The organism is Aquirufa sp. HETE-40SA (genome assembly GCF_054558635.1).
This window is the reverse complement of sequence record NZ_JBPXKN010000001.1, coordinates 57400-518772: the sequence shown is the minus strand read 5'-3', so window position 1 is coordinate 518772 and position 461373 is coordinate 57400. Positions and strand designations below refer to the sequence as shown.

Annotated in this window: 410 protein-coding genes, 9 tRNA genes and 2 other RNA genes (2 of these 421 cut by a window edge); 196 read left to right on the top strand and 225 right to left on the bottom strand. The window is 39.5% G+C overall.

What is annotated here, in order from left to right:
• Both ACRZ9O_RS02375 and ACRZ9O_RS02370 read right to left on the bottom strand, forming a co-directional pair.
• A protein-coding gene (locus ACRZ9O_RS02375) for a HEAT repeat domain-containing protein (RefSeq protein ID WP_459455999.1) crosses the window boundary here: on the bottom strand, positions 1 to 542 show its start. Its footprint begins 2812 nt before the window's first position; only the first 542 of its 3354 coding nucleotides appear in the window; it begins with the start codon at positions 540 to 542; its stop codon lies off the left edge, out of view.
• Positions 543 to 550: 8 nt separating this feature from the next.
• Positions 551 to 2950: a TonB-dependent receptor gene (locus tag ACRZ9O_RS02370; RefSeq protein WP_459455997.1), complete on the bottom strand. Its 2400-nt coding sequence runs from the start codon at positions 2948 to 2950 to the stop codon at positions 551 to 553.
• 104 nt (positions 2951 to 3054) lie between these two features.
• Between ACRZ9O_RS02370 and ACRZ9O_RS02365 the strand changes: the two genes are divergently transcribed.
• The 3 genes from ACRZ9O_RS02365 to ACRZ9O_RS02355 are packed head-to-tail and all read left to right on the top strand — an operon-like array spanning position 3055 to position 7464.
• The gene (locus tag ACRZ9O_RS02365; protein ID WP_459455995.1) at positions 3055 to 5166 is read left to right on the top strand and encodes a penicillin acylase family protein; all 2112 of its coding nucleotides are present in this window, start codon (positions 3055 to 3057) and stop codon (positions 5164 to 5166) included.
• Positions 5167 to 5198: 32 nt separating this feature from the next.
• On the top strand, positions 5199 to 6404 hold the full coding sequence (locus tag ACRZ9O_RS02360; RefSeq protein ID WP_459455993.1) for a PAS domain-containing sensor histidine kinase: 1206 nt from the start codon (positions 5199 to 5201) through the stop codon (positions 6402 to 6404).
• 4 nt (positions 6405 to 6408) lie between these two features.
• Positions 6409 to 7464, top strand: coding sequence for a response regulator (locus ACRZ9O_RS02355; protein ID WP_459455991.1), 1056 nt, complete (start codon positions 6409 to 6411; stop codon positions 7462 to 7464).
• Here ACRZ9O_RS02355 and ACRZ9O_RS02350 read toward each other — a convergent pair.
• From ACRZ9O_RS02350 to ACRZ9O_RS02310, 9 genes are read right to left on the bottom strand one after another with little or no spacing between them, the layout of a single operon-like run.
• The gene (locus ACRZ9O_RS02350) at positions 7454 to 8119 is read right to left on the bottom strand and encodes a sulfite exporter TauE/SafE family protein (protein WP_459455989.1); all 666 of its coding nucleotides are present in this window, start codon (positions 8117 to 8119) and stop codon (positions 7454 to 7456) included. The two genes, ACRZ9O_RS02355 and ACRZ9O_RS02350, sit on opposite strands and share 11 nt — an antisense overlap.
• The gene (locus ACRZ9O_RS02345; RefSeq protein ID WP_459455987.1) at positions 8119 to 8565 is read right to left on the bottom strand and encodes a FixH family protein; all 447 of its coding nucleotides are present in this window, start codon (positions 8563 to 8565) and stop codon (positions 8119 to 8121) included. Before ACRZ9O_RS02345 ends, ACRZ9O_RS02350 begins: the two co-directional genes overlap by 1 nt.
• Positions 8558 to 9943, bottom strand: a complete 1386-nt coding sequence (gene ccoG, locus ACRZ9O_RS02340; protein WP_459455985.1) for a cytochrome c oxidase accessory protein CcoG — start codon at positions 9941 to 9943, stop codon at positions 8558 to 8560. Before ccoG ends, ACRZ9O_RS02345 begins: the two co-directional genes overlap by 8 nt.
• Before the next feature lie 35 nt (positions 9944 to 9978).
• Positions 9979 to 10191 carry a YgaP family membrane protein gene (locus ACRZ9O_RS02335; protein WP_459455983.1) on the bottom strand — a complete coding sequence of 71 codons (213 nt, stop codon included), beginning with the start codon at positions 10189 to 10191 and terminating at the stop codon, positions 9979 to 9981.
• A 2-nt stretch (positions 10192 to 10193) separates the two neighbouring features.
• The gene (locus tag ACRZ9O_RS02330) at positions 10194 to 10937 is read right to left on the bottom strand and encodes a cbb3-type cytochrome c oxidase N-terminal domain-containing protein (RefSeq protein ID WP_459455981.1); all 744 of its coding nucleotides are present in this window, start codon (positions 10935 to 10937) and stop codon (positions 10194 to 10196) included.
• A gap of 7 nt (positions 10938 to 10944) precedes the next feature.
• Complete coding sequence (locus tag ACRZ9O_RS02325; protein ID WP_459455979.1) at positions 10945 to 11130, bottom strand: hypothetical protein; 186 nt, start codon at positions 11128 to 11130, stop codon at positions 10945 to 10947.
• Between the two features lie 4 nt (positions 11131 to 11134).
• Positions 11135 to 13261 (bottom strand): cytochrome-c oxidase, cbb3-type subunit I, encoded by a 2127-nt coding sequence (gene ccoN, locus ACRZ9O_RS02320; RefSeq protein WP_459455977.1) that lies wholly within the window; start codon positions 13259 to 13261, stop codon positions 11135 to 11137.
• Complete coding sequence (gene ccoS / locus ACRZ9O_RS02315) at positions 13258 to 13413, bottom strand: cbb3-type cytochrome oxidase assembly protein CcoS (RefSeq protein ID WP_223130542.1); 156 nt, start codon at positions 13411 to 13413, stop codon at positions 13258 to 13260. Before ccoS ends, ccoN begins: the two co-directional genes overlap by 4 nt.
• Positions 13414 to 13470: 57 nt before the next feature.
• Positions 13471 to 15888 (bottom strand): heavy metal translocating P-type ATPase, encoded by a 2418-nt coding sequence (locus ACRZ9O_RS02310; protein WP_459455975.1) that lies wholly within the window; start codon positions 15886 to 15888, stop codon positions 13471 to 13473.
• 130 nt (positions 15889 to 16018) lie between these two features.
• On the opposite strand from ACRZ9O_RS02310, the gene ACRZ9O_RS02305 reads away from it, so the two are divergent.
• On the top strand, positions 16019 to 16405 hold the full coding sequence (locus tag ACRZ9O_RS02305; protein ID WP_459455973.1) for a cyclic nucleotide-binding domain-containing protein: 387 nt from the start codon (positions 16019 to 16021) through the stop codon (positions 16403 to 16405).
• A 60-nt stretch (positions 16406 to 16465) separates the two neighbouring features.
• On the opposite strand, the gene ACRZ9O_RS02300 is transcribed toward ACRZ9O_RS02305, so the two are convergent.
• On the bottom strand, positions 16466 to 17272 hold the full coding sequence (locus ACRZ9O_RS02300; RefSeq protein ID WP_459457026.1) for an SDR family oxidoreductase: 807 nt from the start codon (positions 17270 to 17272) through the stop codon (positions 16466 to 16468).
• Between the two features lie 91 nt (positions 17273 to 17363).
• Here ACRZ9O_RS02300 and rlmD point away from each other — a divergent pair, with 91 nt between their 5' ends.
• On the top strand, positions 17364 to 18785 hold the full coding sequence (gene rlmD, locus ACRZ9O_RS02295) for a 23S rRNA (uracil(1939)-C(5))-methyltransferase RlmD (protein ID WP_459455971.1): 1422 nt from the start codon (positions 17364 to 17366) through the stop codon (positions 18783 to 18785).
• 192 nt (positions 18786 to 18977) lie between these two features.
• On the opposite strand, the gene dnaB is transcribed toward rlmD, so the two are convergent.
• Entirely contained in the window at positions 18978 to 20570 is a 1593-nt protein-coding gene (gene dnaB / locus ACRZ9O_RS02290; protein ID WP_459455969.1) for a replicative DNA helicase, read from the bottom strand.
• 103 nt (positions 20571 to 20673) lie between these two features.
• Here dnaB and ACRZ9O_RS02285 point away from each other — a divergent pair, with 103 nt between their 5' ends.
• Together ACRZ9O_RS02285 and ACRZ9O_RS02280 are read left to right on the top strand one after the other, a co-directional pair.
• Positions 20674 to 21633, top strand: coding sequence for a PhoH family protein (locus ACRZ9O_RS02285; protein ID WP_459455967.1), 960 nt, complete (start codon positions 20674 to 20676; stop codon positions 21631 to 21633).
• Positions 21614 to 22063, top strand: a complete 450-nt coding sequence (locus tag ACRZ9O_RS02280; protein ID WP_459455965.1) for a GNAT family N-acetyltransferase — start codon at positions 21614 to 21616, stop codon at positions 22061 to 22063. Before ACRZ9O_RS02285 ends, ACRZ9O_RS02280 begins: the two co-directional genes overlap by 20 nt.
• Positions 22064 to 22202: 139 nt before the next feature.
• On the opposite strand, the gene ACRZ9O_RS02275 is transcribed toward ACRZ9O_RS02280, so the two are convergent.
• A complete protein-coding gene (locus ACRZ9O_RS02275) occupies positions 22203 to 22571 on the bottom strand; it encodes a DUF3127 domain-containing protein (RefSeq protein ID WP_130896587.1) in 369 nt (122 codons plus the stop codon).
• A 71-nt stretch (positions 22572 to 22642) separates the two neighbouring features.
• Between ACRZ9O_RS02275 and ACRZ9O_RS02270 the strand changes: the two genes are divergently transcribed.
• Positions 22643 to 22725: transfer RNA gene (locus ACRZ9O_RS02270), tRNA-Leu, on the top strand.
• A 36-nt stretch (positions 22726 to 22761) separates the two neighbouring features.
• Positions 22762 to 23751, top strand: a complete 990-nt coding sequence (gene trhO / locus ACRZ9O_RS02265) for an oxygen-dependent tRNA uridine(34) hydroxylase TrhO (RefSeq protein ID WP_459455963.1) — start codon at positions 22762 to 22764, stop codon at positions 23749 to 23751.
• Here trhO and ACRZ9O_RS02260 read toward each other — a convergent pair.
• From ACRZ9O_RS02260 to ACRZ9O_RS02250, 3 genes are read right to left on the bottom strand one after another with little or no spacing between them, the layout of a single operon-like run.
• Positions 23746 to 24096 carry an iron chaperone gene (locus ACRZ9O_RS02260; protein WP_459455961.1) on the bottom strand — a complete coding sequence of 117 codons (351 nt, stop codon included), beginning with the start codon at positions 24094 to 24096 and terminating at the stop codon, positions 23746 to 23748. The two genes, trhO and ACRZ9O_RS02260, sit on opposite strands and share 6 nt — an antisense overlap.
• Positions 24097 to 24101: 5 nt before the next feature.
• Positions 24102 to 24428, bottom strand: coding sequence for a DUF2834 domain-containing protein (locus ACRZ9O_RS02255; protein ID WP_252622801.1), 327 nt, complete (start codon positions 24426 to 24428; stop codon positions 24102 to 24104).
• On the bottom strand, positions 24425 to 24865 hold the full coding sequence (locus ACRZ9O_RS02250) for a hypothetical protein (protein ID WP_459455959.1): 441 nt from the start codon (positions 24863 to 24865) through the stop codon (positions 24425 to 24427). Before ACRZ9O_RS02250 ends, ACRZ9O_RS02255 begins: the two co-directional genes overlap by 4 nt.
• 41 nt (positions 24866 to 24906) lie before the next feature.
• Here ACRZ9O_RS02250 and ACRZ9O_RS02245 point away from each other — a divergent pair, with 41 nt between their 5' ends.
• Entirely contained in the window at positions 24907 to 25773 is an 867-nt protein-coding gene (locus ACRZ9O_RS02245; RefSeq protein ID WP_459455957.1) for a nucleoside phosphorylase, read from the top strand.
• Here the strand turns inward: ACRZ9O_RS02245 and ACRZ9O_RS02240 are convergent.
• Positions 25754 to 26230 (bottom strand): GNAT family N-acetyltransferase, encoded by a 477-nt coding sequence (locus ACRZ9O_RS02240; RefSeq protein WP_459455955.1) that lies wholly within the window; start codon positions 26228 to 26230, stop codon positions 25754 to 25756. The two genes, ACRZ9O_RS02245 and ACRZ9O_RS02240, sit on opposite strands and share 20 nt — an antisense overlap.
• A gap of 37 nt (positions 26231 to 26267) precedes the next feature.
• Here ACRZ9O_RS02240 and surE point away from each other — a divergent pair, with 37 nt between their 5' ends.
• Positions 26268 to 27035 carry a 5'/3'-nucleotidase SurE gene (surE, locus tag ACRZ9O_RS02235; protein ID WP_459455953.1) on the top strand — a complete coding sequence of 256 codons (768 nt, stop codon included), beginning with the start codon at positions 26268 to 26270 and terminating at the stop codon, positions 27033 to 27035.
• On the opposite strand, the gene ACRZ9O_RS02230 is transcribed toward surE, so the two are convergent.
• Entirely contained in the window at positions 27006 to 27560 is a 555-nt protein-coding gene (locus ACRZ9O_RS02230; RefSeq protein ID WP_459455951.1) for an NUDIX domain-containing protein, read from the bottom strand. The genes surE and ACRZ9O_RS02230 overlap by 30 nt on opposite strands.
• 26 nt (positions 27561 to 27586) lie before the next feature.
• Between ACRZ9O_RS02230 and ACRZ9O_RS02225 the strand changes: the two genes are divergently transcribed.
• On the top strand, positions 27587 to 28573 hold the full coding sequence (locus ACRZ9O_RS02225; RefSeq protein WP_459455949.1) for a cation diffusion facilitator family transporter: 987 nt from the start codon (positions 27587 to 27589) through the stop codon (positions 28571 to 28573).
• On the opposite strand, the gene ACRZ9O_RS02220 is transcribed toward ACRZ9O_RS02225, so the two are convergent.
• The 3 genes from ACRZ9O_RS02220 to ACRZ9O_RS02210 are packed head-to-tail and all read right to left on the bottom strand — an operon-like array spanning position 28559 to position 30344.
• Entirely contained in the window at positions 28559 to 29257 is a 699-nt protein-coding gene (locus ACRZ9O_RS02220; RefSeq protein WP_459455947.1) for an SDR family NAD(P)-dependent oxidoreductase, read from the bottom strand. The two genes, ACRZ9O_RS02225 and ACRZ9O_RS02220, sit on opposite strands and share 15 nt — an antisense overlap.
• 3 nt (positions 29258 to 29260) lie before the next feature.
• Positions 29261 to 29962: a GTP cyclohydrolase I FolE gene (gene folE / locus ACRZ9O_RS02215; RefSeq protein ID WP_459455945.1), complete on the bottom strand. Its 702-nt coding sequence runs from the start codon at positions 29960 to 29962 to the stop codon at positions 29261 to 29263.
• Positions 29922 to 30344: a 6-pyruvoyl trahydropterin synthase family protein gene (locus ACRZ9O_RS02210; RefSeq protein WP_459455943.1), complete on the bottom strand. Its 423-nt coding sequence runs from the start codon at positions 30342 to 30344 to the stop codon at positions 29922 to 29924. Before ACRZ9O_RS02210 ends, folE begins: the two co-directional genes overlap by 41 nt.
• An 80-nt stretch (positions 30345 to 30424) precedes the next feature.
• On the opposite strand from ACRZ9O_RS02210, the gene ACRZ9O_RS02205 reads away from it, so the two are divergent.
• From ACRZ9O_RS02205 to ACRZ9O_RS02190, 4 genes are read left to right on the top strand one after another with little or no spacing between them, the layout of a single operon-like run.
• A complete protein-coding gene (locus tag ACRZ9O_RS02205) occupies positions 30425 to 31777 on the top strand; it encodes a Gfo/Idh/MocA family protein (RefSeq protein ID WP_459455941.1) in 1353 nt (450 codons plus the stop codon).
• 4 nt (positions 31778 to 31781) lie between these two features.
• Positions 31782 to 32984: a sugar MFS transporter gene (locus ACRZ9O_RS02200; RefSeq protein ID WP_459455940.1), complete on the top strand. Its 1203-nt coding sequence runs from the start codon at positions 31782 to 31784 to the stop codon at positions 32982 to 32984.
• 30 nt (positions 32985 to 33014) lie between these two features.
• Positions 33015 to 35000, top strand: coding sequence for a (E)-4-hydroxy-3-methylbut-2-enyl-diphosphate synthase (gene ispG, locus ACRZ9O_RS02195; protein ID WP_459455938.1), 1986 nt, complete (start codon positions 33015 to 33017; stop codon positions 34998 to 35000).
• Between the two features lie 3 nt (positions 35001 to 35003).
• Entirely contained in the window at positions 35004 to 35195 is a 192-nt protein-coding gene (locus tag ACRZ9O_RS02190) for a DUF6728 family protein (RefSeq protein ID WP_459455936.1), read from the top strand.
• Here ACRZ9O_RS02190 and ACRZ9O_RS02185 read toward each other — a convergent pair whose 3' ends face one another.
• Both ACRZ9O_RS02185 and gldC read right to left on the bottom strand, forming a co-directional pair.
• Positions 35196 to 36230 carry a thioredoxin family protein gene (locus tag ACRZ9O_RS02185; protein ID WP_459455934.1) on the bottom strand — a complete coding sequence of 345 codons (1035 nt, stop codon included), beginning with the start codon at positions 36228 to 36230 and terminating at the stop codon, positions 35196 to 35198.
• A gap of 2 nt (positions 36231 to 36232) precedes the next feature.
• A complete protein-coding gene (gene gldC, locus ACRZ9O_RS02180) occupies positions 36233 to 36586 on the bottom strand; it encodes a gliding motility protein GldC (protein WP_459455932.1) in 354 nt (117 codons plus the stop codon).
• A 43-nt stretch (positions 36587 to 36629) separates the two neighbouring features.
• On the opposite strand from gldC, the gene ACRZ9O_RS02175 reads away from it, so the two are divergent.
• Positions 36630 to 37880 carry a competence/damage-inducible protein A gene (locus ACRZ9O_RS02175; protein ID WP_459455930.1) on the top strand — a complete coding sequence of 417 codons (1251 nt, stop codon included), beginning with the start codon at positions 36630 to 36632 and terminating at the stop codon, positions 37878 to 37880.
• Positions 37881 to 37884: 4 nt separating this feature from the next.
• Positions 37885 to 39141 carry a dihydrolipoamide acetyltransferase family protein gene (locus ACRZ9O_RS02170; RefSeq protein WP_459455928.1) on the top strand — a complete coding sequence of 419 codons (1257 nt, stop codon included), beginning with the start codon at positions 37885 to 37887 and terminating at the stop codon, positions 39139 to 39141.
• 36 nt (positions 39142 to 39177) lie between these two features.
• Here the strand turns inward: ACRZ9O_RS02170 and ACRZ9O_RS02165 are convergent, their stop codons facing one another.
• From ACRZ9O_RS02165 to ACRZ9O_RS02150, 4 genes are all read right to left on the bottom strand, one after another.
• Positions 39178 to 39939: an acyl-CoA desaturase gene (locus ACRZ9O_RS02165; protein ID WP_459455926.1), complete on the bottom strand. Its 762-nt coding sequence runs from the start codon at positions 39937 to 39939 to the stop codon at positions 39178 to 39180.
• An 82-nt stretch (positions 39940 to 40021) separates the two neighbouring features.
• Positions 40022 to 40726 (bottom strand): RsmE family RNA methyltransferase, encoded by a 705-nt coding sequence (locus ACRZ9O_RS02160; RefSeq protein ID WP_459455924.1) that lies wholly within the window; start codon positions 40724 to 40726, stop codon positions 40022 to 40024.
• Positions 40727 to 40729: 3 nt separating this feature from the next.
• Positions 40730 to 41305 carry a hypothetical protein gene (locus ACRZ9O_RS02155; RefSeq protein WP_459455922.1) on the bottom strand — a complete coding sequence of 192 codons (576 nt, stop codon included), beginning with the start codon at positions 41303 to 41305 and terminating at the stop codon, positions 40730 to 40732.
• 6 nt (positions 41306 to 41311) lie between these two features.
• Positions 41312 to 43519, bottom strand: a complete 2208-nt coding sequence (locus tag ACRZ9O_RS02150; protein WP_459455920.1) for a glutamine synthetase III family protein — start codon at positions 43517 to 43519, stop codon at positions 41312 to 41314.
• Positions 43520 to 43757: 238 nt separating this feature from the next.
• Between ACRZ9O_RS02150 and ACRZ9O_RS02145 the strand changes: the two genes are divergently transcribed.
• The gene (locus tag ACRZ9O_RS02145) at positions 43758 to 44768 is read left to right on the top strand and encodes a glutamine synthetase beta-grasp domain-containing protein (protein WP_459455918.1); all 1011 of its coding nucleotides are present in this window, start codon (positions 43758 to 43760) and stop codon (positions 44766 to 44768) included.
• A gap of 92 nt (positions 44769 to 44860) precedes the next feature.
• Positions 44861 to 46171 (top strand): tRNA (N(6)-L-threonylcarbamoyladenosine(37)-C(2))-methylthiotransferase MtaB, encoded by a 1311-nt coding sequence (mtaB, locus tag ACRZ9O_RS02140; RefSeq protein ID WP_459455916.1) that lies wholly within the window; start codon positions 44861 to 44863, stop codon positions 46169 to 46171.
• A 231-nt stretch (positions 46172 to 46402) separates the two neighbouring features.
• On the opposite strand, the gene ACRZ9O_RS02135 is transcribed toward mtaB, so the two are convergent.
• The 4 genes from ACRZ9O_RS02135 to ACRZ9O_RS02120 all read right to left on the bottom strand — a co-directional run bounded on the left by ACRZ9O_RS02135 (position 46403) and on the right by ACRZ9O_RS02120 (position 49883).
• A complete protein-coding gene (locus ACRZ9O_RS02135) occupies positions 46403 to 47749 on the bottom strand; it encodes an ammonium transporter (RefSeq protein WP_459455914.1) in 1347 nt (448 codons plus the stop codon).
• Between the two features lie 27 nt (positions 47750 to 47776).
• A complete protein-coding gene (locus ACRZ9O_RS02130) occupies positions 47777 to 48919 on the bottom strand; it encodes a porin (RefSeq protein WP_459455913.1) in 1143 nt (380 codons plus the stop codon).
• A gap of 234 nt (positions 48920 to 49153) precedes the next feature.
• The gene (locus ACRZ9O_RS02125) at positions 49154 to 49477 is read right to left on the bottom strand and encodes a hypothetical protein (protein ID WP_459455911.1); all 324 of its coding nucleotides are present in this window, start codon (positions 49475 to 49477) and stop codon (positions 49154 to 49156) included.
• 58 nt (positions 49478 to 49535) lie between these two features.
• Complete coding sequence (locus tag ACRZ9O_RS02120) at positions 49536 to 49883, bottom strand: 4Fe-4S dicluster domain-containing protein (protein ID WP_395617999.1); 348 nt, start codon at positions 49881 to 49883, stop codon at positions 49536 to 49538.
• Between the two features lie 112 nt (positions 49884 to 49995).
• Between ACRZ9O_RS02120 and ACRZ9O_RS02115 the strand changes: the two genes are divergently transcribed.
• The gene (locus ACRZ9O_RS02115) at positions 49996 to 50991 is read left to right on the top strand and encodes an acyl-CoA reductase (protein ID WP_459455909.1); all 996 of its coding nucleotides are present in this window, start codon (positions 49996 to 49998) and stop codon (positions 50989 to 50991) included.
• On the opposite strand, the gene ACRZ9O_RS02110 is transcribed toward ACRZ9O_RS02115, so the two are convergent.
• Positions 50964 to 51509: a phosphatase PAP2 family protein gene (locus ACRZ9O_RS02110; RefSeq protein WP_459455907.1), complete on the bottom strand. Its 546-nt coding sequence runs from the start codon at positions 51507 to 51509 to the stop codon at positions 50964 to 50966. The genes ACRZ9O_RS02115 and ACRZ9O_RS02110 overlap by 28 nt on opposite strands.
• Before the next feature lie 3 nt (positions 51510 to 51512).
• Positions 51513 to 52484, bottom strand: coding sequence for a tryptophan--tRNA ligase (gene trpS / locus ACRZ9O_RS02105; protein ID WP_459455905.1), 972 nt, complete (start codon positions 52482 to 52484; stop codon positions 51513 to 51515).
• A gap of 119 nt (positions 52485 to 52603) precedes the next feature.
• Between trpS and ACRZ9O_RS02100 the strand changes: the two genes are divergently transcribed.
• The 3 genes from ACRZ9O_RS02100 to trxA all read left to right on the top strand — a co-directional run bounded on the left by ACRZ9O_RS02100 (position 52604) and on the right by trxA (position 57256).
• Positions 52604 to 53287, top strand: coding sequence for a DUF2461 domain-containing protein (locus tag ACRZ9O_RS02100; RefSeq protein WP_459455903.1), 684 nt, complete (start codon positions 52604 to 52606; stop codon positions 53285 to 53287).
• A 6-nt stretch (positions 53288 to 53293) separates the two neighbouring features.
• Positions 53294 to 56860, top strand: a complete 3567-nt coding sequence (dnaE, locus tag ACRZ9O_RS02095; protein WP_459455901.1) for a DNA polymerase III subunit alpha — start codon at positions 53294 to 53296, stop codon at positions 56858 to 56860.
• 72 nt (positions 56861 to 56932) lie between these two features.
• Positions 56933 to 57256 carry a thioredoxin gene (gene trxA, locus ACRZ9O_RS02090; protein ID WP_395617993.1) on the top strand — a complete coding sequence of 108 codons (324 nt, stop codon included), beginning with the start codon at positions 56933 to 56935 and terminating at the stop codon, positions 57254 to 57256.
• Here trxA and ACRZ9O_RS02085 read toward each other — a convergent pair.
• The gene (locus ACRZ9O_RS02085; RefSeq protein WP_459455899.1) at positions 57253 to 58422 is read right to left on the bottom strand and encodes an aspartate aminotransferase family protein; all 1170 of its coding nucleotides are present in this window, start codon (positions 58420 to 58422) and stop codon (positions 57253 to 57255) included. The two genes, trxA and ACRZ9O_RS02085, sit on opposite strands and share 4 nt — an antisense overlap.
• Before the next feature lie 125 nt (positions 58423 to 58547).
• Between ACRZ9O_RS02085 and ACRZ9O_RS02080 the strand changes: the two genes are divergently transcribed.
• Both ACRZ9O_RS02080 and ACRZ9O_RS02075 read left to right on the top strand, forming a co-directional pair.
• Positions 58548 to 61070 carry a DUF5686 and carboxypeptidase regulatory-like domain-containing protein gene (locus ACRZ9O_RS02080; RefSeq protein WP_459455897.1) on the top strand — a complete coding sequence of 841 codons (2523 nt, stop codon included), beginning with the start codon at positions 58548 to 58550 and terminating at the stop codon, positions 61068 to 61070.
• A 66-nt stretch (positions 61071 to 61136) separates the two neighbouring features.
• Entirely contained in the window at positions 61137 to 63323 is a 2187-nt protein-coding gene (locus ACRZ9O_RS02075) for a sodium-translocating pyrophosphatase (protein ID WP_459455895.1), read from the top strand.
• An 84-nt stretch (positions 63324 to 63407) separates the two neighbouring features.
• Here ACRZ9O_RS02075 and ACRZ9O_RS02070 read toward each other — a convergent pair whose 3' ends face one another.
• From ACRZ9O_RS02070 to ACRZ9O_RS02060, 3 genes are all read right to left on the bottom strand, one after another.
• Positions 63408 to 63974: a 50S ribosomal protein L25/general stress protein Ctc gene (locus tag ACRZ9O_RS02070; protein WP_459455893.1), complete on the bottom strand. Its 567-nt coding sequence runs from the start codon at positions 63972 to 63974 to the stop codon at positions 63408 to 63410.
• 61 nt (positions 63975 to 64035) lie between these two features.
• Entirely contained in the window at positions 64036 to 64977 is a 942-nt protein-coding gene (locus ACRZ9O_RS02065; protein WP_377978040.1) for a ribose-phosphate pyrophosphokinase, read from the bottom strand.
• Positions 64978 to 65042: 65 nt separating this feature from the next.
• On the bottom strand, positions 65043 to 67307 hold the full coding sequence (locus tag ACRZ9O_RS02060; protein ID WP_459455891.1) for an aconitate hydratase: 2265 nt from the start codon (positions 67305 to 67307) through the stop codon (positions 65043 to 65045).
• A 179-nt stretch (positions 67308 to 67486) separates the two neighbouring features.
• Here ACRZ9O_RS02060 and ACRZ9O_RS02055 point away from each other — a divergent pair, with 179 nt between their 5' ends.
• The 3 genes from ACRZ9O_RS02055 to ACRZ9O_RS02045 all read left to right on the top strand — a co-directional run bounded on the left by ACRZ9O_RS02055 (position 67487) and on the right by ACRZ9O_RS02045 (position 73254).
• Positions 67487 to 69775 (top strand): DUF5686 family protein, encoded by a 2289-nt coding sequence (locus ACRZ9O_RS02055; protein WP_459455889.1) that lies wholly within the window; start codon positions 67487 to 67489, stop codon positions 69773 to 69775.
• A 94-nt stretch (positions 69776 to 69869) separates the two neighbouring features.
• Entirely contained in the window at positions 69870 to 72359 is a 2490-nt protein-coding gene (gene topA / locus ACRZ9O_RS02050) for a type I DNA topoisomerase (protein WP_459455887.1), read from the top strand.
• A 4-nt stretch (positions 72360 to 72363) separates the two neighbouring features.
• Positions 72364 to 73254, top strand: coding sequence for a bifunctional 5,10-methylenetetrahydrofolate dehydrogenase/5,10-methenyltetrahydrofolate cyclohydrolase (locus ACRZ9O_RS02045; RefSeq protein WP_459455885.1), 891 nt, complete (start codon positions 72364 to 72366; stop codon positions 73252 to 73254).
• Here the strand turns inward: ACRZ9O_RS02045 and ACRZ9O_RS02040 are convergent.
• The 5 genes from ACRZ9O_RS02040 to ACRZ9O_RS02020 are packed head-to-tail and all read right to left on the bottom strand — an operon-like array spanning position 73251 to position 77450.
• Positions 73251 to 74156, bottom strand: coding sequence for a class I SAM-dependent methyltransferase (locus ACRZ9O_RS02040; RefSeq protein WP_459455883.1), 906 nt, complete (start codon positions 74154 to 74156; stop codon positions 73251 to 73253). The two genes, ACRZ9O_RS02045 and ACRZ9O_RS02040, sit on opposite strands and share 4 nt — an antisense overlap.
• Positions 74157 to 74159: 3 nt before the next feature.
• On the bottom strand, positions 74160 to 75761 hold the full coding sequence (locus ACRZ9O_RS02035) for a hypothetical protein (RefSeq protein ID WP_459455881.1): 1602 nt from the start codon (positions 75759 to 75761) through the stop codon (positions 74160 to 74162).
• 3 nt (positions 75762 to 75764) lie between these two features.
• A complete protein-coding gene (locus tag ACRZ9O_RS02030; RefSeq protein ID WP_459455880.1) occupies positions 75765 to 76169 on the bottom strand; it encodes an EVE domain-containing protein in 405 nt (134 codons plus the stop codon).
• A 2-nt stretch (positions 76170 to 76171) separates the two neighbouring features.
• Positions 76172 to 76996 (bottom strand): 1,4-dihydroxy-2-naphthoyl-CoA synthase, encoded by an 825-nt coding sequence (gene menB, locus ACRZ9O_RS02025; protein WP_459455878.1) that lies wholly within the window; start codon positions 76994 to 76996, stop codon positions 76172 to 76174.
• Positions 76997 to 77003: 7 nt separating this feature from the next.
• Positions 77004 to 77450, bottom strand: coding sequence for a DUF2452 domain-containing protein (locus ACRZ9O_RS02020; RefSeq protein WP_459455876.1), 447 nt, complete (start codon positions 77448 to 77450; stop codon positions 77004 to 77006).
• A gap of 85 nt (positions 77451 to 77535) precedes the next feature.
• Between ACRZ9O_RS02020 and ACRZ9O_RS02015 the strand changes: the two genes are divergently transcribed.
• The 11 genes from ACRZ9O_RS02015 (at position 77536) to ACRZ9O_RS01965 (ending at position 87811) form a co-directional block, all read left to right on the top strand.
• Positions 77536 to 78546 carry an AMP-binding protein gene (locus ACRZ9O_RS02015; protein ID WP_459455874.1) on the top strand — a complete coding sequence of 337 codons (1011 nt, stop codon included), beginning with the start codon at positions 77536 to 77538 and terminating at the stop codon, positions 78544 to 78546.
• Positions 78547 to 79305 (top strand): hypothetical protein, encoded by a 759-nt coding sequence (locus ACRZ9O_RS02010; protein WP_459455872.1) that lies wholly within the window; start codon positions 78547 to 78549, stop codon positions 79303 to 79305.
• A 2-nt stretch (positions 79306 to 79307) separates the two neighbouring features.
• Positions 79308 to 80702 (top strand): aldehyde dehydrogenase family protein, encoded by a 1395-nt coding sequence (locus ACRZ9O_RS02005; protein ID WP_459455870.1) that lies wholly within the window; start codon positions 79308 to 79310, stop codon positions 80700 to 80702.
• On the top strand, positions 80693 to 81583 hold the full coding sequence (locus tag ACRZ9O_RS02000) for a tetratricopeptide repeat protein (RefSeq protein ID WP_459455868.1): 891 nt from the start codon (positions 80693 to 80695) through the stop codon (positions 81581 to 81583). Before ACRZ9O_RS02005 ends, ACRZ9O_RS02000 begins: the two co-directional genes overlap by 10 nt.
• Positions 81584 to 81642: 59 nt before the next feature.
• Positions 81643 to 83583: a threonine--tRNA ligase gene (gene thrS, locus ACRZ9O_RS01995; protein WP_459455866.1), complete on the top strand. Its 1941-nt coding sequence runs from the start codon at positions 81643 to 81645 to the stop codon at positions 83581 to 83583.
• 81 nt (positions 83584 to 83664) lie between these two features.
• Positions 83665 to 84225: a translation initiation factor IF-3 gene (gene infC / locus ACRZ9O_RS01990; RefSeq protein WP_459455864.1), complete on the top strand. Its 561-nt coding sequence runs from the start codon at positions 83665 to 83667 to the stop codon at positions 84223 to 84225.
• An 89-nt stretch (positions 84226 to 84314) separates the two neighbouring features.
• The gene (rpmI, locus tag ACRZ9O_RS01985) at positions 84315 to 84509 is read left to right on the top strand and encodes a 50S ribosomal protein L35 (protein WP_459455862.1); all 195 of its coding nucleotides are present in this window, start codon (positions 84315 to 84317) and stop codon (positions 84507 to 84509) included.
• Positions 84510 to 84592: 83 nt separating this feature from the next.
• Positions 84593 to 84937: a 50S ribosomal protein L20 gene (rplT, locus tag ACRZ9O_RS01980; protein WP_130896642.1), complete on the top strand. Its 345-nt coding sequence runs from the start codon at positions 84593 to 84595 to the stop codon at positions 84935 to 84937.
• A 66-nt stretch (positions 84938 to 85003) separates the two neighbouring features.
• Positions 85004 to 86077: a cysteine desulfurase family protein gene (locus ACRZ9O_RS01975; protein WP_459455860.1), complete on the top strand. Its 1074-nt coding sequence runs from the start codon at positions 85004 to 85006 to the stop codon at positions 86075 to 86077.
• Positions 86074 to 87042: an XdhC family protein gene (locus ACRZ9O_RS01970; RefSeq protein WP_459455858.1), complete on the top strand. Its 969-nt coding sequence runs from the start codon at positions 86074 to 86076 to the stop codon at positions 87040 to 87042. The genes ACRZ9O_RS01975 and ACRZ9O_RS01970 overlap by 4 nt, the downstream gene beginning before the upstream one ends.
• 1 nt (position 87043) lies before the next feature.
• Positions 87044 to 87811 (top strand): DUF3050 domain-containing protein, encoded by a 768-nt coding sequence (locus tag ACRZ9O_RS01965; RefSeq protein WP_459455856.1) that lies wholly within the window; start codon positions 87044 to 87046, stop codon positions 87809 to 87811.
• Positions 87812 to 87881: 70 nt separating this feature from the next.
• On the opposite strand, the gene dnaK is transcribed toward ACRZ9O_RS01965, so the two are convergent.
• Positions 87882 to 89771 (bottom strand): molecular chaperone DnaK, encoded by a 1890-nt coding sequence (gene dnaK, locus ACRZ9O_RS01960; RefSeq protein ID WP_459455854.1) that lies wholly within the window; start codon positions 89769 to 89771, stop codon positions 87882 to 87884.
• 160 nt (positions 89772 to 89931) lie between these two features.
• Between dnaK and ACRZ9O_RS01955 the strand changes: the two genes are divergently transcribed.
• Positions 89932 to 90936 carry a fatty acid desaturase gene (locus ACRZ9O_RS01955; RefSeq protein ID WP_459455852.1) on the top strand — a complete coding sequence of 335 codons (1005 nt, stop codon included), beginning with the start codon at positions 89932 to 89934 and terminating at the stop codon, positions 90934 to 90936.
• Between the two features lie 154 nt (positions 90937 to 91090).
• Here the strand turns inward: ACRZ9O_RS01955 and ACRZ9O_RS01950 are convergent, their stop codons facing one another.
• Positions 91091 to 93361, bottom strand: a complete 2271-nt coding sequence (locus ACRZ9O_RS01950) for a family 65 glycosyl hydrolase domain-containing protein (RefSeq protein WP_459455850.1) — start codon at positions 93359 to 93361, stop codon at positions 91091 to 91093.
• Positions 93362 to 93441: 80 nt separating this feature from the next.
• Positions 93442 to 94089 carry a beta-phosphoglucomutase gene (gene pgmB / locus ACRZ9O_RS01945; protein ID WP_459455848.1) on the bottom strand — a complete coding sequence of 216 codons (648 nt, stop codon included), beginning with the start codon at positions 94087 to 94089 and terminating at the stop codon, positions 93442 to 93444.
• Positions 94090 to 94238: 149 nt separating this feature from the next.
• On the opposite strand from pgmB, the gene ACRZ9O_RS01940 reads away from it, so the two are divergent.
• The 7 genes from ACRZ9O_RS01940 to ACRZ9O_RS01910 are packed head-to-tail and all read left to right on the top strand — an operon-like array spanning position 94239 to position 102244.
• Positions 94239 to 95945, top strand: a complete 1707-nt coding sequence (locus ACRZ9O_RS01940; RefSeq protein WP_459455846.1) for an alpha-amylase family glycosyl hydrolase — start codon at positions 94239 to 94241, stop codon at positions 95943 to 95945.
• A gap of 6 nt (positions 95946 to 95951) precedes the next feature.
• On the top strand, positions 95952 to 97277 hold the full coding sequence (locus ACRZ9O_RS01935; protein WP_459455844.1) for an MFS transporter: 1326 nt from the start codon (positions 95952 to 95954) through the stop codon (positions 97275 to 97277).
• Position 97278: 1 nt separating this feature from the next.
• Positions 97279 to 98049: an N-acetylmuramoyl-L-alanine amidase-like domain-containing protein gene (locus tag ACRZ9O_RS01930; protein WP_459455842.1), complete on the top strand. Its 771-nt coding sequence runs from the start codon at positions 97279 to 97281 to the stop codon at positions 98047 to 98049.
• The gene (locus ACRZ9O_RS01925; RefSeq protein WP_459455840.1) at positions 98039 to 99187 is read left to right on the top strand and encodes a MalY/PatB family protein; all 1149 of its coding nucleotides are present in this window, start codon (positions 98039 to 98041) and stop codon (positions 99185 to 99187) included. Before ACRZ9O_RS01930 ends, ACRZ9O_RS01925 begins: the two co-directional genes overlap by 11 nt.
• Positions 99180 to 99818: a hypothetical protein gene (locus ACRZ9O_RS01920; protein WP_459455838.1), complete on the top strand. Its 639-nt coding sequence runs from the start codon at positions 99180 to 99182 to the stop codon at positions 99816 to 99818. The genes ACRZ9O_RS01925 and ACRZ9O_RS01920 overlap by 8 nt, the downstream gene beginning before the upstream one ends.
• Entirely contained in the window at positions 99811 to 101526 is a 1716-nt protein-coding gene (locus ACRZ9O_RS01915; protein WP_459455836.1) for an IlvD/Edd family dehydratase, read from the top strand. Before ACRZ9O_RS01920 ends, ACRZ9O_RS01915 begins: the two co-directional genes overlap by 8 nt.
• Before the next feature lies 1 nt (position 101527).
• On the top strand, positions 101528 to 102244 hold the full coding sequence (locus ACRZ9O_RS01910; RefSeq protein ID WP_459455834.1) for an SDR family NAD(P)-dependent oxidoreductase: 717 nt from the start codon (positions 101528 to 101530) through the stop codon (positions 102242 to 102244).
• Here ACRZ9O_RS01910 and ACRZ9O_RS01905 read toward each other — a convergent pair.
• The 10 genes from ACRZ9O_RS01905 to fucP all read right to left on the bottom strand — a co-directional run bounded on the left by ACRZ9O_RS01905 (position 102241) and on the right by fucP (position 111667).
• Entirely contained in the window at positions 102241 to 103299 is a 1059-nt protein-coding gene (locus tag ACRZ9O_RS01905; protein WP_459455832.1) for a dipeptidase, read from the bottom strand. The two genes, ACRZ9O_RS01910 and ACRZ9O_RS01905, sit on opposite strands and share 4 nt — an antisense overlap.
• Positions 103290 to 104354, bottom strand: coding sequence for a D-TA family PLP-dependent enzyme (locus ACRZ9O_RS01900; protein ID WP_459455830.1), 1065 nt, complete (start codon positions 104352 to 104354; stop codon positions 103290 to 103292). Before ACRZ9O_RS01900 ends, ACRZ9O_RS01905 begins: the two co-directional genes overlap by 10 nt.
• Positions 104351 to 105133 carry an L-fucose dehydrogenase gene (locus ACRZ9O_RS01895; RefSeq protein ID WP_459455828.1) on the bottom strand — a complete coding sequence of 261 codons (783 nt, stop codon included), beginning with the start codon at positions 105131 to 105133 and terminating at the stop codon, positions 104351 to 104353. Before ACRZ9O_RS01895 ends, ACRZ9O_RS01900 begins: the two co-directional genes overlap by 4 nt.
• The gene (locus tag ACRZ9O_RS01890; RefSeq protein ID WP_459455826.1) at positions 105130 to 105963 is read right to left on the bottom strand and encodes an amidohydrolase family protein; all 834 of its coding nucleotides are present in this window, start codon (positions 105961 to 105963) and stop codon (positions 105130 to 105132) included. Before ACRZ9O_RS01890 ends, ACRZ9O_RS01895 begins: the two co-directional genes overlap by 4 nt.
• Positions 105960 to 106799, bottom strand: coding sequence for a fumarylacetoacetate hydrolase family protein (locus ACRZ9O_RS01885; protein ID WP_459455824.1), 840 nt, complete (start codon positions 106797 to 106799; stop codon positions 105960 to 105962). The genes ACRZ9O_RS01890 and ACRZ9O_RS01885 overlap by 4 nt, the downstream gene beginning before the upstream one ends.
• 1 nt (position 106800) lies before the next feature.
• On the bottom strand, positions 106801 to 107475 hold the full coding sequence (locus ACRZ9O_RS01880) for an SGNH/GDSL hydrolase family protein (protein WP_459455822.1): 675 nt from the start codon (positions 107473 to 107475) through the stop codon (positions 106801 to 106803).
• A gap of 4 nt (positions 107476 to 107479) precedes the next feature.
• A complete protein-coding gene (locus ACRZ9O_RS01875; protein ID WP_459455820.1) occupies positions 107480 to 108220 on the bottom strand; it encodes an SDR family NAD(P)-dependent oxidoreductase in 741 nt (246 codons plus the stop codon).
• Between the two features lie 140 nt (positions 108221 to 108360).
• Positions 108361 to 110010 (bottom strand): UxaA family hydrolase, encoded by a 1650-nt coding sequence (locus ACRZ9O_RS01870; protein WP_459455818.1) that lies wholly within the window; start codon positions 110008 to 110010, stop codon positions 108361 to 108363.
• A complete protein-coding gene (locus tag ACRZ9O_RS01865; protein ID WP_459455816.1) occupies positions 110007 to 110342 on the bottom strand; it encodes an L-rhamnose mutarotase in 336 nt (111 codons plus the stop codon). Before ACRZ9O_RS01865 ends, ACRZ9O_RS01870 begins: the two co-directional genes overlap by 4 nt.
• On the bottom strand, positions 110342 to 111667 hold the full coding sequence (fucP, locus tag ACRZ9O_RS01860) for an L-fucose:H+ symporter permease (protein WP_459455814.1): 1326 nt from the start codon (positions 111665 to 111667) through the stop codon (positions 110342 to 110344). The genes ACRZ9O_RS01865 and fucP overlap by 1 nt, the downstream gene beginning before the upstream one ends.
• 80 nt (positions 111668 to 111747) lie before the next feature.
• On the opposite strand from fucP, the gene ACRZ9O_RS01855 reads away from it, so the two are divergent.
• Both ACRZ9O_RS01855 and ACRZ9O_RS01850 read left to right on the top strand, forming a co-directional pair.
• Complete coding sequence (locus ACRZ9O_RS01855) at positions 111748 to 114174, top strand: M14 family zinc carboxypeptidase (protein WP_459455813.1); 2427 nt, start codon at positions 111748 to 111750, stop codon at positions 114172 to 114174.
• The gene (locus ACRZ9O_RS01850) at positions 114174 to 115556 is read left to right on the top strand and encodes an alpha-L-fucosidase (RefSeq protein ID WP_459455811.1); all 1383 of its coding nucleotides are present in this window, start codon (positions 114174 to 114176) and stop codon (positions 115554 to 115556) included. The genes ACRZ9O_RS01855 and ACRZ9O_RS01850 overlap by 1 nt, the downstream gene beginning before the upstream one ends.
• On the opposite strand, the gene ACRZ9O_RS01845 is transcribed toward ACRZ9O_RS01850, so the two are convergent.
• The 4 genes from ACRZ9O_RS01845 to ligA are packed head-to-tail and all read right to left on the bottom strand — an operon-like array spanning position 115522 to position 119145.
• Positions 115522 to 115962: a hypothetical protein gene (locus tag ACRZ9O_RS01845; RefSeq protein WP_459455809.1), complete on the bottom strand. Its 441-nt coding sequence runs from the start codon at positions 115960 to 115962 to the stop codon at positions 115522 to 115524. The genes ACRZ9O_RS01850 and ACRZ9O_RS01845 overlap by 35 nt on opposite strands.
• Positions 115943 to 116245, bottom strand: a complete 303-nt coding sequence (locus tag ACRZ9O_RS01840) for a Dabb family protein (RefSeq protein ID WP_459455807.1) — start codon at positions 116243 to 116245, stop codon at positions 115943 to 115945. The genes ACRZ9O_RS01845 and ACRZ9O_RS01840 overlap by 20 nt, the downstream gene beginning before the upstream one ends.
• Before the next feature lie 6 nt (positions 116246 to 116251).
• Positions 116252 to 117145, bottom strand: coding sequence for a 4-hydroxy-tetrahydrodipicolinate synthase (gene dapA, locus ACRZ9O_RS01835; RefSeq protein WP_459455805.1), 894 nt, complete (start codon positions 117143 to 117145; stop codon positions 116252 to 116254).
• Between the two features lie 2 nt (positions 117146 to 117147).
• Positions 117148 to 119145 carry an NAD-dependent DNA ligase LigA gene (gene ligA, locus ACRZ9O_RS01830; RefSeq protein WP_459455803.1) on the bottom strand — a complete coding sequence of 666 codons (1998 nt, stop codon included), beginning with the start codon at positions 119143 to 119145 and terminating at the stop codon, positions 117148 to 117150.
• Between the two features lie 74 nt (positions 119146 to 119219).
• On the opposite strand from ligA, the gene rpe reads away from it, so the two are divergent.
• Positions 119220 to 119882, top strand: a complete 663-nt coding sequence (gene rpe, locus ACRZ9O_RS01825) for a ribulose-phosphate 3-epimerase (RefSeq protein WP_459455801.1) — start codon at positions 119220 to 119222, stop codon at positions 119880 to 119882.
• Between the two features lie 4 nt (positions 119883 to 119886).
• On the top strand, positions 119887 to 121911 hold the full coding sequence (locus ACRZ9O_RS01820) for an OmpA family protein (RefSeq protein ID WP_459455799.1): 2025 nt from the start codon (positions 119887 to 119889) through the stop codon (positions 121909 to 121911).
• A 50-nt stretch (positions 121912 to 121961) separates the two neighbouring features.
• On the opposite strand, the gene ACRZ9O_RS01815 is transcribed toward ACRZ9O_RS01820, so the two are convergent.
• Together ACRZ9O_RS01815 and ACRZ9O_RS01810 are read right to left on the bottom strand one after the other, a co-directional pair.
• Entirely contained in the window at positions 121962 to 122534 is a 573-nt protein-coding gene (locus ACRZ9O_RS01815) for a carboxymuconolactone decarboxylase family protein (RefSeq protein ID WP_459455797.1), read from the bottom strand.
• 48 nt (positions 122535 to 122582) lie between these two features.
• On the bottom strand, positions 122583 to 123131 hold the full coding sequence (locus ACRZ9O_RS01810; protein WP_223130633.1) for a peroxiredoxin: 549 nt from the start codon (positions 123129 to 123131) through the stop codon (positions 122583 to 122585).
• Positions 123132 to 123240: 109 nt separating this feature from the next.
• Here ACRZ9O_RS01810 and ACRZ9O_RS01805 point away from each other — a divergent pair, with 109 nt between their 5' ends.
• Entirely contained in the window at positions 123241 to 124164 is a 924-nt protein-coding gene (locus ACRZ9O_RS01805; RefSeq protein ID WP_459455795.1) for a LysR family transcriptional regulator, read from the top strand.
• Here the strand turns inward: ACRZ9O_RS01805 and ACRZ9O_RS01800 are convergent.
• Genes ACRZ9O_RS01800 through ACRZ9O_RS01785 form a run of 4 tightly spaced genes read right to left on the bottom strand, consistent with a single transcriptional unit; the run spans position 124151 to position 130342 of the window.
• Positions 124151 to 125464 carry an MFS transporter gene (locus ACRZ9O_RS01800; protein ID WP_459455793.1) on the bottom strand — a complete coding sequence of 438 codons (1314 nt, stop codon included), beginning with the start codon at positions 125462 to 125464 and terminating at the stop codon, positions 124151 to 124153. The genes ACRZ9O_RS01805 and ACRZ9O_RS01800 overlap by 14 nt on opposite strands.
• Positions 125464 to 128205, bottom strand: a complete 2742-nt coding sequence (locus tag ACRZ9O_RS01795) for a DNA gyrase/topoisomerase IV subunit A (protein ID WP_459455791.1) — start codon at positions 128203 to 128205, stop codon at positions 125464 to 125466. Before ACRZ9O_RS01795 ends, ACRZ9O_RS01800 begins: the two co-directional genes overlap by 1 nt.
• An 11-nt stretch (positions 128206 to 128216) precedes the next feature.
• Positions 128217 to 128780 carry an NUDIX hydrolase gene (locus ACRZ9O_RS01790; RefSeq protein ID WP_459455789.1) on the bottom strand — a complete coding sequence of 188 codons (564 nt, stop codon included), beginning with the start codon at positions 128778 to 128780 and terminating at the stop codon, positions 128217 to 128219.
• A gap of 2 nt (positions 128781 to 128782) precedes the next feature.
• Positions 128783 to 130342: an NAD(P)/FAD-dependent oxidoreductase gene (locus ACRZ9O_RS01785; protein ID WP_459455787.1), complete on the bottom strand. Its 1560-nt coding sequence runs from the start codon at positions 130340 to 130342 to the stop codon at positions 128783 to 128785.
• Between the two features lie 45 nt (positions 130343 to 130387).
• Between ACRZ9O_RS01785 and ACRZ9O_RS01780 the strand changes: the two genes are divergently transcribed.
• Complete coding sequence (locus ACRZ9O_RS01780; protein WP_459455785.1) at positions 130388 to 132307, top strand: thioredoxin domain-containing protein; 1920 nt, start codon at positions 130388 to 130390, stop codon at positions 132305 to 132307.
• Here the strand turns inward: ACRZ9O_RS01780 and ruvC are convergent.
• A complete protein-coding gene (gene ruvC, locus ACRZ9O_RS01775) occupies positions 132300 to 132875 on the bottom strand; it encodes a crossover junction endodeoxyribonuclease RuvC (RefSeq protein ID WP_459455783.1) in 576 nt (191 codons plus the stop codon). The genes ACRZ9O_RS01780 and ruvC overlap by 8 nt on opposite strands.
• A gap of 11 nt (positions 132876 to 132886) precedes the next feature.
• Between ruvC and ACRZ9O_RS01770 the strand changes: the two genes are divergently transcribed.
• Complete coding sequence (locus tag ACRZ9O_RS01770) at positions 132887 to 133498, top strand: polysaccharide deacetylase family protein (protein ID WP_459455781.1); 612 nt, start codon at positions 132887 to 132889, stop codon at positions 133496 to 133498.
• Complete coding sequence (locus ACRZ9O_RS01765) at positions 133495 to 134265, top strand: TatD family hydrolase (RefSeq protein WP_459455779.1); 771 nt, start codon at positions 133495 to 133497, stop codon at positions 134263 to 134265. The genes ACRZ9O_RS01770 and ACRZ9O_RS01765 overlap by 4 nt, the downstream gene beginning before the upstream one ends.
• On the opposite strand, the gene ACRZ9O_RS01760 is transcribed toward ACRZ9O_RS01765, so the two are convergent.
• Positions 134249 to 135004: an ATP-binding cassette domain-containing protein gene (locus tag ACRZ9O_RS01760; RefSeq protein ID WP_459455777.1), complete on the bottom strand. Its 756-nt coding sequence runs from the start codon at positions 135002 to 135004 to the stop codon at positions 134249 to 134251. The genes ACRZ9O_RS01765 and ACRZ9O_RS01760 overlap by 17 nt on opposite strands.
• Positions 135005 to 135018: 14 nt before the next feature.
• Between ACRZ9O_RS01760 and ACRZ9O_RS01755 the strand changes: the two genes are divergently transcribed.
• Positions 135019 to 136494: a xylulokinase gene (locus tag ACRZ9O_RS01755; RefSeq protein ID WP_459455775.1), complete on the top strand. Its 1476-nt coding sequence runs from the start codon at positions 135019 to 135021 to the stop codon at positions 136492 to 136494.
• Between the two features lie 35 nt (positions 136495 to 136529).
• Here ACRZ9O_RS01755 and ACRZ9O_RS01750 read toward each other — a convergent pair.
• Both ACRZ9O_RS01750 and ACRZ9O_RS01745 read right to left on the bottom strand, forming a co-directional pair.
• A tRNA-Leu gene (locus ACRZ9O_RS01750) sits at positions 136530 to 136613 on the bottom strand.
• A 71-nt stretch (positions 136614 to 136684) separates the two neighbouring features.
• Positions 136685 to 137923 (bottom strand): ABC transporter permease, encoded by a 1239-nt coding sequence (locus ACRZ9O_RS01745; protein WP_459455773.1) that lies wholly within the window; start codon positions 137921 to 137923, stop codon positions 136685 to 136687.
• Between the two features lie 244 nt (positions 137924 to 138167).
• Between ACRZ9O_RS01745 and ACRZ9O_RS01740 the strand changes: the two genes are divergently transcribed.
• On the top strand, positions 138168 to 140054 hold the full coding sequence (locus ACRZ9O_RS01740; RefSeq protein ID WP_459455771.1) for a DNA topoisomerase IV subunit B: 1887 nt from the start codon (positions 138168 to 138170) through the stop codon (positions 140052 to 140054).
• On the opposite strand, the gene ACRZ9O_RS01735 is transcribed toward ACRZ9O_RS01740, so the two are convergent.
• A complete protein-coding gene (locus ACRZ9O_RS01735) occupies positions 140055 to 140363 on the bottom strand; it encodes a tetratricopeptide repeat protein (protein ID WP_459455769.1) in 309 nt (102 codons plus the stop codon). It lies immediately after the preceding gene.
• Between the two features lie 51 nt (positions 140364 to 140414).
• On the opposite strand from ACRZ9O_RS01735, the gene ACRZ9O_RS01730 reads away from it, so the two are divergent.
• The 8 genes from ACRZ9O_RS01730 to ribF are packed head-to-tail and all read left to right on the top strand — an operon-like array spanning position 140415 to position 146154.
• A complete protein-coding gene (locus ACRZ9O_RS01730) occupies positions 140415 to 141149 on the top strand; it encodes an electron transfer flavoprotein subunit beta/FixA family protein (protein ID WP_459455767.1) in 735 nt (244 codons plus the stop codon).
• A gap of 1 nt (position 141150) precedes the next feature.
• Entirely contained in the window at positions 141151 to 142080 is a 930-nt protein-coding gene (locus ACRZ9O_RS01725; protein WP_459455766.1) for an electron transfer flavoprotein subunit alpha/FixB family protein, read from the top strand.
• A gap of 43 nt (positions 142081 to 142123) precedes the next feature.
• On the top strand, positions 142124 to 142699 hold the full coding sequence (locus ACRZ9O_RS01720; RefSeq protein ID WP_459455764.1) for a bifunctional nuclease family protein: 576 nt from the start codon (positions 142124 to 142126) through the stop codon (positions 142697 to 142699).
• Positions 142696 to 143580, top strand: a complete 885-nt coding sequence (locus tag ACRZ9O_RS01715) for a cell division protein FtsX (protein WP_459455762.1) — start codon at positions 142696 to 142698, stop codon at positions 143578 to 143580. Before ACRZ9O_RS01720 ends, ACRZ9O_RS01715 begins: the two co-directional genes overlap by 4 nt.
• A 1-nt stretch (position 143581) precedes the next feature.
• Entirely contained in the window at positions 143582 to 143785 is a 204-nt protein-coding gene (locus ACRZ9O_RS01710) for a DUF3098 domain-containing protein (protein ID WP_459455760.1), read from the top strand.
• Positions 143785 to 144573 carry an undecaprenyl-diphosphate phosphatase gene (locus tag ACRZ9O_RS01705; RefSeq protein WP_459455758.1) on the top strand — a complete coding sequence of 263 codons (789 nt, stop codon included), beginning with the start codon at positions 143785 to 143787 and terminating at the stop codon, positions 144571 to 144573. Before ACRZ9O_RS01710 ends, ACRZ9O_RS01705 begins: the two co-directional genes overlap by 1 nt.
• Positions 144561 to 145250 (top strand): tRNA pseudouridine(55) synthase TruB, encoded by a 690-nt coding sequence (truB, locus tag ACRZ9O_RS01700; RefSeq protein WP_459455757.1) that lies wholly within the window; start codon positions 144561 to 144563, stop codon positions 145248 to 145250. The genes ACRZ9O_RS01705 and truB overlap by 13 nt, the downstream gene beginning before the upstream one ends.
• Positions 145234 to 146154: a riboflavin biosynthesis protein RibF gene (gene ribF, locus ACRZ9O_RS01695; RefSeq protein WP_459455755.1), complete on the top strand. Its 921-nt coding sequence runs from the start codon at positions 145234 to 145236 to the stop codon at positions 146152 to 146154. Before truB ends, ribF begins: the two co-directional genes overlap by 17 nt.
• On the opposite strand, the gene pheA is transcribed toward ribF, so the two are convergent.
• The 10 genes from pheA to ACRZ9O_RS01645 form a co-directional block, all read right to left on the bottom strand.
• Entirely contained in the window at positions 146146 to 147222 is a 1077-nt protein-coding gene (gene pheA / locus ACRZ9O_RS01690) for a prephenate dehydratase (RefSeq protein ID WP_459455753.1), read from the bottom strand. The genes ribF and pheA overlap by 9 nt on opposite strands.
• Before the next feature lie 107 nt (positions 147223 to 147329).
• Positions 147330 to 147403 (bottom strand) — tRNA-Arg (locus ACRZ9O_RS01685).
• A 62-nt stretch (positions 147404 to 147465) separates the two neighbouring features.
• A tRNA-Pro gene (locus ACRZ9O_RS01680) sits at positions 147466 to 147539 on the bottom strand.
• Between the two features lie 11 nt (positions 147540 to 147550).
• A tRNA-Ser gene (locus ACRZ9O_RS01675) sits at positions 147551 to 147637 on the bottom strand.
• A 63-nt stretch (positions 147638 to 147700) separates the two neighbouring features.
• Positions 147701 to 149200 carry a glutamate synthase subunit beta gene (locus ACRZ9O_RS01670; RefSeq protein ID WP_459455751.1) on the bottom strand — a complete coding sequence of 500 codons (1500 nt, stop codon included), beginning with the start codon at positions 149198 to 149200 and terminating at the stop codon, positions 147701 to 147703.
• 6 nt (positions 149201 to 149206) lie between these two features.
• Positions 149207 to 153775 (bottom strand): glutamate synthase large subunit, encoded by a 4569-nt coding sequence (gene gltB / locus ACRZ9O_RS01665; RefSeq protein WP_459455749.1) that lies wholly within the window; start codon positions 153773 to 153775, stop codon positions 149207 to 149209.
• A 200-nt stretch (positions 153776 to 153975) separates the two neighbouring features.
• Positions 153976 to 154401: an STAS domain-containing protein gene (locus ACRZ9O_RS01660; protein ID WP_459455748.1), complete on the bottom strand. Its 426-nt coding sequence runs from the start codon at positions 154399 to 154401 to the stop codon at positions 153976 to 153978.
• Between the two features lies 1 nt (position 154402).
• Positions 154403 to 155335, bottom strand: a complete 933-nt coding sequence (locus tag ACRZ9O_RS01655; protein WP_459455747.1) for a phosphoribosylaminoimidazolesuccinocarboxamide synthase — start codon at positions 155333 to 155335, stop codon at positions 154403 to 154405.
• An 11-nt stretch (positions 155336 to 155346) separates the two neighbouring features.
• On the bottom strand, positions 155347 to 155883 hold the full coding sequence (locus ACRZ9O_RS01650; RefSeq protein ID WP_459455745.1) for a hypothetical protein: 537 nt from the start codon (positions 155881 to 155883) through the stop codon (positions 155347 to 155349).
• Complete coding sequence (locus ACRZ9O_RS01645; RefSeq protein ID WP_459455743.1) at positions 155884 to 156561, bottom strand: hypothetical protein; 678 nt, start codon at positions 156559 to 156561, stop codon at positions 155884 to 155886.
• A 58-nt stretch (positions 156562 to 156619) separates the two neighbouring features.
• On the opposite strand from ACRZ9O_RS01645, the gene ACRZ9O_RS01640 reads away from it, so the two are divergent.
• Both ACRZ9O_RS01640 and ACRZ9O_RS01635 read left to right on the top strand, forming a co-directional pair.
• Positions 156620 to 157831, top strand: a complete 1212-nt coding sequence (locus ACRZ9O_RS01640; protein ID WP_459455741.1) for a pyridoxal phosphate-dependent aminotransferase — start codon at positions 156620 to 156622, stop codon at positions 157829 to 157831.
• Entirely contained in the window at positions 157828 to 158571 is a 744-nt protein-coding gene (locus ACRZ9O_RS01635) for a queuosine precursor transporter (RefSeq protein WP_459455739.1), read from the top strand. The genes ACRZ9O_RS01640 and ACRZ9O_RS01635 overlap by 4 nt, the downstream gene beginning before the upstream one ends.
• Here ACRZ9O_RS01635 and ACRZ9O_RS01630 read toward each other — a convergent pair.
• Positions 158548 to 159312: a TrmH family RNA methyltransferase gene (locus ACRZ9O_RS01630; protein ID WP_459455737.1), complete on the bottom strand. Its 765-nt coding sequence runs from the start codon at positions 159310 to 159312 to the stop codon at positions 158548 to 158550. The two genes, ACRZ9O_RS01635 and ACRZ9O_RS01630, sit on opposite strands and share 24 nt — an antisense overlap.
• On the opposite strand from ACRZ9O_RS01630, the gene tamL reads away from it, so the two are divergent.
• Positions 159301 to 161568, top strand: a complete 2268-nt coding sequence (tamL, locus tag ACRZ9O_RS01625; RefSeq protein ID WP_459455735.1) for a translocation and assembly module lipoprotein TamL — start codon at positions 159301 to 159303, stop codon at positions 161566 to 161568. The genes ACRZ9O_RS01630 and tamL overlap by 12 nt on opposite strands.
• A 3-nt stretch (positions 161569 to 161571) precedes the next feature.
• Here tamL and ACRZ9O_RS01620 read toward each other — a convergent pair whose 3' ends face one another.
• Genes ACRZ9O_RS01620 through sucC form a run of 5 tightly spaced genes read right to left on the bottom strand, consistent with a single transcriptional unit; the run spans position 161572 to position 165650 of the window.
• Entirely contained in the window at positions 161572 to 162525 is a 954-nt protein-coding gene (locus tag ACRZ9O_RS01620; RefSeq protein ID WP_459455733.1) for a transketolase family protein, read from the bottom strand.
• Between the two features lie 10 nt (positions 162526 to 162535).
• Positions 162536 to 163393, bottom strand: a complete 858-nt coding sequence (locus ACRZ9O_RS01615; RefSeq protein ID WP_459455731.1) for a transketolase — start codon at positions 163391 to 163393, stop codon at positions 162536 to 162538.
• A 9-nt stretch (positions 163394 to 163402) separates the two neighbouring features.
• Positions 163403 to 163843, bottom strand: coding sequence for a thioredoxin-dependent thiol peroxidase (gene bcp, locus ACRZ9O_RS01610; protein WP_459455729.1), 441 nt, complete (start codon positions 163841 to 163843; stop codon positions 163403 to 163405).
• Position 163844: 1 nt separating this feature from the next.
• Positions 163845 to 164456, bottom strand: a complete 612-nt coding sequence (locus tag ACRZ9O_RS01605) for a fumarylacetoacetate hydrolase family protein (protein ID WP_459455728.1) — start codon at positions 164454 to 164456, stop codon at positions 163845 to 163847.
• A 3-nt stretch (positions 164457 to 164459) separates the two neighbouring features.
• Positions 164460 to 165650, bottom strand: a complete 1191-nt coding sequence (sucC, locus tag ACRZ9O_RS01600) for an ADP-forming succinate--CoA ligase subunit beta (protein WP_459455726.1) — start codon at positions 165648 to 165650, stop codon at positions 164460 to 164462.
• Positions 165651 to 165745: 95 nt separating this feature from the next.
• On the opposite strand from sucC, the gene ACRZ9O_RS01595 reads away from it, so the two are divergent.
• The 12 genes from ACRZ9O_RS01595 (at position 165746) to ACRZ9O_RS01540 (ending at position 176706) form a co-directional block, all read left to right on the top strand.
• Positions 165746 to 166399, top strand: a complete 654-nt coding sequence (locus ACRZ9O_RS01595; RefSeq protein ID WP_459455724.1) for an ABC transporter ATP-binding protein — start codon at positions 165746 to 165748, stop codon at positions 166397 to 166399.
• Positions 166400 to 166451: 52 nt separating this feature from the next.
• Positions 166452 to 167867 (top strand): tRNA (N6-isopentenyl adenosine(37)-C2)-methylthiotransferase MiaB, encoded by a 1416-nt coding sequence (miaB, locus tag ACRZ9O_RS01590; RefSeq protein WP_459455722.1) that lies wholly within the window; start codon positions 166452 to 166454, stop codon positions 167865 to 167867.
• Entirely contained in the window at positions 167861 to 169147 is a 1287-nt protein-coding gene (locus tag ACRZ9O_RS01585) for a sigma-54 interaction domain-containing protein (protein ID WP_459455720.1), read from the top strand. Before miaB ends, ACRZ9O_RS01585 begins: the two co-directional genes overlap by 7 nt.
• A complete protein-coding gene (locus ACRZ9O_RS01580; protein ID WP_459455718.1) occupies positions 169125 to 169631 on the top strand; it encodes an LptE family protein in 507 nt (168 codons plus the stop codon). Before ACRZ9O_RS01585 ends, ACRZ9O_RS01580 begins: the two co-directional genes overlap by 23 nt.
• 7 nt (positions 169632 to 169638) lie before the next feature.
• Positions 169639 to 170160: a hypothetical protein gene (locus tag ACRZ9O_RS01575; RefSeq protein WP_459455716.1), complete on the top strand. Its 522-nt coding sequence runs from the start codon at positions 169639 to 169641 to the stop codon at positions 170158 to 170160.
• Positions 170161 to 170162: 2 nt separating this feature from the next.
• Positions 170163 to 170480 (top strand): preprotein translocase subunit SecG, encoded by a 318-nt coding sequence (gene secG / locus ACRZ9O_RS01570; protein ID WP_459455714.1) that lies wholly within the window; start codon positions 170163 to 170165, stop codon positions 170478 to 170480.
• A 132-nt stretch (positions 170481 to 170612) separates the two neighbouring features.
• Entirely contained in the window at positions 170613 to 170891 is a 279-nt protein-coding gene (locus ACRZ9O_RS01565; RefSeq protein ID WP_223130676.1) for a co-chaperone GroES, read from the top strand.
• A gap of 29 nt (positions 170892 to 170920) precedes the next feature.
• On the top strand, positions 170921 to 172552 hold the full coding sequence (gene groL, locus ACRZ9O_RS01560; protein ID WP_459455712.1) for a chaperonin GroEL: 1632 nt from the start codon (positions 170921 to 170923) through the stop codon (positions 172550 to 172552).
• A 64-nt stretch (positions 172553 to 172616) separates the two neighbouring features.
• Positions 172617 to 173147: a 5' nucleotidase, NT5C type gene (locus tag ACRZ9O_RS01555; RefSeq protein ID WP_459455710.1), complete on the top strand. Its 531-nt coding sequence runs from the start codon at positions 172617 to 172619 to the stop codon at positions 173145 to 173147.
• A complete protein-coding gene (locus ACRZ9O_RS01550) occupies positions 173147 to 174280 on the top strand; it encodes an MFS transporter (RefSeq protein ID WP_459455708.1) in 1134 nt (377 codons plus the stop codon). Before ACRZ9O_RS01555 ends, ACRZ9O_RS01550 begins: the two co-directional genes overlap by 1 nt.
• 100 nt (positions 174281 to 174380) lie before the next feature.
• Entirely contained in the window at positions 174381 to 175688 is a 1308-nt protein-coding gene (locus ACRZ9O_RS01545; RefSeq protein WP_459455706.1) for a sugar porter family MFS transporter, read from the top strand.
• Positions 175689 to 175698: 10 nt separating this feature from the next.
• A complete protein-coding gene (locus ACRZ9O_RS01540; protein ID WP_459455704.1) occupies positions 175699 to 176706 on the top strand; it encodes a GntR family transcriptional regulator in 1008 nt (335 codons plus the stop codon).
• Here the strand turns inward: ACRZ9O_RS01540 and ACRZ9O_RS01535 are convergent.
• Positions 176701 to 177153, bottom strand: a complete 453-nt coding sequence (locus ACRZ9O_RS01535; protein WP_459455702.1) for an N-acetyltransferase family protein — start codon at positions 177151 to 177153, stop codon at positions 176701 to 176703. The two genes, ACRZ9O_RS01540 and ACRZ9O_RS01535, sit on opposite strands and share 6 nt — an antisense overlap.
• Positions 177146 to 178177 carry an RluA family pseudouridine synthase gene (locus ACRZ9O_RS01530; protein ID WP_459455700.1) on the bottom strand — a complete coding sequence of 344 codons (1032 nt, stop codon included), beginning with the start codon at positions 178175 to 178177 and terminating at the stop codon, positions 177146 to 177148. Before ACRZ9O_RS01530 ends, ACRZ9O_RS01535 begins: the two co-directional genes overlap by 8 nt.
• On the opposite strand from ACRZ9O_RS01530, the gene ACRZ9O_RS01525 reads away from it, so the two are divergent.
• A complete protein-coding gene (locus ACRZ9O_RS01525; protein WP_459455698.1) occupies positions 178170 to 179009 on the top strand; it encodes a 1-aminocyclopropane-1-carboxylate deaminase/D-cysteine desulfhydrase in 840 nt (279 codons plus the stop codon). The two genes, ACRZ9O_RS01530 and ACRZ9O_RS01525, sit on opposite strands and share 8 nt — an antisense overlap.
• Here ACRZ9O_RS01525 and sufB read toward each other — a convergent pair whose 3' ends face one another.
• Together sufB and ACRZ9O_RS01515 are read right to left on the bottom strand one after the other, a co-directional pair.
• The gene (gene sufB, locus ACRZ9O_RS01520) at positions 179010 to 180458 is read right to left on the bottom strand and encodes a Fe-S cluster assembly protein SufB (protein ID WP_459455696.1); all 1449 of its coding nucleotides are present in this window, start codon (positions 180456 to 180458) and stop codon (positions 179010 to 179012) included.
• Between the two features lie 76 nt (positions 180459 to 180534).
• The gene (locus ACRZ9O_RS01515) at positions 180535 to 180999 is read right to left on the bottom strand and encodes an Lrp/AsnC ligand binding domain-containing protein (protein WP_130896730.1); all 465 of its coding nucleotides are present in this window, start codon (positions 180997 to 180999) and stop codon (positions 180535 to 180537) included.
• 418 nt (positions 181000 to 181417) lie between these two features.
• Here ACRZ9O_RS01515 and ACRZ9O_RS01510 point away from each other — a divergent pair, with 418 nt between their 5' ends.
• Together ACRZ9O_RS01510 and pgi are read left to right on the top strand one after the other, a co-directional pair.
• The gene (locus ACRZ9O_RS01510; RefSeq protein ID WP_459455694.1) at positions 181418 to 182053 is read left to right on the top strand and encodes a peroxiredoxin; all 636 of its coding nucleotides are present in this window, start codon (positions 181418 to 181420) and stop codon (positions 182051 to 182053) included.
• 99 nt (positions 182054 to 182152) lie between these two features.
• Complete coding sequence (pgi, locus tag ACRZ9O_RS01505; RefSeq protein ID WP_459455692.1) at positions 182153 to 183799, top strand: glucose-6-phosphate isomerase; 1647 nt, start codon at positions 182153 to 182155, stop codon at positions 183797 to 183799.
• Here the strand turns inward: pgi and hisS are convergent, their stop codons facing one another.
• Positions 183800 to 185161, bottom strand: a complete 1362-nt coding sequence (hisS, locus tag ACRZ9O_RS01500; RefSeq protein ID WP_459455690.1) for a histidine--tRNA ligase — start codon at positions 185159 to 185161, stop codon at positions 183800 to 183802. It abuts the gene before it with no gap.
• Between the two features lie 91 nt (positions 185162 to 185252).
• Between hisS and ACRZ9O_RS01495 the strand changes: the two genes are divergently transcribed.
• The 11 genes from ACRZ9O_RS01495 (at position 185253) to ACRZ9O_RS01445 (ending at position 195733) form a co-directional block, all read left to right on the top strand.
• The gene (locus tag ACRZ9O_RS01495) at positions 185253 to 185396 is read left to right on the top strand and encodes a hypothetical protein (protein ID WP_201737843.1); all 144 of its coding nucleotides are present in this window, start codon (positions 185253 to 185255) and stop codon (positions 185394 to 185396) included.
• A gap of 69 nt (positions 185397 to 185465) precedes the next feature.
• On the top strand, positions 185466 to 186221 hold the full coding sequence (locus ACRZ9O_RS01490; protein ID WP_459455687.1) for a 3-keto-disaccharide hydrolase: 756 nt from the start codon (positions 185466 to 185468) through the stop codon (positions 186219 to 186221).
• A gap of 283 nt (positions 186222 to 186504) precedes the next feature.
• Complete coding sequence (locus ACRZ9O_RS01485; RefSeq protein ID WP_459455685.1) at positions 186505 to 187047, top strand: class I SAM-dependent methyltransferase; 543 nt, start codon at positions 186505 to 186507, stop codon at positions 187045 to 187047.
• A 1-nt stretch (position 187048) separates the two neighbouring features.
• Entirely contained in the window at positions 187049 to 188338 is a 1290-nt protein-coding gene (locus tag ACRZ9O_RS01480; RefSeq protein WP_459455683.1) for an aminopeptidase P family protein, read from the top strand.
• 75 nt (positions 188339 to 188413) lie between these two features.
• Complete coding sequence (gene lepA, locus ACRZ9O_RS01475; RefSeq protein WP_459455682.1) at positions 188414 to 190201, top strand: translation elongation factor 4; 1788 nt, start codon at positions 188414 to 188416, stop codon at positions 190199 to 190201.
• Between the two features lie 73 nt (positions 190202 to 190274).
• Positions 190275 to 191894: a 2-oxo acid dehydrogenase subunit E2 gene (locus ACRZ9O_RS01470; RefSeq protein WP_459455680.1), complete on the top strand. Its 1620-nt coding sequence runs from the start codon at positions 190275 to 190277 to the stop codon at positions 191892 to 191894.
• A 56-nt stretch (positions 191895 to 191950) separates the two neighbouring features.
• Positions 191951 to 192814 carry an ATP phosphoribosyltransferase gene (gene hisG / locus ACRZ9O_RS01465; protein WP_459455678.1) on the top strand — a complete coding sequence of 288 codons (864 nt, stop codon included), beginning with the start codon at positions 191951 to 191953 and terminating at the stop codon, positions 192812 to 192814.
• 2 nt (positions 192815 to 192816) lie between these two features.
• Entirely contained in the window at positions 192817 to 194079 is a 1263-nt protein-coding gene (hisD, locus tag ACRZ9O_RS01460) for a histidinol dehydrogenase (protein WP_459455676.1), read from the top strand.
• A 2-nt stretch (positions 194080 to 194081) separates the two neighbouring features.
• On the top strand, positions 194082 to 195134 hold the full coding sequence (gene hisC / locus ACRZ9O_RS01455) for a histidinol-phosphate transaminase (protein WP_459455674.1): 1053 nt from the start codon (positions 194082 to 194084) through the stop codon (positions 195132 to 195134).
• Between the two features lies 1 nt (position 195135).
• Positions 195136 to 195657 carry a hypothetical protein gene (locus ACRZ9O_RS01450; RefSeq protein WP_459455672.1) on the top strand — a complete coding sequence of 174 codons (522 nt, stop codon included), beginning with the start codon at positions 195136 to 195138 and terminating at the stop codon, positions 195655 to 195657.
• 2 nt (positions 195658 to 195659) lie between these two features.
• A tRNA-Ala gene (locus tag ACRZ9O_RS01445) sits at positions 195660 to 195733 on the top strand.
• Positions 195734 to 195736: 3 nt separating this feature from the next.
• Here ACRZ9O_RS01445 and nspC read toward each other — a convergent pair.
• The 4 genes from nspC to ACRZ9O_RS01425 are packed head-to-tail and all read right to left on the bottom strand — an operon-like array spanning position 195737 to position 201936.
• Positions 195737 to 196867 (bottom strand): carboxynorspermidine decarboxylase, encoded by a 1131-nt coding sequence (nspC, locus tag ACRZ9O_RS01440; RefSeq protein WP_459455670.1) that lies wholly within the window; start codon positions 196865 to 196867, stop codon positions 195737 to 195739.
• Between the two features lies 1 nt (position 196868).
• The gene (locus ACRZ9O_RS01435; protein ID WP_459455668.1) at positions 196869 to 198083 is read right to left on the bottom strand and encodes a saccharopine dehydrogenase family protein; all 1215 of its coding nucleotides are present in this window, start codon (positions 198081 to 198083) and stop codon (positions 196869 to 196871) included.
• 51 nt (positions 198084 to 198134) lie between these two features.
• Positions 198135 to 198623: a C40 family peptidase gene (locus ACRZ9O_RS01430; RefSeq protein WP_459455667.1), complete on the bottom strand. Its 489-nt coding sequence runs from the start codon at positions 198621 to 198623 to the stop codon at positions 198135 to 198137.
• Positions 198616 to 201936, bottom strand: coding sequence for a UvrD-helicase domain-containing protein (locus ACRZ9O_RS01425; RefSeq protein WP_459455665.1), 3321 nt, complete (start codon positions 201934 to 201936; stop codon positions 198616 to 198618). The genes ACRZ9O_RS01430 and ACRZ9O_RS01425 overlap by 8 nt, the downstream gene beginning before the upstream one ends.
• Positions 201937 to 202039: 103 nt before the next feature.
• Here ACRZ9O_RS01425 and ACRZ9O_RS01420 point away from each other — a divergent pair, with 103 nt between their 5' ends.
• Genes ACRZ9O_RS01420 through ACRZ9O_RS01405 form a run of 4 tightly spaced genes read left to right on the top strand, consistent with a single transcriptional unit; the run spans position 202040 to position 207759 of the window.
• Positions 202040 to 203689 (top strand): CTP synthase, encoded by a 1650-nt coding sequence (locus tag ACRZ9O_RS01420; protein WP_459455663.1) that lies wholly within the window; start codon positions 202040 to 202042, stop codon positions 203687 to 203689.
• A 6-nt stretch (positions 203690 to 203695) separates the two neighbouring features.
• Positions 203696 to 205489, top strand: coding sequence for a membrane protein insertase YidC (gene yidC / locus ACRZ9O_RS01415; protein ID WP_459455661.1), 1794 nt, complete (start codon positions 203696 to 203698; stop codon positions 205487 to 205489).
• A 1-nt stretch (position 205490) separates the two neighbouring features.
• A complete protein-coding gene (hemL, locus tag ACRZ9O_RS01410; RefSeq protein ID WP_459455655.1) occupies positions 205491 to 206774 on the top strand; it encodes a glutamate-1-semialdehyde 2,1-aminomutase in 1284 nt (427 codons plus the stop codon).
• A gap of 1 nt (position 206775) precedes the next feature.
• The gene (locus ACRZ9O_RS01405) at positions 206776 to 207759 is read left to right on the top strand and encodes a glycosyltransferase family 2 protein (protein ID WP_459455653.1); all 984 of its coding nucleotides are present in this window, start codon (positions 206776 to 206778) and stop codon (positions 207757 to 207759) included.
• Here ACRZ9O_RS01405 and rfaD read toward each other — a convergent pair.
• A complete protein-coding gene (rfaD, locus tag ACRZ9O_RS01400) occupies positions 207740 to 208705 on the bottom strand; it encodes an ADP-glyceromanno-heptose 6-epimerase (RefSeq protein ID WP_459455651.1) in 966 nt (321 codons plus the stop codon). The two genes, ACRZ9O_RS01405 and rfaD, sit on opposite strands and share 20 nt — an antisense overlap.
• Positions 208706 to 208821: 116 nt before the next feature.
• Between rfaD and ACRZ9O_RS01395 the strand changes: the two genes are divergently transcribed.
• Complete coding sequence (locus ACRZ9O_RS01395; RefSeq protein WP_459455649.1) at positions 208822 to 209241, top strand: 6-pyruvoyl trahydropterin synthase family protein; 420 nt, start codon at positions 208822 to 208824, stop codon at positions 209239 to 209241.
• A 2-nt stretch (positions 209242 to 209243) separates the two neighbouring features.
• Entirely contained in the window at positions 209244 to 210326 is a 1083-nt protein-coding gene (gene lpxB / locus ACRZ9O_RS01390; protein WP_459455647.1) for a lipid-A-disaccharide synthase, read from the top strand.
• Here the strand turns inward: lpxB and ACRZ9O_RS01385 are convergent.
• From ACRZ9O_RS01385 to ACRZ9O_RS01350, 8 genes are all read right to left on the bottom strand, one after another.
• A complete protein-coding gene (locus ACRZ9O_RS01385; RefSeq protein ID WP_459455645.1) occupies positions 210302 to 210874 on the bottom strand; it encodes a 1-acyl-sn-glycerol-3-phosphate acyltransferase in 573 nt (190 codons plus the stop codon). The genes lpxB and ACRZ9O_RS01385 overlap by 25 nt on opposite strands.
• Positions 210864 to 211496, bottom strand: a complete 633-nt coding sequence (locus ACRZ9O_RS01380; RefSeq protein ID WP_459455643.1) for an HAD family hydrolase — start codon at positions 211494 to 211496, stop codon at positions 210864 to 210866. The genes ACRZ9O_RS01385 and ACRZ9O_RS01380 overlap by 11 nt, the downstream gene beginning before the upstream one ends.
• Before the next feature lies 1 nt (position 211497).
• A complete protein-coding gene (locus ACRZ9O_RS01375) occupies positions 211498 to 212454 on the bottom strand; it encodes an acetyl-CoA carboxylase carboxyltransferase subunit alpha (protein ID WP_459455641.1) in 957 nt (318 codons plus the stop codon).
• A 29-nt stretch (positions 212455 to 212483) separates the two neighbouring features.
• Positions 212484 to 213908: an MBL fold metallo-hydrolase RNA specificity domain-containing protein gene (locus tag ACRZ9O_RS01370; RefSeq protein WP_459455639.1), complete on the bottom strand. Its 1425-nt coding sequence runs from the start codon at positions 213906 to 213908 to the stop codon at positions 212484 to 212486.
• A gap of 68 nt (positions 213909 to 213976) precedes the next feature.
• On the bottom strand, positions 213977 to 215011 hold the full coding sequence (locus ACRZ9O_RS01365) for a DUF6807 domain-containing protein (RefSeq protein WP_459455637.1): 1035 nt from the start codon (positions 215009 to 215011) through the stop codon (positions 213977 to 213979).
• Positions 215012 to 215081: 70 nt separating this feature from the next.
• Complete coding sequence (locus tag ACRZ9O_RS01360; RefSeq protein WP_459455635.1) at positions 215082 to 216758, bottom strand: RagB/SusD family nutrient uptake outer membrane protein; 1677 nt, start codon at positions 216756 to 216758, stop codon at positions 215082 to 215084.
• Between the two features lie 24 nt (positions 216759 to 216782).
• On the bottom strand, positions 216783 to 219809 hold the full coding sequence (locus tag ACRZ9O_RS01355) for a SusC/RagA family TonB-linked outer membrane protein (protein ID WP_459455633.1): 3027 nt from the start codon (positions 219807 to 219809) through the stop codon (positions 216783 to 216785).
• 228 nt (positions 219810 to 220037) lie between these two features.
• Positions 220038 to 220607, bottom strand: coding sequence for an RNA polymerase sigma factor (locus tag ACRZ9O_RS01350; protein ID WP_459455631.1), 570 nt, complete (start codon positions 220605 to 220607; stop codon positions 220038 to 220040).
• Positions 220608 to 220848: 241 nt separating this feature from the next.
• On the opposite strand from ACRZ9O_RS01350, the gene ACRZ9O_RS01345 reads away from it, so the two are divergent.
• Positions 220849 to 222246: an APC family permease gene (locus ACRZ9O_RS01345; protein ID WP_459455629.1), complete on the top strand. Its 1398-nt coding sequence runs from the start codon at positions 220849 to 220851 to the stop codon at positions 222244 to 222246.
• Here ACRZ9O_RS01345 and ACRZ9O_RS01340 read toward each other — a convergent pair.
• The 10 genes from ACRZ9O_RS01340 to ACRZ9O_RS01295 all read right to left on the bottom strand — a co-directional run bounded on the left by ACRZ9O_RS01340 (position 222234) and on the right by ACRZ9O_RS01295 (position 231783).
• Positions 222234 to 223136 carry an alpha/beta hydrolase gene (locus tag ACRZ9O_RS01340; protein ID WP_459455627.1) on the bottom strand — a complete coding sequence of 301 codons (903 nt, stop codon included), beginning with the start codon at positions 223134 to 223136 and terminating at the stop codon, positions 222234 to 222236. The two genes, ACRZ9O_RS01345 and ACRZ9O_RS01340, sit on opposite strands and share 13 nt — an antisense overlap.
• Positions 223133 to 224047, bottom strand: a complete 915-nt coding sequence (locus tag ACRZ9O_RS01335; protein WP_459455626.1) for an EamA family transporter — start codon at positions 224045 to 224047, stop codon at positions 223133 to 223135. The genes ACRZ9O_RS01340 and ACRZ9O_RS01335 overlap by 4 nt, the downstream gene beginning before the upstream one ends.
• 1 nt (position 224048) lies before the next feature.
• Entirely contained in the window at positions 224049 to 224723 is a 675-nt protein-coding gene (gene trmD, locus ACRZ9O_RS01330; protein WP_459455624.1) for a tRNA (guanosine(37)-N1)-methyltransferase TrmD, read from the bottom strand.
• Entirely contained in the window at positions 224713 to 225249 is a 537-nt protein-coding gene (gene rimM, locus ACRZ9O_RS01325) for a ribosome maturation factor RimM (RefSeq protein WP_459455622.1), read from the bottom strand. The genes trmD and rimM overlap by 11 nt, the downstream gene beginning before the upstream one ends.
• 64 nt (positions 225250 to 225313) lie before the next feature.
• Positions 225314 to 226015 (bottom strand): 30S ribosomal protein S16, encoded by a 702-nt coding sequence (locus ACRZ9O_RS01320; protein WP_459455620.1) that lies wholly within the window; start codon positions 226013 to 226015, stop codon positions 225314 to 225316.
• A 90-nt stretch (positions 226016 to 226105) separates the two neighbouring features.
• An RNA gene (gene rnpB / locus ACRZ9O_RS01315) (RNase P RNA component class A) lies at positions 226106 to 226460 on the bottom strand.
• A 21-nt stretch (positions 226461 to 226481) separates the two neighbouring features.
• Complete coding sequence (locus ACRZ9O_RS01310) at positions 226482 to 227738, bottom strand: DUF4403 family protein (protein ID WP_459455618.1); 1257 nt, start codon at positions 227736 to 227738, stop codon at positions 226482 to 226484.
• 61 nt (positions 227739 to 227799) lie between these two features.
• A complete protein-coding gene (gene fabG, locus ACRZ9O_RS01305; RefSeq protein ID WP_459455616.1) occupies positions 227800 to 228546 on the bottom strand; it encodes a 3-oxoacyl-[acyl-carrier-protein] reductase in 747 nt (248 codons plus the stop codon).
• A 1-nt stretch (position 228547) separates the two neighbouring features.
• A complete protein-coding gene (locus tag ACRZ9O_RS01300; protein ID WP_459455614.1) occupies positions 228548 to 231121 on the bottom strand; it encodes an ATP-dependent Clp protease ATP-binding subunit in 2574 nt (857 codons plus the stop codon).
• 65 nt (positions 231122 to 231186) lie between these two features.
• The gene (locus ACRZ9O_RS01295; RefSeq protein WP_459455612.1) at positions 231187 to 231783 is read right to left on the bottom strand and encodes a WbqC family protein; all 597 of its coding nucleotides are present in this window, start codon (positions 231781 to 231783) and stop codon (positions 231187 to 231189) included.
• 51 nt (positions 231784 to 231834) lie between these two features.
• On the opposite strand from ACRZ9O_RS01295, the gene ACRZ9O_RS01290 reads away from it, so the two are divergent.
• Complete coding sequence (locus ACRZ9O_RS01290) at positions 231835 to 232719, top strand: lysophospholipid acyltransferase family protein (RefSeq protein ID WP_459455610.1); 885 nt, start codon at positions 231835 to 231837, stop codon at positions 232717 to 232719.
• Here the strand turns inward: ACRZ9O_RS01290 and ACRZ9O_RS01285 are convergent.
• The 5 genes from ACRZ9O_RS01285 to ACRZ9O_RS01265 are packed head-to-tail and all read right to left on the bottom strand — an operon-like array spanning position 232716 to position 236778.
• Complete coding sequence (locus ACRZ9O_RS01285; protein WP_459455608.1) at positions 232716 to 233339, bottom strand: L-threonylcarbamoyladenylate synthase; 624 nt, start codon at positions 233337 to 233339, stop codon at positions 232716 to 232718. The two genes, ACRZ9O_RS01290 and ACRZ9O_RS01285, sit on opposite strands and share 4 nt — an antisense overlap.
• Before the next feature lies 1 nt (position 233340).
• Positions 233341 to 234258: a YihY/virulence factor BrkB family protein gene (locus ACRZ9O_RS01280; RefSeq protein WP_459455606.1), complete on the bottom strand. Its 918-nt coding sequence runs from the start codon at positions 234256 to 234258 to the stop codon at positions 233341 to 233343.
• Positions 234248 to 234661 (bottom strand): acyl-CoA thioesterase, encoded by a 414-nt coding sequence (locus ACRZ9O_RS01275; RefSeq protein WP_459455604.1) that lies wholly within the window; start codon positions 234659 to 234661, stop codon positions 234248 to 234250. Before ACRZ9O_RS01275 ends, ACRZ9O_RS01280 begins: the two co-directional genes overlap by 11 nt.
• Position 234662: 1 nt before the next feature.
• The gene (gene mltG / locus ACRZ9O_RS01270) at positions 234663 to 235697 is read right to left on the bottom strand and encodes an endolytic transglycosylase MltG (protein ID WP_459455602.1); all 1035 of its coding nucleotides are present in this window, start codon (positions 235695 to 235697) and stop codon (positions 234663 to 234665) included.
• Between the two features lies 1 nt (position 235698).
• Positions 235699 to 236778, bottom strand: coding sequence for an Ldh family oxidoreductase (locus tag ACRZ9O_RS01265; RefSeq protein ID WP_459455600.1), 1080 nt, complete (start codon positions 236776 to 236778; stop codon positions 235699 to 235701).
• 90 nt (positions 236779 to 236868) lie between these two features.
• Between ACRZ9O_RS01265 and ACRZ9O_RS01260 the strand changes: the two genes are divergently transcribed.
• From ACRZ9O_RS01260 to ACRZ9O_RS01250, 3 genes are read left to right on the top strand one after another with little or no spacing between them, the layout of a single operon-like run.
• Entirely contained in the window at positions 236869 to 238428 is a 1560-nt protein-coding gene (locus ACRZ9O_RS01260) for an FMN-binding glutamate synthase family protein (RefSeq protein ID WP_459455598.1), read from the top strand.
• 1 nt (position 238429) lies between these two features.
• Positions 238430 to 240295, top strand: coding sequence for an ABC-F family ATP-binding cassette domain-containing protein (locus tag ACRZ9O_RS01255; protein ID WP_459455596.1), 1866 nt, complete (start codon positions 238430 to 238432; stop codon positions 240293 to 240295).
• Positions 240296 to 240300: 5 nt separating this feature from the next.
• Complete coding sequence (locus tag ACRZ9O_RS01250; protein WP_459455594.1) at positions 240301 to 241527, top strand: type IX secretion system plug protein; 1227 nt, start codon at positions 240301 to 240303, stop codon at positions 241525 to 241527.
• 56 nt (positions 241528 to 241583) lie between these two features.
• On the opposite strand, the gene ychF is transcribed toward ACRZ9O_RS01250, so the two are convergent.
• Together ychF and ACRZ9O_RS01240 are read right to left on the bottom strand one after the other, a co-directional pair.
• Positions 241584 to 242687: a redox-regulated ATPase YchF gene (ychF, locus tag ACRZ9O_RS01245; RefSeq protein ID WP_459455592.1), complete on the bottom strand. Its 1104-nt coding sequence runs from the start codon at positions 242685 to 242687 to the stop codon at positions 241584 to 241586.
• A gap of 90 nt (positions 242688 to 242777) precedes the next feature.
• Positions 242778 to 243095: a DUF3276 family protein gene (locus tag ACRZ9O_RS01240; RefSeq protein WP_459455590.1), complete on the bottom strand. Its 318-nt coding sequence runs from the start codon at positions 243093 to 243095 to the stop codon at positions 242778 to 242780.
• A gap of 153 nt (positions 243096 to 243248) precedes the next feature.
• Here ACRZ9O_RS01240 and ACRZ9O_RS01235 point away from each other — a divergent pair, with 153 nt between their 5' ends.
• Entirely contained in the window at positions 243249 to 243782 is a 534-nt protein-coding gene (locus ACRZ9O_RS01235) for a septal ring lytic transglycosylase RlpA family protein (protein WP_459455588.1), read from the top strand.
• 2 nt (positions 243783 to 243784) lie between these two features.
• Here ACRZ9O_RS01235 and ACRZ9O_RS01230 read toward each other — a convergent pair whose 3' ends face one another.
• Entirely contained in the window at positions 243785 to 245173 is a 1389-nt protein-coding gene (locus ACRZ9O_RS01230) for a DUF4369 domain-containing protein (protein WP_459455586.1), read from the bottom strand.
• Positions 245174 to 245214: 41 nt separating this feature from the next.
• Here ACRZ9O_RS01230 and ACRZ9O_RS01225 point away from each other — a divergent pair, with 41 nt between their 5' ends.
• Positions 245215 to 245961 (top strand): YdcF family protein, encoded by a 747-nt coding sequence (locus tag ACRZ9O_RS01225; protein WP_459455584.1) that lies wholly within the window; start codon positions 245215 to 245217, stop codon positions 245959 to 245961.
• On the opposite strand, the gene pfkA is transcribed toward ACRZ9O_RS01225, so the two are convergent.
• A complete protein-coding gene (gene pfkA, locus ACRZ9O_RS01220) occupies positions 245958 to 246932 on the bottom strand; it encodes a 6-phosphofructokinase (protein ID WP_459455582.1) in 975 nt (324 codons plus the stop codon). The genes ACRZ9O_RS01225 and pfkA overlap by 4 nt on opposite strands.
• A gap of 137 nt (positions 246933 to 247069) precedes the next feature.
• Between pfkA and ACRZ9O_RS01215 the strand changes: the two genes are divergently transcribed.
• Positions 247070 to 248134, top strand: a complete 1065-nt coding sequence (locus ACRZ9O_RS01215) for a M42 family metallopeptidase (RefSeq protein WP_459455581.1) — start codon at positions 247070 to 247072, stop codon at positions 248132 to 248134.
• A gap of 167 nt (positions 248135 to 248301) precedes the next feature.
• Here ACRZ9O_RS01215 and ACRZ9O_RS01210 read toward each other — a convergent pair whose 3' ends face one another.
• The 9 genes from ACRZ9O_RS01210 to ACRZ9O_RS01170 all read right to left on the bottom strand — a co-directional run bounded on the left by ACRZ9O_RS01210 (position 248302) and on the right by ACRZ9O_RS01170 (position 260786).
• Positions 248302 to 250398: a S9 family peptidase gene (locus ACRZ9O_RS01210; RefSeq protein WP_459455579.1), complete on the bottom strand. Its 2097-nt coding sequence runs from the start codon at positions 250396 to 250398 to the stop codon at positions 248302 to 248304.
• A gap of 72 nt (positions 250399 to 250470) precedes the next feature.
• Positions 250471 to 251544, bottom strand: a complete 1074-nt coding sequence (gene leuB / locus ACRZ9O_RS01205; RefSeq protein WP_459455577.1) for a 3-isopropylmalate dehydrogenase — start codon at positions 251542 to 251544, stop codon at positions 250471 to 250473.
• 11 nt (positions 251545 to 251555) lie between these two features.
• Complete coding sequence (locus ACRZ9O_RS01200; protein WP_459455575.1) at positions 251556 to 253049, bottom strand: alpha-isopropylmalate synthase regulatory domain-containing protein; 1494 nt, start codon at positions 253047 to 253049, stop codon at positions 251556 to 251558.
• Between the two features lie 25 nt (positions 253050 to 253074).
• Positions 253075 to 253665 (bottom strand): 3-isopropylmalate dehydratase small subunit, encoded by a 591-nt coding sequence (leuD, locus tag ACRZ9O_RS01195; protein WP_459455573.1) that lies wholly within the window; start codon positions 253663 to 253665, stop codon positions 253075 to 253077.
• Between the two features lie 21 nt (positions 253666 to 253686).
• Positions 253687 to 255090: a 3-isopropylmalate dehydratase large subunit gene (leuC, locus tag ACRZ9O_RS01190; RefSeq protein ID WP_459455571.1), complete on the bottom strand. Its 1404-nt coding sequence runs from the start codon at positions 255088 to 255090 to the stop codon at positions 253687 to 253689.
• A 242-nt stretch (positions 255091 to 255332) separates the two neighbouring features.
• Positions 255333 to 256385 carry an L-rhamnose/proton symporter RhaT gene (rhaT, locus tag ACRZ9O_RS01185; protein WP_459455569.1) on the bottom strand — a complete coding sequence of 351 codons (1053 nt, stop codon included), beginning with the start codon at positions 256383 to 256385 and terminating at the stop codon, positions 255333 to 255335.
• Between the two features lie 6 nt (positions 256386 to 256391).
• Positions 256392 to 259037 carry an alpha-L-rhamnosidase gene (locus tag ACRZ9O_RS01180; RefSeq protein WP_459455567.1) on the bottom strand — a complete coding sequence of 882 codons (2646 nt, stop codon included), beginning with the start codon at positions 259035 to 259037 and terminating at the stop codon, positions 256392 to 256394.
• Positions 259038 to 259287: 250 nt separating this feature from the next.
• A complete protein-coding gene (locus ACRZ9O_RS01175; protein ID WP_459455565.1) occupies positions 259288 to 259803 on the bottom strand; it encodes a T9SS type A sorting domain-containing protein in 516 nt (171 codons plus the stop codon).
• A gap of 11 nt (positions 259804 to 259814) precedes the next feature.
• On the bottom strand, positions 259815 to 260786 hold the full coding sequence (locus tag ACRZ9O_RS01170; RefSeq protein WP_459455563.1) for a hypothetical protein: 972 nt from the start codon (positions 260784 to 260786) through the stop codon (positions 259815 to 259817).
• A gap of 254 nt (positions 260787 to 261040) precedes the next feature.
• Here ACRZ9O_RS01170 and ACRZ9O_RS01165 point away from each other — a divergent pair, with 254 nt between their 5' ends.
• Positions 261041 to 262294, top strand: a complete 1254-nt coding sequence (locus tag ACRZ9O_RS01165; protein WP_459455561.1) for an NRAMP family divalent metal transporter — start codon at positions 261041 to 261043, stop codon at positions 262292 to 262294.
• A 43-nt stretch (positions 262295 to 262337) separates the two neighbouring features.
• Here the strand turns inward: ACRZ9O_RS01165 and ACRZ9O_RS01160 are convergent.
• Positions 262338 to 262411: transfer RNA gene (locus ACRZ9O_RS01160), tRNA-Ile, on the bottom strand.
• Between the two features lie 87 nt (positions 262412 to 262498).
• Here ACRZ9O_RS01160 and ACRZ9O_RS01155 point away from each other — a divergent pair.
• The 5 genes from ACRZ9O_RS01155 to ACRZ9O_RS01135 are packed head-to-tail and all read left to right on the top strand — an operon-like array spanning position 262499 to position 267584.
• Complete coding sequence (locus ACRZ9O_RS01155; protein ID WP_459455559.1) at positions 262499 to 263743, top strand: HD domain-containing protein; 1245 nt, start codon at positions 262499 to 262501, stop codon at positions 263741 to 263743.
• Positions 263744 to 263783: 40 nt separating this feature from the next.
• Positions 263784 to 264791 carry a UDP-3-O-(3-hydroxymyristoyl)glucosamine N-acyltransferase gene (lpxD, locus tag ACRZ9O_RS01150; protein ID WP_459455557.1) on the top strand — a complete coding sequence of 336 codons (1008 nt, stop codon included), beginning with the start codon at positions 263784 to 263786 and terminating at the stop codon, positions 264789 to 264791.
• Positions 264792 to 264799: 8 nt separating this feature from the next.
• Positions 264800 to 266194, top strand: coding sequence for a bifunctional UDP-3-O-[3-hydroxymyristoyl] N-acetylglucosamine deacetylase/3-hydroxyacyl-ACP dehydratase (locus ACRZ9O_RS01145; RefSeq protein WP_459455556.1), 1395 nt, complete (start codon positions 264800 to 264802; stop codon positions 266192 to 266194).
• 10 nt (positions 266195 to 266204) lie between these two features.
• On the top strand, positions 266205 to 266975 hold the full coding sequence (gene lpxA / locus ACRZ9O_RS01140; protein ID WP_459455554.1) for an acyl-ACP--UDP-N-acetylglucosamine O-acyltransferase: 771 nt from the start codon (positions 266205 to 266207) through the stop codon (positions 266973 to 266975).
• Between the two features lie 6 nt (positions 266976 to 266981).
• Positions 266982 to 267584: an ABC transporter ATP-binding protein gene (locus ACRZ9O_RS01135; RefSeq protein ID WP_459455552.1), complete on the top strand. Its 603-nt coding sequence runs from the start codon at positions 266982 to 266984 to the stop codon at positions 267582 to 267584.
• On the opposite strand, the gene ACRZ9O_RS01130 is transcribed toward ACRZ9O_RS01135, so the two are convergent.
• From ACRZ9O_RS01130 to ACRZ9O_RS01080, 11 genes are all read right to left on the bottom strand, one after another.
• On the bottom strand, positions 267577 to 268266 hold the full coding sequence (locus tag ACRZ9O_RS01130) for an ABC transporter permease subunit (RefSeq protein ID WP_459457024.1): 690 nt from the start codon (positions 268264 to 268266) through the stop codon (positions 267577 to 267579). The genes ACRZ9O_RS01135 and ACRZ9O_RS01130 overlap by 8 nt on opposite strands.
• Before the next feature lies 1 nt (position 268267).
• Positions 268268 to 268813: a DUF4199 domain-containing protein gene (locus ACRZ9O_RS01125; RefSeq protein WP_459455550.1), complete on the bottom strand. Its 546-nt coding sequence runs from the start codon at positions 268811 to 268813 to the stop codon at positions 268268 to 268270.
• 5 nt (positions 268814 to 268818) lie between these two features.
• Positions 268819 to 269340, bottom strand: coding sequence for a hypothetical protein (locus ACRZ9O_RS01120; RefSeq protein ID WP_459455548.1), 522 nt, complete (start codon positions 269338 to 269340; stop codon positions 268819 to 268821).
• Positions 269330 to 270622 (bottom strand): dihydroorotase, encoded by a 1293-nt coding sequence (locus ACRZ9O_RS01115; protein ID WP_459455546.1) that lies wholly within the window; start codon positions 270620 to 270622, stop codon positions 269330 to 269332. Before ACRZ9O_RS01115 ends, ACRZ9O_RS01120 begins: the two co-directional genes overlap by 11 nt.
• A 44-nt stretch (positions 270623 to 270666) precedes the next feature.
• Positions 270667 to 271047 (bottom strand): glycine cleavage system protein GcvH, encoded by a 381-nt coding sequence (gene gcvH / locus ACRZ9O_RS01110; RefSeq protein WP_459455544.1) that lies wholly within the window; start codon positions 271045 to 271047, stop codon positions 270667 to 270669.
• 60 nt (positions 271048 to 271107) lie between these two features.
• Entirely contained in the window at positions 271108 to 278073 is a 6966-nt protein-coding gene (sov, locus tag ACRZ9O_RS01105; RefSeq protein ID WP_459455542.1) for a T9SS outer membrane translocon Sov/SprA, read from the bottom strand.
• Positions 278074 to 278205: 132 nt separating this feature from the next.
• A complete protein-coding gene (gene ruvA / locus ACRZ9O_RS01100) occupies positions 278206 to 278793 on the bottom strand; it encodes a Holliday junction branch migration protein RuvA (protein WP_459455540.1) in 588 nt (195 codons plus the stop codon).
• Between the two features lie 2 nt (positions 278794 to 278795).
• Complete coding sequence (locus ACRZ9O_RS01095) at positions 278796 to 280103, bottom strand: lytic transglycosylase domain-containing protein (RefSeq protein ID WP_459455539.1); 1308 nt, start codon at positions 280101 to 280103, stop codon at positions 278796 to 278798.
• Positions 280090 to 281505: an Asp-tRNA(Asn)/Glu-tRNA(Gln) amidotransferase subunit GatA gene (gene gatA, locus ACRZ9O_RS01090; protein ID WP_459455537.1), complete on the bottom strand. Its 1416-nt coding sequence runs from the start codon at positions 281503 to 281505 to the stop codon at positions 280090 to 280092. Before gatA ends, ACRZ9O_RS01095 begins: the two co-directional genes overlap by 14 nt.
• A gap of 77 nt (positions 281506 to 281582) precedes the next feature.
• Positions 281583 to 281786, bottom strand: coding sequence for a Sec-independent protein translocase subunit TatA/TatB (locus tag ACRZ9O_RS01085; protein ID WP_130896812.1), 204 nt, complete (start codon positions 281784 to 281786; stop codon positions 281583 to 281585).
• Positions 281787 to 281847: 61 nt separating this feature from the next.
• Positions 281848 to 282267, bottom strand: a complete 420-nt coding sequence (locus ACRZ9O_RS01080; protein WP_459455534.1) for a YkvA family protein — start codon at positions 282265 to 282267, stop codon at positions 281848 to 281850.
• 97 nt (positions 282268 to 282364) lie between these two features.
• Between ACRZ9O_RS01080 and mdh the strand changes: the two genes are divergently transcribed.
• Positions 282365 to 283300, top strand: coding sequence for a malate dehydrogenase (mdh, locus tag ACRZ9O_RS01075; protein ID WP_459455532.1), 936 nt, complete (start codon positions 282365 to 282367; stop codon positions 283298 to 283300).
• Positions 283301 to 283440: 140 nt separating this feature from the next.
• Here mdh and ACRZ9O_RS01070 read toward each other — a convergent pair whose 3' ends face one another.
• Positions 283441 to 284676: an ABC transporter permease gene (locus ACRZ9O_RS01070; RefSeq protein WP_459455531.1), complete on the bottom strand. Its 1236-nt coding sequence runs from the start codon at positions 284674 to 284676 to the stop codon at positions 283441 to 283443.
• A 136-nt stretch (positions 284677 to 284812) separates the two neighbouring features.
• Here ACRZ9O_RS01070 and ACRZ9O_RS01065 point away from each other — a divergent pair, with 136 nt between their 5' ends.
• Together ACRZ9O_RS01065 and ACRZ9O_RS01060 are read left to right on the top strand one after the other, a co-directional pair.
• Positions 284813 to 287758, top strand: a complete 2946-nt coding sequence (locus tag ACRZ9O_RS01065; protein ID WP_459455529.1) for an FAD-binding and (Fe-S)-binding domain-containing protein — start codon at positions 284813 to 284815, stop codon at positions 287756 to 287758.
• A gap of 7 nt (positions 287759 to 287765) precedes the next feature.
• Positions 287766 to 288062 (top strand): DUF4286 family protein, encoded by a 297-nt coding sequence (locus tag ACRZ9O_RS01060; RefSeq protein WP_459455527.1) that lies wholly within the window; start codon positions 287766 to 287768, stop codon positions 288060 to 288062.
• 105 nt (positions 288063 to 288167) lie between these two features.
• Here the strand turns inward: ACRZ9O_RS01060 and ACRZ9O_RS01055 are convergent, their stop codons facing one another.
• On the bottom strand, positions 288168 to 288860 hold the full coding sequence (locus tag ACRZ9O_RS01055) for a uracil-DNA glycosylase (protein WP_459455525.1): 693 nt from the start codon (positions 288858 to 288860) through the stop codon (positions 288168 to 288170).
• 14 nt (positions 288861 to 288874) lie between these two features.
• Here ACRZ9O_RS01055 and apaG point away from each other — a divergent pair, with 14 nt between their 5' ends.
• Both apaG and ACRZ9O_RS01045 read left to right on the top strand, forming a co-directional pair.
• Complete coding sequence (gene apaG / locus ACRZ9O_RS01050; protein ID WP_459455523.1) at positions 288875 to 289261, top strand: Co2+/Mg2+ efflux protein ApaG; 387 nt, start codon at positions 288875 to 288877, stop codon at positions 289259 to 289261.
• Complete coding sequence (locus ACRZ9O_RS01045; protein WP_459455521.1) at positions 289261 to 289632, top strand: hypothetical protein; 372 nt, start codon at positions 289261 to 289263, stop codon at positions 289630 to 289632. Before apaG ends, ACRZ9O_RS01045 begins: the two co-directional genes overlap by 1 nt.
• Before the next feature lie 30 nt (positions 289633 to 289662).
• On the opposite strand, the gene ACRZ9O_RS01040 is transcribed toward ACRZ9O_RS01045, so the two are convergent.
• Positions 289663 to 291483: a DEAD/DEAH box helicase gene (locus ACRZ9O_RS01040; protein ID WP_459455519.1), complete on the bottom strand. Its 1821-nt coding sequence runs from the start codon at positions 291481 to 291483 to the stop codon at positions 289663 to 289665.
• A gap of 152 nt (positions 291484 to 291635) precedes the next feature.
• Positions 291636 to 292853 carry a hypothetical protein gene (locus ACRZ9O_RS01035; RefSeq protein WP_459455517.1) on the bottom strand — a complete coding sequence of 406 codons (1218 nt, stop codon included), beginning with the start codon at positions 292851 to 292853 and terminating at the stop codon, positions 291636 to 291638.
• A gap of 57 nt (positions 292854 to 292910) precedes the next feature.
• On the opposite strand from ACRZ9O_RS01035, the gene hisB reads away from it, so the two are divergent.
• Complete coding sequence (hisB, locus tag ACRZ9O_RS01030) at positions 292911 to 294023, top strand: bifunctional histidinol-phosphatase/imidazoleglycerol-phosphate dehydratase HisB (RefSeq protein WP_459455515.1); 1113 nt, start codon at positions 292911 to 292913, stop codon at positions 294021 to 294023.
• Between the two features lie 147 nt (positions 294024 to 294170).
• On the opposite strand, the gene ACRZ9O_RS01025 is transcribed toward hisB, so the two are convergent.
• Positions 294171 to 294845, bottom strand: a complete 675-nt coding sequence (locus ACRZ9O_RS01025; protein WP_459455513.1) for a JAB domain-containing protein — start codon at positions 294843 to 294845, stop codon at positions 294171 to 294173.
• Positions 294846 to 294919: 74 nt separating this feature from the next.
• Positions 294920 to 295177 carry a 30S ribosomal protein S20 gene (rpsT, locus tag ACRZ9O_RS01020; protein WP_223130782.1) on the bottom strand — a complete coding sequence of 86 codons (258 nt, stop codon included), beginning with the start codon at positions 295175 to 295177 and terminating at the stop codon, positions 294920 to 294922.
• Positions 295178 to 295228: 51 nt separating this feature from the next.
• On the opposite strand from rpsT, the gene ACRZ9O_RS01015 reads away from it, so the two are divergent.
• Both ACRZ9O_RS01015 and ACRZ9O_RS01010 read left to right on the top strand, forming a co-directional pair.
• Positions 295229 to 296113 carry a zinc dependent phospholipase C family protein gene (locus ACRZ9O_RS01015; RefSeq protein ID WP_459455511.1) on the top strand — a complete coding sequence of 295 codons (885 nt, stop codon included), beginning with the start codon at positions 295229 to 295231 and terminating at the stop codon, positions 296111 to 296113.
• A gap of 18 nt (positions 296114 to 296131) precedes the next feature.
• Positions 296132 to 297313 carry a class I SAM-dependent rRNA methyltransferase gene (locus ACRZ9O_RS01010; protein WP_459455509.1) on the top strand — a complete coding sequence of 394 codons (1182 nt, stop codon included), beginning with the start codon at positions 296132 to 296134 and terminating at the stop codon, positions 297311 to 297313.
• Positions 297314 to 297346: 33 nt separating this feature from the next.
• Here the strand turns inward: ACRZ9O_RS01010 and lepB are convergent, their stop codons facing one another.
• From lepB to ACRZ9O_RS00985, 5 genes are read right to left on the bottom strand one after another with little or no spacing between them, the layout of a single operon-like run.
• Positions 297347 to 298501, bottom strand: a complete 1155-nt coding sequence (gene lepB, locus ACRZ9O_RS01005; RefSeq protein ID WP_459455507.1) for a signal peptidase I — start codon at positions 298499 to 298501, stop codon at positions 297347 to 297349.
• 1 nt (position 298502) lies between these two features.
• Positions 298503 to 299216, bottom strand: a complete 714-nt coding sequence (gene dapB / locus ACRZ9O_RS01000) for a 4-hydroxy-tetrahydrodipicolinate reductase (RefSeq protein WP_459455505.1) — start codon at positions 299214 to 299216, stop codon at positions 298503 to 298505.
• A gap of 2 nt (positions 299217 to 299218) precedes the next feature.
• Positions 299219 to 299812 carry a DUF5683 domain-containing protein gene (locus ACRZ9O_RS00995; protein WP_459455503.1) on the bottom strand — a complete coding sequence of 198 codons (594 nt, stop codon included), beginning with the start codon at positions 299810 to 299812 and terminating at the stop codon, positions 299219 to 299221.
• Positions 299812 to 300732 (bottom strand): ParB/RepB/Spo0J family partition protein, encoded by a 921-nt coding sequence (locus ACRZ9O_RS00990; protein WP_459455501.1) that lies wholly within the window; start codon positions 300730 to 300732, stop codon positions 299812 to 299814. Before ACRZ9O_RS00990 ends, ACRZ9O_RS00995 begins: the two co-directional genes overlap by 1 nt.
• Before the next feature lie 9 nt (positions 300733 to 300741).
• Entirely contained in the window at positions 300742 to 301521 is a 780-nt protein-coding gene (locus ACRZ9O_RS00985; RefSeq protein ID WP_459455499.1) for a ParA family protein, read from the bottom strand.
• Positions 301522 to 301628: 107 nt separating this feature from the next.
• Between ACRZ9O_RS00985 and ACRZ9O_RS00980 the strand changes: the two genes are divergently transcribed.
• On the top strand, positions 301629 to 303215 hold the full coding sequence (locus ACRZ9O_RS00980; protein WP_459455497.1) for a peptide MFS transporter: 1587 nt from the start codon (positions 301629 to 301631) through the stop codon (positions 303213 to 303215).
• A 1-nt stretch (position 303216) separates the two neighbouring features.
• Positions 303217 to 303918, top strand: coding sequence for a VIT1/CCC1 transporter family protein (locus ACRZ9O_RS00975; RefSeq protein WP_459455495.1), 702 nt, complete (start codon positions 303217 to 303219; stop codon positions 303916 to 303918).
• On the opposite strand, the gene ggt is transcribed toward ACRZ9O_RS00975, so the two are convergent.
• Positions 303912 to 305594 carry a gamma-glutamyltransferase gene (gene ggt / locus ACRZ9O_RS00970; protein WP_459455493.1) on the bottom strand — a complete coding sequence of 561 codons (1683 nt, stop codon included), beginning with the start codon at positions 305592 to 305594 and terminating at the stop codon, positions 303912 to 303914. The genes ACRZ9O_RS00975 and ggt overlap by 7 nt on opposite strands.
• Before the next feature lie 127 nt (positions 305595 to 305721).
• On the opposite strand from ggt, the gene ACRZ9O_RS00965 reads away from it, so the two are divergent.
• Positions 305722 to 306960 carry an aminotransferase class I/II-fold pyridoxal phosphate-dependent enzyme gene (locus tag ACRZ9O_RS00965; protein ID WP_459455491.1) on the top strand — a complete coding sequence of 413 codons (1239 nt, stop codon included), beginning with the start codon at positions 305722 to 305724 and terminating at the stop codon, positions 306958 to 306960.
• Between the two features lie 176 nt (positions 306961 to 307136).
• Positions 307137 to 307316, top strand: a complete 180-nt coding sequence (locus ACRZ9O_RS00960; protein WP_223130792.1) for a histone H1 — start codon at positions 307137 to 307139, stop codon at positions 307314 to 307316.
• Between the two features lie 52 nt (positions 307317 to 307368).
• On the opposite strand, the gene ACRZ9O_RS00955 is transcribed toward ACRZ9O_RS00960, so the two are convergent.
• Positions 307369 to 307773 (bottom strand): MaoC family dehydratase, encoded by a 405-nt coding sequence (locus tag ACRZ9O_RS00955; RefSeq protein WP_459455489.1) that lies wholly within the window; start codon positions 307771 to 307773, stop codon positions 307369 to 307371.
• 69 nt (positions 307774 to 307842) lie between these two features.
• Between ACRZ9O_RS00955 and ACRZ9O_RS00950 the strand changes: the two genes are divergently transcribed.
• Positions 307843 to 308682, top strand: coding sequence for a diacylglycerol/lipid kinase family protein (locus ACRZ9O_RS00950; RefSeq protein WP_459455487.1), 840 nt, complete (start codon positions 307843 to 307845; stop codon positions 308680 to 308682).
• Between the two features lie 273 nt (positions 308683 to 308955).
• A complete protein-coding gene (dnaA, locus tag ACRZ9O_RS00945) occupies positions 308956 to 310386 on the top strand; it encodes a chromosomal replication initiator protein DnaA (protein ID WP_459455485.1) in 1431 nt (476 codons plus the stop codon).
• Between the two features lie 52 nt (positions 310387 to 310438).
• Here dnaA and recA read toward each other — a convergent pair whose 3' ends face one another.
• A complete protein-coding gene (gene recA / locus ACRZ9O_RS00940; RefSeq protein WP_395618627.1) occupies positions 310439 to 311497 on the bottom strand; it encodes a recombinase RecA in 1059 nt (352 codons plus the stop codon).
• Between the two features lie 126 nt (positions 311498 to 311623).
• On the opposite strand from recA, the gene ACRZ9O_RS00935 reads away from it, so the two are divergent.
• Complete coding sequence (locus ACRZ9O_RS00935) at positions 311624 to 312448, top strand: DUF3108 domain-containing protein (RefSeq protein WP_459455483.1); 825 nt, start codon at positions 311624 to 311626, stop codon at positions 312446 to 312448.
• Here ACRZ9O_RS00935 and ACRZ9O_RS00930 read toward each other — a convergent pair.
• Positions 312391 to 313680 (bottom strand): cryptochrome/photolyase family protein, encoded by a 1290-nt coding sequence (locus ACRZ9O_RS00930; RefSeq protein WP_459455481.1) that lies wholly within the window; start codon positions 313678 to 313680, stop codon positions 312391 to 312393. The genes ACRZ9O_RS00935 and ACRZ9O_RS00930 overlap by 58 nt on opposite strands.
• 120 nt (positions 313681 to 313800) lie before the next feature.
• On the opposite strand from ACRZ9O_RS00930, the gene queA reads away from it, so the two are divergent.
• The 6 genes from queA to ACRZ9O_RS00900 all read left to right on the top strand — a co-directional run bounded on the left by queA (position 313801) and on the right by ACRZ9O_RS00900 (position 321023).
• Complete coding sequence (queA, locus tag ACRZ9O_RS00925) at positions 313801 to 314853, top strand: tRNA preQ1(34) S-adenosylmethionine ribosyltransferase-isomerase QueA (protein ID WP_459455479.1); 1053 nt, start codon at positions 313801 to 313803, stop codon at positions 314851 to 314853.
• A 20-nt stretch (positions 314854 to 314873) separates the two neighbouring features.
• Positions 314874 to 315539 (top strand): 2-C-methyl-D-erythritol 4-phosphate cytidylyltransferase, encoded by a 666-nt coding sequence (locus ACRZ9O_RS00920; RefSeq protein WP_459455477.1) that lies wholly within the window; start codon positions 314874 to 314876, stop codon positions 315537 to 315539.
• A 3-nt stretch (positions 315540 to 315542) separates the two neighbouring features.
• Positions 315543 to 317918 carry an efflux RND transporter permease subunit gene (locus ACRZ9O_RS00915; RefSeq protein ID WP_459455476.1) on the top strand — a complete coding sequence of 792 codons (2376 nt, stop codon included), beginning with the start codon at positions 315543 to 315545 and terminating at the stop codon, positions 317916 to 317918.
• The gene (locus ACRZ9O_RS00910) at positions 317919 to 319100 is read left to right on the top strand and encodes an MFS transporter (RefSeq protein ID WP_459455475.1); all 1182 of its coding nucleotides are present in this window, start codon (positions 317919 to 317921) and stop codon (positions 319098 to 319100) included. It abuts the gene before it with no gap.
• Positions 319090 to 319272: a hypothetical protein gene (locus ACRZ9O_RS00905; protein WP_459455473.1), complete on the top strand. Its 183-nt coding sequence runs from the start codon at positions 319090 to 319092 to the stop codon at positions 319270 to 319272. The genes ACRZ9O_RS00910 and ACRZ9O_RS00905 overlap by 11 nt, the downstream gene beginning before the upstream one ends.
• 128 nt (positions 319273 to 319400) lie before the next feature.
• Positions 319401 to 321023, top strand: coding sequence for an NADP-dependent glyceraldehyde-3-phosphate dehydrogenase (locus ACRZ9O_RS00900; RefSeq protein WP_459455471.1), 1623 nt, complete (start codon positions 319401 to 319403; stop codon positions 321021 to 321023).
• Between the two features lie 62 nt (positions 321024 to 321085).
• Here the strand turns inward: ACRZ9O_RS00900 and ACRZ9O_RS00895 are convergent, their stop codons facing one another.
• On the bottom strand, positions 321086 to 322699 hold the full coding sequence (locus ACRZ9O_RS00895) for an ABC-F family ATP-binding cassette domain-containing protein (RefSeq protein WP_459455469.1): 1614 nt from the start codon (positions 322697 to 322699) through the stop codon (positions 321086 to 321088).
• 87 nt (positions 322700 to 322786) lie between these two features.
• On the opposite strand from ACRZ9O_RS00895, the gene ACRZ9O_RS00890 reads away from it, so the two are divergent.
• Together ACRZ9O_RS00890 and coaD are read left to right on the top strand one after the other, a co-directional pair.
• Complete coding sequence (locus ACRZ9O_RS00890; protein ID WP_459455467.1) at positions 322787 to 323392, top strand: DUF3822 family protein; 606 nt, start codon at positions 322787 to 322789, stop codon at positions 323390 to 323392.
• Entirely contained in the window at positions 323379 to 323837 is a 459-nt protein-coding gene (gene coaD / locus ACRZ9O_RS00885) for a pantetheine-phosphate adenylyltransferase (protein ID WP_459455465.1), read from the top strand. The genes ACRZ9O_RS00890 and coaD overlap by 14 nt, the downstream gene beginning before the upstream one ends.
• Here the strand turns inward: coaD and ACRZ9O_RS00880 are convergent.
• Positions 323829 to 324509: an NUDIX hydrolase gene (locus ACRZ9O_RS00880; protein ID WP_459455463.1), complete on the bottom strand. Its 681-nt coding sequence runs from the start codon at positions 324507 to 324509 to the stop codon at positions 323829 to 323831. The two genes, coaD and ACRZ9O_RS00880, sit on opposite strands and share 9 nt — an antisense overlap.
• A gap of 92 nt (positions 324510 to 324601) precedes the next feature.
• Between ACRZ9O_RS00880 and pyrE the strand changes: the two genes are divergently transcribed.
• Positions 324602 to 325240, top strand: coding sequence for an orotate phosphoribosyltransferase (pyrE, locus tag ACRZ9O_RS00875; RefSeq protein WP_459455461.1), 639 nt, complete (start codon positions 324602 to 324604; stop codon positions 325238 to 325240).
• On the opposite strand, the gene dprA is transcribed toward pyrE, so the two are convergent.
• Together dprA and ACRZ9O_RS00865 are read right to left on the bottom strand one after the other, a co-directional pair.
• Entirely contained in the window at positions 325241 to 326308 is a 1068-nt protein-coding gene (gene dprA / locus ACRZ9O_RS00870; RefSeq protein ID WP_459455459.1) for a DNA-processing protein DprA, read from the bottom strand. It abuts the gene before it with no gap.
• 25 nt (positions 326309 to 326333) lie between these two features.
• Positions 326334 to 326696, bottom strand: a complete 363-nt coding sequence (locus ACRZ9O_RS00865) for a MerR family transcriptional regulator (RefSeq protein ID WP_459455457.1) — start codon at positions 326694 to 326696, stop codon at positions 326334 to 326336.
• Between the two features lie 81 nt (positions 326697 to 326777).
• On the opposite strand from ACRZ9O_RS00865, the gene alaS reads away from it, so the two are divergent.
• Together alaS and ACRZ9O_RS00855 are read left to right on the top strand one after the other, a co-directional pair.
• Entirely contained in the window at positions 326778 to 329402 is a 2625-nt protein-coding gene (alaS, locus tag ACRZ9O_RS00860) for an alanine--tRNA ligase (RefSeq protein ID WP_459455455.1), read from the top strand.
• A 22-nt stretch (positions 329403 to 329424) separates the two neighbouring features.
• Positions 329425 to 330861, top strand: a complete 1437-nt coding sequence (locus ACRZ9O_RS00855; protein WP_459455453.1) for an ATP-dependent DNA helicase — start codon at positions 329425 to 329427, stop codon at positions 330859 to 330861.
• Here the strand turns inward: ACRZ9O_RS00855 and ald are convergent.
• Positions 330856 to 331941 carry an alanine dehydrogenase gene (ald, locus tag ACRZ9O_RS00850; RefSeq protein ID WP_459455451.1) on the bottom strand — a complete coding sequence of 362 codons (1086 nt, stop codon included), beginning with the start codon at positions 331939 to 331941 and terminating at the stop codon, positions 330856 to 330858. The genes ACRZ9O_RS00855 and ald overlap by 6 nt on opposite strands.
• 204 nt (positions 331942 to 332145) lie before the next feature.
• Here ald and ACRZ9O_RS00845 point away from each other — a divergent pair, with 204 nt between their 5' ends.
• The 3 genes from ACRZ9O_RS00845 to ACRZ9O_RS00835 all read left to right on the top strand — a co-directional run bounded on the left by ACRZ9O_RS00845 (position 332146) and on the right by ACRZ9O_RS00835 (position 334153).
• The gene (locus tag ACRZ9O_RS00845) at positions 332146 to 332616 is read left to right on the top strand and encodes an Lrp/AsnC family transcriptional regulator (RefSeq protein ID WP_459455449.1); all 471 of its coding nucleotides are present in this window, start codon (positions 332146 to 332148) and stop codon (positions 332614 to 332616) included.
• A gap of 25 nt (positions 332617 to 332641) precedes the next feature.
• Positions 332642 to 333010: a transfer-messenger RNA gene (gene ssrA / locus ACRZ9O_RS00840) on the top strand.
• Positions 333011 to 333130: 120 nt separating this feature from the next.
• Positions 333131 to 334153 carry a DUF6268 family outer membrane beta-barrel protein gene (locus ACRZ9O_RS00835; protein ID WP_459455447.1) on the top strand — a complete coding sequence of 341 codons (1023 nt, stop codon included), beginning with the start codon at positions 333131 to 333133 and terminating at the stop codon, positions 334151 to 334153.
• 36 nt (positions 334154 to 334189) lie between these two features.
• Here the strand turns inward: ACRZ9O_RS00835 and ACRZ9O_RS00830 are convergent, their stop codons facing one another.
• The 12 genes from ACRZ9O_RS00830 to ACRZ9O_RS00775 all read right to left on the bottom strand — a co-directional run bounded on the left by ACRZ9O_RS00830 (position 334190) and on the right by ACRZ9O_RS00775 (position 344816).
• Entirely contained in the window at positions 334190 to 334660 is a 471-nt protein-coding gene (locus ACRZ9O_RS00830; RefSeq protein WP_459455445.1) for a DUF2147 domain-containing protein, read from the bottom strand.
• Between the two features lie 11 nt (positions 334661 to 334671).
• Positions 334672 to 336057 carry an aminopeptidase P N-terminal domain-containing protein gene (locus ACRZ9O_RS00825; RefSeq protein ID WP_459455443.1) on the bottom strand — a complete coding sequence of 462 codons (1386 nt, stop codon included), beginning with the start codon at positions 336055 to 336057 and terminating at the stop codon, positions 334672 to 334674.
• Between the two features lie 60 nt (positions 336058 to 336117).
• Positions 336118 to 336666 carry a hypothetical protein gene (locus tag ACRZ9O_RS00820; RefSeq protein WP_459455441.1) on the bottom strand — a complete coding sequence of 183 codons (549 nt, stop codon included), beginning with the start codon at positions 336664 to 336666 and terminating at the stop codon, positions 336118 to 336120.
• Between the two features lie 62 nt (positions 336667 to 336728).
• Positions 336729 to 337820 carry a glycoside hydrolase family 88/105 protein gene (locus tag ACRZ9O_RS00815; RefSeq protein WP_459455439.1) on the bottom strand — a complete coding sequence of 364 codons (1092 nt, stop codon included), beginning with the start codon at positions 337818 to 337820 and terminating at the stop codon, positions 336729 to 336731.
• Positions 337820 to 338134 carry an L-rhamnose mutarotase gene (rhaM, locus tag ACRZ9O_RS00810; RefSeq protein ID WP_459455437.1) on the bottom strand — a complete coding sequence of 105 codons (315 nt, stop codon included), beginning with the start codon at positions 338132 to 338134 and terminating at the stop codon, positions 337820 to 337822. The genes ACRZ9O_RS00815 and rhaM overlap by 1 nt, the downstream gene beginning before the upstream one ends.
• Before the next feature lie 39 nt (positions 338135 to 338173).
• Positions 338174 to 339187: a threonine aldolase family protein gene (locus tag ACRZ9O_RS00805; RefSeq protein WP_459455436.1), complete on the bottom strand. Its 1014-nt coding sequence runs from the start codon at positions 339185 to 339187 to the stop codon at positions 338174 to 338176.
• A gap of 1 nt (position 339188) precedes the next feature.
• A complete protein-coding gene (locus tag ACRZ9O_RS00800; protein WP_459455434.1) occupies positions 339189 to 341378 on the bottom strand; it encodes a carbohydrate binding family 9 domain-containing protein in 2190 nt (729 codons plus the stop codon).
• Entirely contained in the window at positions 341378 to 342481 is a 1104-nt protein-coding gene (locus tag ACRZ9O_RS00795) for an Lnb N-terminal periplasmic domain-containing protein (RefSeq protein WP_459455432.1), read from the bottom strand. The genes ACRZ9O_RS00800 and ACRZ9O_RS00795 overlap by 1 nt, the downstream gene beginning before the upstream one ends.
• Entirely contained in the window at positions 342482 to 343153 is a 672-nt protein-coding gene (gene rsmI / locus ACRZ9O_RS00790; protein WP_459455430.1) for a 16S rRNA (cytidine(1402)-2'-O)-methyltransferase, read from the bottom strand.
• A gap of 63 nt (positions 343154 to 343216) precedes the next feature.
• Positions 343217 to 343304, bottom strand: a tRNA-Ser gene (locus ACRZ9O_RS00785).
• A 65-nt stretch (positions 343305 to 343369) separates the two neighbouring features.
• A complete protein-coding gene (locus tag ACRZ9O_RS00780) occupies positions 343370 to 344119 on the bottom strand; it encodes a tRNA (adenosine(37)-N6)-dimethylallyltransferase (protein WP_459455427.1) in 750 nt (249 codons plus the stop codon).
• Positions 344109 to 344816, bottom strand: a complete 708-nt coding sequence (locus ACRZ9O_RS00775; RefSeq protein ID WP_459455425.1) for a hypothetical protein — start codon at positions 344814 to 344816, stop codon at positions 344109 to 344111. Before ACRZ9O_RS00775 ends, ACRZ9O_RS00780 begins: the two co-directional genes overlap by 11 nt.
• 74 nt (positions 344817 to 344890) lie before the next feature.
• On the opposite strand from ACRZ9O_RS00775, the gene kduI reads away from it, so the two are divergent.
• Entirely contained in the window at positions 344891 to 345721 is an 831-nt protein-coding gene (gene kduI / locus ACRZ9O_RS00770) for a 5-dehydro-4-deoxy-D-glucuronate isomerase (RefSeq protein WP_459455423.1), read from the top strand.
• A gap of 1 nt (position 345722) precedes the next feature.
• A complete protein-coding gene (locus ACRZ9O_RS00765) occupies positions 345723 to 347588 on the top strand; it encodes a glycoside hydrolase family 88 protein (RefSeq protein WP_459455421.1) in 1866 nt (621 codons plus the stop codon).
• On the opposite strand, the gene ACRZ9O_RS00760 is transcribed toward ACRZ9O_RS00765, so the two are convergent.
• Both ACRZ9O_RS00760 and ACRZ9O_RS00755 read right to left on the bottom strand, forming a co-directional pair.
• Complete coding sequence (locus ACRZ9O_RS00760; RefSeq protein ID WP_459455419.1) at positions 347565 to 348239, bottom strand: DNA/RNA non-specific endonuclease; 675 nt, start codon at positions 348237 to 348239, stop codon at positions 347565 to 347567. The genes ACRZ9O_RS00765 and ACRZ9O_RS00760 overlap by 24 nt on opposite strands.
• Positions 348239 to 350122: a beta-N-acetylhexosaminidase gene (locus ACRZ9O_RS00755; protein WP_459455417.1), complete on the bottom strand. Its 1884-nt coding sequence runs from the start codon at positions 350120 to 350122 to the stop codon at positions 348239 to 348241. The genes ACRZ9O_RS00760 and ACRZ9O_RS00755 overlap by 1 nt, the downstream gene beginning before the upstream one ends.
• Before the next feature lie 100 nt (positions 350123 to 350222).
• Between ACRZ9O_RS00755 and ACRZ9O_RS00750 the strand changes: the two genes are divergently transcribed.
• Both ACRZ9O_RS00750 and ACRZ9O_RS00745 read left to right on the top strand, forming a co-directional pair.
• Complete coding sequence (locus ACRZ9O_RS00750) at positions 350223 to 351476, top strand: ammonium transporter (RefSeq protein WP_459455415.1); 1254 nt, start codon at positions 350223 to 350225, stop codon at positions 351474 to 351476.
• 18 nt (positions 351477 to 351494) lie between these two features.
• Positions 351495 to 351836 carry a P-II family nitrogen regulator gene (locus ACRZ9O_RS00745; RefSeq protein ID WP_459455413.1) on the top strand — a complete coding sequence of 114 codons (342 nt, stop codon included), beginning with the start codon at positions 351495 to 351497 and terminating at the stop codon, positions 351834 to 351836.
• Positions 351837 to 352025: 189 nt separating this feature from the next.
• Here ACRZ9O_RS00745 and ACRZ9O_RS00740 read toward each other — a convergent pair whose 3' ends face one another.
• A complete protein-coding gene (locus ACRZ9O_RS00740; RefSeq protein ID WP_459455411.1) occupies positions 352026 to 352691 on the bottom strand; it encodes a spheroidene monooxygenase in 666 nt (221 codons plus the stop codon).
• A gap of 57 nt (positions 352692 to 352748) precedes the next feature.
• On the opposite strand from ACRZ9O_RS00740, the gene ACRZ9O_RS00735 reads away from it, so the two are divergent.
• Together ACRZ9O_RS00735 and ACRZ9O_RS00730 are read left to right on the top strand one after the other, a co-directional pair.
• Entirely contained in the window at positions 352749 to 353858 is a 1110-nt protein-coding gene (locus ACRZ9O_RS00735) for a vWA domain-containing protein (protein ID WP_459455409.1), read from the top strand.
• A gap of 1 nt (position 353859) precedes the next feature.
• Positions 353860 to 355290, top strand: coding sequence for an AAA family ATPase (locus ACRZ9O_RS00730; protein WP_459455407.1), 1431 nt, complete (start codon positions 353860 to 353862; stop codon positions 355288 to 355290).
• Positions 355291 to 355607: 317 nt separating this feature from the next.
• Here ACRZ9O_RS00730 and mnmE read toward each other — a convergent pair whose 3' ends face one another.
• Genes mnmE through lpxK form a run of 7 tightly spaced genes read right to left on the bottom strand, consistent with a single transcriptional unit; the run spans position 355608 to position 365317 of the window.
• The gene (gene mnmE / locus ACRZ9O_RS00725) at positions 355608 to 356969 is read right to left on the bottom strand and encodes a tRNA uridine-5-carboxymethylaminomethyl(34) synthesis GTPase MnmE (RefSeq protein ID WP_459455405.1); all 1362 of its coding nucleotides are present in this window, start codon (positions 356967 to 356969) and stop codon (positions 355608 to 355610) included.
• A gap of 3 nt (positions 356970 to 356972) precedes the next feature.
• Entirely contained in the window at positions 356973 to 357257 is a 285-nt protein-coding gene (locus tag ACRZ9O_RS00720; protein WP_459455403.1) for an SCP2 sterol-binding domain-containing protein, read from the bottom strand.
• A 42-nt stretch (positions 357258 to 357299) separates the two neighbouring features.
• Positions 357300 to 360122 carry a PD-(D/E)XK nuclease family protein gene (locus tag ACRZ9O_RS00715; RefSeq protein WP_459455401.1) on the bottom strand — a complete coding sequence of 941 codons (2823 nt, stop codon included), beginning with the start codon at positions 360120 to 360122 and terminating at the stop codon, positions 357300 to 357302.
• A complete protein-coding gene (locus tag ACRZ9O_RS00710) occupies positions 360122 to 361828 on the bottom strand; it encodes a GMC oxidoreductase (RefSeq protein WP_459455399.1) in 1707 nt (568 codons plus the stop codon). Before ACRZ9O_RS00710 ends, ACRZ9O_RS00715 begins: the two co-directional genes overlap by 1 nt.
• A gap of 8 nt (positions 361829 to 361836) precedes the next feature.
• On the bottom strand, positions 361837 to 362325 hold the full coding sequence (locus tag ACRZ9O_RS00705) for a gluconate 2-dehydrogenase subunit 3 family protein (protein ID WP_459455397.1): 489 nt from the start codon (positions 362323 to 362325) through the stop codon (positions 361837 to 361839).
• Between the two features lie 20 nt (positions 362326 to 362345).
• Complete coding sequence (locus ACRZ9O_RS00700; protein ID WP_459455395.1) at positions 362346 to 364304, bottom strand: putative porin; 1959 nt, start codon at positions 364302 to 364304, stop codon at positions 362346 to 362348.
• A gap of 8 nt (positions 364305 to 364312) precedes the next feature.
• Positions 364313 to 365317 (bottom strand): tetraacyldisaccharide 4'-kinase, encoded by a 1005-nt coding sequence (gene lpxK / locus ACRZ9O_RS00695; protein WP_459455393.1) that lies wholly within the window; start codon positions 365315 to 365317, stop codon positions 364313 to 364315.
• Positions 365318 to 365385: 68 nt separating this feature from the next.
• Between lpxK and ACRZ9O_RS00690 the strand changes: the two genes are divergently transcribed.
• Positions 365386 to 366435 carry an o-succinylbenzoate synthase gene (locus ACRZ9O_RS00690; RefSeq protein WP_459455391.1) on the top strand — a complete coding sequence of 350 codons (1050 nt, stop codon included), beginning with the start codon at positions 365386 to 365388 and terminating at the stop codon, positions 366433 to 366435.
• A 16-nt stretch (positions 366436 to 366451) separates the two neighbouring features.
• Entirely contained in the window at positions 366452 to 366850 is a 399-nt protein-coding gene (locus ACRZ9O_RS00685; RefSeq protein WP_261345521.1) for a hypothetical protein, read from the top strand.
• Between the two features lie 31 nt (positions 366851 to 366881).
• On the opposite strand, the gene hemF is transcribed toward ACRZ9O_RS00685, so the two are convergent.
• From hemF to ACRZ9O_RS00670, 3 genes are read right to left on the bottom strand one after another with little or no spacing between them, the layout of a single operon-like run.
• The gene (gene hemF, locus ACRZ9O_RS00680) at positions 366882 to 367763 is read right to left on the bottom strand and encodes an oxygen-dependent coproporphyrinogen oxidase (RefSeq protein WP_459455388.1); all 882 of its coding nucleotides are present in this window, start codon (positions 367761 to 367763) and stop codon (positions 366882 to 366884) included.
• Position 367764: 1 nt separating this feature from the next.
• A complete protein-coding gene (locus tag ACRZ9O_RS00675) occupies positions 367765 to 370377 on the bottom strand; it encodes a transglycosylase domain-containing protein (RefSeq protein WP_459455386.1) in 2613 nt (870 codons plus the stop codon).
• A gap of 1 nt (position 370378) precedes the next feature.
• On the bottom strand, positions 370379 to 370966 hold the full coding sequence (locus ACRZ9O_RS00670; protein WP_459455384.1) for a beta/alpha barrel domain-containing protein: 588 nt from the start codon (positions 370964 to 370966) through the stop codon (positions 370379 to 370381).
• A gap of 108 nt (positions 370967 to 371074) precedes the next feature.
• Between ACRZ9O_RS00670 and mnmA the strand changes: the two genes are divergently transcribed.
• Positions 371075 to 372217: a tRNA 2-thiouridine(34) synthase MnmA gene (gene mnmA / locus ACRZ9O_RS00665; RefSeq protein WP_459455382.1), complete on the top strand. Its 1143-nt coding sequence runs from the start codon at positions 371075 to 371077 to the stop codon at positions 372215 to 372217.
• On the opposite strand, the gene ACRZ9O_RS00660 is transcribed toward mnmA, so the two are convergent.
• From ACRZ9O_RS00660 to ACRZ9O_RS00650, 3 genes are read right to left on the bottom strand one after another with little or no spacing between them, the layout of a single operon-like run.
• The gene (locus ACRZ9O_RS00660) at positions 372210 to 372725 is read right to left on the bottom strand and encodes a metallophosphoesterase family protein (RefSeq protein ID WP_459455379.1); all 516 of its coding nucleotides are present in this window, start codon (positions 372723 to 372725) and stop codon (positions 372210 to 372212) included. The two genes, mnmA and ACRZ9O_RS00660, sit on opposite strands and share 8 nt — an antisense overlap.
• The gene (locus tag ACRZ9O_RS00655) at positions 372726 to 373691 is read right to left on the bottom strand and encodes a zinc dependent phospholipase C family protein (RefSeq protein WP_459455377.1); all 966 of its coding nucleotides are present in this window, start codon (positions 373689 to 373691) and stop codon (positions 372726 to 372728) included. It lies immediately after the preceding gene.
• Position 373692: 1 nt separating this feature from the next.
• Positions 373693 to 377733 carry a two-component regulator propeller domain-containing protein gene (locus tag ACRZ9O_RS00650; RefSeq protein ID WP_459455375.1) on the bottom strand — a complete coding sequence of 1347 codons (4041 nt, stop codon included), beginning with the start codon at positions 377731 to 377733 and terminating at the stop codon, positions 373693 to 373695.
• 99 nt (positions 377734 to 377832) lie between these two features.
• Between ACRZ9O_RS00650 and ACRZ9O_RS00645 the strand changes: the two genes are divergently transcribed.
• On the top strand, positions 377833 to 378906 hold the full coding sequence (locus ACRZ9O_RS00645) for a winged helix-turn-helix domain-containing protein (RefSeq protein ID WP_459455373.1): 1074 nt from the start codon (positions 377833 to 377835) through the stop codon (positions 378904 to 378906).
• A gap of 31 nt (positions 378907 to 378937) precedes the next feature.
• Here ACRZ9O_RS00645 and queG read toward each other — a convergent pair whose 3' ends face one another.
• A complete protein-coding gene (gene queG, locus ACRZ9O_RS00640) occupies positions 378938 to 379855 on the bottom strand; it encodes a tRNA epoxyqueuosine(34) reductase QueG (RefSeq protein ID WP_459455370.1) in 918 nt (305 codons plus the stop codon).
• Between the two features lie 102 nt (positions 379856 to 379957).
• On the opposite strand from queG, the gene ACRZ9O_RS00635 reads away from it, so the two are divergent.
• Both ACRZ9O_RS00635 and dnaJ read left to right on the top strand, forming a co-directional pair.
• The gene (locus ACRZ9O_RS00635; RefSeq protein WP_459455368.1) at positions 379958 to 380467 is read left to right on the top strand and encodes a nucleotide exchange factor GrpE; all 510 of its coding nucleotides are present in this window, start codon (positions 379958 to 379960) and stop codon (positions 380465 to 380467) included.
• 6 nt (positions 380468 to 380473) lie between these two features.
• The gene (gene dnaJ / locus ACRZ9O_RS00630; protein ID WP_459455366.1) at positions 380474 to 381637 is read left to right on the top strand and encodes a molecular chaperone DnaJ; all 1164 of its coding nucleotides are present in this window, start codon (positions 380474 to 380476) and stop codon (positions 381635 to 381637) included.
• Between the two features lie 176 nt (positions 381638 to 381813).
• Here the strand turns inward: dnaJ and ACRZ9O_RS00625 are convergent, their stop codons facing one another.
• From ACRZ9O_RS00625 to ACRZ9O_RS00615, 3 genes are read right to left on the bottom strand one after another with little or no spacing between them, the layout of a single operon-like run.
• A complete protein-coding gene (locus ACRZ9O_RS00625) occupies positions 381814 to 384792 on the bottom strand; it encodes a DUF2723 domain-containing protein (protein ID WP_459455364.1) in 2979 nt (992 codons plus the stop codon).
• Between the two features lie 8 nt (positions 384793 to 384800).
• A complete protein-coding gene (gene pheS, locus ACRZ9O_RS00620) occupies positions 384801 to 385826 on the bottom strand; it encodes a phenylalanine--tRNA ligase subunit alpha (protein ID WP_459455362.1) in 1026 nt (341 codons plus the stop codon).
• Between the two features lie 8 nt (positions 385827 to 385834).
• Entirely contained in the window at positions 385835 to 386482 is a 648-nt protein-coding gene (locus ACRZ9O_RS00615) for a porin family protein (protein ID WP_459455360.1), read from the bottom strand.
• Between the two features lie 101 nt (positions 386483 to 386583).
• Between ACRZ9O_RS00615 and radA the strand changes: the two genes are divergently transcribed.
• Positions 386584 to 387963, top strand: a complete 1380-nt coding sequence (gene radA, locus ACRZ9O_RS00610) for a DNA repair protein RadA (protein WP_377978287.1) — start codon at positions 386584 to 386586, stop codon at positions 387961 to 387963.
• Here the strand turns inward: radA and truA are convergent.
• The 3 genes from truA to ACRZ9O_RS00595 all read right to left on the bottom strand — a co-directional run bounded on the left by truA (position 387935) and on the right by ACRZ9O_RS00595 (position 391866).
• Positions 387935 to 388699 (bottom strand): tRNA pseudouridine(38-40) synthase TruA, encoded by a 765-nt coding sequence (truA, locus tag ACRZ9O_RS00605; RefSeq protein ID WP_459455357.1) that lies wholly within the window; start codon positions 388697 to 388699, stop codon positions 387935 to 387937. The genes radA and truA overlap by 29 nt on opposite strands.
• Before the next feature lie 5 nt (positions 388700 to 388704).
• Positions 388705 to 390936 (bottom strand): phosphoribosylformylglycinamidine synthase subunit PurL, encoded by a 2232-nt coding sequence (purL, locus tag ACRZ9O_RS00600; protein ID WP_459455355.1) that lies wholly within the window; start codon positions 390934 to 390936, stop codon positions 388705 to 388707.
• A 357-nt stretch (positions 390937 to 391293) separates the two neighbouring features.
• Positions 391294 to 391866 (bottom strand): nucleotidyltransferase family protein, encoded by a 573-nt coding sequence (locus ACRZ9O_RS00595; RefSeq protein ID WP_459455353.1) that lies wholly within the window; start codon positions 391864 to 391866, stop codon positions 391294 to 391296.
• Between the two features lie 64 nt (positions 391867 to 391930).
• On the opposite strand from ACRZ9O_RS00595, the gene ACRZ9O_RS00590 reads away from it, so the two are divergent.
• From ACRZ9O_RS00590 to ACRZ9O_RS00570, 5 genes are read left to right on the top strand one after another with little or no spacing between them, the layout of a single operon-like run.
• On the top strand, positions 391931 to 393094 hold the full coding sequence (locus ACRZ9O_RS00590) for a class I SAM-dependent methyltransferase (RefSeq protein ID WP_459455351.1): 1164 nt from the start codon (positions 391931 to 391933) through the stop codon (positions 393092 to 393094).
• 21 nt (positions 393095 to 393115) lie between these two features.
• Entirely contained in the window at positions 393116 to 393787 is a 672-nt protein-coding gene (locus ACRZ9O_RS00585) for a zinc ribbon domain-containing protein (protein ID WP_459455349.1), read from the top strand.
• Entirely contained in the window at positions 393784 to 394056 is a 273-nt protein-coding gene (locus ACRZ9O_RS00580; RefSeq protein ID WP_459455347.1) for a hypothetical protein, read from the top strand. The genes ACRZ9O_RS00585 and ACRZ9O_RS00580 overlap by 4 nt, the downstream gene beginning before the upstream one ends.
• A 1-nt stretch (position 394057) precedes the next feature.
• Positions 394058 to 394513, top strand: coding sequence for a hypothetical protein (locus ACRZ9O_RS00575; protein ID WP_459455345.1), 456 nt, complete (start codon positions 394058 to 394060; stop codon positions 394511 to 394513).
• Entirely contained in the window at positions 394510 to 395748 is a 1239-nt protein-coding gene (locus ACRZ9O_RS00570; protein WP_459455343.1) for a dicarboxylate/amino acid:cation symporter, read from the top strand. The genes ACRZ9O_RS00575 and ACRZ9O_RS00570 overlap by 4 nt, the downstream gene beginning before the upstream one ends.
• On the opposite strand, the gene ACRZ9O_RS00565 is transcribed toward ACRZ9O_RS00570, so the two are convergent.
• Both ACRZ9O_RS00565 and rbfA read right to left on the bottom strand, forming a co-directional pair.
• A complete protein-coding gene (locus ACRZ9O_RS00565) occupies positions 395741 to 396973 on the bottom strand; it encodes an ABC transporter permease (RefSeq protein WP_459455341.1) in 1233 nt (410 codons plus the stop codon). The two genes, ACRZ9O_RS00570 and ACRZ9O_RS00565, sit on opposite strands and share 8 nt — an antisense overlap.
• Position 396974: 1 nt before the next feature.
• On the bottom strand, positions 396975 to 397370 hold the full coding sequence (gene rbfA / locus ACRZ9O_RS00560) for a 30S ribosome-binding factor RbfA (RefSeq protein WP_459455339.1): 396 nt from the start codon (positions 397368 to 397370) through the stop codon (positions 396975 to 396977).
• 100 nt (positions 397371 to 397470) lie between these two features.
• On the opposite strand from rbfA, the gene ACRZ9O_RS00555 reads away from it, so the two are divergent.
• The gene (locus ACRZ9O_RS00555) at positions 397471 to 398826 is read left to right on the top strand and encodes a hypothetical protein (RefSeq protein ID WP_459455337.1); all 1356 of its coding nucleotides are present in this window, start codon (positions 397471 to 397473) and stop codon (positions 398824 to 398826) included.
• A gap of 2 nt (positions 398827 to 398828) precedes the next feature.
• Here the strand turns inward: ACRZ9O_RS00555 and rpiB are convergent, their stop codons facing one another.
• Positions 398829 to 399272, bottom strand: coding sequence for a ribose 5-phosphate isomerase B (rpiB, locus tag ACRZ9O_RS00550; protein WP_459455335.1), 444 nt, complete (start codon positions 399270 to 399272; stop codon positions 398829 to 398831).
• Positions 399273 to 399341: 69 nt separating this feature from the next.
• On the opposite strand from rpiB, the gene ACRZ9O_RS00545 reads away from it, so the two are divergent.
• Entirely contained in the window at positions 399342 to 400064 is a 723-nt protein-coding gene (locus tag ACRZ9O_RS00545) for an LOG family protein (protein ID WP_459455333.1), read from the top strand.
• Here ACRZ9O_RS00545 and ACRZ9O_RS00540 read toward each other — a convergent pair.
• Together ACRZ9O_RS00540 and ACRZ9O_RS00535 are read right to left on the bottom strand one after the other, a co-directional pair.
• A complete protein-coding gene (locus ACRZ9O_RS00540) occupies positions 400061 to 401728 on the bottom strand; it encodes a PHP domain-containing protein (RefSeq protein ID WP_459455331.1) in 1668 nt (555 codons plus the stop codon). The genes ACRZ9O_RS00545 and ACRZ9O_RS00540 overlap by 4 nt on opposite strands.
• Before the next feature lie 13 nt (positions 401729 to 401741).
• Positions 401742 to 402209, bottom strand: coding sequence for a methylated-DNA--[protein]-cysteine S-methyltransferase (locus ACRZ9O_RS00535; protein WP_459455329.1), 468 nt, complete (start codon positions 402207 to 402209; stop codon positions 401742 to 401744).
• 149 nt (positions 402210 to 402358) lie between these two features.
• Here ACRZ9O_RS00535 and ACRZ9O_RS00530 point away from each other — a divergent pair, with 149 nt between their 5' ends.
• Both ACRZ9O_RS00530 and ACRZ9O_RS00525 read left to right on the top strand, forming a co-directional pair.
• Complete coding sequence (locus ACRZ9O_RS00530) at positions 402359 to 403792, top strand: circularly permuted type 2 ATP-grasp protein (RefSeq protein ID WP_459455327.1); 1434 nt, start codon at positions 402359 to 402361, stop codon at positions 403790 to 403792.
• A gap of 489 nt (positions 403793 to 404281) precedes the next feature.
• Positions 404282 to 405235, top strand: coding sequence for a helix-turn-helix domain-containing protein (locus tag ACRZ9O_RS00525; RefSeq protein WP_459455325.1), 954 nt, complete (start codon positions 404282 to 404284; stop codon positions 405233 to 405235).
• 162 nt (positions 405236 to 405397) lie between these two features.
• Here ACRZ9O_RS00525 and lysA read toward each other — a convergent pair whose 3' ends face one another.
• Entirely contained in the window at positions 405398 to 406630 is a 1233-nt protein-coding gene (gene lysA, locus ACRZ9O_RS00520; RefSeq protein WP_459455323.1) for a diaminopimelate decarboxylase, read from the bottom strand.
• Between the two features lie 40 nt (positions 406631 to 406670).
• Here lysA and ACRZ9O_RS00515 point away from each other — a divergent pair, with 40 nt between their 5' ends.
• The 3 genes from ACRZ9O_RS00515 to ACRZ9O_RS00505 are packed head-to-tail and all read left to right on the top strand — an operon-like array spanning position 406671 to position 409212.
• Positions 406671 to 407975: an alkaline phosphatase D family protein gene (locus ACRZ9O_RS00515; RefSeq protein ID WP_459455321.1), complete on the top strand. Its 1305-nt coding sequence runs from the start codon at positions 406671 to 406673 to the stop codon at positions 407973 to 407975.
• Between the two features lie 3 nt (positions 407976 to 407978).
• Positions 407979 to 408416, top strand: a complete 438-nt coding sequence (locus tag ACRZ9O_RS00510) for an OsmC family protein (RefSeq protein WP_223130884.1) — start codon at positions 407979 to 407981, stop codon at positions 408414 to 408416.
• 1 nt (position 408417) lies between these two features.
• Entirely contained in the window at positions 408418 to 409212 is a 795-nt protein-coding gene (locus ACRZ9O_RS00505; RefSeq protein ID WP_459455318.1) for a thymidylate synthase, read from the top strand.
• A gap of 260 nt (positions 409213 to 409472) precedes the next feature.
• Here the strand turns inward: ACRZ9O_RS00505 and ACRZ9O_RS00500 are convergent, their stop codons facing one another.
• The 6 genes from ACRZ9O_RS00500 to nadE are packed head-to-tail and all read right to left on the bottom strand — an operon-like array spanning position 409473 to position 417508.
• Entirely contained in the window at positions 409473 to 410831 is a 1359-nt protein-coding gene (locus tag ACRZ9O_RS00500) for a peptidylprolyl isomerase (RefSeq protein WP_459455316.1), read from the bottom strand.
• A 7-nt stretch (positions 410832 to 410838) separates the two neighbouring features.
• Entirely contained in the window at positions 410839 to 413088 is a 2250-nt protein-coding gene (locus ACRZ9O_RS00495; RefSeq protein WP_459455314.1) for a peptidylprolyl isomerase, read from the bottom strand.
• Between the two features lie 48 nt (positions 413089 to 413136).
• Positions 413137 to 413799 carry a hypothetical protein gene (locus ACRZ9O_RS00490; protein ID WP_459455312.1) on the bottom strand — a complete coding sequence of 221 codons (663 nt, stop codon included), beginning with the start codon at positions 413797 to 413799 and terminating at the stop codon, positions 413137 to 413139.
• Positions 413790 to 414833: an agmatine deiminase family protein gene (locus ACRZ9O_RS00485; protein ID WP_459455310.1), complete on the bottom strand. Its 1044-nt coding sequence runs from the start codon at positions 414831 to 414833 to the stop codon at positions 413790 to 413792. Before ACRZ9O_RS00485 ends, ACRZ9O_RS00490 begins: the two co-directional genes overlap by 10 nt.
• Positions 414834 to 414837: 4 nt before the next feature.
• Complete coding sequence (locus ACRZ9O_RS00480; RefSeq protein WP_459455308.1) at positions 414838 to 415605, bottom strand: type III pantothenate kinase; 768 nt, start codon at positions 415603 to 415605, stop codon at positions 414838 to 414840.
• Between the two features lie 19 nt (positions 415606 to 415624).
• Positions 415625 to 417508, bottom strand: coding sequence for an NAD(+) synthase (gene nadE / locus ACRZ9O_RS00475; protein ID WP_459455306.1), 1884 nt, complete (start codon positions 417506 to 417508; stop codon positions 415625 to 415627).
• A 281-nt stretch (positions 417509 to 417789) separates the two neighbouring features.
• On the opposite strand from nadE, the gene ACRZ9O_RS00470 reads away from it, so the two are divergent.
• Complete coding sequence (locus ACRZ9O_RS00470; RefSeq protein ID WP_459455304.1) at positions 417790 to 418437, top strand: 7-carboxy-7-deazaguanine synthase QueE; 648 nt, start codon at positions 417790 to 417792, stop codon at positions 418435 to 418437.
• Here ACRZ9O_RS00470 and ACRZ9O_RS00465 read toward each other — a convergent pair.
• Entirely contained in the window at positions 418361 to 418798 is a 438-nt protein-coding gene (locus ACRZ9O_RS00465; protein WP_459455302.1) for a septal ring lytic transglycosylase RlpA family protein, read from the bottom strand. The genes ACRZ9O_RS00470 and ACRZ9O_RS00465 overlap by 77 nt on opposite strands.
• 83 nt (positions 418799 to 418881) lie before the next feature.
• Complete coding sequence (locus tag ACRZ9O_RS00460; protein WP_459455300.1) at positions 418882 to 420144, bottom strand: citrate synthase; 1263 nt, start codon at positions 420142 to 420144, stop codon at positions 418882 to 418884.
• Positions 420145 to 420279: 135 nt separating this feature from the next.
• On the opposite strand from ACRZ9O_RS00460, the gene pepT reads away from it, so the two are divergent.
• Positions 420280 to 421554, top strand: a complete 1275-nt coding sequence (pepT, locus tag ACRZ9O_RS00455) for a peptidase T (protein WP_459455298.1) — start codon at positions 420280 to 420282, stop codon at positions 421552 to 421554.
• Positions 421555 to 421942: 388 nt separating this feature from the next.
• On the opposite strand, the gene guaA is transcribed toward pepT, so the two are convergent.
• Positions 421943 to 423466 carry a glutamine-hydrolyzing GMP synthase gene (gene guaA / locus ACRZ9O_RS00450; protein ID WP_459455296.1) on the bottom strand — a complete coding sequence of 508 codons (1524 nt, stop codon included), beginning with the start codon at positions 423464 to 423466 and terminating at the stop codon, positions 421943 to 421945.
• Between the two features lie 52 nt (positions 423467 to 423518).
• A complete protein-coding gene (locus tag ACRZ9O_RS00445) occupies positions 423519 to 424679 on the bottom strand; it encodes an exo-beta-N-acetylmuramidase NamZ family protein (RefSeq protein WP_459455294.1) in 1161 nt (386 codons plus the stop codon).
• Positions 424680 to 424719: 40 nt separating this feature from the next.
• On the opposite strand from ACRZ9O_RS00445, the gene ACRZ9O_RS00440 reads away from it, so the two are divergent.
• Together ACRZ9O_RS00440 and ACRZ9O_RS00435 are read left to right on the top strand one after the other, a co-directional pair.
• A complete protein-coding gene (locus ACRZ9O_RS00440) occupies positions 424720 to 425928 on the top strand; it encodes an ABC transporter permease (protein ID WP_459455292.1) in 1209 nt (402 codons plus the stop codon).
• A complete protein-coding gene (locus tag ACRZ9O_RS00435) occupies positions 425928 to 427460 on the top strand; it encodes a M61 family metallopeptidase (protein WP_459455290.1) in 1533 nt (510 codons plus the stop codon). Before ACRZ9O_RS00440 ends, ACRZ9O_RS00435 begins: the two co-directional genes overlap by 1 nt.
• Here ACRZ9O_RS00435 and ACRZ9O_RS00430 read toward each other — a convergent pair.
• Both ACRZ9O_RS00430 and ACRZ9O_RS00425 read right to left on the bottom strand, forming a co-directional pair.
• Positions 427457 to 429730, bottom strand: a complete 2274-nt coding sequence (locus ACRZ9O_RS00430; RefSeq protein ID WP_459455288.1) for an NADP-dependent malic enzyme — start codon at positions 429728 to 429730, stop codon at positions 427457 to 427459. The two genes, ACRZ9O_RS00435 and ACRZ9O_RS00430, sit on opposite strands and share 4 nt — an antisense overlap.
• A 6-nt stretch (positions 429731 to 429736) precedes the next feature.
• The gene (locus ACRZ9O_RS00425; RefSeq protein ID WP_459455286.1) at positions 429737 to 430999 is read right to left on the bottom strand and encodes a cation:dicarboxylate symporter family transporter; all 1263 of its coding nucleotides are present in this window, start codon (positions 430997 to 430999) and stop codon (positions 429737 to 429739) included.
• A gap of 115 nt (positions 431000 to 431114) precedes the next feature.
• Here ACRZ9O_RS00425 and trxB point away from each other — a divergent pair, with 115 nt between their 5' ends.
• Genes trxB through bshB1 form a run of 3 tightly spaced genes read left to right on the top strand, consistent with a single transcriptional unit; the run spans position 431115 to position 433873 of the window.
• Complete coding sequence (gene trxB, locus ACRZ9O_RS00420) at positions 431115 to 432053, top strand: thioredoxin-disulfide reductase (protein ID WP_459455284.1); 939 nt, start codon at positions 431115 to 431117, stop codon at positions 432051 to 432053.
• Positions 432054 to 432062: 9 nt separating this feature from the next.
• Positions 432063 to 433172, top strand: coding sequence for a peptidoglycan DD-metalloendopeptidase family protein (locus ACRZ9O_RS00415; protein WP_459455282.1), 1110 nt, complete (start codon positions 432063 to 432065; stop codon positions 433170 to 433172).
• 5 nt (positions 433173 to 433177) lie between these two features.
• A complete protein-coding gene (gene bshB1 / locus ACRZ9O_RS00410; RefSeq protein ID WP_459455280.1) occupies positions 433178 to 433873 on the top strand; it encodes a bacillithiol biosynthesis deacetylase BshB1 in 696 nt (231 codons plus the stop codon).
• 172 nt (positions 433874 to 434045) lie between these two features.
• On the opposite strand, the gene pdxH is transcribed toward bshB1, so the two are convergent.
• Complete coding sequence (gene pdxH / locus ACRZ9O_RS00405) at positions 434046 to 434678, bottom strand: pyridoxamine 5'-phosphate oxidase (protein WP_459455278.1); 633 nt, start codon at positions 434676 to 434678, stop codon at positions 434046 to 434048.
• Between the two features lie 65 nt (positions 434679 to 434743).
• On the opposite strand from pdxH, the gene polA reads away from it, so the two are divergent.
• Positions 434744 to 437563: a DNA polymerase I gene (gene polA, locus ACRZ9O_RS00400; protein WP_459455276.1), complete on the top strand. Its 2820-nt coding sequence runs from the start codon at positions 434744 to 434746 to the stop codon at positions 437561 to 437563.
• Between the two features lie 194 nt (positions 437564 to 437757).
• On the opposite strand, the gene ACRZ9O_RS00395 is transcribed toward polA, so the two are convergent.
• Positions 437758 to 438627, bottom strand: coding sequence for a carbon-nitrogen hydrolase (locus ACRZ9O_RS00395; RefSeq protein WP_459455274.1), 870 nt, complete (start codon positions 438625 to 438627; stop codon positions 437758 to 437760).
• Positions 438628 to 438746: 119 nt separating this feature from the next.
• Between ACRZ9O_RS00395 and ACRZ9O_RS00390 the strand changes: the two genes are divergently transcribed.
• From ACRZ9O_RS00390 to ACRZ9O_RS00365, 6 genes are all read left to right on the top strand, one after another.
• Positions 438747 to 440228 (top strand): glycine--tRNA ligase, encoded by a 1482-nt coding sequence (locus ACRZ9O_RS00390; protein WP_459455272.1) that lies wholly within the window; start codon positions 438747 to 438749, stop codon positions 440226 to 440228.
• 19 nt (positions 440229 to 440247) lie between these two features.
• Positions 440248 to 442323: a DUF349 domain-containing protein gene (locus ACRZ9O_RS00385; RefSeq protein ID WP_459455271.1), complete on the top strand. Its 2076-nt coding sequence runs from the start codon at positions 440248 to 440250 to the stop codon at positions 442321 to 442323.
• A gap of 61 nt (positions 442324 to 442384) precedes the next feature.
• Positions 442385 to 442457 (top strand) — tRNA-Thr (locus ACRZ9O_RS00380).
• 175 nt (positions 442458 to 442632) lie between these two features.
• Positions 442633 to 442872, top strand: a complete 240-nt coding sequence (locus ACRZ9O_RS00375; protein ID WP_459455269.1) for a helix-turn-helix domain-containing protein — start codon at positions 442633 to 442635, stop codon at positions 442870 to 442872.
• Positions 442847 to 443173, top strand: coding sequence for a HipA N-terminal domain-containing protein (locus ACRZ9O_RS00370; RefSeq protein ID WP_459455267.1), 327 nt, complete (start codon positions 442847 to 442849; stop codon positions 443171 to 443173). Before ACRZ9O_RS00375 ends, ACRZ9O_RS00370 begins: the two co-directional genes overlap by 26 nt.
• Complete coding sequence (locus ACRZ9O_RS00365; RefSeq protein ID WP_459455265.1) at positions 443174 to 444160, top strand: type II toxin-antitoxin system HipA family toxin; 987 nt, start codon at positions 443174 to 443176, stop codon at positions 444158 to 444160. It begins immediately after the preceding gene.
• Here the strand turns inward: ACRZ9O_RS00365 and ACRZ9O_RS00360 are convergent.
• Positions 444157 to 445134, bottom strand: coding sequence for a glycosyltransferase family 9 protein (locus ACRZ9O_RS00360; RefSeq protein ID WP_459455263.1), 978 nt, complete (start codon positions 445132 to 445134; stop codon positions 444157 to 444159). The genes ACRZ9O_RS00365 and ACRZ9O_RS00360 overlap by 4 nt on opposite strands.
• A 73-nt stretch (positions 445135 to 445207) precedes the next feature.
• Here ACRZ9O_RS00360 and ACRZ9O_RS00355 point away from each other — a divergent pair, with 73 nt between their 5' ends.
• The gene (locus tag ACRZ9O_RS00355) at positions 445208 to 446425 is read left to right on the top strand and encodes a M24 family metallopeptidase (RefSeq protein ID WP_459455261.1); all 1218 of its coding nucleotides are present in this window, start codon (positions 445208 to 445210) and stop codon (positions 446423 to 446425) included.
• Here the strand turns inward: ACRZ9O_RS00355 and ACRZ9O_RS00350 are convergent.
• Entirely contained in the window at positions 446411 to 447760 is a 1350-nt protein-coding gene (locus tag ACRZ9O_RS00350) for an ATP-binding cassette domain-containing protein (RefSeq protein ID WP_459455259.1), read from the bottom strand. The two genes, ACRZ9O_RS00355 and ACRZ9O_RS00350, sit on opposite strands and share 15 nt — an antisense overlap.
• Before the next feature lie 37 nt (positions 447761 to 447797).
• Between ACRZ9O_RS00350 and ACRZ9O_RS00345 the strand changes: the two genes are divergently transcribed.
• Both ACRZ9O_RS00345 and ACRZ9O_RS00340 read left to right on the top strand, forming a co-directional pair.
• Positions 447798 to 449306 carry a serine hydrolase domain-containing protein gene (locus ACRZ9O_RS00345; RefSeq protein WP_459455257.1) on the top strand — a complete coding sequence of 503 codons (1509 nt, stop codon included), beginning with the start codon at positions 447798 to 447800 and terminating at the stop codon, positions 449304 to 449306.
• A gap of 83 nt (positions 449307 to 449389) precedes the next feature.
• Positions 449390 to 450385 carry a sugar phosphate isomerase/epimerase family protein gene (locus ACRZ9O_RS00340; RefSeq protein WP_459455255.1) on the top strand — a complete coding sequence of 332 codons (996 nt, stop codon included), beginning with the start codon at positions 449390 to 449392 and terminating at the stop codon, positions 450383 to 450385.
• A gap of 49 nt (positions 450386 to 450434) precedes the next feature.
• Here the strand turns inward: ACRZ9O_RS00340 and ACRZ9O_RS00335 are convergent, their stop codons facing one another.
• A complete protein-coding gene (locus tag ACRZ9O_RS00335) occupies positions 450435 to 451445 on the bottom strand; it encodes a glycoside hydrolase family 43 protein (protein WP_459455253.1) in 1011 nt (336 codons plus the stop codon).
• Positions 451446 to 451492: 47 nt separating this feature from the next.
• On the opposite strand from ACRZ9O_RS00335, the gene ACRZ9O_RS00330 reads away from it, so the two are divergent.
• The 10 genes from ACRZ9O_RS00330 to ACRZ9O_RS00285 all read left to right on the top strand — a co-directional run bounded on the left by ACRZ9O_RS00330 (position 451493) and on the right by ACRZ9O_RS00285 (position 458900).
• The gene (locus ACRZ9O_RS00330; protein ID WP_459455251.1) at positions 451493 to 452527 is read left to right on the top strand and encodes a Gfo/Idh/MocA family oxidoreductase; all 1035 of its coding nucleotides are present in this window, start codon (positions 451493 to 451495) and stop codon (positions 452525 to 452527) included.
• A gap of 1 nt (position 452528) precedes the next feature.
• A complete protein-coding gene (locus ACRZ9O_RS00325) occupies positions 452529 to 453152 on the top strand; it encodes a Crp/Fnr family transcriptional regulator (RefSeq protein WP_459455249.1) in 624 nt (207 codons plus the stop codon).
• A gap of 58 nt (positions 453153 to 453210) precedes the next feature.
• Entirely contained in the window at positions 453211 to 454620 is a 1410-nt protein-coding gene (locus tag ACRZ9O_RS00320; RefSeq protein WP_459455247.1) for an OprD family outer membrane porin, read from the top strand.
• 90 nt (positions 454621 to 454710) lie between these two features.
• Positions 454711 to 455532, top strand: coding sequence for a sulfite exporter TauE/SafE family protein (locus ACRZ9O_RS00315; RefSeq protein WP_459455246.1), 822 nt, complete (start codon positions 454711 to 454713; stop codon positions 455530 to 455532).
• A 28-nt stretch (positions 455533 to 455560) separates the two neighbouring features.
• Complete coding sequence (locus tag ACRZ9O_RS00310; protein ID WP_459455244.1) at positions 455561 to 456979, top strand: MBL fold metallo-hydrolase; 1419 nt, start codon at positions 455561 to 455563, stop codon at positions 456977 to 456979.
• Positions 456980 to 456981: 2 nt separating this feature from the next.
• Positions 456982 to 457254 carry a rhodanese-like domain-containing protein gene (locus tag ACRZ9O_RS00305; protein ID WP_459455242.1) on the top strand — a complete coding sequence of 91 codons (273 nt, stop codon included), beginning with the start codon at positions 456982 to 456984 and terminating at the stop codon, positions 457252 to 457254.
• A gap of 34 nt (positions 457255 to 457288) precedes the next feature.
• Positions 457289 to 457498: a hypothetical protein gene (locus ACRZ9O_RS00300; RefSeq protein ID WP_459455240.1), complete on the top strand. Its 210-nt coding sequence runs from the start codon at positions 457289 to 457291 to the stop codon at positions 457496 to 457498.
• Positions 457476 to 457694 carry a hypothetical protein gene (locus tag ACRZ9O_RS00295; RefSeq protein WP_459455238.1) on the top strand — a complete coding sequence of 73 codons (219 nt, stop codon included), beginning with the start codon at positions 457476 to 457478 and terminating at the stop codon, positions 457692 to 457694. The genes ACRZ9O_RS00300 and ACRZ9O_RS00295 overlap by 23 nt, the downstream gene beginning before the upstream one ends.
• 130 nt (positions 457695 to 457824) lie before the next feature.
• Positions 457825 to 458385 carry a YeeE/YedE family protein gene (locus tag ACRZ9O_RS00290; RefSeq protein ID WP_459455236.1) on the top strand — a complete coding sequence of 187 codons (561 nt, stop codon included), beginning with the start codon at positions 457825 to 457827 and terminating at the stop codon, positions 458383 to 458385.
• A 5-nt stretch (positions 458386 to 458390) separates the two neighbouring features.
• Positions 458391 to 458900: a YeeE/YedE family protein gene (locus ACRZ9O_RS00285; protein ID WP_459455234.1), complete on the top strand. Its 510-nt coding sequence runs from the start codon at positions 458391 to 458393 to the stop codon at positions 458898 to 458900.
• Between the two features lie 188 nt (positions 458901 to 459088).
• On the opposite strand, the gene ACRZ9O_RS00280 is transcribed toward ACRZ9O_RS00285, so the two are convergent.
• The gene (locus tag ACRZ9O_RS00280) at positions 459089 to 460762 is read right to left on the bottom strand and encodes a bifunctional metallophosphatase/5'-nucleotidase (RefSeq protein ID WP_459455232.1); all 1674 of its coding nucleotides are present in this window, start codon (positions 460760 to 460762) and stop codon (positions 459089 to 459091) included.
• 5 nt (positions 460763 to 460767) lie between these two features.
• Positions 460768 to 461373: the 3' portion of a c-type cytochrome gene (locus tag ACRZ9O_RS00275; RefSeq protein WP_459455230.1), read on the bottom strand. It continues 444 nt past the right edge of the window; 606 of the gene's 1050 nt are visible here — the last part of the coding sequence; the start codon falls outside the window, past its right edge; its stop codon occupies positions 460768 to 460770.

Here is a 461373-nt window from a genome sequence, read left to right as displayed (position 1 = left end):
GTAACTTCTTCATTAAACCCATTAAATATACGAGTAGACTGATCCGCATAGCCATCTCCATTGGTGTCTTCCACCTTGTAGATTTCTTCTTTCTCTACTTTTAAATCTAACCAGTCATGCGATCCATCCCCATTCATATCGGCTAACCAGTTATTTTTAGCTGAATTTTCTGGGGCAAAGGTTCGACGCAAAAAGGCTCTTCTATCCTCCACCGTTTGAAAACCGATTGATTCTGTCATCCAATCCCGATGTCCCCGAATATCAAATTCAGAACCCTTATTTCGATTCGTGCTATTAACAAAAATAGAACCTTTATCATCTACTGCAATGGCCACAGGATCCTGTAAAAGTGAATCTGATGCCCATAGCTGAATTTTTAGACCAGGGATGATTTTAATAGGTTGCTTCTCTTTTATGGCTTTAGCATTATCTACTACTTTACTTTGATCTTCATAGATAATCTTGAATGTATCGTCTTTTCCTTGTTTACTACATGAAAAAAGAGTTATTGCGGTGCAAGAAAGTAAGAGGAGTCTTTTCATTGGTGTTGTTAATTTTCTTCGTCCATTAAACTACGGCGTTGTTTCGCAGCTTGTTTAGTCGTTTTAAAGCGGAAATTAAACGTTAAATTCAAGGAAGTTAATCGGCCTTGAGATTCTCCTCGGGTATAAAAACCAGAGCCATCTTTTGAATCTACAAAACGAGATTCATATCGATTAATTCGGGAGTTAAATATATCTAAAATACTTAAAGTTAGTGTTCCATTTCCTTTCAAAATATCTTTCGAGGCGGAGACGTCCATCCAAGCAATGTATCCCCGTGTTCCTTGTGGAGTTTGTTGAGGAGCCTCGTAATTAGCTCTTATTTGCAAATCTGTAAGCCCTATTTTAATCCGAGAGCTGTGTCTAGCAAACCAAGAATAGGTATCACTTGTAAAGGCTGCATTAATATTAGATGCATCAGCAATGGCTCTAAATGCATTAATACTAAGGTCTGCTTTGTAGGCTTTGGAAAAATTCCAAGAGCTAGCCATTTCTAATCCCATCGATTTTTGATTGGACAAGTTAGCAGGTAATGTTCTGGCGAAACCTAAGCTATCTACTGTTCTGAATCGTTCGATTTTGTCAAATGTCTGGCGATAATATAAGGAGGTGCTGATGCTACCTTGGTCGAAGTACTTTAAGTGCCCTAAATCAAATGAATTCGTGAATTCGGGATTTAGATTTGGATTTCCAGAGAAGAAGTTTCGGTTATCGGAGAAAGTAACGAATGGAGTTAAATCACCATAAGTAGGCCTTCTAACCCGTCTTGAATAGCTTAACTGGAATGAATTGTCTTGTGTAATGGTATAGGTAAAATGGGCACTCGGAAACAAATTAGCATAGTTTCTAGGGTTCTTCTCCTTTGTTTCCTCTAATTCTGTTTGGATGTCTGTTGTTTCTGCTCTTAATCCGAATTGATAGGAGAATTTATTTACCTTACTTCCAAAGATTAGATAGGCCGCTGAAATGTTTTCTTGGTAATTAAATATGTTTTCTAAGCCTGGAACAACCGTAAAAATACCCGATGGCTGCTGTTCGGTTACGATATAATCATTGATCATATTTCTAAAGCTGGTGCGAAGACCCATTTCCAGTTTTGCGTCCTTACCGATGGGATTTACATAATCTGCCTGAAGTATCCATTGGCGCTCAAATTCATCATTTAAAGCATTTTGCACTTTAGAAAGTTCATTAAAAGGTGATCCATCTGGCTTCTTTCCTATCTGAGTATACAATTGATCTGATCGCTCCCAATAATCTAAGTAGCGTAAATCAGCCGTAAATTCTTGCCCTTTCTTTTTAAAGCTTTTTTTGAAAGTTAAGGCATATTCTCCATTCGGTTCCGCTTCTTTCTCATCTTGCTGGCGATAGGTATCACTATAAAGTTTGGACAGGTTTTCGCGGTAATCCAAGTAAAAAAAGTCCGTGATACGTCTTACATCAGTACGTCTGTAGATATAGGAGGCCGTTAATATGGTTTTATCGTTAAAGAAATAATCAGCCCCACCTCTAACGTTATTTACTAGACCCGTCACGTTATTGGATGAATTTTGATCTAAATAATTCGTTTGTTTTCCAGTATAAACTTCTTGATAAATTCGGTTTCTTCCAGGTGTTCTACGGTAGAAAACACCATAATTGACAAAGAAATTCAGTTTGTTTTTTCGGTAATTGACAATAGCTGTTCCTCCAAAATTTTCCGGATAGCCAGACGTCGTTTCAATCGCTCCATTGAAACCTTGGTTTTGGTTCTTTTTCAATACGATATTGATGATTCCGGCCATACCCTCTGCCTCGTATCGGGCTGATGGATTGGTGATAATCTCCACTTTATCGATCAGATTTCCTTGCAAGGATTGCAAGCCTGACGAACCATTGATACCCGCTAATGTTGAGGGTTTTCCATCGATCAAAATACGCACATTATCACTCCCACGCAGTTTAATCGCACCTTCTGGGTCCACTTGGATGGAAGGTAAGTTTCCCAAAATCTCGGAAGCAGTTGCCCCTTTATTCGCTAAATCTGTCCCAACATTAAATATGCGCTTATCGAGGTTAAGTTCCATGGAGGCTTTTTGGCCCTTGACCACCACCTCATTTAATGTCTGATTACTTTCCTTGACGCTAATTGTCCCTAAATTAATGGATGTTGTAAATGATTGATTAGCCAACTTCAAAGCTTCATAACCAATGCTTTCAATCAATAGGTCATACGTCCCTGGTGCTACTTCGACTACGAATTTTCCCTTTTCATTCCCGATCGTTCCGGTCACTAGTGAAGTTCCTTTAAAAAGACGAATACTAGAAAATGGGACGTTCACTTCCCCTTGAATCTTAATTTTTGTTTGGGCAAATAGGCTGGAAATGCACAATAAGAGTAGTATCGGAAGAAGCCGAACGTTTTTCATATAATAGGTTTAGAATATTCTTGTAAGTTAGAAAGACAATTTTACATTGTTTATACCCTCCTGACCCGATTTTATTCTTATTTTTATCCGATTAAGAACCAGCTATGAAAAAAATATTTCCTATCATTTTACTATTTATATCCTTTATAACGCAAGCAAATCCGTACACGGATCAGGCTAAACGCGTAACCATTCACCGGGACGAATGGGGTATTCCACATATTTATGGAAAATCGGATGCAGACGCGGTTTTTGGATTGATGTATGCGCAATGTGAAGATGATTTTGCTCGAGTAGAGATGAATTACATCGAGAAATTAGGACGAATGTCTGAAGTAAAAGGTGAAAAGGAATTAGCTTATGACCTCTATATCAAGTTGTTAATTGATGAAAACGAGGCCAAAGCAGAATACAAAACCTCCCCTGTTTGGCTTAAAAAACTCTTGAACGCGTACGCCGATGGAATCAATTATTATTTACAAAAGCATCCGGAAGTAAAACCTAAATTATTAACCCATTTTGAACCTTGGTATCCCCTATTATGGACCGATGGATCCATTGGAGCTATTTCTACGGGTGATGTAACGGAACAAGAAACGGCCCTGTTCTATGGTTTACCTACTCAAGTAGCCAGTGTGAAATACCAAACTCCAGACGAAAAATTAACGGGTTCGAATGGTTTCGCAGTAGGCCCTGCCCTTTCTAAATCAGGTCATTCCTTACTCTATATTAATCCACACGTGACCTTTTATTTCCGTCCCGAAGTGCATGTAGTAAGTGAGGAAGGTTTATCGGTGTATGGAGCAGTTACGTGGGGTCAATTCTTCGTCTATCAGGGATTTAATCCTTATAATGGTTGGATGCATACTTCCTCCGAAGTCGATGTGGCGGATGCCTATTATGAAACGACACGCTCGCAGAACGGACAGATGCAATACCTCCTAGATGGCAAATGGATTCCTTTTCAAACGAAAATAATCACCTTAGGATCACGCAAAATCAAGGCCTATTTTAACCACCGAGGTCCCGTTTTAGCGGCAAGAAATGGGAAATGGATCTCGGTTCGCTCGTATAACAGAGCTCGAAAGAGTTTAATACAAAGTTGGTTGCGCACGAAAACGAAAGGATTGGCAGATTATAAACGTGTGATGGACATGAGAGCGAATACCTCGAATAATACGGTTTACGCGGATAATAAAGGTAATATCGCTTACTGGCACGGGAATTACGTTCCGCGAAGAGACGGCTCAAAAGACTGGGGCGTTCCGCAGGATGGTTCTTCTTCGAAGATTGATTGGCAAGGGCTTCATTCCGTAGATCAGATAGTGCATGTGTACAATCCAGCTAGCGGATGGATTCAAAATTGTAACTCCACTCCTTTCACCGTTTCAGGAACCTCCAGTCCTATTCGTTCTAATTTTCCAGTTTATATGGCTCCAGATGGAGAAAATTTCCGCGATCGCAATGCGGTTCGCTTATTCTCACAGACTGGCAAATTGGATTTACAGGGCTTGATTGGATTAGGATACGATCGCCGTTTGATGGCTTTCGAAACCTTATTGCCCGCTCTTATTGATGCGGCAGGCCAAGAATCGGATTTATCAGAGGTGGTGAAGGAGTTGAAAAGCTGGGATTATTATGCTTCGACGAGTTCTGTGGCCCAAACCATCGCCATTCGATGGGGTCTGAAAATAATGCCTAAAATTCCTAAGCCTAAGCAATTTGGAGGAGAAACAGAGGGTGTTCAGAATATGGAAAGCTATGCGAAAACGGGGGCCAAAACAGAAATGGTGCAAGCTTTACGTGAGGTTCTGAATGATTTAAAGCGTGATTTTGGCACCTGGCGCGTTGCCTGGGGTGATATGAATCGCTTTCAGCGCATGTCTAATGGCGATGTGATGAAGATGGATGATTCGAAGCCTAGTTTCTCTGTACCCTTTGCTTCCTCTGCCTGGGGGCAGCTTCCTTCCTACACGAGTCGTTCCATTCAAGGATCTAAAAAATGGTACGGTGTGAATGGCAATAGTTTTATTGCTGCGGTGGAATTTGGCCCTAAAATAAAGGCTTATTCGCTGTTAGCAGGCGGTCAAAATGGTAGCCCTAATTCCCCTCACTTCTTTGATCAAGGTCAAATGTATGCCGAAGGGAAATTTAAGGATATTTATTTTTATAAAAGTGATGTTTTGAAGCACGCGGTCACTTCCTATCATCCTTAAAATTTGTTATATTTAAATTTACGTTTTCACGAATGCCAAATCAAATACAAGCCGGATTCGAGTTTGAAGCTATCTTTCAAGAGGCAGCAATTGGTATAATTGTAACGAATTCGCGTTTTGAAATTATTCTTTCGAATCATTTTGCAGATAAATTATTTGGGTACGAAACGTCGGAGTTAATGGGGGAAAATATTTCCTTATTGATCCCTAATCATTTGAAAGATCGTCACCATGGTCATTTGGAAAATTTAGGTCACGAAAAACCCATTTCTCGCCCCATGGGGATTGGTTTAGATTTAAAGGCCAAAAGAAAGGATGGTTCCTTATTTCCTATCGAGATTTCCTTAAGTCACTTTAAAGCCAGCGATAGCATGCATTATATCGCCTTCGTGAGTGATGTGACTTTAAAGCGTAAAGTGGAAATGGAGTTGATCTTAAAGAATCAGCAGATCAATCAGCTAAATGAGACTTTAGAACAAGAAGTAGCGGCGAGAACACAAGCTTTACAAAATACTTTGGATAAGTTAGAGGTCAATGCTAAAGAGCTTGAAAATTCCTTGGAAAAGGAAAAAGTGTTAGGGGATTTAAAAACCCGTTTTGTCTCGATGGCTTCCCACGAATTTAGAACACCATTAACGTCTATTTTGGGTTCTGCTACGCTGATTGAAAAATATGCTAAAGCGGAGGATCAGCCTAAAAGAGAACAACATATTAATCGCATTAAGTCCTCTGTTAGTCATTTGACGGAGATTTTAGAGGAGTTTTTATCGGTAGGTAAATTAGAAGATGGAAAATTAGAAATTCATCCAACTGAATTTACCATGCGCCCCTTTTTACTCGATATTGTTTCCGATTTCAGTACCTACCATCAAGCCATTCGCTTAGAAATGGATGATGATTTTAACTGCTTGCAAGATGCTTCTATTCTTCGTAAAGTGATTTTTAATGGCTTATCGAATGCCTTGAAATTCTCTCAAAAGGAAGTGGTGCTTCGAGTGGTTCAGCGAGATACTACCGTCGAGTTTATTATTATTGATCAAGGAATAGGTATTAGTGAAGAAGACCAAAAGCATTTATTCGAACGCTTTTTCCGTGGTGGAAATGCTACCGTTATTCAAGGAACGGGTTTAGGATTGCACTTGGTGGATCGCTATATGCGTTTATTGGGTGGAAGTGTGCAAATTAAAAGTGAATTAAATAAGGGAACTGAGCTACATATTCAGTTTCCCATGAGATAGTATTATGAGCAAGCGCCTATTAATCATTGAGGACAGTGTGGATATTCGGGAGAATACGGCAGAACTGTTAGAGTTATCTGGATTTACCGTGGAAACAGCCTCTGATGGCTTGGAGGGGGTTAGATTAGCGCGTACCTGGAATCCTGATTTGGTCATTTGTGATATTATGATGCCTAATTTAGATGGATTCGGGGTTTTGCAGGTATTCTCCAGTCAACCTGAATTAGCTTCAATTCCTTTTATCTTCTTGACTGCTAAAACCGATCGGGCGGATATGCGTAAGGGTATGGAAATGGGGGCCGATGATTATTTGACTAAACCCTTTCAAGAGGTGGAATTATTGCGCGCGATTGAGGCACGTTTGAAGAAAGTAAAAACGATTATTCCCCCTATTGAGTCATTGGCCGATATTTCTGCTGTGCATGATGCCTTAGCCTTTCTAGATTTACCTTCATGGGAGGGCGAGAAGAAAACACAAACTCACGCGAAAAAGCAGTTGATTTATGCCGAAGGCAATCATCCGATTCGCTTGTATTTTTTGGCCAAAGGAAAAGTAAAAGCCTACCATACGAACAAGGATGGCAAATATTTTATTACCTCCTTCATCCAAGAAGGGGAATTTTTCGGCTTTGTAGACCTTTTAGAAAACCAGGCTTACCGTGAAAGCGCAGAAGCCTTAGAAGAATCTCAAATCATAAGCGTCTCCGCCGCCGATTTCTTACATCGAATTAAAGAAAATATTCACTTGGAAGTCTTTTTTAGAAAAGCCTTAACGAGCTATTTGTTGAAGAACGAAAAGCTGATGGTCGAAATGGCTTACCAAAGTTTACGCATGCGGGTGGCGATGGTTTTAGTCGAATTAGCACAAACTTACGGGACTTCTATGTCCGAACCTTTGGTGATTAAACTATCGCGCGAAGATCTTGCTTCTCGCGTGGGAACAGCTACTGAATCTGTGATTCGTACTTTAAGCGACTTTAAAAAAGAAGGCTACTTGGATGTAAAAGGAGGTGAAATGACCTTGAAAAACATTGATGGTCTAGCTAAGCTTAAATACTAAAGGGGTGGCAGATAATCGGACTAAGACTCGAATGGGCTAAGTAGTCAGAATAGGCCATTCCAATTCCCCAAGCTCCTCTAAAGAGAAGAATTCCTGCGACAAACCATCCTAGGTATTGAAAAATTGGCTGTTTCTTTAATTTAGATGATCCCCAAATGTATAGCTGAAGCGCTGGCAAGGTCGCAATGCCTAAAATCACCATACTAAAAGCTCCGTATACAGGTTTGGGTTGAATCAATGCCACGCTTAAACCGGCTACCACGAGACCACAAGGTAAAAGTCCATTGGCCATTCCTAAGACAAAATAGCCAATGGGGCCCATTTTAGCTCCTATTTTCTGTAATTTTTTCCCAATCGATTGATGTAAAAAAGACAGAGGCCCCTCTCCAATGTTTTGGCTAATAATGAGGAGTATAAAAACACCTGCCAGCACATAATAATAAGACCATAGATTGGGAAATAGCCAGATGGATCCTATTCCAGCTACAAAATAACCAAGAACGCCATATGTGAAAATGCGTCCAAGTGGATAAAGCAGCATCCTAGCAGGTGATTTCCCGCGCGCGTTAATTTGAGCCACAATAGGTCCACACATCGCAAAGCAATGCCAGCTTCCGGCTAAACCGATCAGAAAAGTATAATACCAAGTATGCATTATGGAATTTGGATTCGCTGTTCTTCGATGTAGCTTTTGCCGTCTTTTTCCCAGCTTAAACTAACATTCCAAGGACCTTTGACTAAAAAGGGCGTATGGATGAGTGCAAGGCCAGCCGAATCGGCAGAAACACGTACTATTTTATCTAGATTGGCATTGGATGGTCGGTAAAAAACTAAACTCCCTGTTGAAATGGAAGCTGGGAACTGAATTTTGGCTTGTTGAAAATCCGCTGAAAATGCTAAACTGGCCTTAGATGTTAAAGCCGCCGTTTGTTCCCGCTCATTGATTTTCTGTTGAAATGCCTGACCATCTGCGTAGTAGTTCTTGCCCACTAATTCGATGGATTCTTTGGACATATTGACATAAAAATACGCCATAAATGCCCCAAAAAGTACAAAGGTGACAATAATGCCATGACCCCAATTAAAGCTATATTTATTCATCAGGTTGTATAAAACTGGTTTTAATAATCTCTTCTTTACCACTCGTTTCGGTGATTTGTACCGGAACCTTTTCCCCATTCTTCCATTTACCTATTTTGATTCTCAGGAAGAACTCTCCTTTTGCCATTTTTCCCGGGTTGACTAAATTAATAGGTTTTCCCACCCAAACAATCTTAAAGGGCTCAGGCGCCTCTATTCTGAAGCTTTGCTTTTCCATCGACTTATTTAAAACCTCCATTTGGTATAAATTACTTACCTCGTGAGTCTTTTCATCCACCTGGAAAATCATCCCGGGCGTACGAAGCAGTGTGGTTTCAAAATTGGTCCGTGTGACTAACATATAGGCTAATCCCGCGATGATCAAGGCCAAAACAGTGCTATAAGCCCCAATCCGTAAGTTGAACTTGAGTTTTTGTCCTGCATTTACCCCATTCAACGAATCGTAGCGAATTAAACCGGTAGGCTGATGCTTCTTTTCCATCACCATATCACAGGCATCGATACACGCCGTGCATCCAATGCATTCTAATTGATTACTCCCATTTCGGATATCAATTCCGGTAGGACAAACGCGTACACACCAATGGCAATCGATGCAGGCACCTTTATCTTCTCCTTTTCCGCGCGGTTCTCCCCGCTTATGATCATATTGAACTAAAATCGAATTGTTATCCAATAATACGCCTTGCAGACGACCATAGGGGCAAATTACCATGCATACCATCTCCCTAAACCGGGCAAATACAAAGTAAAAGACCGCTGTAAAAATTAAAATGGTAACTAAACCCACCACGTGATCCATGGGTGATTCTGTAACTAATTTGAGCCATTCCTTTTTGCTGATGATATACATCAAAAAGGTATTTGCAATAGCGAATGACAAGAGAACGAACAAGGTATGCTTAGTTCCTCTTTTCAAGATCTTCTCGGTATTCCAAGGGGATTCGGCTAATTTTCTTTGGGCTTTATCATCTCCCTCTATCCAGTATTCAATCTTCCGAAATAACATTTCCATGAAGATGGTCTGCGGGCAAGCCCAGCCACACCAAATGCGACCAAATAATACGGTAAATAAACTGACAAATAAAAGGAATGCGACAAGTCCTAAGGCTACTAAATGGAAGTCCTGTGGAAAAAACGGCACACCCCAAAAGATAAATTTCCGTTCTAATACATTAAATAGGAAGATAGGATTCCCTTTGTATTCGATCCAAGGTAAACCGAATAATAGTGTTAATAACAGGTACGAAAAGTACGTTCTTAGGCGGTAGAATTGTCCGATTATGCGACCTGGATAGATCCAAAGTCGTTTCCCGTCCTTTGTCTGGTTGTACAGATGGTTCCGGTAATCATCATTATCGATATTGAATTGTGACATAAAAAAAGAGGGTCCGTTGCCGGACCCCTTTAAGATTAAAATGGAGACTTTTCTCGGCAGGTACTCAACCCAAAAGGCTTGTAGAGTAAGCAAAATCTAAATACTCCCGTTAGGGCTATAATAACAGCGACAATGTAAACTGTTAAGGCAAGGTTTTCGGGGATAATTCGGGCATAAGCCAGAATGGCTAAACTTACGGCGATCGCTAATCGAAAGATGCGATCCATTTTACCTACGTTCTTTTTCATAATTAGGGAGTTTTAGTTTCTGTTCCTTGTGGTTCTTTCGCACCTGGAGGATTGAATCCTTGAAGTGTCAGAATATAAGAGGCAACTTTCTGAATTTGTAACGGATTTAACGTCTTATTCCACGCAATCATCCCCTTTTCAGGAATACCATGGGTAATCGTTTTAAACAAATCCTTCACATCTCCACCGTGAATCCAAAACTTATCCGTTAAGTTAGGTCCCACGCCACCTTGCCCCTTATCACCGTGACAAGCTACACAATTTGTAGAATATAGTTGAGAACCCTCTGTTAAATCTTTGGCCTCTTTTACTACCGTCACATTATCCTCGTTTACTGAATTAGCAAACTTCTTCATGTACTCTTCTCTCGCTTTTTCTGCGATCGTTACCTCGGTTTTATATTCTGTTTCTTGAATATTGCCGTCTTGGTAAACGTGGTAATACAGTCCATAAACGACAGCAAAAAGGATCGTTAAATAAAATAAATACATGAACCAAGGCGGCGTAGGATTATCTAATTCCGCAATATCATCGTATTTATGCTCCATTAGGAGGTCTTTTTCTTTTTCCAAAGGCTTTAAACCAGTGAATCCATCCCACCAGCTTAGCTTTTCTGCCGGTTCAGGGGAAGCTTTATCGGCTAGTTTTTTTAGAGCCACATGCAACTGTAGGGTTACTATCAAAATGACAATCCCCGTTATCAGGATCATACTTACTAACCAAATTTCAACAACAGTAACTGACATAATCGTATTATTTTAAGTTCTCATTTAGGTTATTACCTTCGTTAAAGGGCATTTGCTCCATTTCAACGAGGTGCTTTTTGTCCATCCATAGTAAGTAGACTCCTACTAGCACGAAGAATGTCAAAAAGATCAGCAGCGAGAAAATCATATAATTGTCTGCTCCTGGTATGGTCGATATAAATTGCTTAAACATGCGCTTATTTTTTAGAAATGTCCGTACCTAAACGTTGTAAATAGGCGATCAAAGCAATAATCTCTTTGTCTTGACTAACCTTAATTTTTTCTGAAGCTAAATTTGCTTGAATCGCCTTCGCCTGCGTATTCAGATCTTTCACCGCATTAGCAATCTCATCCGTTGAATAAGGAACACCTAATTTTTTCATGGCAGCTAACTTATCCTGCGTTTGAGACGTATTCAATGTTTGCTCTAATAACCAGGCATAATTTGGCATAATCGAACCAGGAGACATGCTACTTGGCTCTCTCATGTGGTGATAGTGCCAAGAATCAGGGTATTTACCCCCTTCTCTATGCAAATCCGGTCCCGTACGTTTGGATCCCCAAAGGAATGGATGATCGTAAACGAATTCACCTGATTTAGAGAATTCACCATAGCGTTCCGTCTCACTTCTAAATGGACGTACTAACTGCGAGTGACAACTAACGCAACCCTCGCGGATGTAGAGATCGCGTCCTTCTAATTCTAAAGAGGTGTAGGGTTGAACGGCTTCGATCGTAGGAACATTTGATTTTACCATAAACGTAGGAACTAATTCCACCAAAGAGCCAACTAAAATCATCACTAAAGAGGCCACTAATAACTGGATAGGGCGTTTTTCAATCCAACGGTGCCAGTGTCCATCACTTTCATGTTTCTCCTCTATGATAGCTAAGGGAGCTGCTTCTGCTTTCTCATTCGCTAACAAAGTACCTTGAGCCATCGTTTTGAACAAGTTATAGGCCATTAAGATCGCTCCAGTTAAGTACAAGGTTCCACCTAATGCGCGCATCATATGCATCGGCAATAATTGCAAAGTAGTATCTAAGAAGTTACCATATTGCAAAGTGCCTTCTGCTGTGAACTGTTTCCACATCATCCCTTGGGTGAAACCAGAGATGTACATAGGGATAGCATAAAAGGCAATACCAATTGTTCCGATCCAGAAGTGGGTTTTTACGAGTTTTTCTGAATACAAATTTGTTTGGAAGATGCGGGGAACTAACCAATACAACATTGCGAAAGTCAAGAATCCATTCCAACCTAAAGCTCCTAAGTGCACGTGTGCAACGATCCAGTCCGTAAAGTGGGCAATGGCATTAATGTTTTTTAAGGATAACATCGGTCCTTCGAAAGTAGCCATACCATACGAAGTAATACCCACCACCATAAATTTCAATAACGTATTCTCGCGTACTTGATCCCAAGCCCCACGTAAAGTCAAAAGACCATTAATCATACCACCCCAAGATGGAGCAATTAACATGATCGAGAAAACAACCCCTAAAGACTGTGCCCAATCAGGTAATGATGAATACAACAAGTGGTGAGGTCCTGCCCAGATATAGATAAAAATTAGGGCCCAAAAGTGTAAAATAGAAAGACGGTACGAATATACCGGACGGTTCGCCATTTTTGGCAAGAAATAATACATCATACCTAAGAATGGAGTCGTTAAGAAAAACGCCACCGCATTATGGCCGTACCACCATTGAATCAGGGCATCTTGGACGCCCGCATACACATAATAAGATTTAAATAATGAAATTGGTAATTGCATTGAGTTCGTCAAGTGCAATACAGCCACTGTAATGAACGTGGCGATGTAAAACCAAATCGCTACATACAAGTGACGCTCTCTTCTTTTAAAGATTGTTCCAAACATGTTGATGCCAAACGCCACCCAAACTAAGGTAATCGCAATGTCGATAGGCCATTCTAATTCCGCGTATTCGTGTGATGTCGTGATTCCTAAAGGTAAAGTGATCGCTGCAGCTACAATGATTAATTGCCAACCCCAGAAATGGAAATTAGATAAGAAATCACTGAACATACGCGCTTTCAATAGGCGTTGTAGTGAATAATAGACCCCAGCAAAAATGGCATTACCCACAAAAGCAAAAATCACTGCATTGGTATGCAATGGACGTAAGCGGCCAAAAGTGCCATATTGTGTCAGGTTTGCGGCAGGTGCAAAAAGTTGTGTGGCGATTATCACACCCACTAACATCCCTACAACACCCCAAACGATGGTAGCAATGGAGAAATTTCGAACGATTTTATTGTCGTAATAAAATTGCTCTAATGAGGTAGATTTTGTACTCATAGTTTGTTTGTTTTTTGGTCATCCTGTAAAATGCGCATCGCTGGAGTGATTAAATCCTCTTGTTGTCCCGTTTTAATAGACCAGACAAAGGCAATAACAAATCCGATCGCCATAAAAAGGCTTAATCCGATCATTAGGTACATTATTTCCATCGTCTACGCATTTTATTTGTTGCAATTTCGGGACAAAGCCCTTCGTAAAACCTGACTTTACTCAGCTTTTATTCTGATTTTAGAACGGGATAAAAGTTGTCCTTTCCAATTCATTCCCCACGTCGCAATGACTAACATACTGATGGAATTAATCGGCATTAATATGGCTGCTATCAAAGGATATAAATTCCCCTGAATCGCATAGCTTAACCCAAATCCATTATAGACTAAGGATAGCAAAAAGCTAGCTTTGATGAGTTGTAGTCCAAATTTCGAGTAGCGCAAATACTCCCCTAATCGAGGCAATTCAGAACCCTTTAAAATGGCATCAGACGACGGGGTAAAATGCAGATGGTCATCTGACACGGCGATACCTACAGCTGCCTGTTTTAATGCCCCCGCATCGTTTAGTCCATCCCCTATCATGGCCACGATTTTTCTTTGTTTTTGAAGTGCTTGGATATATTCCATCTTCTCTAAAGGACTACATTCGAATTTTACGTGATCTTGATTTTCAAACCAATCCAATAAATGTGCTGCGTGTTCTTTTTTGTCCCCTGAAATCAAATGGACTTCATATTGATGTCTTAAACTATGCAACATTCCCTCCACCCCTGGTCTATTTTCCCATGGAAATTCGATAAATCCGATGGGCTCTTGGTTGATTGAAACAAATAATCGTGTTTCAGAACTGATAAAACCCTCTGGAGTTTTGAGTTTATTCAATGTGTATTTAGCGTTCCCGATTTGGACAAATAAGTCATCAAATGTCGCTTGAAGCCCTTTTCCACTGATTTCTTTGAATTCGGTTAAGGGAATAATACGCCGATGTTGTAGGAATTTCTTGACTTGCTTCGAAAGTGGATGGGTGGATTGAAATACGAGTGTGTAAATCGCATCCCATTCTATATCGTTCAAATCACGGTTGAAATGAACGCTAGGTTCTTGTTGACTTTGCAAGGTTAGCGTGCCTGTTTTGTCAAAAACCAAGGTATCCACTTGGGCCATTCGTTCGAATGTTTGAATGTCTTTTACGAAAAAGTTAAACTTTGCGAGCCACCTAATACCGTGTCCTAAAGCGAAAGGATACGAAACGGCCAAGGCGCAAGGACAGGCAATGACCAAAATGCTCACCACCGCATTAGACCATCGGCTTTGATCCACATTGAACCAATAGATTCCAGCAATCGTGGCTAGACTTAACAGTATCACGGTGAAATACATCCCCACTTTGTTCGCAAAGTTCTCCCAGTTTTCTGTTTTGTGATTCGGATCTTTAAAGGCTTGTTGTTCCCAAAGTTGTGTTAAATGACTTTGGTTCAGCTCTTTGCTGATTTGAATTTCGATAGCTTCCCCTAGGTGTTTGCCACCAGCATAAATAGATTGTCCCGCTTGAATAGGTATTAATTCACTTTCACCGGTGACAAAGCTGTAGTCCATTTGACTTTGGCCCTTTAATAAATAGGCATCAGCTGGAATAATCTCTTGATTACGAATCAATAAGCGATCCCCCACTTGAATCTCTTCCAAGGGTGCTGTTTCCTCTTTTCCATTCGCGATTTTTGTGACCACTAAAGGGAAATAGGCTTTGTAATTGCGTTCAAACGAGAGGAAATCAAAGGATTTCTGCTGGAACCACTTCCCTATTAATAGGAAGAATATCAGGCCAGAAACGGAATCGATGTAGCCAGCACCCGTATGCGATAAAATTTCAAATACACTGCGACCATATCCTACCAGAATACCCAGTAAAATTGGTAATTCGATGGTCATTTTGCGCAATTTAAGGTGTGCATATACATTGCTAAAATAGTCCGAACCGGAATAGAATACGGCCACTTTACCCAAAGCGAGGTTCAGGTAACCAAATAAAGCCTGAAGAGATCCATCGTCAATTCCTAAATACTCTGGAAAGCTAAATAGCATGGCATTTCCCGCACAAAAACCGGCGATTCCAAGCTTAAGAAATAGCTTTTTTTGATCATTATTTTGCGGTTTTTCTTCCGCATTCGAGATATGCGGTTCATAGCCTAAGCTCGCAATTAAGGTGGCTAAGTCACCTAAACTAAGTTGGTCTTCTTTAAACCAAACTGTGAGATCTTGCTTGCCAAAATTCAGACTCGTTTTTATAATCTGAGGATTCAACTTTTGCAGGTTTTCTAATAGATATAAACAAGAACGGCAGTGAATGGCTGGTAAGTGAAAGCTGACTTTGGAAAAATCTGCATTCGAAAAGGTGATTAAACGATCCCTGAATGCTTTGTTGTTAAGAAAATCGAAATTCTTATCTGTAGGAGAAATGCCCGGATTAAGATCACAGTTGTAATATTCATCTAGGTGATTATCATTCAGTAACTCGTAAACTTGTTCGCAACCATGGCAACAAAAAGTCTTTTCTTGATGAATGATAGGCGTTTCTGAACATTCATCTCCACAATGATAGCAAATTACCTCTTCAAGAACCTCCGTGTACATGTGTAAAATCTAATGTTCAAATTTCCGGAGATTCAGGCTTGATTTTAGTGACAAATAGCACATAGAAAACTGATGAACATCAGGTATTGAAACCTTTCATCCCTCTAATTTCGCATTGTTATTTAAGCCAATGAACAATTTTTCAGATACGGAACGGAAAGTGTTAGCCAGTGGAATCGAACTCCGCTACTTGCCTGATGAATATTTATTTCGTCAAGGCCAAAAAGCAGAATTTGTATTTTACCTGCAAGAAGGCAGCCTCGTGTTAGAAGGACCGGCTGGTTTTGTGACCATCGATCGGAAAGGTGTTTTTATAGGAATTGAGGAAGCAATCGAGGAGAAAAAGCATTTGTATTCTGCTATGACGTCGAGCTATTCACAATTTTTGGTTTTTGAGCGGAAGTATTTCAAGCAGTTGATCGATGAATTCGATTTAGCACTTCCCTATTTTGAGTATAAAAAAGCGGAATTAAACGAACTTCTAAAAAAGGTTCAGCAGAAGTACGCTACGTTATAAGGGTTTAGAGTGGTATTTAATTGGGTTTTGGCTCCCTTTTGCTTTTAGCGGAAGGGAGCTTTATTTTAAGGGGCTATCCTTTTCCTTTTTCAGGGTATTATAGACCATTTTGTCCAAAAATCCATTCATCCATTTATTTAGGAATACGGTTAATTTGCCTTGGAAAGTGAGTACTAACGTCTTCTTCTTTGATTCGTAAGCCTCAACAATGCGTTTAGCCACTTCTTCAGCAGACATCATTTTTCCCTCATCGCGCATGGAATCACCCGTCACTTTCCCCTCACTATTTAAAGAGGCAGCCCTAATATTCGAAGCGGTGAATCCTGGGCAAGCAATTAAGACATGAACCCCCGTTTCTAATAGCTCTGTTCTTAAGGCTTCTAAGAAACCGTTCATCGCGAATTTAGAGGCTGAATAGCCCGTTCTTACCGGTAGACCTCGGTAACCAGCGATGGAAGAAATACCAATGATTCCACCTTTTACGGCTTTTATATGGGGTAAAGCGGCATGGGTGGCATATACCGTTCCCCAGAAATTAATGTCCATCACTTGTTTCAACACCTTTAAATCAACGGTCTCAAACATCGATCGCATGGAGATTCCAGCGTTATTGATTAATAGATCAATTCTGCCATATAATTGCATTACCTGATCTACCATAGCTCGGGTTTGTTCTTCAGACGCGGAATCACAGACAATACCTTTAGCTGCTATGCCTGCCGATTGTAATTCTGTTTCGGCAGCGATGAGATTCTGCTCATTTCTCCCTGTAATGACGATTTGTGCTCCTTTTCTGCCGTATTCATAGGCTAATGCTTTTCCGATTCCAGAACTAGCTCCCGTGATGATAACTACTTGATTCTTCATGTGAATTAATTTCATCGCGAAGTTAAGGTTTTATCTTGAATTGGTTGGCTTGCCCACATAAAGCCGTATTTTTGTGCACATTTTTAGCAGCATGAGTAAGAAAAAAGAAAAGAAAGCCCCAGTGGTGTTGGAACAAATTGCCATTTTGGATTTTGCCGCAGAGGCAAAGTGTATTGCCAAAGTGAATGATGAAGTGATTTTTGTACAAGGTGCTGTCGCTCCTGGTGATATCGCGGATTTACGTATTTTGAAGTCCAAAAAAAGCTTCAAACAAGCGCAAGCTATCAATATTCAGCCGCTTTCAAAACACCGTACAGACGTAGCTTGTAGCCATTTTGGTATTTGCGGCGGTTGTAAGTGGCAACACGTTTCTTACGAAGCTCAAACCGCCTTTAAAGCGCAACAAGTCAAAGATAATTTGACCCGCATCGCTAAAGTGAAATTACCCGAATTTCAACCCATTCTAGGTTCTGAGGAGACTTATTACTACCGCAATAAATTAGAATTCACCTTCTCTTGTGCCCGCTGGTTAACGGAAGATGAAATCGGTAAAGAAGATTTAGGTTCGATGAATGCCTTAGGATTCCATGTTCCAGGCCGTTTTGATAAGATTTTACCTGTCGATCATTGTTACTTGCAACCTGATCCATCCAATGCCATTCGCAATGGAGTACGTGATTTCGCTGAAGCGAATGGTATCTCCTATTATGAATTAAAAAATCAACAAGAGGGAGCATTACGTAATTTAATTATTCGAAATACGGTTACAAACGAATGGATGGTCACCGTCCAGTTTGCCTATGCCACGGAAGAGGAAATCAAGCAGGTGATGGAATACTTAAAGTCCTCATTTCCGATGATCACGTCTTTGAATTATGTGGTTAATCAAAAAGGAAACGATACCTTCCATGATTTGGAGGTGGTTTGCTACCATGGGAAAGCCTTTATGGTGGAAACCATGGAGGATTTAAAGTTCCAAATCGGTCCCAAATCATTCTTTCAAACCAATGCCAAACAAGCGCTAAAGCTATACCAAGCAGTGCGCGAATACGCTGATTTGCAAGGAAATGAAAACGTATATGACTTGTACACAGGTACAGGAACCATTGGTTTATTTTTAGCTAAACATGCGTCTAAAATTGTTGGACTCGAATACGTCGAGATGGCTGTGGTAGATGCGCGCATAAATGCCGAATTAAATGGTATCAAGAATGCAACCTTCTTTGCTGGCGATATGAAGAAGGTTTTGACAGAAGAATTTATTGCTATTCACGGCGCTCCAGATGTCATTATTACCGATCCTCCTCGTGCAGGAATGGATTTAGATGTAGTGAATCAAATCTTAGCCGTTAAGCCAAATAAAATCGTTTACGTTTCTTGTAATCCGGCTACGCAAGCCCGCGATTTAGCCTTACTGGATGTTGCCTATGAAGTAGATGTGGTTCATCCGGTGGATATGTTCCCGCAGACGCATCATGTGGAGAATATAGTACGACTTATTTTAAAAGCATAAAGAATAGAGCATAAAGCATAAAGTTGGAATCCCTTTCAGGGATAACATTATGAAATAAAAAAAGGGCGATTTATCGCCCTTTTTACATCCTTATTTATTCTTTGTGCTTTATTCTTTGTGCTTTATTCTTTGTGCTTTATTCTTTGTGCTTTGCTCTTTGAACTTTGAGTTTTAAAAATTGCGAAGCTATTTTTAAAACGGCGTATTCAACGGATCATAATCCTCCGGAGGTAAATTCATCTTGCTCCCCTTGAATACCGAATCATTGCTTGACTCAAAAGCAGATGTTTGATCACCTAAGGCACTTAAGTCGAAGTTACCCCCTTCATTGTTCGAGAATGGTTGGAAGTCTAAATCGCAATATTTGGTGAACTTCCCGATGAACTTCAGCCAAACGTTGTCTAGAGATCCGGAACGGTTTTTGGCCATAATAATCTCTCCCATTCCTGTAATTGAATTTCCTTGGTCATCTGCCGTAATTCCATAATATTCTGGACGGTAGATGAACATAACCTGATCGGCATCTTGCTCGATGGCTCCAGATTCACGAAGGTCTGAAAGCTGAGGTTTCTTGTTACCTCCACGTGTCTCTGTCGAACGGTTTAATTGTGAAAGGGCAATTACCGGTACATCTAATTCTTTGGCTAATTGCTTCAGTGCACGGGAAATTTGGGCGATTTCTTGTTCACGATTACCACTGGCACCTTTTCCTGAACTATCGCCAGTCATTAGTTGCAAGTAGTCAATGACGATAAGGTCGATGCCTTTTTGAGCCTTTAAACGACGACATTTTGCTCTTAATTCTAAAATAGATAAAGCTGGTGTATCGTCAATAAACATATTCGCTTCAAATAATTTATTGATTTTTGTGTGCAATTGCTGCCATTCGTGCGGTTCTAATTTGCCTTTACGAATCTTCTCCGCTTCGATTTCTGCTTCAGCAGAAATAATTCGATTGACTAACTGCACAGCACTCATCTCAAGAGAGAAAAGAGCAACTGAATGGCCAAAATCAACGGCAGCGTTTCTGCAAGCCGAAACGACAAAGGCCGTCTTACCCATACCTGGACGAGCCGCGATAATGATTAATTCTTGTCTTTGCCAGCCAGAAGTTAAGCGGTCTAAGTCCGTAAATCCGGAAGGAATACCCGTTAGCCCACTTTTTTGAAGTTGTTTCTTCTCTAATTCATCCACGGCCTTCTTCAAGATATCCGACATACTCTCGTAATTCTTGCGGATATTGGATTCAGCAATCGTGAAAAGCTCCTGCTCCATCTTATCTAATAAGTGAAACACGTCTGAGGTGTCTTCATAAGATAGGCGTTGGATTTCTGAGGATATTTGGATCAGCTGACGCTTTAAATATTGCTCAATGATAATTCTAGCGTGGAATTCAACGTTAGAGGTTGAACTAACCCGAGAGGTTAATTGCGCTAAATAACTAGTGCCACCCGTCTTCTCTAGTGTTCCGTTTTGCTTTAAAAAATTATTAACAGTTAATAAATCAACGGGTTGAGAGGCTTGGAATAATCCTTGAATTGCCTCAAAAATTAATTGATGACCTTCCTTGTAAAAGGTGGCTGGACGTAATAATTCGATGACGTTTGCCAAAGGTTCTTTTTCTAACATCAACGCACCTAACAACGCTTCTTCTAAGTCAACGGCCTGAGGAGGTAATTTACCAAGACCCAAATCACTTAAACGCGTGGGCCCTGCCTGAGAACGAATTCCGGCAGCAGACTGATTTCCTTTTTTATAAATGGATGACGGGTTGTTAGATTCCATACCACAATTTTACGTTAAATTTTCAAAATTATCTTATAAACGAAGGTATTAAATTTCAAGAATTTCTTATTTTTACTCCTACACGATTTAAACCCATTTTTACTTGTTAGAAAAAATAATTTCCCTCTCTGAGGTCTCTCTAATCGACTTTTTAGGTGTGGCTAATACCAATATCAATTTATTGATTCACGCCTTTCCTCAATCTAAAATCATTGCTCGTGGAGAGCAATTAACCGTCCGCGGATCGAATGATCAAATTGCTCTTGTGGAAGCCATCGTCAATTCTTGTGTGGCCCATTTAGACAAACATCACACGCTCACGGAAAAGCATATGCAGGCTTACATTGACGCTGTCTTGAATCCGACAGGTGAAGAATCAGAGCAGCCCTGGGTAGAGGATAAAGACGTGCTTCTTTTTGGCAATAAAGGAATCGTTATTAAGGCCAAAACTCCGAATCAACGTAAATTGGTCGATGCAGCCACCACGAATGAGATCGTCTTCGCGATTGGACCTGCAGGTACAGGTAAAACCTATACCGCAGTGGCGCTAGCAGTGAAAGCATTGAAGAAAAAAGAAGTAAAGAAAATTATCATTACGCGTCCCGCTGTAGAGGCAGGTGAAAATCTAGGTTTCTTACCTGGTGATTTGAAAGAGAAAATTGATCCGTATTTGCGTCCTATTTATGATGCGTTGGATGATATGATTCCAGCTGAGAAACTGAAATTTTATTTAGAGAATCGGACCATTGAAATTGCGCCCTTGGCCTATATGCGCGGCCGTACGCTAAACAAGGCCTTTATTTTATTGGATGAAGCCCAAAATACAACCTCCATGCAGATGAAGATGTTTTTGACACGTATGGGTATCCAATCGAAGACGATTATTACGGGTGACAAATCCCAAGTTGATTTACCTAAAAACCAAACTTCTGGTTTAGGAGAAGCAGAACGCATCCTTTCTGGCATAAATGGCATCGCTTTTGTTGAATTAGACGGTTCAGATGTCGTTCGCCACCGTTTAGTGCGTAAAATCATCGAAGCGTATGGAAAACAAGAAAAATAGGATCATTCAGGCGATTAGTCCGGAAGAAATCGAACAAGTGTTTGCCATTCGTACCGAAGTGTTTGTCAAAGAACAAAAGTGCTTGCCTTCTGAGGAATTTGATGAATTAGACGCGGTGGCCAAACATTATTTACTGTTTGAGGACGCCACACCAGTAGCAACCGGTCGTTACCGCAAAACAGATAAAGGAATTAAGGTAGAGCGTATAGCCACGTTAGAATCTGCGCGTGGTAAAGGATATGCGTCCCAAATAATTCACCACATTTTTGCGGAATCCGCTAAAGAATTCCCGGATTGCCATCATTATTATTTGCACGCACAGGTTTCAGTCATGCCACTTTATACATCCTTAGGGTTTCAGCCTTATGGAGATACGTTTATTGAGGCGGATATTGTGCATCAAGCGATGTCATTAAATTTTAAAGCATAAAGCATAAAGAATAAAGTAGGATTAGCCTTTGGCTATACATTTCATGAGGAAATAAAAAAGGGGCTGTAGGCCCCTTTTTTATGCAAATTTTGTACTTTTTGCTTTGTTCTTTGTGCTTTCATTTAAATAGCGAAGCTATTTAAAAAGGTAAATCATCCCCACTCTCAGCCGCTAATGGAGGGAATTGATATCCGCCTGCTGCTGGCGTAGGCTCCACTCCTGCTGGAATTGATCCGGTACGATCTAAACGATACGCACGGATTTCTGTATACCAACGCTCGTTGTATTCTCTTGATTCTACGTTGAATTGCACTTTTACGATTTCACCCTCTTGAACGGGCGTTAAATCTTGTGTTTTATCTCCCCAAACTGACATACACACCTTTTTAGGGTATTGATCTTGTGTTTCGATCACAAATTCTTGCTTGATCCAGTTGGTGCCGTTTTTACCTGTTCCTGTAACCTCAGGTAATTTCTTGATTAATTTTCCGCTTATTTCTAAAGCCATTGTACGAATTTTTTGAGTTCTGTAATTGTTGGCAAGTAAGTAAATAATTGGTAATTTTACTAACCGTTTTTGGCGATGTGGTGAAATTGGTAGACACGCTACCTTGAGGTGGTAGTGCCGTTAAGGTTTGGGAGTTCGAATCTCCCCATCGTCACTTAATTTTTTGTTTAATCTGTAAATCATGTTGAAGATGAAACCTTACAGTGTATTGCTTTACTATAACTATACTCCTATTCCGAATCCGGAGGAGTACCGTGTAAAACACCACCTTTTTTGTATTGAGAATAACCTTTTGGGACGTGTAATCGTCGCAGCAGAGGGTTTGAATGGAACCGTTTCTGGTTTAAAAGCGGATTGCGATGCTTATATGAAGTGGTTAGAAAATGATCCGATTTTTGCTGGATCAGATTTTGACTTCAAAATCGATTATCACGAAGCGCATACGTTTAATAAATTGCACGTTCGGGTGAAGAATGAAATTGTCCACTCTGATTTAGGGGTTGATCCTCGCGTTAGAACGGGTAAACATCTAAAGCCGAAAGAATTCAAGCAATTATTGAAGAATGACCCGGATGTCGTGTTAGTCGATATGCGTTCGAATTACGAGCACGAATTAGGTCGTTTCAAAGGTGCATATACTTTTGACATGGAGAATCTGCGCGATTTGCCTGATCATGTGCAGGAGATTGAGCATTTGAAAGACAAAAAAGTGATCACCTATTGTACGGGTGGAATCAAATGCGAAAAAGCATCAGCCTATCTAATCGAAAAAGGTTTTACAGATGTGTATCAATTGCACGGAGGTATCATTAAATATGGTTTAGAAGAAGGCGGTGAGGATTTTGATGGATCTTGCTATGTATTTGATAACCGAGTAGCGACGCCAGTTAATTCGGTAAACCCGGAGATTGTATCCGAATGCCATGTTTGTCATACGAAATCAGATCACATGGTCAATTGCGCAAATCCGGAATGCAATGAGCATCTAGCTATTTGCCCATCTTGCCTTAAAGAAATGGAGGGCGCCTGCTCCCCTGAATGTAAAGAGCATCCGCGGAAACGTCCTTACAATGAGAAAGGGTATTATTCCAAAAACTCAGTGGGTTATTCTCCTGAATTAGGATTCAAGTCCTTTAAACGGACCGAGAAAATAGAAAAACAGAAAAAGGCTCAATTATGAGCCTTTTTTCTTTTTGGCCAAATTCTCCTGAACCCTGAATATAGTAATCTCTTTGATGAGCTCTAAAGGCATGGGAGAATGGTAAGGGAATTTTATCGCTCCTTTCGATCCTTCATAAGGCGCTAATTCTTGTACGAAATTCTTGATGCCGCTGGGTGTGGGATAAAAGCCTAAATGGTTATTCCACGCAGCAAAATGGATTAAATTACCATTTAATTTAAAGGTGGGCATCCCGTAAGACATCGTTTCCTCGGTTTCCTCCGGTACGACCGAACGAATCGCATCACGCACTTCGATTAAAATTTTCTGTGTAGCCTCCGGAAAGGTCTTGATGTATTCATCCATGGATATTAGGCTAATTGTCTATGTCTAACGAATAAAAATAAGGGAAATGCAAAGGCAAAACCTATTAGAACGGTTGCCAATAAATAAAGATACAGGTATTTGATTTTAATCCGTAATCCCTCTACCAGTATAAAAAAGGTGCCTGCGATAGCGCCGGTCCAAAAGTCACAACTTAAACTTTTAGCGTAAGGGTTAGCTGTCCAAGTGCTTTGGACAAAATCAATGACATCAAATTTTCCGTTATTTAGCATCATTCCCTCGTAGACGTAGTAAAAGGTGATGCTCCCCCCTACAAGGGAAAGAACTAAATAGAGATAGTGTGCATTTTTCATAGAATTGATTTTATGTTGATTTGTCGTCCACGCATCTCGACGCGATCCCCTACTTTTTTTCCCTTGAGCTCAACGCCCAGTGGAGATTCGATAGAAATAACATAAACTTCATCTAGTTTACCGTATCCAATCGAGATATAATACGTTTCTTGATCTGTTTCTACTAGGCTGCCCTCAGAAATGACCACTGATGCGGGTAAATCAGCTAGTCGATCTAGTTTGCTCAAAGAATATAGTGTATTATCTACCAACGCACTTAGCTTATCCATCTCTCGCTGCATCATCTCGCGTCCCGTTTCAAATTTATCGCCGGCGCTACTTTTGGTATCAGTATCGCGGGATTCTTTTGCCAAAACATATTCTCTACGCGCTTCGTCTAACGTTTTCTCTAGGATAGAGCGGAGATTCGCATGTATTTCGGACTTTTTACTTTTCATGTAAGGATGATTACATTGGAAAATTATCAATAAATTTGCGCATGACCTATTTCTCTCCCACAGACTTGATTATTAATCCGGATGGAAGTTCCTATCATTTGAACTTACGGCCTGATCAAATTCCAGATACTCTTATTTTGGTAGGCGATCCTGAACGTGTTCCTACTGTGTCTGCCTTTTTTGATGAAGTCACTGTAATCGTTCATAAAAGGGAATTCGTGACTCATTTAGGCGTTTTAAGGGGAAAGAAGATTGGTGTGTTATCCAGCGGTATTGGTGCGGATAATGTGGAGATTGTGATGAATGAATTAGATGCTTTGGTTAATATTGATTTTGAAACACGACTAGTGAAATCTGAAAAAAGATCTCTAAGGCTCATCCGAATCGGTACATCTGGAAGTATACAAGCTAGTATCCCAGTGGATTCGATTTTGATTTCAGCTGCAGCTATAGGATTTGATAATTTAGCCCAATTCTATGGTTTTGAATCTGCAATGTCGATATCCGAAGATGTTTTATCCGCTTGGACTTCAGCAATTGATTATCCATTGCCTCTCTATGCAGCCAAAGCTAGTGCTTCTCTTTGCGCGCAATTTGCACCTTTGAATGCGTATAATGGAGTTACCCTAACGGCACCAGGATTTTATGCGCCGCAAGGACGCACGATAAGAATGCAATCGATAAGACCTGATTTTTTAGAGAAGGTCGCTACTGCTAAGTTAGGTGAACAAGAAATCACTAATATCGAAATGGAAACCGCAGCCTATTACGCCTTTGGGGGTGCTATGGGGCACGAAATGATTTCATTGAATGCCATTTTAGCGAATCGCATCACGAATGAATTTTCGAAAGATCCGGAGGGACAAATTAGGTCTTTGATCGAGAAAGCTATAGCATTAATCGCATAACGTAATCATCCATCACATAGCCGTTGCCTATGTCTAGAATCATTTCACGGTCTTTGATGAAACCTTTCTTCAGGTAAAATTCTACCGCGGAGTTATGTTTGTTGACGTTTAAGTAGATAGATGTAAGACCCATCAATCGAGCTTGATGACTAATCTGTTCGATAATAAAACTTCCAGCGCCTTTTTGTTTTACTGATGGTCGTAAATAGAGTTTATGCAATTTTCCATCAGTCTCTGAGGTCTTTTCGAAAGCACAATAGCCGATCGCTTTCCCCTCCAATTCTAACATAGAGAAAATTTCTATTTGCTTTTGCAGAACCTCTGACGCATACATCATCGGAATCATGTACAAAGTCTGCTCCTCTGTCAAAATATGGCCGTAGGTGGGTCTCCAGGCTTCCTCTGCTATTTCTTGAATGAGGGGGATGTCTTCGAGCGTCGCTTTGCGTAAAATCATAGCCAAAATTTGTAAATTGCAGTCAAAATAGCAACATATGAAGCCACTTATTCTCATCGCAAACGACGATTCGATCTATTCCAAAGGTATCCGCGTTCTAACGGAAATCATGTCCGAAATGGGCGAAGTCGTAGTGGTCGCTCCTGATACGCATCAATCCGGTATGGGTCATGCGATAACCTTGGGTGAACCATTGCGAGTGGAGAAGACGAATAATTTTGGCGATCATATTCAATCCTATAAGTGTTCGGGAACCCCCGCTGATTGTGTGAAGATCGGTAAACACCAAATTCTAAAAGGTCGAAAAATTGATTTAGTCGTTTCGGGTATTAACCACGGTTCGAATGCTTCTATTGCGGTTTTATATTCAGGAACCATGTCTGCGGCTATCGAAGCGGCGATGGAGGGTATTCCGGCTATCGGATTCTCCCTTTGCGATTTTGCGTCTGATGCGGATTTTTCGCATTGCCACGATTATATCATCAAAATTTGCCAACAAGTGTTAGTTCACGGATTGCCCAAAGGATTGACACTAAACGTGAATTTCCCCGCACATTCTTCCATGCCATTGCAAGGGGTGAAAGTGGTGAAACAAGCCAATGCCATCTTTAGGGAGCATTTCGAAGAGCGTAAAGATCCTTATGGTAAGCCCTATTATTGGATGGATGGAGATTTGCACAACGAGGACTTAAACAATAACACCGATTTAGATGCTTTGGCAGAAAATTATGTCAGCATAGTGCCTGTCAAATATGATTTGACGGATTATGATGAGCTAAAGCAAATGCAAAGCTGGGATCTTTAAGAGCGTCAACACACTCAAAGCGTCAGTAATCTGGCCATTTTGAGCCATTTCTATCGCCTCTTTTAACGGTAACTTACGTATTTTTAATTGTTCAGTTTCTTCTGGGCAGGCTTGATGCTGGCTGAGGTTTTGGGCCAAATACATCACCGCTTTTTCATCACTCACTGAATTCGAAAGGTACACCTCCCCTAATTCTGTCCACTCTGTTGCGACTAGGCCTGTTTCTTCCAATAATTCGCGTTTTGCAGCGGCTAAAGTAGCTTCTCCTGATTCGATGGAGCAACCTCCTTCCGGGACTTCCCAGGAATACGCATTCAGCGTATAGCGGTATTGACCTACTAAATAGGTAAAGCCTTCAGAGTCTAAAGCAACAATGGAAATAGCGGTATTTTTAAAATGCACTTTCCCATAAATGCCGGGATTTCCTGCCGGATTCAAGACTTCATGGTGTTCTACTCGTATCCAAGCATTCTCGTAAGCCGTTTCTTGATTTAGTGTTTTCCAAGGATTGTTTTCCGTTTCCATCCGGTAAAAATACTATCTTTGTGCTAATGAAACAGCGGCTTGTCCTTCTTTCTTTTGTCGTTTCGGTGCTCATCATGGCCGCGAAGTTTGCAGTCTACTATGCGAGTGGATCCACGACGCTTTTGACAGATGCATTAGAGTCGATTATCAATGTGGTCGCCGCCTGCTTTGCCTATTATTCGATCTATTTAGCGTCCTTACCTAAGGACTTGAACCATCCCTATGGTCATGGAAAAATTGAGTTTTTCGCGTCTGGATTAGAGGGGGTACTTATTCTTTTAGCCGCTGCCTATATTTTCCTACATGCTTCACAACATTTGTATGCATCACCTGAGTTGAAAAGCTTAGATGTGGGTATGGCCGTTTCGTTTGTTTCGGCTGGAATTAACGGATTAATGGGTTATTTTTTAGTCCAAAAAGGGCGATCCTCCCACTCTCCTGCGCTCATTGCAGACGGGAAACATCTACGGTTAGATGCCTATAATGGGATCTTAGTGGTAGTTGCGTTAGCCCTGACGTATTATACGCACTGGTATTGGGTAGATTCAGTGGCATCCTTTTTATTCGCTGGCTTTATGTGCTGGCAGGGCGTTCATTTGATCCGAGAGTCAGTTGCGGCCTTAATGGACGAAACAAACCCTGCTTTGTTCCAAAAAGTAACTGATTGGGTCGTAGAGAATAAGAAAGAGGAATGGATTGATTTACACAATTTGCGCGTGCAACAATATGGAGGAGATTTGCACATCGATTGCCATTTGACTTTGCCTCGTTATTGGGATTTAAACAGAACACACGAGGAAATACACGCCTTTGAAGAAATGTTAGGTGAGTTACAAGCTACCCACGTGGAGATATTTGTCCACGCGGATCCTTGTTTAGATGAGTGTTGCAGTCATTGTACAATAGCTGATTGTGCGATTAGAAAAGCTCCATTTTCGAAGAAAATAGAGTGGAACCAGATGAATTTGGCCTTAAACCAAAAACATTTCAATGAGACGTTAGCTAGTTCTTAGCGACCCGATTCCTCCGTCTACTCCGATGATTTGTCCTGTAATCCACGAATTAGCTGGATTCAATAAGAATGCTGCTAAATTAGCGACATCTTCAGATTGTCCTACACGTCCTAATGGATGTCTTTTGCCACCTGCTTCAATTTTTTCTGGCGAGTTTAATAGAGCTCCCGCTAATGGTGTTTGTGTTAAAGAAGGCGCAATTGCATTGACACGAATCTTATTAGCCGCTAATTCCGCTGCTAACGAACGAGTCAGACCTTCAATAGCTCCTTTAGCGCTTGCAATCGAAGCGTGAAAGCCCATGCCTGTTTGAACGGCCACAGTGCTGAAAAGAACAATAGATGAAGTCGCAGACTGTTTCAATGCTGGTAATAGTGCCTGAATCACACGAACCGCACCTAACACATTAATCTGAAAGTCTTTCTCAAAGTCTGCGGAAGTCAAGCGGTGGAAAGGTTTTAAATTAATGCTACCAGGACAATAGGCAATTCCATCGATAGGGCCCGTAATAGAGGCTAAAGTGGAATCGTCGGCTGATAAAGCATCCCAGGTGTAATTTTCTACACCTGAAATACCACATGGATTACGAGAAAAATTGACTACTTCGTGTCCCGCTGAAAGCAATGACGAGGCAAGCGACTCGCCAATTCCTTGGCTAGCCCCAACAATAACGTATTTTCCCATGATTTAGGCTTGAATAGATTGTAAGAATTCTCTTCTGGTATTATCCTCTTGGAATTTACCTCCATAGTACGAAGTAATGGTTGAAGTTGCTTCGTCTTTTACTCCTCTGGAAGAAACACAAAGGTGTTTTGCATCGATGAATACTGCTACGTGTTCTGTTTTCAAGACTCTTTGAAGATGTTTCGCAATTTGCATGGTTAGACGCTCTTGAACCTGAGGTCTTTTGGCATAAAACTGTACAATGCGATTCAACTTCGAAAGGCCAATCACTTGTCCAGAAGAAATGTATGCGATGTGCGTCTTACCCATGATAGGTACGAAATGGTGCTCACAATTAGAATAGAACGAGATGTTCTTTTCAATTAACATGTCTAAGTAGCCATATTTATTATCAAACAAGGCTATTTTAGGCTCATTAGCAGGATTTAATCCGCTAAAGATTTCTTCGATGTACATTTTAGCTACTCGCTTAGGAGTACCACGTAATGAGTCATCTGTTAGGTCTAAACCCAATGTTAACATGATCTCACGGAAGTGAGATTCAATGATGGCTATTTTTTCCGAATCAGAAATATCAAAAGCATCCTCCCTCATCGGTGTATCGATAGAGGTGGCTACATGATTATCTCCTATTTCCTCGTCTGTTAACAAGAAACGGTCATTATCAATTAGCAGGGAATTCAACGAAATTTCTTTCTGTTTCATACAATCTGATTTTTAAATCTAATGTAGAGGGAAGTTTTGCCCTCAGTTTATTATATATCACGATGACGATGTTTTCAGCGGAAGGATTTAAATCTGCAAATTCAGGAACATCCAGATTTAAATTCTTGTGATCAAATTTTTTGCAAACCTCTGTTTGAGCCAAATCCGATAAAAACTTCGTATCAATGACATAACCCGTTTCCGGGTCAATTGTTCCGGTAACCTGGATAATAATTTCATAATTATGTCCATGGTAGTTCGGATTGTTACATAAACCGAAAATTTCTTTGTTCTTCTCCGCTGTCCAATTAGGATTGTGCAAGCGGTGAGCAGCATTGAAATGTTCTTTTCGGAATACAGTAACGCGTGGGGCTTCAGTCATTTTTTCTAAATTCTTATAAATTTAAAGTATTTTCCTTAAATTTCATCTTTGTAAAACCTATTAGACTAATCAGTAAACAAATGAAAAGAAGGAAGTTTATCTCCGATTCCTTAGTGTACACCTCTGGCACCGCTTTATTCCCCACATTCTTACGACAGTCCCCTGTAGAACAAACGAAAGTACGTTTAGGTTTTATCGGTGTAGGATTAAGAGGGCAAAATCACCTCGAAATGGCGATGTATCGACCGGATGTCGAGGTTGTAGCAATCTGTGATATTGATCCTAAAGCGATTGATATTGCATTAAAGATGGTTTCAGACAAGGGTCGACCAGCACCAGCCGTTTATGGAAAGACGGATAAAGATTTCGAAAACTTAGCTAAACGTACAGATATTGACGGCGTAGTCATTGCTACCCCTTGGGAATGGCACGTTCCGATGGCCTTAGAAGTGATGAAGCAAGGCAAATATGCGGGAGTTGAAGTTTCAGCGACTGTTACCTTAAAGGAATCGTGGGATCTCGTGAATATGTACGAGAAAACGGGTTCTCATTGCATGATATTGGAGAATGTATGTTACCGTCGGGATGTTCTCGCGACGTTGAATATGGTTCGCCAGGGTATGTTTGGAACCTTAAATCACGTTCAATGTGGTTACCAGCACGATTTACGGGAAGTGAAATTTAATGATGGAAAGCAAGCCTATGGTGGTGGAGTGGAGTTTGGTGAGAAAGGATTTTCTGAGGCCAAATGGCGTACCCAGCATTCTGTCGATCGCAATGGAGATTTGTATCCAACACACGGCTTAGGACCGGTGGCTGAGATGTTGAATATCAACAGAGGAAATCAGTTTGCCTATTTAACGGCGATGGCCACTCCTGCTTTGGGACTACATAATTACATCGTTGAAAAAGGAGGCGCAGATCATCCCAATGCGAAAGTGAATTTTAAATGTGGTGATATTGTCCAAACAATGATCAAATGTGTGAATGGGGAAACAATTCTCATTACGCATGATACCAATTCTCCTCGCCCTTATTCGTTAGGCTTCCGCGTTCAAGGAACGAAGGGTTTGTGGATGGAAGATAATAGGTCTATCTATATAGAAGGTGTTTCGTCCAAAGCACACCGCTGGGAAGAGGCTAAACCTTACTTAGAGAAATACGATCACCCTTTGTGGAAAGCACACGCCGCTGATGCAGAGAATGCAGGGCATGGAGGTATCGATTATTTTGTGTTGAGAGCCTTCATAGAGGCTATTAAGGCAAAAGTTGCTCCACCGATCGACGTTTATGATGCCGCAGCTTGGTCTGCGATTGCACCACTTTCTGAGGAGTCGATTAAGAAGGGCTCCGCTCCTATCCAAATACCTGATTTTACACGAGGTAAATGGAAAAAAAATCAACCTATTTTTGCATTAAACGACCAATACTAAACCTATGAATCAATCTAAAAACGTTAACGGACCTCTCTTAATTATCGGTATTCTCTTTTTTGTCTTTGGTTTTGTGACCTGGGTGAATTCGGTTTTGATTGCCTTCTTTAAGGATGCTTTTCAACTAAATAACTTCGATTCACTTTTAGTGACTTTTGCTTTCTTTATCTCCTATTTTGTGATGGCGATTCCATCATCCTGGGTATTGGCAAAAACCGGATTTAAGAAAGGTATGTCTTTAGGCTTATTGGCTATGGCAGTGGGTACTTTATTATTCATACCGGCTGCTAAAATGGCCAATTATCCCATGTTCTTGTTTGGCCTTTTTGTGATCGGTACAGGTCTTGCACTCTTACAAACTGCTTCTAATCCCTATGTAACGATTTTGGGACCAGCAGAATCAGCTGCTCAGCGTATTTCGGTCATGGGTATTTGTAATAAGTTTGCGGGTATTCTGAGTCAATTTATCTTTGGAGGTCTATTTTTATCGAGTGCGGTAGCTGGAACAGAAAAATTAGCCATCGTTTTAATGCCCTATGGTATTATGACGGCCGTTTTAGTGGTCTTGGCCATTTGGGTATGGTTCTCATCATTACCTGAAGTGGAAGCGGAGGAAACGGTGGAAGAGGCAGGCAATGCGAAAGATTCTGTTTGGGCTTATCCTAGCCTTGTCTTAGGTCTAGTTGCTTTCTTTTTGTACGTAGGAGTCGAGGTTATTGCTGGAGATACGATTATTAATTATGGTGTTTCTCAAGGATTTAGTCAGGATGTTGCCAAAATCTTTACCACCTATACTTTGTATGGTATGTTAGCAGGTTATGTTATTGGTATCTTCTTTATTCCCAAATACTTATCACAACAAAAAGCCTTGAATTACTCAGCTATTTTAGGTGTTGTATTTTCGATAGGAGCTATCGCTTTCACTGGATTTACTTCTGTATTGTGTTTGGCCTTATTAGGATTAGCCAATGCACTCATGTGGCCTGCTTTGTGGCCTCTAGCGATTAATGGATTAGGGAAATTTACTAAAATAGGTAGCGCCTTGATTATTATGATGATTTCAGGAGGTGCGCTAATGCCATTGTTATATGGTAAAATATCAGATCAAATCGGGAATACGCAGATCGCTTACCTTATTTTGATCCCTTGCTATATTTTTATCTATTATTACGCAACAATTGGGCATAAAAAGAGTTCTTGGAAGTAGAATTGCCTATTTTTGCGTTTTATTCCTGCTATGTCTACAATTTTCAATTTGAACGATCCCCTACTTGCTGATGGAAATCAGTATGCCCCTTCTCTTTATTCATATGAAAGGCGTATTACGATTCCGGTTCAAATAGGTGAGCTTTATTTAGGTTCAGACTTTCCTATTCGGATTCAGTCGATGACTACAGTAGATACCATGGATACGCAGGGATCAATTGAGCAATCTATAAGAATGATAGATGCGGGTTGTGAACTAGTTCGAATAACAGCTCCCTCCGTTAAAGAGGCCCAGAATCTTGAGAATATTCGCAAAGGTTTGCGGGATCGTGGATACAAGACACCTTTAGTCGCTGATATACACTTTACCCCCAATGCCGCTGAATTAGCTGCTAGAATCGTCGAAAAGGTTCGTATCAATCCGGGAAACTACGCGGATAAGAAACGCTTTGAAACAATTGATTATACCGATGTGTCGTATGCATCAGAATTAGAACGCATTCGGGATAAATTCCTTCCTTTAGTCAAAATATGTAAGGAATACGGCACGGCAATGCGTATAGGTACGAATCACGGCTCGCTTTCAGATCGTATTTTAAGTCGTTATGGAGATACCCCTAATGGGATGGTGGAATCAGCTTTGGAATTCTTACGCATTTGTGAGGATGAAAACTATTTCAACATCGTTCTTTCGATGAAATCTTCAAATACACAGGTGATGGTGGAAGCGTATCGCTTGTTAAGTAAAAAGTTAAAGGATGGCGGTTTTAAGGCCTACCCTATGCATTTAGGTGTGACAGAGGCTGGTGAGGGTGAAGATGGTCGGATTAAATCGGCCGTGGGCATTGGAACGTTATTAGAAGATGGTTTAGGCGATACCATTCGAGTTTCTCTCACGGAGGATCCAGAATTTGAGATACCGGTGGCGAAAGATTTAGTGCGTCGTTATGATATGCGTGCTTCTTCTCAAGATCCCATTCCTGTTTTCAAAGGTGATTCTGCTTCATTTGACTCTCCTATTAACCCGTTCTCGCATTTGCGTAGAAAGACGTCGGAGATTTTTTCGATGGGCGGTCATCAGGTTCCTCGCGTAATCGCGGACTTTTCTACTCGATCTTCCATTTCAATTGCTGATTTAAAGACTATAGGGCATTTCTATTTACCTGAACCGGATAAATGGGCGATGAATGACCTAGGTGCTGATTTTATTTATACGGGTAAGCAGTCCCTTGATTTTATGTTGCCAAATGGCTTGCGTCAAATTCAAGACTCTTCTGTTTGGTCTCCGTCAGAATATGTATATCCTATATTCAGCTATGCAGATTTTCAAATTGCTTCACAAAAGCATACGACCTTAAATTTCGTATCCTTGGATGCAGCTGAGCTAGTGATGGGGTCTGACGAGTTTGATTCTACCTGTGTGATTGTTTTACATTCTACGAATGCACATCAGATGCCAGCTATTCGACGTGCTTTCTTTCATTTAATAGAAAAGGGTGTCACAAATCCTGTCATTATTCACCTGAACTACACCTCCATTTCAGATGATCAATTTCAACTATTTGCCCCTACGGATGGTGGAGCTTTGTTTATTGATGGTTTAGGGGATGGTTTGATGCTAAGCCTAAAGCATTCGAAGAATAAGGAGGCTTTGTGTAATTCGACGAATTTTGGGACGTTGCAAGCGAGCAGAATGCGTATTTCGAAAACGGAGTACATTTCTTGTCCCTCCTGTGGTCGAACTTTATTTGATTTACAAGAAACGACGGCTATGATTCGCCAAAAGACAGATCACTTAAAAGGAATCAAAATAGGTATTATGGGCTGTATTGTGAATGGTCCGGGTGAGATGGCTGATGCAGATTATGGTTATGTGGGTATCGGAAAAGATAAGATTGCGCTCTATAAAGGGCAAGAAGTGGTGAAAAAGTCTGTTCCTGCAGATTCTGCGGTGGATGAATTAATCACGTTAATTAAGGAGCATGGAGATTGGCGCGAGCCCTCTATAAACGACTAGACTATGAGCAGATTAAGAGAACAATTTAGAGTAGGGGAAGTTTTTACGTATTTCGTACGTGTATTCCAAAAACCTAAGCCAGGAGCAGCACCCGCTAACTTTAACCTGCGCGCCATGCACACGATCAACAAGATTTCCATCTTGATGTTTATCGTTTGTCTAATTGTGATGATCTACCGCGCTTTTATGCGCTAGTTATTTAGTCCCGTAAAGACACCAAGATGATTTTGCTTTTTTCAAAGCAGCAGCATCTTTCGTCTTCCCTTTGACATAATCACACAAAAATTGATTCTCCTTGGGACCTAACGCGCCTGGCATGGAATTGATTAATTCATCGATTACCTTCATCGCTTGCGATGTCTTTTTCTGTTTGAATAGTATATCCGATTCGACCATCCACGTTCTACGATTAATACTAGAACGGTCTAAGCCTGTTTTAGCCATTTGAGACTTAATTTTCATTAAACCTGATTCCCCTAATTTTGCTGCTTGTGAGCCAGATAAAGCAATAGAGAAGATATTCTCATACACCATACGAACCACTGACGGGTCAAAAATGGAGTTATAGTAGTTTATGTTCCGGATGAAATAATCAAAAAGGCGGTTATCGTTACTCATTAATGCGACTTGCATTAGATTGAAATTCATTTGAGAACTGTATTGAGCCGGTTTTAATAAGGCAATATAAGCATTCATTGCCTTGATATTTGTTAATGTATCTCCAGTAATCCGCGCATATTGAGCGTAATTTATCAACATCCCTGGATTCTTCTCCCCAGCAGCTAAACGCTTAGGGAATTGGGACACTTGTTCGGCTGGATTGATGGCTTTTGATGCAATTGCATTCAACATCGTTGCGGTATTATCTTTCTCACCAAATATCCTCGCTTGCACTATTTTCATAGATTTAGGCTCGAAAAAAACAAAGGTTGGTGTTGCATTTAAAATAATCCCCGCTTGTTTTATAGCCAATTGATTCGCTGGATTACGAATATCTAATTGATAATTAACGAAATTTTTATTGTAAACTTCTCCTACGGTTGGTTGTGTAAATACCCCTTTGAATGCACTACATACGTGGCAGTCAGGGGCATAAATCTCCATGAAAAGCAATTTATTTTGCTTGATTGCCTCAGAACGCGCCTCTTGTAATGAGGAAGCAGTGCTGAATTTTATGCCTTGAGAATGTCCTATAAAGGGTAATATCAGTAGTAAGAATATTTTTTTCATGCTTATTTAGTTCCTTTTTCAGTGGCTACGATTTCTTTCTGTAAATGAGATGAAAGGGTACGGCAAGTAGCTTCGAGCTCTTGAGCAAAGAAATTATCACCTGTAGCCTGCAATGATGCATCAGCGACGGTTCCTACTATTTCGATAAAGAACCGCTTCATATCTAATACCTCCATATCTTTTGTCCAAAGTGGTAAAGTCAAAGTCCCTTTGTGATAGGGATCCCAAGTAGCTACTAAAATGGCTTTTGTTTCTTCAATGCCCTCGTTCGGGTTATCTGTTGCTGACCAAGAGATTTGTTCAGGGATGTTTTGGTCGTCTAATTGTATCTTAAAATTGATTTCAGATTGTTTCATAGCTGTAAAATTAATCGTATTTTCGTATAAATTAAGGAAATTAATGGTTAAGGCTGAAATTATTACCATTGGAGATGAGATTCTATACGGGCAAATCCTGGATACGAACACGCAATGGATCAGCCTTGAATTAGATAAATTAGGGATCAAAACCGTACGGAAATCATCCGTAGGTGATCATAAATCAGAAATTCTTCAGATACTAAACGAAGCTGCTCAGCGAGCAGATGTAGTATTAATTACCGGAGGATTAGGGCCCACGAAGGATGATTTGACGAAGAAAATCCTCGCGGAGTATTTTGATTGCGAGTTAGCTATGCATTCAGTTGCGTTACAAGATGTGACTGAATTCTTTGCTAAACGCGGCCGTGAATTATCACCTATCAACCGAGATCAGGCTCTATTACCTACAAAGGCTGAGTTTGTTCGCAATAGTCAAGGTACAGCGCCCGGTATGTGGTTTAATGAGAAAGGTGTGATTTGGGTATCTATGCCTGGTGTTCCCTATGAGATGAAAAATATCATGGAGCAGGAAGTTCTACCCCGATTGGTAAATCACTTTGAGATGCCGGTTATTTACCACAAGGTTATCAAGACTGTTGGTATAGGTGAATCCTATTTATCTGAATTGATAGAAGGCTGGGAAATTCAATTACCAGAACATATTAAATTAGCTTATTTACCCTCTATGGGTATTGTTAAATTACGTTTAACGGCTATGGGAGACGATTTAAGTCGTTTGAAAGAGGAGGTTGAACAGGAATTGCAAAAGGTAAATCCATTGATTAAATCTTATATTTTCGGATATGAAAAGGATGAGTTGGCTGAGGTGGTGGGTCGACTATTAATAGATCATAAAGCTACTTTGTCTGTCGCAGAAAGTTGTACTGGTGGGCATTTAGCGCATCAGTTTACTCAAAATGCAGGAAGTTCGGCCTATTTTATGGGTGGGATTCTCTCTTATGCAAATCAGGTAAAAATAGAACAATTGGGTGTTTCAGAGCAGATTTTAGCCAGTGATGGAGCTGTATCTGAAGCTTGTATTCAGGTCATGGCACAGGGTGTACAAAAAAGATTGGGGACCACCTATGCTTTAGCTACTTCAGGTATTGCGGGACCCGATGGAGGAACGGAAGAAAAACCAGTAGGGACCGTTTGGATTGCTTTGGCACATCCTAAGGGTGTTATTACTCGAAAATTAACTTTAGGAGGAACACGCATGCAAAATATTTATTTAAGCTCACTAGCTTGTATAAATTTGCTTCGTAAATATTTATTAAACGATTTAACTTAAGCCTATGGCCATTACAGAGGTAATTATGCCCAAAATGGGTGAAAGTATCATGGAGGCAACTGTTTTAAATTGGTTAAAACAGCCGGGAGATTATGTAGAGGTGGATGAATTTATCTTAGAGGTGGCTACTGACAAGATTGATACGGAAGTACCTTCGCCTGTCGCAGGTTATTTGCAAAAAATTTTAATTCCAGTGGGATCAGTTGCCACGATTGGAAATGCTATCTGCGTGATTGATGCCATTGAAAGTGGTACCTCATCGACTAATGACCCTTTTTCACTTGACGAAAGCATCTCTACTTTAATTGATTTAACGGTGGGCACATCTGAGTTAAGTACCGAAAAATCAACTAATCCTTGGATCTCTCCCTTAATTAAGCAGATTTGTCAGTCGGAGAACGTATCTCAAAGAGAATTAAATCAAATCTCTGGTTCTGGACTCGATGGTAGAATTACTAAAAAAGATGTCTTGAATTACATAGCTGTTCGAAATTCGAAGCGAATGATTTCTTCGGGAACTTTGAGTCAAGGAGCTGGAATGCGTCTACCTGGTGACGAAGTAATTGAAATGGACCGCATGCGTAAGATGATTTCTGAGCGTATGTTAGATTCCAAGCGCATCGCTCCGCACGTGACCTCTTTTTTAGATGCGGATGTAACCAATTTGGTTAATTGGCGCGCGAAAGTAAAACAATCTTTTCAAGATAAACACAAAGAGGCTTTAACCTTTACTCCTCTTTTATTCAAAGCCACTGCTGATGCATTAAAGGATTTTCCTGGCATGCTTATTTCAGTAGAGGGTAATTACATTGTACAGCATGCTCAAATTAACATTGGAATGGCTGTAGCATTACCTAACGGTAATTTGATTGTCCCTGTTATTCACGAAGTAGATAAAATGACGTTGGCTGAATTAACCCAAAAGGTGAATGATTTGTCTACTCGAGCTAGAGCAAATAAGTTGAAACCAACTGATTTAGAAGGAGGAACATTTACCATTTCTAATATTGGTAGTTTTGGTAATTTAATGGGAACTCCTATTATTGTTCAGCCTCAAGTGGGGATTTTAGCTTTCGGAGTAATTGAAAAGAAGCCTGCGGTTATTACAAATGAAAAAGGCGAGGATGTGATTGCGATTCGTCAAAAGATGTTTATTTCACATGCTTATGACCACCGTGTTGTAGATGGTTCATTAGGTGGAGGTTTTGTTAAGCGAGTTTCGGATTACTTGGAGAAATTCAGTAATGATACGCAGATATAAAAAAAGAGCCTCAATTGAGGCTCTTTTCATTTAGAATTAAAACTTAGCATCCGCTGGTTTCACATTCGGACGAATGATCTTCAGCCAAGTCAGTAATTTAATCATCGGATAGGTTGGATCGAATTCAAACCACTTCGTTGCGAAGTTAACACGGTTCGGTAGTTTATGGTGATTGTTTTGGAACAACTCGCCCATCATTACTACATCGAAAATTAACGAGTTCTTCGAGTGGTCATGGTTGTCAAAGTTTTGGTAGCCATACTTATGTCCTGACCAGTTTACGATAGCTCCGTGTACAGGTCCCATCAAAAAGTGAACTGGTAATAAGAAGAAAAAGGCCCAGTGCATATCGAAATACACATATCCTACGATGTATAAAGAAGCATAAGCCACTCCCCAACCTAAACGAGAGATCCAAGAATCGCCAATTTTTTCAATCGTTTTAGAAACAGGGTAATCGTGCTCGAAACGTTCTTCTACCTTCTGATCTCTATTTAGTACCGCGTTATAAATATTTTTAGTCTTCCACATCATCGTAAATACGTTGCTTGAGAACATGGGAGAATGCGGGTCTTTTTTGGTATCTGAAAATGCGTGGTGCATTCTGTGTAAAATCGCATAGGCACGAGGGCTTAAAAAAGAAGATCCTTGTGATAAATAAGTCAAGAAATAAAAGAATTTTTCCCAAAACTTGCTCATCAAAAACATCTTATGCGCTGAATAGCGGTGAAGGAAAAAAGTCTGACTAAACAAAGAAACATACCAATGTATGAAGAAAGCCGGAAGTACTAATTGCATAATAGAATTGATTATAATGATACAACAAAGTTACGAAGCAAATGTTTCTTAATTAACCTGTATTAGCGTTTAAAAATTGATTTTAGTCAGAATTCAGGATGTGTAAACCGTGACAAACTGCTATTCCAGCCGTCTCCGTACGTAAAATGGACTTTCCAAGACTAAAAGGTTTCCAATTATTATTACCTAATAAGGCTGATTCCTCTGGCGTAAAGTCACCTTCAGGACCTACTAAGACATGATATACTTGACCTTTAGCGGCAATTTTAGCTAGCGAAGACAAAGGAGGATTCGAAATAAAGGCGAATAGTTTTTCGCCTCCCTCCTTCGCGGCAATATCCTTAAACGTATGTAATCCCGTTATTTCAGGTAAGTATAAGTTCTTAGATTGCTTCAATGCGGAGATAGCTGTCTTTTCTAGACGTTGAAGTTTTATCTCCTTTCTTTCAGAATTCTTAGAAGCGAAGAAGTGGATCCCATGTATTCCAAATTCTCCGCATTTCTCCACCATCCATTCCATTCGTTCCATTTGCTTCGTAGGTGCGACATAAAGATGAATTTTATAAGCTGGTGCAAGATCAGATTCGACCACTTCTAAGGCACCGAAAGCTACTTTTTTGCCTTCAATGGAAGAAATAGACGTACTAAATTTTGATCCACGTCCGTCTAAGAGGTGGATCGTCTCTCCTACTCTTAAACGCAATACCCGTATAGCATGAAAGGATTCCTCTTCAGATAAATAAGAGGAATCCTTTGCATTAGGAGCGTAAAATACGGCTATACTCATTTGTTATTCTTCCTCCTCCTCTTCCTCGTCATCAGAGTTAAAGGTATAAAGTGATGGATCTAAGCTTAACGTGTTGCCATTAAAGTCCTGAATGAATTGAGTTAACATCTCATCATCTAATGCAGGAACATATAAAGCAGCTTCAATACTTACCCCATAGTCAAATTCTGGATCAATTTCGATGTATTCTGCCACCTTAATCTCTTCATTCTCCTCTAAGTCTTCGATAACTTCTAAGATTAACATTTCTACTTCTTCATCTAATTCCTCGTTCGGCTCGTAATTTTCATCACGATTCTCTAAAGGAACATACAAAGGGTATTGTTGAATGATTTCTCTTTCAGCTGCTTCATATAACAAGCTTGAATAGTGTAATTGAAGGGTACAAACAATGGCATCATAGATGACTTCTTGTTTTTCATATTGACCCACAAATTGGATGTGAACCATTTCTCTTTCATTTCCAGAGGGTAAATCTTCGTCTAAAATATAGACAAATGAACGTTTCTCTGCTTCGCACTGCTTTTTTAAGGTAGCAATTTCTGCTGGATCAAATCCTGGGTTTGTGTTAGTAGACATAGGGGTTTATTTGATTAATAATAGTTCACGGTACTTAGGAAGTGGCCATTCATCATCATCTATTATTAATTCTAGTTTATCAACATTGTAACGAATATCTTCAAAATAATCTTTCACTTTTGTACTATATAAAACGGCCCTATCTTCTAAGTCTTCGATATTATTCGCTTCTTTTCTGGCTTCAGTCATTTCGTTTTGCATGCGAACGATGGATGAGGTGTATTCAGAAATTTTCTTAATCATCTCGATTGTTGGCGCATAATATTGAGGATCTATGCCAATTTCTTTTTGACCCTTCACATTTTCCACTAATTGCGTTTGGTACTTTAAAGAAGTAGAAACAATGTGGTTAATAGCCATATCACCGATCACACGTGATTCGATTTGAATTTTCTTTACATAGTTTTCTAATTCGATTTCGTGACGCGCGTGCATCTCCTCTTTGGAATAAATACCATGTTTCGTGAACAATTCGATAGATTCAGGTCTTGCATAAACAGCTAAAGCTTCAGGAGTTGTCTTTAAATTCGATAATCCACGGCGTGCAGCTTCTTCTACCCATTCTTCTGAATACCCATTTCCTTCAAAACGTATATTTTTAGACTCCTTCACGTAGCGTTTAAGCACTTCCATGATGGCTAACTCTTTCTTTACTCCTTTTTCCAACACCTCTTCCACTTCTTTGCGGAATTTGATTAATTGGTCAGCCACAATCGTATTTAATACGGTCATGGGAGCTGCAGAGTTAGCAGAGGATCCTACCGCACGGAATTCGAATTTATTTCCTGTAAATGCAAATGGAGAAGTTCTGTTGCGATCTGTATTATCTAATATTAAAGAGGGGATTTTATTGATGCCTAATTTCAAGTAGACGTTATCTCCTTTTTCTAATTGAATCTCATCTAGTCCATCCATATTTTCCATGTCGTCCAAAACCTGACTCATTGTACTCCCAACAAAAGCAGAAACAATAGCCGGTGGAGCCTCATTAGCTCCTAAACGGTGCTCATTGCCTGCAGAAGCGATAGAAGCGCGTAATAAGTCTGCGCGATCATGTACTGCTTTTAGTGTATTAACAAAAAAGGTTAGAAAACGTAGGTTTTCTTTTGGCTTGGAAGATGGCGCTAATAAATTAATCCCTGTATCAGTGGCTAGAGCCCAGTTATTGTGCTTTCCTGAACCGTTGATTCCAGCAAAAGGCTTTTCGTGAAAAAGGACCTTTAGTTTATGTTTAGACGCTACTTTGGACATCAAATCCATCAATAAGGCATTGTGATCACAGGCTAAGTTCGCCTCTTCGAAGGTCGGTGCTACTTCAAATTGTGCCGGAGCCACCTCATTATGACGTGTTCTAACCGGCATACCTAATTTAAGTGCCTCGATTTCGAAGTCTACCATGAAAGCATTTACACGGTTTGGAATAGAACCAAAATAGTGATCTTCTAATTGTTGTCCTTTCGCTGGTGCATGACCAAAAACGGTACGACCCGCCATCACTAGATCTGGACGCGCATTGAATAAGGCTTCATCTACGACAAAGTATTCTTGTTCAGCTCCTAAAGTCGGTATGACTTTGCTTACATCGCGGTTAAAGAATTCTTTAATGACCGCCGTTGCAGCTTTATCAACTAATTCGATTGATTTTAAAAGTGGAGTTTTATAGTCCAATGCCTCTCCCGTATAAGAAACAAAAACAGAAGGAATACAAAGGGTGGCCGTTCCAGCCGCATTCTCCATAATAAAGGCTGGTGAAGATGGATCCCAGCCCGTATACCCGCGTGCTTCAAAAGTCGAACGAATACCTCCATTAGGAAACGAGGATGCATCCGGTTCTTGTTGAACGAGAGCAGAACCTTTAAACTTCTCGACTGCTTTTCCGTTGCTTAAATCAATATCAAAGAAAGAATCATGTTTTTCCGCTGTGGTACCCGTTAAAGGTTGAAACCAGTGTGTATAGTGGGTGGCTCCTTTAGATATTGCCCACGATTTCATGGCAGCAGCAACTTCGTCAGCTGCATCACGATCAATTTTAGATCCTGTTTGAATTGCGGTATTAATCTTGAGGTAGGCTTCTGGAGATAATAAAGAGCGCATTACTTCATCATTGAAGGTCATGCTGCCATAATAATCGGAAACTTTTTCTGTAGGAAGCTTTACGGGAGTTCCTGTGCGGGATTGAGCTAACTCAAGAGCCTTAAATCGAGTGATTGCCATATGAAGTTTTTATTTCTTAGGTAAAAATAGCGAATTGTCGTGGGATAAAAAATGGGAAAAATTGAATTATGAGATTGAATTTTTTGATTTTAATTTGGATTTTTTGAGTTTTTACAAAATTGTCGATTGTTTTTACATGATTTTTTGGTTAAAACAGTTGTTTTTTCTAAAAAGTGGTATATTTTTGCTATACGAATTCCTAAAAAAGTATTTTTGTTTCAAAATCAAGTTTAAAATCATGGCTAAATCAAAATTAGAGTACATTTGGTTGGATGGCTACAAGCCAACGCAAAGTTTACGTTCTAAGACTAAAATTGAGAACAATTTTAGCGGCAAATTAGAAGACCTAGATATGTGGTCTTTCGATGGTTCTTCTACTCAGCAAGCGGAAGGTGGTTCTTCTGACTGTTTATTGAAGCCAGTTTATGTTTGCCCAGATCCAGCGCGCCGTGATGGTTATTTAGTAATGTGTGAAGTATTAAACGCAGATGGAACTCCACACGAGTCTAATGGTCGTGCTACAATTGATGATGATGATAATGATTTCTGGTTCGGTTTTGAGCAAGAGTATTTCCTTTGGGATCCAGAAACAAATAAGCCTTTAGGTTTTCCAGCAAATGGGTATCCAGAGCCACAAGGACCTTACTACTGCTCAGTAGGTGCAAAAAATGCATTCGGTCGTGAAATTATTGAAGAGCATATGGACTTGTGTATCGATGCAGGTTTAAATATAGAAGGTATTAACGCTGAGGTAGCAGCTGGACAATGGGAATTCCAAATGTTCGCTAAGGGTGCTAAACAAGCAGGCGATGAAATCTGGTTAGGTCGTTATATTTTAGAGCGTTTAGGCGAGAAATATGGTGTTGCAATCAACTGGCACTGCAAGCCTTTAGGAGAATTAGACTGGAACGGTTCAGGTATGCACGCGAACTTCTCTAATACGGTATTACGTACAGCTGGAAATAAGGAAGCATATGACAAAATTTGTCAATCATTCGCTCCATTTGTGAAAGAACACATTGAAGTGTATGGTGCTGACAATCACATGCGTTTAACTGGAAAGCATGAAACAGCTTCGATTCACGATTTCTCTTATGGAATCTCAGATCGCGGTGCGTCGATTCGTATCCCTATCGCAGCAGTAGAAAAAGGATGGAAAGGTTGGTTAGAAGACCGTCGTCCTAACTCAGCTGCAGATCCATATAAAGTGGCTGCTCGTATTATTAAGACGGTTAAAACAGCCAAATAAGAATACATTTATTAAGCATTTATATACTTTTATAGACAAGATGGCGGGTTTTCCCGCCATTTTTGTTTTACCTTTGCATCCTGATTTCAGGTATGAAAAAAGTCGCTTTTTACACTCTTGGTTGCAAATTGAATTTTGCCGAATCCAGCTCCATCGCTCGATCTCTCGAACCGATGGGTTTTATTCGTGCGGAGTTTCAGGATCATCCCGATTTGTTTGTCATTAATACCTGTAGTGTAACGGAACAGGCAGATAAGAAGTGTAAGAAAGTTGTTCGTGAAGCGAAGAAAGTTAATCCGAATTCGACGGTTGTAATTATTGGCTGTTATGCGCAGTTGAAACCCGAGGAAATTTCAGCTATTCCAGGTGTTGATTTAGTGTTAGGCGCGAATGAGAAGTTTCAATTGCCCTCCTTACTTCCACCCTATTTACATCGCGAATCTGCGGATTTGCCTAAGTTAATTGCCTCCGAGATCCGCTACGATCTCGATTACCATGCGTCCTATTCTGTGAATGATCGCACGCGTACCTTTTTAAAGGTGCAGGATGGCTGCGATTATCCATGTTCTTATTGCACGATTCCTTTAGCTCGTGGTCAATCTCGTTCGGATACGGTTGATAAAGTATTGGGTTTAATTGAAGAGATTTCTGCCAAAGGTGTCAAGGAAATTGTCCTGACCGGAGTAAATATCGGGGATTTTGGCATTCAAAACGGAAAGCGCGTCGAAACATTCTTCCAGCTTGTACAAGCAATTGAAGAGAAATCATCTATTCAGCGTTTCCGCATTTCATCCATTGAGCCTAATTTATTGACTTCTGAAATGATTGTGTTTTTAGGGGCTTCAACTAAGTTTGTTCCTCATTTCCATATTCCCTTGCAATCAGGATCGAATGCGGTTTTGCGTTTGATGAAGCGCCGCTATCAGCGAGAATTATACGTTGATCGCGTAACGTCCATTAAAGAAGTAATGCCCAATGCGTGCATCGGAGTCGATGTGATTGTGGGCCATCCAGGAGAAACGCCTGAATTATTTTTAGAGACTTATGAGTTTCTGAATGGTTTAAATATCTCCTATTTACACGTTTTCCCTTATTCTGAGCGTCCCAATACCTATGCGGTGGATATCAAACCCAAAGTGGATGGTATGCAAAAGGCGGAGCGTTCGAAGATGTTACATATCTTATCCGATAAAAAGCGTCGTGCTTTTTACGAGTCTCAAGCCGGTTTAAAAGGTCAGGTATTGTTTGAGGAATCGGCTGCTCCAGGCACGATGGAAGGCTTTTCTGAAAACTACGTTCGCGTAGTTGTACCTTTTGATCCCTTGCAAATCAATACCGTTCAGCAAGTGCGATATAAGTCGCTGAGTGAGACGGGTGAGATGTTAGGGGTGGTGTTAGAGTAGAGATTATAGAGTAGAGAGTATAGATTAGAGAGTATAGATTATAGTTTATAGAGTATAGATAAGGGGCATTAGCCCTTTTTTTATCTCCTCTCTATACTCTCCTATCTCTAATCTCACTTTTTTGTTTTTGATCACCGATCAAAAACAAAAAAGTCGGAAACCATAGGCCTCCGACTTTTTGATTGAAACAAAACCACAAGAACCATTACTTGCGGGTTTGTTGAAGTTGAATTACTCAGCTAGCGACTCGTCGTGTTGTGAGATATCCAATCCTAATCTTTCTTCTTCCTCATTTACACGTAACGGAATGATTTTGTCTGTAACGATCAAAAGGATATAAGATAAACCAAAAGCAAATGCTGATACAATTGCTAAGGCTAACAAGTGCTTAAAGAATAAAGAGGTTTCTCCGTAGAATAGTCCTTGCTCGGCAACTGCAGCATTAACAGCAGATGTTGCGAAAATTCCGGTCATTAACATACCGACCATACCGCCTAAACCGTGGCAAGGGAAAACGTCTAATGTATCATCTAAGTTTGAAGATGCTCTCCAGTGTGCTGCAATATTAGAAACAATGGCAGCAACAACTCCGATGAAAATTGCAACAGGAACAGTTACAAAACCTGATGCAGGTGTGATAGCTACTAAACCTACTACCGCACCAATACAGAAACCTAAGGCAGAAACTTTTTTGCCACGTGTAACATCAAATAAGATCCAAGATAAACCTGCAGCTGCAGCTGCTACGTGTGTTGTTGCGAAAGCGGTAACCGCTAAACCGTTTGCTCCTACTGCAGATCCAGCATTAAAACCGAACCATCCGAACCATAACAAGCCCGTTCCTAATAGTACGTAAGGAATGTTTGCTGGAGGCAAGATATTAGACTCCATGTGAGACTTACGACGACGTAAGTATAAAGCTCCTGCTAATGCAGCCCAACCTGCAGACATGTGAACAACAGTTCCTCCTGCAAAATCCAAAACGCCTAAGTTAAATAAGAAACCATCTGGGTGCCATGTCCAGTGTGCTAAAGGAGCATAAACCACTACACAGAAAAGAACCATAAATAGAACAAACGCACGGAAGTTAATACGCTCAGCTAAGGCACCAGAGATTAACGCTGGAGTGATAACGGCAAACTTCATTTGGAAAAATGCGAATAAAGCGAATGGAATAGTGAATTTTAATTGATCCGCTGATCCTAAAGATAATTTGTGATCAAATACGCCATTGAACATGAAGAATGTTCTAGGGTCTCCAATCCAGCCACCTAAAGAGTCACCGAACGCTAAAGAGAAACCGAATACAATCCAAATCACCGAGATAACTCCCATGGCGATGAACGATTGTAACATCGTTGAGATCACGTTTTTGTGATTCACCATTCCACCGTAGAAATACGCTAATCCAGGTGTCATCAATAATACTAAGCCAGAAGCTACAATCATCCAGGCTGTATCACCTGTGTCCAGGCCTTCTGTAGGCATTGTACCAGGAACTGAGGTCGTGAACAAGGCTAGTACAGCTACCGCTAATAATACTAATAACGGGATCCAAGTTGGTTTTTGTGTCGTCATGTTTTTAAATGTTAAGGGTGGATATAATTAAAACTTATAAATGAAGTGCATTCCTAAGGTAGTTTGTGATTTTTGATCTTTATCATCGCCATCAATGAATTGAGCTGTTTTATAAGAATCAGTGCGTAATTCAGGCTTGATTAATAAATGCCCTTCAGCTGCTGTAAAAGTAGCTGTTAAAGTGAATGAGCTAACATCAGTACCAGAACCATCCGCTGCACGTAGGGAACGAGCACCTGATGTGTTGTCAAAAACTTCGTAACGACCACCCATACTAAACTTATCAGTGAAAGCATAGTTTGAGTAAAGTGCAAAACCGCCCCACGTTTTGCTATCACCTACGTTTCCACCACCTTGGAAATCACCTGTTTGTGATCCATATGCAGCGTTAACTCCTAAAAGGTACTTAGGTGTGATTTGGTAAGATGTAGTTAAGTCTAACAAGTTATAGCTACCTGAATCGTCTTTTCCAGATGATAATGGAGCTGATTCATTTGAACTGATACCATTTACATACACATTCCATCCAGCAGCTGGTGAGGTGAATATTTGGTATATGAAACCTTTGGACGAATTGTTGTCATATAAATTATCCACATTGTTGACCAATCCAACCATGGCAGAAAATTTGTCAGAGAATGCGTAATTCGCTTTAGCACCAATGTGATAGAAAGGTCCATTGTTGAAGAGATTAGAAAGTGAATAGTTGTAATTAATGGGAGCGTCGATTACCTCATATCCGATATGAGTACCAAATTGACCCACAGTTAAGGTTAATTTGTCACTTGCTTTCCAGTTAAAGTAAGCTTGTTTGATGGCCAAAGCAGTACTTGCTTTTCCTGCTCCTAAAGGTCCGATCACGTTACCATATTGTCCAAGGTCAGCGTTAGGTCCGAAAGTTAAATCAACCACTACATCGGCAGATTTAGTAGCATATCCAAATTTCGTTTGGACAAGTCCTAATGAAAATTGATTTGACTTCTGGTCGAAAGCTCTTTCGTATCCAGAGGCTCCTAAGTTACTTCTGCTAGACGGGCTATTGAAATTCAACATATAGTATGAATCAATGTAACCTGAGAAAGAAAACTTGGGAGCTTCCGCTTCTTTTTCTTGGGAAAATCCACAAAATGCTGTTGCGGCAAATAGGGCTGTTAGGATCGTTTTTTTCATAAGGGCAATTGTTTAAGAGTAAATAATGCTTGATTACAATTCAAAGATGAAGCCTTAAATTGTACTTTCCAAATATTTGCAACAAATTTTTAACCTATTTTTTATCTTTTTGCAAAAAAAAGACAAAAAGTAGTTAAAAATTAAACCTTTAAATCGTGATTTTGCAAAAATAAAAATAAAATAGGGTTAAAATGAAACTTGCAATATTTGATTCTTAGAAAAATATAAAACTAGTCAAGAGTCGCTAGTCGGGAGTCGATTGTCTTTTTTAAAGAATAAAGCACAAAGCACAAAGAATAATGGTGGAATCGCCTTCGGCGATGGCCTTCTGAAATGAAAGAATAAAGCATAAAGAATAAAGTTGGAATCGCCTGCGGCGATGAACTCTTGAAATGAAAGAATAAAGCACAAAGCACAAAGAATAAAGGTGGAATCGCCGAAGGCGATGGCTTCTTGAAATGAAAGAATAAAGCACAAAGCACAAAGAATAAAGGTGGAATCGCCGAAGGCGATGGCTTCAGAAATGTATGGACATAAAAAATGGGGCCGAAGCCCCATCCTTATTTATTCTTTATGCTCTATGCTCTATAATCTAAATTAAAAGCGAAGCTTTTAATTATTCCGCATGCAACCACGCCTTCTTAGCTAACAAAGTCTCTTTATCCTCTTCGTGATCTGGATCTGGTACGCAGCAATCAACCGGACAAACCGCAGCACACTGTGGTTCCTCGTGGAAACCGGTACATTCTGTACATTTATCAGGAACTATATAATAAAATTCTTCAGAAACAGGTTCTACGGGTGCTTTAGCATCCATGGTAGATCCATCTTCTAATTCAATTTCTGTTAATGCAGTACCTCCAGCCCAAGTCCATTCGACACCACCTTCATAAATAGCTGTGTTAGGGCATTCTGGTTCACAAGCCCCACAGTTAATACATTCGTCTGTTATGATAATTGCCATACCAATGTTTTTGTTTGATTCCGCAATTTACGAACATAAATTTGAATAGTATATAATTTATATGGACTAACCGAAAATTTTTCGACCTTTGCAGGGTAAAATTCCTATAATTATGCCCAAGGCTTCCTTTTTGCAGCTTATTTCTTTTCTAAAGGCTTTTTTTTCTGATGAAACAAATCAGGATAAAATAGAACTATTTATAGATAGATCTGTAAATGAGAATCCTTGGTTCTCAGAAACCCTAGTTCGCCACGCAATGCAGGCGATTGAAGAGCAATTTTTTTCGGTTCATGCCTGGGAGGAATTTTATGTTAAACACCCGCATCAGGCACCTAATAAAAAGAATGTAGGTATAGTATTAGCTGGTAATTTACCTGCTGTGGGATTGCATGATGTTTTAATGGTCTTAGCCTCTGGACATCAAGCCTCATTGAAATTGAGTTCTCAAGATAAATCTTTGATGCAACTCTATGTATTAGCGATGCAGTCATTTGATGAAGCGGTTCCTGTTAGCATTATTGAGCGTTTGCAAGGAATGGATGCGGTTATTGCGACAGGAAGTGATTTCTCAGGAGGTTATTTTGCCCATTATTTCTCCACGATTCCTCACATTATTCGGAAGAATCGTAGTTCATTGGCTGTTTTAAAGGGTTCAGAGTCTCAGGATGATTTCAAAGGTTTAGCCCAGGACATCTTTACCTATTATGGTTTAGGCTGCAGAAACGTTTCGACGATTGCGGTTCCGGCGTCTTATGATTTAACTTCTTTATTCGATGAATTAACCAAGGAGACTTGGGTGTTAGATCATTCGAAGTACTCCAATAACTTTCAATACCACCGTACTTTGTTCTTATTGAATCAGATTCCGCATTTTGATTTGGGTAATCTATTAGTCACAGAGAATGATGATTTAGTTTCCCCCGTGGGTGTTTTATATGTGCATCGTTATTCAGATGAAGCTTCTTTACAAGCTTGGATTCAGGAGCGCGATGAAAAGATTCAATGTAAAGTAGGTATGGATATTGGTTTTGGCCAAAGTCAACACCCAGCCCTCGATGATTTCGCAGATGGAATCAATACTTATGATTTCTTGATTAACCTTTCATAGGCTTTAAATAACCCCCACGCCCCTATTCCGCCTACCAAAGCTCCTACGATTACATCGAGAGGATAATGGGCTCCAAGGTAGATTCTGCTATAAGAAACAATCGATGCCCATAGAACCAGGGCTACGCCAGCGAACTTATTCTTGGTCAATAAATAAAAACCGATAGCAATCGCGAAGGAATTCGCTGCGTGTGAAGAGCAAAAGCCATATTGCCCACCACATCCTGCCGGCAAATGAATCCACGATTGAAATGACTCGACGTGACAGGGTCTAAGGCGTTTGAAAAGGGGTTTCAGTAGACTGGAGCTGAATTGATCGGCGAAAACCACGGTTGATATTAAATAGATTATAGATTTCCAACATTCCGTTTTATACTGCTTGTATAGAAAGTATATCAGTATCCCATAGAGTGGAATCCAAGTCAATTTACCTGAAATGATTTCCATCGGTCCGTCTAACCAAGGCTGGTGAGCCTCGTTTATCAACTGAAATAAATGGGCATCCCAAGTAGGAAACATAGTTTAGAATTTAAATTCAGCGCGAATTCGAGCGATGGTGGCTTCAGCAATAGGTTGAACTTTCTTTTCGCCTATCGCTAATTTCTCTTCAATGATCTCTGGATGTGCGATGAAATAATCGAATTTCTCTCTCGCCTCCTTGAAATAGCCTAACATCAATTCGTGTAAGGCTTGTTTCGCATGACCATACCCATAACCACCCGCTTCGTAATTCGCGCGCATTTCTGCCACTTGTGCTGGGGAAGCCATTAATTGGTATAGTTTGAACGTAATATCGTTATCTGGATTTTTAGGTTCTTCTAATGGAGTCGTGTCTGTGACAATCTTTTTGATCTGCTTCAATAAATCCTTTTCAGGTAAGAAGATATCAATGTAATTGTTCAATGACTTGCTCATCTTAGCGCCGTCTAGGCCCGGAATGGTCATCACCTCTTCGTTGATACGCGCTTCGGGTAAGACGAAAATATCTTTGTTGTAGCGCTTATTTACGGAATTCGCGATGTCGCGGGTCATTTCGATGTGCTGTCTTTGGTCCTTTCCTACGGGTATGATTTGTGCATCATACAAAACGATATCAGCCGCTTGTAAGACTGGATAGGTAAATAAGCCAGCGTTTACATCGGATAATTTATCCGATTTGTCCTTAAAGCTGTGCGCATTCGCCAGCATAGGAAAAGGCGTAAAGCAATTCAAATACCACATTAATTCGGTGTGGTAAGCGGCTAATTTAGACTGGCGGTAGAAGAAATTTTTCTCTGTATCAAAGCCAAAAGCCAGCCAAGCTGCCGCAATCGACAAGGTATTGCTGCGGATACTTTCGCCGTCCTTTAAGGAAGTTAAGGTGTGTAAGTCTGCAATAAATAAAAAGGAATCATTGCCGGGTTGCTTTGAAAGTTCAACCGCTGGCATAATTGCACCTAAAATATTACCCAAATGGGGCTTTCCTGAGGCCTGAATGCCCGTTAAGATCCGCATAGCTTTTCTAAATAATTTATGCAAAAATCAGGAAAATAGACCATAACTCCAAGCGATTTGTGCTTGGGCATTCGAGCTAAATTTGCTAAATTCGTTTTTGCAATTTCATCCCCGATTTCATGTCCCTCTCTCCTAGCCTTTTGGCCTTTTTGCGTGACCTCCGTGTGAACAACACGCGGGAATGGTTTGCAGAAAACAAAGCTGTTTATGAGCTAGAGAAAAAAGGATTTGACGTTTGGACGACTGAGTTGATAGCTGAGTTTGCGGATTTCGAGAATATGGATGGCGTTTTATTGAAGCATTGCTCTTACCGTATTTACCGGGATGTCCGATTCTCTATAAATAAGGAACCTTACAAGACTTGGTTTTCGGCTAGTTTCTCAGAAGGTGGCCGAAAGTCTGGTTTGATGGACTATTATGTGCATATTGAACCCAATGGCGCGTCTTTTTTGGGTGGAGGTATGTATTCACCTACGCCAGAACAATTAGCGGCTTTTCGCCAAGAAATAGATTATAATGCGGCTGGATTGCGTAAGATTATACGGAATTCTGATTTTGTTGCCGTTTTTGGGGAGGAAGTGGGAGAAAGTCTGGTTCGAATTCCAAAGGGATTTGAGGCAGATCATCCAGACGCTGAATTACTGAAGAAGAAACAATTGTTTTTCTGGAAGAAATACACGGACAAAGAACTTTGTTCTCCGGGTTTTACCAAACAATTGATTTCGGATGCCAAGGTATTGAAGCCCTTTTTGGACTTCTTAAATGCCGTATTTTTTGAAAAAGAACCATTTATAAAAGAATAAACCCCTATGCAATTTTCGCATTTGCACAACCATTCCCAGTTTTCCCTATTAGATGGTGCGTCTAAGATTTCGTCTATGTTCAAAAAGGCGAAGGAAGATAATATGCCAGCGGTAGCGATTACGGATCACGGGAATATGTTTGGGGTATTTCAATTTGTAGCCGAAGCGGGTAAGCAAGGGGTAAAACCGATTGTGGGTTGTGAGTTTTATCTCGTGAATGATCGCCACAAGCAAGTTTTTACGAAAGAGTTAAAGGATAAGCGCTATCACCAATTGTTCTTAGCGAAGAATCCAGAAGGCTACCAGAATTTGGTTAAATTATGTTCTTTAGGCTTCATGGAGGGCATGTATTCCAAATACCCTCGAATTGATAAGGAATTGGTTTTAAAATACCACAAAGGCTTAATTGCTACGACTTGTTGTTTAGGGGCTTCCGTACCACAGGCGATATTGCGTGATGGCGAAGAAGCGGCTGAGAAGGAGTTTAAGTGGTGGTTGGATTTGTTTGGCGAAGATTATTACATCGAGGTACAGAATCACTTTATTCCGGAGCAGCAGACGGTGAATGAGGTCTTGTTGCGTTTTGCGAAGAAGTATAATGTGAAGGTGATTGCGTCGAATGATAGTCATTATTTGGACCAAAAAGATGCCAACGCACACGATATTTTACTGTGTATCAATACTGGAGAAAAGCAGTCCACTCCTACCTACAAGGATATTGAAGGCGATTTTGATATGAAAGGAAAGCGTTTTGCTTTCTATAATGATCAATTTTACTTTAAGACGACGGAGGAAATGACCAAACTTTGGTCACACGTACCTGAGGCGATTGATAATACAAATGAGATCGTAGACAAAGTGGAGACACTGAAACTTACGAAGGACGTGATGCTGCCTAATTTCCAAATCCCGTCTACTTTCTTGAGTCAGGATGATTATTTAGAGCACATCACGATGGAAGGTGCAAAAAAGCGCTATGTTGATATTGATCAGGTGGTGGAAGAGCGTTTGCGCTTTGAGTTGCACACGATTCGGACGATGGGTTTTGCGGGTTATTTCTTAATTGTGGCCGATTTTATTCAAGCTGGTCGTGATTTAGGTGTTTATGTGGGGCCAGGTCGTGGATCCGCGGCGGGTTCTGTGGTGGCTTATTGTTTGGGAATCACGAACATTGACCCGATTAAGTATAACCTCCTTTTTGAGCGTTTTTTGAATCCAGATCGGAAGTCCTTACCCGATATTGATACGGACTTTGATGATGAAGGCCGCCAAAAAGTCATTGACTACGTCGTAGATAAATACGGCAAAAACCAAGTAGCCCACATCGCAACCTATGGAACGATGGCCGCGAAAATGTCCATTAAAGATGTTTCTCGTGTATTAGACCTCCCCTTGCAGGAATCCAATGCCCTTGCGAAATTGGTTCCAGAGAAACCGAAAATTACACTAGACCGTATTTTTAATGCGGCTTTAACGGGGGACAAAAGTCTAGCTGATAAAGAAGGCCTAAATTCTGATGAATTGGAGCAGGTAAAAGAGTTGCGTCGGATTAAGGAAGCAGGCGGTTTACCTGCCACTGTGATTGAAAATGCCCTTGTTTTAGAGGGCTCTGTACGAGGTACAGGTATTCATGCGGCGGGTATCATCATCGCTCCGTCTGATTTAACGGATATTTTGCCAGTTGCTACTTCGAAAGATGTGAGTCTATTGATTACGCAATACGACGGTTCGGTGATTGAGAATGCTGGTGTAATTAAGATGGACTTTTTGGGCTTAAAAACCCTCTCCATCTTGAAAGAGGCCGTTCGCTTGATCAAGCAGAACCACAATGAGACGATCATCTTGGATGATCTTCCTTTGGACGATAAAACAACCTACGAATTATACCAAAGAGCCGAAACGAACGGTACCTTCCAATTTGAATCTCCTGGGATGCAGAAACACTTGCGTGATCTGAAGCCCGATCAATTCTCGGATTTGATTGCGATGAATGCCTTGTTCCGTCCAGGTCCTATGGTCTATATTCCGAATTACATTGCACGTAAACACGGTAGAGAGAAGATTGAATACGATTTGCCAGAAATGGAGGAATATTTGAGCGATACGTACGGGATTACAGTGTATCAAGAGCAGGTAATGCTTCTCTCCCAGAAGCTCGCGAATTTTACGAAAGGCGACGCCGACGTACTTCGTAAGGCGATGGGAAAGAAGGACAAAGCCACCATCGATAAGATGAAGGGTAAGTTTATGGAAGGTGGTGAGGCGAATAATCATCCGGTGGATAAATTGGATAAGATTTGGACGGACTGGGAAGCTTTTGCTCAATATGCCTTTAACAAATCGCACTCAACTTGCTATGGCTTAGTCGCTTACCAAACTGGTTATCTAAAAGCGAACTACCCTCCTGAGTTTATGTCGGCGGTGCTTTCGAATTCTTTGGGTAACATCGAGAAGATCACTTTCTTTATGGATGAGTGCAAGCGAATGGGCTTAAGTCTATTAGTTCCAGATGTGAATGAATCGTCTCGTTCTTTTGCGGTGAATAAGAAAGGCCAAATCCGTTTCGGACTAGCGGCTATAAAAGGCGTAGGCGAAGCAGCGGTAGATGCCATTGTAGAAGAGCGCATGAAAAATGGTGAATACAAAGATATTTTTGATTTTGTATCACGTATTAATATTCGTCAAGTCAACAAGAAGAGTTTAGAGTCGTTGGCTTTTGCAGGTGCTTTTGACTGCTTCCCTGAAGTGCAGCGTTCGCATTATTTTGCGTTAGATCCACAAGACAATACGAATTTTATTGAGAAAATAGTTCGTTATGCTTCGAAGATGGCAGAATTGAAGGCGCAAGCTACGGCCTCGCTTTTTGGTGAATTAGGTGCAGGAACAGGTAATGACATTGCTCAGCCCCGTATTCCTACCTCAGCACCTTGGTCGGTTATGGAGCAGTTGAAGAATGAAAAAGAAGTGGTGGGTGTATATATTTCTGGGCATCCTTTGGACGATTACAAAACCGAAATTTCTAATTTCTGTAATTCAAATACGGGTCAATTGGAATTGCGTCCGAATGTAGCTCAGACGTTTGCTGGAATTGTAACTAAAGTCAACGTAAGAACCTCTGCAAACGGTAATCAGTTTATGATTTTTACGATTGAGGATTATGCAGGTAATTATGAGTTTGCTTTATTTTCAAAGGATTACATCCAGTTTGAGCGTTTTATTGCGTTAGATCGCTTACTTTTCATTCAAGGATCATTTCAGTTAAAGAATCGTCACATGGACCAAATGGTCTTCAAGATTCAATCCATTGAATTATTATCAGAAATTTTATCAGATCGAACAAAAGAGATCAAATTGCGTTTAGATTTAAATAGATTAAATCGTCCACAATTAGATTTGTTAGAGGAAACCTTAGAGCGAAATAAGGGCGATAAGAAGTTAACGATTGAGGTGTTTGATGAGCAAGAGAAAATAGGGATGGATTTTTTATCGCGTAAAATGCAGGTTTCTATTACAAAAAGCCTGATTTCTGAGTTGCGAGAGCTTGAAAATGTGGCGTTTAAATTAATTTCTTAAATTTATTTATCGGGGAACTAATTGTTCTGCCGGTTTTGTTTTAATTTTGAATTTTATAAAATATATCAAACAATGGGAAAATACGTAGAGGCAACAGATGCTAATTTTCAAGAGTTAATCAGCACTGACACACCAGTTTTAGTAGATTTTTGGGCAGAGTGGTGTGGCCCATGTAAAATGATCGGACCTATCGTGGAAGAGTTAGCGGGAGATGTAGAAGGACAAGCGATTGTAGCGAAAATGAATGTAGATCAAAATTCAGCTGTTCCTGCTTCTTTAGGTATTCGCTCTATTCCTACTTTAATGGTATTCAAAAAGGGAGAAATGGTTGAACGTTTAGTGGGTGGAAATATCCCTAAGTCAGTTTTAGCTGAAACTTTATTAAAGCACGCTTAATTTTTAAGCGAATAGACTTTATCCATAGCCTGTAACAAGATGTTGCAGGCTATTTTTATTTCCTCCTCTGTAATAGTCAATGGCGGTGCAATGCGAAGGGAATTATCACAGAATAAGAACCAATCGGTTATTAAACCATTCTGTATACATTCATCGATTACTGCCTTCACCGTCCTGAAGTCTTGCATTTCCACTGCTAGCATAAATCCAATGCCTCGCACTTCCCTTATAATAGGATGTTGTAAGAGACTTTTGAATAGATCGCTTTTCGCAGGTATTTGATCCATTAAGTGCTCCTCTAAGATATAGCGCAAGGTGGCTAAAGATGCCGCACAGGAAACTGGATGCCCCCCAAAAGTAGTGATATGTCCTAAAACCGGTTCGAAACTCAAGGTTTTCATTAGAGTTTCGTTCGCTAAAAATGCACCTATTGGCATTCCCCCGCCCATTCCTTTCGCCGTGAGAAGTATATCTGGAACGATATTCATAGGCTGGAAAGCCCAGAACGTACCCGTTCTCCCAAAACCCGATTGAATCTCATCTACCATCAACAAGGTACCTGTTTCATCACATCGTTTGCGTAATGCCTGGAAATAAGCGGCTGGTGCCGTTTTTACTCCGGCCTCCCCTGCTACGATCTCGATTACTACTGCGGCTGACTTTTCCGTTATTTTAGTTAAGTCCTCAACGACGCCATGGTGGATATGACGAATATCTGGTAATAAGGGACGAAAAGCATTTTTGAAGTTCTCATCCCCTGCGATAGATAAAGCCCCTTGGCTAGCACCGTGGTAAGCATTAAAACAAGAAATGAATTCAGTTCTGCCAGTATAGCGTTTAGCTAATTTCATCGCTCCTTCGACAGCCTCCGTTCCAGAATTTGTGAAATAGACTTGGTTTAAGTGCTCAGAACCGGTGGATTTAACTAACGCTTCTGCGAGTTGCACTTGGGGACTTTGTATATATTCTCCGTAGACCATCAAGTGCATATAGGCGTCTACTTGATCTTTTATGGCTTTAACGACGGCTGGATTTCGATGTCCAACATTCGATACGGCAATTCCAGAGATCAAATCCATGTAAGATTTTCCCCTAGCATCGTACATATACACGCCTTCCGCTTTGGTTATTTCTAGTGCCAAAGGTGCGTCCGAGGTGGGCGCCATAAATTTCTGGAAGAGCTGTCGATGCGTGAATCCCATAGCCTACAAAATTACGTTAATTCTTGTTAAGTGCTCGCCGTTCGTCAAATTATTCATTTCAATTAGCGTCTTTCGTTTACTTTTGTTCTATGAAACCACTTTTACTCCTTTTATGTACGTGCATAGGTCTACAGGCTCAAACACTTAGCGGAGTCATTCGTTCAAATAAGGGCGAATTGATGCCTTTTTCGTCTATTTGGGTAACTGATTTAAATAAGGGAACGCTAGCCAATGAGGAAGGTAAATATGCTATTACCTTGCCTAAAGGAGAACATGAGGTGGTTTTTCGCTTTTTGGGGCATACCCCTAAATCACATAAAATCAACTTATCTGGAGATTTAGCATTGGATGTAGTATTATCTGAAGAAGCGGTAACTCTTCAAGATGTCAATGTGGGAGGTTTAAAAGAGGATCCAGCTATCGGTATGATGCGTCGGATGATCTCCATGGCTCCTTTCCACTTAAAAGAGATTGATAGTTACAAAGCCAAAGGCTATGTCAAAGGGGCAGGTAAAATTACCTCAATTTCCAAGATGATGAATGCGCTGGTAGGTAAGAAGATTGAAAAGGAAGCGGGAATTAAAGTAGGGTCCACTTATGTGTTAGAGGGAATTAATCAAATTACTTACACGCGACCTAATAAGATTGATGAGAAAGTTTTGTCAAATCGGAACAACCTTCCCGCTGTTTTGAAAAACTCGGGTGCACCTAATTTACGAATCACGCAAACGAACTTTTATCAACCTAAGGTGTGGGGCTCTTTGATATCCCCTATTTCTCCTTCTGCTTTCTCCTTTTATAAATTTGCTTATTTAGGTAGTTTTCAGTTGAATGGCCAAACGGTTTCCAAAATACAAGTCAAGCCTAAATCAACTTCGGATGATTTGTTTGAGGGTACACTTTCTATAGTCGAGGATACCTGGAGTATCTATTCTTTCAGCTTAGCTTTTCGTAATTCCCAGGGTTATTATACGTTTCAGCAGCAGAATGCGCTGTTTCAGGGTGTTTGGATGCCCGTTAATTATGACGTGAATGTGAATTTTGATGCCATGGGTTTTGGAGCAACCTTCCGATATATAACTCAGGTGAAAGAATACTCCATCAAGGTGAATCCTGCTTTTGTGGTAAAACCTACCCTTATTGAGGAGCGTTTGCATAAGGATTGGGCGAAAGAAATCAATAAAGAAAAAATTACTACCCCTAAACTTGCTCTAGGTAAAGAATTGACTAGAAAAAAGCTGAAGAAGGTTTTGAAGGAAATAGACAAAGAAGAAAAGAAAGAAGAGTTCATTTCTGATTATACTATCACCGTAGATTCATCTGCAGCCGTAAAAAAAGAGGAATATTGGGAGGCGGAACGTCAGGTTCCATTAACGGAAGCAGAGGTTAAAGGATATAAAGAAGCTGATAGTCTTTCAGTTCAAGATGAGAAAAAACGATTAAAGGATTCAGTCAATGTCTTACCGCGATTCCGCTATGGGGATATTTGGGGTAGTCGCGTATATAATTACGGTCAAAAAGGCCTAGGTGCCAGATTATCACTGAGTGGTTTTCAGAATGGATACAATGCCGTGGATGGGTATACCTTAGGTCGTGGAGTAGACTATCGATACACCTATAAATTAGCAGATTATTGGGGAACTGGAATTGATGTTCGCTATGCTTTCTCCAGAAAAGCATGGAATGGATCTGCGTATATAGAACGTAATTGGGATGAAAATCGCCAGCGATTTAACCTTTCCGGTGGTTCTGCGATACAGCAGATCAATTCAACAGAACCTGTACCTACCATTGTAAATCTGTATTATGCCTTATTCTTGTCTCAAAATTATTTGAAGCTTTACCAGAAAGATTTCATTAAGGCTTCTTATGGGCTGCAAATGAATGCCAAATGGAATGTAAATTCAACGCTTGAATTTCGATCACGGACTAGCTTAGTGAACCACGAGGAGAATGGATTATACTATAAGGAGCGTCGATTTGAGTCTAATGGCCTTCCCTTTTCCACCAGTAAGCAATTATATGGCTCCATTGTAGTTCGATATCAACCATTCGCTACTTGGAGGAGATATAATGGATCACGAAGATTGTCCAATGAGGTGGGGCCTACTATTTGGGGTACGTATGAACAGGCTTTTGGAGATAATTCCTACAACAAAGTCTCACTGCAAGTTTATCAATCCGTATCTTTAGCTAACTGGGGCGAAATTAATTACCGAATCACGGCTGCTCATTTTATTAATAAGCCTTCTTTGATTGTAGATTACCAGCATTTTAAGGGAAATGAAGTAAATATCTCCTCTGGTGCATCGAGTTTCTTAGCTCTTCCTTATTACTCACTTTCGAACCCTGGAGATCATATAAAGGCTTTTGTTAACTGGGAACCCCGAAAATTCATTCTAACACAAAATGCTTTCCTATCTCTGTATGGTCTTAAGGAAAAAGTAGGTTATTCTTATCTTCAGACTACAGTTAATTCTCAAATGGTTCATTACCAAGAGCTTAGTTATGGTTTAACGGGTATTGGTAAAATTTTAGGTATTGATTTAGTCTATCCGATGGGGAATGTAGTCCCAGAAAAGTGGAAAGTTCTAGTCCGATTGCCATTCTAATTGTTTATTTGCACCTTTTTGCCTAAATTGTGCTAAATTTTTTTGATATAATCTAAATTAACCTTTATGAATCAAATTGTTTACTTAGTCCCTGCTTTTGGTTTAGTGGGATTGCTGTACACAGCATGGAAGTTTAACTGGGTGTCTAAACAAGATGCCGGTAATGAAAAAATGCAGGAATTGGCTGGCTACATTGCAGATGGTGCTATTGCCTTCTTAAAAGCGGAATGGAAAATTTTAACCTATTTCGCGATTCCAACTGCTATCCTATTAGCTTGGTTAGGGTCACAAGAGGGAACACCGGAAAACCCGATTCACTCCTCCCCTTTAATTGCTGTTGCTTTTTTAATCGGTGCAGTATTTTCTGCAACCGCAGGATATATTGGAATGATCGTAGCTACTAAAGCGAACGTTCGTACGGCTGAGGCTGCTAGAACTTCTTTAGCTAAAGCGTTGAACGTTTCTTTCACAGGAGGATCTGTGATGGGAATGGGAGTAGCAGGTTTAGCTATCCTAGGACTAGGAGGCTTGTTTATCGCATTCTACCAAATCTTTGCTCAAGGCCAAGCTTTAACTTCTATAGAGATGAGAACAGCAATCGAAGTATTAGCTGGTTTCTCTTTAGGAGCTGAGTCTATCGCTTTGTTTGCGCGTGTAGGTGGTGGTATTTACACTAAAGCAGCTGACGTAGGTGCTGATTTAGTAGGAAAAGTAGAAGCTGGTATCCCAGAAGATGATGTACGTAACCCAGCAACAATCGCGGATAACGTGGGAGATAATGTAGGTGACGTGGCTGGTATGGGTGCTGATTTATTTGGTTCTTATGTAGCCACTATCTTAGCTACGATGGTTTTAGGACAAGAAATCTCGGTTACTGATAACTACGGTGGATTCTCCCCAGTTTTATTACCGATGTTAATTGCAGGTGTGGGTTTATTAGCTTCCTTAGTTTCTACGTTTTTTGTACGTATTTCTAGTGAAACTGCCTCTGTTCAAAATGCATTAAACGTAGGTAACTATGCTTCGATTGCCATTACGTTTGTAACGTCTTACTTTTTAGTGAAGAATATCCTTCCAGAATACCTAACGCTTCGTGGTACGACATTTACTTCAATGGATGTGTTTTATGCGATTATTGTAGGTTTAGTAGTAGGGGCTTTAATGTCAATCATTACTGAATATTACACAGCAATGGGGAAACGTCCAGTGGATTCAATTGTTCAAAAATCAGGTACTGGTCATGCAACAAACATTATTGGTGGTTTAGCGGTAGGTATGGAATCTACGGTATTGCCTATTTTGGTTTTGGCAGCTGGTATTATTGGTTCTTATCACTTTGCAGGTATTTATGGTGTTTCTATTGCGGCCGCTGGTATGATGGCTACGACAGCGATGCAATTAGCTATTGATGCTTTCGGACCTATCGCGGATAACGCGGGTGGTATTGCTGAGATGGCTCAATTACCCTCTGAGGTTCGTGATCGTACGGATAACTTAGATGCGGTAGGAAATACGACTGCTGCAACTGGTAAAGGTTTTGCCATTGCTTCTGCTGCCTTGACTTCATTAGCCTTATTTGCGGCCTTCGTAGGTATTGCTGGCATTAGCCACATTGATATCTATAAAGCAGATGTTTTAGCTGGTTTATTTGTAGGTGGTATGATTCCATTCATTTTTTCTGCTCTATGTATCTCTGCAGTAGGTAAAGCCGCCATGGAAATGGTGAACGAAGTTCGTCGTCAATTCCGTGAGATTCCAGGAATTATGGAATACAAAGCAAAGCCAGAATATGAGAAGTGTGTAGCTATCTCTACCGAGGCTTCTATTCGTCAAATGATTCTTCCAGGTGCTATCGCTTTAACAGTTCCTGTTATTGTAGGTTTCACTATGGGACCAGAAGTTCTAGGTGGTGTTTTAGCAGGTGTTACTGTTTCAGGTGTATTGATGGGTATCTTCCAATCAAATGCGGGTGGAGCTTGGGATAACGCTAAGAAATCATTTGAGAAAGGTGTATTGATCGATGGTCAAACGTACAAGAAAGGTTCTGAGCCACACAAAGCGGCTGTAACAGGTGATACCGTAGGTGATCCATTCAAAGATACATCAGGTCCTTCTATGAACATCTTGATTAAATTGATGTCTATCGTTTCTTTAGTGATTGCTCCTTACATTCACGTAGGAGATAACGATCACGCTTCAGCAACGAAGATGGAGAAAGCACCTATCGTAAAAACGATTGTGGCTAAGAAATAATTCTTATTCATAAGGCATAGAAAAAGCCCCGCATTTGCGGGGCTTTTCTTTTATCTATCAATCTGTGAAAATCCGTCGGAGAAATTAAGCAGTTAACTTACCTCTTAATGCTCTTGGGATATCGATTGTTGCTACTGGGTTAGACATTGGATTTAAGATCTCACATCCTTCTACCTGTAGTTTGTTTACTTTAACTGTTTGACCTAAGTCTAAACCAGAAATATCAACTGTTACGAAATCAGGAATGCTTTCTGCTTGACCACGTAAAGTAACTTTACGTAATTTTTGCACCATTTTACCCCCTTTGATAACACCTGGAGAATTTCCCGTTACTTTAATAGGCACAGCAATCTTGATTGCTTTTCCTTTTTGAATTTCTAAGAAGTCTACGTGGTAGATCATCTCGTTTACTGGGTGAAACTGCGCATCTTGTAAGATCGCACGGTATTTCGTACCCTCAATGTTTAATTCAACTTCGTACACATCCGCAGAATACAATAATTCACGGAAAAGGATCATTGGAACAGCAAAGTGAACTTGCTCAGAACCACCGTATAATACACATGGTGCCATTGCTTCGTTGCGTAAATCATTTGCGCTCTTCGTACCGAGATTCGCTCTTTTAAACCCTACAATCTCTAATTTTTTCATCTTGTTTTTGTTAATGCTTCTAGTCTTTCGCAGCAAGGCTATCCCCTAGAAACGGTTGGAATTAATATTTAATAAATAATGAACTGATAGATTCGTGATCACGGATACGACCAATCGCTTTGGCAAAAAGCTCAGCGACCGAAAGTACCTTAATTTTGTCACACGTTTGTTTTTGAGGAATCGTATCCGTCACTAATAACTCTGTCAAAACAGAATTAGAAATGTTCTCATACGCCTTACCTGATAAAACGGGGTGGGTGACAACCGCCCTTACTGAATTTGCTCCTTTGTCCATAATTAATTGAGCCGCCTTGCACAAAGTGCCACCGGTATCAATTAAGTCATCGACTAAGACTACGTCTGCGCCTTTAACGTCTCCAATTAATTGCATCGAAGCAATTTCATTAGCGCGTTTACGGTGCTTATCGCAGATAACCATCTCCGCATTGAAGAATTTGGCCATATTACGTGTACGGACAACACCTCCCACATCGGGTGATGCGAAGAGGATGTTCTCTAAGTTTAAGGATTTTAAATACGGAACGAAGATCGCATTTCCTTCCAAGTGATCCACAGGGAAGTCCATGAAACCTTGAATTTGACCAGCGTGCAAGTCAATCGTCATTAAACGATCAGCCCCGGCTGCAGTCAATAAATTGCCAATTAATTTCGCTCCAATACCTACACGCGGGCGATCTTTCCGATCTTGACGTGAATAACCGAAATACGGGATGACAGCTGTTACATAGTGAGCTGATGCGCGTCTAGCTGCATCGATCATTAATAACAACTCCATCAAATTATCCGCCGTAGGGAAAGTAGACTGAATAATAAAAACATCGCAACCACGCACAGATTCGTCAAAACTAGGTGACATTTCACCGTCAGAGAACTTTAAAGTGGTTACAGCGCCCAAATCTTTTCCATAATACTTAGCAATATCTTTTGCTAAATAATTGGATGCAGAACCTGAAAATATTTTAACTGCGTTAATCGCTGCCATGAGATTGTTAGGGCTTATTTTTTATAATAAGGGGCAAAATTAAGCAATTTTGCCCCTATTTCAAATTATTTTACTGAAGCACGGATGATGTTTAAGGCACCACCTGCTTTGAACCATTCGATTTGTTGCTCATTATATGTGTGGTTCACAGCAAAATTTTCTGTGCTACCATCCGCATGAACAAGCTCGATCGTCAATGAATTTTCAGGAGCAAAGCTTCCTAAACCAACGATGTTGATGGCATCATCCTCTTGGATTTTATCGTAATCAGCTTCGTTTGCGAAAGTCAAGGCTAACATACCTTGCTTCTTTAAGTTGGTTTCGTGGATACGAGCAAATGACTTCACTAATACGGCACGAACACCTAAGTGACGTGGCTCCATTGCTGCGTGCTCACGAGATGAACCTTCACCGTAGTTGGTATCTCCTACTACAATAGTTCCTACACCAGCCGCTTTATAGGCGCGCTGTGTAGCTGGAACTGGACCATATTCACCTGTCAATGCATTCTTAACGTTGTCCGTCTTCTCATTGAAGAAGTTCACCGCTCCGATTAACATGTTATTTGAGATATTATCTAAGTGACCACGGTATTTCAACCAAGGACCTGCCATGGAGATGTGGTCTGTAGTACATTTACCTTTGGCCTTAATTAATAATTTCAATCCTTTCAAATCAGATCCTTCCCATGCTGCGAATGGATCTAATAATTGTAAACGATCAGACGTAGCTGAAACCTTTACTTGAACGCCTGAACCATCCGCTGCAGGAGCTTGGTAGCCTGCATCTTCAGCAGCGAAACCCAATTTAGGTAATTCGTCTCCCGTAGGTGCGTCTAATTTTACTTGTTCTCCTTTTTCGTTCGTTAACGTATCTATTAACGGATTGAAGGTTAGATCACCCGCAATCGCTAAAGCTGTTACCATTTCAGGTGATGCTACGAAAGCAAACGTGTTAGGGTTACCATCTGCACGTTTTGCAAAGTTTCTGTTGAACGAGTGAATAATGGTGTTCTTCTCCCCTTTTTCAGCTCCTGGACGAGCCCATTGGCCGATACATGGTCCACAAGCATTAGAGAATACCGTCGCACCAATTGAATCAAAGGTAGAAATGAATCCGTCACGCTCGATGGTGTAACGAACTAATTCAGAACCCGGGGTAATCGTGAATTGTGCTTTAGTCTTTAAACCTTTAGCCGCCACTTGCTTCGCTAAAGAAGCTGCACGTGCGATATCTTCATAAGAAGAGTTGGTACAAGAACCGATCAAACCTACTTCAATTTTTGTAGGCCAGCCATTTTTCTCTGCCATTTCTTTCATTTTAGAGATAGGCGTCGCTAAATCTGGTGTAAAAGGTCCGTTCAAATAAGGCTCTAATGTATTTAAATCGATTTCGATTACTTGATCGAAGTATTTTTCTGGGTTAGCGTATACTTCAGGATCAGCGGTTAAGTGTTCCTTAACGCCATTCGCTAAAGCAGCGACATCTGCACGACCTGTAGACTCTAAATAACGAGCCATTGAAGCATCGTAACCGAAAGTCGACGTGGTAGCACCGATTTCAGCTCCCATATTACAGATAGTTCCTTTACCTGTACATGACATAGAAGTTGCACCTTCGCCAAAATATTCAACGACTGCACCAGTACCCCCTTTTACCGTTAGGATACCTGCCACTTTTAAGATAACGTCTTTAGGAGACGTCCAACCGTTTAATTTACCAGTTAACTTAACACCAATTAGTTTAGGGAACTTTAATTCCCAAGCTAAACCAGCCATGACATCACAAGCATCTGCTCCACCTACACCGATAGCGATCATCCCTAAACCACCTGCATTAACTGTGTGTGAGTCAGTTCCAATCATCATTCCGCCTGGGAAAGCATAATTTTCTAACACTACTTGGTGAATGATACCAGCGCCCGGTTTCCAGAAACCGATACCATATTTGTCAGAAACTGACGATAAGAAGTCATAAACCTCTTTATTTTTATCCACTGCTACTTTTAAATCCGTAGTCGAGGCCACTTTTGCTTCAATTAAGTGATCACAATGCACGGTAGAAGGAACGGCAACTTGTGGACGACCTGCTTGCATGAATTGTAACAGGGCCATTTGAGCAGTTGCATCTTGCATCGCCACACGGTCTGGTGCAAAATCTACATAAGAAGCTCCTCTAGCATAGGCAGCAGTAGCTGTTTCTTCCCATAAATGGCTATAAAGTATTTTTTCAGTTAACGTAAGCGGTTTACCTGTTAACGCACGAGCTGCAGCAATGCGAGCCGGCATGCGATCGTAAACAGCTTTAATCATTTCAATGTCAAAGGCCATGGTAATAATGTTAGGTAAAAAATGTTCACAAAATTAATAGATTAGCTTCAATTTTGCCACTATTTTAGGAGAACATTTCCTTTGTTAAGGTTTTATTAGGAACTTTGTTTCATTGCTTGATTTAACCTATTTATTATAGGACTATTTTAACATTTTTTTACCTTTTTCATTTGAACTTTTTGAAAATATTCCTGCTGATTGGATGTTTTTTTCATTTTTTACCAAATGAAAGTCAAGCGCAATCCCCCTTACCCGCTTCTATTTTAGAGAAAGCTTTACTTTCTGCTGAAGAACATGGACATGCTATTGGATCCTTCAAGATGCGTGTTAAGATCCTAGAAAAAGGTCGATTTAATCAAGTCATTGGAATTGCTAGAAAGCGATTAGCGTCTAAAGAAGGTATCCAGATGGGTCAATGGTATGGTAATCAAACGATTGATGAAGTTCAAGTAGGTCATTTAAATCAAATGATACATGGAATAGAGTCTGTGGAGACTTTTCATAAGAAATATGCAAAACCTACCTTATTTCTTTGGCCTGATTTTTATCAAGATTTTATAGGTACCTCTTGTGTTTCACCACTCAATTATCAAGCAAAATCCTATTACCGTTTTAATTATAAAGGAGACACTTTAGTGGATGGTAAGTCCTGTTATCAATTTCATGTAGAGCCTAGAATGCGCCGAGATCGTTTGTTTAAAGGCACTTTAACTTTAGATGAATCCGGGTGGATTGTGCGTTTTGAGGGTACCGTATTTGCGGATGCAATTGATTATTCATTTGATTTACAGCATCAATTTTTCCAAGAAAAGTGGATACCAAAAAAGGGAGTTATTAGGTTAATGGCTGGTTTATTAGGAAGTGATGGAGAGTATATTTTTGAGCAAGAGGCTATAGGTAAACCCGAGGAATGGCCATATAATTCCAGTCTATTTGAAGAACCTAAAAAACCTAAAGAGACTTTAAATTTATTTCCAGTAGCATTTGATGAAACTTTTGCTAATCAGTTCTTGACAAATTTGCATGGATCTCTATTACATAAATGGAAGCAGCGACCTACTTCTAATTTAGTCATGATTGATTCTGTTTATTTCAAAAGAATGGGTGTTAATACTTCATTAGATCCTTCGTTTTTTGTTGATAAACCTGGAATGAAAAATAAAGAAGTTGCGATTGATAGTTTTATTGTAGCCCCTTTCAAGCCTTCGCAGTTGATTTTAAGTAAGTCTTTCTTTTTTGGAAATTTTAAGCGTGATTTTTATCCGTTTGAAATCTACTATAAATCTCCCGTTTTTGATTCTAATTTTAATACGGTGGAAGGTTTTGTAGCTAATACAGCGTTAGTTTTTAGAAAACGTTGGGCTAGATACCGCATGTTAGAGGCGGAGGTTTTAGGGCGAAGAGCCTTTGGCATAAATCGTAATTCTGGATTCGTTCGGTTACGATATCGAGCTGATTCCTTTGATTTAGCTTTAACTTCTGGTGATTATGTAGCCCAATATAATCCGGAGAATACCATTTCTCCAGAGATGAATTCACTTTCGACTTTGCTTCTTAAGAATAACCAAATGAAGATCTACAGATCCAATTTTACCTCATTCAGCTTAACCAAACGCTTTTCTGCAAGATTCTTTTTAAAATCATTAATTGAATATTCGGAGCGTTCTCAAATGGATAATACGACAAATTATTATTGGATTAATTTTTTGAATCGAGATTATCAGTCTAATAATCCGATTAACGGTGAATATGATAAAGCGGGTTTTGAAACGCATAAATCCTTTATTACTCAATTGCAAGTTGGTTTTAGACCTTTTTTAACACAAAGTTATCGGGCAAATACCCGGGTTACTGATTGGGGTTCTTCTCCCCTTATCTTGGCTAAATACCGAGCTGGTTGGAAAGATATCTACGGATCTACCACTGATTTTAATCAAGTAGAGCTTTCTTATTTGCAAAATATTGAGGTTAATCCTTGGATTAAAATGGGCTTATTGATTAATGCAGGTACTTTTATCGGTAATAAGCCCACTTATTTTATTGATTTTAAGCATTATAACGGAACATTTAATTTAATTCAAGCTGGTGAAATGTTAGCTTCTCATCGTCTAGTGGGTTATTATCAGAATTTAACGAATGGTTCTAACCAACGATTAAATGTAAATCATTATGCTAATTCAACAGCTGGAACTTATTTAGAAGCATTAAGCTTTTTTCAGTTTTCTAATCTTTGGTTAAAGCCTTTATTAGGAATGAAAAAACTGTATGTAAAGGAAGTCTTGATTGCTAATACTAATTATGTACAGAATCAAAATTTAGTATATAATGAAATAGGTTATGGACTAGATGGTGTGTTTAAAATCCTTCGACTTGAGGCAATTGCTAACTTCATTAATGGGCAATTTAGTTACATTGGATTTCGAATAAATATCAATTCAAGAATTCGAATCGGAAATATCCCGGAATAATTTTTTTTGCTTTTCGGCGAATTTTGCCTCTTTGTTAAATTTAGAGCCCTTATATTTGGGGTCATTTTAAGATTTTCATTTTTTAACCAGCATAATGGCAAAAAATCTAGTCATAGTCGAGTCTCCTGCGAAAGCGAAGACCATAGAAGGATATTTGGGAAAGGATTTCGTGGTGAAGTCTTCTTTTGGTCATGTTCGCGATTTACCTTTGAAGGGAGATAAAGCCATCGATGTGGAGAATGACTTCGCTCCTACTTATGTGGTTTCGGCAGATAAGACGAAAGTCATTTCTGAGTTAAAAAGTCTAGCGAAATCTTCAGAGGAAGTTTGGTTAGCAACGGACGACGACCGGGAGGGGGAAGCCATTTCTTGGCATTTAAAAGAGGCATTAGGATTAAAAGATAATGCAAAACGTATCGTTTTCAGGGAAATTACAAAGCCAGCCATCTTGCAAGCGATCACGCAGCCTAGGACCATTGATATGGATTTAGTGAATGCCCAACAGGCACGTCGTATTATGGATCGTTTGATTGGATTTGAATTATCTCCAGTGCTTTGGTCGAAAGTTCAGAAAGGTTTATCAGCTGGTCGTGTACAATCGGTCGCGGTTCGCTTAATTGTAGAACGCGAGCGTGAGATTGAAAATCACGAGGCAGTGGCTACATTTAAAGTGGTAGCTCATTTCGATTTACCTGGTAAAAAGGTATTGAAAGCAGAATTATCTAAGGCTTTTGCCAGAGAAAATGACGCTCTGGATTTCTTGAAAAAATGTGTTGGAGCAGCGTTTTGCATTAAGAGTTTAGAAACGAAACCTGCAAAAAAATCACCTGCACCTCCATTTACCACATCAACTTTACAACAAGAAGCTTCGCGTAAATTAGGTTTTGCGGTAGCTACTACGATGTCTGTTGCTCAAAAACTATATGAATCAGGGCGTATCACCTATATGCGTACCGATTCAACTATGTTATCTCAAGAAGCGAGAGATAAGGCAAAAGCGGAGATTGAGTCAGCCTATGGTGCTAAATTTCACTATAGTCGTCAATTTAAAACGAAATCAGAAAGTGCTCAAGAGGCTCACGAAGCTATTCGTCCGACAGATTTTGCAAATCATAGCATAACAGGTGATGCGCGCGAGAAGCGTTTATATGAGTTAATTTGGAAGCGGGCAATTGCGTCTCAAATGGCGGATGCCTTAATTGAGCGTACGACTGCTTTAATTGATATTTCAACTACGCCTGAGTTATTATCAGCTCAAGGCGAAGTCATTGCTTTTGAAGGATTTTTAAAGGCCTATTTAGAGGGTAAAGATGACGAAGAGGAGGATGAGAACAAAGATATGTTGCCTCCCTTAAACGTTGGTCAAGTGTTGTCATTAGATGAAATGAAAGCCCAAGAGCGCTTCACACGTGCCGCTCCCCGTTATACGGAAGCTAGTTTAGTGAAGGCTTTAGAGGAAAAAGGCATCGGTCGTCCATCGACCTACGCCCCTACCATTTCGACCATTATTAAGCGTGCCTATGTGGTGAAAGAAGATCGTCCAGGTAGAGAGCGTGAATTTCAAACTTGGGTACTTTCGAACAACGAAATTGCTGGAACGAAAGCGATAGAAACAGTAGGTACGGAAAAATCAAAATTGTTTCCAACCCATATTGGTACGATGGTGACTGATTTTTTGGTGGAAAACTTCGAAAACGTAGTTGATTATACGTTTACCGCAGAGATGGAGGATGAATTTGATAACATCGCTAAAGGTAAATTAGAGTGGACCGTCTTAATGAAGAACTTCTATAAGTCTTTCCACCAAACGATTGAAGATTCTAAGTCTATCAACCGGAGTTCTGTAGGAGGTGGACGTGAATTAGGCGTAGATCCGAAGACGGGACGATTAGTTTCTGTTCGTTTAGGAAAATTTGGTCCATTTGTGCAGTTAGGTGAATCATCTGAAGAGGAAAAGCCAGTCTTTGCGAATTTAACGAAGACGCAAGCGGTAAGTACGTTGACCTTTGAAGAGGCTTTATTATTATTAGAACGCCCTAAATTGCCTCGCGAAGTAGGTATTCACAATGATATGCCGGTGATTATCGGTGCAGGTAAATTAGGACCTTACATCAAATTTGACGGGAAGTTTACCAGCTTTCCAGATACGCACGATCCTTTTACGATTGAAATGGATGAAGCTATCGCTGTCATTGCCCAAGCATTGAAGGATGCGGAAGCGGGTGGATTAGGTTATTTTGAGGATGCATTAATTGAGACTGGTAAGGGACGTTTTGGACCTTATGTAAAGCACAATGGCAAATATTATTCTTTAGCCAAAACAGATAATTTAGCCACGATTGATCAAGCTCGTGCTATCGAGTTAATCGAGGCAAAGCGTAAAGTGGAAGCGAATAAATTCATTAAGGAATTTGCGGAAAATGAAACGGTTAAAGTGGTAAATGGAATGTATGGCCCGTATATCCAAATCGGTAAACGCAATGTAAAAATCCCTAAAGGAACAGAGCCAGCTGATTTATCTTTAGAGGAGTGCTTAGCCTTAGGCGATGCCGCTCCAGCACCTAAAAAAGCACGTAAAAAATAAGATTATGAGTCAGATTATCGATGGAAAGATGGTAGCCGAAACGATGAAAGTCGCCATAGGTGAAGAAGTGAAACAAATGGTTGCTGCAGGCCAAAAAGCCCCTCATTTAGTGGCTATTCTTGTTGGAAATAACGGAGCATCTGAAACCTATGTAGCCAATAAAGTGAAGTCATGCGAGGAATTAGGCTTTGCTTCTACCCTGCTTCGTTTTGACCCTTCGATCTCTGAGGCTGATTTGTTAGCGGAAGTACAAAAAGTGAATGATAATCCGGATATGGATGGCTTAATCGTTCAATTACCACTTCCAAAGCACATTAATCCAGATAAAGTGATGGAGACAATTCATCCGTCTAAAGACGTTGATGGTTTCCACCCGATCAATATTGGTCGTATGGCGAAAGGTTTACCAGCCTACATCTCCGCTACGCCACAAGGTGTATTGGATTTATTAGCCTATTATAAGATTGAGACGGCTGGAAAACATTGTGTGGTAGTAGGTCGCTCTCAAATCGTCGGATTACCAATGTCCATCTTAATGCAGCGTAATCATCCCGTTGGGAATTGCACGGTTACCTTAACGCATTCTAGAACGACTAATTTAGAAGAAATTTGTTCTCAAGGGGATATTGTTATTGCAGCATTGGGTATACCAGAGTTTATTAAGTCTGCTCACATTAAACCAGGAGCCGTTGTGATCGACGTAGGTTTAACACGTGTAGAAGATTCGACGAAGAAAACAGGTTTTGCTTTAAAAGGCGACGTAGATTTCGATGAGGTAGCCCCTAAGTGTTCTTACATCACTCCTGTACCTAAAGGCGTGGGTCCGATGACTATCGTTTCCTTGATGAAAAATACGCTTCTAGCTGCTAAAGGCGTGATATATCCGAAGAACTAAGATTGAAATAGATAGCGATAAAATACTCCTAAGGGGAGTTTTTTATCGTATTCATCGTTCAAATAGATTTCTCCTGACTCTGCCTTTTCTGGCACATTGAAAATACCTTTCATCAAGTTTTCTACCACTAGGGTTGAGAAGCCTAAGGAATAGACATTTGTTAAAAGAATGTGTTCTTTAGGATCTAATATCTCCTTCACAGAACGTAACATATCATCGATTTGCTCTTCTAATACCCATTTTTCCCCTTCAGGACCCCGACCATAGGCTGGAGGATCCAATAGGATACCTTGGTAAAAATTACCGCGTCTCGCTTCACGTTTCACGAATTTAAGCGCATCTTCTGCCATCCAACGGATGTTATCAAGCTTAGACACTTCCATATTCTCTCTTGCCCAAGATAAAACGGGTTTTACAGAATCCACGTGTGTGACATCAGCGCCCAACTGCTTACAAGCTAAGCTCGCACCGCCTGTATAGGCGAATAAGTTTAGGATTTTAGGCTTCGGTGTTTTTAACAAAGGAATGTTTTTTGCTAAAAATTCCCAGTTCGACGCTTGCTCAGGAAATATACCTACGTGTTTAAAGGATGACAAGGAAATCTTAAAATTCAAATCTAAAGTCTCTGATTGATACGGCATGTACCATTTATCCGGCACCCCCTTTTTTACCTCCCAAACACCACGCTCATTGCTTCCTTTTTCTTTTTTGAAATAGGCATTCGCCTTGCTAGCCCAGAATTCTTCTGACAGTGATTTTTGCCAAACTGCCTGAGGCTCTGGACGTCTTACTACAAATTCACCAAATTGCTCGAGTTTTTCGAATCCACCGGAGTCAATTAATTCGTAGTTTTTACCCCAAAATGCGGGTGTCTCAATGGCAATAGAAGCTGATTTTTTCAATTTTTAGGGGTTCAATGGGATTTTAGTTAGGAAATAAACAGAACGTCTTCCTTCCTCTGAATTGTTAATTGTTTGATTACCAGAAGCTAGAAAATTGTTGCCAAACCAGAAGTTTAAATCTGATTTTTCTTGACGGCGAATTTTATCTCCTTCATTTTGTGAACTTAATTCTTGAATCTTTTCCTCTCCAGACTGACCTTGTGCAGTTATATATTTAGAAATGATATAATTACCCCTTTGGTACGATAAAGTAAGAATGTCTCCATGTAGAGATGTTTTTATCTTTTGGATCAATTTATCTTCTTTAATATCATTTAAATCAATAGAATGATCCCATACTAAATTACCTTTTTCATCTATTTCTGCAATCACGGCATGCGTATAAATCCATCCATCAAATTGCTGTGAATTACTGTACGAATTAAAACCTCTATATCCCCATGGACTATAATAGCTAGAGAATGGAGAATATAGGCCATAATTACCATATCCCCATCTATAGGGATTATACAGCATATTCCAAGGTGAAAATAATCCCCCTCCTAACATGTTACCACCGAATGGCGAATAATTAGCATATTTATAGTCTGGATAAAACGCTTCAGCTACTATGATGTAATGATCTCCCTTTTTAATGATCTCATGCATTAATAAGCGATAATCTAATCGAAGTTCTTCGCCTTTATTTTCTTTTGTTTTAATTTTTTTCTCCTGTTTATTTCTCTGCTTTTCCCCTAAAAAATTGAAAAAATTATTGAATTGCGTGAAGCTGTGAAATTTTTCTTCTTGAGGTTCACCATCTAAATAAGAAGAAAAATATAAACCTTGTGAACTAGGTCCTCTTCCGGATCCAATGGTATTTTTATGACCGTAAGTGCCTACCACCACTTGAAGAGAATCATTTAATTGTGTTGATTTAGCATTCATTTGAGCATATTCTACCTTTGGATTCATGGTAATTTGCCCTAATTGATTTCCATCTTCATCAAAAGACTTTAAGATCAATTGATAGTTCTTAGCCTTTTTACCCACGGAATAAACTACATTAATTTGTTGCTGTACCGTGTCTAAATCCATCGATTGAATTTCTGCTTCTCCATTGACCACGGCGGGAAGAATTCGGGTTATTTTCTCGCTTAAATTCGTATATAAAATAACCGGATTGTTATTGACAATTCCACCAATAAATAAGGATTCATTTAATGCTTTGAAATTCGAAATTTCCATTTTTTCAACAGAGAAAATTTGAAATTTTTCTAATTTACCATCTTGAGGATTAACCCGAACTATGTAATAATTATTGCTTTTGTAGCGACTAAATAACAAATTCAAAAATTTTCCATCGTAGCAATGTGTCACATAATCAAGATTAGCGTCTACGCTTCCGTGATTTGTCCAAACTTGTTCTAATTCTGTATCGAATTTTCTGATCACAAACTCAGATTTCCCCATGTGGTTTAAAACAATCACTCCTTTTTCTCCAATTGGAATAGAGAAAGTCTCCAATTGATTTGATCCTGAAAGAATTTCAATTCGCTTCATTTGTTGAGCGAAAGAAACGAAACTTGATAGAATTAATGCGAGTAAAAGGCGGATTGATTTCATATTTTAATCAGCTAGGCTTAAAATAATATCGAATTCTGCTTTTGCGACGGGTGTAACCGATAAACGTGATTGTTTGATAAGAGCTAAACCAGATAAGCGATCATCTCCTTTCATCGTTTTCAAACTCACTGTTTTAGCAAATTTTTTAACGGGAATTAATTCAACCACTACCCAACGCGGATCTTCTGTAGTAGGATCTGGATAATGTTCTTTGTGTACTTCTGCTAATCCTACAACCTCCATACCTTCGTTTGAATGATAAAAGAAGACCCAATCCCCTTTTTTCATCGCCATCATATTGTTTCTGGCTTGGTAATTACGTACGCCATCCCAAACAGATTTCCCTTCCTTAACGAAATCATTCCAGGAATATTTGAAAGGCTCAGATTTAACTAACCAATAATTCATATTTAAGGGAATTTAGGGAATTTAGAAAAATCAGGTTTACGTTTTTCGAGGAAGGCATTCTTACCTTCTTTGGCCTCATCTGACAAGTAATACAGGAGTGTGGCATTTCCAGCTAATTCTTGAATACCTGCTTGACCGTCTAATTCCGCATTAAATGCAGATTTCAGCATACGAAGCGCTAGAGGACTCTTCTCTAACATTTTTTCGCACCAAGCGACCGTGGTCTTTTCAAGCTCTTCTAAAGGAACTACTTTATTCACTAATCCCATTTGTAGTGCTTCTGAAGCATCGTATTGATCACACAAGAACCAGATTTCTCTCGCTTTCTTTTGACCTACCACACGTGCTAAATAGGAGGCTCCAAAACCACCATCAAATGACCCCACATTAGGTCCAGTTTGACCAAAACGGGCATTTTCAGCAGCGATAGATAAGTCGCAAATCACGTGTAATACGTGACCACCACCAATAGCCCACCCCGCAACCATGGCTACAACTGGCTTTGGTATCGTTCTTATTTGGCGTTGTAAATCCAATACATTTAAACGTGGCACGGTGTCTTTTCCTACATATCCCCCATCACCACGTACGCTTTGATCACCACCAGAACAGAACGCTTTTCCGCCCTCTCCTGTTAAAATAATTACACCCACTTTCGGATCTTGACGCGCCAATTCCATCGCCTCAGACATTTCCTGCACGGTTAATGGAGTGAATGCGTTGTGTTTATGAGGTCTATTGATAGAGATTTTAGCAATTCCATTGTAGAATTGAAATAAGATATCCTCGTAGGATTTGATGGTTTTCCAAGGGAAAGATGAGATCATAGATTCACTAATTAGATTCGTTGTATTCTACCTCCCAAGTATGGTCGGCTAATAATTTTACTTTAGCTAAATAACGGCTGTATTTAAATGAACGACCCCATTCCTCGGGTGCTACTAGAGACATTAAATCGGACCCGTCTTCCTTTTCATAAAGATAATACGTTTCGCTGATAATGGGTTCGAAACCCATGGCAGCATCATAAATACGCTCTGAAATTTCTTTACGATCTGCTAATAATTTTGCTTGACGCGCCAAAACCTCCATTTGTTCGTACAATTGGTTCATTTGCCGGTCTGTTTGCTGGCGCATTGCTAACACCGATCTTCCCTTCACCTTACCCATATCATCCGGCTTGATGACTGCTCCACCTGCCGTATGAGCATACGGTAATAAGCCTGGATTTTCGGCTACTTTATCGGGATTAATGGGATTTAAAAAAGGATCTTCTACCATCTGGGGTGTTTGCTTTAAGGATACCCTTAATTAACTCACGAAATTAGAGAATGTTTGGTTAATTTTGGAAAGTTTCTCTAATAATATGCGCCATCTGGCTTCGCTCTTCTTGGATTATCCTGTTGCTGAGACAGAATTTGAACAGCAAGTATTTGCTTTTTGTCAGGCTTGGAGGGCGGGTAAACAGGAATTCACCTTTCATACTTCGGGTTCTACCGGTGAACCAAAACCTATTGTAATCTCTCGAGAGCGCTTGTATTTGTCTGCTAAGATGACTGGAGATTGGTTGAAACTAGAAAAAGGCGACGTGGCCTTATTATCTTTGCCTCCTACCTACATCGCTGGGGTTATGGTGTTAGTAAGAGCTTTGGTGCATGATTTAGCGTTGATTTTAGTGGAACCTTGCCAAAACCCCTTAAGTAAATTTCCTCCCACCGATATTCACCTAGCCTCTTTTGTACCTACGCAATGGGCGACTATGGTAGAATCCGAAGTACAACTCAGTGATTATTTTCAACGGGCAAAAGGTGTTCTCTTGGGAGGTGCATCTGTCCCAAAAAGTTTGCGAAAAGACTACTTTTTCCCTGTTTTCGAGACCTATGGTATGACTGAGACCGTTTCGCATATTGCTTTTCGAACTTGGAATAAGGTCCATTTTCAAACATTTCCTGGGGTTCAAATAGGTCAGAATGACGAAGACTGTTTATTAATCTGTGCTCCGGTGACAAATAATAAGTGGATCGAGACGCGAGATGTTGTCGAATTACAAGAACGGGGTCAATTTATTTTAAAAGGACGTTTAGATCGGGTGATTAATTCAGGAGGCCTTAAGTTAGAGCCTGAGAAAATAGAAGCGGTTTATCAATCTATAACCTCCTTACCCCTTTTTGTGGCTGGAATTCCCGATGCTTTCTGGGGACAAAAATTGGTTTTATTTTTGGAATCCTCATCACCTATTTCAATTACCTTAGAAACAGAGCTTTTAAGATCTGCAGAGATTCCCAAAGAAATCATTTGTCTTCCTGCTTTCATAAAAACGGCGAGTGCTAAAATTGATACGGCGAAAACCGTAGCTTTGTACCTTAATTCCCTTTAGATGAACCCGAATAAATTATCCCGCAGTTTCAAACTATTCTATGAGTCTCCCATTAATGTGCCGGCTCCCTATCACTTAGAAGCTGTTTTTACTTTTTTGCTATTTGATTCCGAAAAACCTACGATAGCGATTGAAATTCAATACATTGACCGATCAGATTTTTCAAGAGAAGAATTAATTGCAGATGGTTTGGTGCCGGATGATAGCTGGACATATTCAGGTGAATTGCCTTTAGTATGGAGAGATCGATTGATGCCTGCTTTTCAAGAATATGTCACAGGTTCATGTTCTCCTAAAGATCAGGAGCCTTTTATTACTTTAGAAGCGAATGATACGACTCCTAATGTTCCTTTGTATTTAGAACCGCAAGAATCTTTGATTCAAGAATTTATGCAGGCAATGTTTGAAATAGATGGCCGCGAATTACCCTTGTATTTAGGCTTTCAATTCAAAGATCGTGCCGGAAATTGGCGTAAAATCGAGGGTGAAATGTCTTTTGCCTCTCTGAATTTTACTTACCTTGATAGCGAAGAAGGTCAAAAAACGTTCTCGAATTGGGATGAATTGCAGGAATTAATGAATCACGTTTTTATCGCTGAATTTTCCGCAGATAAGGCAAATGAGAACTGCAAAAGCGCTAGCTTGGCTGTTTATCCGGGGGATGGTTTGTGGTATGTGGCGGGTCATTCGTTACGTAAACCGAGTGGAAACAATTACTATTTTGACGAGTTAGAGGAAAAATTACAATTCATTTTTTAACTATGGAAAATCAAATTATAGACGTTCTGAATCTACAGAAATCAGCTTTATTGCGTTTGTCTACTTCTTCTGCAACAGAGCGTATTGAAAAATTGCGTAAAATTGAAAGTTACTTAATGCACCATAGAGATGAACTTTGTGACGCCTTATATGCGGACTTTAAGAAACCTGCTTCTGAAGTAGTAATCGCCGAGATGTTAGGTGTAAAGCGCGAGATTCAGCATACAATTAAGCACATAAAATCCTGGATGAAACCACAATCGGTTTCTACTCCTTTAATGCTGTTAGGAACGAAAGGATTAGTGCAATATGAAGCAAAAGGACTTTGTTTAATTATTTCACCTTGGAACTATCCTTTTAATCTATCCATTTGCCCTTTAGTACACGCTATTGCAGCTGGTAATGCGGTGATATTGAAGCCATCTGAATTAAGTCCAGCCACTGCAGCCTTCATCCAAAAGATGATTTCATCCCTTTTTGATAAAAGTGAAGTAGCTGTTTTTGAGGGAGACGCGAGTGTATCTACGTTTTTATTGGAACAGAAATTTGATCATATATTTTTCACAGGAAGTCCCGCAATCGGAAAAGTGGTGATGGCGGCAGCAGCGAAGCATTTAACCTCTGTAACGTTAGAATTAGGAGGGAAATCTCCTGCGATTGTAGGTCCAGAGGTTAATGTGGAAGAAGCTGCGGCTAAAGTTGCTTGGGGTAAGTTCTTAAATAATGGCCAAACCTGCATTGCTCCCGATTACCTCTATTTACACGAGAAGAATTATTTCTCTTTTTTGAAGGCTTTGGAAGCTACAGTGGAAACCTTCTATGGTAAGAATGTTGCTAAAAGTAAAGATTATGCTCGAATCGTTAACCGTCGTCATTTTGATCGTATTGTTTCTATTTTAGAAGATGCGAAGGAAAAAGGTGCCCAAATATTATTTGGTGGAAAGACAGATTCAGATGATTGTTTTATTGAGCCAACAGTACTAGTAAATTGTACTCCTGACATGCGCATTATGCAAGAGGAAATTTTTGGCCCTATCTTACCGGTGATGTCCTTCCAAGATGAACTAGAAATTACTTCAACTATTCGCCAAGGTGATAAGCCGCTAGCTTTATATGTATTTTCTACGAATACAGAGTTTAATCAATACATATTAGATCACACGAGCTCTGGAACATCGGTGGTTAATGATTGTTTGATTCAATTTGGTCACAATGAATTGCCTTTTGGTGGGGTAAATCATTCTGGTATTGGTAAATCAGGTGGTCACTATGGTTTTATTGAGTTCTCAAATCAAAAATCGGTGGTATTTCAACGCACTAATTTATTAAAGAATTTCTATCCTCCATACGGTGTGAAAGTGCGCTGGATGATTGATTTTGTACTAAAATGGCTTTAAGATTATTCTTTTTAGGGTGTTTGTTTTTATGGTCTTGCCAAAGTTCTCCTGATTCTCAGGGTGAGAATATTCCAGATCTGCGAGCGATTGCAACAGGTCAGCAGCCAGAAAAGAATATTCAATTTTTAACTCTCCAACTAGAAGATCAACCTAGTGCGAATCTTTATTATTTGCGTGCCAAAAATTATTTAGCACTTCATGCCTATGGTTTGGCGGATCAAGATATGGAGAAAGCCTTACACGATAATCCCGGAGAACCTGCCTATTTAGCCCTTTCTGCAGCAATTAAACAAAAAGTCGAGGATTATTCGACCTCAATTGATCGAGCAAAGTTGGTTGAAATTACGGATTGGAATTCTCCTCAAAATAGTCTTTTGTTAGCTCAGAATTATTTTGCTTCGAAACAGATGAGTCTAGGTCGCATTTATTTAAAGAATATTAATGCTGCTAATTTGCCTGATTTGGATAAACGTTTATTGAATGCTGTGAAAGATTTTGCTGTATCAGATTCTTTTCGGCTTTACAGTTTGATGGATCAAAAACCAAAGGATGAATCTCCTTTAGTTTACATCTACTATGAACAAGGTTTGGATCGAATACCCGAGCTTGAATATCAGAGTCTCATTCTTGAAAGTTTAAAGAAATACCCCATGGATCCTTATTTTATGCGGTATTGGGCTCGTTTTTTGGTCAAAATGAAAAAATATACTCAAGCTGCCTCTGTTTACAAGCAAGTATTAAAGGTGTTTCCTAGAACTAAATCTTTGGCTTCAGAATTAATGTATATGGATTTAGCAAGGCAAGGTAAGTTGCCATCTAAGCGCACAGAATCGGAATCAGATTCTTTGATTGTTTCGTCTGATTCTTTATCCCAAAATTAATCAGGCCCTATTTTCAATACATTGCACCTTAATTTGTACCTTTGCACAAATTTTTTAGAATGATCAAAATTACATTTCCAGACGGACAAGTAAGAGAATTTGAAAATGGAATCACTCCATTTCAGGTGGCTATGTCTATTTCAGAAGGTTTAGCACGAAATGTGTTAGCGGCTAATTTAAATGGCGAAGTAGTGGATTCCACCACTCCTATCAAAGCTGATGCAGCTTTGCAATTGTTAACCTGGAATGATACGGATGGTAAAAAGACCTTTTGGCATTCATCTGCTCACTTATTAGCTGAAGCGATTGAAGCCCTATATCCTGGTACTAAATTTGGTATTGGTCCAGCCATCGAAAACGGTTTTTACTACGATATAGACTTAGGAGAGCAAGAATTTGGTTCAGATCAATTCAAAGCGATCGAAGATAAGATGCTGGAATTAGCACGTACGAAGAATGAATACATTCGTACTTCTGTTTCTAAGGCTGATGCCATTTCCTATTTCAAAGAGAAGGGCGACGAATACAAATTAGAATTAATTGATGGTTTAGCTGACGGCTCGATTACCTTCTATAACCAGGGTAATTTCACGGATTTATGTCGTGGACCACATATCCCAAATACCGGCTTTATTAAGTCTGTTAAATTGCTTTCTGTGGCTGGTGCCTACTGGCGCGGCGACGAAAAACGGAAACAATTAACGCGTATTTATGCGATCACTTTCCCTAAAGCGAAAGAATTAGAAGAGTATTTGACCTTATTAGAAGAAGCCAAACGCCGTGACCACCGTAAACTCGGTAAGGAAATGGAATTGTTTGCCTTTTCTGAGAAAGTAGGCATGGGTCTACCCTTGTGGTTGCCTAAAGGCACATTATTGCGTGAGCGATTAGAAAATTTCTTGCGTCGTGCGCAAGTAAGAGCAGGTTATTCTCCTGTTATCACTCCACATATTGCGAGCAAAGAATTATATGTGACTTCCGGTCACTACGCGAAATATGGAAAGGACTCTTTCCAACCGATTCGTACACCAGATGAGAATGAGGAATTCTTCTTAAAACCGATGAATTGCCCTCACCACTGTGAGATTTACAAGACAAAGCCCCGCTCCTACAAGGATTTGCCTTTGCGTCTTGCTGAGTTTGGAACCGTTTATCGGTACGAGCAAAGCGGCGAATTACATGGTCTAACGCGTGTTAGAGGCTTTACTCAAGATGATGCGCACATTTTCTGTCGTCCAGATCAAGTGGAGGACGAGTTTATGAAAGTGATTGACTTGGTATTATATGTGTTCAAAGCCTTAGGTTTTGACTCCTATTCTGCTCAGGTTTCATTACGGGATAAAGAAAACAGAGAAAAGTACATCGGGAATGATGAAGATTGGGATCGTGCGGAAGCTTCCATCATTCGTTCGGCAGCAGCAAAAGGTCTACCTACCGTCATTGAATATGGTGAGGCGGCTTTCTATGGTCCTAAGCTGGACTTTATGGTGAAAGATGCCTTGGGTCGTAAATGGCAACTAGGTACGATTCAAGTAGATTATCAATTGCCTCAGCGCTTTGAATTAGAATACACGGGTTCCGATAATATGAAGCATCGTCCTGTGATGATTCACCGCGCACCATTTGGTTCATTAGAGCGTTTCGTAGCCATATTAATTGAAAATACGGCAGGAAACTTCCCTTTGTGGTTATCTCCAGATCAAATTGCAGTCCTTCCTATTTCTGAGAAATACGAAGATTATGCGAACGAACTTTACTTGCGTTTACAGGAAAAAGATTTACGTGGCTACGTAGATCACCGTAATGAGAAGATGGGTCGTAAAATCAGAGATGCAGAAATCGCTAAAGTACCGTTTATGATTGTGGTGGGAGAAAAAGAACAAGCAGAAGGTATTGTCAGCGTTCGTAAGAAGGGTGATGGAGATGTGGGATCCATGACTTTAGACGCTTTCATCGCGATGGCACAAGAAGAAATCCAGTCTCTAACCTATGAAAAATAGGACCTTATGCGTTTTTTGCTTGCAATTGCGTTAATTTTGATTTAGCTTTCGATTTAATATATATTAAACCCATTTTATTTTATGGCTTTACGCCCGAATAACAATTACAGAGGAAATAGAAGAGAAGAAGAACCCTACCGGATTAATCAATTAATACGTGGTGTGGAGGAAGTTCGATTAGTAGGCGAGAATATTGAGATTGGAGTTTATCCTTTTGAGAAAGCGTTAGAATTAGCGAATGCACAGAGTTTAGATTTAGTGGAGATCTCTCCTAAAGCAGTCCCTCCTGTTTGTAAGATCATTGATTATGCTAAATTCAAGTATGATCAAAAGAAGAAACAAAAGGAAATCAAGGCAAATGCAACGAAAACGGTTATTAAAGAAATTCGTTTCGGTCCTAATACCGATGAGCATGATTTCAATTTCAAATTAAAACATGCGGTTAATTTCCTTAAAGAAGGAGCTAAAGTGAAAGCTTATGTACACTTCGTGGGTAGAACAATCGTCTTTAAAGAGCGTGGCGAAATGTTGTTATTGAACTTCGCTAAAGGTCTGGAAGATGTGGGTAAGCCAGACGATATGCCTAAATTAGAAGGTAAGCGGATGAGCATCATCTTCTCCCCTAAGGCCATCAAGAAATAATTTTCAAACGGATGCTGGAATTATAGGGTAATTTTCATTACTTTTGCATTCCAAATTTCAAAATTTAATTTTTACATAATTATCAAACAATGCCAAAAATTAAAACTAACTCTGGAGCGAAAAAACGTTTCAAAGTAACGGGAACTGGTAAGATTAAGCGTAAACACGCATTTCACAGCCATATCCTAACTAAAAAAACGACTAAGCAAAAGCGTAATTTAGTTCACGCAACCTTAGTTCACCCATCTGATATGGACCGAGTTACTTTATTACTAGGTCTTTAATTAGAATTTAAGTTATTGTTAAACCAGAAAGAAGGCCTAAAAAGTAATCAACCGATTCGCCTCATTTCAAAAAACAAAAAATTATGCCAAGAAGTGTCAATCACGTAGCCTCAAGAGCAAGAAGAAAGAAAATCCTTAAGTTAGCGAAAGGATTCTACGGTCGCGGAAAAAATGTCTGGACAGTAGCAAAAAACAAAGTAGAGAAAGGTTTGCAATACGCATACCGTGATCGTAAAGTTAAGAAAAGAGATTTTCGTGGTTTATGGATCCAACGTATCAATGCAGCAGCTCGTCAAGAAGGTCTTTCTTACTCAGCATTTATGGGTAAATTCAATAAATCTGGAATGACTTTAAATCGTAAAGTTTTAGCTGACTTAGCGATGAATCACCCAGAAGCTTTCAAAGCAGTTGTAAAGAACTTGAAGTAATTCTCGTTTATACACAAAGAGAGCCTCGAATTTTTCGGGGCTTTTTTTTGTGCCTATATTTGTCCTATGATGCATCAGCCGATCTATCTTGATTATGCAGCGACCACTCCGGTTCACCCGGAGGTACTTTCGGCTATGCTCCCCTATTTTACAGAAGTTTTCGGTAATGCCGGTTCATCCGCCCATTTATATGGCTGGAGAGCGGCAGAAGCTGTAGAACAATCTCGGTTAACACTCGCAGCTTATTTTCAAGTCAAATCGTCTGAAGTCATATTTACTTCTGGCGCCACTGAATCAATTAATTTAGCCATTCGAGGTTTTCTGCAAGGAAAGCCTAAAGGACATCTTATCACAAGTGTACTAGAACACAAAGCTGTGCTTGAAGTATTTCATGCCATGGAAGGCGAAGGCTGGGAAGTTACGTATCTAGTAGATGTTTCAAATCTTGAATCAGCCATTCGCTCAGATACCGTTTTAGTGTCGTTAATGCTAGTCAATAATGAATTGGGGACGATTTTAGACTATGAGGAAGTTTTGCAGTTTTGTGAAGAGCGAGGTATTTGTTTTCATTCTGATGCAACTCAGTCGATTGGAAAACTCTCGCTGACCCACTTACCTCATTTACTAAGTTTCAGTGGACATAAAATTTATGGCCCTAAAGGAATAGGAGCATTAATTTCGCGTGTTCAGTTGCAGCCTATCTCTTTTGGTGGTGGACAAGAACGAGGTTTACGTCCTGGAACTTTGTCCGTCCCTTTAATCGTAGGCTTAGCAAAAGCCGTAGAGATGATTCCTGATTGGCTTTCTAAAGCTTCTTTTTACCAGCATGCTAAAGAGCGCCTATCTGTTTTACTTCCATTGATTAATTCTCCTGAAAATTCAGTTCCTTCCATTCTTAATTTTACGCTGAACGGGGCAGATTGGGAACGTATGTTTCAAGTATTAAATGGGTTGGCCTTTTCGAATGGTTCAGCTTGTAATGCAAAGACGGAATTACCTTCTCACGTGTTGAAAGCCTTAGGACATTCGGATGAGGATGCGTTAGCGAGTGGCCGAATAAGTTTAGGCTATTTTACCACGGAAGAGGATATTGATCGTGTATGCGAAATCCTTTCCCAAAATTTACCCAAACTCCTATGAAAGAACTCTATACGGTCATTCAGCAAGTGAAGGATTTGCAAAAAGCTGGGTTGAAATTTGTCTTAGCAACCGTGGTTCGTGTGGAGGGTAGCGCCTACCGTCGTCCAGGAGCGAGAATGTTGATAGCGGAAGATGGGAACTGGTGGGGAGGAATTTCCGGCGGTTGCTTAGAGGGGGATATTTTGAAGAAGGCACAACTTGCCTTGTTTTCGCAGAGCTATAAAACGATAACCTATGACACCCGCGAGGAAGATCCATTTGCCTTAGGCATAGGATTAGGTTGTCAAGGAATCATTGAAATTCATATTAATCCATTCCAGGATCAAATTAATGCACTTGTCGACGTTTTAAAGAGGCATTTAGAAGGTAATAAAGCGCATACGTTAAAGATGCATCTTTCTGCTAATTTTCAATTTGATTTAGAGGATGTATCTGCTTCACACGGAAGTGAATGGTCGGATAATGTTTTTAAGGAATATTTACCGGCACCCATGACTATTTGGGTTTTTGGGAATCAATTTGATGCGCAGGGATTTATTCAGCAAGCCAGTGTATTAGCATGGCGCGTGAATTGGGTGGGTATTTTGACTAAAATGAACTCAAATCTTACGGTTATGGGTCGTTATGGATATGAGGATATTTGGCCTATACAATCTTCTGATTTTTTGGTGATGATGACGCACGATTTAGAAAAGGATGTGAAGATTTTGGAGAAATTGCTCTCCGCTCCTGTTATACCGGCCTATGTGGGAATCCTTGGACCCAAGAAAAGATTTGAAAAGCTCCAAAACCATTTCATTGAGGATTTAGTTACCCTATTACCTATTTCGACACCGATTGGTTTAGATATAGGTGCAGAAGGACCAGAAGAGATTGCCATCTCGATTATGTCAGAAATTTTATCAACTAAAAATAACAGAAACGGTCAGCGATTAAGTTTACGAGATCGCGCCATTCACGAATAATATGAGTACACAGATAAACCGCCTAAAAGACCAGATTAACCCATTGCGTGAGGCTTTAGTGCATCATCCGATTAATTCCTTTATTCAAAGTACGAGTGAGTTAGAGGTGTTTATGAAGCACCACGTTTTTGCGGTATGGGACTTTATGTCCCTAGTAAAGAAGCTGCAACAGGAATTTACGTCAGTGGATGTGCCTTGGAATCCCAAAGGCCCAGCAGAAGTTCGATATTTAATTAATGAGATTGTATTAGGGGAAGAGTCCGATGTGGATCAAAATGGTATTTACATCAGCCATTTTGAACTTTACATAAGAGCGATGGAGGAATTGTCGTTTATGCCCTCTCCTTTCTTACATGAATTAAGATCCTATGCGAATTTGGATGAATTATTGCTAGCTATTCCTAAAGCCAATATTCCTGAATCCGTTAAGGCTTTCTTGACGTTTACTTTTTCTTCGATTCAAAATAGAAGTATTGAAGAGATTGCGGCTATTTTTACATTTGGCAGAGAAGATATTATTCCAGAAATGTTTCAAGTAATTGTCGATCAATTAAAGCGTGATTCGCCTGAAAAGGTGGAAACCTTAGTGTATTATTTAGAACGTCATATTGAAGTAGATGGTGGTCATCACAGTGAGTTAGCCTATAAGATGATGGAACACCTGTGTGGTGACGATGAGTCGAAGTGGCAGAAAGCGAATCAGGCTGCGGTGGAGTCATTGCAGGTTAGGCTGAAGTTGTGGGACGGGATAGTAGAGCATAAAGCATAAAGCACAAAGAATAAAAATGCAAAAAGCCCGATCTAGAACAGATCGGGCTTTTTTACTTTACCGCTTAGGCTTATTTTACTTCTTCAAAAGAAACGTCTTCCGCTCCACCATCAGCTGCTGAATCTGCTGATTGAGTTGCTTCGCCGCCTTCTGCGCCAGCGCCTGCCGCATACATTTCTTGAGATGCCGCTGTCCAAGCTGTGTTTAATTTTTCTAATCCAGCATCGATAGCGGCTAAATCTTGAGAAGCGTGAGCCACTTTCAATTCTGCCAAAGCACCTTCAATCGCTGTTTTATTTCCTTCCGATAATTTCTCACCGTATTCTTTCAATTGCTTGTCCGATTGGAAAATCAACGCATCTGCTTGATTGATTTTTTCCACTTTTTCTTTTTCTAATTTATCCGATGCTTCGTTTGCCTTCGCCTCGTTACGCATTTTCTCGATATCTGCGTCAGTTAAGCCGCTAGAGGCCTCGATACGGATTTTTTGTTCTTTACCTGTTCCTTTGTCTTTGGCAGAAACATTCAAGATACCATTCGCATCAATATCGAATGTTACTTCGATTTGAGGTACACCACGTTGTGCAGGTGGCAAACCATCTAAGTGGAAACGACCTAATGAACGGTTATCTTTCGCCATTGGACGCTCACCTTGAAGAACGTTTAATTCTACTGAAGGTTGGTTATCCGCTGCCGTAGAGAAGGTTTCAGACTTCTTCGTAGGAATCGTCGTATTAGCCTCGATCAATTTTGTGAATACACCACCCATGGTTTCGATACCTAATGAAAGTGGCGTTACGTCTAATAATAAAACATCTTTCACCTCTCCCGTTAATACCCCACCTTGGATAGCAGCTCCGATCGCAACCACCTCATCTGGATTCACTCCTTTTGAAGGTTTTTTGCCAAAGAACTTCTCTACCTCCTCTTGAATACGTGGAATACGCGTCGAACCACCTACTAAGATGACCTCATCGATATCGGAGTTCGTGTAACCTGCATTTTTCATCGCACGCTTACAAGGTTCTAAGGTACGCTGGATTAAGCTATCGGCTAATTGTTCGAATTTCGCTTTTGATAAAGAACGTACTAAGTGTTTCGGGATACCATCTACCGGCATAATGTATGGTAGATTGATTTCCGTTGCAGCGCTAGAACTCAATTCAATCTTCGCTTTTTCAGCCGCTTCTTTTAAGCGCTGTAAAGCCATTGGATCTTTACGCAAGTCGATATTCTCGTCAGCGATGAATTCTTCTGCTAACCAGGTGATGATTACTTGGTCAAAGTCATCTCCACCTAAGTGTGTATCGCCATCTGTTGATTTTACTTCGAATACGCCATCGCCTAATTCAAGTACCGATACGTCAAACGTACCACCACCTAAGTCGAATACCGCAATCTTCATATCCTTACCGCCTTTGTCTACGCCATAAGCAAGAGCAGCAGCTGTAGGTTCGTTGATGATACGTTTAACTTCCAAACCAGCGATTTGACCCGCTTCTTTCGTTGCTTGACGTTCTGCATCATTAAAGTAAGCAGGAACGGTGATAACCGCTTCCGTTACTGTTTGGCCTAAATAATCCTCTGCTGTTTGCTTCATTTTTGTCAAAATCTGCGCAGAAATTTCTTGTGGCGTATATAGACGATCACCAATGCGAACACGTGGCGTATCATTATTTCCTTGCTCCACCGAGTAAGAAATCGTTTTAAGTTCAGAGCTAACCTCTGAATATTTTTTACCCATGAATCGCTTCACAGATGAAATCGTATTCTGTGGATTTGTAATCGCTTGTCTCTTCGCAGGATCACCTACTTTACGTTCGCCGTTCTCTAAAAATGCAACGATCGATGGAGTCGTACGTCTTCCCTCTGAGTTTGCAATAACGACTGCCTCGTTCCCTTCCATTACCGCCACACATGAGTTGGTGGTTCCTAAGTCAATTCCAATAATTTTTCCCATGATTATTTTTAAATATTTTGTCTGCATTTATACAAGGAATATGCCATACAAGATTGCCAAAGGCTTTTGTGACATATTGTCATCTTTTGATTTAAAATCAAAGAGCTAACGGAAAAAATGTCGATATATAGTATATTTGCAACGTATTAAATAGACAATTATGTCCGAATCAAAAGACTTTAATTGGGTAGAAGGCCCAGAACCGCATAGAGCCCGTACACGTGCTATAGTGAGAGCGCATCCAGAGGTGAAGAATTTAATAGGTAAGAATCCGATGACATTCGTTTGGATTTTGGCTTGTGTAGGTATGCAAATAGCCATGGCCTATTTTATTAAAGATTATCCATGGTGGGCGATTGTGGCAGTTGCTTGGATTTTTGGGGCATTCCCAACGCACACTTTATTTGTGTGTATTCACGAATCAGCTCATAATTTAATTTTCAAAAAGAATTCCTGGAATGTAGCAGCAGGAATCATCGCTAACTTTCCTTCCCTATTTCCTACAGCCATTTCCTTCAAAAATTTCCATTTAAAGCACCATGCTTTTCAGGGAGTACATGAATTAGATGCTGATTTACCGGATTATTGGGAGGCAAAATTGATTGATAATTATTTCATCGGAAAAATGATCTGGTTATTATTGTTCCCTTTCTTTCAAGGCATTCGTACCATGCGTTGTTTAGAATTAGCCGTATTTGATCGCCCGGTAATCATGAATATTATCGCTCAAATTGCTTTTGATGCAGTAATTGTTTATTTCTGGGGCTGGTCTGCATTAGCCTATATGGGATTAAGCTTCCTATTTTCTGTGGGATTACATCCACTAGGAGCACGTTGGATTCAGGAACATTTCTTAGTGTTAGACAAGAACCAAGAGACGTATTCGTATTATGGAAATCTGAACGGAATTAATATGAATGTGGGTTACCATAATGAACACCATGACATGCCCTCTGTGCCTTGGAATAATTTGCCAAAGTTAAAGGCAGCCGCTCCTGAGTTTTATGACAACTTAAAGTATCACACTTCTTTTGTGAAGCTATTCTTTACCTTCTTGTTTTCTCAAGAACTTGGTTTATATTCTCGTATTGCGCGTAAAGACCGTGACGGAGTTCCATTGACGGATCAATCGATGCCGGATATAGAACTCGTTAATAAAGCATAAGCTTTATTAAAAGCATAAAGAATAAAGCACAAAGAATAATGTTTGAATCGCCTTTGGCGATGAGTATTTGAAATATTCTTCACGAATCAATTAAAAAAGGGATCAATTTTTGATCCCTTTTTAAATACATAATTTATGCTTTGTGCTCTATGCTTTATACTTTACTAAGTATGAGTGGATTATTATGCACAAACACCGTCAACTCCGGTCCAGCCAAATTAGTAATCTCCACTCCCGATTTTTTCACAGCAATGTTTAATTGATTCGCGCGGAAGTTGATTTTGAAGGAGAATTCGTTCCATTGTTTTGGCAAGAATGGATTAAAATGCAAGGTGTGATCCTTTAAGCGCATGCCACCAAAACCTTTAATAATGGACATCCAGGTGCCCGCCATACTGGTAATGTGGCAGCCATCCTCTGTATCATTATTATAATCATCTAAGTCTAAACGTGCGGCACGTGTGTAGAATTCATACGATTTGTCTTCTTTGCCTAATTTAGCGGCTAAAATGCTGTGAACGCAAGGGCTTAACGATGATTCGTGTACCGTGATAGGCTCATAGAAATTGTAATTGCGCTCTAATTCTTCTAGGCTAAAATCGTCCTCAAAGAAATAAATTCCTTGTAATACGTCCGCTTGTTTAATGTAGCATGAACGAAGGATGCGATCCCAAGACCATTTTTGGTTGATGGGTCTTTCAGCAGTAATGGTATCTACTGGCGCGATTACCTTGTCTAAGAAACCATCTTGTTGCAAATAGATCCCCTGTTTTTCATCTCGTGGGAAATACATGTTTTCGATGATGTGCTGGAATTGCGTTATTTCCTCTTTAGTAAAGGCTGTTAACGTAATTTTGGCAGCAGCTTCTGAAGGGTAATTCTTTTGAATCTCTGTGTAAACTTCAAGCGTGTATTTTAAACACCAGGTGGCGATGTAGTTCGTGTACCAATTATTGTTAACGTTGTTTTCGTATTCATTAGGGCCTGTTACGCCTAGCATGACGTATTTCTGTTTGTCTTCCGACCAGTTTACGCGTTGAGCCCAGAAACGAGCGATTCCAACCAACACTTCCCAGCCGTACTCTACTAAGTGTTTGCGGTCGTCTGTGTAATTAACGTAGTCCATAATCGCATAGGCGATGGCTCCGTTACGGTGGATTTCTTCGAAGGTGATTTCCCACTCGTTGTGGCACTCTTCTCCGTTCATCGTCACCATTGGATAAAGGGCTGCGCCTTTGTTAAAGCCTAATTTGCCTGCATTTTCAATGGCGCGGTCTAATTGCTTCCAACGGTAGATTAATAGGTTTTTAGAAACTTTAGCTGGAGCTGTTCCTAAATAGAAGGGAATACAATAGGCTTCCGTGTCCCAATAGGTTGAACCGCCGTATTTCTCGCCGGTAAATCCTTTTGGTCCAATATTTAAGCGATCATCCTCACCTGTATAGGTTTGGTTCATTTGAAAGATATTGAAACGAATACCTTGTTGAGCGGATGCATCACCTGAAATGATGATATCATTGATGGCCCATTTGGTCGCCCAAGCTGCCGTTTGTTCTTCTAGCATTTGGTCAAATCCTTTCGCCGAAATACGCGCCAAGTAATCTGACGCAATCTTTTCAAAGGAAGCTGTTGGGTGATTCTCTGAGCTGATATTAACGGCATACTTGATGATGGTTAACTTTTCACCTTTCTTGGCTGAAAGCGTGTATGCAAGTTCACTGTATTTTTCTCGAGTTGTTGGGGTAGCTTTTGCGTCTACTTTTTGACCATTAGCTTGAATCTCGATTTGCTGAGCTGTGATGACTTCGAAGCCTGTTTTTTTGGTTTTGGACCAAACAAAATTCGAACCCACTTTTACCTCATCCCAGAATTTTTCATCGTAATTCGAGTCCTTATTCTTGATATCTCCATCGATAAAGGCTTTTACTTGAATGTCTTCGGTGAAGTTTAGCGGAGTGATAGAATAGGAAATAACACCTGATTCATCATCTGCCATGCTATTGAGGCGAATGGATTCGATGGCTACACGTTTACCGTTCGAAAGGGTGATTTCGCAGGTACGGAGGATATAACCCTCCTTCATGTTCAATTCACGGTAAAATGAATGGATTTCACTCGTGTGTAAATCGACCTCTACTCCACCGATCTGTATAGATAGGCCGTTCCAATTAGCGGCATTTAATACTTTGGCAAAATATTCAGGATAACCGTTTTTCCACCAACCTACGCGCGTTTTATCTGGATAATAGACGCCAGCTACATAATTTCCCTGAAGAGTTTTACCTGTGTAAGTCTCTTCAAAAGATCCTCTTTGTCCCATACGGCCATTGCCTAGAGAAAAAATGGATTCAGTGATTTCGTTGTAGGCAGGGTGGAATTGGTCCTCGATAACTTTCCACTCATCAATTTTAAGGTATTGCTTCATTCTGTTGATTAGGTAAATAGAATAACTTTACAAAAATAGATAATTGCAAATTTTGGACATTTCTGTGCTAAGCTGTTTCTTTAAAAATGGAGTAAAACAGCCGATTTTATTCCAATAAAATTTGGAATTACCTTGTTAGCATCGCTCAATACCGACGCTTCTCCTATTCCAATGACCTTCATTCCCCCATTTATCGCTGCTTCTACCCCAGCTTGTGCGTCTTCGAAAACGATACATTCAGCTGGCGAATAACCTAGTCCCTCGGCACCTTTCAAGAATACTTCTGGGTCTGGTTTGCTCTTGCTTACTTTATTTCCATCTATAATTAGATCAAACCAAGGCATTAATCCTGTCTTTTCTAGGATGATCTCCGCGTTTTTGCTGGCTGAACCTAAGGCTATTTTATAGCCTTCTTCTTTGATTTGACCTAAAAAATCCACCACACCTGGAAGGATTTCGGATGGATTCATATTCGAAATTAAGTGCAGGTAGTTGTCGTTTTTCTCTTTTAACCAAGTTTCCTTTTGCTCATCCGTAGCCGAATAAGAGGCCCAGTCCAAAATGCGATTCAATGATTCTACTCTGGAAACGCCTTTTAATTGTTCGTTTTGCTCTTCGGTTAATTGGTAGTTGAAATTCTCTCCTAGCATTTTCCAGGCTTGAAAGTGGTATATCGCTGTATCAACTAATACTCCGTCGAGATCAAAAAGGCAGGCTTTGTAAGACATATTTAGGTATGGATTGTTTTAAAGATTAGCAAAATTATTACATTTACATCTGCCAAAAAACCTTTTTCTGCTGTGCTAGACAGTTTATTTTAAATTATATGCGTAAATTTTATCTTGTTCTATTGTCCGCCTTCTTAATGTACCCCCTTATGGCTCAGAAAACCGTAAAAACTGATAAACATGTCGTTTACCAAATGATGTTCCATCTTTGGGGAAATCAAATAACAGATGTTAAGAGAAATGGTTCAGCTGCAGAGAATGGAGTAACGAAATTTAAAGATGTTTCTGCTAAAGGTTTGCAGGCTTTGAAGAAGAAAGGTTATTCTCATTTATACACGACGGGAATTTTAGAACATGCGACGATGGAGGATTTTTCCGCTTTTGGTTCGCCTTTAGATCATCCACAAGTAGTTAAAGGCCGCGCTGGTTCGCCCTTTGCGATTAAGGATTATTATGATGTGAATCCTTTTTTAGCTGATAAACCGGCAGAACGTATGCAAGAGTTTTCTGCTATGTTAAATCGTGTCCATCAAGCCGATTTAAAATTAGTCTTGGATTTTGTCCCTAATCACTTGGCTAGAGCGTATCATTCAGATCAGAAGCCGGCGGGAGTGGTTGATTTTGGCCAAAACGATAACAAAGACCTCTCCTTCTCTGCTTCCAATAATTTCTACTATTTACCAGGTACTCAGTTTACCATTCCGACGGGTGTGAATCCGCCAGTTCCGGTGACTGTTCCTTACATTGAAATTCCTGCGAAAGTGAGTGGGAACAATGTATTCTCCGCTCAACCTTCGATTCATGACTGGTTTGAAACGGTCAAGTTAAATTACGGTGTTGATCTTCAACACGGTAATCAGACTCATTTTGACCCGATTCCAGATACTTGGTTGAAGATGACGGATGTGTTAGTGTATTGGACCCAAAAAGGGGTGGATGGATTCCGTTGTGATATGGCTGAGATGGTGCCTGTGGAGTTTTGGGCTTACGCGATTCCTAAAGTGAAGGCAATTAATCCAGAAGCCGTATTTATCGCTGAAATCTATAATCCACAAGAATACCGGAATTACATTTTCAAAGGAGGATTTGACTATTTGTATGATAAAGTGGGTCTTTATGACGGTATTCGTCATATTATGGAAAAGAAACCTGGCGCGACTACGGCTGACATTACCCGTGTTTGGCAAAATGAATCTGGTGATTTTGCGAACCACATGTTACGTTTTTTAGAAAATCACGATGAGACTCGATTGAATTCACCAGGCTTTGCGGCATCTAATTTTTGGTCTACGATTCCTGGTATGGTTTTGACTGCGAGTATGCACGATGGACCTTTAATGATCTATTTTGGTCAGGAGTTTGGGGAGAAAGCACAGGAAATTGAAGGATTTAATGAGGCTGACGATCGTACCACGATGTTTGACTTCTACCGGGTGGATACACACCAGCGCTGGCTAAATGGCGGGAAATTTGACGGTGGTAAATTAACTGCGGCTGAAAAAGAAATTGATTCTTTTTATGGCGAATTGTTAGCGTGGATTAATTCGAGCGAAGTGATTCAAAAAGGAAAGTTTTTTGATCTTCAATACGCTCAAAATTCGGCCTATCCAAAAGATAAGGTGTATGCTTATTTACGCTATACAGATAAAGGTCGCAACTTAATTATTTGTAATTTTGATTCTGAGAATCACGATTTCAATATCGAAATCCCTACGTTAGCACTAGATATGATGGGAATAAAATCCTATACGCTTAAAACGTTCAAATCCTTTGTGCCTCCTGCAGCTGCGGCGGGGAAAGTCGAAGGTAATTTCATTCAAATTCCTTCTAATTCCGCAATCATTATTTCACTATAAAAACCTATGAAAACATTTACTAAGCCGCGTTTAAGCATCGGCCAAATCTTTAATATGAGTGTTGGATTTTTAGGAATTCAGTTCGGTTTTGCTTTACAGAATGGTAATGCCTCTCGTGTCCTTCAAAATTTCGGTGCTGATGTCGAGCAATTATCTTGGTTTTGGTTAGCTGCTCCATTAACCGGTATGCTTGTTCAGCCAATTATTGGTTTTTATTCAGATCGTACCTGGAATGGATTGGGTCGTAGAAAACCTTTCTTTTTAACCGGAGCAATTTTGGCTGCAACGGCCTTGTTTTTCTTCCCTCATGCGGGAGCATTGGCGAATTTTATCCCTCCTATGATCGTGGGTGCGGGTATTTTAATGATGATGGATGCTTCCTTCAACGTGGCGATGGAGCCATTTAGAGCATTGGTGGCAGATAATTTACCAGAGGAACAAAATACGCTAGGCTTTTCGATTCAAACTTTCTTGATAGGAATTGGAGCGGTAGTGGGTTCTTGGTTACCGTATATGTTTGGTAATTGGTTTGGTATTTCAAAGGTTGCTGCGGAAGGCCAAATTCCTGATAACGTGTTATATAGTTTCTATGTAGGGGCGGCTGTGTTTATTACTGCGATTGTTTGGACGATTGCCACAACTAAGGAATATTCTCCTGCAGAGCGCGAGTCGATGGGTTTTGAGGAAGAAGGTACTACCGATTCGATTTGGTCCGTTTTCCGTTACATCAAAGAAATGCCTTTCACGATGCGCCAATTAGGTGTAGTTCAATTCTTTTCTTGGTTTGCTTTATTTTCTATGTGGGTATTCTCCACTCCCGCGATCGCGCATCATGTTTATGGATTACCAATGGACGATCATAGTTCTCCTGAATTCCAAAATGCTGCGAACTGGGTAGGTATTATTTTTGGTGTTTATAGTGCTGTTTCTGCTGTTTATGCCATATTTTTGCCACGCATTGCTAAAGCCATTGGAAATAAAGCGACACACGCGGTTTCGTTAATTGCCGGTGGTTTGGGATTAATATCTATCTATTTTATTTCTGATCCACAGATGCTGATATTCAGTATGGTGGGTGTGGGAATGGCTTGGGCCTCTATTTTAGCGATGCCTTATGCCATTTTAGCTGGTTCCATTCCGATGTCTAAAATGGGCGTGTATATGGGAATTTTTAATTTCTTTATAACCTTACCTCAAATCGTAAGTGGTATCATTGGAGGATCTTTAGTGAAACACGTATACGGTGGTAATGCTATTTTCGCTATCGTGGTTGCGGGTTTCTTCTTTATAGCAGGTTCGATTAGCGTATTTTGGATTAAGGAAAAGGCTTAGTATGAAGGTCTGGGTATTTTTGCTTTTCCCTTTGATCGCTTTTTCTCAGCTAATTCCCCCAGCAGTTTTGCCTCGTATTCAAGCGGCCCGAGAAAAGCATAATCCTTTGTTGATTGCGGAGCAATTTTATGGCCTTCCCTATGCCTCTCATGCTTTATCAAAGGAAAATCCGGAGAAGTTTGTGGTGGATTTTTCTGGTTTTGATTGCGTAACCTTTGTGGAGAATGTGTGGAGTTTATACCGTTCCAAAGGAGTTGATTCTATATTCCTTCGTGAATTAGAGCGGATTCGTTATGCTAGAAAGCCTATTTCCTATGAAAATAGGAATCATTATTTAAGCGCCACATTTCTTCAAATGGAAGACAAAGGATTGTTTAAACAGGTTATTCCTCCTTTATACCGTGTTTTAGCGGTTAAAAATATTGATTTTTTGTCGCAATTTTTGGCTCCTAAAAAATGGATGATTGTGCTCCCTGATATTCAGAAAATGGAAAATGATTTAGGGCCGATGACTTATGTTCCTAGCGCATCCTTTTCTAAGGTGTCATCTTTTCTTCAATCGGGTGACGTTATAGCCTTCGTTTCAAAGCGGAAAGACCTTGATTACCAACATGTAGGCTTTATCCGCCATCTAAACGGTCAATATTATTTAGTCCATGCTTCTCAAGATCGCAAAAAAGTGTGTCAATCAGTTGAATCAATTTCCGTATATTTAAAGAATCATCCTTCCATGATAGGATTTAATGTCTTTAGACCAGAATATGTCCATTAAACAATACAATTTCGACCAAATTATTGATCGCCGCCAAACCCATTCGTTCAAATGGGATAACGTGACCTACCCTGCTCACTTAGACATGTTACCCATGCCAGTGGCAGATATGGATTTTCCGGTGGCAGATGAAATATTGCAGGCATTGGATCGTATTACGGATCACGGTATTTTAGGTTATTCTATTGTTCCTGAAACTTTAAAAACAGCGGCTCAGCATAAAATTGAACGCGATTATGCTTGGTCTACTTCGCTTGATTCACAAGTTTGGATTCCTGGTATTGTTCCCGGAATTACGGCTGCTTGCGCGGCCTTAACCAATGAGAAGGAAGGAATTATTAACGCGGTTCCTGTGTATCATCCCTTTCATTTAGTGGCTGGTTGGGTTAATTGCCCACTGATTACGTTTGAAATGATCAAGGAAGGCGATCGTTGGACTTATGATTTTGAAGATTTCGAACGAGGTCTTCAAAAAGGGCCGAAAGTTTTCCTTTTGTGTAATCCACATAATCCAGGTGGGACGATTTTTAATGAAACAGAAATCTTACGCATGGTGGAACTTTGTGCCAAATACAACGTAACTATTGTTTCTGATGAGATTCACGCCGATTTGCGCTTATATCCTCAGTCGAAACACATTTCGATTGGGCGATTTGAGAAACAACCCATCATTAGTTTCTTCGCTACATCTAAAGCATTTAATACAGCGGGTTTAGGTGGAGCAGTTGCTGTTATTCCAGATGCAGCACTTCGAGATAAATTTACCAAAGCATCCGCTGGCTTCTTCTCCATGCTTTTTAGACACAGTATTGAAGTGATGTTAGCCACCTATGCTCATGGGGAAGAGTGGTTAGCGCAGCTTCTGCCCTATTTACGTGCGAATCACGATTTACTTTTAGATTTTGTGCGTGTTACTCCAGGTCTAGCTATGCAGCCTCTTGAAGGGACCTATTTAGCCTGGATTGAATATGATGAAGCTTTATTGGGTGACTTCCAAAAGAAATGTTGGGATGCTGGTGTACACGTGTTGCGAGGAGAGCAATTCAAGGGTAAGAATTTTATTCGGCTAAATTTTGCATGTCCACGAGCGGTTCTAGAAAAAGCAATTGAACGCATGAAATCGATTACCAATGGCTAAGTTGTTGAAGTTTTTCTTGTTCATGCTATTGTTAGGCTTTTTAGCCTACATTTTCGTGTACATAGGAGAATTAGATGACAAGCCAGAAGAAACGGAGATAACAGATGTGGATGTGGTGAAGGCTTATGGAGATTCCCTAGCGCTCATTGCTGCAGATGATACCGTATCGAAAATGAGGGCTACTGCGCTGACATCTGCCTTTGAAGACTTTACAGTAACTGTAGACGCAGGAGCGATTCGACTGGAGAAAAGTCATTCAGTTCTTTTAGAAAAAAATGTATTGAATTTCAAGGCAACCTCAGTCTTGGCCACTGATTTGAATGGAAATGAAAAGCCAGAATTCTGGGTAGCCGGCTGGCAGGGTAAAAACTACCGAATCTTTGCTTTTGAATATGATAACCGGAAATTTCGGGACATTCGGTTTCCTACTATCATGGGACGGCAGCGGTTGGGATATATGGGGGCAGATAGTTTGTATTTAGAAAAGGCAGCCATTGTGCATTCTTTTGGCTATGAAAATGATCCTTATGCTGATATCTCTTCGGGGATTCGCGCTTGTTATTATAAATATGGAGCGGACGGCAGTTTTGTCCTCTCTAAAACCTTAGACCTAGAAAAAGAAGATGAGTAAAGTAGAATTGCGTTCGCAGCAGTGGTTTGGAAAGACCGGTAAAGATGGATTTATTTATCGAGCTTGGATGAAGAACCAAGGGATTCCAGATGATTATTTTCAAGGTAAACCGGTCATCGGTATTTGCAATACTTGGTCAGAATTGACGCCTTGTAATGCACATTTTAGGGAATTAGCGGAATTTGTAAAGAAAGGAATTATCGAAGCGGGTGGATTTCCGGTGGAGTTCCCAGTCATGTCTTTAGGCGAAACCTTAATCAAACCTACCGCCATGTTATACCGCAACTTAGCGAGTATGGACGTGGAGGAATCCATTCGGGCGAACCCTATTGACGGTGTGGTACTCATGTGTGGATGCGACAAAACGACTCCTTCTCTCGTGATGGGTGCTTGTAGTGTCGATTTACCAACCTTGGTTATCTCGGGTGGACCTATGATGAAAGGGAAATTTAAAGGGAAAGAAATTGGAACATCGGACGTTTGGCGTTTCGCTGAAGCTTATAAACTAGGAGAGTTAACGCAGAAGGAATTTATTGAAGCTGAAGCCTGTATGGCTAGAACGCCAGGTCACTGTGCGGTGATGGGTACAGCGTCTACGATGGCGACGATGGTAGAAGCTTTGGGATTAAGTTTACCTCAAAATGCGGCCATTCCAGCGGCAGATGTACGTAGAAAAGTTCTTGCACAGCATTCTGGACGTCGTATTGTAGAGATGGTGAATGAGGATTTGAAGATGTCCAAAATATTAACGCGTCCAGCCTTCGAAAATGCCATTCGCGTCAATGCAGCAACAGGTGGCTCGACCAATTTTGTTATTCACTTAACGGCTATTGCGGGTCGATTAGGCGTAGATTTAAAACTGGATGATTTCGATGAATTCTCTCGTAATATTCCGCTTTTGGCTAATATTCAGCCTTCTGGACAGCACTTTATGGAAGACTTGTATTATGCAGGTGGTCTTCCTGCTTTGATGAATCAAATGAAGGAACATTTGCATACGTCTATTGTGACGGTAAATGGTAAGACAGTGGGCGAAAATATTGATAATACGCCTATTTACGAGCCTTCCATTATTTCTACTTTTGATGCTCCGTTTAAACCGGATTCAGGAATAGCGGTAGTTCGTGGAAATCTAGCACCCAATGGTGCTGTCTTGAAACCATCTGCAGCCTCTAAAGCACTATTTAAACACCGAGGAAAAGCCGTTGTTTTTGAAAATATTGAAGATTACCATGCGCGAATTGATTCTCCTGAATTAGAAGTCGATGAAAATTCGGTGATGGTCTTGAAGAATGTGGGGCCTAAGGGGTATCCAGGGATGGCAGAGGTAGGTAATATGGGAATTCCCAAGAAGTTGTTGGAAAAAGGAGTCAAAGATATGGTTCGTATTTCTGATGGTAGAATGAGTGGTACGGGTTTTGGTACGGTTATTCTTCATGTTTCTCCTGAATCCGCCGCCGGTGGACCATTAAATTGGGTTCAGAATGGGGATTACATTGCCTTAGACGTCGAAAATAGAACGATAAATTGGGAAATTTCAGAGGAAGAATTAGCGGCTCGTAAAGTAGCACAACCTTTTGAGAAGCCTAAAACGATTCGTGGTTATGTAGGTCTTTTTATCGATCACGTAGAACAAGCGGATCAAGGAGCTGATTTCGATTTCTTGAAAGGCGGATCAGGTTCGATTGTAACCCGCGATTCGCATTAGTATGAAAGTGTATATCGTCACCGGAGCTGGTCAAGGGATCGGGCATCAAATTGCACAGCAATTGATGGCGGAGGGGCATTTAGTGGTCATGAATGACATTGATTCCACTCTTTTAGCTGGACCTTATGCGAAGGCCGGTGACGTTAGTTCTTACGAGTTTATCCAAGAGTTAGTGGCCTATGCGCAAACATTACCCGGTGATTTAGCTGGTTGTGTCTGTAATGCAGGAATGACTACTTTTGGTAGTTTTTGGGATTACAGTCCAGCCTCTATGAAGTCTTTATTGGATTTAAATATTCAAGGGACTTTTTTCTTGATTCAAGAAGTAGCAAAAGCCATCCGTAAAGCGGGGAATCCAGGATCTATTGTGGTGACATCTTCTGTCACAGGACATCAGGCACATCCGGATTTAGCGGCGTATGGGATGACAAAGGCGGCTTTGAATCAATTAGTTCAAAACTTGGTCATCGACCTCTCCCCTGTCCAAATTCGTATTAATGCGGTTTCACCTGGTGCTACGATGACCGAAAGAACGGAGAAAGATGCGAATTATCTGCAAGAATGGAGTCGACTAACGCCGCTAGGTAAACCTGCTGACGTTAAAGATATTTCAGAGGCTGTTTGTTTCTTTTTGAGTGATAAGACTAAACACATCACAGGTCAAACATTAATCGTGGATGGAGGTTGGACTAGTGTAAGCCCCCCACCTAATGCCTAAGACCAGGCCTTTTCTAAGAAGTCAAGCCAGTTTTGGTGGCAGAATTTGACGATATCCTCGTCAGAAAATCCACGTTTCAATAGCAATTCAGGTAGTTTTTGTAAATCAGCAATGGTCTCCACGTCTGCTGGACATTGTTCTCTTCCGAATCCTCCATCTAAATCGGTGCCCAATCCCACGTGATTCGTATTTCCTGCTAGGTCGCAAACGTGGACTAAATGATCTATAAGTGTATTTAAGGTAACGTTTTTATTCAATGGCGTAGATTCCCCTCTCACCCAACCTGGAACCATCATCCAAGCGTCCATCGGCATGCCAATCACCGCTCCTCGCGAAATAATCTCTTTCAATTGTTCATCACTGAATTGACGATTATGATCCACTAAGGCACGGCAATTTTGATGACTAGCCCAAACGGGACCTTGGTGGTATTCCATCGCCTCCCAAAAACTATCATCACATAAATGCGTCGCATCCAAAATGATCTGTAGATCCATCATCTTACGCAATAAATCACGTCCACTTGCGCCCATCCCGCCCGTGGCATTCGTACCTTGTGCATAACGTCCCGGACCATAATGGGCGGGACCTAAGGCACGTAAACCAGACGCGTAGGCTATTTCTACATACTCTAATGAAACGATAGAATCAGCTCCCTCTAAACTCAAAATATAGCCAATTGCATGTTTATCAGCTTCCCATTGCGTTAAATGATCGTTTAATTCGGATCTATTTCGAATTGGACGAAGATCCCCAGTTCTTTCTAGTGCTTTGTAATAGGCTAATTGACCTTGTGTTTGTGCCCAAGCTTGTTCCGGACTATTCCAGCCGGGTAATGTGGAGTCAGGGGCCACATAGCGAGCGATTTGAGTGGCAACGACGATGCCTACATTTCCTTTTCGTAATTCGTCTAAACTTACGGTTGCATTGCCACGATCAGGTTTATCCGTTAAATGCTTTTCGCGATCATTGATCTCTTTAATAGGAGCGCGCAAGTCTCGATTCCATTCAAGCGCGTTCATACTTAAATCTAAATGGGCGTCGATTAATAACATAGTCTGCGATTTCTAGCTTTCACTTCCCATAAACCACCATCAATGACCTGAAGATGGGAATGTAGATTAACCGTAGGGCAAATATGGTATGGAATCATTCGGACGATTTCACCTATAGTGTAAGCTGAATTATCACCTACTTCTACAATTCCGTGTTCTTCGCTTTGGGACTTTAAAACCCAATTAGGATGATCCAGGAAGCGAACGCGATTATCAATCGGGTTTTCTGATGCCACTGATTTATGGCCTAGATCGAGGCAAATAGTCGTATCTGTGGGTTTTGAGATAATTCTAGCGATAATCTCTACTCCAAATTCAAAGGTGTTTTCTGGAAATAGTGCCGCATAACCTGCATCGAAAAAGATAAAAGTTCCTGGACTGCACGTAAATTGGGGATTTTTGTGGTGCACGAGGAAACTAGGGGTTCCAGATACAACTAATTCTAGATCAGAACGGTTAAAGCGCTCTAGTAGCTCATAGAAAGAAGTAAAATCTGTTTCTACGTGTTTGGCACGATCTTCGTATACCTTATCTCTAATATGACCATCATAGGCGTGTAAGCCGGTCAAAGTGACATTAGGCAAAGTTTCTAAATGTTGAATTAAAGCCAAAGCTTTAGCAGGTAAAATACCCGTGCGATTCATCCCCATATTGAGGTCTACATAAACTCCTGCTGAAAGGTCCGTAAAAATACGATTCAGCTCGGAAGCAGCAAAAGCATCATCTACGATAGAGGAGAATTTTGTTTTAGGATAATGGGAGACTAATGCTTTAAAACGGTCCAAATTAGGTCCGATCAATTGCATGGAAATAAGCACGTCTGGCGCTTCTGAAAGCGCTAACAGTTCCGCTTCGGCGATAGTAGCACATTTAAATTTGGTGATTCCCGCTGCTAATAATAAGTCGTTTCCTTCTTTTGTTTTATGTGTTTTGATGTGCGGACGCAAGCGTGCAGGATTACCATCCACCATTTCGATGACTTTGGCAATATTACGTTTTACCCGATCAGGATATACGATTAATCCCGGGCTTTCAAAGGTGTCCAAATTTCTCATGAAATCGCTCGATCTAGGTGAACATAGCCCCCATCTACGTGGATGATTTGTCCGGTGGTATGACTTGATTTAGGAGACATCAAAAATGTGACCATATCGCCTATTTCTTCTTTTGTGGTCATACGTTGACCTAAAGGTATTTTGCTGGTAATGCTGGCTAATTTTTCCTTCGGATTTTCTAACGTCTCAATCCATTTTTCATACATAGGCGTATAACATTCAGCCACGATGACCGAATTCACTCGAATGTTATAATCACGCAATTCTAGCGCCCATTCACGTGTTAAGGCATTGCGTCCGCCATTTGAGGCTGCATATCCGGAAGTTTTACCTTGGCCAGTTTCAGCCGTTTTTGATCCGATATTTACGATAGCTCCTTTGCTTTTTTTCAAATAAGGCAACACCGCTTGAGCCATTAAATAATAATGGGTCAAATTTGCGTTAATGGATTGAATGAATTTCTCGTAATTACCTGTTTCAAGGCCTACACCGTCATTTAAACCGGCATTATTAACTAATCCATCAATTTTTCCAAACATCTTGGCTACTTTATCAACTACTTGTTGACATTCGGACGGATTACTTAGATCGGCCACAAAAGAGAATGCTTGTCCACCAGTCGCTTGAATTTTTTCGATACATCTTTGATTATCTGCCTCGTTACGGCCCACTATGGCAACCATAGCAGATTCTAAGGCCAAAGACTCTGATATTCCTTGCCCAATTCCTTTGGCTCCACCTGTCACAATAATCACTTTCTCTCTTAATCCTAAATTCATAGTGTCTCTAATTGATAAAATTCGATAGCGTTCTGATAGTAAATTAGTTCTTTTTCTGACGCGTTTAAACCTTTAAGCGCTTCTTGAAATGAGGTAACCCAGCGTTCTAACGTTGAATTTACTAAAACAACCGGATAATCACTTCCGATAAGTAGTCTCTGTGGACCAAAAACGTTTAAAGCCACCTCCACAATCTCATTTACTTGATCCTGTGTCCAAGACTCATCTGCTGCCTCCGTCACAATCCCTGAAATTTTAGCAGAAACGTGTGATAAATTAGCGAAAGCTTGAATTTCCTTCTTCCATTCTTGGATATTCCCTGATTTTAGTGGGGCTTTGGCCAAATGATCTAACACGATTTTTTGCTCATCGCAAGTCTCACAAAAATCAATGGCCGATGTAATTTGATGCGGATAAATCAATAAATCATAGCTTAAGTCAAAGCTAGCGAGTGTTTTGACACCCCGGATGAACTCTTTCCTTGCTAGAAAATTGGGGTCTTTTTCCCCCTGAACAATATGTCTGAAGCCTTTGATGGCCTCAAATTGGGAGAAATAAGCCAGTCGATCTTCGATATTTGGACTTTGTAAATCCACCCAACCCACAACTCCTTGAATGAATTCGTTTTGTTCGGCAAGTGCCAATAGAAACAAGGTTTCTTCTTCTGAGGAATCAGCTTGAACAGCTACACAACCTGTAAATCCTTGGTCTCTAAAAAGTGGTTCGCTGTAGTTTGGGTAAAAATCAGCCCGAAGAACGGACATCTCTGGAGTTATCCAGGTATCCCGTTCTTCGTTGTAATTCCAAAAATGTTGATGTGCATCAATCATCCCTGATAGGCTATCGCTGTTTGTTGTTGTTCCCCTAAGCAATCCATTCCTAAGGTAACTACGTCTCCTGGCTTTAAATAGATCGGTGGATTGAATCCTAAACCTACACCGTGAGGTGTACCTGTGCTTATTACATCCCCTGGCAGTAAAGTCATAAATTGAGAGATATACGAAACCACTTGGGGAACGTTGAAGATTAATTGGTTGGTGCTACTCGTTTGGAAACGTTTCCCATTGACATCTAACCACATATTTAAGGCATGTACGTCTTTTATATCTTCTTTTGTAGCTAAATAGGGTCCCAAAGGCGCAAAGGAATCACATCCCTTCCCTTTTGACCAATTTCCACCACGTTCTAATTGATATTCACGTTCAGATAGATCATTGTGCAAGCAATAACCCGCCACATAATCGTAGGCCTCGGCTTCAGAAACATAAGAGGCCTTTTTACCGATCACAATGGCTAATTCAACTTCCCAATCTGTCTTTGTCGAGTTCTTGGGGATAATGATGTCATCATTTGGTCCTGAAAGGGCTGTCGTGCTCTTGAAGAATAAAATGGGTTCCTTCGGGATCTCTGCTCCAGTTTCTTTGGCATGATCCGCATAATTTAATCCGACACACACTATTTTACTCGGTCTAGCTACGCAAGAACCTAAACGACCGGAAATGACTGGGAAATCGCTGGGGTTTAGTTGAGCTAATTCTGCTAAGCCATTCTGTTGAAAAAAGGATTCGTTGAAATCTGTAAAACGAGATGAAACATCATAATAGACCCCATCTTGGTAAATACAGGGTTTTTCAGCCCCCTCTTTTCCGATTCTTGCTAACTTCATGCTATAATTTTTTAATAACGTCCCACATCGTATCAGCTAAAAACTGATTACCTGTTTCATTTAAGTGAACACGGTCAGAAGTTAAGATGCCTGACGCCTTGTTTTCGATGTTGTTTTTAGACTCGTAATCCATAAAGGCTTTGCGTAAATCGATCAATTGTACGCTATTGTCTTTAGCGATTTTCTTGATGATGGCTGAATAAGCATTTAAGTCACCATCGTTTTCGTTTGAGTTATCAAACTTTTCTCCGATCACTGTAGGTGTACAGATAACTACTTGAGCATTAGCTTTTTGAATCTTCTTAATTAAAGCATTATAGAATCTTTCAAACTTGTCCGCATCCGTTCCTGTACGTGAACTTGTTTTATGCCAAACATCATTAATGCCGATGTAAATAATGACTAAATTGGGATTTTTAGCCACCACATCTTCTTCATGACGCAAGTATAAATCATATACTTTATTGCCACCAATACCGGCACCGATCAGTTCATATTGATTAGAAAGACCTTGAGCGGCAATCATTTCGGTCATTTTGGTAATATACCCACTCTTTCCTACTCCCGCTTGAGTGATTGAATCTCCAAAGAAAATAATACGCTTAGGACCGTCTTTCTTGAATGAACTCAAAGAGGTTCCCAAAACTAATAACAGGCAAATCAGTTGTTTTTTCATAGGTTTAGTTGTTTAGATAAATGAATCCACCGTCAATTGGATAATCACAACCTGTGATAAATGCGGCTTCATCGGAACATAAATATAAAGCTAAATGTGCAATTTCTTGTGGTTTAGCCATTCGACCAATGGGTTGAGTAGCAGAAAGTTTCTCAAACATTTCTTTTTGCTGGTCTGGGTAGTTTTTGGCAATAAACCCATCCACAAACGGCGTATGGACTCTTCCTGGTGAAATACAGTTGCAACGAATCCCTTGTTTTACGTAATCTTTAGCCACCGATTGAGTCATCGATTTAATGGCTCCTTTTGTCATCGAATACCCAAAACGATCTGGAATTCCCACCGAGGCTGCCACCGAGGCCATATTTAAAATAACCCCCGACTTCTGCACAATCATAGCTGGAATAAAAGCATACATACAATGGTAAGCCCCTTTTACATTGACATCAAAGATGCGTTGGAAGTCTGTTGGATTCGTTTTCTCCAAATTCCCAATCTGTGGAATCCCCGCATTATTCACTAAGATATCTATCGTTTTTAACTTTGCGGCAATCGCCTCTACTGCTTCTAGTGAAGTTATATCAGCCTGATGAAAGGTGATTTCAGCCGGCATAGAGTTAACAGATGGTTTTAAGTCCAATACATGCACTTCTGCCCCTTGTGCTAAAAACGTAAGAGCGATCGATTCTCCGATGCCGGAGCATCCGCCGGTGATGAGGACTTTTTTGTTTGTTAGTTTGAACATGTCATTTAGTTGTCAGTGGGCAGTTATCAGTAGTCCGGAGGGGAATGAGTCCGAAGTCCGGAGGATTCGCATCTACTATCTATCCTCTATAATCTATACTATCTTATCTCCTTTATTCTTTGTGCTCTATTCTTTATTCTTTATAAAGACACCCCTCTCCTCCAGAACATAAAGTCATCTTGTCCCAGATCCATCGCTTTCGTATTAATCTCTCCCGAGGCTAATTGAATGATGTATTCTAAGACTTCTTCTCCCGTTTGTTCCACTGTTTTTTTGCCCGAAATAATGGGACCACAGTCAATATCAATAATTTCAGGAAGCTTCACAGCTAACTTTGTATTCGTTGATAACTTCACCATGGGGCTGATTGGATTACCTGTGGGGGTTCCTAGGCCAGTCGTAAATAATTGTATCGTTGCTCCAGCACCAGCCATACCAGTTGTGGCTAAAACATCATTACCAGGCGTACAGACAAGGTTTAAACCTTTCTTGGTTACATATTGTCCATAGCCTAAAACATCTTCAATAGGTGAAGAGCCAGCTTTTTTAGCAGCTCCTGCAGATTTGATTGCATCTGTAATTAAGCCATCTTTAATGTTACCTGGAGATGGATTCATATCAAATCCTGCACCTACTAATGCGGCACGTCTTGCATATTCACGCATTAAGAAACCGAAATTATCAGCGATTTCTTTAGTCACTGATCTATTTTGAAGTTCTTGTTCGACACCACATAATTCCGGGAATTCAGCGATCATCACGGTACCACCTAGACCTACGACTAAGTCTGCGGTATGTCCAATAGCTGGATTTGCGGAGATTCCAGAGAAACCATCTGATCCACCACATTTAACACCTACGCGTAATGCGGATAAGGGAGCCGGTTTACGGGTTTGTTTGTTGATTTCCACTAGACCCTTAAATGTCTGTAAAATCACTTCATTTAACATATTCTCGACTCCACTCCCATTATCTTGCTGTTGCTCAAAGATGTATAATGGTTTGGAGAAGTTCGGATCTTTCTCTTTTAGTTTTTCTTTAAATACCTCAATTTGAGAATGCTGGCATCCTAAACTTAAAACGGTGATTCCACCTACATTGGGATTGAGGCAATATCCCGCTAACAAAGCGCATAGATTTAAGGAATCATCTTTGTTTTCGCCGCAACCGCTTTCGTGCGTTAAGAATTTGATACCATCAACGTTAGGAAATTGGGCCGATTTATGAACCAATACCGAAGCAGAAGAAGCTGTATCTATTTCTAGCGCTTTCCCTTCAGCTAGTTGTTTTCCTAATTGTTGGACCTTTTGAGTGAATGGGTCCATTTTTTGGAAGCCCAAACCATTTAAGAAGGCGTTCTTTAATAATTCGATATTTCTGTTTTCGCAGAAAACTAAGGGAATAACTAACCAATAGTTTTGAGTACCTACTTGACCATCTGCGCGGTGGTAGCCATTAAATGTTCTGTTTTGGAATTTTGATACATCAGGCGCTGTCCATTCATATTCCTTTTGTTTTCCGACAAAATCAGTGGCAGCGTGATGTAAATTAAACGTATGAATGAGCCCTCCTTTGGGAATATCTTGACTAGCAAGGCCTACTAAAACTCCATACATGGTTGCTTTACCCTCTTTAGCTATAGCTTCCGTGGTGAACTTATGTTTAGCAGCAATATCATCTTGAAGCGTGATTTCATTCCCGTTATGCTGGATAACAGTTCCTTTAGGAAGATCTTGTAAGGCAACGAGTAAATTGTCAGTCGGGTTAATTTGTAAGAATGTTTGGCTCATTTTGTTAAGTTAAAAATAGGATGGGCAAGCACCCATTTGGCTCCTTGAGGAGTTCCTGGGATTGTTTTTTGGTAATTCGACATTAAGGTTTCCCATGCTTGTACAGCTGGGTTATCGGCATCCATTTTCGCTTTTTGGGAAAAATTAAAATCATCATTCGCAAGTATTTCCATGCAAAGCCGATTTTCAAAGCGAAACATTTTCATCGATTCTATACCGGATGCTAGTATACTCTCCTGAATTTCAGTAGGGATTGATTCGTGGTATTTTTCATATTGACGAATCAATTCAAGATCATCTATAAGGTCTAAAAGTAAGATGAAGCGTTGCATTAGTCTTTTATTTCAAATCCTTTAAAAGCAAAATAGATAATATAGGCAAAGCACAATAAAGGTATACTCAGAGCCGCTACGGTGCTTATTTTAAACAAAGAGGCAGTGATTGGTGGAATAATTGCTCCTCCTACAATCGACATGATAATTAAAGAGGAAGCGAGTTTAGATCCATCACCTAAACCTTTACAAGACAAAGCAAAAATGGTTGGAAACATAATTGATTGAAAGAAATAAACAGCGATTAATGATACCAGTGCTGATAATCCCCCGCCAAACATGGCAACAACAACCGAAATTACCGCTCCAATTGCATAATAACCTAATACTTTGTTAGAGGCAATTTTGCCCATTAAATACGTTCCAATAAATCTACCTAATAGGAATAAAATAAAAGCAAATGAGGCATGGAAACTAGCAATTTGCGTCGGACTCATTGTTTCTGAGATTTGGTAGATTTTATCCACAATCCAGAGATTATCGTCTTTAGCTAAATCTAATTTTAAATCAACAAAATTTCCCCAAAGTGAAACCTGAGCTCCTAGATTTAAAAATTGCGCAATAATACCTAATACCAAATGTTTTCTTTTTAATAAACTACCAATCGTCACATTAGAAGTAGACTCTTCAGCGGATTGCAATTCCGGCATTTTTGTGAATACAAATAATAATGCAACTAATGCGACTACGACACCGATGATGACATATGGCATTTGCACGGAGGCTGCTTGGCTTACTCTGATGGCCTCAGCCTCAGCAGCTGGTAAGGCTTGAATCATTTCTCGTGAATATTCTTTATCTGAAAATATGAATAATCCACCGATAATGGGTCCTAGTATGATACTCATTCCATTGAAGGATTGAGCTAAATTTAATCTAAAATCGCCTTTTTCAGGGTCTCCTAAAACAGTTACGTATAAATTTGCTGCCGTTTCTAAAAAAGCAATTCCTGAAGCAATTAAGAAAAGGGCTGCTAGGAAAAATCCATAAACTCTAATTTCCGCAGCTGGATAAAACAAAAATGAACCGGCTGCATAAAGCACTAATCCCATTAGGATTCCTGCCTTATACCCCATCTTCTTCATCACATATCCTGCGGGTAGTGCCATAGCAAAATAGCCAAAATAAAAGGCAGTTTCTACAATATTGGCTTGCCAACGTTGTAGATCAAGAGCAGTTTGGAATTGTTTAACTAAGGAGCCATTTAAACTATTAGCTAGACCCCATAAAAAGAATAAGCTCGTAACTAAAATAAGTGGTATCGTATAGGAAACTGATTCAGAATTCTTTACTGTAGGTTGATCTTGGTTTAGAGGTAATGCCATATAGATTTTTTATATAAAAGTAAAAACACTGCTTAATTTACCTCCTTTTATTTAATTTTATTGCAAACCTAATTAACATAATGAGAAATTTACTTTCCTGCCTCCTATTGCTGTTTAGTATGAGTCTTTCAGCACAGATTAAATCGCCTGATGAATTTTTAGGCTATCCAATGGGTACTAAATTCACCTATCATCATCAGATTGTTGCTTATAGTCGTTATTTAGCTTCACAAAGCAATGGATTAGCTCAGTGGCAAGTATACGGTCAAACAAATGAGGGACGTGAACAAGGCCAAATGATTATCGCCAATCTCCCTTCAGGTGTTAGTCTTGAACAAGTGCAACAAAATCATCAAAAACGAATTCAGGGAGAGAAAGCTGATCCTTCTCTCCCAGTCATCATTAATTTATCATTTAATGTGCATGGAAATGAAGCGGCTGGTAGTGAGGCGGCTTTAAATACTTTGTACTCCTTGATTTCTAAATCCAACAGATCCATTTTTTATGTCATTTTGATTGATCCTTGTATTAATCCAGATGGACGAGATGCCTATGTAACGCAATACAATCGTAGAAATTTTATTTCTGGAGGTAATTCGGATCCTAATGATCAAGAGCATTACGAAGGGATTACTTCTGGACGTTATAATCATTTTTCATTCGACTTAAACCGTGATTGGGTTTGGCAGACACAAAAAGAAACGCAGCAACGTTTGAAGTTTTATCGTTCTTGGATGCCCATGATGCATGCGGATTTTCATGAACAAAGTTTCCAGCACTCCTATTATTTCCCGCCAGCGGCAAAACCCTATTTAAACTTCATTGCTCAGTCGACTAAGGATTTGCAGGAAAGCGTAGGTAAATCTTTTGCAAAGCTTTTTGATGAAAAGAAATGGCCTTATTTCACTTCTGAAGTGTACGATTTATTATATCCTGGTTACGGAGACACCTACCCTGTTTTGAATGGTGCTTTGGGCATGACTTTAGAGCAAGGAGGAATTAGGGGTGGGTTAATTTCTGCTAAGAGTGATGGTGATACAATCTCTCTGGTTGATCGGGTGAAGCATCATACAGCTTTGGCCTTAAACTTAGTAGAATGGTCTCTTACTAACGCAGAGAGTTTGAAAGCATCATTTTATGGTGTTCATGATAAGTCTAGATCTAATCCTTCGAATAAGTACGCATACTATTTTGTTCCTGAAGAAGAATTGGTGAAAGGTCAAGAATTTAAACAATTGCTGTTAAAGAATAATATATCTTTCACTTATACAGATGTAGTTAAAAGTGTTCCTGCCTATGAGTATACCTCTATGAAGCAGGTAAATTTGCCTTTAAATAAGTATGGATTACTTATTTCCGCAAAACAACCATCGGCACCCTTAATTCAGGCTTTATTGGATCCAACAATCGCTTTGGAGGATTCTCTAACGTATGATATAACGGCGTGGAACCTGTTTCAATTAAATGGGCTCAAAGCCTTTGGACTGAATGAAAATGTTTTTGGACCATCTAAGAATCTACCGGATGGTAAGCAGTCTCTGCCAAATGAAAAGCAATTAGCTTATCAATTCGCAATAGACGAATACAAATCAAGTCAGGAATTAATTAAATATGCCATCGATATGGGCGCACTAGTGACCTATAATGATGCGTTAAATAAGTCAGGAATGGTTACGATCACTAGTTTAAAATTAACTGATTTACAAAGGGCTGAATTAATAAAGTTTGCCACTAATCGTTCAATTCAACTGAATGGTTTAAACACGTTCAAATCAACAGATAATTATGATCTAGGTTCAACTCATTACAAATCTGTATTTGTTCCTAAAATTGCTGTCATAGTTGATCCAGCTAATGATGTTAATCAACAAGGTGAAATCGCTTATTTTTTAACCCAGAAATATGGATTTAAACCTTCCTTCATCGCTGCGACACAATTATTCAAGTCGAATCTGTTTAATTACACGCACATCATTTATCCAGATGGCAAGCATGCTGCCCTCTCGAATACGAATTCGATTTTATTAACTGATTGGGTGAAAAAAGGTGGTAAACTGATTTTAATGGAGGGTGCTCGGAAAATTATTGAGGATAAAGATTTAATAGCTAAAGAAGATACAGCTAAACATACGTCTACTTATGCGATGCGTGAAAGGGCTGAGTTGTCTAATACCTCTTCGGGGAATATATTACAAGTGGACGTAGAGAAGACTCACCCCTTGGTTTCTAGAATAAATGAAGCTTCTATGTATATCTTAAATCAAGTATCTGATTTTGTTAAGCTGCCTAAAGATTTTACACCTGTACTTAAAACCTCATCAAAGCCTATTATTATGGGATTTGTAGGATCAAATAAGAAAGCCCAATTAGCCAATTCTTTGTTATTAGGGGTTAAAGAGGTGGACAAAGGTAAAATCATTTGGTTTGGTTTTAACCCCTTATTCCGTGCGATTCCTAATCAAGGTCAAACTATTTTCGAAAACTGCTTCCTTTATACTGAATTCTAATGAAACGATTCACCCTATTATTTACTTTAATAAGCTATTCGCTATATTCTCAAAAGGTGGCTCCCGTCTACCCTATTCCTTCTGCAAAGCAACTAGCCTGGTCGGATTTAGAATATTATGGTTTCATTCATTTTAATATGAACACATTTACGAATGTGGAATGGGGTGAAGGTAAAGAAAGTCCCTCTTCATTTAATCCGAGTGCTTTAGATTGTAACCAATGGGCTCGAATAGCTAAGAAAGCCGGTATGAAAGGTTTAATTTTGACAGCTAAGCACCATGATGGATTTGCCCTCTATCCATCTAAATATACCACACACTCTGTGGCTAAGTCCCCATGGAAGAATGGAAAAGGCGATGTTGTTAAAGATTTATCTGAAGCCTGCCGGAGATATGGATTAAAGCTCGGAATCTATTTATCGCCTTGGGATCGTTTTCACCCGGCCTATGGAACGGATGATTATAACCAAGTGTATGCCAAAATGCAGGAAGAGTTGTTAACTAATTACGGTCCTATTTTTGAGTTTTGGTACGATGGAGCGAATGGTGAGGGTCCGAATGGCAAGAAACAAGTATATGATTGGAATTTATTTCATTCAATAGTGAATAAATACCAACCGAATGCGGTACAATTTTCAGATGCTGGGCCAGATATTCGATGGGTAGGAAATGAAAGTGGCTATGCATATGATACCATGTGGAGTCCCATTCTACGTGACAAGATTTATCCAGGGTGTCCTGATTTTGACAATTATAGAAATGGTCAAGAAAATGGGACACATTGGGTTTCTCCTGAAGTGGATGTATCTATTCGACCAGGTTGGTACTATCATCCGGATCAGGATGATAAAGTTAAGAGTCCCGATTCTTTATTAAAGATTTATGCTGCTTCGGTAGGTCGAAACGCGAATCTATTATTGAATATTCCGGTAGATACGCGTGGTTTGATTCATGAAAATGATTCAGCTTCTTTGATGGGATTTGCAGCGATTCGGGCAAAGTCGCTTGTTAATCTTTTAAAGAAAAATGCAAATGATCCCTTATTCGATGGCAAGAATTCAACTTTTTGGATGGCATCTCCAAGAAAGAATGAAATTATGGTTGAATTGAAAACCCCTTTAAGCATAAATACCATTCTATTACAAGAACCTATTGCCTTAGGCCAGCGAGTAAGCAGCTTTGAAGTAGAATTAGTAGATGATGCAGGGAGAAAGGAAGTGATCAAGGCTGGCACGATTGGACACAAGCGAATGATCACATTTAAGGAGCGTAACTTAAAAAGCTTCCAAATTAGATTTACAGGATCTAGAGGTCCCGTATTAATTTCTAATTTAGAAGCTTACCGTTTTATTTCAACACGTAACGAACCGCTTTTCCAGTAAAGGTAAATCCATTAGCTGTCTGTGTGCTATAAACAGAATATTTGACGTCAATTAGTGCGGTTGCACCTAAATCCATGGCCTTTTCGACCATTTGACGAAGTATCTCCTGCTTTTTATCTTGGTGGTTACCACGGTAAAGCATTTTGCCATTTTGAGTCTGCTTGTCTTCTAATAGAACTTCACCAGACATTTTTATTGTTTCAATGTCCTCATAACTTTGCTTAGGAGTTTCATTGAAATAGACTACATCAATATCGTATTTAACAGGTATTTCGAAACCCAATCCATCATGGCGTTCGACTCCACCATTTTTAAAATCATTCGAATAATACGAAGTCGGCTTAACATGTTTAGAACATCCAACCACAGCTAATACAAGAAGAAGCTTACATGCTTTCTGAATCATAGATTAATACTTTATCCCAAAGGTGGGCACAATTTTTGATGAATTCTAAGTGAATTGGAGCAGTTTGGTAATAATCATGTCCCTTCTCTTCTTCGAATGTAGTTAATAAACAATAATCATATGAACGGTCGATGACGGGACGATCAGTTTTAGCCGGTTTACCTACGCTAAATACATCCACCGTTTCAATATCCGCAAGTGATTGAACCCCTTCCTCAAATAAGTCGATATCCTCCTTACTTAAACCTTTTTTTAACCAAAAATTTACAACGTGTACAAACATAGTATATTATTTATTTAAACCTTCTTGTAGACTAATTTGTGCTAATTTTTGTCCTAACTCAGCGGATGCGCTAGCTAATGGCATACGAACCTGAGCACCAAACAAACCTTGATTCTCTAATAATTTCTTCACTCCTACTGGATTCCCCTCTTCGTACAAATACGGATCGATGGTTAGAAATTTGCCTAATTCTTTTTGGGCTGAACGATAATCCCCTGCCAAAGCCTGGTGAATCATCGTGGTAAATTGTTGTGGAAATGCATTCGCAATCACGGACATAACACCCACACCTCCAATAGAAATAATAGGAACGGCTTGAACATCATCTCCAGAAATAAGTAAAAAATCGTCTGATTTGTGGTAAGCAATCTCCATGCATTGCTCGATAATGCAAGATGCTTCTTTAATACCAATAACATTTTTATGTTCTGAAAGCTTTAATACCGTTTCAGCGGACATATTAATCCCTGTTCTACCTGGAATATTGTACATGATTACAGGCACTGGACAAGCATCTGCAATTGCTTCATAATGAGCAATGACACCTCTCGCACTTGGTTTATTGTAATAAGGACAAACAGATAAAATGGCATCAATACCCTCAAATGACGTTTGTTTGATTTGATTAATCAACGAATCCGTATTGTTTCCACCTAATCCATAAACGATGGGTAAGTTTTTTGTATTTGCTTCTTGAATGGTTGAAACTATCTTTTTCTTTTCATCGGAAGTTGTAGTTGCTGACTCTCCTGTAGTCCCTTGAACTACTAAATAATCCACTCCACCGGTGCTCACGTGGTGAATTAATTTCTTTAAGCCATCCCAATTAATAGAACGATCCTCGTTCATGGGAGTAACTAAAGCTGGCGCAACGCCGTGAAATTTAGGTAATGATTGCATAATTAAGAGAGGAGGGCTAAAAACTCGTCTTCCGATATAATGGGTATGGATAATGAATTGGCTTTTTCTAGTTTAGCAGGCCCCATATTTTCGCCAGCAACTAGGTAATCTAATTTAGTAGAAATACTGGAAACGACCTTTCCGCCGTTAGCCATAATTTTTGCTTTTAATTCATCTCGTTCGAAATGTGTAAATACACCCGAAATTACAAAAGTTTTACCTTCTAAGGCCGTTGTTTCTAAAACTATTTCTCTTATTTCTTCTACAAACTGAACACCCGCACATTTCAGGCGATCGATGATGGCTCTATTTTCTTCATTTTCAAAGTATTCTAAAACACTAAGGGCAATCCGTTCCCCAATCTCAGGAATAGCGATTAATTCTTCAAGGGCAGCCTGCGCTAAGTTTTCTAACGAATGAAAATGCAGGACTAATTTCTCCGCAATGGTGGCTCCCACGTGACGTATACCTAGTCCAAATAGAACTTGACGGAATGGGATTTGCTTTGATTTTTCAATGCTGGAAAGTATGTTTTGAATCGATTTAGACTGAAACCCTTCTAAACCGATGAATTTCTCTGCGTTTAAATCATACAAATCGGCTATGTTTTGAACGATCCCTTTTTCAAATAATAAATCCACCGTTTCAGTTCCTAGGTTTTCGATATTCAATGCTTTTCTGGCAATGAAATGCTCGATTTTTCCTTTAATTTGGGGTGGACAACCGGTGTCGTTGGGACAATAATGATTGGCTTCTCCTTCTAGACGAATTAATTCAGTGGAACACGATGGGCATAGATGTGGGAATACAAAAGCGTCACCATTTTTTCGAGCGGAAGTATCTACGCCTGTGATTTTTGGAATAATTTCTCCACCCTTTTCAATGAAAACAATATCTCCTTCTCTTAAATCGAGACGTTCCATTTCATTCGCATTGTGAATGGAGGCACGTTTGATAACTGTTCCCGCTAAATAAACAGGTTCCAGATTGGCTACCGGCGTTACGTTTCCTGTTCGTCCTACTTGGTATGAAACGGAGTTGATACGAGTTCGTGCAATTTCAGACGGGTATTTAAATGCAATAGCCCAGCGAGGTGATTTGGCCGTAAAACCTAATCGTTCTTGTTGTCCAAAATCATTGACTTTGATCACAATCCCATCCGTATTTAAGGGTAAATCATTTCTTTTCTCAGCCCAACCCTCGATATAGGTTAATACTTCATCAATCGAAGAACAAACACGATACGTAGGTGAAACACTAAATCCAACTGATTTTAAATGTTCTAATGCCTCTGAATGGCTGTTGAAAGGATTCTCATTACCTAAATAGGAATAAATAAAGCAGTCCATTTCTCTTCGAGCAACTTCAGCAGAATCCTGCATTTTGAAAGTTCCCGAAGCTGCGTTGCGAGGATTAGCTAATGGTTGATCCCCTTTGGCTATTTTCTCCGCATTTATTCTATCGAAAGAAGTGATTGGCATATAGCCTTCGCCCCTTATTTCATAGGTGGAAGGAAAAATGGTGGAATTCACGCGGGTGGGTAAACTTTTGATGGTCTTTACGTTCGCCGTAATATCATCTCCTCGCGTTCCATCTCCTCTTGTTACCCCTTTTTGTAAAACGCCGTTTGTGTACCAAAACGACAAGGCTACCCCGTCAAATTTCAACTCACATACGTATTCGAATTTCTCTCCTTCTAACCCTTTTTTAACCCGCTCATCAAAATCCCGTAAATCCGTTTCGTTATAGGTATTTCCTAACGATAACATCGGGAATTGGTGGGTGACGGATTTGAATTCTTTCGTGATGGTGCCGCCTACTTTTTGAGTAGGGCTATCCGAACGGGCAAAAAATGGATTAGCTTGTTCTAATTGGATTAACTCAGCGAGTAATAAATCGAATGCTTGATCCGAAATAATGCTTTCATTCTGTTGATAATAGGCCTCATTATAGAGATTGATCTTCTCAATGAGCTCATCCATCCGCTGATTTATATCCATAATCGAAATTAAAACTTAATTCAATTGGAATCAAGCGGGAAACAAGGTTTAGGAATATTTTATACCTTTGTTGCATGAGAAATTTGATCATCGCCCCCTCCGTTTTAGCCTGTGATTTTTTAAACATAGGTTCTGAAGTACAAATGTTGAATGAATCTAAAGCAGATTGGATTCACATTGATGTAATGGACGGTGTATTTGTTCCAAATATTTCCTTTGGTTTTCCGGTTTTGGAAGCCATCAATAAAGTTGCTACTAAGGTGCTTGACGTTCATTTAATGATTGAAAAGCCGGAGCAATATATTACGACGTTTGCTAAATCAGGAGCTAAAGTCATCACCGTTCACTATGAGGCTTGTCCTCACGTTCACCGTACCATTCAGCAGATTAAAGATGCTGGTTGTTTAGCTGGTGTGGCGATTAACCCAGGTACGCCGGTAGAAGTATACCAAGACATCATTGCTGATTTGGATTTAGCCTTAATTATGTCAGTAAATCCGGGTTTTGGAGGTCAAAAATTTATTCCGAATGCGATTAGCAAGACAAAACGCCTAGCTCTGATGGCTGCTAACGCTGGAAATACTACGTTGAAGATAGAAATAGATGGTGGTGTCACCATGGCAAATGCTGCTGATTTATATCAAGCAGGTGCTAATGTATTAGTGGCAGGTAGTTTTGTTTTTGCTTCGGCTGACCCTAAATCTACCATCTCTGAATTGTTGACTGTAGCAAATTAATTTTATGGGTTTCAGAATCTACATCTTGTTGATTTTTGTATCCAATCTTACTTTTGCCCAAAAAGTTAAATGGGCCTTTCAAGTCATTTCTGTTTCCAGTGAATATAAAGATCCTTTATTAGGTAAAGAATTTAGAGCAATACATGCTTTAGGTCGACCGAGTAAATATCCTAAAATGGTGGCAAGTCCTAGTGCTTGGCAAACCCTCACACCCGATAATCCTGATGGTGAGTATATAATTGTCTCATTTGATACGTTAATGGCCATTAAACAAGTGGCTATATTCGAGAATTATGGTGCCGGAACGATCAACTCTGTGGAAGGATTAGATCAGAATAACAAAATATACCCGTTAAAATCATTTACGGCAGGATATAATACTTCTGGATCTCAGGTAACCACTATTCGTTTACCGACAAAAACTAATTTTCGGCTAAAGAGTCTTAAAATTTCTTTTAATTCCATGCGAGTGAAAGGTTTTTCACAAATAGATGCCATTGGAATTTCGGATACCGATGAACCGATTGAACAAAGTATAAAACTGTTAGCTGATCCCAATGCATTTATGGCAAGGGAGAATTTGGGTAATTTTATTAATTCAAAATTTAACGAGATTTGTCCTGTTGTAAGTCCAGACGGACAAAAATTGTATTTTACACGTTGGAAGCATCCAGATAATTACGGTTCTAATAAGAATCAAGATATTTGGGTTTCTACGTGGTCTGCTTCGGATAAGCTGTGGAATAAGGCTACTTTATTTTCCCCTCCTATTAATAATGATGAGAATAACGCAGTTTGTGGAATTACTCCCAATGGTAAGACTTTATTATTAAATAATGTCTATGGTAAAGATGGAACCATGGAGAAGGGAGTTTCTTTTTCTTATTTATTAAGAACAGGTGAGTGGAGTTTTCCAAAGGCTTTGAAAATAGTCAATTTCAAAAATAAGTCTGAGTTTTCAGAATATACGCTGGCACCCAATGGAAAGGTGTTATTAATGACCACAGAAACAAAGGATTCTTTCGGTGGCAAAGACATTTATGTTTCATTTTTAAATACGGATGATACCTGGTCTGAACCAAAGAATATCGGTTTTTCTGTCAATACTGGTGAGGCAGAATCTACTCCTTTTATTGCTCCTGATGGTGTTACCATGTATTTTTCTTCCAGTGGCCATGTAGGTTTTGGTAATAATGATATTTTTTTAACACGACGACTCGATGATACTTGGCAAAATTGGACAACCCCTGAAAACCTAGGCCCAATCGTTAATACACCTCAATGGGACGGATATTTTTCCGTCTCTGCAAAAGGTGATTACGCCTATTTTAGTTCTACAGAAAACTCTTTAGGTGCTGAAGATATTTTTCGAATTAAAATTCCTGAAAAAGCTAAGCCTCTGACCCTTATTCAGATGAATGGTCAGGTCATTAATCAGAAAACAAAAGAGCAAATGCCTGCTCGAATATTGATTAAATCAAAACTTAATCCTTTAGATACTTTATCGATTGATTATGATCCTTATGTAGGCGATTATAGTTTTATGTGGCCAGCCAAAAAACCTTTTTCTGTTCAAGTAAAGAAGCCCGGTTTCTTTAATAAATCCGAAAATTTTGATTTCAGTTCGTTAAAGAGTTTTAGTTCATTGAATCAGAATTTTATGATGCAAACGGTTGAGCCTAATAAGTCTTATTCTTTGGCAAATATTAGTTTTGATCAAGGTAAATCAGAGTTAAAACAAGGTTTTGAATCTGAATTAGAAAAGGTGGTGCAAATTCTTCTTGAAAACACCTCCTATATGATTTTATTAGAGGGCCATACAGATAATCAAGGCGATTGGAATGATAACCTTAAATTATCTATTGAACGTGTAGAAAATGTAAAAGCTTACTTAACGTCTAAAGGAATTGATTCTTTCCGAATAAAAACCAAAGGATGGGGAGGCGCAAAACCAATTGCAAACAATTTACTTGAAGAAACAAGACGAATCAATCGCCGTGTTGAATTCACACTAATACCCGCAGAATAAAAAAAGAGGGGATTGCTCCCCCCTATTTTACTCAACCTAAAACGTACTTATTATAATAAAACGATCAAACTTTTAATGATCGCTGTTAAGCGGATTGCATCTAATATACGTGCTTCAGTTGCACCGTGGTTTTTCACTGATTGCTCATGAGAAGTTACACACATTTCACAACCATTAATCGCTGAAACCGTTAAGCTAGCTAATTCAAAGAACTCTTTGCCTAATACTGGGTTCATCATAATCGACATACGAATACCTGCTGGTGCCGTATTGTAATACTCCTTATTTACCATGTGTTTAAATCGGTAGAAAATGTTGTTAGCATTCAATAAGGATACTAAGGCATGCATTTCTGTAATCTCTGCATCCGTTGCCCCTTTGCTAAGCGCTAGTTCTGTTAGGGAATCAATCGTTCTAGTGTGCTTTTGATTCACAGAAACCGCTAAGGCTAATAGAATAGCTTCTTTTTCTGTCAACGTTTGAGCGCGTAAGGCATTCGAAACATTGATTTTAAGATCTTTAATGTAGCGGTGATCTGCTGCATCTAGGGTATCTAAAAGGGCAAACGATTCTGTGGCAGGGATATTGATCTCCGCCAATAAGTTGTCTTTTGTCTCACTCATGGTTGTTGATTTTAATAGCCCCAGGGAATCCTGGGGCTAAAGAACTGATTATAATGTAGCGTCTCCAGCTTTCCAGTTACATGGGCAAAGCTCGTCTGTTTGTAACGCATCTAACACACGTAAAACCTCGTCTACGTTACGTCCTACTGAAAGGTCGTTAGCAGATACCCAACGGATAACGCCATCTTGGTCAGCGATATAGGTTACACGGTAAGCTACTTTTTCTCCTTCAGTTAAGATACCTAATTCTTCTGCTAAGCTCTTAGAAGTATCCGCTAACATAGGGAATTTTAAACCACGTAAATCGTCGTGATCTCTTCTCCAAGCTGCGTGAACGAATTCAGAATCAGTAGAAGCTCCGATTAAGGAAGCATCGCGATCTGCGAAATCTCCTGCACGACGGTTGAATTCAGCGATTTCCGTAGGGCAAACAAAAGTAAAATCTTTTGGCCACCAGAACATCACTAACCATTTACCGTCTTTCTTATGGTCTTCTGAAGTGATAGTTGCGAATTCTTTTCCTTGCTCTAAAGAAACGACTGCTGTTTTTGAAAATGTAGGGAATTGACTTCCTAATCCTAACATGTGATTTGCCATCTTTATTGGTTGTTTTATTGTCCTTATTAAATTGTGATGCAAAGATCTAGTTTAAAGTGTTATTAGTCAAATCTATATTTTCTATATTTGTATAGTTTTTAATTATATTATGACCATAACGCAATTAGAGTACATTGTCGCCTTAGCAGATTTGCAAAGTTTTTCCAAAGCAGCGGATTATTGTTGTGTTTCTCAGCCCAGCCTGAGTATGCAGGTGCAAAAGTTAGAGGATGAATTAAACCTTACCCTTTTTAATCGAAAGGCGAAACCTCTAATTCCTACTTTAGAGGCTAGAGAGGTAATTGCTAAGGCAAGGGCTATTCTAAATGAGAGTAATTCGATTCTTTCTCTTTCCAAAGGTTGGTCGAATCAAGTTAATGGCTCTGTTTCCATCGGTGTGATTCCTACGATTGCGCCCTATTTAATGCCCAAGTTCCTTGCGGATTTTCAGTTAAAATACCCTGAATTGACTATTCGCATTGCAGAAACGACTACGGCTAATATCAAGAAGGGGATTCAAGAAGGAAAAATTGATATCGGAATATTAGTTACTCCATTAAACGATTCGTTGGTAGAGATCCCGCTCTATTATGAAGAATTGTTCCTATACTCTAATGTGTGGGAAGAGGATGGTTCGAAGTTGAAATCTACATTAGATCCTTCCAAATTGTGGCTATTAGAAGAAGGTCATTGTTTGAGTAGTCAGGTTAACTCCATCTGTAATTTGCCTTCAGGCCCATTAGTGGGCACTAAGATGACCTATCAAACGGGAAGTATGGAAACGATAGTGCGGTTAGCAGACCAAGGTTTTGGCCAAACTATTATTCCTCAAATGTTTGTAGATTACCTCGATCCGAAACTAAAGGAAAAGGTTTACACTTTGCCTGAACCTAAACCGGTTCGAGAAGTGGCTTTAGTTCATGCTCCCTCTTATTCAAGAAAGGCCATAGTAAAAGCGTTAGAATTGGAAATTTTGGCTCACATACCTGATTCATGGAAACAGGGGCAGGAACGTAACATTATCCCCATATAGCTTTTGCCTTAGCGCTACTTAATAGAGGTCTAAGGAATAATAAACTAGCCCCAAAAACAAAGGTCAGAACCAATATACTGATCCGCATGTTACCTGTTAACTGAATGATAAGGCCAAACATAAACGTGCCTATCACCGTTGACATTCGATCGCAAACGTCATAGAAACTGAAATAGGAGGCGGTATCCTTCTCCCCTTTTGGACATAATTTAGCGTAAGTAGCGCGGCTATTCGATTGAATGCCCCCCATCACGAATCCGATAGCGGTGGCCAATAAATAGAAATTGAATTGTGAGGTTACTGTATAAGCATAGGCACATACAAATATCCAAACAAAGACGATTAACCCTAAAGCTTTTATGTTACCAACCCAACCTGATAATCGAGCACAGAAATAGGCTCCTGGAATGGCTACTAATTGAATCAATAGAATGGTAATAATCAAGGCATCTTCAGGTAAATGTAATTCTTGGCTGCCAAATAAGGCACCTAAATACATCACCGTTTGAGCCCCCATGTTAAATAGGAAGAAACTGACTAAAAACAATTTGATTTCCTTGTTAACCATCACTTCCTTGAACACCTTTTGAAGTTCTTTGAAACCTCCCAGCCACCATTGATTCTGGTCTTTTTCTTTGGCAATGGAATCAGGAAGGTAGTGTAAGGGGATTTGGGCAAATAATAACCACCACAAACCTACGGTTAAAAAAGAAAAGCGAGCAGCCATTTCTCCACCTACTCCACCATACCATTCTGGTTTTAGGAGCATAGTCAGATTTTGGACTAACAATAAAACGGAGCCGATATAACCTAGTGTAAATCCTTTTGCACTTAGGCGATCAAAACGATCAGGGGTGGCAATTTCTGGAAGGAAACTATTGTAGAATACCATGCTTCCACCCCAACCAATGATGGAAAATAGGAATCCGAGCGTTCCAACGTAGTAATGACCCTTGCTAAAAAAGAATAAGGCTATGCAACTAAAAGAGCCTAGATAGCAAAAGAAACGCATAAAGCTTTTCTTTGCACCTGTATAATCCGCTATTCCGGATAAGAAGGGCATTAAAATAGTTAAAGCTAAGAAGGCAACAGAAATAGTATAGGAGAAAACAACCGTATTGCTTAGTTCGAAACCTAAAATGGAAATCATACCAGGAGTTACACTACCTAATGTAATCGCTGCAGAAGGAAAATAAATAGGAAAAATGGCTGAGGTAATCGTCAAAGAATGTACTGAATTTGCCCAGTCATAAAAGGCCCAGGCATTCAATGTTTTCGGATTATTCAGCTTTTGTTCCATTAAAATAAACCTAATTGTTCCCCTTTAGGTGGGTTTTTGATTTCGAAAGGTATATCATCCTCTTTCTTTTCCTCTACAGATGGCTTCTCTTCCTCCGGTTTCTCTTCTGGAAAATTGATTACAAATTCGGGTTCATCTAAAGTGATTTCTGCTCGTATTTCTTTGGCCACTGAAACGGTTTCTGCTACCTCTTCTACTTCCTCCGATTCCTCTATCTCTACGGGTTCAGGAGCATCGGGGTTCTTTTCGGTTACCGGTGCTTCCTCTTCTGTATCTAAGAATACCACTTCGACTAGCTTAGGATAATTCAACTTGCTACCTAGGGCCTTCCAACCTCTCACCTCTGCCAATTCGTCTATCGGGATGATTTCTAATTCATTCGTCTTACCGTCTGGTTTGTGCTTAATCTGAACGTTTGGCGAGTAATTATCCGTAACAGCAATTAGTTTACTTGCCTTGTGATCTGAAATAAATAAGAATTTCTTATCTAATGAAGTAGTCTCTAAATGGAATCGTTTGATTAAATGAGTCTTGTTAGATCCGTCGAAGTAAGCCGCTGAAATAATAGATTGTGGTTCGAATTTCTTCAAGTACATGATTTCTTCAGCTGGGTAACGATTTGTTAATTCGAAATTCGTTAACTCATAATTACCTGATGCATAAATAGCAAGTATGCTATCATTCGGTTCAAAATTGCCGATATGGTCGCCATGTCCATCGCGGTTCAAACGGCCAATCGTAGGATCATACCAAATATCTACTCCTCCTAAGGTGGATACACCAGCAGACTTCATGGTAATTTTGCGGACTGGATATTTAGTCAGCATATTACCTAAAGACTCTCGGCCTTTAATGGCTAGTTTAGCAAAGTCATAATCGAATTGCTTGATTTTAGCCGTACAATTTGCTGTTAGGCTGATTTGAATTACCTCTGCCTCGCCGTTTTCATTGGCTGAGAAATAGGTAAGCTTTGACTTCGCATTATCGCTACTCACTTTGTATTCACGATCACGAGTTACCGAAGTAACTTTGAAACGCTTCACGTAGGAAGTGCCTGACTTTCCATCTAGGTAAACTAGATTATATACTTTTCTATCGTCGTTTTTCTTGAATACGGAGCAATAAATAATATCGCGACCTACGAATACTTTCTCTTGTACTTTAGTGACCACACAGGTACCGTTTGAACGGAATACGATGATATCATCGATATCCGAGCAATCCATCACGTATTCGTCTTTCTTTAAGCCGTAACCGATGAAACCATCTTCGCGGTTGACATATAATTTCTGGTTCGCTGCTGCAACGACAGTTGCAGAAATGGTATTGAAGTTCTTAGTCTCAGTTCGACGCTCTCTTCCTTTGCCGTATTTAGCTAATAGATTCTTGAAGTAATCAATCGCGAAACGAATTAAGTTCGCTAAATGATCTTCTACTTCTGCTAATTCGTCTAATAAACGCTTCATTAATTCGTCTGCCTTGAAGCTGTCAAATTTCGAAATACGCTTGATTCTGATTTCTAATAGTTTCAGAATATCTTCCTCGGTTATTTCGCGGTAGAAATCTTTTTTATAAGGCTCTAAACCTTTATCTACTGTTTGAATAACTAATTCAAAGGTTTCACATTCTTCGATATCACGGTAGATGCGGTTCTCGATGAAGATTTTTTCCAAAGAGCTGAAAAGCACCTTTTCCATCAACTCGCCTTTGCGAATCTCTAATTCTTGACGAAGTAAATCAACTGTTTGGCTAGTAGAAACGCGTAGGATTTCGCCTACACCCATAAAGTGTGGCTTATCTTCGATAATCACGCAGGCATTAGGTGAAATAGATACCTCGCAATCGGTAAAGGCATACAAGGCGTCAATCGTCACGTCCGGTGAAATACCCGGTGCTAATTGGATTTGAATCTCAACGTCTTTGGCCGTATTGTCAATTACCTTCTTGATCTTAATTTTACCCGTATCATTTGCCTTGATAATGGAATCGATTAATGAAGTGGTTGTGGTCGTGTACGGAATCTCAGTTATGACAAGCGTTTTCTTGTCTAATTCATCGATTTTAGCGCGAATACGGATTTTACCACCACGAAGTCCATCGTTATAATTAGAGGCATCCATCATTCCACCTAATAGGAAGTCTGGATACAGTTCTACTTTCTTGTTATTTAAGATGTCGATGGATGCCTGAATAATCTCACAGAAATTATGCGGCATAATCTTCGTAGCTAGACCTACGGCGATACCTTCTACTCCTTGAGCTAGTAAAAGTGGGAATTTAATAGGAAGCGTTACAGGTTCGCGCTTGCGACCATCATAGGACATTTGCCATTCGGTGGTTTGGTTGTTAAAAACAACATCGCTGGCGAATTTGGATAAACGAACCTCAATATAACGAGCTGCTGCAGCGCTATCGCCCGTCCGGTTATCTCCCCAGTTACCTTGGCAATCAAATAAGAGCTCTTTTTGGCCTAAATTAACAATCGCATCATTGATAGAAGCATCCCCGTGTGGGTGGTATTGCATCGTTTGACCGATGACATTCGCCACCTTATTGAAACGGCCATCATCCATTTCCTTCAATGCGTGCAAAATACGACGCTGAACGGGCTTCAAGCCATCCTCAACGGCCGGAACTGCACGCTCTAAAATAACGTAAGAAGCATATTCTAAGAACCAATTCTCATACATCCCTGCTACCGCAATCTGATTCTGTAGTGCGCCGTCCGCTGTTTCACTCATAGTAATTATCGCTATTTTTCTTCTCCGTGGAAGAGTTGGTACATGATTAACGCTGTAGCTCCCCAAATCAAATTCCCCTCATATACAAAGGATGGACTCAGGATCTTATTTCCATTGTAGCTAACTTCAAAAGGTTGTAGATTAGCTGAATCTTGAAAGAAGGATACAGGTATTTCAAAAATACGATTAATTTCTCTTTTATTTAAATCGTAGCTGAGCTTTTTGTTTATCCGAATCGAAAATGCCGTCATCCAATAATTAGAGACGTGAATCCAATGCTCTGTGATGTATTCTAAAGAAGTCGAATCGATCTCCACTCCTATTTCCTCTAACACTTCTCTGGCTGCTGTCTCTCGTAAATCCAGATCCGTTGGATCCATCTTTCCACCTGGCAGTGCCATTTGGCCACTGTGGTGACCATCATACTGATTGCGCTCGATAAGAATAAGGTGAGGTTCTTGTCCGTCAATTTCGACCCACAGAACGGCGACTGCTGCCTGTTTCGCGTTTTCTTTGATCTCCGGTTTTTGAAGGATTTGTTTGTAAATCTGCTTGAAAGGCTCGAATTCCTTCATCCCTACATTGTTTTAGCGATAGCCTCTGCACATCGTATTCCGTCCAAAGCTGCAGACATGATACCTCCCGCATATCCACCACCTTCACCGCATGGATACAATCCTTTAATCCCTGGATGTTCCAACGTTTCTTTATCGCGTGGTATTTTCACTGGAGAGGATGTTCTACTCTCTAAACCAATTATTTGGCCTAAATTAGAAGAAAATCCAGGTATCTTCTTATTAAAATCTTGGAATCCTTGGGCTAATGGTTCTGAAATATAGTCGGGTAAGAATTCCCGCATCTCGCCTGGTTCTAAGCCTGGTACATAACTGGTAGGATGCGAGCTCTTGCTTGCTTTTCCTTGGATAAAATCGAGGGTATATTGGGAGACCGCTTTTTGGGACCCTCCTACTAAACTCCCAGCCTTCTGCTCTAATTCTTCTTGCAATTGCATTCCTGCCAAAGCCCCAAATTCCTTGTATCTCGCTAAATCTTCTTCTACAATACTAACTACAATACCAGAGTTCGCATATTTAGAATCACGTCTGGATGGGGACATTCCATTGACCACTACTTGATTAGGGGATGTAGCAGAGGGAACAATAAATCCACCTGGGCACATACAGAACGAGAATACGCCGCGTTGTACTCCTTGGAAAGTACTTTGGGTTACCAAGCTAAAACTAGCTGGTGGTAAGTATTCGGGCCGTTGTTTTACCTTGTATTGGGCTTGATCTATGAAAGATTGCTGGTGTTCAATTCGAACGCCAATGGCGAAAGGTTTAGCTTCGATGGCTACCCCTTTATTTTGCAATAATTGGAATATATCTCGGGCAGAATGTCCTGTGGCTAATAATAATCGGTCCGCTTGAAATTCCGTTCCATTCGAGCATATTACTCCTTTAATGGATTTATTATCGATTAAAAAGTCAACCACTCGGTGATGAAAGTGAACATCTCCTCCCGCTGCGATTACTGCATCTCGCATGGAGGCAATAATACCGGGCAATTTATTTGTTCCTATGTGTGGATGGGCCTCAAAAAGGATGTCACTATGTGCCCCATGAGCCACAAATGTCTCTAAAACCCCTTTGATATCACCACGTTTCGTACTTCTCGTGTATAATTTACCGTCCGAATAAGTACCAGCGCCACCCTCTCCAAAACAATAATTCGAATCTGGATCTACTAAATTAAAGCGGTTAATGGCGGCTAAATCCCTTCTACGGTCACGCACATCTTTACCGCGTTCTAAAACGATGGGTTTGATTCCTTTTTTGACAAAATCTATCGCCGCAAATAATCCCGCTGGACCAGATCCAATGATGATGACTTTTTTAGCGTCCTTTGATAAGGTGGGTAATTGAGCAGAAAGGCTGAAATCGTGACCCTTTTCATAAAAACCAATCCGAAGATTTACTTTAATTTGTCTACTTCTAGCGTCGATTGACCTTTTTTCAATGCGATAGGTACAAGCCGCTAGATACGCCTCTCCCATTTCAGCTGTTAAAAATTGAGCTAATTTTTCGGGTGAATGCGCAATATCTGGGCTAAGAACGAAGTCTCTTTGGTCAATCATACAAGTATTTTGTGCAAATTTACGAATCAATTTTGACTAATTCAGATGAATAAGCTCGGCGCAGAGGTTTCCCCCTATTTATTGCAGCATAAAAACAACCCGGTTCATTGGGAGCCATGGGGTCCTGAGGCATTAGAACGAGCAAAAATGGAAAACAAACCCATTTTAGTAAGTATTGGTTATGCTGCCTGCCATTGGTGCCATGTGATGGAGCACGAATCATTTGAGAATGAGGAAGTAGCAGCCATCATGAATGAATACTTTGTAAATATTAAAGTAGACAGGGAAGAACGACCGGATGTGGACATGGTGTATATGGAGGCGCTTCATCAAATGGGATTGAATGGTGGCTGGCCACTTAATGTGTTTTTATTACCAGACCAAAAACCTTTTTACGGCGGTACTTATTTCAAAAAAGCTAATTGGATTCAGCTGCTTCACTCGATTCACAATGCTTTCGTGAACAATCGGGAAGATTTAGCCAAATCAGCGGATGGTTTTGCCGAAAGTATTTCTGAAAACGCCTCTTTCTTTGCTCATTCGGATTTAGCTGAAACTGCTGCAATTATTCCTGCTGCTTTGACTAAAATTAAATCGGCATTAGATCCTGTTTTTGGTGGTATTAATAAAGCGCCTAAATTTCCTCTACCCTCATTAATTCAGTTTTTGTATTCGGTTCCCAGTTCTCTATCTGTTGAATTAGATTTACCTATTCTTCAAAAAACGTGGATGGAGAAAATGGCACAAGGGGGCATTTATGACGCAGTTGGTGGTGGTTTTTCCCGTTATTCGGTTGATTCAGAGTGGTTTTGTCCGCATTTTGAAAAGATGCTCTATGATAATGCGCAATTATTGTCTGCCTATACAAAAGCCTATAAGCGAGAGCGTAATCCGCTGTACCAAGAGGTTATTTATGATACGATTTCCTTTTTAAAGAGAGAGTTACTTTCTCCTCTGGGATTGTATTATTCCTCTTTAGACGCGGATTCAGAGGGAGAAGAGGGATTATTCTATACCTGGTCTCATGCGGAATTGGCTGCCTTGAATAATGAAGAATTCTTAAAGACTTATTCCATCTCAAAGAATGGGAATTGGGAAGACGGACGCAATATTTTATTCAAATCATCTCCTGTTTTAAATGCGCATTTTGAGAAAGAGATGGAGGTTTTACGTGCTGCAAGGCTTACTCGAATTAGACCTGGGACAGATACAAAAGAAGTCTTGGTTTGGAATGCTCAATTAGTGGTAGCATTTGTGGAAGTCTATCAAGTTTTTGGTCGAAAAGAGGATTTGCAAAGTGCTTTAGATTTACTGCAGGCCATCGAAATGCATCTGAACAAAGATAATCTCTGGTTACATCAGGCTCAGTATTCGCGTGAACCGATTGGCGCTTTTTTAGATGATGTGGCGGCTTTGGTTTTGGCTTACATTCAAGTTTATTTGTTGACCTCAGATATAGTCTATAAAGAGAAAGCTGACAAACTTCTGAAGATGATATGCGATGATTTTGCTCATCCGGAATTAGCGTTATATCAATACCGGTCGAAAAAGGCAGACTATTTAATTGCGGAGAAAGTAGAAGTAATGGATTCGGTGATGCCTTCGTCTAATTCGATGCTATGTGAAGCTTTCTTATGGATGGGTATATTGAAAAATAAGGCCGATTATACACTTAAAGGACGTGCGATGTTATCGCAGATACTCGAGAGAGCTATGGCCCATCCCGCTTATTTTGCGAATTGGTTGCGTATTTATTCGGAATGGATGGAGCATCCCAAGGCGATGTTGAAATATGCAGGAAATGGCGAAGGGTTAGCCGGTTTTGACTGGTGTATCGATAAGGATCAACTGGTTTGTGTCCCTTCGGATGAAATAGAGGGCTATTTGTTGTGTGTGGGAGATTATTGCTTTGCCCCTGTTTTGACCTTGCAAGAAGTAGATAAGCAGTTAGCGGAGCTTATTTAATTCGTTCTGGATTTTCTGTGACGAATGCGCCCCATCCTTTCTTCGTGCCTTTGATCGTGGAACTGATGTTTTTATTGTGAAAATGATGGCAAATGGCGATTCCGAGGGCATCCGTAGCATCGTGCATTTTGGCATCTAACTTTATGTTTCCAATAATCTCCACCATTTTTGCGACTTGTTCTTTCGACGCATTCCCATTCCCTGTCACCGATTGCTTGATCTTTTTAGGTTCGTATTCCGCAATCGGAATTGATTTCGAGAAGGCCAAAGACATCACCATCCCTTGAACTCGACCTAATTTCAACATCGACTGAACATTTTTTCCGAAGAAAGGAGATTCAATCGCGATTTCATCGGGTAAAAACTCCTCTAAAATACCTAAAACGCGTTCGTGAATCTTTAAGAATTTAGCCCCCTGCGTCGTGTATTTAGTTAAGTTTAATACTCCATATTGCAACACAGTAACCTTGTCATTCGTGATACGCAATAATCCATAACCAAGGAAACGCGTTCCAGGGTCAATGCCTAAGATTATTTTTTCTGAAGAGGAAGTGCTAATTTGCGCCATTAATGCTGTGTATGTTTATTCATCAAATTCCGTCGTTCGTTCCTGCCCTTTTACCGCGTTTTACGTGGTCAAAAGCAGCCGATCGTCAGATTTACTTAACCTTTGATGATGGACCAACTCCTGAAATTACGGATTTTGTCCTAGAATGCTTAAACGAATACGATGCAAAGGCCACTTTTTTTTGCATTGGCAAGAATGTGGTAGAAAATCCGAGTATTATTCAACGCATTCAGGCTGGTGGTCATAGCATCGGAAATCATACCATGAACCATAGTAATGCCTGGAAAATGGACTTTGCGGCTTATGTAGAAGACTTCCAGAAATGTGAAAAGGTATTTGCGCATCAGCACATTAAATCCATTGGCTTTCGTCCTCCTTACGGACGAATTACGCGCAAAATGTACCGAGAAATGGATAACGTCATTCTATGGAGTGTATTAACGGGGGATTACAATGCTTCTTTAACCCCTACCGCTATCTTAGAATCTGTACTTCCTTTATTAAAACCTGGTGCTATTGTGGTGATGCACGATAGTATCAAAGCTTTCCCCCATTTACAGGTCATTTTACCTGCCATTCTTCGTTATTGTAAAGAACAAAATCTTGTTTTATCCTCCCTATGATTGATACACACGCACACTTGTATGATGTTCATTTTCAAGAAGATATGGCTTTTCACTTAAAGGAGATTCGGGACGCCGGCGTAACTGAAGTTTGGTTGCCTAATTGTGATTCGGAATCTTGGGTTGATCTGAAGAAATTGAGTAAAAATCACCCTGATTTTGTTCTTCCCATGATTGGATTGCATCCTACCTATGTGAAAGAAAATTACTTAGAAGAGTTAGCTGTGCTAAAAAAAGAGTTTGAGAGAAGTAAGGTGCTAGCGATAGGCGAAATAGGTCTAGATTATTACTGGGATACCACATTTGCAGAACAACAAATGGATGCCTTTAAGCAACAATGCCATTGGGCATTAGATCTTGGTTTGTGGGTAGATATCCACTGTAGAAAAGCGTATGCAGATTTAATTAAAACCTTTCAATTACCTGAATTCAAGAATCTGAGAGGAATTATTCATTGTTTTTCAGGCGATGCTCGAGAAGCGAAGGTGTTAACTGATTTAGGATATTACTTAGGCATTGGAGGTGTGATTACCTACAAAAACACAACTTTGTTTCAAGACATTAAAGACATTCCACTATCAAAAATTGTATTAGAAACAGACGCACCCTATTTAAGTCCCGTACCCTTCAGAGGAAAGCCTAATTCACCCAAGAATATACCGTTGATTGCTCAAAAATTGGCTGATTTACACGCGGTTTCCCTAGAACACTTGGTGGAGCAAACAAATCAGAACGCACAGCAATTAAAAGCTATCTCAGGTTATTAATTAAGCCTTTCATTTGATTATCCCAGTCAAGTATGGCTTTTTTTAGTCTCAAGACCACAGAATTTGATGATTCCTTAAACTTTGTCCAAGAGCCTTGAAATACTAATTTACCATTCTCCATAATTCCGACGGAATGGCTTAATTGTAGAATATCGGTCAAATCATGACTAATCAAAACACAAGGAATAGCCCGTTCATTAACAACTGAAGCTATTATTTGAGAGAATTCTAATTTTTGTTCCGTATCTAATTGACTAAAAGGCTCATCTAGGACTAAATATTCAATAGGCTGACTAATGGCTTCCAATAAAGCAAGTTTCTGCCTCTCTCCACCCGATAAGACGGACACTTTTGTATCTTTTTGCTTTATCAGATAGAATTGCCTCAGATACTTAGTTATAACGGCATCTTGTTGTGTATTGGGTATGTATTGAAATAAGGCTTGTACATAATTATATACACTATGAAAAGGTTTTAAATGAAGTGTTTGAGGAACGTAACCTGCTCTTTTGAATTGTGGAATGAGGCGATCCATCCCATCGTTTAATTCTTTTGAATCAATCCTAATAGAATAGTCTGGGTCATATTTTAAACCGACTAAAAGGTTCGCGACGGTGCTTTTTCCTGAACCACTTTTTCCGATTAATGCATAAATTTCACCTGATTTTACCTTTATTTGAATATTGGATAAAGTAAAATGACTTGTAACTTGGTGTTTCTTTATGCCGATTGTTAACATTAAACCTATTTAAAATGATTTTGTGCGGAATTGATGTGGGAACTTCTTCCATTAAAGTTAGTATTGTTGATGCAGCAAACCAACAATTAATTTATTCTACTTCTTATCCAGAGGTTGAAAATGAGATTTCTTCCCCTCAACCAGGTTTTGCTGAGCAGGACCCGGAACATTGGTGGTTTTGTGTAAAACAGGCTATATTAAAAGCGAATTCTACTGGTTTGTATGACCCTAAAAAAATTGGAGCTATCGGAATTTCGTATCAGATGCACGGTTTAGTGGTGGTTGATAAGGATGCCACTGTTTTGCGTCCTTCCATTATTTGGTGTGATTCTCGTGCTACTCCTTACGGTGAAAAGGCCTACAAAGCCATAGGAGAATCATTTTGCCAAAGTCATTACTTGAATTCTCCTGGTAATTTTACCGCTGCTAAATTAGCCTGGGTAAAAGAAAATCAACCAGCCATTTTTGATCAAATCGCATTAGTAATGTTGCCGGGAGATTTTATCGCAGGTAGATTTACTTCTACTTTCACTACTACTGCATCGGCCCTTTCAGAAGGAATTTTATGGGACTTTAAAGACTCTCATCCAGCAAAAGACTTAATGGCTTATTATGGATTCCCAGAAACTATCTTTCCTCCTGTTCAATCTTTGTTTTCAGATCACGGCACGATAACTGCTAACATAGCTTCTGAGTTAGGATTGGGATCTCATGTGAAGGTGACCTATAAAGCCGGTGATCAACCAAATAACGCCTATTCATTAGGTGTGTTACATCCAGGTGATATTGCCACTACGGCAGGAACCTCGGGAGTGGTATATGGTATTTCTGATGAATTGAAGTTTGATAAAGAAAATCGCGTTAATTCGTTTGCACACGTAAATCATACAGCTGATAGAACGAGTGTGGGTGTATTAATGTGTATCAATGGTACGGGTATTTTAAACCGTTGGGTGAAGCAGAATTTCTTCCCTTCCTTATCTTATTCCCAAATGAATGATTTAGGTGCTAAAGCGGCTATTGGAACGAATGGTTTAGTTTGTATGCCTTTTGGGAATGGTGCAGAGCGGATTTTTCAAAATAAAACATTGGGTGGAAGTTTCGCTCATTTGGATTTCAATCGACATCAATCAGCTGATATCATTCGAGCTGCACAAGAGGGTATCGCCTTCTCCATGGTCTATGGAATTGAATTGTTAGGTAACGTGGGCGTTAAGCCTAAGAAATTAAAAGCAGGTTTAGCTAATATGTATTTGAGTGAGCTATTCACACAAGCTATTGTGAATGCTTCCGGCGCTTCGGTTGAATTATTGGAATCAGATGGAGCTTTTGGTGCGGCTTTAGGCGCGGGTGCAGGTGTAGGATATTATGCCAATGAAGACGAAGCAGTGAGTCATATCAAAGTCTTGAAAACGATTCAACCTGACGCAGGTCTAAAAAATGCCTATGCAGATGCATATGGCGTTTGGAAGAATAATCTACCCGCTTAAAAAAGGTAAAGCCTCTCAATTGCTTGAGAGGCTTGTACCCAGAGCCGGAGTCGAACCGGCACGGGCTTGCACCCACGGGTGTTTGAGACCAGCGCGTCTACCAATTCCGCCATCTGGGCAATTCAAAATTGCAATGCAAAACTAGGCTAAATCATTTGCTTTCGCAAATATGACCTAGATAAATTCTGGACTATTCGTAACGTAAAGCCTCTACAGGATCCATCTTAGACGCTTTAAAGGCAGGATAAATTCCTGAAAATAAGCCTACTAGTATGCATATTATGATACCTGTCATCATCCATAACCAGGGTATTATAAAACTAGCCGCTCCAGAGCTAATAGCTTGTGCGATAATGTTTCCAATCGGAATAGCAAGCATTATGCCCCCTATTCCACCTAACAAACAAATAACAATAGCTTCAATTAGGAATTGTTGTAAGATTCTTCCCGGTGTAGCTCCTAATGACTTACGAATGCCTATTTCGCGTGTTCTTTCACTCACTGAAACCATCATAATATTCATTAAAGCGATAGCAGCCCCAAGTAAAGTGATAAATCCAATGACAAATCCTCCAATACGCAAAGAACCAGTAATGCTTTCAAAACTTTTAGCTATGGAATCTGAACGATCAATGCTAAATGAATCTTCCATTCCAATGGGATCCATACGAACTTTACGCATGGCACCGCGTGCCTCTTCCATAAAATCATCTAGGTTAGTTATCTTAGATGATGAAGTTGTAATGTCAAAAGTAAGGCTACGCCCGACGGCCATTTTACGCCCAGTCTCTAATGGTACCATGATTACACGATCGTCTCCACCCCCCATCATATTACCTTTCTTTTCTAATACGCCAATTACTTTTAATTTAATTCCTGAAACAACTAATTCAGTCCCTATTGGGCTACCTTTTTCATACAGTTGATCAATTATATCAACGCCAAGAATACAGACATTGATTGCATTTATTTGTTCATTTTGTGAAAAATTGCGTCCAGCCCCAACTTTATATCCCTTTAATTCCATAAAATTCTCATCAATTCCAATTACTCGCGCATTTGGATTCGTTTTCTTAGAGGAATATTTTGCTATTGCATTGTTATTTACATTTGACTTCAGAGATACTTTACCTTTACTGGCAAACAAATACTTATAATACGATGCTTGGCGGTAATCGATATTTTTAAATCTTTTTTCCTTTTGACCTTCTCGCCTCACTTGCATCGCAGGTCGATTACGTATATCAAATGAATTAGCACCTAGTCCAGAGAATGAATTATCTACAGAACTTTGAATTCCATCAATAGCAGTTAGTATACCTACTAATGAGGTAATACCCAAGGATATAATCAGAGCAGTTAAAACAGTTCTAAGTAAATTACCTTTGATAGAACGTAAACCTTCTAAAACATTTTCTTTTAAATTCATAAGACTTTTTGACTAAGCCGCTTTCGCGGCGACTTTTTGACTAAATCGCGAAGTGATGACTGAGCCGTAAGCGACTAAGTCACGCAGTGACGACTATTCCAAAGCAACTGCAAGTTATCCTCTTTTTCACAGCATTAAAAACCAATGAAACAGGCTTTTAATCCGTTAGTCCTTTTTTTGACCTAATTAATTCAATCCTCTCTCTTTCTTAATCGCGAACTATTTGATAATTTAGTGTAAAATTATGTCAGTGGAAGAAAATCAACAAAGCACACCCATTTATAACGACGATAGTATTCGTTCCCTAGATTGGAAAGAGCACATTCGGCTTCGTCCGGGTATGTATATCGGTAAATTAGGCGATGGTTCATCGGTGGATGATGGTATCTATGTTCTTGTGAAAGAGATCATGGATAACTCAATTGATGAGCATATGATGGGAAATGGGAAGTCCATTGACGTTAAAATCTCTGATCATAAGGTGGAAGTGCGCGATTACGGACGTGGTATTCCTTTGGGAAAAGTGATCGATTGCGTTTCCAAAATTAATACGGGTGGTAAGTATGATTCTGGTGCTTTCCAAAAGTCCGTAGGTCTGAATGGTGTAGGTACAAAAGCTACGAATGCCCTATCTAATTACTTTAAGGTACAATCTTACCGCGATGGCCAGACAAAGTGGGCAGAGTTTTGTAAGGGGGAATTAACCGCTGAATCTCCAGGTATTGAAGCTTCGAATGGTAAGAGTGGAACGCACGTACAGTTTGAGCCAGATAATACCATCTTCAAGAATTACCATTTCATCCCTCAGTATTTAGATTCCTTATTTTGGAATTATGCCTACTTGAATGCGGGATTGACCATTAATTTTAATGGAGAGAAGTATTTTTCCCAAAATGGTCTATTCGACTTACTATCTAAAAAGACGAATGCGGAGGAAAATCGGTATCCAATTATTCATTTAAAAGGAAACGACATCGAGTTAGCGATTACGCATAACAACCAATACGGAGAGGAATATTATTCTTTCGTCAATGGTCAAAATACAACCCAAGGTGGAACTCACCTAGCGGCATTTAGAGAGGCGATTGTTAGAACGGTACGTGAGTTTTTTAAGAAAGATTTTGATCCATCGGATGTACGAGCAAGTATCGTAGGCGCTATCGCAATTCGTGTTCAAGAACCCGTTTTTGAATCACAAACGAAGACTAAACTAGGTAGCACCACTATTTCACCTGATTCTAACTCCACTTCAATTCGTACTTTTATAGGGGATTTTGTGAAGACGGAATTGGATAATTATTTGCACCAAAATCCAACCTCAGCTGATGCACTATTAAAGCGTATTTTACAATCTGAACGAGAGCGCAAAGATATTGCTGGTATCAAGAAATTAGCTAATGAGCGTGCGAAGAAAGCAAATTTACATAATAAGAAATTAAGAGACTGCCGTGTACATTTATCAGATGAGAAATCAGAGACGCGTCACGACACTACTTTGTTTATTACGGAGGGGGATTCAGCGTCTGGAAGTATCACTAAATCACGTGACGTACAATTGCAGGCTGTATTTAGTTTGCGAGGTAAGCCATTGAATAGCTTTGGCCTAACTAAAAAGATTGTCTACGAAAACGAAGAGTTCAATCTATTGCAACACGCATTAGATATTGAAGATTCCTTGGATAATCTACGTTATAATAAGATTGTCATTGCGACGGATGCCGATGTGGATGGTATGCATATTCGTTTGTTGATTTTAACCTTCTTTTTGCAATTCTTTCCTGATTTAGTACGTAATGGTCACTTGTATATTTTAGAGACTCCCCTATTTAGAGTTCGAAATAAGAAAGAAACGCGTTATTGCTACTCTGATGAAGAACGTCGCAATGCGATCGAAGCTTTAGGTCCTAAGCCTGAGATTACTCGATTTAAGGGTTTGGGTGAAATTTCGCCTGAGGAATTTGGGAACTTTATTAGTGAAGATATTAAGCTAGAGCCAGTGATTCTTGAAAAAGATTTTACCATTCCCCAACTTCTGACCTATTACATGGGTAAGAATACACCGGAACGTCAAAAATTCATCATTGACAACCTTGTGGTAGAAAAAGATCTGGAAGAGGTTTTACTCGGTTAATTAGAAATTCAATTCAAGGAGTTGCTTAAGTTCTTTTAAAGCTTTTGCAGCTCCTTTTTTTTCTGCCTCTTGTATCCCTAATCGCATTATTTCTTCTGCTCTATCTTCCTTGATTTCAGTTAGGAGCGCGTTCGCATAGGTATAGTACGTCGCTACATAGTCTGGGAAATCTGTAATGATTCGTTCAAATTGCTCAAATGACGCTTCAATAGCCTTTTCTTTATACAATTCTATCGCCAAAAGATAGTGGTTAAACGGATCCGTTGGATCTTGATTAATCTCATTTTTAATAAATTCTTTACGATCCATTTTGCTAAATTAAAAACAAATTAGTATGCTTGCATAACAATTTAATCTGCCATGAAAATACTAGTCTGTATCTCCTGTGTCCCAGACACTACCTCAAAAATAACAATAGATCCATCAACCTCCCAAATAAGTAGCCAAGGATTAACATTTATCGTAGGTCCCTACGATGATTATGCCCTCTCAAGAGCTATTGAATTGAAGGAAAGTAACGGTGCTGAAGTCATAGTATTGCACGTAGGTGGTTCTGAATCTGAAGCACTTATTCGTAAATGTTTAGCATTGGGTGCAGATTCAGCTGTACGTGTGGATGGAAATCCAACTACTTCGACTCAGATTGCGAATGCTATTGTATCCTACGTTAATCAAAATCCAATGGATCTTATTTTAATGGGTAAAGAATCCATTGATTATAATTCAGGTATTGTCCATGGTTTAGTGGCGGGAGCTTTAGGGTACACCCATTTTAATCCAGTGATGCATTTAGATGTTGCAGGTGATGATTTAAAATTAGAAGTGGAGATAGATGGCGGAAAAATGGAGGTTAATTGTCCCCTACCTGCTGTATTAGGTTGCCAAGAACCCATTGCCGAGTGGAAAATTCCATCTATGCGTGGTATTATGACGGCTCGTACGAAAGAGATTTTGGTATTGCCATTGGAATCCATTAATCAAATTCAGATTATTAAAGCTGAAATAGCTGAAACAGCTCGGAAGAACAAGATGATTAAAGCAGAAGATGCAGAGCAATTAATTGATTTATTAAGAACTGAGACAAACGTATTATAAGATGAAAAAGGTCGCCATTATTGCTCAAACAAAAGAAGGTCAACTTTCTGATTCTTCTATTCATTTGATTTCATTTTTATCTTCCTTCTCGCCGGAATCCATTTTACTGGTTGCTATGGGCGAAGTGAAGTTTGCGTCGATACCTGCTTCAAAATCAGTAGATGTTATCACTTTATCGGAAGGTTTGTGGACAGATTCGTCTGCTATCAACCCACTAGTTAATGCAGTGGAGGGTTACGCAGTTTTTGGCATTAAATCAATTCAAGTAGATAATTTATTAAGTCTATTAGCTGCGAGTTCATCTCAGGAGATGATTTCAGGTATTCAGCAGATGTCGTTTTCAGGCGGGAAATTTTCTATCAGTAAATCAATCTTCTCCGGAAAGGCTTCGTTGTCTTTAACTTCTGAAACGGTAGGCTATTTTAGTTTAAACCGAAATTTTGATTTTAGTGGTAATGCTGAGTATGGAGAACAATCCGTAGGTTCTATGTCAACTTTAACTACTGCTGCAGGTGGCAAGGCTTCTATTCTTGAATTGAAGCCTATAACTGGATCAATACCTTTGCCAGATGCTACTTTAGTAGTGGGTGCAGGTCGTGGTTTTAAAGATCCAGGTAATTGGACAATAGTAGAAGATTTAGCCAAAGCCTTAGGAGCGGCTACTGCTTGTTCTAAGCCTGTTTCTGATTTAAATTGGCGACCTCACCATGAGCACGTTGGTCAAACAGGCGTTAAAATATCTCCCAATCTTTATATTGCTTGCGGTATATCGGGTGCTATACAGCATTTGGCTGGCGTCAATGGTTCTCGAATAATAGTTGTCATTAATAATGATCCTGAAGCAGCCTTTTTCAAACATGCAGACTACGGAATAGTAGGTGACGTAAATGATATACTACCAAGACTAACAAAAAAGCTTCAAGAACATTAAAATTAGCGGTCTAATTGGTACATTTGTATTTTAATATAGACCATTGAAAGAGTATATTCCATTACGCATTTTATCTGTGAATCCTAGTTCTGTAGGAGCTAGTTCATATATTCTTTTATTAGAATCTGATAATTCACAGGCCCTGCGTTTTCCCATAGTCATTGGAAGTCAAGAGGCGCAATCTATATCTGTTTTTATAGAAAATATACAGACAAGCAGGCCATTAACACATGACTTATGCGTTAATATACTTGCACACTCTAATGTATCTCTTAAAAGAGTCATAATAACAGACTTTAAGGATGGTATATTTTACGCTAATTTAGAGGTATTCAAAGATGGAGAAATAACAAATATAGACGCTAGACCATCAGATTCTATAGCATTAGCTATTCGTTTAGCTATTCCTATTTTGATTTCTGAAAAGCTATTAACTGAAATTTGTATCCCTGAAGAAGAATTTTTAGATGAATTAGGTGAAGATTTCGAACTTGATGAGAAAGTACCAGTTATGAGGTCTAAGATTGAATTGGAAGATTTATTGAATAAAGCCTTACTAGAAGAGAATTATGAGGAAGCTGCCAAAATTAGAGATGAAATTGATAAATTATACTTATGAAATATTCTAAAAGTAGTCCACAATCTACCCAATTGACATTGGTTATTTCCATGGCGAGTTTGGCCTTTATACTTGCTATATTCTTCCAACTGTTTGTAAGTGTTAAATCTTGGGGTGATGAGATAAAATCACAAATGAAGGTATATGTATATTTAACCGATTCATTAGAAACTGCTGATTTAGCCTCAACAATTACTTATTTTAAAACTCGTCCTTATGTAAGTAAAAAAGAATTAAAACCTGATTTAGAGTTTAAATCAAAGTCACAGATAGCTTCAGAATTTTTAAAATCCTCTCAAGAAGATTATAAAACGCTATTAGGAGAGGAAAATCCCTTTAAAAATTGCCTGATATTGGGAATAAAGGAAGATTATAAAAATGAAGCTTCATTTAAACAGATTGTTGCAGAGATTCAAACAAGACCAGAAGTGTATGAGGTAACCTATCCTAATACTTTTATTGGGACCTTATTAGGGAAAATAAAGGCAGTAGGGTATGTGGGGTTAATTATGATAATCCTTTTAGTTTTATTCGTATACGTTCAATTAGCCAATAATATTCGTTTACATATTCATGGGAATCGCGTTTTAATTAAAACGATGCAGTTACTTGGAAGTACGAATGGATTTATCCAAAAGCCTTATTTATTGAATTCGTTACTAGTAGGCTTTATAGGTGGACTTATAGGTTATATCTTGGCTGACGGAGCTTTCTATTATTTTTCTACCTCAATTCCAGAGATTTCCTCTTTATTTTTTGAAATTAATAATCAAGTTCAGTTAGTTCTTGTCTGTGTCGGTTTTTGTACCTTATTCAGTTTAATCGCTTCTTTCTTTGCCATTTCAAAGTATTTAAAAATTCAACATACAAACTTATTCTAACATGAGTCAATCAAATATGCCATTAGGGGCCAAAGAAATAAAAATTCTCTTACTAGGTATTGGAATAATGTTAATTGGTTTTTTTGTAATGACCCTAGATAAAGAAGAATTTGGTTTTGGCTTTTTAGGCCTAACCCTAGGTCCTATTCTCGTTATAGTTGGAATTATTATTCCTGTGTTCTCACTTTTTAAGTGGAAGCGTTAATGACAGAGATTCTAAAAACTATCATTTTAGGAATAATTGAGGGTTTAACTGAATTCTTGCCAGTATCTTCAACGGCTCATTTAATTGTTTCTGAAAATTTATTAGGGATTGAAAATTCAAAGTTCCTTAATTTCTTTACGGTCTTTGTGCAGTTAGGAGCTATTGCTGCGGTACCATTTCTTTATTTCAAACGCTTATTCGCTTCGGGTCTATCCATTTACTATACCATTATTGCTTCCTTTATTCCTGCTGTTATTTTAGGTGTATTATTAGATGATTTCTTAGAGGCTTTATTTCAAGGATATTGGTTTATTGCCGGATCATGGATTTTAGGAGGATTGATTTTGATTAGAATAGATAGGTGGCTACCCACTCAAGTCGATTCAATAGAAATTCAAAATATCACTTATATTAAGGCATTTAAAATTGGTTTGTTTCAGTGTATTGCCATGATTCCAGGTGTTTCTCGTTCTGGGGCGTCTATAGTAGGAGGTCGAGTGCTGGGACTTAGCCATTCAGCAGCTGTAGAATATTCTTTTTTACTAGGGATTCCGACTATTTTAGGAGCTTGTGCAAAAAAACTGTTAGACTATCGAAATGATTTAGATGTCATATTTACAAAAGAACACATTCAGTTTTTGAGTATTGGGACGGTGATTAGTTTTGTTGTCGCCTTATTAACCATCAAATGGATGGTGGGATTCGTTAAACAACATGGATTCGCCTTGTTTGGCTACTACCGCATTATTGTTGGACTTTTATTAAGCGTGTACCTGTGGATGAGTTAATAGAGGTTCAAGATAAATTTTATGTAATCAACAAGCCTAAAGAATGGTCTTCTTTTGATGTTGTGAAGAAGATTCGTAATCTGGGCCGATTTAAAAAGATTGGTCATGCAGGTACGTTAGATCCGTTAGCCACTGGCATACTCATTATGTGTGTGGGAAAGTACACAAAGAAGATTGATTATTTCCAATCCCTTCCTAAAACCTACATAGGTAAATTAGTGTTAGGCAAAACAACTCCTTCGATAGATTTAGAAACCGAGTTTGACGGTGAATATCCAATTGATCATATTGATTCTAGTTTACTAGAGGATGTTCGTAAAACATTTTTAGGTTCTATTCAGCAAGTCCCTCCTATTTATTCTGCGATTAAACTCAATGGGCAACGTTTATTTACGCATGCGCGAAATGGCGTAAGTGCAGATGAATTAGAGATTAAGATAAGAGATGTCGAAGTGTATCGGATGGAAATTGATGTAACTGATTTTCCTGAGATTAGCTTTGAAATAGAATGTAGTAAGGGCACTTATATTCGTAGCATTGTACGTGATTTTGGCATAAAATGTAAATCAGGAGCATATATGAGTGAATTAGTTCGAACAAAAATTGGTGATTGGGGTTTAGATAAGGCACAAGAGGTGGCCAATTTTAATAGCGATTTACATGAAGTGCTTTTATAGTTTTGATACTGTACAGATTGAATCAGCAACCGCAGTTACGATTGGGATGTTTGATGGTTTACATTTAGGTCATTTGAAGGTTATTCAGGGATGTCTTAATGCAGCTAGGGAGAGTCGTCTTAAGACCTGTGTTATTACTTTTTCCAATCATCCAGCAGATTATTTTACGGGTAAACGAAATGAGCTATTAATGCCAATGCAAGAAAAAAAGGCAGCATTTGAAGCCATTGGTATAGATTATTTAGTGATTCTTCCGTTTGATACCTATTTAGTTGAATTACCAGCTACTCAATTTATTCAAGAACACATCATAAGTCGAATTAAAGCGACTAAGGTGATATTGGGCTATGATAACCATTTTGGTAAAAATAGAGAAGGCTCCATTTCTTTTATCAAAGAACATTTTTCGGTTCAGTTAGAAGCTATTTCGATTGATGTAGCCAAAGTTGACGAAGTAATCGTTAGTTCTTCTCAGATTAAGAAATTCCTATCTGAAGGAGAAGTTAAATGGGCTAATGCAATGCTAGGCCATCATTTCTCTATTGCAGGTGTAGTCATTCACGGCAATCAAAATGGCCGAAAAATTGGTTTTCCTACTGCGAATATGTCACTGAATGCAGATAATAAATTTATACCTCAATTAGGAGTGTATTTAACGGAGGTGCATATTCAGGCAGGAAAATATTATGGTTTAACGAACATGGGTTACCGTCCTACTCTAAATAAGGATGAAGGAATTCACATCGAAACGCACATTTTGGAATTTGAAGGAGATATCTATGGGCAAGGTATCGAAATACGTTTTACAGAGAAAATTAGATCTGAGAAGCGATTTGACTCCTTCGAAGAACTAAAGAATCAAATTGCTGCAGACTTGGCTTGGGCTAAATTATACCTAGCATAAATTCATATAACTGCCTAAAAAGACTATTTCGTCTCCTCTCTTTGTCAATAATTCTTGAATTTTTTGATCTAATTTATTGCCCTCAATATCAATAAAGAACCAAAATTTAAATTCATTGGTATCTTTTTGTGGTCTAGATTCTATCTTTAATAAGTTAATTCCTCGCGATTCAAAATCTTGTAAAAGAGACAACAAAGCCCCAGGCTTGTCATCATTCTTTAACTTAACGGCAAGACTGGTTTTGTCCTTATCTGTTTTCTTTAAATTTTCAACTTTAGAAATAATAAAGAAGCGAGTCTGATTTGCATCATTGTCCTGAATATTGTCAAAAAGAATCGGTAGGGAATAGATCTTAGCCGCAATATGCGAACACAACGCAGCTCCATCCTCTTCTTCTACAGCTAATTTAGCAGCACGTGAAGTAGAATCTACTTGAACAAAAAAATCTTCCTCTTGACCAGAGAAGTAATCATTTAAGAATCCTTTACACTGTTGAAAGGCGATGTCTTTCGAATAGATCCTCTTAATGCCTTGAATACCATTGTTTTTAGAGGCTAAACAGAAATTAACTGGAATGATTATTTCAGAAATAACGAACAGATTCTTTTCATTCAATAGATCCATTGTTTCTTTCACCATTCCTTCCTGGTTGTTCTCAATGGGTACTACACCATATTTAGCGCGACCAGTTTCGACAGACTCAAAAACAGATTTGATTGAAGGTAAAGAGATGTAATCAGCCACTGCCCCAAAACGATTTTCTGCGGCTTGATGAGTAAAACTACCTTCTGGACCTAAGTAACAAATGATTTCCGGTAACTCTAGATTACGAGAAACACCGAAAATTTCTAAAAAAATTGCCTCAATTGCCTCTTTCTTTAACTTACCCGTAAACTGATTTGATAATCGATCAACAATCTCCTTTTCACGATCGGGATGGTATATTATGACGTTAGATTCACGCTTTAATTTCCCAATCTCCTCGACAAACTCCATTCTTTTCACTAAAAGTGAAAGGATGGAATCATCTATGTGATCTATTTTATTTCTTAATTCAGGTATATTCATGCCTAATAATGAGCTATTTGACTCAATTTACGAATTTTAGCAGATTTAAGGAAGTGAAATAAAAAAAAGGATTTGAATAAATCCTTTCAATTAATAAGATAAATGTGTGATTCCGTTTGGATTCGAACCAAAGACCTACTGCTTAGAAGGCAGTTGCTCTATCCAACTGAGCTACGGAACCTTAATCAACATAAAAGTCAATTTACAATTGGTGTAAAACACTTCCTCATAAATTGACTTTTGTCGGGGTGGCAGGATTCGAACCTACGACCTCTTGGTCCCAAACCAAGCGCGATACCGGGCTACGCTACACCCCGAAAATTGACTGCGGAGAGAGAGGGATTCGAACCCTCGGTACCGTTACCAGTACGCATGTTTAGCAAACATGTCCTTTCGGCCTCTCAGGCATCTCTCCTAGCATTTAAGAGAGCACAAATGTAGTAAATATATTTAGTAAATGAAATATAAGGTTAAAAATTTATTTCGCCAATACATCAAAACTAGATACAGATTTGCCCTCTAAACTTGTTTTACCCATCAGATATAAATCCATATTCCGAGCAGCTTCTCGCCCTTCAGATATGGCCCAAACCACTAGTGATTGACCACGTCTTGCATCTCCAGCAATGAAAACCTTCTCATTATCAGATTGATAAGAAGAACTAGCTACTAAGTTACCACGCTCATCTGAATTTACTCCTACGGATGTTAATTGATCAAATAAACTGTTGTGATCTGTATGTAAAAAACCTGCAGCTACTAGTGCGATATCACAAGGAATCTTTCTAGTATTTATTACCTCTTGCTCCATTTTACCATCCTTCATGTTATAGACGATGTCACCAATAACCAAAGCTTCTAATTCACCCTTATCATTTTTAACAAATTCTTGCAATGAAATTGACCAAAGGCGCTCCACTCCTTCATCATGAGATGTAGAGGTTCGTAACATATTTGGCCAATTAGGCCAAGGAGTATTCGATGCTCTATCGACAGGAGGTTTAGGCATTACTTCAATTTGTGTAATAGAAGCAGCTTTATGACGATTGGATGTACCTACGCAATCAGAACCGGTATCTCCACCACCAATTACAACAACATGCTTTCCTTTAGCACTTATGTCAGCATTTGTATATTTCTCACCTTTGTGATTCACTTCTAGTGCTATAGAAGCATTACGCTTATTTTGTTGCGATAAAAATTCCATCGCAGGATAAATACCTATTGCATCATTTCCTTTAGCCGAAATAAAACGAGGAGTAGTGCTTCCTGTTGCTACTAAAACCGAATCAAAATCGTTAATTAAATTTGCCAATTTATCAGTAGTACCAATATTTGCATTGGTAATAAATCGAATTCCTTCTTGCTTCATTACTTCCACCCGGCGACTAACAACGGACTTATCTAATTTAAAATCAGGAATTCCATATCGCAATAACCCGCCTATTTGATCTGCACGCTCATAGACAGTGACTAGATGTCCAGCCTTATTTAATTGGGCAGCTGCCGCTAAACCTGCAGGTCCAGAACCAATGATTGCTATTTTCTTGTCCGTACGAACTTTAGGTACAAATGGAACAACCCAGCCTTCTGAATAGGCTTTTTCAATAATTGATTTCTCAATTAATTCAATAGCAACTGCTGGTTTATTAATTCCTAAAACACAAGATGACTCACATGGTGCGGGACAAATTCGCCCAGTAAATTCTGGGAAATTATTTGTTGTACTCAAAATATCGTAAGCATACTTCCAATTTTGCTCATAAACAGCATCATTGAATTCAGGGATGATATTTCCTAAAGGACATCCATTATGACAAAATGGTGTACCACAATCCATACAACGACTCGCCTGAGCTTCTGTGTCAGCTGTAGAATTTAGTTGTTCAATTTCTTTGTAATCATTCACACGCTCTGAAACTGCTCTTTTAGGGGCTAATTTGCGGTCAATTTCCAAAAATCCTGTAGGCTTACCCATTCTGTCTTATTTTAAATCTACTTTAATATCTTGATACACTCTGTCCTTATCAGCTAATACATCAGAAATACTCAATTTTCTTGTACTTAATGCATTCTTATAATCAACTGGTAATACTTTCTTAAATTGACTTGATAAGGCATTGAAATTATCAAAAACTAATTTCCCTTTCACTGAATTAGTCAGAGAAACATGTTTTTCTAAATACATTAAAATGATGTTCTTATCTTCTGGTGTTAGCTCAGTAATTTCTACCATCTCTCTATTCACCTTAGCGTCAAAGGTATTTTGCTCGTCTAATATATAGGCTACACCACCCGACATTCCTGCTCCAAAATTTCTACCTGTGTTACCTAAAATGATAACTAAACCTCCCGTCATATATTCACAGCCATGATCACCAATTCCTTCAACCACTACCTTAGCCCCTGAATTTCGAACACAGAAACGTTCACCTGCCATACCCGCTAAATAAGCTTCACCTGAGGTTGCGCCGTAGAATGAAACATTACCCACAATGGAGTTCTCTGATGCTTTAAAAGTTGCATGAGAAGATGGATAGGCTACGAGTGTAGCACCGCATAGACCTTTCCCAATGTAATCATTTGAATCTCCTTCTATTTCAAAATGGATACCTTTTACGGCAAAGGCACCAAAAGATTGACCTGCAGTACCTGTAAATTTAATGTGAATAGTATCAGCTGGCAAGCCCTTCTCACCGTACTTCTTCGTAATTTCATTCGATAAGATAGTACCAACAGACCTGTTAACATTAATAATAGAAAGTTCACTGCTTACTTTATCTCCTTTATCAATTGCAGGTTTCGCTATTTTCAACAACTCCCAATCCAATTGATCAGCTAATCCATGATCTTGTTCCTCTGATTTAAACACAGCTACACCATCGGCAAGAACTGCTGGGGCTAAAATTGGATTTAAATCTAAATTTTTAAACTTCCAATGTCCAGATAAGTCTTTCATTTCCAAAAGATCAACACGACCTACCATCTCTTCTAATTTTCGGAAGCCTAATTCAGCCATTATCTCACGCAATTCTTGGGCTAAAAAATGAAATAAATTCACTACGTGATCAGCTTGACCTGTGTACAATGCTCTCAATTCAGGATTTTGCGTTGCGACTCCAACCGGACACGTATTTAAGTGACACTTACGCATCATAATACATCCAGCAGTAACAAGCGCAGCTGTAGCCACCCCAAATTCTTCCGCACCTAATAAAGCTGCCACGGCTATGTCTTTGCCTGTTTTTATTTGACCATCGGCTTGAATCGTTACACGACCTCTTAGTTTGTTCTTCACTAGGGTCTGGTGTGTTTCTGCTAAACCAAGCTCCCAAGGTAAACCAGCGTGACGAATAGATGATAAAGGTGATGCTCCTGTACCGCCATCATAACCCGCTATCAAAATATGATCCGCATGGGCCTTAGCTACCCCAGCTGCAATTGTCCCTACACCCGCTTCAGAAACTAGCTTAACAGAAATCCTTGCAGCTCTATTCGCATTTTTTAAATCAAAAATTAATTGGGCTAAATCTTCAATTGAATAGATATCATGGTGCGGAGGTGGAGAAATTAGACCAACACCAGGCGTACTATGACGGGTTTTACCTATCCAATCATCCACTTTATGACCAGGTAGTTGACCTCCTTCACCAGGCTTAGCACCCTGGGCCATCTTGATCTGAAGTTCAGTAGCATTAGTTAAATAATTAGCTGTCACACCAAAGCGACCAGAAGCAACCTGTTTAATAGCTGAATTCATAGAATCACCATTAGACATCTTCTCAAAACGAATTGGATCTTCTCCCCCTTCACCCGTATTTGACTTACCACCAATACGGTTCATTGCGATAGCTAAAGTCGTATGTGCCTCATATGAAATAGATCCAAATGACATGGCACCTGTTGCAAATCGTGCTAATATATTTTCAACAGGTTCTACTTCCTCAATTGAAATTGCCTTACTTGACTTGAATTTTAATAATCCTCGAAGTGTTATCGACTTTTTACTCTGATCGTCAATTAATTGGGCATACTTCTTGTATACAGAATAATCGTTCTGTTTTGTTGCCTGTTGTAATAAATGAATTGTGGCTGGATTAAATAAATGCTCCTCTCCTCTCTGCTTCCACTGATAAATACCTCCAACTTCTAATTTTGGCGAATCTTGTTTTCTTAATAAATAACCCGAAGAATGCTTGATGAGCGCTTCTTTGGCAATAATATCTAAGCTAATACCTCCGATTCGGGAAATAGACCCACTAAAATAAGTATCCACCACCTCTTTACCTAAACCTAAAATTTCAAAAATCTGGGCACCTTGATACGATTGCAAAGTTGAAATACCCATTTTAGAGAAGATCTTTAATAATTCTCCATTAACGGCTTTGATGTAATTGTACTCTAATTTATCATAGCTCAAGTCTTTATTGACAAATCCTTGATCTTTCATTGCTTTGATTGTCTCAAAGGCCATATACGGATTTACCGCACTAGCACCGTAACCGATCAACGTAGCATAATGGTGTGTTTCCCACACATCACCTGCTTCAATAATGATACCTACCTTCGCTCTTTTCTTCGTGCGAATCAAGTGATTGTGCACAGAAGCCAAGGCTAATAAAGATGGAATAGGCGCATGTGAGCTATCAATTCCACGGTCTGTCAATAAAATAATGGAATAACCATCATCCACTGCATCTTCTGCGTATTGATTAATACGATCTAAAGCTTTCTTAAGAACACCTTCTTCTTCGGAGGCACGAAAAGTCATGTGTATCGACTTCGTTTGAAAATTTTCATGGTCAATCCAACGGATCTTCTCCACCTCTTTGTTACGCAAAACAGGTTGTTGAATCTCAATTTGACGACAATGTGAAGGGCTTTCTTCTAACAAATTCGATAAACCTCCGATATCAGACAAAAGCGACATAACCATTCGCTCTCGGATTGGGTCAATCGGGGGATTTGTAACCTGAGCAAATAATTGCTTAAAATAAGAGGATAAGTGTTGAGCCTTCTCAGATAAAACCGCTAAAGGCGTATCAATACCCATGGAACCCAATGCTTCTTTACCAGTTTCAGCCATTTGAGCTAAAACGATGCGGATATCTTCGGTTGTAAACCCAAAAATCTGTTGTCTAGAAACTAGCTCGATCGCCTTCGGTTGTCTGTACTCAGAACCGGCTTCTGGAAGATCTTCTACTCGAATTTTATTATTAATCAGCCACTCTCCATACGGTTGTTGTTGGCAAATTTTTTCTTTTAATTCTTCGTCTGGAATAATACGTCCTTGCTCCATGTCCACTACGAACATTTTACCTGGTTGTAAACGACCTTTAGATACAATCGTTGCTGGATCTAAATCTAAGACACCTGCTTCTGAAGCCATGATAACATGGTCATCTGACGTTACCCAATAACGAGATGGACGTAATCCATTTCTGTCCAATGTAGCACCAATCATTTTTCCGTCCGTAAACGAGATACTAGCTGGACCATCCCATGGCTCCATCATCGCCGCATGGTATTCATAGAAATCCTTTTTGTATTTCTCCATGCTCTCATTACCATCCCATGCTTCAGGGATTAACATCATCATGACATGTGGTAAAGAGCGTCCGGTTAAATACAATAATTCAATAGCATTATCTAAAATCGCAGAATCGGACTGTCCTAAGCTACATACTGGAAGAATCATGTCTAATTCTTCTTGTGTGAAGTATTTGCTAGAGAATAAAGCCGATTGCGCTTGCATCCAAGATGAATTACCTTTTACCGTATTGATCTCACCGTTGTGCGCAATAAAGCGGAATGGTTGAGCTAATTTCCACTCCGGGAAGGTATTGGTAGAGAATCGGGAGTGTACGATGGCCAAAGCCGACGTAAAATTCTCTTGAAATAAATCCAAGAAATAACCTGGAACCTGCATGGTCGTTAACATACCCTTATAAATGATGGTACGACAAGACAATGAGGCAAAATAAAACTTATTGTTTAGGCCCGCAATTGTTTCATTCAACAACTTAGACACATATTGTCTAAAAACATAAAGCTTTCTTTCAAAATCAATTTCAGTCGCGCAATCTGCTGGTCTTTCAATAAATAATTGTTGTATCGATGGTTCAGCGTTGCCTGAATCTGCTCCTGTGATTTCCGAATTATCTACAGGAACTATTCTATAACCTAAAATACGTAATCCTAATTTCTTAGACTTACGCTCAATGACTTCTTTGCATTCTTTAATTAGCGTTTCATCTTTAGGGAAAAAGACCATCCCTACTCCATAGTTACCTAATGAAGGTAAAGTAAATCCTAAAGAACTAGTTTCTTCTAAGAATAACTCGTGAGGTAGTTGCACTAAGACACCTGCGCCGTCACCTGAATTAGGATCACAACCACAAGCCCCTCTGTGATCCATACGAATCAACATTTTGATGGAATCTTGAACAATGCGATGTGATTTGATACCTTTTAAACTGGCAACAAATCCAATACCACACGCATCGTGTTCAAATTCTTTTCTGTACAAACCTACTTCATTCGGATTTCTCATAGGAAACTATAAATATTCTAATATAAACAATAATGAATCGAAAATAACTGAACCTGATTGTGAAGTCATTTCAGATAGATAATATACCTAATTTCAAATTTAATTAAAAATAAATTTGGCAAAACGATCTGTAGACAAAATATTCTTCGGAATTCGAATTATCAGAAATGCGAAATAAAAAATCTTACTAAAATGCAATTTTAGTCATAATCATCACCATAAGATTCGCCAAATTCACTCTCACCTTCAGTATCATCCTCATCTTGAAATTCATTTTCAAGATCATTTAAGTAGATAGCATCAACCCCTTCTTGAACAGTATTTAACAAGGTTAAATTTTCAATTTTGGCAGTGTCTAAACGCTCCGCAATACCATCATCCTTTGTCACAACGACAAATAAGCCACCTTCGTTTGTGCAAATCTTGGTTCCTTTTCGGATTGCAGAGACACCATATCCATCCAATTCAGCTATTTTAGAGATGTTTAAGATCATATTAGCATAGTCTTTTTTAAATAAAAGACGAATGGCATTTTCTAATTCCTCTGAATTAGTGGCTCCTAATTGTTCAGCCTTCCAATCAATAACGGCATAACTTTCGTTTTGTTCGAGTTGAAATGAATTCATATTAGACATGTTGCAAATACTGGATTGTGTTGTTAAAAATACGGTTATAGATATCTTCTTGCGGCTCTTTATGAAATGTTAAGCCGGTAATTTCTTCAAATAATAAAATATATCGCTCAGAAATTTGCTGAACAAATTCATCTGTAATAGTAGGAATGCTTTGACCCTCTTTTCCTTGAAAACCATTAGCAATTAGCCATTCCCTGACAAATTCTTTTGAAAGTTGTTTTTGAGCTTCTCCTTTGGCAAATAAATCAGCATATGGTTCCTTGTAAAAATAGCGTGATGAATCAGGCGTATGAATTTCATCCATTAACATGATCTTCTCATTATAAAGGCCAAATTCATACTTCGTATCTACTAAAATCAAATTCTTATCCGTAGCCATTTCTTGGCCTCTTTGGAATAAAAGATGAGTGATAGCACATAATTCATCCATATGTTCTTTTGAAACGATGCCCTGCTCTATAATAGCCTCAACTGAGATATCTTCATCATGTCCTTCACTAGCTTTAGTCGTTGGCGTAATAATTGGCGTAGGTAATTGTTGATTTTCTATCAGTCCATCAGGTAAATTAACACCACAAACTTCTCGTTTACCAGCTTTATACTCTCTCCAAAGATGACCAACTAAATAGCCCCTGATAACCATTTCTATTGCAAATGGCTCACATTTTAAACCGAATGCTGCATTAGGATCAGGCGTAGCTAATAGCCAATTAGGGACAATGTCGGATGTGTTTTTTAGAAAATAACTAGCAATTTGATTTAAAACTTGACCTTTAAAGGGGATTAATTTAGGTAAGACGACATCAAATGCAGAAATTCGATCTGATGTGATCATTAATAAATGGTCTCCTATTCCGTAAACATCACGTACTTTTCCTTTATAAAAAGACGTTTGATTTGGGAATTGATAAGGTGCTAAATTCATGGTTTAATTAATTAATAGATTAAATTTTTCTGCTTTTTCTTCATTAAATCAAGTAAAGATAGAGCTTCCTGTGTATTTATTTTTTGAGTTTGGCTGATCACCTGTGCCGAGGATGCCTGCTTTTTAAATCTGTTCTGGGGGAAATTTATTGCGTATAATTCATATGCTTTAACTAGTGTATCTACATTACCATTTTTTATGATTGAACTATGTAGATCTTCTAAACCCTTTTTGGATTGACCATTTTGTGCTTCAATATGACTATATAAAATGTCATTTGAAATTGAAAAGTCACTTAGTGCTAATTGAATTGACTTTTCATTTCTTTGATGTGTCTTTAATTCGAGTACAGCAATCAATTCCTCAATTTCTGCATTGACGAAAATAGATGAGTGCTGTATGGATTTAGCTGTTAAAAGAGCTTGACTATATTGTTGCTTGATTATTAACGAATTTAATTGATTGATTTGATCATTATAATCTTTAGATGATTTAGAATATAAACCATCATAGAATAGAATAAAAATATAAAATAGCGTAGTAAACATCTATATTTTAATAGCTTTCGTTGTAAAAACAATATCAATAAAAAGTAATAAAAGTATTGAAATGACGAAATATACCTTTACATAAGAATTACCAATCCAATTGGTTAGAGTACTATTCGTTGAGAAAAGAGAATTACCCTTTGTGTCTTTAGTAATAAAACTCCACTCAGTTCCTTTTAAGCTGTAAGTAATAAACTGATCATCTGCTGGTTTAAATCGTAATTCATCTAAAAATAAACGCTTTTTATGAATTATAGAAGATGCATGAGTCTGCTCTACTAGATTTTGAAATGACTCATAATTTGTAGATGGTATGAGTTGTTCAAAATTTCCCATTTTAGAATTATACAAAACTAATCCATAATAACTGTTTTTAGGTCTTTCTTTAAATTCCTGCTGTAGTTTATTCCAAGTTAAACTAGATGAATTAGCAGAAATAGCAAACATCATTATCTCCACCTTATCTCTTGATCTATTGACTGAATTAGTTAAATCTATTGTGTAAAAACAAAGTGATAATAAAGAAAATATTAACAGTAATCGAATAAAATACTTCAAAATTATCAATCTAGATATCTTGAAGACTTTACCTCTAGCCATATAATATTTGTAGCCAATCAATAAGGTTGAGCAAATAAAAATACTAATCAATAAGGTTCCTATTTCTTTTAAATTCATAAATGAGGAGAATTCAATAGAATTAAATTGTTATTTTTACGATTCATTCAAAATTAGCATGGATATATTAAAAAGTAAGCGATTAGATCACTTAAAATATGAAATTCGCGGACCCGTTTATGATAAAGCATTAGCTCTTCAGAACCAAGGTTATAAAATAACTTCCTTAAATATCGGTAATCCAGCCGCATTTGGCTTTGAGACACCAGATGAAATAGTTCATGATATAATTGTAAATATACGAAATGCTCAGGGATATGTCGATTCCCGCGGTCTATTTGCTGCACGCAAGGCAGTTATGCAGTATTACCAAAATCTAGGTGTAAAGAATATTTTAATAGAAGATATTTACATTGGAAATGGAGTTAGTGAATTGATTTCATTGGTAATGACGGCCTTATTGAATACCGACGATGAAGTATTGATACCTGCTCCTGATTACCCTCTTTGGACGACAGTAGCTGGTTTAGCTGGAGGTAAAGCTATTCATTATTCGTGTGACGAAACTAATGATTGGGCTCCGGATTTAGCAGATATGGAGGCTAAAATAACAGCCAATACGAAAGCTATTGTATTAATTAATCCTAACAACCCCACAGGAGCGGTTTACAGCAAAGAAACAGTTAAAAAAGTAGTGGCTCTGGCTGCGAAACATCAATTAGTTTTATTCGCAGATGAAATCTATGATAAAATTTTGTATGATGGAACTACACACCATACGGCTGCTGGATTATCAGATGATATTCTAATAATCACCATGGGTGGTTTATCAAAAAATTATCGAGCTGCTGGATTTAGAGGTGGCTGGATGATTTTAACAGGGGCGAAACATAAGGCAAAATCCTACATTGAGGGTTTAAATTTTCTATTTAGTACTCGTCTTTGTGCTAATGTCATCACGCAATACGGTATTCAAACTGCATTAGGAGGCTATCAATCTATCAATGATTTAGTGGCTAAAGAAGGTCGATTAAATCGCCAAATGAACCTCGCTTATGAGCGAATTAATGCCATCGACGGCGTTAGCGTAGTTAAGCCTAAAGGGGCTCTATATTTATTCCCCAAAATTGACTTATCTAAATTTAATTTTGAAGATGACAATCATTTTGTGATGTCTTTGCTTGAGGAACAAAAAATTCTTGTTGTGGGCGGTCAAGGTTTCAATATTAAGAGCCATGACCATTTCAGAATCGTTTTTTTACCACATGTGGAACAGTTAGGGGTGGCTTTAGATAAAATTGCTCTTCACTTTGAAAATTACAGGAAATGATCTTCAACCAATTTTCTCGTAAACAAAAGTTGTTTATATTCCTTTTTGGGGTGTTTTTAACGAATGCAATTGTAGCAGAGATAATTGGAGTAAAAATTGTGAGTATAGAGCGCACGTTAGGATTTTCACCACTACACTGGGAAACACCTTGGGGAGAATTTTGGGACTTAAATCAAACCGCTGGGGCATTAAATTGGCCACTGGTATTCATAACTTCCGACATAATTAACGACTATTTCGGGAAGAAGGGTGTGCGATTCATTTCATTCACTACTGCCCTATTCATCGCATTTTCCTTTTTAATTATCTATACAGCAACATTATTAGTTCCAGCAGATTTTTGGGTCGAAGTAAATAAAGGTTCAGAAAATTTCAATATTAATTCAGCTTTTGCAAGAATCTTTCGTCAAGGATTAGGTATAATTTTGGGGTCATTATCAGCTTTTCTAGTAAGTCAGATTATTGACGCATTCGTTTTTGAAAAGATAAAATCCCGGACGGGTTCCAAGCACATATGGCTAAGAGCAACAGGTTCCACGCTGATATCACAATTAATGGATAGTGTATTGGTGATTGGGATTGCTTTCTATGCTTTTGGGAATTGGACTTTTGCACAATGGATGAATGTATCATTCAATAATTACTTATATAAATTTATCATTGCCATTCTATTTACGCCTGTACTTTATTTAGCTCACTGGGCGATTGAAAAATACTTAGCTAAGGATAAATCGTTTTAAATTATCTGCAATTACTGCAGTTGATATTCCTACATTTAAGGATTCTGCTTCCCCAAAAGCTGGAATAGTAATTCGTTCATCTAGTAATTCTACAATTTCTTCCCGAATACCATTCGATTCATTTCCTAAAATGATAAAACCTTTTTCTGGAAACTGATAGTTGTGTATATTTTCACCATTTAGAACGGCTCCTATCTTTTTATATTCAGAATAGGTTTTAAAGAAGGTAGGTAAATCGACATAAATAAATTCTATTCGAGAAAATGAGCCCATCGTAGAAATGATCACTTTGGGATTATAAAATTCTGTACAATCCTCTGATAATACGAGTTGTTTAAATCCATACCAATCGCATATTCGAATAATGGTACCCAAATTTCCTGGATCTCGGATACCATCAAGAACAATGGTAAAACGATCTTGAATTAAAAAAGGAGGAAATTTCTTTTGTTTTACGACTGCAAGCCCTATTTGATTATTGACCAAAGTGCTTAATTTTTGGATATTTTCTACATCTAAAAGATAGATTGGAGCTTTTGAAACCTGTTTAATTTGATTTGCTAATTCTGGCTGGTTCTCACTTAATACAAAAAACACTAATTCAAAATCTGATTTAATTAATTCCAGCAACGACTTCTCCCCTTCCACTAAAAATAAATCATTCTCTTTTCTTCCTTTTTTAGAATGTAGGGAATTAATTAACTTTATTTGTTTATTAGTTAGCATCTCTTGAAGAATCAATCAATTATCGGTTTTCTTGTACTCAGTATTAGTCTCATTTCTTGTGGGCAGTACCAAGCATTTAAAATTCCAAATCCAGTTATAAATCAAATTGATATAATTGGTAATCAGCAAATATCTAAAGCTGAATTAAGAACAAATGTACTAGGTTTAAAGAATTCATACCGTCGTTTACTACCTGCAAAATTATACACTTATCTGGGCATTAAAAGGAAAAGAAAAGATTCTCTCGAAATTAAGCCTAGTTTTATTCAATTCTTCAAGTCCACCAACCCAAGTTATAGTTCTATTTGGTTAACAACGAATACAGCACAAATTCAACGTTTTTATAGAGAAAATGGTTTTTTAAATTCTAAAATAGAATCTAAATTAGATACAAATGATAATTTAGTTAATGTGACATTTGTCATTAATGAAGGCGAAGCTAGTTATTTCACAAAACAAGATTCAGTTTCGGTTGATAATCCTATTTTGGCGGAACATGTTAACTCCTATTTAAAGGAAAATAGTATCATTAGACCAATGGGGCGTTTGCAATTATCTTTAATTAATAAAGAAAAGGAGCAATTAAGTCATCATCTTCGAAATGAAGGTTATTACTATTTCTCGCCTGATGCAGTGAGTATAAGATTAAATGATTTGAAAGATTCGTCTCTTCAACGAATATCACTATACTATAAGATACCAGAGTTTAAGAATCATTCAACAATCGCAAATTATGATAGACTTTATCGAATAGGACTGCCCGAATTTAGTATTTCTGATCCTTTTGGTAATCCGGCTGACCGGCCACCTTTGAAAAGTTTGGCTAAATTGATAAATCTTCGCGAGGATGATTTGTATTCAGTCGATTTATTCAATCAAAGCTTAAAGAATATCTATTTAACAGATCAATTCAAGACAGTCTCTATTCGTTTTGATACAACAAAGACGCGATTATTTCCTAAAATAGAATTATTTCAAAATGAGAAATACAACTTTAGTTCTGAATTAGGAGGAAGTGTTTTTCGAGGAATTCCTGGACCCTTTTTAACAAATTCTTTCAAGATAAGACGTCTATTCTCTAGTTTAGATTATTTCGATTTTTCAACAAGGATTGGTTATGAGGCTCAGTCAGGATTTATCAATACCACGGAAACACGGAATAACCTAGAGTTAAACGCATCTGCATCCATTAATTTTCCATTTATTCACTTACCTAAAGTAATTGTAGGAAAACTAGGATCATACTATGGCGCTAAAACATCGGTAGGTGTTGGTTTTGATTTTATCAATCGTCCAGAGTATCAGCGAACTAATCTAAACCTATTTCAAAGGTATTCCTGGCAAAAAAGTGAATATAGCTTCTTTACAATTTCTTTAATCGACCTTAATTTATTAAATACACTGTATCCAGAAACTGCTACATCAGATTCATTTAAAGCCTACTTAGAGGAATTGAAAATGAAGGGTAATAATCTTTACCGAAGTTTTAATCCCAGTTTTGTAAGCAGCCTATCTTTTCAATACGTATACCGTGATTTATTACCAAGCAATGAACTTAAAAGTGGTAAAATATTTCAATTTGGAGTTGAATCGGGGGGTACAACACTTAATTTTTTACCTAATTATAAATTTAATGTTGTCACTGATTTATTAAATAATGGCCAAGAAATACAGTTTTATAGATTCCTACGACTAAATTTTGATTACCGTAAATACAAAATACTAGGAAGAAATCAAAAATCACAAATAGCCTTCAAACTTATAGGGGGAATTGCCTATTCGTATGGCGCTGAAAATGATTATCAATTGCCTTATGAGAAGAATTTTTTCATAGGTGGCCCATCTAGTGTAAGGGCTTGGAAACCGCGTCGATTAGGTCCTGGTGCATATGTCTCTGCTTCGAACCTAGTGGAGCAGCCCGGAAGTATCTTATTAGAATCTTCCCTAGAGTATCGTTTTAAATTATTCCAATTATTTGGTCAGATGAACGGCGCTTTCTTTATCGACGCAGGTAATGTTTGGAATATGCCGCAGGGTTATACGGAGCCAACTACTCAATTTAAATTGAGCGATTTCTATAATCAGATAGCAGTGGGTACTGGCTTTGGACTTCGCTGGGACTTCGATTTTTTCTTGTTGCGACTGGATTTAGCTACGAAAGTCATTAATCCAGCAAACCCCGTAAATCAAAAATGGGTTCTGCCACAAACTTCATTCGAAGGAGGACAAAACCCAATTGAATTTAATATTGGTATTGGCTATCCTTTTTAAGGATTATTTACGTGCCATCACGTTGATTGCCTTCGCTACAATAGCATCCGCATTTAAACCATATTTTTCCATTAATTCGGCAGGCTTTCCTGATTCACCAAATGAATCATTCACCCCTACGAACTCCATTGGCGTTGGATGGTTCATTGCCAAATATTGTGCAACAGAATCACCTAATCCACCATTGTATTGGTGTTCTTCAGCTGTAACTACACATCCTGTCTTTTTAACGGAAGCTAAGATAGCCTGAACATCTAATGGTTTAATCGTGTGGATATTAATTACCTCCGCTTTGATACCTTTTTCTAATAAAGACTCTGCAGCTTGAATGGCTTCCCAAACTAGGTGACCCGTCGCTAAGATTGTTACATCAGTACCCTCTACTAAATGCAAAGCTTTTCCTATTTCAAATTTCTGATCTTCTGGTGTGAATACCGGAACTACTGGGCGTCCAAAACGTAAGTATACTGGACCTTCGTAATCGGCAATTGCGATAGTGGCTGCTTTAGTTTGGTTGTAATCACAAGGGTTAATAACCACCATTCCAGGTAACATTTTCATTAAACCAATATCTTCCAAGATTTGGTGCGTTGCTCCATCCTCTCCTAGCGTTAAACCTGCGTGTGAACAACAAATCTTCACATTCTTTCCTGAATATGCCACTGATTGACGGATTTGGTCATATACACGTCCTGTTCCAAAGTTTGCAAACGTCGTTGCAAAAGGAATAAAACCTCCTAAAGTTAAACCAGCTGAAATACCAATCATGTTCGCTTCTGCTATACCTGTTTGGAAAAAACGCTCAGGGCTATTCTTAATAAATCCTTCTAATTTCAATGAACCAATTAAATCAGCGCATAATGCGACCACTTTAGGGTTATGCTGACTTAAATACTCCATACCTGCTCCAAAACCCGAGCGTGTATCCTTTTTTGTTTCGTAGGTAAATAATGCCATTTCTATCTAATTAATAATCGCCTAAAGTTTCTTCTAATTGCGCTAATGCGTCTTGTAATTGTTGGTCATTAGGTGCTACACCATGCCATTTATGTGAATACATCATAAAGTCTACACCTGCACCCATTTCTGTTTTCATGATAATCATGATAGGAGATCCTTTTCCTAATTCAGCTTTGGCCTTATTCAATGTATTTTGAATATCCTCCGCATTATTACCGTCCATACGCATCACATTCCAACCGAATGCTTTGTATTTCGCCTCTAAATCACGGTTGCTCATAACTTTCTCCGTAGGACCATCAATTTGCTGTCCATTTTCATCGATGAATGCGATCAAATTGTCCACCTTGTGATGAGGAGCGTACATCGCAGCTTCCCAAACTTGGCCTTCATTTTGTTCCCCATCTCCCATTAAACAGAATACGGTAGACATGTCTCCATTTAATTTCTTTGCTTGCGCAGCTCCGATAGCCACACTAAGACCTTGTCCTAAAGAACCCGACGCAATACGAATACCTTCTAAGTGTTCGTGTGGCGTAGGGTGGCCTTGAAGACGCGTATCAATTTTTCTAAACGTAGCTAATTCAGCCGTAGAGAAATAACCACGACGGGCTAACACACTATAGATTAATGGAGAAATGTGTCCATTCGACAAGAAGAATAAATCCTCATTTGTTCCATCCATATCAAACACTACTTTTCCTGCAGCATCTGTTTTCAGATTCATCGTGCTAAAATACAGATCCACTAAAAGATCTGTACAACCTAATGATCCACCTGGATGACCGGATTGGCAACCGTGAACCATTCTTAAAATGTCTCTACGAACCTGAGAGCTGATTTTTTGTATTTCTTGTGTTTGCATGGTATGTGATTAGTGAATTTGAGAACTGTGGTTCTTCGTATCCACCTTTTCGATAATGTCAATAATAATTCCGTTTTCGTCAATAATAAATGTAGTTCTTGCCACACCCATATATTGCTTTCCGTACATCGATTTCTCTACCCATACGCCAAAAGCTTCCGCTAATTGATGTTCAGGATCAGATAAAAGAGGGAAAGCTAAATTGTACTTTGCTTTAAACTTCGTGTGAGAGGCGTTGGTATCAATACTCACTCCTACTACCTGAAAACCTTTGGTTTGAAGTGCATCTAAATTTTCATTTAAATTGCAGGCCTGAGCAGTACAACCAGGCGTATTATCTTTGGGATAAAAATACAGGACTACTTTCTTCCCACTAGGGATAGCAAAATTGTTTCCGTCAGAGTCTACCATGGAAATGGTAGGAGCCGCATTACCTATTTGTAGTTTCATATTAAGAGATAGATAATTCAAATAACGGAGAACCTTCTAATGCCCCAGTCAATACATCTCCGATGGCAACAGGGCCTACACCCGCAGGTGTTCCGGTAAAAATATAATCACCTGTCTTTAGCGTAAAATATTTGGAGACTTCTTCAATAAGTTCAGCCACATTCCAAATCATCAATTCAGAATTTCCATCTTGAACTAATGTTCCGTTTTTGTGCAACGTAAAGTGAATAGGATTTTCAAGAATAGCAGGTTCAAAAGGCTGCATTGCACTAACAAATGCAGAACCATTAAAGGCTTTGGCTTTTTCCCAAGGAAGTCCTTTTTCTTTTAATTTACTCTGTACATCTCTAGCTGTAAAGTCAATACCTAAGCCGTAAGAATCGATGTATTTGTGTGCAAATTTTGCTTCAATATTTTTGCCCACTTTGCCTATCCTAAATACTAACTCGAGTTCGTAATGAACATCAGAGGAGAATTTAGGATAGTAAAAGTGACTATTTGCCTCTATTAAAGCCGTATCAGGCTTTAAGAAGACCACTGGTTCAGTAGGCCTTTCATTCGATAATTCTGTAATATGATCTACGTAATTACGACCGATGCAAATAATTTTCATGGCTTATTTCAATACTTCTGATACTAAACGAGCAGCATCCTTTAATAAAACAGCTGAGAATACTTTCAAGCCAGAATTATTAATGATCGCAGCACCTTCTTCTGCATTTGTCCCTTGAAGACGAACAATAATTGGGATATTAATCTCTCCAATGTTTTTGTACGCTTCTACAACTCCGTTTGCAACGCGATCGCAACGAACGATACCACCGAAGATATTGATCAAAATTGCTTTCACATTAGGATCTTGAAGGATAATGCGGAAACCAGCTTCTACTGTTTTCGCGTTTGCTCCACCCCCTACATCAAGGAAGTTAGCGGGATCGCCACCAGATAATTTAATAATATCCATGGTAGCCATCGCTAAACCAGCTCCGTTCACCATGCAACCTACGTTACCATCTAATTTAACGTAGTTAAGATCATTTTCAGATGCTTCTACTTCTAATGGATCCTCTTCTTCGATATCACGTAAAACCGCTAAGTCTTTGTGACGGAATAAAGCGTTATCATCTAAGTTTACTTTGGCATCTACTGCTAAGATTTTATCATCAGACGTCTTCAACACTGGATTGATTTCAAACATAGATGAATCAGTCTCTACATAGGCACGATACAATGATTGGATGAATTTAACCATCTCTTTTAATGCCGCTCCACTCAAACCTAGAGCAAAAGCAACCTTGCGTGCTTGAAAGTCTTGAAGACCCACACGTGGATCAATCCATTCTTTAATAATTTTTTCAGGGCTGTGTTCCGCCACTTCTTCAATGTCCATTCCACCTTCTGTACTTGCCATGATCACATTGCAAGCCTTTGCGCGGTCTAATAAGATCGATAAATAGTATTCTTTCGGCTCAGAATCACCTGGATAGTATACATCCTCAGAGATCAAAACCTTGTTAACTTTCTTTCCTTCAGGACCAGTTTGGTGCGTAATTAATTGCATTCCCAATATTTGAGAAACGCGCTCTTTTACTTCATCTAAGTTTTTTGCTAGTTTAACACCGCCCCCTTTTCCACGGCCACCCGCATGAATTTGAGCTTTAACAACAAACCATCCTGTACCAGTCTGAACTTTTAATTGCTCAGCCGCCGAAATAGCGTTGTCAACAGAGTCAATCACAATTCCTTCTTGAATGCGCACTCCGTAACCTTTTAAGATTTCTTTCGCTTGATATTCGTGAATATTCATTTAGTAAAATTTTAATTTCGTGAAATTACTATTTATTTGCGTAAATATTAAATAACAAGTCATTCATTCAAACATTCTAAAAAAAAGACAAAAAAATGTTAGAATTAAAAAATATTTCCAAAAGTTACGGAACTCAATTAATTCTAGACAATATCTCTTTACAAGTAAAGGAGTCTGAAATGGTGAGTATTTTAGGACCTTCAGGATCAGGTAAAAGTACACTTCTACAGATCATGGGCTTATTGATGAAAGCAGATTCTGGCCGGATCTACTTGGACGGTATTGACTATTCGTCTCTAACTGAAAGAGATCAAGCTACATTTCGAAATCAAAAACTAGGTTTTGTTTTTCAATTTCATAACTTATTGGGAGAATTTAGCTGCGAAGAAAACATCAAATTCCCTTTATTTATAAAAGGTGAAAATATAAAGGAAGCAGATCTTGAATTGTTTAATAAAATAGTTCAAACATTAGGTATAGAGCCGATTTTAAAAAAATTACCTTCACAAATATCAGGTGGAGAGCAACAACGCGTTGCAGTTGCAAGGGCATTAATTAATCGCCCCACTCTCCTATTAGCGGATGAACCTACGGGTAATTTAGATAATAAGAATGCGGAAACTTTATATGATTTATTTGTTGAATTAAAAGCGGTTTGGCAACAACGTATTATCATGGTAACGCACAACGAGAAACTAACTACACATTCTGATCAGGTTATTTATCTAAATTCCGGTAGAATCGAATAGAATTACTGCCAAAATGTCATAAATTTGCAATCTAAATTTCATTGATTGTAAAATGCAAGATTTAAAAGTACTGACGAAGGAAGAGAAAGAGGGTTTGGATGTTCCGAGAATTTCGGAAGATCAGGTGGCAGAGAACTCTTTTGGGAAAAAGGTCTATATCGAAAGTTATGGCTGTCAGATGAATTTTGCGGATTCTGAAGTGGTAACTTCCATCCTTCAAGAAAACGGATACATTACTACATCAAATGTCAAAGAAGCCCATACTATTCTATTAAATACATGTGCCATTCGTGAGAATGCAGAACATAAGATTCGCCATCGCTTGCAAGTATTCACTCATTTGAAAGCGAAGAATCCAGCCTTAACCGTTGGGATTTTGGGTTGTATGGCGGAACGCTTGAAGACCAAGTTGATTGATGAGGAGAAAATTGTCGATCTAGTCGCTGGTCCAGATGCCTACCGTGATTTACCTGCCTTATTAGATGAAGTTTCAGATGGCCAAAAAGCCATCAACGTTTTCCTTTCTCGTGAGGAGACTTACGGAAACATCGAACCTGTTCGACTAAATTCAAATGGTGTTACTGCTATGGTCAGTATCATGCGTGGTTGTGATAATATGTGCACTTTCTGCGTTGTGCCTTACACCAGAGGCCGTGAAAGATCTCGTGATTTACCTTCTATCATCGCAGAATGCGAAAAATTAGTCGCGCAAGGCTACCGTGAGGTCACCCTATTAGGTCAGAACGTTGATTCTTATAAATGGTCTTCAGGAAATGGACAACTGGTCAATTTTGCCCAATTATTAGAAGCCGTTGCCTTAGTAGATCCATTGCTTCGAGTTCGATTCTCAACCTCTCATCCTAAGGATATTACGGATGAAGTTTTATATACGATGAAGAAGTATGATAACATTTGCAAAAACATTCATTTACCTGCGCAAAGTGGAAGCAACCGTATTTTAGAATTAATGAAACGTTCTTATACCCGTGAATGGTATTTAGACCGAATTAAATCAATTCGAACCATTTTAGGTGAGGAATGTGGAGTTTCACAGGATATGATTGCAGGATTTTGTACTGAAACAGAGGAAGATCACCAAGATACATTGTCATTATTAACCGAAGTAGAATACGACTTTGGCTATATGTTTGCTTATTCTGAGCGTCCTGGAACACCTGCAGAGAAGAAATTAACTGATGATGTACCGGAAGAGGTGAAAATGCGTCGCCTTCAAGAAATTATCGATTTGCAGCGTATTCATTCTGCCAAACGCAATGAAATGTGGGTGGGTAGAAAAGTGCAAGTATTGGTGGAAGGGGATTCAAAAAAATCTAAAATGCATCATTTTGGCAAAATTGATTCGAACAAAGTAGTTGTTTTTCCTAAAGGAAACGAAGCCAAAGGAGATTATGTTTTTGTAAATATAACTCATTGTACATCAGGAACTTTATTAGGTGAATTATGTTAGATAACAGTCATCTTGCTAGTATAAAAGCACGTTTTGGAATCATTGGAAATGCCCCTGCCCTTTTGCGTGCCATTTCTGTAGCAGAGCAAGTAGCCGCGACGGATATGACCGTATTGATTACAGGGGAAAGTGGTTCGGGTAAAGAATCATTTTCCAAAATCATTCATTCCCTTTCTAAACGCAAACACGGAGCCTTTATCGCTGTTAACTGTGGTGCTATACCGGAAGGAACGATTGATTCCGAATTATTTGGTCATGAAAAAGGATCCTTTACAGGAGCTATTGAAGCTCGCAAGGGCTATTTTGAGGTAACTGATGGAGGTACCATCTTTTTAGATGAGATTGCTGAAATGCCCTTAGGAACACAGGCTCGCTTGTTGCGTGTGTTAGAAAATGGTGAATTTTACCGTGTCGGTTCTTCCAAAGTTCAAAAAACTAATGCACGCGTGGTAGCGGCCACCAATTTAAACTTACAACAGGCTATTGAAAAGGGGAAATTCAGAGAAGATTTATACTACCGTTTAAGTACGGTACCTATTTATGTCCCCCCTTTACGTGAGCGTGGAGATGATATTGAATTGTTGTTTAGAAAATTTACAACTGATTTCTCAGAGTCACATCGGGTTAAGCCGATTATGCTAACGAAAGAGGCTAAAGAGCTGTTACAAAAACAACGCTTTCCAGGTAACATACGTCAATTAAAGAATCTGGCTGAACAAATATCTGTTCTTGAATTAGGGGATAGAATCATCGATGAATTACAGTTGCAATATTATTTGGAATTCAACGAACCTAAATTAGGTAATTCAGTTGTCAAGTCAGATGCATTCTCTGGGCCAGAGGGAATGAATGAACGCGAGATTTTATACAAGATTCTATTTGATCTAAAGAGAGATGTAACAGAATTGAAAAAAATATTATTGAAAGTAGTGGAATCAGATCAATCTAAGGCCTATGAAATATTACATGATAAAATGGCTGTATTTGAAGATGTAAGAAATCATGCGGAAGTAAGTACCCCAATCCCCGGTTTATCTTTACCTAGTCATGAACAGGAGGAGACTAAATTTACAGAAGAACCTATTGATTCTATTTACGAAGAGATTATCTTACCGGCCAATGATGTGACCTTATCCTTAGAGAAACAGGAAAAAGAGATTATCATTCGAGCATTGAAGAAAAACAAAAATAAACGAAAATATGCAGCAAAGGACCTGGGAATTTCAGAACGTACATTATACCGTAAAATAAAGCAATATGATTTGGAAGAATTGGATTAATCTTTGCCTTTTTTTAGGAGTACTAATCATGCTATCCTCTTGTTATAGTTTTAAGGGTGCTAGTTTAGATCCTAATTTAAAAACGATTCAAATCAGCAATATCCGAATGGAGACAGCAGGTGGCCCCGCGAATTTAAGTCTGACAATTAATGAAAAACTAAAAGAGTATTTTCAACGCAATACCTCCTTGAAAATCAACAACAAGAATCCCGATTTACAAATAGAAGGATCTATAATAGGTTATGAATTAACACCTCAGGCTCCTACTGGCGATGATAAAGCGGGATTGAATCGATTAACTTTAACTATTCAATTTCGATTAATTAATCGCCTAGATGAAGATAAAAACTTCGAACAAGAGTTCTCTTTCTATCAGGATTTCCCACAAAATCAAACTTTGCCACAAGTAGAAAAAGAACTAATTCCGAAGTTAGTTGATCAAATTATTTTAGATTTGTTTAATAAAATTGCAGGTGACTGGTAATACGTATATGTCAAACGCACAAAAGCTTTGGTTTTTATTAAATAAAATTGATCGATCAGATCAAAGTGAGCTGAATCAGGATAAATTGATTTACCCTTATTACTATTTATTACATTGGAATGAACGTTATTCTATACTAAAGCAACAAAGAATTGCCCTACAATCTTCACGACGAAAACTATATTTTCAATCAATCTATGATATCCAAGGTGAACTGGATGAAACAACTGACCCCGTTCCAGCTGAAGAGATAAAAGCATTACAAGTGGCATTAATTGATCAATTCATCTTGAATCAGCCTACTTTGGCTAAGCCTAAAAGATCAGATCTCGAAGATTCCCCTCAAGAGGATTTATCAGTAATCGAATTTAGCCTACCTGTTTCTGAAACGGTGGCTATTCTTCTCACTAAGCAGGGTAAATATTTACAAGCAATTGAATTATATGAGAAGTTAAGTTTGATTAAACCTGAAAAAAGACTTTACTTTGCATCTCGAATTTCAGAATTACAAAATTTACTAACAGAATAAATATGTTTACTTTATTGATTTCATTGATTATCATATTCTCTGCCTTATTAGTTGTGCTTATTTTAGTGCAAAATCCTAAAGGCGGTGGAATTAGCGGGGAGTTCTCTTCTTCTGGAGCAACACAAATGTTTGGTGTTCAAAAGACAGGTGATTTAGTTGAACAATTAACTTGGGGTTTTTCTATTGCTATTTTAGTATTGGTCTTAGCCACTAATTTCAGCTTAACAGATACAAAAGAAACAAGCACCTCAGTAAACGTAGAAAAAGCAGCTACTAAAACGGTACCTGTTGCTCCTGCTCCAGTAGCACCTAAGCAATAGTTAGTACCTACTATATTTTTTCTAATACTGCCAAAATTTCAGCAATGAGTTTTGGCATTATTATTGTATGACCAGTTCTGCCATGTTCGCATGGTTGTATAATCTCTAATTTAAAAATTAAATTTATAACACATGTCAAATTTAAGTATTAAGCCCTTAGCGGATCGGGTTGTTGTAGAACCAGCTCAAGCTGAAGAAAAAACAGCATTTGGTATTATTATTCCTGACACAGCGAAAGAGAAACCACAAAAAGGAACAATCGTAGCGGTAGGAAATGGAAAGAAGGACGAGCCTATTACTGTTAAAGTAGGTGATTCTGTATTGTATGGTAAATACTCAGGTACAGAAATCACTATAGACGGTAAAGATTACCTAATCATGCGTGAGTCTGACATTTTTGCAGTTTTATAATTTTAACACAACATTAATTACAAAATAATATGGCAAAGGAACTATTTTTCGACAGCGAAGCGCGCGAAAAAATGAAGAGAGGGGTTGATACCCTTGCAAACGCAGTTAAAGTAACGTTAGGACCTAAAGGTCGTAATGTTATTATTGATAAAAAATTCGGCTCTCCATCGATTACAAAGGATGGTGTATCTGTAGCGAAAGAAATTGAATTAGAGGACGCAGTAGAGAACATGGGAGCTCAGTTAGTAAAAGAAGTTGCATCCAAAACAGCTGATCAAGCGGGTGATGGAACAACAACAGCTACTGTTTTAGCACAATCCATCTACACAATTGGTTCTAAAAACGTTGCTGCAGGAGCAAATCCAATGGATTTGAAACGCGGTATCGAGAAAGCAGTAGATGCTATTGTAACTGATTTAAAGAAGCAGTCCCGTGCAATTACAACTTCAAAGGAAATTGCTCAGGTGGCAACCATCTCAGCGAATAATGATTCTGAAATCGGAACCATGATTTCTTCAGCCATGGAGAAAGTAGGCCGTGAAGGTGTTATTACAGTAGAAGAAGCACGTGGTACAGAAACTGAAGTTAAGACGGTAGAGGGTATGCAATTCGATCGTGGATATTTATCTGCGTACTTCGTAACGAATACAGATAAAATGGAAGTCGAATTAGAGAAACCATTTATCTTAATTTCTGAGAAAAAGGTTTCTTCTATGAAGGAATTACTTCCTGTATTAGAAGTAGTGGCGCAAACAGGTCGTCCCCTATTAATCATCTCAGAAGATGTAGACGGAGAGGCATTAGCAACTTTAGTAGTAAACAAGATGCGTGGTGCATTGAAAGTGGCTGCAGTGAAGGCTCCAGGTTTCGGTGATCGTCGTAAAGCAATGCTAGAAGATATCGCTATCTTAACTGGTGGAACTGTTATCGCAGAAGAACGTGGTTTCAAATTAGAGAATGCTACCATCGAATATTTAGGCCAAGCTGAAAAAGTAATCATTGACAAAGACAATACGACTATTGTCAATGGTGCTGGATCGAAAGACAATATCGAAAATCGCGTAAACCAGATCAAGGCTCAAATCGAGAATACTACGTCTGATTACGATCGTGAGAAATTACAAGAGCGTTTAGCAAAATTATCGGGTGGTGTGGCTATCCTTTACATCGGAGCTGCTACGGAAGTGGAGATGAAAGAGAAGAAAGACCGCGTTGATGATGCTTTACATGCTACTCGCGCTGCAGTTGAAGAAGGAATCGTTGCAGGTGGTGGTGTCGCACTTATTCGCGCTATCCAAGCTTTAGATAAATTAAAAGGTGAAAATGAAGATCAATTAACAGGTATCAACATTATTCGTCAAGCAGTAGAATCTCCATTACGTACCATCGTTGCGAATGCAGGTGGTGAAGGTTCTGTAGTTATTAATGCTGTTAAAGCAGGAAAAGATGATTTTGGTTACAATGCTCGTGAAGATAAATATGAAAATATGATCGCAGCAGGTATTATTGACCCTACTAAGGTTACACGTTTAGCATTGGAAAATGCAGCGTCCATCGCAGGCTTGTTGTTGACAACAGAATGTGTGATTGCTGATAAACCAGCAAACGAACCTGCTCATGGACACGGCCAAGGTGGCGGTGGAATGGGTGGAATGATGTAATTTAAATTAGATTAATCCTTGAAAACTCCCCATATTTGGGGAGTTTTTTTTTGAACAATACTTTATGAAAAGAATCGCCATTGATATGGATGATGTTTTAGCTAAAACTACACACGTCATCATTGATCGAATTAATCAATTAGTTGATAAAAATTACACCTACCAAGAGCTATTGTTTGGTGATAAAACACTTAAAGAAGAGTTTTATGGTCATTATTTAACCAATAATTCTTTCTTATGGGAACCTGGATTCTTCGAAAACATACCAGTGAATGAGGATGCTGTGGAAGTGGTTCGCAAATTATCAGATCAATATGAAATATTTATTGTTTCTGCAGCTACTGAATTCCCAAATTCATTAAAAGAGAAATTAACCTGGATGGAGCAACATTTTCCATTTATCACATGGAAACATATTGTATTCTGTGGTCACAAGCATATGATACAAGCGGATTACTTAATTGATGACCATGAAAAAAATCTGCATACATTTACCGGAACTCCACTCCTATTTACAGCCCCGCATAATCTTCATATAAATGACTTTAAAAGAGTAAATAATTGGAAGGAAGTCGAAGGATTGTTGTTACAATAATGAAAAAAGCTCGTTTTAGTATTGGTATTTTGTTTTTTATATGTGGATTGAATTTTGCCACTTGGGCGACTCGTATTCCTGATTTTAAAGCTACACTTCATCTTTCAGATGCTGAATTAGGTACCGTCTTAATGGGCTTGCCCATAGGATCATTAGTTTCTTTACCCATCGCAGGTTGGCTTTTAACTAAATATGCTTCCAGGTGGATAACCCTAATTGCTGTGGTTATGTATGTGGTGGTATTACCTAGTTTGGGCTATTTAAGTTCTGCTGTAACTTTATTTACAGGTCTATTTTTCTTTGGAATGGCAGGTGATATAATGAATATAGCCATGAATACACAGGTAGTCAGTTTAGAGGCAAAAATAAATAAGATTATCATGTCTTCCTTTCATGCTATATTTTCCATTGGTTTAATGGCAGGCGCTTTTTTAGGAGGGATCTTGGAAAAAGAAAGTTTTACAACACAAGAACATTTTAGCCTAGTAGCTTTATTGAATATCATCATAATACCCCTTAGTTTCCCCAATCTATTAATTGATAAACCGGTTCAAGATGAAAGTAAACCTAAGTCATCTATTTTAAACTTAGGGCCCTATTTAATAACCCTGTCATTTATTGCTTTCTGTGGCATGTTATGTGAAGGAGCCATGGCTGATTGGATTTCTTTGTATTTTAAGGAATATAGCCCAAACTCCCCTTTCCCCATTACCATTGGTTTTTCCTTCTTTGCTGCTGCCATGGTAGTAGGGCGATTTATAGGCGATTCAATTTCTTTAAAATATGGAGTTTCCAATATTCTTGTATTAAATGGAATTTTACTAGGCTTTGGCATGTTACTTACACTTTTATTTACCTCCATCTTCCTAAAAATAGCAGGCTGTTTTATAACAGGAATTGGAATCTCTACGATTGTCCCTTTAATTTATTCACAAGCCGGGAACCAGAAGAAAATTATGCCTTCGATTGCTATTGCAGGCGTATCAACCATTGCTTACATTGGTTTTTTAATAGGCCCTGTCCTTATCGGTTATTTATCAGATTTTATTGGCTTGGATAAAGCTTTGTATTTGATTGTAATTTTAGGTTTTGTAGCTGCCTTTATTTCCAAAACTTGGGTCACAACTAAATGATCATCAAATATTGTTTAACTTCATGAAAATTACACAATCGTCACTTTTATAAATATAAATCAACCTCAATTTCTACATTCAATCTGAAACAAATACTACTATGAATAAACATGTTATTTTCTGGTCCATCACAGTAGGTTTAGGAGGTCTTTTATTTGGAATGGACGTCGCGGTAATATCAGGAGCAGAACTTGCAATTCAACAATTATGGAAACTAGACCCTTTCACTCATGGTTTGGCCATTGCTGCAGCACTATATGGTACAGTAATAGGTGCAGCACTTGGAGGAATTCCAGCAGATTTATTTGGACGTAAGAAGACCTTATTCTGGATAGGATTAAGCTTCTTTATCTCCTCCATAGGGGCAGCTATCGCACCTGATGTTAATTTATTTATGTTATTTCGCTTTTTGGGTGGCCTAGGTATAGGTGCCTCATCTGTGGTGGCACCTATATATATATCGGAAATAGCACCTGCAAAGCATCGAGGAAAGTTGGTAATATCATTCCAGTTGAACATTGTATTAGGTATTTTGATTGCCTACGTTTCAAATTACTTTATCCAAGGAATGGAGAATGATTGGCGGATAATGTTAGGAGTTGTTTCTCTTCCTTCCCTCTTATTTTCTATTTTAATTCTATTAACTCCAGAAACTCCCTTGTTTTTATTATTAAAGCGAAATGATTTAGCTGGCGCACGGAAGGTATTGGAATTAGCTGATCCTAATCCGGAGGAAACAATTCTGCGAATTCAGAATAATGCAAAACAAAGCACTGAAAAGGAACGCTTGTTCTCAGGCAAATTTGTTTGGCCATTAACATTAGCCTTTCTATTTGCCTTTTTTAACCAAATGTCAGGAATCAATGCAATCATTTATTACGCACCTAGAATCTATGAATTGACAGGTTTAGGTACTGAAAGTGCATTACTTTCTACGGCAGGTATTGGTATTGCAAATTTGCTATTTACATTATTAGGGTGGTATTTGATTGATCGTGTGGGTCGAAGAATTTTAATGTTTATTGGTTCATTTGGTTATATTATCACCCTAAGTTTAATTGCTCACGCCTTTTATACAGAATCATTTACGTTTGTTCCGGTTTACATATTTGCATTCATCGCCTCTCACGCCATTGGACAAGGTTCTGTTATATGGGTGTTCATCTCGGAGATATTTCCTAACTCTGTCCGTGCCTCTGGCATGGCTTGGGGATCTTTAACACACTGGGCTTTTGCAGCATTAGTAGCTAATTTTTTTCCTTTGTTCACCGAAAGCTATGGAGGAACTCTAATTTTTGGATTCTTTGCTGTCATGATGGTGGCTCAGCTAGCATACGTAACGTTTATGATGCCTGAAACTAAAGGTGCTAATTTGGAAGATATTGAAAAACAGGTAATTATGCATTAATGGTTTTCTTATGATAAATTTTGATCCTAAGAGTAGCAAACCTAAATACCAACAATTAATTGATGGTATTATTGATGGAATTAATTCCGGCTTATTAGAGCACGGAAAACAACTACCCTCTATCAATAAGGTAGCCAATGATTTTAATATGGCACGTATGACTGTTACGAAGGCCTACGATGATTTGCGTGAAAAAGGATTAATTAGTTCCCATCATGGTAAGGGATTCTATGTATCAAGTACAAATACAAAAAATGCCTTGCGGGTATTCATTTTAATGGATGCTTTAACCCCCTATAAAGAGATTTTGTATGAAAGCATTATCCAAAATTTAGGAGAGGATGTAAGTCACAACCTATTTTTCCACTACCATAATATCGAATTATTTGAAGAGTTGATTTCGAACAATTTAGGAAAATACAACCATTACATTATCCTTCCCCATTTTAATAAGAGTGTTTCTAAAATCGTATCAAAAATCCCTAAAGACAAATTATTGGTCCTAGATATTAATATCAAAGAATTTAGTGATGACTATTCCATTCTATACCAAAATTTCGAATCTAATATTCACCAAGGACTTACTGCATCACTTGACAAAGTCAAAAAATACCAACAGATTAATTTAGTATTAAGCTCAAAAAGCTTTCAATATACCCCAGACGGAATTATTCAAGGATTTACTAAATTTTGTACGGAAAATAACTTAGAATTCGATATCATTCCCGATTTAGATGATGATTACGAATTGCAAATGAATCAAGCCTATATCGTCTTCAGAGAATACGAATTGATAAAGATGATTAACTGGACTACGAAGAATAAATTAAAGGCAGGGAAAGACGTCGGTATTATTTCCTACGATGATACGCCTTTAAAAGAGATTATCGCAGAAGGTATATCTGTTATATCGAATGACTTCAAGAAAATGGGGGAACGTGCGGCAGAAATGATTATCAATCGGGTAAAAGGTAGAGAATCAAATGATTTTTATTTTATCGATCGCGGATCACTATAAATCCAAGTGAACATTAAGCCAACCAGCATCCAATTTTACACCTAAGCTATTATAAAAATCAATAGCAGGTTGATTCCAATCTAGTACCTGCCACATCATTCCTGTGCATTTTGTTCGCTTAGCTTCTTCGATTGCTTCCATAATTAATCGTTTACCTAAGCCTTTACCTCGAAAACTCTCCTTGATGTACAAATCCTCTAAATAAAAACGTCTTCCTTTCCAAGTAGAGAAACGATAGTACCATAAAGAGAAACCGCCTAACTCTCCATTCAAATAAATAAGATTAGCTTTAAATAAAGGATTATCTGAAAATCCTCCTGTAACATAATCATCGACAGTGGAACTTACTTCTTCAGGCGCCTTTTCAAAAATGGCTAATTCCATGACCAAATCACGAACCAAGCTAATATCTTCTTTTGTTGCTCTACGTATATCTATCTTATCCATTGATGGCTCTAAGTTTCGTTAAAAGTGTTAAAAAATCCGCTGGTAATTCTTGTTCAAACTGCATAAAATCATTCGTAGTGGGATGAACAAACCCTAAAGAATAAGCATGCAATGCTTGTCTAGGGCATGTTTTGAAGGCATTATCAATAAATGATTTAAAACTTGCCATGGATGACATATACCGAATCTTATCTCCTCCATACGTAGCATCTGAAAACAAAGGATGTCCAATGGATTGAAAATGTGCTCTGATTTGATGAGTTCTTCCTGTTTCTAATTTAAATCGTACAAAGGAAGCAAATCCAAAAGATTCTACTACTTCATAATGTGTAATCGCAATTCTTCCGTGCTCAGAATCCTCAGGAAAAATAGCTTGAATCTTACGGTCTTTCGGACTCCTACCTATCTTGCTGCGTATAGTCCCTTTTAATTCTTTAGGTACACCCCAACAAATAGCATAATAAGTTCGTTCAATGGTATGTTCAAAAAATTGTTGTCCTAAAAAATTAAGGGCAAATTCGGTTTTGCCGATGACTAATATGCCTGAAGTATCTTTATCTATCCGATGTACAAGTCCGGGACGAATATCTTTTTGACCGGGGAGATTTTGGCAATGAAATAAAAGACCATTCACTAATGTTCCTGTCCAATTGCCCTGAGCTGGATGCACGACCATACCAGGCGATTTGTTCACTAAAATAAGTTGCTCATCTTCGTAAATAATATCAATCGGTATATCTTCCGGGTAAACCTCCTTATCGCGTGGAGGATTAGCAAATGAAACAGATATCGTATCCAAAGGCTTTACGCGGTAATTTGACTTAATCAAGCCCCCATTGACCTTTACAGATCCCGCATCAATACCTACCTGAATCCTATTGCGACTAGTACCCGCAATTTTAATCATCAAATATTTGTCGATTCTGAGTAATTGCTGACCTTTGTCAACGGTGAAATTAAAATGCTCAAATAAATCATCTTCCTCTTCGGAATCAGGAGCATTCATTTCTGGATCGATGGACATAGCAAATTTCGAATTTAACGCGTTACACTTACCGTCTCCGATAGAAGAGATTTTTGATGACTGCTGGAATTCAAAAGGAATTCAGGTGTTTATCAAAAGAGACGATCTCATCCAACCTATCATATCGGGAAATAAGTGGCGCAAATTAAAAAATTATCTTCAAACCTTCTCATTTAACACGCATTCTGGGCTATTAAGTTTTGGTGGAGCTTACTCTAATCACCTCTATGCCCTCGCCTTCGCTGGTCATTCGCTGGGAATTCCGACAGTTGGAATCATCCGCGGTGAAGAGTTAACTACAGGAAGTAATGTCTATTTAAGCCAAATGAATGATTGGGGAATGCAATTGCATTTTATCTCGAGAATGGACTATCGTTCTAAACCCATTCCATCTGCTTATGAAAATTACGCTGTCATTGCGGAGGGTGGATTTGGCGAATTAGCGATTCAAGGGATGGAAGATCTTGTTGATGAGCTTCCTTCCTGTGATTTAATTTATACGGCTATAGGAACAGGAGCAACAGCTATTGGATTGGCAAATTACACGAACAACTCAGTCGTGGGCGTCTTGACATTAAATAACAGAGCAGAAATTGAGGAGCACTCAATACCAATTAATTTAGAAATAGAAGATGCCTATGTGTTTGGTAAATATGCCAAACAAAACAATGAACTAGATCTGTTTTGTGCGGAATTTCATCAGCAACACGGTATTCCTATCGAACCGATCTACACCGGACGTATGTTCTACGCTTTAATTGAACACATAAAAAATGGCCACATAGCTCCGAATACGAAACTAGTGGCCATCCATACCGGAGGTGTAAAGTAATTACCCTACCGAACCTTCTAATGAAATAGCTAACAACTTTTGCGCTTCCACAGCAAATTCCATAGGTAATTGTTTCAATACTTCTTTAGCATATCCATTCACGATCAAAGCAACTGCAGTTTCAGTACTTAATCCGCGCTGATTACAATAGAAAATTTGATCTTCACCAATTTTTGAGGTAGTAGCCTCATGTTCCACAGAAGATGTATTGTTTTTAACTTCTAGATAAGGAAAGGTGTGAGCCCCACACTTATCGCCTAACAATAAAGAGTCACATTGAGAAAAGTTCTTAGATCCATCCGCTTTTCTAGCTACTTGAACTAGACCACGATACGAATTCTGCGAGAATCCTGCCGAAATACCTTTAGACACGATACGTGACTTAGAATGCTTTCCTAAGTGAATCATTTTAGTACCTGTATCAGCTTGTTGGTAATTATTAGTTACCGCAACAGAGTAGAATTCACCAATCGAATAATCCCCTTTTAAGATAACTGATGGGTATTTCCAAGTCACCGCAGAACCAGTTTCTACCTGTGTCCAAGATAATTTAGAATGGGCTCCATCACAAATTCCACGTTTGGTTACGAAATTATAGATACCACCTTTTCCTTCTTTATCTCCTGGATACCAGTTTTGTACCGTTGAATACTTCACTTCAGCACCTGCATGTACGTAAATTTCTACTACCGCAGCGTGTAATTGATTCTCATCGCGCATAGGTGCTGTACAACCTTCTAGATACGAAACATACGATTCATCTTCTGCTACGATCAGGGTACGCTCAAATTGACCAGTACCTGAGGCATTGATACGGAAATAGGTAGATAATTCCATTGGGCAACGAACGCCTTTGGGAATATAACAGAACGAACCATCTGAAAATACCGCGCTATTTAAAGCAGCGAAATAATTATCCTTAACTGGAACAACTGAGCCTAAATATTTCTTGATTAATTCTGGATGTTCTCTAACAGCTTCTGAAATAGAACAAAATATGACTCCTTTTTCTGCCAAAGTATCCTTAAACGTCGTCGCTACAGAAACAGAGTCAATAACAGCATCCACAGCCACATTTGAAAGACGCTTTTGTTCGTCCAATGAAATACCTAGTTTTTCAAAAGTTCTTCGTAATTCCGGATCAATCTCATCTAATGAATTCAACTGCTTCTTTTGAACCGGAGCCGAATAATACTTTAACTCATCGTATTTTGTGGGAGTATACAATAGATTCGCCCAATCTGGTTCAGCTAATGTTCTCCAATATCTGTAAGCGGATAATCGCCATTCCAACATCCAATCCGGTTCATTCTTTTTCTCTGAAATAAAATGAATGATTGATTCACTTAAACCTATAGGAGCTTCGTCTGTCTCGAAATGAGACTCAAAACCGTATTTATAATCGGTTGAAGTTACTTCTTGTAAAATATCGTCTACTTTCTCTGCCATCATTTTGCATTTATGATACAAAATTACAAAAGGATTTTGGAGAAAAATAGACTTAGTTTAGAATAAATCTAAACAACTAGAATAAAGGCGTATTTCTAATCAGGCTTTCTTCTAAAGAAATGAATGTTTCTGTACGCTGAATGCCAGTAACGCGTTGAATCTTGTCATGCAAAACTTCGCGCAAATGCTGCGTATCGCGGCAGATAATTTTGGCAAAAATGGAATAAATACCGGTCGTATAATGAATATTGACCACTTCAGGGATCTGTTCTAACTGTTTGGCCACATCTTCATATAAACTACTCTTATCTAAATAGATGCCTAAAAATGCGGTAATGTCCCATCCTATTTTCGAATAATCAATGAGTAGTTGCGCTCCTTTTACAATTCCCAAAGATTCCATCTTTTTCATTCGTACGTGAACCGTACCACCAGATACATCTAATCGAGAACCAATTTCCGTATAAGGCAAATTAGCATCTTTCACTAAAATTTCTAATATTTTATAATCTAAAGGATCAAGCTCAAACTTCTTTTCCATTGAATTTTCGTAATTATTTCAGGTTCGAATTAAAAATTATGCAAAAAAAGACATTTATTTTTGAAAAATTTTGAAAAATTAAAAATCTCCTTTTATATTTGTCCTACTAATTATTGCAAAGGTAATAATTTTCACTGTAGGGTGATGAAATTGGCAGACGTGCCCTCCTGTCTCGGGGGTGGTGAGTTCAGGATAAACACGGCATAATGGGTTGACCACTAAATCAGTTCTGTGTCGAGGCTAACTGCACCTTGGAGGTTCGAATCCTTCTCCTACAGCATTTTAATTAATTTGGTTTTTAGTTTGTTGATGAAGTGTAATGTTAAAAGCAATCTTATTTTAGGATTGCTTTTTTTATTGAATTATAAATCTATATATTTGATAGACAAACTAGTTTTAACATTTAACCCCTAACATTATGTCATTAAGATTAGGAGATATCGCACCAGATTTCAGTGCAGAAACCACATTAGGCCACATTAACTTCCACGAATTCATCGGTGATTCTTGGGTATTGTTATTCAGCCACCCAGCAGATTTCACTCCCGTATGTACTACAGAATTAGGTAAAACGGCTCTATTAAATGGTGAATTCCAAAAACGTCACGTGAAGCCTATCGCAATATCAGTTGATAGCCTAGAATCCCACAATAAATGGGTACCAGATATCGAGGAAGTAAATTCAGTTAAAATGAATTTCCCTATTATCGCAGATCCCGAGAAAAAGGTGGCTTTATTATACGATATGATTCACCCAAATGCTTCTGAGAAAGCAACGGTACGTTCCGTATTTGTCATTGGACCAGATAAGAAAATCAAATTGACACTTACCTACCCTGCCTCAACAGGACGTAACTTCACGGAAATTTTACGTGTTATTGATTCCTTACAATTAACGGCCAATTACCAAGTGGCAACACCGGCTGATTGGGTTAATGGTGACGATGTGATTATCGTACCCGCGGTATCAAATGAAGATGCAGTGGCTAAATTCCCTAAAGGCTTCACTTCTGTAAAACCTTATTTACGCAAAACACCTCAACCGAATTTATAGTAGGTTGAAACTCATCTTAAATGCCAAAATTCATTACAGGTGGATTTTGGCATTTTTTATTTTAAAACCGTATTTTTGTAGCTCATTAATATAATCCGCATGTTATCAACGATTAATTTTACTTCTACTGCAGCCTATAAAGCACTCTTATCAGATCAAACTCGTTTAGCTTCTACAACGATTGCTGAATTATTTAAAGGTGATGCTTCAAGACAAGCTTCCTATAGCCAAACTTTTAATGGTATCTTTTTTGACTATTCAAAAAATCTAATTGATGCAAAGGCTTTTCAATCTTTACTTCAATTAGCTAAAGAATGTGGTTTAGAAGAGGCCATCAAAGCGCAATTTTCAGGGGATAAGATTAATCAGACAGAGGGTCGTTCCGTTTTACATACAGCCTTAAGGGCTAAATCATCCGCTTCAATCAAAGTAGATGGAGAAGATATTATTCCTAAGATTCAAGCGGTTAAAGCACAGATGAAAGAATTTTCTGAGAAAGTTGTCTCAGGTGCTTGGAAAGGGTTTTCTGGTAAAGAAATTACGGATGTAGTAAACATTGGTATTGGTGGTTCTGACTTAGGTCCCGTCATGGTGACTGAAGCATTAAAACCCTACAAAACACGATTAAACGTACACTTTGTAAGTAATGTGGACGGAACCCACATTGCAGAGACATTAAAGAAAGTTAACCCAGAGACAACATTGTTTTTAATTGCCTCTAAAACATTCACCACGCAAGAGACGATGGCGAATGCCTTCTCTGCCAGGGATTGGTTCTTAGCTGCGGCTAAAGACAATGCGGCCGTTGCTAAGCATTTTGTGGCATTATCTACGAATACAAAGGCTGTGGCTGAATTTGGCATTGATACAGCGAATATGTTTGTGTTTTGGGATTGGGTAGGCGGCCGTTATTCTTTATGGTCTGCGATTGGATTATCCATCTGTTTATCGGTAGGATACACACACTTCGAGGCACTATTAGCGGGTGCTGAAGCCATGGATAGCCATTTTGCATCCGCTTCTTTTGAAAGTAATATTCCTGTGATCTTGGGCTTGTTGGGAATTTGGTATGTGAATTTCTTTAATGCTCCTACTCACGCCATTTTGCCTTATGACCAATATATGCACCGTTTTGCAGCCTATTTCCAACAAGGAGACATGGAATCGAATGGTAAGACGATTGATCGTTCTGGCAAGCGTGTTAACTATGCAACTGGTCCAGTAATTTGGGGAGAACCAGGTACGAACGGCCAACACGCCTTCTACCAATTAATTCACCAAGGAACGCAATTAATCCCTGCTGACTTTATCGCTCCTGCAGTAACTCACAATAAAATAGGTAACCACCACACTTTATTAATGTCTAATTTCTTTGCTCAGACAGAGGCATTAATGAATGGTAAGTCGAAAGAAGTCGTTGTTGCTGAATTACAGAAAGCTGGTTTGGGCGAGACTGAGATTGAGAAATTAGCCCCATTTAAGGTGTTTGAGGGAAATAAGCCAACTAATTCATTCCTGGTAAAACAGATTGACCCAGCTACTCTAGGTTCGTTAATCGCCATGTATGAACACAAAATTTTTGTTCAAGGCGTTATTTGGAACATCTTTAGCTACGACCAATGGGGTGTAGAATTAGGAAAGCAATTAGCTAATTCAATTCTTCCGGAATTAGAGAATGAAGAGAAAATTAATTCCCATGATTCTTCTACGAACGGATTGATCAATCAATTCAAGGCTTGGAGATAATTAGACTTTCAACAAAGCAATCATTTCAGAGATGGAGAGCAGATTCTGTTCTCCATTTTTCATATTCTTTACATTCGCTTTACCTTCTTTCAATTCAGACTCCCCTATCACCGCAACATATGCGATTTTCTTTTTATCAGCGAACTCGAACGACTTTTTAATTTTGGCAATATCTGGATAAACCTCCGCTGGAATTCCTACTTTACGTAATTCATTGGCCATTCCTAAACTGGCCTTACGTCCCTCTTCATCGAAGTAGGTAAAAAGAATGGCACTAGCACTAGTTGCCATTTCAGGGAAAAGCTTTAATTCTTCCATGACATCCAAAATACGTTCGATACCAAAAGAGATTCCCACGCCTGACATATTAGGCAATCCAAAAGAACTTGTTAAATCATCGTAACGACCTCCGCCCACAATAGATCCAAAAGGAAGGTCAACTGCTTTACCTTCGTAGATCAAACCTGTGTAATAGCTTAGGCCACGGGCTAATTTATAATCAAAAACAAGATTCTCGGAAGAAAAACCATTCGTTTCAGATAAAGATAAAACCTCTTTGATTTCTGCCAAACCCTGTAAACCTGTGGCATTCGTATCAAAAAACGCAGATAATTTAGCGATTCTCTCTTCGTTCGATCCTTCGAACAAAACTAAATCCTTAATAACAACCGTTTTCTCTTCCGAAAATCCATTCTGAATCAATTCATTCGCTACATTCTCCCATCCAATCTTATCCAATTTATCTAAGGCAACAGCAAATGACACAAAACGCGCACTTTCTCCAAGGCTATCTACAATACCCGCTAAAATTTTACGAGAGTTTATGTATAAGTTAGCACGTAACTTCAATGAATTGAAAATCGCTTGAAATAAGGCAATTAGTTCAGCCTCATTTACTAAAGAATCCGATCCAATAATATCGGCATCGCATTGATAGAACTCGCGGTAGCGACCACGCTGTGGACGATCCGCTCTCCAAACTGGTTGTATTTGATACCGACGGAAAGGAAAAGCTAAGTCATTGCGATTCATGGCTACGAAGCGGGCAAATGGTACTGTCAGATCGTAGCGAAGACCTTTTTCAGAAATTTTAGAAGTGAATGATTTAGAACCAGCCTCGATATCTGAAGTCGAGACCTTGGACAAATAATCACCACTATTTACTATTTTAAATAATAATTGATCACCCTCTTCGCCATACTTACCCGTCAAGGTAGACAGATTTTCAATGGCAGGCGTTTCAATCGTTTGAAAGCCAAATCCTTGAAAATGAGTCTTTATGATGTCAAAAACGTAATTACGTCTTGCCATTTCTGTAGGACCAAAATCCCTTGTACCTCGTGCGTTTGCTGGTTTCTGCATATTTCTAAAAAAACAAATTTAATTAATTATGCTATAATATTTTTGATAATAGTCGATTTTAGCTATTTTTGCAAACCAAATTATCAAAGACATGGCAGTAACTAGACTAAAACGTAAAGACAGAAGAAATAAAGCAGTAGCTAACAACAAGGTTGCAGCTATCAAAATTTTAAAAGCAAGACCTATCATCAAGTTAGTTGATGTAGAAGCTATTAAAGCTAGCTTTGCTAAATAAGAATTATATTCTTTATATTTAAACCGGTTTATGCCGGTTTTTTTATGTTCAATTCAAACCTATAACTCTATGAAAAAGACCTTATTTTTAATCTCCGCCCTACTTTTAGGTTCGGTAACTCTAATTCATGCACAAGATCGTCGTCATGTAAAAGTAAATCCAACAAACCCCAACGACACTGAATATTGGGAACCAAGTATACCTGTGGTAACTCCAGGAACTATTCCGTCGGATGCCATCGTATTATTTGATGGAAAGAATTTAGATAATTGGGAATCTGCAAAAGATGGTTCACCAGCACGTTGGAAAGTAGAAGATGGAAAAATGACTGTTGTAGGAAGAACTGGTAATATTTCTACAAAAGAAAAGTTTACTAATTATCAATTGCATATCGAATGGCAATCCCCTATCGAGCCAGAAACGTTAAAGAGCCAGGGAAAAGGGAACAGTGGAGTATTTATGCAAGGAATGTATGAGGTACAAGTATTAAATTCCTATCAAAATCAAACCTACCGAAATGGCCAGGCTGGCTCCATTTATAAGCAGACTCCACCTTTGGTTAATGCGACCACTAAAATGGGAGAATGGAATACGTATGATATTATTTATACAGCTCCGGTGTTTACAGTGAATGGCGGAATTGATACCCCAGCATATATAACAGTTATTCATAATGGAATTGTAGTTCAAAACCATACGAAGATTCAAGGTACAACAGAATATATCGGCCAACCTTTAAATCCAGTTCATGGTCCTGGACCAATAAGCTTACAGGATCATGGAAATGCTGTTAGTTACCGAAATATTTGGTTAAGAAAAATGTAATAAATTTCTTAATTTTGAAGGGAAGGTTTTCAACATAAAAGCCTTCCCTTTTTTTGTTTCTATGAAATATATTATTAGCTGGGTTTTACGATTTATCCCGAGAAAATTCATTCAATTATTTGCCCACAGACTCATCAAAATATACAGTATTTTCTTAACCGGGAATAAGGTTTATTGCCCTGTTTGTGACCATTCTTTTCGTCATTTCCTGCCCTACGGTCGATTGACACCCCGGGAAAATGCCCTTTGTCCCTCCTGCTTAAGCTTAGAGCGTCATCGCTTGATGTATTTGTATCTGAAGAATGAGACGTCGTTTTTTACAGAGAAGCCTAAATTATTACATATCGCTCCGGAATATTGTTTTATCGAACGTTTTGAGAAGCATTTAGGTGATCAATATATTACAGCTGATATCGAAAGCCCTTTGGCAAAAGTGAAAATGGATTTACATGATATTCCATTCGAAGACAACACATTCGATGCGGTGTTCTGTAATCACGTTTTAGAACACGTGAAAGACGATGTGCGTTGTATGCAGGAAATCAGACGGGTATTAAAGCCGACTGGATTTGCTTTATGCCAAAGTCCACAACGATACGATCTGGCAACGACCTATGAAGATGCCAGCATCACAGATCCACGGGAACGCGAAATTCATTTCTTACAAGATGATCATTTGCGTATCTATGGTCGCGATTATGGTACTCAATTAGAAAAGTCCGGATTTACGGTAGAACCTGTCAATCTGATTGAAAAATTGGGATTGGAAGAAAGCCAAAGAATGGCATTGCCACTAGAAGAGATTATTTACGTTTGTCGCAAATAAGATGAGATATACTCCATTTTCAGCTGAATTATTCAAGAAGAATCGGGCCAAATTGTATGCACAATTGCCCCCAAAATCCATTGTAGTTGTTAGTTCCAATGACATCATGCCTACTAATGCAGATGGAACTATGGGATTCAGACAAAACAGTGATTTGTTTTACTTATCTGGTTTAGATCAAGAGGAAACCTTTTTGATCTTGTATCCAGATGCTCCAGAAGCACAATGGAGAGAAATCGCCTTTGTTCGCGAGACATCAGAATTGATTGAAATTTGGGAAGGACATAAATATACCAAAGAAGAGGCGACGCAAATATCTGGGATTAATAACATCCAATGGTCGTCTAATTTTGAATCTCTTCTAAAAACCTTAGTTTACTCTGCAAATCATATCTACTTAACTGATAATGAGCACTTACGTAATGCTTCCGTGGTTCAGACGCAGAATGCTCGCTTAGGTATAAGCATCAGAAATACGTATCCTAATCACGCGATAGGTCGCCTTGCTCCTATTTTGAGTGATTTGCGCATGCAAAAAGAACCCGAAGAACTACAAGCGCTACAAGTCGCTTGTGATATTACCGATAAAGGCTTTAGACGCGTTTTGAATTTCACTAAACCAGGTGTAACTGAATATGAGATTGAGGCAGAATTCATTCACGAATTCACACGCAATCGATCACAAGGTTTTGCTTACACCCCAATTATTGCTTCCGGTGCAAACGCATGCGTACTACATTATATTGACAATGCACTTCCTTGCCAGGACGGCGATATGCTTTTATTAGATGTGGGAGCTTCTTATGCTAATTACAATGCGGATATGACACGTACGATTCCAGTAAATGGTCGTTTTAATCCTCGTCAAAAGCAAGTATATCAATCAGTCCATGCTGTATTAAATTATGCTACCGAAATCATGCAGCCTGGCGTGTATTGGGTAGATTACCAAAAAGAGGTTGAGCGCTTCATGGAAGGTCAATTGATTGATCTAGGTCTGTTTTCTCGTGCTGACGTTGAAAAACAAAATTCCGCGAATCCTCTGTTTAAAAAATACTTTATGCACGGAGTGGCCCATCATTTAGGCTTAGATGTGCACGATGTTTGGGATAAATACAAACCTTTTCAAGAAGGAATGGTTCTTACTTGTGAACCGGGTATTTATATCCAAGAAGAGGGATTGGGAATTCGTCTGGAAAACAACCTAGTGATACAAAACGGAATCAATATCAATCTGATGAAGAATATTCCATTGGATTGGGAAGAAATTGAAGATTTAATGAATCAATAAAACGGGTTAAATGCCTTGTTTTGGCTATATTTGTAGCTTAGTTTAAGGGGAAGCCCTAAGGAGAAATAATTCTATATGAAACACCTGCGTAATTTTTGCATCATTGCCCATATTGATCACGGTAAAAGTACATTGGCCGATCGATTAATTGAGTTCACCAATACCGTTCAAAAGCGCGATATGATGAATCAATTGCTCGATGATATGGATTTAGAGCGCGAGCGCGGCATTACCATTAAATCACACGCCATTCAAATGCAATACCCTAAAGATGGGGAATTGTATACATTCAATTTAATTGATACACCTGGACACGTCGATTTCTCCTACGAGGTATCCCGTTCTATTGCTGCATGTGAAGGAGCTTTATTAATTGTGGATGCTTCTCAGGGTATTGAAGCTCAGACAATTTCTAATCTCTATTTAGCGATAAGTCACGATTTAGAGATTATCCCCGTACTAAATAAAATCGATTTACCGGGAGCTATGCCAGAGGAGGTTTCGGACCAAATCATTGATTTGATTGGATGCAAAAAAGAAGATATCATTCATGCCTCTGGTAAAGAAGGTATCGGAATTCAAGACATCTTAGATGCGGTAGTGGAACGTATTCCTGCACCCAAAGGTGAACCAGAAGCGCCATTGCAGGCTTTGATATTTGACTCCACGTTTAACTCTTACCGCGGTATTGAGGTTATTTTCCGAGTGTATAATGGAGAAATCAGAAAAGGTGATAAAGTAAAATTCATTAATACGGGTAAAGAATACTACGCGGATGAAATTGGTACGCTGGGATTAGAACAAGAACCCAAGCAAATCATCAAAACCGGTGACGTAGGTTACCTGATTTCGGGTATTAAAGAGGCTAAAGAAGTAAAAGTAGGTGATACCATTACGCATGTAGCTAATCCAACTGTAACTGTTATTCAAGGTTTCGAAGAGGTAAAACCGATGGTTTTCGCAGGCATTTATCCAGTAGAAACATCGGAATTTGAAGATTTGCGCGATGCAATGGAGAAGCTTCAATTAAATGATGCCTCTTTAGTGTGGGAGCCAGAGACTTCGGCTGCCTTAGGATTCGGATTCCGTTGTGGTTTCTTAGGTATGTTGCACATGGAAATTGTGCAAGAGCGTTTAGAACGCGAATTCGATATGACGGTTATCACAACTGTTCCTTCCGTAAAATTCAAAGTCATTACTACTGCGAATGAGGAAATGTGGGTATCCGCACCTGCTGACTTACCGGAACCGAATTTGATCAACATTATTGAAGAGCCTTATATTAAGGCACAAATAATTACCAAATCCGAGTATACAGGGGTGATCATGAGCCTTTGTATGGATAAGCGGGGTATTTTAGTGAATCAAATCTACCTAACTACGGATCGCGTTGAATTAACGTTCGACATGCCACTTTCTGAGGTAGTTTTTGACTTCTTTGACCGTTTAAAAACGATTTCACGAGGTTATGCCTCATTAGATTACGAATACAAGGATTACGAACCAGGCGACATGGTTAAATTAGATATTATGTTGAACGGAGACAAAGTAGATGCTTTGTCTGCCATTGTTCACCGTGATAAAGCCTATGATTGGGGCAAACGTTTGTGTGAGAAATTACGTGAATTAATTCCAAGACAACAGTTTGAAATAGCTATTCAAGCAGCGATTGGACAGAAAATCATTGCACGTGAAACGGTGAAGGCGTTACGTAAAGATGTTCTAGCGAAGTGTTATGGCGGTGATATCTCACGAAAGCGTAAATTATTGGAAAAGCAGAAGAAAGGGAAGAAACGCATGCGTCAAGTAGGTAATGTAGAAATTCCTCAAGAAGCATTTATGGCAGTTCTTAAACTAGATTAATAGATAATTATTATCACAAAAATTTTTAAAAACAGGGTTTAAAGCGTAATTTTAAACTTTCAAACAAAATAAGATGGCTGAAGTAATTAGAATGCCTAAGATGAGCGACACGATGTTAGAAGGTGTGATCGCAAATTGGCTTAAAAAAGAAGGGGACGTTATTAAATCTGGTGACATTATCGCTGAAGTTGAAACAGATAAGGCAACAATGGAATTAGAGAATTACGAAGACGGAACCTTATTATACATCGGTGTAAAAGTAGGTGAGGCAGTTCCTGTTGATGGAATTATTGCGATCGTAGGTACACCAGGTGAAGATTATTCAGCACTTTTAGCTGCACCAACAGCCACTACAGCCACTACATCACCTGCTCCAGTAGCAGAAGAACCTGTTGCCGCAGCAGCTGCACCAGTTGCGCATGCGCAAGCTGCAACTTCTGCGATTGATTTAAGTGGAGTGAAGGCTGTGGCAGTTCGTATGCCTAAGATGAGTGATACCATGATCGAGGGTGTCATCGCTAAATGGTTAAAAACAGTAGGTGATGTCATTAAGAATGGAGATATCATTGCAGAAGTAGAAACAGATAAAGCAACGATGGAATTAGAGAACTATGAAGATGGAACTCTTTTATATATCGGCGCTAAAGAAGGTCAAGGTGTTATCGTAGATGGTATTATTGCCATTGTAGGTGAGCCAGGTGCTAATTTCCAGTTAATCTTAGATACTGAAGCGGCTCCTAAAGCAAGTACTCCTGCACCAGCGCCAGCTGCCCCAGTTGCGAGTGCACCAGCACCTGCGGTCACTAAGGCACCAGTAGTCGAAGAAAAAACAGCTGCTAAACCAGGTGCAGAATTGAAGGCTAGTCCTTTGGCTCGTGCTTTGGCAAAAGAAAAAGGATATAACTTAAACTGGATCACGGGAACGGGTGATGGTGGACGTATCACTAAAGCAGACGTGGAAGAATACAATCCTAATTCAGGTGGCGCAAATGCGAACTTCACCGGAGGAGTAGAAAGCTTCGAGGATATTCCAAACAGCCAAATGCGCAAAACAATCGCGCGTCGTTTATCAGAATCTAAATTCAGCGCTCCTGAATTCTATCTAACGATGGAAATCAACATGGACAAAGCAATGGAAGCACGTGTGAGCATGAATGAAACATTCCCGGTGAAGATTTCATTTAACGACATGGTGATTAAGGCTACTGCCCTATCCCTTGCGAAACACCCGAAAGTAAACTCGTACTGGATGGAAGATCGTATCCGTGTCAACAAACATGTACACATCGGTATGGCTGTAGCAGTGGAAGACGGTTTATTAGTTCCTGTCATTCGTTTTGCATCAGAAAAGTCGATCGCACAAATCTCTGCAGAAGCTAAAGATTTAGGTGCTAAGGCGAAAGGTAAATTATTACAACCGAAAGATTGGGAAGGTAACACATTTACGGTTTCTAACTTAGGTATGTTCGGTATTGATCAATTTACTTCGATCATCAACTCGCCAGAGTCTTGTATTCTAGCGGTAGGTGGAATTAAAGAAACCGTAGGTGTAAAGAATGGTCAATTCTATGCAACCAACATTATGAAATTAACGTTGACATGTGATCATCGCGTAGTAGATGGTGCAACAGGGGCTGCGTTCCTGTTAACACTGAAACAATACCTCGAGGATCCGATCAAAATGTTTTTATAAAAATGATTGTTTAAGCCTCGAATAAACTCGGGGCTTAATTTTTATCAATAAATACCATGAGCACAAATAATATTAGAATAGCGGTACAGAAGTCAGGACGCCTAAGCGATGACTCGTTGAAATTATTCAAGGAGTGTGGAATCAAATTTGAATCTGGTGGATCTAAACTTCGTTCAATTTCGAGCAACTTCCCTATTGAATTTTTATTCCTACGCGACGATGATATTCCGGGGTATGTGGAAGATGGAGTGGCCGATTTAGGCGTAGTAGGCTTAAATGTTTTAATGGAGCACACACGCAAAGTGGATATAGTAAAAGAATTAGGCTTTTCTAAATGCCGACTTTCTTTAGCTATCCCTCGTGGCGAGAACTATTCTGATTTAAAACAGTTCGAGGGTAAAAGCATTGCTACCTCGTATCCGAACCTTACAAGTCAATTTCTACTAAAGAATGGTGTTAAGGCAGAAATGCACGAAATCTCTGGTTCAGTAGAAATTGCTCCTAGTATTGGTTTAGCTGAGGGGATCTGCGATATCGTATCGACTGGAGGAACATTACTAAGTAATGGACTAAAAGAGGTAGCTACGGTTTTTCAAAGTCAAGCGGTGATGATCTCTAACACGGCCTTATCATCCGAGAAACAAGCTATATTAGATAAACTATTATTTAGAATTGACTCGGTTCAAAGAGGCCAAAATGCGAAATACGTGGTTTTAAATGTGCAAGAGCAAAACATTGATAAAGTGACTGCTTTATTACCAGGAATGAAATCTCCATCTGTATTACCTTTGGCGACAAAGGGCTGGTTCTCTTTGCATTCAGTAATTGAGGAGAATGATTTTTGGAATATCATTGAAAATCTACGCGAAGCAGGGGCAGAGGGAATTTTAGTTTTACCTATTGAAAAAATGATTCTTTAATCATGTTTACACAAATCAATTACCCTTCTCGTTCAGATTATGCAACTATTTGTCAGCGTCCTACCTTAGAGCAAGGACAATTAGATGCCTTAATTACTGACGTTTTTAGTCAAGTTAAATCGAAAGGCGATCAAGCCTTGCGAGAATTGACGGCGACCTACGAAAAGAGAGAAATTACAGATATACTGTATACGGCAGCAGAAATTGAAGATTTAGCAACAAAAACAGATAAAGAATTACAAAAGGCGATCGATCATGCCTACGCTAATATATATGCCTTTCACGCGGCACAAAAGTTAGTTCCCAATAAAATAGAAATAAATCCAGGTGTCGTTTGTTGGCAGAAATCAACAGGCATCGATAAAGTAGGAATCTACATTCCTGGAGGAACAGCTCCCCTATTTTCTACCGTTTTAATGTTAGCCATTCCTGCTCGCATCGCTGAATGTAAGGAAGTGGTTCTTTGTACTCCTGCTATTCACCCTGCTATTTTCTACGCTGCTACATTATGTGGAGTAACAAAGATGGCTAAAGTAGGTGGTTCACAAGCTATAGCTGCATTAAGTCTAGGAACCGAAAGCGTTCCGGCGGTATATAAAATCTTTGGGCCCGGAAATCAATACGTTACAGCGGCTAAAATGTACGCAAACCGATTAGGCACATCAATTGATATGCCTGCAGGACCATCTGAAGTGGCTGTGTATGCTGATCAGACATCTAATCCAGCTTATGTTGCCTCCGATTTATTATCGCAAGCAGAACATGGGGCAGATTCACAGGTGATTTTAATAAGTACCTCATCTGCCATTTTGGAACAAACTATGGCTGAAATCACTAGCCAATTAGCTGAATTACCTAGAAAAGAACTAGCAGAAAAAGCTATTGCTAATTCAAAATTCATTTTAGTAAATACCTCAGCAGAGGCTATTGACTTATTAAACGAATACGCCGCAGAACACTTGATTTTAGCTTGCGACAATGCGGAAAGCTTTTCACAACATATACGCAACGCAGGATCAATCTTCTTAGGGCATTATACTCCTGAATCAGCAGGTGATTATGCTTCAGGAACAAATCATACTTTACCAACCAATGGATTTGCGAGAGCATATTCAGGGGTAAATTTGGACTCGTTCACAAAGAAAATCACCTTGCAATCCATTTCTAAACAGGGTTTAGAGCAATTAGGTCAAACTATTATTGATATGGCTGAGGCTGAATCACTTCAGGCTCATGCTAATGCTGTTAAAATTAGAATCAACTAAATATGAATTTCGAAAACTTCATATTACCTCATATTTGGAACTTGAAGCCTTATTCATCAGCAAGAGATGAGTTCAAAGGTAAAGAGGGCGTCTTTTTAGATGCAAATGAAAATCCGTTAGGTTCAGGAGTATCTGAAAATTGGAATCGCTATCCGGATCCTTTACAATTAGCTATAAAAGAGCAGTTAGCAGACATTAAATCTTGCTCTTCAGATCAAATTTTTCTTGGAAATGGATCTGATGAAGCCATTGATTTAATCATGCGTATGACCTGTCAATCAGGTGTACACAATATTATTTTATGCCCTCCTACCTATGGAATGTATGAGGTGAGTGCTTCAATTAATCACATCGAACAGCGTAAGGTGAGTTTAACCAAGAATTATCAATTGGATGTCGAGGGTATTTTACAGACAATAGATAAAAATACGCGTTTATTATTCCTTTGTTCGCCTAATAATCCTACCGGGAATAAATTGAATCGTTCAGCTATTTATACGCTAATCGAATCATTTGAATCAGGTTTCATCATTATTGATGAAGCCTATATTGACTTTTCTGATGAACCTAGTTTCATATTAGAATTAGCGAAATATCCTCAAGTCATTGTCATGCAGACGCTTTCCAAAGCCTATGGATTAGCTTCCTTGAGACTAGGAATGGCCTTTGCTCATCCCACTATTATAAGCTTGTTAAATAAAATTAAGCCTCCCTATAATATTGGGGGAGCGACTCAAGAGATCGTTTACAAAGCACTGAGCAATAAATCTTTTAAGGAAGAATCTGTTCAATTAATTTTATCTGAACGTTCTCGTTTAATAGAATCTCTTCATAAAATTCCAGAGGTGTTACAGATTTACCCATCTGATGCAAACTTTATCTTAGTACATTTTAACCGTGCAACTGATTTATTTAAATATCTAATTGATGCTAAATTGATCACCAGAAACCGTAGTTCAGTAACCTTGTGTGAAGATTCTATACGGATAACGATTGGTATATCAGAAGAAAACGATAAATTAGTTAATCTAATCACCCAATTTTATTCGGCTTAGCATGTTTAAACGTCTGTTTATTATCTTCATTTTAGTAGGTTGCCTAAGCCCGGTAAAGGCACAGATGAAAGATTGGGCAGCTGGATTTAGAGTAGGAGAGCCTGGTGGATTTATGATAAAACGCTATCTTCCGAATGGAAAAAATGCGTTTGAATTTAATTTTGGAACCTATGGTGGGCTTTGGGGTACAAATCGATCTTACCAAAATGGAAGCTTTCAAAATATTGGTTTTTCGGTGAATGCCTTGTATTTATGGCATCGCCCCACACTACTAAATGCAGATTTGCATTATTATTATGGAGTTGGACCACAATTTGTGTCACGAAACCTATTTTTAGATAATTCTATCTTCCCAGAAACGAAACGAGGTTTAGGTGGTGCTGGAATAGCTGGTTTAGAATATTTTCCAATTGACGCTCCCAATTTATCTTTCTTTGCAGAGCTTGGTATGTATTCAGAATTATTACCTAATCCATTTTATCTACATATCCAGGGTGGTGTAGGGGTTAAAGTCAATTTTTAAATGGGGATGTAGCTCAGTTGGCTAGAGCGCTTGCATGGCATGCAAGAGGTCGTCGGTTCGAGACCGATCTTCTCCACAATTACAAACGGTCTTTAAAAGATTCGTATCCGAACGATTTATACAAGTGAAACTCTCCCTTAGTATCCAATTTACCGATACTAGGTAAGTTAACCCCATTAAAAGTTGTAGTCTTCACCATCGTATAGTGAATCATATCTTCTAGGATAATCTCATCTCCTATTTGCAATTCATTTTCGAACGAATAATCACCATAGAAATCACCAGCTAAACAAGTCATACCTCCGAAACGATAGGTAGGTTTTCCTTTTTCTGGTTCCGAATTAGCACCTCTGATTCTAGGCTTATAGGGCATTTCAAGGGTATCCGGCATATGTGCTGCAAAGGATACATCTAAAATTGCAACCGTAATTCCGGCGGATTCTACAATATCTAAAACAGTAGATTTTAAAAAACCTGTTTGCCAGCCTACTGCAGAACCTGGTTCTAGGATAATCTGAAGCTTTGGGTATTTTTGGCGAAACCCATTTAATAATCCAATTAAATGCGCCACGTCATAATCCGCACGTGTAATCAAATGACCACCGCCTAAATTCAACCATTTTAAATTTGGCAACAAATCGCCAAACTTCTCCTCAATCACGGCTAAAGTGCGTTCTAAGACAAAGGAATCATTTTCACATAAGGTATGAGAATGCAAACCCTCAATACCATCAGATAAGTCTCCTAAATCAGAACGGCGAATTCCTAAACGAGAACCGGCGATGCAAGGATTATACATTTCCGTTTCCACTTCAGCATATTCTGGATTGATACGCAATCCGCATGAAATACCGGCAGCATGAGCCCGATCTTTATATTGGTGGTATTGATTCAGCGAGTTAAATGTAATATGACCGGCATAGGATGAAAGTTCTTCCCATTCAGCTTCTAGATAGGCAGGAGAATAAACATGAGGCCTCACTCCCATTTCTTCAAAAGCTAAACGCGCTTCGTGTAAGGAACTGGCAGTGGCACCCGCTAAATACTGCCTAACTAATGGAAATTCATGGTAAAAGGAGAAACCTTTTAATGCACAAATAATTTCAATGCCAGCCTCTTGTTGAACTCGCTTCAGGAGTTCTAAGTTAGCTTTCAATAAATTTTCCTCCAATACATAACAAGGAGATGGAATCGAAGGATAGTACGACATTCTAATATTCGTGAGGTAAAGTGATGTTATGTTGCTCATCCCAAGGTAGACCGTGGATGTTCAACAATTCCATGAATGGATCTGGGTTGAATTCTTCCACATTAAATACACCTGGAGCAAACCAAGAACCATCAATCATTAGAGATGCACCAATCATGGCAGGTACTCCGGTAGTATAACTAACCCCTTGCGCTTGAACCTCTTTATAGCAATCTGCATGATGACAGTTGTTCCAAACATAGTACGTAGCATCCTTTCCATCTTTAATTCCTTTGATTTGACAACCGATAGAAGTTTGGCCTGAATAATTCTCACCTAAGGTTCCTGGCTCCGGAAGAACTGCCTTTAAGAATTCCAAAGGAACGATATCCATTCCATTGAACTTAATCGGTGCAATCGAAGTCATACCCACATTTTGCAACACTTCTAAGTGTGTCAAATACGCTTGACCAAAGGTCATCCAGAAACGTGCACGCTTCAAGGTAGGGAAATTCTTTGTTAAAGACTCTAATTCTTCATGGTAAAGCACATAAGATTCTTTGGGTCCAATATTTGGATAATCGATAGGCTTGTGAATCGACATCGGTTCGATCTCAATCCATTCACCATTCTCCCAGTATTTACCTTTCTGCGTAATCTCGCGGATATTAATTTCCGGATTAAAATTAGTGGCAAAGGCTTTTCCGTGATCTCCTGCGTTACAATCGATGATATCTAGGTAATGCATCTCATCGAAATAATGTTTATTAGCATATGCCGTATAAACACCCGTCACACCCGGATCAAATCCACAGCCTAATAAGGCCATTAAACCTGCTTTCTTAAACTTGTCTTGGTAAGCCCATTGCCATGAGTACTCGAATTTCGCTACATCTTTAGGCTCGTAATTGGCCGTATCTAAATAATGAACACCTGCCTCTAAGCACGCATCCATAATCGTTAAATCTTGGTAAGGTAAAGCTACATTAATGACTAAAAATGGCTTTTCTTCCTTGAACAAAGCCACTAATTCAGGCACATTATCAGCGTCTACCTGACGTGTTTTTACTTTAGTAGGTAATCCAATCGCAGCACATTCAGCGGCAATGGCATCACATTTCGATAAAGTACGAGAAGCTAAAACGATTTCTGAAAAGGATGCAGGATTCATCGCACATTTTTTAACGACTACATTCCCTACTCCACCAGCACCAATAATTACAATTTTTTTAGACATAGCATTTTAAAAAGAATTGCAAAAATAGTACATCAATGCCTAAAAACCATATTAATTTTTAAATGGACGTATTATTTTGACGATACGATCAAGCCAAAATTTTTGGTACAATAAATCCTCTCGAACGCCATACGTAGTACTAGCATGAATAAAACTAATGGCGGGACGATCTTTAGTCACTAAACCTACGTGATTTATGAGACCTACTTTTCCAGTTGCAAAAAACACCCAATCCCCTAATTGTACATCTTTTAATCTAATTTCCTCTCCAAATTTAACTTGATCTGAAGACACCCTTGGAATCGAAAAATCATTCAAGGCATAGGACTTAAAAAGAAGACCTGAACAATCCATACCCCTTTTATCCATCCCTCCTGTTCGATACGGCACACCTTTGAATCTCTTGGCTTCCTTGATGATATTCTTGATTTCAGAAGTACTATAATACGATGATCCTGAGCGATGGAATATCCGTTTAACAAAAGAGCATGAGTCTAATAAGACGATCAATAGGCTAAAAATGAGTAAACGTTTATACATCGATCAATTCTCCAATTTCTAAATAAATTAAAACACCTTTTGTCACCTGGTACCCCATGTCAATTAAGGCCTGTTTGTAGCGATTGATTTGATCATTATGTTCTGGCTTTTGTTTACCCGTTTTAAAATCAATCACCTGCAAAGCCTCCCCTATTTTATTCACCCGGTCAGGACGAATAATCTTTCCATCAGGACATAATAAATCTACTTCTTTAAATGCTAATACATCCTTTGCAAAAAATGAGCGAACCTTATCAGATTCAAAAAGTGTTTCTAAAATAGTTAAATCAAGTTTAGATTTCGCCTTTATAGAAGGCCAAGCATCTATATCAGGCAATTGAGCCAATATATCGTGTAATTGATTCCCAATTTCCCGCTTTTGAGACGCCGAGGTATACAAATCTGCTTTAGCTGAATTCACGCGAAGGGTTACTGGTGTCACCTCGTTTTTTAACGAAATTTGTACATTTTTCTCCAAATCAGGTAGGTCAGCATGCTCTAAAGATGGAATAACAGATGTATTGGAAAAGGCAAAATAAGAGGTATTCCAAGCTGTTGTGGTTTGTAAATAGGCTGGTATTTCAGCTGACTCTGACTTTTCTTGCGCATAATCATACACAAGGCGACCGACGGAATTAGTATACGTAGAAATCGTCTTGGAATGTAAATCAGGATCTGGAACGCTTAATAATAGGTGCAAGGATTGCTTAGGGCGCGTGGTGGCCACATACAGCATATTGAGTGCATCCAGGAAGATGGCTTCTTTCTCTTTTTGGGTTTGCTGAGCTAAACCAGGGAAAGAAATTATTTCTGATGAATTAACCCGGCCGTAAATATGTTTCAAATGTGAAGTTTCACTCAATTGCAAATCAGCCGATTCCTCCTCACCCATTTCGTACCAAATCTTTTCTGAATCCGCCTGAAAAGTCCAATGAACGAATGGAAGAATCACCACCGGATATTCTAAGCCTTTGGACTTATGAATACTTGAAATAGTAACCGCATCTTCTTGATTCGAACTAGAAATACAATAGGAGTTTCGGTTTTGGTTAAAATGCTGCAAAAAACCTGCAACTAATTTATCCTTCAAAAGCACATATTCATTTAATACGTCTAGGAACTTCCAAAGATATTCTTGGCCACTAACATCATTCAATAAATCAAAAGCAGAAACAAGATCATACACCCAACGCAATAAATCAGAAAAAACAGGAACCTGAATATGCTTAGTTTGAAAATAAAGTAATGCCTTTTCAAAAGCATCACCTGCTAATGACTCGACAAAGACTAAATCTGTGGCAGAAACAACCTGGCCCTTTATTTCTGCATACTGATAAATCAATTCATATAAGTGAAGAGATTCTTTTGGATGCTCAGACAAAGCTAAATAGGACAAAATAAATCCAACAACAGGGGAATAATGCACTAATAAAGAATCCGACGAAATGACAGGAATTCCTTCTTCTTTCAATCGTAAAGCCAAATAACGTGAATGTTTATTCTTCCGTGTAAGAATAGCCAAATCTTGGTACCTAAATCCAATACTCCGATTATGCCGAATCAGATTCATCACCTGCTCAAACATAAACTCATTTTCAGGTTCCGTAAAACCAAAGGTCTCTTTAGACTTATGATAGACTAGTAAATCCACCTTACCATTAGACTGCGAAGGAGCTACCTTCGGATTTTGTGTTAAATTTTGGCCGTAGAGTGGTTTAATTAAAGGACATAACTGAAGCAAAGATTCATTCTCAACTAAAGAGCCGTAAAATTGGTTATTAAATTCTACCACTTCGATGGCACTTCGGTAATTATCATTTAGAGCCTTAGGTCCTATTTGATGTAGCAAATAATCAAAGCGCTGTTCATCTAATGATTCTTCTGTAAAATGATCTGCAACTAAAGAGGGGTCCTGGGTGGCCAAAGAAGCAATCAAACTAACTTCCCCACCCCTAAACTTATAGATCGATTGTTTTGCATCGCCCACTAACAAACTTTGCTTACCTACTGAAGTCGCATTTTCGACCAATGGCATAAAGTTTTTCCATTGCAAAATGGAGGTATCCTGAAACTCGTCGATGAATATGTGGAAATAGCGATCACCCAACTTCTCATATATAAAAGGAATTGGATCCTGTGAAATCACCTCATACACCCGTTTAGAGAATTCTGATATAGGAATAGCTGAATTTTCTTGCTGATAAGCGCGCATTTCACGCTGAATTAGATTCAACAAGGCTAGCTTCTTTAAATCCTTCAACACCCAATGCAAGAATCTGTAGCGTTTTAAATAAAGCGTTTGTAATTCAATAAATTGACTACCTAATTCACCTAATTCAGCTGCATGCTGCTCAATTGTAGCTTTATCAACTCCAATGGCTTTAGCCGATGTCCACGTATTTCCATCAATCGCTTTTCTAAAATTCGAATAGGCTTTATCTGCAATTTCCGGATTACGTAAAAAGGAACGAATATTACCCACAGGCCCCGCAGCACCATAATAATAGAAAGCATCCGGTAAACCGAGCGAATCTACTATTTGAATAAAAGAATCAGCCAGCGTTTTAACTTCTTGCAACATCTGTTGAAGTAATCCACGTAATTTATCCTCTAAACGGAGAAAATCACTGACCTGAAAATGAGCTATATGCGATTCAATTGGTAAAAACTTTTCTTCTAAAGAAATCTTAAAAAATCCGTGCAAACTATCTCGCATGCGATTCCAATTACGCCCCTCAGCCACTTCCTGATTTGCAAAAGATAGAATTAATTCACTCAACTCTCCATCACCGGTATTATTAACTTGATCTAATAGGCGATTAATTAATTCATGTACCAAACCATTCGAATCTAATAAAACTTCATACTGACTAGGCAGATTTAACTCATCTACAAAAGAGGCGCTTAATCTTTGAATAAAAGAATCTATGGTCATTACGGAGAATAAGCCATAATCCTGAAGGATTTGTTGCAAAGTAGTTGCGGCTCGAGAAGCTAATATATCTTTAGTGAGAATTATCCCTTCCTCAGCAAGTTCTGATTGAACTTTCTCTAAAACAGCTAGAACTTTCTCTTCTTCAGAAATAGAAGTTTGTGAAAAGGAAGGATAATCTGCCATTCCTGATAAAAAATGCAAAATTCTTTGGCGCATTTCTTCAGCTGCTTTTATAGTAAAAGTCACAGCTAAAATTCGACGAAAATAACCCTTAGTTTCCACCTCACAGAGCGCCATCTTGATATACTCAATGGTCAAGGTATACGTTTTACCTGATCCCGCTGAGGCTGAAAAGAGAGTAATTTGTTGAGGTTTCATCTAAATTCTATATGTATTGCAAGATAAAATAAAAATAGGATTAATTCGGTATGCTTTTATTTCACTATCTTTGTTTCCCGTAACCAAATCAACAATTCTATCAATGTCTGGTAAAGGGAATCCCAAGAAATCCAAGTTCATTTTTGTTACGGGTGGTGTAACAAGCTCGTTAGGAAAAGGCATCATAGCCTCGTCATTAGCCAAGCTTTTACAAGCGCGTGGTCTCACTTGTACAATCCAAAAGTTTGACCCTTATATCAACATCGATCCAGGAACCCTGAATCCATATGAACATGGCGAATGCTATGTGACGAATGATGGAGCAGAAACGGATTTAGATTTAGGGCATTATGAGCGTTTTTTAAATACGCCCACTAGTCAAGCAAATAACATTACCACAGGTCGTATTTACCATAATGTCATTACTAAAGAACGACGTGGAGATTACTTAGGTAAAACGGTTCAAGTGGTACCTCATATTACAGATGAAATCAAACGCAACATCATGCTATTGGGCGAATCTGGGAAATTTGATATCGTCATTACAGAAATTGGTGGTTGTGTAGGTGATATTGAATCACTACCCTTTATCGAGGCAGCACGTCAATTGAAATGGGATTTAGGAGAGAAAAACACCTTATTTATTCACTTGACGTTAATTCCTTATTTAGCTTCTGCTGGGGAATTAAAAACAAAACCGACGCAACATAGCGTTAAACAATTATCAGAATCAGGAATTCAACCAGATATCCTCGTTTGCCGTACAGAACATCCAATTCCTCAGGAAATGAAGAAGAAGATTGGTTTATTCTGTAATGTATCTGAGGCGGATGTAATTGAGGCAAGAGATGCGTCTACTATCTACGAAGTTCCATTATTGATGAAGGAGGAGCGTTTAGATAGCCGCGTTTTATACAAGTTAGATATCTATAATGACAAGAAATCTAATTTAAAGAACTGGACTAATTTTCTTTCCAAACTGCAAAACCTGAAATTCGAAATCAATATCGGCTTAATCGGTAAATACGTAGAATTAAAAGATTCCTATAAGTCTATTGCTGAAGCATTTATTCATGCTGGAGCTTCTAATGATATTAAAGTTAATCTTCAGTGGATCTCATCAGAGACCATGGATGCCGAAAATGTAGCTGAAACGCTAGCAGGTTTAGACGGAATCTTGGTAGCTCCAGGTTTTGGAGAAAGAGGGATTGCAGGGAAAATTAATGCAGTTAAATATGCGCGTGAGCATAAAATTCCTTTCCTAGGTATTTGTCTAGGTATGCAATGTGCGGTCATTGAATTTGCGCGTAATGTGATGGGATTGACTGAGGCACATTCCTTTGAAATGAATCCAGATAGTCAGGATCCAGTGATTAATTTAATGCTGGAGCAAAAAGACATTTCGGAAAAAGGAGGAACGATGCGTTTAGGCGCTTATCCATGTAAGATTGAAAAAGGAACTTTGGCCTTTAAAATATATGGTAAATCATTGATTCAAGAGCGTCATAGACATCGTTACGAATTCAACAATGATTACTTAGATCAATTTCATAAGGCAGGTTTAATTACTTCTGGTATAAATCCTGATTCGAATTTGGTTGAAATCGTGGAAATTGAAAACCATCCCTTCTTTGTGGGTGTTCAATTTCACCCAGAATATAAATCGACGGTTGAAAGTCCGTCTCCCCTATTTGTACAATTTGTAAAGGCGGCGCATCAACACGCGGTGCCATTTATTAAAAATTCTAAATAAGAAATCATGGATAGAAATTCCATCACGGGTATAGTATTAATTATGGGTATGCTTTTAGGCTACCAATATTTCTTTGCCCCTAAAGAAATCCCTGCAGAAACACCGAAAGCGGTAACTCAAAAAGCAGTATCTGTAGCGCCTAAAGATTCGGCTAAGGTAGTAGCGATCGATTCTTCAGCAAAAAAAGAACAAATTTTTACGCTAGAAAATAAAGACATCATTGTTAAGGTGTCTTCTAAAGGCGCGAAACTTGTCTCAGTTCAATTAAAGAACTACAAGAGTTATGCAAACTTCAATGCCGGTAAATCAGACGGTTTGTTTTTGTACAACTCATCTAAAGATGAATTTAGTATAGAATTGCCCACCTCAGCGGGAAAAGTAAAGGTCGCTAATTTGGATTTTGCTGGGGTTCAATCGGGTAACAAGGTAAGCTTTACGGGAGCTCTAGCGAATGGCCAAGTCATTTCTTCTAGCTATCTCTTACCTGAAACTGGCTTTCTCTTAGATTACCAATTGGATGCTAAATCAGTGGCTTTAACAGGTGGAGACTATTTTATCCATTGGAAAGAACAGGTACATCAAACAGAAAAGGATATTACAGAAGAGCGTAAGGCAACCATTAATTATTTATTAACGGAAGATGAGGAGTTTGATTACCTATCTGAGAATCCAAGCTCGGTGTCAAATGAAAATTTAGACCAAAGCACTAAATGGATTAGCTTTAAAAAGAAGTATTTCCTATCAGGTTTAATTCCTCAGGGCTTTATGTTTAAATCAGCAGCTTTAACTGCTACGCCTAATTTAGAAGATTCAGTCAATATCAAAACCTTAGATGCGCAAATCATTGCATCTGCCCAAGATTTATCAGCTGGAAAATCATCCTTTCAATTTTATTTTGGCCCCAATGATTATGAAATTGTAAAGAAGGTAGAAGCTCCCGAGTTTAGCAAGAATGTTAAGTTGAGCTATGATTTCCTATTGCCCATCACGAAATACATCTTTGTTCCCTTATTCGGATTCTTGGAAAGTTTGTTTACTAATTACGGCCTACTAATCATCGTTTTAGTATTAATTATTAAAACAGCCTTATTACCACTGACCTACAAATCATACGTTTCAATGGCTAAGACGCGTATTTTAGCGCCTGAAGTAGCGGCAATTAAAGAGAAGATTGGAGATGATGCTGCTCGGGTTCAACAAGAAACCATGAAGTTATATGGCGAAGTTGGTGTTAATCCATTAAGCGGTTGTATACCTGTATTAGCGACGATGCCGGTCTTGATGGCGGTATTCATGTTGTTCCCTAACTTGATCAATCTGCGCCAAGAGTCATTCTTGTGGGCCAACGATTTGTCCACCTATGATTCTTTCATTAACCTACCTTTCAACATTCCATTTTATGGATCACATGTCAGTTTATACTGTTTATTAATGACCGTTTCTCAATTAGCATACGGTTATTACAACAACCAAATCACACCAGATCAGCCAGGACAACCTATTAACATGAAAATGATGGCCTATATAACGCCAGTCATTTTTATGTTCGTTATGAACTCCTTTCCTGCTGGTTTAAGTTTCTACTATTTCGTATCTAACTTAGTAACAATCGGTCAGCAATTAGCGATTCGCAAATTTGTAGATGAGGATAAGATAAAATCTTTGTTAGACGAGAATCGCAAGAAAATTGCTGCTGGTGGTGGTCCTAAAAAATCTAAGTTCTCTCAATACCTTCAAACTCAATTGAAAACGATGGAAGAGCAGCAAAAAACAGCTACTAAAAATCCTAAGAAGAAATAAGATGTCTACTTTAAGTGCAGCCTATTTTGAAAGAGCTCAAGAATTAATTCCAGGTGGAGTTAACTCTCCTGTTCGCGCCTTCAAATCAGTGGGAGGAAACCCTGTATTTATTAAGTCGGCTAAAGGAGCCTATTTGCATGATGTTGATGGCAATTCCTATATTGATTTAATTGGTTCTTGGGGTCCTATGTTATTTGGGCAAGCACATCCTGTAATTGAAGAAGCTGTACGTGGAGCATTAAGTAATGGCTTTTCCTTCGGTGCACCTACCTATAATGAAGTATTAATCGCGGAGAAAATCATTTCGATGATTCCATCTGTAGAAAAGGTTCGTTTAGTGAATTCTGGAACAGAAGCTACGATGGCTGCTATTCGCCTTGCTAGAGCCTATACAAAGCGAGACAAGATCATTAAAATGGAAGGCTGCTATCACGGTCATGGGGATTCTTTCCTTATTGCAGCTGGTTCTGGTGTAGCCACTTTAGGTACACCTGATAGCCCTGGTGTTACGGTATCGACTGCAAGAGATACATTGACGGCTGTTTATAATGACCTAGAAAGCTTAGAAAATCTATTTAAAGCAAATCCTACCGAGGTGGCTGCCATCATACTCGAGCCTGTGGTCGGAAATATGGGCTTAGTGATTCCCAAAGAAGGGTATTTAGCCTCCGTTCAAAAATTGTGCAAACAATACGGTGCTCTTCTCATTTTCGACGAGGTGATGACGGGATTCCGTCTATCAGCAGCTGGATACCAAGGAATAGCTGGCATTCAACCAGACCTTACTACATTGGGCAAAATTATTGGTGGAGGACTTCCAGTGGGTGCTTATGGTGGAAAGGCTGAAATCATGAATATGATTGCACCGGCAGGACCTGTTTATCAAGCAGGTACTTTATCCGGAAATCCATTGGCGACTACAGCAGGTTTAGCCATGCTAAACTTAATCACTGAGAATCCGGAAGTATATTCTACTTTAGCACAACGTGGATTAGCGCTTAAAAATGCTTTAACCAGCGATTTAAAAGAATTAGGTCTCAACTATACCATCAACCAAATCGGTTCCATGTTTACCTTGTTCTTCACGGACAAAGCAGTCAACAATTTTAATGACGCAAAAACATCAGATACTGCCTTATTTGGAAAATATTTTAAAGGTATGTTGGATAAAGGAATTTACTTACCTCCATCTCAATACGAATCATGGTTCTTATCTGCCGCTTTAGGCGATTCAGAATACGATCAAATCATATCTGCTAGCAAAGCAACGCTTCGTTCCATATAATATGAAAACGCCGGCCTACAGCCTGATAATCCCTGTCTATAACCGACCACAAGAGTTGGATGAGTTATTAGCTTGCATTCAAACGCAGGAATTCAGAGATTTTGAGGTAGTAGTCATAGAGGATGGATCAACAGAAGATGCTTCAGCCATCATTGATAAATACAAAGATGGTTTTTCGTTAGCCTATTATGTAAAAGAAAACGGCGGCCAGGGTTTCGCAAGAAACTATGCATTTGAACGTGCAAAAGGTAATTATTTCATCATCCTCGATTCAGATGCGCTGTTAGAACCGTCTTATTTAACGGAGGTGGATAAAGCGGTGAAAGCGGAAGGTTTAGACCTTTTTGGAGGGCCAGATAAAGATCATCCCAGCTTTACTCCCATCCAAAAAGCCATTAGCTATTCCATGACCTCTTTCTTCACAACGGGCGGAATCAGAGGTAAAGAAAAAAACATCGGTGGACAATTTCACCCACGAAGTTTTAATATGGGAATCTCCCGAAAAGTTTACGAAGCCACTGGAGGATTTAAAATTACTCGTATGGGCGAAGACATTGAATTTAGTATTCGCTGTATATCCTTAGGCTTCAAGTCTGGCTTAATCCCAAAAGCCTTCATCTACCACAAGCGTAGAACTGACTTCAGACAATTCTACAAGCAATTACATTTCTTTGGAAGAGCACGCATCAACATCAGCCGTTTCTTCCCCAAAGAATTAAAAGCTGTTCATTTCTTCCCATTCTTATTTTTCAGCTATTACGTCCTTACTGGAATAACGTTATTAGCCATGCCAATATATGGCTTATTCCTTTTATCCGGAATTATCGCTTATAGTGTGCTGATTTTTATAGCTGCTTTATTCAACACAAAAAGTATTGGAATTGCCTTTCTTTCCATATTTGCCGCGAACATACAATTATTCGCCTATGGAAAAGGTTTTGCAGAGGAGGGCTTAAAAAAGATGCTTAATAATACAGCTGCTTAACTAAGTAGTTTTGTACATAATCTTTCACTCCGTCTTCTAGACTCGTAAAATCATTCGTATAACCGATTGAACGTAACTTATCCATAGTTGCCTCCGTAAAATATTGGTATTTATCCCGTATATCTTCCGGTGTATCGATGTAGTTAATTTTAGGTTCTAATCCCAAAGCCGTAAAGGTTGCCTTGCCTAAATCATTAAAAGAACGCGCCTTGCCTGTCCCTAAATTATAAATACCTGAATTTTTGCGATGTTCCATTAAGAACACACATACATCGATTAAGTCTTTTACGTAAATAAAATCACGCATTTGTTCCCCATCTTTAAAGTCATCGCGGTGAGATTTGAATAATTTAAGTGCTCCGTTTGATTGAATTTGACGATAGGCATGCCAAATAACGGAGGCCATACGTCCTTTGTGGTATTCATTAGGACCATAGACGTTGAAAAACTTTAATCCAGCAAAGAAAAATGGTTTTTTATCTTGCTGTAAGGCCCATATATCAAAGTTATTTTTCGAATCCCCGTAGGGATTCAAAGGTTTTAAAGAAGAAATTGTATTCTCATTATCCTCATAACCAATTTCACCTAAGCCATAAGTTGCAGCTGAGCTCGCATACACTAAAGGAATCTGATACGCCACACATGCCTCCCAAACTTTCTTGGAATATGCTACATTAAGCTCATCAAAGATTTTTGTATCAAACTCCGTCGTATCCGTTCTGGCTCCAATATGAAAAAAGAATTCTACCTCTCGATTATTTTTCTCTAACCAGGCAAACAAGTCTTGCCGATCTACGCGAGTCATAATAGACTTCCCTTCTAAATTCAGATTCTTTTCTTCAGAAGAGAAATCATCTACCGCTATGACATAACGAAATTTCAATTCATTTAACTTTTGAATCAAACAACTACCAATAAAGCCTGCGGCACCAGTTACTATGATCATTTCAAAGGGATTAAAAAAACAAATTTACACAGATTCCCGGAACGTTTATTAACTTTGTAGAATTATTGGAACTCTGCTATTGTTTTCCCAGAGTCCCTCCACAAAAACTGAAAACAATGGTATACGTTATCCGTAAGGAACATTTCAACGCAGCACATCGCTTATTCAATCCAGCCTGGACAGAAGAAAAAAATCAAGCCATATTTGGACCTTGTGCTAATTATAATTGGCATGGACATAACTTTGAATTAATAGTTACAGTAAAAGGCTTACCAGATCCAGAAACGGGATTTGTTTATGATTTAAAGCAATTAGGTGATTTGATTAAGGCTGAAATTATTGACAAAGTCGATCATAAAAACCTTAATTTAGACGTAGATTTTATGTTAGGAAAACTAGCGAGTTGTGAAATACTTGTAATGGAATTTTGGAAGATACTTGCTCCTAAAATTAAAGCTACTTCTACTTCTGCGACATTACATAAGATTCATTTAATTGAGACAAATAAAAACTCCGTTGAATACTTCGGAGAATAAAAATGAAATACTTCATCCTTGCAGGAGAAAAATCAGGAGATCTTCACGGGTCTAATCTTATCCAAGAAATTAAAAAATTGGATAATGAAGCCCATATTCAGGCCTGGGGTGGAGATTCAATGAAAGCTCAAGGTGCGGATATTCTTATACACCATAATCAATTAGCGATTATGGGAATACTGGGAGTCATTCAAAATCTACAGCGCTTAAAGGGGCTGTTCAAGACCTTTGCTCTACAGATTGACTCATTTCAACCAGATGCTATCATTTTTATCGATTACGGCGGATTTAATTTAAAGGCAGCTAAGATTGCTAAGAAAAAAGGATTCCAAACACATTTCTATATTGCTCCTAAAGTTTGGGCCTGGAATAAAGGTAGAGTAGGCGAATTAAAGAAATGGATTGATCATCTTTATGTGATATTCCCGTTTGAATTAAAACTGTTTAGAGAGGCTGGCATTCACACTGAATATGTAGGAAACCCTCTTCAAGATGCCATTCAGGCATTTGAACCAAATGAGTCCTTTGCATTTAAAGGTAAATCCTACATTGCCTTATTAGCTGGAAGTCGCAAACAGGAAATTAAAACCGCCTTACCCCTATTTGAACAACTAGCGAAAGTGAATCCTGAAATTACCTTTGTTATCGCTGGTATTTCAGATTGGAAAGAACTGTATCAAACTTCGATACCTGTCTTATTTGACCAAACCTATGATGTCGTTCAACAAGCTGAACTGGCAATCGTTACCTCAGGAACGGCCACTTTAGAAACCGCCTTATTAAATACACCTCAAATAGTGGTTTATAAGACGGATTGGGTCTTTTATTCTTTGGCGAAAATAGTCATTCAAATAAAATATATCTCGCTAGTCAACATCATATTAGATAAATTAGCTGTACCTGAATTAATTCAGGCTAAATTCTCAGTTGATCACATGACAGCATGGATAAAGGAACTACTGACGAAAGGAAAGAAATATCAACAGCAAAAGGAAGATTATAAGAGTCTACAAGATTTAGTAGGAAATGCAGGTGCCTCTCAAAAAACTGCTCAATTAATCTATTCAGCTGCTTCTGTTAAGTAATTTTTGATCCAAGATTTTTGAACGCCAGGAATCGTTTGAAAATAGCGAGCGATATCTAGTTTATCTTTATTGAAATCACCTGTTGTATAATAAGGATCACGTATTTTAATCTCTTTATTCACAAAGTCAAAACCAATCATAATCAAGGGTACCTTCGCTCCATCAGCGATATAATAGAAACCCGTTTTTAATTCTTGAACATCTTTGCGTGTCCCCTCTGGTGCTAAAACGGCATAAAACGATTCCTTGGAATTATAAATATCAACTATGGCATCCACTAAATTAGATTTAGTACCTCTATTCACTGGATACCCACCTAACCAAGTGAATATTCCTCCAAAAGGGCCATCAAACAATTCCCTCTTTCCCCAAAATAAAATAGGCATTCGCATTAAAGAACGAGCCCCTAATCCCACAATAAAATCCTTCCAAGTGGCATGAGGACAAACAATAACCAATGCTTTCTTTAAATCTCTAGGAACCTCTCCTACTAATTTCCAGCCTGCTAGCTTAAATAATACATCAAAAATGGGACTACTAACTAACATAGGTATCTAAAATTTCTTGTATTTGTATAAAAGTACGATTGGGGTCAATTAAATAGGAATCGATTCCAATTGATTTAGCTGAATTAATATTAGCGAGATTATCATCAAAAAACAATACTTGTGAAGGCGAAAAACCCTGTTCTGTTAAAACTCGATGATAAATTGCTGGATCAGGTTTGACCAAACCCATTTCAAATGAATAATAGACTTGGTTAAATAAACTGAACAAATTTTGGCCCAAAGGCCCTAAGGAAACTTTAGTAAAACGCTCTGCATGAATTGAACTTGTATTACTCAATAAAATAAGGTGATACCGAGATTGCAAGGATGCAATCCATTCATACACACCTTCATGAAATTTCAATAGTAATGCAGAGAAAGCTTCATCAAATTCAAGATCTGAAATAGTTAAATCAAGACGAAAACGCAGAAATTCTCTAAACTCACTATCTGATTGTTTACCTGACTCATAGGGAACCCAGAGTTGATTATCGTTGATAATGGAACAAATATCCTCTTTGTTATAGCTAGAATAAGCTGAAAAGGCGGAGTAGGTCTTATCTAAATCAATAGGCAATAAGACATTCCCTAAATCAAAGATAATCGCTTTAGGAACTGCCATATTATTCAATAACCTCACCCATAGCTCCGAACTTATCAATCCGCTGTGCAATACGCGTAGCAGGATCCAATGCTGAAAGTATAGCTAATTCCTTTTTAATTACCGCCTTTAATGTTGCAGCTGCCTCTTCAGGATGAAGGTGCGCTCCGCCCAAAGGCTCAGGAATAATACCATCGATCAACTTATTAGCTAACATATCATTAGCTGTTAATTTCAAGGCTTCTGCCGCTTGTTCTTTGTAATTCCAGCTTCTCCATAAGATAGAGGAACAAGATTCGGGAGAAATTACGGAATACCAGGTATTTTCCATCATTAAAACTCGATCACCTACCGCTATGCCTAAAGCACCACCAGATGCCCCTTCCCCAATGATAACACAGATCACAGGAACCTTGAGCATAAACATATCACGAATGTTGCGAGCGATCGCTTCTCCTTGACCTCTTTCTTCCGCCTCTAATCCAGGGAATGCCCCAGGTGTGTCAATCAAACAAACAATAGGTTTATTAAACTTCTCCGCCATCTTCATTAAGCGAAGCGCTTTGCGGTATCCTTCAGGATTAGGCATACCAAAATTACGGTATTGGCGCTCTTTCGTATTGCGACCTTTTTGCTGACCAATAAACATGACAGTCATTTCTCCATCAATTGTTCCAAAACCACCCACCATAGCTTTATCGTCACCCACATTTCGATCGCCGTGAATCTCAATAAATTTTTCACAGAGATGCTCAATGTAATCAAATGTATAAGGACGGTCCGGATGACGGGATAACTGAACACGCTGCCAACGAGTCAAATTCGAAAATGTTTCCTTTTTCAATTCTACTATCTTATCAGTCAAGGATGCAACTGTAGCTGTCACATCGACATTATTCTCTAAAGCAAGCTTTCGCATCTCAATCAATTTATCCTCTAATTCTGCGATAGGCTTTTCGAATTCCAATAATGTTTTCATAAGGCATAAATTTTAATACAAAAATAAAATTAAAGCTCGAAAGTCTCCTCCTTTTGGGGTAAAATAACTTCACTAAAACCTAACCCGTTTAAAATAGAGGCAAACTCTAGCATACTTTGCTCCTCTCCATGAGAAAGGAATATCTTTTTAAGTTTACTAGGTTTCTGCTGCTTAACAAAATCCAAAAGTCCAGTCTGATCAGCATGACCAGAAAATACATCAATTTTACGAATCTGTGCGTTCACTTTATACTCTCTTTCCTTCACAACAATCATATCCGTTCCTGCTAATAATTGACGCCCTAAGGTTCCTTCAGCAGTATATCCGATCAATAAAATAGTAGCATACGTATTAGAAATATTATCTGCAATATGTTGCTCCACGCGACCACCAGAAATCATGCCAGATGACGAAATTATAATGCAAGGCTCCCGGTAATCCTTAATAGCTCTACTTTCCTTTTCTGTCTGAAGAAATATCAAATTATCTACGTCAAACAATTCATCATTTTCCTTATGGAATTCTCGCGCCTCTGGATTTAAATAGGAAAGATATTTAGAATAGATCTTAGTAGAACTGCGCCCCATCGGACTATCTGTAAAAACACGAACCGCAGGAAAATTACGCTCCTCGATCAATTTATTCAGTGTATATAAGACAGCCTGTGTTCTTCCTACAGAAAAGGCAGGAATTACCAGACGACCGGGTCGATCAATACAGGTTTCTTTAATCACTCTTCCCAAAGCATCCATTGGACTTTCCTTATCCTCATGAATACGATTTCCGTAGGTAGTCTCGCAAATCAAATAATCTACTTCAGGGAATGGTTGAGGGTCTATGTGCAAAGGATAATTCGCACGACCTATGTCTCCACTAAAACCGATAGTTTTTGTCTCACCATTCTCAGTAACAGAAATCAATACGTGCGCGGCACCTAAAAGGTGACCAGCAGGTACGAATGTGATTTCTAAACCTGGAAAAACTATAAACTTGCGATTGAATTGTAAAGTCACAAAATTATCCATCGCATTCTCTACATCTCTTTGAAGATAAAGATCTCCTTTGCGAAGTAAGCGATCCATTTGTTTGTGCTTCTTTCGACTATCCCCTTGTGCTGCTTTTAAACGACGAAGGTGTAAACTAGCCGAATCCATCAACAATAATTCTGCTAAATCAGCCGTGGGAGGCGTGCACAAAATTTGACCCTCATAGCCCTCTCGGTATAACATGGGAATGTTTCCTGAGTGATCAATGTGTGCATGCGTTAATATCACTAAGTTAATTAGTGAAGCATCGAAAGGAAAAAATGATTTTTGCTCTACGGGCTCATCAAAGTCGAGCTTTCGCTCCATGTCCGTACCACAATCGATTAATATTTGATAGCCATCCTCCAATTTCAACAAGAACATACTTCCTGTAACTTGTCTGGCGGCTCCTAAAAAGGATAATTGCATAGAATAAAGAAAATAGGGGCTACAAGAGCCCCCTTTATCCTACAAAAATAAGAGTATTTTCTTAAATATTACTTCACAGTCGCGAATTCCGCTTGAATTTTGTCTAATTCTTCTTTAGAATTTAGACGATCAGAAATAAGCGTACGGTACTTAAAGGTAACTGATTTCCCCTTCTTCAATGTCAAATTACGCTCATCTTTACCATTACTGAATACCTTGGCTCCTAATGGATTGACAGCAAACAATCCATAACCTCTTGCATGCCAATAACTTGGATAGGAAACATTAGCCGGATGATCGAAAATAGTTACAGAAATAGGATGATTATCCATTTCACCGTGCAAATTCATCCATTTAGCACGCGTACTCCAAACAGCCTCCCCTTTCACTCCCTCAGAACTCCAATAGTTTCCATTTACGCCTGTATTATCCATTACAGGAACTTTAGTTTCCACACCGTGCGCATCCGTAAAAACATCTGGCTTATTCGAAGGAATTTCTAATTGACGAGCCACACGAATAGCAAACATACCATCTTTCACATCCTTGAATAAAACCTGGTCAGCTACAGCTGTTAAGGTAGTTATGCGATCTACTGTTCTTGAATCAGCCGTACCAGAAAAAATATAAGTTGTCTTTTCTTGCAATACTTTTTGGCCTTTACCATCATTATCAATCCATTCTGCAGATACGACTAACGTACCTGACTTTGCATCTTGCTTCAAAATAGAGGAATGGACGATAGTTCCCATCTTGTGATTCTGTAAAGAAGCAATAATGTTAGTTGAGTTGTTCCAATAGTCAAAACCATTCACATCCTCATAATTTAACCACATACCCACATGATGTGGATGATCAACGCGCTCACCAGCACGTGATGCTATTGGAAAACCACGCGTTATCGTAGTTCCTTTCGCAGAAATCAATGGAAACAAAACCGCTTTCTTTAACACATCCTGACCTGGATAAAAATAAGAGGTAAACGGCTTTCCACCGATTGAAACGTCTACAGAAGTCTTACTATTCTTAAAGCTTACTGGTAAGTTTTGTGCTACAGCAACAAAACCATAAAGGCCAAAAAACAAGGTGAATAACTTTTTCATAGTGCTTATTAAATAAAATTCCGAAGGCCAAAAGACCTTCGGAATTTAAAGTTAAGAAATCAAATTAATCTTAGTAACCTGGATTTTGAGGGAATGCGTCTTTTCCTCCTTCTACTCTATCAATTTGAGTTTGAGGAATAGGTCTCAATATATGGTGTGCTTTGATACTACCAGCAGCCTGAGGATTATGAGCTCTAACACGCTCTACTAAATTACCCCAACGCGCTAAATCAAACCAACGAGATTGCTCCCCTAACATCTCACGCTCACGCTCATCCATCACAAAGTTAACATTCAAGTCACTTGCAGTGATTAACATGGCTGATTCCTTACCTGGCCATGCCGCACGACGACGCACAACATTGTAGGTCGCAGCTGCATCAGCAGTTGCTCCAGAGAAAAACTGTGCTTCAGCTAACATTAGATAAGTATCTGCTAAACGGAAGGCGATAAAATCACGACCACCTTCAAATTGCGTACGGTCTACACGTGCACCATCAAAGTGCTTATTGATAGCTAAGAATATACGCTCATCATAACGAGAAGGAACTAATACTTGGTATTTCTTCTTAGCTCTTTCTGCCAAAGACATCTCTACACCTGGTAGGAAAATAGCTGTATCTCCAAGTGCAAAAGTTACTGTTGGTTTAGATAAGTCAAAACTTGTGTTGTAAGTACCTGGCTTATTTGAAAGATACGTGTCTTTAAATGTCTTCTTGTAACGACTATCATTCTCTCTATCTTTGAATAAGACATCTAACGTATACTTCGTAGGCATATAACGCTTAAATGGACGACCATTCTCCGTGTCACGTTGCATACCTGGTAAAACATCGTATTCCATACCAAAAAATACGTGAGCATTATTACCACCCGCATTTGTTAATGGGTCACGCGTATATTGAATAGACCAGATTACCTCACCATTCGCTTCATTACCTTGCTTATGAACATCAGCAAAATTAGGCAATAAGCTCATTCCATAATTTGAAATTACATTTTTCAAACTAGTAATCGCCTTTGAGTAATCGTCCCCTGCTTTAGCTGAGGATGTAGCCTTAGTCAAATAAACACGACCTAATAAATGATCCGCTCCTGCACGTGTAATACGTCCATATTCAGCAGAACGAGACTTATTCTCCAAATCCGGTAAGGCCTCAGTCAAATCCTTAATGATTTGAGCATATTGTTCTGCAATAGAAGCACGCTTAGCAACCTTTGTAGGAGCTAAGGTTTCTGATAATCGTAAATCTACACCACCGAATAATTGAGTTAAAATAAAATAGTGATGCGCACGAATGAATTTGGCTTCTGCTACACGTTGCTTTTTAACTGCATCGGTTAATCCTGTCACTTTAGGAGCACGATCAATAATTGCATTACAGGTATTAATACCTTGATAAAAATCATTCCAAACTTCAGAAACCAGACCATTACGCGTATCAAAGTCAGTAGTATATGTATTCATAAACTTCCAACTACCGTCTGCTCCATTCTGATACGAATCCGTACCAAATACGGTCAAGTTCATACCACGCTCTGTACCATACCAAGAACGCATGGTAGAGTAAGCAGCACTCGTCGCATCATTCAAACCTTTCGCTGTATTGATATAATCATTACCAATACGCGAAATCACTTCTTCTTCTAACAAATCATTACATGATTGAGTACTCAAAGCAACTACTCCAATCAAACTAATATTTGCTAAAACTCTTAATTTTCTAAAAATTTTAAAGCTTTTCATATCTGTACTATTTAATTAATTTGATTAAAATTTAAGATTCAAACCAAAGGTTGTAACGCTTGTAGCAGGTGATACGTTCGTATTAACCTCACCACCACCAACACCTTGTTCTCCATCAACAAAAGTCTCTGGATCAATACCTTTGTATTTTTGACGATACTCAGCTAAAATCAATGGTTGTTGAATACTAGCAAAAATACGTACACTTTGCATCTTCAATTTCTTAGCCACATTATCAGGCAAATTATAACCGATATTGATGTTACGAATCTTAAAGAATGAACCTTCAAAATACGTTAATGCACTTCCGTTTTTAGGAAACTCTTGAGTTACAACCGGCTGAGGGAACTCATTAGTCAGGTTATCAGGCGTCCAGTAATTCAAATTTAAGTTGTTGTAACGACCTGCTAACTGATTCACGTTATCATGGAAACGGCTACGAATTAATTGACCTACACGAGCAAAAACGAAGAAAGAAAGATCAAACCCTTTGTAAGTAAAACGGTTAGTTAAACCAGCAGTAAACGATGGAACAGCCGACCCTAAAATCTGACGGTCATCCGCATTGATCTTACCATCACGATTGAAATCTTCAATTTTGATTTGTCCTACTTTATCTCCAAATGCTTTTGCAGCTTCAGCCTCATATGGCTGCCAGATTCCAATCTTCTTATAGTCAAAGAATACGCTTAACGGCTGACCAATAAAACGACCTGCCCCCACATCATCCACCTTGCCATTTGCTAAGGAAATGATTGATTCTCTATTACGGTTAAAAATGAAATCTGATGTCCACTGGAATCCACCACGATCGATATTAACCGTATTAATAGTTAATTCAATACCCGTATTCTGTGTCTCTCCAACGTTGGTTGTAAATCCACCAAAACCAATTGAATTAGGAAGTGGCTGCGGAGCTAACAAATTAGTCGTGTTAGTCACATAGTATTCAGCAGAACCTGACACTTTACCTCGGAAGAAACTAAAATCTAAACCAGCATTTGAGGTGGTAGATGTTTCCCAACGTAAATCCGGGTTTCCAATTGAATTAGGACGATATCCATAGGCAGCAGCATTATCCCATGCATACGCAGTACGACCTAACAAAGCTTGTGTTTGATAAGGTGTAATCGCCTGGTTACCAATCGCTCCCCATGAGGCACGTAATTTTAATTGATCAATTTCTGTGATGCTCTTTATGAAAGGCTCCTCAGACAAGTTCCAACCCAATGCAAAGGATGGGAAAATACCAAATTTGGTATTCGCACCGAAACGAGATGAACCGTCCATACGTACCGTAGCAGTAAATAAGTATTTCTCTTTATAGTCATAGTTGACACGACCCATATAAGAAAGTAAAGTCCATTCGATCAAATCTGTATTAGCACCAGTAATCTGATTAGCATCACCTAAACGATGGTAAGAAGCTGATTCTGCAGGAATACCATTCACTGAAATAGATGTACGCTCATCACGGTCACGCTGGATAGATTGTAAACCAGTTAAGCTCAAATTGTGAACATCCTTAAATTTCTTGTTGTAAGTAATGATATTCTCCAATGTCCAATTGAACAAAAACTGCTCATTAATACTACCAGAAGCATTACCACCACGGTTGTTATTCGTAAATGCACCAATGAAACGACCAGCTCTACCTACTGTTAAGTCTGGACCAAAGTTTACACGGTATTTCAATCCTTTAGCGATATCCCACTCACCAAATAAGCTATTAAATGTTCTATAACGCTTATTTTCGTCCACATTCACACCATCTACTAACTCAGAGAATGGATTAGTACGCAAACCATCATTTGTAGGTAAGAATACTAAGTTACCGTCTTTATCATAAGGCTCTCCTAATGGATTCTCTTGCATCGCACCTGCTAAAAGGTTCAAGTTTTCACCATTACGAGTTGAATTAACGATTAATGTAGATAAACCAATTTTGATTTTATCATTAATCTTATGATCTAAATTAACACGAAACGTATAACGGGAGAAATCTTGTGATTTAACTACACCAATATCTTGGAAGAAGTTACCAGAGATGTTAAATGTAGTCTTCTCGCTACCACCTGAAACTGAAACTTGGTGATTTTGAATAGCACCGGTACGCAACATTCCAGCCACATAATCAGTCGAGCGACCAGAAGCAATACTTGCTAATTCACGTGGCTCGAAGATCTTAGCATCATCAGCAGCTGTACCGGGTCCAAATGGATATTGACCTACCGCACGACGAGACTCACGCTTATACTCAGCGAATTGCTTTCCGTTCATTACTTCGATTGTACCTAGCTCTTGGTTGAATCCATAATAGGAATCGACAGAAACCACTGTTGCACCCGCTTTTCCACGCTTGGTTGAAATAATAACAACACCATTCGCACCACGAGAACCATAAATAGCTGTTGCAGATGCATCCTTTAATACTTCCATGGAAACAATATCATTCGGGTTGATATCATCAATACCACTGGATAAAGGAATACCATCAACAACATATAAAGGATCATTTGATGCGTTGAATGAACGTCTACCACGAATACGAATTTGAGGACCAGCACCCGGCTTAGAACCTGGTTGAACTACGTCCACACCTGCAGCTCTACCTTGTAAGGCTTGGCGCGCATTAGTAATAGGTAATTCCTGAATTTGCTTAGCACCCACAGAAGAGATAGCACCTGTCATTTGACTCTTCTTTTGCGTACCATAACCTACTACTACAACCTCTTTTAAAGACTTCGCATCAGCAGATAAAGTTACGTCAATCTGCGCTCTAGTTCCTACAGAAACATCCTGAGATAAATAACCAACAGATGTAATAGTTAAAACTGCAGATCCTGAAACAGTAATCTTGTAATTTCCATCTACATCTGTAGCAGTACCTCTAGTAGTTCCTTTAATGGCAATACTGGCACCTGGAATTCCTAAACCATCCTCTGATGAGGTTACTTTACCTGAGACCGTCCGATCTTGGGCAAAAATTTGAATACTCAACAGCAGCATTAGACCACTAAAGAGCACCTTGGAAAGTAATTTTTTTCTCATAGGTTAATTAAAATTAAGTTGTTTGCAAAGTCATTTGGATCCTATCCCACAAGGCTTTGCTTTCTTGATGGGACAGTCTTAAGGGTTTAATTGGGTACTTATTTACTATTTTCAATCTCTTTATCCAGCTCATTCTTTTAGGTAACATTTCAATCTTAGTAAGATTATATACCTATAAAGCAGGATAATTATCATTTTTACTCAAATATATCCTATAATAATTAATATTTAAAAAGCATATTCTTTAACTGTCATCTGATCTTTCATTACCCTAAGTGCCCCAAAAAGCAAATTATAGACAGACTGAGGGTTAATATTCATTTGCTCTGAAATTTGATCTGTATCCAAATTCTCAAAATATTTTAAAGTAATTGCTTCTCTTTGACGTTTGCTCAACTTATTCAAACTCTGGTACATAGAAGCATGAGACATCTTTTCTTCCTCAATCATTACTAATTGTCTTTCAGGTGAAGGCATGTCTTCCATAAACTGGTATTGATAAGAATCGTGGTGATTTAAGTTCTTCAATTGAGTCTCTAAATGACGTACAATTTTGCGCTTGATGGAAGCCATTAAATAAAATTTAACACTCGTTGTGGGACCCAAACTTGCATGATTCTTCCAAATCTCTACAAATAGATCATGAAGACAATCTTTAATCAAATCCTTATCGCTTGTAATGCCCATGCAGTAGGTATACAAGGGTTGAACAAAATGGGAATACAAGGTGGCAAAAGCTTTTTGATCTCCAGATCTAAACTGATCCCAAATTTCTACTTCATTAATGGACTTTTTCATAAATCAATCTAAAATTGTACAATAGCTATATGATTTATAAGCGTTCATATATCTACCCTGGGAATATAGACCATAATTGTATAAAAAATCAAAGAAATTTTTTAATTTTTTTCCGTAAACGTTTACGGAAACGTTTACATTTTAAAAAACTTAAAAAGACTTCACCTAAATCAGAAATTTTAATCGTTTCTTTGGATTCATGATGAAAATCAAGAATTGTATTTAATCAATAAACACTTTTATGAATAAGAAATTAAACACACTAGATGCCTCCATGTTAGTCATGGGTTCGATGATCGGGTCGGGTATATTTTTAGTAAGTTCTGAAGTAGCTCGTTCTGTGGGTTCTCCTATTTACTGGATTGGTACATGGCTCTTAACTGCCTTCTTAACCATTACAGGAGCTTTTGCCTATGGTAAATTGAGTTCTGTTTTCCCTAAAACGGGAGGGCAATATATTTATTTAAAAGAGTCGTATAATTCTCTGATTGGATTTCTGTTCGGTTGGACCACCTTTTTAGTTATCCAGACGGGAACCATAGCGGCAGTCGCAGTTGCTTTTGCCCGCTATGCTGGATTTATTTTTCCTGGTATATTAAACGACACTCCATTGGTTGGTAATTTTATCACCACACAACAAATTTTAGCAGCCTCTCTGATTGCACTTTTGACTTTTATCAATAGTAGAGGTGTTCAGTTTGCCTCTTTGGTTCAAAATATCTTTACCATCACTAAGATAGGAGCCATCATTATCCTTATCGTCATTGGTTTATATGTAGGTGTTCAAAATGAATGGATTCACTTTGAAGGATTCTTTGCTGAACCCTTTACTGTTGATACCACAACAAATACTTCACATTCCATTGGTGGTTGGGAATTAGCCTCCCTTTTTGGAGTAGCGATGATCGGACCCTTATTTTCTTCTTCTGCTTGGAATAATGTCACTTTTGCTAGTGCGGATTTTGAGGATCCGAAGAAGACGATTGCCAAAGGCCTAGTCTATGGTTCTGCACTCGTTTGCCTCCTGTATTTATTAACAAATATGGCTTATTTAAGCATTTTGCCATTGCAAGGAGAAGCAGATGGAATTAATAGTTATGCACGCGGAATTATGTTTGCTACTCAGGATCGCTTAGGTGCAGCTGCGTTAGAAACCGTTTTGGGAGGAATAGGCGCTTTGGTAATGGCGGTTTTTATCATGATTTCTACTTTCGGATGCAATAACGGAATCATTTTAGCCGGAGGACGCTTATTTCAAGCAATGGCAAATGATCGTTTATTCTTCAAGAAAGCAGCAGAAACGAATGAAAAAGACGTTCCTGTATACTCCTTAGGAATTCAGGGACTTTGGGCCATATTATTATGTTTCTCTGGATCTTACGGAGCCTTATTAGATTTTACGGTTTTCGCAATCTTGATATTCTATTTCCTAACGGTAGCTTCCGTTTTCAAGACAAGAATTATGCAAAATGAATTACCTGTAGTACAAAAGGTACTTTTCAGCGGATACTTACTTTTGTTAGTGGGAATTGCAGGTAACCTATTGTGGGTTAAGACACTCTCCTCTTCTATTGGGTTAGGAATCGTGCTTTTAGGTATTCCGTTTTACTTTGTCATGAAGAAAACTCAAAGCAATTGATTTGCTTTCATCCAAGTAATTAAACGATCGAACCACAAGTCCCCACTTGTGGTTTTATTGTTTAGTCCAAAACCGTGACCACCTTTTGCGTAAACGTGCAAATCAACAGGCACTTTGTTTTCAGTTAAACGTTCCGTATAAAGTAATGAGTTTTTCAAAGGTACTCCATTATCATCGGCAGCGTGAACAATAAACGCTTTGGGGGTTTGAGCAGTTACTTGCTCCTCATTCGAAAATAAGGCTAATTCCTCCTCCGTAGGATTCTTTCCTAATAAACTTTGTTTACTCCCTCCATGACCAAAAGGACGCATAGAAATAACCGGATATAATAAGATCTGAAAATCAGGACGAAGATTAACTCCCGCATGAAGACCTGAATAGTCTTTCAAAAAATGTGTAGCGGCTGTTGCAGCTAAATGCCCCCCTGCGGAGAAGCCCATAATACCAATTTTGGCAGGATCCACATTCCATTTTACGGCATTCGCTCGAACTAAAGCAATAGCTGATTGAGCATCTTGTAAGGGTGCATATTTCTTTTCTACTTGAGCGGAATCCTCGGGTAATCGATAATACAATACTAAGGCAGAAACCCCTATCTCATTAAATTTTGCAGCAATATCATATCCTTCGTGTGAGGAAGCTAATATCCGATATCCACCACCAGGACAAATAACCACACAAGCTCTAGGCGAGGTAGTAGTAGGAGCTGGATAAAATCGATAGGTAGGTATCGATACGTTAGAAATTCGTTCAATACCATCAGCCCCCTTAATAGCTTTTTGCTTGTTAACTACCGACTTAGCATTCGGGATTTCTGCTGAATAAAGTGGAAGAAAATCTTGTGCCATAAGTGGAGAGGCAAAAATAAAGAATAGGATAAATTTTTTCATTTGGATGAGGTCTTTTCAGTAGTAATTAACAAGACAGCGGATAAAATTAAGCTACTTGCGAATAACAATATACTACTTAAAGACTCACCTAGAATAATATTACCTAAAAACAACGCAATTATAGGGTTCACATAGGTGTAGGTTGATACCAAAGTCGCGTCTAATGCTTTAGATAAATAACCAAATAATCCAAAACCCAACATGGAGCCAATCAACGCTAAATACACAAACACATAAATTGCTTTTGCAGGAATATCAGATAAAACGACAGATTGCGCATCTCCCCGAAATAAAGCTATTCCGAGCAAAATAAGCCCACCAAAAGTCATTTGGATTCCACAAACTTGTGTAAAATGATACGTATTTGCCTTCGTAAACTGGATATAAAAAACCCCTAAATTCCAAGCTAAAACAGCCACTAATAAGAAACCCATACCTTTGTAAAAGTCAATTTCCTTTCCAGGTATAGCTAAGTTCTTCTGAGAGGCTAATAAAATGATTCCTACGAACCCGATTAAGGTTCCTATTAACTTACGATTACTTGGTTTCCTTCCTGATATCCAAAATAATAATACCAATAACAAAGGCCCAAAAGCCATAAACACCGAAGATAAACCTGAGGGGATAGTCAAGCCAGCTAAGGCCATACATCCATTACCTAAAGTTATCAACAGAATACCTGCCAAAAGGTGTACTTTCCAATGCTCAAAAGTTAATTTCTTCCAATGTCCACCTAAAATAGACCAAGCTAAAAACAGAATTCCAGCTACTAAATTTCTTGAAAAGGAAATAATGAGAGGGGGCAAAAAGTCTAAGAGAATTCTTACACTCAAAAAAGTACTTCCCCAAATAAGGTACAAGCCTCCTAGCGCAAACATCGTAACAAGCGAAATGGACTCCTTTTTGTTCATCTTAATCTAGTAAATCAGGTCTTCTACTCTGCGTACGTAAAACAGCTTGCTCATGTCGCCACTCTTCTATCTTCCTTTCGTGACCCGACAATAATACCTCAGGCACATCCATACCATCAAAACTAGCGGGACGCGTATAGACAGGAGGTGCAAGCAAGCCATCCTGGAATGAATCAGTCAATGCAGAACTCTCGTCCCCTATTGCCCCTGGAATCAAGCGAATAATCGCATCAGCCGTAACTGCAGCCGCTAATTCACCACCTGATAATACATAATCGCCAATCGAAATCTCCTTCGTCACATACTTCTCCCGTATACGTTCGTCGATTCCTTTGTAATGACCACAGATAAATAAAAGGTTTTCTCCTAGGCTCAATTGATTAACAAGGCCTTGTTTTAGGACAATTCCATCTGGACTAAAATAAATAATTTCGTCGTAGTTGCGCTCGGATTTTAAAAATTCAATACACTTCGATAATGGCTCTACAGCCATCACCATACCAGCACCACCGCCAAAGGGATAATCATCCACTTGTTTGTGTTTTTTCTCAGAAAAATCGTGTAAATCATGGAAAACCACTTCTACTAGCCCGGCTTTTGCGGCGCGCGCACAAATTGAATGCTCAAAAAAGCTATTCATTAAAGCCGGAACTACTGAAATAATATCAATCCGCATCTTCTTGGGTATAAACTTCTAATAAGCCATCTGGTAGAATACTATGAACTATTTGGTTCTTCTTATCCACTTTAGGAATAATCGCATCAATTAAAGGAATCAAGACTTCGTGATTTTGATAAATCATCACCACCACATCTTGCGCACCCGTACTATAAATCTCCTTTACGGTACCTAATTCACCTAAATTTTTATCTACTACCTGGTAACCGATCACCTCGTGGTAATAAAACTGATCATCTTTTAACTTAGGCAAAGCTGTGAGTGGTAAAAATACCTTCAAGCCTACTAATTCCTTTGTAGCATCTAAAGAGTTAATTCCCTCTAATGTGATTAAATTCAAATTATCTCTAATTTGGATATCCTCCACGAAATAAGGAACCATTTCATTTCCTTGCTGTAGAAAGATTGCATCTAAATCTTCATATTCATACGGATCGTCTACATCTAAATAGAGATGAAAAGCGCCTTTTAAACCGTGAGGTTTAGATAGGGTTCCTAATTCGAAATATTCAGTCTTTGCCATAGGTACAAAAAAAAATCATACAAACTTGAGAACAAATTTGTATGATTTTAAATGAAATCAAAAATTATTCAGCTGCTGGAGCTTCCTCTGCTGCTTCTTCAGCTGCTGGAGCCTCTTCAACTGCAGGAGCTTCTTCAACTGCTGCTTCTTCAGCTGCAGGAGCTTCTTCAGCTACTTCTTCAACTGCTGGAGCCTCTTCAGCTGCAGCAGGAGCCTCAGCTACTACCTCATCCACTTCAACACCTGTTGCTTCTTCTTCCGCCTCGTTGATAGCTTCAACTACGCTGGCCACTAAAGCTTCTTCAGCTACTTTGTTTTTCGCAGCGATATTATCAGCACGATTGCTTGATACTTTAGCTTCAGCTTCTAAACGAGCAGCTTTAGACTTCGCTTTAGACTGTTGTAACGTACTTGCTTTCGTTTGAATCTTCACTTCTTTTTCTGCTTTCCAAGCTTCGAACTTTGCATCTGCTTGTTCTTGCGTGATTGCACCTTTATTAACACCTACTTGTAAGTGTTTCGCATACATAATTCCTTTGTAAGAAAGGATTGCACGAACTGTGTCAGTTGGCTGAGCACCGTTCAATACCCATTGGATTGCTTGTTTTTCGTTTAAAACGACAGTTGCTGGGTTGGTGTTAGGGTTGTATGTTCCAATTTTCTCTACGAAACGTCCATCACGTGGTGCACGAGCATCCGCAACTACTACATCGAACATTGCTAACTTTTTGCGTCCGCGACGCGCTAATCTGATTTTAACAGCCATTATACATGGGTTTATGAGGGATCTCGTCCCTCTGGTTTATAAATAGTCTGCAAAATTAAACTATTTTGCATTCATTTCAAACAAAGAAATAGAGAAAATAAACCGATAAGCCGAATTCTGTCGATGGTTACCCATCGTCCTATCATTTATCTTCGATAAACATCACTGTTTATCTGTAGCAATCTACCCACTAGCATCGGACGAGCCACCCTTTTGTCTTGCGACAGCTAGCCTATTTGATCTTGCAACGCGTGAGGTTTACCTAAGCCTGTTTTGTCACCAAACCAGCGGTGGGCTCTTACCCCACCTTTTCACCCTTACCCGAAGGCGGTAATTTTCTGTGGCACTTGCTGTTGAATTCGAAGATCCCCCTTCCAGTTAAGAAGCACGCCGCTCTATGTTGTTCGGACTTTCCTCTTTAAAAAGCGATAGGATAGTCTATTTTCTCTGATGCAAAGGTAGGATTTTATTTGGCCAAAGACCAATTCCCCTCAAAAGCTCCCTCAATCAACACTGAGCTACTGTCAAAAAAGATCTTCTGAAAACGGACGCGGCCATTCTTAGCTAAAGTAATTGAACTGGGAAGCTGAGATAGAATCTGAGACGGTTTAAATCGAAAAGCTAACGCTTGTAGCTGTAATTTACGTTGAATCTTACGCTTAAAAAGGGAAGCAGGAAAGGATAAGCCCTGAAGACGTGTATCTTTTAATTGAATCCCCATCGTATTATCCGGATAGATTACAAAATCAAAATCTACCTCTAACTTAGAGGACTTGCCTTTAAATTCAACTAATTGAAATCCCAAACCCTCTTTTTGAAAGATAAAGGAACCAACACCTTTAAAAGACGGATTAGCTAATTTGATTTGATCAATCAATTCAGGTCCAGTCATTTGAAATTGAAAAGGAAGTATAGGTTTAGGAATGCCTGGTAAATCTTTTACCGGAATGAAAGCAGGTTTCAGATTATTTTGGCCTGAAATAACTTTAAATCCTCCTAAATACCTCAACTGCCCCTTAATCCCAGTTTGCTCAAAAGATAAATCACGCAAATCCAAAGCGGAGCTAACGGCCGGTTCAAACCGATATCCAGCTGGCGAATCCGTAATAAAGGATTGCAATGAAAAAGGTTTCTTAACTATATTTTTAATAGAAGCGTTCAATTGTTCCTGCATTTGAGCTAAAATCAATGCTTTCTTTTGATTCAATACCTGATCTACTAAACCAGATACGTTCACCGGAAATCCCATCACCTTAACTGAAGGTTTTTGAATCCATTCATAGCCATAAGCTACTTCCTTCACCTGCAAAGAACTTAAATTTGCTAAATTCCACTTCAGCTGAACTTTCATCGCTAAATCACCTGTGACTAAGCCCGCAGATATACCCGCTAACTCTGGTTTTGCAGACATTCGAACGGGTAAAGATAGGTTAATATGGTCTTTTTGAAGGGCTTGTAATTGAATAGGTGCTAATAACCGCACATCTAAAGGAAAATCAATGACTGAAGAAGCAGAAGAATTTTGATAAAGTACAGAACCTGCTTTCAATTGACTAAAAGCCAATAAACTATCATAAGAAAGGGAAAAATCAATCGTTGTTAAACCTGGTTTAATAGCAGGAAACCGATCAACATAGACTGACTTTTCAGTAATCTGTGTAGGAAGAACCTTCTTAGCACAAGAGCTTAAGAATACCAGAAGAAAAAATAGATAAATCCTCATAAAAAAAGAGACCTCAATCTTAAACGAAAAGACTGAGGCCTAATTATGTTTAAACTATAAACTAGGTTAATAAACCACCATTTACGGAAATAACTTGTCCTGTAACGTAAGAAGACATATCCGAACCTAAGAATAAACAAACATCAGCTACTTCCGTCGCCTGCCCTCCCCTTTTCATAGGGATTGCTTTTGTCCACTCTTCAATCGCCGCCTCATTTAATTCCTCCGTCATCTCTGTCTCAATAAATCCAGGAGCAATGGCATTGCAACGAATATTACGAGAGCCTAATTCAAGGGCCACGGACTTCGTAAATCCTATGATTCCCGCTTTTGAAGCTGCGTAATTTGATTGACCAGCATTACCTTTGATCCCAACAATCGAAGTCATATTGATAATAGAACCCGATCTAGCTTTCATCATCGGCTTAGTTACCGCTTTTGTCAAATTAAAAATCGACTTTAAGTTAACACGGATTACCTCATCCCATTGCTCCTCTGACATACGCATTAATAATCCATCACGTGTAATTCCTGCATTATTAATTAATATGTCAATCGTTCCAAAATCAACTAACACATCCTCCACTAATTTCTCTGACTCCGTGTAAGAAGAAGCATCTGAACGATAACCCTTGGCTGTAATACCAAAAGCAGCCAATTCTTGCTCTAATGCTTGACCTTTCTCTACGGAAGATAAATAAGTGAAAGCCACGTTAGCGCCAGCTTTGGCAAAGGTTGTCGCAATAGCCCGACCGATACCACGAGAGGCACCTGTCACTAAAACGACCTTGTTTTGTACTAAAGACATATTATTTCTTTTGTTTGGTTAATTCTTTCCTTGTTTTTCTGACCAAAGTCAAGGCTTCAGCACCTTCTTCAAAATCAGCCAAAATATATTCTCCTTCTGCTAAAGCTCCTTTTAAAATCTCCTCTGCTAAAGCATCCTCTAAGTATTTCTGAATCGCGCGATTTAATGGTCTTGCTCCATATTGTGGATCATAGCCTTTATCAGCCATAAAATCTTTCGCCTTCTCCGTTAATTCCACCTCGAATCCTAAATTAGCCAAACGATTTTTTAACTTCGTTAGCATCAAATCAATGATCTGATGAATCGCAGGGCGCTCTAACGAGTTAAACACGATGATATCATCTAAACGATTGATAAACTCAGGAGCAAAAGCTTTCTTAAGCGCATTTTGAATGGTCGTCTTAGCATACTCATCCAAATTATCTACCTTAGATTTTGTAGAGAAACCGATTCCTGACCCGAAGTCTTTCAAATCACGCGCGCCTATATTCGACGTCATGATGATAATCGTATTTCTAAAATCAACGCGACGACCCAAACCATCTGTCAAGATACCATCATCTAATACTTGTAATAATAAATTAAACACATCCGGATGCGCCTTTTCAATTTCATCTAATAGAACAACAGCGTAAGGCTTACGGCGAATTTTTTCCGTCAACTGACCACCTTCTTCATATCCAACGTAGCCCGGAGGCGCTCCAACTAAACGAGATACACTGAATTTCTCCATGTATTCACTCATATCAATACGCACTAAAGCATCCTCTTTATCAAATAAATAAGTAGCTAATACCTTAGCCATCTCCGTCTTTCCTACCCCTGTAGGGCCTAAGAAAATAAATGAACCAATTGGTTTCTTCGGATCTTTTAAGCCTACACGCGTACGCTGAATGGCTTTAACTAATTTCTTAATCGCATCTGGCTGACCAATCACTTGCTTCGAAAGTTGCTCATCCATCTGTAATAATTTCTCTCCCTCTTTCGCCGCTACCCGATTAACCGGAATACCAGTCATCTGAGCGATTACTTCCGCCACATGTTCTTCCGTAACCGTAAATTTCTGTTTCTTCGAATCCTCTTCCCAAGCTGCCTTAGACTGCTCTAATTGATCAATTAATTTCTTTTCTCTATCACGTAATTGAGCAGCTTCCTCGTATTTCTGAGACTTCACCACTTGGTTCTTCTCTTTTTTCACAATTTCGATTTGGCCCTCTAATGCTACAATATCTTCAGGAACATTAATATTAGAAATATGCACACGAGCTCCTACTTCATCTAAAACGTCGATTGCCTTATCAGGTAAAAAACGATCAGATATATAACGATCTGATAATTTAACCGCAGAAATGATAGACTCCTCCGTATAAATAACATGGTGGTGATCCTCGTATTTATCTTTGATATTGTGTAAAATTTCAATTGTCTCTTCTACAGTCGTGGCATCCACCATTACTGTTTGGAAACGACGAGCTAAAGCGCCATCCTTTTCAATGTACTGACGGTATTCATCTAGCGTAGTTGCTCCGATAACTTGTATATCTCCGCGCGCTAAGGCAGGCTTGAACATATTCGAAGCATCCAGTGAGCCAGATGCACCACCTGCTCCCACAATTGTATGCAATTCATCAATAAATAAGATCACATCAGTAGACTTCTCTAATTCATTCATCACCGCTTTCATACGCTCCTCGAACTGACCACGGTATTTCGTGCCAGCCACTAAAGACGCAATATCAAGTGTAACAACTCGCTTGCCAAAGAGCACACGAGATACCTTCTTCTGCACAATACGCAAGGCTAAGCCTTCTGCAATGGCCGTTTTACCCACTCCGGGCTCTCCAATTAAAATAGGATTATTTTTCTTGCGACGAGACAAAATCTGGGCCACACGTTCAATCTCTTTCTCGCGACCTACAATAGGATCTAGCTTCCCATTCTCCGCAATCTTAGTTAGATCACGACCGAAATTGTCTAAGACAGGTGTCTTACTCTTTTCACCAGGTTTTGACCCGGTTGTACTACCAGCACCTGCTCCACCTGTCGATCCAGAACCAGCACTATATAAGCGAGAATCATCGTCATTATCATCCGTATCTGAACTAGCCTTTGGATTAGCGCCTTGGCCATTGCCTGATTGGAATTCTACCATTTCTTTAATTAAATCGTAGTATACCTGGTATTTTTCCAAAATCTGTGTTGCCACATTATCTTCGTCACGCAAAACAGCCATCAATAAATGATCAGTTTCTACGACGTTTGTTTTAAAGTATTTAGCTTCTAAATAAGTCAAACGCAATACTTTCTCTGCTTGCTTTGTTAAAGGAATATTCAACATATTTTCGCGATCAAAAGTAGAACGCGTGGTGGAAGCGGTGGAATGCTCAATACTTTGGCGTAATGAATCCAATGAAACACCTGAACGCAATAATAAATCAATGCCTGGGCCCTGTCCATCCCGAATCATCCCTAACATCAAATGTTCGGTACCGATATAATCGTGACCCAAACGCAATGCCTCTTCTCGTGCTAACGAGATGACTTCCTTCACTTTATTCGAAAATTTAGCCTCCATATCGTTCTATTTATTTCGTTCAATTTAATTGCATCAACCACGTATGCCCCTAAATTGTTCCCTTTTTATGTTAAAAAAGTCAAAGACTCCTTCCCATGATTCATCAATAAATCTAAAATCGACAAATTAGGAACAAATTCAGTTCCAAAACATTGGCGATAAGATCTATTTTGATAGAATGAACGCGTTGTCCAGTCTTTCTTCGCACTTATTTGATCGTACTCACTTGTTTCTGTTGTAAGACCAAACTCCTGTGTCTTCTCATAAACGAGAGGCACATCTAAAATACGGTAAACAAAACTCAAAAGATCAATATTTAAATCTACTAAAAAAAACCTTTTTTTTGCAAAAATTTGATCTAAATATGGCTCAAAATATTCATAATATGGTGCATTCCCGTAGGCAGCCTGAAAAGCACCTTGATGTTGCTTGACCCAATTTTGGGAATAATCAATCTTGGTGTCTTTTGTTTTTGTCTTCTGACCAGAAGTATGAATAACAGGAACGGTTAAACGTTCTACTCCATTTGCCCCTAAAATGAGACATCGATTCCGATAAGTTTGCTTCGGAAAATTTTCCTCTACCTCAAAAAGTATAGACGGATGCTGAAGCAAAACTGTCATGTATTCTAAACTAGGCAAATAATGCGTCTCAATGTGCATTCCCAAAAATAAATCGGATATTTGTAAAACGAAAGAACAAAGATAATAAGAATGAAAGTGTCTCCCCTATTTCTGTACAAACTTATTGGAAGATTACCCTTACCTGTACTTTATGGTTTTGCCACTTTCTGTGCTAATTTATTCTATTTTCTTATTCCGTATAGGAAAAAAGTTATCCAACACAACTTAAAAAATTCATTTCCTAATGCCTCGCAAAAAGAGTTAAATAATTTACTCTATCGTTTTTATGGCTATTTAACAGATCAGATAGTAGAGTTTTTTAAAGGTGCTTCGATAACTAAAGATGAAATTTTAGATCGGTACGAAATCAAAAATGAAGAAGTAGTAACCGATTTTATCAAGAAAGGAATCCCTGTCTTATTAGTGGCTGGACACCAAGGGAATTGGGAATGGGCAATTCATCGATTAGCCCTTAGTAAAAACCCACACGATATCATTTACCAAAAATTGAACAATCCCACCTTTAATGAATTTACAAAACAGGTACGCTCCAGATTTGGACATGTAGTTTTATTAGAAAAAAGAGAATCTATCTTATTAACCAGGGAACGAAAAGATATCCCTCGCGTTATTTGTCTCGCTGCTGATCAAGCACCTCAAAAACCAGAAAGTGCCTATTGGACAACATTTCTACATCAAGACACAGCCTTCTTTACTGGAATGGAACGTTTCGCACGAGAATATAACTATCCTGTAGTTTTTGCAGAAGCTATTCGCACTAAAAGAGGAAAGTACACATTAACGTATGAATTAATTGCCAATGCACCATTTGAAGAGTTAGCTCCAGGGGAAATTATCGAACGTTTTGCCCGAAGATTAGAGAAATCAATAAATGAGTATCCGGAACAGTATTTATGGTCACATAGACGTTGGAAGCATACAAAGCCTGATAAATTAAGCACTAAATGGGCTTAATTAAATTCAGCGCAATCACCCGCACCCTCACGGACAACATTAAATGAATCCTCTACTATTTCCACCACACTAGAGGGTACATAAGCTCCGAATCCCCCATCAAGTACCAAGTCAACAGCATGACCCCATCGATCCATAATCAAACTAGGATCGGTATATTCTTCTACTTCTAAATCATCGTGAGGCAAGGAGGTGGTCAATAAAGGAGATCCCAATAACTCCACGATCGATAAAATAGGATCATAATCTGGTATTCTAATACCTACTGTTTTCTTTCCTTGCACTAAAATGGATGGAACCTTGGAACTTGCAGGCAATACAAATGTGTATGCACCTGGAAGGTATTTTTTTAGTGTCTTGAAGGCGAAATCAGATACTTTGGCATAATTCGCAATTGAACTTAAATTCGAGCAAATAAACGAAAAGCGATTCTTGGAAGCTTGAATACCCTTAATTTCACATATGCGGTTAACTGCCTTAGTAGAATTAATATGACATCCTAAGGCATACATAGTATCGGTCTTATAGATAATAACCGCATCTTTATTCAATGCGTTTACGATCAAATCCAACATAGCCTGACTATTATTTTTGTCGTAAAGTCGGATAAGCTCTGCCATATTATTCGAAAAAATAATCTGTTTCTGATTCCTCTTGTTCCTCTTTCACTTGATCAATGCTAGCATTAATTTCAAATCCCACGAGTAAAATTAAGGCAATAAAGTATAACCAGACCATCAAAGCAATCAAAGATCCAATCGAACCGTATACCTTATTATAACTCGCAAAATTGACCAGATAATAGGAGAATAAATTTGTTACTAAAATGGTTAAAATTGAGGCTGTAATTGAGCCTGCATTAAAGAACTTCCAACGTTTAGTAATCGCAGGAGCATAATAATAGATAATGGAAATGGTTAAAAAGAAGATAGCGAAAATGAGGAAATAGGTCAGAATATTCAACATATAGAAATTGAAATCATAATCTATTAAGCCCTTCCCTTTTAAATAACCAATGACTAATTTTCCCACAATAAATACGGAGAATGCCGTAATCAAGACAAAAGTCAACAAGAAATTTAATGAAACTGCAATCACACGCTCCTTTAAAATTCCTCGATTCTCTTTCGTCTTATAGGTTAAATTAAATGAACGAATGAGTGCTTGAATTCCACTTGTTGAAGCATATAAGGCAAATAAAAATCCAAAAGACAAAACTCCACCGGATTTTTTTCGAATCAAATCTAAGAGTAACTCGGTGAAATCTTTCTGTAGATTTTTGGGGATCGATGACTTTAAAAAGTTCACCATTTTGATATCAAAGTTATCCACCGGAATGTAGGCTAGTAACGAGAATAGAAAGATAATAGTCGGGAAAACAGCCAAAGTGAAATTATAGGCAACTGCAGCTGCACGAACGTCTATATCAAAATGAAAAATCTTTTGATATAAAATCGTGAGAATACGTGCTAAAACATAATGTTCCTCACAATCCTTCCAAAACAGCCTAATCTCCCGCAAAACCCTATTAATCATCATTTCTATGTTTCAAAATAGCTGAAATCAACCATTCAGGTGCCTTAACTATCTTTTTTGAGACTAAATCCATAAAGACTAAAGTCGTCTTACCTTCGTGTAATAAAACATTACTTTGGTTATATATTTTATATTCAAATTCGATACGAGCAGAAGGCATCTGGAGTAATGTACATTTAATCTGCAATAAATCGTCGTATAAAGCTGGTGCATGGTACTTCGAGTAATTTTCATAGACCGGCAAACCTATTCCAGCGTCTTCCAAGACCTTATAACTAACCCCGATACTACGCAAGGTTTCTACACGAGCAATCTCATAAAAGCGAGCATAATTGCCATAATATACATACCCCATTTGGTCAGTATCTGCATAGCAAACGCGGTAAGAAACCTGGTGAGTGAGCATATTAATGAATTTTACGTTGATCTAAAGCTCTCTGATAATCTGCTGCATTCTTCCTATGCTCTTCATAGGTAACTGCAAAAGCGTGGTTCTCAGAAAAATCAGCTTTAGCACAGAAGTAAATGTAGCTGTGGTGTTCGAGATTCAGTACTTTATCTATCACATCGCTAGGAACAATTGAAATGGGGCCAGGAGGCAAACCCGTGTTTCTATAGGTATTATAGGGAGAATTAAGCGCTGTATATTTACTAGTCACCCGCTTAATGGAAAAATCTTTCCATGCAAAAACTACAGTAGGATCTGCTTGAAGAGGCATATTGGCCTGCAAACGATTCCAGTATACACCAGCAACACGTGCCTGCTCTTTAGGATTTTTAGATTCACCATAAACAATGCTGGCTAGAATCGAAACCTGAACGGGAGTCAAACCTAATTTCAACGCTTCTGCTTTTCTTTTGTCCGTCCAAAACTTCACATAAGCTTTATTCATCTTTTCCAAAAACTCTGGAAAAGACGTTGTCCAATTCACCTCATACGTATTCGGAACAAAGATAGCCGGACTTGTTTCGGAAGTAAAACCCCATATTTGCATTAATTCTGAGGAATCCAATACAGCATAAATAGCAGCAGAATCATAATCCGTCTGATGGGCGATGCGTCCTGCAATATCCTCTTTTAATCTGAAGTTGTTAATGACCACTTTATAGGCATCTTGACGTCCATTCCTTAGTTTGCGCAATAATTCCCAGTTACCCATTTCACTATGTATAACATAGCGACCAGGACGTACTTTCTCTGGATAGTTTAATACCTTCGCCAGAAATCGAAAGCTCAATTGATCACGGACTAAATCGTGCTTTTTCAATGTATCCAAAACCGTTTCATAGGTAGCATTTTCAGGAATGAATAACTCGAACGGTTGTTTGGCTTCTACTCTAAAATTAGGAGTTTTAAAAACTTGCCAAACATAGTAAGAGAACATGGCTGACACCAAACTGAAAACCAAAATAAAAATCTTGATACGCTTATTCTTAACCATATTAATCTAATTTGAAATCTAAGTTAAAACGAGAGGCTAAGGATTTTAAATCCTCCACCACAGGAACTAATAAGGGAATTCCTTCCACACGACGAATCGCTTCTAATTCACGTTCAGGGTCACCTGGAATGAGGACTTGCTTGCCTTCCACAGCTTTGGCAGACCTAAAGCGACGAATCCATTTATCCATATCTTTTGTAAAATCCTCCGCTGGCCTAAATGCATCTACGCGCATAGCACCTAAAAAATGACCCGTTCCATTCCCTACCGTCTCTCCTGCCTGCATAAATCCTGCAGTCGCAAATGGAGGCACCCAAGGGCCAAAATTTGCGCCAGACAATACACCAGATAAGATATCTACAATCGCACCCAAACCGTAGCCTTTGTGAGACCCATGTTCTCTATCTCCACCTAATGGCAACAAGGCTCCACCATTTTTAATCGCAAAAGCATCATTGCAAGGATCACCATTTGCATCCTGTACCCAGCCATCTGGCGTATCTAAACCTTTTCGCTGAAGTATTTCTAATTTACCATATGCCACTGCAGTTGAAGCAAAATCAGCCACAAAAGCAGGTTCTTCATTCGCTGGAATAGCCACTGCAATCGGATTTGTTCCGAGTAATTTTTCCTTTGAAAATGTGGGGGTTACTAGAGGAGCAGCATGTGTCATGGCCCAACCAATCATTTGGGATGGAAGAGCTTTCATTGCGTGATAACCAGCAATACCGAAGTGATTAGAATTCTGAACAGCCACCCAACCCGTACCTGCCAAAGCCGCTTTTTCACAGGCAATTTCCATTGCCTTAGGAGCCACTATCAGTCCTAAACCACGATCTCCATCTAAAGTAGCAGTTGAAGGCGTTTCATGTAAAACTTTTACCTGTGGTTTTGTGTTTAATCTGCCGTTATCGAAGAGACGAACATATCCTGCTAAACGAGCGACCCCATGAGAATCAATTCCTCTTGCATCTGCAGATACAAGAACATCTGAAGCAAGGTATGCCTCTTCCTCACTACAACCAATGGCCGTAAAAACAGAAGCTACATATTTTTTTAATAAGTGATAATCTGCCTGCATAGTATAAAATAAACCACAAAGATAATTAGAACTATTGGTAATAATATTGCCAAAATGAACCTAAATTTGAACCATTAATTCATCAACTCTATGAACATTTTATCCTCCGCCTGGTTTTGGATAACACTCTTCGCTATCCTTGTTATTATTCGTGACGTTTTCATTCAAAAAAGCCACACCATCACCCACAATTTTCCCATTGTAGGCCATTTTAGATATTGGCTTGAACGCATTGGTCCTGAAATTAGGCAATATATAGTAGCGAATAATCGAGAAGAATTACCATTTAACCGTCAAGAGCGCTCTTGGATCTATGCCTCTTCTAAGAATGAAAATAACTTACAAGGCTTTGGAACAGATCAAGATTTTAGTTCTCCCGGGTATATTTTCATCAAAAACGCGATGATGGGATTTAATCCATCAAAAGAGCACTTATACCACAAGAACCCTGGTGTTTTACCAGCTGCAAAAGTCATAGGCGCATATCATAAAAGAGCTAAACCCTATCGACCTTATTCCATTGTTAATATTTCGGGTATGTCATATGGTTCTTTATCTGCCAAAGCAGTAGAATCTTTAAATAAAGGAGCATTAATTGCCGGTTGCTATCATAACACGGGAGAAGGTTCACTATCTCCCTACCACCAAAACGGTGCGGATGTCATGTTGAACATTGGCACTGCCTATTTCGGCGTTAGAGAATTAAATGGGCGTTTTTCGATGGAGAAGCTAAAACAAAAAGTGGTTGAAAATCCCTGTATTAAGGCAATTGAATTAAAACTTTCCCAAGGGGCGAAACCAGGAAAAGGCGGAATGCTACCTAAATCCAAAATCAATAAAGAAATTGCAGAAATTCGTCACATTCCGATGGGTCAAGATGCGATGTCGCCTGCTTTTCATTCGGAGTTTTCTACTGTTCCAGAAATGGTAGAATTTATAGAAGCCATGGCCTCAGAAACGGGTTTGCCCGTGGGTGTAAAATCTGCTATAGGCAAACTAGAGCAATGGGAAGAATTAGCATCCTACATGGAAAGACACGGTAAAGGGCCTGATTTCATCACCATTGATGGAGGGGAAGGTGGAACTGGTGCTGCGCCTCATGCTTTCGCTGACCACGTTTCAATGCCATTCACTTTTGCCTTTGCGAAAGTTTACCAGATTTTCCAACGACATAATTTAACGGACAAAATCTTCTTTATTGCTTCAGGAAAGTTAGGGTTTCCAGAGAAATCCTTAATGGCTTTCGCTATGGGAGCAGATAGTATTCACATTGGACGTGAGGCAATGATGTCCATTGGGTGTATTCAAGCACAAAAATGCCATACAAACCACTGCCCTACAGGCATTGCAACATCCAATAAATGGCTACAAGCAGGTATAGACGTAACTTTAAAAAGCGAACGCTACTACCGCTACCATTATACACTCGTTAAAGAGATCGCAGAAATCACACATGCTTGTGGATATGAACATCCAGCTCAAATGACAATGGATGATATCGAATGGTCCATGGGAGACAACAACCGAACGATGGCACTTTCGAAGGCTTTAGGATATTCTAAAACGGAAATTAATTATCCTGGATTAGAAGAATTAGTCAAATGTCCGCATTTAGGTGGTCTAAATGCAAGAAAACGGCTATCTTTGTAAAATGTTATCAATATCCAATTTAAACTTCTATTTCGGAAGTCGTGCCTTATACGAAGGAGCAAGTTTACACATAAAGCCTAAAACTAAAATCGGTTTAATCGGTGCCAATGGAACCGGTAAATCTACTTTATTGCGCCTAATTTCTGGAGAATATACGCCAGATGGAGGAACAATTTCTAAGTCAGGCGATTGCACAATCGGGTTCTTGAATCAAGATTTATTGTCTTATCAAACGGATGATAGCATTTTGAATGTGGCCATGCAGGCCTTTGAAAAACAGTTAGAATTACAAAAAGATATCGATGCCGTGCTTCATAAGATGGAAACAAATTATGAAGATAAAGACATTGATGTACTAGCAAAACTTCAGGAAGATTTTGAACGTTTGGACGGTTATACCATCCAATCCCGCACCGAGGAAATCTTAGAAGGTTTAGGATTTAGCACGAGCGATTTAGATCGACCTTTGAAATTATTTTCAGGAGGTTGGAGAATGCGTGTCATGTTAGCGAAATTATTATTACAAAAACCAGCCTTACTCCTACTGGATGAGCCTACTAACCACTTGGACTTACCGTCCATCGAATGGGTTGAAAAGTACATCCACGATTATGAAGGTTCGATTGTGGTAGTATCCCATGATCGTTATTTCTTAGATCGCACGATTGATAACATTGCCGAAGTTTCAGGAGCAAAAATCACCTTATATCCGGGCAACTATTCTTTCTACATGGAGGAAAAAGCCCTTCGTAATGAGATTCAAAAAGGAGCATTTGAGAACCAACAATCTCAAATTCGCCAGACAGAACGTTTTATCGAACGCTTTAAGGCCAAAGCTTCTAAAGCTAGACAAGTACAATCCAGAGTAAAAGCGTTAGATAAAATCGACATCATTGATGATGTCATTGATGAAAAAGCAAAAGTTAATTTCAAATTTAACTTCGGTACGGAACCGGGAAGATTTATTTTGTTTTTAGAACATATTTCCAAAGCCTTTGGAGAGAAAGTGATCTTAAAAAATACATCAGCTACGATTAACCGCGGTGATAAAATCGCTTTAATCGGTGCCAATGGAAAGGGTAAATCGACATTACTTCGTATCATTTCAGGTACAGAACAAATCGAAGGCGAAAGAAGAACTGGTCACAATGTAATTGAATCCTTCTTTGCTCAGCACCAATTAGAAAGTTTAACGGTTGAAAATACCTTAATAGATGAATTGAAAGGCACAGGAACGACCAAGACAGAGATGGAATTGCGTTCCGTATTGGGTTGTTTCTTGTTCTCAGGTGAAGAGGTATTTAAAAAGATCAAGGTACTTTCTGGTGGAGAAAAATCTCGTGTAGCTCTAGCTAAAGTATTAATTTCCGAAGCCAACTTCCTTTTACTCGATGAGCCTACCAATCACTTGGATATGCAATCGGTGAATATCTTAATTCAAGCTTTGCAACAATATGAGGGAACCTATGTTGTTGTATCCCACGATCGTTATTTCGTTAGCAATATAGCCAATAAGATTTGGTACATAGAAGATCATGAAATCAAGGAATACCCAGGGTCATTTGATGAATACGAGACCTGGATGGCTACAAGAGAAACCCCCAAGCCCGTTTCTTTGAAGGCAGCTTTGAAAGCTAAGCCAGAGTTAGCTCCTGTGGAAGCAAAGACACCTAATCAAGCCAAGCAAATAGAAAAGCTAGAGGCCGAAATTATGGAAACCGAAAATCGCATCGCCACTATCGAAGCCCAAATGGTAGAATTAGCTAATCAAGCTGATTACGCGGGCCTTAAGCAATTAGAAATTTCATTAGCAACTGAAAAGAATAATTTACAGACTATCACTGCTGCTTGGGAAGCATTAATTTAATCCTTATGAAGACCTATATCTCGCTTTTGCTTTTTCTAGGTCTTCCATTAACAATTTTATCCCAAATAGAATCTCGAATTCACCATTCAAATATTCAAACCGCTTTTATTCAAACAGCGGAAAAGTACATTCATCCCAATGTTGTACTAAACCTAGGATCAGAAAATTCATCCTCCTTAAAATTTGATGATTTGGGGCTTAATTATCCTTCCTATTATTTCAGAATAATACATTGCCAGTCTAACTGGACCCCATCCCCATTATCTGAAATAGAATATTTGTCAGATTTTAATGATATTCCGCTCAGAAATCCGGAATCCTCTCTAGGTACTAAGGTTCCTTACTTGCATTATACCGTACCCATTCCTAGTCTAAAAGTTAGCGGGAATTACATAGCAATGGTCTACAATAAACGAAATAAGAAAGACACCGTTCTTTGTGTCAGATTCTCTGTAGCAGAACAGTCAGTGAAAGTACAAACGTCTTTTTCGTATGCCAAAACCAATGCCTTACGCTACAGTCACCAGACCATCGATTTCAAATTAACTATTCCCCCTAACTTAAACTACGCAGGCGATGAACAATTAAGCATACAGGTTCGCCAAAACCACCATTCCATAAACCTTTTACATCATCTTCCTTCAGGTCAATTCAATCTTCAAGAAAATAGTCTCACCTTTCCATTTTTCGGACAGGAAAATGCTTTCCCTGGTTCTAATGAGTTTAGGCTAATAGATTTGCGTAGTTCGCAACAGAAACTTTCATTTGTCGACCAAATTATAACAAGCGAAAAAATAAACTTAATTAATTCGCAAATTGAACAGCCGCAAGGATTATACCCTTATGTTCAGCGTAATGATTTGAATGGTTCCTATGTTATAGAATCCTACGAAAATCGAGAAAATCCATTGCAAGCAGACTATGTACAATGCACTTTTCGTTTGAAAACTAAAGACAATTTAGAGGAAATCTATGTTGTAGGAGGATTTAATGACTATTCACTTTCTTCAAGATTGCAGTATAACCCCTCTTCAGGATTACTCGAAAACAAACAAATTTTAAAGCAAGGAATATACAACTACCAGTTTAGAAGCAAAAATCCCCCTAATTCAACATTAGAGGGAAATTACGCTCAAACCGAAAACCTCTATGAAGTTCTCATTTATTATCAGAAGCCAGGTACAAGATATGACGCGCTGGTGGGGTATAGCTCAGTTGTCAGTGGGCAGTAGACAGTCGATAGTCACTAGTCGATAGTCACTAGTCGATAGTCGATAGACACTAGTCTTTATACATTAAAGCGGAAGTGCATAATGTCTCCATCCTGCACCAAATACTCCTTACCTTCTACGCTTAATTTTCCAGCTTCCTTACATCCTGCTTCTGTTTTATAAGCAACATAATCAGCTAACTTGATTACCTCAGCCCGAATAAAACCACGCTCAAAGTCCGTATGAATCACACCAGCAGCTGCTGGCGCTTTCCATCCTTTTTGAATAGTCCATGCACGTACTTCTTGAACTCCTGCAGTGAAATAGGTAATTAAATTTAACAAGTGATAAGAACTACGAATCAATTTATCTAAACCTGATTCCTTTAAACCATATTCTTCTAGAAACATGGCACGATCATCCAAGTCTTCCATCTCTGCAATTTGAGCCTCTAAGGCAGCACAAACAACAACCACTTCTGCATTTTCAGAAGCTACATTTGCTTTCAGCTCATCAACATACTGATTTCCGCCAGCAGCAATAGAAGCCTCATCCACATTGGCCACATATATCACCGGCTTATCAGTTAACAGATATAAATCCCCTATGGCCGTTTGACGAAGTTCATCATCCATCACTACGGTACGAGCTGATTTTCCCTCCTCTAATGTTTTTTTGAACTGTTGTAGAGCTGCCAATTCAGCTTTTGCCTTTGCATCTCCAGCCTTAGCCGCTCTTTCAGTTTTTGAAATTTTCTTATCAACAGAATCTAAATCTTTAATCTGTAATTCTAAATCAATAATTTCTTTATCACTTACAGGATTCACGCGACCTTCCACGTGTACAATATTTTCATCCTCAAAACAGCGAACTACGTGAATTATGGCATCCACCTCACGAATATTAGCTAAAAACTTATTTCCTAAACCAGCTCCAGTCGAAGCTCCCTTCACTAACCCAGCTATATCAGTAAACTCAATAACCGTAGGTAATATGCGGTTAGGCTTCACTAATTCAGCTAATATATTTAAGCGATCATCCGGCACTGTCACTATCCCCACATTGGGCTCAATCGTACAAAAAGGATAATTAGCCGCTTCTGCCTTATTAGAAGAAATAGCACTAAATAAAGTTGATTTACCTACGTTAGGCAATCCGACAATTCCACAAGTTAATCCCATAGTAATTTTAAAAATGAAAGCACAAAAGTACGGCTAAAAATCAAAAAGCCCCTGATTTCTCAGAGGCTTTTTCGAATATTTTAAAGAATATTACTCCCATTTCAATTCACTGTTCCCAAACTCATCTTCTTCACGATTGAAAGATGAAAAATCAACATCTGGCATTAACTCCGTCTTTACGTGATTAACTGCCTCATTCAAACCTTCTACAAATTTGTCAAAATCTTCTTTATACAAAAACATCTTATGCTTCTCATAAACGAAGCCATCTTCTTTCTGATGACGACGACTTTCTGTGATTGTAATGTAATAATCTTGAGAACGGGTAGACTTCACATCAAAAAAATACGTCCTCTTTCCTGCCCGAATACGTTTAGAAAATAATTCTTCTCTATCTCTTTCTTCCACTGGTATTTAAATTATGGTTTCACAATGTGTAAATCTACTATTTATTCTCATTCACTCAAAAAAAATCGGAAGAATTAAGAAACGGCCATAAAGCCCTAAATTTTTAATTCCCGATTTAAACCTACATCTTTACAATCATCATCCAACTCTTTAATGATAAAAATACCATCAATAATACTATTGATAAGCACATTTTTATCCCTAAATGCTTTTTCACAGGATTTAGGATACGAAAAAGTAGGAATTGCCTCTTTCTATGCTAACTCTTTTTATGGCAAAAAAACGGCGAGCGGGGAACGGTTAAAAAAAACAGCCTTAACCGGTGCTCACAAAAAATTTCCTTTTAATACCTTAGTTGAAGTCACGAACCTATCCAATCGCAAAAGCGTAATCGTTAGAATAAACGATCGTGGGCCCTATCGAAAAGGCCGTGTCATTGACCTATCAGAAACAGCCGCAAAAAAACTAAACCTAAAGAAAATAGGGCTTGTCAGGGTAAAAATTAAAATAGTAGGTTTTGAGAATGAATTAATGCTTATTCCTTACCAAAAACTTTCTTTAGAAAGTAATCCTAAATTTAGCCGAAACTACTATCAAAAATCACGATTGAAATACAAGACGCATTACAAGATGAAGAAAAATGTAAAGCACAAAAAGTACATCAATAAAAAATATACGAAACGATAGTTCTACTTACGTTTACTTTCTAAATATTGAATAAAATCTTTTAAATTCTCCGCTGGAATACGCTTTCCTACAATCTTCTTTTGTTGATCTAATACATAAACAACAGGTGTTGAATAAACATCAAATGTGTTTCTAAAATCTGTATAAAATTCTTCTTTACCTGTCCTAGGATTCAAATGAATATCAATCCCGTTAATCCAAGAGCTTGTTTTAAATTCTGAGATAAATTTCTTCCAAGCTACCTTATCACGTACAATGGAACTTCCTACAACTCCTATATTCTTTGATTTAAAATAATCATTCAAAGCAAGCAGTTTAGGTGTTTCTTGCTTACAATGACTACATTCAGGATCATATATAAAAACAACAGTATATTTAAAAGGTAATGCGGCTATATTAATTTCTTTTCCTGTGACATCCGTCAAATGCATTTTGGGAAAAGACTTACCTAAAAGTAGGGGTTTAACAATCGCGATTCTTTCTTTCATTCGCCTCACCGTACTTGTATCCCATAAAGCGGGCTCGCCTATGTAATATTTTTCTGCTAAATGAACAAAAGCTCCATCCGTTCCTAAAATCGGGTTATTTTCATAAGTGCTAGCAATTTTGTAAACAATATAACGACGTACTTCAGTGTCTGTAGCTTTGGCTAAAATCCAATCCGAATCAAAGGCAATAGAATCTGGATCTTGAACAACTAAATCCTTAAAGTAGCGTTCTAATTTTCTCTGTAAGAAAGGAGTTCGAACCATACGCTCATCACCCAAATCCATCCCATCAAAGTAATGCTTCTTATAATATTGGTATTGATACAGTTGCATTCTGGTCGTATCAGCTTTAGACTTTAAATCTCCTTTATAAATGGGAATTTCAGGATCGAATGAAGATTCAATTAGTTTTGTTACAAAAAGCCCTGAATTAGTTGCCTTCCATTGTTGCTGATATTGTTGCACCTGAGTCTGTAAATTTTTTCTTAGATCTGCTGAAAGAGTAGGCTGATTTAGTTGAGTATAAAACTCATTCATGTTACGCTGAAAAGAATAAAAAGCAGTATTTTCTTCTGAATTTATAAAAGAAATTGATTTTAAAATATCGGTCGTATCTAGTGAAAAGGAGAAATTAGCATCCTCTAACACCACATCAATATATTTTGATTTAAGAAAAGAAATCAAATACAATCCCTTGGGCAAGGTCTCCGATCCTTTAAATTGGAACTCACCTGATTCATTTGCAACGACGGTATCTTTAATGACTTGCTGATTATAGCCAAAATAATGAGCTAAATAAACCTCAGACTTGGATAAACCTTTAATTTTACCCTTAATATCATATTGCGCAAAGCAATTAATCCCGAATAACAAAATAAAAAGCACTGAACTGACTACTTTCATAAGTTTAGAATAAATTTGTGTCAATAACTCTCAAATTTACAATGTTTTTCATCCTATCTAAAATTATCGACTTTTTCCTTCAACCAATTTGTTGGATATTCATTCTATTGGGAGTCGCCTATTTTAGCAGGTACACCAAACGCTTCATTTTAATCATCATTGGTTCTCTTTTACTTTTTAGTAATGGTTGGTTCGTCAATCAGTGTTATTTGGCCTACGAAAGTCCTCAAATAAAATTGACTAAAAAATATCAGTGGTGCATCATCTTAGGAGGTGGAATGATGCGTGCTGGAGAAGGCTTTCGTACAGGAGAAACTGCCGATCGTTTCATTCAACCCCTATTACTATACAAACAAGGCATAATTAAAAAGCTCCTTATCACCGGAGGAAATGTCAATATCAAAGGCCTTAAGATAGACGAAACACAAGAAAGCAAGAAGGTAGAGGAAGTACTCATTGCTATGGGTGTAAAACCAGAAGATATCGTTTTAGAGGAAAGTGCTCGAAATACGCACGAAAATGCGGTATATACCAAACAGATGCTAAAGCCGTATCTAAAGGAACGAATGGTTCTTGTCACTTCCGCAATGCACATGCCTAGGGCAAAAGCCTGCTATGTAAAAGAAGGATTTCTAATTGATGAGTACCCTGCAGACATAAAGAAAAAGGATACCCCTTCAGGTATCCTCGATCTAGTTATTCCTCAAGAACGCAACCTCAGTAAATTCGCTGAATTAATCAGAGAAATGGCAGGTTACATCATATACTCTATTGTAGGTTTCGCCTAGGTAGACAAAATTTCTACCATACGAATCAAATCCTCCGAAACAGGTTTCTTCTTAGTTATCGTATCATGAAAAGGTGTGTAAATCAATTGGTTATTAACTACACCAGCCATTACATTTTTCTCTCCTCGCAATAACCCTTCCAAAGCTCCTAATCCTAATCTACTAGCCAAAATACGGTCAGAGGCTGTAGGAATTCCTCCTCGTTGAATATGACCTAATGTTGTCACCCGTATATCTAAATTCTCACCCATTTTGTCTTTAATCTTCTTAGCCACAACTTGAGCATTCCCTTCTTCATCACCCTCCGCAACAACTACGATGGATGAAGATTTCTTCTTATCAAAACCTTTTTGAAGAATAGCTGAAATCTCATCAACTGAAGTCAAATTCTCTGGTATCATCACTGACTCAGCTCCACCTGCAATCGCACATTGAATAGCGATATAACCTGAATCTCGTCCCATCACTTCAATAAAGAATACTCGGTCATGAGAATCTGCTGTGTCACGGATTTTATCCACTGCATCAAGCGCCGTATTTACCGCAGTATCAAAACCTATGGTATAATCCGTACCATACAAATCATTATCTATTGTTCCTGGAGCTCCTACTGTTGGTATTTTGAACTCATTGTAGAAAATCTCCGCACCTGTAAAGGTTCCATTTCCTCCAATGGCGACCAAACCTTCTATTCCGAACTCCTGAAGTCGATCATATGCTTTCTGACGCCCCTCAGTCGTCATAAATTCTTTAGAACGAGCTGATTTTAAAATAGTACCACCCCGTTGAATGATATTGCTTACTGATTGAGAATTTAAAGGAATAATATCCCCTTTAATCATACCATTGTATCCACGCACAATTCCAAACACCTCTACCCCATGGTAAGCAGCTCCACGAACAATCGCACGAATACATGCATTCATTCCTGGTGCATCACCACCTGATGTAAATACAGCTATTTTCTTCATCTGTTGTAATTTAAAATTTCTTAGACCTCTTATTCAATCAAAAATACAATCTTTCTCTCTTTTTACCTCGATTTTTGGCATTAAAAATGCAATAAAAACGTAAATTTGAGACCTATTCATATTAAATCAAAGCTCCTATGAACGCAAACGAATTTTTGTACTCCTATTTAAATAACGCCTCACCCACTGGATTTGAGGCAAGTGGACAAAAAATTTGGTTAGATTATATTCAACCTTTTATCGACGAAAAGATAATTGATACCTATGGAACTGCGGTAGGAGTCATAAATCCTGGTCAACCCTACAAAGTAGTCATAGAAGCGCATGCCGATGAAATTTCCTGGTTTGTAAATTATATCGACGATAATGGCTATTTATTCTTGCGTCGTAATGGAGGTTCAGATGCGCTCATTGCACCATCTATGCGTGCAAATATTCACACAAAAGATAAAGTAGTAAAAGGTATTTTTGGATGGCCAGCAATTCATGTGCGTGATATTGCCAAAGACAAAGCCCCAGCTATCGCAGACATCTTCATCGATTGTGGCGCTTCCAATAAAAAGGAAGTGGAAGAAATGGGGATCCACGTAGGTACAGTCGTTACTTTCGAAGATGGATTAATGGAGTTGAATGGAAAATACTTAGTAGGTCGTGCCTTAGATAACCGTATCGGGGGTTACATGATCGCTGAAGTAGCTAGAAGATTGAAAGAAAATAACATTACGCTTCCTTATACTTTATATATAGTTAACTCAGTGCAAGAGGAAATCGGCTTACGCGGGGCGGAAATGATTGTGCGTCGCTTGAAGCCTGATTTGGCATTTATTACCGACGTTACACACGATACTCAGTCACCTATGTACAATAAAAAAACGCAGGGCGACATGGCCTGCGGAAAAGGACCTGTTATTTGCTATGGTCCTGCCGTTCAAAATAATGTACGTGATTTCATCATCGATGTGGCTACAGAAAACAAAATTGATTTCCAAAGACAAGCGGTATCTCGATCTACCGGAACGGACACGGATTCTTTTGCCTATGCCACTGAGGGCGTTGCTTCGGCGCTAATCAGCTTACCGTTAAAGTATATGCACACCACCGTAGAAACAATCGCTAAAGACGATATGAATGCGGTGATCGACCTTATATACCAATGCTTATTGAAGGTGAAGGGTGGGGAGGATTGGCGGTATTTTAATTAGTCGGCAGTGGACAGTCGGCAGTGGACAGTCGGCAGTGGACAGTCGGCAGTGGACAGAAGTTAGTAAATTATAGAGTAAAGAGTAAAGATGGTTATAATTTCTCTACTCTTTTTTAATGCTACTCGTTACAGCCTACTACCCACTGTCAACTGCCCACTGACAACTTTCTACTGTATTTTCAAATACCTCGCAAAGAACTCATACGTCCTCAACATCTGATCGATGCGCTGGCGGTTGTTACCTGAACGCGTTAATTCATGTGTTCCTCCAGGATGGCGTACATATTCGACGTCACGGCCTAACACTTTTAAGCTTTTGTACAACATTTCACTTTGAATAACTCCAGTTCGCAAGTCATTCTCGCCATGGAATATTAAAAGCGGAGTTTTGATATTTTGCACATATGTATAAGGTGATTCACGCTCTAAAATTGCTTTTGTTGCTTTTTCCCATGGATATCCACCAAAATAATTGGGCACTAATCGCCAGGCATTTCCTTCACCCATAAAGGTTGAAAGCTCATAAACACCTCTTTGCGAACAGGCTACTTTAAATCGATTTGTATGACCTACCATCCAAGTGACCAAGTATCCAGCATAAGAACCACCTGTCACAGCTAACTGCGTCGTATCTACCCAACCTTCAGCAATAGTCAGATCTAATGCTTTCATCACATCCGACATAGGACCAGCACCCCAATCTTTTACATTAGCTGCCAAGAATTCGGAACCATAACCACCTGAGCCGCGAGGATTCGCATATACGACACCCATTCCTTTGGCAGCGTAATACTGAAACTCATGCCACATACTTGCTTCTCCTGTTCCCCACATGGCAGAAGGACCACCGTGAATCTCTAATACAAGTGGATATTTCTTTCCAGCTTCAAAATCAGTTGGCTTCATTACCCAATAATCTACTTTTAAGCCTTTGGAATTAGTAAAGGTATGTTTAGTAGGACGAACAATACTCTTGGAAGCTAACCAACCTGAATTTAGAGATGTGTAGGTTCTTACAGAATCAACCATTTGCAGGTAGATTTCAGATGGATTTTCAATGCTTGTTTTGGCATAGATGAACCCCGAACTTGTAACATCAAATCCTAAAATTCCTGTATTATTATCTGTTATTTGCTTTACCTGTTTAGTGGCTATGTCAAATGAATAAAGGGGAGCTCCCCCCTGATTTTGAGCCGTAAAATACAGCTTAGTCTCATCAGTTGACCACTTGACCTGAGTAATTGTCCGATCTAGAGGCACCTTAATTATTGTTCCCGGATTTGAAACGGACATAATTTGCAAAGTTCCGTTTTGAACACCTGTTGACTTGGTCTCTTGAAAGGCTAACCATTTTTCTGAAGGAGATAAAGTAAGATTAGACATACGGTGACCTGTTTTTTGGTAAATCACTTTAGAACCTAATCCAATATACGAATCCAATACCTTATCAGGATGTGACAACGAGTCCGCCGGAATAACTACATACATACCTTCAGATGCCATTTCCACATCTGACCAACGTGTGAAAGGGTTATTCAATAAAACAGTTTTACCAGATAAACTAGTTTTAAAATAGGCAGGCAACGAAATCTCAGAGGTAGTGGTACTTTCTTCTTGGAAATTTAGGCGGTTGATTACCTTTGCCTTTTTATCTACTTCATTTTGAGCTAAATAGGCTCGTACTTCATCGATACTTCCGTTAGGATTTGCCTTTACTTTCTTCGAAATACCAGTGAGCATTGGTTTTTCCAAAGTCCAAGATGGCACAAAGCCTTTCTTGTTGTAGACAGAATCCACTAAGAATTCTTTCACTGTAAAGGACGATTGAAAATAAATTTCCTGACCAGATACAGACCAAACTGGATTGGAAACCGAGAAAGGTAAACTTGTAATAGCCTGAGGCTCTCCTCCTGCTAAATCTAATACATACACCTGAGATTTGGCACCCATATCTCTAGAAAAGGCAATTTTACTACCGTCAGGACTCCAAGTGGGAGATGAGATAGAATTCTTACCAGATGTTAATGCTCTCGATTCACCAGTTTGAAGGTTGCCTAGATACAAATGCGTCTGGTATACAAAATCATTCTTCTTTTCAGGATCATCTACAATTGATGTAACTGTATAAATAAACTGATTTCCTTTTGGGGATAGAATAGGTTTTCCAGCTGTTTTGATCTTTACTAGATCTGTAACTTGAATTTTTTCTTTAGGGCTTTGGGCAACTAATGAAAAAGTAAGGAGTATGAATAAAAGGTGTTTCATAGATAAATAGTCTAGTTATAAAAAATGCTCAGCATCCGTGGACACTGAGCATAAAAATACAAGTTATTTCAATTAAATCAATTTCAAGATTTCTTCACCAATCGCGTCAGTTCCTAAAATCATAGATTTATCTGTGCTCGAATCAGCAATATCGCCCGTGCGGAATCCTTTCTTCAAAACCTGATCAACGGCGTTAATAACCACTTCTGACTCCAATTTCATCCCGAAAGAAATATCTAATAAAAGTGCTGCAGATAATACAGAAGCCATCGGATTAGCTAAACCCTTACCCGTGATATCGTGTGCAGAACCATGAATAGGCTCATATACTCCCGTTCCATCACCGATGGAGGCAGAAGCTAACATTCCCATCGAACCGGCAATTTGAGATGCTTCATCTGTTAAGATATCACCAAATAAATTCGCTGTTACCACTACGTCGAAACGCTTCGGATCCTTAATCAATAACATCGCTGTCGCATCCACGAATTGATATTCAACTGTTACATCAGGATATTCCAATGCTAACTTTTGGATCTCTTCCCGCCATAAACGGGATGACTCTAATACGTTCGCCTTATCTACGGAAACTAAATGCTTCTTACGTGTACGTGCTGCTTCAAAAGCTTTGCGACCAATACGCTCCACTTCGTAACGGCTATATTCCGCTACGTCATAAGCCGTATCACCATTATTTTTACGGCCTTTTTCGCCAAAATAAATATCTCCAGTTAATTCACGGAAAAACAAAATATCCGCTCCTTTTAAAATCTCAGGCTTAATACTTGAAGCACTTAATAACTCATCAAATAACTTAATAGGACGAAGATTCGCGTACAAACCCAATTCCTTACGCATTTTTAATAAGCCTTGCTCAGGACGAACTTTTGCAGATGGATCATTATCGTATTTCGGGTGTCCCACCGCTCCAAAAAGAACCGCATCAGATGCTTTCATCTTCTCCAACGTTTCAGCTGGCAACGGATCGCCTGTCGCTTCAATCGCCACGTGGCCAATTAATGCTTCATCATAGGTAAAATCGTGACCAAATTTAGCCGCAATTTTCTCTAACACTTTCTTTCCTACTTCGGTTACTTCTTGACCGATTCCATCACCTGGAACAATTAAAATATGCTTCTTAGCCATTATTATTTTTATTAAATCAAATTCAACATTTTTTTCGTAGCCTTGATGGCTGAAACCGTTTGGTCACAATCTAGACCTCTTGTAATTAATTCTTTTCCCGCATCTGACCAAGTAATTATCGTCTCACAAAGGGCATCAGAATCCCCTCCAGGTGGAATACGCACTGCATAATCCTTCAAAACGGGAAGAATCTTACCGTGCTTTTCAAAAATGATACCAAGAGCCTTCATAAAGGCATCGTATTGACCATCCCCTTGAGCATGCTCTTCAAAAACATCTCCATCTATAGAAATCTTCAATGTAACTGAAGGACGTAAATCTTTCGAGTGAGTTAACACATAGTTTAAGACTTGCACTCGTTCTTCAATCGCATTACTATCTAATACGTCGGATATAATGTAAGGCAAGTCATTTTGGGTTACTACTTCTTTTCGATCACCTAATTCAATGATTCGCTGGGTAACAAGCTTCAAATCTTGATCAGAAAGCTGAATACCTAGGGCAGCTAAATTATTCTCAATATTGGCTTTCCCTGAAGTTTTACCCAAAGCGTATTTACGCTCACGACCAAAACGTTCCGGCATTAAATCATTGTGGTATAGATTATTCTTTTTATCGCCATCCGCGTGGATACCAGCCGTTTGGGTAAATACATTTTCTCCTACTACCGGCTTGTTCACAGGTATACGAAAGCCAGAAAATGTCTCAACTAATTTACTTACTCGGTACAAGGATTTCTCGCAAACAGAGGTCTTCACATCTGTTTGGTAATCATTCAAAACTGCAATCACACTAGCAAGAGGAGCATTACCCGCACGCTCACCCATCCCATTCACCGTTAAATGCAAACCATGAACACCGCAACGCACCGCCTCTAGGGCATTTGCCGTACCTAAATCGTAATCATTATGCGCATGGAAATCAAAATGCATCTGAGGGTAACGAGCAATTAATTGCTTGATGAAATCTGAAACTTCATAAGGAGTTAATATACCTAAAGTATCTGGCAATAAAACCCGATCCACAGGTTGAGTAACGAGAAAATCCAAGTATTGGAAGACATAATTTGCACTATTGCGCATCCCATTACTCCAATCTTCCAAGTATACGTTAACAGATAAACCATTCGACTTAGCTAAAGAAATGGTCTCTTCAATTTCCTTGAAATGTTGCTCTGGAGTCTTTTTTAATTGATGCTTCAGATGATTCAATGAGCCTTTTGTTAATAAATTCATCACCTTAGCCCCCGCATCTAGCATCCATTGAACAGAGGTTCCTCCATCAACAAATGTTAACACCTCCACCTTATCTAAGAATCCATTAGCTGCCGCCCAAGTAGTAATTTTCTTTACCGCTTGAAATTCGCCCTCAGAAACACGCGCTGACGCAATCTCAATCCGATCAACCTTTAGTTCAGTCAAAAGCAATTGAGCAATAGTTAACTTTTCTGATGCTGAAAACGATACTCCGCTGGTTTGTTCCCCATCGCGAAGGGTCGTGTCCATTATTTCTATATGACGTTTCAAATGACTAGCGGTTTACTGCGAAAGTACTGATCTCTGCCTTCATCGCCTGTAAATAATCGATGTCATCGAAACCATTCAATAAATTATTCTTCTTGTAGCCATTGATCGCAAATTTTTCAGAAGCCCCTGTTGCAACAATCGTAATGGTTTGATCAGGTAAACTAACCTCTAATTCAGCCTTCGGATCAGCTTCGATCGCTGTAAAAATTTGATGTAAAAATTCCGGACTAACTTGAACAGGTAAAACACCCACGTTAATCGCATTTCCACGGAATATATCAGCGAAGAAAGAAGATACCACACAACGGAAGCCATAATCATAAATCGCCCAAGCTGCGTGTTCGCGAGAAGAACCAGAACCAAAGTTCTTCCCTCCTACTAAAATCTTACCTGAATAAGTCGGGTTATTTAAAACGAAATCTGCCTTAGGGGCATCGTTTTTATCATAACGCCAATCTCTAAATAAATTATCGCCAAATCCAGTACGCTCTGTTGCCTTAAGGAAACGAGCAGGAATGATTTGGTCAGTATCTACATTCTCGATTGGAAGAGGTACCGCTGAACTCTTTAACACATTAAAACTATCGTAAGCCATCTTGCTTTTATTTATTCGATCTTATAAAAATTCTCTAGGGTCTGTTACTACACCCGTGATTGCAGCCGCCGCAGCGACTAATGGACTCGCTAATAACGTACGAGAACCCGGTCCTTGACGACCTTCAAAGTTACGATTAGAAGTACTCACCGCATATTTACCTGCTGGAATCTTGTCATCGTTCATCGCTAAACAAGCAGAACAACCGGGTTGACGCAAAGCAAAACCTGCTTCTGTCAAAATATCATAGATACCTTCTTCTCTAATCTGTGCTTCCACAATATGTGACCCAGGAACAACCCAAGCCGTCACATGTTCTGCTTTTTTACGCCCTTTAACAATAGAGGCAAAAGCACGGAAGTCTTCGATACGACCATTCGTACAAGAACCAATGAATACATAATCCACTTTCTTTCCGATCATTGAATCATTTTGTGCAAAGCCCATATATTCTAATGATTTCTCATAGGTAGTTACACCACCCTCTACGTCATCCGCATTCGGAATTTGCTTAGAGATACCCATTCCCATACCTGGATTCGTACCATAAGTGATCATCGGCTCGATATCAGAGGCATGGAAAGTAATTTCTTCATCAAATGAAGCGTCGGTATCTGTTTTCAATGTTTTCCAATAAGCCAATTGTTTATCCCAATCAGCTCCTTTAGGGGCTAATTCGCGACCTTCGATATAGTCAAACGTTGTTTGGTCTGGAGCAATCATTCCACCACGAGCTCCCATCTCAATACTCAAATTACAAACCGTCATGCGGCCTTCCATAGACATTTTTTCGAACACATCTCCTGCATATTCTACGAAATAACCCGTAGCACCTGAAGTAGTTAATTTAGAGATAATGTACAAAGCAACATCCTTTGGCGTAACTCCTTTTCCTAAGGCACCATTTACGTTAATACGCATTTTCTTAGGCTTAGGCTGCATAATACACTGAGAGGATAGCACCATCTCTACTTCAGAAGTACCAATACCAAAGGCAATGGCTCCAAAAGCGCCGTGAGTAGAGGTATGAGAATCACCACAAACGATGGTCATTCCAGGTAAAGTAATACCATTTTCAGGTCCTACTACGTGAACGATGCCGTTTTTAGGATTGCCTAAACCCCAGTGAGAAATACCATATTTCGCCGTATTCTTTTCCAATTGCAACAATTGATTCGCTGAAAGTGGATCTTCTACAGGCAAATGCTGGTTAATTGTAGGTGTATTATGATCCGCCGTAGCAAAAGTACGCTCTGGGAATAATACACCAATACCACGTGTTTCTAAACCTAAAAAGGCTACAGGAGATGTCACTTCGTGAATAAAATGACGGTCAATGAAAAATACATCTGGACCATCAGCAATTTTACGAACGACATGTGAGTCCCAGACTTTATCAAATAAGGTTGTTGGGGAATTGCTCATTATATAAATTATGTTAAAAGGCGCTCAAATTATAATTAAGCTACAAAAATCGCGTTTTTTTTGCAAAAATGCAAAGCAAATCTGCTGTGAAATAAGGATTTTGCCAAATAAAACTAAAGTTAAAGCGAGGTGCGATGAATAAAAACAAATGGCTATAACCTTTGGGTCTATTCAATCGAAAGAATCAAATTAGACAATTTCTGACAGCAATAGAAGGCATTTAGATTAGCGTATATTTAATATCAATCAATGGAATTACCAATACCTACAATAATGACAGATACAAGAATCACTACAATGCCACCAATAACAGTACGCATGGTTTTAGAAGACACGCCTTTCCATTCCTTGAAATATAGGCCCCAAAAATTAGACGTGATGATGATAGTGGCCATGTGCAAAATCCATGAACTCGCTCCGTTACCTAATTTACTCTCACCCATACCGTAAAAGAAAAATTGCAAGAACCAGGTCGTTCCAGCTACTGCTGCGAACAAATAGTTCATTTTTAAAGGCGCAGAAGCATTTAAATAATCGCCAAATGACTTATTTGAAAAGTTTAAATACATACAATAGACAAAGTTTGTCAAGAAACCACCCCATAAAACCACGATAAAAATGACGTTGTTTTGGAATAATGGATCACAACCCTTAGCAACCGCGACATCAGCCATATCTTTTCCCGCCTCAATACCAAAATTAAAACAAGCGGAACATAGACCTGAAATGGTGGCAACGATCAAACCTTTCGTTAAATTAAACTCCTTTATCGTCTCCTGTTTCTGTTCTTGTGATAGCTCCCCTTCCTTCATCATACCTGCTTTACCACAAAGAAATATCCCGAAAACACAAACTAAGATTCCCAATAAAACCACTTGTCCACCTGTGCTTCCCACAATATGAGAAATGGTATCACCATCTGCTCCCGCTAATTCTCTATAGATCGGCGGCACTAAAGCACCAAAAATACTACACAGACTTAAGGCAATGGACATCCCTAATGACATGCCTAAATAGCGCATCGCAAGACCAAAGGTCAATCCTCCAATTCCCCATAAAACCCCAAATACAAAAGTCCAGAAAAACGTATCAGAATCAATCATCTGAATGATATTCATGAAATCGGGAATTGTCAACCAAGCGGCTAAAAAGGGTACAATTAACCAGGAAAACACCCCTCCAACTATCCAAGCACTTTCCCATGACCACACTTGAATCTTACGATAAGGGATATAAAAACTACCCGAGGCGAATCCACCCAGTGAATGAAAGAAAAGACCTAAAATTGAACCCATTATAGATTAATTAACTGTAAATGAATAAGAACCACTGCCTATGCGAATACGATCACCTGTCAGTTCAACACCCTCTTGGTTTCTTTTATTAGACCCAAAAGTCGGCAAAATAACGGTGGCTGTTGCGTTAACTGGCACTTCTACTTTAAGTGTAAAACCAGCTGAATTTACTGTCCAATCCGTGGAAACTTTTCCATAAGGGGTTTCTAGCGAAGTTTTGGCATAAGTTAATTTGCCTCCTAATTCTGGCTTAATTACAATTTGTTTATAACCCGCTCCATCAAACTCCTCCGTATCAAGTCCTCCGATCGTACGATACATCCAGTCCCCTATCGCCCCATAAGCATAGTGATTAAAGGAAGTCATACCTGGATCTTGAAACGTACTATCCGGCTTCATCGAATCCCAGCGCTCCCAAATAGTCGTAGCGCCGTGTGCCTTTACTGGGTAGAGCCAAGAGGGATACGTATCCTGTAACAATAAGGAATAGGCTACATCATTTCTGCCAAAACGACTTAAGACTGGATTCAAGAAAGGTGTCCCTAAGAAACCGGTCGTAAGATGATAATTATAACTTTTTATGTTATTAACTAAGCGCTCTAACGATGCAGCTCTTAAATTTCCCGGAATCATATCAAACTGCAAAGCTAAAATATAAGCCGTCTGTGTATCTGAAATCAAACGGCCATTCGCTGTCATGAACTCCTTTTGGAACTGTAATTTGATTCGATCCTGAAGTTTTTCAAACTCTTTATAATCTTCCATTTTACCTAAAATTCGAGCGGTCTTCACCATTAATTCTGTATTGTAGGCAAAAAAACATTGAGCTACTAAGTAATTATCCGTTACGGCAGATTTTTGGCCAATCATCCCTTTTGAGTCATCTACCCGATAGGACAACCAATCGGCAAACTGAAAACCCGTATTCCATAAATCATTCTTGGCTGCGCCGCGAACATAATTTAGATAGGCTTTCATACTTTCATATTGATTCTCTAAAATCTGCTTATCGCCATAAGTCGTATAAATATTGTAAGGAATAATAATGCTTGCATCAGACCATCCGGCCGCTCCAATTTGTGCCTCAGGGTTAACATTAGGCTTATTTAAGATATCAGGAATCACAAAAGGTACTGCGCCATTAGGGAATTGATCCGCTTTGACATCTTTTAACCATTTGGCAAAAAATTGATTGACATTAAAATTAAAGGAAGCCGTCCGAGAAAAAACCTCCGCATCACCTGTCCAACCTAATCGCTCGTCACGTTGAGGGCAATCTGTAGGCACATCTAAAAAGTTTCCTTTTTGACCCCATCGAATATTGGATTGTAATTGATTCAATAAAGGATTACTTGTTTCAAATGAACCCGAGGAAGCCATATCAGAATGTAGTGCAATCGCCTGGTAATCCTCAGGATTTACCTCTATTCCTTCTACTTGCACATAACGGAATCCAAAGAAAGTAAAGTGTGGCTCTAACACTTGCTGCTTTCCATTTAATTCATAAGTAGCTAGAGCTTTAGCAGAACGCAGGTTTTCAAAATAAGGCTCCGCATTTTTATCTAACATTTCCACGTGGCGAAGTACCACCTTTTGGCCCGATTTACCTTTTACATTCAGTTTAATCCAGCCCACAATATTTTGACCAAAATCTAAAATTTTATACCCTTTAGGACTAGTGATAACACGTTTCACGCCTAAAATATCTTGCTTTTTAATGGGCTCATTCATTTGAGCGACTAACACATCGTAATTGCCAGCTACTTCAATGGCATTACTGATAGAATTAGTTTGAATTCGCGTATCAATATGTTCCCCATCATAGATCTCAGACGATAAAATAGACGAATACCCTACCTGCCATTGCTTATCAGATATCATCGTTTCTTTAGAACCATCTTGATAAATAATTTCAATTTGCCAAAGCAAAGCCGTCTGAGAACCATAATAATTCTGATTATTTAGCCAGCCTAATCGAGAACGAAACCAACCACTACCCACTTGTACTTTTATATCATTCTGACCTTGTTTTACCTGCTTTGTCAAATCATATACCTGAAACTGCAAATGCTTATTATAACTCGTCCAACCTGGATTTAAATAGGAATCTCCTACCCGAGATCCATTGATTTGAGCTTCATAAGCTCCTTTTGCCGTCACAAAAGCTCTAACTGAACTAACTGGCTTCTTAAGTAAGAATTGACTCGAAAAAAATGGTACACGACCATTCACTGTATCTGCAGCCAATCCTGAACTAATCCATTTCGCCTTCCAATCTTCTTTATTTAATAGAGCTGTCGTAAATGAAGATGTGGATTCTTTGCTTGCTTTCCCCTCCGAGTTCCAAACCTGCAATTTGACCTGGTATTTTACATTAGACTGCAGTTTATCTCCTGCATAAGGAATAAATAAAGAGGCGGAAGAAGCCACCTTTCCTGTATTCCATACTTGCTTCTTCCCTTGAAAAACACGTAATAAATAAGCAGTCTGAGATTCGTTGCGCTTCTCAGAGCTCATTTTCCAAGAGAATCGAGGATTAGTTACTCCAATTCCAAGCGGATTTTGTTGATTTTCAACAGAAATTGATTGAATGGAGACTTGAGAAAATAAACCAAAAGGCAACAACATACCTAATAGAGCCAATAATTTCATTTTGATAAGGTTTAGAGCTAAAATCACACTAAACTAGCATTATAATTTGAAATTGTATGTATAAACAACTTTGGTTTTAGCTTGAACAGCATACGATTGCCTGCTTCAAAAAGCAATTTCCCACTCACTAAAATTAGTTGATTCTTTAAGCTTACATTCTTCACATATTGCAAAGAAGAAACAGAAAAGAATCACGAATCACTAACGAGGAGGAAAAACGCAAAAAGATTAGGTAAAATTTAGGCTTTAATTATTCTTTTACAATCGTAGCTGAAAAAGGTTTTCCTGATGAAATTACATGTAAAACATATTTACCTACTCTAATACCAGAAAAGTCAGTAAATACAATTTCTTTTATAGGCGCTTCATAGGTATGTTGGTAGATAACCGACCCTAATTGATCATAAATGGCGACAAAAGTTGGCTTTGTACTCGGCATAGAGAATCCAATGGTTAATTTATCCACAAAAGGATTCGGAAAAACTGTATAGGTAATAGGATTTTCTTCCTGAACATTTAACTTAATCCCTGAGTCAGCAATACTTCTTTCTAATAGAGAAGGCTGTTTAAAACCTTGGCGAACAATAACCCCACCTTTAGTAGAAGTTCCCGTAACGGCGCTCTGTTGACCAATGATTTGGGAATAATATTTTCCATCTACCATGGTAGTAGAACCACCTGAACCGATAGAGGAACTTATCACTTTTTGAGAAAAGGCAAAAGATGAAAAGCCTAGAACAAAACATAAACTCAAAAAACTCTTCATATTAAACTTATTTATATTGTTTGAATAAACTCCTTCACACTCATTCCCTCAAATTCTAAAAAAAAGTGCTGCAATTTTTCGTCATTTTTAAAACCAGAATCTTTAAACAATCCTTTTAAACAAGATTTATTTAAACAACCCTGTTTAATTAAATGCTTAGCATATTGAATTCTCAAACGATTCATTTCATCAGTGAAATTAGTAAAAAGATAAAGCTCGAAAAAATCATTTAATTCTTTTTTATCTTTTTGCACTAATTCCCCTAATTGATCCAAAGATAGCATTGGCTGCAAGAATGGTTTATTAAAATTATAACAGGCGTTAATAGCCTGATCAAACTGCCACCAATACTCGTCCTGAGGAGTTAATACTCTTTTAAACTTATCCACATCTAAATAGATGACCTGTGGAAAGAAATACAAGGTACAAACCATCACCATATAGGCCATTAGCGAGATGTACTTTATCTCACCAGGATGATTTAAAAAAGAATAACCCCAGTTATCTTCCAGCCAAACCCCTAAAAAAACAGAACTCATTCCCGCAAAAACAATCCATTGTAAAAGTATAAAAGCACCTAACCAAAACCCTAAACGTGTAGCTTTAAAGAAGTACAACTTATTTTTTTTCAAATAAATTATTCCCCAAACAGTATAGCAAGTCAATAGTAAGGGACGCATAAGATATAAATGTGCTGAATTAATTACGAATCCTAATTTAATTGAAAACATCGCAGTCCAATCACTAAACACTTGCCTTACAATTTCTATTTTATACGAATAGGGTGAAAAATAATACGGAATGGTATCTATAAAGACAATTAAAAAGGGCAAAATATGCCAAAAATCAGCACCTTTCAACTGTGTTTTGCCTGTATGCAAACTTCGTAAATAGAAAAACAATAAGGGTCCAATTAAGAAATATATAGACGAGAAATTGCCATATAATAAAACCGTAAAAAATAAACTATGTCCTAAAGACATCGAATAAACAGTCAAACAATAAATCCCCGAAATAAAAAATAAAATAGCAAGATAGATGTTAGGATTAGCAAAAAAGGAACCCCTTGATTTCAAGAATATGATCGAGGGAGTCATAAAACTAGTAAATAGCGTCATGACAAAAATCGATTGAAATAGAAACAGCATTATGAAGTGGTTAGATATAAATGTAATGTACTAAAATATAATGATTCAAAATCAATACTTAGTAAATTACCACTATACTGATAAATGAAATGGATATTAAAAGAAGGATTACTCGATTTTGGAAGCTTTTAGGACCCGGCTTAGTAACTGGAGCAAGTGATGACGATCCTTCGGGGATAGCCACCTATTCACAAGCAGGTGCAGGATTTGGACTTTCCACTCTATGGACTTCCTTAATTGCTTTTCCATTGATGGCTGCTATTCAGCAAATGTGTGCAAGAATTGGTTTAGTGACAAAACAAGGATTAACCGGTACGCTTAAAAAGCATTACCCCAAGCCATTGCTCTATCTAATGCTACTTTTCAGTTTCCCTGCTATCATTATGAATATAGGAGCTGATATAGCTGGCATGGGAGCCGTAGGTAACTTATTATTCCCATCGATTGATCAAAGTTATTTTAGTGTATTTTTCACAATTCTGTTGATTGGTCTGATTGTTTATTTACCCTATACTCAAATAGCATCCATTTTAAAATATTTGTGCATCGTCATGTTAGTTTATTTTGTTGTCCCTTTCCTTTACAAACAAGATTTAAAGGAGATTTTGATTGCCACATTTATCCCCAAAATTGAATTCACAAAAGAGTATATTGCCATTTTAGTGGGTATTTTAGGTACTACAATTTCACCTTATTTGTTCTTTTGGCAGGCATCCGTGGAAGTGGAAGAAATGAATGTCCATAAAAAATTATTGGTGAATAAGCAGATAATTCATGAAATGGAGCAAGACGTTGATTTTGGAATGACTTTTTCGGGTTTTGTCATGTATTTTATCATTCTAACTACAGGGACTGTCTTATATAATAGCGGTATCCACCAAATTGATACCGTTGAGCAAGCTGCTTCAGCTTTGAAACCCTTAGCAGGCGATTTAGCCTATTTGTTATTCGCTATTGGTATTATTGGAACAGGTTTAATCGCTATCCCTGTATTGAGTGGATCTCTCTCCTACATTTTCACAGAAACGTTTGGTTGGGAACAAGGACTGAATAAAAGGTTCCATGAGGCCAAAGGCTTCTATTCTATTATTGCTTTCTCCTTATTAGTAGGCCTTTCTTTGAATTATATAGGTATATCCCCTATTGACGCCTTAATTTATACGGCTATCTTATATGGGATGACTGCGCCAGTTTTAATTGCCATCATCTTACATATTTCGAACAATAAGGAAATCATGGGTGAAAATACAAATTCAAGGCTTTCGAATGCATTAGGATTAGCCGCCTTACTGATAATGACTTTTGCTGCAGGGGCGTTACTCTATTTAGAATTTGTCGAATAAAAAAACCATACTCTCATGACAAGAGTATGGTAAAAAAAAAGAGTGGACCAGCATGGGCTCGAACCATGGACCCCCTGATTATGAGTCAGATGCTCTAACCAACTGAGCTACAAGTCCGCATTGTACATCCTTCAATGGAATTCAATGTGGTACAAAATTAAGGAATACTAACCTTTTTAGCTAAATTTCGGAAAAGAATATCCCATGTACCCGACTAAAATTATTAATGATCCGATTTATGGTTTTATTAAAATCAATAATCCATTAATTCTTGAATTGATCGATCACCCTTATTTTCAACGACTTAAACGTATCAAGCAATTAGGTTTAGCTGAGTTTGTCTATCCTGGAGCACATCATACACGTTTTCATCATGCATTAGGTGCCATGCACTTAATGGATCAAGTTTTAGATAATTTAAAAGCAAAAGGGTATTCGATTTCCACCGAAGAGCGTGAAGCGGCAGAAATTGCCATCTTATTACACGATATTGGCCATGGTCCTTTTTCTCATGTATTAGAATACACTTTATTAAATGAGGTAAAGCATGAAGATGTTTCTACCCTATTAATGGCGAAATTGAATCAACATTTCAAGGGTAAATTAAGCCTAGCCATCGAGATTTTTGAAAACAAATATCCACGCAAATTTTTCCATCAATTAGTATCTTCTCAGTTAGATGTAGACCGCTTAGATTATTTAAGTCGCGATTCTTTCTATACAGGCGTGCGTGAAGGTTTTATAGGTTCTGAGCGATTACTAAGTATGATGGATTTGAATAATGAACAATTAGTCATTGAGGAAAAAGGGATTTATTCAACCGAAAACTTTTTAATGGCACGTCGTTTAATGTATTGGCAGGTTTATTTACACAAAACCGCCATCGCAGCTGAGACCATGTTAATTCAAATTTTACGAAGGGCTAAATTCTTAATTTCAGAGGGCCAAAAACTCCCCTGTTCTAGCCCATTAAAGACTTTCCTTAAAAGTACTTACACTTGGGAAGAGTTTTCTACCAAAGAAAGTCTCTTAATTGCCTTCACTGAATTAGATGATCACGATGTGTGGGCAGCTATCAAGGAATGGAAAAATGCCAGCGATAAAATTCTTAAACATTTATGTACTCACTTTTTGGCTAGAAAATTATTTACCTGCAAATTAGGCTCACAGCCACTCCCTAAGGCAAAAAGAGTGGGGATTGAGGAAAATATTAAACGTGAGTATGGCATTACAGACGAAGAGCTATCCTACTTTGTTGTGGAGGGTTCTACCTCTAATGCTGCCTACGTTCAGGGAGACAATACAATCAAAATGGTCGACAAAAAAGGTCAGGTAATCGAGTTACTCGAGGCATCAGATTTACCGACCATACAAGCATTAAGTAAGATTGTAAAAAAATACTATTTTTGTTGTCCAAAGAGCGTATATTTGCAAGGAGAATTGAGCTAGTGGAAATTCTCATTGCCTTAATTAAACATCGTTTGACCGAATGAACTTTACTGTTAATCAAATAGCCCAATTAATAAAAGGAACAGTAGATGGCGATGGATCAGCGAGTATAACGGCGTTTAATAAAATTGAAGAAGGAGAATCAGGTAGTATATCCTTTTTGGCAAACCCTAAATACGAATCCTATTTATATCAATCTAAGGCTTCAGCCATCATTGTTGCAAGCGATTTAGTATTAAAAGAAAAACCATTAGCTACCTTAATCAAGGTAAAAGACCCTTACGCAGCCTTTACTATTTTACTGCAAAAATACCAAGAATTTACGAGCATTAAAGAAACAGGCATTCAGCACCCTAGTTTTATTGCAGATAATGCTAAAACTGGCTCAAATCTCTATTTAGGACAATTTTCTAGTATAGGTAAAGGTAGTATTATTGGCAATGACACCTATATATCAGCGCATGTAACTATCGGAAATAATGTAACCATCGGTAATCATTGTGTCATATATCCGGGTGCAGTTATTTATAATGATTCAATTATTGGTAATAATTGCACTATACATGCAAATGCAGTCATTGGTTCAGATGGATTCGGTTTTGCTCCTCAACCTGATGGTACATTTTCAACCATTCCACAATTAGGAAACGTTGTACTCGAAGATGGCGTAAGTGTAGGTGCAAATACGACAATTGATCGCGCAACCATGGGATCCACTTTAATTCAAAAGGGGGTTAAAATTGATAATTTGGTCCAAATTGCACACAATGTTGAAGTAGGTGCAAATACTGCAATAGCCGCCCAAACTGGTATTTCTGGTTCTACTAAAATCGGAAAAAACTGCCTAATTGGAGGTCAAGTGGGTGTAGCTGGACATATTACCATAGCAGATAAAACGAGTGTTACTGCCCAATCTGGAGTAACTAAAACCGTTCGAAAAGAAGGGCAAGTCCTTGGTGGAACACCGGCTTCCCCTAATAGTGAATATTTGAAGCGTAATGCTTTATTACGTCAATTACCAGATTTATTAAAAAGATTAGAATCTTAATTTCGCGTATGAACAATAAGCAACATACTATTACCAATGCTGTAACCCTATCTGGTGTAGGTTTACATACTGGCGTAGTTGCCAACCTGACTTTTTTGCCCGCTCCTGCAAACCATGGAATCAAATTCCAGCGTGTTGATTTACCCGGTCAACCTATTGCAGATGCAGACGTAGACTATGTGGTTGATACCTCACGCGGAACTACCATTGAGCATAATGGCGCTCGCATCAATACAGTGGAGCACGTTTTAGCAGCACTTGTAGGGCTAGAAGTTGATAATATTTTGATTCAATTAGATGGTCCAGAACCTCCCATTATGGATGGTAGTTCTATCAAATTTGTTGAGGCTTTAAAAGAAGCAATTCCGGTAGAACAAGATGCGCACCGCAAATTTTTTGAATTAACAGAAGAAGTACGATTCAAGGATTTAGATAGCGGAATAGAATTAGCTGCATTGCCTCTAAATGATTACAGGATGGCCGTAATGGTGGATTATAATTCGAAATTTTTATCAAGCCAGCATGCTAATTTAAGCCACGTATCTCAATTTGAAAAAGACTTCTCTATGTGCAGAACCTTCTGTTTCGTACATGAAATAGAAGTACTTTACAAGGCCGGCTTAATTAAAGGTGGAGACTTAAATAACGCTATTGTAATTGCAGATAAAGATTATTCAGAAGCTGAATTAGCCCATTTATCCGAAGTTTTAGGAAAACCTAAAATCTCTGTTTCAAAGGAAGCGGGTATTTTAAATAATACTAATCTCCATTTTAGCAACGAAATGGCTCGCCATAAATTGCTGGACTTAATGGGTGATTTAGCTTTAGTAGGTCGACCTATTAAAGCGCAAATTTTAGCCTCTCGGCCAGGACACGCTTCTAACGTAGAGCTGGCACGCAAGATCAAGAAATTGATGTTAGACGCAGAGAAAAATAAAGTACCTACATACGACCCTAAGCAACCGCCTATTTTCACGCATGAACGCGTTTACGAACTTCTTCCTCATCGCTACCCATTTCAAATGATTGACAAAATCATTTATTTGGATGATAGTAGTGTGGTAGGAGTTAAGAATGTGACGATGAATGAAAACTATTTCATGGGTCACTTTCCAAACAATCCAGTAATGCCAGGCGTTATGCAAGTTGAGGCTATGGCACAGACAGGAGGAATCCTTGTTTTAAGTTCAGTAGAAGATCCAGAGAATTATTGGCCGTACCTGGTGGGAATCGAAAATTGCCGTTTTAGAAAAAGTGTAATTCCTGGGGATACCATTATTTTTAAATGTGAACTACAGGCACCTATACGTAGAGGAATAGCAAAAATGACTGGTAAAGCTTATGTAGCTGGCCAAGTAGTGTGTGAAGCTGAAATGACAGCTAGTTTAGTTCGTAAATCGTAAGATTATTCATATGATTCATCCAATAACCCATATTGATCCACAAGCTAAAATTGGTGCTAATGTTAGTATCGAAGCATTCACCTCTATACATGCAGATGTTGAAATCGGTGATGGAACATGGATAGGATCAAATGTGACTATATATCCAGGTGCTCGCATTGGTAAAAATGTAAAAATCTTTCCTGGTGCAGTTATTTCAGCCATTCCGCAGGATTTGAAATTTGGTGGGGAGGTAACAACAGTAGAAATAGGTGACAATTCTACTATACGCGAGTGTGTGACTATCAATCGTGGGACATCTGATAAGATGAAGACCGTGATTGGTCAAAACTGCCTTATTATGGCCTATGTGCACGTAGCACATGATTGCTTTATTGGAAATAATTGCATTTTAGCAAATTCCGTACAAATGGCTGGGCATGTAACTGTGGGAGACTTTGCAATTATTGGGGGCTCATCCGCCATTCATCAATTTGCTACCATTGGACAGCACGTAATGATTTCAGGCGGATCGTTAGTTAGAAAGGATGTCCCTCCTTTTACTAAGTCAGGTCGTGAGCCATTAACTTATGCAGGTGTTAACTCAGTAGGCTTACGTCGCCGTAATTATACAGATGAACAAATCAATGTCATTCAAGAAGCCTATCGCTATTTGTATTTGAAAGGGTTGAATACAAATGCGGCAATTGAAGAAATTGAAGCACAACTGCCTAATACACCGGAGAGAAATGAGATTCTTGAATTTGTCAAAAATTCAGAAAGAGGGATTATGAAAGGCTAATGAATTATGGATATTCTTGTTCAAAATCTTTTCAAAAAGTTTAGGCAAGAATTTGTCATTAAGTCCTTCAACTACACTTTCCAACAGGGTAATTCGTATGCTATAACTGGACCTAATGGCTCCGGAAAATCAACATTATTACAATTGATCGCTCAATTTACACTTCCTAATTCAGGAACAGTGGAAATGTCCGGTATCAATTCTGACTTGGTTTATAGCCAAATTACTTACGCAGCCCCTTATGTTGAATTAATTGAGGAGTATACGCTTTCAGAACACCTTGAAATTTTAGTAAAGAACAACTACCTTCCTAGCTCGATTACAATAGAAATGTTAGAAGATTTTATCGATTTAAAACCTGACCGTTTTAAATTAATAAAGAACTATTCTTCTGGGATGCGTCAAAAAATCAAATTGGGGTTTGCACTCTTGTCCGATAGACCTGTTATACTGTTAGATGAGCCAACCACTAATTTTGATGAGAAGGCAAAACAATGGTTCTTTGATAAGCTAGAGAAACAGCGTCATAAACTAATTGCCATCGCCTCCAATGAAGCAAGAGAAATTGAATTTTGCACAAACAAAATATCTATACTCGATTTTAAATAAGAATACGTAATCGTAATCGAGTTATTCCCCACACCACTACAATAAATCCCAAAAAGTAGAGAAGATCTCCAAAATGAACTACTCCCATACTCATTCGATCATAATGGGAGGATAAATTGATAACATCTAAACCTAGCTCTTTTGAACCTTGCCACATAGCAAAATTCAAAGCAAGTCCTAGTATAAAGGCGACTGGTTGTTTCTTCGTTAAACTTGAAGCTAATACACCCAAGGATACAAAACACAAGGTTAATAAGAATAAAGCAGCGAACCCTCCCACTATTAAAGAGGAATCATAATTATTTGTAGGAAATCCTAAAGAAGCTATACTCTGAACAAATACAGCACTTGGTAATAAAGTAATTAAAACAATCATTGCCAAAGCTAGGTATTTGGCCATCAAAATTTGATTAACACTAATGGGAAGAGAACGCAATAATTGAAATGTTCCCTTTTCAATCTCTTCCGAAAAACTACTCATAGATAACGCAGGTACGAAAAAAAGAAAAAACCAAGGCGTTAAATCAAAGAATATTGTTAACTCAGCAAAACCATAGTCAAGTATATTTCCGTCAATCACCCAAACATAGATTCCCATCAAAATAAAAAAAGACGAAATGGTACCCCAGCCCATCCATGAGCTAAAATAGACCTTTACGTCTTTCTTTAAAAGAGCTAACATACTATTCAAAAATAGGTTTTTCTCTCTTAACTACGGCTGAAACAATTAAGCCCAAAAGAAAATTAAATACAACACTCATGATAACGACAATAACAAATTGCATACCTGGATTCAAAAATAAGGAGGTCATTTCCTCCGCACTTTGAATTTGACTAGCAGTCAAACCTTGGTCTTCCATACGCTCCCTAGCAATTTCCATCTGGCGCTGCATAACTGTATTGTCTATAAATTGAATATAAATATAATTAAAGCCTCCTGCCACTAATCCACTAATCGCACCTAACAGAGTAGCCAAACCTAAGCCCTGACCATAACTAATATACCCTTCATTCTGCTCTCTATACTCTCGTAAACATAAATAAGAGATCGTAACAGATAAAACCAAGGACCAAATCGTAGAAACCCAACTAATGGCTTCTTGAAATTGTTCCGCCCATCCCATCACATTGATAAGCGTTGAAAAAAGAAAGCTCAATAATCCATTTATAAAACCATACTTTAAGGCAATTATAGAAGATGAAGCTGTTGATTCCGATGTATTTTCCATAAGATTTATTTTTTATAATAAAGTGAAATTAACAAATTTGGTAAGAAACCCAAGGCAATTTTTTGCCAGAAATCATCTCTAGCAATGCTATAAGCATCAATTGACTTAATTCCAGCATGTAAACTATTGTAATACTCCCCTCCTTCTTGACTTACAATTACTTCTTTAAACGAATTTAACTCTACTAAACTCTGCTGAATATAGGAAGCCAACAGGTGTAAACCTGTTGAGGTTTGAAAGAAATAATGTAAAAAAAGACTACTAAAGAGGGCCGTAATGACAATTAAAAGGTATTGCAAAACAAAATAGACTAAAAAATGCTTCTTTTCTCCCTGATGATTTTGAGGAAAACGAGAAATATACCACCATTGGAAAAATAACAAAAAAACAAAAGTTGGCGCCTTCTTTCCCCCGATTGGAATAATTCCTATTTGTTGCAAAAGAAGACCATACAAGGCCATCAAAACAACGAAAATAAAGGCATATAGGAAAAAACGACCTATTTCAGCAAACCAATTATTGACCATAAGAATGATTTAAACCATTAAATACTCCTACGATTTTAAAATCGAAGGAATGACCAATAAATATGGAATTCTTCGATTTAGATATGATATTTGCTACTTCATAGGTATTCTTTTCTTTCACTAATAACATACCTTTCATTTCTTCTCCCACTTTTAACTCAGGCTGTGAGATTCCTAAGAAAGCACTTGGATTATGTGATAAATGAAGATCAGATTTGGCTAGACCTTCTTTTCTTGCTTCTTGAATAAATGCTAAGGCTAGCGTTTCTAATCCTATCGTTCCAAAAGATGCTTGATCAAACTCTAACTCTTTGTACTCTACTTCAATAGGATGGTGATCAGAAACCACAGTAAGAATAACACCCTCTTTTAATCCTTTCCATAAAGCTAAACGATCATTCTCTGTTCTAAGTGGGGGATTTACCTTTTTAAGGGTATCGAACTCAGATACCGCATCTTCCGTAAATAAGAGCGAATAGATCGCAACGTCTGCCGTTACAGGTAATCCTGCCTTTTGAGCTTCTGATATCAACCTAACTGATTCAGCAGTAGAAATACAAGAAAAATGCAGGGCAAAGTCTGGATGAGCTAAACCAAAAGAATGCTGCATTACATACGACAAAAGGTCCAAGTCACGTTTTACGTGCATCGTTTCAGCTAAAACGGGTATCCCTTTCAAACCTAATAGAGTACTTTGTAGTCCTTCATGTATTTGGCCAAATAAGGACAACCCTTTTACATCAGGTCTAGAAACAACTTTCGCCTTTAATGGTTGCAAGTACTGAAGACATTTTAACATCAAATCAGTGTCCTGTAAAGCTCCGGCACCATGACTAAACCAAGAGGCTCCTGCCTGATGTAAGTCCATTAAATCACTAAAATTTTCTGATTTGTTACCTAATGTTAAGGGGGCAGCAGGATATGATAATACACCAGATCCAGCTAAGCGATCTTTAATAAATTGAATAGATTCAGGCTGTTGTGGAACAGGCTCACCAGTAGGTAAGAGTAAAAAATCTAATACTCCACCCTTCCAAGCAGCTGCTTTCAAACTTGACCAATCTTCTCTATGTTCACCACCTGGCAACGTATTGTGCACACGTAGATCAACTACGGAAGGAAACCACTCAAGCGTTTCACCTGAAATGATTAAATCTGCTTCGGATTGAATTGTGGAATCAATTTCCTTCCATCGACCATTATCTGAAAGCAAATCAACTTTCTTACCATAGTAGGAAGACCGACTATCTTGAATTAAAAGCTGTTTAAATAAGATCCGCATTTGTTTTTGGTTATAAAAAAACCCTGATTAACAGGGTTTAAAAATCAATGTCCGATAAAGGATTTATATGTTTCAACATCCATTAATTGGGATAAATCGCCAGCATCAGCTGCTTTAATTTTAACTACCCAACCATCTCCATAAGGATCTGAATTGATTAATTCAGGACTGTTGTTTAAGGCTGTATTAAATTCAACTATTTCTCCAGCAACCGGCAAGAACAAATCAGATACCGTTTTAACAGCTTCTACTGTTCCGAAAACACCATCCTTTGCTATGTTCTGACCTACTGTCTCCACTTCTACAAAAACGATATCTCCTAACTCACCTTGAGCAAAATCAGTAATACCTACAATAGCTACATCGCCATCTATTTTGATCCACTCGTGTTCTTGAGTATATTTTAATTCACTTGGAAAATTCATATGATTATTATTTGCTCACAAAGGTCACTAAAATCTAGATTTTTTGCAAACGATTTTTAATTATTCACCTAAACTGTAACGTATTTGAAAACCACCCGCCACTGTAGATCGATAGAATGAATTAGATACCAAAGGATTATTCATCATCTTATCAAAATAAGCCGTTACCGTTAATTTATTATTTACATTATAACTTAATTGTGGACGGAATTGAAAATTAACGAAACCTTGAGTAACAATCGTTTCTGCGTCTAATTTTCGTTGTAAAGTACGCGTGTCCCTTATCGTTAGATTCATATTAAATCGTAAATCATTAGGCAAACGAACAGATCTGCCATTAATCTTGAATGGAATTAACATATTGGATTTAGTAAATCCAACAGCCACAGTAAAGTCCTTATTAGCTAATTCAGCAACCTGTGAATTAGCTAAATTTAAACCCACATTACGATCCTGATTATATTCTAAACGCAAGGATATTTTACTCTTAGTCACTGCATTAACACCCACTAAAGGCGAGAAACGTTCCACGAATGAGATCGTACTCATGACGTATACCGGAATTAAAGTATTCGTTTCTGGATCGAAACGGGAAGAAAGAGGATACAATAAACTATTCAAGGACAAATTCATATAATCCGAAGCAAACTGACCATATTCTAGCGACGATACGAAATTCCCCACATTATAGGTACTTGAATACATATGTGTTATCGTAAATGAAGAGAATTTATTCTTAATTCCGGGAAGCAAATTCAACCCATTGTAATCTACTTTCCAGTTAGGCAATGGAATGTCATAGAAAGGCGAAAACTTCACATCATTCGCGGAAACACCAGAATAAGCAGCAAAGAAGGCAGGAATTAATACATCTTGAGAGTTTTGATTATAGGTACCTACCTCAGATGATTTTGCTTTATTTAATCTTGAAATTAAAACCGAACGATTGGATCTGAATTCTTCAAAAACGGCTTCAGGGTTAGAGAATGCAGTCATAAAAGACAAAAATGACATCGAATAATTACCTGAACGAATCGGGCTCTGGGATTTAAAAGGCCCTCCTGCTTGATCAGGTCGAAAGAATTCTTGGTAATTATCCCCTCGATTATAATTACCATCTACCTGAATACGTAAATCTTTAGTAGGTTCTAATTGGGTAGAATAGGTTAATTTCTGATTCCTTAACTGAGTGAATGGTGTATTTTGCACGGTACTACGTGTTAACCAACCATTTTCTGCCGCCTTAAATCGGATACCATCATTTTGTCCTCCACTGATAAAGTCAAATCCAGGAGCTGAATTGACAGGATTCATTCCTAAATTACCAGGATTAGGCAGAAAACCTGGTAAGGTGGTAGACTCATTAATAGAATAGTTAACTTGAATACCGCGTAAGGTTAATAGTAAACGTGTAACGGCTTTAATAGCGGATTTGCTCGGAATAACAATGTCTTCTTCATCACCTGGATTTCTCGCTATATTTTTACCAAAAGTGCGGGGAGTATTTGCCCAACGTAATGCCTTAATCCGATTATATAAGGCAACAAAATCAACTTTTCCATTAATTGCCTGTTCGCGCGTATTTTTGATAATGTTTCCAAAAGGTAGGCCTAAAGAATCGCGAATATCAAATGAATTCGCAAAATAGGTATATCCCACTCGATGCGTGTAATCTGCATTCATCCAATCCGTTAAAACAGATTTCTGTAATGGCAATCGCCAAACCATGCCAGCTTGTTGATCAAAACTTTTAGCACGGCCTAAAGCTCTTAAGCTAATCATAACTGAATCTCTCTTTTCCTGCGTATCTAAATCTCCGATGGGTTCATCAACAATGGCATTAACCTGGGCATTATAATTCAGCACCATACTCTTTGTCAAATTCCAATTCAAAGCATATTGTCGATTAAAGAACCAATATTTTTCAAATTGAGGAGCTACACCCACCGTAGTAAATTCCGAATTTCTCAACTGAGTTTTAATAAAACTACGATCCATATCTAGGCGAACCAATAAAGAGGAAGGCACTAAATTCAGGTTGAAATCCTTGATCAAATCGAATGATGCCTTTTTGAAAGGTTCTATATAGCGAGCCGAGGTTGAATAGGCATATAAAATACTTCCTTTATGACTTAATTGTGTGTACTCTGCAATGAGTGGACTAGTCCTCAACATTTCGGAAAATGCATAGGAAAAAGTAAAATTCGAAATATCCCAAGGATAAGAATTTTTAGACTGAACTCCCCGATTCTTTTTGACATTCGAAAAATTAAATCCTTTCCGTTCCGTATTATCTTCTACCATGGTTAAATAAGAATTCTTCTTAGATTCAGAATTAAACTTCTGAATTGAATTAGATAGGAAGATATCCGGATCAAATGGATCAAACTGTGGCGAAATATTACGGCGATCATAGGTAATAAAGAACGGAATCTTTAAACCCCAATTTTTAGGCAATAGCTTTTCTAAATTTAAATTTGCGGTAATTCCATACTCGATATTATTCTCTCTACTGCGTTCTGATATTTTAGCTTGAACTCCTCCAAATCCATAATTCTTAAAACTACCATTCATTTGAATCGTTCCTAAGTCAGCCAGTTTTATAGCTAACTTACCAATAGCAGCTTCTCCTGAAGTTTGATCAAAACCGGAGGCACGCAATTCATTCACCCAAATACAGAATGATTTATTCGTGGTACTCGTATTCCGGACTCCGATCATAGTGACCATCGTAGCACTTTGATCAGGCCTACCCATCACTGTAATTTTATACTTCTTTCCTGTAGAACTAGTAATTACCATCGTAAAACGATCATTTAAGCTCTTACCTTGTTTATCTCTTTCGATCTTAACTTGTTTGACTAAATCAAACTCAATATCAAATTCATTCTCCATTGGCCAAATTTCTGTGTCCAAACTTTGGCCCTTCTGAGTTTGCATTAAACCCGTATTTTCTATTTCATAATAATTATCTGTCAAATCGGTACCAATACGTAAGAAGGCGCTAACCTGACCACTAATCGCATCCGGACTCTGCATCGAGACAAACATCTTTAAGCGCTTATAATTAATAAAATCAAAAACTGTATTTTTGAATACCGCTCTTGCATCGCCTGCACGCAAATTATCCACGCAAAGGCTCATCGATTGCTCATTTAATCTAGCGTTATTAATGGTAGTAATATCCTGATCTCTAACAAATCCAGGAGGAACAACATAAGGAATAGCTGTCTCTCCTTTATTTGCAGGTCCATTTTCTTCGATATTCACACTAGAAACCCGAAATTTAGCATCGTATGGCTCGGGTAAATCTTGTCCACTTCGTTTATCTAATTCACCAATAAACTTTCTGTAGCTAAATCCAGACAATTGTAATTGGGCAAATCTTAATACAACAGGCTCCCGAAATTCTTTTAAAACCATACGCATGAAACGAATGGATTTAAACGAATTAATTTCCCCAGCAGGAGTCTTATAAATACGTTTGTCTTTTATAGGCACACGGAAAAGATACCAGTTAACGCCTCCTTCTGTTATTTTATCTACGACAAAACCATTCCCAATTTGTAAACTATTAGGCTTTAGATCAATTTCATATTCAAAATAGGCCTCGCTGTCATTTACTGTATTATCATTGTTCAAATCCTCTCTATCTGGCAACATACTATTTGCCTCGGTGAAATTCGTATTAGAAGGATTATCCGTGGTAGGGCTATTGTTCTCCATCCCTAGGTAACTCTTATAGCGTTGAATTAAGGATTCAGTACCATCGAATTTTTGATTCAAATAAAATTCAAAATCATCACCTGCTGGATCATTTTGAATCTGAGATAAGGCCAAAGGATCTGAAACACGGCCTTTAATTTGATCTAAATAAGCCTTAAAATAGGTTGACTCAGATTGTGCAGTTGCATCTTCTGTTTTATTGGGCAAACCATCTAAACCTATATCCTGCTTTTCTCTACCCGCAGAATTATCAAACGCGTTAATAACAAACTGCCTTGAAGGTGCTAATCCCCAATCTGTTGTTTCAATATTCTTACTAGCTCCAGAGGTAATTTTATCACCCGCTGGAATGCCATTTTCGAAATTAGAATATCCGTCAGGTATAAAATCCTCCGAAACATCGCCCAGATGGAAAACTAATTTACCTCCTGTCTCATTGTTCTTATTATATAGACCATCTCTAATTTTACCTGCTTCACCTCCTATAAATGGATCCATCAACCAAAATTCTAACTGTTCTACGTTTGCATTATCAAAATCGGTATCTGAACTAATGGCACGAGTAATGGCTCCAAAGTTAGAAACTGGAGTAGGTAACAAACCTGAAGATGAAAGGTTCGGGTTAAAATTATACAAGCCTCTCTCTGAAGGAAAATAAGCAACATCTAAAACGCCAATAGGTAAATTGGTAATATTATTCGCAAAGTCTTTATTAGGGAATAGCCCTCTAGGGGTTACCACCCTTTCATAGGCATAGGCATTTACCTTGGTAGGATCTAAACCAGGGACATCTAAACCAAAACCTCCTTGACCATAAATACTAGCATCTACCGTGTAAGCAGAAATTTTTGCTCGATTAAATCCGGTAGACAATTTATTTCCGGTAGAAACATAGGTTTTAGGAGTAGCTCCAGGTTTCCAAAGTGTAGCTTGTGAACTTAAATTATAAATAACACGAGCAGCCTCAAAATCATCTATGAATGCATTGCCTTGCACACGATCATTCACATTAGGAATTAACTTAGCGAACTCTCCTTGAAAATCAATTACAGAAGTCTCCTTAGTTGAAATTAATGGCAACTTATCTAAAAACCTTGTCAGACCTTGCGAATTTTGCAAGATACTTGCATCAAACCCTATTAAGGTGTTATTCACCGGTTCATTCCCCATGGCTACCCGTCGAAAAAAGGCCGGTGGGCTTTCTGACATATTCTGTATCGTAGCGCCTAAATGTACATTCTTGCCTAAATTATAATCTAGTCGCGTACCTAACAAGGTTCTAATTTGATTCGAAAACAAGTCAGGCTTCTCATAGCATACCTTAATCTCTCTTCCTGAACTAAAGACCCCCTCATTAATTATCTTTACTCGTCCAGATTGCGGCTCCACGATATAGTCTGTTCCAGCAGCTAATGATTGCCCTCCAGCTGTCACCGTAACCGATTTTGCTTCTACTCCAAATGGTAAAGAGATATCTCCACCAGCTCCAGATTGGTATGAACCTTTAATGAAAAACTTGTTTTTAGTGGTAATTTGGGCAGCATCCACTTGTGTACCTGAATACAATTTATCAAAAACATATTTTTCGACTAAATTACTTTCACTCGCCGTAAACTTAGCTCTTAAATTAGAGCCAAATGGTTCAAGAACAGGGAAAATAATCTTTCCATTTTTAGCATCAATCGTAATATCTTCTACGTAATCAAAGTTTCCATCTGGTTGTGGATCACCTGCAAAATTTAATTTATCTAAGCCCAATACTTTAACTAATGGAATATCCTTAAAATTTGCACCTTCAATCAAATTACTATTATCGATACCTGTCGCATCATCTTTGTACACAATTCTTAACTGAAAATTTTGTTTCGCTAAGGAAGAAGTATTTAATGAATAAATATTTTTCATCATTAAATCCCACATTGGATGCGGTTTTCCGGTTGAACTTGAATTCAGGTTATTGCGAATTGTACTTGATTTTAACATTTTTAAAATCAGCACCTCGTCGTCTTGACGAGCTTGATAATCTTCTGTTAACTCCCCTACTTTGTATTTGCGTCCATTCAAGGTGTATTCGTAGGAAACAGCTAACACCTCATCGTTACGCAAAGGTGCGACTAAAGAGATATAACCCAATTGTGAATTGAACTTAAATTCACGATCTGTTAAACGTTTTGCACCTTTCAACACATCAAAATCAGTTCCCCGCTTTAGATTATAGGTCGTCTCTAAACGATCCGTTGCCTCATTCGATTTACGTAGATTGGGATCTGACAAAAGCTTTGCATACATCCCATTCGCCTTGTTATCCACTGGACTCGTAGGATTGATCGGCTGGAAAACAGGATTTGTGTTATTGAAGGGGCTTGCTTCACCAAGGTCATATAGTGAAACTAAATTTCGGAGCGTTTCCGTACTCTGAGTTCGATTCGTGACATATACTTCTACCCGAGTGACCGTAATTCCACTAGAGATAACCGGCAAATTCTTCAGTGCACGTTCATAATTATTCCTAAAATAAGAGGATAAGAAAAAGTGCCTATTTTCATCGTATTGATCCACCCTTACTTCAAAATTCTTACCCTGAGTTCCTCCCTTTAATGTAATACAATCTTGCTTAGATCGTTGTTGAGCTGCTACTACTGTCATATCTAGCGCGCCAAAACGTAACAAAGTTTTAACTCCAAACAAATTTTGTACCCCTGGAATCAATTGAGAATTTAAGGTCCAGGACGTATTTCCTACCTCAATATTTTGGAGAATATCTTCCTCTTGCGTCTTCCAATTCAGTTTTAATTGGTTTTGAAAATTAAAACTAGCCTTCGTGTCAAAATTGACATTTAAATTCAGTTTATCACCAATCTTCCCTTGAAAGTTAATTTGAGCTTGTTCATTAAAAAACAGATTACCTACATACCTTAATTGAATAGGTATTGCCGGATTATCCACATACTGGCCCATGTAACCTACATCAAGCAGTAAGGAACCATTGGGTTTAAAGGAGACTTCAGTTCCGCCAAAAATGCGATCGATAGCTGGGGGCAATTCAATTTTGGGGAATAATCCTCTCGATTTTAAATTACTGCTTCCATCTAAACTTTTAGAATAAGTTTGCCAAAAGCTTCGATTAACATCCTGGTTTTGCAGTCGGTTAAACGTGGAAAAATCAGTTGCATTAGCGGAGCCAGTCGCATCTTTTTGAATAACCAACTTATTATCTGATTCAAAAGAATAGGTAGAATTTGGCTTTTTTGAATAAATGGAAAAAGGAGACTTTGAAGTCGAACGGATCGGTTTTTTCAAGGTCAATCTAGGTTTTTTACCAGATTTAGAAACAGAATCAACTTGAGAATAACTCGAAAAAGACAACAAAAATCCTACACCCCAAAAAAGGGATAAAACGAAGGAAAAAATATATCTATTTTCAGCTTTCAACTATCGCAAGGCTAATTTGATTAAATTTTCAACGGAAGCTTCTGGATTAGTCTTTAAAATACTGTCCAAACTCTTCTCAGCTGCAGTCCGAGGAATTCCTAAGGTAACTAATGCCGCTAATGCTTCTTGTTTATTGCCAAAATGTGCATCATGAGAAGCTATCCCTGCCTCTACAAAGAGGGCATCTTTCTTACACTTATCTTTTAATTCTAAAATTACTCGCTGAGCAGACTTAGAACCAATTCCTTTAATAGATTGAATCAACGCAATATTTTCATTCATAATTGCAGAACGAATCTCATTAGAGGAAAAAGACGAAAGCATGACTAAAGCCGTACTCAATCCAATTCCTGATACAGAAATCAGATCAAGAAATAATAGTTTCTCGTCCATGGAATGAAAACCAACTAAGGTATGAGAATCCTCTTTGACCTGCAAATGCGTAAAAAGCTTACATAGCTCTACTCCATCCGCTAATGCAGCATAGGTCTGCAAAGAAATTTTAACCTCATAACCTACTCCATTCACATCAATAATCACATGCGCGCGATCTTTGTGTGCTAATTTACCTTTCAAATAAGCTATCATAATTACCTGCGTTTACGGCGTTTTTTAGACTTGGCTTTTTTCTTTTTTGAAACCTTTTTCTTTTTCTTCTTTGAGGACGTTTTTTTCCACTTTTGAGAGGTCTTTACTTTCGCTAGCTTAAAATAAACCAGTATCTGCCCCTTTCTTAATTTAGAACCTTTGATTCTATTTAATCGCTTTAGCTCAGAAGTACTTAATCCTAACTTCCTTGCAATGCTAGAAAGCGTTTCCCCGCTCCTCACTTTATACGTATGTCTTCTTGCAATTGGAGATGGTTCTTCTATTGTCTGGGAAGTATCTATTTCTACTAAATCTGGTGCAGTTAAGTCTGTCCTGGCTGAATCTAAAATTTGAGATCTATTTTTTTCGAAGTAAGAAAAATGACTTCTTGGTATATGTACCTTTACCTGTTGCGCATTTTTAGGTAAAAAATGTGATATGATATGCGGGTTCAGACGCTTTAAGGTATCTAAAGAAAAACCTGTTAAACGAGATAAAGTAGATAAATTAAGATAACCACTGACTAAAATACTATCCTTGGGAATTTCAATTACCCAGTTCTCTGGCTGAATAGAATGATCCCAATGGTAATTCATCATATACGTCATCGCAATAAACTGGGGTACGTATGCTTTTGTCTGTGCAGGAAGGCAAGCGTAAATCCCCCAAAAATCATTCGAACCGCCACAGCGACGCATCGCTCTTTTCACATTAGAGGGTCCCGTATTATAGGCTGCTAAGGCAAGATGCCAGTCTCCAAATGTTTTATATAGTCGTTTCAAATACTGACATGCGGCATCTGTGGCTCTTTCCGCATCGAATCGTTCATCAATATATTGATCCACCCGCATCCCAAAATCTCCTCTCGCTGTATAGGGCATAAATTGCCACAGTCCACCCGCTCCTTTATTTGAAATAGCCTTATTTTCTAAACCTGACTCAATTAATGACAAGTATTTCAATTCATCTGGTAAGCCATATTTTTTTAAATACTTCTCATACAAAGGGAAATAAATATCTTTACGCTCTAACATTCGCTGCGTGAAACTTGCCTTACGAAAGGCAAAAATTTCCACAAACTGGTGCGTAATAATATTGTAATGTAACGGAATCTCATTTTCCAGCTTTTTTAAACGCTCTTGAATCAATCCTGGGTCGATACTGAAAGCCGGAGGACCGCCTTGCTCTAGATTAGCTAACGAATCAATTTGCTTAAAATCATAGGCAGGTTGATAAGCCCCAGTGATTTGTCCAAAGGAAATAGAGGAAATAAATAAACAAGAAAGAAGAACAATTCTATTCCAAATCATCGCTTAATAATTCGCCTACATTTAACAATTTTTCCTCTTGAAATGGATTAGTCATCAATTGAAAACCCATCGGTAATCCTGTGGAATCCTTACCCATAGGTATCGATAAACCAGGAATACCAGTAACATTAGCTTGAACTGTAAATAAATCCCCTAGATACATTTGGATTGGATCCAAGGTCTTTTCCCCTAGACGATAAGCCGTAGATGAAGTCGTAGGAGAAATGATAAAATCATAATCCGCTAAAATAGCGAGCGTTTTTTCTTGAATCAATCGACGTACTTTTTGGGCTTTCGTATAGTAGGCATCATAATAATCCGCACTTAAAACAAAGGTGCCTAACATAATACGACGTTGTACTTCTTCTCCAAAACCTTCTTGACGTGTACGCTTGTAAAGCTGCGTTAAATCAACCGGATTTTTAGTTCGATGTCCAAACTTCACTCCATCAAATCGAGCTAAATTAGAACTAGATTCAGCCGTAGTCAACACATAATAAGTGGGTAACAACTGATCGATGTAAGTGAATTCAACACCTTCCACTGTATATCCAAGACGTTTCAATTTGTCAACCTGAGCTTCAAATGCTACTTTAATTTCCGGTTGAAGACTAGGATGCTCTACTACTTCTTTGATGTAAGCGATACTTTTTTGATCTTTTTGAACAGCAGGAATAGTGGAACTCAACGTACTATCCTGACCATCATCCCCTTTAATGATATCTAATACTAAACGGGCATCTGAAACATAGTTTGAAATCGGTCCAATCGTATCAAAAGAGGACGCATAAGCAATTAATCCCCAACGAGAGACTAAACCATAGGTAGGCTTTAAACCTACTACACCACAAAATGCGGCGGGCATGCGAATGGATCCACCCGTATCTGTTCCTAATGAAATTTGGCACATTCCTGCTTGAACCGCTACTGCGGAACCACCTGAACTCCCTCCCGCCACATGGGCCGGATTCGAAAAATTCAGAACTGGACCATACGCTGAATTTTCATTTGTACTGCCCATCCCAAACTCATCGCAGTTTTGACGACCTATAATAATCGCATCTTCATCTAACAAACGTTGAACTGCCGTTGCGGAAAAGGTCGATTTAAAAGAGTCTAATATTTTACTTCCAGCATACGAATGATGCCCTTTATAACAAAGTAAGTCTTTAATACCTATGACTAAACCCGCTAATTTACCTGCGGTTCCAGCTTTAATTTTAGCATCAACAAGCACAGCCTGAGCCATCGCCTCGTCCTCATACACCTCCAAAAAAGCATTCAAAGCTTTATTATGCGCATAAATTTGATCTAAATGACTCGCCACTATAGAATAAACAGATAGCTCACCCGCTAACAATTTCTCCCTGATTTTGGCATAGGGTTGACTCGTATAACTCATTAAAATTAGGAATCTATATAAACACAAAAGCATAGTTGAATTTCTTCAACTATGCAGATATAGGGAAATAGAGTGACTTATTCTTTCGTATCGTCTAACTCTTTATTGATTTGATCTTTCACATCATTCTTCGCATTTTGAAACTCGCGAATACCTTTTCCTAGGCCTTTCATTAATTCTGGTAGTTTCTTGCCTCCAAAAAACAACAAAATCAATAACCCAATCAGTAACATTTCGCCACCACCTAGGCTATTTAAAAATAATAATATGCTTGCAGTCATCATATCGTGTTTTGTCTAAATTTTCGTAAATATATTTAAAAAAGGTTAATTATTCGTGTATTTAAAGATGTTTTTCAAACTCATCTAGCTCATCTTTGATTGCCTTCCCTACCCAAACTACAATAGCTAAATCATCTGCAAATCCGACTAAAGGCAAAAAGTCAGGGATAAAGTCAAAGGGCATTACAAAATAGAGTAAAGCAGCTGTGATTTTAATTAACGTTTTAACAGGTAGCTTAGTATATGAACCTTGGACATAGGCCTTAATAAGTTCGCTAAAAAGGATAATATAGCGATTCAATAATTTTACAACAGTTAAATCGCTAGAAGCGGCTGTCTCTTGCACCTTTTTCAAAGCTCCTTTAATCAAAGATAATAAGCCCACTTGGTTTTGAGAAAAGAGCATTTCACTCTTATTCATTGCTTCTTTAAAAAAATGGGAGTCGACAATTCGCTTTACCCAAGTCCCAGATTGTGACATAATAATTTCGATTAATGCTTAAATATAATGAAATCATTTAAGGATTTGTCGTATTTTTGTATCGTTTTTTGAATCATACTTACCAAAAATTATAACAATGAAAATCACAGTAGTAGGAGCAGGTGCTGTAGGAGCAACTTGTGCTGACAACATTGCCAGAAAAGAATTGGCAGATGAATTAGTTTTATTAGATATCAAAGAGGGTATCGCAGAAGGTAAAACATTAGATATGTATCAAACAGCTAGCTTGTTAGGTTTTGATACTAGACTAATCGGATCTACTAGTGATTACACAAAAACAGCTAATTCTGATGTTGTGGTGATTACGTCAGGACTTCCACGCAAACCAGGTATGACTCGTGAAGAGTTAATCGGAGTGAACGCTGGAATCGTAAAAAGTGTAGTTGAAAATATATTAAAATATTCGAAAAACCCGATTATCGTTATCATCTCTAATCCAATGGACACGATGACATATTTAACGAAATCGATTGCTGGATTAGACAAGCACCGCATCATCGGTATGGGTGGTACTCTAGATTCAGCTCGTTTCAAATGCTATTTAGCAAAAGCAATGGATGTGTCTATCAATGATATCTCTGGAACCGTTATTGGTGGCCATGGAGATACAACGATGATTCCATTGAAGCGTTTAGCGACCTACAATGGTGTTCCTGTCTCTCAATTCTTAGATGATTCTACTTTAGACAAGGTAGTCGCTGATACGATGGTAGGTGGTGCGACATTAACAGGCCTGTTAGGAACTTCAGCTTGGTATGCACCGGGTGCTGCAGGAGCAGCTTTAGTGGAAGCGATCGTTCGAGATGAAAAGAAGATTATGGCTTGTTGTGTATCTCTTGAAGGAGAATATGGCCAAAAAGATATCTGCCTAGGGGTTCCTGTCGTTTTAGGCAAGAATGGTTGGGAGAAAATCGTAGATTATAAATTAACAGAAGACGAGCAAGCTGCTTTCAATAAGTCAGCTGATGCAGTTCGTAATATGAACTCGGTTTTAGATACTTTATCTTTATAATTATTCTTTAAATTAAAAGCCTCTCCTATTTGTTTAGGGGAGGCTTTTTTGTGGGCTTAACTCAGTGGGCAGTGGACAGTCGGCAGTAGCCAGTGGACAGTAACAAGTAGTCAGTAACCAGTAGTCAGTTAAATACTAGTTTACTTAGATCGAATCGCGATCACGGGGTCCATTTTAGCAGCAACCCAAGCCGGGATAATTCCCGATAGAATTCCGATAAAGCTAGAGATAAACAATCCTGTCACTATATTCTTCATTGATAGTACCAGTGGCAAAGCATCTTGCGGAATAAGTGTGAGTAAGACGACCAACCCAATCCCTACTATACCTCCAATCAAACTCAAGAAAACAGCTTCGAAAAGAAATTGGAATAGAATGAAATAATTCTTTGCTCCTAATGACTTTTGGATTCCAATAATATTCGTTCGCTCTTTTACCGAAACGAACATAATATTCGCGATCCCAAATCCTCCTACTAAGAGAGAAAATCCAGCAATTAAAGCCCCAGACACATTTAACGCGGCAAAAATACCATCAAAGAATTGGTTTAATCCATCAAGTCGATTTACCGAAAAATTACTTTCCTGTTTGGGCTTTATCGAACGTAATGAGCGCATTAATCCTGTCACTTCACCTTCTAAATTCTCTTGTCCAATATCGTCATCTAAAGCTTTAATAGCTATATCTGGAGCCGGCTGATCTTTTTGAAATACAGCAGAAAATGTAGAATAGGGAATAAAGACTTTCTCATCAGGAGTTCCACCAAAACTCAACATATCACTTCCCTTCTTTTCAATTACGCCAATTACTTGAAACTTAATCCCATTTAACTTTATCTGATCACCGACAGCGGCCTGAAGATTTTCTGAAACTTTGGCACCTATGATGACTACATTTAATGCATTCTCCGACTCAATCGGCAAAAAATAACGTCCAAATTGCACAGGAACACTGGTAATTTGATTGTAATCATAACTCGCACCCGTCATGTTCACATCCATACTTGAACTTCCATTAGTTGCAGAAGCTGAACGGCCATTATCGATAATGGCTATGGCTTTGGCTGATTGTAAATTATCCTTTAGAAATTGAAACTCCGCATACTTCATTTCTGGACGATTCAAATACTTCCACCAAGGATAGTTGCTTTGCATTTCCCATGGCCATTTTCCAACATACAAGACTCCAGTGCCAGCAAAGGAATCAATCTCTGATCGAATATTCTTATTTAGGGAATCTACCGCTGTGAATACAGCTACGATAGCAAAAATACCAACGCTTACACCTAACAGCGAAAGAGTTGTTCGTAAAATATTAGATCTCAAAGCCTGGTAGGCAAAGATCAAACTCTCGTAAACTTGAATTAAAAACTTCATAGGATTTTGCTAAACTCAAATTTAAAAAATTAATTACTAGAAATACGCTTCCTTTTTATGAACAGATGGTATAAACTTTGAATGGCAATATGAAGGTAAGATTGGATTTTGTAATTTTAGTTTCCCTTTTGGAAATATGAGCTGGAGCAATTACGAAGTACGTTTGTTGAAAGACCACTTTGAAGGTCAATTATTTTTTGACGAGAGCCAATCTTCTCAAATAGCGAAGCGTATTTATGCCACCGATGCTTCCGTTTACCAAGTAAAACCAGCCGCTGTTGCTATTCCAGCCTCATCCAAAGACATCAAACGCCTGATACAATTTGCGAGTCAGGCAAAAACAGGCTTAATTCCTAGAGGAGCCGGCACTTCTCTTGCGGGCCAAGTTGTAGGTGATGGTGTCGTAATGGAAATATCTTCCGCATTAAGTAAAGTCATTTCTTTGAATCGAAAAGAAAAATCAGTCTGGATAGAGCCTGGAATTGTGCGGGATGACTTAAATAAACATTTAGCAACGGCTGATTTGTTTTTTGGTCCAGAAACATCCACCGCAAATAGAGCTCTTTTAGGTGGGATGCTAGGAAATAATAGCTGTGGATTACATAGCATTGTTTGGGGATCAGTGCGCGATCATATTTTGGAAACACGTGCTTTTTTATCGGATGGAACAGAGATACATACGCATCCTTTGACGCTGGAAGAATTCTACCACAAGACAACCCTGCAAAATTTAGAGGGCAAGATTTACCGCGAGATTCATCGCATGTTGAATAACCCAGAAATTCAAAGCTTGATTCGGGATAAGTTTCCTAAGAAATCCATTAAACGTAGAAATACGGGATATGCATTGGATGCCTTATTGGATATGCAGCCATTTACGCCGGATGGGGAACTCTTTAATCTATCCAAATTGATGGCAGGATCAGAGGGAACTTTGGCCGTCGTTCACGCGATGAAATTAAATTTATTAGATCTTCCTGAGCCTGAAGTGGCACTAGTGTGTATTCATTGTCATTCTTTACAAGAGTCCTTACAAGTAAATATTGAAGCTCTTAAGCATCCTATTCTTGCCTCTGAATTAGTGGATGATTACATACTTTCGTTTACGGAAGGCCATCCTAATTTCGAAAAAGACCGCGGATTTATTGATGGAAAGCCAGCTGCCATTTTGATGGTAGAGTTTCGTTCAACCGATCGTATCAGCTTAGAAGAGCAGGTTTCTGGACTCATTGAGCAATTGAAGTCACAAAAATTAGGCTATTCCTACCCCACTTTATATGGAAATGAAATTGCCAAAGGTTGGGACATCAGAAAAGCTGGTCTAGGGTTAATTCGAAATCTAGGGGGAAATACACAGCCGGTTAATTTGATTGAAGATTGCGCTGTAGATCCTTTGGACTTACCAGCTTATGTGGCTGAAATACAGGCTTTACTCATAAAATACGAAACGAATGCCGCTTACTATGCACACGCAGGAGCGGGAGAATTGCATATCGAGCCATTTATTAACTTAAAGAGCTCCGAGGGAATAGCTATCTTCCGCAGTTTGATTACGGAAACGGTCGAGATTCTGAAGAAATACAAGGGATCATTGAGTGGGGAACACGGAGATGGTCGTCTTCGGGGGGAGTTCATCCCTGCCTTAATGGGAAAAGAAGTTTACAGTCTATTTAAAGAAATTAAGCACGTTTTTGACCCCCATAATTTATTCAATCCAGGTAAAATAACGGATAGTCCCGCCATGGACACTGCCTTCCGATTTACGAATAAAAAAGCTGCAGAACCTAGTTATTTCTTTGATTACGGAGTTTGGAAAAACCCTCTAGGTCTAGCAGAAAAGTGCTCTGGATCTGGTGATTGCAAAAAAACAGCGTTAAGTGGAGGAACCATGTGTCCCAGTTATATGGCCACTTTACAGGAAAAAGATTCCACTCGAGCCAGAGCGAATATATTACGTCAATTGCTCAGTTCGCCTAAAGAGGAGACATTTAGCAACCCTGACCTACATGAAATTTTAGACTTATGTTTGTCTTGCAAAGGTTGCCAAACCGAATGTCCATCAGGCGTCGATATGGGAAAATTAAAGGCAGAAACCTTACAGCAATCCTATTTGAAAAATGGAGTTCCTCTTCGCACAAAATTAATTGGGCACTTTCCTACCCTACAGCGCTACGCTAGTTATGTTTCTCCTTTGTACAATTTCTTAGTTGAATTCCCGCTAACCTCTTCGTTGATCAAACTAGGAATGGGCTTCTCCATCGACCGAAGTTTGCCTACCGTACAATTCACAAGTTTAGAGAAATGGTTCGAACGCTATACTTCCAAAAACCCTCAAAATGCCTTTAAGAATGGATTTGTACATCTTTTAGCAGATGAATTTACGAATCACAATGAGGTGCCTTTAGGCCAAAAAACGATTCAATTATTAAATGCCTTAGGCTACGGAGTTATCATTCCTAAAGGAATTGTGACAGGCAGAAGTTTTATTTCCAAAGGAATGTTGATAGAAGCTAAAGCTTTAGCTAATGCAAATGTGGAGCAATTAGGTGATTTAATATCGAAAGAACATCCTTTGATCGGTATTGAACCGAGTGCCATCTTAACCTTCCGAGATGAAATACCATCGCTAGTAGACGCTGATAAACGCGAACAAGCGGAAAAATTAAAACCAAATTGTCTGTTAATCGATGAATTCATCGCCCGAGAATACAAAGCAGGCAAAATATCAGCTGACTCTTTCCATGGAAAACAGCAAAAAATCCTCTTACACGGACATTGCCATCAAAAATCAATTGCAGGATTAACCTCTACCCGAATCGCCTTAACCATTCCAGCCCAATATGAAGTAGAATTGTTGCCTACGGGATGCTGCGGGATGGCGGGATCATTTGGCTATGAGAAAAAACACTATAAAATCTCTCAACAAATCGCTAACCTTGTTCTATTCCCTCGTTTGTTAAATAAACCCATCAAGAGTATCATAGCTAGCAATGGAACTTCTTGCCGTCATCAAATCAAAGATGGCATCGAACAAACCGGTTACCACACAGCAGAAATTCTATATAACGCCCTAAAAGCCTAAAGAAATCATGATACAATACAACATATCGCTCTTTATAGAGCCAAGCATTACAGAGACCGCATTAAAAGCCTTGAAAACGGTAATTATGCCTGAAATAGAGAAGCAAACCTTCGTCGACCAGATTCATTTATTTGAAATAAGTTCTCACCAAGAACCTGATTCAAATGGCTACTCGCTACAATGTTGGCTACCCGAATTCGAAGAAAAGCACAAAGAATTTATTGAAGGAATTGTATCTGGTTTTTTCCAAAAGGAATTCGCGAATCAGTATGTGTACTTTCCGAGTCAATTGAAGAGAGTGTAGATTATAGATTATAAAGTAGAGAGTAGAGAGTAGAGAGTAGAGAGTAGAGAATTTACCACTTACCATTCACCATTTACCATATCTTTTCTCTATACTCTCTTATCTCTAATCTCGTCCCCAATCAATCCCCTCTTGCCCACTCGCGAAAAGGTACTCATTAATCTTCGAAAACGGCTTAGTCCCAAAAAATCCACCCCGGTTAGCAGATAAAGGTGAAGGATGCGCAGCTTCAATGATAAAGTGTCGTTGAGGATCGATAAATTTTGATAGCTTTTGTGCGTGTGCACCCCATAAAACAAAGACGATGTTTTGTTTCTCTTTACTCAAAGTTCCGATAACCTCTTGTGTAAATTCTTCCCAACCCTGTTTTGCGTGCGAATTTGGCTCTCCTGAGCGGACTGTTAATACACTATTCAATAATAAGACTCCTTGATTAGCCCAAGAACTTAAATCGCCGTCAAATCGAATGACTTTCATGTCGTCGTAAAGTTCTTTGTAGATGTTACGAAGCGAAGGCGGCAAAGGGAAAGCAGACGGAACAGAGAATGATAAACCTTGTGCCTGTCCAAGGCCGTGGTAAGGGTCTTGACCGATGATTACCACTTTGGTATCTAGAAATGAACAATGTTGAAATGCAGCGAAAACCGCATCCATAGGTGGGAAAATTTCTTTTTGATCAAATTCAGATTCTAAAAATCGACTGAGGTGATTAAAATAAGGAGAGGAAATCGATGAATTCAACACCTTTTTCCAATCATTATTCAAAGAATCAGCTAATTTTACTTTCAGATTACACATTAGACCTTATTAGGATGATAGAAGCATATTCAAATGGATTCTTAGTTTCAGTAGATACATCGCATCTACCCGAAATGGAATTAAATCCACCCTATAAGCATTTTTTCTCCTACCAAATTACAATCAAAAACTTGAGTAACCAACCGGGACAGCTTGTGAGTCGTTTTTGGGAGATTGTCGATGGAATAGGTTCAAAAGAGACGGTTAACGGATTAGGAGTTGTGGGCCAACAGCCTATTATCGAACCAGGAAATTCATTTACCTATACCTCTGGATGCCCATTAATTTCATCTATTGGTAAAATGAGTGGACATTATGTGTTCCTGAGTTTAGAAAACCAAGCCACCTTCAAAGTAGACATACCTCCATTTGAGCTTATTCCCGCTTATCACTTAAATTAATGAATCGGCTTCAATTTTACTTCAAGTCACAAACGGCACATGGATTACATTCACCTTCCATTTATGCCTTGTATTGCGAATTATTGAATCCCTATTTAAATCGGCGGCTGTCATATGTGCAATTAATTGAGGGACTTCAAAAACGTTATTCAGATTGCTCGCTTCTTGAGATTCAATCAAAAATAGATCTTGCCAAAACTGATCATAATACGATCATTCTGTTTGAGAAACCTCACGATAAAGAGGAAATATGGAATTCTTTATATTCGCATCCAGCGGTGATCCAAACAGTTGATCTATTTGACCTTGGGCTCCTATTCTTTAAACCCATTTGCCCTAAACAGCATTTCTATTTACGCAAAATGGCCTAAAAAAAGGGGCTCAATTTGAGCCCCTTCTACTTATTTGTCTGCTTTCGCAATATCGACATTCACTCGCTTACCCTTGATTTGGGCGCCGCTCATTTTGTCTAATACGACATTCGCATATTCTTTCGGTACATCCACAAACGTGTGTTTGTTCTCGATTTGAATTTGACCTAATACGTTTCCTGGAATACCTGATTCTCCTGCAAAAGCTCCCACGATATTCGATGGAGAGATTTTTTCGTTAAATCCAATGTTGACCACTAGACGTACCATATTTTCGTCAGATTTGTAAGGCTTACCATCGCGATCCACACGAGGACCACGAGGAGCTGAGTTACGATCACCGCCTCTTTCGAAACGACCACCGCGATCTCCGCCACGATCTCCACCTCTTTCAAAACGGCCAGCACCGCGGCGATCACCGCCACGATCTCCGCCACCCCAACGATCACCGCCACCGCCTCTTTCGAAACGACCACCGCCACCGCGTTCATCGCGACCATATTTACGCGAGCTACGTTCCATATCGCCTTCGAGATTTTCATCACCGAATTCGTTCTTCACGACACCCATGTTCATCTTTACTAACGCAGCCACAACTTGCTCTACAGTGAAACCAGCATGTTGGAAATTAGGTAAAGCATCATCAAATAACTCTAAACCGCCTTCAGCGATTGTAGCACCTACTCGATCAATAAACATACCCTTTTTCACACCTACTACGTCAGAGAAAGTAGGAATCACTCCTTTATCGATCTTCACCTTCGTGTAGTTCATGATATCACGCAAACGATTGCGCTCAGCTCCTACGACTAACGTAAATGCCTTACCAGACTTACCGGCACGACCTGTACGACCGATACGGTGTACGTAATATTCTTCGTCTAATGGAATATCGTAATTGATTACGGCATCCACGTTATCTACGTCCAAACCACGTGCTGCCACATCCGTCGCCACTAGGAAACTTACATTTCCACCACGGAAACGATTCATTACCTGGGTACGTTGTGATTGACGCAAGTCACCGTGAAGACCTTCAGCAGCGTATCCACGCAACATCAATTCTTCCACTACTTCGTCCACACGTTTCTTTTGGTTACAGAAAATCAAGACTAATTTCAACGAATAGAAGTCGATCAAACGAGTCGTCACTTCCATTTTCGCACGACCTTTTACATCATAGTATAATTGCTCGATGTTCACGTTCGTGATTTCGTTCTTCACTACCTTCACTAACTTAGGGTTAGTCAAATAACGATTTGTTAAGGCCATAATAGGCTTTGACATCGTTGCTGAGAACAAGACGGTTTGACGCTCGTTTGGAATTTCTTCCAAAATACTTTCGATATCCTCACGGAATCCCATATCTAACATCTCATCCGCCTCATCTAAAACCACCATCGATGTTTGATTTAATTTCAACGCACGACGCTCGATTAAGTCGATGACACGACCTGGTGTTCCCACCACGATGTTAGCCCCTGCTTTCAAGGACTTAATTTGACGATCGATGGAATCTCCACCATAAACCGTCGTCACCCAAACCCCTTTGGTAAACTTAGACAACTTCTTCATTTCTTCAGAAACTTGAACCGCTAATTCACGCGTAGGACATAAGATGATTGCTTGAACATACTTCTCAAAAGGAACAATATGCTCAATCATCGGAATACCGAACGCGGCTGTTTTACCAGTACCTGTCTGCGCTTGACCGATGACATCACGACCTTCCATTACGAAAGGAATTGCTTCTGATTGGATGGGAGAAGCAAACTCAAAGCCCATTTCTTTTACTGCTTCTTGGATTCCTTCCGACAATGGAAGCGAATCGAAGCGAATTTTTTCACTCATTTGATATATTTAATTACGATGCCCGAACACATCCGTAATTTAACTCCTGCCGATAGCCTTTGAATAAAGGAAAAAAGAGAGTTCCTGCGGATGTATTTAATAAACAAAGCACAAAAGTACCGCTTATTAAATTAGCATGCAATAAAATTGTACTATTTTAATGAAGAACGCTTTTTAAAGCTGAAAATGATTTGATTATTCGAGGAATTAGGCAAAGTGGCAACTGAAATTCGCTTCTGATTTAAGCCCTCACCTACCAGTCGATTCTTCAACACATAGGCGTGCTCTTTTGCTACAATCACCCCCTTTTCTGAGGCTACCTGCACCTGCACATCTACGTCTTTGAATTTATTCATACCCGCAGCAATCTGCTTAAATAAATAGGTTTTAGGAGAAGCTAACAACTCTGTTTTATCACTAAAATCAAGTTCTATGCAAGTAAGTTCCAAAGGGGTAACAACGGTAGAATCAGTCACATACGCGTGGAATTCTACGATCATAGATTCCTTAGGAATCTGGAACGGCTTGCCTTCAGGCCAAGCTAATGAAATTAAAGAATCATTTGTAGCTTTTACTGAATCAACTACTGCCTTTGTTAGACTATCATTTAATTTATTAAGGCTATCGATCGGTATGATTTGATCTGTATCCTCTTTAACCACTATCTCTTCTGAGTTTCCACTTCTAAAGGTAAAAAACAAACCAATCGACAATAATGCAATTCCAGTAATAACCCCAGCAATTAACTTGTAATTACGCGATGGACGATCATCCACTGCTACAAAAGGCTCGTCAAAAACAAAATTGTCACCTTTCAAAACATCTTTTAATACCAAAATGTCGACTAGAGCAACTTGAATTTTAGCTGGTGCTAAGGTATAAAAATCACTAGAGGCAGGTAAGTAATATTCTCCAAAAGACTTGTAATCTCGTAAAGCATCGTAATCAAACTCTTTAAGACGATATCCGTAAAGGGCATAACTCAAAGTTAGTCCCTTAATGATAGTCGAACTTTTTGCACCTAATTGCCCTCCCAATAAAGTGGCAACTGCACTTTTCTTATCCGGAAGTAAAATCCCCATCACCCCTTCTCCAAATCGATACATTAAATCATAATCAGGCATTCCTTTACCTGAGCTTACTAATTTCGCTACATCTTCTTGAGGAGCAGATTTAGCCAACATAAAATTATATAGGGCATTAAACCGAATTCTATTCCGAAATAATTTAAGCACACTACCCAATACCACCGCTTCAAACGCAGGAATCAACTCCACTACTTTCTCTTGCTTCTCAGTACAAAGGTCAGCAAGACGCTTGGCAAAAAATGCTTTTTCTTCGGGTGTTGTTAATGTAAAAACCTGGCTCATATGGATTATTTCTAAAACAAAATTACCTTATTTTTTTTATTTGCTTACCTTTGTAAGATGAAAAAGGTGTTATTTATTGATAGAGATGGGACTTTGATAGAAGAACCTAAAATTGACCAGCAGGTTGATAGCTTCGAAAAGCTTTCCTTCTTGCCCGAGGTTATCTCTAATCTGAAAAAAATAAACACCATCACTGAGTATAAATTAGTGATGGTGACCAATCAGGATGGTTTAGGGACGGATTCTTTTCCAGAAGAAACGTTTTGGCCAGCACACCAAAAGATGTTAGACATATTCGCTTCAGAGGGAATTAACTTCGAACAAATTCATATTGACCGCAGTTTTGCACACGAAAATAAACCAACACGTAAACCAGGTATTGGTTTACTAAGTGAATATTTCACGAATGAGTTTGATTTAGCGAATTCATTCGTCATTGGTGATCGTTTAACTGATATTGAATTAGCAAAGAATTTAGGGGCCAAAGCTATCTTCATTGGAGATCTAGAAATCCCTACCGAATTACAATCTTATACTGCATTGCAATGCATGAATTGGAATGAGATTCACGAATTCTTCCTTTTGCCTGCTAGACATGTGCAACACGAACGAAACACGCACGAGACAAAAATTGCCATCGATTTAAATTTAGACGGCAAAGGAATCGCTAAGAACGAAACAGGCTTAGGCTTTTTCGATCATATGTTAGACCAAATAGCGAAACACGGAAATCTCGACTTAGCGGTTAAAGTAAATGGCGATCTGCATATTGACGAGCACCATACCATCGAAGATACGGGTATAGCCTTAGGTGAGGCTTTTGCCTTAGCTTTAGGAAACAAGAAGGGTATCGAGCGTTATGGTTTCTTATTGCCAATGGATGACTGCTTAGCTCAAGTCGCGATTGACTTCTCTGGCCGTAATTGGCTTGTATGGGAAGCTTCATTCAAACGCGAGATGATAGGCGAAATGCCTACAGAAATGTTCTTTCACTTCTTCAAATCATTCTCAGATGGCGCAAAATGTAATCTAAATATTCAAGCGACGGGAGAAAATGAACACCACAAGATAGAAGCGATCTTTAAGGCTTTTGCGAAGGCTATTAAAATAGCGGTGAATCGAGACAGAAAAAATTTAGATTCTTTACCTAGCACCAAAGGACTTCTTTAAAATTATTCGTAAATTTGAATCATTAAACAATAATACAATGGGATATTCAGGAGCAGCTTTTTTTATCATCTTATTCGCAATTTCAATTGTAGTGGGTGCTAAACTTCAAAAAATCTATCAAGAGAGAGGTAAATAATCCTCTCTCTTTTAGTTTAATTTCCCATCGTCTGCAAAACTGTAAAAAGTAGTCGAACCTATGATGAGGTGATCCACCACATCAATATCAAATATCCTACCGGCATCCACCACCTGTTTCGTTAATTCAATATCTGACCAACTAGGCCTCATTTGATCACTTGGATGATTATGTGCTAATATTATAGAGGATGTAAGCCGTTCTAAAGCAGATTTGAATAGCAAACGTAAATCAACGGTAGTACCAGAAACCCCTCCTATACTTAATTTCTCCGCAAATACGACTGTAGAGGCTCGATTTAAATGAAAGACCCAAAATTCTTCTCGAATCAAATCTGATAAATAGGGCTTTATCAAACTGTAAGCGTCCACAGAATTTCTAATAACCAATTTAGTACTGGATTCGAAAATCTGCCTTCGTCTACCTAATTCAAGAGCTGACACTAATAGGGCGGCTTTAGCAGGGCCTATTCCTTTAAGTTTCTTAAAATCATATAAATTGTAGCGAGCTAAAAGACACAAATCTCCTTCAATAGTATTTAATATAAGTTGAGCTAATTCTGCTGCAGAATGTTCTGCAAATCCAGAACCTATCAGTATGGTCAAGATTTCAACCAACGACATTTCACTTGCTCCTAATCGAGCTAATTTTTCTCGAGGCATATCCTCTTTCCTGACAGTTTTCATTCAAGAAAGGTAGACCTTATAAACGAATAAACCCCTCTTGCGGAGGGGTTTATCACTATCTTGATTATCTAAAATTAAGCAGCTACTTTGTTCACTAACTTAGCTAATTTAGATTTTTGATTAGCAGCTTTATTCTTGTGAATGATGTTTTTCTTAGCCAATTTATCTAAAGAAGAAGAAACTTGCTTGAAAAGCTCTACCACAACAGATTTATCAGTCGTCAATCTCAATTTCTTGATCAATGTACGTGTAGACTTGTGTTGGTAACGATTACGTAAACGCTTTGCTTCGTTAGAACGGATACGCTTTAGTGCTGATTTATGATTTGCCATCTGTTAAATAAAATTCTCTTTTTACAAAATTGAATTGCAAAAGTACATAATATGAAATTAAATAGCAAGAGTACTTTTAAAATTTATGTGTTATTGCTAAGCTGTTTTGTAGCTCAGTCAGAAACAAGAGCTATTTGGGGATTCTTTGGACATCGAAAAATAAACTTATTGGCCACCTACACTTTACCCCTACCGTTATATTCATTCTACCGAAGACATCAGAAAGAAATTCAAGATCTTTCCGTGCTTCCTGATGCTAGACGCTACCTACTTGATGAAGAAGCTGCACGGCATTACATTGATTTAGACAAATATGACCTAAACCAAGTTAGTTTTACTAATTGGGAGCAAATGCTACGTAAAATACCTGAAGATTCACTAAGAAAGCACGGTATCGTACCCTGGCATATTCCCCTTGTCTACCAACGATTGATTCAGGCATTTATTAAAAAAGATAGTTTGCAAATCATTAAATTATCAGCTGAACTAGGGCATTATGTGGCAGATGCACATGTTCCTTTACACACTAGTTCAAATTATGATGGCCAAAAGACTGGGCAAGACGGACTGCATAGCTTTTGGGAATCCAGAATTCCTGAAATTCTAGGTAAGCAGCTAGACCAATTTAGTGGACCAGCAAACTTTATTCCTGATGTACAGCATAGTTCATGGACATGGGTACTTGCCTCACATAAGCAACTACCCATGCTATTTTCAATGGCTACTAAAGTGAGTGTTGAGATAAAAGAAGCTGAAAAATATAGCTTCATACAAAAGGGTTCAAGCTTAATCAAAACACCTAGTATAAAATATAGCCTTGCTTATCATAAAGCGCTAAATAAGCAGATTGAATCCCGGTTTTTAGCAGCCGTTCAACACGTGGGTGATTTGTGGTATTCTGCCTGGTTAGAGGCTGGTCAACCATCTTTCGAATAAATTTTGCATTTTTGCAGAATGAAATCCACTCTTTTTATTCAATTAAAGCCGGGAAAAGACGCACCGGTGAAACGTTTCCACCCCTGGGTATTTTCCGGAGCTATTGCAAAACAAAGCCCTAATCTTCAAGATGGTGACTGGGTTACAGTCTTTAGTTCACGCGATGAATTCTTAGGAACAGGTCACTACCACAATGGAAGTATTGCCGTTAAAATCATCTCTTTCCAGGAAATTGAATCAAAGAGCAAGTTTTGGGAAAAACGAATTCAAAATGCATGGGATTTACGTGCACTATTGCCTTTAGAAAAAACCAATGCCTTTCGCCTCATTCACGGGGAAGGTGATGGTTGTCCAGGTTTGATAATGGATTTGTATAAGGATGTGCTCGTTTTTCAAGCACACACCATTGGGATGCACCGTGATCGCGATGAGATTGTGGAAGCCGTTAAAAAGATTTTAGGCAAGAAAATCAAAGCTATATACGATAAAAGCCGAGAGACATTACCCACAGAATATGCACAAAAATGCACGAATGGCTATGTTTTTGGTGAAGTAGCGGTTCCTTATACCGTAAAAGAAAATGGAATTTCTTTCTCCATTAACTGGATCACAGGCCAAAAAACAGGCTTCTTCATCGATCAACGCGAAAATAGAGCCCTATTAGCGAAATATGCCAAAGAGAAATCAGTATTAAACACCTTCTGTTATTCAGGTGGATTTTCACTCTACGCGTTGGAAGCTGGCGCCGCATCAGTTATCTCCTTAGATGCCTCAGCTAAAGCAATCGACTTAGTCAATGCTAATATCGAATTAAATAAAATGCAAGGCTTACAGCATGAAGCCATCGTAGGAGAAACCCTACCTTATTTGAAGGCCAATGAAGATGAATTTGACATAATCATTTTAGATCCACCAGCTTTCGCAAAATCGATGAATGCGAAACACAAGGCGCTTCAAGGCTACCAAAAAATCAATGAATTAGCTCTAAAGAAAATTAAGAAAAACGGATTACTTTTCACTTATTCTTGTTCACAAGTAATCACACGCGATTTATTCTACAATATGCTCGTAGCAGCAGGAATTGCGGTAGGCAGAGAGATTCAGGTAATTCATCAAATGACACAATCACCTGATCATCCGATTAACTTATTTCACCCAGAAAGTAATTACTTAAAAGGGTTTGTTCTGAAAGTATTATAATCAAAAAAGGCAGCTCTGGAGCTGCCTTTTATATTAGTTTACGAATCTGAAGAGGCGATTCCATCGAATAACCTCCCAGAATTTCCAAGAGAATAAAGACTTATTCGCATCAAGTGACATCCAAACAAAGAAGGCTTTTCCAACAATGTGATCTGAAGGAACAAAGCCCCAGAAACGCGAATCAGCTGAGTTATGGCGATTATCTCCCATCATAAAATAATAATCCTGCTTGAAGGTATAAGAAGTAATGGCCTTACCATCTATGGAAACTTGATATCCATTAACAACCAAATTCTTATTTCCTTCGTATTTCTGAATAGCCTCGCTGTATAAAGCCACATTCCCAGGTGTTAAAGCTACCGTCAATCCTTTCGCAGGTACTTTTAAAGGACCATAGAAATCTCGATTCCATTTGTACAATGTTGTATCATGAGGGAAAATATCGATAAAAGTTACTCCTTTAGGATCTTTAAAGAAATTAGTGTCAAACGTTTTGCTGAAAGGCTGTGCTTGAATCTCGTCCATCATGGCCTTCGAAGTATTCAACTTATATCCCCATAAAACATTTTGGGAATCTGGCTCCGCTAAAGGCAACCAATCAGCAGAATCATAACTCGCATCTGGGGCATTACGAATTCCATATTCTTCAAAGAATTTATCATCTAAATTCTCTTTGGTCTTCATAAAAATAGGATGTTGCATCCTTTCAGGATTGACCATCGCCTTACCATTTACAATCACCTGTTGGTCACGCACTTCTAACACATCCCCCGGAGTCGCTACGCAACGTTTTACATAAAATGTACGCAAATCAACAGGTGCATCACCATCCTCCTCATAATTAGGTACATTAAAGACTACCGCATCGCCTTGTTTGACTGATGAGAAACCAGGAAGACGGTAAATAGGCAAATCTAACCAACGTAAATACGATGGAATATTGGTAAACCAAATCTTTTGGTGAGTCAAAGGCAATTGCAAAGGAGTCTTAGGCGTTCGAACCCCATAATGTAATTTACTCACAAATAGAAAATCCCCTACCATCAAAGAACTCTCCATCGAAGGTGTAGGAATGGTATAAGCCTCAAATACAAAAAAGCGAATTAAAGTCGCTGCTACCACAGCAAATGCAACCGAATCTAACCACTCTCTGAAGGCTGACTTTTGTTTTTTAGGTGTCTCTTTCATCTTATTTTAACATATCGTCCATACCTAGGACGCCTTTTTTATCTTGAACCCATTCCGCTGCAATCACAGCGCCTAAGGCAAATCCCTCGCGGCTGAAAGCCTCATGGGTAATTTCAATTTGATCTACTTTAGAAATATACTTTACAGTATGTGTACCCGGGATAATAGACTCACGTTGAGACCAAATAGCCACTTCATTCGCCGCCGGTATCTCATTATTCACCCATTTATCCTTTGTGACATAAGCATCAATTATGCCTTCAGCAATTGTGATAGCCGTACCACTAGGAGAATCTTTCTTCTCTAAATGATGTATCTCATTCGTATAAATGTCGTAGTCTTTTTGAGGCGCCATTAATTGCGCAAGCATCTTATTCAAGCGGAAAAATAAATTCACACCAATCGAATAATTGGACGCATAAAAAAAAGTAGAATTCTTCTCTTTCGTCAATGCCTCTATTTCCGCTTTCTTCTCTAACCAACCTGTCGTTCCACAAACAACAGGAATCTGTTTGTTTATACACGTTAGAATATTCGAGTAAGCAGAGGCTGGATGAGAGAATTCAATCGCTACATCAGCGTCAGAAGAAGTTAAAGCCTGCAAATCTGCTTGATTTTCTACATCTATTTTAGCTACGATTTCATGGCCACGACCAAACGCTAAACGTTCGATCTCCTTGCCCATTTTACCATAACCAATTAAAACTATTTTCATCCTTATTTAAAATTAAATGACAAGGTAATGCCGGATACCAAACTTTGGGAAAAAGGCTGGTAATCTACCGTCGGTTTCACCTTTAAACTGATATCATCAGAGACATCAAACGTTTTCAAATGAGCACTTACATTCGCATCCACCACATTAAAAGTCCAAGCCAAAACCATGCCTATATAAGTATAATCCCTATTTCTTCGAAACCCATCCGTCAATCGCTTTAGCTGATTGATGTCCAAGTCCCTAATTGTTCCATCTTCATAAGGCACGGCTACCGTAGTGGGCGGTTTATAAGATGGATCTTCAGGGTGGGGGGAAACTTGATAATAAAAATCCCTGTATTTCGTGTAGCGAACATTATTGTAATTCGCAATCACTCCCAACGTAACAAAAGCCCCAGCCACTAAAGGTAACTTCCAATACTGTCTATTATATAACTGACCCCAACCGGGAATCATTAAGGACTTAAGCGTTGCTTGTCGCGGAATGATTTTATATGGTTTCACTAGGGGCTTTACTTGAACCGTGTCCTTTACATCCTTTGAATGTAAACTGAATGGCAAAAGCAAAACTAATAGGAGGTACCTGAAGTACATTATTGAACTTTGTTAAGAATAGTTAATAACTCGTCTTTCGATTTAAAACTCAATTTGATCTCCCCTTCTCCTTTATCATTCATTTTTAAAGCTACGGGTGCTTTAAAAAATGATTTCAATATCGCTTGCCAAGCTTGCAATTCATGCGCAGAAACCTTATTGGTAGTCGAACCTAAGGTAGCCACATCAATGTTTCCTGATTGTCGCACCGCATCTTCAAGTCGACGAACAGACCAATCTTCTGCCATGGCTTTCAGGAATAATGTATTTTGCAAAACCGTATCCTCTAATGAAACCAAGCAACGCGCGTGTCCCATCGATAATTTATTATCCCGAATGGCTATTTGAATACTTGGTGGTAATTTTAGTAAACGCATGTAATTCGTCACCGTCGAACGGTTCTTTCCTACACGAGCCCCTAAATCTTCTTGCTTTAAATCACATTCCTCCATTAATCGCTTGTAAGAAAGTGCAATTTCAATGGCATTTAAATTCTCCCGTTGGATGTTTTCAATTAAAGCCATCTCAATCATCTGCTGATCATCAGCCGTCCGAACATAGGCCGGGATGGTCTTTAAACCTGCTAGTTTAGACGCTTGATAACGACGTTCTCCGGAGATTAATTGGTATTTTTTGGCTGAAATCTTACGAACAGTGATAGGCTGAATGATACCTTGAACACGAATAGACTCTGCCAATTCTTGTAAAGCCTCTGGTGCAAAATACTCGCGAGGCTGAAATGGATTGGTTTCGATCAACTCTAACGCAATCTCATCCATCAAATTCATCCCTTCTAGACTTCCTGCAAAATCAGAAGGATGACGCGCTTGCAAGCCACCTCCATCAGAATCTTCTAATAAGGCACCTAAACCACGACCTAAACCCGTTCTTTTCTTTGCGTTTTCTTGCTTTGCACTCATATGTCTAGACTAGATAGTCACTAGTAAACCATTCTTGCGAATAATTTCTTTGGCTAAATTTAAATAACTAATTGCCCCTTTGCTGTCTGCATCATGTAAAATGGCTGGAACACCAAAGCTAGGCGATTCAGATAACCGAATATTACGTGGAATAATCGTCTCAAAAACCATATTCTTAAAGTGGGAATTCACTTCATTAACCACCTGATTCGATAAGCGCAAACGCAAATCATACATAGTCAACAATATACCTTCAATAACTAAAGCTGTATTTAAACGAGATTGTATAATCTTAATGGTATTCAATAATTTACCTAATCCCTCCAGCGCATAATATTCACACTGTACCGGAATAATAACCGAATCTGCAGCGGTAAGACTATTAATAGTAATTAATCCCAAAGAAGGGGAACAATCCATAATAATAAAATCATATTGATCTTTCACCACCTCAAGGGCTTCTTTCATCTTCCGTTCCCGGTTATTCAAATTGATCATTTCTATCTCTGCTCCCACTAAATCGATGTGCGAAGGAATGATGTCTAAAAAAGGAACTTCAGTGGGTAAAATACTATCCTGAACGCTGGAAAGACCTACCATACATTCGTAAATACTATTCTTCACTTCTTTCGGGTTAAACCCTAACCCAGAAGTGGAATTTGCCTGTGGATCCGCATCGATCAATAAGGTTTTGAACTCAAAAGCAGCTAAACTGGCAGCTAAATTAATAGCTGTCGTTGTTTTCCCTACTCCCCCTTTTTGATTTGCAATCGCGATTGTTTTGCCCATAGGATGTTAAACGAAATGAATTGACAATATTACAAAAAAGGTTTCACATCTATCTCGAAATTAAATTACATTCTTGTATCTTGTCATCAAAAATTAACCAAACCTATATGTCATCAAATAGTACTTCTCACCCTAAAGGACTTTATTTTCTATATTCCACAGAAATGTGGGAGCGTTTCAATTTTTATGGAATGCGCGCCATACTATCCCTCTTTTTAGTGAGCGCACTTTCCTTTAAACAAGACGAGGCAGCGATCTTATATGGGGGTTTCTTAGGACTCAGCTATTTAACTCCTATGCTGGGTGGATATATTTCAGATCGGTATATTGGTAATAGAAATAGTATCATCGGAGGTGGATTTGCGATGGCCATCGGACAATTGTTATTATTCAGCTCTGCAAGCTCCTTTACATTAGATGTTCCGTTAGCCACGAATTTAATGTGGGGCGGATTGTTGTTTTTGATCTTAGGCAACGGTTTCTTCAAACCGAATATTTCCTCGATGGTGGGTCAATTATACAAAAAAGGAGATAGTCGCCTTGATGCCGCCTTTACCATTTTTTATATGGGAATTAATACGGGAGCCATGCTAGGCATGCTCATTTGCCCTTGGTTAGGAGACGTAAAAGTAGATGGTGTTCGCGTTATAGAGGCATTCAAATGGGGTTTTTTAGCTGCTGGAGGAGCGATGTTAATCGGAAGTGTTTTATTCATTCTGTTAAAAAGCGTGTATTTGAAGGCACCAGATGGGAGCGAAATTGGCTTAGCTCCTACGTTTAGTGAAAACCAACAAGATGATGCTGAGACTGAAAAGGCAGAATTCTCCACTCAGTCCATTGTCATCTCGAGTGCATTATTTATAGGTTTGATTATTGGATTTCATTATTTATTCATCACTGAAGTGGCTAATCCCATCAAAGATTGGATTTATCCGGTCATTTATTCAGCGGGAATTAGCTTGGCGTTCTTGATATTGAGAGACAAAACTTTAACCAAAATTGAAAGGGATCGAATTTGGGTGATGTATTTTGTAGCCTTCTTTGTGATTTTCTTTTGGGCAGCTTATGAGCAAGCAGGTTCCTCCTTAACTTTTATTGCGGATCAACAGACGGATTTGAATTTCTTTGGAATCATGCTACCGCCTAGTTCAGTCCAAAATGCCAATTCCTTCTTCATCATCATTTTAGCTTTTCCTTTTTCTTGGTTTTGGATGCGTCTGGCCAAAAAAGGTATCGAACCTAATTCTCCTGGGAAGCAGGCCATCGGTCTGATGCTGTTAGCCATTGGTTACTTAATCATAGCATTAAAAGTAAAAGATTTAGGATCCGATAAACTGGGAGTGATTTGGTTATTCGTTATGTATTTATTTCATACCATGGGAGAATTGAGTCTATCGCCTATCGGATTATCCTTAGTATCTAAGTTAGCTCCTAAGCGATTCTCCTCCTTATTAATGGGTGTATGGTTCTTAGCGAATGCAGCGGGATATGCCTTATCTGGAACCTTAGGAGCTCTTTTGCCTCCAGCTACTGCGGTAGTAGGCCAAACTGTATTCCCCAGTTTCTTAGGCTTCGAGATCAAAAATCTCTATGATTTTTTCATTGTTTTTGTAATTATGGCTGGAATTGCCTCTGTAATTTTGTTTGGCCTAGCCAATGGTCCACTAAAACGAATGATGCACGGCATCCGATAATATGAATTCACACGATCATCATTTGCATGAACAACATTTAAAAAGCTCTGACTTCATTACGGACGTCGTTATCGGGATGTCTGATGGATTAACCGTTCCATTTGCTCTAGCCGCGGGACTTTCTGGAGCTGTCGCTTCTGCAAGCATCGTAACAACGGCTGGTGTGGCTGAAATCGTTGCAGGATCCATTGCCATGGGTTTAGGTGGTTTTTTAGCTGGCCAAACGGAACAAGAGCACTACGAGTCAGAACTAAGACGCGAATACGAGGAAGTAGAACGTGTTCCAGAAAGAGAGAAACAAGAGATAAGGGATGTATTCGAAGATTATGGTTTGAGCCCTGAGGCGCAAGAAATTGTCGTTGAATGTATCTCTAAAGACAAAGACAAGTGGGTTGACTTTATGATGCGTTTCGAATTAGGATTAGAACGACCTAACCCAAATCGTGCGAGGAATTCAGCCTTAACTATCGGCATTTCGTATATCATAGGAGGTTTTATTCCGCTCCTACCCTATTTCTATGTAGAAAAACCACAGGATGGATTAATCTATTCGGCCGAAGTCACCATTCTTGCCTTACTAGTATTTGGCTATTTTAAGAGTAAAGTGACTGGCCAAAATCCGATTATCGGATCATTAAAAGTAACCTCCATCGGTGCCGCAGCTGCAGCTGCCGCCTATTTCGTAGCTACCTTATTTCAATAGGCAGACACCGTATCATCACCACGGGAATCTGCGCCACCCTGTAGATTCCCATTAGGTAAGACTAAAATCCCTTCTACCAGGCCAATACCTGAAACCGGCGCAAAAGTATATCCTTTTGCTTTTAAACGACCTTGCTGCTCTTCTGAAAAACGGGTTGGTTCTGTTGTAATCTTTTCTGGAAGCCATTGGTGGTGAAAACGAGGATATTCTACCGCTTGCTGCATATTCATCCCCATTTCTAAGGTATTTAAGACCACTTGAAAGACGCTGGTAATAATAGTAGAGCCCCCTGGAGTGCCCACCACCATCTTTAATTTACCATTTTCCTCCACAATTGTAGGAGTCATGCTCGATAACATTCGCTTGTTTGGTTGAATCTCATTCGCCTTTGAACCAATTAAACCATAAAGGTTAGGTGCACCTGCTTTGGCAGAAAAGTCATCCATCTCATCATTTAATAAGAAACCAGACCCACCCACAAAAACCTTGGAGCCATACGAATTATTTAAGGTCGTAGTGATGGAAACAGCATTCCCTTCTCCATCTACAATACTATAATGCGTTGTTTCAGGACTCTCATAGCCCGGAAATGAACCTGCTTGGATATCAGCACTCTTCGTAGCCTGCGTAAAATTCATCGAAGCCATGCGAGAAGTGGTGTAAGACGGATCGATTAATTCAGTAACAGGAACTTTGACAAAATCAGGATCTCCAAGCCATTTACTGCGATCTGCATAAACCCGTCTCTCTGCTTCGACCATCACCTGAATGGTTGAATCGGATGTAGGACCCCATTTTTGCAGCGAATATGGAGCGACCATTTGCAATAATTGCGCAAGAGCAACTCCTCCGCTGCTTGGTGGCGGCATACCTATAATTTGGTAATTTTTATACTGACTTTTAACAGGAGTTCTCCAAACAGCTCGATAATTCTTCAAATCTTTTTTAGAGATCAAACCCTTCTGCGCTTTCATTTCATTAACAATGTTGTTTGCTGTTTGGCCTTTATAAAAACCATTAGCCTTCTTCTTTAAAATCAACTCCAAAGTATTTGCTAAATCTGCTTGCACTAATAAATCGCCGGCTTTCCATTCTTTCCCTTCTGCTGATAACAGGTAATTCTTACCCGGATTCTCTTTCAAAAATTCCGTTCTCTGTCGATTCAAGCCTCTTGCTTCCTTTTCAGTTAAGATCAATCCATTTCTAGCTAAATCAACTGCTGGCTGCAAAAGCTCATTCCAAGGTAATCGCCCTAATTTATCATGCATTTCTTGCATCCCTGCTACAGTGCCAGGAACTCCGACAGAAAATATACCTGTCATACTTTTACCTGGAATGATTTTACCATCCGCGTCTAAGTACATGTCTCTGCTAGCAGCAGCAGGCGCTTTCTCCCGGTAATCCAACGCCTTCGTATTTCCAGATTTATCGCGATAAACGAGAAACCCTCCTCCCCCAATGTTTCCAGCCGATGGATGGCAAACAGCTAAAGCAAAATTAACCGCAACTGCAGCATCTATGGCATTTCCCCCATTTTTCAAAATAGCCAAACCAATTTCAGAAGCGGCTGGATGGGTAGAAACCACCATACCCTTTTTTCCTTCAATTAAAGGCTTTTGAGTACTTTGGGCGAAAACGGGAAAAGATAGGAGAACGAGAAAGAAATACTTAGTCATTTTAATTTTATTTTGAAATGAAATGTCAAATTAATAGAATCCTATGATTTACTAACATTGCGATAATAAAAATATAATTTAACTTTGTGATTATTTAAAGATTTTTTCAATAAAACGTATACTAACAGTGGATATTTTCGAGAAGGTAGCAAATAACATGGGGCCGATCGGTGCACACGCCCATTATTCCCACCATTATTTTTCATTCCCAAAATTAACAGGAGAATTAGGCCCTAGAATGACTTTCATGGGCAAAGAAATGTTAAACTGGTCTCTTAATAACTATTTAGGGCTAGCAAATCATCCTGAAGTTAGAAAAGCAGACGCTGATGCCACTGCAAAATACGGTTTAGCTTACCCAATGGGCGCACGTATGATGTCTGGTAATACAGATGAGCACGAAGAATTCGAACGTCAATTAGCTGAGTTTGTCGGAAAAGAAGATGCATTCCTATTGAATTATGGCTACCAAGGAGTAATGTCTTTAGTAGAATGCATGGTAGATCATAAGGATGTTATCGTTTATGATGCAGAATCTCATGCCTGTTTAATCGATGGTATTCGACTACATAAGGCTAAAATGGGCCAATATTATAAGTTTAACCACAATGATATGGATTCATTGCGTAAAAACTTAGAACGCGCCACTAAAATCACAAACGAAACAGGTGGTGGTATATTAGTCATCACGGAAGGTGTTTTCGGTATGTCTGGAAAAGTAGGCTCTCTAGATAAGATCGTGGAAATGAAAAAAGATTTCAATTTCAGATTACTAGTAGATGATGCACACGGCTTTGGAACAATGGGAGATAATGGAAAAGGAGTAGGTGAATACTTAAATTGCACAGTTGGTATCGACTTATACTTCTCCACATTTGCAAAGTCCATGGCAGCCATTGGCGCTTTTGTTGCTGCTCCTAAGAATATCATTATGTATTTAAAGTACAATATGCGTTCTCAAACCTATGCAAAAGCATTACCTATGCCTTTTGTCATCGGTGGTATGAAGCGTTTAGAACTAATTAAAAAACACCCAGAATTAAGAGAAAAGTTATGGGAGAACGTTCGGGCACTTCAAAAAGGATTAAAAGATAAGGGATTTGATATTGGGGAAACTCAATCTCCGGTAACTCCGGTATTCTTACATGGTGATTATGATATCGCAGCAGTCACTAAATTAGTGCGTGACCTACGTGAAAACATGGGTATCTTCTGTAGTATCGTTGTATATCCGGTAGTTCCTAAGGGCCAAATCATGTTAAGAATCATTCCTACTTCATCACATACAATAGCCGATATTGAATATACTTGCGACTGTTTTGCCGAAGTACAGAAAAGATTGAAATCTGGGTACTACGCGCAGTAATTGATTGATTTAACGGTAATTTTAGTAGAAATTGTATTTTTTTGCATTTTTTTTCTGTTTTTTCTTGATATTAATTTGCACAGAACAAGTTTTTTACTAAATTTCGCTTATTAAAGCTCATTTAAGGGCATAAAGACAATCTAATATTATTTACACAACCTAAAAAACAAATTATCATGAGTAGATTTGCACAAGTAAAGGACTTAATTTTATCTTTAGAAGGAGATTTCGAAAAATTCTACGATAAAGGAAATCAAGCAGCTGGTACTCGCGTTAGAGGTGGTTTACAACAATTGAAGACTTTAGCACAAGAAATTCGTACTGAAGTTCAAAACAAGAAAAACTCAGGAAAATAATTTTTCCCCTCTTTGATAAAAAAAGCCCGATATACATCGGGCTTTTTTTATGTTAAAATAGTTCTGCATGCATGGCAGAGGCCATGCCATCCACCATGATCTTTCCTCTTTCTAATTCAAACACTTTAGTAGAAATTTCTGCGGTGTGCTTAGCAGGATTCGTGCTTACAATTTCGAACTTTGCCTTGTAAGTTAACCCTACATAAAGTGGGCGTTTAAATTCAGAGACCTGCTTTAAATAGACACTGCCTTCACCTGGAAATTCCATTCCCATCACGCGCGAAAAAACACTCGCAATTAAGGCTCCATGAATAATAGGTTTTTTAAATGGAGTCGTTGCTGCATAAGCTTCATCCCAATGCAGAGGATTAAAATCGCCTGATATTTTACAGAAATCATTTACTTGCTCTTGTGTGAATGAGAATTCGATCTCATACGAGTTTCCAACTTCTAACATAGATTGATCATTTTTTGTAAAATTAAACCAAAATTTGATTCTATTTTTGTGCAAATTTAAATTAAACCCATGATTCACTTTATTCTAAACCCGAACGCAGGAACTAATTCTTTGCAAAAAAGGGAACGAATAGTAAAGACTTTACAGGCTATCCCTCATTCGAAGATATGGCAGACAGAGCGAATGAATCATGCGTCAGAATTAACTAGAAATGCACTGTTAGAGGGTGCTACAAAAGTTATTGCAATTGGAGGCGATGGTACCATAAATGAAGTTGCCTCTGCACTCTTACATACTTCGATACCCCTAGGAATTATTCCAATGGGATCAGGAAATGGCTTAGCACGACATTTAGCTATTCCACTAGAATTCAATAAAGCACTTGAAAAAGCGTTATGTGGAACATTAATAACGATTGATTCAGGTAAATGGAATGATCGCACTTTTTTTTGTACGGCAGGAATCGGTTTTGATGCATTTGTTGCTGAACATTTTGCCAAAAGAGCAAAAAGAGGCTTTCTTAATTACATCTATTCCACGCTAGTTTCACTTGGAAAATACCAACCCATTCATATCCAAGAAATAGGCCCAGTATTTTCGCTCACAGTAGCGAATGCAAACCAATTTGGGAACAATGCCTTTATTTCACCTGAATCAGACTTACAAGATGGCCTTTTAGAGATTATACAGGTTAATCCAGGCTCTTTTTGGTCCATCGCAAATCTTGGAATAAGTCTATTTCGAAAAAAGCTGCCTTATCATCCGCTAGTCAAGATTTCCACTGTAAAAGCTCTTCACATTGAACTAAATAAAGGCATCCCATTTCACTTAGATGGTGAAAGTTTTACACTCGAAAAGAATACGATTGATCTATCGATTCTACCCGCATCCCTTGTAGTGGTAAAATAATTTTCTTATACTTTTTCAAGTAAAAGAATGATTTAAGCACACTTAATTTGAACAATTTTTAGAACCAAATTTTTAGGCCTTTTTTTTCGAAAAAAAACTGGATTTATTTTTGTTTTCAAATTTGGAACGACATCTTATTTTACTATTTTTGTCTCCCCGCTTAAGAAAAAACTAACCGTTTTCTTAGTTTAGAACCAGTAGCAACTTTTTAAATTATTTACAAGGCAAATTCCCTAAAAATTTGTCCTGAGAAGTGTTCGACCAATATAATTAATGCAAATCGAAGTAAGAGATTTATGGAACCAGTGCTTGAATATCATCAAAAATGATATATCAGAACAAAGTTTCGCAACTTGGTTTGCTCCCATTATCCCTCTTAAATTCCAGAATAACACCTTATTGATTCAAGTGCCTTCACAGTTCTTCTACGAATGGCTAGAAGAGAAACATGTTTCGGACTTAAGGAAGGCAATTGACTTGACGATTGGACGTCAAGGAATGTTAGAGTATTCAATCGTTATCGATAAAGGAGATCGTAAGAATCCACCGATTACTTTTAATCTCCCACCCACGAATCAGGGTCAAACTAATACAGATAAAGGAAGTAACTTTCCTAATCCAGCGAAGAGTCCATTTGAGCTAAAAAACTTAGATTCCTTAGAATTAGATTCTTATTTAATTCCAAAATATACCTTTGATAAATTTATCGAGGGAGATTGCAATCGCTTAGGACGTGCAGCTGGTATGGCAGTAGCCAATAAGCCCGGTTTGACAGCCTTTAATCCATTAATGATTTATGGTGGTGTAGGTTTAGGGAAAACCCACTTAATCCAAGCCATTGGAAATCAGATTAAAGATTCTTTTCCAGATAAATTTGTCTTGTACGTTTCAACTGAGAAGTTCACAAACCAATTTGTGAATGCCATAAGGAATAATTCTATCGAGGCCTTTACTAATTTCTACTTACAAGTAGATGTGTTAATTATTGATGATGTTCAATTCTTATCAGGTAAAGAAAAGACACAGGAGACTTTCTTTAACATCTTTAATCATTTACACCAATCAGGAAAACAAATCATACTTTCATCTGACCGTGCTCCTAGAGACCTGGCAGGTATGGAAGATCGATTATTATCTAGATTCAAATGGGGTTTAACGGCTGATTTGCAGCAACCTGATTTTGAGACCAGAATTGCGATTATTCAAAAGAAATTGCAAGAAGACGGCATACAAATTGACTTTGATGTTTTAGAATACCTAGCTCATTCGATTCAAACTAACGTACGTGAATTAGAAGGAGTAATCATCTCCTTAATGGCACAAGCTTCATTAACTCGTAAAGAGATCGATTTAGAATTAGCTAAGTCTACTTTAAAGAGCATTGTTAATGAACAAGAAAAAGAATTAAGCGTAGAGAGTATCCTAGATGTAGTTACGAATCATTTTGATGTGGATCTTGATACTTTAAGAGGTAAATGCCGCAAAAAGGAAAATGTATTCCCACGCCAAATTGCCATGTACATGTTGAAAGAGTTAACTAATCTGCCTTTAAAGTCGATTGGATATCATTTCGGAGGTAGAGATCACAGTACTGTCATTCATGCTGTCCAAGCTGTTTCCGAAGCAATGGAAACCGATAAAGGGGTAGAAAAGACCATTCGAAATTTATTTACCCGATTTAATCTCAAAGGAGTTCAATCATAAAAAAAGCGACTAATCTACATTAGCCGCTTTTTTTATCACGTTAGGTTTTTTCTTATTCAGCTACCGCATCTTTGTCAATCAGCGCGCTGTCATCCACCTTCACTTTATCTTTAATCTTTGCTTCCAACTCTTCCATTAATTCTGGGTTATCCTTGATTAAGTCTTTCACGGCATCGCGACCTTGACCTAAACGATTGCCATTATAAGAGAACCAAGAGCCTGATTTATCAATCACTTCTAAATCTACTCCTAAATCAAGGATTTCCCCAGCTTTAGAAATTCCTTCCCCGTACATGATATCAAATTCCACCACTTTAAACGGAGGTGCTAATTTGTTCTTCACCACTTTCACACGCGTTCTATTTCCGGTAATCGAATCCGCACTTTCTTTAATTTGACCCGCACGACGAATGTCTAAGCGAACAGATGCATAGAATTTCAAGGCATTACCACCCGTTGTCGTCTCAGGAGAACCAAACATCACACCGATCTTATCACGTAACTGGTTAATAAATACGCAACAACAGCCTGTCTTATTAATCGTACCAGTCAATTTACGTAAAGCTTGCGACATCAAACGAGCTTGAAGACCCATTTTAGAATCTCCCATCTCCCCTTCAATCTCCGCTTTAGGAACTAAAGCAGCCACTGAGTCAATTACAATGATATCAATCGCACCTGAGGAAATTAAATGTTCAGCAATTTCTAACGCTTGCTCACCATTATCAGGTTGAGATATTAACAGGTTTTCACAATCAATACCTAATTTCTCTGCATATGAACGATCAAAAGCATGTTCCGCATCTACAAATGCTGCTAAACCACCTGCTTTCTGAGCCTCAGCGATCATGTGCAAGGTTAACGTCGTTTTACCTGAAGATTCTGGACCATAGATCTCTACGACACGTCCTCTAGGTACACCGCCAATGCCTAAGGCTAAGTCTAATCCTAAGGAGCCTGTTGAAATAACAGGAACATCCATCACTTTACTATCGGATAAACGCATGACGGTTCCTTTACCGTATGCTTTATCTAATTTCTCTAACGTAGTTTGTAAAGCTTTTAACTTTTCAGCCGCCAGGCCTTGCGCATCACTAGCTTGTTTCGCCATTTTCGTTTTTTATCTAAAAATTTAAGGGGCAATCGACTATATTTGTTTTATCGTTTGGCCTATACAAAAATAGAAAATTGCCTCTAATTTTTTATACAAACAATTGATAATAAATTATGCTTTGGCATGAAAAATCAGACTCTTGTTATTTTTCTATTCTTGTGTTCTTTCTGGAGCCTTTCTGCTCAGGAAAATAATGCCCTAATAGCAGGAGAAAATCTAAAATACAGAATACACTTAGGGTTTATTAATGCAGCCGAGGCTACCATAAAAAGTAGCCCTACAATTACTAAAATGGGAGACCGAACCGTTCGAAAAGTAGAAATAGAGGGTGAAACAACAGGAGTACTTGAATTATTTAGTCCTTTAAGAGACTATTGGTCTGCACAGATCGATACAGAGACCATGCTCCCTTTGAAAACTGAAATGCGCAAACGAGAAGGGCGCTACCGAAAGGAAGAAACTGTTCTATATCAAATGGATAAAGGTTTTGCTAAAATCACCTCCCCACAAAATAAACCCGTCAACAGCACGATAGCAGGGTCTAAAGACCTATTAGATCTAATTTCGGCCTATTATTTTTTACGCAGCAAACCCGTTTCAGACAAGAAACCAGGTTCCCGATGGTCAGCACAAGTTTTAGTAGATAGTAAAATTTACGAATTGGTCTTAGTCGTTCGATCTAAGGAAACTATCAACACAGAGGCTGGTAAAAAAGCAAGCATCAAAACGAATATTCTATTACCTAAAAATGACATGTTCAAAGAGGAAGATGCTATCCGACTTTGGATAAGTGATGACGAGTATCAGGTTCCCTTAAAAATACAGGTCAACTTGAAGATCGGATTTTTAACGATCGACTTAATTGATTACAGCATACAAGGGAGGAAAATCTATTTTCCTAAAGCTTCTTTGTATGCAGCTAATACTCTAACACGGGCAAATTCGTGATTGACAATAGGTGCTGGATAAGTCAATTCTTGTAGTTCAGGCACCCATTTATTAATATAGGCCAAAGAGTGATCGAATTTTTGTGTTTGCAATGTCGGATTGAATACACGGAAATAGGGAGCTGCATCACAGCCAGATCCGGCTGCCCATTGCCAGCCTCCATTATTCGCTGAAAAATCGAAATCTAAAAGTTTAGCCGCAAAATAGGCTTCTCCCCAGCGCCAATCAATCAATAAGTGCTTGACTAGAAAACTAGCTACCACCATACGTACCCGATTGTGCATAAATCCAGTGGCATTCAATTCCCGCATCCCTGCATCCACAATCGGATATCCAGTCTTTCCTTCGCACCAAGCCTTGAATTCCTCCTCATTATTACGCCACTTCATACGATCATATTCTTTTCTAAAAGAATGCCCCTCTCCTACATGTGGAAAATGATGCACGATATTGAAATAAAAATCACGCCAAATCAACTCATTTAACCACACCTCCGACTTACCAACAGCTTGGCGAACTAAAGAGCGAATCGAAATGGTACCGAATCGAAGATGCACCGAGAGTCTTGATGTACCTGGTTTGGCCGGAAAATCACGGTCCTGAGCATAGGCTTTAATTAATTCATCTTGCACCACAGCTGAAGGAAAGTCTAGGCCAGATGGCTGAAATCCAATATCTGATAAAGTAGGAAGTGTAAAAATCTCGGAAACATAATGGGTACTATCAGCGGAGGGAAAATTAGGTAAAGCGCTCTCGGCCAATAAAGCCTTCCACTTACGAGAATAGGGGGTAAAAACAGTGTAAGGTGTACCTGCACCGGACAAAACTTCGTCCTTCTCAAAGACAACCTGATCCTTAAAAGTTCTGAATTCTACACCCTTTTTCTTAGCTAAATCGCTGACAGCTGCGTCGCGATCTAAGCCATAGCGCTCATAATCGTGGTTTGCATAAATGCGAATGACATCCCATTCTGATAACAACTCTTTGAATATATCGATGGGATTACCCTTTTTGACACATAGATGACCACCAATAGCCTTATTAATGCGCGAAATAGATTGATGAATAAACTCCACCCGACCGTCCATTGTAGAAGGAAGGCGATCCAGAATGTTCGTATCAAAAATAAAGAGAGGAAGAACAAGCTCTGCAGCGGATAAAGCTTGGAATAATCCATGATTGTCCTCTATCCTCAAATCGCGCCTAAACCAAAATATGGAAACTTTTTTCATCCTCTATGTATCTTAAAGGGGTAAACTACACAGATTCTAGATTGTTTCAAAAATTTACCTTGACAAGCCCCCCTTCAATATGGTATATTCGTAAATTATAAAAATTCAACCCCTCTGAGAATGAAATTATCTGAATTCAGATTTGATTTACCCCAAAACTTAATTGCCCTTAACCCTACCGAGAATCGCGAAGATGCGCGTATGATGGTGGTTAATCGTAAGAACAAGACAATTGAACATAAGAAATTCACTGATATCATTGACTATTTTGGCGAAGGCGATGTCTTGGTTACGAATAATACTAAGGTTTTTCCTGCACGTCTTTATGGTAACAAGGAAAAAACAGGTGCTCAAATCGAGGTATTTTTATTAAGAGAATTAAATAGAGAACACCGTCTTTGGGACGTATTAGTAGATCCAGCACGTAAAATTCGTGTGGGGAATAAATTGTATTTTGGTGATTCTGACCTAGTAGCAGAGGTTATCGACAATACAACCTCTCGTGGACGCACCATTCGTTTTCTTTATGATGGAGATCACGATGCCTTGATGCAAACGATACACGAATTAGGAGAAACACCACTTCCAGATGAGATTCGTTTCAAAAGAGCAGCGACAGAAGATGATCGCGAGCGTTTCCAAACCATTTATGCAGAGCACGTTGGTGCTGTGGCAGCTCCTACCGCTGGATTACACTTCTCTAAGATAATCATGAAGCGCATGGAATTAAATGGCGCTCAGTTCACTCCTATCACTTTACACGTAGGGTTAGGTACTTTCCGCCAGGTCGATGTAGAGGATTTGACTAAACACAAAACAGATTCTGAGCACTTTATAATCAATGAGTCAACTTGTGGTTATGTGAATGAGGCAATCGATAATAAAAAACAAGTTTTAGCCGTTGGAACGACTGTAATGAAGGCTTTGGAATCATCCGTTTCAGCGAGTGGGCACTTAAAACCAATTAATAGCTGGACAGATAAATTCATCTTCCCTCCATACGAATTTAAAATCCCTACCGCTTTATTAACGAATTTCCACCTACCTGAGTCGATTTTATTAATGATGGCGTCGGCATTTGGTGGTCATGAGCTGATAACAGAAGCCTACAAACAAGCGATAAAGGAGAAATACCGTTTCTTCTCGTATGGTGATGTGATGTTAATTATCTAATCGAATAAATCGGGTTTGCTTTGAAAAAATATGCCATTATTGTCGCAGGGGGCTCCGGCCAGCGTATGCAAAGTACGGTCCCTAAGCAATTTTTGCTTTTGCAGGGCAAACCCATTTTATATCATACACTCAAGGCATTTTATGAGGCAGATGCTTCTACTGAATTATTAATCGTGTTGCCAGCGGATCAATTCAATACCTGGGAATCACTGATTTCAAATCTGCCCACTATACCACATCGATTAGTAGCTGGAGGGAATTCTAGATTCCAAAGTAGCCAAAATGCGATTCAGACCTTGACAGAGGACGGATTAGTGGCCATTCACGATGGAGTAAGACCCTTGATTGAGCCCACATTGATTTCTACTAGTTTCCATGAAGCTGCTCAGAATGGAAATGCAGTACTAGCGGTAGCTTCGAAAGATTCGGTTCGTTTTTATTCCGCTGAAAAAGAACGTTTCGAGCACTTAAATAGAGAGACAATACGTTTGATACAAACACCCCAAATCTTCTCTGTGAAAGATCTAAAAGAAGCATTTAAACAGGAATATTCGCATGATTTCACGGATGATGCGCGAGTGGTAGAAGCTTTAGGCATACACATAAACCTAGTAGAAGGATCTTATAAAAATATCAAAATCACTACACCAGAGGATTTGTTATTAGCGGAGGTCTTACTGAAATAATCTATGAAAAACGCTTGGAATTGGATTGGTAAAAGTATCCTTCACTATAAATTTCCATTATTGGGATTTATATTGGTGTTAACGATTGGCCTGGGGTTTAAAGCAAGCCAAATCCAACTCAGCTACGAACTCGCCAAGATTCTTCCTGTCTCCGATGAGCGCTTTCAACTCTACGAAGGATTTAAAAAGAAATACGGCGAGGATGGGGCGGTAATGGTGATTGCAGTTGAAAATTCCCAAATTTTTAGTCCCGCTGAGTTTGAAGCTTGGCGGGATTTAAGTACAGCAATAAAAACCCAACCAGGGATCAAAAACGTTCTTTCATTAGCCACTTTACCAGAATTGTATATCGATTCGACGGAAAAGAAATTTAAAACGCGTTTACTTCTTGATTCTACTCAAGTACTAAATGCGGAGAATTTACTTCTTTTTAAGTCCCGATTAGATCAATTACCCATCTATAAAAACTTCCTATATACCGAGGATTTAAAGACGCACCTCTTGCTAATTACTCTCGACCAAAAAGTCATCAATGACAAAGGGAGAATCACTTTAGTTAAAAAAATAAAGACTTTAGGGGAACAATACCAATCTAAAATGAAGCATACGGTTCATATGACGGGTATGCCATTTATTAGAACAGAATACACTTCCCAAGTAACGAAAGAATTGAGCCTCTTTTTAGGCTTGGCCATCTTAGTTACTTCCCTGATCTTATTATTTTTCTTCCGTTCCTTTCAGGTGGTATTCTTTGCGAATATTGTCGTGCTAGTAGGCATAGTTGCCTCTTTAGCCACCATCGTCTTCTTCGGCTTCAAGATTACTTTGTTATCTGGATTAATTCCACCGCTCATTGTGGTTATCGGGATTCCTAATGTGATTTTCCTATTAAATAAATACCACGAGACGTATTTGGCAGGCAAATCGAAGGAAGAATCCCTCATTGAAAGTGCGTCGAAAGTGGGTCGTACCTTGTTTTTAGCAAACTTAACTACATCTATTGGTTTTGGAGTATTTGCCTTTACTGGTTCTGCTTTGTTAGTCGAGTTTGGGATTGTAGCTGCCTTGAATGTGATGATCACCTTCTTCGTTTCGCTCGTTTTGATACCGATATTCTTTAGCTTCTTAACACCTCCAAAACAGAAAGATTTAGCACACTTTGAGTCGGTAAGAGTAAATAAATTCTTGAATCGAGTGGACATCTGGGTACTTCATCACCGGAGGTTTATTTATGGTTTCATTTCAATCGTGTTAGTGATTTCCTTTTATGGCTTGAGTAAAATTCAAGCAGTGGGATATATCGTTGATGATCTTCCACGGGACAATGCGATCTATACGGACCTTAAGTTTGTAGAAGATCGATTTAAAGGGGTGATGCCATTTGAAGTAAATATCGATGCATTTGAGAAAGGAAGAGCATTGACGCCAGAGCTTTTGGCCAAAATAAAAAGAACAGAGAAGTTGATAGCTAAATACCCTGAATTCACGCAAGGTCTTTCCATCTTAACCGCTACCAAATACCTATACCAGGTGTATCGTGGTGGGGATCCAAAGTATTTCACCTTGCCAGGGATCGACGAACTAGCTAAACTAAAGGACTTCCAATCAAGCCTTGATGGCAAAAACAATAATCTATTTGCTGGATTCATTGATAAAGACAAACGTTTCACACGTATTAGTTTCCAAATGCAGGATGCAGGAACCGTTCGAACGAAACAATTATTCGACGAAATTCAGCCTAAAATTGATAGCATTTTTAGAACCGATATTGAATCGGGAGAATTGTTAACAAAAGGAGATAAGAGAGGTTATCAGGCTGATGTGACAGGCAATTCTGTCATCTATGCTTTCCAAACGGAATACTTGCAAGTCAACCTAATCGAGAGTACGATTACGGCTATCATCTTGATTTGTATTTTGATGGCACTCCTATTCCGTTCCTGGAAAATGGTATTAATCTCTACCCTACCTAGCTTAATTCCATTGATTATAACGGCTGGATTGATGGGCTATTTTGGCATTGCCTTAAAGCCTAGTACCATATTAATCTTCTCCATCGCCTTCGGAATTTCTAGTGATGGGACCATCTATTTCTTAACTCGTTATAAGGAGGAATGGGCTAAAAACAATCAAAATGTGCAGAAAGCAGTACAAACAACCATTCTAAAAACGGGGGTTTCTATGTTCTACACAGCGATGATTCTGTTTTTTGGCTTCTTTATCTTTACGGCATCTACTTTCAAAGGAACACAAGCACTAGGGATATTAGTTTCAGTTACCTTGTTGATGGCGATGATTTGCAACCTAATCCTATTACCAGCTTTCTTATTAGGTCTTAATAAAAAGGAAATTGCCACCATTTTAGAAGAAGATTTGTAAATGACAGCAAGAAAACCGTCTCTTTACACTTTATCCTTCTTTTTACTTTGTCTGAGTAACTTTCTGTTTTCTGCTAGCTTCTCGATGATCATTCCGGAGTTACCAGATTATTTAGCGAGTCTCGGGGGTAAAGAATACATCGGGTACACGATTGCTTTATTCACACTTGCGGCAGGTTTTTCACGTCCCTTTTCCGGTAAACTGACTGACCATGTCGGCCGAATTCCCATTATGGCTTTTGGATCCCTTGTTTGCTTCATATGTGGAGGACTTTATCCTTTAATGCACACCGTTCAAGGATTTTTATTTCTACGGTTCATTCACGGGATGTCTACAGGGACTAAACCCACTGCAACGGCTGCTTATGTGGCGGATATAATTCCAGAAGACCGCAGAGGGGAAGCACAAGGCAGCTTGGGTATCTTTACCGCTACAGGAATGTCCATTGGACCCGCCATAGGAAGTTTCTTTGCCTCTCATTATGGGTTAGACCAAATGTTTTACATCTCTTCCATTTTTGCACTTGCCTCCATTGTGATTCTGAGCCGAATGAAGGAGACCTTGCCTAAGGCGATGAAATCTCGTTTCAGTCTCTCCCTATTTCGCATTGGGTGGAAAGATGTGTTTGAACCTAAAGTCATTCCTGTTTTTTGGGTAATGCTATTCGTCTCCTTTTCTGCCGGCGCCATGATCACCTTAATCCCAGATACGTCTAAGGTCGTTGGATGGTCCAATAAGGGCTTATATTTTACAATTTATACCGTATCCTCTATTGTGATCCGCTTCTTTTTCTCCAAAGCTTCGGACCAGTACGGACGAATTCCTGTGCTGATTTTTGGCTGTTTTATGCTAAGTGTTTCCATGTTTTTATTGGTGTTTTCCGCGAATTCCTATTTGTTTATCGCCTCTGCCATTATTTATGGAATTGCCTGGGGATTCAATACACCTACCTTAGCCGCCTGGACTAATGACTTAGGAGACAAAAACCACATGGGTAGAGCGATGGCCACGATGTATATTGCTTTAGAAGCAGGAATAGGTATAGGTGCTTATGTCTCCGGTGAAATTTACCAAGGGGTCGCCTGTCAGATTCCTATTCCATTTTTATTAGCAGCCTTATTATCTTTGTTAGCGTTTATATTATTGTGGACGAAAAAACGAAATTGGACGTATGGAATTTAGTGAATACCTATCCCAAAAAAACATCTGCTCTGCCTCTTTTTCTGCGGCAGAACCTGACCTATTTAAAACTTGGTCTGACGCCTATAATCTTTTGCATCCAGCCAGTTTCACCGAACAAAATAAGTTCATCATCAATAAAATAAGAAGAAAATATACCTTGAAAAAGGAGTAATCTTGAGCAATTACTGTCTTTATATTAGTAAATAACCGGAAAAACATTGCACTATTTAAATAATTGATTCAGTCAATTATTTGAAATGTACTAAATCCGGAAATTTGTAAAAATTAATAACAAAGACAATGCCAGAAAGCAATTTACAAACCCTCTTCCCTGTTGCTGGGGAAATCCCTAAAGAATACGATCTTACGCAACCTATTGAACAAAAAGAATATTTGGTCAATGGCGAGATGCGTCAATGGAAAGGCAAGACGCAAGACGTTTGGTCTCCTATCTACGTGAAAACAGACAAAGGTTTCGAGCAAAAACGTATTGGCTCCTATCCTATCACGGATGCTGCAGATGCGATGGAAGTTTTGTATGCTGGTGTTAAGGCTTATTCAAATGGCCGTGGCGAATGGCCATCTATGACAGTTGCTCAACGAATCGAATGTGTAGAGAAATTCACGCAGAAAATGATTCAAAAGCGTGACGAAGTAGTCAAATTATTGATGTGGGAAATTGGTAAATCTCTAGGCGACTCACAAAAAGAATTTGACCGTACCGTTCAATACATTTACGATACTATCGGGGCTTTGAAAGATATCGACCGCAACTCTTCTACATTCTTAATTGAAGAAGGAATTATCGGTCAAGTGAGACGTTCTCCACTAGGCGTTGTACTTTGTATGGGACCATTCAACTACCCCTTGAATGAAACCTTTACAACGCTTATCCCAGCCTTAATTATGGGCAATATCGTTTTATTCAAACCACCGAAACACGGTACATTATTACACTACCCTTTACTTGAGGCATTTAAAGATTCTTTCCCTGCAGGTGTTATTAATACACTTTATGGTCGTGGAAACTCCATCATTCCTCAATTAATGGAATCTGGTAAAATCGATGTATTGACTTTAATAGGTTCTTCTAAAGTAGCGGATAAGTTAAAGAAAATGCACCCGAAAGTGAATCGTTTACGCGCTATTTTAGGCTTAGATGCAAAGAATGCTGCGATTGTAACAGAAAGTGCAGACTTAGATTCAGCAATCAATGAATGTTTATTAGGATCTCTCTCATTTAATGGACAGCGTTGTACTGCTATTAAGATTATTTTTGTTCACAAATCTTTAGCAGATAAGTTCAACGAAGGCTTAGCAAAGAAAATTGAAGCGCTTAAATTAGGCATGATGTGGGAACCAGGTGTTCAAATTACTCCACTTCCAGAACCGAACAAGCCAGCTTATTTAACTGAATTGATCGAAGACGCCAAGCTACACGGTGCTAAAGTGATGAACGAACATGGCGGAGAGAATTTCAAATCCATCTTCTTCCCGGCTTTATTATATCCTGTAACTAGCAAGATGAAAGTGTGGCATGAAGAACAATTTGGACCTGTGGTCCCTGTGGTTCCATTCGAAAGCTTAGATGAGCCCATCGACTATATCCACGAGTCGTCTCACGGACAGCAAGTGGCGATTTTTGGTACAGATGTAAACCAAATCTCTGAATTAATTGATGCAACGGTGAATCAAGTTTCACGTGTGAACATCAATGCACAATGCCAGCGTGGACCGGATTCGTTCCCATTCACCGGCCGTAAGGATTCTGCTGAAGGTACTCTTTCAGTTACAGCTGCATTACGCTCCTTCTCTATTCGTACGGTGGTGGCGACAAAAGCGACTCAATCGAATAAAGATATCGTCAATTCGATTGTAGAGAACCAACAATCGAACTTCTTATCGACTCGATTTATTTTGTAGGTTGATATTAATTCATAAAAAAAAGGCCAGCGCTTTCGTGCTGGCCTTTTTTATTGTCCCTATTAAAGAGCGGCTCTTTGCGCTTTCACCGTAGGGTCAGTAATGAACTCATCATAGGTCATTAACTTATCTAATTGGCCCATAGCACCGATTTCAATGACACGATTTGCCACTGTATCTGTTAATTGGTGATCATGGCAAGTGAAAAGCATCGTTCCTGGGAACTCAATCATCCCATTATTCAAGGCGGTGATGGATTCTAAGTCCAAGTGATTCGTAGGCTCGTCAAATAAGAGCACGTTCGCACCAGACAACATCATGCGAGAGAACATACAACGTTGTTTTTCCCCCCCAGAGATAACAGTACATTTTTTCAAAGCCTCATCTCCTGAGAATAACATTCGGCCTAAGAAGCCACGGATGAAGCTTTCATCTTTCTCTACGGAGTATTGACGTAACCAATCCACCAGATTCATTGAATCATCTTGGAAATATTTGGCATTATCATTAGGCAAATACGTCTGAGTCGTGGTTACTCCCCAATTGAATTCCCCTGTGAAATTCGAGTTCTCTCCTGCCAAAATGTCTAACAAGGCGGTGATCGCCAAAGAATCCTTTGCTAAAAGTGCTACTTTATCCCCTTTATTAATAGTAAAGGAAATATTAGTGAATAAAGGAGTTCCATCGTCAGTTTTCGCCGAAAGGTTGACAACACTTAACAATTGATCACCTGCTTCGCGCTCTGGCTTGAAATTAATGAAAGGATATTTACGAGAAGAGGGCTTGATATCATCTACTTGTAATTTATCTAACATTTTTTGACGAGATGTCGCTTGTTTCGACTTCGCCACATTCGCTGAGAAACGGCGGATAAACTCTTCTAATTCTTTCCGTTTCTCATCCGTCTTTTTATTTTGATCCGTACGTTGACGTGCCGCTAATTGTGATGATTCATACCAGAATGTATAGGTACCACCGTATAATTGAATTTTGCCAAAATCTAAGTCAGCAATGTGCGTACACACATTATCTAAGAAGTGACGATCGTGAGAAACAACAATTACCGTATTCTTAAAGTTCATCAAATAGCCTTCCAACCATAAAATAGAATCAATATCCAAGTTATTCGTAGGCTCATCTAATAATAAAATATCTGGGTTACCAAATAATGCTTGAGCTAATAAAACCTTTACTTTATCCGATCCATTTAAATCCTTCAATAAGGTATAATGCAAATCTGCTGAAATACCTAGGCCTCCTAACAAAGAACCTGCTTCTGACTCTGCTTCCCATCCATTTAATTCAGCAAATTCTGCTTCTAAATCCGCTGCTTTATTACCATCTGCCTCTGTGAAGTCTTCTTTCAAGTAAATCGCATCCTTTTCTAACATGATGTCATACAGTCGCTTATTTCCCATAATTACCGTTTGCAACACCTGAACCTCTTCGTATTCAAAGTGATTTTGCTTCAAAATCGACATACGCTCACCTGGGTTCATCGAAACTGAACCGGTTTGAGATTCAATCTCACCAGATAAGATTTTTAAGAAGGTAGATTTACCTGCGCCATTAGCACCGATTAAACCATAACAGTTACCTTCAGTAAATTTGATATTAACTTCTTCGAAAAGGACTCTTTTCCCAAAACGTAGGGACACATTAGATACTTGCAACATAGGAGCTGGATTAAATAGGGTGCAAAATTACTAATTTTGGCATCGATTATCATATTTTTTTTGCAATTTCGAAACGAATTAGAGACTATGGAACCCACAAATTCGGCCAAAACCTTACATCTCCGACTAAACGCGGAGAATTTCCGGGAGCAATTACTCGCTCACCCGAAAAAGGATTCACGCATAATATCGGTTCAGATTGAAATCTCGAATGAGTTTTTTCTCTTAATTCCGAATTCGTATGATTCACCTACCTATCGTTTAGGTTTTCTGGAGAAAGCATTAGGCGAACATGCCTTGGTAGGTAAAGAAATTCATTCGCAAAACATATCGGAGGAGGGTGCTAATTTAGTTTTTTTAGTCCCTAGTGATTGGAAAGACTACATTTCTGCTCATTTTCCGTATGCAAAAATTACCTATACACACACCTTAGTTCATTGTTTACACCGAAACGACCAGCAATTAAACCTATTTATTCAGGGGAACTTAGCTTTCGCGAGCTTGTACCTAGGGAATAAATTGCAAATAGCTAATGTGTTTCCTTTCGAATCCCCTATCGAATTAGCCTTTTATTTACAATCTATTCGAGACGCATTCTCCTTAAATTGGTCCTTATTCCCACCAATGTTAGCGGCGGGATCTGAGGAAATCTCTGAAGCAGAACTCTATCAAATTCCCTATGTCCAATCCTAAAAAAGCATTTTTTCCCGGTTCATTCGATCCTTTTACGAAAGGTCATGAGGATATTGTATTAAGAGCTTTGGCTTTATTTGATGAGGTCATCATTGGAATAGGCCAAAACTCATCCAAATCTCGCTATTTTCCTTTAGAAAAAATGGAGGAATACATACGTAAGACTTTTGATGGAAAACCCGTTAGTGTAGTAACCTACCAAAATTTAACCGCCAATGTCGCTCATGAATATGAGGCTAAATTTATTATTAGGGGTTTACGTAATACGACGGACTTCGAGTATGAAAACTCCATCTCACAAGTGAATAGACACATTCACAATGAACTAGAGACGGTATTTTTAATTACCTCTCCACATTTAGCACCCATCAGTTCTACCATTATCCGTGATTTACATCGCTACGGAAGTCCAGTGGACCAATACTTGCCCTATACGTTAGACTAATTTCTTATATTTCTCGATGACGTATCGAATAGAAGAATAGGTATTGGTTAAAGCTTGTGTTTGCTTTTTCTCATTCATCCATTCCACTTTCTCAATGCCCTCCTCTGTTTGAGGAATAAGTGTACCCGTAAAGTGTGTTTTCATGGCATACCAACGCGTTTTTTTCAACACCAGCTTATTCTTATGGGTATAGGTATGGTAAGTTGTACAAATTTTATTTCCTAATTCAGCCTTTACGTTACATTCCTCCTCTACCTCTCTTACAGCTGCCGTTTCAAATTTTTCGTTCTTTTCTAGTTTGCCTTTAGGCAAATCCCATTTACCCAAGCGATACATCCACAAAATATCCAATTTTTGATTGACCACCACTCCTCCGGCGGCTTCTACCAACTGATATAGCTTAAAAATCTTTTGTTTGAAAAGCTTACGATCTTCTACGATGAGATATAATGCATGAAAATGAATACCCGATTTAGCATGCAAATTCATCAGTATTTTCTCCAACTGATCCGTACTGGCGTTGATGATACAAGTATGACCGCTAAAATTCTCCACTTTAAGGGGAGATAGTCGAGCGTCCAATACTAAATCAAAATCCTCTTTCGATGGCATTTCTCCCAACTCCTTCTTCTTCACTATTCTGATCGGTCGATCATCAATAAAAATTACCATCTTTTCAATTTTGTGTGGCAAAATTAGAATTAAATAGTGAAAGATAAACTGAATAAATTATTTTTGTAAATATAAATTTAGAAACGACCCACATGCAAAATTTGACAATTCCTCAAGAAGTTGCCCAACACCTTTTAAAGATCCAAGCGATTCAATTACGACCGGATCAACCGTTTACTTGGGCTTCAGGCTGGAATTCTCCTATTTATTGCGATAACCGCGTTTCTTTATCTTTTCCTGAGGTACGTACCTACATCAAAAATTGCCTTTCTGCTGCAGTTAAAGCCTATTTTCCACAGGTGGACATCATTGCCGGAGTGGCAACTGCTGGTATTGCCCAAGGAGCATTAGTAGCCGATTTTTTAGACTTACCGTTTTGTTATGTACGTCCTGAGCCTAAAAAACACGGGATGGGAAATCAAATCGAAGGTAAAGTAGAAAAAGGACAAAAAGTAGTTCTCATTGAGGACCTAATATCTACAGGCGGAAGCTCTTTAAAAGCAGCAGAAGCATTGAAAGAGGCCGGTGTCGAAGTATTAGGCATGGTGGCCATCTTTACCTATGGATTCGAACTTGCTGATGAAAATTTTAAAAATGCAAACATCCCATTGTATACCTTGAGTAATTACAATGCCTTAATTGAAGAAGCTGTTCAATTGGATTATGTAACAGAAACCCAATTAATGACCTTACAAGACTGGAGAGTTTCTCCCAGCACTTGGAGAAAATAATTAGGACAACATATATCCATCGCCATCCGTCGATTGTATCATCCCTTTTAATTCTAAATTCAACAGAATAAGAGCTAACTCATCCTGTGGAATTTCAGAACGCTGTAGAAGAAAGTTCGAGGAAAGTTGACCTTCTCTATGTAAAAGAGAAATGATGGTCGTTTCATTCAAAGTGAAAAGTTTTTGGATTAACTCGGGGTGTAAAGCCAGCCTATCTTTTGCTTGTTCCCAATTTAATTCCTGCATAAAGTCATCCCAGGAAGTATAAATCGTGGCTTTAAGATTGCGAATTAACAAATTACATCCCTTAGAAAAAGGTCTATTTAAACTACCAGGAACAGCAAAAACGGTTCTATTATAATTAAGCGCATAATCTGCCGTAATAAGTGCCCCACCTTTTTCTGCCGCTTCTATTATTACCGTCGCATCCGAAAGTCCTGCAATTATTCTATTTCTTACAGGGAAATAATATGAGGCAGGCGGAATGTGGGGGGCATATTCCGAAAGTAAGGCTCCAGTACCTAAAATTTGATCGATATACATTGCATTCTCGTGGGGATATATATGTCGAAATCCTCCAGCTAAAACGGCTATCGTAGGAACATCAAACTTTAGGCAAGCTTTATGTAAGGCAATATCAATTCCTCGTGCAAATCCACTTACGAGTATGACATCATCTTTAATCGAAGATTGAACGAGCTCCTCAGTTACCTTTTTACCCACATCACTCGCATGACGCGTTCCCACCACGGCCACGATCCGATGGGCATTTAGATCCGCTTGTCCTTTTTTAAAAAGTATTAAAGGGGCATCATATAGCTCTTTAATTCGCTGGGGATAAGCAGGATCTTCAAAATAAAGAATTTGAATCTGATCTTCTTCACAAATTTGTACCGTTTGTTCTGCTTCTCGTAAAGCTTCTGCAGCATAGGGTTGATAAGAAGCTAATCTGAAGATGTCAGATAAATAGGGATACAAGGAGGCTAACTCTTTGCTTTTAACGGGCCCTACTTTAGGGAGATAAGTTAATGCGATTTGGTATACAATTAAAGGATAAGTGGTTTTCATCGGAGTAATTTTCCGAAACCTACGCTTATTCCATGTCTAAATCAGCCTTCATCCCTTGTAAAAAATCACGAATATCAGTTAGTTGATTAATGATGTTTTGATGTGGATTTTTTTCCTTGCCTTTGAAATTTAATGCCTGCTTCGCACCTTCAATCGTTAAGCCTCTCTCGTCGATCAAACTAACCAAGACCTTGATTTTTTCAATGTCTACTGGGGTATATTTTCGAATACCAGAACCAGCACGTTTAGGCGATAAATGAGGGAATTGAGTCTCCCAATAGCGAATCTTGGAGGTATTCACCTTGAAAATAGCTGCTACCTCCGAAATTGAATAATATTGCTTGCTTAATTCCATCAATAATTTTAAACCCAAAATGGGCTTCTTCAAAAAATAGACTTAATTTTGTTTTCCATTTTACAGGTCCTAAGTAAAACTACGAAGGTTCCTTTCATTTTACAATAAAAACGCATGACCTCTTCTGAGATACGTCAACAATTTTTGGATTTCTTTCAATCAAAAGGCCACTTAATTGTTCCTTCAGCTCCTTTGGTGGCAAAAAATGACCCTACCCTATTGTTCAATAATTCGGGGATGGCGCAATTCAAAGACTTCTTTTTAGGAAACGGAACGCCGCCCTCGAAAAGAATCGCAGATACGCAAAAATGCCTTCGCGTTTCAGGAAAGCATAATGACCTAGAAGATGTAGGATTTGACACCTACCACCATACGATGTTTGAGATGTTAGGGAACTGGTCTTTTGGCGATTATTTCAAAAAAGAAGCCTTAACCTGGTCTTGGGAGTTATTAACAGAGGTATTTAAATTACCGAAGGACCGCATCTATGTATCGGTTTTCGAGGGAGATAAGAAAGATGGCGTGCCCTTTGATCAAGAGGCATTCGATATTTGGAAAGCGATTGTGGGCGAGGATCGCATTATTTATGGTAATAAAAAGGATAATTTCTGGGAAATGGGTGAAACGGGGCCATGTGGTCCATGTTCTGAAATTCACATTGACTTAAGAAATCAAGACGAAGTAGATTCAATTCCAGGCAAAAGCTTAGTGAATGCCGATCATCCACAAGTAGTAGAGATTTGGAATAACGTATTTATGCAGTTTGAGCGAATGGCAGATGGTTCTTTGGTACCACTTCCTAACAAGCACGTAGATACGGGAATGGGCTTTGAGCGTCTTTGTATGGCGATTCAAGGAAAGCAATCGAACTACGATACCGATGTTTTCCAGGGCACGATTCAATACATCGCTGCGAAAAGTGGTAAAAAATATGGAGAGGAGAAATGGGCAGATATCGCGATGCGCGTTATATCAGACCACATTCGTGCCATTGCATTTTGTATTGCCGATGGCCAGTTGCCTTCTAACAACAAAGCAGGTTATGTGATTCGTCGTATTTTACGTCGCGCGGTGCGTTACGGCTATACCTATTTGGACTTCAAAGAGCCTTTCTTACACTTATTAATACCTGGATTAGCGCAGCAATTCAAAGGGGTATTCGATGAATTAATCTCCCAAGAAGCCTTCGTAGCTAAAGTAATTTACGAAGAGGAAGTTTCCTTCTTACGTACTTTATCCTCTGGATTAGTGCGTTTAGATAAGTTAATGGAGGATTGCTCAGGCAAAGTCTTATCCGGAGATGATGTGTTTGAATTAAATGATACCTATGGTTTTCCAGTAGATTTAACGGCTCTCATTGCTCGTGAGAAAGGTTTGGATATCGATGAGCCAGGATTTAATGCAGCGTTGAAGGCACAAAAAGAGCGTTCGCGCAAGGATGCAGGTGCGAGTGCTGAAGATTGGGTTATCGTGAACGAGGGTGATGAAGTAAGTTTCATCGGTTATGATTCGAATGAGACAGATACGCAAGTTTTAAAATACCAAAAGATCCAAAATAAGGCAGGAGTTCAATACAAAGTGGTTTTAGAAACGACTCCTTTCTATGCAGAATCCGGTGGACAAGTGGGTGATACTGGTGTTTTAGTATTCGGTAAATCAGGTATTTCTCTTGCAGTTATAGATACGAAGAAGGAGAATGATTTGATCGTTCATATCCTATCAGATGCACGTATTGAGACATTAGCTGGCGAACCAGTAAAGGCAAGCATTGCTACCTTACGTCGCCGTGCGATTACACATCACCACAGTTCTACTCACTTAATGCAAGCGGCTTTACAGGAAGTATTAGGTAAGCACGTGGCGCAGAAAGGTAGTTTAGTGAACGAAGATTTATTGCGTTTTGACTTCTCACACTTCCAAAAAGTAACAGACGAAGAGATCAAAAAAATCGAGCAGATTGTGAATGCCAAAATCGCAGAGAACATTCCTTTGTTAGAAGAACGTAACGTTCCGATTGCAGAAGCGAAAGACAAAGGGGCGATGGCCTTATTTGGCGAAAAATACGGCGATTTTGTACGTGTGATCACTTTCGACAAGAACTTCTCGGTTGAACTTTGTGGAGGAACACACGTTCCATCCACAGGTGAAATCGGCTTATTCAAAATTACATCTGAGAGTTCTGTGGCTACTGGTGTTCGCAGAATCGAAGCCATCACTTCACAAAAGGCGTATGAATTATTAAGCGAACAAGAAGCTTTATTGAGTGAAATCAACGACTTGTTGAAAGCGCCGAAAGATCTTGTTAGAGCGGTCGCAAACTTAATTGAGAGCAACTCAGCGCTTCAAAAAACAGTCGCAGCCTACCAGCAAAAAGAAGTTTCTGGACTGAAAAATAGCTTATTGAAAGAAATCGTTACTGGTTCTGTTCATTCTATTATGAAGCAAGTTTCTGCTCCTACCGCAGATGCATTGAAGAATTTAGCCTTTGATTTACAAGAGAATCAAGATAATTTGTTCGTGCTTTTAGCGGCGGAAATTGAGGGCAAAGCTAGTTTAGCGATCTCCATCTCAAAAAATCTAGTTGAAAGCAAAGGGTTAGACGCCGGCAAAATCATTCGTGAATTAGCGAAAGAGGTGCAAGGTGGCGGAGGTGGACAACCTTTCTTAGCTACAGCAGGAGGTCAAAATCCAGCAGGTATTACTAAATTATTGAGTTTAGCGCCGTCCTATATCGCCTAGATTCGAATGAATTGAAAGAGGTATGTCGACGGATAAAAGTCCCAGCTTTTTATTGCACCAAAAGTTCCCTTTTGAACCGACACCCTCTCAGGCGTCTTTGTTTCAAAAACTAAGCACTTTTGTGCTCAATAAAGACGAATGGGCTGCTCTAACCTTCATCATTAAAGGGTATGCTGGAACGGGAAAGACAACGGTGATTTCCACCTTGATTAAGATCTTACCTGCTTTTGGATATAAAACCCAACTGATGGCTCCGACGGGCCGTGCCGCAAAAGTAATGGCTAATTACGCCAAAAAGAAAGCGAGCACCATTCACAAAAAGATCTATCGACAGGTTAGTAATCCACATTCAGGTGCTCTAAGTTTTCAACGCATGAATAATTATGCCACGAATACGGTCTTTATTGTGGATGAGGCCTCTATGATTACAGATGAATCGGATTTTGGGACAAATAGCCTGTTAACCGATTTAATCGAATACGTATTTACGAATCCAGAAAATGGACATACAGGTAACAAATTAATCTTCGTTGGAGATACAGCCCAATTGCCTCCGGTAGGCAAAAGCCTCTCTCCTGCCCTTTCAAGAGATTATATTTCTTCTGAATTCCACATGGAGGTGCTAGACCATGAGTTGGTAGATGTCATGCGTCAAGACCTGGACTCCGGAATTTTATACAATGCGACCGCTTTAAGGCAATTACTTTTAGCGAATTCAACAGCCATTCAATTCAATACCAAATCTTTCAAAGACATCTTCCGCATGACGGGAGAAAAAATGGAGGATGGGATGCATTATGCTTTTAAAAAGTTTGGGAAGGAAGAAACGATTTTACTAACCCGATCAAACAAAAGTGCGGTTCAACTAAATGAATTCGTTCGAAGAACGATACTGTATCAAGAAGATGAGATCTCCAGCGGCGATTTACTCATGATTGTACGCAATAATTACCATTGGTTGGACGAAGATTCCCCTGCAGGTTTTTTAGCGAATGGGGATTTTGTAGAGATTATGAAAATCAAACGGGAGGAAGAGATGCATGGACAGCGGTTCTTAGATGTTTCCTTGCGACTTTGCGATTATGAAGACCATCCACCCATTGAGGCAAAAATACTCTTAGAAACATTACATTCATCGGAATCCGCTTTAGGAAAAGAAGCTAACAAGAAATTGTATGACTCTGTTTGCGAGGATTATGCCCACATTCCTAAGAAAAAAGAACGCACAGAAGCCATTCGAAAAGATCCCTATTTAAATGCCTTACAGGTGAAATTCGCCTATGCTTTAACGGTTCATAAGTCTCAGGGTGGACAATGGTCAGCCGTTTTTGTAGATCAAGGCTATTTAAAAGAAGAACAAATCGACCCAGAATACCTGCGATGGCTTTACACGGCAATTACCAGAGCCACACACGAGATATTCTTGGTCAATTTTCACGAACGGTTTTTCCCTTTATAAATTAAAGGTAGCCGCAACACCCGGATGGAATAATTTTCCATCATAGATCGTTAATCCTTTATTTAAGGCTTCATTTTGAATGCACGCCTCTGTCCAACCTTGGTTAGCTAATAGATGAACGTAAGGTAATGTCGCCTGAGTTAAGGCCATGGTAGAAGTCTGAGGAACCGCTCCTGGCATATTAGCCACGCAATAGTGAACAATTCCATCAATTTCATAAATAGGATTCTCGTGTGTGGTAGGTTTACATGTTTCGATACATCCTCCTTGATCCACCGCCACATCCACTAAAACAGTACCCGGAGCCATTTTCTTAAGGTCATCTCGTTTAATTAAATGAGGAGCTTTGGCCCCGTGTAATAAAACAGCACCTACTACCAAATCAACGGTTGGTAATGCTTCTTGAATTGCATAAGAAGTAGAAAACTGGGTGGCCACATTAGCAGGCATTACTTCATCCAAATAGCGCAAGCGAGCCAAATTCGTATCCATTATCGTCACATTCGATCCCAAACCAGCTGCCATTTTCGCAGCTTGCATACCTACTACACCTCCACCAAGTACTAATACATTTGCTGGTTTCACGCCTGGAACGCCACCTAAAAGCTTTCCTTTTCCACCTTGTGGTTTTCCTAAATAAAAAGCACCCACTTGAATCGCCATTCTACCGGCCACTTCTGACATCGGAGTTAATAGAGGCAGACTTCGATCCGCTAATTCCACTGTTTCATAGGCAATACAAACAGCTCCAGAACTTAACATCGCAGAGGTTAATTCACGAGAGGCTGCAAAATGGAAATAAGTAAATAGTATTTGATTCTTTTTAATGAGTGGAAATTCGGAGGCCAAAGGTTCTTTCACCTTCACAATCATGTCCGCAATTTCATACACTTCTGCGGCTGTTGCTAAAATTTGAGCACCAGAGGCAACATATTGCGCATCCGATAAACCAGAGCCTTCACCGGCGCTAGCTTGTACATATACTTGATGTCCATTGGCCGTTAAACCTTGAACACCTGCCGGAGTTAAGCCTACCCGAAACTCCTGAATTTTAATTTCTTTGGGGACACCTATGATCATGACGTTTGGTTTTAAAAAGAAAGGCCACCGAAAAAAATCCGCTGGCCTTTACCTTTGATGAAGTATAATACAGTACAAATATAGATTATGAACTAAAATATTTTGCTTAATTCAAATAAATAAGTAATTATTTCTTTAATTTGATCAAATAGCAGAAAATAATTACACAACTACTCTTTAACAGGGTTGAAAACCGAAAACTTTATGGCAAAAAGTACGCAACTAGATGAATTAGATCACAAGATCTTACGAATCATTCAAAATGATAGCCAAAAAACCCTTAAAGAAATATCCGAGCAAGTAAACTTGTCCTTGAGCCCTACACACGACCGTATAAAACGCATGGAGTCTGAGGGCTTTATTCAAGGGTATGCCGCACTTTTAAATAGAAAGAGATTAAACCTCGGACTTTTAGTGCACTGCCAGGTGACGTTGGAAAAACAAAACCGCAAGAACTTTCGTGAATTCGAAGCAGCCATCCTAAACTTCCCCGAGGTAACTTCGTGTCATTTGGTTTCTGGAAATTTTGACTACTATTTAAATGTGGTGAGTGCAGATGTAGAAAGTTACAATCAATTTTACCAACAAAAATTGGCGGTTTTACCCTCTGTTGCTCACATTAGCTCCCTATTTGTGATGGATGAAATAAAGCAAACTACTGCTTTGCCCGTGTAATTTTTGTATCTTTGTCTTTCTATTTGGGATCGACCGGTTTTGACAGCTTATGTAGTCCGGTTGTAAGCACGTCGGGAGTTGTAGGCATTTCCTGTTAAAAAAACCTTCGAATTATAGCTGGCAATACTTCGTATGCCATGGCTGCTTAGTCTGATAGACTAACCAATTGCCATCGTTCAGCCCTGTCCAAACTCTGCCGACGGGGGATTCTGAGCGTCGACATGCAGAGTCGCTGAATCCGATTTCTCTAACGGTTCAGTAGTATCCAGAGGATAAGTGTTAGGTAAGGTCTGATCTGAACCTATCTAACATCGAAAATGAATCAAATCTAAACGTGTAGAAAGCAGCAGTTCTCTAGGTTTGGACGAGGGTTCGAGTCCCTCCGATTCCACCATGATTCCTTAAATCAAGCATTCATATATTCGCAAGAAGATTTGAATGCTTTTTTTATTTACCCATTTCGTTTTCCTACAAATTATGGAATATATTTACGCAATTATAAATCCCACTTCATATGAAAATTGTATACTCCATTTGTTTCTTACTTATCTCCTTTTTGTCTTTTTCCCAAACTGATAGTACAGAAGTACTCGAAGATTATAGTAACTACGGTGAGCCGGAAGGAGTAAAAAGATATTGCACACAAAAAGTACTCAACCAAACACCCCAAAAAATCATCAGTATTGGGTATGAATACATGGGAGAGTTTCACATGCCAGGCATTCGAATTTCTGAGACATTGCCTACCTTGGAGGATAGGCATGTGAGCCAAGTAAATGTATTTAAAGCACAATTAAATATTCCCGTTGTCGCAACAAACAAAATTATTTGGCAACTAGGTGCAAATTATTGGGGATCTCAGTTTCAAGTGGAAAACCCAGGCAGTAATGCTTTTGCTAAACAATTAAATCAATCCTCCCTCATTAGTGCTGGTTTAAATACAACTGTTTTCAAACCACTAAATGAGACTAATTTTCTAATTTTTCAAGCAAGTGCAGATGTGAATGGCTTGTTTAATCCAGAAGCAAAAGTAACGTCAAATGCCCTAACCATTAGTGCAACAGCTATTTATGGATGGAAAAAATCAGAGAAAAATATGATTGGTACAGGTATCGCTAGATCCTATCGAGCTGGCAGGATGATGTATTTTCCAGTATTGTTTTGGAACAAAACGTTCAATGATAAATGGGGTATGGAATTATTACTTCCTGCTAAAGGATTTATCAGATATAATATCAACACCTCGAACATGATTCAGGCAGGGTTTGAATTAGAAGGAAACCAATTCTCTATGCCTATTCCTTCTACTCAACGAGATTTATTTTATGTCCAACGAGGGGAGTTAAAACCAAGAATCATGTGGGATAAGAAAATCACTGGATTTTTATGGTTCAGTGCACAAGTCGGATTGCGCTACAATTATAGATTTGACGTAATGAATAAATATGACGGCAAAGAAGATAATGAACGGTATTTTTCAAGCAAACTCGGAAATCCTCTCTACTTTAATTTTAGTTTAAACTTTGTTTCTCCATAATAAAATAGGCTCCATACGGAGCCTATTTTATTAACGTTATTTAGCCACTTGCCTAGTCCAAGTGTCTGTTCGTCCGATGATAGAAACCCCAATATAACCTCTCACTTCGAGTGAATTGGCATTTATCAATTTCATAGTAGAAGAATAGGTATTACCATTTTTAGGATCGTAAATATTACCTTCATCCCAAACATTTTCCTCTTTAGGTACAAATCCCCAAATATTAATCAATCCTAATACAGGCTTTGACTTTGCAGCAGGATCAGCGTTGTTCTTATCTAACTTAGCTTTTCCTGTTTCAGGATCAATCGGTTCTTTTAACCACACCACCCTGCCTTGGTATTTAGTACCATTTTTATAAATTTTGACCATCGCATTACCCTCACCTGTTTTCCAAACCCCTACAATGGCATCTGGATTATCGGACGATAATGAATTAAAGGAAACTAAAAACAACCCTGCAAAGAGGAAAAAAAGTGCTTTCTTAAATGTTCTGTTGATTTTCATGTTTGAATAAATTAAAAAATTGATTTTTGTGCGGCCATTTTCTCGATTTCAGCAACTGATCTAGGTGAACCTTTGGACATATTCACATTGCCATTCTCTGTAATCAAGATATCATCTTCGATACGGATACCAATGTTCCACCATTTCTTATCACATTTACTTCCTGCTGGTATGTAAATACCAGGCTCAACAGTGACAACAACACCTGGAGCTAAAATACGTGGTCCTAAATCATGTACATCTAAACCTAAATGATGCGAAGTTCCATGAGGGAAATAGGTACGCGCCTCTTTCTCATTTGCAGCAATCCCTAATTTGATTAAGCCTGCATTTACTACAGCACGAGAAGCCGCATCAATATCTGCAAAAGGAGCACCAGCCTTACAAGCCGCAATTCCTGCATCTTGAGCCGCTAAAACGATTTCATACAAGATTTTTTGTGCTTCCGTAAATTTACCATTTGCTGGAACGGTTCTCGTGACGTCAGCAGAATATCCATGGTATTCTGCCGCGCAATCACTCAATAATAAATCACCTTCTTTAATGGTCTTCAAATTAGTGATATAGTGTAAGACGCAGGCATTTTCAGCCGCTCCATTGATGCTATTATAGCCAGGATATTCTGAACCCTCTTTTTTGAAATGGTATTCCATAATTGCTTGAGCCTGGTATTCTTTCATGCCTGGTTTAACCGCACGCATCACGTCATTATGACCTAATACGCTGATAGAAGCAGCTTTTTGAATTAAAGCAATCTCTTCTGGCAACTTTATGCCACGTAAAGTCCTTAAGGTGTTCAAAGTAGATCTGGATGCCAAAGGCTTAGCGGTAGCCGTCACTAAACTATCCACCAGAGATGCCATGCGAGTTAATGGATCAGGTTTAGCTTGGTATTTAGCAAAGATTCCTTCCGTGCGGTATAAGGTATAAACGGAGTCAACGCTCGCTAAGGAAATAGACGAAGCATTAAATTGATCGTTAATGAATACGTTTTCCATTTTGCTCTTCGACTTGAAGCCATCTACTCCTAAAATTTTTCCCGTCCATAATTCCTTGAATGGATCACGGTTTTGGACAAAGATGAATTCCGTTCCCGTTTTACCTAACAGTGTAACGGGTTGTTTAAACAATAATAAAACAGCATTGGGTTCTTCTAATCCGGTCAAATAATAGAAGTTCTTGTTTTGAGCGTATTGAAACTCGGTGTCGTTGCTGCGTTGTCGAGTTTGAGAAGCGAAAAAGATTCCAACGCCTTTATCGGACATCTTTTCTTTAAAGGCGGCGCGACGACCCGCATGAAACGCTGGACTTAAATAATCCGTAGGATAATCTTGTGCGATCGCAGATTGAAACATCAGAGTAGCTATCAACCCGATGATGAAGTGTTTGATTTTCATTGAAAAATAGAATTTTGAAGTGGCAAGATAATAAAAAAGGCTCCAGATGGAGCCTTGGAATTAATTTTTTTGGCCAAAATACCGACTCAACCAAAATCCACACAAGCCCCATGCAATCACGGCATCGATTAATTGTGCGCGTAAATCGTATACTGGGTACCAAATATGTTCCGTGTAGGAAGTTTGACAGAAAGCGATGAAACCAATAACAACCGAAACTACTACAATGGTAGAACGGCGTGGAATCTTCAATTTTGAAATTATCCAAACCAACAAAAACACCATCAAAACGTCCACTGCAAAGCCACGGACCATATTCATCGTCATGTCCGTTTTGTAGGAGGGATAATAAATGACACGCGCCCATGGCTTACCTGCAATTGATTTTGTGAATCCTTCAAGCTCTTCCATAGACTGATTATGGCTCATGCGAGGCATAATATAGCCACCTGGTGCTAATTCTTGTTTGTTCAGGAAATGTAATATCGTGTCTTGCTTAGCTGAATACTGTTGAACTGGCTCGTGTAAATTAAGAGCCACATGAGACATCGTCTGCCAAATAAAAATAATCAGACCGCCCACTAAGGAACCAATAATGACTTTTTTCATCTTATTTTGATTTATTGAACGGCAAAAGTAGGAATAAAATCCTAAACCAACTAAAAAATATACTATTTAGCTTTTAGAATTTCTGATCCTGCCAATAAATAACAGCCTGCACCAAAATCCTCGAAATTAGGAACCGATGTTTTAGTGACAGGTTGGCCATCTTTAGGCTCTTTCCCAGTCCCTTGAACATAGGCCAGGAATCCATTCGGTTGAACACAAGAATCAATTGCTTTCCAACCTTTGTCAACTGATTTTTGGTATTTCGCGGCTGGCAATAAACCTTGGCGAATTCCCCATGCCATCCCATAGACAAATAGTGAGGTACCTGTTAATTCTGGACCTCCATAATTGGATTCATCCGTCAAACTGACATTATAAAATCCATCTTTGCGCTGTAGAGGCAATAAGGCCGCCGCCATATCTTGAAAATCTTTCACATATTCTGCCCTATGAGGTGCATTTTTTGGCATTAAATCTAACGTGCGCACTAACGCTGCAAAAACCCAGCCATTACCGCGAGACCAATAACAATTCGTTCCATTAGGTTCTTTGTAGGGTGGAATAAAGTCTTTATCACGCCACCACAAATACTCTTGCTGATTGTATAATTTAGCTTTAGTATCCGCATACAAATCATGCATTTTAGTAAAATAAGCATCATTCTTGAAGCGAACGCCTAAACGAGTAAACACGGGCATACTCATTTGAAGGCAATCGATCCAAGACCAATCATTCGACTTATCCGTCGCCACCATGTTATCAATATTTTCCTTAATGGGTTTGATTCGGGCTGAATCAGCTTTCAAGTCAAATAAGTCTAAATAGATTTGTCCGCAAGCCTGGTCATCCGCATTCCTAGTTTTCAATCCATTTCTTAGTGACCACTTATGAAATTCGCCCCAATCCTCCATGTATTTCAGATCTGATGCGCGAGGATCTAATTTATATAATTCAATTAATCCCTCATAAAAGACCGAACGAGTCCAAATATTCGATGGTCGCGTCCTATCCGGACTCACGATTACCTTCGTTACATCAGGCCAAACACCCTGAAAATAGGTTTTAGCCAAATGCATGTTTTGTAAAACTTGTGCACGATCCGGCTTTGCGGCGAAAACACTTAATGGCAATAGTAGAAAGAGTAATTTCTTCATTAGGCTAAATAAAAAATAGGGGTTAAATCGATTGAAACAGGAGAATGGTCTGGATTCGTCTCCATAATATCGGCCATGTAGGTCCACCATTTTTTCATCACATCTTGAGCCGGTAGGGAATCGAGAGTCGACAAATCTGGCGCTTCTAAATAGCCGTAAAGCGTGCGAGTACTTTCATCCAGGAAAATGGAATAGTTTTGGATGCCGACTTGATGAAGTAATTCGCCTAATTCCGGCCAAATTTCATCGTGTCTCTTCTTGTATTCTGCCGAATGCCCCGGCAACAAATACATTTTAAACGCCTTTCGCTGCATAAGAATTGATTTCTTATAGAAGGCGTGTAAGCGCTTATTTTACTCAGAAATTCGTTCCGTAAATGCCTGAAGTGCGGAATCATCAAAGCCTAAATGCGTCACAAAACGCACATAACTAGGCCCAAAAGGAGCGCAATAGATACCCTTTTCCTTTAATTCAGCCACTTTATTAACCGATGGAATTCCATCGTGTAATTCTAAAATAACGATGTTCGTCGAAACAGGTAAAATGGATTTAACCCAAGGAAGTTTCTCGCAAACGGAGGCAATTACGCGAGCACGTGCATGATCTTCTTTCAAACGATCCACTTGATGGTCTAGGGCATAAATACCGGCTGCGGCTAATAAACCGGCCTGTCTCCAGCCACCGCCTAAACGTTTTCTAACTCGCCGTGCTTTTTTAATGAAATCTTTTGAACCTAACAGCACCGAGCCAATGGGAGCTCCTAACCCTTTCGATAAGCAAACGGAAATCGTATCAAACCAGCCACCAAATTGAGCGGGCGTTTGACCAGTCTCTACAAGTGCATTAAAAATCCGAGCTCCATCTAAATGAAGAGGTATGGAAACGGAACGGCAAAAATCTGAAATTTCTTGCACAGCCTCAGAAGTATAGATGCTTCCTCCCCCTTTATTGACTGTATTCTCTAAACTAACTAATCGACTTTCACAGGCGTGGATATCGTCAGGAGAGATAGCCGCTTTTATTTGATGCACGTTTAAACGACCTAAATCGCCTTTCAATAATTTAACGGAAGCTCCCGCATTCGCCATGATACCGCCGCCTTCGTATAAATAGATATGGGATAGTTCATCGCAAATGACCTCTTGGCCTTTGGAAACATGAACCGAAATGGCAATTTGATTCGATTGAGTTCCTGAAACGCAGAAAAGCGCGGCCTCTTTGTTAAAAAGTCGAGCTACTTTTTCCTCCAAGGCATTCACCGTAGGGTCTTCTCCAAAAACATCATCTCCTAAAGGAGCGGAAAACATCGCCTCCCGCATTCCAGCTGTGGGCAAGGTAAAGGTGTCACTGCGTAATTCAATCTTCATCTTAAAATTGCTTTAGATAGGACAATTTAGCTAAAAAACTTTGTTGCTTCTGCTGGCTGCTATCCGTTCCTTGGTAATTCAAGGAGTTAAATACCAGATAAACATAGGATAAAGGCTGGTATTCCCAGGCTAGACGCATATTCACAGAATTCAAATTATCCGTGGTATTTTTTTGGTAAAAACCAATCAACTGTAATCGCGGATTGATGGCCATACGAGTTTCCAAAATCAATAAATTAACTTCTTTTGTCTCACGAGCCACACCCACGTCTTCAAACTTACTCCAATTCCATGTTAAACCTACATTCATGTGTGGGATGGGGGCCAAACGAAATTTAGAATCAATCATTTGTAATGTGCCGTTAAAAAAGCCGCCCCAACCGTATTCTGTAGATCCTGAATATTTTGCACTCGGGTCACTAGCTAACAAAAATCCCTGTCTAAAATACTTATAGGAACCAGGTTTAATTCGAATACCCACTGGATTAAAATAATCTTCCAAGTTCTGAACGCTCGCATCTATATAGCCACCAATGATTCCCCCATTTTGCAGATTAAACCACAGAGGCCCAGAGACCAATTTTTGTTCCACTATATTACCCGTCGTTAAACTATGGTAAATTTCCGTGTAAACTCCTGGTTGCCAAAATCGAACAAATTTAGGCAACCAATTGGCTCTAACATTAAAATCGATTCCTTGAGAATTTGAAATCACATTTTTTCTCGAAACAAATCCCATTGCCGGATTATATTGATCCGAAACTACCGTATGCGTCCAATATAAAGTCACCAAATTGTCTTTATATAGAAACTGACCATATTCTGCAAAACCTTGACTTTCACTCCGACTATCTTGTGTCATCGTCCCCATTCCACTAAAAGAGAACCTATCATTAAAACGGACAAAGGCATCAATTGCTCCGGTAGATTGAACAGAGGAAGGGGATGATTTAGTCGTAGCAATGACTCCTATCCTATTTTGTTTGCCAAAATTCTCAGAAACACGTCCTACAAAAAAATTCGTAAAGGGATCTCCATCACCCTCGCCTTGTCGCATATAGATACCACCGATATTTCGATTTTCCGATCGATACACAAAACGAGATCCGGCCGTTATGGCAATCGGGTTCACATTTGCATCCAATCCAATCGTTCGACTAAAGAAGGGTTGTATGTACATCGATCCACCCACTACCTCATTTATGGGAGCTAAACCAGCTGAAAAAAGGGAGGCATTCTCTAAAAAGAATTGACGTCTTTCAGGAAAAAAAACAGAGAACCGTGAAATATTATTTACTTGCCTATCCACGTCTGCCTGAGCGAAATCCGTATTAAACGTTAAATCCACTACCGAGGTAGGACTTATCGCCCATTTTATTTCACCCCCTGCCTTAAATTCTGAAGCTTGAGCATTTCCTATTTCCGTTCCCTCCGACTTATTGGAAACCTGTAATAAATAGGGAATAAATCGAATATTCGTGGAGGTAGGCGGTGGAGGAATAATCCCCGTTAATTTTCCGGCATAATCCATTCGCAATGGACTCATGGAACGCGGGTGAGGTGACCAAACCGTCAATTCATTACTCGATCGACGTACCCTAAAAAAATTAATCCCCCAATCTTGGGATTTGTTTTCTTCTGTTTTAGGATAGCGTAAAGTTTGCCAAGGAATCGCAAACTCAGCTACCCAGGAGGAATCTGACCGATGTGTTCTCACCCGGTACAATCCATCCCAGTCAATATCAAATTGTCGGTCATCAAAGGCAAGCAAATCCCTTTGAGCACCATACGCATTAGATTGTAATACAATCGCATTGCGTTTGTCATTAAATCCATCAATCGCAATTCCAAAAAGATCATTTTCAACGAACATATAATCCCGCTTCAAATTAGGAGCGCGGTAGCTATTTTTACCCAGACTATCTTTTGAGATAGCCGCCACATATAGGAATTGCTGATTATAAAGCAGTTTAACGGTTGAATTGAAGGATGCTTTTTGACCCTGATTGGGCTCAACTTGAAAATCTAAATTCACCGATGGTGCATTCGACCATTCCAATTCATCCAGATGGCCATCCGCTTTTAAGGAACGCTCAATCTTCAAGGGCTTAAATTCCTTTTGAGGTTCTAATGGTTTGAATACCTCTTGAGAAAAACTACAAAAGGAGATAAAGAGTAAGATATAACGCATTATTTTTTGATGAACGATAAATAGCAAACTCGGATAAAAATAGGTAAACCAATTAAAACCACAGGTGTGAATTGCATTCCTGACCAAATGAGACCGATTAAACACAAAACGCTGATAATCTGTAAGTACTTTTTCCATTTCAATGGGTTCTTTGCAAACCAAAACACCAATGGAAAATTAAATGGAAACAGCATCAACGAAGCAGGATTCCATGCCATCACTTCGTGATTTGTAGCTGTACCTAAGAAGAAAATGAACCAGGCTAACACTCCAATCACGGAGAAAAGAGCCACATCGGCTGCATACGGAAATTTCACTTTAAACGAAAAGAATCCCACCAGCAGTGACAAAATACTTAAAATCACATAGGGTCCTGTAAAATCAAAAGGTGCCACCACAGAGGCATCCGCTTCGAATAAAGTCACCGGATTAGCAGACAAACCTTTGGCAAGATTCGTAGCAGACGCTAAATTATCAGGCAAGTAACACGATTGAGAGGCAGTTGCCTTCACGTTTGAAGGGACGCCTAAGGCTAAATTCATACCCAAGGTCACCCAGGAATTAGGTGCTAAATAGTTGTTCATCCAATCGCGGTAAGATTTGCCTTCTAGGTTAGGAGCCTGCTTCCAAGCATATTTACCCGGAGCATTACGCTCGATCATATCCCGAATACGTGTGGAGCAATTATCATAGAAGAATTTGTAGGCATATTCTCTATTTTCTGGCAATAAGTTGTTTTCTAAAGCCTGAAAAATGGCATTTTTTTGAAGAGAATCGAGTTGCAGTTTTTGGGCAATCATCCCGCGTTTCTCGTACTGCGCATTGTATTCAAACTCATCCCGCATAGAATGGACAGAGATCGTATAGGGTAAGGTCCCCATCAAAAATTTTAGATAGAAATTCTCCGTTCTAAAATCAAAAGTCCCATAACTATAGGCGCGATCAATACCGTTCGAGGAATCATTTATCCAAAGTATAGTATGGCCAAAAGCGGAATGCAATTCTTTACCCGGGGCAACTGTCACTAAAACCACTTCAGCTTTTGAGCTCAATTGCGCCTTTGCAGCTAACGAAATCAACAAGAATAAAAGGATCTTTTTCATCTATTTTCCAGCAATAACAATCACAATTTCACCTCGCACTTTATCCGGGTGAGCCACGAAATAGGCTAAAACTTCCGTAGCTGTCCCTCGAACCATCTGCTCGTGTAGTTTACTTATTTCACGCCCAACCATCACTAAGCGATCAGCCGAGATAAATTCAACAATTTGCTCCAAAGCCTTTACTAAACGATGCGGAGATTCGTATAGAACGATGGTTCTTTCCTCTTCAGCTAATGCTTTCCAACGCGTTTGACGCCCTTTTTTGTGAGGCAAAAAACCCTCGTACACGAAACGATCCGTCGGAAAACCAGAATTAACTAGGGCTGGAACAAAGGCTGTTGCACCAGGTAAAGATTCTACTTCGATCCCATTGTCCACACAAGCCTTCACTAAAAGATACCCTGGATCAGAAATACCAGGCGTACCCGCATCGGAGATGAGGGCTAATGATTTGCCTTCCTTTAACATCTTTATCACACCCGGAACACCCATATGTTCGTTATGAGCATGATGAGAATATAAGGGTTTGGAGATATTAAGGTGCTTCAATAATTGCCCTGAATTACGCGTGTCTTCGGCTAATATACCATCCACCTCGCCAAGCACCCGAATGGCACGCAACGTGATATCTTCTAAATTCCCAATGGGAGTAGGTACGAGGTATAATTTCATTCCGAAATTTAATTAAATGACCTGAAACAAAAAAAAGCGAAACTTTCGTTTCGCTTTTCGCTCTGGTAGAGAGTGAGGGATTCGAACCCCCGGACCTGTAACAGTCAACAGTTTTCAAGACTGCCGCAATCGACCACTCTGCCAACTCTCTGTCTCCTTAAGAGATTGCAAAAGTAAGGCGTTTTTCCACATTTTGCAATACCTACCTCTAAAATTTTAGATAATATTCAAGATAAAATCTCTTTTGGCTTGAAAATCAAGCTCATCTGGAATCCAGTTAATAGCAATCCCAGCACGTTCCATTTTCCTAAAATAGGTCATTTGACGTTTGGCAAACTGATGAATTGCTGATTCAAGGCCTTTTTCAAATTCGTCACGCAAAATCAAGCCTTCCACAAAATTAACCATCCATTTATATTCTAAACCCATCCAACGCAATTCCTGGGGATGAACGCCATCGAATAAAAGTTGCTGTACCTCCGCAAGCATTCCCTCTTTCAGCCGGGCTTGAAATCGTTTCGATATCTTCTCTCTGCGTGAGTCGGTCGATGGATTTAGGCCAAAGACTGTATACTTAAATTGAATATCCAGTGGCTCTGACAAGAAATGAGGTACATGGGAGAATTGATAATTCGCTAACAAGGATTCGATATATAAACCGGTTCCACCACAAAGTATGGGCTGCTTACCACGGGCAAAAACGTCATTAATCGCATCAAAAGCAGCTTTTTGGAAGTGCGCTACGGAGAAGGTCTCTCCTATTTCGTGGCTATCGATGAGGTGATACGGAATGAATCCATATTCTTTTAAGTCTTTTCCGGTGCCTATGTCGAGGCGTCGGTAAATTTGGCGGGAGTCTGCTGAAATGATTTCCCCATCTAGCGCGCACGCTAGTTCCACGGCTAAAGCCGTTTTACCACTCGCCGTGGGGCCTAATAATACGATGAGCTTCTGATCAGTAGACATAACGTAATTTCAAATTTCCTTTATTCATTCGATCACCTAGCTGAATGGGTGCCGTCTCCCCTATTTTAGTAAATCCAACTGACAAAAAACCTTTGCCCGTATTCCATTCCTTGTCCACGTAGGTCATCACATTGTGGGTTTCAGGATGTAAATCTTTGTATGCCTGCAAGAATTTCGTCAAACCTCCTACCAGGCGAATGCTAGATAAAGTGGCAATTTCAGTGAGTTCACCAGATAAGCAGCCTTCTAAACCCGGCTCTTTCATTACCAATGATTTGCCAAAAACAGCCACTGCCAGTAAAGGATGACCCTCAAATACATAAGAACTTTCAATTCCACGAAAAACCCGATGCGGTGGAACGATGCAGCCAAAATAACTAGAGCCCTTTAAAAAGCCTTTCACGTGTTCTTTATCTAAAAATTCCCTTGCCGTCTCCGCATCTATTTGCACGATTCGGGTATCCCGGGCAAAAACGGATCGTAAAGACTTCACCCGTGCTAGCAATAGTTTTTCGATAGATGCACGACGCGACAACCATTGATCTTCCCAAATACAGATATCTCCCAGTTGACTTTCTCCTGGCATTGCATTTACCCGTACATTTGATGACTCATGATACCACAAGCCATCCGATGTCGATTGAAAACCGACAGAATTAAGAAATTGAGCGAGGGTATGTGGGAACTCTTTTGGCATAAAACGTGTAAATATACAGTAGAATTAGGCGCAAAAGCGCTTTACATCACAAACAAATAGAAAAAACTAAACGAATGGACTACAGATTTGAGGCGAGCAGAAAGGAAGTTTCCACCTTTACGAATCAAGAGATCAGAGATAATTTCTTAATCTCAACCATCTTTCAAGCCGATGAAATTAAATTAACCTACACCATTTATGATCGCATGATCATCGGTGGCGCGATGCCGGTATCAAAAACATTAAGTCTTCCGAACCCAGATAAATTAAAAGCTAATTTCTTCCTAGAAAGACGTGAATTAGGCATCATCAATGTGGGTGGAAAAGGTACGGTGACAGCAGATGGAGAGTCATTTACCATCGATAAATTAGGTGCTGTTTATGTAGGCCGTGGCGTGAAAGAGGTAAGTTTCAGTTCTTCTTCGAGTGAAAATCCTGCCCAATTCTATTTATTATCTTCCCCAGCACACGCAACTTATCCGAACGCAAAATTAGATCGCGAACAGGTAACAACCGTTGTTTTAGGAAGTTTAGAGACATCGAATCACCGCACTATTTATAAATACATTCACAATGAAGGCATTCAATCCTGTCAATTAGTGATGGGCTTGACAATTTTAGAACCGGGTTCTGTTTGGAATACCATGCCGGCACACGTACATGATCGCCGAATGGAAGCGTATTTATATTTTGATGTGACGCCAGGTCATGCTGTATTGCATTTGATGGGCGAAACGACGGAGACGAAGCACATTTGGGTACATAATCACCAAGCTGTTATTTCGCCACCGTGGTCGATTCACAGTGGATCGGGGACGAAGAACTATTCCTTTATCTGGGGAATGGCGGGTGAGAATAAGGATTATACGGATATGGATTTTGCCGAAATTTCTGATTTACGCTAATATGAAAAAACTGATTGTTCTTTTATTCGGGCTAAGTACCGCGGTGAGTGCCCAAAACTATTCCGAGCTAATGGCCAAGTCCATTATGCACACGCATCCAGATTCCATCACCGTGAAAGTGGGGAAGCCAGCGGGTTGGGATTATGAGCAAGGACTGGTATTGAAAGCTTTGGAACATGTGTACCAAAGAACGGGGGACGCCACCTATTTCAACTACATTAAAAAGAACATCGATAGTTTCGTCGATGCGAATGGAAATATTCGCACCTACCATTTCGACGAATTTAATTCGGATAACATCACCACAGGACGTATGCTCTTGTATCTGTACCAAGAATTAGGGGACGAGCGATACAAAAAAGCTGCTGATTTGTTGAGAAAGCAGATTTCGGCGCAACCGAGGGATGCGGACGGCGGATTTTGGCATAAAAAAAGATACCCGAACCAAATGTGGTTAGACGGACTTTACATGCTAGAGCCATTTTATGCTGAATACGGACAAATCACAAAACAAGATAACTGGGCTGATATCATCAAACAGTTCCAATTGATGTATAAAGGGGCAATTGACGCTAAAACAGGCCTTTTATTCCACGCCTACGATCAGGCCAAAGCGCAGCCTTGGGCGAATAAGACAAACGGACATTCCCCTAATTTTTGGGGTAGGTCTATGGGCTGGTATGTGATGGCTTTAGTGGATGTGTTAGATTACATGCCTAAGAATCATCCATCTAGAAGCATCTTAATTCAACAATTAAATCAATTATCTGCTGCCATCGCGAAGATCCAAGATCCTACTTCAGGCGTTTGGTATCAGCTACCGGGTTATCCAGGTAAAAAAGGTAACTATTTCGAAGCATCTGCGTCAAATATGTTCGTTTATGCCTTCGCGAAGGGTGTTAGAAAAGGGTATTTACCTGCTTCATTCCGCAAAAACGCAGAAAAAGGCTATGCAGGAATCCTGAAAGAATTCATCACAAAAGATGCAGCGGGTTACATTCATTTAGAAAAAACGGTCACTGTAGGCGGCTTAGGTGGAGTACCTTACCGCGATGGATCGTATGACTATTATTTGAGTGAGCCATTGCGAACAGATGATTTAAAGGGCGTGGGGCCATTTATTTTAGCCTCTTTAGAGATGGAAATTGCCAAAGAATTGCCGTTAGGCGCTGGCAAAAAAGTAGTCTTAGACTATTTCTTTAACCACGAGACAAAAAATGGCAATCGTTTCCACTATACCTGGGAAGATCGCAAGGACTCCGGTTTCAACCAATGGGGAATCCAATTCGAGCAATTAGGAACTAGCTTAGATACCTTGGGCATATCCCCTACGCGGGAGAACTTGAAAGGTGCATCGGTTTACATCATCGTGGATCCAGATAGCCACAAGGAAACAGCGAAACCTAATTTCATGACGGCTAAAGCGGCGGATGAAATCGAGGCCTGGGTAAAGGCAGGCGGTAATTTGATTCTATTAGCAAACGATACAACAAACTGTGAGATACCACAATTTAATATTTTGGCTAAACGTTTCGGCATCGAATTCGTCGCACCTAATTTAAATTTTGTTCAAGGTCGTAACTGGGAACAAGGTGCGGTGTTAATTCCGGCTGGTAACGAGATTTTTGACCCGATTAAAAAGGTCTATATCAAAGAGATTACAACGTTAAAATTAAGTGGAAACGCGAAGCCATTAGTGAATCACCTAGGTCATGTGGTGATGGCAACCGCTAAAGTAGGCAAAGGGAAAGTATTTGCGCTGGGTGATCCTTGGTTGTACACCGAATACACGAATAACCGTAGAACGCCACTTGAATACGAGAATTTCTTAGCCGCTAAAAAGCTAGCGATTTATATGCTGCGCTAGTTTGCGCGGAAAATGAAAGCCTGTCATCTTTTCTAAAGTTTCTAAAGAAACCGAATAAGTCTGCCAGTTTTTGTTCAAAACTCGTTCATTTGGAAATAATATACACCAGATTCTGTCTGGTGTATACACGACCTTCCAACAAAAGGCGGGTACGATTACACCTGAGCCGAGCCGACCTTTTGACCCTATTCCGCCGGAATAAATTAAGAGTTGCAAGCCTCTCTTGACTGCTAATTTGCGGCAATATTCCTCAAGCATCTTGTATGGCCCACGATTTAACTCAGGCGTCTGAGGTATCATATTAGACATGAGGAAAGTCTCTTCATTCAGGTATTGCGCGGCAGTTCTATCTTCAGAATTACATAAATGCCCTCTGTCATAACCAGAATGAGAATAATCCTTTTCATCCACGATCTTAAATCCACGTGGAAAAGACTCGTCTTGCATAAAACGATTCGATCGATCTACAGATCCTATATCACTGGATTTCAATGTCCACCCCACCCAATTCGCACGCCCTTCCACCCCATTATAGGACATTACATATCCTTTTTTTACGGAAAGATAGTTAGTCGTAGAAGCAGAAGAGGCGCCCGAAATATTGGGCACCCCTACGGATAAAAATAAACTTAAAATAAGGTTTAAAAGCATTATTTAGCTCTTTTTTCTAGATCAGCACGCGTAATGTTCATCGTACGGCCCATCATCTTCGAACCGCGATACGATACGATGCGCATCAATTCAGCGTCCTTGGGTACCGCTACTACACCTGATGCAACCGGATAATGGTTATCAGGATACGAATTATCGAAACTGTAGTGAATCTTTAATCCAGAGATTTCATTCTTTAATTCTACAAACAATTCTCCTTTCGCATTCTTTGTCACATTCACAATCGCCTCATACATAGAAGGTGCATATTTCTTATCTGCTACGTCAAAACGTGCCATATGATCTTCCACGCGTCCTATGAAATTATCCCAGTTTTTGTTTTCATTTGGAGACCACAAAGACTCAGAAATGGCTAAAGCTCTTGGATACATCATGTACTGCAAATGGCGGTAATTGAACAATTGCTCTGACCACAAATTCGCTTGTCCACCCTTGACTAATTTCGCATCCACACCATCCGGAACCGGATTAAAGGCATAAGAATCACTTAAGCGAACTGTTTTGTATACCGGCGGCTCGATTGCACGATCACCTTGCATTAAATCCACATACACCTGGTTATTAGGCGTCATGACCACTTCGTGACCTAATTTTGCCGCTTCCACTCCACCTGCGATGCCGCGCCAAGACATCACCGCTGTTGCCTTAGGCAATCCCCCGCCCTCTAAAATCTCATCCCAGCCTAACATGCGCTTACCTTTGGACGTAATAATCTTCTCTAAACGACGTACAAAATACGCCTGCACCTCTTGCGAATTTTTCAATCCCTCCCGAGCTCTTAAAGCCAAAATCTCCGGATTGTTGTCCCAGTAGTTTTTAGGGCACTCATCGCCTCCCATGTGGATGTATTCATACGGAAAAAGACTAGCCACCTCACCCATCACCTTATCTAAGAAAGTATATACTTTCTCATTTGCAGGACATAGCGTATTGTCTAATAATGCCTCTGGATGATCATGTGACCAATCGATGAATGGCTCACCAGAAATAACTTCATATTTATCAGCTCCTGGCGTACAAGAAAGTTCAGGATAAGACGCAATCGCCGCCATCGAGTGACCTGGAACATCCACCTCTGGAACGATATTCACGAAACGATCCTGTCCGTATTTTACCAATTCCTTGATATCTTCTTGGGTATAAAAACCGCCATAATTACGCGGTTCATCTGGTTCAGGCTTCGAAAAAGTAGTGAAACGACCCACTTTCTTCACATTAAAGGCTCCTTTCTTCGTCAAATTAGGATACGATTTAATCTCGATTCTCCAGCCTTCATCGTCTGTTAAATGGAAATGTAAAATGTTGTATTTGTATTCTACCATATCATCGATGAATTGCTTTACCTCTTCTTTCGTAAAGAAGTGACGCGAGACATCGAACATTTGGCCACGCCAAGCGAAGCGTGGGGTATCCGTAATTTGAGCAAATGGAATCGTCCAATTCACTCCTTTAGCGACCGTTTTAGATTCAATCTCTTTAGGTAATAACTGGACTAAGGTTTGGATTCCATAGAACAAACCCGCTGACTTATTCGCCTTGATCGTAACCCCTTTTGCATTTACCTGCAAATCATATCCCTCTGCACCTAATTTTGCATTGTTCACTAATTGCATCTGTATGAAAGCAGCTCCCGATGATTTAAGGGTAACCGCACGACCCGTTGCCTTTTTTAGTTTACTTACCAAAGTCGCATAGCCCACTTTTAATTGGGAATCAGACGGACCAGAAATAGAAATGGCAGCAGGTAGAATGAATTTGCCAGCCGGATAAACCGCCTGAGATGGAATCGGGATAATCGATGGAATTTGTGCAAGTGAAATACTGGTTACACTTAAAAAAAAGAGGGTGAAAATTTTCTTCATCAGATAGGTTTTTGATTCGTTTAAAGTTCCACCAAAATGCAGAATATTCCAAATCGTTTTTTATTTTTGCATACAAGCATTATATACAAAACACAAAACCATGAATGAAACTGCCACGCTTGCTGCTCAGCAAGTGGAACTCACACACGCTATTGACACTGTTTGGGTGGCCCTATGCGCCGCTCTTATTTTCCAGATGGAAGGAGGATTTGCTCTTTTAGAAGCAGGATTCGTCCGTTCTAAAAATGCCATCAGTATTATTGCCAAAGTGATGATCGACATCATCTTTGGCGGAGTTGCTTTCTATTTAGTCGGATTTGGAATTGCCTATGGCAAATCCAATGGCTACTGGGCTTTCGACACCGGAATAATGGACGGTGATCTAGGTCTAGGATTAACCATCTCAAATTCACTATTCTGGTTCATCCAAATGGGCTTTGCCGTAGCAGCTATCTCTATTGTTTCTGGCGGTGTGGCGGAAAGAATGAAAATGTGGGCCTATGCTGTTTATGTAGTCATCTTCAGCGCCGTTTTATATCCATTAGCAGCCAATTGGGTTTGGAACCCGAACGGTTGGTTAGCCCTTCGCGGATTTAACGACTTCGCAGGTTCAGCCGCCATTCACGCGATGGGCGGTTTTGCTGCCTTAGCTGGTGCGATCGTTTTAGGACCCCGCTTAGGAAAATACAACGAAGACGGAACGGCTAATGCCATCCCTGGTCATAATTTAACTTTATCGGCCGTAGGAGCTTTCATTCTTTGGTTCGGTTGGTTCGGGTTTAACCCAGGCTCCACTTTAGGAGCTGTAGGCAAATGGGATCTAATCGGATCCGTTGCCACTAATACCTTCTTAGCTTCAGCTGCAGGTGGAATGGCTACAATGTTATACACCTTCATGCGCTACAAAAAAGTGGATATCACTATGGTAATCAATGGTGTTTTAGCCGGTTTAGTGGCTATAACAGCTGGTTGCAACGTGGTTAGCCCTGATTCAGCTTTAATTATCGGTTTCATCGCGGGTACCATTGTGGATATCGCCGTGGTGGTTGTGGATAAAATGAAAGTAGATGATCCAGTGGGTGCCGTGGCGGTACATGGGGTGAACGGTTTCTTTGGAACGATTGCCGTGGGTCTATTCTCCCAAAAGAATGGTCTATTCATCACCGGCGAAAGCGAACAATTTATTACACAATTAATTGGAGTGTCAGTCATCAGTGTTTTCTCTTTTGTACTAACCTATGCCATCTTCATGACATTGAAAAAGACGATTGGAATTCGTTTAAGTCACAAAGCAGAATCGGCAGGTATTGATGCCGTTGAATTTGGGGTAGAAGCATACACAACTTTTGAATAATAGCTAAATAAACACGATATGAAAAAGGTAGAAGCCATTGTAAAACCATCGAAATTAAAAACTATTCAGAAAGGCTTGATCGATGCCGACATCCCTTGTATGACCGTAGTTCCCGTTCGTGGAGCCGGTTTACAGCAAGGATATTCAGAAATATACCGCGGTACGGAGAAGTCAATGATTTTATTGCCAAAGGTGATGATCATCTGCGTCGTTAGCGACGAAAACCTCGAAAAATGCATTGATGTCATCCTAGACAACGCCTCAGAAGGCAACGTGGGAGATGGCAAAATCTTCGTGTATGATGTGCAGGATGCGATCAGGATCCGGACGAGGACGAGGGGGATTGAAGCAATTCGTTAATAAAAAAAGGGCTTAGGCCCTTTTTTTATTAACGAATTGCAAAGAATAGAGCACAAAGCATAAAGAATAAAGATGGATTCGCCTACGGCGATGAATTCGTGAAGTATTAAACATACTATCAAAAAAGGGGTCGAAATTCGATCCCTTTTTTGATTCCATATTTATTCTTTGTGCTTTATGCTTTATGCTTTAAATAGTAGCTACCACGCGAAACCTCGTAAACATTTCCTCCGAATACCACCCAATCGTCCTCGTCTTCTTGATCATGGGCGCGTGTTCCTTACTTTTATAAGCAAAAGCATCCAGGTTTTCTGACGAGTCCCAAAGACTTAGTGTCGCTTGTTCGATGAGGGGAAGTTCGCCCACGCCTTTGGCAAACAATAAACCAGCCCGATTTTCTAGGTATTTACTCGCGTGGGAGACATAGAACCAGAAAATAGGGGATTTATACCACACAATACTAGCGCGCGTCATCACTAAAAGGGGGCCATTTCCGGGATCTTCAACGATCGAAAAAGGATTCGATCCATTCCACGTTCCATGGCCTTTGATGGCAACGGCATCATAGCCTCTCGTAGCAGATGAACGGGCGGAAAGACTAAGCCAACGTTCGTTCGTATCGAAAAAATGGTCAGAAGCTGCTTGATTATCAAAAACGCCTAAGAAAGCATAAGTGGAAAAATCAGGCCAAACAGAAAAACCGTTTCCTGCGCCTACACCTAAGTGTTTTGCGAAAGAAAGGCCGTCTGATTCCCATTTAAGGACGAATGAGCGACCCATTTCTGCGAAGGCGAAGCGCTTGTTTGAGAAGCCTTCAAAGGATAAAAACCGAATAGAAATAATTTGTTCGCTCATTTTGTCAAATTTAGTCGTTTATTTGAACAATTAAAGCGTTAGCTGGGTTTAAAAGACATGAATAAAAAGGGATTTTATTTTAAGGAGTTCGAGGAGAAAAGCATCTCCCCTTTTGATAAGCTTTTCGGGATTTTTAAGGAATTAATCACACATACGTCGGGAGATTTTGATGAGGCAATCGAGTGGTTGCGCGAATTAGATAAGGAATACGAGCTGACGGATGAAAATTACACGATTGAGGATTTCATTGAGGATTTAAAGGCCAAAGGTTATATACGCGAGGAAATCGATGAGAATGGAGGTTCTGGGATGGGGATTACGGCCAAAACAGAGCGAGCCATTCGCCAAACGGCGCTAGAGAATATTTTCGGAAACTTAAATAAAAGTGGATCTGGCAATCACAAGACTAAAGCATCTGGCCAAGGGGATGAAATGACGGGGGAATTTAGATCCTATCATTTTGGCGATAGTCTAGAGAAAATCTCCCTCACGGAGAGTCTAAAAAATGCCCAAATCAATAACGGTATAGGTGAATTCGAATTAACTGAGAATGATTTAGTCGTGGAAGACACGCAATACAAATCTCAGATGAGTACCGTGTTGATGATCGATATCAGCCACTCGATGATTCTGTATGGTGAGGATCGGATAACTCCAGCGAAGAAAGTGGCGATGGCTTTGGCAGAACTCATCACGACCCGCTACCCAAAAGATACCATCGACATTCTGGTCTTCGGAAACGATGCCTGGAGCATTTCGATAAAGGATATCCCCTATTTAAAAGTGGGGCCTTACCATACGAATACGGTGGCAGGACTGCAATTAGCGATGGATATTCTTCGTAGAAAGCGAAATACCAACAAACAGATTTTTATGATTACCGACGGAAAACCGAGCTGTGTTCGGGAAAAAGATGGTACGTATTACATGAATAGCAATGGCCTTGACCCTTATGTGACAGAGAAATGTTACACGCAGGCGGCGCAGGCACGTAAATTACACATTCCCATTACCACCTTTATGATTGCCAGGGATTCCTACCTGCAGCAATTTGTGGACAAATTTACCGAAGCAAACCAGGGAAAAGCCTTTTACACAGGCTTGAAGGGCTTAGGGGAAATGATTTTCCAAGATTACGAAACGAATAGAAAGAAAAGACTCAAATAAGATGATCCACAATTTAGGCGAATTAAAGGCCTCAGGCTACATAAGCAAATCGATTAAAGACGAATTAAGAGACAACTTGATTAAACACATGGAGGCGGGAACGACCGTTTTCGAGGGTGTTCACGGTTTTGAAAACTCCGTTATTCCAGAATTAGAGCGCGCAATCTTGTCTCGCCATAATATCAATTTATTGGGTTTACGCGGTCAGGCAAAAACACGTTTGGCTCGTTTAATGATCAATCTTTTAGACGAGTATATCCCCTACGTGGCTGGTTCGGAGATTAATGATGATCCTTTAGCTCCTATTTCTAGATTCGCTATCGATTTAATCGCTGCTCAAGGAGATGCGACACCGATTGCGTGGTTGCACCGTTCGGATCGTTTTGCGGAAAAATTAGCGACGCCAGATGTAACGGTGGCCGATTTAATTGGTGATGTGGATCCGATCAAGGCGGCGAATTTGAAATTATCGTATGCAGATGACCGGGTGATTCACTTTGGAATGATCCCCAGAGCAAATCGCTGCATCTTTGTCATTAACGAGATTCCTGATTTACAGGCACGTATCCAGGTAGCCTTATTCAACATTTTACAAGAGGGCGATATCCAAATCCGTGGTTTCAAATTGCGTTTACCTCTAGATCTTCAATTCATCTTTACGGCGAACCCGGAAGATTATACGAACAGAGGAAGTATTGTGACGCCTTTGAAAGACCGTATTGGTTCTCAAATTTTGACCCATTACCCAGAAACGATTGCGATTGCACGCAAAATATCTTCTCAAGAAGCACGCATAAATGCAGCTCAATCTGATCGAGTTTATGTCCCAAATTTAGCCTATGATTTATTAGAGCAAATCATTTTTGAGGCGAGAGAAAGTGAATATATTGATACCAAAAGTGGCGTCAGCGCGCGTATGAGTATTTCCATGCTTGAGAGTTTAGTGAGTACAGCGGAAAGACGTGCCCTGTTAAACCGCGAGAAATCGACAACCGTACGTTTGGCAGACTTCATGGGCATAATCCCTGCCATCACGGGTAAAGTAGAATTAGTCTATGAGGGAGAGCAAGAAGGCGCAGCTTCCGTAGCTGAACAACTGATCGGTTCTGCCATCAAATCTTTCTTCCCAGGCCTTTTCCCGAAGATCGAAAAGCTATCTAAGAAGATTGAAGAAAGTCCTTATGCTACATTAATGGAGGCTATTTATGCAGAAGGTGGCGTGGTATTGTATGATGAATGTAATGCAGCTGACTATGCTTCGACTTTGAATGAAATTAAGCCATTGAATGAATTGATCAAGAAATACCAGCCGGATTATGCGAAAGAGGATATCCTTTTCTTAAAGGAATTTGTGTTGTGGGCGCTGGCAGAGTATCAGAAGTTGGGGAAGGAGAGATTGACTAACGGGTTTCAGTTTCGTGATTTGTTTTAGAAAAACTTGAACTATTTCGAAATCCCATTTGAAAATGGCCGATTTCTACTTACCATTCTTAAAAATGGCCTACGACATATTTTTTACGAATGGTAAGTAGGAATCTCTATCTATTATCTATACTCTCTTATCTCTAATTTAAAATAGCATCGCCGCAGGCGGTTCCAACTTTGATCTTTGAACTTTGGTCTTTGCTTTATATCTCTACTCTATAATCTCCTCTCTCTAATCTAAATAGCATCGCCGCAGGCGAAACAACCTTTGTGCTTTTTGCTTTGTTCTTTATGCTTTAGTAAATAATTTCTGCTACGCAGAAATTATTTACCTATACAAAACTTGCCAAAGATATTCTTCAGCAAATCGTCATTCGAAATCTGCCCAGTTATCTCACCTAAATGGTGTAAGGCATAACGAAGGTCTTGCGCGATGAGATCACCTGTTAAACCCGTTTGCAAAGCGTTAAGGACGCCTTCTAAAGTTTCTTGCGTTTGCAATAACTGCTGGTAATGACGCAAATTCGTCACCAAAGTGCCATTCGTGCTTACTTGATCTAAACCGACTACGTTTAACAAGGCGGTTTCGAGGTCGTTCAGTCCGTCGCGGTTCTTAGCGGAGATGGGAATTAAATCATGGATAGCCGATTTAAATGCAGATAGATCAGAAATTTGATCTACTTTGTTTAACAACTTAATCACGGGAATCTCAAGTGAACCGAGGGCTTCCACGCCGGCCGCGAGACCAGCTGGCGTTTCAGAAGTGGCATCTGCCATATAAATGACCACCTGCGCTTTCTTCACCCAAGCTTGTGTTCGCTCCACTCCCAGCGCTTCAATCACATCACTCGTTTCTCTTAAGCCGGCCGTATCCACTAAGCGGAATTTGATTCCACCTAAGGTCCACTCGTCCTCGAGGGAATCGCGGGTTGTTCCAGCAATGTCAGAGACAATAGCACGATCCTCGTTCAATAAGGCATTTAATAAGGTCGATTTACCTGCATTGGGTTTACCCACAATTACCGTGGCAACTCCATTCTTCACCGCATTTCCGGCTCTAAAGCTGGAAACCAACGGACGGATATTGGTTAATAATTGATTAACCAGTGCTTCTAAATCTTTGCGATCAGCGAATTCAACATCTTCTTCACCAAAGTCTAATTCGAGTTCGATTAGGGAAGCGAAATGGATTAATTCTTCCCGTAACGCAGCTAATTCCTTCGAAAAACCACCGCGTAATTGATGCAAAGCAGCATTTTGTGCAGCGGCAGAATCGGCGGCGATGACGTCTGCTACCGCTTCGGCTTGGGCTAGGTCGAAGGCTCCATTTAGGAAAGCGCGCTGGGTAAATTCGCCGGGGCGAGCGAAGCGAGCCCCCTGTTCTACAAACAATTGCAAGATACTCTCTTGGATGAAAGGGGATCCGTGGCACGAAATTTCGACCACGTTTTCCTTCGTATAGGAACGGGGAGCAATGTATAAACTAGCGACTACCTCGTCATAGACACGACCAGCAGACTCAATACGACCATAATGAATCGTATGAGATGCTTGGATGGATAGATCTTTGGGCTTAAAAACGGCATTCACGATATCGATCGCTCGATCCCCTGAAAGACGTATCACCCCGATCGCTCCTACCCCTGCGGGCGTCGCTAAGGCTACAATCGTGTCGCTAAAATTCATGTATTACAGTAAATTCGTCAATTTCATCGCGACAGACATATCGCCAGAGATTTTTACTTTACCCGTCATTACGGCCATCATCGAGTTCAATTCTCCATTTAAAATGGAGGTGAATGTTTCCTCAGTTGTTGAGATGGTGCAATCTGAATCTAAGTTTTCATTTGAAACGGAACCATCCCCTCCTACGACAATGATTCCACCTGGGAATGCAAATTTAAATGAAACGCCTTGACCGCCTTTTTGAGCAGCTAAAGCAATAATGCGATCGTTGATTTCTTGAAATGTCATGTTATTTTATTTAAAGCGCAAAATTAAGTCATTTTCATCAAACTACACGTTTCGATGGCAAATTGAGGTAAAATCACAGTAAGTACATTGGTCTAAATTGACCGTTTTTTCAAAAGCCTCTTCTGATGAAATCAGTGACTCCACCCAATATTTAATTAATTTCTCCGATTCCTGCACGAATTCGGTTACCGATTCACCTTCCGTAAATTCTAAGGACGATGAGATTAACTTATCTTTAAAATTTCGGAAAGAAATAATACCGGGCTGCAAGGAGATACGGTCTAACTCGAGATCTTTCAAGAATTCCTTTCTGTCGGCTGGGGATTTTTGCAATTCCTTCGTCACTAAAAACTTGTACATCCACAATTGAAATAATTTTGCATTCAGTTCTTTCTCTTGTAATGTCTCTGCTAAACTCTCCCCAGCTTTCACATCTTTATTTTCCACCTTTCCGGTTTTGTAATCAACGATTCGAAGAACTGAGCCGCCTTTTAAATCCAATCGGTCAATCCGGCCTTTCATTTTGACAGGCCAAATTTCAGTACCCACCGGAACTTGAACCACCGTATTGACTACTTCCTCCACGGCTAACAATTGAATCCGATCTTCATACCAGGACGCCGATTCTTCGAAGTAACTTCCTAATAAGGTTTTGGCCACCTCCTGAAGCACATAATTAAAGCCTTTTTCGACCTCGAAATTTCCTTCGCGCTCCTTGATCTTTTCCATCGCCTCAGCTAACAAAGGTTCGATCAATGCCTTCTTTTGTGCCACGGTAAGACCATCTTCATAACCACCTGAAGCAATCATTTGTTTATCGAGTAATTCCAAAACCTTGTGCACCCAGGTTCCGAATACATCCGCCCCCATCTCGTCATCGCGCTGTTTTTCTTGTTGCAGGTTGACAATTTGAGAGAAATAATATTTCAATGAACAACTCGCAAACATGGCGACAGAAGAGGGAGATAATCCCCGATTCGCAAGCAGCGATTTTATTTCAGCAATCAACTCTGGGGATTTTTCAATTCGAAGAGCTAATTCCGGATTTTTCACTGCATCAGAACTGAATTTAACGACAGGTTCACGAAGGATTATATGTGGATTCTTTTTGGCCCAATCATAGCGAATCTGACGAATAAAACGACTTACTTCTGCTGAAGACGAATCATTCTGCACATAAACTAGCATCACCTCTTTAGGCCGCTGCAATAAACGATAGAAGTGATAACTCGTCACGGCATCCGCTTGTGTAAACGTAGGCAGCGAAAAGGCTGCCATATTCGCAATGTCCACGGGAATTAAACTTTCCCGTTTACGCGTTCCAGGCAAACTGCCTTCATTCAACGAGAGAACAATTACCCGATCAAAATCCAATGTCCGCGTTTCCAACAATCCCATCACATGGAGTGAACGATTTTCAGCCCCCTCAAACGTCATTTTCTGCTGCTGAAGTAATTGTTTACAAAGCGCTTGACCACTTTTGACAGAAATAAAAGGATTCGTTTGTGCAATCTCTTCCAGCTTATCTAACACGGTCAAAGCCTGTAAAATAGCCTGCGATTCCGCATCCCAATCGTCTTTATCTGTTTTGTACAGAATATCCGTTAATAAGCGAATCAAAGCTTTCAGGCAATCTTCGAAAGTGGATGAAGACGGTATAAAAATGTTACCCCCGCTCGGAACTTGTGAGAGATATAAATCTGTCTCTTTCCAAGCAGGTACCTTGACGGAATTCATCAATGGATGTTCTTTCAAGGATTTAACTAAAGCAATGGGATATTTTTCCAAAGGAACCATAGACCACCACATCTCCATCAACGAAAACACTTGGGACTTCTTCAATGAATATCCCATTGTGATATTCAAACGATCTTTAAATTCCCCTAAATAGGGCAATAAAGAATCCAAAAGGCTCTCATCTCCTAAAACCAAGGCCACTTGTTCAAAATCACCGTGCTCACTTTGCCAAGCCCTGATTTGCTCTAAAGCCACAAAAATCTGAGCCGATGGATTCGCTAAACCGATAATCTCTACCTCTTTTGGTTTTTCTACCAAATCACGCTCCATCCAATGAAAGGGTCCGCGAGATAAATAACTAGAACTTCCTGGATTCGAATAATCTCGTAACCAATTCCCCGCCCGATGGTGCTTGTTTTTAACATAATATTCATCCACATCCCAAAGTGTCTGCGCCACATTCTCCCGCAATAACAAGCGAATGATGGTCTCCTCCGATTTGGACAAAGCATTAAAACCAACAAAATAAATTTGCTTAAAACCAAGTGATTTACCCGCCTCTAATAGCTCTACCAGTTTTCGATAAGCGAGCCCCCGATAGGTAGTTCCCTTCGATTCCAACCTACTTTTCAGCCGAACATACACCTCTAAAAGCGAGTCGTATAATTTAAAATAAGCCTGCGTATTAGGTGTGATCCAACCATCCGCCTGATCTTGTCCATATTCTTGCCCCCACCGTTCAATCGATTTCGCCTCAGAAAGAAAGGAAAACAAGGCTGAGGGATCTACTAAATACAGATCCAACGTATCAAAGTCCTTTAACATCATCTGACCCCAGGTGACAAAGCGATCAAAATCAACCTTCGAATCGACCTCTTTAAAACAAGCATAGGCCTCCATTAACAGATCGATTGGATCCTCTAAGACAGAATCAGACATCTGTAAAGCAAATTCCTCGATTGTAAAGAAGGAAGGAGATAAAAAGGGCCTATCCCCTCGTATGGCTAATTCTTTTTTCAGGTAAAGAATACCCCGTTGCGAGGGCATCACCACAGCAATATCTTTTAATCCCTCCATGCCATGGGCCTGAAAGAGATGATCTGCCGTTTTACCTAAAAATGTCTGCATTAGAGATTTCCCTTTTTCATTTCTTTCACAGCAAAATCCACCGCACGGGCTGTAAATGCCATGTAAGTTAGCGATGGATTTTGGGTAGAAGTAGAGGTCATACAAGCTCCGTCCGTCACGAACACGTTCTTGACGTGGTGCATTTGATTCCACTTATTTAAAAGAGACGTCTTCGAATCTGAACCCATTCTCACTCCACCCATTTCGTGGATATCTAATCCAGCAGGAGCGTGTGTATCACGTGTCTTGATGTTCTTAAATCCAGCCTTCTCGTACATTTCGGTGAATTGATCAATAAAGTCTTTGACCATTAGGTCATCGTTATTATCATAACTTACATCCATGTGCAATATTGGCATTCCCCAAGCATCTTTTTTAGTCGCGTCCAAAGTCACTTTATTACTTTCCTTCGGAATAGTCTCCCCCATCATGTGCGATCCAGCGTACCAGTTCGACCATTTAGGATTTAATAACGAATTCTTCAAGCTTTCGCCTACCGAACTTTGGTCCGCATGCGTTCCTCTTCCACCGCTCATGCCTGCCGCATACCCACGTAAGAAGTTCGTTTCTTGCTTGTATAGGTTTCTAAAACGCGGGATATAACCTGAATTAGGACGTCCACCAGCCGTTTTATAATCTAAAAATCCTTCGTATTCCGCAGATAAAGAGGCACGGTAATTATGGAAGGCGACGTGCGTTCCTAATAAACCACTATCATTACCTAATCCATTCGGGAAACGAGAAGACTTCGAATTCAATAAAATTAAGTTTGTATTAATGGCAGCAGCTGTCACAAAAATGACCTTAGCATAATATTCCACCATCTCTTTCGTGTGCGCATCTACTACACGTACTCCTACTGCTTTCTGTTTCTTTTCATCATAAATGATCGAATGAACCACAGAATCCGTTCTTAGTGTCATGTTACCCGTCTTCGCAGCCCAAGGTAAAGTAGACGAGTTCGCACTGAAATAACCGCCATAAGGACAACCCCTTTGGCATAAATTACGACCCAAACACGTTCCGCGTCCCTGTTGAATATGAATATCGCGAGGCTCCGTTAAGTGTGCGCAACGACCAATAATCACATGGCGATCTGAATACAATCGCTTCATCTCCTTTTGGAAATGCTTCTCCACGCAAGTCAATTCCATCGGAGGCAAAAAGTCTCCATCTGGCAAGGAATCTAAACCATCTTTATTTCCAGAAATTCCGGCAAAATGCTCCACATAAGAATACCAAGGATCAATTTCCTTATACGTAATAGGCCAAGGTACCGCAAATCCATCGCGTGCTGGTCCATCAAAATCTAGTTGAGACCAACGCTGAGTTTGGCGAGCCCACATAAGCGATTTTCCGCCTGTTTGGTAGCCACGAATCCAATCAAATGGTTTATCTTGTATGTAAGGGTGCTCCTTATCTTTCACAAAAAAGTGCTTCGCATCTTCTTTAAAGGCATAACACTTCGAAATAATCGGGTTTTCTGCCACTTCCTCTTTCGTTAACTGTCCGCGGTGTTCAAATTCCCATGGACTCGTAAGCGTAGTCGGATAATCCACATTATGCGTTACTAGGCGCCCTCTTTCCAGCACCAAAGTTTTAATTCCTTTGTCACAAAATTCTTTAGCAGCCCAGCCACCAGCCATTCCTGAACCTATCACTATCGCACCATAAGTACGTTTTTCTGCATTATTTAAAATATTCATCGCTCGATTTATTTCTTTAAGGGTTCACAGCCATTGAAAAATCCAGGTGCCATCACGTAATTCAAATGATTCACCATCACATATTCCGTAGTCATATAACCACGAATAGTCAGACCTTTTAAAGTTGCCATAGCTTTCTGTGCATCGGCTCCCATTTTGCCCTGTTCAATTTGGAAAAAAAGCTGTTCCTTCTCGGACTCAGAAACCTTGTCAATGGAAGGCAAAGCCGCTAAAACCTTCATTAACGTTGCAGATGTCGAGGGTTCATAGCAATCGCGAAGCATCACCTTTACAAAGGCAGGAACTCCTAATGAAACAGCTCCAGGAATACTGGATTCTGGAATAATAACTCCCATCCATTGTTGTAATAAAGCATCTTGATCAGCGCTCCATTTAATTGCGGGCGCATCAGAAGCTTTTAGGTCTGTAAAAACAACGCTGCCTAAAGTGGCCAGCGCCATTCCTTTCACCCAATTTCGGCGTGAAATCGATTTCATATTTTTAGGTTTAATGTATTTTAATCAAATAACAACCAGCGAACGCCATAACCAAAGGAGCGTGCCATCGCTGGATGTAAATAAGCCGTATAATAATTATTATTTAGTAATCCCTGAGTTGCATTCTGCATTTTAAAGAAGAGTCTAACTCGATTAATGCGCAAGCTTACGTAGGGATCCACTTGTATAAAGGAAGGGATTTCATAGCGATCTTGCAGATGATATTGCTGTATTGTAGGCATGTAGGCATCTGCATAATAGGCAGATTGATGCTGCACATCCACACCAAATTGCATATACAATAATTTCTTGTATTGCACATTTAAAGCGAAAGAGGCATTTGCCACGAAGCTAGGCATCCTAATCACATCGGGGCCTGTCTTTGTATTCGCAAAAACCAGGGATGTCCATTCAAATTTGCCATGCTTTCCTCCAGCACTAAAACCCGTGCGAAATACACCAATCGCATCTTTTGCTTGTTTAGCATTAGACAAGGTGTCAAAATAAGCATAGCTTGCAATTCGCTGAATAGTGGCCGTTGGGCGGAAATAAACACCTTTCGAGTGCAAATCAAGCGTACCGGTTAACTCATCAAAAAGGACGTTCTCAAGGGATTGATCCCATCGGAAAGAGGCATTATAACTCCAATTTTGGGCGACCGTAGGACTAACAGACATTCGACTCGCTTTCACCTGAAAGAAAGGAGAAACAAAGGTGGCATGTAACCGATAATCTGAACCTATTAAGTACTCTCCTTCTGCTGTAAAATCTATCTTATCATTGATTTTTTGCTGCAAAAACAATCCAACGTAATTCTCTAATAAATTGCGATTTAATCTAGCCATCGGGTTATTCACGTCCCAATAACGTTGCTTAAAATAAGTGCGATAGTTAAATCCTCTAAAAACACCTTTTATGCCAGTCTGATGTGCATAAGATTGCCATTGATTTTCATTATAAAGTGAATCCTGCTGCGCCTCAAAATTTTTGGAATAAAAGGCGTTCGATAAATTAGCAGTGAAATCAAGATCTCTAAATTTAGCCATCCTGTTCTCCACATCAATTCGCTGAAAAAATTGCAATCCTTTGAATCCAATAAACTCATGATAGAAATGGAACTTGATAAAAGAATCATTTGATTGGACGCCAGAATTAGTAAAAAGCGCTCCATTATCTACATATTTTAAGGCCGAGGTCGGATCTAACCCATTTAACAACTGAATTCCCCCTTGATCTTGAATACCCACATCAAAATAATTCAAATGCGTTAATAAGCGATACCGATTATTGCGCGTCCTGAAATTAGTTTGCAATAAGACCCCCCATTGACCGGATAATGTTTGATCACCCGTTTTAAACTTACTATCAGTTAAAAATTTATCTGAAACCAACCTCTGAATCTCAAACCCAATATTCCAAAGTGAATCTACGTTACGGGCAAAAGTAAAATTCAAGCGCGTTTGACCACCTGCGCCTAAGTAATATTCCACATCAGAATAGGGCGATTTAGTCTGGTAATATTTAACCTCATCTGTCGCAAATGCATAAGGTAGGTAGGCATTATATCCCATTTGAGCACCAATTTGATCCGGTTTCCTCAAAAAAAGGTTTCTCACTGCAGTACCTTCATTACCCAAATTAGCCGTTAAAAAACTCGATCGTTCTTGAAATAAATACCTGTGAAATAGGTTTAAAGTCGTATCTACTGAATTTTTTGTTCCTCGGCCGTTTAACAAATCTTCCTCCACAAAATAAGACATCGTCTGAGGTCCATAAACCATTTTAGTAGAGTCATCTAAAGCAGCACGCCCAGATTTATTACTATTTGTTGCAGATTTTGCGGTATTCGGATCTCTAGGTGCCATCGGATCAGGAAAACCATTCCTTTCTTCCGTAGGAACCTGTCCTACCCTCTGCCTTTGAGAAAAAAGCGGCGATAAACTACCCAAAAACAATAATAATACGAGTCTATATTTCACGCTGCAATTTAGTTTTTTCCCAACCAGTCCCAAAACTGTTCTTCTTGATCGATGAAATACATTTCCATCGGTAAATAGTAAAGATGATTCGCTAGATTAGGAAAGTATTCAATTTGAGTCTTTAAACGCACATAATCCTTGAAGGTCGTTAAATACCCTTCATCACCTGACATCATTTTGGCCTGCTGTTCTAATTCCAATAACTCGATTTCTGTAAAGCGGTGATGATCCCCATAACTTACTTGCTCCTGTACCTGACCTAAGCTCATCGCATAGTCAAAAAAGGGTACAGGATCTGCTATTCCAGCAAACAATGACCATTTAGTAGGTAAATGTTCTCGTGGTCCTTGTGGTTTCCCATAACGCACACCTGTATAAAAGATGGGCTTTTCCTGTTTTGTATTTCGTAAAACCCCTTGCGCAAAATTAGACTTCTGCTCCTTAGTAAGTATACTGGGACAACGTGTCACGATGACGGCATCTGCCCGTTTAATTCCTTTAGGAGACTCACGTAAACGCCCCTGAGGGAGTAAAGTATCTGAATAAAAAGGCTGAGAAAAGGTCGAACATACTAAATTAACAGCCCCTTTAATGGAACGGTGTTGAAAGGCATCGTCTAATAATAAGACATCCACCTCAGGCATTTGCTGAACTCCCTTTACCCGATCTTCACAAACGACTACCTGCAACTTTGGAAATAACGTTTTATAGGCCAAAGGTTCATCTCCCACCTCATCAGCCGTCGAATCGACTTTCACCTCCACCAAGCCCTTGGTTTTGCGCCCATAACCACGGCTCAAAACCCCCAATCGATCATCTGATCGCCAGTTTTGGACTAAATAAGTCACCAGAGGACTCTTACCCGTACCACCCACCGACAGATTTCCTACGACAATCACCCGAGGTTTATCAAACGAGGTAGAAGGCAGAATTCCCCAATCGAAGAGTTTATTTCGAACATAGGTAATTAAACCAAAAAGCAAGGAAGGAAGAAAGGTAATTATCTGCTTCATATAATAACCTTAAAGCTAAAAATAATACGGGAGGGCACAAAATCGATTAGAAAATAATAAATTGCATCATGTCTAAAATAAGCCTCCGATTTCATCCACATGAACTCCAATTTCATTTCGAAGCAGGCACTTCGCGCGGCGTTTTAACGAAAAAGAAATCGTATTTCGTTGAACTATCGGATGGAGTTCGAATCGGTTTAGGAGAAGCCGGTCCTTTATTGGGCTTGAGTCCCGAGTTTTCGGAAGATTGTTCTACCGCTTTCGAGAAAGCTTTAGCCCCTTTTCAAGGTTTAGCTTTACCAGTAGACATCCATGACTGGATCGCTGAAATCCCTTTCGATCAACCCTCCTTTCGATTTGCCTTAGAGACAGCCTACCATGATTTAAATAAGCCATTCACTAATGAATTCGCCATGGGTTCTGCAGCTATACCAATTAACGGTCTGATTTGGATGGGAACCGCTGATTTCATGCGGGAGCAAATCGAGCAAAAACTTCAACAAGGATATTCTTGCTTGAAGTTAAAAATAGGAGCCATTGATTTTGAGACTGAACTTTCACTCTTAAAAAGTATACGCTCTCGCTTCTCCGCTGAGGAGCTCACCTTACGAGTAGATGCAAATGGAGCTTTCACACCCGCTGAAGCACCTTTTAAACTTGAAAAATTAGCCTCCTATGACTTGCATTCCATCGAACAACCTATTAAAGCAGGCCAGCCCGAGGAAATGAGAAACCTTGTAGCCCAACAAATCCTTCCCATCGCCTTAGACGAGGAGCTGATAGGCATGAAGGACAAATCCATTGCTTCCTTCATAGATCCGGATTACATCATTCTTAAGCCCAGTTTTTTAGGGGGAATCCAAGCCACTCGAGATTGGATTGATTGGGCATCCGAAAAAGGGAAAGATTGGTGGATTACCTCTGCTTTGGAATCCAACATAGGTTTGCAAGCCATCGCCCAACTGACTGGAGATTACAACGTCCAAATACCCCAGGGATTAGGAACGGGGCTATTGTACACGAATAATTTCAGCTCTGGTTTATCTATCGAAAAAGGAAATATCAGTTTTGACCCATCATTTCCAAGGGAATCTCCTTTTCAAAACATATCTTTGTAAAAATTAAATGAATCCTATGAATACGATTGATGAGGCGATGATTGCCATCTTAGAAAAGCGATTAGAATTAAGCAAATTGAATTACTCGGATGATACCTACGATGATGTAGAGGAGATGCTACACGATTTGGAAGATGATTTCAATGAGAAATACGGAGATCAATTAGAGGATATCTTAGAAAAAGTACACTTAAAACACTGTCCTGAATCAGATGTTTTATTACCGACGGCCTATTTAGCGAAGAAATTCGTAGAAACGGCTGATGGAGAAATCGAAATCGGTAAAAAAGAAGGAGTAGAAGTAGAATGGATCGAAGATCCTGTGGCAAATGCCCGATTAGTTTTACTACCCGCTCCTACCCGCGTTTTATTAATGACGCCGAAGGGAATTGACATTGTCTGGGAAGCAGAATAATCAGAAAGGGGGATCAAAGATCCCCCTTTTTTTATATCCAGTCTATTCCTTTTTTCAATAGATCAAAGGTCGCTTGACCTTCCGGGAATACCTTCGGATCGTACATATACTCCCAAGCTGCCATCGGCGGCAAACTCATCAAGATCGATTCAGTCCGCCCATTTGTTTCTAAACCAAACTTCGTTCCTCTATCGTGTACTAAATTAAATTCTACGTAGCGTCCACGACGAATGTATTGAAACTCTTTTTCTGCCTGGGTAAATTCACGAGATGCATTCAATCGCATCAAATGACTGTATATTGGTTCAAAGGATTCACCTACCGCTTTGACAAACTCAAAAACCGTTTCTCTATCTCCTTTAATATAATCAAAGAAAATTCCTCCAATTCCACGTGTCTCTTCGCGGTGTGGACTATAGAAATAATCGTCCGCCCAAGTTTTGTATTTCGGATAATAGCTAGGATCAAAACGATCACAAACAGCTTTTAATTGTTCGTGAAACCACTTTGCTTGCTCTGGAATGATGATGTGAGGCGTTAAATCAATTCCTCCTCCAAACCAAAACTCCCCATTACTTAACTCAAAATACCGCACATTCATATGAATAATGGGTACCCAAGGATTTTCTGGGTGCATCACTATGGAAACCCCCGTGGCAAAGAATTCAACCTCCTCCGTTACATTCAGGCTAGTCACCATCTTAGGGTGCAATGGCCCTTCGACTGCAGAGAAATTTACTCCCCCTTTTTCTAAAATGGCTCCATTGGCTATCACTCGAGTTCTTCCACCACCACCCTCGGCACGTTTCCAGTTATCCTCTTTGAAAGAGGCACCTCCATCTGTCGCAGCTATTCCCGCACAAATTCTATCCTGTAAGCCTTGAAAATAGACTGAAATATCGTGTTTATTCATTTTACTGAGGAGAACCCGTCGAATCCGACGCGGTTGCATTATCTTCTAACAAGGCATTCATGGAGTCTAATTCCGCATCAGAAACTTGAAGTGAATCAGGCAAAGCGTAAGAACCATTCGAACAATCAAAATCTTTCCTTACAACGCGTCGATCCAACTTTTCAAATGGCTCAGGCTTGTACTGGGCTAACATCGGATCTTTGACCACTTTGATCATAAAGCGTTTAAAGATTGGCAAAGCCGTTTTAGAACCCTCACCTAAAGCACCCGTCCTAAAGTGAATGGACCGATCATCACCTCCTACCCAAACTCCCGAAATCAAATTATGTGACATTCCGATGAACCAGCCATCTGAGTGATTCGAAGTCGTACCGGTTTTTCCTGCGAAAACGCGCGCATATCTATTGTCTTTAGGCAATAAAATATCTCCCTCGCCATATAATAAAGAACTACCCGTGCCACTTTCATGAATTACCCCCTCGAGCATATAACGGACTAATTGGGCTGATTCCTTACGGATTACTTGCTCCATCGTGGGATCGAAACGTTGCAAAACCTTACCATTTTGATCTTGAATTTCTTGCACTAGCATCGGCTCTACGTGCATGCCCTCATTCACAAAAGCAGAATAAGCACCAATCATCTCGAATAAATTCACGTCGAATGAACCTAATCCAATAGAAGCGACCGCCTTTAATGGACTCTTGATTCCCATTTTCTTCGCATAAAACATCACGGTATCCGCTCCCACTTCATTGGTTAATCGGGCAGTAATTGAGTTAATACTTTGTCCTAAAGCTCGCTTAATGGGCATTTCTCTGCCAGAAAAACCACCGTTTGCATTACCTGGGCGCCACATTTCTTTTTCCCCTTTTGCATTTTCCACCTCGATCTCGAATGGCTCATCGCGCATCATATAGCATGGAGATAAATCCTTAGGTCCATCGATGGCAGAGGTATAAACGAATGGTTTAAATGTAGAACCAGGTTGTCGACGACCTTGCTTTACGTGATCGTACTTAAAGTATTTAAAATCTAAACCACCCACCCAAGCCTTGATGTGGCCCGTGAATGGATCCATCGTCATCATACCTGCCTGCAAGAATTTCTTATAATATTGAATCGAATCGTAGGCGCTCATTGTGCGTTTTTCTTCCCCCATCGAATTACGCGAATACACCCACATATCGCGCTTCACATCCTTCATATAGTGTTTGACAGAATCGGGGTTTTTAGGAAAACGAGCCGATAAATACTTATAATATTCTGTTCGTTTCGCCACTGTATCGATGAAACCAGGTATCTCCTGTCCATTTTCGCCTACCCATGGATTTTGATTTGCCCAGTGATTATCAAAATTCTTTTGCGTGGCACGCATCCCTTCTTCTACTGATTCCTCTGCATAGATCTGCATTTTCGAATCAATAGTTGTAATAATTTTCAATCCATCCCGATACAGATCTAATTCTATATCATTCTTCTCTGCCCATTCATTCAAGTATTTAGCCACTGCGACTTTAAAATAATTACCTGTTCCATCATAGGGAGATTCCTCATTTTCACGCAATTCAATTGGCATAACGGCGAGTGAATCGTAATCTGATTTGCGTAAGTAACCTGCCTTCACCATTTGGGCTAAAACAACATTACGACGCTTCCAAGCCTTGTTTTCTTGTAAAGGTTTCCCTTTGTATCGCTTCGGATTATACGTCGTTGTTGCTTTCTGTAAACCCACTAAAATAGCAGCTTCCTGAATATTCAAACTATCGGGCGATGTATTGAAATACGTCTTAGAGGCTACTTTAATTCCGTAGGCATTATTACCATAATCCACAGTGTTCAAATACCACAGAATAATCTCATCCTTCGTATAAAAACGCTCTAATTTGATGGCAGTGACCCATTCTTTGGACTTATAGATTAACTTATTTAATCCAGGTATATAGCCCAAAAGGCCTGTTTTCACAAACCCCTTCTTCGTTCTCGTCTTGAATAAATTCTTGGCTAATTGCTGTGAAATCGTACTTCCACCTCCCCGATCGCCGCCTTTTGCAATCCCTACTAATACGCCAGCCCAAGCTTGAAAATCAATCCCTGTATGCTCATAAAAACGCGCATCTTCTGTCGCCACTAAGGCCTTCACTAAGTAGGGTGAAATCTGATTAAAATCGCGAATTGGAGTTCTATTCTCTGCAAAAAACTTACCTAAAAGCACCCCATCAGCCGAATAAATCTCGGAAGCTTGGGATAATTTCGGATTCTGTAAATCATCCACACTTGGCATTTCTCCCGTTAGAAAGAAGAAATTTGTCTCAATGACTAACAAATAAATCAACACAAAGAGAGCTGATTTAGCAAAGAATTTATATCCTCGAACGATGGGCTTGTAGTAAGGGCTGGTCTTGTCTACTTTGGCATCATAAACGGCTTGAACCTTACGAACTTGCGTCTGTACAAATACTTGACCTAAAACAAGGTAACCAAGACAAAAACTATAGCCACGCTCGCCTAGTACTTTTTTCGCCACTGATAGCAACCATCGTCCTAAAACGGCCATTTTAGCTGAAATCGAGGCTTTCACCTGAGCGTATGTTTCCTTTACCTTAGTTAGCATATTAGTCGATTTCTAATTTTTCCAAGATACTCATTAAATCAGAAAAATCGCGAAAACCGGGACGGTCTTCTTTTCCTGCGGTTAAACCGATCCCCTGAATAGATGTTTGCTCAACCCATTCGTCTAAATCCTCTTCTGGAACATCCAAACCTAATATAATCGGATATTGCGCCGCCCAAATCTCAATCGAAGATTCCATTCCTTGCAACGATTCCGGACTATCTCCGGTGAGCAAAAAATGAGACACATAGGGTGCGGCAGACGCAAAAAGTGAAGGTAAATTATCCGTATCAATGTTTACGCGAACTATTTTAGGTAAATCGATGTCTTGAATTAATACTAAATTCACCTTCGAATCGATCTCAATTGCATCAGGTTGATGTGATGCGACTAAAGTTTTTATCTCCTCTGGTTTCAATCCAGCACATTCGCCTACAATCTGAACGCCAGCTAACCAATTTCGAATCTCCCTGAATTTCTCTAAAGGCATCGCTAACGGAAAACCCAACCACTCCACTCCCATTCCTGCACAATACCGCGCATCGGAGAGATTTTCAATCGAACTGACTTTCACTTTGGTTTTCAACATAGACGGGGTTCATACAATAAAGCAAAAATACGCTTTGTGCACGTATTTACAAAGATTAGCCTTAACTTGCGCTATAATTTCGTCAGGCATTGAACCTGAGCAGTAAATATGGAGAAAAAAGGACGCGTCTTAGTCGCTATGAGCGGCGGAATCGACAGCTCGGTCGCAGCTGTTTTATTACACGAACAAGGATATGAAGTCATCGGTATGACCATGAAAACATGGGATTACGCGAGCTCGGGTGGCGATAAAAAAGAAACAGGCTGTTGCTCGTTAGATTCTATCAATGATGCCCGTCACATTGCCGTTTCACTAGGTTTCCCCCATTATATTTTAGATATCAGAGAAGAATTTGGTGATTCTGTCATCGATTACTTCACGAACGAATACATCGAAGGCCGCACGCCTAACCCCTGTGTCATGTGCAACACCCACATCAAATGGGATGCTTTATTACGCCGTGCGGATCAATTAGGCTGCGAATTTATTGCGACAGGTCACTATGCTCAGATTCGTCAAGAGAATGGCCGTCATATTATTTCCAAAGGCGTAGATATCTTAAAGGACCAGAGTTATGTGCTTTGGGGCGTTTCACAAGAGAGTCTTGCCCGTACCATTTTACCTTTAGGCCACTTAACGAAGGCACGTATTCGAGAGATGGCAACCGAGAGAGGTTTCGTTGATTTAGTGAATAAATCGGAGAGCTACGAAATCTGTTTCGTGCCGGATAACGATTACCGTGGATTCTTGAAAAGACGCGTTCCTGAATTAGAACAGCAAGTAAAAGGAGGTAATTTCATCGATACGGAAGGAAAAATCATCGGTAAACACGAGGGTTATCCTTTTTATACGGTAGGCCAAAGAAAGGGCTTAGGAAAAGCTTTCGGCTATCCAGCCTTTGTGATTGAAATTCGCAAGGAGACAAACGAAGTCGTGATCGGAAAAGTGGAAGATTTAAACCGCACCGGAATGTGGGTAGGCCAATTGAATCTACAGAAATACTCAGAAATTCCTGCTGAGGGCATTGAAACCGTCACGAAAGTGCGTTATAAAGACGCAGGAACGGCTGGCCATGTAGAACAAGTGGGCAATCGCATTAAAGTAGATTTCGCCTTTGACGTTTCTGGAATTGCCCCAGGTCAAGCTGCTGTATTCTATGAAGGTGATGATGTCGTGGGTGGTGGTTGGATCTTAAAGTCTTACCATAAAGGCAGCGTCTTTGAAAATATCCAATCCTTCCAGACTACTTAATTTTTGTGTGAATGCGGGGCATTTGAATCAGCTCCATATCGAATATTCGCTTCCCGTCTATCTTAAACTGAAGGGCCGTTTGCTCCTGGTGAAAACCGTGCTGACCTGCCGCTCCCGGATTCAAAAACAACATCTGATTGCGATTTTGATCCCTTTTTACCTGAAGTATATGGGAATGACCACAGACAAAAATCATAGGTATACCCTTCGAAAAAGTCTCTAGCGCATCGGGTTTATAGGACGAGGGCGCGCCAGCTATGTGCGTCATGGCGACGGTAACTTGCTCGCAGGTAAAACGAGCGATTTTGGGAAACATATTCCGTATCGTTCGGTCATCGATATTCCCATATACACCATAAACGGGCTTCCCGAAACCCATCAACGTATCAGCCACCGCCACCGATCCCCAATCCCCACCATGCCAAATCTGATCACAAGCTTCCACATGTGGAATTAAGCGCGGATCTAAATAGCTGTGCGTATCAGAAATAACTAAAATTTGCTGCATTTACTTATGAAGAGAAATCAATTTACTCGTTGAAATCAATGTATTGGACCTCCATTGAGCCTTTTCAGCTTCAAAGGCTGCCTTCTTATCAGCAGAAATATCCTTCGTTACCCAAGTAGGCGAACCCGCATCTTTCCATGCTGAATACCAAAAAGAGGTCACACGATGTGACGATTGGATCATTCGATTTGGAATAGAAGTCCCTAATTTATCCCCATAGGCTTGAATAAACTCATCCGTATAATACCGCTGCATTTTACCATAACGCTCGACCATTTTGAAAGATTTTTCTTCCCCTAATGCCTTTCGAACCTCCGATTCAGCCTTGAACATTTCCGGCAGCATTGCGTGTGATTCTAACAAAATCTGAAAAATAAAATCCTGCGGTTTAGCTATGTATTCAGGCACTTTAGGGTAGTATAAAGCATAATTCTTTAATTGCGCTTCTGGAACAAGGGATTCCCAAAGCACGTGCATGCCTTTTTGATTCGTTAATTGACCGTCGTGATTTTTCGTGGTATGTAATGGAACGTGCGCATCCGCCACGTAGTGTCCTAAATCTGCGGCATAAAACAAGACCGAATCGCGTATCTCGTTTTTGAAAGCATTCACTAATCTGCCATAAACCCGATTCACTTCCCAGGGCACTAAACCTTCTTTTCGTAAACTATCAAAAGAATACTTTGCCACCGCTTGCTTGAAATCATGAGGAATATCCGTCCGGTAATTAGGGCCAAACACGTTCGCATCCATATCTAAATAATGTTTCGAATCCTCTGTCTTATCGTCTTTACGACGCACATCCGGACGAATGGATTGCTGAACGATGTAATCCTGGTTTGCATAGAAAAACAAACCTAAATCTGTAGGTAAGGGATAAATAGCAAGCTGCTGAAGCGTTTTATGAGCTAAAAAGCCCCAAGAAACTAAGAAACCGCAGACAAGAACGAGAGATAATTTGCGCATATTATTTTTTAGTAAGGAATGTTTTAGGAGCGAATCCATATTGTTTTTTAAAGGCACGCGTAAAATAAGCTGGGTCATTAAAGCCTACTTGGTAAGCTACCTCTGAAACGTTTAAGGAACCCTTTTCTAATAATATTCTGGCTTGCTGTAAACGTATCGAACGAATAAACTCGTTTCCAGCTAGCGAAGTTAACATTTTCAATTTACGGTAGAGTTGCATCTTGCTCATATCTAAGGCTTGCTCCAGATGCTCTACATCAAAATCAGCCTCATCTAAGTGCTCAATGACTAGTTGGGTGGCTTTTGAAAGGAACTCATCTTCAAAAACAGGCGTCTTTTGGAGGTCTTGATTTAGTACGGATTCTTGCCAGCTCTTGCGCATTCGCTCTTTTGCCTCTAATAATTTAGCTACCCTTAATTCCAAAATATCTGCATGGAATGGTTTAGAGATGAAATCATCTGCCCCTGACTGCATTCCTTCGATTTGGCTTTCTTGAGAGCTTTTAGAAGTTAAGATAACCAATGGTATATGACTCGTTTTCGAATTATTCCGAATTGCTTTACAAAGATTAACCCCTGACATACCTGGCATCATCCAATCCGTTATCACTATATCTGGTAAATAAGTCAAGGCCATATCTAAGCCAGTCTCTCCGCGATCCGCCTCTATCACTTGAAAGGTTCCTTCAAAAATCTCCCGAATAAAGGCACGCATTTCCGCGTGATCTTCTACGATTAAAAGTATTTGCTTTTCCTGGTGAATAAAGTCGACTTTTTGACTCTCTGAATCATTGACTGCTGGCAGATTTCTAGTTTTCACCCAAGCAGGATCAAATGCTTCCAGGGTCACGGGAAAATGTATTTTAAAATCTGATCCTGCCCCTAAATCACTTTGGACTTCAATCGATCCCTTATGCACTACCATTAATTCCTTGCAAAGAGATAAGCCCACACCAGTTCCCACGCGATCCATTTTCTCTGGAATTTGATAAAAACGGTCAAATATATGCTGAATATGATCTTGACTAATTCCTTTGCCGGTATCAGAAACATGAATCGTTACCCGATTAATCGATTCCTGAGACCCTTGGTACACTTTATGTAATTCTAATCGAATACCAATAATACCGTCCTCTGGAGTAAATTTAAAGGCATTTGATAAGAGATTACTAACGCATTTTTCAATAATGTCGGCATCATAATAGACCATCAGGGATTCAACCGGAGCCACCCACTTTAACCTGATCTGCTTTTGCTGCGCATAGGCTTCAAAACTTTGTTTAATCGTATGCAATTGACGCACTAAATCGTGCTTTTCAATTACTGGCAACACATTTCCTGATTCAATTTTAGATAAATCCAGCAGCTGATTGATGAGTCTCAGTAATTTTTGAGCATTTTGGTAAATCGAATTAATTTTTGTCTTCTGATCCTTATTTAAGCTCGTATTGGAGATGAAATATTTTTCTAATGGACTCGTAATTAAAGTCAGCGGTGTTCTTAACTCGTGAGAAATATTAGTGAAGAAATGCGTCTTAACTTGCTCCAATTCTTGAATCCGCTCCTTTTCTATCTCTTTTATTCGCAAATCGGTCCTGAATGCTTCACGTACCCTTACCTCCCGAATGAAGGCATAAATGCAAGCAGCTATAAATAGACCATAGAGAATATAGGCCCACCAAGTTCGGTACCAAGGAGGTAAAACCGTAATCTTTAACTCATAAGGATTTTCCGCCCAAACACCATCCGAATTACTTGCCTTTAATTTAAAGACATAGTCCCCAGGACTTAGGTTAGTATAGGTCGCTGAACGCTGGGTACCTACTAAATTCCACTCTTTTTCAAAACCTTCTAAGTAATAAGCATAGCGATTATTTTTAGGTCTTTGGTATTCCAAAGCCACAAAATCAAGACTAAATACCGATTGATCAGGTTGCAAAACCAAGTGTTTGGTCGATAAAATATCAACCGAAAGTGGGGATTTTTCATCTCCCACTTCCATATCCTGATTGAAGATTTTTAGTTTAGTAAAATACACTGGAGGGACATTCAATCGCATACGCAGGCTATCCGATTTCAAGTAATTTAGACCATTTACCCCTCCAAAAAACAACCAATTCTGGCTATTTTTGGCAATAGCATTTGTCATAAATTCCTTCCCTTGCAATCCATCCGCTTCTTCGAAATTGACAAATTTCAAGGTTCTTGCATCCATTTTTGAAATTCCTCCATTCGTGCTGAACCACAAATCCCCTTTAGCGTCCTCCACCATTCCACGCAAAGAATTACTAGCTAAACCATCTTTCACCGTAAATACTTTAAAACCCTTATCTGAGCCTAGGTATTGATTTAATCCTCCACCTTGGGTCATCACCCAAATGCGCCCTTGACGATCTTGGTAAATTTTATTGACGTGATTATAGCTTAAAGCACCACGCTCTGACGTTTTCTTATAAAGACGAATTTTTCGAGTAGCGATATCATATACATATAAGCCATACCCAATAGTACCCACCCAAATCTCCTTGCCATTCAACACTCGAATAGTAGCGATCGATTTATTAGCTAAATTCGATTTACTCAATTCAGGAAAAGGTACCCGGTATTCTTTCGTGTTCGGATTAAAAGCCACCACTCCCATCCCTGGAGTACCTAATAAAAATTCAGCATTATAGGGTTCAAGGGTATTAAAATTAGCCTCTCTGACCCCTGGCTTAAATGGATAATCCTTCAGCTGATGCTCCTTTGTAAATAAATTAATTCCCTTTCCCCATAATCCCACCCAAACCCCTCCATCGCCAGCCGGGTGAATAAAGTTCACATCATAGGTTTCTGTAGAGTTTAATTTATTACTTGACGCACTTTTCAGGAAATGTGTGACTAAGCCTGACTTATGATTGAAATAGGATAAACCCACATTACTTCCTACCCAAACACCTTTATCGCCATCTGCAAGCAAGGTACTTACCTTATTGCTCAATAATCCTTGTAAAGTGTTAGGCTTGTAACGAAGAACAGCAAAACGGGGCTTCTGAAAGAAAGAAATATTTAATCCGGCCTCCCAAGTTCCCACCCAGGTATTCTGATTTGAATCCGTAAATAAACTTATAATTGAATTAGAAGAGAGACCTAATTCTGGATCTGGATTCGAGGGTATATTAGTGTAGGAGCTAAAATCTTCACCATTTAGCTTATAGACCCCATTATCCGTACCAATCCAGAGGTTTTGTAATGCATCTTTAGCTAAGGAAGTAACGATATTTTGGCGAGATAAAGGATCGGAACTCTGGTAAAATACGACTTTAAATTTTTGAGTTTTGGGCGTAAACCGATAGATTCCTTTGCCGTCCGTACCCACTAAAATATCTCCATTATTCGTCTCAAACAGCGCTCGAACTCGATACGAATTCGCCCCAAATTGGTACGGAATAAAACTGCGAGGATTTAACTGAGATAGAAGATATCCCGTCCGTGTTCCCATCCAAACCGTGCCCGAAGTGTGCTTAAATAGTCGAACTACATCTTTCACTAATGGATTAGACCATTCCGATTCTGACTTAATTAATTGATTCGTCCGAATATCATAGACCAAATAACCCAAACCTAAAACAGCCACACCCATCCTATTTTTTCCTAAATTAAGAATACTTGGAATGGTAGAATTGGACATATCTTGCCCAGTTGGACCTTTGGTGAAACGCGTTATTTTACCAGTAGATAATTCTATTTTATTTAATCCAGAATTTCGAGTACCTACCCAAAGATTACCTAAATCGTCTTCCGAAAGCGAGAAGATTTCACTCGCACTCAGGGTTTTAGGATCGCTGGGATCATTGCGGTATATTTTGAAATTATGTCCATCATAACGATTCAAACCATCACCCGTCGCAAACCAAATAAATCCTTTTTTATCTTGTATAATCTTATAAACCGAACTTTGAGACAGACCTGACGCCGTACTCAAGCGTTCATAGCGCGTTTGCTTTTGGGCCTTTAAACTCAAAAAACTAAAGAATAACAGGAAGAAGATTTGCCTTTTCATTCGAATCTTAAAATTAGGGAATAATACCAGGAAATTGGACGGATTTGTCCTGAAATAAACGATTGCAAGAATTGTCCTTGTATTTGTAAGATACGTCCTATGCTTAACAAGGCCACCCACGTACATTTGACTCAAGAATTTTTCTTCGACATGAATAAAACATTTGTTTCATTTAACGTAAAGAATTCAGGAAATAAACTTCCTAAATACCAGCAATTAGTGAATTCACTTTTGCAGGATATTGAGATGGGAGAATTAAAACCTGGCGAGCGATTGCCGTCCATTAATGAGGCTTCGGAAGAATGCTATCTTTCTCGTGACACCGTGGAAAGAGCCTATACCGAGTTACATAAGATGGGTGCCATCACTTCCATTTTCCGCAAGGGATATTTCATTTCCGAGTCGCGATTGAAAGTAAAGACAAAAGTTCTTTTCTTGATCGGACGCATGACGGAAACAAACCAGACCCTATACAATGCTTTTTTAGATCATTTTGGCAAAAATGTGATGGTGGATATTTATACCTACCAATACAAGCCTAGAGAATTCAAAGAAATCATTGGGCAACAGCTCGGTAATTACCATTATTACCTGATTCAGCCGCATTTAATCGATGAGGATGAAGAAACGGTGAAGATTTTACAAAAAATAGCGGGGGATCGCTTGATTTTATTGGACCAAAATTTCGGAACTATCCGTCATTCCAGTCTCATCTGCCCTCCTAACCCCTCGCTAAAAAAGATTTTTAATACCCAAATAAACCTGTTTAATAAGTACCGCAGTCTTAATTTAGTGATGAGCGAAGACGAATACTTCGATCCTGAATTAATCAATGCGTGTAGTGAATTCTGCGAATCGAATTCATTGAAATTCCAAGTATTAGATGGCCTAGAAGAGGACGACTTTCAACAAAAGGAGATTTATTTCACTTTGTCTGACACCGATCTTTTCCAGGCTATCAAATACGCGGAGAAAAAGAACTGGACTTTAGGCTCAGATATTGGTATCATTTCCTTAAATGATCATCCATTTAAGGAAATTATTGCTGGAGGAATCACAGTGGTGAGTACTCATCCGGAGAAATTAGGCCAAAAAGCGGCCGAAATGATCCTCAATAATCAAAAGACGGTAGAGGTCATCGAACCTAGCCTGATTATACGAAATTCACTTTAGGGTTTTATTTTACCGGAAAAGGGCCGTGGTTTCACGGCCTCTTTTTTTTCACGTAATCGATGTTTCGTTGAATGCCCTTCAACTTCGTTCGTTTAATAGCAGAATACTGAAATAAGGTTTGAAAAACCTCTTCCGATAAGCCTTCCCAATCAATATCCTGTAGATTCGTATCAAATCTAGGCTCTACATGCGGCTTCGAAAAGCGATTCCAAGGGCACACATCTTGGCAAATATCACAACCAAAAATCCAGTTTTGAAAATCCCCCTGCAAACTCGCCGGCATCTGGTCCTTTAATTCAATCGTAAAATAGGAAATACATTTGCTTCCATCCACCACATAAGGCGTAATCGCCTCCGTGGGACAGGCATCGATGCAACGTGTGCAGGTACCGCAAAAGTCTTTAATAGGTCCATCTGGAGTCGCCTTTACATCAATGAGGAGCTCAGCTAGGAAATAAAAACTCCCCTTTTTCGGAATAATCAAATTCGCATTCTTCCCGATCCAACCTAACCCAGACTTCTTCGCCCACGCTTTCTCTAATACAGGGGCTGAATCCACGAACATTCGACCTGAAAACTCGCCTAAATCTTTTTTTAGTGCGTCCCAAAGATCCTGCATCTTATCTTTAATGACCCGGTGGTAATCTTCACCATAGGCATATTTCGAAATTTTGAAGTCTTTCACAGCGATTTCTTCTACCGGAAAATAATTGTAAACGAGGGAAACGACCGTTTGACAACCATCCACTAATTTCCGAGGATCCAGTCGTTTGTCAAAGTGATTCGCCATATAAGCCATTTCTCCGTGCTGATTTGAATTCAGCCAGGCCTCTAAATGAGGTGCATCTTCCTCCAGAAATCCCGCTTCTGAAATACCACAATAGGCAAAACCAAATTGCTGCGCTTTGGCCTTAATCAAACGTGAAATTTCTTCGGGACTTGTAGACATTTGTTTAAAATTACAAAGGTCATTTCATTTATGCCAAAGTGTCAGAAAATTGTTTTTGGTATCGAATTTGTAATAGGGAATTCGCAATCGTAATTTTGTACCATGAAAAAGAAAGAAAACGAACCAACGCCTGAGGAAGAAATTATCAATCAAGAAGTAGAAAACACGCAAGAAGCTGAAGAAACGGCACCTGTGGATGAATTAGCTGAGATGAAGGAGAAATACCTTCGACTGTATTCAGACTTCGAAAACTTCCGTAAACGTACGGCTAAAGAGAAAATAGAACTCATCCAAACCGCATCGGAACGTTTAATCGTTGACTTATTACCTGTCATTGATGACTACGAACGTGCTCTTGCGAATGCTCCTGAAGGAGAAATCTCCGAAGGCACTCAATTAATCTTCACTAAAATAGGGAACATTCTGCAATCCAAAGGGTTAAAAGAATTGCCGGCTAAAGGCGAAGTATTCGACGCAGAATTGCACGATTGCATCACGCAATTCCCAGCCCCCTCTGAAGAGGAAAAAGGCAAAGTGGTCGAAGTAGTTGAAAAAGGATATACACTGAATGAAAAAGTCATCCGCTTTGCGAAAGTGGTGGTCGGAAATTAATAGAAAATGGCTCAAAAAAGAGATTATTACGAAGTATTAGGTGTTTCAAAATCTGCGTCTGAGGACGAAATCAAGAAGGCTTACCGCAAAATGGCGGTGAAGTACCATCCTGATAAGAATCCGGATAACAAGGAGGCAGAAGATAAATTCAAAGAAGCAGCGGAAGCCTACGAGGTATTAAGTAATTCCCAAAAGAAAGCGCAATACGACCGTTTCGGTCACGCAGGAATGGGTGGCGCAGCGGGCGGTGGTTTTGGCGGTGGTGGCATGAATATGGAGGATATCTTCTCACAATTTGGAGATATTTTCGGTGGTGGCGACGATAGCCCATTCGGCAGCTTTTTCAATCAAGGTCGTAGCAGTGGCGGAAGGCGTCAACGTAAAGGAACAGACCTACGCATAAAGTTGAAGTTGAATTTAGAAGAGATCGCAAACGGTGTAGAAAAGAAAATCAAAGTAAAACGCCACGTCGCTTGTAAAACTTGCTCTGGAAACGGATCTAAAAACGGAACAGACCTAAAAACCTGCGGCACCTGCCAAGGCTCGGGTCAAGTACGTCAAGTGCAACAAACCATGTTAGGCCAGATGGTCACTTCCTCTACCTGCCCTCACTGTAGTGGAGAAGGAAAAACAATTGGCGCAAAATGTGGCGATTGCTTCGGAGAAGGCCGCGTATTAGAAGAAGAAATCATCCCAATCAAAATCCCAGCTGGAGTCTCTAATGACATGCAACTTTCCATGTCTGGAAAAGGAAACGTTCCTCCACGAGGTGGCGTAGCTGGTGATCTTTTGATCGTTATCGAAGAAGAAGCACACGAGCTATTACACCGGGACGGAAACAACGTGATCTACGATCTATACGTAAACTTCGTTGATGCTGCCTTAGGAACCTCTGTCGAAGTACCTACGATCAGTGGAAAAGCAAAGATTACTTTAGAAGCAGGAACCCAAAGTGGCAAAATACTTCGCTTAAAGGGCAAAGGCATCAAAGAACTAAACGGATATTCTATCGGGGATCAATTAGTTCACGTTAACATTTGGACACCTAAGCAGGTCAGCAAAGAAGAAATGGAATTACTAGAAAAACTACGCTCTTCTCCTAACTTCGAACCACAACCAGGGAAAGCGGAAAAAGGGTTTTTTCATAAGGTGAGGGATATGTTTTCATAGAAAGCTTCGCTTTTCTATGAAAACATAGAGTAGAGAGTAGAGAGTAGAGAGTAAAATATCTATTATCTATACTCTCTTATCTATAATCTAATAACTATAAACTCAGATAACAAAAAAGGGGCATTAGCCCCTTTTTTGTTATCCATATCTTTACTCTCTACTCTCTAATCTATTATTTACTGCAACCTAGCCATCTGCTTATTAAACTTCGCCTCTAGCGGTTGGTATTTCGCTGGGCTCACCTTGGAAGCTTTTAAAGCTGAAACGACAAGGTTCATTTCATAGATGGCAATTTGCACATCACGCTCGTGCGATCCGTATCTGCCATCTAAATAATAGTCTAATAGCTGATCATCACGATCTACGATTCGCTTGGCCATTTTCAACGCTGAAGCTGCATCACCTACGGTAATATAAAGCTCTACCATACTAGCTGAAAATTGATCATAAGGAATGACTTTATCCGGCATTTTTTGCTCCAAATAATCCAAAACTTTCTTCGCCTGAGGAAGATTTCCCTCACGAACTAATTGATCTGCTAAACGGTATACACTTAAGCGAGCCGTTACGGAAGGGATTCCTAAGTAGAAGTCACCGTGATAATAGATTTTGTCATTATCAAGGCCCCTCCAATACATCTTTTTCATGATGTTTTCTGACATGATCGTTGAATTCACATAGCCATCATTTGCTCCAGGAATCTTGAATGGCATTAAACGATACGCATATCCTTCTAATTGCATCGATTCTTTTAGACCTAAATACTGATCATTTGGCAAGGTAGATGCGAAGTAGATGGGGCGCTTCCAACCAGAGATTGCATTGTTAGAAATGATCTCTAATTGAATCAATTCGCCTTTGTAGATGTTGTGTGAGGGCAATTTCCAACCTAATACGGGTGACATATAAGGAACGAATTGCTTAGGGAACCAGCTTGTTTTTGCTACAGCAGCAATATCAACTGGAATGACCACCGAATCCGTTGGTAAGGTGTTGATGGATTCCCCTAATTGCGTTTGCTCTTGGATGGATGGGCTATCTTTATGTAATAGGTCTAAATAATCTGGTAAAGACATAGCGTCTAATCCCGGTTTTGGATTAAATAAGATCTGATCATTCACCCCTTCCATTAACTGATCCTTGGTTAATTGAATCGGTAAAGGTTGTGATTCGTAGGTCTTGCGCTTCATTTGGTCGATATACCAATCGGTTCCTAAGAGCGATAAATTACATACACGAACATCCGTTCTGAATCCTTCCACTTCTTGAACATACCACAATGGGAACGTATCATTATCGCCTCCTGTGAACAGAATGGCATTAGGCGCACAAGAATTCAATAGATTTTTTGCAAAATCGATTTGGTGATAACGGTCACTGCGATCATGATCATCCCAGTTTTGTTGTGCCAAAATCGCAGGAGCCGTCAAACCTAATAAGGTAACAATCGCCCATTTCGCTTTATCTGCTTTAACGAATTTTTGAATAAATTCTAAAATCTGCATGACGGCAAAACCAGCCCAGATGGACATAAAGTAGAACGAACCTACGAAGATGTAATCACGCTCACGAGGTTCTGTAGGCGGTGAATTTAAGTAAACCGTTAAGGCCACTCCCGTTAAGACAAACATCAAAATAGTCACTAATAGGTCCTTATCATTCTTGCGAAGCATATAGAAGAAACCTAAAAGGACAAAGATGATAGGCAAGAAGAAATAATTATTTCGTGCCTTATTATTGCGTAAAACATCAGGAAGCTTAGAGGTATCTTCAAAGGAATTAATTGCCCATGCATCTTGTAAATCGCTTTCACGACCCACAAAATTCCACAACAAATAACGCATATACATATGCCCTAACTGATGTGTAAAGAGGAATTCTAAGTTCTTACCAAAGCTTGGCTTCACCCCTTCTGGAATACCCAACATCTGTTGATATAACTTCACATGATTAGCTTGATTCGAATAGACACGTGGTAAAAGCATCATTTGGGACTTATCGTATTCATACACCGGTTTCTTCGTGTATTCAACGTATTTCCCATCTTTCATCTTGTAGATAGGTGTCTCTGCACCTTCTTTGTAACCCGTAACCTCGGCCGTATAAACAGGTCCGTAGATTAACGAACGCTCTCCATATTGTTCACGCTTTAGGTATTTCAAGAAGTTCAAGATATTGCTTGGATCATTCTCATTAATCGGAGTATTATATCCTGAACGTACTAAAGCTACCGTGTAGGTGGAATAGCCAATTAAAAGGAATACGAAGGAGAATAGTGCGACATTAAGTACCTCCTTGCCTTTGGCATACGAATAACGAATCCCAAAAACCACTGCAGCAATCAATAAAATCAAGAATACGATCGCTCCAGAACCATAAGAGAATCCTAACGTATTCACGAAGGTTAACTCAAATTGAAAGGCTAAGCTGGGCAATCCAGGGATAATACCTGAATTAATAATCCCTAAAATAAATAGCGCTATAAAAATAGAAACTACTCCTCCAGTTAACGTAGGCTTTTCATATCGTTTGAAATAATACAATAATCCCAAAGCTGGAAGCGTCACTAAATTCAATAAATGGACTCCAATCGATAAACCCACTAAATAGGCAATGAATAATATCCAACGATTCGATTCTGCACGATCCTCCACTAATTCCCATTTAAAAGCAGCCCAGACCACGATTGCCGTAAAGAAAGAAGACATAGCATACACCTCTGCTTCCACTGCTGAGAACCAAAATGTATCTGAAAACGTGTAAATCAATGATCCAACTACACCTGAAGCTAATAATCCAAAACGCTCGTTTGCATTCAAGTCCTCAAATGACTTTCTAATCATCTTGCGACCGATCATAACGATCGTCCAATGCAGGAATAAAATCGTAAAGGCACTGCTCAAGACGGATAACATGTTTACCCAATAGGCTACTTTCGTTACATCACCCAGGGCCAATAAAGAGAACATCCGTCCTAACAAAAGGAACAATGGTGCTCCTGGAGGGTGTGGTACTTGTAATTTATACGCACAAGCTATGAACTCTCCACAGTCCCAAAAAGAGGCCGTAGGTTCTACCGTCAAAGTATAGGTAATCAAGGCTATGAAGAAAACTCCCCAACCCGTCCAATTATTTAAGTTTTTAAAACTCCACATAGGTCAAATTAATTAAACTGTTTTAAGAAACGAACGTCATTCTCCGTAAATAAACGTAAGTCTTTGATCTGGTATTTTAACATCGTAATTCGCTCGATACCCATTCCAAAGGCAAAGCCATTGTACTTTTTCGAATCGATACCCACATTTTCTAAGACATTCGGATCCACCATTCCAGCTCCTGCAATTTCTACCCAACCAGCTCCTTTACAGACATTACAGCCATCACCTTTGCACAAAAGGCAGGTAATGTCCATTTCAGCACTAGGCTCTGTGAATGGGAAATAGGAAGGACGGAATCGTACTTTCGTATCTTTCCCAAACATCTCTTTGGCAAAATGATACAACGTATCTTTTAAATCTTTAAAGCTTACTTGCTCATCCACATACAGTCCTTCCACTTGATGAAAAAGGCAATGTGCACGCGCTGAAATCGCTTCATTACGATAAACACGACCCGGCATAACGGAGCGAATCGGAGGCTTTTGATGTTGCATTAATCGAATCTGCACGTTAGAGGTGTGCGTACGCAATAAAACATCATCTTGTATCTCCCCAGCCCCTTTCTCAATAAAAAATGTATCCTGCATTTCCCGCGCTGGGTGATTTGCAGGGAAATTTAAGGCAGTAAAATTATAGAAATCAGTTTCGATCTCGGGACCATCAGAAACAGAGAATCCCATCCGATTAAAAATCTCCAAAATACGTGCTCTCACCTTCGTCAACGGATGAAGGCTACCTTGTGAAATGGGGTTATATAATGTTAAATCAGAAGGGACTTCAAATCCTGCAGCATTTCCAGCAAAAGCCTCTTGTGCCTGCGCAAACTTAGCTTCAGCTGAATTCTTTAAACCATTTAAAGACTGACCTACCTCCCGGCGATTTTCTGCGGCTACATTTTTCAATTCGTCAAATAAAGAGGCTAAACGACTCTTTCGCCCAACAAACTGATTTCTAAAAGATTCTAATTCGCTTTCATTCGAAATGACAAAACTGTCAATTTCAGCCTGAATAGCCTTTATTTGTTCATTCATTTGTGTAATTATAAAATACGGAAACCTAGGGTTGCCTGGAAATAACTAGGTTTTTGAGAATAACTATAATTTGCAGGAAGGGCAATTGTATTACTTAATTCCGACATAGCACCTTCATAACGAACGTCTAAAGACAAGTTTAAAATGTCTATGCCAATTCCAGCTTGGTAAGAAAAGTTCGAACGATTGACAATTTCCTTCGAAGATCCAGAAAAATAGGTTTTTAATGCATTATCTGCCTTTGTATCCGCGCTTAAGCTGTAGGAAGCAACAGGACCAGCAGCCAGGCGTATCGGACCTAATTTTAGACCCACTAACACAGGAACATCAATTGTCCTTTGAGAAAATGAAACAATATCATTGGACTTTGTAATTGCGTTTAAGACATTAACCTCGTAATCTTTAGCAGCAAAATTAACTTCTGGCTGAATAAAAACTGATTTACCTATTCTTGCATAGGCACCTAAAAGGTATCCCGTTTTCATACTTAAAGTTTTACTCACATTAACTGAGTAATTTGCATCATAAGCAATAGATGAAAGATTTACTCCACCTTTAATACCCACCCTAAGATACTCAGAACTTTGAGCAGACAAATTAAAAGTAAATCCAGTGATTAATAGGAATAATAACAACAGTGGTTTTGGAGCTTTCATCTTTTGAGAGTTTTGATAATTAAATAGTAAAATTATCCTTTTTCAATCGAAAAAAAAGAAAAAACGAAATCAAAGCGTAAATTTGAACATAAATAAACCTCATGGCCAAAGCTAAAACGTCTTTTTTCTGTCAATCGTGTGGTCACTCCGCGCCAAAGTGGTTAGGTAAGTGTCCTTCTTGCGGGGAATGGAATACGTTCGTGGAGGAATTAGTAGAGGCGACTAATCATCCGGCAGAGGTTTGGAAGACAAAAGGAAGTCCTAAATCAGCCGCGAAGCCTAAGTTATTGAACGAAGTTAGCTTCGAAAACTTACCTAAATTGACTTGCTCTGATCCTGAATTCAATCGGGTTTTAGGCGGTGGCATCGTTCCTGGTTCACTCGTATTAATCGGTGGAGAACCAGGCATCGGGAAATCAACCCTTTTACTTCAAGTAGCACTTTCTTTAACCCAGACACGTGTTTTATATGTCACTGGGGAAGAATCGGAACAGCAAATTAAATTGAGAGCAGATCGCTTAGCTGCGAAATCTGACTCTTTATATATTTTAACGGAGACGAACACACAATCGATCTTTAGGCACCTAGTTGACCTTGAGCCCGAATTAATCATAGTTGATTCGATACAAACCCTGTTTTCTGATCAAATCGAGTCAGGCCCAGGTTCTGTTTCACAGATTCGAGAATGTGCGTTGGAATTAATGCGATTTGCAAAAGAGAGTGGCACGCCCATCTTCTTGGTAGGTCACATTACCAAAGAAGGTTCCATCGCCGGACCTAAAGTCCTAGAACACCTTGTAGACACCGTTTTGCAGTTCGAAGGCGATCGCCACATGATCTACCGCATTTTACGCACAACGAAAAACCGTTTTGGCTCGACTTCCGAATTAGGGATCTACGAAATGCTAGGAAGCGGATTGCGACCTGTCACAAACCCATCCGAAATTCTCTTGTCGCAACGCGATGAACCTTCTTCCGGCATCGCTATCGGTACCTTAATGGAAGGGAATCGTCCTTTATTAGTGGAAATCCAATCCTTAGTAAGCGCTTCCTCTTATGGTAATGCCCAAAGAACCGCGAACGGATACGATGGAAAACGTTTAAGTATGTTGATCGCTGTTTTGGAAAAAAGAGGCGGTTATAAACTTGCCACACAAGATGTTTTCTTAAATATCACGGGAGGAATACGGGTTGATGATCCTGCATTGGATTTAGCTACCTGTATGTCCTTAGTTTCTTCTTACGAGGATAAAATTATCGACTCGTCCATCTGTTTTGCAGCAGAAGTAGGATTAGGAGGAGAATTACGTTCTGTGACTCGAATTGATCAGCGAATCGCTGAAGCAGAGAAACTAGGCTTTAAGGAAATTTGGATCAGCAAGTACAATTTGAAAGGCTTAAATTATAAGCCCAATAAAATCAAAGTACAATCAGCTGCGACCTTATTGGATGTTATCCTGCACATTTGGCGCCAAAAATAGCCGAAGGATATTGCACTTCTAAGAGATGTAATCCGCGAGCAGGTACGGCACGACCGGCTTTACAACGGTCTTTCGAGTCTAAAATTTCTTGTAATTGATTTTTCGATAAGCGCCCTTGTCCTACTTCTAACAAAGTTCCCACGACCGCACGAACCATTCCACGTAAGAATCGATTGCCTTGAATCGTAAATACCAGTTCTTCCCCTCTCCAAGCCCAGGAAGCCTGCATAATCGTACATTCAAAAGTGGCCACTTCGGTCTTCACTTTCGAGAAACACTGGTAATCTGTGTGCTGAAAAAACAGAGAAGCCGCCTCATTCATCGCGTCTACATCTAAATCGACGCCGAAACGATAAGCAAACTGAACATTAAATGGGCTTTTCAATGGACTAATGCGGTATTCATAGGTCCTCGAGAGCGCCGCGAATCGCGCATGAAAATCATCCGCTACTTGGTAAATTCCTTGAACAGCTAAAGAATCAGGCAACATGCGATTTAATCGAAATACCCAGTTTTCCTTGACTTTTTTACCCTCAGGCAAATCAAAGTGCGCATATTGTTGATGTGCATGCACGCCTGTATCTGTGCGAGAACTTCCCACAATTTCGAGCGAAGACCCTAGCAATAAACTTAATTTATCTTGCAAAACCGACTGGACCGTCGTTGCATTGGGCTGAATTTGGTAGCCATGAAAAGAGCCGCCATCGTACGAAAAAGCGAGTAGATAGCGGCTCATTTTACTTATTTCATTAAAGCAGTTTCTAAAGCAGTATCAAATGATTGATACGCAGCAGCCACAGAACTCAAAACAGCTCCATCAGCCACCATATCCGTCCCTTGAACAGATCCTAGAGCTGAGAATTGAACGCCTTGTGTCTGCAAAGCAGCTTCAAAAGCCTCTTTCTTCGCAGAATCCACTGAAACGACCACACGGGATTGCGCTTCTCCGAACCAGAATGCATCTTGACGAATCGCCACATCTGAGGTAACGTTAAATCCTAAACCACGAGGAAAAGAAGATTCCGCTAATGTCACTAACAAACCACCATCAGACACATCGTGAGCTGATTCAATTAATTTATTGGTGATTAAAGCCGAAATCGCCTTTTGTACCTTTTGTTCCGTTGCTAAATCAAAATGCGGTGCTGGAGTTGCTTTGATACCCTTGTAAGAATACACATATTCTGAAGAAGCAATATCATTCACTGATTCACCCACTAAATAGATGGCATCACCTTCTTTTTTGAAGTCTAACGTCATCTTATTCGCCGGATCCTCTAAAATACCTAACATACCAATCGTCGGTGTAGGGAATACAGGACCTTCATCAGAAGACTGGTTGTAGAAGGAAACGTTACCACCTGTTACGGGTGTTTCAAACGCCTCACATGATTTCTTCATTCCCTTAATTGCACCCACAAATTGCCAGTATACTTCTGGAACGTATGGATTACCAAAATTCAAACAGTTCGTAATCGCCACCGGCACACCACCCGAACATACAATGTTACGAGCCGCTTCCGCCACCGCCATCGCACATCCTTCTTCCGGATCAGCGTTTACATAGCGTGAATTACAATCTACGGTGATTACAATGGATTTTTGAGAGCCATGTACTTTCACAACTGCTGCATCCGAAGGTGCATTGGTATTGCGATTCGCACGACCAATCGATGAATCATATTGTTGAGCCACCCACTTCTTAGAAGCGATATTCGGGTGATTCATCATGTAGTTCAAAGCCTTTGGCAATTCTTCCTTAGGCAAATCATTTACGGATTCTATCTTAAATTTCTTGAATTCTTGGAAGTAAGCAGGCTCTTTGTATTCGCGGTGGTATACCGGAGCACCCCCACCTAATACTAAATCATCTGCAGGAACATCCGCCACTAACACACCATCTTGATAGAATTCAAGACGTTTTGTATCCGTCACGGTACCAATTTGCTCACAATTTAAATCCCACTTATCAAAAATACGTTTCGCTTCATGCTCACGACCCTTTTCCACCACGATTAACATACGCTCTTGAGACTCAGATAACAAGATCTCAAATGGTTGCATGTTCGGTTGACGTGTAGGAACTTTGGAAAGATCAATAATCATTCCATGTTCTCCTTTCGCAGACATTTCAGACGTCGAGCAAATAATACCCGCCGCACCCATATCTTGAATACCGATTACACATCCTGCTTCGATGATTTCCAAAGAAGCCTCTAATAACAATTTCTCCTGGAATGGATCGCCTACTTGAACCGCAGGTAATTTCTCTGACGACTTCGCCGTAATATCTTCCGAGGCAAAACTCGCACCACCGATTCCATCTTTACCTGTAGCCGAACCTACGATAAATACCCCGTTACCCACGCCATAGGAAATAGCAGAAGCCTGCGTTCCTACTTTTAAAATACCCGCAGAAAAAGCATTTACTAATGGGTTAACATTATAACAATCATCGAATTGAACCTCACCACCCACGGTAGGGATTCCAAAGGCATTACCATAATCTCCAATCCCCTTCACGACACCTTTTACTAACCACTTCGTTTTCGCTAAATCAATATTACCAAAACGTAAGGAATTTAATTGCGCAATCGGACGCGCACCCATCGTGAAAATATCCCGATTAATTCCACCCACACCTGTCGCCGCACCTTGGTAAGGCTCTAAAGCCGACGGGTGATTATGTGATTCAATCTTAAATGCACAGCCTAAACCATCCCCCAAATCAACCAAACCCGCATTTTCCTCACCCGCTTTCGCTAACATACGTGGCGAGTCTTTAGGCAAAGTCTTCAACCAAACGATTGAATTCTTATAGCTACAGTGCTCAGACCACATCACAGAGAAAATCGACAATTCGGTAAAATTAGGTTTGCGACCTAAAATCTCCTGAATGCGATCATATTCCTCGGGTAATAATCCTAATTTTTTGGCTGTTTCGACGGTGGGAAGGGTTCCGATTGATTCCACTTAATTGAGTTTAAAATTGAAATGCAAAGATAGGAAATCTAGAGTAGAGAGCAAAGAGTATAGAGTAGAGAGTAGAGAGAAAACACATCTAATATCTTTACTCTCTTATCTACTCTCTCTAATCTCAAACTTAAAGCATAAAGCATAGAGCACAAAGTATAAATCTGGAATAAAAAATGGCTTAAGCCCATTTTTTATAATATAAGTAATTTTAGATCTCCAATAATACACAAGTATTCAACTGAAAACTTTTCATCCATTCATTCGTGCAGCGAATACCTACTTTGCTCTTTGTGCTTTGCTCTTTGTGCTTTGAATTTAAAGAATGTCCGGTGGTTAAAACCACCCGGACATTCTTTAAATCCCCCAATACTCCCGATCCTCCGGAACATCGACATCTCGGAATTTGTCTGAAAAGTGGATGATCTCACAGAGCATTGGATTTTGGCGCCAAAATTTTCCTAAACCTTGATCTCCACTCCAACGACTAAAAAGTGGACGCAAAGCCTTTGGAATGAGTACAGGTGGTGAATTAACCCCTTGAAACGAAGCAACAATAGCTCGGTCTGGATTCGCAAGGGATATGATATTTTTCATGTGCGCATTCGTCAAAAAGGGTAAATCACACAAAAGAACTAGTACCGCCTTTTGCTGATCAATAGCTCTAAGGCCTACAGCAAGTGATTCTCCCATTCCTTTTTCCCACTTTTCCACTTGAACATAGGACAGCCGGGGAAATTCTTTTTGTAAATTCTCCATGATTCTGACTGTCTTTTCCACCTCCGCACCTAAACAAACGACCACCTCTTGACATACACTAAACGATAAGCGTATAGAACGCTCTAAAAGGCTTTGGCCTTGATATACTAATAATTGTTTCGCTTCTCCTAAACGGGACGAAGCACCCGCTGCTAGAATTAATCCGGTCATTTGCTCTTTTGAATTTCACTAATTTAAATAAAAATAATTAAAGCTTAGGTGCTAATTTTAGGGCATGCTTCGAGAAAATGAAATCCAATTTATTCAAGAGAACCTGCACAGGGACCCGGTTGCAATTGCATTAGAAGCCGCTAAGTACCCAGATTTTGACATTCCTGTTTTAGTAGGCCAAATCAAAGCCAGACAAAAACTCAAAGACAAAATGCCTCATTGGGTGGCGAATGAAAAGGTGTTTTTTCCTCCTTCTTTGGCCCTAGAACAATCTTCCTCAGAAGAAACGGCACATTTTAAGGCTTCCCTCCTACATGGAAAAGTCGTGGACCTAACGGGAGGTATGGGTTTAGACAGTTATGCATTCGCACAAGCTGGCTCCGTAGTCGATTATATCGAAAGACAAGAAGAACTTGCTAAAATCACTACCTACAATCACACGATATTAAAAGCAGGAAACATCCAGCACCACACAGGCGATAGTTTAAAATGGCTTTCAGCGTATGCGGAATTATTCGACTTCATCTATATAGACCCTGCCCGCAGAGATGGGGCTGGGAACAAAGTCGTCCAGTTACAGGATTGTGAACCCAATGCCTTGAAATTAATCAACTATATCAACGATAAAACCAGTTTACTGATAAAAACGAGTCCCCTATTGGATTTAGATCGGGCCACTAAGGAATTACAAGGGGTAGAAAAGATTTATATTGTCTGTGTCAAAAATGAGGTAAAAGAGTTGCTCTTTTTAAAGACGTCGCAATCTACGGAAGATCCTTCAATCGAAGTAATCGAATTAAGTCAAGTTAATACACTACTATTTAAAGGTCAAAAATCAACAGAATCAGCAAGCATTTGCGACTTCGGGCCTATTTCAAACTACCTATATGAACCTCACTCAGGAGTACTGAAGGCTGGATTTTTTAAATCAGTGGCTAAAGGTTTGCAGAAAATAGCGCCTAACACTCATTTATATACTTCTGAAGACCTACACACTAATTTTGCGGGAAGAACGTTTGAAGTTTTGGCGGAGGGACCTTTGGAAAAAAAATGGATTTATTCCGTTTTACCTGGCCAGCAAGCGAATATCTCAACCCGAAATTTCCCGATAAAGGCTGATGAAATTCGAAAAAAAATTCAATTAAAAGATGGAGGAGAGTTTACTCTTTTCGCTTTCAGAGATCAAGCAAATAAAAACAAGGTTGTCCTAGCTAAAAAAATCTCCTAACTTTAGTAAAAATTTCATCAAATGAAAAAAATCACCCTACTACTTTTCCTTTCAGTAAGCGCTTTATCAGCGTCAGCTCAAGTTTTTTCTGGTATGTCTGAAGTAGATAAATCGAAAAAAGAAGGAGTTTATACCTTTGTTAATACACAAGAAAAATATGCCCGAGCAAGCTGGAAAGCTTATTTAAGCAAATTTGGTAAAGTAATCGAAGGGAAAAATGGTACTTATTCAAGTGCTGATTTTAAGGTTTCTGGGATCTCAGACAGCCCATTGACGCTTATATCAAAGGTTTCAGAAGAAAATAAGAAAGTAAAACTTTTCATTTCGATCGCCACAGGTCCTGACGAATATATCCAAACAGGTCACGCTAAACTAAATGAAACAAGCGCTTGGATTGAAGAATTTATCAAACTAGTTGATTTAGAAGAAGGCGTTCGTATCGAGGAAAACAAATTAGCTGAATTGACTTCAGCGCAATCGAAAAACACCAAACATGCGGAACGTTTAATTCGTGAATTAGACTCTAATTCCCGCCAGATCAACAACTTAGAGGAGCGATTAAAAGAAGCTAAAATCGAAAAGGAAAAAATCTTAACCAATCAGGTTCAAAATAAATTAGATCAAAAAGCAAAAGAAGAAGAAATAGCTGCCCAAAAATTAGCCGTAGAATCAGCGAAACAAAAAATTAAATGAGAAAACTGATCATCGCCCTTTTCACGATTTCCCTTTTCTGTAATTTCGGCAGAGTGGAGTATTCCGCGCTCAATCCGAAGGCAAAAACAATACAAACAGATTCAACAGCTAGAATAGCTACTGCGAATAACACGAAAGTAATAAGCAGTGAATTACCTGCCGATCAAGAATCACCTGAAACTACAGAGGAGAACACAGGTTGGGCAAAATATGTAGCGCTAGGCATCAAAACTTTTTTTGCAACCTTGTTAAAAATTTTGGTAGCTTAATATGCTATCCTACTCCATCTCTACTCCTGTTCAAGCTCCGGTCAGCCACGTAAAAGAACTTTTTACAGCTGAATTGCTTGTTAAATTATCCCCTCCCTTTCCTACTGTCGCTTTACAGCGATTTGATGGTTGCAAAAAAGACGATAATGTCATCCTTGTTATTAACCTAGTTATTTTGAAAGTCACTTGGAGTTCACTGATCATTGAAGACCAAGAAACGGACGATGAATGGTATTTTATTGACCAAGGAGTCAAAATGCCCTTTGGTCTACAGTATTGGCAGCACAAGCATCGGGTAAAGAAAACCTCCGAAGGCGCTTGCGAAATTATCGATGAAATTTCGTTCGATACGCGTAATGCATTTTTGAATTACCTTCTTTTCCCCTTTCTTTGGGGAATGATTTTTTACAGAAAACCATTTTATAAAAAGTATTTATCTCTCGTCAACCCGCTATGAAATTAACCTTAACTAATAAGATTATCATTGGCTTTATCCTAGGCCTTGTGCTGGGTGAGTTCTTTTTCCTCTATTTTGCACCAGAAGTTAGCCACGATTTAGGGGCTAAAGTTCAGATTGTTTCTAAGATTTTCCTTCGTCTGATTAAGATGATTGTGGGTCCCTTGGTATTCTGTACTCTTGTAGTGGGTATCGCGAAATTAGGCGATTTTAAAGCAGTAGGTCGGATTGGAATCAAAACCATTGGATATTTCTATTTCGCCACTATCCTTTCGCTTGTTACGGGTCTCGTCGTGGTTAATATTACTCAACCTGGAAGCCTACAAAGCTGGCCTAAGCCGGCAGCTGGCACAGAAACTGGGATTGATTCTTCTAAGGCTAAAACAATGGAAGATTTCATTCTACATATCTTCCCAGACAGCTTTTTTAAGGCTTTGGCAGAAAACGAAATCCTTCAAATTGTCATTTTCTCTCTATTCTTTGGTGTAGCATTAGGCTCCATCGGTGAGGTAGGAAAACGATTAATTCATGTCTTCGAAAATTTAGCGGAAGTCATCTTTAAAATGGTGAATTATGTGATGGAAGTGGCTCCTTATGCAGTATTTGCAGCGATGACAACCGTGGTAGCGAATAAAGGCTTAAGTATTTTGATTAGCTATGGCTACTTAATGATCTGCTTTTTAGGAGGTTTATTATTCTTTACCGTGGTCATCCTATGGATCATTTGTTTAGCTAATGGAATCCCCTATTGGAGGTTATTAAAAGAGTTAAAGGAAGCTCTTTTGATTTCCTTTTCCACAGCCAGTTCTGAAGCATCCTTTCCTCAAACCATTGCAGCACTAGAGAAATTTGGATGCTCAAGACGTATTGTCGGTTTTGTATTACCCTTAGGATATAGCTTTAATCTGGATGGATCGATGCTTTACATGACATTTGCCACAGGTTTCATTGCGCAAGCTTATGGTGTGCATTTAAGTTTAGAGCAGCAAATCACTATGTTATTAACGCTCATGATTACCTCCAAAGGGATAGCTGGTGTACCACGCGCATCGCTTGTCATCATTGCGGGTACTTTAACGATGTTCAATCTTCCGGCGGAAGGAATCGCACTTTTATTAGGCGTTGATCCGTTTTTAGATATGGGCAGAACGGTCACCTCTGTTGCAGGAAATGGAGTTGCCACCTGTGTGGTTTCGAAATGGGAAGGAGAATTTAATCCGCCTTTGGCTAATTAACTTTCTGATTAAATGTCATTTGTACTGCTTTTCGAGCAGGGATGATAGAGGCCAAAAATGTGATGACAATCACAACTACAGCGGTCATCAAAAAATCAAACCATTCCATTTGAATGGGATATGAATCAATCAAAGCGTTCGGGATTCCTAAAGGGATAATTCCGAACGTTTGTTGTATCCAGCCCAGAATAAATCCGACTATCATTCCCACTATTGCACCCGAAAAGCTAATAAATAAGCCTACTGACAGAAAAATACGCAATAACTGCTGCTGTGTTATTCCCATCGCTAACAAGGTTCTTAAGTCTTTTCGCTTCTCAATGACTAATAGAGAAAGGGCATAAAAAAGGGTAAAGGAGGCAATTCCCATGATAAATGCCATGAGAATAAACACAAATAATTTTTCAATTTTGATTGCGCGCAATAAAATAGCATGTTGTTGATTGCGTGTTTGAACATCAAACGTAGCACCTAAAATGGTTTGAATCGCCTTTTGGACATCCACCTCATTTGCCCCTTCATTTAACATCACATCAACTCGAGAGACCGAATTAGAATCAGCTAGAGTTAATTCTCGCATCCAGGGCAGCGGGACAAGAATCATTTGATTATCAAACATTTGTTCCACTTGCAAAACGCCTGAAGGAAAAAAGGTTTTTAAGTTAGCCGCATCCTCATTTAGTTGAAATTTAGCTAAAGCCTTTTGATTCGGATACCAAACCTCAACTGGATGGATTACATCATCAAAACTCATCCCAATAGACATAAATACTCCCGCTCCTACCATTCCAAAAGAATTTCCTTCATATTCCACCAAATAATCGCCATCCACCACCTGATCCCTTAATCGCCTCGATGATATGAAAGATGAATCGATTCCTTTTAAAGTCACTACTAGTTGCTTCCCATTGTAGCGAATTAAAGCTTGATCCTCTAAGATGGGCTGAACAGAACGGACTCCAGAAACTTTAGCCAGCTGATTAAATTGAGTAGAAGTCAAGGAAAAACGTGTATCTGACGCGGAAATAACTGTTAAATCAGGATCGAAGGTTTTGAACAAACCTTTCTGAAAATCCTCTAAACCATTAAAAACAGATAGAATTAGAACTAAGGCCATCACCTCCACCCCCACTCCGATCATCGAAATACGAGAAATTAAGGTGATAAAACTCGCCTTAAATGGGGAAAAAAAATACCTTTTCGCAACAAATAAGGAAATACTCATTTTAATCTATTTCATCAGTCACACGATTAGGCATATCGCCATCAGCAGGTGGGATAACCAAACCTTCAAATAAAGCTTCGATCTTAGCTGCATAGGCAGCCGTATCATCTAGGAAGAACACTAAATTAGGAATTATACGTACTTGCTTACGAATTCGATTAGCAAGGGCATTTCGAATGGCTTTGTTTGCGAGATCGATCTGATCCATCACCGCTTCACGATCATCGATGAGCAAGAAACTTAAATAACAACGAGCGACTGAAAGATCTGGACTAATTTTCACCTCCGTCACAGTCACCATTCCATTTCCAAAAATCATTTTAAATTCCTTTTGAAAAATATCACTTAAATCCTTTTGTATTTGACGGCCAAATTTTTGCTGACGCTTCGTTTCCATGCTTGCTCTCTATTTTCAGGTCTTTTTATCTCAAAAAACACCTACAAATTTCATAATAATAATTGGAATCACCGTAATTTAGCGCTTCGTTTAGCCAAATATGTTACAATTTATTAAATCCAATAGCTTAATTTCCATTCTACTCTTTAGTCTACTAGGGGTATTTTTTGCTTTTCTGCAGACTCAGCAGGGATTTAACTATTTTCCATGGGAAATAAAGAACTATTTAATTGGGCAAAAACTGAATCAAGGATTTCGATTGTATAAAGACATACGCGACAATACGGGTCCATTTGCCACTGGATTTTACCAGCTTTTAGATATAGTAAACATTCCCCTGTCCTCCAATGCTTACATTGCATTGGGAATCATTTCCATTCAGGCCTATATCTTTCATCAAACCATTTCCACCTTTGAACTAATGCCTAAGCTGGGCGGATTGGCCTTTGGTATTTATCTATTACTGTTTCACCTGACAACAGAATTCTATGTCCCAGATCCGGCACTTTTAGGGCTAACCTTTTTATTACTTGCTTGGAGAGAGATTATTCAGCAACAAAAAACACTATTAGTGAATGACCGAGTTTTTTTAGTTGGAATTTATATCGCCATTTCCACCTTGATATTCCCAGCCTATTTTTGGCTTCTTCCTTGGGCATTACTCAGTTTATTGTTTTTCTCAGGTATTTCTATCCGACAAGTGATTTTAATTTTAATCGGTTATATAATCGTTTTAACGATTACTTCGATTGTATTTTCCTTTCGAGGAAACCTTTCCTATTTAATACTAGTCTTTCAAAATTCAGCCTTTGAATTTCAATTAATCTCGCTTGACGAAGCAAAGAAAGTTTTATTGTTTTACTCACCTGCCATACTATTTGGAATCGTTGGGTTATATAAAGTAGTGGGGAATCCTAAAATTAGGGCACATGCTCAGAAGGTGCAGCAAACCACCTTAATTTGGCTATTTTTCAGCTTAATTGCCATAACTAATTTTCCTGCCTATTACCGAATAAACTTTGTCTTATTATTACCTCCACTAGCCTATCTTGGACTCAATCTCTTTTATTTAATTAAAAAAAATTGGCAAAGGGAGCTCATATTATTGACTTTAGTGGGGTCAGTTGTGCTTATTCATAGATTAGATTATGTGAATAACCCGCATCTGAGAATAATTCCGATCAGTGGGCAAAAACTACTCATATTAGGCCCTGAAATTGAAGAATACCTGCACAATGAAATGGCAGGTCCATTTGTGAATTGGGATTTAGCGAAACCCCTACTAAATCAATTGAATTCGTATAAAAACGTGATTATCGTCCAGGAATACTTCACGAAAGACCAACCCAATTACATCTACGATTCTGAAGGATATTTTACCAAAATCTCGCAATATATTCCCTCCATCACGGATCAATATAAGCTTGTCAGTCCTAAACTTTACAAAAAGAGATAAGATTAGCAGCAAGAAATCTTGTTTACTCTGCCTTGGTGACGACCTCCTTCAAATGGAGTATCTAAAAACACCTGCAAACAAGCTTTTGCTTCTTCTAAAGAGATAAATCGTACAGGAAGGCATAACACATTCGCATCATTGTGTTGACGAACCAAAGCAGCCACCTCTGTATTCCAAGCCAAACCTGCGCGTATACCTTGGTGCTTATTAGCCGTAATTGCCACGCCATTCGCGCTTCCACATAATAATAAACCAAAACTTACCTCCCCTTTTTCTACCGCATCTGCTACAGGATGTGCAAAATCGGGATAATCTACAGAGTCAGCAGAATAAGTACCACAATCTTTTACTGAGATGTCTTTGGCCTCTAAAAAAGCGATCAAATCATTCTTGTAATCAAAACCAGCGTGATCTCCGCCAACTGCGAAACTTAAGGGAGTATTCATAAAATTGTGATTTATTTTTTGCAAAGGTAAATGGTTTAGTCCTACATTTAGGAAACAATTAGTAAAAATATGACGGAGAAAAACTGGAAAGAAGAAGAAGAGAAAATCAAACAAGCTTTTGGCGACAAAACCTGGGCTCAGATTAAATCAGAGGAGTCTTGGCGTATTTTCAAGATTATGAGTGAGTTCGTAGAGGGCATCGATAAATTATCAAAAATCGGCCCATGTGTATCTATTTTTGGATCTGCTCGAACGATTCCAGAAAATCCCTATTATAAAGTAGCAGAGGAAATTGCGGCGAAATTAGTTCGCCACGGATATGGTGTCATCACCGGTGGTGGACCTGGAATTATGGAAGCGGGAAATAAAGGAGCTGCTAGCGAAAGAGGTCGTAGTGTAGGCCTGAATATCGAATTACCCTTTGAACAAACCCCCAATCCCTACATCGACTCAGACAAAAACATCAATTTCGACTTTTTCTTTGTGCGCAAAGTGATGTTTGTGAAGTACTCTCAAGGGTTTATCATTATGCCGGGTGGATTCGGAACGTTGGATGAGATGTTCGAATCGTTAACCCTTATTCAAACACATAAAATAGGCCGTTTCCCAGTTGTATTAGTCGGAAAAGACTATTGGGGAGGATTAATCGACTGGATGAAAAAGACCATGGTGGCCGCAGGAAATATTCACGAAGAAGATTTGGAATTATTTGCCCTTGTGGACACGCCTACAGAGGCCGTTCGCGTAATTGACGATTTCTATGCGAAGTACTTATTGAAACCTAATTTTTAGTTTTTAGCGAAAAAGGTTTTTATATCTGCCAAAGACAAAGCATTCAACGTCAACTCTTTTAAAAGCCCCCCTTTTCGCCCTACTTTTACCCCCCATTCCATATCCTGTAAACCGGCGATAGCATGGGCATCAGGATTGATGGAAACAAACACTCCTTTATCCATCGCCTCATAGATGTGACGCCAGTCCAAGTCCAATCGATACGGACTGGCATTTAATTCAATACTCACCCCATTCGCCTTACAAGCATCTAAAATTTTAGACATCAGCAACGGAAACCCAGGTCTTGCCAGTAACAATCGACCCGTCGGATGTCCCAAAATAGAGGTATATGGATTTTCAATGGCTTTCATTACTCTAGGCATCGCTTTCTCTAAATCCATAGTCAAACCGGCATGAACGGAGGCCACCACATAATCAAAAGAAGATAAAACAGAGGCATCATAATCCAAACTACCATCTGGTAAGATATCTGCTTCGATCCCTTTTAATACCTTAAAATCACTCCACTGTGCATTTAATTGATCTATTTCTCCGTGTTGACGAATCACATCTTCTTCTTTCAATCCACCCGCATAGGCGGCATATTTTGAGTGATCGGCGATGCCAAAATAGCTCAATCCTAAAGCACGGCAAGCTTCGGCCATTTCTGCCAATGTATTCTTTCCGTCTGAATAGGTAGAGTGATTGTGTAAACATCCACGTAAATCAGCGTGTTGAATTAAAGCTTTGCCTCCGTGCTTAGCATGCCAATCAAATTCCTGTAAGCCCTCTCGCATCTCAGGCACGATATAGGGCAATTGTTGAGAATCATAGATCTCTTTGTCATTTGATAGCTCTTTTCCCTCAAAACGCTCATAAAAATTAACTTGAGCCAAATGTTCAGGAGAAGCAGATAAAGCAAAAAGTTTCGATATAAACTCAACTGAAGACTCAAAATGTATCTCAATCGGTACCAAGTGACCCTTAGCAAAGCCTCTCCACGTAAAAGGTGAAGATTCCTTCATATCTTCCTCCAGGATATTAACCGCTTGCAATAAGCCAGAAGCACCAAAAAGATCATCCGTCTCCACTAAAAAAACCAAGGAATTAATCACCTCACAATGGCGGCGCAATTCACCTGCGATGGCTACTTCTTTGAAAAAGGTGCTTAATACTTGTGCTATTTCATCCGCTAGATCCTGCGCCTTATTGATTCGTAATTTGCTCGAATTTGATTTTATAAAATGGATATTTAGCGTAACACTTTCCACCACAGCTCCGCCAAAACCTTTTAAATTTGCTAGACGACCATCTTCACAAGCCGCCAATAAATCGTCGATTTCAGTAATTTGTAATTCTTGCCAAATAGTCCTCACCTTATTAGGACCTAAACCTTTAATCTTTAACAGTTGGAGTAAACCAGGTGGCGTTTGTTCGATAATCTGCTCTAAATCAGGACAAGTACCTGAAGAGGCGACGTCTTTAACAAGTTGAACCACCACTTTGCCTACCCCTGGAATGGCTAACAATTGGTCTTCAGGCAAAGAAGAAATCAAACCCGGAAATTTATCGAGACCTCGTGCGGCAAAAGCTAGATTTTTGCTCTTGAATTCATTTACTCCATGTAAATCCCACAACTTTACTAATAACTCGAGCGCATCAACGATTTGATCATTATCCATAGACAAATATAAACTAAAATAAAGTGGCTCCCTCCTTCGCTAATAACCATTCCTTCCGCCACAATCCGCCACTGTATCCCACAAGTTTACCTGTGGAACCGATGACGCGGTGGCAAGGATGGAAGAGTAAAATCGGATTCTGACCATTGGCAGTACCTACTGCCTGGGCTCCTTTCGGTATATCTATGCGCTTGGCAATTTCAGCATAGGTTGCAGTGGAACCAGTCGGAATTTCTGTTAAAGCAGACCACACTTTTTGTTGAAAGGATGTTCCGACAGACGGATCAATCCGATAATTTTGTAGTATACCCGTATCAAAATAGGATTGTAAATATCCTTTAATCTGCTGAATTTCAATAGGATGATGTAGAATTTCTACCTCTTCTTGCTCTACAAAATAACAAGAGCGCAAACCAGCATCGGCTAATTCCACGCGTAAAATTCCAATCGGACTAGAGAAATAAAATTCTGAGTTCGCCATAAGACCTCAATTTCCCACAAAAAATGGTAAATTTCCAATAATTAAGAGGCTATTATTGGAAATTTTAAAAATTATCAATGATTTGGAAAATCAAAACAAGAATAAAATTCTAAATTAAAACCAAATCAAGCATTTTAACGTATAACATTATGAATTTCTCCTTTAGCAACTACAATACAGAAGGTTTTTTCGATGAAATGTTCGATGAGAACGGGGGTGTCCGCGCTGGTTATGAACATTTTAAAGAACGTGTCGAACAACTCTCTAAAGAAGAATTCTTACGCCGACAACAGTCGGCAGAAAGAGCCTTAATGGCCATGGGCATCACGTTTAATGTATACTCAGAAGAAAATGAAGGAACAGAACGTATCATGCCCGTGGATATCATCCCACGTATTGTGGAAGCAAAAGAATGGGAAAAAATTGAAAAAGGATTAATACAGCGAATCACCGCCTTAAATTTGTTTTTGAATGATATTTACTCAGACCAAAAAATCATCAAAGACGGAATCATTCCAGCCGAGGTCATACACTCTTCTAAAGACTTTTTAAAAGCATGCATTGGCATTAAACCACCTAAAAACATCTATATCCATATTACTGGCACCGATTTAATTAGAGGAGCTGATGGAGAATATATGATTTTGGAAGACAACCTGCGCTGCCCATCCGGTGTTTCGTACATGATGGAAAACAGGGAATTACTTAAACAAACCTTTCCAGAGGTAGTCGCAAAATCACAAATCAGATCCATTTCTGATTACCCGAATAAGTTATTAGAAATGCTACGGTTCATCAGTGACCGTCCAGATCCTACGGTGGTGGTATTAACGCCAGGTATTTATAATTCAGCGTATTTTGAGCACTCCTACCTCGCCCAACAAATGGGTGTAGAATTGGTTGATTCACGTGATTTAGTCGTTCACGAAGGTTATGTAAAAATGCGCACCACTAAAGGCTTCCAAATTGTCGACGTCATATACCGCCGCATAGATGATACATTTTTAGATCCAAAGGCCTTCAACCCGGACTCGATGATTGGAATCCCAGGCATTTTCGAAGTGTATAAAAATGGCAAAGTCGCCATTGCAAATGCTCCGGGTACCGGTGTAGCCGACGATAAAGTAATTTATGCCTACGTTCCTCGAATCATTAAATACTATCTAAACGAAGAACCCATCATTCAAAATGTGAAGACCTACATTTGTTCTGAGGAAGAGGACCGCAACTATGTGTTAGCAAACATTGAGAAATTAGTGGTAAAAGAAGCAAATGAGGCAGGTGGTTATGGTATGTTAATTGGGCCAAAATCTACCAAAGAAGAACAAGAAAAATTCAAAGCTTTAATCCTAAACAATCCGAGAAATTATATCGCGCAACCTACCATCTCTTTATCACGTGTTCCTTGTTTGATCGAAGATCATGCAGAAGGTCGCCACGTGGATCTCAGACCATATATTCTGTATGGCGATGGAGTGAATGTAATGCCCGGGGGGTTAACCCGTGTAGCTTTGAGAAAAGATTCGCTTGTAGTTAATTCGTCTCAAGGGGGTGGGTCGAAAGATACGTGGGTTATGTATTAGGTTTTCGGGGTCTGAATCGTTGAAAGGTCAAATGATTCCGCCCCTCAAACAATAGACAGTGGGCAGTAGTCAGTGGGCAGTAGAATTTAGAGTAAAGATTAGAGAGTATAGAGTAGAGAGTAGAGAGTAGAGAGTAGAGAGTAGAGACACCGAACTGATTAGTGATTGCTGTCCACTGCCCACTGACAACTGTCCACTGCCCACTGCCTAATAGTTACTGATTACTGTCCACTATTTATCATAAAATTTATGGGTATAACATTCCCTTTATTTGGAATTTTCACATCGTTTATTCTGATCTATTACTTAAGTTCACTCAATAGATCAAATGCATTCTTAGCACTTTTTTTCTTGTGCTGCAATCTAATTGTCCTCGTATATTATGGACTGCATTATACGGTTGATCCATTTTGGGAAGGCATTTGCTTCGTTCACTGGCTTCCGCTTTCCTTCCTATTAGGTCCTTTTTTGTTTTTTTATGTCAAAACAATGGTGACTAATAATCATAAATTAGAAAAAGTAGACTATCTGCATCTGATCCCAGCAGCATTTATTGTGATTAATTGTCTGCCATTTACGACACTTCCATTTGAGGAAAAATCAAGAATTGCACATGAAATAGTTAATGTAACGCTGAAATATTCCCTTGATTTTCAATTTGTTTCATTTGAATTTATTCTCATTTCCAGGTCCCTGCATTTAATCGCTTATTGCCTTCTATCCTTGATCTATTTTACCGTTTATTCGAAAAAAACGAAGGTGAATTTTGGTCAATTATCCACGAATCATGCCATCCTAAAAAGGTGGATATACTTACTGTGTGCCATTCAGTTTATCATTTCGAGCAATAGTGTTTTACATATTTTGCATGTTGTGGGTATCTATTTTGATTTTGAAAGCGAGGCCTACACGAAAATTTTCACCTCGAAGAACCATTACTTAACAGTGGCAGGTGGTGGATTTTTTCTACAGAATTTATGCCTGTTTTTGTTTCCCAAAATTCTCTATGGAAACGTCTCCTTCATCCCAGACACATTAAATGGCAGTTTATTCAGTGACATCAGGTCAAATCTCCCTAAGAAAAGAAAACCCGTAGAAATTAATTTTGAGATTGATGAGGAATTAGCCAGCTACCTAATCAGTCGTCCTTTCACAAAAAAGGAATTCTCCATCGCTCAGACAGCTTTTGATTTAAAAATCCCGGAAAGGACGCTTTCTCTCTATTTTAATACGCACTTAGGTATGTCATTTAGCGATTGGAAAAAGAAATTGCGTATAGACTACGCTATTGAAATGATTAAATCAGGTGATTCCAAAAAAATCACCATTGAAGCCATTTCATCCAATGCAGGATTTGCCTCGAGATCGAAATTCATCGATGCCTTCAAGGAACAAACGGGCATAACCCCATCAGCCTACATTAAATCTTTGGAAAAAAAGTAAATATCGATCTTGTTACACCATTCCTACTGACTCATTCCCTCCGGACTGACCACTGTCCACTGACACCATATCCATCAAAAAAGGGGCAATAGCCCCTTTTTTGATACCAACTTTATGCTTTACATCTATACTCTCTACTCTCTTATCTCTACTCTCTTATCTCTACTCTTGATTGCGTAGTATATCCTCCAGCCTCTCTCTTCTCCGAATCACTCGCGCAACTCCCTCATCCACTAACACTTCTGCTGGCAAGAAACGGGAATTATAATGCGAAGCCATCGTAAAGCCATAGGCTCCAGCATTAGCTAAGGCAATGATATCGCCTTCTTTCACTTCATTTAAAAGGCGTTCATTTTCTTTCCCTTTCAAGTCAAATGAGAAGGTATCAGTTTCACAGATATAACCCGTCACCCGATATTGTTCTTGCTTCGAAGAATCTTGATTCGAGGCATTGAAAATGTAGTGGTAAGAACCATACATCATGGGGCGAATTAAATGATTCAAGCCAGAATTTATCCCCACAAATGTTTTTACGGGATCGCGTTTTACTACATTGGTTTCTGTTAAGAAAGTACCTGATTCACTCACTAAAAACTTACCAGGTTCAACCCAAAGACGTAGTTCGCGGCCGTATTTTAGGCAGAAAGCACGAAAAGCGTTGCTCATGATTTGGCCTACTTCTTTCATGTTTACTCCTGGATCTTCTGGAGAATAGGGAACCTTGAATCCGCCACCAAGATCGATGATTTGCAAATCCTTGAAGTCATAGGCAAAGTCAAAAAGGGCTGATGCAGCCTGCTCGAAGGTCTTTCCGTCCTTGATATCAGAACCAGTGTGCTGGTGTAAACCAATCACATTGATTTTATATTTTTCAAATAGGGCTAAAATCTCTTCTTTTTGGTGGATCGAAATACCAAACTTCGATTCCGGGTGAGCCGTCATAATTTTTTCATTTCCACCTCCAAAAACGTGAGGTTTAATGCGAATCATACAAGGCTGGGAGGAACCGTAGGTTTGGCCAAATTTTTCCAAGACTGATAAATTATCGAGGTTGACGATTGACCCTTTGGAAACCGCATATTCAATCTCAGAAAAATGGACTCCTGATGGCGTAAATGTTATGTTGGATCCTTCGTATCCGGCGATCAAACCTAACTCTAATTCCTGTGGTGATACCACATCCATATCGACCCCATTCTCGCGCATTAATCGTAAAATGGACAAATTCGTGTTCGCCTTCGCGGCATATTTTATAGTCAAATCAATTCCTTCAAAAGCACCTCTCAAAACCGAGATTTTTTCCCTAATTTTGTCGGCATCGTATACATAGAGTGGTGTACCAAATTCTTTGGCCAAATCTGTTAAAGGAATGTTCTGAATTGAATAATATGCCATAGCGAAATTTGTAAGCCACAAAGATACTAATCTAACGAATATGAAAAGAATATTAATCGCCTTATTCCTCCTTGCACCGCTATTTGTGAGTGCACAAATCAAGAGTGGTCCGATGTTAGGCTATTCTGAAATGAAGGAAGTATTGATTTGGCTTCAAACCGAAAAACCAGCTAATGTGAGTATAAATTACTGGGAAAAAGGGGATAAAACGATTCATAAGACGGATCCTGTATCTACAGAAAAATCAAACGCCTACATCGCACGCATCATCGCTGATGAGGTAACAATGGGCAAGAAATACGAATACGAGGTACTGGTGAATGGCAAAAAAATAGCCATTGATTATCCGCTAGAATTCCAAACGCAGGAACTTTGGCAATACCGCAAAGATCCTCCTGCTTTTTCTTTCCTTTTCGGAACGTGTAACTATGTAAATGAAGAAGCAACGGATCGCCCTGGACGTCCTTATGGTGGCGCAGATGAGGTTTATGCATCGATGTACGCAAAGAAAGCTGATTTTATGTTGTGGGGCGGAGATAATTTCTATTACCGCGAACCCGATTATACCAGAACGGGGATGATCCATCGAAATGATCATGCACGTGCGGTTAAATCCATTCAACCCCTACTCGGAAGTGTGCACCAATACGCCATTTGGGATGATCATGATTATGGCCCAAATGATGCAGACCGCTCTTTTACGATGAAATACACGTCCTTAGAGATGTTCAAAATGTATTGGGGAAATCCGAATTTTGCCTTTCCAAACGAAGGTATTACCGGAAAATTCCAATGGGCCGATGTGGAGTTCTTCTTGATGGATGACCGGTGGAATAAGGCACCAAACGAGTTAAATGATCCGAATAAGGACTATTGGGGTACTAAACAAATGACTTGGTTATTAGATCAATTGTCCACATCTAGAGCTAGTTTCAAAATAATCGTCAACGGAGGTCAGGTCGTTAGCCCTGCCAAAGTATTCGAAAACATGGCGAATTATGAGGCGGAGAGAACCTATTTATTGAAAGAATTAAAGAACAGAAAAATCCCGGGTGTCCTCTTTTTCACAGGCGATCGTCATATCTCTGATTTGAACAAATTAGAGCGCGAAGGCACCTACCCACTTTATGACTTGACGGTTTCTCCGATGACGGCTGGTAAGGCCGATGCGGTAAAGCTAGATTATAACGAGACCTTAGTTCCTGGAACATTGGTACAGGAAAGAGCCTTCTCTAAAATTGAGGTGACCGGCCCATTGAAGGATCGCACGTTAACCATTACCCTTTTCAACGTGAAAGGAGAGGTTTTATGGACCAAAGAACTTAAATCCAATTTATTAAAATAAGCCATGGAAGTAGTATTAAATCGCTTAGATCAAGATTTTCATTTTGAGGCCAAAGGCTCCTCTCCCATCCCCGTGCACATCGATGCGGCGGAAGGTATTGGTGGTCACAATGCGGGCGCACGTCCGATGGAGCTACTTTTAATGGGCTTGGGTGGTTGCACGGCCATTGATGTTATCCTTATTTTAAAGAAGCAACGTCAAATCGTAGAGGACTTCCAAATCCGTGTTTCAGGCGATCGCGAAAAGATCGAAGGAACGGAGAAAACACCCTTCCGTCAAATCAACATCCAATTTGAATTAAAAGGCCAAATAGACGGCTCAAAAGCCCTAAAAGCGATTCAAATGTCGATGGACAAATACTGTTCCGCCACCGCTCAATTAGAGCCTAGCTCAACCATCACTCATACCCTAGTTTTAAACGGAGAAAAATTCGACGCCTAATATGCAAGCTTACTTAGATTTATTAACCCACATTAAGGAAAACGGCACCTTCAAATCCGATCGTACAGGTACGGGAACGACGAGTGTTTTTGGTTACCAGATGCGCTTTAACCTAGAAGAAGGCTTTCCTTTAGTGACTACCAAGAAAACACACTTAAAGTCGATCATTCACGAACTATTATGGTTCTTGAAAGGCGAAACAAATATTGGCTATTTAACCGAACACAGTGTGCGCATTTGGGATGAATGGGCAGACGAAAATGGCGACCTGGGTCCTGTTTACGGAAAGCAATGGAGAAGCTGGGAAGGCGCAAATGGCGTAGTGATCGACCAAATTAAAGAGGCTGTTGAAACATTAAAAAAGAATCCTGACTCTCGTCGCATCATTGTAAGTGCTTGGAACGTGGCAGACCTGCCTAAAATGGCTTTAATGCCTTGCCATGCATTCTTTCAGTTCTATGTGGCAAACGGAAAACTTTCATGCCAATTATACCAACGCTCCGCAGATGTTTTCTTAGGAGTACCTTTCAACATCGCTTCTTATGCCCTGTTGACGATGATGATCGCACAAGTATGTGATCTAGGATTAGGCGATTTTGTATGGACAGGTGGCGATACCCACCTTTACAGCAATCATATGGAACAAGTGGAACTACAATTAACTAGAACTCCACGCGCATTACCTACGATGAAGATCAATCCAGAGGTGAAGGATATTTTGGATTTCAACTACGAAGACTTTACGCTGGAAGGATATGATCCCTATCCGGGGATTAAGGCGCCTGTCGCTGTATAATTAGATTATAGAGTAGAGATTATAGAGCATAGTATATAGATGTAAAGCATAGAGCATAAAGCACAAAGAATAAAGTTCGAATCCCCTTTGGGGATGAATTCAGAAATGAATTTTTCACCATACATATTAAAAAAGGGAGCTTCGCTCCCTTTTTTAATGCCACCTTTATTCTTTATGCTTTGTGCTTTAAATCTATACTCTCTTATCTACTCTCTATAATCTAAATTCTATAATCTCTACGCTATTATCTCCTCTCTCGATTACTCCTGCTCCTGCACACTCTCTAATATCCGACAATCTTTATATTCTTCATCAATAAAGATAAATACATCGTCTTTTGCCTTCATGAACCACTTTTCAATAGCGTTGTTCTTTTTACGAGAAAGGGTGATTTGTGCTAACTTTTGATAATCATCTTTAAGATTAGCAAAATGAGGCGGATGCTTTGCTTTTAAAAAGAGAATTCTAACTGCTGAGCGCCCATCATCTGTTCGATAGGGAATTGGAGGCGAAATGGTACCTACCTTCATGGAATCAATAGCAAAGAATAAGGCCGGATCCATGGTTCCATCATAGGCTAATCGATTCCCACCGGTGGACATGTCCATCATAACGCCACCTGCATCCTGAGTAAGCTTATCTTCAGAAAAATCTTTAGCTGCTAGTTCGAATGTAGTAGAATCACGTTGAACTAAAACACGAATGCTATCCAGGAATTTTGTAGGATCAGTTAAGTCTAATTTTTGATAGTCAGGTCTTAATAAAATATGACGTGCGTGGTATTCTTGACCTCTAATTTCCAATAATTGTATTAAGTGAAATCCGAATTCTGATTCAACTACCTCTGACATTTGATTCGGTTTCAATCGTAAGGCTGCAGCCTCAAAAGGAGCCACCATTGCACCACGTTTCGCAAATCCTAAATCTCCACCCACTTTTCCAGAACCTAAATCCTCTGAATGAACTTTGGCCAAATCCTCAAAACTTTCCCCTTTCTCTACTCGGCGACGGAATTCTAACAACTTCGAATACAATTCTTCTTTCTGGTTCTTATTAGGCTTAGCAAGACGAATTATGTGACTTATCTCTACCTCTGCAGGCAAGTAAGGTAAAGAATCGCGAGGAATCTCATTAAAAAAAGCCGCCACTTCTTTAGGAGTGATCTTAACTTCATCCGTAATTTTATCTTGCATTTTACGACCAGTCAATTGCTCTTTTAAACTAGAACGCAATTCCTCCTTTAAGGTAGCAATCGATTTTCCATAAGCCTCTACGATATTTTTAGCAGACCCATATTGGCCTTCCATTTGATCCATACGGCTAGTTAATTCTGCTTCAATTCGTTTATCGTCCACGATAACTGAATCAATTTCTGCCTTAGCGAGCATTAATTTGTTAACGACAATACCTTCTAGAATTTGACAGCGATTAGGTGTATTTGGCTGACCACTTGTTATATACTGCTGGTATTGATTTTCTACTTCAGACTTCAAAATGAAGTAATTATCTACCTTCACAATAATGCGATCCAGTACACTTTTATTTGCTTCATCTTGCGCAAATGCAGACAAACTCCCTAAAACCAAACACCAACTTAAAACCCAACGAGTCAATTTCATATTTCTATTATTTCAGTAATTTTTCTAATTCAATCTGGTTTATCTCAACTGGATATTGTTGCTTTAATTTAGCCACCCAATCTTTCTCTAGACGTGCTTGCAAAGCCCGAATCACTAATCCTCTAGCTTCCTCAAACGAACGTGAACGCTCGGCTTCCACCTTCTTTACTTCCACAAAAGCAAACTTACCTGCACCCTCATAATTCTTAGGACCTACTTTCCACTCAATTGCATCTATTACAGGCGAAGAACCCTTTTTAAAATAGCCTTCCCTAGCTTCCAAACTCTCCGGTTTCAATGCATTAAAACGCTTTACTACATCGTCCATACTCGAAGAAAAGAATCGGAAGGAAACGCGTGCATTTTTTGTCTTCACTGTTTTCGAGGCTGATTTTAAATTCGCTTCGTCTTTTTGAATAATGCGGTGGGATGAAATTCCTTTCGAGGCTAAATACGCAACCACCTTATTAATTCTGGCTTCCGAAAGACTGTCTGCTTCAGATGCATCTCGGTGTCCTGAAACTTCCACTATATAGTCCACATTCTTCGCCATTGTGACAAATAACTCAGCTAATAACTTAGAGGAGGCTTCCTCTACCTTGGATTCGTTTAAAGTAAATAAGATGTCCCCTAATTTTTTATTCATAGGATAAGGCGTCGATTTTAATAAATCCAAAGCCTCCTTCAATGTTTTCTGTGAATTAGCCACAACCAATTTTGCCTCCAAACGGGCTGGCATGGCAAATTGTGCTAGATTTGCTTGATAAAACTTAGCCTGTGAAAGAGAATCCAACGATTTTTCAAATATTTCTCGATCAGTCATTTTACTAAATAAGCTTCCCTCTAAGAAGTCAGCCATTTGCTCTTTAAATGCCGGATACTTAATTTCTAAATTCGCTTCCTCCGCATTCAATGTTTCTTTTTCAATCAACTCATCTAAATACGATTGCTCTGAAACCACAGGCAAATAACCGAGCGATTTTATGCGTCTCTTTTGCTGAGCCTGAACGTGTGAATAAAAATCACCTACCGTATATTTTTTATCTAAGACAGAAAAAATAGGCTCTTGTAAGAATGGCTCAGACCCCGTTCTTTCCACATTCATTCGCTCGAATGCAGCCTTCTTAGTTGCCTCTTGTACAATTACTTTATTCTCCACGCGAACACGCTTCATAAACGCTTGTTTGATCAAACCTTGGCGATCCGCATCTGTCAATACTTTTTGCTTGATAAACTCTGACATATCTTCATATGTCAAAAGGGGTTTTTTATCCAATAGCTTAAATAATTGCCAGCCTAAATTTGTTCGAATTGGCTTGGAAAGATCTCCTAAACGCTCTAATCCAAACAAGGCATCTTGCAATTCCTCACTCAAATCAGAAGAAAAATACCAACGTCTAATCTCTCCACCACGCCCTCTTGAATAAGGATCTTCTGAATAATTCTTACATACTAATTCAAAACTTTCCCCCGCCTTAAGATAGGCTTCCACTTGCTCTATTTTCTTTTTAGCCTCTACTTGCAAAGCAGTGGGCGCATCTACGGCCGCTGACAAAATGATATGGGCTAAACGAATCTTACCTGAATTAGGTCGTTGATTTAACACTTTAACGATATGGTAACCGCTAGATGTTCTAAAGGGCTTCGAGTATTCTCCTATTCCAATAGAATAAATGGCATTTTCAAAATCATAATCTGTCTGTAAGGAGGTGATATACCCTAAAACACCCCCTTTAGCAGCGGACATTTCATCCTCAGAAAAGCGGGTTGCGAGAGCTGCGAAATCTTCTCCTGCTTTTAATTTTTGGAAAATATTCTCCATTTTTTGAAAAGCTACTAGCGTATCGGCTGGGGTCGCATTCTCTCCTAATTTCACCAAGATTTGGCTCACCTTTTTCTCCTCCTTCATCCGCTGGTAGGCCTGCTTTACTAACAAATCCAAAGTAGGCATATCGACCAAATAAGGTGTAGCTAATTCCTTTCTAAAACTTGCATATTCCTCTTTAAAGTCAGGCTGATCTGCTAGCTTTTCCTGTTCGGCCGCTACGATCTTCAGCTGGTAATCGATGTAATCAGATAAAAAATCGGCTTGATTGTCCTTCGTGATGCTATCAGACTCCACAAGAGGTTTGTACACTTGCAGAAAACTTTCAGCCGATATCTTTTTAGGACCAATCTGAATAGGCGATGCACTCTGCGCAAAAATCGCAAAAGGCAAACACAAGACTAATCCAATAATAAATTTTAAATCCTTCATTCTTAAAAATAAGCTAACAAAATTACGAATAATCCCGGACATTAACGGTTAATCTACGTTAATTTGAATCTGATACCGGTATTCGTAAGCATCAATAAATTTTCGACCACCTAACCATTTTCCATTACGAAAAGAAGGTGAAACAGTTTCATAGTCCCATTGCGTCTCAGAGACCCCCAGTAGGTCTTTCATATCTAACTCACTGACCCAATCGAGACCTAAGGAACCAGCTTTCATTCCCCATAAAAACCAGGCTACTGGATTTTCGGCGGAAGTTAAGGCCAAAGGCAAAGCCAATACCCCACTCACCGAATTAAAACGATTCACCCATTTTTTCGTGGGCTGGTAGTCTTCGATTTCGAAGAGGGAAAGTTGGAAACTAGCTTTTTGGCCCGATTGTAAACGTAACTCTAGCGCTTTAATTGTATCTAAACGGATGACCTGTCCCCTCTTCACCTTCCCCAGATATGAGGAAAATACCTGAACTGGCTTCAATTTTCTATCCTCGATAATACCTACCGCACCCACTAATAACAACTCATCACCTAAAATCTCCTGCGTCTTAAGTACAGATAAGGATTTTAAAGAAACCCGAACGTTTTTATTGTCTGAAATCGATAAATCCTTAACCAAAGGCTTTTGTGTTAATGGCTTCCGTGCGCAGGAGAACGAAAACAGACTAATCAAGAAAAGAATAGTAATTATACGCACGGCGCTGGTTCTTGCTGGGTCAAACAATGAAAACTACCCTGCCCCCAAATAATCTCCCGAGCAGACAATCCAATGACCGGACGATCCGTAAATAAGGTACTTAGTATGCCTAAAGCAATTTCATCTTGTGGACAATCAAAAATAGGTACTAGAACTCCTGCATTACAGATGTAAAAATTCGCATACGAACCTGGAGCCCTAAACCCATCGATGACCACCGCATCTGGCATGGGAATCTCGACAATCCGCAAAGGCAAACCATCCAGCAGCGTCATTTGCTTTAATTCTGCCAAATTAGCCGCTAAAACCGCATGATTATCATCCTCCACATTCGGTTCAACCATCGCGATCACCGTATTTGCATTCACAAAACGGACTGTATCATCAATATGGCCATCGGTATCATCACCCACAATTCCATCAGACACCCAAAGCACCTGTGAAACGCCATAGTAATTCATTAAATAAGTTTCAATCTGATCTTGGCTCAGGTGTGGATTTCGATTCTTATTCAATAAACAAGAACGACTCGTTAACACCGTCCCAGCCCCATTAAAGTCCACCGATCCACCTTCCATGATGATACCTGGTGAAACGGAAGGTAGAGATAAGCGCATCGCAATGGTTGCTGGCAAAGCATTGTCATCCGAAAAAGGGGGATATTTCCCACCCCAGGCATTGTATTCCCAATCTACAGCTAAGCGATCTGAAGCACCTTCTTTCACTAAAAAGGCTGGTCCGTGATCGCGGCACCACGCATCATTGGTGGGTTGAACATTAAACTCAATCTTGCTAGAATCTATACCATAGACAGGTAGTTGACTTTCAACGAATAATTTCAACTCCGATGAATTCACATTAATTCGCACCTGTTCCCCTTGTGAAATCGCCTTAATTAAGGCAAAATATTCTGGATACATCTGCCCTAGCTTTTCTTCTTGCCACGAATGATCGTTGTGCGGAAAAGTGATCCAAGTAGCTAGGTGTGGATGCCATTCGGCAGGAAAAAAGTATCCTTGTTCTTTCGGAACCATCGTCTTAGGCTTTTAAACGCTCTGCAATGATACGCAGACCTTCTAAGGTTATTAATTTATTTACCTCATCGAAATATGAGGCTAATGGGGTTAAAATGGAGGATAAACCACCTGTGGCTACTACCTTCAAATCCCCTTTTTTATCTTCTTTTACCCGGCTGATCATTTCTTTTACCATCCCCACATAGCCCCATAAAATTCCCGCCTGAATCGCTGAAACCGTATCTGTTCCTAAATTAAATTCGGGCATTTCAAGTGGTACTTCGGGCAATTGAGCAGTTTGGGAGAATAAAGATTTAACTGCCGTCTTTAATCCTGGAGCGATGGAAACTCCTTCCATTTTACCCGTCGAATTGACTAAGGTGAAAGTTAAGGCCGTTCCAAAATCTACGATCAACACATTTGATTTATAATTTTCATGCGCATACACCGCATTAGCGACTAAATCAGAACCAATTTCATCCGGCACAATCACCTGAATAGCTAAGGTCTCATATAATTTAGGTCGCATAAGAGCCGGCGAATAGCCTAACCATAAGGCTAATCCACGTTGGATTTGAGGTGAAATCGAGGGTACTACGGAGGAGATTAAGGCCAAAGAAGGTAAGGTTTCCCCTAAATCTTTCGAAGCCCATTCTTTCTTAATCCAATTCACCACCCCATTCGCGCTCCAAGGCTGGTGCGTAGGCGTTCTCAAAACTGCTTTCCAGGTTTTATCTTCGTAAAAACCAAACACGATATCCGTGTTCCCTACATCCACTACTAATAACATCTACTTATTCGTGTTTTGTTTATACATCTTTTTCTAATCCCGCAGATAAAATCGGGAAACGTAACCAACTCTTTGGATCTAAACTATAATCATCCACATGGAATCCGGGAGCATAGCGCTCTCTTTTCCACTGATTCCTGGCCCAAAGACGGAAGAATCGACGAACGAATTCTTCTAGTTTTTCTTTGGCAAAAATAGTTCCATAGCGTTTATTGACCTCTTCTAAACAGTCATGCGGCGACAGTAATTCATAGAATGCTAATCGCTCAATCGTATTCAAGATCGGATAGGGCATCAAATCCTCCTCATCCACCTGCTTTTCGGAAAGTGGACGCAATTCCGCGCTCGGCTCTAAACTATTCACTAAATGGAGTCCTTTAAAGCCCTTTTCTTCTAACCAGATCAACCAAGTCCGCACAAAACTCTTATCAATCCCCGAAATAGGCGAAATCGAACCCGAGGTATCGCCGTCCATTGTTGCATAACCCACACTCGCCTCCGAACGATTCGAGGTAGCAAGTAATAGGGCATTTTTAATATTAGCGAGCATCCAGGCACTTGGGGCACGGACACGGGCTTGTACGTTTTGAAGGGTAATATCGTCATGTTCCCAGGTTAATGGTCGCCCTATCGCACCTTCTATTAAATCACGGTAACCTTGTACAATCGAATCAATTTCGATCACATAATGTTGCGTACCGATCCACTCCGCTAATTCACGGGCAGAATCGCGCGTGTTTTGGGAGGAATTAACCGTTCCCTGATAAATGGTTGTTAATAATTGAGACATCACCTTATCTGAAGTAGTCAAAGGAATGTAATTCAGCTTTTGCTTCAAACCTTCCCAGCCTAATTCTGCTGTCGCATACTGAATACTCAACGCACAAAGTGAAGCAATGGCAGAAGAATCTGCACCACCAGAAAGGGATAAAACCCATCCTTGCGAGCGAGATTTACGTAAATAATCAAATAAACCTAAGGCTACTGCATGTGAGAACTCTTCCTCTTTTTTCGTTTCTGAACTTTCCCAAGCCGGGACTTCGGAAGTTTTTATGGAATGCGTTTCGGGTATATGAATTTCAAAGGCCACCACATCATCTCCACTCTTTTCTCTTTTATCTATCGTCATTTCATGAGATACGAGCGTAAAGTCTTGATAAGAAAAACGAGGTGTTTGGGCTATAATTGAACCCTCATGCGCAATATAAGCATCCCCATCAAAGATGATGCGACCTGCTTCGTTACCTAATAAGTTAGCAAACAGATAGGCACCATTAATAATTTTAGCACCTTCTAGGGTTAATGACTTTCTAATTTCAGCTTTACCAAACGCAAAATGGGAGGCAGTTGGATTACAAATCACCGAAACGCCACGTCGAGCTAAATCATAGGCCGGTCGTTTCTCCCCTTCCCAAGCATCTTGGCAAATCTCTATACCTAAAGTTATTCCAGCAAAATGTATTCGGTAATCTCCTAAAGGAATTCCATTGTAGGAAGCTCGGCGCCCTCGAGGCCAAGGTGTAAACCAACGCGGTTCGTAATGGACGCCATCATCCGCCAAAAATTGTTTAGGGATCAAGGCTTGTATTTTACCCTGCGCTAAAATGGCAGAGACATTATATAAATCTCCTTCAAAAGGTAAAGCTAAACCAACGACAGCTACCATTTCCGAAACTTCTGAAGCGATCGTTTCTAGCGATTCCCAAGATTTTACTGCTGTAAATGGGGCCAGAAATTGATCCTCACAGCCATAGCCTGAAATACATAATTCAGGCAAACACAAAAGAGTGGAGCCTTCAGCAGAAGCTTGAACAATAGCCGCTAAAATACGCTGGCGATTTCCCTCCCAGTCTAAAGGCAATTGATTCAGAGCGCCCGCAGAAAATACCATGGTTTGCTTCATCTGGGTTTCTTTTTAGTTTGCTCAGCTCTAATATGCTTATATCGAGGTGTCCACATCCAAGAAAGAGCTACATTAGGGCGATAATAACTTACCCCATGGCGATGCTCGACCTTTACACGACACGTTTTATGAGGGCAACGTGCTGACCAACAAGCGGATAACAAGCAAACTATGCTCATTAGCCCTAATGCAAGAAATAGTCGATTTTTTGCGTTTGTTGGATTCATCGATTAGTTAAATTACAATTCTAGACTTAATTTTGTGATTCAATTGAAGTCCAAATGCAATCCGACCCCAAAGATATAAAAACCACCGTAAAAAGAGCCGAATTTACCTATCCAGTAATGGAATCTTTTTATACCCTGCAAGGGGAAGGTAAATACCAGGGACAAGCTGCCTATTTCATTCGATTAGGCGGTTGTGACGTGGGTTGTCATTGGTGCGATGTGAAGGAATCTTGGCCGATAGATGCCCATCCAGTAAAAACGGTAGAAACATTAGTCGCAGAAGCTTTAGGAAATCCTGGCCGTTTAGTAGTCATTACAGGTGGCGAACCTTTGATGCACGATTTAGGTCCTCTAACAGAAGCTTTACAAACAGCAGGATTCAGAACCCATATCGAAACATCCGGCGTAGCAACGGCCATTACAGGGACTTGGGATTGGATCTGTTTCTCCCCTAAAAAATTCAAGGCACCTAATGAGGGTATTTTAGCCCTTACGAACGAACTTAAAGTCGTAGTAAATCACCCTTCTGATATCCCATGGGCACAAGAATGGGCAGAAAAACTACCTGAATCGGCGGAATTATACTTGCAACCCGAGTGGTCGAAGCAAGAACAAATGAATCCCCTTATTGTGGATTTCGTGAAAGCGAATCCGACGTGGCGGATTTCGGTTCAAACTCATAAATTTCTGCAGATTCCATAGCATCCAAGGAATCAATCCTAGACTTCTCGATCACCGGTTTAATGTGTACCGTTGAAAAACCGTAGGGAATTAATCCCAAATCTTTGGCCGCAGCTCTCGATACATCAATAATTCGCTTGCGGCTATGTGGCCCTCGGTCGATGATTCGAACGAAGGTTGTCTTCTTTGTTTTGGGCATATACACCTCCACCCAGGTATTAAACGGTAGTTTCCGATGCGCTGCTGTGAATTTAGCTGGATTATATTTCTCCCCATTACTCGTCCGATGTCCTTTCAATCGATTTGAATAGAAAGACGCCTGCCCTTTTTGGACCTGAGCGCTGACAGAAAAACAAATAAGAAGAAAAAATAGTATTCGCATATGGATACAAAGCTAGGCCGAATCTCCCCGTAAAACAAAAAAGCCCCCAGTTATGGAGGCTTTTAAAATTATCTCATGAGAATCTATCTTTTCGCCATATCGACAAATGCACGTGCAGGAGAACCTACGTAGATTTGACGAGGACGACCAATAGGCTCTTTGTTTGTCATCATTTCTTGGTGCTGAGAAATCCAACCTGGAAGACGTCCGATCGCAAATAAGATCGTAAACATGTTCGTAGGGATATGTAAAGCACGGTAAATGATACCTGAGTAGAAGTCTACGTTCGGATATAATTTACGAGCTACGAAATACTCATCACTTAAAGCCGCAGCTTCTAACTCTTGTGCAATCGTTAAAACTGGATCTTTAACGCCTAAAGCTGTTAACACATCATCTGCTGCCACCTTAATAATACGGGCACGTGGATCAAAGTTCTTGTAAACACGGTGTCCAAAACCCATCAAACGGAAGCCTGAAGTCTTATCTTTGGCCATCGCAATAAACTTAGACGTTTCACCACCCGCTTGCTTGATCTCTTCCAACATCTCAATCACCGCTTGGTTAGCACCACCGTGTAATGGACCAAACAAGGCTTGAATACCCCCTGAAATACTGGAGAATAAACTCGCGTGAGATGAACCAATCAAACGAACCGTAGACGTAGAGCAGTTTTGCTCGTGATCTGCGTGTAAGATTAATAATTTATTCAAAGCCTTCGAAACAATCGGATCTACTTTGTAATCTTCGCCTGGCTTAGCGAACATCATTTTCAAGAAGTTCGAGCAATAGTCTAACGATTGATCCGGAGCTACTAAAGCTTCTCCAATCGATTTCTTATAGTTCCAAGCCGCAAAAATTGGCAAGGCAGCGATTAAACGTAAAATGTTTTCTTGCGTATCTGCTGGATCATATTGACCCTCCATTAAACCTACTAGAGCAGATAATTCGCTCATCGGGTGTGTAGAAGTCGGAATAACTTGTTGAATTTTTAATAATGCCTCGTTCGTCACCGTGTATTTCTTCACTGATGCTTCGAACGCATCTAGCTGAGATTGCGTAGGCAATTCGCCATTTAATAAAAGGTAGGCCACTTCTAAGAAGCTAGCCTTATCTGCTAACTCTTCGATGCTATAACCACAATGTCTTAGAATTCCTTCCTCGCCATCTAAAAAAGTAATCGCACTTTTTGTTGCACCTGTATTCTTATAACCCGGGTCGTAAGTTACGTATCCAGATAAATCGCGAAGTTTCGCAATATCGATTGCTTTTTCGTTTTCAGTTCCTACGAAAGTAGGTAATTCAAACGATTGGCCATCGAGGTTAATCACAGCATTTTGAGACATAGTAGTAAGCTTAGTAAATTCGAGGCACTAAGATAATACGTAATTCTTAAAGGTGTATTACCTTTATAAATCCGCAAGAAATAAATTTAATAAAGACAATTTTTTCTTATAATATTTCAATATAATTTGAATTTTATGCCGCAACTCTCGGAATTGATAAAAAATTATGCCTTTTCTTCAAAGGATCGCTTTCTAAATTATGTCCAAATAGACACTCAATCCGACCCGCACTCGAGCACCAGCCCAACAACGGAAAAACAAAAAAACTTGGGAATAATTTTAGTTCAAGAATTACAATCCCTCGGCATTCAAAACGCGCACCTAGATGAATTCGGCTATGTCTATGCACACATTGCCTCCAACGTTTCTCATGAAGTTCCAGGCTTGTGCTTTTGCGCCCACATGGACACCTCTCCTGATTGTTCTGGCGCAGGTGTAAAACCACTTGTCCACCCTTATTACCACGGACAGGACCTGGTTTTACCAGACGATCCTACGGTGGTAATCCGCCTTAGCGAACACCCAGACTTAGCGGAACAAATCGGAAACGATATTATTACTGCTAGCGGCACAACGCTGTTAGGCGCAGACAATAAAGCCGGAGTCGCTGAGATTATGGACGTCGCGGCCTTTTATGCTACACATCCTGAAGTTCCTCATGGCCCCATAACGATTCTTTTCACCCCAGACGAAGAGGTCGGCCGCGGTACCGATCACGTGGATATGGAAAAGATTAATGCCCAATACGGTTACACCTTAGATGGCGAAAAGCGAGGGCATTTAGAGAATGAGACTTTCTCCGCAGATGGATTTGTCGTGAAAATTCAAGGCATTTCTCAGCATCCTGGTTTTGCCAAAGGCCGAATGGAAAGCGCCCTTAAAATAGCTGCAGAAATCGTCAATACCCTCCCTAAGGACCGCCTAAGCCCCGAAACCACCGAAGGAAAAGAAGGCTTCATCCACCCCACTGACATCTCCGGAAGTGTGGAAGAAGCGACAATCGAATTCATCATTCGCGATTTTGACACCGAAAAACTGCGCGAATACGGATTCATCATTCAACAGATTTCCGAAATGGTCTTGCGCAAATACCCAAATTCCACTGCGACCTATACCCAAACAGAGCAATACCGCAACATGAACGAGATCCTCGTAGATCATCCAGAATGTATCGACCTAGCGATGGAAGCCATGCGATTAGCCGGTCTAAAAGCCGAAACCACCAGCATTCGCGGTGGAACCGACGGCTCCCGCTTAACATTCATGGGTTTACCTTGTCCTAATATCTTTGCTGGCGAACACGCCTTCCACAGCAAACAAGAATGGGTTTCGGTTCAGGATATGGAGAAGGCGACGGAGACGGTGCTTTATTTGGTTGATTTGTTTCAAAATCTAAAGCATAAAGAATAAAGCACAAAGAATAAAGAAGGCATAAAAAAAGGGATCGAAAATTCGATCCCTTTTTTTATACGTACAAGAAAAAATCACTCCTGAAATTATCCCCAGCGGGGATTCCAACTTTATGCTTTATTCTTTGTGCTTTATGCTTTACAACTGAAATAAATTGTTGTGTGATGTGAAGAAAATATTGCGCAGCACATTTTCGAACCATTTTCAGAAAGAAATTTAGATTTCAATTCACAAAATCATTGCGAAGCACGCAATATCTCTGAAATAAATTTATTTATGAAGTGCAGCAAATATTGCGAAGCACATTTTCAAACCATTTTTAGAAATAAATTTAGATTTCAATTCAAAAAATCATTGCGAAGCACGATTTTAGAATTGAAAACTAAATTTATTCCCACTCAATCGTAGCCGGCGGCTTACTCGAAATATCATACACGACCCGATTCACCCCTTTGACCTTATTGATAATCTCGTTCGAAATACGACCTAAGAATTCATAAGGCAGGTGGCACCAATCAGCGGTCATTCCATCTACACTTGAAACGGCACGCAAAGCTACGACTTGCTCATAGGTACGCTCATCCCCCATGACACCCACGGATTGGATAGGTAAAAGGATCGCGCCTGCTTGCCAAACTTGGTCATACAATCCATCTTCTTTCAAACCATTGATGAAAATGGCGTCTACTTTTTGTAAAATATCCACTTTCGCTGGTGTGATATCGCCTAGAATACGAATACCTAAACCTGGACCAGGAAAAGGGTGACGACCTAAAATGTCTTTGGGCACACCTAGGGTTTTACCCACTAAACGTACCTCATCTTTGAATAAGGCATCTAATGGCTCCACCACTTTTAACTTCATGAAATCAGGTAAGCCACCCACGTTGTGGTGAGATTTGATTGTTGCGCTTGGTCCTTTTAGGGAAACAGATTCGATTTTATCTGGGTAAATCGTGCCTTGGCCTAACCAAGAAACGCCCTCGATTAAATGGGCCTCCTCATCGAATACCTCGATAAAGGTCTTACCGATGGCTTTGCGCTTATCTTCTGGATCTGTTAAACCTTTAAGGGCGTCGTAGAAACGTTGTTTGGAGTTGACTCCTTTTACGTTTAAGCCTAAAGTATTGTATGAAGTTAAAACTTGTTCGAATTCATCCTTGCGCAACAAACCGTTATCCACGAAGATGCAATACAGGTTTTTGCCAATCGCGCGGTGTAATAAAACCGCAGCCACTGAGCTATCTACCCCGCCAGAAAGACCTAGAACGACTTTGTCATTCCCTAATTTGGCCTGTAGCTCTGCAACGGTTCTATCAACGAAGGAATCCGATGTCCAAGTCTGTGCGCAGCCACAAATTCCCACGATAAAGTTCTTGATTAAAATGCTTCCTTCCGTCGAGTGAGTCACCTCTGGGTGAAATTGAATACCAAAAATGGGCTTCGAAACATGTGCAAAGGCTGCGACACGAACGGTCTCTGTTGAACCAATTAATTCGTATTCAGACGGCAATTCCATAATGGTATCACCATGAGACATCCAAACTTGACCTGTAGCCGATAAGCCTTTCAATAATGGACTCTCTTTTACGCTGGTCATATGGGCACGACCGTATTCGCGGTGACCCGATGCTTGAACTGAGCCTCCGCCCTGGTGCGCTAATAATTGCGCTCCATAGCAAATGCCTAAAATGGGCAAAGAACCAAACAGACTTAAATCTACGCGAGGAGAATCTTCATCTCTCACCGAGCAAGGACTTCCGGAAAGGATAATTCCTTTCACCGATTCGTCGATTTCTGGAATGTGATTAAAAGGATGTATTTCGCAATAGACTTGCGCTTCTCTGATGCGACGCGCAATTAATTGGGTCACCTGAGAACCGAAATCAAGTATAAGGATCTTTTCCGCCATGTTTGTTTTTGCTTAAAAATAAACGGCAAATGTCGGAATTTTTTGCCTAATTCTAACGATAAAGCAGGTAATTTTGGCGCATTTTTCGGTATTCTACTAAACCTGGCTCCCAGGAATCCCGAATATCTTTCTCCGATTTACCGGCGATTATCGCAAGTCGAAGAGAATTTGTACCCGCTAGTTTATCGAAGAAGGCAGGCGAAGTGAAGAACTTCTCCCCTAGACCTGATTTACTGTAGAAATAAAGCAAATATTTCAGGCTGAAGCCTAAATTACGTGCTGGCAAGGTAGACAGGTTATAGCCATAACAGGTTTGGCCTTTTAAGGGAGGATCCATGGCACCAGGTTTAGGAACCGGTGTAAAGGTATAATCCCCCAGGCCGGCGATATTCGTTCCAGCCACCTGAAACTGCAAATCCGTTCCTCGTCCGATGCTCACATTGGTTCCCTCGAACAAACAAAGCGATGGATACAATGCGATGGATTGATCATTCGGCAAATTAGGAGAAGGTGCAATGGAAACGTGAACCGGAGATGCGTGAGTATAATTAGCGACAGGGATCACATTCAAAGAGGCTTTGGCACTATTGGCTAACCAACCTTCTCCATTAATCATACGCGCTAATTCCCCTAACGTACAACCGTGCACCACTGGAATCGGATTCAAACCCACGAAAGAGGCCTGAGCCTTTTCGAGTACGGGTCCATCCACATAATGGCCGTTTGGATTAGGGCGATCCAAAACCGTCAAAGGCACCTTGTTCTCCGCACAAGCCTCTAGTACATAATGCAAAGTGGACGAATAGGTATAGAAACGTGCACCCACGTCTTGAATATCAAACAAAACTATATCGATCCCCTGCAAATCCTCTGGCGTTGGTTTCTTATGTTTACCATACAAGGAAATGAGGGAAAGTCCGGTTTTACGATCTACCTCATTATCAATGTGCGCTCCCGCATCTGCTGTTCCTCGGAAACCATGCTCTGGTGCAAAAATCTTCTTCACTGAAACGCCTAAGGACAATAAGGTATCTGCTAGATGTGCTTTACCTACGACAGAAGTATGATTGACCACTAGCGCCACGTTTTTTTCTTTCAAGGAAGGAAGGTAGGCGGTGAATTGGGCAGCGCCAGGAATAAGCGCTTTTTGAGAGAATCCTGTAAATGCCAAAAGGCAGAACAATAAGACAATACTATTTGATTTACGCCCCATTCGTGTTTTCTTTGCGGTTCAGAATTGAAAATCAAATCTAATGAATTTCCCTCTTTTTGTCGCTAGGCGTATTCGGAAAACTCAGGACACCTCCTTTTCAAAGACGGTGACCTATGTGGGTATCGGGACGGTGGCCGTAGGAACGGCGATTATTCTGGTGTCATTTGCGATTCTTTTTGGCTTTAAATCAACAATTGAAGATAAGCTTACAAGCTTTTCTGGTGATGCACGCATCTCTCAAATTTCAGGTAATCATTCTTTTTCCGAAATCCCCTTGGTTCGCGACCGAACTTGGGAAGCACAAACGTTAAAGCGTCCGGAGATCGATCATATTCAGGCTCACATTCAGAGACCCGGTATTGTTGTAGGTAAAGATGGTTTGGCTGGAATCATAGTAAAAGGGATTGGTAAAGATCTTCCAGTCAAGCAACTTGAAAAAAACATTGTAGGTGGATCACCTATCATTAATGGACCTCAAGAGATTATCCTGAGTAAAACTTTGGCAAAACAACTTAAGGTTAAAACGAATAACTCGCTGATCCTCTATTTTCTGAGCGCTCCTGAAAGACCGCGAAAAGTAAAAATAAAAGGCATCTATGAAACAGGGCTTGAAGAACTGGATAAATTAATTGTGTTAGCAGACCGTGACTGGGTTCAAAAAATGAACGGCTGGACGGCTGACTCCTTAGGCACCTATGAAATATTCTTTAAAGAAAAGCAAAATCTACAAGCGAAAACCAATGCAGTAGCCAAGACGATGCCGCCAGAATGGAGCATTAAACCCGTGACAGAGATCTATCCTGGGCTATTTGAATGGATGACTATGCTGGATAGAAACATCGTGATTTTCATTAGCCTCCTCTTCGTAGTAGCTTGCTTTAATCTGATTGCCACACTTTGGGTGCTCATTATGGAACGCGTACCTATGGTGGGACTTTTGAAATCGATGGGAGCCTCCGCTTCACAGATTCGCCGAATATTTTGGTGGAATGGCCTATTTATTTTGGTAAGAGGTTTAATCATCGGAAATGGCATTGCGTTTCTTTTCTGCTACCTTCAATATAGCTACCAACTGATACCGCTAGATCCAGAAAGTTATTTCATGAATAGTGTGCCTATCGAATGGGATGGGGCCACATGGGGAATTGTTAATGGACTTACGATTCTTTTAGTAAGCTTTATGATGAGCATTCCTACCCTGTTGATTACCAAAATAGAGCCTAATGAGGCCCTTAATTTCAAGAATTAATGCTCAAGAAACTTTTATTGCTACTTTGCTCCTTCTCAACCGTATATGCACAAGATAGCCTTCGCTATACCATTGATTTAACTAAATTACAGAACGATCGCCTAACGGTTGAAGTACAATTACCTGTAGGCGTAAAAGAGTTTTGTTTTCCTAAAATGGTACCGGGTACGTATGCGATCTATAATTTCGGAAGGTATGTAAGTAATCTGCAAGCCTTTGACCAGAATGGAAAGTCCCTACTTGTCGTTCGGAAGGACACGAATACTTTTTCTTTCAAAAATGCCTCCTCTTTAAGCTATGAGGTAGATGATACCTGGGATAGTCCAGAGATTAAAGGAACGTATATTTTCGAGCCTGCGGGTACTAATTTTCAAAAAGATACCTTATTTGCCCTCAATACGCATGCATTACTAGGCTACAATAAAGGGCTAGAGCAAATTCCTGTTTCATTGCAATTGAAAACTTCGAAAGGATTAGTTGCCTCCTCCTCTATCATGTCAAAGGATGGAAAATATATAGCCTCCTCTTACCAAAAATTAACTGACGCACCCATCTTGGTGGCACCAGCCGATACGGTTCATTTGCGAGTGGCAAATGCTGACATTTTGATTTCTGTCTATTCCCCTAATAAAAAAATAAAGGCTTCAGAGGTAGCTGAGCAACTAACACCTTTATTGAAAGCTCAATTAAACTACCTAGGTGGCACTTTCCCTGTTGAAAATTATGCCTTCCTCATCGTCATGTCAGCTCATTTGAAAAATGGCAGTTATGGCGCCTTAGAACACGCTCAATCCTCTTTCTATTATTTACCCGAAGACTCCATCAAGGTCATGGGTCCCGTCATTCAGGATGTAAGTGCACACGAATTTTTCCACATTCAAACCCCGCTAAATCTTCATTCAAAAGAGATTGGTTCCTTTGATTTCCAAAATCCACAGATGTCGAAGCACCTTTGGTTGTATGAGGGCTTAACTGAATATGCCGCTCAGCATATGCAGCTTCAAGGAGGCCTGATTAGTCTACCTGCATTTCTTGAGCGAATGACAGAGAAATACCGAACGAGCCATTTTAGCTTTGATAACTCCATTCCATTTACAAAGATGAGTAAAGGGGTTTTGGCAAAATACAAAGAGGAATATGGCAATGTATACCAAAAAGGAGCCCTTATTGGTCTTTGTCTTGATTTATACCTTCGTAATGAAACCAAGGGTCGCTATGGAACCCAGCAACTCATCCGCGACTTATCAGCTCGATTTGGCCCAGAAAAATCCTTCAACGATGATGATTTATTCCAACTCATATCAGAGACAACTAAAGTGAAAGGAATTAAAAAGTTCTTAGCCCTTTATGTCAGTGGAAGCAAAGATTTACCCCTAAAGGAGCTATTACCCACAATCGGATGTGAATTACGCAGTTCAGGTGGCAAGAAAGAAAAGGAGGCAATTTTAGAGGCGATGAAGCAAGAATTGAAGGAGGTAAAAAATCCAAGCCCCTCCCAATTAGATTTGAGAAAAGCTTGGATATACAATTAAACGGTCTGTGCCTCCACCACTGCAATCGCGACCATATTCACAATCTCGCGAACGGATGCCCCTAATTGCAAGACATGCACCGGTTTACGCAATCCTAACAAGATAGGCCCGATGTATTCAATATCTGCCGCTTCCTTTAACAAGTTATAGGCAATATTCGCTGAGGAAAGATTAGGGAAAATCAGCGTATTCGCTGTATCGTTTCCTAAAGTCGCGAATGGATAATTTTGTTGTCTTAATTCCTTATCAAAAGCTAGGTGAGCCTGCATCTCCCCTTCAATCATCCACGTTGGATGTTTTTCTTTCAGAATTTGCGTAGCTGCTCGCATTTTCAAAGCATCTTCCCCATCAGCAGAACCAAAATTCGAATAGGAAAGCATCGCTATCTTTGGCTTTAAATTAAAGCGCTCTACCGCCTCCGAAGTCAGCTCTGTTATCTCCACAATATCAGCCACAGATGGCGAGAAATTAATGGTCGTATCAGAGAAGAAGAGTGGCCCTTGCTTACTCAGTAACAGGTACATACCCGCTACCTTAGTAACTCCTGGTTTTTTACCGATGATTTGTAAGGCGGGACGAATCGCATCTGGATAATTCTTCGTCAAACCAGAAATAACCCCATCTGCGCGATTCGTCTCTAACATCATCGCAGCGAAGTAATTACTCTTACGTACCTGCTTCTCCGCCTCCCACTTCGTGAAACCGCGACGCTTGCGCTTCTCATAGAATAGTTCTGCAAATTCAGCTAACAAGCCCGCATTGTCTGGGTGCTTGAAATCAAAGATCTCAATATCCCCTAAGTCAATGTGGTGCTCTTCACAGATCGCATCGATATTTGCCTTACGCCCTAATAAAATCGGTTTTGCGATACCTTCGTCTAATACTTCGCGAACAGCCTTCAATACTTTCAAGTTCTCCGCCTCTGCGAACACAATTCGCTTCGGTTTCGACTTCGCACGTTTAAGAATGAACTTCATCACCTGATTGTCTAAACCAAGGCGTTTCGCTAATTGAGTCTCATAAGCATCCCAATTCTTAATCGGCTTCGTGGCAACACCTGAGTCCATCGCCGCTTTAGCAACTGCCATCGAGATGGTCGTTATCAAGCGTGGATCTACAGGTTTAGGAATAATATATTCTGGGCCAAAGCTCAGCGATTTCTCATTATAGGCCAAATTCACAATATCAGGCACCGGTTTCTTTGCTAAGCAAGCCAAAGCCTTCGCCGCCGCTAATTTCATCTCGTCATTAATCTCGGAAGCACGTACGTCCAAGGCTCCTCTAAAAATGAATGGAAAACCTAACACGTTATTAACTTGATTCGGAAAATCTGAACGACCTGTCGCCATAATCAAATCCTCTCTCACTGCTTTGGCCTCATCATAACCAATCTCAGGAATGGGATTCGCCATCGCAAATACAATTGGATTCGCAGCCATTGTGGCTATCATCTCTGGCTTCAAGATTCCTCCTACCGAAAGACCCAGAAAAACATCCGCTCCCTTCATCGCCTCAGCTAATGAAGTATTTCTGCCCGCCTTACCCGCTAATGGAGCTAAGTAGCGATTCAAATCCGGACGATCCGCAGAAACTAATCCATCCTTATCGAAAATAGTGAAGTTCTCGATGCGCGCACCGAGCTTTAAATACAATTTAATGCAAGAAATAGCCGCAGCACCTGCGCCTGAAATCACAAATCTTGTATTCTCGATTTTTTTATCAACTATCTCCAAGGCATTTAGTAGCGCTGCAGACGAAATAATCGCCGTGCCGTGCTGATCATCGTGCATGATGGGAATCATCAAACGCGCTTTCAGTTTCTCTTCGATCTCAAAGCATTCCGGGGATTTAATATCCTCTAGGTTGATCCCGCCAAAAGTCGGTTCCAAGCGAGCCACCGTATCTACAAAATCATCTGGATCGGTTACCGCTAATTCAATATCAAATACATCAATGTCAGAGAAGACTTTGAAAAGGACTCCTTTTCCCTCCATCACTGGCTTGCTAGCTTCAGGACCAATGTTACCTAATCCTAATACGGCGGTACCGTTTGAGATGACACCAACTAGGTTTCCTTTGGCCGTGTAATCGTATACTTTCTCTACATTATTCGCAATTTCTAAACAAGGCTCAGCCACACCTGGCGAATAAGCTAACGATAAATCGCGCTGAGTTGCGGTCGATTTCGTGGGTTTTACCTCAATTTTTCCGGGTTTCCCTCCTGCATGATACTCGAGCGCATCTTCCCTTAAAATGGATGAAATAGACATATATATTTAATTTGTTGATTGTTCTGATTGAAATTCTCCTTCATGCTTCGCTAGCCAAACCGTTGCCACTCCATTTCCAATGAAATTCGTGATCGCTCTTGCCTCCGACATAAATCGATCTACGCCTAATAATAGGGCCAAACCTTCCACCGGAATCACTTGCAAGGCACTTAAGGTAGACGCTAACACCACGAATCCACTTCCTGTTACACCAGCGGCTCCTTTCGAGGTTACCATTAAGATCCCTACGATGGTCAACATCTGCTCCCAGGATAATTGCACCCCATAGACTTGGGCTAAAAACAAGGTCGCCATGGATAAATAAATACTCGTCCCATCCAAGTTAAATGAATAACCCGCCGGCACCACTAGTCCCACCACTGACTTCGAACAGCCCATTTTCTCCAGCTTATGCATCAAAGAAGGCAAGGCGGCCTCAGACGAAGAGGTACCTAAAACAATTAATAATTCCTGTTTAATATAGCCCAAAAAAGCCCAGATACGCTCCCCACAGCTTCGCATAATAAAACCAAGTACCACAAATACAAAGACACCCATGGTTACATATACCGTCAGCATCAACTTCGCTAAGGGAAGCAACGAATGAATTCCAAATTTACCAATGGTGAATGCCATCCCACCTAAAGCCCCGAGAGGAGCTAAATACATCACGACTTTTAAGCCTTTAAACACCCAATGCGAAGCCTGTTGCATACCAGCAATCATTCTCGCCTTTCCACGCACATAATTCAAAAAGATTCCAAAGAAAATCGAGAACCCTAATACCTGTACGGTAAAGTTTTCTTTCAAAAAGCCCATCCAAGAGAATCCTGCTGCTTTTTGAGTATATTTAGAAATATCCCCACCTGCAATATCGTCTCTGATAACTCCAATTCCCGGTTCGATTAGTGTAGATACAGCTAATCCAATCAATAAGGCAATCGTAGTCACAACTTCAAAATACAGCAGTGCCTTTCCACCTACACGACCCACCTTTTTCAAGTTACCCATATTCACGATCCCTAAACTGATCGTTAAAAAGATAATGGGGTTGATAAATAGTTTAACCAAACTAATAAATACTCCACTAAAAACTTCACTAAGCGTAGGTCCAAAACTCAAATCAACACCCAATAGATTATAGGTAAACTTAGATTCAAGTACCTTTAACAAGGCTAATTCAGGCGAATAATGACCCACTAAAACGCCCACTAAAATGGACAATAATACCCAAAAAGTGAGGTTCTGTAAAATAGTTTGGCTCTTCATTCGTTTAGTTTAGGTTAATTGACAAATGTAAGAATTATTAAGAAAAATCATTGCTTGTGTTTCTGCCTATATTTCCCGAATTTTGTAGGCTCATTCCCATTCGATAAATATTCCAATGTCAGAAAAAATTAAATGCCTAATTATCGGTTCTGGCCCAGCCGGATACACTGCAGCCATTTATGCGTCCCGTGCAGGATTACATCCTATCATGTACCAAGGTGGACAACCAGGTGGTCAATTAACCACGACGACAGAAGTAGATAATTTCCCAGGCTACCCGAATGGAATCGATGGTCCGGCCATGATGGTGGATTTAGAGAATCAGGCAAAGCGTTTTGGGACGGATGTTCGTTATGGCATGGCCACTAAAGTAGATTTCAGCTCCTCTCCTAAGAAGGTTTGGATCGATGAAACTACAGAGATCGAAGCCGATGCGGTCATTATCGCTACCGGCGCAAGTGCAAAATGGTTAGGATTAGAAGGGGAGACAACATTCAACGGACTAGGCGTTTCAGCTTGTGCGGTTTGTGATGGATTCTTCTATCGCAATCAAACTGTAGCTGTAGTAGGTGCAGGAGATACAGCCGCTGAAGAAGCGAGTTATTTAGCCAATTTATGTACCAAAGTACACTTAATCGTCCGTCGTGGCGAAATGCGTGCTTCTTTAATCATGCAAGAGCGCGTAAAAAATAACCCGAAGATTGAGATCCATTGGAACTCAGAGACTGAAGAAATCTTAGGTGATGCAAACGGGGTAACCGGCATACGCATCGTAAATAATGTGACGAAAGCGAAAGAAGAAATTGCATTAACTGGTTTCTTCGTTGCGATTGGACACCAACCCAATACCGCGATCTTTAAAGGCACTTTAGAGATGGATCCTCAAGAATACTTAATTACAGAAAAAGGGAGTACGCGTACGAGCATAGAAGGCGTCTTCGCTTGCGGTGACGTGCAAGACACTATTTATCGCCAAGCAGTTACCGCAGCAGGTACCGGTTGTATGGCGGCATTGGACGCGGAACGCTGGTTAGCCGCGAACAATTTACATTAATAGAAACATATGAGGTTAATCACCTATATTTTTGGATGTATTCTGTTGCTGTCAGGCTTTTGCTTGAAGGCGCAAGAGCGGAATTTATTCAAGAAAAAAACAGAAATCGAAGTCAAATCTAATTCTCAGCTTTTCCAAGAAAAGAACAAGAAGAAGGATGAACTGGATGAGCTTCCTCCTTTGCAATTTAGAAACGAAACGGAATCCATAGGGGTTACCGCTGGTTCTGAATTACAAGAAAGAAAGTTTGAGCCCATTAAAATGGTCAATGCAAGTATCAGTAATTTCGATACGACCTCTATCGACGAAGGCGAGAATTTAATTGTGGAAATAGAAGAAGAAGCGGCACCTGAAGGAACGGAGGATTTCGTTTCGGTGGCTTCCTATTTTGCAATTTGGGATACGAAAATTATTGATCCCTATGATATAGATGCTAAAGAATTTGACGAACCTGTCGACATCGAATTGTATAATACAGCAGCAGGTCGAAACTGGGCAGCACCTTTAGAGATTGTGAAACAAACGAGTCCATTTGGGCCACGCTGGGGTCGACTACATGCTGGGGTGGATTTAGACTTGGAAACGGGTTACCCCGTTTATTCCGTTTTCGATGGAATTGTTCGCGTAAGTCATTACGACCGATCTGGTTATGGAAATTATGTGTTAGTACGCCATTACAATGGATTTGAGACCTTATATGCTCACCTTGCTTCCCCAGGTGCAGAGCCCGGAACACTTGTAAAAGCGGGTGACCAAATCGGTGTAGGTGGAAGCACAGGACGCAGTACAGGTTCTCACTTACACTTTGAGACGCGCTACGAAGGTAATCCCATGAACCCGAAGAACGTGTACAACTTCAGCCCATTCGAACCCGTTTCTGATCACATTATCATCACGGCTAGATCTTTTGACATTCGTTCCCTATCCTTAAAAAACGAATATGGTTCTGTAGGGGACAAAGTTCGTTCGAGAACAAAGGCTTGGACCAAAGTTCGTCAAGGAGATACTTTAGGTGCCATCGCTAGAAGAACAGGGGTTTCGATTGCTAAATTGAAAAAATTAAATGGGATGAAAAACTCCTCGGTCATTCGAGCTGGTCGCCGTATCCGCATTCATTAATCGCTATGAAACTAGACATTCTCGTGATGGCTGCACATCCAGACGACGCAGAATTAAGCTGCGCTGGAACCATTTTGAAGCACATTGCTGCAGGTAAAAAAGTAGGTATCGTAGATTTCACCCGCGGAGAATTAGGTACCAGAGGAACCCCAGAAATTCGCCTACAAGAATCAGCTGACGCAACTCAGATTCTAGGATTACACGCTCGTGAAAACCTAGGCATCCGCGATGGATTCTTTCGTAATGATGAAGAAACTCAATTAAAGCTCATCGAAATCATTCGCAAATACCAACCAGAAGTGGTGCTGGCTAATGCTCTAGAAGACCGCCACCCCGACCATGGAAAAGGGGCACAATTAGCGATTGATTCTTGTTTCTTATCAGGTTTACGCCAAATTAAAACAGGCGATCTTCCTGCCTGGAGACCTAAACAAGTTTATCACTACATTCAAGACCGGTATTTAGAACCCGATTTCGTTATTGATATCACGGCTGATTGGGATCAGAAAGAAGCCGCTATCCGCGCATTCAAGAGTCAATTCTTTGACCCTTCATCTACGGAACCTTCTTCTTATATTTCTAGCCCTGACTTTTTGAACTTCATCCAAGCACGTGCCATGGAAATGGGACATAAGATTGGGGTGAAGTATGGGGAAGGGTTTCAGAAGCAAGGACCGTTGGAGGTAAAGTTATTTTTGTAAAGCATAAAGCACAAAGTATAAAGCATAGATTTGGAGTCGCCTTTGGCGATGATTGCATGAAGTGATTTACAACATCTAAACAATAAAAAGAGCGGCTAAAGCCGCTCTTTTTATTCCAACTTTGTTCTTTATGCTTTGTGCTTTATTCTTTAAAAAGCGGCTAAAGCCGCTTTTAAGGCGCTACCCGATAACACTCCCACTCCCCTTTCTCCCTCGCATCATACACCACGCGGTCGTGCAAACGTGAAGGTCTGCCTTGCCAAAATTCAAAATAGTCTGGTACTAATCGATAACCTCCCCAGTGGTCTGGTTTAGGAATCTCTTTACCTTCATATTGCGTAGCTAGCTCAGCATACCGTTGTTCTAATAATTCGCGGGAAACGCGGGAGCTTTGCTCCGATACCCAGGCACCTAATTGTGATTCGCGCGGGCGGGAATGGAAATAAGTGGTAGAGAGTTCGGTAGAAAGTTTTTCGACGTGGCCTTCGATGCGGATTTGGCGCTCAAGTTCAACCCAGAAAAAGGTAATGGAAGCCTGTGATGTGAAAGCTAAATCTTGGCCTTTTCGGGATTCATAATTAGTGAAAAAGCTAAATCCATGGTCCACCGTTTTTAATAAAACGATGCGGCCGGATGGTCGACCTGATGCACTTAGCGTGCTTAAAAACATGGCGTTAGGCTCTGTAATCTGCGAAGATTGGGCTTCTTTAAACCAAACAGCAAATTGAGAAAAAGGATCGGGATGTACGTGTTGTTCGTGCAATTCTCCTTTTTGGTAGTTTAAGCGCAGGTCAGCTAAGTTCATAATTTCGAGGATAAATTTATTATCTTTACGGAAGGCATCTTTATCCCCAAATATAGCTGAATTACATGAAAAAATTATTCCTTTTTGACGCGATGGCTTTGATTTACCGCGCACATTTTGCTTTTGCTAAAACACCTCGCATTTCTTCGAAGGGAATTAATACTTCCGCCGTTTTTGGCTTTGCAAATACGATCCTAGAGGTCATTAACAAGGAAAAACCAGACTATTTAGGGGTTGCTTTTGACACACCTAAACCTACCTTTCGTCATGTAGAATATACCCCCTACAAGGCGCAGCGCCAGGAACAGCCGGAGGATATTACGATTGCGATTCCCTATGTAAAGCGTTTAGTGGAGGCGATGGATATTCCTTTGCTGATTTTAGATGGCTACGAGGCGGATGATGTGATCGGGACGATTGCGAAGAAAGCGGTGCGGGCGAATCCAAACATCGAAGTGTTTATGATGACTCCAGATAAGGATTATGGGCAATTAGTGGAGGAGCGCATTAAGATGTATAAACCAGCCTTTATGGGCAAAGGTGTAGAGGTTTTAGGGCCAAAGGAGGTTTGCCAACGTTGGAACATCGCTAATGTAGATCAAGTGATCGATATGCTTGGTTTGATGGGCGATGCGGTGGATAACATTCCAGGCATTCCGGGTGTGGGTGAAAAGACAGCCCAAAAGCTCATCGAGCAATTTGGCTCTTTGGAAAACTTACTAGACAACACCGATCAACTGAAAGGCAAATTGCAAGAAAACTTGATCAATTTCCGCGAACAAGGGATTTTATCGAAGCATTTGGCCCGCATTATGCTCGAAGTGCCTGTCGAATACGAAGAGGAAAAATTAAAAGCAACGCCTCCTAACCGCGCGCTTTTAGAGCCTTTGTTAGAAGAATTAGAATTCAGAACACTGCGTAAGCGAATTTTGGGAGAAGACGAACTAGTTGTGGCGAAGGTGAAAGCCTCGCCTAAAGTGGATGCGAACCAGATGGATATGTTTGGATCACCTGCTCCATCCTCCGCTCCTGAAAAAGAGGAGGAAGAAGAGAATAGCACAACTAGCTATTCGAACCTTAGCAATACTGCGCACCAATACCATTTAGTGCAAGGCGAGAACGCGATTAAGTCTTTGATTAGCTTCTTGGACCGCCAGGATTCCTTCTGTTTTGATACGGAGACGACGAGTTTGGTGGCCATCGAAGCAGCCTTAGTGGGCATGTCCTTCTCTTACCGCAAGGGCGAGGCCTTTTATGTGCCGTTCCCAGAAGATCCGGCGGCTTGCCAGGCGCAGGCAGATTTATTTAAGGGTATTTTTGCCAAAGAATCTACCATTAAAATCGCCCAAAATATCAAGTACGATATGAGCGTCTTGCGTAATTATGGCATCGAAATCAAAGGTGCCACTTACGACACGATGCTCGCGCATTATTTGATTGAACCGGAAAAACGCCACGGGATGGACGCTTTGGCCCTCGCCTATTTAAGCTACGAACCGATGTCCATCGAAAACTTGATTGGCAAAAAAGGCGCGAAACAAGGAAACATGCGCGAGGTGGAGCTAAACTTGATCAAGGAATATGCGGCAGAAGATGCAGACATTACCTTGCAATTAAAGCCATTCCTGGACAAACAATTAACGACGAATCCGAAAGCTGTTCAGTTACTTCACGAGGTAGAAATGCCGTTAGCGCGCGTTTTGTCCACTATCGAATGCGAAGGCGTGAACCTTGACGTGCCTTTCTTACAAGAGATGTCGAAGACGTTGGAAGCAGATTCCAAAGCCGTTCAAGAAAAAATATTCGCCACGGCTGGCCAAGAATTCAACATCGCCTCCCCTAAGCAATTAGGCGAAATTTTGTTTGAGAAGCTGAAGCTAGATCCGAAAGCGAAGAAGACCAAAACCGGCCAATACATGACGGGCGAAGAGGTCTTATCTAAACTAGAAGCCGAGCACGAAATCGCCTCTTTAATTCTCGACTTCCGCGAATTACAGAAATTGAAATCAACCTACGTGGATGCCCTACCGGCCCTTATTTCGCCCAAAACAGGCCGCATACACACCTCCTTCATGCAAGCAGTTACTGCCACAGGTCGACTGTCTTCGAAGGATCCAAACTTACAAAACATCCCGATCCGTACCGTACGTGGTCGTGAGATTCGCAAGGCCTTTATTCCACGCGATGAAAACCACTTAATTTTATCTGCCGATTATTCTCAAATCGAATTGCGCATCATGGCAGCCTTCTCGAAAGACGAATCGATGCTCGATGCGTTCAATAACGGATTAGATGTACACAAAGCGACTGCCGCGAAAGTATTCCATGTTCCTTTGGAAGAGGTCACCTCAGACATGCGTCGTAAGGCGAAGACAGTGAACTTTGGGATTATTTACGGTGTTTCGGCCTTTGGCCTAGCAGCTCAATTAGCCATTTCCCGCACAGAAGCAAAGGAAATCATCGATCAATATTTCGTTGAATTCCCTAAAGTGAAGACCTTTATGGACCAAAGCATCACCGACGCTCGCGAAAACGGCTACGTCGAAACTGTTTTGGGTCGCCGTCGCTACCTACGTGATATCTTATCAGCTAATATGAATGAGCGTGGTTTTGCCGAACGCAACGCCATCAACGCCCCTATCCAGGGTTCAGCAGCCGATATGATTAAAGTGGCGATGATTCAAATCCAGGATTTCCTCGAAAGAGAAAACTTGAAATCGAAAATGATCTTAACCGTGCATGATGAACTTGTGTTCGACGCACATAAAGACGAGGTCGACTACCTAAAAACCCAAATCAACAAGATCATGTGCGAAGCCATGGATTTAGGCGTCGCGATGGAAACGGGTATTGGTGTGGGGGAGAATTGGCTGGAAGCGCATTAAAAATCAGCAGAGCAGCTTTTAAAAAGCGAAGCTTTTTTAAAGAATAGAGCACAAAGCATAAAGAATAAAGATGGAATAAAAAGAGCGGCAAGTGCCGCTCTTTTTATGTTATAGAAATATAAAACTCTTCACATAATTATCGCCGCAGGCGATACAAACTTTATAATTTGTGCTTTATTCTTTATGCTTTGATTTTAATCAATAAACCGCTCCGTAATCCCGCCATACGAATCAATCCTGCGATCTCTAAAGAAAGGCCAAGTTCTACGGTAGTATTCACTCGAGTCGACGTTCACATCCACTAAAGCAATTTCTTCTTGATCGTGAGAGGCTTGGAAGATTACGCGACCGAAGGCATTAGACACAAAGCTTCCTCCCCAAAACTGTTGGCCATTTTCGGTTCCAACGCGATTCACGGAAACGACTGGAACGCCATTTGCAACCGAATGTGAACGTTGGATCGTCTGCCAGGCTTGGTATTGTTCGCGGTTAATTTCACCATCTTTTTCTTCTAAATCCCAACCGATAGCCGTTGGATAGACTAACACTTCTGCTCCTTGCAAAGCCGTTAAGCGAGCAGCCTCGGGATACCATTGATCCCAACAGATGAGCACCCCTATTTTGGCAAACTTCGTATCAAAAACCTGATATCCTAGATCGCCTGGCGTGAAGTAATACTTTTCGTAATAGCCTGGATCGTCTGGAATGTGCATTTTACGGTACTTGCCCAGGTATTTTCCGTCTGCATCAATGACCGCAGTGGTGTTATGGTAAAGTCCTGCCGCCCGCTTTTCGAAAAGTGAGGCAACGATTACAACGTTTAATTCGGCTGCCAAAGCACCTAATTCATCTGTCGATGGACCGGGAATCGCCTCAGCCAAAGCAAAGAAATCCTGCTTTTCTTCGTAACAGAAATAGACCGACTTGAACAATTCTTGCAAGCAAATCACTTGCGCACCCTTAGAGGCTGCGTCGCGAATTGAGCTAATCGTTTTTTGCCAGTTTTCTGAAACAGTTGAGCTGCAGGATAGCTGAATTAAGGCGAAGGAAACGTTTTTCATCAATATCTTGGTTTTTACCATGTAAATCAGCCCAAAATTAAGAAAAAACACATTGCGAGCCTCATTCTTTCATTCTTTTCGGTAAATTGCAAATTAATACGATTGAAAATAAGATTGATTTAATGGAAAATAAAAAACAGGATACCGCCTCGGCATTGAAGGATATAATTTCACACGCGAAAGAATATGGATTCGTATTTCCTTCTTCAGAGATATATGATGGTTTGCAAGCGGTATATGATTACGGTCAAAACGGTGTCGAGTTAAAGAATAATTTAAAAACAGTTTGGTACAAGGCGATGACGATGTTAAATGACAACGTGGTAGGTCTTGATGCGGCTATTTTTATGCACCCATTGACTTGGAAGGCCTCTGGTCACGTGGATTCGTTTAACGATCCGATGATTGATAACAAGGATTCCAAAAAACGTTACCGCGCAGATACCTTATTAGAAGAAAGAGCGGCGCAATTAGAGGACGAAGGAAAAGAGGCAGAAGCGAAAGCTTTATTACAAAAGATGGCGAAATGCTTAGATGCAGGGGATTTAGAGGGAGTTCGCCAAATCATTATCGATGAAAATATCAAGTGTCCAGTTTCGAACACGGCTAATTGGACTGAGGTGCGTCAATTTAATTTGATGTTCTCCACACAAGTAGGCGCGGTTTCAGAGGATGCTAGTTTAATTTATTTACGTCCAGAGACGGCTCAAGGAATCTTTGTGAACTTCTTGAACGTACAGAAGACAGGCCGCATGAAGGTACCTTTTGGCATTGCCCAAATCGGAAAAGCCTTCCGTAACGAGATCGTTGCACGTAATTTCATTTTCCGTATGCGGGAATTCGAACAAATGGAGATGCAATTCTTCGTTCGCCCTGGCACAGAAATGGAATGGTATGCAAAGTGGAAAGAAACCCGTATGAAGTTCCACTTAGCCTTAGGTTTACCAGCTACTTCCTTGAAATTCCACGATCACGATAAATTAGCGCACTACGCAAATGCGGCGGTGGATATTGAGTATAAATTCCCGTTTGGCTTTAAAGAAATGGAAGGAATCCACTCGAGAACGGATTTCGACTTGAAAGCACACCAAGATTTATCGAGAAAAAAACAACAATATTTTGACCCAGAAATAAACGAAAATTACATACCTTATGTGGTTGAAACGTCCGTAGGGGCTGATCGTTTATTCTTAGCGATTCTTTGCAATGCCTATACAGAAGAGACGGTGGGCGAAGGAGAACAAGAAAAACAACGTGTTTTCTTAAATTTCCATCCTGCTTTAGCTCCTGTGAAAGTGGCCGTTCTTCCTTTAGTAAAGAAGGATGGTTTAGCAGAGAAAGCACAAGAAATTACAAACAGTATTAAATTTGCCTTTAATACCACATATGACGATGGTGGCGCCATAGGCAAGCGTTATACCCGTCAAGATTTAATTGGAACACCGTATTGTGTGGTGGTTGATTACCAAACCATGGAAGACAACACCGTGACCGTTCGCGATCGCAACACGATGACCCAAGAGCGCATTTCTATAGCAGACCTAAAAGAGAAAATTGGTTATGCTGTATCGATGGAGCGTATTTTTGAAAAACTTTTAAGTTAAAACGCAAACAACGACGATTATGATCACCGAAGAGAGCAATCCAGCAGAAGAATTGGAAACCACTCCCACTAGTCCAGAAGAAACACCAGCAGAGCCGACTGCCGAAGAGACTCCAGTTGAAGAAACTTCAATTGAAGTGACTCCAGTGGAAGCGACTGTAGAAGCAGAGGCTGTAGTTGAAGAGACAACAGTGGAAGAGACTGTAGAAGCAGAGGCAGTAGCCGAAGAGACAACAGTGGAAGAGACTCCAGTGGAAGAGGCAGCAACAGCAGAAGTAGCTCCAACTGAAGTAGCAACGCCAGCTGAGGTTGTTTTTCCGACAGTGGAAGAAAAGGCGGTGGAATTTCCGACTTTAGACCTTTCAAAAGCGACAAAAGAGAGCATTCTTGCCTTTTATGAGCAATTGAAATCTATTCTTCAAGCGAGCGCCTCATCGGCAAACTTCAAAAAAGTCGATGAATTAACTAAAGAGGTAAAGACGGCTTGGGAAGCGATCAAACAAGGTGAACGTGCTGAGGCATTAGCCGCATTTAAAGCTGTTAATGAAGATTCGGAGGAAGGATTTTCTTTTAAAGGAGATGAAATTTCACAAAAAATCGACGGAATTGCGACCTTCATTCGTTCTGAGAGAGGTGCATTCTTCTCTAATTTAGAGAAATTAAGAGAGAAGGCATTAGAAGGAAAAACGCGTTTAATTAATGAATTAAGAACTTTAGTGGATTCGGATGATAATTCAGATCCAGCACATGTGAATGCCAGCTTTAAGGCCTTCAAGAAAATTCAAGAAGAGTGGAAAGGCTTAGGCAGTGTGCAGGGACCTATGAATCAGACGCTTTGGCAGAGTTATCATGCCTTGGTAGATCGTTTCTACAGCAATAGAAGTATTTTCTTTGAACTTTTAGAGTTAGATCGCAAGAAGAATTTACAAGCAAAAGAACTAATCGCCAGTAAACTAGAAGGTTTAGCTGCTGAGATTTCGAAAGGCGGTGCTTTTCAGAAATTATTAAAAGAAGCAGAGGAACTATTCGAAGAATACAAACATATCGGTCCAGCTAACAGAGATAATAATGAGTCTTTGTGGACGCGTGTGAAGAAATCACTAGATGTTCTTTTCGAACAAAAAAGAGCGGTTCAAGATGCTCAAAAGCAAGTTTTTGAAGAAAATTTAAAAGTAAAACGCGAGATTGGTGACTTAATGAAGCACTACGCGAACTTCACCGCTGCAAACATCAGCGAATGGAACCAGGCTTCTAAAGCGGTATTAGCGTTGCAAGAGCAATGGAATAATTTAAAAGGTGGATTGCCTCGTGATGGAGGAAAAGAAGTAAGCCAAAATTTTTGGTCTGACTTAAAAACCTTCTTCAAACACAAGAGTGAATTCTTCTCGAAGATCGATGCAGAGCGTAAAGCTAATTTAGCGGCGAAGCAATTATTAATCGACCAAGTGAATGGCATTGTAGAAACAGGTACTATCACTCCTGAAGTGACTCAAATGGTTATCGAAACACAGAAAAAGTGGAAAGAGATCGGTCACGTGCCAGAAAAACAAAAGGATTCCATCTATGCTAAATTCAAGGCCGCTTGTGACGCCTATTTCAATTTAACTCGCGAGAAAGGTAAGAATGCGAAAGATGTAGAATTCGAAGCTAATTTAGAAGCTAAACAAGCTATATTGAAGGAAATGGAAGCCATGTTACAGGATCCTGGCCTTTTAGCTACCTTAGGCCAAAAGAAAGCGGCTTGGGATGCGATCGGTTTCGTTCCTCGCAATAATGTAAAAGCCATCCAAGAAAGTTTCCGCACCACGTGGAATGCGTTGATCGATTTAGCTCGCACTCAACCGAAAGAGCAATTAGCTGCTTGGGGTTTTGAATTAAAGTCTTTGGCTTCTGAAGCAAATACGGTTGGAGAAGAAAGAAAATCTACTTCCCCTGATGCGCGTAAGAAAATTCAAACCTTGGAAAATGATATTGCCGTGTTAACCAATAACTTAGAATTCTTTGCGAAGTCTAAAAACTCGGATAAACTACGTGCTGAGGTAGAAAAGAAAATTGCTCAAGCGGAAAAAGAACTCGAGAAATTGAAAAAAGATTAATTTTTTTCAATCAATATTTTGCGTTTTAATCCATTTGGCTTACTTTTGTGAACTCAAATGCGCCTCCTTAGCTCAGCTGGTAGAGCAACTGATTTGTAATCAGTAGGTCATTGGTTCGATCCCGATAGGAGGCTCTGAAAAGCTCGACAGTAATGTCGGGCTTTTTTGTTGCCTTATATCCTGGTAATTTACTTCCTAAATAATAATTTTCACCTAAATGACACAATACACATAAAAGTGCACTATATTGCATAATATTATCGTATTTAAGCCATTTTCGACAAATAATACATTAAAAAGAGCATTGTAATGCACCATCAAAACATCATAGAAACACTAAAAAAGCGTCGAATTAGCCTTTCGGTGAACCAAGAAACACTTGCTTTACTATCTGATGTAGGCCTGAGAACGCTGAAGCAAATTGAAAGCGGGAAAGGAAATCCCACCTTGGAAACCATCCAAAAACTAGCAGCTGTTTTAGGACTACAGCTAAAATTAGAAATCAAAAAATTAGAATCGGAAGATGAGGAAGGCAACGATTTTGTATAAGTCTGAACCCGCTGGAATTTTAAGTCAGTTGGATAATGGGAGTTTTCATTTTGGCTATTTAGATACTTGGCTGGAAGACAAAAAGAAACCGGCTATTAGTTTGACTATGCCTAAATCGAAAAAGGAATTTAAGTCCCCTCACCTCTTTCCCCTCTTCTTTCATATGTTACCAGAAGGGGCAAACAAACAGGCTGTCTCTAAATTTAAAAAGATAGATCCATCGGATCATTTTGGCATACTAATAAGCTGTGCACAATTCGATACGATAGGTGCGATCACCATAGAACAAATAAATCGGTAGGTGTCTATTTTAGAACTTCCATATTGCCCCAGTACATTAATCGCAGGTCACGCTACCTATAGTCGGTCTGCTATTCATCGACTCTTTTCTAAACACAAGGTGGATCACCAGCTATCTTATGATTCACCGGCGAGTTCTGATCTGGTGGCCGGAACTTTCTTTGAAAATAGAACGATTATGTCAGTTCCTGGCATGCAGGAAAAGTATTCATTCGTGCTAAAGAAGAATAAATTGCGTCTTGCCAAAGCTGGGGAATGCGGAGATTACCTACTGAAGCCGATTCCTGCTTTAGGGAGGAATAAACACCTGATGCCGGCAAATGAACATTTGACGATGCAAATTGCCCGCCAAGCTTTTCAAATCGAGACGGCAGAGAATGGAATTATTTTTTTCAATACGGGCGAACTGGCCTATTTGACAAAACGCTTTGACCGGGATGACGCGGGACAGAAGCGGGCGAAGGAGGACTTTGCGGTTTTGGCAGGTAGAACACCTCAATCCCATGGCATAAATTACAAATACGAAGGAAATTACCTCGAATTGTTCCAAATCATGCAGCAATATGTGCCTGCCTATGCCGTCGAGGCTCCTAAACTTTTTAAAATCCTGCTATTTAATTACCTGTTCTCGAATGGGGATGCGCATTTAAAGAATTTTTCTCTGTTGGAAACGGAAGACGGCGATTTCATTCTGAGTCCTGCCTATGATCTTATAAATACGGAGATGCACCAGGCTGAAATTGATTTTGCTTTACGTGGTGGATTATATCCTAAAGCTCAATACCAAGGCAAAATATTGAACCAATTTCTACAATTAGGTAAGCTGGCAAACATTCCAGAAAAGATGGTGGAGCGCATTCTGTCCCAAATGCTGGCTAATTCAACAGAGACCGAGCGATTAATTCGAAGTTCTTTCCTAGATGAAAGCGCTCAAAAAAACTACTACCAGGCTTACCAAGGAAGATTAAAACGATTGAAATTCACTTAGGCCTTCCACATTTCAGCCACTTTCCGCGCAATCTCAGGTAAATCCTGCTTTTTCATGCAATCGAAATGACCTTTAGGACACGACTTTGTGCCAAAATTCGAACAAGGCTGGCAAGTTAAATCAGGAACGATGGATTGAAAAACCAGCGCTTTTGAATCCTTTGGCATCAAAGGCTCTACCTGCAAGGCGGGCGAAGTAGCCCCCCAGATCGCAATGACGTTCTTTTCAAAGGCACAGGCGATATACAGCATTCCGGTGTCATGGGAAATGACAACTTTAGCTTTGGAAACAATCAAAGCAGATTCATGCAAAGAATAAGTGCCACAGGTATTCACAATACGTGCTGGATCTAACGCCGCAAGCGCATCCCCATCTTCTAATTCCTCCTTGCCTCCAATCAATACAATAGGATGGGTAATTTGGCTACACAAAAGCTTGAGAGAATCCAATGGCAATTTCTTCGTGGTAAAGGAAGCGCCGATCACTAAAGCGACATAACCATCAGGAAACAAAGCGGGCTCATGTACGCTAGCAGGAACAAAATAATCTAGCCCCTTTCCATCATAGCTGACGCCTAATGGGGCTAAAGTATCCACGCTTCGCAATGAAATATGACGCTCAGGCAACCGATTCACTCCGAATTTGGTTAATAGAAACTTCTCAACGCTCAGCTTATTATAGGATAAATAAGGGACTCCCAAAGCCTTTCTTATGCGCAAACTGCGCAAATTCTTATGTAAATCGATGATGTAATCGAACTCATAGGATTTTAATTCCTGAATCGTTGCGGAAATATCCTTATCAAAATAATGAAAGTGATCCACGTATGGATTCGACTCAGTCACCGCTTTCATGGACTTCTTTGTCAAGAAATGAATCTCCACATCAGGAATCTGCTGCTTCGCACAACGCAAGGCAGGAGAAGCTAAAACGATGTCGCCTATGGCCGAGAAACGAATAAAAAGTAGCCGCATATTAAATTCTGACTTTAAAGTTAATTCTTCCAAGGAGAATTTCTATTGTTAATGTTTTATTTTAAATTTCGGTATGCAACGTAGAAACTTCCTCAAAGGGGGCCTATTGGCTTCTACCCTCTCTTTAAAATCATCCCAATCGGTTTTAACACCCATCGAGTTTACGCCTATAAGTGCCGAAGAACGCAAAATGCGCGTGGCTAAGGCACAGAAATTAATGGCAGAGAAAAACATTCAAGCGATCATTTTAGATGCGGGGATCAACCTGAATTATTTCACGGGCATCAGCTGGTATCCTTCCGAGCGCTCGATGTTAGCGATCATTCCAGCTAAGGGAGAAATTAATTTTATTTGTCCAGCTTTTGAAGAGGATCGATTCCTGGAGCTTGCACCTGCGGGAACCAAGGTTTCCATTTGGGAAGAAGATGAGAATCCTTTTGCAATGACTACCTGCGTCTTAAAAGGAATAGGTATAGAGAAGGGCCAAATAGGAATCGACGAATTCTGTCGTTTCTTCATCTTCGACGGCTTGCGAAAATCAGATGCAAGCTTTCAATTCGAAAGTGCAGATCCGATCACCATTCCTTGCAGAATCATTAAATCTGCTGCCGAGATTGCCTTAATGCAAAAGGCGAATGATGCGACGGTTAAGGCCATTCAGGCCGGAATTGCGGCATTAACGATCGGATGTACCCCGCGTCAAATCTCCCAGAAAATTGCTCAGGCTCACACAGAACAGGGAGTGATGCCTGGTTTTGCATCAGTGACTTTTGGGGTGGCGACTTCGTTTCCACACGGGAGTTCCAGAAAACAAATCTTAAAAACAGGCGATGTGGTGATGTTAGATTGCGGTTGCAGTGTGGGAGGATATGAATCAGATATCACAAGGACCATTGTTTTTGGGGAGCCTAGTGCAAAACAAAAACAGATTTGGGATCTAGAGAAAAAGGCGCAACAAGCGGGTTTTGAGGCAGCTAAATTAGGTGCACCTGCCGAAAACGTGGATTTTGCTTCGCGTAAAGTACTGGTTGATGCGGGTTTTGGCCCTGATTATAAATTACCTGGTCTGCCGCACCGAACGGGTCATGGCATTGGAATGAGTGGGCACGAATGGGGAAATATGGTACGTGGAAATAAGGCTCCTTTAGAAATAGGCATGTGTTTCAGTATTGAACCGACGATTGCGATACCAGGAGAATTTGGGGTACGATTAGAAGATTGTGCGTATATGACGGCAGATGGACCTAAATGGTTCTCAAATCCTAGCAAATCGATCTCAGAGCCGTTTTAATTCCAACACCTGATTCACGCAAGACGGAATATCGCGGTCATAGTGACTGACGTACAGCAAGGTCATTTCAGAATTTTCCGCTAAATAATCAAGCACCGACTTTAGGTGCTCTGTTTGAACACGGTCTAGTCCTTGACATGGCTCGTCGAGTATCAATAGTTCTGGATTCTTAACCAAAGCACGCGCAATCAACACCATACGCTGCTCTCCACCCGAAATCTGCAAGAATGATCTCTCTTTCAAATGAGCGATGCCCATCACCTGCATCCAATGATTCACTTGATCCGTTTGCTCCTCGGTTAAGCGCTTAAACAACCCAAGCGTATCAAACAAACCAGAGGCCACCACTGAAAAGCAAGAGCCGCCCTCCTTAAAATACAGATGCAACTCCGGACTTAAATACCCAATTTTGCGTTTAATATCCCAAATACTTTCTCCTGATCCACGCTTTCTATCAAACAAGGTAATATTCTGCGAATAAGCCTGAGGGTTATCTGCCGTAATTAAACTAATCAAAGTAGACTTCCCTGCCCCATTAGAACCTTTAATCGCCCAACGCTCTCCCCTATTCACTTTCCAGCTGAAATCACTTAGGATCGTTTTCGATCCGTATTTAATCTGCACCTTTTCCATTTTTACAGCAGTTTCGAAAGGGTCTAATGGCCGCAGTAAAGGTTCAGGTTTCGCGGGGGCATCTTGTGACAATGGCAATTCAATCACTTGATTAATGAAATCAGGCACATCGCCCGGTGAGGAAATGAGGATGAATTGTATGCCTTTCGAATCAAGCGATACTAATCCTTTCGAGAGTATTTCACGGCCATTTACATCCAGACCCACATAGGGATTATCCAAAATCAACCAATCCGGCTGGTAAGCAAGCGATTTTACGATTTGCAATCGCTTGTTCTCGCCATTGGATAATTGAATTAAGGGGCGTTTCAGAAGTCCCGATAGCTCAAAAACCGATACCCAATCCCCTAATTCCAATCCAGCTAATTCCTCTTCCACCGTATAAGCATCCTCGCAATCGGAAGAATTAAAACGCTGTTGTAAATAAAATTCAGAGAGATTACTGCGATTCTTGAACTGATGTTGTTGCTCCACGAGCATCACATAGGCTCTTTTTTCCGGATTTCGAGAAGAAAAAAAGACCTCGCCCGTTCGAAATAATCGACCAGCCAAGGCTTTTGCCAAAGAGGTCTTCCCTGATCCCATCGGTCCTACGATGGCCGTTTTTTGGCTAGATAAAATCTGAAAAGAGATCGATGAGACGACAGGTTTAGCTCCCAAGGAGACCGAAACGTCCGAAATTTTAGCAAGGCAATTATCCAAGAATATTTCCTATTTTTAACAAAAATAAACCTATTCGATGAAAAAAGCCTCATTCCTCGCCGGACTCTTGTTCCTGTGTAGTTTTACAATCCTTGCCCAATCTCTACCACACAGCACGCCAGAAGCAGAAGGTGTTTCGTCCGAAGCCATCATCAAATTCATCGAGGGCTATTCCTCAGAGAAACACGAATTGCATTCTTATATGCTCATACGCCACGGAAAAGTGATTTCAGAGGCATGGTGGAAGCCATTTGCGGCAGATAAAAAACACAGCATGTATAGTGTCTCCAAAAGCTGGACCTCCACCGCCATCGGTTTCGCCGTGGCTGAAAAGCGCCTCAGCGTACAAGATAAAGTCCTTTCTTTTTTTCCAGAACATGCTGATTTGAAAGACAAACCCTTCCTTGCTGACCTTCGTGTACAAGATCTGTTAACCATGTCAGCTGGTCACGAAAAAGAGCCTCTACGCAGTGTAATCGTCTTTTCTCCAGATTGGGTTCGCGGATTTTTAAACTACCCTATTGCGCACAAACCTGGCACGAAGTTTTTATACAATACGTTAGCCACTTATATGTTGTCTGCGATTATCCAAAAAGTGACTGGAATGACGACTTTGGACTATTTAAAACCACGCTTATTAGACCCATTGCACATCAGCGGCATCGACTGGGAATCAGACCAAAAAGGCATCAATGTGGGCGGCTGGGGCATCCGTGTGAAGACAGAAGATATGGCCAAACTAGGTCTATTATACCTAAACAAAGGAAAATTCGAAGGCAAGCAAATCTTGCCAGCTGCCTGGGTGGAAGAAGCAACTCGCAAGCACATCGACCAAGAACCGGATGCGAGCGCAGATAAAAAGGCCAACGGGCAATATGCAGATTGGTTGCAGGGCTATGGCTACCAATTTTGGCGATCTAGGAATGGGGCATTTAGGGGCGACGGAGCGTATGGGCAGTATATTTTGATGATGCCAGCGCAAGATGCGGTGCTTATTATCACGTCAGAATCCCAGGATTTACCGGATGATTTGAACCAGGTTTGGAAGAACTTATTGCCTGCGTTTAAGACCAAAGCCCTTCCTTCTAATCCTTCCGGATTAAAAGCGCTTGCCGCATTTAATACTAGCAGACAAATTAAAGCACCCGTTTCTAGCCTGCAAGCTGCTTTACCAACGAAAAGCTATTCTTTAGGGACTAACCCGCTGGATTTCCGCCAGCTCAAGGTCGACTCAAAAGGAACGGTAACCATCACGACTAAAGATTCCACACAGCACGAATTTAAACTAGCTCAAGGGACGTGGGCAACTGGAAAATCTAACTTAGTTGGTCCTTATATGCTGAGAGCCGCTAGAGTTGATTTAGCTAAAAAGGCGCCTTTTGATTATGCGGGGTCGTATCGCTGGGTGGATGTGGAGACGCTGGAGATCACCTTATTGTATTTCGAAAGTCCACACCATTGGACATTTACCTTTAAAGGCGATCAAGTGAGTGTGATTAATTCCTTCGAACCCAAAACCGAAATCAAGATCCCACAACGGAAATAGGTGGAATTTCGTCGCAAAATTTGACCACAAGGATATGATTTACAATATATATTCGTAAAATGTAACCAGAAACCTATACTAACATGAAAAATAACAACAACCCTTCACGTCGTCAGTTTTTGGCGGCTGGCTCATTGGCCTCTTTAGGCCTTTTGTGGGCATCAAATTCTTCCTTCAGTTTTGCTAAACCAAACTCGGTGTTTGGTGGTGTTCAAGTAGGAACTATTACGTATTCTTTCCGCGGTATGCCGGGAGATATCAAGCAAATCATCCAATATTGTGTAGACTCAGGTGTTTCTGCCATTGAATTAATGGGAGATGCAGTAGAAGACTACGCAGGACGTCCGGTCAATCCAGTACCGATGCGTTGGACTCCAGGTCAACCTCGTCCTACGTTAACAGATGAGCAACGTGCTCAAATGGCTAAATACCAAAAAGAGGTATCTACTTGGAGAGAGTCTGTTTCCATGGACAAATTCAAAGAAGTGCGCAAGATGTTAGATGACGCGGGAATATCCGTTTATGCGTACAAACCCAATGCATTCAGTGAGAGAAACTCAGATGCAGAGGTGGAATCAGCCTTAAAAGCTGCTAAAGTATTAGGCGCGAAATCTGTCACCATGGAATTACCTACTTCATCTGCTCAGACGCAGCGTTTAGGTGCTTTAGGGGAGAAACATAAAGTTTATTTCGGTTACCACACTCACTTACAGGTGAAGGATACGGTGTATGACGAGGCTTTGGCCCAAAACCCATACAATTCTATCAATTTAGACTGCGGTCACTACATCGCTGTGGGAGCTCCTCACAACACGGCCTCTTTATTAGCTTTCATCGAAGCTAAACACGATCGCATCACAAGTATGCACATCAAGGACCGCACGACGAAGGAACATGGCGCAGGCAACCTAGAATGGGGCAAAGGCGATACTCCGTTAAAAGAGGTATTAACTTTATTAAAGAAGAAGAAATACAAATTCCCTGCGACCATCGAATTGGAATACGAAGTTCCAGCTGGATCTACAGCTGTAGAAGAAGTGAAAAAATGTGTGGCTTATGCGAAGAATATCCTTGCATAAATGATACACTTATAGAAAAGGCCGCTTCGAAATACGAGGCGGCCTTTTTTTATTTATACCCATCTATCGTTTCAATACTCCCATCCGGACGGTATTTCAGTTCAGTCACTTTGATGTTTCTCAAATGGGTCTTGCCTGAGATTTCCACATCGTGGTAATATAAATACCATTTGCCATTTTGTTCTACGATCGAATGATGGTTCGTCCAGCCTTTCACCGGCTTTAAGATAACCCCTTGGTAGGTAAATGGTCCATAAGGACTAGATCCTGTGGCATAAGCGATGTTATGCGTATCGCCTGTAGAATAAGAGAAATAGTATTTCCCTTGGTAGTAGTGCACAAATGCGGCCTCAAAGAAACGGCGATCATGGTCTTCAGATAATAAGACCTTCCCCTGCGCATCTACAATCTGCACATTGCGAGGAACCTCAGCCATCTCTCTCATGTTCACATCTAAACGCGCCACTTTTGCCATTAAGGCTGGTTGTCCATTCGAAGGCTGCGACTCATCAGTAGCACCATAGTTGCCTGATTTCCAGCGTTGTAATTGACCTCCCCAAATACCCCCAAAATAGAGGTAATGCGTCCCGTCTTTATCCTTAAACACACAAGGATCAATACTAAAAGATCCTTTCATATAGTCATTCTCCGCTTTGAATGGGCCTTCCGGTTTCGAGGACGAGGCTACCCCAATACGAAAAACACCTTCCTTATCTTTAGCAGGGAAATACAAATAATAAGTTCCTTTTGATTCTGCTGCATCCGGTGCCCAAAGCATCTTGGATGCCCATGAAATATCCTCAAGTTTCAAAGCCACCCCGTGATCAACCACTGGACTAGCTGGCGTTTTTTGAGACAATACATGGTAATCACGCATTGCGAAATGACTCCCTAAATCATCTTCTTTTACTCCGGCATCGATGTCATGTGAAGGGTAAATGTAAATTTGGCCCTGAAATAGGTGGGCCGAAGGATCAGCTGTGAACATATGCGAAACCAATGGTTTCGGCTGCCCTAGTGCAGTTAAACTTAATAGGCTTAAAGCGAGTATTTTTTTCATGTTAAATCGTTTATGTTTAAAGGTCTGAATTGTTTATTTTTACTTCTATGAAACCGATCGAAACCGCTTTACTGTCTTTTGGAATGTCTGGACGTGTTTTTCACGCCCCCTTCATTCAATTACATCCAGGATTCAATTTAGTAGGATCCTGGGAACGCTCTAAGAAAACCATCGAAAACGCCTACCCTGGAACATGCTCCTATGATTCACTGGAAACTGTTTTAGCAGACCCATCGATCGAGTTAGTGATTGTCAACACCCCCATCTATACTCACTTCGAATACGCAACAGCTGCCTTGAAAGCTGGAAAACACATCGTGGTAGAGAAAGCGTTCACTTGTAATGCGGCAGAAGCTCAGTCACTCGTTGATTTAGCTAAAGAAGTGAACAAAAAGATATTTGTTTACCAAAACCGCCGTTGGGATTCTGATTTCTTAACCCTCAAAAAGGTCCTTTCAGAAGGTTTATTAGGCGATATCGTGGAAGCCGAGTTTCATTTTGACCGCTATAACCCATTAATGTCCCCTAAGCGTCATAAAGAAGATGCAGGTCCAGGCGCGGGAATTGTGACCGATCTAGGGCCTCATTTGATCGATCAAGCCTTGCATCTATTTGGAAAACCAACACACGTTTTCGCAGATTTGCGCAAGACTAGACCCGGTACTGAGGTCGTCGACTTGTTCGAAATCCTTTTGTATTATCCAAGCTTACGCATCCGTTTAAAAAGTGGATACTACTTCAAAGAACCCATTCCTGCTTTCCAATTACACGGCACAAAAGGTAGCTTCGTTAAAACCCGTTCCGATCGTCAAGAGGTCGATTTAGACAAAGGACATGTTCCGATGGGTGAAAACTGGGGAGTTGATGCTCCTAGCGAATACGGTTTATTACACGTGGACGGAAGTAGTCCTGAACGCGTTCCATCTGAAAAAGGGGAGTATATGGCGTTCTATGAAAATGTTTTCCAATCTTTGCGTTCCGGAGCGGTACCAGCAGTACCTGGAGAAGATGGAATCGCCAGTATGCGTGTCATCGATGCCGCCTACGAAAGTTTAGAAAAACAAGCCGTTATCAGTTACTAAAATGGAATTATTCAATCAGTTTGAGCCTGAATTAAGCAAAAAAATTCAACAAGTAGGCGTTGTCCGTAAATTTAAAACGGACGACTATTTGATGAAAACAGGCCAATCCATTCGATCAGCTGTCTTGGTAACGAAAGGAATTATCAAAGTATTCCGCGAAGACGAAGAAGGCAATGAGGTATTTATGTACAATCTCCATCCAGGCGAAGCATGTGCCATCTCCATGACATGCGCGGCGAGGCAATTATCGTCTCAGATTATGGCCAAAGCCCTCGTAGACACCGAAGTCATCGCCATTCCTGCCGAATTAATGGACGAATGGGCGGCAAAATATAAAAGCTGGTATCAGTTTGTGCTCGAGACCTACCGTTCTCGTTTTGAAGAATTACTAGATACCTTAGATCAAATCGCCTTTAGAAATCTAGATGAGCGCTTACTTTGGTACTTAAAACAACACCAAAAAAGCCTAAAAACGAACATTTTAAAGGCTTCCTTCACCGATATTGCCCAAGAATTAAATTCTTCTAGAGAAGTCATTTCCCGCTTGATGAAGAAATTAGCAGAGAAAGGCTATATCAAAATCAATAAAAACCAGATTGAGATTGTGGATTTGAGGGGACTGTGATTTTCATCACGAACTAAGTCCCATTTTTGCGACAATTTGCAGGCCTAAATACAAAAGCATGCAAAAAAACGCCTTATTCATTCTATTCTTACTCTTATTTTCAGCCACACTCGTAGCTCAGCATCAAGAAATACATACGCCTCCACACCTTTGGAAAGGTAAAAAAAGTGTAGCCGAAGATACTACATCTCTATTATTTGCTTTCAAACATGGGAAAGTGCACGGAAATCTTCGCTATTTTTTCATGGCAACAGAGAATCAAGGGCACTTAACTGATACCTATGCAAATGCCGCTGGCGGTGGATTATTCTATGAAACTGGCTCATTTAAAGGATTCCAAATGGGTGTAGGAGGCTATTTTATTTACAATATTGGTTCGTCAGATATGAGTAAGGTAGACCCATACACGCAAACTTCGAGTCGGTATGAGACGTCATTATTTGATTTAGAAGATCTGACTAACAAAAATGATCTGGACCGCCTTGAAGAGCTCTATTTGAAATACAACTTCAAAAAATCTCATGTAACCGCAGGAAAGCAGCTTATTAATACCCCTTTCATTAATTTACAAGATGGCAGAATGCGTCCTACGGAAGTGGGAGGACTGTATGGAGAACTATTTCCAGGAAAAAAGAATAAATTAGAAGGTGGATACCTATATGAAATTTCTCCGCGCGGTACAGTAGATTGGTATGGAATAGGGGAATCGATAGGAATCTATCCCAATGGCGTAAATATAAATGGGTCGAAAGGCAATTACAAGGAACATATTGAGTCTAAGGGTATTTACTTACTGGGCTATACCCACCAATTGCCACGTGGACAATCGCTTAAACTTTGGAATGTTTATGTGGATAATGTATTCAACACGAGTATGATGCAATGGGATTTGAAACGGGGTGCGTGGATTGCAGGAATTCAATATACGCAACAACAAGCGGTAAATGAAGGCGGTAATGGAGACCCGAGTAAAACCTATTTTTCTCCCGATCAAATCGCTAGAGTGCTTAGTACTCAAGTCGGTTATGGGCAAGAAAACTGGAAAACTTCCCTTAGCTATACCAGAATCACAGCAGAGGGCCGCTATTTAATGCCGCGCGAATGGGGACGCGATCCTTTTTATACCTTTATGCCACGTGAGCGAAATGAAGGGTTTGGCGATGTGAATGCCTATGTAGGGAAAGTAAATTATACCTTTCCTAAAGCACCTTTAAAGGCTTCCCTAAGTTATGGCTATTTTCAATTGCCTGATGTGAGAAACTATTCTTTGAATAAATATGGACTCCCCAGCTACACCCAACTCAATGTGGATCTAAGCTATGAGTTTACTGATTTCTTAGAAGGACTAGAAATTCAAGCCTTATATGTTAATAAAGCAAACCAAGGAGAAACCTATCAAAATGAAAAATACATCATCAATAAGGTCAATATGAGCAATTATAACCTCATTTTCAACTTCCACTTTTGACAAAAACTTTTTTTAGGCTTGTGATAAAAATCACGAAAAAGGTCTAAAAATGGCTCCAAATTTGTATCAACAAAAAACAATACAACACGCATGGAAATTATAGGTTATTTCGCCTCCCTACTAATTGGAATTTCACTCGGCCTTATCGGTGGTGGTGGATCCATTTTAACGGTACCCGTATTAGTATACCTTTTCGGAGTAGAACCCATTCTAGCAACAGCATACTCCTTGTTTGTCGTAGGTGCCAGTTCTTTAGTTGGAGCATTCCCTAAGTACAAGCAAGGTTTAATCAACGTAAAAACAGCGGTTATTTTTGGAATCCCTTCTATTGCAGCCGTGTATGCTACTAGAAAGTTCATCGTTCCCTTAATTCCAGCTGAAGTATTTACACTAGGTGATTTCATGGTTACCAAATCCATTTTAATGATGGTTTTATTCGCCATCTTGATGGTTGCAGCTTCCATCTCCATGATCCGAGGTAAATGCGAACAATGTGAAAAGGAAAAATTAGGCACTTATATAGAGGAAAAACAAGTGTTCAATTACCCGATGATCCTTTTAGAAGGAGCTGTCGTAGGTACCTTAACAGGCTTAGTAGGCGCTGGAGGCGGATTCTTAATCATTCCAGCTTTAGTTATGCTTTCTAAATTATCCATGAAGCAGGCGGTAGGAACTTCCTTATTAATTATCGCAGCGAAGTCATTAATTGGATTTACAGGTGATTTAGGGCATCATGCGATTGACTGGAACTTATTGTTAACTGTTACCGGTCTAGCGATCGTAGGTATTTTCTTAGGTGATATTATTAGTAAAAAAGTAGACGGAAATAAATTAAAAGTAGGTTTTGGATGGTTTGTTTTAGTGATGGGTATCTATATCCTGATCCAGCAATTAGCCTTTCCTTTAAAATAAACACATTCACAGCATAATAATTACGAAAATGAAAGTAGAACAAATTTACACTGGATGTTTAGCACAAGGTGCTTATTACATTGAGAACAACGGAGAAGCAGCGATCATCGATCCACTTCGTGAGGTACAACCTTATATCGAGAAAGCAGAGCGTAACGGAGCTAAAATCAAGTATGTATTCGAAACTCACTTCCATGCTGACTTCGTTTCTGGCCACATTGATTTATCTGCAAAAACAGGTGCTCCTATCGTTTACGGACCAAATGCGGCTTGTCAATTCGAATGTATTTCTGCAACGGATGGACAAGAATTCCCACTAGGAAATGCGACCATCCGTGTTATTCACACACCTGGTCACACAATGGAGTCGACTTGTTTCCTTTTGATCGACGAAAATGGCAAAGAAACTAGCTTATTCTCTGGTGACACTTTATTCATCGGTGATGTGGGTCGTCCAGATTTGGCACAAAAAGTAAAGGCTGACTTAACAGAAGATATCTTAGCGGGTCATTTATTCGATTCATTACGTAACAAAATCATGCCTTTAGCAGATGATATCATCGTCTATCCTGCGCACGGTGCGGGTTCTGCATGCGGTAAAAACATGAGCAAAGAGACAACGGATACATTGGGCAACCAAAAGAAGACCAACTATGCATTGAATCCAGCTTTAACAAGAGAAGCATTCAAAAAAGAGGTTTTAACAGGATTAGTTGCACCTCCAGCTTATTTCCCTTTGAACGTTTTGATGAATATTCAAGGATATGATTCGATTGACAAAGTATTAGAGCGCGGCCAACATGCCTTAAGTCCAGAAGGATTTGAAGCGGCAGCTAACGAAACGAGCGCGTTAATCTTAGATACACGTGATCCTCAAACTTTCTCAGCAGGATTCGTACCTAACTCGATTAACATCGGTATCGATGGATCTTTTGCTCCATGGGTAGGTGCAATGATTCCTGACATCAAACAAGAGATTTTGTTAGTGACTGACGAAGGCCGCGAAGAAGAAGTTATTACTCGTTTAGCTCGGGTAGGATATGACTTTACGATTGGCTACCTAAAAGGTGGATTTGCGTCTTGGAAATCAGCAGGTAAGGAGTTTGACCAAATCGAATCTATCGAACCAGCCGAAGCATTCAAACGTGTTCAAGCAGGCGAAGGTGAAATCATCGACGTTCGTAAGAATTCAGAATATTTATCTGAGCACGTGATTGATGTAGAAAATGCTCCTTTGGATTTCATCAATGACAGCATGTTGAAAATCGATAAAAACAAAACCTATTTTGTACACTGTGCAGGAGGTTACCGGTCGATGATTTTCAACTCGACTTTAAGAGCTCGTGGGTACGATAACTTGATTGACATCAATGGTGGCTTTAAAGCGATCAAGGAGTCAGGCAAGTTCCAAGTATCTGATTATGTGTGTCCTTCTACCCTTTTGTAATCATGGAAGAGTTATTAACTAACCCAGCAACTACGGTTGTTGATGTCAGAGAAACAGGTGAATTTGCAGGCGGTCATTTCGCTGGTGCGATCAATATTCCTTTGGGAATTATTCCCTTACGATTAGATGAATTTAAAGCAATGGACGGCCCAATTGTCGTATACTGCAGAAGTGGTAATCGTTCCGGAATGGCTATGAACTTGTTAAAGCAAGCTGGTCTTTCTAAAGTGTATAATGGCGGAGGATTACAGGATATGTTAATTTACCAAAACTAATATGCTAGCTAGCCTAACACAAAATTGGGGTTTCATGCGCATTATCCGCCTAGTTATAGGCGGATATGCGCTTGTTGAAGCTATTCGTGCATCAGATGTACTGATCGGGATCATGGGAACCGTCCTTATAGGCATGGCCTTATTCAATCTAGGCTGTGGCGCACAAGGTTGTGGCGTACCAACCTCTCGCAATAAAAACACTTCTAGTGATGAAGTAGAATATGAAGAAGTTCTTTCAAAATAAGCGTTGGCAGATCTTAGGTGGACTATTAGGCGGAATTGCCGGATACTTCTACTGGAAAGAGATTGGTTGTGTTACGGGCACTTGTCCCATTACCAGTAAGCCCCTGAATAGCATTATTTATTTTGCCGTTTTAGCTTATTTTGTGACGGGAACGATAGCAGGGTTTAAAGCACAAAGAATAAAGCACAAAGAATAGAGATGGTGAATGGTAAGTGGTAAATGGTGAATGGTTCCGCTCGACTAGAGACTAGCGACTAGTGACTTCTTACCGACTACTGCCCACTGCTCACTGAATACTGATTACTAACAATTAAATACCTTTTTAAATGGAAACAATCACCCAACCCTGGCCTTGGTATACGGCAGGAATTATCATCGGACTTATTGTCCCTGCCCTATTGATTTTAGGGAACAAACATTTTGGTATATCAGCGAATTTACGCCATGCCTGCGCGGCATGTTTGCCTAGTAACATTCCCTTTTTTAGTTATGACTGGAAAAAAGAATCTTGGAATTTCTTCTTTGTAGGAGGAATCTTAGTAGGTGGAATTATTTCAACGCTTTACTTAGGATCCGATGAAGCCGTTATTGTTCACCCAGATTTGGCCAAAGAATTAGCGACCTATGGCATCAACGACTTCTCAGGCATGGTTCCTGCTCAGTTGTTTTCTTTTGAAAGCTTATTTACGGTTCGTGGACTAGTCATGATGGTGGGTGGTGGCTTTCTAGTTGGATTCGGGGCACGTTACGCGGGCGGATGTACTTCTGGACATGCAATCATGGGTCTTTCGGATCTTCAATGGCCATCATTAGTAGCTACTATCTGTTTTATGATAGGTGGTTTCGTTATGGCTAATTTCATTTTACCCTTCATCTTACACCTATAAAAACCATGGAAAATAAGACAACAGAACACGCAAATCCAGTTGATTTCGAAGTGCGTTCATTAGACACGATGTGTGTCAACGAATCTGAATTGGTTCACCCTTGGTGGTATAATTTCAAATACGCGGCCGTAGGAATAATTTTTGGCATTGTATTTATCAAAGCTGAGATTATCTCTTGGTTTCGCATTCAAGAAATGTTCCGCTTACAAAGCTTTCACATGTATGGTGTAATTGGCACAGCTGTGGTGGTAGGAGCCATCTCCGTATTTTTAATCAAGAAATTCAAGATTAAAAGTATCCACGGTGAGGAGATTACGTTCACAGATAAGAAGTTTAATAAGGGCCAAATCATTGGCGGCTTAATCTTTGGCCTTGGATGGGCATTAACCGGCGCTTGCCCAGGTCCTCTTTTTGCTCAAGTGGGAACAGGTGCATTTGTCATATTAATTGTTGTCCTAAGCGCAACTGCCGGCACTTGGGTGTATGGTAAGTTTAGAGATCAATTGCCGCATTAGGAGATAAGAGAGTAGAGAGTATAGAGTAGAGAGTAGAGATACTTCACTCAAATTCTAATGCTAGCATCAGCGCAAACTGCATGCTAGCTTTTTTTTATCTCTTAAGCACAAAAATAGGATGCCGAACCTAATCAACACCCTATCCAAACTCTATACTCTATACTCTATAATCTCTTATCTATAATCTCCTACCTAAACGTATAATCTACCCCCGTCACTTGACTCAACAAATCCTGAGGACCATCCAGAATCTTCGCATCGTGGCGCAAAACAGGGGTAACTGGAGAGAATTTAGTTAAATACTCCTTCATCATGGAGTGCAAAGTATAGGCTGTATTTGTTGCCTCTTTTACACCCTTCATACGACACAACATATCCTCTGGATCGCCATCACGCTCACAAGCACACAAGGTATACAGGCGGTTTTTATCTAATTCAGCTCCCGCAATAGTTACCTTTTTAACGCGTTCGCCTACCCGATCAAATGCTTTGAATTCTACTTGCATCCCTTTGAAACGAATAAGCCAACCGCCAAAGCGCTTAGAAGCATCTTGTGCGAAAACATTCTGCATCTCTTTTTCTAACCAATCTAAAATCTGTTGGCCTGAAGCTTTTGCTGTTCGGATGGTGCTATCTACCGGTAACATATCATATAAATAACCCTCCGTAATCGCTACTTTACCATCCTTTCCAGGTACGCGTGGTGGGCAAAAACGGAATCCATTTGATAATACAACATCCGCATTCACCTTCCATTTTAACGCATCTACGATCATCGTATCGATGGTATTCTCTACGACAAAGTTGCGGTAAAGAGGCACGGTGCTATATCCTAAGACTTTATTGATTTCTTCTTTAAAGGGCTTCTCTAAGTCTTGAACTAAGGTTTTAATCGCTGGATCAGCTGGATATTTAATCGGATCAACTTCGACTAATTCATAGGTTGAACCCACTATTTTACCGTCTTTCACTTGGATATCGAGTTTGCCCACAAAAGAACCGAAAGCCCCTGGCTCTACAATCTTCGTGTATTCTGCTTGAATTGGTTTACGAACTCGCTCATGTGTATCTGCCCCAAAAATATAGTCTACTCCTTGGCAATCAGGATTATTTCCCAATGCTATTTGCTGAGATAAACCTAAGTGAGATAGGATAATCACAAAGTCACATTGCTCTTGCTCGCGCAAAAGCGTCACGTATTCCTTCAGATTATCTTCTGGTTTCGTGTAGACAATACCCTTTGAATACAAAGGAGATTGACGTAAAGGAACTAAAGGGTCTGTATAGCCCAAGAAACCTATTTTAATCCCCATACGATGCATAATTTGGTAAGGTTGGAAGATGAGTTCACCTTTCTTTCCATCGCCTAAATCATGGTACATATTCGCACAAATTTTAGGAGCGAGTAAACCTCCCAATAATTTCTGCATGTTCTTTTTATAATAAACCACCTCCCAGTTTCCTGGTAGATATAGGTCATAATCCATCGCATTCAATAAAGGAACGAATGCCTGCCCCGTTGTTTTCACCGAAAGCATACTCCCTTGAAACATATCACCCGTATCTAAAGTGATCGTATTCTGAGGATTCTTCTCTTTTAATTTCTTTAATGCAGTGGCCATATGAGGATATCCTCCAGCTTTGCGAAAGGTCAACTCATTATTTTCCCAAAATAATTCATCATGCGCATGCAATTGACAGTGCACATCCGTGGTTTGGAGAATCGTTATTTGACCAGATCCAGCGATTGATTTTGTTGATGAAGTAGTATTCTCTGCATTTTTAGCTTGTAAGCCTACAGGCGTTAACGCAGCCACACTCGTCAGTATTCCACCTTGTAAAAATTTTCTTCTAGAGTTCATTCGATTTATTTTTTAGACTTCTTGTGTTTCGCAATCCATTCTTTTATAGGCTTGTAAGGACCGTATTTATGTTGTTCTTCTGTATATGGATCAGCATAAGGGCCAAAAGGATGGTCAAAAGGCTTGCCTGAGATATCCGGCCAATCCTTACTTAAATCTTTACCAGGACGCGGCATAGAATTCACATAAGCTGCTAAATCCCAAGCTTCCTCATCGGATAATTGAGGTTTCTCGTAATTCGCTCCTAAAGGCATATTGTATTTTACATATCCTGCGAAATTAGACATACGGTAAAGTCCAGCCCCATGATTGTAACTATGAGGTCCCCAAAGCGGAGGATAAGTATACGACTTCCCATTTTCAGCCAGCACGCCACCGCCATCTGCCTGATGACAAGACTGGCATTTCGCGGCATAAACCTCTGCTCCTTTTGACGAATCAATGGCTCTTTTCAGCCCTTTCAACTTAAATATACCTGAACCCTTGGGAGATTTCCCCTTAGCCACATCCGTTCCTAGCCATTTAATGTAAGCTAAAATCCCACGCATTTCCTTACTTTCAGCGGCTAAGGCTTGTCCATTCAAACTACGTTCAAAACAGTCATTCACTCG

What these genes read in the sequence shown, in the direction of transcription:
- ACRZ9O_RS01895 (WP_459455828.1), bottom strand. Translation starts at nt 105,133, where the DNA reads ATGAATTTAGGATTAAGAGAGAAAGTGATTATTGTGACAGGTGGAGCC.
- ACRZ9O_RS01375 (WP_459455641.1), bottom strand. Translation starts at nt 212,454, where the DNA reads ATGAAAACATTATTGGAATTCGAAAAGCCTATCGCAGAATTAGAGGAT.
- ald (WP_459455451.1), bottom strand. Translation starts at nt 331,941, where the DNA reads ATGATCATAGGTGTCCCCAAAGAAATTAAAATTCAGGAGTTTCGGGTA.
- sucC (WP_459455726.1), bottom strand. Translation starts at nt 165,650, where the DNA reads ATGAATATTCACGAATATCAAGCGAAAGAAATCTTAAAAGGTTACGGA.
- ACRZ9O_RS00760 (WP_459455419.1), bottom strand. Translation starts at nt 348,239, where the DNA reads ATGCTTTTAAACCTTATTTTAAGTTTATTTTTATCCGTAGGGGTGCCC.
- ACRZ9O_RS01060 (WP_459455527.1), top strand. Translation starts at nt 287,766, where the DNA reads ATGATACAATACAACATATCGCTCTTTATAGAGCCAAGCATTACAGAG.
- ACRZ9O_RS01810 (WP_223130633.1), bottom strand. Translation starts at nt 123,131, where the DNA reads ATGGCAAATCACATGTTAGGATTAGGAAGTCAATTCCCTACATTTTCA.
- ACRZ9O_RS02310 (WP_459455975.1), bottom strand. Translation starts at nt 15,888, where the DNA reads ATGTACACGGAGGTTCTTGAAGAGGTAATTTGCTATCATTGTGGAGAT.
- ACRZ9O_RS00800 (WP_459455434.1), bottom strand. Translation starts at nt 341,378, where the DNA reads ATGCGTTATATCTTACTCTTTATCTCCTTTTGTAGTTTTTCTCAAGAG.
- secG (WP_459455714.1), top strand. Translation starts at nt 170,163, where the DNA reads ATGTTTACTTTATTGATTTCATTGATTATCATATTCTCTGCCTTATTA.
- ACRZ9O_RS01510 (WP_459455694.1), top strand. Translation starts at nt 181,418, where the DNA reads ATGTCATTAAGATTAGGAGATATCGCACCAGATTTCAGTGCAGAAACC.
- ACRZ9O_RS02005 (WP_459455870.1), top strand. Translation starts at nt 79,308, where the DNA reads ATGGAAAATCAAATTATAGACGTTCTGAATCTACAGAAATCAGCTTTA.
- lpxD (WP_459455557.1), top strand. Translation starts at nt 263,784, where the DNA reads ATGAACTTTACTGTTAATCAAATAGCCCAATTAATAAAAGGAACAGTA.
- ACRZ9O_RS01660 (WP_459455748.1), bottom strand. Translation starts at nt 154,401, where the DNA reads ATGAATTCATTTCAACTCGAACAAAACGAAAGTTATGCCGTTATTGAT.
- ACRZ9O_RS01715 (WP_459455762.1), top strand. Translation starts at nt 142,696, where the DNA reads ATGAAATATTCTAAAAGTAGTCCACAATCTACCCAATTGACATTGGTT.
- hemL (WP_459455655.1), top strand. Translation starts at nt 205,491, where the DNA reads ATGTCTACTTTAAGTGCAGCCTATTTTGAAAGAGCTCAAGAATTAATT.
- ACRZ9O_RS00435 (WP_459455290.1), top strand. Translation starts at nt 425,928, where the DNA reads ATGCTCAAGAAACTTTTATTGCTACTTTGCTCCTTCTCAACCGTATAT.
- ACRZ9O_RS01755 (WP_459455775.1), top strand. Translation starts at nt 135,019, where the DNA reads ATGATTTTGTGCGGAATTGATGTGGGAACTTCTTCCATTAAAGTTAGT.
- mdh (WP_459455532.1), top strand. Translation starts at nt 282,365, where the DNA reads ATGAAAATCACAGTAGTAGGAGCAGGTGCTGTAGGAGCAACTTGTGCT.
- dnaK (WP_459455854.1), bottom strand. Translation starts at nt 89,771, where the DNA reads ATGGGAAAAATTATTGGAATTGACTTAGGAACCACCAACTCATGTGTG.
- ACRZ9O_RS02325 (WP_459455979.1), bottom strand. Translation starts at nt 11,130, where the DNA reads ATGTTTAAGCAATTTATATCGACCATACCAGGAGCAGACAATTATATG.
- lpxK (WP_459455393.1), bottom strand. Translation starts at nt 365,317, where the DNA reads ATGAAGCAGATAATTACCTTTCTTCCTTCCTTGCTTTTTGGTTTAATT.
- ACRZ9O_RS00385 (WP_459455271.1), top strand. Translation starts at nt 440,248, where the DNA reads ATGATCACCGAAGAGAGCAATCCAGCAGAAGAATTGGAAACCACTCCC.
- ACRZ9O_RS01290 (WP_459455610.1), top strand. Translation starts at nt 231,835, where the DNA reads ATGAAAGTGTCTCCCCTATTTCTGTACAAACTTATTGGAAGATTACCC.
- ACRZ9O_RS00670 (WP_459455384.1), bottom strand. Translation starts at nt 370,966, where the DNA reads ATGTTGAAAACCAAAGTGAAAGTCAGTTCGATTGAAAATCTCTCCGAT.
- ACRZ9O_RS00820 (WP_459455441.1), bottom strand. Translation starts at nt 336,666, where the DNA reads ATGAAAAAAGTCATTATTGGTTCCTTAGTGGGCGGTCTGATTATTTTT.
- ACRZ9O_RS00635 (WP_459455368.1), top strand. Translation starts at nt 379,958, where the DNA reads ATGAAAAAGAAAGAAAACGAACCAACGCCTGAGGAAGAAATTATCAAT.
- ACRZ9O_RS00320 (WP_459455247.1), top strand. Translation starts at nt 453,211, where the DNA reads ATGCAAAAAAACGCCTTATTCATTCTATTCTTACTCTTATTTTCAGCC.
- ACRZ9O_RS00715 (WP_459455401.1), bottom strand. Translation starts at nt 360,122, where the DNA reads ATGCAGACATTTTTAGGTAAAACGGCAGATCATCTCTTTCAGGCCCAT.
- hisS (WP_459455690.1), bottom strand. Translation starts at nt 185,161, where the DNA reads ATGCAGAAACCAGCAAACGCACGAGGTACAAGGGATTTTGGTCCTACA.
- fabG (WP_459455616.1), bottom strand. Translation starts at nt 228,546, where the DNA reads ATGTCTTTAGTACAAAACAAGGTCGTTTTAGTGACAGGTGCCTCTCGT.
- ACRZ9O_RS02115 (WP_459455909.1), top strand. Translation starts at nt 49,996, where the DNA reads ATGCCCAAGGCTTCCTTTTTGCAGCTTATTTCTTTTCTAAAGGCTTTT.
- ACRZ9O_RS01145 (WP_459455556.1), top strand. Translation starts at nt 264,800, where the DNA reads ATGAACAATAAGCAACATACTATTACCAATGCTGTAACCCTATCTGGT.
- ACRZ9O_RS00300 (WP_459455240.1), top strand. Translation starts at nt 457,289, where the DNA reads ATGCGCATTATCCGCCTAGTTATAGGCGGATATGCGCTTGTTGAAGCT.
- ACRZ9O_RS01365 (WP_459455637.1), bottom strand. Translation starts at nt 215,011, where the DNA reads ATGAAAAAGTTATTCACCTTGTTTTTTGGCCTTTATGGTTTTGTTGCT.
- ACRZ9O_RS01265 (WP_459455600.1), bottom strand. Translation starts at nt 236,778, where the DNA reads ATGCAGGCAGATTATCACTTATTAAAAAAATATGTAGCTTCTGTTTTT.
- ACRZ9O_RS01280 (WP_459455606.1), bottom strand. Translation starts at nt 234,258, where the DNA reads ATGATGATTAATAGGGTTTTGCGGGAGATTAGGCTGTTTTGGAAGGAT.
- ACRZ9O_RS01635 (WP_459455739.1), top strand. Translation starts at nt 157,828, where the DNA reads ATGATCTTCAACCAATTTTCTCGTAAACAAAAGTTGTTTATATTCCTT.
- ACRZ9O_RS01175 (WP_459455565.1), bottom strand. Translation starts at nt 259,803, where the DNA reads ATGAAGAGTTTTTTGAGTTTATGTTTTGTTCTAGGCTTTTCATCTTTT.
- ACRZ9O_RS00805 (WP_459455436.1), bottom strand. Translation starts at nt 339,187, where the DNA reads ATGAAGATTGAATTACGCAGTGACACCTTTACCTTGCCCACAGCTGGA.
- ACRZ9O_RS00570 (WP_459455343.1), top strand. Translation starts at nt 394,510, where the DNA reads ATGAAATTAACCTTAACTAATAAGATTATCATTGGCTTTATCCTAGGC.
- ACRZ9O_RS00880 (WP_459455463.1), bottom strand. Translation starts at nt 324,509, where the DNA reads ATGGTAATTTTTATTGATGATCGACCGATCAGAATAGTGAAGAAGAAG.
- ACRZ9O_RS02035 (WP_459455881.1), bottom strand. Translation starts at nt 75,761, where the DNA reads ATGAAATCAATCCGCCTTTTACTCGCATTAATTCTATCAAGTTTCGTT.
- ACRZ9O_RS01730 (WP_459455767.1), top strand. Translation starts at nt 140,415, where the DNA reads ATGAAAATACTAGTCTGTATCTCCTGTGTCCCAGACACTACCTCAAAA.
- ACRZ9O_RS01820 (WP_459455799.1), top strand. Translation starts at nt 119,887, where the DNA reads ATGGGTTTCAGAATCTACATCTTGTTGATTTTTGTATCCAATCTTACT.
- ACRZ9O_RS00335 (WP_459455253.1), bottom strand. Translation starts at nt 451,445, where the DNA reads ATGAAAAAAATACTCGCTTTAAGCCTATTAAGTTTAACTGCACTAGGG.
- hisC (WP_459455674.1), top strand. Translation starts at nt 194,082, where the DNA reads ATGAATTTCGAAAACTTCATATTACCTCATATTTGGAACTTGAAGCCT.
- ACRZ9O_RS01380 (WP_459455643.1), bottom strand. Translation starts at nt 211,496, where the DNA reads ATGGCAGTTCCTAAAGCGATTATCTTTGATTTAGGGAATGTCTTATTG.
- ACRZ9O_RS02245 (WP_459455957.1), top strand. Translation starts at nt 24,907, where the DNA reads ATGACCTATTTCTCTCCCACAGACTTGATTATTAATCCGGATGGAAGT.
- bshB1 (WP_459455280.1), top strand. Translation starts at nt 433,178, where the DNA reads ATGAAACTAGACATTCTCGTGATGGCTGCACATCCAGACGACGCAGAA.
- ACRZ9O_RS01725 (WP_459455766.1), top strand. Translation starts at nt 141,151, where the DNA reads ATGAAAAAGGTCGCCATTATTGCTCAAACAAAAGAAGGTCAACTTTCT.
- ACRZ9O_RS01970 (WP_459455858.1), top strand. Translation starts at nt 86,074, where the DNA reads ATGAAAGAACTCTATACGGTCATTCAGCAAGTGAAGGATTTGCAAAAA.
- ACRZ9O_RS01545 (WP_459455706.1), top strand. Translation starts at nt 174,381, where the DNA reads ATGAATAAACATGTTATTTTCTGGTCCATCACAGTAGGTTTAGGAGGT.
- ACRZ9O_RS01565 (WP_223130676.1), top strand. Translation starts at nt 170,613, where the DNA reads ATGTCAAATTTAAGTATTAAGCCCTTAGCGGATCGGGTTGTTGTAGAA.
- ACRZ9O_RS02160 (WP_459455924.1), bottom strand. Translation starts at nt 40,726, where the DNA reads ATGAGTATAGCCGTATTTTACGCTCCTAATGCAAAGGATTCCTCTTAT.
- ACRZ9O_RS01905 (WP_459455832.1), bottom strand. Translation starts at nt 103,299, where the DNA reads ATGTTATTAATCGACGCCCATTTAGATTTAAGTATGAACGCGCTTGAA.
- ACRZ9O_RS02010 (WP_459455872.1), top strand. Translation starts at nt 78,547, where the DNA reads ATGAACCCGAATAAATTATCCCGCAGTTTCAAACTATTCTATGAGTCT.
- ACRZ9O_RS02255 (WP_252622801.1), bottom strand. Translation starts at nt 24,428, where the DNA reads ATGAAAAATGCACACTATCTCTATTTAGTTCTTTCCCTTGTAGGGGGG.
- ACRZ9O_RS00530 (WP_459455327.1), top strand. Translation starts at nt 402,359, where the DNA reads ATGAATTTCTCCTTTAGCAACTACAATACAGAAGGTTTTTTCGATGAA.
- ACRZ9O_RS00930 (WP_459455481.1), bottom strand. Translation starts at nt 313,680, where the DNA reads ATGAAAAAAGTTTCCATATTTTGGTTTAGGCGCGATTTGAGGATAGAG.
- ACRZ9O_RS02355 (WP_459455991.1), top strand. Translation starts at nt 6,409, where the DNA reads ATGAGCAAGCGCCTATTAATCATTGAGGACAGTGTGGATATTCGGGAG.
- hisD (WP_459455676.1), top strand. Translation starts at nt 192,817, where the DNA reads ATGTTTACACAAATCAATTACCCTTCTCGTTCAGATTATGCAACTATT.
- ribF (WP_459455755.1), top strand. Translation starts at nt 145,234, where the DNA reads ATGAAGTGCTTTTATAGTTTTGATACTGTACAGATTGAATCAGCAACC.
- ACRZ9O_RS01040 (WP_459455519.1), bottom strand. Translation starts at nt 291,483, where the DNA reads ATGAGTGAAAAAATTCGCTTCGATTCGCTTCCATTGTCGGAAGGAATC.
- ACRZ9O_RS00445 (WP_459455294.1), bottom strand. Translation starts at nt 424,679, where the DNA reads ATGGGGCGTAAATCAAATAGTATTGTCTTATTGTTCTGCCTTTTGGCA.
- ACRZ9O_RS01900 (WP_459455830.1), bottom strand. Translation starts at nt 104,354, where the DNA reads ATGAGAAATTTGGACACCTTTGAAAGCCCGGGATTAATCGTATATCCT.
- ACRZ9O_RS01135 (WP_459455552.1), top strand. Translation starts at nt 266,982, where the DNA reads ATGGATATTCTTGTTCAAAATCTTTTCAAAAAGTTTAGGCAAGAATTT.
- thrS (WP_459455866.1), top strand. Translation starts at nt 81,643, where the DNA reads ATGATCAAAATTACATTTCCAGACGGACAAGTAAGAGAATTTGAAAAT.
- ACRZ9O_RS02070 (WP_459455893.1), bottom strand. Translation starts at nt 63,974, where the DNA reads ATGAAAAAATTAGAGATTGTAGGGTTTAAAAGAGCGAATCTCGGTACG.
- ACRZ9O_RS01935 (WP_459455844.1), top strand. Translation starts at nt 95,952, where the DNA reads ATGAAAACATTTACTAAGCCGCGTTTAAGCATCGGCCAAATCTTTAAT.
- ACRZ9O_RS01335 (WP_459455626.1), bottom strand. Translation starts at nt 224,047, where the DNA reads ATGAACAAAAAGGAGTCCATTTCGCTTGTTACGATGTTTGCGCTAGGA.
- ACRZ9O_RS00525 (WP_459455325.1), top strand. Translation starts at nt 404,282, where the DNA reads ATGGTGACTAATAATCATAAATTAGAAAAAGTAGACTATCTGCATCTG.
- ACRZ9O_RS01885 (WP_459455824.1), bottom strand. Translation starts at nt 106,799, where the DNA reads ATGAAGTTAGCAAGAATCGGAAAAGAGGGGGCTGAAAAACCCTGTATT.
- ACRZ9O_RS02360 (WP_459455993.1), top strand. Translation starts at nt 5,199, where the DNA reads ATGCCAAATCAAATACAAGCCGGATTCGAGTTTGAAGCTATCTTTCAA.
- yidC (WP_459455661.1), top strand. Translation starts at nt 203,696, where the DNA reads ATGGATAGAAATTCCATCACGGGTATAGTATTAATTATGGGTATGCTT.
- ACRZ9O_RS01120 (WP_459455548.1), bottom strand. Translation starts at nt 269,340, where the DNA reads ATGGTCAATAATTGGTTTGCTGAAATAGGTCGTTTTTTCCTATATGCC.
- ACRZ9O_RS00305 (WP_459455242.1), top strand. Translation starts at nt 456,982, where the DNA reads ATGGAAGAGTTATTAACTAACCCAGCAACTACGGTTGTTGATGTCAGA.
- ACRZ9O_RS01395 (WP_459455649.1), top strand. Translation starts at nt 208,822, where the DNA reads ATGGTATACGTTATCCGTAAGGAACATTTCAACGCAGCACATCGCTTA.
- ACRZ9O_RS01535 (WP_459455702.1), bottom strand. Translation starts at nt 177,153, where the DNA reads ATGGATAAGATAGATATACGTAGAGCAACAAAAGAAGATATTAGCTTG.
- truA (WP_459455357.1), bottom strand. Translation starts at nt 388,699, where the DNA reads ATGAGCCGCTATCTACTCGCTTTTTCGTACGATGGCGGCTCTTTTCAT.
- ACRZ9O_RS00310 (WP_459455244.1), top strand. Translation starts at nt 455,561, where the DNA reads ATGAAAGTAGAACAAATTTACACTGGATGTTTAGCACAAGGTGCTTAT.
- ACRZ9O_RS01615 (WP_459455731.1), bottom strand. Translation starts at nt 163,393, where the DNA reads ATGCAAACACAAGAAATACAAAAAATCAGCTCTCAGGTTCGTAGAGAC.
- ACRZ9O_RS01865 (WP_459455816.1), bottom strand. Translation starts at nt 110,342, where the DNA reads ATGCAACGCTTCATCTTACTTTTAGACCTTATAGATGATCTTGAATTG.
- ACRZ9O_RS01515 (WP_130896730.1), bottom strand. Translation starts at nt 180,999, where the DNA reads ATGGAAAAGAAGTTTGAGCTTGATCCTTTAGATTATAAAATATTAGAA.
- ACRZ9O_RS00935 (WP_459455483.1), top strand. Translation starts at nt 311,624, where the DNA reads ATGAAAAATCAGACTCTTGTTATTTTTCTATTCTTGTGTTCTTTCTGG.
- ccoN (WP_459455977.1), bottom strand. Translation starts at nt 13,261, where the DNA reads ATGAGTACAAAATCTACCTCATTAGAGCAATTTTATTACGACAATAAA.
- ACRZ9O_RS01920 (WP_459455838.1), top strand. Translation starts at nt 99,180, where the DNA reads ATGGCTAAGTTGTTGAAGTTTTTCTTGTTCATGCTATTGTTAGGCTTT.
- ACRZ9O_RS00645 (WP_459455373.1), top strand. Translation starts at nt 377,833, where the DNA reads ATGCTTAACAAGGCCACCCACGTACATTTGACTCAAGAATTTTTCTTC.
- ACRZ9O_RS01930 (WP_459455842.1), top strand. Translation starts at nt 97,279, where the DNA reads ATGAAGGTCTGGGTATTTTTGCTTTTCCCTTTGATCGCTTTTTCTCAG.
- ACRZ9O_RS01125 (WP_459455550.1), bottom strand. Translation starts at nt 268,813, where the DNA reads ATGGAAAATACATCGGAATCAACAGCTTCATCTTCTATAATTGCCTTA.
- ACRZ9O_RS00995 (WP_459455503.1), bottom strand. Translation starts at nt 299,812, where the DNA reads ATGTACTTCAGGTACCTCCTATTAGTTTTGCTTTTGCCATTCAGTTTA.
- mnmA (WP_459455382.1), top strand. Translation starts at nt 371,075, where the DNA reads ATGGAGAAAAAAGGACGCGTCTTAGTCGCTATGAGCGGCGGAATCGAC.
- ACRZ9O_RS02335 (WP_459455983.1), bottom strand. Translation starts at nt 10,191, where the DNA reads ATGAAAAAGAACGTAGGTAAAATGGATCGCATCTTTCGATTAGCGATC.
- lepB (WP_459455507.1), bottom strand. Translation starts at nt 298,501, where the DNA reads ATGAAAGAGACACCTAAAAAACAAAAGTCAGCCTTCAGAGAGTGGTTA.
- ACRZ9O_RS02250 (WP_459455959.1), bottom strand. Translation starts at nt 24,865, where the DNA reads ATGAAAAGTAAAAAGTCCGAAATACATGCGAATCTCCGCTCTATCCTA.
- ACRZ9O_RS01055 (WP_459455525.1), bottom strand. Translation starts at nt 288,860, where the DNA reads ATGTGTAATCTGAAAGTAAAATTAGCTGATTCTTTGAATAATGATTGG.
- dapA (WP_459455805.1), bottom strand. Translation starts at nt 117,145, where the DNA reads ATGCAATCATTACCTAAATTTCACGGCGTTGCGCCAGCTTTAGTTACT.
- ACRZ9O_RS00955 (WP_459455489.1), bottom strand. Translation starts at nt 307,773, where the DNA reads ATGTTAGAAGTTGGAAACTCGTATGAGATCGAATTCTCATTCACACAA.
- ACRZ9O_RS01250 (WP_459455594.1), top strand. Translation starts at nt 240,301, where the DNA reads ATGAAGACCTATATCTCGCTTTTGCTTTTTCTAGGTCTTCCATTAACA.
- ACRZ9O_RS01065 (WP_459455529.1), top strand. Translation starts at nt 284,813, where the DNA reads ATGAGCTGGAGCAATTACGAAGTACGTTTGTTGAAAGACCACTTTGAA.
- sufB (WP_459455696.1), bottom strand. Translation starts at nt 180,458, where the DNA reads ATGGCAGAGAAAGTAGACGATATTTTACAAGAAGTAACTTCAACCGAT.
- lpxA (WP_459455554.1), top strand. Translation starts at nt 266,205, where the DNA reads ATGATTCATCCAATAACCCATATTGATCCACAAGCTAAAATTGGTGCT.
- ACRZ9O_RS02220 (WP_459455947.1), bottom strand. Translation starts at nt 29,257, where the DNA reads ATGGGAAAATACGTTATTGTTGGGGCTAGCCAAGGAATTGGCGAGTCG.
- rimM (WP_459455622.1), bottom strand. Translation starts at nt 225,249, where the DNA reads ATGGCAAAGACTGAATATTTCGAATTAGGAACCCTATCTAAACCTCAC.
- ACRZ9O_RS00980 (WP_459455497.1), top strand. Translation starts at nt 301,629, where the DNA reads ATGTCATCAAATAGTACTTCTCACCCTAAAGGACTTTATTTTCTATAT.
- ACRZ9O_RS00495 (WP_459455314.1), bottom strand. Translation starts at nt 413,088, where the DNA reads ATGAAGGATTTAAAATTTATTATTGGATTAGTCTTGTGTTTGCCTTTT.
- ACRZ9O_RS02100 (WP_459455903.1), top strand. Translation starts at nt 52,604, where the DNA reads ATGTCCCTCTCTCCTAGCCTTTTGGCCTTTTTGCGTGACCTCCGTGTG.
- ACRZ9O_RS02345 (WP_459455987.1), bottom strand. Translation starts at nt 8,565, where the DNA reads ATGAATAAATATAGCTTTAATTGGGGTCATGGCATTATTGTCACCTTT.
- rhaT (WP_459455569.1), bottom strand. Translation starts at nt 256,385, where the DNA reads ATGGGTTCAATTTTAGGTCTTTTCTTTCATTCACTGGGTGGATTCGCC.
- ACRZ9O_RS01470 (WP_459455680.1), top strand. Translation starts at nt 190,275, where the DNA reads ATGGCTGAAGTAATTAGAATGCCTAAGATGAGCGACACGATGTTAGAA.
- ACRZ9O_RS02075 (WP_459455895.1), top strand. Translation starts at nt 61,137, where the DNA reads ATGAATCAAATTGTTTACTTAGTCCCTGCTTTTGGTTTAGTGGGATTG.
- ACRZ9O_RS02135 (WP_459455914.1), bottom strand. Translation starts at nt 47,749, where the DNA reads ATGACGACACAAAAACCAACTTGGATCCCGTTATTAGTATTATTAGCG.
- ACRZ9O_RS00960 (WP_223130792.1), top strand. Translation starts at nt 307,137, where the DNA reads ATGAGTAGATTTGCACAAGTAAAGGACTTAATTTTATCTTTAGAAGGA.
- ACRZ9O_RS02225 (WP_459455949.1), top strand. Translation starts at nt 27,587, where the DNA reads ATGAAACAGCGGCTTGTCCTTCTTTCTTTTGTCGTTTCGGTGCTCATC.
- pheA (WP_459455753.1), bottom strand. Translation starts at nt 147,222, where the DNA reads ATGAATATACCTGAATTAAGAAATAAAATAGATCACATAGATGATTCC.
- ACRZ9O_RS02170 (WP_459455928.1), top strand. Translation starts at nt 37,885, where the DNA reads ATGGCCATTACAGAGGTAATTATGCCCAAAATGGGTGAAAGTATCATG.
- ACRZ9O_RS02045 (WP_459455885.1), top strand. Translation starts at nt 72,364, where the DNA reads ATGAGTCAGATTATCGATGGAAAGATGGTAGCCGAAACGATGAAAGTC.
- ACRZ9O_RS00375 (WP_459455269.1), top strand. Translation starts at nt 442,633, where the DNA reads ATGCACCATCAAAACATCATAGAAACACTAAAAAAGCGTCGAATTAGC.
- ACRZ9O_RS00470 (WP_459455304.1), top strand. Translation starts at nt 417,790, where the DNA reads ATGCAATCCGACCCCAAAGATATAAAAACCACCGTAAAAAGAGCCGAA.
- ACRZ9O_RS01385 (WP_459455645.1), bottom strand. Translation starts at nt 210,874, where the DNA reads ATGTTAGTTAGTAGTCCCATTTTTGATGTATTATTTAAGCTAGCAGGC.
- ACRZ9O_RS01355 (WP_459455633.1), bottom strand. Translation starts at nt 219,809, where the DNA reads ATGAGAAAAAAATTACTTTCCAAGGTGCTCTTTAGTGGTCTAATGCTG.
- ACRZ9O_RS01015 (WP_459455511.1), top strand. Translation starts at nt 295,229, where the DNA reads ATGAAATTAAATAGCAAGAGTACTTTTAAAATTTATGTGTTATTGCTA.
- ACRZ9O_RS01655 (WP_459455747.1), bottom strand. Translation starts at nt 155,335, where the DNA reads ATGAATTTAGCACCTTATCAATTCCCAAATCAAACGTCTTTTTATAAA.
- lysA (WP_459455323.1), bottom strand. Translation starts at nt 406,630, where the DNA reads ATGGCATATTATTCAATTCAGAACATTCCTTTAACAGATTTGGCCAAA.
- ACRZ9O_RS01925 (WP_459455840.1), top strand. Translation starts at nt 98,039, where the DNA reads ATGTCCATTAAACAATACAATTTCGACCAAATTATTGATCGCCGCCAA.
- ACRZ9O_RS01405 (WP_459455653.1), top strand. Translation starts at nt 206,776, where the DNA reads ATGAAAACGCCGGCCTACAGCCTGATAATCCCTGTCTATAACCGACCA.
- ACRZ9O_RS01350 (WP_459455631.1), bottom strand. Translation starts at nt 220,607, where the DNA reads ATGAAAAAGTCCATTAATGAAGTAGAAATTTGGGATCAGTTTAGATCT.
- mnmE (WP_459455405.1), bottom strand. Translation starts at nt 356,969, where the DNA reads ATGAATTTTAGCGACACGATTGTAGCCTTAGCGACGCCCGCAGGGGTA.
- queA (WP_459455479.1), top strand. Translation starts at nt 313,801, where the DNA reads ATGAAATTATCTGAATTCAGATTTGATTTACCCCAAAACTTAATTGCC.
- ACRZ9O_RS01890 (WP_459455826.1), bottom strand. Translation starts at nt 105,963, where the DNA reads ATGATTGATGCACATCAACATTTTTGGAATTACAACGAAGAACGGGAT.
- leuB (WP_459455577.1), bottom strand. Translation starts at nt 251,544, where the DNA reads ATGGCTAAGAAGCATATTTTAATTGTTCCAGGTGATGGAATCGGTCAA.
- ccoG (WP_459455985.1), bottom strand. Translation starts at nt 9,943, where the DNA reads ATGTCACAATTCAATATCGATAATGATGATTACCGGAACCATCTGTAC.
- ACRZ9O_RS01155 (WP_459455559.1), top strand. Translation starts at nt 262,499, where the DNA reads ATGTACCCGACTAAAATTATTAATGATCCGATTTATGGTTTTATTAAA.
- ACRZ9O_RS01640 (WP_459455741.1), top strand. Translation starts at nt 156,620, where the DNA reads ATGGATATATTAAAAAGTAAGCGATTAGATCACTTAAAATATGAAATT.
- gldC (WP_459455932.1), bottom strand. Translation starts at nt 36,586, where the DNA reads ATGAAACAATCTGAAATCAATTTTAAGATACAATTAGACGACCAAAAC.
- ACRZ9O_RS00895 (WP_459455469.1), bottom strand. Translation starts at nt 322,699, where the DNA reads ATGTTGCAAGTATCTAATGTGTCCCTACGTTTTGGGAAAAGAGTCCTT.
- ACRZ9O_RS02300 (WP_459457026.1), bottom strand. Translation starts at nt 17,272, where the DNA reads ATGAAGAATCAAGTAGTTATCATCACGGGAGCTAGTTCTGGAATCGGA.
- rbfA (WP_459455339.1), bottom strand. Translation starts at nt 397,370, where the DNA reads ATGGAAACGAAGCGTCAGCAAAAATTTGGCCGTCAAATACAAAAGGAT.
- ACRZ9O_RS00315 (WP_459455246.1), top strand. Translation starts at nt 454,711, where the DNA reads ATGGAAATTATAGGTTATTTCGCCTCCCTACTAATTGGAATTTCACTC.
- ACRZ9O_RS01595 (WP_459455724.1), top strand. Translation starts at nt 165,746, where the DNA reads ATGTTAGAATTAAAAAATATTTCCAAAAGTTACGGAACTCAATTAATT.
- ACRZ9O_RS00755 (WP_459455417.1), bottom strand. Translation starts at nt 350,122, where the DNA reads ATGAAGAAAATTTTCACCCTCTTTTTTTTAAGTGTAACCAGTATTTCA.
- ACRZ9O_RS00500 (WP_459455316.1), bottom strand. Translation starts at nt 410,831, where the DNA reads ATGAAATTGACTCGTTGGGTTTTAAGTTGGTGTTTGGTTTTAGGGAGT.
- ACRZ9O_RS02065 (WP_377978040.1), bottom strand. Translation starts at nt 64,977, where the DNA reads ATGGCAGCGATTAACGCAGTTAAAATATTTTCAGGTTCTGCATCCAAT.
- ACRZ9O_RS01115 (WP_459455546.1), bottom strand. Translation starts at nt 270,622, where the DNA reads ATGCGGATCTTATTTAAACAGCTTTTAATTCAAGATAGTCGGTCTTCC.
- ACRZ9O_RS02280 (WP_459455965.1), top strand. Translation starts at nt 21,614, where the DNA reads ATGGAAAACAAGAAAAATAGGATCATTCAGGCGATTAGTCCGGAAGAA.
- ACRZ9O_RS01735 (WP_459455769.1), bottom strand. Translation starts at nt 140,363, where the DNA reads ATGGATCGTAAAGAATTTATTAAAAATGAGATTAATCAAGATCCAACG.
- rsmI (WP_459455430.1), bottom strand. Translation starts at nt 343,153, where the DNA reads ATGAAATTATACCTCGTACCTACTCCCATTGGGAATTTAGAAGATATC.
- ACRZ9O_RS01855 (WP_459455813.1), top strand. Translation starts at nt 111,748, where the DNA reads ATGAGAAATTTACTTTCCTGCCTCCTATTGCTGTTTAGTATGAGTCTT.
- ACRZ9O_RS01045 (WP_459455521.1), top strand. Translation starts at nt 289,261, where the DNA reads ATGAATCGGCTTCAATTTTACTTCAAGTCACAAACGGCACATGGATTA.
- ACRZ9O_RS02020 (WP_459455876.1), bottom strand. Translation starts at nt 77,450, where the DNA reads ATGGTAGAAGATCCTTTTTTAAATCCCATTAATCCCGATAAAGTAGCC.
- ACRZ9O_RS00780 (WP_459455427.1), bottom strand. Translation starts at nt 344,119, where the DNA reads ATGTCTACTGATCAGAAGCTCATCGTATTATTAGGCCCCACGGCGAGT.
- ACRZ9O_RS02185 (WP_459455934.1), bottom strand. Translation starts at nt 36,230, where the DNA reads ATGAAAAAAATATTCTTACTACTGATATTACCCTTTATAGGACATTCT.
- ACRZ9O_RS02165 (WP_459455926.1), bottom strand. Translation starts at nt 39,939, where the DNA reads ATGCAATTAGTACTTCCGGCTTTCTTCATACATTGGTATGTTTCTTTG.
- miaB (WP_459455722.1), top strand. Translation starts at nt 166,452, where the DNA reads ATGCAAGATTTAAAAGTACTGACGAAGGAAGAGAAAGAGGGTTTGGAT.
- ACRZ9O_RS00360 (WP_459455263.1), bottom strand. Translation starts at nt 445,134, where the DNA reads ATGCGGCTACTTTTTATTCGTTTCTCGGCCATAGGCGACATCGTTTTA.
- ACRZ9O_RS00540 (WP_459455331.1), bottom strand. Translation starts at nt 401,728, where the DNA reads ATGGATAATGATCAAATCGTTGATGCGCTCGAGTTATTAGTAAAGTTG.
- ACRZ9O_RS00505 (WP_459455318.1), top strand. Translation starts at nt 408,418, where the DNA reads ATGCAAGCTTACTTAGATTTATTAACCCACATTAAGGAAAACGGCACC.
- ACRZ9O_RS01435 (WP_459455668.1), bottom strand. Translation starts at nt 198,083, where the DNA reads ATGTCTAAAAAAATTGTAATTATTGGTGCTGGTGGAGTAGGGAATGTA.
- ACRZ9O_RS01285 (WP_459455608.1), bottom strand. Translation starts at nt 233,339, where the DNA reads ATGGCAGAGCTTATCCGACTTTACGACAAAAATAATAGTCAGGCTATG.
- leuC (WP_459455571.1), bottom strand. Translation starts at nt 255,090, where the DNA reads ATGAGCAATTCCCCAACAACCTTATTTGATAAAGTCTGGGACTCACAT.
- pgmB (WP_459455848.1), bottom strand. Translation starts at nt 94,089, where the DNA reads ATGTCTTACAAAGCCTGCCTTTTTGATCTCGACGGAGTATTAGTTGAT.
- ACRZ9O_RS00440 (WP_459455292.1), top strand. Translation starts at nt 424,720, where the DNA reads ATGAATTTCCCTCTTTTTGTCGCTAGGCGTATTCGGAAAACTCAGGAC.
- ACRZ9O_RS00580 (WP_459455347.1), top strand. Translation starts at nt 393,784, where the DNA reads ATGAGAAAACTGATCATCGCCCTTTTCACGATTTCCCTTTTCTGTAAT.
- ACRZ9O_RS00830 (WP_459455445.1), bottom strand. Translation starts at nt 334,660, where the DNA reads ATGAAAATCAACAGAACATTTAAGAAAGCACTTTTTTTCCTCTTTGCA.
- ACRZ9O_RS00425 (WP_459455286.1), bottom strand. Translation starts at nt 430,999, where the DNA reads ATGAAGAGCCAAACTATTTTACAGAACCTCACTTTTTGGGTATTATTG.
- ACRZ9O_RS01085 (WP_130896812.1), bottom strand. Translation starts at nt 281,786, where the DNA reads ATGACTGCAAGCATATTATTATTTTTAAATAGCCTAGGTGGTGGCGAA.
- ACRZ9O_RS00465 (WP_459455302.1), bottom strand. Translation starts at nt 418,798, where the DNA reads ATGCGAATACTATTTTTTCTTCTTATTTGTTTTTCTGTCAGCGCTCAG.
- ACRZ9O_RS00535 (WP_459455329.1), bottom strand. Translation starts at nt 402,209, where the DNA reads ATGGCGAACTCAGAATTTTATTTCTCTAGTCCGATTGGAATTTTACGC.
- ACRZ9O_RS00625 (WP_459455364.1), bottom strand. Translation starts at nt 384,792, where the DNA reads ATGTGGAGTTTTAAAAACTTAAATAATTGGACGGGTTGGGGAGTTTTC.
- ACRZ9O_RS02155 (WP_459455922.1), bottom strand. Translation starts at nt 41,305, where the DNA reads ATGTCTACTAACACAAACCCAGGATTTGATCCAGCAGAAATTGCTACC.
- ACRZ9O_RS00590 (WP_459455351.1), top strand. Translation starts at nt 391,931, where the DNA reads ATGCTTCGAGAAAATGAAATCCAATTTATTCAAGAGAACCTGCACAGG.
- ACRZ9O_RS01485 (WP_459455685.1), top strand. Translation starts at nt 186,505, where the DNA reads ATGTATTTGTATCTGAAGAATGAGACGTCGTTTTTTACAGAGAAGCCT.
- apaG (WP_459455523.1), top strand. Translation starts at nt 288,875, where the DNA reads ATGATAGAAGCATATTCAAATGGATTCTTAGTTTCAGTAGATACATCG.
- ACRZ9O_RS00845 (WP_459455449.1), top strand. Translation starts at nt 332,146, where the DNA reads ATGGCAAAAAGTACGCAACTAGATGAATTAGATCACAAGATCTTACGA.
- ACRZ9O_RS01450 (WP_459455672.1), top strand. Translation starts at nt 195,136, where the DNA reads ATGTTTAAACGTCTGTTTATTATCTTCATTTTAGTAGGTTGCCTAAGC.
- ACRZ9O_RS01805 (WP_459455795.1), top strand. Translation starts at nt 123,241, where the DNA reads ATGACCATAACGCAATTAGAGTACATTGTCGCCTTAGCAGATTTGCAA.
- ACRZ9O_RS00585 (WP_459455349.1), top strand. Translation starts at nt 393,116, where the DNA reads ATGAAAAAAATCACCCTACTACTTTTCCTTTCAGTAAGCGCTTTATCA.
- pheS (WP_459455362.1), bottom strand. Translation starts at nt 385,826, where the DNA reads ATGAATGAACAAATAAAGGCTATTCAGGCTGAAATTGACAGTTTTGTC.
- ACRZ9O_RS01495 (WP_201737843.1), top strand. Translation starts at nt 185,253, where the DNA reads ATGGCAGTAACTAGACTAAAACGTAAAGACAGAAGAAATAAAGCAGTA.
- hisB (WP_459455515.1), top strand. Translation starts at nt 292,911, where the DNA reads ATGAAAAAGGTGTTATTTATTGATAGAGATGGGACTTTGATAGAAGAA.
- ACRZ9O_RS02175 (WP_459455930.1), top strand. Translation starts at nt 36,630, where the DNA reads ATGGTTAAGGCTGAAATTATTACCATTGGAGATGAGATTCTATACGGG.
- ACRZ9O_RS01915 (WP_459455836.1), top strand. Translation starts at nt 99,811, where the DNA reads ATGAGTAAAGTAGAATTGCGTTCGCAGCAGTGGTTTGGAAAGACCGGT.
- alaS (WP_459455455.1), top strand. Translation starts at nt 326,778, where the DNA reads ATGACCTCTTCTGAGATACGTCAACAATTTTTGGATTTCTTTCAATCA.
- hemF (WP_459455388.1), bottom strand. Translation starts at nt 367,763, where the DNA reads ATGAATAAACACGATATTTCAGTCTATTTTCAAGGCTTACAGGATAGA.
- rpsT (WP_223130782.1), bottom strand. Translation starts at nt 295,177, where the DNA reads ATGGCAAATCATAAATCAGCACTAAAGCGTATCCGTTCTAACGAAGCA.
- dnaE (WP_459455901.1), top strand. Translation starts at nt 53,294, where the DNA reads ATGCAATTTTCGCATTTGCACAACCATTCCCAGTTTTCCCTATTAGAT.
- ACRZ9O_RS01370 (WP_459455639.1), bottom strand. Translation starts at nt 213,908, where the DNA reads ATGCAATTATCCTTTTTAGGAGCCGCCAGACAAGTTACAGGAAGTATG.
- ACRZ9O_RS02260 (WP_459455961.1), bottom strand. Translation starts at nt 24,096, where the DNA reads ATGGATGAATACATCAAGACCTTTCCGGAGGCTACACAGAAAATTTTA.
- rlmD (WP_459455971.1), top strand. Translation starts at nt 17,364, where the DNA reads ATGAGTAAGAAAAAAGAAAAGAAAGCCCCAGTGGTGTTGGAACAAATT.
- ACRZ9O_RS02350 (WP_459455989.1), bottom strand. Translation starts at nt 8,119, where the DNA reads ATGCATACTTGGTATTATACTTTTCTGATCGGTTTAGCCGGAAGCTGG.
- ACRZ9O_RS01745 (WP_459455773.1), bottom strand. Translation starts at nt 137,923, where the DNA reads ATGAATTTAAAAGAAAATGTTTTAGAAGGTTTACGTTCTATCAAAGGT.
- ACRZ9O_RS01425 (WP_459455665.1), bottom strand. Translation starts at nt 201,936, where the DNA reads ATGAAACCTCAACAAATTACTCTCTTTTCAGCCTCAGCGGGATCAGGT.
- ACRZ9O_RS02150 (WP_459455920.1), bottom strand. Translation starts at nt 43,519, where the DNA reads ATGGCAATCACTCGATTTAAGGCTCTTGAGTTAGCTCAATCCCGCACA.
- ACRZ9O_RS02060 (WP_459455891.1), bottom strand. Translation starts at nt 67,307, where the DNA reads ATGGCCTTTGACATTGAAATGATTAAAGCTGTTTACGATCGCATGCCG.
- ACRZ9O_RS01975 (WP_459455860.1), top strand. Translation starts at nt 85,004, where the DNA reads ATGATGCATCAGCCGATCTATCTTGATTATGCAGCGACCACTCCGGTT.
- ACRZ9O_RS01940 (WP_459455846.1), top strand. Translation starts at nt 94,239, where the DNA reads ATGGCTCAGAAAACCGTAAAAACTGATAAACATGTCGTTTACCAAATG.
- ACRZ9O_RS00950 (WP_459455487.1), top strand. Translation starts at nt 307,843, where the DNA reads ATGATTCACTTTATTCTAAACCCGAACGCAGGAACTAATTCTTTGCAA.
- ACRZ9O_RS00825 (WP_459455443.1), bottom strand. Translation starts at nt 336,057, where the DNA reads ATGAAAATCAAACACTTCATCATCGGGTTGATAGCTACTCTGATGTTT.
- ACRZ9O_RS00430 (WP_459455288.1), bottom strand. Translation starts at nt 429,730, where the DNA reads ATGTCTATTTCATCCATTTTAAGGGAAGATGCGCTCGAGTATCATGCA.
- dprA (WP_459455459.1), bottom strand. Translation starts at nt 326,308, where the DNA reads ATGAAAACCACTTATCCTTTAATTGTATACCAAATCGCATTAACTTAT.
- ACRZ9O_RS00355 (WP_459455261.1), top strand. Translation starts at nt 445,208, where the DNA reads ATGCAACGTAGAAACTTCCTCAAAGGGGGCCTATTGGCTTCTACCCTC.
- ACRZ9O_RS01095 (WP_459455539.1), bottom strand. Translation starts at nt 280,103, where the DNA reads ATGATTTGGAATAGAATTGTTCTTCTTTCTTGTTTATTTATTTCCTCT.
- ACRZ9O_RS02120 (WP_395617999.1), bottom strand. Translation starts at nt 49,883, where the DNA reads ATGGCAATTATCATAACAGACGAATGTATTAACTGTGGGGCTTGTGAA.
- ACRZ9O_RS01360 (WP_459455635.1), bottom strand. Translation starts at nt 216,758, where the DNA reads ATGAAAAGCTTTAAAATTTTTAGAAAATTAAGAGTTTTAGCAAATATT.
- nadE (WP_459455306.1), bottom strand. Translation starts at nt 417,508, where the DNA reads ATGAAGCAAACCATGGTATTTTCTGCGGGCGCTCTGAATCAATTGCCT.
- ACRZ9O_RS01580 (WP_459455718.1), top strand. Translation starts at nt 169,125, where the DNA reads ATGATTTGGAAGAATTGGATTAATCTTTGCCTTTTTTTAGGAGTACTA.
- ruvA (WP_459455540.1), bottom strand. Translation starts at nt 278,793, where the DNA reads ATGATAGCTTATTTGAAAGGTAAATTAGCACACAAAGATCGCGCGCAT.
- ACRZ9O_RS01215 (WP_459455581.1), top strand. Translation starts at nt 247,070, where the DNA reads ATGAACGCAAACGAATTTTTGTACTCCTATTTAAATAACGCCTCACCC.
- ACRZ9O_RS01760 (WP_459455777.1), bottom strand. Translation starts at nt 135,004, where the DNA reads ATGTTAACAATCGGCATAAAGAAACACCAAGTTACAAGTCATTTTACT.
- ACRZ9O_RS01785 (WP_459455787.1), bottom strand. Translation starts at nt 130,342, where the DNA reads ATGATTGACCAAAGAGACTTCGTTCTTAGCCCAGATATTGCGCATTCA.
- mltG (WP_459455602.1), bottom strand. Translation starts at nt 235,697, where the DNA reads ATGGTTAAGAATAAGCGTATCAAGATTTTTATTTTGGTTTTCAGTTTG.
- ACRZ9O_RS00660 (WP_459455379.1), bottom strand. Translation starts at nt 372,725, where the DNA reads ATGCAGCAAATTTTAGTTATTTCTGATACGCACAGCTATTTAGATCCG.
- rpiB (WP_459455335.1), bottom strand. Translation starts at nt 399,272, where the DNA reads ATGAATACTCCCTTAAGTTTCGCAGTTGGCGGAGATCACGCTGGTTTT.
- ACRZ9O_RS01255 (WP_459455596.1), top strand. Translation starts at nt 238,430, where the DNA reads ATGTTATCAATATCCAATTTAAACTTCTATTTCGGAAGTCGTGCCTTA.
- polA (WP_459455276.1), top strand. Translation starts at nt 434,744, where the DNA reads ATGAAAAAATTATTCCTTTTTGACGCGATGGCTTTGATTTACCGCGCA.
- gltB (WP_459455749.1), bottom strand. Translation starts at nt 153,775, where the DNA reads ATGAGAAATCCGAATGAAGTAGGTTTGTACAGAAAAGAATTTGAACAC.
- ACRZ9O_RS01910 (WP_459455834.1), top strand. Translation starts at nt 101,528, where the DNA reads ATGAAAGTGTATATCGTCACCGGAGCTGGTCAAGGGATCGGGCATCAA.
- ACRZ9O_RS00325 (WP_459455249.1), top strand. Translation starts at nt 452,529, where the DNA reads ATGGAATTATTCAATCAGTTTGAGCCTGAATTAAGCAAAAAAATTCAA.
- ychF (WP_459455592.1), bottom strand. Translation starts at nt 242,687, where the DNA reads ATGGGATTAACTTGTGGAATTGTCGGATTGCCTAACGTAGGTAAATCA.
- topA (WP_459455887.1), top strand. Translation starts at nt 69,870, where the DNA reads ATGGCAAAAAATCTAGTCATAGTCGAGTCTCCTGCGAAAGCGAAGACC.
- guaA (WP_459455296.1), bottom strand. Translation starts at nt 423,466, where the DNA reads ATGGCGGAAAAGATCCTTATACTTGATTTCGGTTCTCAGGTGACCCAA.
- ACRZ9O_RS00575 (WP_459455345.1), top strand. Translation starts at nt 394,058, where the DNA reads ATGCTATCCTACTCCATCTCTACTCCTGTTCAAGCTCCGGTCAGCCAC.
- ACRZ9O_RS01530 (WP_459455700.1), bottom strand. Translation starts at nt 178,177, where the DNA reads ATGTCCATCGATCCAGAAATGAATGCTCCTGATTCCGAAGAGGAAGAT.
- ACRZ9O_RS01165 (WP_459455561.1), top strand. Translation starts at nt 261,041, where the DNA reads ATGGATATTAAAAGAAGGATTACTCGATTTTGGAAGCTTTTAGGACCC.
- ACRZ9O_RS01740 (WP_459455771.1), top strand. Translation starts at nt 138,168, where the DNA reads ATGTCAGTGGAAGAAAATCAACAAAGCACACCCATTTATAACGACGAT.
- trmD (WP_459455624.1), bottom strand. Translation starts at nt 224,723, where the DNA reads ATGCGGATTGATATTATTTCAGTAGTTCCGGCTTTAATGAATAGCTTT.
- pgi (WP_459455692.1), top strand. Translation starts at nt 182,153, where the DNA reads ATGTTATCAACGATTAATTTTACTTCTACTGCAGCCTATAAAGCACTC.
- ACRZ9O_RS01710 (WP_459455760.1), top strand. Translation starts at nt 143,582, where the DNA reads ATGAGTCAATCAAATATGCCATTAGGGGCCAAAGAAATAAAAATTCTC.
- mtaB (WP_459455916.1), top strand. Translation starts at nt 44,861, where the DNA reads ATGAAAAAAGTCGCTTTTTACACTCTTGGTTGCAAATTGAATTTTGCC.
- ACRZ9O_RS02275 (WP_130896587.1), bottom strand. Translation starts at nt 22,571, where the DNA reads ATGGCTTTAGAAATAAGCGGAAAATTAATCAAGAAATTACCTGAGGTT.
- ACRZ9O_RS02330 (WP_459455981.1), bottom strand. Translation starts at nt 10,937, where the DNA reads ATGTCAGTTACTGTTGTTGAAATTTGGTTAGTAAGTATGATCCTGATA.
- ACRZ9O_RS01605 (WP_459455728.1), bottom strand. Translation starts at nt 164,456, where the DNA reads ATGAAAATTATTTGCATCGGTCGTAATTACGTAGATCATATTACAGAA.
- trhO (WP_459455963.1), top strand. Translation starts at nt 22,762, where the DNA reads ATGAAACCTTACAGTGTATTGCTTTACTATAACTATACTCCTATTCCG.
- pdxH (WP_459455278.1), bottom strand. Translation starts at nt 434,678, where the DNA reads ATGAACTTAGCTGACCTGCGCTTAAACTACCAAAAAGGAGAATTGCAC.
- ACRZ9O_RS00510 (WP_223130884.1), top strand. Translation starts at nt 407,979, where the DNA reads ATGGAAGTAGTATTAAATCGCTTAGATCAAGATTTTCATTTTGAGGCC.
- bcp (WP_459455729.1), bottom strand. Translation starts at nt 163,843, where the DNA reads ATGAAACTACAAATAGGTAATGCGGCTCCTACCATTTCCATGGTAGAC.
- hisG (WP_459455678.1), top strand. Translation starts at nt 191,951, where the DNA reads ATGAGCACAAATAATATTAGAATAGCGGTACAGAAGTCAGGACGCCTA.
- ACRZ9O_RS01320 (WP_459455620.1), bottom strand. Translation starts at nt 226,015, where the DNA reads ATGGCTGTTAAAATCAGATTAGCGCGTCGCGGACGCAAAAAGTTAGCA.
- ACRZ9O_RS01955 (WP_459455852.1), top strand. Translation starts at nt 89,932, where the DNA reads ATGTCCGAATCAAAAGACTTTAATTGGGTAGAAGGCCCAGAACCGCAT.
- ACRZ9O_RS02145 (WP_459455918.1), top strand. Translation starts at nt 43,758, where the DNA reads ATGGCTAAATCAAAATTAGAGTACATTTGGTTGGATGGCTACAAGCCA.
- lpxB (WP_459455647.1), top strand. Translation starts at nt 209,244, where the DNA reads ATGAAATACTTCATCCTTGCAGGAGAAAAATCAGGAGATCTTCACGGG.
- ACRZ9O_RS01780 (WP_459455785.1), top strand. Translation starts at nt 130,388, where the DNA reads ATGAATAAGCTCGGCGCAGAGGTTTCCCCCTATTTATTGCAGCATAAA.
- ACRZ9O_RS00905 (WP_459455473.1), top strand. Translation starts at nt 319,090, where the DNA reads ATGGAATTTAGTGAATACCTATCCCAAAAAAACATCTGCTCTGCCTCT.
- ACRZ9O_RS02305 (WP_459455973.1), top strand. Translation starts at nt 16,019, where the DNA reads ATGAACAATTTTTCAGATACGGAACGGAAAGTGTTAGCCAGTGGAATC.
- ACRZ9O_RS00280 (WP_459455232.1), bottom strand. Translation starts at nt 460,762, where the DNA reads ATGAACTCTAGAAGAAAATTTTTACAAGGTGGAATACTGACGAGTGTG.
- recA (WP_395618627.1), bottom strand. Translation starts at nt 311,497, where the DNA reads ATGGCGAAACAAGCTAGTGATGCGCAAGGCCTGGCGGCTGAAAAGTTA.
- trxA (WP_395617993.1), top strand. Translation starts at nt 56,933, where the DNA reads ATGGGAAAATACGTAGAGGCAACAGATGCTAATTTTCAAGAGTTAATC.
- ACRZ9O_RS00990 (WP_459455501.1), bottom strand. Translation starts at nt 300,732, where the DNA reads ATGAGTGCAAAGCAAGAAAACGCAAAGAAAAGAACGGGTTTAGGTCGT.
- ACRZ9O_RS01795 (WP_459455791.1), bottom strand. Translation starts at nt 128,205, where the DNA reads ATGAGTGAAACAGCGGACGGCGCACTACAGAATCAGATTGCGGTAGCA.
- folE (WP_459455945.1), bottom strand. Translation starts at nt 29,962, where the DNA reads ATGAAACAGAAAGAAATTTCGTTGAATTCCCTGCTAATTGATAATGAC.
- ggt (WP_459455493.1), bottom strand. Translation starts at nt 305,594, where the DNA reads ATGACTAAGTATTTCTTTCTCGTTCTCCTATCTTTTCCCGTTTTCGCC.
- ACRZ9O_RS00290 (WP_459455236.1), top strand. Translation starts at nt 457,825, where the DNA reads ATGGAAACAATCACCCAACCCTGGCCTTGGTATACGGCAGGAATTATC.
- ACRZ9O_RS00460 (WP_459455300.1), bottom strand. Translation starts at nt 420,144, where the DNA reads ATGTCTCAAAATGCTGTGATTAACCTCGATGGCCAATCGTTTGAATTA.
- ACRZ9O_RS01295 (WP_459455612.1), bottom strand. Translation starts at nt 231,783, where the DNA reads ATGCACATTGAGACGCATTATTTGCCTAGTTTAGAATACATGACAGTT.
- surE (WP_459455953.1), top strand. Translation starts at nt 26,268, where the DNA reads ATGAAGCCACTTATTCTCATCGCAAACGACGATTCGATCTATTCCAAA.
- ACRZ9O_RS01260 (WP_459455598.1), top strand. Translation starts at nt 236,869, where the DNA reads ATGAACATTTTATCCTCCGCCTGGTTTTGGATAACACTCTTCGCTATC.
- ACRZ9O_RS00735 (WP_459455409.1), top strand. Translation starts at nt 352,749, where the DNA reads ATGAATAAAAAGGGATTTTATTTTAAGGAGTTCGAGGAGAAAAGCATC.
- ACRZ9O_RS01880 (WP_459455822.1), bottom strand. Translation starts at nt 107,475, where the DNA reads ATGAAAAAACAACTGATTTGCCTGTTATTAGTTTTGGGAACCTCTTTG.
- ACRZ9O_RS01650 (WP_459455745.1), bottom strand. Translation starts at nt 155,883, where the DNA reads ATGTTTACTACGCTATTTTATATTTTTATTCTATTCTATGATGGTTTA.
- ACRZ9O_RS01025 (WP_459455513.1), bottom strand. Translation starts at nt 294,845, where the DNA reads ATGAAAACTGTCAGGAAAGAGGATATGCCTCGAGAAAAATTAGCTCGA.
- ACRZ9O_RS00595 (WP_459455353.1), bottom strand. Translation starts at nt 391,866, where the DNA reads ATGACCGGATTAATTCTAGCAGCGGGTGCTTCGTCCCGTTTAGGAGAA.
- ACRZ9O_RS00745 (WP_459455413.1), top strand. Translation starts at nt 351,495, where the DNA reads ATGAAAAAGGTAGAAGCCATTGTAAAACCATCGAAATTAAAAACTATT.
- ACRZ9O_RS00295 (WP_459455238.1), top strand. Translation starts at nt 457,476, where the DNA reads ATGAAGAAGTTCTTTCAAAATAAGCGTTGGCAGATCTTAGGTGGACTA.
- ACRZ9O_RS00910 (WP_459455475.1), top strand. Translation starts at nt 317,919, where the DNA reads ATGACAGCAAGAAAACCGTCTCTTTACACTTTATCCTTCTTTTTACTT.
- gatA (WP_459455537.1), bottom strand. Translation starts at nt 281,505, where the DNA reads ATGAGTTATACGAGTCAACCCTATGCCAAAATCAGGGAGAAATTGTTA.
- ACRZ9O_RS01850 (WP_459455811.1), top strand. Translation starts at nt 114,174, where the DNA reads ATGAAACGATTCACCCTATTATTTACTTTAATAAGCTATTCGCTATAT.
- ACRZ9O_RS00390 (WP_459455272.1), top strand. Translation starts at nt 438,747, where the DNA reads ATGGAAAATAAAAAACAGGATACCGCCTCGGCATTGAAGGATATAATT.
- ACRZ9O_RS01275 (WP_459455604.1), bottom strand. Translation starts at nt 234,661, where the DNA reads ATGCTCACTCACCAGGTTTCTTACCGCGTTTGCTATGCAGATACTGAC.
- ACRZ9O_RS00415 (WP_459455282.1), top strand. Translation starts at nt 432,063, where the DNA reads ATGAGGTTAATCACCTATATTTTTGGATGTATTCTGTTGCTGTCAGGC.
- ACRZ9O_RS01845 (WP_459455809.1), bottom strand. Translation starts at nt 115,962, where the DNA reads ATGATTCAGAAAGCATGTAAGCTTCTTCTTGTATTAGCTGTGGTTGGA.
- groL (WP_459455712.1), top strand. Translation starts at nt 170,921, where the DNA reads ATGGCAAAGGAACTATTTTTCGACAGCGAAGCGCGCGAAAAAATGAAG.
- ACRZ9O_RS00545 (WP_459455333.1), top strand. Translation starts at nt 399,342, where the DNA reads ATGACGGAGAAAAACTGGAAAGAAGAAGAAGAGAAAATCAAACAAGCT.
- ACRZ9O_RS00750 (WP_459455415.1), top strand. Translation starts at nt 350,223, where the DNA reads ATGAATGAAACTGCCACGCTTGCTGCTCAGCAAGTGGAACTCACACAC.
- dnaB (WP_459455969.1), bottom strand. Translation starts at nt 20,570, where the DNA reads ATGGAATCTAACAACCCGTCATCCATTTATAAAAAAGGAAATCAGTCT.
- ACRZ9O_RS00340 (WP_459455255.1), top strand. Translation starts at nt 449,390, where the DNA reads ATGAAAAATAACAACAACCCTTCACGTCGTCAGTTTTTGGCGGCTGGC.
- pfkA (WP_459455582.1), bottom strand. Translation starts at nt 246,932, where the DNA reads ATGAAGAAAATAGCTGTATTTACATCAGGTGGTGATGCACCAGGAATG.
- leuD (WP_459455573.1), bottom strand. Translation starts at nt 253,665, where the DNA reads ATGGCTTACGATAGTTTTAATGTGTTAAAGAGTTCAGCGGTACCTCTT.
- ACRZ9O_RS02030 (WP_459455880.1), bottom strand. Translation starts at nt 76,169, where the DNA reads ATGAATTATTGGTTAGTTAAATCTGAGCCTTTCAAATATTCCTGGAAT.
- dnaJ (WP_459455366.1), top strand. Translation starts at nt 380,474, where the DNA reads ATGGCTCAAAAAAGAGATTATTACGAAGTATTAGGTGTTTCAAAATCT.
- ACRZ9O_RS02205 (WP_459455941.1), top strand. Translation starts at nt 30,425, where the DNA reads ATGAAAAGAAGGAAGTTTATCTCCGATTCCTTAGTGTACACCTCTGGC.
- ACRZ9O_RS01875 (WP_459455820.1), bottom strand. Translation starts at nt 108,220, where the DNA reads ATGTTCAAACTAACAAACAAAAAAGTCCTCATCACCGGCGGATGCTCC.
- ACRZ9O_RS00515 (WP_459455321.1), top strand. Translation starts at nt 406,671, where the DNA reads ATGAAAAGAATATTAATCGCCTTATTCCTCCTTGCACCGCTATTTGTG.
- ACRZ9O_RS00795 (WP_459455432.1), bottom strand. Translation starts at nt 342,481, where the DNA reads ATGAAAAAGATCCTTTTATTCTTGTTGATTTCGTTAGCTGCAAAGGCG.
- ACRZ9O_RS01225 (WP_459455584.1), top strand. Translation starts at nt 245,215, where the DNA reads ATGTTTTTCATCCTATCTAAAATTATCGACTTTTTCCTTCAACCAATT.
- ACRZ9O_RS01645 (WP_459455743.1), bottom strand. Translation starts at nt 156,561, where the DNA reads ATGAATTTAAAAGAAATAGGAACCTTATTGATTAGTATTTTTATTTGC.
- ACRZ9O_RS01870 (WP_459455818.1), bottom strand. Translation starts at nt 110,010, where the DNA reads ATGAGCCAAACATTCTTACAAATTAACCCGACTGACAATTTACTCGTT.
- ACRZ9O_RS00730 (WP_459455407.1), top strand. Translation starts at nt 353,860, where the DNA reads ATGATCCACAATTTAGGCGAATTAAAGGCCTCAGGCTACATAAGCAAA.
- ACRZ9O_RS00485 (WP_459455310.1), bottom strand. Translation starts at nt 414,833, where the DNA reads ATGGTTCCGAAAGAACAAGGATACTTTTTTCCTGCCGAATGGCATCCA.
- rplT (WP_130896642.1), top strand. Translation starts at nt 84,593, where the DNA reads ATGCCAAGAAGTGTCAATCACGTAGCCTCAAGAGCAAGAAGAAAGAAA.
- ACRZ9O_RS01575 (WP_459455716.1), top strand. Translation starts at nt 169,639, where the DNA reads ATGTCAAACGCACAAAAGCTTTGGTTTTTATTAAATAAAATTGATCGA.
- ACRZ9O_RS01555 (WP_459455710.1), top strand. Translation starts at nt 172,617, where the DNA reads ATGAAAAGAATCGCCATTGATATGGATGATGTTTTAGCTAAAACTACA.
- ACRZ9O_RS00835 (WP_459455447.1), top strand. Translation starts at nt 333,131, where the DNA reads ATGAAAATTGTATACTCCATTTGTTTCTTACTTATCTCCTTTTTGTCT.
- ACRZ9O_RS00975 (WP_459455495.1), top strand. Translation starts at nt 303,217, where the DNA reads ATGAATTCACACGATCATCATTTGCATGAACAACATTTAAAAAGCTCT.
- ACRZ9O_RS02210 (WP_459455943.1), bottom strand. Translation starts at nt 30,344, where the DNA reads ATGACTGAAGCCCCACGCGTTACTGTATTCCGAAAAGAACATTTCAAT.
- ACRZ9O_RS01300 (WP_459455614.1), bottom strand. Translation starts at nt 231,121, where the DNA reads ATGGAGGCTAAATTTTCGAATAAAGTGAAGGAAGTCATCTCGTTAGCA.
- trxB (WP_459455284.1), top strand. Translation starts at nt 431,115, where the DNA reads ATGTCAGAAAAAATTAAATGCCTAATTATCGGTTCTGGCCCAGCCGGA.
- ACRZ9O_RS01130 (WP_459457024.1), bottom strand. Translation starts at nt 268,266, where the DNA reads ATGTTAGCTCTTTTAAAGAAAGACGTAAAGGTCTATTTTAGCTCATGG.
- queG (WP_459455370.1), bottom strand. Translation starts at nt 379,855, where the DNA reads ATGTCTACAAGTCCCGAAGAAATTTCACGTTTGATTAAGGCCAAAGCG.
- ACRZ9O_RS02200 (WP_459455940.1), top strand. Translation starts at nt 31,782, where the DNA reads ATGAATCAATCTAAAAACGTTAACGGACCTCTCTTAATTATCGGTATT.
- ACRZ9O_RS01620 (WP_459455733.1), bottom strand. Translation starts at nt 162,525, where the DNA reads ATGGCATTATTTACCTACGAAACAAAAAAGGATACACGCTCGGGTTTT.
- ACRZ9O_RS00815 (WP_459455439.1), bottom strand. Translation starts at nt 337,820, where the DNA reads ATGAAGAAATTACTCTTTCTACTATTGCCATTAAGTGTTTTCGCCGCA.
- ACRZ9O_RS01800 (WP_459455793.1), bottom strand. Translation starts at nt 125,464, where the DNA reads ATGGAACAAAAGCTGAATAATCCGAAAACATTGAATGCCTGGGCCTTT.
- ACRZ9O_RS01235 (WP_459455588.1), top strand. Translation starts at nt 243,249, where the DNA reads ATGATAAAAATACCATCAATAATACTATTGATAAGCACATTTTTATCC.
- ACRZ9O_RS01790 (WP_459455789.1), bottom strand. Translation starts at nt 128,780, where the DNA reads ATGAAGGAATTCGAGCCTTTCAAGCAGATTTACAAACAAATCCTTCAA.
- rpe (WP_459455801.1), top strand. Translation starts at nt 119,220, where the DNA reads ATGAGAAATTTGATCATCGCCCCCTCCGTTTTAGCCTGTGATTTTTTA.
- ACRZ9O_RS02000 (WP_459455868.1), top strand. Translation starts at nt 80,693, where the DNA reads ATGGCTTTAAGATTATTCTTTTTAGGGTGTTTGTTTTTATGGTCTTGC.
- ACRZ9O_RS00615 (WP_459455360.1), bottom strand. Translation starts at nt 386,482, where the DNA reads ATGAAAGCTCCAAAACCACTGTTGTTATTATTCCTATTAATCACTGGA.
- gcvH (WP_459455544.1), bottom strand. Translation starts at nt 271,047, where the DNA reads ATGAATTTTCCAAGTGAATTAAAATATACTCAAGAACACGAGTGGATC.
- ACRZ9O_RS01340 (WP_459455627.1), bottom strand. Translation starts at nt 223,136, where the DNA reads ATGAAAAAATTTATCCTATTCTTTATTTTTGCCTCTCCACTTATGGCA.
- menB (WP_459455878.1), bottom strand. Translation starts at nt 76,996, where the DNA reads ATGATCTCATCTTTCCCTTGGAAAACCATCAAATCCTACGAGGATATC.
- ACRZ9O_RS01705 (WP_459455758.1), top strand. Translation starts at nt 143,785, where the DNA reads ATGACAGAGATTCTAAAAACTATCATTTTAGGAATAATTGAGGGTTTA.
- ACRZ9O_RS00710 (WP_459455399.1), bottom strand. Translation starts at nt 361,828, where the DNA reads ATGAATATTTTAAATAATGCAGAAAAACGTACTTATGGTGCGATAGTG.
- ACRZ9O_RS01965 (WP_459455856.1), top strand. Translation starts at nt 87,044, where the DNA reads ATGAGTACACAGATAAACCGCCTAAAAGACCAGATTAACCCATTGCGT.
- ruvC (WP_459455783.1), bottom strand. Translation starts at nt 132,875, where the DNA reads ATGGCGCAAATTAGCACTTCCTCTTCAGAAAAAATAATCTTAGGCATT.
- ACRZ9O_RS00900 (WP_459455471.1), top strand. Translation starts at nt 319,401, where the DNA reads ATGCCAGAAAGCAATTTACAAACCCTCTTCCCTGTTGCTGGGGAAATC.
- ACRZ9O_RS00855 (WP_459455453.1), top strand. Translation starts at nt 329,425, where the DNA reads ATGTCGACGGATAAAAGTCCCAGCTTTTTATTGCACCAAAAGTTCCCT.
- ACRZ9O_RS01525 (WP_459455698.1), top strand. Translation starts at nt 178,170, where the DNA reads ATGGACATAGCAAATTTCGAATTTAACGCGTTACACTTACCGTCTCCG.
- ACRZ9O_RS02190 (WP_459455936.1), top strand. Translation starts at nt 35,004, where the DNA reads ATGAGCAGATTAAGAGAACAATTTAGAGTAGGGGAAGTTTTTACGTAT.
- ACRZ9O_RS01170 (WP_459455563.1), bottom strand. Translation starts at nt 260,786, where the DNA reads ATGTCTTTAGGACATAGTTTATTTTTTACGGTTTTATTATATGGCAAT.
- ACRZ9O_RS00370 (WP_459455267.1), top strand. Translation starts at nt 442,847, where the DNA reads ATGAGGAAGGCAACGATTTTGTATAAGTCTGAACCCGCTGGAATTTTA.
- ACRZ9O_RS00890 (WP_459455467.1), top strand. Translation starts at nt 322,787, where the DNA reads ATGGAACCCACAAATTCGGCCAAAACCTTACATCTCCGACTAAACGCG.
- ACRZ9O_RS01540 (WP_459455704.1), top strand. Translation starts at nt 175,699, where the DNA reads ATGATAAATTTTGATCCTAAGAGTAGCAAACCTAAATACCAACAATTA.
- ACRZ9O_RS01585 (WP_459455720.1), top strand. Translation starts at nt 167,861, where the DNA reads ATGTTAGATAACAGTCATCTTGCTAGTATAAAAGCACGTTTTGGAATC.
- ACRZ9O_RS02015 (WP_459455874.1), top strand. Translation starts at nt 77,536, where the DNA reads ATGCGCCATCTGGCTTCGCTCTTCTTGGATTATCCTGTTGCTGAGACA.
- rpmI (WP_459455862.1), top strand. Translation starts at nt 84,315, where the DNA reads ATGCCAAAAATTAAAACTAACTCTGGAGCGAAAAAACGTTTCAAAGTA.
- ACRZ9O_RS01840 (WP_459455807.1), bottom strand. Translation starts at nt 116,245, where the DNA reads ATGTTTGTACACGTTGTAAATTTTTGGTTAAAAAAAGGTTTAAGTAAG.
- radA (WP_377978287.1), top strand. Translation starts at nt 386,584, where the DNA reads ATGGCCAAAGCTAAAACGTCTTTTTTCTGTCAATCGTGTGGTCACTCC.
- ACRZ9O_RS00655 (WP_459455377.1), bottom strand. Translation starts at nt 373,691, where the DNA reads ATGCGCAAATTATCTCTCGTTCTTGTCTGCGGTTTCTTAGTTTCTTGG.
- ligA (WP_459455803.1), bottom strand. Translation starts at nt 119,145, where the DNA reads ATGGATATAAATCAGCGGATGGATGAGCTCATTGAGAAGATCAATCTC.
- ACRZ9O_RS02125 (WP_459455911.1), bottom strand. Translation starts at nt 49,477, where the DNA reads ATGGGGCTTCGGCCCCATTTTTTATGTCCATACATTTCTGAAGCCATC.
- lepA (WP_459455682.1), top strand. Translation starts at nt 188,414, where the DNA reads ATGAAACACCTGCGTAATTTTTGCATCATTGCCCATATTGATCACGGT.
- ACRZ9O_RS02230 (WP_459455951.1), bottom strand. Translation starts at nt 27,560, where the DNA reads ATGGAAACGGAAAACAATCCTTGGAAAACACTAAATCAAGAAACGGCT.
- ACRZ9O_RS00985 (WP_459455499.1), bottom strand. Translation starts at nt 301,521, where the DNA reads ATGGGCAAAACAATCGCGATTGCAAATCAAAAAGGGGGAGTAGGGAAA.
- ACRZ9O_RS01080 (WP_459455534.1), bottom strand. Translation starts at nt 282,267, where the DNA reads ATGTCACAATCTGGGACTTGGGTAAAGCGAATTGTCGACTCCCATTTT.
- ACRZ9O_RS02085 (WP_459455899.1), bottom strand. Translation starts at nt 58,422, where the DNA reads ATGGCGCCCACCTCGGACGCACCTTTGGCACTAGAAATAACCAAAGCG.
- ACRZ9O_RS01815 (WP_459455797.1), bottom strand. Translation starts at nt 122,534, where the DNA reads ATGAGTGAGACAAAAGACAACTTATTGGCGGAGATCAATATCCCTGCC.
- ACRZ9O_RS01770 (WP_459455781.1), top strand. Translation starts at nt 132,887, where the DNA reads ATGTTTATTCATCAAATTCCGTCGTTCGTTCCTGCCCTTTTACCGCGT.
- ACRZ9O_RS01310 (WP_459455618.1), bottom strand. Translation starts at nt 227,738, where the DNA reads ATGAGGATTTATCTATTTTTTCTTCTGGTATTCTTAAGCTCTTGTGCT.
- ACRZ9O_RS00690 (WP_459455391.1), top strand. Translation starts at nt 365,386, where the DNA reads ATGTCTAAAATAAGCCTCCGATTTCATCCACATGAACTCCAATTTCAT.
- rhaM (WP_459455437.1), bottom strand. Translation starts at nt 338,134, where the DNA reads ATGCAGCGAAAGGCGTTTAAAATGTATTTGTTGCCGGGGCATTCGGCA.
- ACRZ9O_RS00345 (WP_459455257.1), top strand. Translation starts at nt 447,798, where the DNA reads ATGAAAAAAGCCTCATTCCTCGCCGGACTCTTGTTCCTGTGTAGTTTT.
- ACRZ9O_RS00285 (WP_459455234.1), top strand. Translation starts at nt 458,391, where the DNA reads ATGGAAAATAAGACAACAGAACACGCAAATCCAGTTGATTTCGAAGTG.
- ACRZ9O_RS01230 (WP_459455586.1), bottom strand. Translation starts at nt 245,173, where the DNA reads ATGAAAGTAGTCAGTTCAGTGCTTTTTATTTTGTTATTCGGGATTAAT.
- ACRZ9O_RS02240 (WP_459455955.1), bottom strand. Translation starts at nt 26,230, where the DNA reads ATGATTTTACGCAAAGCGACGCTCGAAGACATCCCCCTCATTCAAGAA.
- ACRZ9O_RS00480 (WP_459455308.1), bottom strand. Translation starts at nt 415,605, where the DNA reads ATGTTATTAGTAGTGGATGTAGGGAACACGGATATCGTGTTTGGTTTT.
- ACRZ9O_RS02370 (WP_459455997.1), bottom strand. Translation starts at nt 2,950, where the DNA reads ATGAAAAACGTTCGGCTTCTTCCGATACTACTCTTATTGTGCATTTCC.
- dapB (WP_459455505.1), bottom strand. Translation starts at nt 299,216, where the DNA reads ATGAAAATAGTTTTAATTGGTTATGGTAAAATGGGCAAGGAGATCGAA.
- dnaA (WP_459455485.1), top strand. Translation starts at nt 308,956, where the DNA reads ATGCAAATCGAAGTAAGAGATTTATGGAACCAGTGCTTGAATATCATC.
- ACRZ9O_RS01035 (WP_459455517.1), bottom strand. Translation starts at nt 292,853, where the DNA reads ATGAGCCAGGTTTTTACATTAACAACACCCGAAGAAAAAGCATTTTTT.
- ACRZ9O_RS01345 (WP_459455629.1), top strand. Translation starts at nt 220,849, where the DNA reads ATGAATAAGAAATTAAACACACTAGATGCCTCCATGTTAGTCATGGGT.
- pyrE (WP_459455461.1), top strand. Translation starts at nt 324,602, where the DNA reads ATGCAAAATTTGACAATTCCTCAAGAAGTTGCCCAACACCTTTTAAAG.
- nspC (WP_459455670.1), bottom strand. Translation starts at nt 196,867, where the DNA reads ATGTCGTACTATCCTTCGATTCCATCTCCTTGTTATGTATTGGAGGAA.
- ACRZ9O_RS01480 (WP_459455683.1), top strand. Translation starts at nt 187,049, where the DNA reads ATGAGATATACTCCATTTTCAGCTGAATTATTCAAGAAGAATCGGGCC.
- ACRZ9O_RS00675 (WP_459455386.1), bottom strand. Translation starts at nt 370,377, where the DNA reads ATGCTAACTAAGGTAAAGGAAACATACGCTCAGGTGAAAGCCTCGATT.
- ACRZ9O_RS02365 (WP_459455995.1), top strand. Translation starts at nt 3,055, where the DNA reads ATGAAAAAAATATTTCCTATCATTTTACTATTTATATCCTTTATAACG.
- coaD (WP_459455465.1), top strand. Translation starts at nt 323,379, where the DNA reads ATGTCCAATCCTAAAAAAGCATTTTTTCCCGGTTCATTCGATCCTTTT.
- ACRZ9O_RS01210 (WP_459455579.1), bottom strand. Translation starts at nt 250,398, where the DNA reads ATGAAACACCTTTTATTCATACTCCTTACTTTTTCATTAGTTGCCCAA.
- ACRZ9O_RS02130 (WP_459455913.1), bottom strand. Translation starts at nt 48,919, where the DNA reads ATGAAAAAAACGATCCTAACAGCCCTATTTGCCGCAACAGCATTTTGT.
- ACRZ9O_RS01430 (WP_459455667.1), bottom strand. Translation starts at nt 198,623, where the DNA reads ATGTATAAACGTTTACTCATTTTTAGCCTATTGATCGTCTTATTAGAC.
- fucP (WP_459455814.1), bottom strand. Translation starts at nt 111,667, where the DNA reads ATGGCATTACCTCTAAACCAAGATCAACCTACAGTAAAGAATTCTGAA.
- ACRZ9O_RS02110 (WP_459455907.1), bottom strand. Translation starts at nt 51,509, where the DNA reads ATGTTTCCTACTTGGGATGCCCATTTATTTCAGTTGATAAACGAGGCT.
- trpS (WP_459455905.1), bottom strand. Translation starts at nt 52,484, where the DNA reads ATGCGGATCTTAACGGGCATTCAGGCCTCAGGAAAGCCCCATTTGGGT.
- ACRZ9O_RS01420 (WP_459455663.1), top strand. Translation starts at nt 202,040, where the DNA reads ATGTCTGGTAAAGGGAATCCCAAGAAATCCAAGTTCATTTTTGTTACG.
- ACRZ9O_RS01765 (WP_459455779.1), top strand. Translation starts at nt 133,495, where the DNA reads ATGATTGATACACACGCACACTTGTATGATGTTCATTTTCAAGAAGAT.
- infC (WP_459455864.1), top strand. Translation starts at nt 83,665, where the DNA reads ATGGCTTTACGCCCGAATAACAATTACAGAGGAAATAGAAGAGAAGAA.
- ACRZ9O_RS00555 (WP_459455337.1), top strand. Translation starts at nt 397,471, where the DNA reads ATGTTACAATTTATTAAATCCAATAGCTTAATTTCCATTCTACTCTTT.
- ACRZ9O_RS01670 (WP_459455751.1), bottom strand. Translation starts at nt 149,200, where the DNA reads ATGGGTAAGCCTACAGGATTTTTGGAAATTGACCGCAAATTAGCCCCT.
- rfaD (WP_459455651.1), bottom strand. Translation starts at nt 208,705, where the DNA reads ATGATCATAGTAACTGGTGCCGCAGGCTTTATTGGTAGTTGTTTGATT.
- ACRZ9O_RS01010 (WP_459455509.1), top strand. Translation starts at nt 296,132, where the DNA reads ATGAAATCCACTCTTTTTATTCAATTAAAGCCGGGAAAAGACGCACCG.
- ACRZ9O_RS00775 (WP_459455425.1), bottom strand. Translation starts at nt 344,816, where the DNA reads ATGCCAAAAGAGTTCCCACATACCCTCGCTCAATTTCTTAATTCTGTC.
- ACRZ9O_RS00915 (WP_459455476.1), top strand. Translation starts at nt 315,543, where the DNA reads ATGAAAAACGCTTGGAATTGGATTGGTAAAAGTATCCTTCACTATAAA.
- ACRZ9O_RS00330 (WP_459455251.1), top strand. Translation starts at nt 451,493, where the DNA reads ATGAAACCGATCGAAACCGCTTTACTGTCTTTTGGAATGTCTGGACGT.
- ACRZ9O_RS01950 (WP_459455850.1), bottom strand. Translation starts at nt 93,361, where the DNA reads ATGAAGCAATACCTTAAAATTGATGAGTGGAAAGTTATCGAGGACCAA.
- ACRZ9O_RS01070 (WP_459455531.1), bottom strand. Translation starts at nt 284,676, where the DNA reads ATGAAGTTTTTAATTCAAGTTTACGAGAGTTTGATCTTTGCCTACCAG.
- ACRZ9O_RS00650 (WP_459455375.1), bottom strand. Translation starts at nt 377,733, where the DNA reads ATGAAAAGGCAAATCTTCTTCCTGTTATTCTTTAGTTTTTTGAGTTTA.
- ACRZ9O_RS00740 (WP_459455411.1), bottom strand. Translation starts at nt 352,691, where the DNA reads ATGAGCGAACAAATTATTTCTATTCGGTTTTTATCCTTTGAAGGCTTC.
- ispG (WP_459455938.1), top strand. Translation starts at nt 33,015, where the DNA reads ATGTCTACAATTTTCAATTTGAACGATCCCCTACTTGCTGATGGAAAT.
- ACRZ9O_RS01550 (WP_459455708.1), top strand. Translation starts at nt 173,147, where the DNA reads ATGAAAAAAGCTCGTTTTAGTATTGGTATTTTGTTTTTTATATGTGGA.
- ACRZ9O_RS00720 (WP_459455403.1), bottom strand. Translation starts at nt 357,257, where the DNA reads ATGACATTTCAAGAAATCAACGATCGCATTATTGCTTTAGCTGCTCAA.
- kduI (WP_459455423.1), top strand. Translation starts at nt 344,891, where the DNA reads ATGGACTACAGATTTGAGGCGAGCAGAAAGGAAGTTTCCACCTTTACG.
- pepT (WP_459455298.1), top strand. Translation starts at nt 420,280, where the DNA reads ATGCCGCAACTCTCGGAATTGATAAAAAATTATGCCTTTTCTTCAAAG.
- ACRZ9O_RS00765 (WP_459455421.1), top strand. Translation starts at nt 345,723, where the DNA reads ATGAAAAAACTGATTGTTCTTTTATTCGGGCTAAGTACCGCGGTGAGT.
- ACRZ9O_RS01200 (WP_459455575.1), bottom strand. Translation starts at nt 253,049, where the DNA reads ATGGACACGACCCTTCGCGATGGGGAACAAACCAGCGGAGTATCGTTT.
- ACRZ9O_RS00685 (WP_261345521.1), top strand. Translation starts at nt 366,452, where the DNA reads ATGAATACGATTGATGAGGCGATGATTGCCATCTTAGAAAAGCGATTA.
- ACRZ9O_RS02080 (WP_459455897.1), top strand. Translation starts at nt 58,548, where the DNA reads ATGAAACCACTTTTACTCCTTTTATGTACGTGCATAGGTCTACAGGCT.
- ACRZ9O_RS01490 (WP_459455687.1), top strand. Translation starts at nt 185,466, where the DNA reads ATGAAAAAGACCTTATTTTTAATCTCCGCCCTACTTTTAGGTTCGGTA.
- ACRZ9O_RS00565 (WP_459455341.1), bottom strand. Translation starts at nt 396,973, where the DNA reads ATGAGTATTTCCTTATTTGTTGCGAAAAGGTATTTTTTTTCCCCATTT.
- ACRZ9O_RS01180 (WP_459455567.1), bottom strand. Translation starts at nt 259,037, where the DNA reads ATGAAATTATTGGCTCTATTAGGTATGTTGTTGCCTTTTGGTTTATTT.
- ACRZ9O_RS00705 (WP_459455397.1), bottom strand. Translation starts at nt 362,325, where the DNA reads ATGAAATCGATTTCACGCCGAAATTGGGTGAAAGGAATGGCGCTGGCC.
- ccoS (WP_223130542.1), bottom strand. Translation starts at nt 13,413, where the DNA reads ATGGAAATAATGTACCTAATGATCGGATTAAGCCTTTTTATGGCGATC.